Here is a 447146-nt window from a genome sequence, read left to right on the forward strand (position 1 = left end):
GAGGAGAAAGGAGTAGACAGGGGTCGTACTACCTGGCGCGCGCAGGTTGCGGTATTCGTAGACCACCAGGTGATCCAGCTGGGCAACCCGTTGCGGCGAGCCGAAGCTTTGCTTGAGCTGGTCCTGGGTGTGACCACCGAATAGCGACGGATCTGGCGGCGGAGAGACGGGCGCAGAACTGCATGCCGTCAGCGCGGCGAACAAGAGAAAGGACAGGCGTTTCATGACGGCTCCGCATGCAGGTCAAAAGGGCAGACGAATGAGTTGCCCGTAGAACCAGACGGACCTGGAAAATAGCTATTCATTCCCTTGCTGGGAATAAAAAGCATACGAAATAGAAACCGTCCGTCGGGCTCAATCGAATGGCCTAGAACACCCAGCGTTGCTCTCGGACCAGCGGCTGGCGTTCGTTCAACCAACGTGCGCTGTCGGCAGGTTGCCGGCTATCTCGCGTGCGCGCCTGGGTACCAGCGGGCAGGGCAGTGGCTGGGGCGGACGAGCTTTCGAGAGTGAGATCTGCCAGCTTGAGCGGCGGCATGGCGGGGAGGGAGGCAGCCCCAGCATTGAGGGCGGCAAAGGTAGCGATGAAGCTGGCCAGAATACGACGTCCCATTCCTTGGGTCTCCTGGTAGATCCGAAGCGCGAATCTACCATTCCAACGTCGATTTGGTTCCCCATTAGTTAGACGTTAATGCGCAACTGTGATCACGTTCGCCATCGGAGTCGCCAGTGGTTCACGTCACTGGCGGCGCGCTGGAGATCGCTTCAGGTCACGGGTACCGCTTCACTGTGTTTGGCGGCCAGGTAGCTGAATAGCGGCGGACAATCCGACACCAGACTGACCAGCGTCCGGCCAGCCGACGTTTCCTGACGCAGCAGGACCTTTTCGCCCCGGGTGTTGAGATAGAGGGTGTATTCGGGCGTACTGGATTGAGCCATGAAACCTTCGCCCATCAGCGCACTACCCAGCGCCATGCGCTGGGGCATGTCGCACATGCCCTGCCACTGGAACGCCCGGATACCGAGGTTTTCCAGGGTCTCGGCGAGCGTGCAGTGGATGACCAGAGGCGGGTGATCGAACAGCGGGAATTCGGTCGACAACAGTTCCAGATGTCGCTCCAGACCTTCGAAATGTTGCCTGGGGATCAGTCGCCGCAACTGTTGCAGCTGACCATTGCCGTGGAATGGCGAAGTGTGTGCGGTCATGGCGTCCTCCCGGTACATCGAGCTCTTGAATGTTCTGACGGCGGCCAGCGGATTTGGTGCGGTCCGCTTGCACATTTCGCCGTATCGATTGCCATTACCCGACAGCCTGCAACAGCGAGATGACATGCCAGTGACCATGGCTACTAGTCCTACCTTTGGCACTGTCCGCTGGCCTGCTGATATTGAGGCGGCGTCATCGCGCCTGGAACCGGTCATCCTGGCGCGAGACGGTGTGCGGAAGGCTCGATAGTATTCTTTTCCGCTGCCCGAGCTGGCACCCTGACGCCCTTACCTTGCCACAGGAAAATCCCATGACCAGCATCGATCCCGCCATCGCCGAACGCTACCGCGCCGTTCAGGAAATCGCCCGGGAAGCGGCCCAGGTCGGGCTCGAGTTCTATCGCCAGCGTGGTGCGCTGCAGGTGGATCACAAGGGCGATGACCTGCAGGATGTGGTCAGCATTGCCGACAAAACGCTGGAGGACCTCATCCGCCAGCGGCTGAGCGAGCGTTTCCCGGAGGATGGCCTGCTGGGTGAAGAGGGCGGCGCCACCGATCTGGCCGCGGCCTACCTCTGGGTCATCGACCCCATCGACGGCACCGCACCCTTTCTCAATGGGCTGCACAACTGGTGTGTGTCCATCGGCCTGATGCACCAGGGTGAACCGCTGCTCGGTGCCATCATGGACCCGAACCACGACGAACTCTTTCATGGCCTGCGCGGCCATGGTGCCTTCGTCAACGGCCAGCCGTTGCGCGTCCACTCGGCTACGACGGTGCGTCAGGGGCTGACCGGCCTGGGTACGACGCACAGACGCGGCAAGGAGCATTTCCTGCCCTTCGTGACCGGGTTGCTGGCCGAAGGCGGGCAGTTCTTTCGCAATGGGTCCGGCGCGCTGATGACCGCCTATGTCGCGGCTGGTCGCCTGATTGGCTACTACGAAACCCTGATCCATGGCTGGGACTGCCTGGCGGGCCTGGTACTGATCCAGGAAGCCGGCGGCTGTCACAACGCCTTTCTGCGCAACGACGGTCTGGTCAATGGCAACCCGCTGCTGGTGGCCGCGCCCGGCGTCTATGACCAGCTCGCCGCGCTGGTGGGCCCGTCGCTGGATGGCTGAGCGAGGCCGTGTGTTTCCCATTCGCGCGCAGCCATGGCGCGGGTCACCCGGTGTCAGCGGTCTCCCTTGCGATAGAGGCTTGGCTTCCAGTAGTCCTTGAGCAGCAGATGCAGGGGGCCGCGCCAGCCGCGCTTGCGCAATTGCCAGGCGATCAGCACGTTCATGATGCCGTGCCCCAGCAGCAGTACCGAGCCGTGGCGTTCGGCCAGGTCGATCAGGCGGTCGGCCGCCTGGGCGGCCCGTACTGACGAGCGGCGGATGGATTCGGTGTGGGCGGCGAAGCCCAGGAACCAGGCCGACCTGAACAGCAGGCGCCAGGCCTTGACCGGGAGCCGCGGCGTATCCACTTCCAGATACGGCAGATGAGCTTCGGCGTAGACATCGTCGACCGGGCTTCCGGTTCGCCCCATCAGGTATTCAAGGGAGCGTACGCAGCGGCTCGAAGGGCTGCTGACCACGTAGCCCGCCGCTTGCGCCAGCCGCCGCGTCTCCTCGGGTTCCTGGCCTGCGGGTACCGGCGCCTTTTGGTAGCGCGCCACCCAGTCCTTCATGTCTCGCGGTGTGCAGTGGGCTTTGCTGGAAAGATCGGGTTTGCCGTGACGGACCAGAATGATGTGCATGAAGGATGACCTGGAAACGATGGTCACTAGACCGCTGCCGTGGTCGTTCGTCCCGCTACACCCTGATCGATGAGTGATAGCCAAGTGCCACTTGCTCTGCTTGCGGTGCCGCCTGGCTTGTTTATCTGGTAGAAGGTGATTGAGTTCACGACTCTAGATTGCACTCCACTGCGTGCCTGGCAATTTGAACTGGCTCGCCAGCCTCTGATCGTGCCCAGCTACCACACTAGGTCAACTCATCCACGGACCGGGAAATGATGAAAAAAATAATATTCGCCCTGGGCCTGCTTGGCGTGCAGCTGCTGGGATCTCCTTGGGCCGCTGCCGATGACAGCCATGTGGCCCTGATCAAGAGTGTCGCGGGCAGCGTCAAGGTACTGCGCCAGGCGACCATTCTGGAGGCCCAGGCCGGTACCACGTTGCAGGTGGCCGATCGGCTGCAGACGGGTCCGGAGTCCACTGCAGCCATCGTCTTTCTCGACGGTACCCTGCTGACCCTGGGCAGCGGTGCGGACGTGCAGTTGCGTGACTATCTGTTCGAACCCAAGAGCAGCCGCTACGGCTTTTCGGTCTATTTGAACAAGGGCTCGGCGATCTACTCTTCCGGCAAGATCGGCAAGGTCTCGCCTGGCTCGGTGAAGATCGAAACGCCGTCCGCCACCATTGGCGTGCGGGGCACCCGTTTTCTGGTGCAGGCGCAATGAGGGGCGGCCGCGCTTGCCTGACCTCCGGTCGCGCGCTGTCGAGCTTGCTGCTGTGCGGCCTGTTGTTCCTGGCTGGCTGCGCCAGTCCACCCCAGACCCGTGTGGTACTGATGCCCGATGAGGACGGCCATGTCGGCGCCGTTTCGGTCACCAGTTCTGCCGGCCGGCAGGCCATCGACCAGGGCTTTGCCGAGGTCACCGTGGCCCGGCCCGGTCAAGCGCCTACCGCTTCCCAGCCAGTGGATCAGCCGACTTTCACGCAGCAGAATCAGCAGATCCTGGCGGCCCAGCCTTCGCCACCCAAGACCTTCGTGCTCAACTTCCTTTCCGACAGCATGGAGCTCACTCCCCAATCCAAGGCGCTCCTGCCTCAGGTACTGGAGACTGCGCGCGAACGCCTGCCGACCGAAATCTCGGTATTCGGCCATGCGGATGGTTCGGGTGCGCCGTCCTACAACCTCGATCTCTCGGCCCAGCGTGCGCGTAAGGTCGCCGGTCTGCTGCAACGGCTCGATCCCAAGCTGCGCGTCAATGTCGAGTTCTTTGGCGACACGGTTCCCCTGGTACCGGCGCGCGCCGGCAAATCCGAACCGCGCAACCGACGCGCCGAAATCCTGATTCTCTAGAGTCTGGCGCATGAAAGCTGTCACTACCGCGCTGCGGCGTCGAGCGCCCTGGATGTTCCTGGTCAGCCTGGGACTATCACTGGCCTTCGGTCTGGGCGCTTTGCTGCAACTGGCGCCGCTGCAGTACCTCGATCGTATCCTCTACGATCAGCTCAGCCGGTTTTCGGCCGACGAGGAAGACGCCAAGGCCGTCCAGGTAGTCAGCATCGATGAGGCCAGCCTCGCCGCGCTGGGGCAGTGGCCCTGGCCACGCTACCGGGTAGCGGAGTTGCTCTCCCGCATCGCCGAGGCGCAGCCGGCCGCCATCGCCGTTGATGTGCTGTTCAGCGAGCCGGATCGGACATCGCTCAAGGCGCTGCAGCGGAGCTTCAAGAACGACTTCGGCGTGGAACTGAATTTCTCCGGGGTTCCGCCGGAATTGCAGGACAACGACGGCTATCTCGGCTATGTCATGGGCCAGACGGGCGCCGTCGGTGCGCGCTTCTTCTTTCTCGGCCTGCCAACGCCTCACCTGAGCGGCTTGCGGCCGGGCGTTGGCTTCACGGGCGCGCTGGACGCGCTCAGGCTACCCGAGGCGAGTGGGGCCCTGAGCAGCGTCGCTCCAATCGCCGACCAGACGCGCTTCAGCGGCTTCATCAATAGCCAGCGGGACAGCGACGGTATCCTGCGGCGGGTGCCCCTGTTGCTGAGTCATCAAGGCATCGTGCATCCCAGTCTGGCGCTCGCAGCCAGCATGCGCGCCCTGGGGCTTACCCAGGGGGTGATCGAAGACGGACTCGCCGGCCCGACGCTGCGCCTGGGCGATCACCGGCTGCCGCTCGACCGCGAGGGTCGGGCGCTGTTGCGTCTACATGCCGGTGCCCAGCACTATCCGGAGGTCTCGGCACTGGCCGTGCTGCAAGGGGCGGTGGCGCCCGCCGCGCTCAAGGGCAAGGTGGTGTTCGTCGGCGTTACGGCTGCGGGTTTCAATGACCTGCATACCACGGCGTTGGGCAAGATCTTTTCCGGCGTAAGGCTGCAGGCGGCCCTGGCCCAGGATCTGCTGGACGAGGCCCTGGTGCGGGTTCCGCAATTCGCCGGTGTGCTGCAGTTGCTGTTGTGTCTGGCGAGCGGCCTGCTGTTGTCCGTAGGCTTTTTCTTCAACCGCAGTCAGCGCCTGTTCCTGCTGCTGGCGGTGGCCTTGATCGTGGTTCCACAACTGCTCAGCGCCTGGTTGTTCGTGCGTCTCAGCATCTTCGTGCCCTTGGCGGCGCCCTTGCTGCTGGTGCTGGTGCTGTCAGGCCTGGCGCTGGTGACCCGCAGCATCCTGGCACGGCGTCATGAGGAGCGTTGGCGGAGGCAACTGGAACGTTCGCGTCAGATCACCATCGAGTCCATGGCGGCGGTGGCCGAGACCCGGGATCCTGAAACCGGGGCCCATATCAAGCGTACCCAGCACTATGTCCGCGCCATCGCCGAGTACATGCGGCGCACCGGTCAGGCACCAGAGCTGCTCACACCGGATTACATCCAGCTGCTGTTCCTGTCCGCACCCCTGCACGACATCGGCAAGGTCGGCGTGCCGGACGCCATCCTGCTCAAGCCCGGTCGTTTGACGCCGGAAGAAATGCAGGTGATGCAGCGGCATGCCGAATTCGGGCGCCAGATCATCCTCAACACCGCGAGCCACCTGGAGGAGGACAACTTCCTCGCCTTGGCCGCCGAGATCGCCAGCACCCATCATGAGAAATGGGATGGCAGCGGCTATCCCAATGGGCTGGCCGGCACCGCCATCCCCTTGGCGGGACGGATTATGGCGGTAGCGGATATCTACGACGCCCTGATCAGCCGCCGCTGCTACAAGGAGCCCTTCAGCCATGAGGAGTCGCTGCGGATGATGCGTGAGATGCGTGGCACCACCTTCGATCCCGAAGTGCTGGATGCCTTTCTGGCCATCGAACCGCAGATCCTGGCCATCGCCCAGCGCTTTCACGATGAAGGCGCCGGAGGTTCAAAGCGCCTGGTCTGGGGGTAGGGCGCGACAAGGAGGCATGGCCCTTGTCAGTCCGGAACGGGTGGTGGGATCCAACTGCACCGTGATAGCCCCGCCCGCCCTGTCGCGTCCTCCAATCTGGAGCAACGCGATCCTTCCAGATACCGGGCTCTGCTGACATTGGGCACCTGTTACACCTGACGAAACATTCTCTTGAAATTTCTTATCGGCAGGCGATGGAAGGCCAAGGGCTCGAAAGGGCTGTGCTTGAGCGGTTGCTCCATGAACGGCATGGATTTGCGTTCGCTTATGATATTAATTTGCATTTACAGATGCTTCCAGGTTGCATAGCCTGCGTCCCGCCGCGCAAGACGGCATTGGATACCGGTCCCTGGAAAGCCTCCAGCGAGTCCTTACGTGGGGTACGGACGGGTCGGTGTTTCCCTAGAGGACGACCACAACATGCAGCTCTTCTCCCTCCGCCTTCTCGCGCTTTCCGTATCCCTGGGCGTGGCGACCCTCGCCCAGGCCGCCCCTGTGGCGCTGTCCCAACCGGCGCAGCCGCTGGCCGATGCTTTGCAGAGCTTCGCGCGCGCCAGTGGTCTTCAGGTGAACTACGATGCCACGGCCCTGGTTGGCAAGCGCGCGCCGGCACTGTCGGGACGGATGGAGCCGGATGTCGCCCTGCAGCGCCTGCTGGCTGGTAGTGGCCTGGCCGCTTCGGTCACCGGCAAGGTCGCGACCGTCGCCCCGGTGGCCACCCAGGCGGCGGCCGGCAGCGTGGCGCTTGAGGCCACCACCATCAGCGCGGACGATGGCTCCCTGATGGGCCGGACGACCACCGAAGGGACACGCTCCTACACCACCGGCGCCATGAGTACCTCCACCGGCCTGCCCCTGTCGATCCGGGAGACGCCCCAGTCGGTGAGCGTCATCACCCGGCAGCGCATGGAAGACCAGGGCATGACCGATCTCAATGATGTGGTCAGATACGCCCCGGGCGTAACGCTGCGCAGGTTCGGCGGCGACCGCCAGGAATTCCTCTCCCGCGGCTTCCGCATCGACAACGTCATGTACGACGGCCTGCCCACCACGGCCGGGACCTTCACCCTCGACAGTCTGTCCTCGGCCGATCTGTCCATCTACGACCGTGTCGAGGTGGTCCGCGGCGCCACCGGCCTGATGACCGGGGCCGGCGATCCTTCGGCCACCCTGAACCTGGTGCGCAAGCGTCCGACCGCCTTCCCCCAGGTCAGCGTCACCACCAGCGCCGGCAGCTGGGACCGTTACCGTACCGAGGTCGACGCCTCCAACAAGCTCAACGAAGCCGGCACCCTGCGCGGTCGCGCCGTGGCTGCCTATGAGGACGGCCACAGCTTCCAGGACGTGCGCGAGCGCAAGCGCCAGACCTTCTATGGCGTCCTCGAAGCGGATCTCAGCGACTCCACTACCTGGACCATCGGCGCGTCCAAGCAGCGTGAGGACAAGACCTCCGACTGGGGCAGCCTGCCCAGCGGCCCCAATGGCGAGGACCTGCACCTGTCGCGCTCTACTTTCCTGAGCGGTGACTGGGCCTACTGGGATCAGGACAACTACACCCTGTTCTCCGACATCACCCACACCTTCGACAACGGCTGGAAGGCCAAGCTGGCGGCGCAGCAGGTCTGGGCGAATTCCGATACCTACTCCAACTACCTGACGTCCACGGCCGCGGACTTTAGCTACAGTTCGGTGAGTGACTTTGGTACCGCTTCGGGCGCCTATCGCACCGATTCCGATCAGCTCAACCTTGATGCTTCGGTGAGCGGGCCCTTCCAGTTTCTGGGTCGCGAGCACGAACTGATGGCCGGGATCAGTCGGCGGCAGGATAAGTTCTATCAGCGTGGCGGCTATTCCGGTGCTACTCCGGTGGACATCTACAACTTCCGCCCCAGCAGCATCCCCAAGCCGGCCAAGGACACGCTGACACCCTATGCCAGCAAGAACACCACCACCGAAGAGGCGGTGTATGCGGCAGCGCGCTTCAATCCGGTGGACCCGCTGCACGTCATCGTCGGGGGACGAGTCAGCTGGTATGACTTCGACAACCTTTACAGCGACAACGACTACAAGGCCACCCGCGAAGTCACGCCCTATGCCGGCATCATCTACGACCTGAACGACACCTATTCGGTCTATGCCAGCTATACCGAGATCTTCAAGCCACAAAGCGAGCAGAACTCCGGCGGTTCGGTTCTGGAGCCCATGACTGGCAAAAGCTACGAGATCGGTCTCAAGGGTGCTTATTTCGATGGCGCGCTGAATGCCTCCGTGGCGCTGTTCGACACCATCCAGGAGAATCGTGCCTACCTGCCAGCCAATCAGGCCACCTTCTGCCCTGGCTACCCCGCGCAGAGCTGTTACAGCGCTGCGGGCGAGGTCCGCAGTCGCGGTATCGACGCGGAAATCTCCGGCCAACTGACGCCAAACTGGCAGGCGTCTGCAGCCTATACCCTGGTACTTAGCCAATACACCAAGGATGTCACCTACGAGGATCGCCGCTTCGCGCCCGAGCAGCCCAAGCACCTGTTCAAGGCCGTCACCAGCTACCAACTCACGGGTAGCCTGAGCAACTGGCGTATCGGTGCCGATCTGCAGGCTCAGAGCGAGACCTTCGAGCGCGTTGGCACCGGCGAGGCCAAGCAGGATAGCTATGCCCTGGTGGGTCTGATGGCCGGCTACCGCTTCAACGAGCACTGGGATGGCCGGGTCAACTTCAACAACATCTTCGACGAGAAATACTGGCAGGGCATCCCGACGGGTACCGGAAGTGGCACCTATGGCGATCCCCGTAACGTCATGCTCAGCCTGAAGTGGACCCTCTGATCCCGCGACTCCGTTAGCAGGCTCACGCTTCGCCCTTGTCCCATCCCCCGGACCTGGGCGAAGCTACGGACGTCTGCGAAGGAGTGCCGCCCATGTCCAGCTCTACCGTCCACCTGGAACGCTATGCCGATTGTCACGCCGAGGGCCTGGCCGCCCTCTATGGCGATCCGGCCGTGGCGCGGCAGGTGCTGCAATTGCCCTATCAGAGCGCCGAGCAGTGGCGGCAGCGTCAGACTGCCGAGCGCGAGGGACGGATCGCGCTGGTCGCCCTGCAGCAGGGCCGGGTAGTGGGCAGTGCCAGTCTCGAACAGCAGCAGCGCATTCGCCGCCAGCACTGTGGTGCCCTCGGCATGGGGGTGGCCCGGGATTGCCAGGGGCAGGGCATAGGCACTCAGCTGCTGACGGCCCTGCTCGATCTCGCCGACAACTGGATGAATCTGCAGCGAGTGGAGTTGACCGTTTTCAGCGACAACGCGCCTGCGCTGGCGTTGTATCGCAAGCTGGGTTTCGAAGAGGAAGGTCTCTTGCGCCGCTATGCGCTGCGCGATGGGGTATTCGTCGACGTCTGCAGCATGGCGCGTTTCAAGCCCGGCACCTAAGGGTTATGAGGAAAACTTGAGTTCGCCACAAGAAACCTGAGTTTGTTTCATGCGCGTCTGGGTAGGACAATCTCTGCCTTGTCAGGTGGAGGTGTGCAATGGTCAGGATTCATTCCCAGGGTTTTTCGCAGATCGAGCAACACGGCGATGCGCCCTTGGCGACGATGGCGCTCCTCGATGACACCCGTCGCGCAGCCCTGTTCGTGCGTCGGCGCCAGCAGCGTCAGCAGGCGTGGCGTGCCCAGCAGGCCGCGGGCAGCGAGCTACTCGCCGTGGGCGACTTTGGCTGGGCTGATCGAGTGCTGGCCCATTCCTATCTGGTAGGCGCAGCCTCGCCCGCTACCTCTCAGGCTGCAACGGAGGACGGCCGCTGGTTCGATGGCGAGCGTTGCTATCGAATTCCCGAGTTCACTCGCGAGCAATCCTTCGTCCTCAGCTGGGAGTATCTGTTCGACGAGGTTGCCGAAGCCCGAGCGCTCGGGCTGGCGGTCAAGCCGGTGATCCTGGGTCCCTTGACCTATCTGTGGCTAGGCCGCTCTCTCGATCCTGCCTTCGAGCGTCTCGACCTGCTGGAGTCGCTACTGCCGGTCTATGGCCAGATCTTCGCGAGGCTGGCCGAACAGGGCGTGGAGTGGATTCAGATCGACGAGCCCCTGCTTGGCCGGGAATTGCCACTGACCTGGCGCACGGCCTTCGAACGAGCCTACAACCTGCTGCAGCGCGAGCCATTGAAGAAGCTGCTTGCCGTACGTGATGGGGAGCTGACCGACAACCTTGGTCTGGCCGCGGGTCTCCCGGTAGATGGACTGCATGTCGACTGGCCGCGTACGACCCAGGCGCAACAAGGTCTGCTCGATCGCCTACCTGCCTACAAGACACTTTCGCTGGGGCTGACTGGCGATTCCGAACCTGGTGCGCAGGAGCGGCGGTTGCATTTCGCGCGTCAGGCGGGCGAACGCCTGCAGGATCGTCTCTGGCTGTCGCCCGCCGTCGGTTCGAGTGAGGCCGACTCGGGTCGGGCAGCCGCAACGAACAGCGAGTTCGTGCGCCTGGTCAGGGCCGCCCGGGAGGCCGCCAGGGTCAAGCCGGCAGCCAGCGCGGAAAGATCCTGGTCAGCGATAGAAGCGGCGCTGGCGAAGCTGGGCGCGGCTCAGTCGGGCCTGGCTTCATCCTGAGCGGATTGCTACGGCAGGGCTAGCGGTGAGCGGTCAGTAGCAGGCCGCCTGCGCCGGCGAAAAAGGCTCCGGTAGCCTGATTGAGCCGGCGTACGCCGCGGGAGCCGCGGATGAAGCGGCGGATCTGCCGGCCAAACAGACCATAGATGAAGGCCGCGACCATTTCGGCGAACAGGTGGGTGCCGCCGAGGTAGATGAATTGCTGCGTCGTTGGCTGGTTGGGATTGATGAACTGCGGAAAGACCGCTGCGAACAGCAGGATCGCCTTGGGGTTGCTGATGCCGATGAGGAATTCCTGCAGCATCAGGCGATGCAGTGCGCGCGGTTGCGCCGTACTGGTCTCGGTCAGATCCAGGCCCTCGAAGGCCCGGCTGCGCCAGCTCTTCACGCCCAGGTAGAGCAGGTAGAGGGCGCCGACCCACTTGATGACGGTAAAGGCCATCTCCGAGGCCAGCAGCATGGCGCCCAGGCCTACCGCCGAGATCACCAGGAAGATCACGAAGGCCACGTCGCGACCCAGCGCCGCCAGGCCAGCCGTCACCGCGCCATGGCGGATGCCGTTGCTCAGGGAGCAAAAGTTGTTGGGGCCTGGCGTCAGGGCGATGAGCAGGGCGACCGGAAAGAACAGCAGGGCATCGACGAGGTTCATGGCGGTCGCCTGAGACGCCGAGAAGGCGCGGAAGAGGAGGGCTGGTGGGCTATTTAAACCGTCTTTCCACGCCTTTCTCCACCAGAATCTTCGCCGAGATTTCCTCCACGGAAAAATGCGTGGTGTTGATGAAGGAGATGTTCTCGCGGCGGAACAGACTTTCTACCTCGCGCAGTTCGAATTCGCACTGGGCGAAGCTCGCATAGCGGCTGTTCGGGCGACGCTCGTGCCTGATCGCCGCCAGCCGTTCCGCGTCGATGGTCAGCCCGAACAGCTTGTCGCGATAGGTCTTGAGCGAGGCGGGCAATTGCAGGCGCTCCATGTCTTCCTCGGTCAACGGATAGTTGGCCGCGCGGATGCCATATTGCAGTGCCATATAGAGACAGGTCGGCGTCTTGCCACAGCGCGAGACCCCCACCAGGATCAAATCGGCCTGCGCATAGTGGGTCGTACGGGCGCCGTCGTCGTTTTCGAGTGCGAAATTGACGGCCTCGATCCGCTCCATGTAGTGACTATTGTGCATGATCGAATGTGACTTCCCTACCGAATACGAAGATTCGGCGGAAAGTTCCCGTTCGAGTGGGGATAAAAAGGTGGAGAAGATGTCGATCATGAACCCGTTTGACTGGTCCAGAATGGCCCGGATGTCACGGTTGACGATGGTATCGAAGATGATGGGCCGCGCACCGTCCTGAACGGCGGCGGCATTGATCTGCTGTACCATCGCCCTGGCCTTGTCCAACGTATCCACGTAGGGGCGGGTGACCTTCCTGAAGGTGATGTCCCCGAACTGGGCCAGGAGGCTCTGACCGAGGGTTTCGGCGGTGATGCCGGTGCCATCGGAGATGAAAAAGGCGGTTCGTTGCATGGAAGGACGTCCTGGTGGCGTACGGGGCAGGGATCGCTGCACTGTAACCTACCGTCGTCCACTGTCCATGGGGCGAGCGCCGAGGCGTACTGCTTTCCCACAAAGACACAAGATGGAGAGAAGACCTTGGACGAGTATGTAATTTCACTGGAGCAGCTTGGCGTGCACGACGTCGAGCGCGTGGGCGGCAAGAACGCATCCCTCGGCGAGATGATCGCCAACCTGGCTGGCGCGGGCGTGTCCGTTCCAGGCGGGTTCGCCACCACGGCCCAGGCCTACCGCGATTTCCTCGAGCAGAGCGGCCTGAACGAGCGCATCCACGCCGCCCTCGATGCCCTGGATGTCGATGACGTCGTCGCCCTGGCCAAGACTGGCGCGCAGATTCGCCAGTGGGTCATGGACGCGCCTTTCCCGGAGCGTCTGGATGCGGAGATCCGCACGGCCTTCGCCCGGATTTCCGAGGGCAATCCCAATCTGGCGGTCGCCGTGCGCTCTTCGGCGACCGCCGAAGACCTGCCGGATGCCTCCTTCGCCGGCCAGCAGGAAACCTTCCTCAACATCCGCGGTGTCGACAACGTCATTCGCGCGGCCAAGGAAGTCTTCGCCTCGCTCTTCAATGATCGCGCCATCGCCTACCGCGTGCACCAGGGCTTCGACCACAAGCTGGTCGCCCTGTCCGCTGGCGTGCAGCGCATGGTGCGCTCCGAAACCGGCGCCGCCGGCGTGCTCTTCACCCTGGATACCGAATCCGGCTTCCGCGATGCGGTCTTCGTCACTGCCGCCTATGGCCTGGGCGAGACCGTGGTGCAAGGCGCGGTGAACCCGGACGAATTCTATGTGCACAAGCCCACCCTGGAAGCCGGTCGCCCGGCCATCCTGAGACGCAACCTGGGCAGCAAGGCCATCAAGATGGTCTATGGCGATGAAGCCAAGGCCGGTCGCTCCGTGCGCACCGTCGACGTCGAGCCCGCGGATCGCGCGCGCTTCTCCATCACCGATGCCGAGGTCACGGAGCTGTCCAAGCAGGCGCTGATCATCGAGCGCCACTACGGTCGTCCCATGGACATCGAGTGGGCCAAGGACGGCGACGACGGCAAGCTCTATATCGTTCAGGCCCGCCCGGAAACGGTGAAGAGCCGGGCCAGCGCCACCGTCATGGAGCGCTACCTGCTCAAGGAAAAAGGCCAGGTGCTGGTCGAGGGGCGGTCCATCGGCCAGCGTATCGGCGCGGGCAAGGTCAAGATCATCCGCGACGTCAGCGAGATGGATCGCGTCCAGCCTGGCGACGTGCTGGTGTCCGACATGACCGATCCCGACTGGGAACCGGTGATGAAGCGTGCCAGCGCCATCGTCACCAACCGTGGCGGCCGTACCTGCCACGCCGCCATCATCGCCCGCGAGCTGGGCATCCCGGCCGTGGTGGGCTGCGGCAATGCCACCAGCCTGCTCAAGGACGGTCAGACCGTCACCGTTTCCTGCGCCGAGGGTGATACCGGCCTGATCTACGAAGGCGAACTGGGCTTCGACATCCGCCAGAGCTCGGTGGAGGCTATGCCCGAGTTGCCGTTCAAGATCATGATGAACGTGGGCAACCCCGATCGCGCCTTCGATTTCGCCCAGCTGCCCAATGCCGGCGTGGGCCTGGCGCGCCTCGAATTCATCATCAACCGCATGATCGGCGTGCACCCCAAGGCGCTGCTCAACTACGACAGCCTGCCCTTCGAGGTAAAGGAGAGTGTCGACAAGCGCATCGCCGGCTATGGCGATCCGGTCGGCTTCTATGTCGAGAAGCTGGTGGAAGGGGTATCCACCCTGGCCGCGGCCTTCTGGCCGAAAAAGGTCATCGTGCGCCTGTCGGACTTCAAGTCCAACGAATACGCCAACCTCATCGGCGGCAAGCTCTACGAGCCCGAGGAAGAGAACCCCATGCTGGGCTTCCGCGGCGCCTCCCGCTACATCAGCGAAAACTTCCGCGATTGCTTCGAGCTGGAATGCCGCGCCATGAAGAAGGTGCGCGAGGAGATGGGCCTGACCAACGTCGAGCTCATGGTGCCCTTCGTGCGGACCCTGGACGAGGCGGCGCGCGTGGTCGAGCTGCTTGGCGAGAACGGCCTCAAGCGTGGCGAGAACGACCTGCGCGTGATCATGATGTGCGAGCTGCCCTCCAATGCCCTGCTGGCGGACGAGTTCCTCGAGCACTTCGATGGCTTCTCCATCGGTTCCAACGACCTGACCCAGCTGACCCTGGGGCTGGATCGTGACTCCGGGATCATCGCCCACCTGTTCGACGAGCGTAATCCGGCGGTGAAGAAGCTGCTGGCCAATGCCATTGCCGCGTGCAACCGTGCCGGCAAGTACATCGGCATCTGCGGTCAGGGTCCCTCGGATCACCCGGACCTGGCCAAGTGGCTGATGGAGCAGGGGATCGAGAGCGTCTCCCTCAACCCCGACTCCGTCCTCGACACCTGGTTCTTCCTCGCCGAAGGCAACGCCTGATGCGGAGATGGCCTCGCCCGTGAGGGCGGGGCCATCCAGGTCAGGGATTAAGCCACCCATTTTCCCGAGCACGGTCCTGGCAATCAACGCAGGGCGGTGCTCACCGGATCTCCAATCCAGCCGGTCGCAATCCCTGCACGAGAAGGTAGATGCAGCAGTACGACAGTGATGTGGAACAGGGCCTCATCTATGGCTATCTCCTCGATGGCCGTGGTGGTGGACGACGACTGAGCCGGCGGGAGCTGGCGGAGGTCGAGCCGGGCCCCAGCGAAGTGCTGTGGCTGCACTGGGACCGCAGCGTCCCCGAGGCCCAGGCCTGGCTGCGCCAGTCCAGTGGGCTGAGCGAATTCGCGTGCGATCTGCTGCTCGAAGAGGCCACTCGGCCGCGACTGGTCACTCAGCCCGACGACAGCCTGCTGCTCTTCCTGCGTGGGGTGAATCTCAACCCCGGTGCGGTTCCCGAAGACATGGTCTCGTTGCGGGTATTCGTCGACAAACGCCGGGTGATCTCCCTGCGCATGAGGCCGATGAAGGCTGCCGCCGAAGTTCAGGAAGACCTGGAGGCCGGGATCGGTGCCCAGAGCGCCGAAGACCTGGTGCTCTATCTCGCCAGCTACATGACCAGTCGGGTCGATGACCTGGTGCGTGGCCTGTCCGACCAGCTCGATGGCCTCGAAGAACAGGTCGACCAGGACGAGAACAGCCTGCCCGATCATGCCCAGGTGCTCACCCTCAGGCGTCGCGCCACTGGGCTACGGCGCTATCTGGCGCCGCAGCGCGACATCTATGCGGACCTGGCACGTGGCAAGCCGGCCTGGTTCGTCGAGACGGCCAGTCAGGGCTACTGGAGTGAATTGCACAACAGCCTGGTGCGCAATCTCGAAGAACTCGAAGTCATGCGCGAGCGGGTCGCGCTGCTGCAGGACGCCGAGCAGCGAGCGACTACCGAAAGAACCAATCGCACCCTCTATTTGCTAGCCATCATCACCGGCTTTTTCCTGCCCATCAGCTTCATCACCGGCCTGCTCGGGATGAACATGGGCGGGCTGCCAGGCTCCTCGTCACCCTTTGGCTTCCTGATCGCCTGTCTGCTGATCACCGCGGTGGCCGTCTTCCAGGTCTGGCTGTTTCGCCGACTGCGCTGGCTGTGACCCGTCCGCACCTCGCTGCGTCAAGAGGAAACGACCAGCGAGGTGCCCATGCACGATCCTTTCGAAGCGTCCCTCAAGGCGCTCCTTAATACTCCGGCCGAGGCGCGGGACGAGGAGGGCGATGACCAGGCACGCCTGCATCGCGTCCTCAAGACCGCCAACCGTCAAGTCGGCGCAGGCGCGCTGTTCGATCTGATCGGACGGCACTGGGTGGCGGCCCTGCTGCTGGCGTTGGGCAACGGCGCCCCTCATCTGAAGCCGCGGTCGCGTCGTACCCGGCGTGCTGCCGAATCATCCCCGGAGATCTTGAAGTAGATGGAATTCGATATCTGGACCCAGAGTCTGCTGTCCGCCATGACCACCCTGTGGAGCAAGGTGGCCGGCTTCATTCCCAATGTCTTCGGCGCCCTGGTGGTGATCCTGGCCGGATTCGCCGTCGCCAAGATTCTCGACACGGTGCTGTCGAAGGTGCTCGCCAAGCTCGGCCTGGATCGCGTCCTCGCCGGCGCTGGGGTCACCAAGCAGCTGGCCAAGATCGGTATCCGCATGCCGGTCACCACCCTGATCGGCCGGATCGTCTACTGGTTCGTGCTGCTGGTCTTCCTGGTATCCGCCGCCGAATCCCTGGGGCTGCAGCGTGTCTCGTCGACGCTGGACGTCATGGCGCTCTACGTACCCAAGATCTTTGGCGCCGCCCTGGTACTCATCGTCGGGGTCCTGCTGGCGCAACTGGTCAGTGGCCTGGTCCACGGCGCGGCCGAGAGCGTCGGCCTGGACTATGCCGCGGGCCTGGGCCGACTCGCCCAGGGGCTGGTCATCATCATTTCGATCTCGGTCGCTGTCGGTCAGCTGGAGATCAAGACCGAGCTGCTGAACCTGGTCATCGCCATCGTGCTGACCGCCTTCGCTCTGGCCGCGGCCCTGGCATTGGGCCTGGGTAGTCGGGGGCTGGTATCGCAGATCCTGGCCGGCATCTATGTGCGCGAACTCTACGAAGTCGGCCAGTGGGTGACCCTGGCGGACGTCGAAGGCGAGATCGAGGAAATCGGCACCGCAAAGACGCTCATCCTGACCGAAGAGGGCGATATCGTTTCTGTTCCGAACCGTCTATTGCTGGAGGCTCAGGTGCGCAGCCGCTGACAGGCGCTGCGGAGATGGCTATCATGCCCGCCACTTTTTGGTAGCTATCTCCGTCTTGAACAAGCCTGCCCCTCATGCCTACGACCCGACCACGCTCAGCGATGAAGAGCTGGTCCAGCGCGCGCATGGTGAACTCTTCCACGTGACGCGAGCCTACGAGGAACTGATGCGCCGTTACCAGCGCACCCTGTTCAATGTCTGTGCCCGTTATCTGGGGAACGACCGGGACGCAGACGATGTCTGCCAGGAGATCATGCTGAAGGTGCTTTACGGTTTGAAGAATTTCGAGGGGAAATCGAAATTCAAGACCTGGCTGTACAGCATCACCTACAATGAGTGCATCACCCAGTACCGCAAGGAGCGCCGCAAGCGGCGTCTGGTGGAGGCATTAAGTCTGGATCCGATGGAAGAAGCATCGGAGGAGCGGGCGCCGAAGCTGGAAGAAAAGGGAGGGATGGATCGCTGGCTGGTTCATGTGGGTCAGGTCGATCGGGAGATCCTGGTGCTGCGCTTCGTCGCAGAGCTGGAGTTCCAGGAGATCGCCGACATCATGCACATGGGCCTCAGCGCCACCAAGATGCGATACAAGCGGGCACTCGACAAACTGCGTGACAAGTTCGCAGCTGAAGTTGAGGGCTGACTGGATGAGTCTGCCGTAAGTTTTTGAACTTCACGAAAACTTGTTGTCGAAGCCTCCGGAGATTGCCGGAATTAGTACCACTAAAATGGGGATACAAAGGATGAAACTGAAGAGCACCTTGGGCGTCGTAATCGGCTCCCTGCTGGCAAGCGCCTCGCTGAGCGCCCTGGCACAAGGTCAAGGCGCCGTCGAGACTGAGCTGTTCGGCAGCCGTCTGTTCACCGACAGCCAGCGCAACATGACCAACGCCGACCTGTACGGCGGTTCCGTTGGCTACTTCCTGACCGACGACGTTGAGCTGGCGTTGTCCTACGGTGAGTACCACAACGCCCGTGGCGACCACGACCTGGGCCACAAGAACATCAAGGGCAGCCTGGCCGCTCTGGACGCTTACTACCACTTCGGTCAGCCCGGTGTAGGTCTGCGTCCGTACGTGTCCGGTGGCTTCGCTCACCAGTCCATCAGCAACCGCGACGTCAACGAAGGTGGTCGTGATCATTCCACCTACGCCAACCTGGGCGCCGGCCTGAAGTACTACTTCACCGAGAACCTGTATGCCCGTACCGGCGTACAAGCTAACTACAACATCGACTACGGCGACACCGAGTGGAGCGCTGCTGTAGGTGTTGGTCTGAACTTCGGTGGTTCCACCAAGAAAGAAGTCGCTCCGGCTCCGGCTCCGGCCCCCGTTGCTGACGTCTGCACCGATTCCGACAACGATGGCGTTTGCGACAACGTCGACAAGTGCCCGAACACCCCGGCCAACGTCACCGTTGACGCTACCGGCTGCCCGGCTGCTGCTGAAACCGTTCGCGTCGAGCTGGACGTGAAATTCGATTTCGACAAGGCCGTGGTCAAGCCCAACAGCTACGCCGACATCAAGAACCTGGCTGATTTCATGCAGCAGTACCCGCAGACCTCGACCACTGTTGAAGGCCACACCGACTCCGTCGGCACTGACGCCTACAACCAGAAGCTGTCCGAGCGTCGTGCCAACGCCGTGCGTAACGTGCTGGTCAACCAGTACGGCGTGCAGGGTGGCCGCGTGAACGCTGTTGGTTACGGTGAGTCCCGCCCGGTTGCTGACAACGCTACCGAAGCCGGTCGCGCCGTCAACCGTCGCGTAGAAGCTGAAGTTGAAGCTCAGGCCAAGTAATTAGCCTGATCCAGACACAAAGAAGCCCGCCTTGTGCGGGCTTTTTTGTGTCTGTCGTTGAGGTCTTGAAGTTGTCAGGCAATAAAAAACCCCGCCGGGGCGGGGTTCTTCATCACGAATCGATCAGCCGCGATCGTCCGGAATGTCACGCTGGGTCACGCCGGTGTACAGCTGACGCGGCCGGCCGATCTTGTAGGGGCCGGACAGCATTTCCTGCCAGTGCGAGATCCAGCCGACGGTCCGCGCCATGGCGAAGATCACGGTGAACATGCTGGTCGGAATGCCGATCGCCTTGAGGATGATGCCGGAATAGAAGTCCACGTTCGGGTAGAGATTGCGCTCGACGAAGTAGGGGTCTTTGCGCGCCAGTTCTTCCAGGCGCATGGCCAGTTCCAGCTGCGGATCGTTGATGCCCAGCTCGGCCAGGACTTCGTCGCAGGTCTGCTTCATCACCGTAGCGCGCGGATCGAAGTTCTTGTACACGCGATGGCCGAAGCCCATTAGCTTGAACGGATCGTTCTTGTCCTTGGCCTTGGCGACGAACTTGTCGATGTTGGACACATCGCCAATCTCGTCCAGCATTTTCAGAACGGCTTCGTTCGCGCCACCATGTGCCGGACCCCAGAGGGCGGCGATGCCTGCGGCGATGCAGGCGAAAGGATTGGCGCCGGAGGAGCCGGCCAGGCGGACGGTGGAGGTGGAGGCGTTCTGCTCGTGATCCGCGTGCAGGATGAAGATGCGATCCATGGCGCGCGCCAGTACCGGGCTGATCGGCTTTTCCTCACATGGCGTGTTGAACATCATGTGCAGGAAGTTTTCCGCATATCCCAGGTTGTTGCGGGGATACAGCATCGGTTGGCCCATGGAGTACTTGTGCACCATGGCAGCCAGGGTCGGCATCTTGGCGATCAGGCGCATCGCCGAAATCTCGCGGTGCTGCGGATCGGTGATGTCCAGGGAGTCATGGTAGAAGGCTGACAGGGCGCCAACCACGCCGCACATGATGGCCATGGGGTGCGCATCGCGACGGAAGCCGTTGAAGAAGTTCTTCAGTTGCTCGTGAACCATGGTGTGGTTCTTGATGGTATCGACGAACTGCACTTTCTCTTGCGCGTTCGGCAATTCACCCTTGAGCAGCAGGTAACAGGTCTCGAGGTAGTCGGATTTCTCCGCCAGTTGCTCGATGGGGTAGCCGCGGTGCAGCAGAATGCCTTTGTCACCATCGATATAGGTGATCTTGGATTCGCACGAGGCAGTGGACATGAAGCCCGGGTCAAAGGTGAACACACCAGTGGAGGTGAGGTTGCGAACATCGATCACATCCGGGCCAAGGGTGCCGGACATAACGGGCAGGTCAACCGGATCCGCTCCCGAGATGATCAACTGCGCTTTCTTGTCAGCCATTAGGCCTCCTTATTTTGCTTTGAAATCATCAATAAACCCTCCACTCAGGGCCTCGCCCACTATAGAGGGATAAATTTGAAAGTCAATTTACGAAAATATCGACCTAGAGGGTGTTTCTGGCCAGATTGTGCGGCGAAAAGACATTAACACGCAGGCTTCTGAATATCAGCTGGCGACGTCGGGATCGGGTATCGGCGTTTGTCATGAGTAGGCTAACTGTCTATAATTCTCGCCCGACCGTACCGGGTCGGCGAGCTGATGCCGAGCGGTCGACGCTTCCCTACAGAAGCGTGTAGCAGATGTGGAATCTCCTATAACTAGCCCGACCGCAATTGGGCCCTCAGTGTGAAAGAAGCCGTGAATAGCAAACGACCTGTAAACCTAGATCTCAGGACCATCAAACTACCTATCACAGCTTATACCTCGATTCTTCACCGTATCTCTGGCGTCATCCTGTTCCTCGGCATCGCAGTCATGCTCTATGGGCTGCACCTGTCGCTGGGTAGCGAGGAAGGCTTCGGCCAGGTGAAAGCTTTTCTGGCCTATCCGCTGGTCAAGCTCGTGATTTGGGGTCTGCTGTCCGCGTTGCTCTACCATCTGGTCGCCGGCATTCGGCACTTGATCATGGATGGGGGCGCCGGTGAAACCCTGCAGGGCGGCAAGCTGGGTGCACAGCTAGTGCTGGTCATTTCCGCAGTTCTGATCATTCTGGCAGGGGTTTGGGTATGGTAACCAACGTCACCAATCTTTCGCGTTCCGGTCTCTACGACTGGATGGCTCAACGGGTCTCGGCAGTCGTCCTCGCGGTCTACTTCCTCTTTCTGATCGGCTTCCTGATCCTTCACCCAGGGCTCACCTTCGAGCAGTGGCACGGGCTGTTCTCCAACACCCTGATGCGTATCTTCAGCCTGCTGGCGCTGGTGTCCATCTGTGTGCATGCCTGGGTCGGTATGTGGACCATTTCCACTGACTACCTGACCACCATGGCCATCGGCAAAGGTGCTACTGCCGTGCGTTTCCTGTTCCAGGCGGTATGCGGGTTCGCGATGTTCGCGTTCTTCGTCTGGGGCGTGCAGATCTTCTGGGGTGTTTGATCAATGTCCACAATTCGTCATATTTCGTTTGATGCCATCATCGTAGGTGGCGGCGGCGCTGGTATGCGCGCTGCCCTGCAACTGGCCCAATCCGGCCACAAGACCGCAGTCATCACCAAGGTCTTCCCGACCCGGTCCCACACCGTATCCGCCCAGGGCGGCATCACCTGCGCCATCGCCTCGTCCGATCCGAACGATGACTGGCGCTGGCACATGTACGACACCGTCAAGGGGTCGGACTACATCGGTGATCAGGACGCCATCGAGTACATGTGCTCCGTAGGCCCGGAAGCGGTCTTCGAGCTGGAACACATGGGTCTGCCGTTCTCCCGTACCGAGCAGGGTCGCATCTATCAGCGTCCCTTCGGCGGCCAGTCCAAGGACTACGGCAAGGGCGGCCAGGCGGCTCGTACCTGCGCCGCGGCCGACCGTACCGGTCACGCCCTGCTGCACACCCTCTATCAGGGCAACCTGAAGAACAACACGGTGTTCCTGAACGAGTGGTACGCCGTTGACCTGGTCAAGAACCAGGACGGCGTCGTGGTCGGCGTCATCGCCATCTGCATCGAGACCGGCGAGACCGTCTACGTCAAGGCCAAGGCCACTGTACTGGCCACCGGCGGTGCGGGCCGTATCTATGCGTCCACCACCAACGCCCTGATCAACACCGGTGACGGTGTCGGCATGGCGCTCCGCGCTGGGGTGCCGGTGCAGGATATCGAGATGTGGCAGTTCCACCCGACCGGCATCGCCGGCGCTGGGGTACTGGTCACCGAAGGCTGCCGCGGTGAGGGTGGCTACCTGATCAACAAGCACGGCGAGCGCTTCATGGAGCGTTATGCGCCCAACGCCAAGGACCTGGCCGGCCGCGATGTGGTCGCCCGCTCCATGGTGAAGGAAGTGCTGGCTGGCAACGGTTGTGGTCCGGATGGCGACCACGTGCTGCTGAAGCTGGACCACCTGGGTGAAGAGGTGCTGCATAGCCGTCTGCCGGGCATCTGCGAACTGTCCAAGACCTTCGCCCATGTCGACCCGGTCGTCGCGCCGGTACCCGTGATCCCCACCTGCCACTATATGATGGGCGGCATCGCCACCAACATCCATGGTCAGGCCATCACTCAGGACGCCAACGGTAACGACAGGATCATCGAAGGCCTGTTCGCAGTAGGCGAAGTGGCCTGCGTATCCGTGCACGGTGCGAACCGTCTGGGCGGCAACTCGCTGCTGGACCTGGTGGTCTTCGGCCGTGCGGCTGGTCTGCACCTGGAGAAGGCGCTCAAGGACGGCATCGAGCACCGCGGTGCCTCGGAAAGCGATCTGGAAGCTTCGCTGCAGCGCCTGTCCGGCGTCAACGAGCGCACCACTGGTGACGACGTTGCCACCCTGCGCAAGCAACTGCAGACCTGCATGCAGAACTACTTCGGGGTGTTCCGCACCGGCGAGTACATGCAGAAGGGCATCGCCGAGCTGGCCGACCTGCGCGAGCGCATCGCCAAGGTCAAGATCAACGACAAGAGCCAGGGCTTCAACACCGCCCGCATCGAAGCGCTCGAGCTGCAGAACCTGCTCGAAGTGGCCGAAGCAACCGCCATCGCCGCCGAGAATCGCAAGGAGTCCCGTGGTGCTCACGCCCGTGAAGACTTCGAAGAGCGCGACGACGAGAACTGGCTGTGCCACACCCTCTATTTCCCCGGTGAAAAGCGGGTCAGTAAGCGTGACGTCAACTTCGCGCCGAAGACCGTACCGATGTTCGAACCCAAGGTTCGGACTTACTAAAGGTGACCACCATGTTGAAAGTCAGCGTATATCGTTACAACCCGGATCAGGACGGCCTGCCGTCCATGCAGGAGTTCCAGGTCGATACCGGTGGGAAGGATCTCATGGTGCTGGACGTCCTGGCTCTGATCAAAGAGCAGGATGAAGGCTTCTCCTACCGTCGTTCCTGCCGCGAAGGTGTGTGCGGCTCCGACGGCATGAACATCAACGGCAAGAACGGCCTGGCGTGCATCACGCCGCTGTCGGCCGTGGTCAAGAATGACAAGCTGGTCGTGCGTCCGCTGCCCGGCCTGCCGGTCATTCGTGACCTGGTCGTCGACATGAGCATCTTCTACAAGCAATACGAGAAGGTGAAGCCGTTCCTGCAGAACGAGACCCCGGCCCCGGCTATCGAACGCCTGCAGAGCCCGGAAGACCGTGAGAAGATCGACGGTCTGTACGAGTGCATCCTGTGCGCCTGCTGCTCGACGTCCTGCCCGTCCTTCTGGTGGAACCCCGACAAGTTCCTCGGCCCCGCTGCACTGCTGCAGGCCTATCGCTTCCTGGCCGACAGTCGTGACACCAAGACCGAAGAGCGCCTGGCGGCCATGGACGATCCGTTCAGCGTGTTCCGCTGCCGCTCGATCATGAACTGTGTGGCGGTCTGTCCCAAGGGGCTGAACCCGACCAAGGCCATCGGCCATGTGCGGGCGATGCTGCTGCAGAGCGGTACCTGATCCACGTCCCGCCCGGCCAGTTGTGCCGGGCGGGTTCGTTAACGACCTCGATAGCTTGATTCAACCAATGTCCATTCAGGGATACCCGGAACAGCATCCGGGCATTGGCGCAGCCGTAGAGAGACCAGGTCTCGCATCGAGACTGGTCATCGGCTGATGCTATCTCTGCCGAAGGGGTGAACTAGATGCACGAAAGTCAGATGCAGCAACTGTGGGACAGCGCTCACCTGTCCGGCGGTAATGCTGCTTATGTGGAAGAGCTCTATGAGCTGTTTCTGCACGATGCCAACGCTGTGCCGGAAGAGTGGCGCACCTACTTCCAGAAGCTGCCCGCTGTCACTGGCAATTCGCCGGACGTTGCGCACTCCGCGATCCGCGACCATTTCGTGCTGTTGGGCAAGAACCAGCGGCGAGCTCAACCGGTCTCGGCCGGTACCGTCAGTTCCGAACACGAGAAGAAGCAGGTCGAAGTCCTGCGGCTGATCCAGGCGTTCCGTCTGCAGGGCCATCAGGCTGCTCAGCTCGACCCGCTGGGTCTGTGGAAGCGTCAGCCACCTGCCGATCTGCTGCTCAACCACTATGGGTTGACCGACGCCGATCTGGATACCACCTTCCGCACCGGTGAATTGTTCATCGGCAAAGAGGAAGCAACTCTCCGCGAAATCAGGGATGCCCTGCAAGAGACATATTGCCGCACGGTCGGTGCAGAGTTCATGCACATCGTCGATTCCGAAGAGCGCCGCTGGTTCCTGCAGCGCCTGGAAAGCGTCCGTGGCCGCCCGCAATATTCCCCGGAAGTCCGCACCCACCTGCTGGAGCGTCTGACCGCCGCCGAGGGCCTGGAAAAGTACCTGGGCACCAAGTACCCGGGCACCAAGCGTTTCGGCCTGGAAGGTGGCGAGAGCCTGATTCCGCTGATCGACGAGATCATCCAGCGTTCCGGTTCCTATGGGGTCAAAGAACTGGTGATCGGCATGGCCCACCGTGGCCGTCTGAACGTGCTGGTCAACACCCTGGGCAAGAACCCGCGCGATCTGTTCGACGAATTCGAAGGCAAGAAGCTGGTCGAGCTGGGCTCCGGTGACGTCAAGTACCACCAGGGTTTCTCCTCCAATGTCATGACCCAGGGCGGCGAAGTCCACCTGGCGCTGGCGTTCAACCCCTCGCACCTGGAGATCGTCTCTCCGGTGGTGGAGGGTTCGGTGCGTGCCCGCCAGGATCGCCGCGGCGATCGCTCCGGCGACAAGGTCGTGCCCGTTGCCATCCACGGCGACGCCGCCTTCGCTGGCCAGGGCGTGGTCATGGAAACCTTCCAGATGTCGCAGACCCGGGCCTACAAGACCGGCGGCACCCTGCACCTCGTCATCAACAACCAGGTGGGTTTCACCACCAACCGCCAGGAAGATGCGCGCTCGACCGAGTACGCCACCGACGTCGCCAAGATGATCCAGGCGCCGATCTTCCATGTGAACGGCGACGATCCCGAAGCGGTGCTGTTCGTCACCCAGCTGGCGGTCGACTACCGCATGCAGTTCAAGCGTGACATCGTCATCGACCTGGTGTGCTACCGCCGTCGCGGCCACAACGAGGCCGACGAGCCGAGCGGCACCCAGCCGCTGATGTACCAGCAGATCGCCAAGCAGCGCACCACCCGCGATCTCTATGCGGATGCCCTGACCCAGGCCGGCGTTGTCACTGCCGAGCAGGTCCAGGCCCAGTTCGAAGCCTATCGGGGCGCCCTCGACGAGGGTCGTCACGTGGTGGCCAGCCTGGTCAAGGAACCCAATCGCGACCTGTTCGTCGACTGGAAACCCTACCTCGGCCATGCCTGGACCGCGCGTCACGACACCGGCTTCGATCTCAAGACCCTGCAGGAACTGGCCAACAAGCTGCTGCAGATTCCGGAAGGCGTCGTGGTCCAGCGTCAGGTAGGCAAGATCCTCGAAGATCGCCAGAAGATGACTGCCGGCGGCCTGCCCCTGAACTGGGGTTTCGCCGAGACCATGGCCTACGCCACCCTGCTGCACGAAGGCCATCCGATCCGCATCACCGGTCAGGACGTCGGCCGTGGCACCTTCTCGCACCGCCATGCGGTGCTGCACAACCAGAAGGACGCCGTGCCCTACGTGCCCCTGCAGCACCTGGCCGAAGACCAGCCGTCGTTCGAGATCTACGACTCCTTCCTGTCCGAGGAAGCGGTGCTGGGCTTCGAATACGGCTACGCCACCACCACGCCCAACGCGCTGGTGGTCTGGGAAGCCCAGTTCGGTGACTTCGCCAACGGTGCCCAGGTCGTCATCGACCAGTTCATCACCAGCGGCGAGATCAAGTGGGGTCGTCTCTGCGGCCTGACCATGCTGCTGCCCCATGGCTACGAAGGCCAGGGTCCGGAGCACTCGTCGGCTCGTCTGGAGCGTTACCTGCAGCTGTGCGCCGAGCAGAACATCCAGGTCTGCGTACCGACCACGCCGTCGCAGATCTACCACCTGCTGCGTCGTCAGGTGATCCGCCCGCTGCGCAAGCCACTGGTAGTGCTCACGCCAAAGTCGCTGCTGCGCCACAAGCTGGCCATCTCGACCCTGGAAGACCTGGCCCATGGCTCCTTCCAGACCGTGATCAACGAACTGGATCAGATCGATGCCCAGCAGGTGAAGCGCCTGGTTCTGTGCAGCGGCAAGGTCTACTACGACCTGCTGGAAAAGCGCCGCAGCGAAAACCGCCAGGACATCGCCATCGTTCGCCTGGAGCAACTCTATCCGTTCCCGGAAGACGACCTGGCCGAGGTCCTGGCTGGCTACCCGAACCTCGAGCGCGTGGTCTGGTGCCAGGAAGAGCCGATGAACCAGGGTGCCTGGTACTGCAGCCAGCATCACATGCGTCGCGCCGTGTCCGGTTACAAGCAGGGCCTGGGTCTGGAATACGCCGGTCGCGATGCGTCCGCTGCGCCGGCCTGCGGCTATGCCTCCATGCACGCCGAGCAGCAGGAAAAACTGCTGCACGATGCTTTCTCCGTTTGATTCGCCACGCGACTACTAAAGATCACTAAGGAAATTCATAGAATGGCTATCGAGATCAAAGCCCCTACCTTCCCGGAATCGGTCGCTGACGGCACCGTCGCCACCTGGCACAAGAAGCCGGGCGAAGCGGTCAAGCGTGACGAGCTGCTGGTCGACATCGAGACCGACAAGGTCGTGCTGGAAGTCGTGGCACCGGTCGATGGCGTCCTGGCCGAAGTCCTGAAGAACGAAGGCGACACCGTGCTGAGCGAAGAAGTCATCGCTCGCGTGGAAGAGGGCGCCACTGCCGCCGCCGCGCCGGCTGCCCAGCCGGCCGCCGCCAGTGCTCCGGCTGCCGCGCCGGCTGCCGGTGGTGAAGAGGATCCGATCCTCGCTCCCGCCGCACGCAAGATCGCCGAAGAAAACGGCATCGACCCGGCTACCCTGGTCGGCACCGGCAAGGGTGGTCGCATCACCAAGGAAGACGCCGTCGCCGCTGTCGAGGCCAAGAAGTCCGGCGCCGCTGCTCCGGCTGCCAAGCCCGCTGCCGCCGCCGCTCCGGTGGTGACCGCTGCTGGCGATCGCACCGAGAAGCGTGTGCCCATGACCCGCCTGCGCGCCAAGGTCGCCGAGCGCCTGGTTGAAGCCCAGTCCAGCATGGCCATGCTGACGACCTTCAACGAGGTCAACATGAAGCCGATCATGGACCTGCGCTCCAAGTACAAGGACATGTTCGAGAAGAAGCACAATGGCGTACGCCTGGGCTTCATGTCCTTCTTCGTCAAGGCGGCCACCGAGGCGCTCAAGCGCCAGCCGGGCGTCAACGCCTCCATCGACGGCAACGACATCGTCTACCACGGCTATCAGGACATCGGCGTGGCCGTGTCCAGTGACCGTGGCCTGGTAGTGCCGGTGCTGCGCAACGCCGAGTTCATGAGCCTGGCGGAAGTGGAAGGCACCATCGCCGACTTCGGCAAGAAGGCCAAGGCCGGCAAGCTGACCCTGGAAGACATGCAGGGCGGCACCTTCACCATCTCCAACGGTGGTGTCTTCGGTTCGCTGCTGTCCACTCCCATCGTCAACCCGCCGCAGACCGCGATCCTGGGCATGCACAAGATCCAGGAACGCCCGATGGCGGTGAACGGCCAGGTGGTGATCCTGCCGATGATGTATCTTGCGCTGTCCTACGACCATCGCCTGATCGATGGCAAGGAAGCCGTGACCTTCCTGGTCACCATGAAGGACCTGCTGGAAGACCCGGCTCGTCTGCTGCTGGACATCTGATCCGGCTCTCGCGGTGCGGGGCAGGGGCCACGCACCGCTTCAAGTTTTTCTGCCTGAAGCTGCTCCAAGGGGATTAGTGTATGAGCGACAAATTCGACGTAGTGGTGATCGGCGCCGGCCCTGGTGGCTACGTGGCCGCCATCCGTGCCGCGCAGCTCGGTCTGAAGACGGCCTGTGTCGAGCGCTACAAGGGCAAGGAAGGCAAGGTCGCCCTGGGCGGTACCTGCCTGAACGTGGGTTGCATTCCTTCCAAGGCGCTGCTGGACAGCTCCTACAAGTACCACGAGGCCCACGAGGGCTTTAAGGTCCACGGGATCGATGCGCCCAACGTCACCATCGACGTGCCCACCATGATCGGCCGCAAGGACCAGATCGTGAAGAACCTCACCGGCGGCGTGGCCACCCTGTTCAAGGCCAACGGCGTGACCCTGCTGGAAGGCAACGGCAAGCTGCTGTCCGGCAAGAAGGTCGAAGTCACTGGCCTGGACGGCAACGTCCAGGTGGTCGAGGCCGAGAACGTCATCCTGGCGTCCGGCTCGCGTCCCATCGACATCCCGCCGGCTCCGGTGGACCAGAAGGTCATCGTCGATTCCACCGGCGCCCTGGAATTCCAGAGCGTGCCCAAGCGTCTGGGCGTGATCGGTGCCGGCGTCATCGGCCTGGAGCTGGGTTCGGTCTGGGCTCGCCTGGGTGCCGAAGTCACCGTGCTGGAAGCCCTGGACAAGTTCCTGGTCGCCGCCGATGAGCAGGTGTCCAAGGAAGCCTACAAGATCCTCTCCAAGCAGGGTCTGAACATCCGCATGGGTGCTCGCGTGACCGGCTCCCAGGTCAACGGCGAAGAAGTCACCGTCAACTACACCGAAGCCGGTGAAGAGAAGCAGATCACCTTCGATCGCCTGATCGTTGCCGTGGGCCGTCGTCCGGTCACCACCGACCTGCTGGCGTCCGACAGCGGCGTGGAAAGCGACGAGCGTGGCTACATCTACGTCGACGACTACTGCGCCACCAGCGTCCCGGGCGTGTTCGCCATCGGTGACTGCGTGCGTGGTCTGATGCTGGCCCACAAGGCCTCGGAAGAGGGCGTGATGGTCGCCGAGCGTATCGCCGGTCACAAGGCTCAGATGAACTACGATCTGGTGCCCTCGGTGATCTACACCCACCCGGAAATCGCGTGGGTCGGCAAGACCGAGCAGGCGCTGAAGGCCGAAGGCGTCGAAGTCAACGTCGGCACCTTCCCCTTCGCGGTCAGCGGTCGTGCCCTGGCGGCCAATGACACCGCCGGCTTCGTCAAGGTCGTGGCCGATGCCAAGACCGATCGCGTCCTGGGCGTCCATGTGGTCGGCCCGAGCGCGGCGGAACTGGTGCAGCAGGGCGCCATCGCCATGGAATTCGGCACCAGTGCCGAAGACCTGGGCATGATGGTGTTCTCGCACCCGACGCTGTCCGAGGCACTGCACGAAGCAGCCCTGGCGGTGAATGGTCATGCGATCCACGCAGTGAATCGCAAGAAGCGGTAAGAGATTTACGGAACCACGGGGTCGCCGACCGCCGTGGAGCCTCCGGGCTCCACCGCAGGAAGGTACCTCGGACCCTTGCGAGGCAGGGGTCACAGGTGGCGCGGTGCCCGCGACCGTCCAGAGGACGGCTCGGAGAACGCACAGCGTCGAATGCGCAATACCCAACGAAGACGGTAGACAAGCATGAATCTCCACGAGTATCAGGGTAAGCAGCTGTTCGCTGAATACGGCCTGCCCGTTTCCAAAGGCTACGCTGTCGACACCCCCCAGGAGGCCTACGAGGCTTGCGGCCGTATCGGCGGCGACGAGTGGGTCGTCAAGGCCCAGGTACATGCCGGTGGCCGTGGTAAGGCTGGCGGTGTGAAGCTGGTCAAGAGCAAGGAAGAAGCCAAGGAATTCGCCGCCAAGTGGCTGGGCCAACGTCTGGTGACCTACCAGACCGACGCCAACGGTCAGCCGGTCAGCAAGATCCTGGTTGAATCCTGCACCGACATCGACAAGGAGCTCTATCTGGGCGCCGTCGTCGATCGCTCCAGCCGCCGCATCGTGTTCATGGCGTCCACCGAAGGTGGCGTGGACATCGAGAAGGTCGCTCACGACACTCCGGAGAAGATTCTCAAGGCCACCATCGATCCGCTGGTAGGCGCTCAGCCTTACCAGGGTCGCGACCTGGCTTTCCAGCTGGGCCTGAAAGGTGACCAGATCAAGCAGTTCACCCAGATCTTCGTCGGTCTGGCCAAGCTGTTCCAGGACTACGACCTGGCCCTGCTGGAAGTGAACCCGCTGGTGATCAAGAAGGACGGCAACCTGCACTGCCTGGATGCCAAGATCAACATCGACAGCAACGCCATCTACCGTCAGCCCAAGCTGCGTGCCTTCCACGACCCGTCGCAGGACGACGCCCGTGAAGCCCATGCGCAGAAGTGGGAACTGAACTACGTAGCCCTGGAAGGCAGCATCGGCTGCATGGTCAACGGTGCCGGTCTGGCCATGGGTACCATGGACATCGTCAACCTGCACGGCGGCAAGCCGGCCAACTTCCTGGACGTTGGCGGCGGTGCGACCAAAGAGCGCGTGACCGAAGCCTTCAAGATCATCCTGTCCGACAGCAACGTGAAAGCCGTTCTGGTGAACATCTTCGGCGGCATCGTGCGCTGCGACATGATCGCCGAAGGCATCATCGGTGCCGTGAAGGAAGTCGGTGTGAAGGTGCCGGTCGTGGTTCGCCTTGAAGGCAACAACGCCGAACTCGGTGCCAAGGTCCTGGCCGAAAGCGGCCTGAACATCATCGCGGCAACCAGCCTGACCGACGCTGCCCAGCAGGTCGTCAAGGCCGCGGAGGGTAAGTAATGAGCGTCCTGATCAATAAAGACACCAAGGTCATCTGCCAGGGCTTCACCGGCAGCCAGGGTACCTTCCACTCCGAACAGGCCATTGCCTACGGTACCCAGATGGTCGGCGGCGTGACCCCCGGCAAGGGCGGCTCCACCCACCTGGGCCTGCCGGTGTTCAACACCGTCAAGGAAGCCGTGGAAGCTACCGGCGCTGACGCCTCGGTAATCTACGTTCCGGCTCCCTTCTGCAAGGACTCCATCCTGGAAGCGGCCTTCGGCGGCATCAAGCTGATCGTCTGCATCACCGAGGGTATCCCCACCCTCGACATGCTGGATGCCAAGGTGAAGTGCGACGAACTGGGCGTACGCCTGATCGGCCCGAACTGCCCCGGCGTCATCACCCCCGGCGAGTGCAAGATCGGCATCATGCCCGGTCACATTCACCTGCCGGGCAAGGTCGGTATCGTGTCGCGTTCCGGCACCCTGACCTATGAAGCCGTGAAGCAGACCACCGACGCCGGCTTCGGCCAGTCCACCTGCGTGGGCATCGGCGGCGACCCCATCCCGGGCTCGAACTTCATCGATATCCTGAAGCTGTTCCAGGAAGATCCGCAGACCGAAGCCATCGTCATGATCGGCGAGATCGGCGGCAGCGCTGAAGAAGAAGCCGCGGCCTACATCAAGGCCAACGTGACCAAGCCGGTGGTGTCCTACATCGCCGGTGTCACCGCACCGCCCGGCAAGCGCATGGGCCATGCTGGCGCCATCATCTCCGGCGGCAAGGGCACTGCGGACGAGAAGTTCGCTGCCCTGCAGGACGCTGGTGTGAAGACCGTGCGTTCCCTGGCTGACATCGGCAAGGCCCTGGCCGAGCTGACCGGTTGGGAAGTCAAGAAGGCCTGAGCCTGACTGACTGTAGAAAAGGCCGCCCTCGGGCGGCTTTTTTCATGGGCGCGTTCATGACGCCTCATCACCTGTCGGCTGCCTTTTCGCCGGTAATTCGTTAGGATGGCAACCTTCCGCTCCATCGGCCACCTCGTGGCCCTTCCAAGACCTGCTCCCAAGAGGGTGGGCTGCCTCGTTTTCCTCATTGCTGGTACTGCCTTCCATGAAAGCTTTGCAAAGCCGGGACGTCCTGGCCCTCGGATTCATGACGTTCGCGCTGTTCGTCGGCGCGGGCAACATCATCTTTCCCCCGATCGTCGGCCTGCAGGCTGGCGAGCACGTCTGGAGCGCCGCCCTGGGCTTTCTGCTGACCGCAGTCGGGCTGCCGGTGCTGACCCTGATCGCCCTGGCGCGCGTTGGTGGCGGCATGGATGCCCTGAGCAGGCCGCTGGGCCAGACGGCTGCCCGGGCGCTCGCCATCGTCTGCTACCTTTCGGTGGGGCCGCTGTTCGCCACCCCGCGCACTGCCACGGTCTCTTTCGAGGTGGGCGTAGGGCCCCTGCTGGGTAACGGACCGATCCCGCTGTTCCTCTACAGCCTGGCCTATTTCCTGGTGGTGCTGCTGGTCTCCCTCTATCCGGGGCGGCTGCTCGACACCGTCGGCCGCTTTCTCGGTCCGCTGAAGATCCTCGCCCTGGCGGTGCTGGGCGGCGCGGCGCTGTTCTGGCCAGCGGGTGGTCCTGCCACGGCGGCGCCCGACTACGCCTCGCGGGCGCTGTCCCAAGGCTTCGTCAACGGCTATCTGACCATGGATACCCTGGGCGCCCTGGTGTTCGGCATCGTCATCGTCAACGCCATTCGTGCCCGGGGCGTGACCGCCCCCGAGCTACTGACGCGCTATACCATCATCGCCGGCCTGATCGCAGGAGTTGGCCTGGTGCTGGTCTATCTGAGCCTGTTCCAGCTCGGGGCCGGCAGCGGGGCGCTGGTACCCCATGCCAGCAATGGCGCCGAGGTGCTGCATGCCTATGTGCAGCACACCTTCGGCAGTGTCGGCAGCGACTTCCTCGCGGTACTCATTACCTTGGCCTGCCTGGTCACGGCAGTGGGTCTGACCTGCGCCTGCGCGGAGTTCTTCAGTGAGTTCCTGCCCTTCAGCTATCGCAGCCTGGTGGTCCTGCTGGCAGCCTTCTCGCTGCTGGTGTCCAACCTCGGCCTGACCCAGCTGATCCAGATCTCGGTGCCCATTCTCACCGCCATCTATCCGCCCTGTATCGCCCTGGTGGTCCTGAGCTTCTTCACCGCTCGCTGGGCGGCGCCCGGTCGCATCGTCGGGCCGGTGCTGCTGGTGGCGCTGGCGTTCGGCATTCTTGATGGCTTGCAGACCGCCCACCTGACGGTGCCCTATCTGGGGGATGCCGTGCAGTGGCTGCCACTGGCCGACTCGGGCCTGGGCTGGCTGTTGCCGGCCGTGGTGGTGGGCCTCGTTGCCCTGGTGCTGGAAAGCCTGCGTCGCGGAGGCCGGGCGACAGAGAACGAGGCCGAGCCAGATCCCTCGCGCTCCTGAATCAGTCGTCCACAAAAAAGCCCGCATCAGCGGGCTTTTTTCATAACCGATCAGCTTACGGCTTGGGCTGGGTAGCCGGCGCATTGCCGTTGGCGGTACCAGTGGCCGGGCTGACCGAGGTGGCTTCGCCGTTGGTTTGCTCTTTGGCAGCCTCGTTGGCGGCTTCGTTGCGCTGCTCAGCAGCCTTGTTGCTCTGCTCGGCGGCTTTGTTCAGGTTTTCCTGAGCTTTCTGTTCGGTCTTGGCAGCATCCTGAGCCTTGTTTTCGGAAGGCTTGTCACAGGCGGCGAGGCCGAAGGCGGCAGTGAAGAGCAGGGCGATGGCGAAGGGCTTTTTCATGTGTTTTCTCCTTATGAACTACACGACAGCCGTTCGAGCGCACCGTTAAAAGTTAAGTTCCGCGTCTATCTCAGGCATCGCCCAAATTCCTACCTGTATCGCGAACCGGAACCGGAAAGGTTGAAATGTTACGCGTCGCCCCCATCTCCGCCACATCGCCAGGCATCTGGCGCGTACCTATCGATAGCGGAGTTCGTAGCATGAGTGTGGAGACTCAAAAGGAAACCCTAGGCTTCCAGACCGAAGTGAAGCAGCTGCTTCACCTGATGATTCACTCGCTGTATTCCAACAAGGAAATCTTCCTGCGCGAATTGATTTCCAACGCCTCCGACGCGGCCGACAAGCTCAGATTCGAGGCCTTGTCCAAGCCTGATCTGCTCGAAGGCGGGGATACGCTGAAGATTCGCCTGAGCTTCGACAAGGAGGCCGGCACGGTCACCCTCGAAGACAATGGCATCGGCATGAGCCGTGAAGAGGTCATCGCTCACCTTGGCACCATAGCCAAGTCCGGCACCGCCGATTTCCTGAAGAACCTCAGCGGCGACCAGAAGAAGGATTCCAACCTCATCGGTCAATTCGGTGTGGGCTTTTATTCGGCCTTCATCGTTGCCGACCAGGTCGATGTCTATACCCGTCGTGCCGGCCAACCCGCCGCAGAAGGCGTGCACTGGTCGTCCAAGGGGGAAGGGGAGTTCGAGGTCGCGACCATCGACAAGCCCGAGCGCGGTACCCGTATCGTGCTGCACCTCAAGCCCGAGGAGCTGGAATTCGCCGATGGCTGGCGCCTGCGCAACGTGGTCAAGAAGTACTCCGATCACATCGGTCTGCCCATCGAGTTGCCCAAGGAACAGCAGGAGAGCGAGGAAGAACAGTCGGCCGAAGCCGAGTGGGAGACCGTCAACCGTGCCAGCGCGCTCTGGACCCGTCCGCGTACCGAACTCAAGGACGAGGACTACCAGGAGTTCTACAAGCACGTCGGCCATGACTTTGAGAATCCCTTGACCTGGAGCCACAACAAGGTCGAGGGCAAGCTCGAATACACCTCGCTGCTGTATGTGCCGGCCCGTGCCCCCTTCGATCTCTATCAGCGCGAAGCGCCCAAGGGCCTCAAGCTCTATGTGCAGCGCGTCTTCATCATGGATCAGGCCGACCAGTTCCTGCCGCTGTACCTGAGATTCATCAAGGGTGTGGTGGACTCCAACGACCTGTCGCTGAACGTTTCCCGCGAGATCCTGCAGAAGGATCCGGTGATCGACTCCATGAAGTCGGCCCTGACCAAGCGGGTGCTGGACATGCTGGAGAAGCTGGCCAAGAGCGAGCCGGAAAAATACCAGTCGTTCTGGGGCCACTTCGGCCAGGTGCTCAAGGAAGGTCCGGCGGAAGACTTCGCCAACCGCGAGAAGATCGCCGGCCTGCTGCGCTTCGCCTCGACTCACAATGGCGACGACGCTCAGAACGTTTCCCTGGCCGACTACATTGGCCGCATGAAGGAAGGTCAGGACAAGATCTACTACCTGACTGGCGAGAGCCATGCCCAGATCAAGAACAGCCCGCACCTGGAAGTCTTCCGCAAGAAGGGTGTCGAGGTGCTGCTGCTGACCGATCGCATCGACGAGTGGCTGATGAGCTATCTCACCGAATTCGACGGCAAGCACTTCGTCGATGTCGCCCGTGGCGATCTGGACCTCGGCAAGCTGGACAGCGAAGAAGACAAGCAAGCCCAGGAAGAGGTTGCCAAGACCAAGGAAGGCCTGGTGGAGCGCCTCAAGCAGGCCCTGGATGCTCAGGTCAGTGAAGTCCGCGTCTCCCATCGCCTGACCGACTCGCCGGCGATCCTCGCCATCGGTGAGCAGGATCTGGGTCTGCAGATGCGCCGGATTCTGGAAGCCAGCGGCCAGAAGGCACCTGATTCCAAGCCGATCTTCGAGATCAATCCGCAGCACCCGTTGATCGAGAAACTCGATGGCGAGCCGGACGAGGATCGTTTCGCCGACCTGTCGCATATCCTGTTCGATCAGGCTGCGCTGGCTGCGGGCGACAGCCTCAAGGATCCCGCCGCCTATGTCCGCCGGTTAAACAAATTGCTGGTGGAATTGTCCGCTTAAAGATAGAGAAGCCCGCCTCGGCGGGCTTCTTTCTATCCACCCTTTGGAGGACCCCATGGTCGATGTCACTGTAAAACCCGTTGCCTACGAAATCGATGGCCAGCCGTTCGAGAGCCAGCTGGTCTATGCCACCAGTGGTAATCCCACTCGACCAGGCGTGCTGTTCGCGCCGAACTGGATGGGGGTGTCCCACGGTGCCGTGGAGCAGGCCAAAGAACTCGCCGAGGTCGACGGTCTGGCCTACCTGGTGGTGGACTTCTATGGGCGTAACGTCCGGCCGCAGAATGCCGACGAGGCCCTGGCAGCCATGACGCCGATCCGTGGCGATCGCGCCCTGCTGCGCCAGCGCATGCAGGCGGCCTATGCGGCGCTGGTTGCCCAGGCGGAGACAGCGGCGGTGGACGTCCATCAGATCGCGGCCATCGGCTTCTGCTTCGGTGGCTGCGCTGCTTTGGAGCTGGCGCGCGATGGTGCCCCGCTGAGTGCGGTGGTGACCTTCCACGCCAATCTCGATACGCCTACACCGGCCGATGCGGCTCGTATCACCGGTCCGGTGCTGGTGTTGCACGGTGCCTCGGATCCGATGGTGCCAGACGAGCAGCTCACTGGTTTCCGCCAGGAAATGGATGCCGCCCAGGTGGATTGGCAGTTGCTGAGCTATGGCGGCGCGGTGCATTCCTTCACCGATCCCGAAGCCAACAATCCGGGCAAGCAGCAGTACCACCCGGTGGTCGCCAAGCGTGCCTTCCTGGCAATGCACAACCTGTTCGCGGAAGTCTTCGCCCAGGGCTGAGTGCTTGCCAACACCTGCCGGCGCCCTGACCGGGCCCGGCAGGATCAGCCGCGGATGACTTCGTCGGTGAAGTCCAGCGGTGTCCGGCAGCGCCGGCACAGATAGCGTCGCCCCTTGCGCACCAGCGCGTGACGCTGGGCAGTAAACTCGAAACGACCATCCGGGCAGCTGCAGCGATACAGATAGAGCGTCCGGGCTCGCTGTGGCAGCTCATAGGTATGGCAGCGATCCGGCGGCAGCCCATAGACGCCGCGCATGATCAGCTGCCACTCCTCGCCGTGAGGCCTGATGCCACCGCCAAACAGTTGATGCGCCACCAGGTGCGCCACCTCATGGGCGACAGTCTGTTCGAGAAAATGGCCGCGGTTTTCCTGATAGAGCTGCCCGTTGAATCTCAGCCGATTCTCGGTGAGATGAGCGACGCCGGCCCGCTGGCCACGCAGGGCAAGGCTGACCTCGGGGCGGGGAAAGCGGCGTTTGAAAAAGGCCTCGGCCTGTCGATAGCAGTCTTCGACCCGGTCTTTGAGTTGTTCAGACATGGGCAACCTCTGGAGCGCCGGACAATTATGCCGAAGCTCGTGCCTGTGCCCTAGCGTCCGCGGTCGGCTGGTGGCCGTAGTGCCGCCGTAGCGTATCCATGGCCGCATTGATGGCCTGCAGCCGGCCGGTGCTGCCGCCGTGATCGGGGTGATGACGGCTGGCGAGCTGGCGATAGCGGCGGCGGATCTGGCCATAGTCGGCCGAGCGATCCAGGCCCAGCAGGCGCAGGGCTTCCAGCAGCTCCGATTCGCCGTTGACCAGCGCCCAGAAGTGATTGAGCAGATTCGCCACGTCTTCGGGCGTGGTGGTTTCCAGCTGGGTGAGATCCAGGTAATAGGCACGCAAGGGGTCGGCCACGACCAGTCCGGCGCGGGCGCGCAGATAGGGGCGCAGCTCGATGCGCAGGGCGCTGATGATGAGTTCGGCGCGTTGCTCCGCACGCAATTGGTCGCGCAACTGGTAGAGGGCGTTGAAGACGCGAAAGTGCAGGCGGAAGAGTTGATAGTTGTCGGTCACCGGACGGGGTGGGATCAGCGGCGAGCCTGCCCGGCGCAGGGCCTGCAGCAACTCGTACTCCGACAGGCTGGTCTGGGCCCTGAGCAATTCCTGGTGCAGCGCCTTCATGAGCTCCTGGGTATCGCTCATGGCTGCCGGTCGCTCCAGACTGACGTTCGGGGTAGGGCGCGGGCCGCTTTGCGCGTAAAATGCCGGCCTTTCGTTTTTTCCTTTCGCGGATTCATCCATGGGCACCCTTTCGGTCAACCAGAACAAGCTGCAGAAACGCCTGCGCCGTCTTACCGGCGAAGCCATCGCCGACTACAACATGATCGAGGACGGCGACAAGGTCATGGTCTGCCTGTCCGGCGGCAAGGACAGCTACACCCTGCTCGACATGCTGCTCTATCTACAGAAGGTCGCCCCGATTCGTTTCGAGATCGTGGCGGTCAACCTCGACCAGAAACAGCCGGGCTTTCCTGAACACGTTTTACCTCAGTATCTGGCGGAGCTGGGGGTCGAGTACCACGTTCTGGAACGTGATACCTATTCCGTGGTGAAGGAAAAGATCCCCGAGGGCAAGACCACCTGCTCGCTGTGCTCACGCCTGCGGCGGGGCATTCTCTATACCTTCGCCGATGAGATCGGCGCGACGAAGATGGCGCTGGGCCATCATCGCGATGACATGGTAGAAACCTTCTTTCTCAATTTGTTCCATGGCGGCACCCTTAAGGCCATGCCACCCAAGCTGCGCGCCGACGACGGGCGCAACGTGGTGATTCGCCCGCTGGCCTATTGCAACGAGAAGGACATCGAGGCCTACGCCCTCCTGCGCGAATTCCCCATCATTCCCTGCAACCTCTGCGGCTCCCAGGAAAACCTGCAGCGCAAGGTGGTCAAGGAGATGCTGCTGGAATGGGAACGCAAGACGCCGGGACGTACCGAGATCATGTTCCGCGCCCTGCAGAACGTCGTGCCGTCGCAACTGGCCGATCGCGAGTTGTTCGATTTCGCCAGCCTCAAGATCGATGACAGCGCGACGCCGCGCTTCGTCCAGGTGATGAATCTCTGATGCGGGATTACGCCTGGCTGCTCGAATACGCGCTCAACCGCTGCGGTTCCCGCGCGGCCCTGGAGGCGCGGCTGCCGCAACCGGTGGACGCCGCGACCCTGAGGTCCGTGGGCGATGACCGCTATCTGTCGCTGTTGACCCGCCGCATCTTTCGCGCCGGGCTCAAGCACAGCCTGGTGGATGCCAAGTGGCCGGCCTTCGAGGAGGTGTTCTTCGGCTTCGATCCGGAGAAGGTGGTGCTCATGGGCGGTGAGCGTCTGGAGCAGCTGATGCAGGATGCGCGGCTGATCCGCCACCTGGGCAAGCTGCGCAGCGTGCCGATCAACGCCCAGATGGTGCTCGATTTTCAGCGTAGCCACGGCAGCTTCGGTCAACTGCTGGCCGAGTGGCCAACGCAGGACATCGTCGGTCTGTGGGAGCTGCTGACCAAGCGGGGCAACCAGCTGGGTGGTCTGTCGGCACAGCGTTTCCTGCGCATGACCGGCAAGGACACCTTCCTGGCGACCGACGACGTGGTGACGGCGCTCAAGGCGCAGAATATCCTCGACAAGGCACCCACCGCCAAGCGTGACCGCCAGAAGATGCAAGAGGCCTTCAATCTCTGGCAGGAACAGAGCGGACGGCCGCTCTGTCAGCTGTCGGTGATGCTGGCTCTGACGGTGAATCATTGAGTGATGCCCTGGCGCGCGCTCAAGGCCTGCTCGAAAGGGCCGAGCGGGTGCTGTTCATTACCGGGGCAGGGCTGTCCGCCGATTCCGGACTGCCGACCTATCGCGGTCTGGGTGGCCTGTACAACGGCCTCACCGATGAGGGCGTCCCCATCGAGGCGGCGCTGTCGGGCAGCATGTTGCGGCAGCGTCCCGACGTCTGCTGGCGCTATCTTGCCCAGCTCGGACGAGCCTGCGCCGCGGCCGTGCCCAATGCGGCGCACCAGGCGATCGCCAGCTTCGGTCGGCGTTGTCCCGGCAGCTGGGTGCTGACCCAGAACATCGATGGCTTTCATCGGCAATCGGGGTTTCCGCTGGCGCGGCTGATCGAGATCCATGGGCAGCTGGAGCCGCTGGCCTGCATGAGCTGTGGGCAGGCAGTGGCGGATGCCCAGGCCTGCCTCGCAGGTCCGTTGCCACCGCGTTGCCTTGGCTGCGGTGGCATCCTGCGGCCACCGGTGGTGCTGTTCGAGGAGGCTCTGCCGATCACCGAGCTGCAACGTCTGCAGGCTGCAGTGGCGGAGGGTTTCGATCTGGTGATCGCCATCGGCACCACGGCTGCCTTTGGCTATATCCAGGCGCCGATTGGCCAGACCCTGGCGCAGGGTGGCGATCTCATCGAGATCAACCCGGACCGTTCGTCGTTGAGCGGTCTGGCGATCATTCAGCTCAAAAAAAGGGCCGTAGACGTCCTTCCTCGGCTTTTGAGTCACATCAGCGGCTAAAAAAACTTGCTATCTGTGATCCAGGTCGGCAAGGTGGCGAAACTTTGAAAAAACGTCACGGTCGTGCCCATGCCAAGGAACCGCCTCGCACCCCTCGTGCCTCTGTCTTTTGTCTGTCTGCTCGCCGCCTGCGCAAGTGCACCGCAAAGCCCCGACGCCGCGGTCGCCCAGGATCAGTCCAGCTCCTCCCACACCTTCCAGATTGCCTCGCTGCATAGCCTGAGCAGTGCTGCCAACGGCTCGACGGCCGTGGAGAGCGAGGCAGGTCCGCAGCGTCCGGTCTTCCCTCATACCCGCTCACCGCAGCAGCTCGACTGGGATCACGAAGTGGGCCCGCGTCAGGCGCTACCCAATCTGGCAGACCAGATCCTCGACCGCGCGACCCAGCTGGTAGGGACGCCCTATCGCCGTGGCGGCAGCAGCTTGACTGGTTTCGATTGCAGCGGCTTCGTCAATTACGTGTTCCGCGAGCGGGCCGGCATGAACCTGCCGCGCTCGACCCGCGAGATCATAGATCTCGAAGTGCCGGTGGTGAGCAAGAACGATCTGGAACCCGGCGATCTGTTGCTGTTCAATAGCAACGGCCGTGGTCGGGTCAGTCACACCGGTATCTACATGGGCGAAGGCAAGTTCATCCATTCCTCCAGTCGCCGGAGCGGCGGGGTGCGAGTGGACAGCCTGGACGACCAGTACTGGAAGGTGAGTTTCCTGGAAGGCAAGCGCGTATTGCGCTGAAGCGTATCGCTGCGATTGTCGCCGGTGCGCTTCGAGGACCCGCCGGTGCTGCGTGGCAGGCCGGCGGCGATCAATGAATAACTAAGGATGTTCCCAATGCCGCATGCGGCTCGCCTCGGATTGTATTGCGCCTTCGTGCTGCTGGCCGCCTGTGCCGGCAGACCGCCCCAGGCACCCGCACCGGTAGCCCCGGTCGCCTCCCGTCCCATGCTGGAAAGCCAGGCCCAGGCGGCTAACGATGTGCTCTTTCGCGCTATCGGGCTGGTGGGTACGCCTTATCGCTATGGTGGTAATACACCGGCTGGCGGTTTCGATTGCAGTGGCCTGATTGGCTATGTCTATCGCGACGCGGCCGGCGTCACCCTGCCACGCTCGACCCGGGAAATGATCACCCTGGGTTCGCCCAATGTGGCACGCAATGCCTTGCAGCCTGGCGACTTGATCTTCTTCGCTACCGCGGGCGGTCGCCAGGTGAGCCATGCCGGCATCTATGTCGGGGAAGGGCGCTTCGTGCATGCGCCGCGCACCGGCGGTACCGTACGCCTGGACAGTCTGGCCAAGCCCTATTGGCAGAAAAGCTACCTGCAGGCCAAGCGGGTCCTGTTCACGCCGAGTCTCGCCGGCGGCTATTGAACCCCGCTTCGCCTGGGCCGCTCGAATAGGCATCCAGCCCGTGCGGAGCCCATCATGCCCCAGGCGATACGTCTGCCGCCCCAGCCGGCTCGCTGCGAGCTGTGCGGTCGGGCGGCACCGCTTACCCGTCACCATCTGATTCCCCGTTCGCTGCACGACAAGGGCTACGTGCGCAAGAAATTCGACCGCGTCAGCCGGATCACCGCCACCCTCTGGGTCTGCCGACCCTGCCACAACCATATCCACCAGACCTTCGACGAGAAGACCTTGGCGCTGGAATACAACAGTCGCGAGCTGCTCCTCAGCGATGCGCGCATTCGCCAATTCGTCGACTGGCTGGCGGCCAAGCCCGATGGCTTCGTGCCCAAGCGTTAGATAATACCACCCCTTTAGATTGGGGCGTTTGGGAGTTCTCCTTGCTGTCCTGAGTGATGCAAAACGCAAGTGATCAACGGCGAGGGGAGGGTGAAAGGCCAGGTCGCCGTTTGTTGAGGGAGGGACGACAACCGCCGGAAATGTAAAGGCCGCCGAGGGCGCCCTGGTCAAAACTGTTGGCTGTCTCTCAGCTCAGTGGTCGCGTGCCACGGTAGCGCGCCGCTGCGATTAGGATGAGGCAAAAGCCACGGCGAAATCGGCCAGTCCGGTTCGACCTCACGAGGAGCGTCGATGAGATCCTTCGCCCTGCCAAGCCTGGCGGGGATCCTGCTTTTGTCTTCCGCTGCTTTGACCCAGGCGGATGAGGCGACCCTGACGCGGGGCGAATATCTGACTCGCCTGGGTAACTGCCAAGGCTGCCATACCCGCCCGGATGGCGCACCTTTCGCCGGCGGTGTCGCCTTCGATACGCCCTTCGGCCGCCTCTATTCGAGCAACATCACCCCGGATCGCCAGCAGGGGCTGGGCGACTGGACGACGGATCAGTTCCGCCGCGCGCTGCACGACGGCCTCGGCCGTGAAGGCGAGCAGCTCTATCCCGCCTTTCCCTATACCGCCTTTACTCGCCTGAGCGACGAAGACGTCGCTGCTATCTTCGCCTTCCTGCGGATCCAGCGGCCGGTGCCCTATGCGCCGCCAGCCAATGCCCTGCGATTCCCCTATGACCAGCGTGCGCTGATCCGTGGCTGGAAGTGGCTGAACTTCACCCCAGGCCCGCTTCCCGCAGTGGCCGATGCCCGGCTGGCGCGGGGCGCCTACCTGGCCGAGGCCGTGGGGCACTGCCAGGAATGCCATACCCCGCGAACCTGGAGCCAGGGGCTCGATAGCGGTCGGGCCTATGCCGGGGCGACCCAGCAGGGCTGGACGGCCTGGAATCTCACCCCGGACCCTCGCGGTCTCGGCGGCTGGAGCGATGCCAAGCTCGCCAGTTATCTGCGTGAAGGGCATCAGCGTGGGGAGGCCGTGGCGGCGGGGCCCATGGCCGAGGTGGTGAGCGGCGGTACCCGGCATCTGGACGACGCCGATCTCGCTGCCCTGATCGCCTATCTGCGGACCTTGCCTGCCCAGCCAGGAGCGGTCCCCGCGCGCGCCGAGGTGCAGCCGCCCGGGGAAGGCGGACCTCTCACGGCGGGCGAGGCGGAAAGCGCAGCCCTGCTGCAGTCGGCCTGCGCCAGTTGCCATGCGCCGGATGATCGCGGTCCGGCTGGACCCTATCCGCGTTCCTTCAGCAACTATTCGGCGGTACGCGATCCGGCCGGGACCAACCTCGTACGCGTGCTGCTCGACGGGCTCGATCGTCAGGGCCGCACCGAGCATGCCTTCATGCCAGCCTATCGCGATCTGCTCAGCGACCAGCAGCTCGCTGACCTGGCCACTTACATCGGCCGCCGTTTCGGTGGCCATGCCGCCGCTATCCGTCCCGCGGATGTGGCGGCCGCGCGCGAAGGAGAGAAATAACAGTGGCGGCCATCGAGCTCAAGGTCAACGGCGAGACACGGCAGCTCGACGTCGATCCACGCATGCCTCTGCTGGACGCCCTGCGCGACGAGCTGGGTCTGAAGGGACCGAAATTCGGCTGTGGCCTGGGTGAATGCGGTGCCTGCACCGTGCTGGCGGATGGCAAGCCCGTCCGCGCCTGTCTGCTACCCGCGACGTCCTTCGTTGGTCGTGAGCTGCTGACGCTGGAGGGCTTGGGTACCCCTGAGGCGCCCCATGCGTTGCAGCGGGCCTTTATCGAAGAACAGGCAGCCCAGTGCGGCTATTGCATCCCGGGCATGGTGATGACCGCCCAGGCGCTGCTGGAACGAGTGCCCGATCCGAGCGATGCGCAGATCCGCCAGGCGCTGGCGGCCAACCTCTGTGGCTGCGGCACCCACTACCGCATCCTGCGCGCGGTCAAGCGGGCGGCGGTGCTCTTGCGTGACAAGCAGGCCCCGGCATGACGCTGTCGCGACGCGCCTTTCTCGGCGGCGGCGCGGTGCTGCTGCTGGGCTTCAGCCTGCAGCGACCGGTCGCTGCCCAGGTGCTGCCCGCACCCGCCGATAGTGCCGCCCTGGCCAAGGCCCTCGATCAGCGGCAATTGGATGCCTGGCTGGCGGTGGATGTCCAGGGTCAGGTCACTGTCTACAGCGGCAAGGTGGAGCTGGGGACCGGGGTCAGTACGGCGCTCCGCCAGATCGTGGCCGAGGAGCTCTGTGTGGCCTTCCCCGCCACCCGGTTGATCCAGGGGGATACCCGACTGACCCCGGATCAGGGCATCACCGCGGGCAGCAAGAGCCTGCAGGTAGGTGGTGCCCAGTTGCGCAAGGCCGCTGCCAGTGCGCGGCAATTCCTGTTCCTCGAAGGATCGCGGCGGCTAGGTCTGGATCTGGCGGTGGTGGATACGGTGAATGGCCGTGTGGTGTATCGCGGTGATCCCACTGGACGCTATGTCAGCTATGGCGAGCTGGTCGGCGGGCGGCCTCTGGGTCGGCTGGTCAACCAGGCCGTACGGACCCGGGCCATCAAGGATTACCGCCTGGTCGGTACTTCGGTGCCGCGCGAGGACATTCCCGCCAAGCTGTTCGGGAGCTTCGATTACGTCCATGACTTGCGCCTGCCCGGCATGCTGCACGGTTGCGTGGTGCGACCGCCCTGCACCGGCTCGGCGCGGCTGGCGGGGGTGAGCATTCGCGGCATTGATGCCAGTGCGCTGCCTGCCGGTGCTCAACTGGTGTACGAGGGCGCCTTCGTCGCGGTCTTGGCGGCGCAGCCATGGCTGGCGCGACAGGGGGCTGCGGCACTGCGGGTGGACTGGAGTCTGGTGCCGGACATGCCGCTGCCGGGCGAGCTCTATGCGCACCTGGAAGCCAAGGCCGGCCCGCCCGAGGTGCAGCAGGAGGCGGGTGATGTCGAGCAGGAGCTGGCGAACGCCGCGCAGCGGCTCGATGCCGAGTACCGCTGGCCCTATCAGAATCATGATTCCATCGGCCCCTCCTGCGCGGTGGCCGAGGTCCGCGCGGATGGTGCCACGGTCTGGAGTGGCACCCAGGGTGTCTATCAGCTACGGGCGGCCTTGGCGGATCTGCTAGGACTGCCGGAGGAAAGCATCCATGTCATCTATCAGCAGGCCTCCGGCTGCTATGGCCACAACGGCGCCGATGATGCGGCTGCCGATGCGGCGCTGCTGTCCAAGTTGAGTGGCCGACCGGTGCGGGTGCAATGGAGTCGCGCTGACGAGCACGGCTGGAATCCCAAGGGGCCAGCCATGTTGATGCGCCTGGCCGGTGGTCTGAGCACCGCGGGCGACCTGCTCGCCTGGCGCTTCGCCAACTGGACGCCTACCCACCTGACCCGGCCCAATGGCCAGACTGGCAGGGCGGCGCTGCTCGCCGGACAGCTTGCCTACAACCTGCCGCTCAAGGGCGGGCGGGGCGGTGGCAACCGCAACGCCCCGCTGGATTACGACGTGATCAATGTCCAGGTATCCACGCACTGGCTGGAAGCCAGCGATTCGCCGCTGCGACCGTCGGCCTTACGTGCCCTCGGGGCGGTCGGCAATACCTTCGCCAATGAATCCTTCATGGATGAGTTGGCCTTGGGGGCCGGGGTCGATCCGCTGGAATTCCGCCTGCGCTATCTGCAGGATCCAAGGGCGCGGGCGGTGCTACAGGCCGCTAGCGCCAAGGCCGGGTGGCAACCGCCGGTCCTGCAAGAAAAGGCCTGGGACGGTGCCCCCGCGAAAGGTCAGGGTCTGGCCTTCCTGCGCTACGAAAACGAGAACGCCTATGTGGCCGCGGTGGTCGAGGTGGCGGTGAGCGAGGCCACGGGTATCCGGGTCACTCGGGTGGTGGTGGCCCATGATTGTGGTCTGATCGTCAACCCGGACGGCTTGCGCAATCAACTGGAGGGCTGCGTGGTGCAAGGCATCGCCCGGACCCTCAAGCAGGCGGTGCGCTTTGATCACCAGGGGGTGACGAGCCTGGAGTGGAGCGCCTATCCGCCGCTGACCTTCGATGAGTTGCCCGAGCTGGAACTGGAGCTGATCGATCGGCCAGAGGAGCCGGCGGTGGGTGCCGGGGAGGCCACCACTGCCGCCATCCCCGCGGCCATCGCCAATGCCGTCGCTGCGGCGACCGGTCTGCGCCTGCGCGAGGTGCCCTTGAACCGCGAGCGCCTGCGCGCCGCGCTGGCCGCTCGCGGTTAGGCGCGTTTCAGGCGCTGCTTGAAAAACAGCACGCCACCGGCGCCCAGCAGGGCCACCACCGCGGCGCCGATCCACAGGGGCTCGTTGCCGGCAAAGCTGAATTGGTGGGCGCCCTTGGCGGCCAGGTAACCCGGGCTCATCATCAAGGGCGCCCAGACGATGGCGGACAGCACGTTGGCCGACTGAAAGCGCAGCTGGTTCATGGCCATCATCCCAGCCACCAAGGGCACGGTGTTGCGGATCATGGTCAGGAAGCGGCCGCCGAACACCGCGAAGAAGCCGTAGCGGCGGAAGAACAGCCGGGTCTTGGCTACCTGCTTGCGATAGCGGCGGAAGGGCGGCCGGTGGACGATGCTGGGCCCGAGCCAACGGCCGATGATGTAGGAGCAGATGTCGCCAAGGATCGCGCCAACGATGGCGGCCAGCACCAGCGGCACTGGCGAGAGGACCCCTGAGCCAGCCAGGCCGCCGACCACCAGCATCAGCGCCGTAGCCGGAATGAAGACGCCCAGCAGCACCAGGGATTCGCCAAAGGCGAGCAGGCCGACGATCAGCGGCGCCCAGGCCTGATGGGTTTCGATGAAGCCAAGCAGCGATTGCGTGAGAGATTCCATGAGGGCCACTCTTGCCGGAAAGTCCTAAGACTACGCGGCGCCCTGAGTCTGCCAGCCGTTTCAACAGCTTGAATCAATTTCCGTTGCCGGAAGTGCGCAGGAGCGCGCATTGGCGCCCCTGCTGCCGGCCTCAGGTCTCCGCCAGGGCGTCCTGAGCGGCCTGCCAGCGCAGGTCGTGGCGTTCACCCACGACGAAGCGATCGCCCTGGAAATCCCAGCGCTCCACCTCGACGGTCTTGTCGGCACCTTCACCGACCAGCAGGCGATTGAAGGAATTGGGCGAGGTACCACGCACCCGAGAGGAGAGGGCGGTGCCGGCCTGGACGATCCAAACCTCGCGGGGCAAGGTTGGGTATTGCCGGCTCAGCGGCAGCACATAGGGCAGGTGGATGTGGCCACCCATCACCAGGTCCAGTCCGGCATCGGCCCAGGTGGCGAGGGCGTGGTCGGCGTTATGCTGCAGGTTGCTCAGGTCGCTGAGTTCGAGGGCGCCGAAGGGCTGATGGGCGATGACGATGCGCAGCTTGTCCGGCCCGGCGCGGCGCAGGCGCTCGGCCACGCGCTCGATCTGCGCGGTGCTCACCGCACCGTCCTTGTGGCGCTGCGGAGCGGTGGTGTTGAGGCCCACCAGCAGCAGCTCGTCGTTCTCGAAGCTGGGCTCCAGATCCTGCCCGAAATGGCGGCGATAGTTGCCATAGGGCATCAGGAAACGGGCGAAGACGTTGTACAGCGGCAGGTCGTGGTTGCCCGGGATCACCAAGGTGCGTGGGATGCCGTAGCTTTCCAGGCGTTCGACGAACACCTTGGCGGCGGCGAATTGCTCGCGCCGGGCGCGCTGGGTGATGTCCCCCGAGAGGATGAGGACATCGGCGCCGTGTTCGCGGACATGGGCTTCCAGGGCCGCGACCACGGCAGGTTGCTCGGTGCCGAAGTGAGTATCGGAGATTTGCAGAAGGGTCGTCATGAGGACCTGGTTTCCAACGGATTCCCCTTTACGACCGCAACGGGCGCCAAGCTATCCAGCAATGCTGTCTAAAGGCTAGTCCAAGGCCTGCGAGCCACGCGCAGCAGCCTTGAACCCTCTTTTAGACTTCGCCGTCGTGGTGCCAGGCGTCATGCAGGTCGGAGGCGTTGGCTTCGCCGACTTCGGCGCGGGCCTTGAGCCAGTCCAGCAGGGCGGTACGGTCTTCCTCGGTGGGCGAGGTGTAGCGCTTGTTGGCCATGATGGTGCCTTCGACCCAGGCGTTGTCGAAACCGCCGATGTAGTCCAGCTTGCGCTCTTCGACGTAGTCGATGAAGTCACCCAGGAAGGTGTCCAGATCGTCTTCGCTGAGTTCGTTCTTGAAGCTCACCTTGATTTCGAAGGCCAGCTCCTGGAACTCGCCCAGGTACTGCTTCTTGCGCAGGCGACGCTTCATGCGGCTCAAACGGGGATCTTGATTGGTATCGGTCATGGCGAAGGCCTGGATATCGATGAAAGGGCAGGCATTATCCCTGGCGTTGGTCGGTAATGCCAATGGTGACCGCCGGGAGGGGCGGTTAGCATGACGGTTTTGGCTGCGACCAGAGCGCGCAGGGGTGGAAGGATGACGGGCAAGACGAGAAGCCGCTCCGGTAGCGTGACCATCCGCGACGTGGCCAGCCTGGCCGGCGTCGCACCGATCACCGTCTCGCGGGTGGTGAACGCGCCCGCAAGCGTCAAGGCGGCCACCCGTGAGCGGGTACTGGCCGCCATAGCAGCAAGCGGCTACATGCCCAACCTGGTGGCTGGGGCCTTGGCCTCCAATCGCAGTCGATTGGTGGCGGTGCTGGTGCCCATGCTGACCAATCCGCTGTTCGCCGACAGCTACCAGGCGGTGGCCGAGCGACTGGTTCAGGCCGGGTATCAGGTGTTGCTGGGCGTCACTGGCCACGATCCCGAGCAGGAAGAGGCGCTGCTGGCGACCATTCTCAGCCGGCGGCCGGATGGCCTGATCCTGACCGGCGTTGATCACACGCCGGCCAGCCGTGCCCGGCTCCAGGCGGCGGGCGTACCGGTGGTGGAGACCTGGGATCTCAGCGCGGAGCCCATCGATCAGGGGGTGGGGTTTGACCATGAGGCAGTGGGCGCGCTGCTGGCCGAGCGGGCTAACGCTGGCGGTTATGCCCAGGTCGCCCAGGTGGCGGTGGACGACCCCCGCGGTACTCGGCGACGTCTGGCCCTGAGTCGGGCCCTGGCCACCCTCGGCATCGCCGAGACGGCGCCGGCGCTCTTCACCGGCCTGCCCAGCCTGGAGCAGGGGCGCCAAGCCCTGTGCCAGCTGCTCGCCCAAACCAAGGTGCGGCCGCTGCTGGTGGTCTGCACCTCCGACACCCTGGCCCATGGCGTGCTGACCGAGGCCCTGGCGCAGGGGCTGGCGGTGCCCGGCGACGTGGCGGTGATCGGTTTCGGCGACATGGCCTTCGCGGCCCATACCCTGCCTGCCTTGACCACGATACGGGTGGATGCCACGGCCTTGGGGCACACGGCAGCGGAATTGTTGTTGGCCCGTCTGGCGGGTAGTGATGGAGAGCCACAGCAGCGCGACCTGGGCGTCGAATGGATCGAGCGCGGTAGCGCCTGAGGACAGATGGCGGTTGTCAGACGACTTTCTGGGCGCTAGGGTGAGCGAAATGGTAGCGGTACCATTTCGCTCAGCAGGGGAGGAGCCGGATGAAGATCGTGATGATTGGTGAAGCCGCCACGCACCAGGAGGCGCTTGCCAGGGACCTGGCCGGCCCGGCCACCTTTATGACCTTGCCGCGGGAAGCCCATGAGTCAGCCGCCTGGGACGAGCGAATCGAGGGCGCCGATGTCCTAGTCGCCATGCGTCTGCAGCGTTCAACGCGGGCGCCCAGGGTACGGCTGCTGCAGGTACCTGGCGCGGGCCTCGATGGCATCGATTTCGGAGTGCTGGCAGCGGACTGTCGCGTCTGCAACGTCTTCGAGCACGAGATTCCCATGGCCGAATACGCCCTGGCCTGCCTGCTGGATCATGAGGTGCGCCTGGGTGAGGCCCAGGCGGCCTTCGCCAGCGAGCGCTGGACCCATGCCTATCTGGGGCGCCAGCCGCGTGGTGAGTTGCAGGGCAGGACCCTGGCGATCCTGGGTTTTGGCAGGATCGGCCAGGCGGTGGCGCAGCGGGCGCGGGCCTTCGGCATGCGCATCCTGGCCATCACCCGTAGTGCCCGCGACGGCCGGGTGCCCGCCGGGGCCGATACTGCCCTTGCGCCCGAGGCGCTGAACGAGGCCCTGGGCCTGGCCGATTACGTAGTACTGGCCTGTCCGCTGGACGAGACTACCCGGGGCTGTTTCGGCGCTGCCCAGTTCGCCGCCATGCGGCCGGAGGCCGTGCTGCTGAACCTGGCACGGGCGGCGGTGGTGGAAGAAGACGCCCTCTATCAGGCGCTCGCCGACCGGCGCATCGCCAAGGCGTACCTGGACGTCTGGTACCGCTACCCCAGTGGCGAAGGCGATCTCGTGGCACCCGCACGGCATCGCTTCGAAGAACTGCCCAATGCCGTCTGCACGCCGCATGTCTCGGGTTGGACCCACGGGCTATTCGCGCGCCGCTATGCCTTCATCGCCGCCAACATCGAACGCCTGCGTCGGGGCGAAACGCTGCTCAATCAGGTCCACGGACCTCGCTAGAGGAGGCGCCATGCGCATCACTCGCATCGAAACCACCAGGCTCACGCAACTGCCCAATCTGCTCTGGGTGGAGATTCACACCGACAGCGGCCTGGTCGGTCTGGGTGAGACCTTTCGCGGCGCCGAAGCGGTGGAGGCGCAGATCCACTCGCTTTGCGCGCCGCTGCTGTTGGGTCGCGATCCCCTGCAGATCGAAGCCCACAGCCGGGCACTGCTGCGTGGCTATCTCGGCTTCAACGGCAGCGGCGTGGAAACCCGAGCGGCTTCGGCGCTGGACATCGCCCTCTGGGACCTGTTCGGCCAGGCTATGGGTGTGCCGATCCATCAGCTGCTGGGTGGCCAGGTCCACGAGCGGATGCGCGCCTACAACACCTGCGCCAGTCCCAACTTCAATACCGGTGGTGAGCAGCGCCGGCTGATCGCCAAGGGTGAGGCCCGCGTGGCCGGTCGCTACGACGATCAGGTGGCGGCAGTGGAAAACCCGTGCGAACTGGCCCAGAGCCTGATGGACGAAGGGTTTGCCGCCATGAAGATCTGGCCCTTCGATGCCTTCGCCCTGGCCAGTGGCGGCCAGTTTCTGTCCAGCACCGACTTGCGCCAGGGTCTGGAGCCCTTTGCGCGCATCAGGGAGGCGGTCGGCGATGGCATCGAGGTAATGTGCGAATTCCATTCCTTGTGGAATCCGACCTGCGCCCTGCAGATCGCCCGAGCACTCAAGGACTACAACATCTTCTGGGCGGAAGATCCGATCAAGATGGATCACGTTCAGGGGTTGGCGGATTTCCGGCGACTGGCGGGCATTCCGGTCTGCGGCAGCGAGACCCTGGCGATGCGCGGTGCCTTCCGCGATCTGCTGGCGGCCGATGCGCTGGACTATGTGATGGTGGACCTGTCCTGGTGCGGTGGGTTGAGCGAGGCACGCAAGATCGCCACCTTGGCCGAGGCCTATCAGAAGCCCATCGCCCCACACGATTGCACCGGACCGGTGGTGCTGATGGCCTCGCTGCATCTGGGGTTGGCCTCAGCCAATGCCATCTTTCAGGAAGTGGTGCGAGCCTATCTGGCGGGCTTCTATCGTGAGCTGGTCACCGAGCTACCGGTACTGGAGCAGGGCTGGCTGCTACCGCCAACCGCACCGGGCCTGGGCACCGCCCTGCATCCGGCGCTGCGTCAGCGGCCGGACCGGATCGGGCGGGTATCAACGCGGTAAGGTGCTCAGGCGGCCATGGCTGCGCAGGCATCGGCGCAGGCTTCACAGGCCTGGGCGCAAGCCTGGCAGTGGTCGGCCTTGTGCTTGCCGCATTCGGCGGCGCAGGCGCGGCAGGTCGCCACGCAGAGGGCACAGGCTTCGGCCAGGCGGTCGCTACCGCGCTGCATGAAGGTGGCGGCCAGGCGGCAGGCGTCGGCGCAGTCACGATCCAGGCGCACGCAATCGCGCATCATGTCCAGATTGGCTTCACCCAGACAGGCGCTGGCGCAGGTTTCGCACGCGGCCGCGCAGTCGAGGCAGGCCTTGATGCAGGCGGCGAGGGAGGATTCGGTCATGGGTATCTCCTGGTAGTGGGGTGCTAAGGGTGGACCCGGCCGCCGGGCGCCGAGTTCGGCCCGCGCGATCGATTGACGCTCTCTCGGGTAGTCCGTACCCTGCGCCCTTGCACGTGGTGCCCCGTTTGAGTCGGGGTGAAACAGGGAAGCCGGTCGAGCCGGCGCTGCCCCCGCAACGGTAGTTGAGTAGCAGCTGCGCGAGACCCACTGGCCCCGGCCGGGAAGGGGCGCAGCGGGTACCCGAGGGTATCGACTCACCAGCCCGGAGACCGGCCACGCTTGCGTTCATCTCGGCGATGCGGAGGGCGTCGTGCGGCGTCGCCACCTGCCTTACGCGGGCGGCGTCTCTGCCCGTTTCTCCGCCGCGCCCGTACCCGGAGAAACGCCATGACCGACACCCCAGATTCGAACAGCCCCGAGCGCGACGAACGCCACCGCGCGCGCATGGTGCGCAAGAAGGCGGTGATCGACGCCCGGATCGCCGACGCCCAGGACGAACGCGGCCTGCTGCTGGTGCACACCGGCATCGGCAAGGGCAAGAGCAGCTCCGCCTTCGGCATGGCGGCACGCGCCCTCGGCCACGGCATGCAGGTCGGCGTGGTGCAATTCATCAAGGGCCGCCGCGACACTGGCGAGCAACTCTTCTTCAGGCGCTTCCCCGACGAGGTGCGTTACCACGTCATGGGCGAGGGTTTCACCTGGGACACCCAGGATCGTGCCCGCGACCTGCAGTCGGCGGCCGCGGCCTGGGCGGTGGCAGTGGAGCTCTTGCGCGACCCGGCCATCGGCCTGGTGCTGCTGGACGAACTCAACATCGCCTTCAAGCATGGCTATCTGGAGGTCGACCAGGTGCTGGCCGATCTCGCCGGGCGTCCGGCGCACCAGCATGTGGTGGTGACTGGCCGCGGCGCGCCGCCGGCCCTGATCGAAGCCGCCGACACCGTGACCGACATGAGTCTGGTCAAGCATGCCTTCCAGGCCGGCGTCCGCGCCCAGCAGGGCATCGAATGGTAGGCGCACCGCGGCACTGCCCGGCGCTGCTGATCGCCGCCCCGGCCTCCGGTCAGGGCAAGACCAGCGTCACCGCTGCCCTGGCCCGGTTGCATGCACGCCAGGGGCGGCGGGTGCGGGTGTTCAAGTGCGGCCCGGATTTTCTCGATCCGATGATCCTCGCCCGTGCCAGTGGCGCCCCGGTCTACCAGCTCGATCTGTGGATGATCGGCGAGGCCGAGAGTCGGCGCCTGTTGTGGGAAGCGGCGGCGGAGGCGGACCTCATCCTCATCGAAGGCGTCATGGGGCTGTTCGACGGGCAGCCGTCGGCGGCGGACCTGGCCGAGCGCTTCGGCGTACCGGTACTGGGGGTGATCGACGCCGCGGGCCTGGCGCAGACCTTTGGTGCCCTGGCCTATGGCCTGGCCCACTATCGGCCGAGCCTGCCGTTCGCCGGTGTGCTGGCCAATCGCAGTGGCAGCCCGCGGCAGACGCAGCTGATCCGCGGCAGCCTGCCGGCGGGCATGACCTTCTTTGGCAGCCTGCCAAGAGATGCCGGCATCGAGCTGCCCAGTCGCCACCTGGGGCTGATCCAGGCCGACGAGGTCACCGACCTGGATCGCCGTTTGGACATGGCGGCCGATGCCCTGGCCGCCAGCTCCGACATCGAATTGCCGCCGCCAGTAGCCTTCGCCGCGCCGGAGCCGACGCCGGTCGAACCGCTGCTGGCCGGGGTGCGCATTGGCGTGGCCCGCGATGCGGCCCTGGCGTTTCTCTACCAGGCCAACCTGGACTTGCTGCGCGCCCTGGGCGCCGAGCTGCAATTCTTTTCCGTGCTTGCCGACTCGACGCTGCCGGAGGTGGACAGCCTCTATCTACCGGGCGGCTATCCCGAGCTGCACCTGCAGGCGCTGTCCAACAACCTTGGCATGCGCGCCGCCATTCGCGCCCACCACGCCGCCGGCAAGCCGATCCTTGCCGAGTGCGGTGGCATGCTCTATCTGCTCCAGGAGCTGACCGACAAGGCCGGTGAGTCCGCCGCCATGCTCGGTCTCTTACCGGGCAGCGCGCGGATGCAGGCCCGGCTGACCGCCCTGGCCCTGCAGTCGGTGGAGTTCGCGCAGGGCACCTTGCGCGGCCACACCTACCATCATTCCGCGCTGGAGTCGCCCGAGGCGCCCTGGGCGCGGGGTCTGTGCCCCAATGGCAAGGCGGTGGCCGAAGCGGTCTATCGAGACGGTCGCCTCACCGCCAGCTATATTCACTTCTACATGCCGTCGGCACCCGCCGCGGCCGCCGCGATGTTCAAGCCGTGACCACGACACCCTATACCCCTGCCGAACAAGCCGCCGTCTACCGAGCCATCGCCGAGCGCCGCGACATGCGCCATTTCTGCGGTGGCGAGGTGCCCCCCGAACAACTGGCCCGCCTGCTGGGCGCCGCCCACCAGGCCCCCAGCGTCGGGCTGATGCAGCCCTGGCGCTTTCTGCGCATCAGCGATCCGGCCTTGCGCCAGCGCCTGCACGAGCTGGTGGAGGAAGAGCGCTGCGCCACCGCCGAAGCCCTCGGCGAGCGCAGCGATGACTTCATGAAGCTCAAGGTGCAGGGCATTCTCGACTGCGCCGAGGTGCTGGTCGCTGCCCTGATGGACGGGCGCGAAGCCCATATCTTCGGCCGCCGTACCCTGCCGGAGATGGACCTGGCCTCGCTCTCCTGCGCCATCCAGAATCTCTGGCTGGCCGCGCGTTGCGAAGGCCTGGGCATGGGTTGGGTCTCGCTGTTCGACCCGGAAGCGGTGCGCACCCTGCTGGAGATGCCCGAGGGGTCCCAGCCAGCGGCCATCCTCTGCCTGGGGCCGGTGGAAGCCTTCTATCCGCGACCCATGCTGGAGGAGGAGGGCTGGCGTCAGGGCCGTCCGCTGGAAGAACTGGTCTTCGAGAATCGTTGGGGCCAGAAGCCATGATGCTGGCCTTCGCGGTCGTCGGCGGCATGCTGCTCGACCTGCTACTCGGCGAACCCCGTCGGGGCCATCCCCTGGTGCTGTTCGGCCGCTACGCCGACAGCCTCGAAGCGCGCTTCAACCCCGGTGGCCGTGGCTGGCGCAGTCATGGGGTGATGGCCTGGAGCCTGGCCGTGCTGCCCTGGGTGCTGCTCACCGCCTTGCTCTGCCAGATCGGCTGGCTGGCCTGGATCATCCAGCCTCTGGCGCTGTATCTGGCGGTGGGCCTACGTAGCCTGGGCGAGCACGCCGAGCCGGTGGCACGTGCCCTGCAGCGCAACAACCTGCCCGAAGCACGGCGCCGGGTCGGCTACCTCGTCAGTCGGGAGACAGACGAGCTGGACGAAACCGCTGTGGCCCGCGCCGCCACCGAATCCGTGCTGGAGAATGGCAGCGACGCCGTCTTCGCCGCGTTGTTCTGGTTCGCCCTGCTCGGTGCCCCGGGCGTGGTGCTCTATCGCCTGGCCAATACCCTGGACGCCATGTGGGGCTATCGCACCCCACGCCTGGAGCGTTTCGGTTGGGCCGCGGCGCGCCTGGACGATGTGCTCAACTATATTCCCGCGCGTCTGGTCGCCCTGACCTATGCCGTTCTTGGCCGCTTCTGGAGCGCCATCGAAAGCTGGCGCTCCCAGGCGCCGCTGTGGGACAGCCCCAACGCTGGCCCGGTGATGGCCGCCGGCGCTGGAGCCCTGGGGGTGAGCCTGGGCGGCGCTGCCCGCTACCACGGCGAATGGCACGAGCGTCCGTTGTTGGGTCGCGGTCCGGCCCCTACCTTCCTGACCATCACCCGTGCCCTCCAGCTGGTACGACGCGGTGCCTGGCTGTGGACTTTGCTGATCGCCTTGGGAGGACTGCTGCTTGCTTGAGCACGGCGGTCGACTGCGGCGCGCGGCGCGCACCTATGATATCCCCCTGGCCGACTGGCTGGACCTGTCTACCGGACTGGCTCCTTGGCCCTGGCCATTGCCCGAGATTCCCGCCAGTGCCTGGGCGCGCCTGCCCGAGCCCGATGACGGCCTGGTGGACGCCGCCTGTAGCTACTATCGTGCGTCCGCGCTGTTGCCGGTGGCTGGTTCCCAGGCTGCCATCCAGGCGCTGCCCGTCCTGCGCGCGCCTTCGCGAGTCGGGGTGCTGGCGCCCTGTTATGCCGAGCATGCCCTGGCCTGGCGTCGCGCCGGCCACGAGGTGCTGGCGTGGAGCGAGGAGCAGATCGCGACCGGGCTCGACCAAGTGGACGTACTGGTGGTGGTCAACCCCAACAACCCTACCGGGCAGCGCCTCTCACCTGCGCGGCTGCTGGACTGGCATGCCCGCCTCGAAAGGCGGGGCGGTTGGCTGGTGGTGGACGAGGCCTTCATGGACCCTACGCCAGGTGCAAGTCTCGCGCCCTTCAGCGATCTGCCCGGGCTGATCGTGCTGCGCTCCTTTGGCAAGTTCTTCGGGCTGGCCGGCATGCGCCTGGGCTTCGTGCTTGCCGCGCCGGACCTGCTTTCGCTGCTCGATGAGCATCTCGGTCCCTGGACGGTCAACGGGCCCAGTCGTCATCTTGCGCGGCAGCTGCTGGTCGACCAGGCGGCTCATGAGCGCCAGCGTGAGGCGCTTCGGCAAGCCGGCGAGCGCCTGGCGGCGGTGCTCGCCGGGCACGCCCTCGACCCTAGCGGTGGCTGCGCCCTGTTTCAGCTGCTGCAGCGCCCGGATGCCACGGCCCTGCACGAGCACCTGGCGCGCCAGGCCATCCTTACCCGCTTGTTCCCCGACCTTGGCGCCCTGAGATTCGGCCTGCCGGGCGACGAGTCCGGCTGGCAGCGCCTGGACCAGGGGCTGGCCAACTACCGGAGTCCCCTATGAGTACGCTGATGGTGCAGGGCACCACGTCCGACGCCGGCAAGAGCACCCTGGTGGCCGCCCTGTGCCGCTGGCTCTATCGCCAGGGTGTAGGCGTAGTACCCTTCAAACCGCAGAACATGGCGCTCAACAGCGCGGTGACCGCCGACGGTGGCGAGATCGGCCGGGCCCAGGCGGTCCAGGCCCAGGCCTGTGGTCTGGCGCCCCATACCGACATGAATCCCGTGCTGCTCAAGCCCAATACCGACGTCGGCGCCCAGGTGATCATCCATGGCCGCGCCGTCACCAGCATGGACGCCAAGGCCTATCACGCCTACAAGCCCGTGGCGCGCGAAGCGGTACTGGCCTCCCATGCCCGGCTGGCCGAGCGCTTCGAGGTGGTGCTGGTGGAAGGCGCCGGCTCGCCGGCCGAGATCAACCTGCGCCAGGGCGACATCGCCAACATGGGCTTCGCCGAGGCAGTGGACTGCCCGGTGCTGCTGGTGGCGGACATCGATCGCGGCGGTGTCTTCGCCCATCTGGTCGGCACCCTGGACCTGCTCGAACCGAGCGAGCAGGCGCGCGTCGCCGGCTTCATCATCAACCGTTTTCGCGGCGACCTGGCCCTGCTGCAACCAGGGTTGGACTGGCTCGAAGCCCGCACCGGCAAACCGGTGCTTGGCGTGCTGCCCTATCTGCATGACCTGCACCTGGAAGCCGAGGATCGCCTGGCCACCGGCCAGGTCGCCAAGCAGGGACCCCGCTTGCGGGTGGCGGTGCCGGTGATGCCACGGCTGAGCAATCACACCGATTTCGATCCCCTGCGCCTGCATCCCCAGGTGGAACTGCTGTTCGTTCGGCAGGGCGAGGCCCTGCCCGCGGCGGATCTGATCATCCTGGGCGGCTCCAAGAGCGTGCGCAACGATCTGACGTTCCTGCGTGCCCAGGGGTGGGACACGGCCATTGCCCGTCACCTGCGCTATGGCGGGCGTGTGCTGGGCATCTGCGGCGGCTTCCAGATGCTGGGCGAGCGAGTCGCCGATCCGCTAGGCCTGGAGGGCGCCCCGGGTGACAGCCTGGGCCTTGGACTCCTGGCCATGACCACCGAACTGGCCGCGGAGAAGCAGCTGCGCAACGTGCGCGGCTGGCTGTGCGACGGCGACGCCGAGGTCGCCGGCTATGAGATTCATGCCGGCGTCAGCCGGGGAGCGGCGCTGGAGCATCCGGTGCTGCGCTTCGAGGATGGTCGCGTCGATGGCAGTCTCAGCGCAGACGGCCAGGTGCTGGGTACCTACCTGCACGGCCTGTTCGAGTCGCCCGCTGCCAGTGTCGCGCTGTTGCGCTGGGCAGGTCTGGCCGAGCCGCAGCAGCTGGACTACCACGCCCTGCGCGAACGCGATCTGGAGCGCCTGGCCGACCTCGTCGAACACCATTTGGACACCGGGCGCCTGCGCGCCCTCTGCGAGCTCTAGATGCGCGAACTCATTCTTGGCGGCGCTCGCTCCGGCAAGAGCGCCCTGGCCGAGCGCCTGGCTGCCGACTGCGGACTGGCAGTCACCTATATCGCTACCGCCGGGGGCAGCGATGCCGAACTGGCGCGCCGCATCGAACGCCACGCGGCGCGCCGGCCCGCACACTGGGCGCTGGTGGAAGAGCCCCTGGCGCTGAGCGAACGCCTGCAGGCGCTGGCCGCGCCAGAGCAGTGTCTGCTGGTGGACTGCCTGACCCTCTGGCTGACCAACCTGCTGCTGCTCGACGATCCGCAGCGCCTGGAGCAGGCCTGCGCGCAACTGCTCGACGTCATGCCCCAGCTGCCTGGCCGGCTTATCTTTGTCAGTAACGAGACCGGTCTGGGTATCGTCCCCCTGGGCGAGCTGACACGGCGTTATGTCGATGCCGCTGGCGAACTGCACCAGGCCCTGGCCACCCGCTGCGATCGCGTGGTGCTGAGCGTGGCCGGTCTCCCCCTGACCCTCAAAGGAACCCCGTTATGAGCATGCCCTGGTGGCAAGGACCCTGCCGCCAACCCGATACCGCTGCCGCCGAAGCGGCGCGCCAGCGGCAGATGGTCTTGACCAAGCCGAGCGGCTCGCTTGGCGATCTGGAGGTGCTGGCCATTCAGCTGGCGGCCCTGCAGGGCACGCCGCGCCCTCTGCTGCAGCGCACCGCCATCGCCGTCTTCGCCGGTGACCACGGGGTCGTGGAGGAGGGCGTCTCGGTCTATCCCCAGTCCGTCACCGCCGAGATGGTGCGCAACTTCGTGCGCGGTGGCGCCGCCATCAGCGTGCTCGCCCGGCAACTCGACGCCGCCCTGGAAGTCATCAACCTGGGCACCGTCACGCCCTTGGAAGCCCTGCCCGGGGTGATTGATCTACCCCTGGGACGCGGCACCGCCAATTTCACCCTGACGCCAGCCATGACCCATGACCAGTGCCAGGCGGCGCTGCAGGCCGGACGCGACGCCGTGTTGCGGGCCTGTGCCGGCGGCGCCGACCTCTTCATTGGCGGCGAGATGGGCATCGGCAACACCACCGCCGCCAGCGCCCTGGCCAGCGTGCTCCTGGACACCTCGCCGCTGGCCCTCGCCGGGCCCGGTACCGGGCTGGACGCCGATGGCGTGGCGCGCAAGGTGGCAGTCATCCAGCGTGCGTTGTTGCGTCATGGCGATGCCTTGCAGGATCCCTACGAACTGCTGCGCCGGCTGGGCGGTTTCGAGTTGGCCGCCTTGACCGGCGCCTATCTGGCCTGCGCCCAGCAGGGCCTGCCGACCCTGGTGGATGGCTTCATCTGCTCGGTCGCCGCGCTCTGTGCCCAACACCTGCAGCCCGATACCCGCGACTGGCTGCTGTTCGCCCATTGTGGCGCCGAGCCCGGCCATGCCGCCGTACTGCTGGCCCTGGGTGGCGAGCCGCTGCTGGACCTGGGCCTGCGCCTGGGCGAGGGCAGCGGTGCGGCCCTGGCGGTCCCGCTGTTGCAGCTGTCCTGTCGCCTGCACAGCGAGATGGCCACCTTCGCCGAAGCCAGCGTTTCCAGTCGCGCCCATGACTGATTGCTGGCTGCTGCGCCATGGCGCCACCGAGGGTCCCGAAGGCTTTCGCGGCCGCCTCGATCCGCCGCTGTCGGAACAGGGTTGGACGCAACTGCGCGCCGCCGTCGCCGCGCAGCCGCCTTTCGCCCTGATCCTGAGTTCGCCGCAGCAGCGCTGCGCACGCTTCGCCGAATGGCTGGCAGCGGAGCAGGGTGCCGAGCTGCTGCTGGAGCCCGATCTGCGCGAACTGGATTTCGGCGCCTGGGAAGGCCGCAGTGCGGCCGAGCTGATGCGGGACCAGGCCGAGGCCCTGGGGCTGTTCTGGGCCGATCCCTATGCCTATACCCCGCCCGAAGGCGAGCCCGTGGCCGCCTTCGCCGAGCGGGTGCTGGGGGCGGTGGCGCGCTGGCGTCCGCGACTGCAGGCGCAACGCAGCCTGATCGTCACCCACGGCGGCGTCATCCGCCTGCTGTTGGCGCGCCAGCGCGGTTTCCCGCCCAAGGATCTACTGCAGGTCGAGGCACCCTACGCGACCCTGCAGTCGCTGGCACTGGAGCAAGACTGATGCCGCTGTCCTGGTTGATCGCCGTGCAGTTCCTCACCCGCCTGCCGGTCCGGCTACCGGGCATGCCCGCACCCGAGGCCATCGGCCGTTCGGTGCTCTGGTATCCGGCAGTCGGCCTGCTAATCGGCGCTGTGCTGAGTCTGATCGCCTGGGTGGGCGCCGGGGGCGGCGTCTTCCTCCAGGCAGCGCTGGTGCTGGCCGCCTGGGTGATGGTGACGGGCGGGCTGCATCTGGATGGCCTGGCCGACACCTTCGATGCCTGGGTCGGTGGCTATGGCGACCGCGAGCGGACGCTGGCCATCATGAAGGATCCGGCCTGCGGCCCCATGGGCGTGCTGGCGCTGCTGCTGACCCTGCTGCTCAAATGGAGCGCCCTGGTCGTGCTCTTGCCGGACTCGCTGGCGTGCCTGTGGCTGGCGCCTCTGGCCGGTCGCCTGGCGCTGCCTTGGTTGCTGTTGACCACGGCCTATGTGCGTCCGGGCGGGCTGGGCGACATGCTCAGTCGCCACCTGCCACGGAAGCTGCTCAACAGGGTGCTGCTGCTTGGCGCTGCGGGTCTGGCCTTGCTGCCCCAGGGCTTCGTGGCGCTGCTGGTGACCGCTGGCATCGCCTTGCTGGCGCGCCGGGCGCTGCGACAGCGCCTGGGCGGTACCACCGGCGACACGGCAGGCGCGCTTCTCGAAATCACTGAAACCGGGGTGCTGGTGGCACTGGCGCTAACGTTGCGCTGAAAAATGTGCACAAGCGTGAGACAGCTTGGGTTTTGCGACCTCCGTCCTTGAACGGCCCGGGTTAAACCATTATGAAGTGCCGTGGTATCTCGCCCAGCGAAGCCACCTCGGCACGTGCGGATCCAAGGGGGAGTCGTCGTCAGCTGGACAAGGAGCTCCCATGCCTGATGCGCCTCAACGCACCGCCTCGCCCCAGGAGATCGCTCCGTCCTCACGGCTCCGTCTCAAGCCGCGTAGTCTGTTCGCCACCTTCTTTCTGGCGTTCATCCTGGTCGATGCCCTAGGCACCTTGCTGTTCACCCTGCACAGCTATCGTCAGGCCCGGGATGCCAGCAGCCAGAGCATCGATTATCGGCTGATGAGCGCCGCCCTGGCACTGCCTGAAATCCTGGGCGAAGACTATCTGGCACAGCTGCAAGACCCGGCCAATGCGGATTCCGCACGCTACCAACGCACCTTGATCAACCTGGATCGCTATGCCCGCAAGGCCGGGCTGGCGTCGCTCTATGCCTTCGTCAAGGAAGGTTCGAATTTTCGCTTCATCATGGATTCGGCCAACGAGGAAGAAATCCGCGTTGGCTACTTTGGCGACTATCGCCAGCTCTACGATCAGGCACCGCCGGAACTCGGAGCCGTGTTTGCCGATCATCAACCTCGTTTCGCGGAATACCAGGATAATTTTGGCAGTTTCCGTTCTCTGTTCCTGGCCATTCCCGGGCAGGACGGGCAAGCAGTCGTCATAGGGGCGGACATGTTCATGGAAGGAATAGCAGCAGCAGAGCAGTCGGCTCTACTGGATTCGCTGCTGATAGGCGCAATCATCTTTGCCCTGGGGGCTCTGGTCAGTCGGATACTGGCCGGTGTGCTCAATCGCTATCTTGCCCGCCTCGGGCAGGCCACCGAGCGCATCGCCGACGGCGACTATCAATTGGGCCTCAAGGAAGGACGCGATCCGGTCGGCCGGCTGGGCCGCGCCATGAACCAGATGGGCGCTGCCCTGGCTGCGCGCGAGCGACGCATCAGCCAGCTGGCCTTTCGCGACATGCTTACCCGCCTGCCCAACCAGGTGCGGCTGGTCCTGGAGATTCGCCAGCGTATCGAACGCGCCGCGGCCGGGCGTTTCGCCGTTTTGCTGCTGGACGTGGCGAACTTCCGCAATATCAACGAACTGCTCGGCCAGGAGGGCGGCGACAAGATCCTGCGTCATCTGGCGCGCCGGCTAAGGGTCGCGGCGCCGGAAGAAAACGGCGTAGCGCGGATCGGTGCCGACACCTTCGTGTTGCTGCTGCCCTGGTTCGATGGCGCTTCGGCGGAGGCGGCGCTGCTGTCGCTGCGCAACCTGGTGGAGAAGCCCTTCGTCAGTGGCAATCAGCGAATATCTCTGCGCATCACCTTCGGTATCGCCTGCTACCCCGAGCACGGCACCAGCGCCGAAGCCTTGCTGGCCAACGCCGAGACCGCCCTGCAGGATGCGCGCCGGCGGCAGCTGCCCTTCGCCTTCCATGATCCGGACCAGGAGCGCCAGCGTCAGCTCGGCATTGCCATGCTCGATGCCCTGGACCTCGCCGTGGATCACGATCAGTTGCGGCTCTATCTGCAACCCAAGATCGCGCTGCCGGATGGCCGGGTCGAGGGCGCCGAAGTCCTGATCCGCTGGCAACATCCGGAGTTGGGCCTGCTCAAGCCGGACGCCTTCGTCGGCATCGCCGAACAGAGCCGCAAGATCTGCGACATCACGCTCTGGGTGCTGGAACGTTGCATGCGTCTGCAGCGCGAGCGGCAGCTGGGTGCCCTCAAACTCAACGTCAATCTGTCGCTGCTGGACCTCGAGCACCCGGCCTTCATCGCCCGCATCGGCCGGCTGCTGGACGAGACGGGTGCCGTAGCCGCCGGCTTCTGCCTGGAGATCACCGAGTCCCGGGCCATGAGCAATCCGGTACAGGTGCTCGACTGCCTGCGCCAGCTCAAGGCGATGGGCTTCGAACTGTCGCTGGACGATTTCGGTGCCGGTCATTCCTCGCTGGCCTGCCTGAGCAGCTTTCCCATCGACGAGCTGAAGATCGACCGGCAGTTCATCGAGCACTGCCAGTTGCCGGGTGATCAGGAGGTGATTCGCCTGCTGGTCCAGCTTGGACAGCTACGCGGCCTGCGCGTGGTGGCGGAAGGGGTGGAAACCCACCAGGCGCTGCAGGTGCTCACCGAGCTGGGCTGCGACCAGATCCAGGGCCAGTTGGTAGCTGGGGCTCTGTCACTGGAGGACTTCCAGCACTGGTACGCCGAGCAGGAGCAAGGTTACTGGGAGCTCAGGGCGTAGACGAAAGGCAAAGCCCTTCACCGAGCGGGGCAGCTGACGCGCGATCAATATCCCGGAAAGCACGAAGCCGCCTCGCGGCGGCTTCGGTAGCGGATCCTAGGGCTTAGAAGCGGTAGGTCAGCTGGGCACCCAGGCCATGGGCGCTGTTGTCGTATTTGGCGCTGTAGCCGGCCTTGGTGGCGGTGGCGGGGCGATTTATCGACACATCGTCTTCCCAGAGATAGGCATAGGCCACATCGATGGTCATGTCCTTGGTCGGGGACCAGCCTGCGCCCACCGAGAAGGTCTTGCGATCACCCACCGGGATGCGCACGTTGCGGTCGCCGTTGTCCGCCGGGGTGGGGTCGATGGCCATGCCGGCACGTAGCACCCACTGGGGATTCAGCTGATAGGCCGCGCCCACGGCGTAGGACCAGGTGTCCTTCCATTTGAGCTCTTCCGACACGGTTGCCAGGGGCGAACCCAGCACTGGCAGGGTAGGCGTACCCTCGTTCTCCACGTCGATCGATTTGAGGCGACTCCAGCGAGTCCAGGTGGCGCCAGCGTACATCGTCCAGTCGTTGTTCAGACGATAGGTGAAGGAGGCATCGCTGCTCTCTGGCAGGGTGATATTGAGGCTGGCGTCATATTTGCCATTGAGACGGCTGACCAGGGCGTTGGTGATGGGGCTGACCTGGCTGTTGGCGCCAGTTACCTCGGTGTTGCCCTTGAGCTTGTAGGTGACCTTGGAGTGGTAGGTCAGGCCGAAGGTCAGGTCATCGGTCAGGTCCGCCAGCAGGCCGACGTTGAAGCCGTAGGCGGTGTCATCGCCATCGATCTTAACCTGGCCATCCTGAGTGCTGCCGAAGTTGACGTTGCTGTTGAGCTTGCCTTCGATGCGGTTGATAGTCGGGCCGAAGCCGACGGACACCTTGTCGGTGATCTTGTAGCTGACGGTCGGCTGGATGGTGATGACCTCCACCTTGCTCGCCTGGCCCTGGTAGCGGCCCTGGAAGGCATGCTCATAGTTGCTGATCAGCGCATAGGGGACGTAGACACCCAGGCCGAAGTGCAGGCGGTCATCCACCGGGGTCACGAAATAGCCGAAGGGCACCACCGAATTGGGCACCATGTCGCCGTCGTTGCTGCCGGGCACCTGTGTGCCATTGGCATAACGGGCGTTGACGTCCTTGATGTCGACCTTGGCGTGAATGTAGGCGCCACCCAGGGAGACCTCGCGGCCCAGGCGGGACATGCCGGCCGGGTTGCCATAGATGGTGGAGGCGTCCTGCGCGGAAGAGGAGCGTCCAGCGAAGGAGGTACCCATACCGCTGACACTTTGTTCGTTGATAGCCAGACCGTTCGCCAGGGCATAGCCGGAAGCGCTCGAAACGGCCAATGCAAGCAGGGTCAGTTTTATTGTTTTCATGCTCTTGCAGCTCCATTGAAAGGCGAGAAGCGCTACCCCCGCGGATTCCCAAGTCCGAGTGAGTACCTGCGCACACTCTGCTTTTAGCAGGCCTCGCCCGTGAATACAAAAAAAACTATTCGGTCACGTTTGGTTCGGGGTGGTCATCAGGCGTTCATCCGACGAACCCGCCTGGAAAGCCGCTGAATGCCCTGTTCCCCAGCGATCGACAGACCGCCGACGGGCACCGAAGAACACGCTCGGGTGGCTTATACTGTCGGCTCATCTGTTCGGAGTGCGCCCTTGACTTCTGCCCCTCACTGGATCCGCGACGATGCGGCGCTGGCCACCCTCTGTCAGCGGTGCCAGACCTTGCCCTTCATCGCCCTCGATACCGAATTCATGCGGGTCGATACCTTCTATCCCAAGGCCGGCCTGATTCAGATAGGCGACGGCGAACAGGCCTACCTGGTCGATCCGCTGTGCATTGGCGACTGGACCCCTTTCTCAGCCTTGCTGGAAGACGCTTCCGTCGTGAAGGTGCTGCACGCTTGCAGCGAAGACCTGGAAGTGTTGCTGCGTTTGACCGGCAGCCTGCCGCAGCCGCTGTACGACACCCAACTGGCGGCTGCCTATCTGGGTCTGGCCCATTCCATGGGTTATTCGCGGCTGGTCGCCGAAGTGCTCAAGATCGACATACCCAAGGACGAGACGCGCTCGGACTGGCTGCAACGTCCCCTGACCCCGCTGCAGGAGCGCTACGCGGCAGCCGACGTGACCTATCTGGTCGACGTCTACCACTACCTGAACGCACGTCTGGATGACCAGCGGCGCACCTGGCTACTGGAAGATGGCGCTGAACTGGTGGCCAATCTGCGGCGTATCAGCGATCCCTGGGAAGCCTACCGCGACGTCAAGCTGGCTTGGCGCCTGTCGCGCCAGCAACTGGCGGTGCTGCGGGTGCTCTGCCACTGGCGCGAGGTGACCGCCCGAGAGCGCGACCAGCCGCGCAACCATGTCCTGCGTGAACGCTCGCTCTGGCCGCTGGCGCGTTTCCAGCCCGACGACAAGCAGGCGCTGGCGCGCATCGACGACATGCACCCGCGCACCGTGCGCCAGGATGGCGATACCTTGCTGGCGCTGATCGACGAAGGCGTGGCTACCCCGGCCGACCAATGGCCGGCGCTGCAGTCCGAGCCCTTGCCCCACGAGGCATCGCCGCTGCTCAAGGCCCTGCGCGCCATCGGCGAACGCGATGCCGAGGCCCTGGGCATGGCACCGGAACTCATGCTGCGCAAGAAGGTGCTCGAAGCCCTGCTGCGTACCGGCTGGCCCGATGGCGACTACCAACTCCCGGAGAATCTCCGCGGCTGGCGTCGCGAGCGCTTTGGCCAGGCCCTTCTCGATCACCTGCAGGCGCAGCGCACCGCGCCCCTGGAAGACACCCCATGAAGCTGTTGTGCTCTATCTACCGAAGCCCGCGCAAGCCGGAAATGTACCTCTATGTCGACAAGCTCAAGGGTCTGACCCGCGTCCCCGAGGGCCTGCTCACCGCCTTCGGCCCCCCAGCGCTGGCCTTCGAGTTCGTGCTGACCCCGGAGCGCACGCTGGCACGGGAAGACGTCGCCAAGGTCCTCGAGAACATCGACAAGCAGGGCTATCACCTGCAGATGCCACCGCCGGAGCTGGAGCGCGACGACTACATCGAGCACCTGCCCGAAGAACTGCTGCGTCTCAACGATCCGCTATGACCGCCGTCCTGCTGCTGGAAGACGAGCCTTCAGCCTATGTGCAGGCCTGGCGCCAATTGGCGCCGGACCTGGAACTACGGGTGCCGGCGGACCCGGCCGAGGCTCTTCGTCTGGCGGCAGCAGGGGGCTACTGGTTCGGCCAGCCGGATCGCGCAGCAGCGCTGCTGCGCGAGGGCGCCAAACCGACCTGGCTGCAATCCACCTGGGCCGGCTATGCGCCGCTGCTGGCAGCGGATCTGCCTTGCGACTATCGCTTCAGTCGCGCCGTGGGGTTGTTCGGCCAGAGCATTGGCGAATACGTCCTGACCTATCTGCTGCAGCATGAGCGTCAGGTCATTGCACGCCAGCTCAGCCAGCGTGAGCAACGCTGGGATACCCGCACGCCGGGCACCTTGGCCGGGCGACGTTTGCTGCTGGTAGGGGCCGGTGACATCGGGCAGGACATGGCGCGGTTGTTCGCCCCCTTCGGCATGACGATCACCGGCGTGGCGCGCAGCCTCCGCGCCGTGCCCGGCTTTGCCCAGGTCGTGACGTTGGCGGAGCTGCGCCAGGCGGCGAGGGAGGCAGACTTCGTCGTCAACCTGCTGCCGGACAGCGCGTGCACCCGGGATATCTATGATGCGGCCTTCTTCGCCGCCTTGCCCGCAGGCGCCCTGTTCATCAATGCCGGACGCGGCACCAGCGTGGTGGATGCCGCTCTGATCGCCGCGCTGCAAGGCGGTCACCTGGCCGGGGCGGTGCTGGACGTGTTCCGCCAGGAGCCGCTGCCGCAGGACCATCCCTTCTGGCAGGCACCGAACCTGCAACTCACCGCCCATGTCGCCGGGCCCACGCCGCCGGCAGCGGCCATCCGGCTATTGCTGGACAATCTCCAGCGCCTGCAACAGGGGCAGCCCCTGCGCGGCGCCGTTGATCTCGCCCTTCAACCGAAGGTATAGGGGCCGGCCACCGCCAGCTCCTCGACCTTCAACCGCGGGCTGGGTAGCTCACGGGCCTGCAGTTGTTCCGACAGGCTGGCCTTGTCGCCCAGCTTGCCGATGGCCACTGCCAGCTCGACCTTGAACGGCGCCGGTACCCGCAACTCACGCTGAATCCCCTCGCGATCGATGCCTGCCATGCCGTGCACGTGCCAGCCGGCATTGGTCGCCTGCAGCGCCAGGTAGGCCCAGGCGGCCCCGGCGTCGAAGCTGTGGCTGGGGAAGGGCACTTCCTCGCCACTGCTGGCGCGCAGCAAGGTGGTCTTCGACAGGATGATCACCAGGGCCGAGGCATGCTGCGCCCAGGAGCGGTTGAACTCGCTGATCAGCGACAGGAACAGCTCCCAGTGGGCGTCGTCGCGCCGCGCATAGAGGAAGCGCCAGGGCTGGGCATTGAAGGCCGAAGGTGCCCAGCGTGCGGCTTCGATGAAGCCGAGCAGGGTCTCTTCCTCGATAGCTGTGGGTTCGAAGGCGCGGGGCGACCAGCGCTGCACGAACTGCGGGTCGACGGGGTACTGTGGCGTACGGCTGCTGTTGGTCATGGGCTCATCACACGTGGGAAAGAAGATCCGGCACGGTAATCCGACCCGATGGAGCCGACAAGGGCGCGAACGGTGCTTGGCGCCTGGGGCGTGCGGCACTAGACTGCGCGGCCTTTCCTTTGCCCGACAATCCGCCATGGCCGCCATCACCCAGCCGTTCTGGAAGCGCAAGACCCTCGATCAGCTCGATGCCCAGGAATGGGAATCGCTGTGCGACGGCTGTGGCCTGTGCTGTCTGCAGAAACTGGAAGATGAAGACGACGGCGCCGTCTATTACACGCGCATCGCCTGCAAGCTGCTGGATCTCAAGACCTGCCAGTGCAGTCGCTATGCCGAGCGTACCCGCTTCGTACCCGACTGCATCCAGCTCACGCCGGCCCAGGCCGACCAGTTCGCCTGGCTGCCGCCCACCTGTGGCTATCGCCTGGTGGCCGAAGGCAAGGATCTGCCGGAGTGGCACCCGCTGATCTGCGACGACCGCGAGGCGGTGCACAAGGCCGGCATCTCCCAGTCCGGCCGCATGCTCAGCGAGACCCAGGTCGCCGAGGACGACTGGGAAGACTACCTGATCTTCCGCGCCGGCTAGCCCAGCGGCGACTCCATGTGCGAGGTGCGCTCGATAGCCCCGTAGCGGTCGCCGACCGCATGGGCTCGCTCCAGTAGCACCTTGAGTTCCGCCAGATCCTGAGCGATGCGGGTACCGGGGTCGCGGCGCAGCAGGCGAGCGAACAGGTGGCCCAGGCGACCGGCTGGCGGTTCGTAGGCCATGACGGCCGTCACCTCGGTGCCACCGGGCACATCTTCAAAGCTGACCCAACCCAGGTTGTTCAGGCCGGCATATCCGCAGGAGCGCCAGCCGATCAGCCGGCCCGGGACGTCGTCGGTGACTTCGGCGTCCCACTCGAAGCGGCCCATGGGTGCCTTGACCACCCAGTGCGAATAACGGTCGTTGAGCACGTCCACGCGCTCGATATGACGCATGAAGATCGGCAGGTTGGAGAAGTCGCGCCAGAACTGATAGAGCTCATCGCGCGGCCGGGCGATCACCACCCGCCGAGTCTGAGAGGCAGCCGAACGCCATGCCAGCGAGCGACGAACGTCACGTTCGAAACGAACCTTGGTCAGGGTGCGCCGAATCGAGCAATGGCCACGCAGGCCACGATTCAGCAGCCAGGCACCGGTGGCGCCCGTGAGCAAGCCAAGCAGGCCGCCACGCGCCAGGCCGCGGCTGAGCAGCAGGCCACCGCCGGCCACGGAGGCCAGGCGTTCCATGCCTTTTATGGCGGCGGCGTCGCGAGGCGGAGGAGCGAGAGGGGGAGTAGGGGCATCTAGGTGCATGGCAGATTCTCCTTTAGCTGTGGAAAAGACCTGCCCAGAGCCCCCGCCGTTCCCTAGCCGGTCAGGCCCAGTACCCGGAAGACGAAGGCGTATTCCAGGGCCACGTCGCGCAAGGCCTGGTAACGGCCACTCATGCCCCCGTGGCCGGCGCCGAATTCGGTCTTGAGCAGCAGTAGCGGCGCCTGGTCGGTGCGCAGTTCGCGCAGCCGCGCCACCCACTTGGCGGCTTCCCAATATTGCACCCGGGTGTCGTGATAACCCGCCACCGCCAGAATGGCTGGATAGGCCTGGGCCTTCACGTTTTCATAGGGGGCATAGCTGGCAATGCGGTCGCGCACCTCCGGTTCGTTCGGATCGCCCCATTCGTCGTATTCGGTTACGGTCAGCGGTAGATCCGGCTTGAGCATGGTGTTGAGTACATCGACGAAGGGCACCTCGGCGATGGCGCCAGCGTAGAGTTCGGGACGCTGGTTGAGTACCGCGCCGATCAGCAGGCCGCCCGCGCTGCCGCCGCTGATGACCACCTGTTGCGGCGTCGTCAGGCCCTGATCGAGCAGATGCTCGGTGCAGGCGATGAAGTCGTCGAAGGTGTTCTGCTTGTGTTCCAGCTTGCCGCTGCGATACCAGGCCTCGCCCAGCTCGCCACCACCGCGGACATGGGCGATGGCGAAGCGCACGCCGCGATCCAGCAGACTCAGGCGCGCGTGGGAGAACCAGGGGTCGAGGCTGTGGCCATAGGCGCCATAGCCATAGAGGTACAGCGGGGCGCTCTGCGGCAGATCGCGACGACCGACCAGACTGATGGGAATGCGCGTGCCATCGGCGGCGGTGGCCCAAAGGCGGCGGCTTTCATAGGCATCGGCGTCAAAGGGGCCTTCCACCGGGACCTGCTTGAGTACCCGCTGGGCGCCGCTGGCGAGATCCAGCTCGCGGACTTCCGCCGGGCGATTGAGCGCTTCGTAGCGCAGGCGCATGACCGGGCTGTTGAATTCCAGCACGTCCATGGCATCGAGGCTGTAGACCTCGTCCGGCAGGTCGACCCGATAGGGCGCCTGGCCGTAGGGACGAACTTCCAGAATCGGCAATCCTGCCGTACGCAGGCTCAGCACCAGCGCCTGGGCGCCGAGGCTGGCATCCTCCAGCATCACCTCGGGGTCGTGGGGCACGAGCAGTTGCCAGTGCGACCGCGTCGGGCTCTCTTCGGCGGCCTGGTAGAGCGCGAAGTTGATGCCGTCCTGGTTGCTGCGCACATACCAGCCGTCGACGCCATGATCAGGGAAGTACTCATGGCCTTCTTCGCGCGGTGCCAGGCAGACGAAGGCTTCATCCGGCCGATCCGCGTCCAGTACCCAGGCCTCGCTGGTGGTCTTGCTGTGGGACAGCAGCAACAGCTTGCGTTCCGAGCTCGAGCGATAGCAGCCCAGGAAGAAGCGGCCGTCGGTCTCGTGGAAGACCAGTTGCGGTTCGGCATCGCCCAGGTGGTAGCGATAGAGCTTGTGGGGGCGATGGGATTCATCGCGCTCGCCAAAGAACAGGGTGCGGCTGTCATTGGCCCAGGTCAGGCTGCCATCGCATTCCTCGAAGGGCAGTTCGGTCACCGCGCCGGTGGCCAGCTCCTTCACATAGAGTCGATAGGTCTCATCGCCGACCTGGTCCAGACTGTAGGCGAGTCGGGTCTGGTCCGGGCTGATGGTGAAGCGGCCGACGGAGAGAAAGCCACCGTCGGCGATGGCATTGCCGTCGAACAGCAATTCCTCGGTCGCAGGATCAGGCGTCAGGTCGCCATCGGCCGGGCGGCGGCAGCGATAGTTGCGACCGTATTCGTCACCGGCCTGGGTACGCTGATAGTAGAGATAGTCGCTGCGGGGGACGGGTAGGGACAGATCCGTTTCGCGAATGCGCGCGCGGATCTCCTCGAACAGCTGCTCACGCAGGGCGGCCTCGGGTGCCAGCTGGGCTTCCAGGTAGGCGTTCTCAGCCTCCAGGTGAGCCAGCACCTCGGGGGCGTCACGGCTTTCCAGCCAGACGTAGGGGTCGTCGCCAGGGGCGCGGCGGGCGGTGGGGGCTTGGGTCATGCGAGCTCCTTGGGCGCCGCGCAAAGACACGCGGGCGGGGCAAAACCGCTATCATAGGCTTCTCCTTTCCGCTATCGCCATGGATCGCAATGACCGAGCAAGAGTACCTGATCGCCTGGGCCGTCTACGCCATCGCCGCGCTGCTGTTGTTGGTGGTGTCTTTCAAGGCCACCGGCTGGCTCTGGCGCTGGCTGCGTGAACCCCTGCGCCTGGTGGTGGCCGTGCTGCTGGTGACGCCCGCCATGGTGGATGCCGAGCACGGCCTCTATGCGCCAGCGATCGCGGTGACGGTGCTGGATCTGGTGTTCAAGGTCGGCAACAGCGCCTGGTCGGCGGTCGCCAACCTGGCCGCCGCTGGCACCATCGGTGTGGTGCTCTACCTGATCTTCGTCCTGTGCCGCTGGCTCTACCGCCGCTCGCATCCGCGCTCCGCCCCGGTCGCTGCGGAAGCGCCGGCGGATGGTCCTCAGCCCGAATCGGCGGCGGCCCTGCGCGACCCGGCAGCGCCGGCTGAGCGCCGCGAACCCCGAGGCCGCAGCGAGCGCGTGGAACCGCGTCTGTAATCCAGGCTTGCGCACTCGGCGTCACCCCTGCAGCATGACCGCGAAGGGCAGCGGCTGCAGTCGCCGTTGAACCAGGCAGCCACCCGGAGGGACGGACATGTGCGAATTGCTGGGCATGAGTGCCAACGTGCCCACGGATCTGGTCTTCAGTCTCCAGGGTCTGATGCAGCGTGGCGGCCGTACCGGCCCGCACCGGGACGGCTGGGGCGTCGCCTTCTATGAGGGGAGGGGCCTGCACCTGTTCAAGGATGCCCTGCCGGGTGCCGATTCCGAGGTGGCCAAGCTGGTCCAGGGCTATCCGATCAAGAGCCATACGGTGATCGGCCATATCCGTCACGCCAACGTGGGCGCGGTCAATCTGGCCAATACCCACCCCTTCGTGCGCGAGCTGGGCGGGCGCTACTGGAGCTTCGCCCACAATGGCCAGCTGCAGGATTTCCATCCCGAGCCGCGCTTCTATCGCCCGGTGGGCGATACCGACAGTGAAGCGGCCTTTTGCAGCCTGCTGGATCAGGTCCGCGAGCGCTTTCCCGAACCGGTGCCGGTCGAGATGCTGCTGCCGCAGCTGGTGAATGCCTGCGACGGCTTTCGCAAGAAGGGTGTCTTCAACTGTCTGCTCAGCGACGGCGACTGGCTGTTCAGCTTCTGCACCACCAAGCTGGCCCATATCACCCGCCGCGCCCCCTTCGGTCCGGCACAGTTGCGTGATGCGGAAGTCCACATCGACTTCAAGGCCGAAACCACGCCGGATGATGTCGTCACCATCATGGCCACCGAACCCCTGACCTGCGATGAGGTCTGGACCCTGCACCAGCCAGGGGAATGGCATCTCTGGTGGAATGGCGAGATCGTCACCCAAGGCCGCGTTTGAACAGGAAGCCTCCCCGCGATGCTGCGTAGTTATATTCGTCTGCTGTTGTTCACCCTGGCCTTGCTGGTGGGGGTGCAGATTCCCGGCTTCATGCTCGATTACGAGCAGCGCGTGGACGCCCATCGCCTGGAGTCCGATCAGGCCCTGGGCGGCTTCCGGCGGACCGCGCAACAATATTTCGAGGGCAGTCTCGACGGCCTGCTGGCCCACTATCAGACCAGTGAGGATCCGGTTTTTCGCAGCGATGCCGACAGCCTCGCCGTCCTGATGCGGCGCAATGCGCTCTTCAACGAAGAATGGCAGGCGCTGCAAGGCCCCTGGTACCAGCGAGCCTGGCATATCCTGGTTCGACCCAATCCGGAGCTGCGTGACGAAACCCTGCGGCAGTACCGTTATCAGGTAGTGCTCACGCCTGAGGCCATCGGCTGGGGGGTAGGGCTGGGCCTGGTGCTGGCCGTGACGGTGGAAACCCTGGCGCTTTGGCTTTCGATCCTGCTCTATCCGCGGCGTCCGGCGCGGCGTCTTGCCTAGGTCAAAAAAATATTTCACGTTTTCAGGTGTTTAGCGGAAAAAAAGGGCTTGACGCTCATCTCCCGCGCTGTAGAATGCGCACCCACAGCAGGCACGTAGCTCAGTTGGTTAGAGCACCACCTTGACATGGTGGGGGTCGTTGGTTCGAATCCAATCGTGCCTACCAAACAAAACCCGCACTGCTGGCGGGTAAGAAAAAAGGCGATCCGAAAGGGTCGCCTTTTTTCGTTTGGGTATGGGTTGGGGGAAGCGCCAGCGGTCAGCGCTTCAGATCCGTCCTGGTGACTGGGGCTCGATGACCAGTTCGCCGTATCCGCCCTGATTCTGGCGAATCACATCCGGATCGGCATGGCGCCTGAGTGATCGGCGTGTTCCGCCGGAGAAGGGTCATGAGCCAGGCGCCTGTTGCCCGGGCCACGGGGACGGTGGGGCAGTGACCGGCGCCAGGCCAATAGCGCGGCTCGGCCATTCTGCCGTCGCCTGCTATCCAGGAGTGGCCGCCAGGTCCTCGCGGCAAGCCGCTGGCGATTCTTCATGACCTGAGTCATTCCAGCGGCGTGCTGCTGGGCCAGGGTCTTTGCCCGCCCAGGAATGCGAAGCGCTAGGCGTCTTGCTGCCGGGCGGTCATTGGCCACGTGAGGGCAACGAACGCCATCCCGCCACCCACCAACAGCAGCGCTGCACTCAGGCTCCAGTGCTGCGCGACGAAGCCGATCGTGGCCGGACCGATGAGAATACCGGCGTAGCCGATGGTGGTGATCGCTGCAATGGCGTGGCTTGCGGGCATCCGGGTCTGCCTTCCGGCGGCACTGAAAAGCACGGGGACGATGTTGGAAGCCCCAAGGCCAACCAGTAGAAAGCCGGCGAAGGCAAAGGGCTGGGTGGGTGCCAGGACCGCCATCAGGAAGCCTGCCGCGGCGAGTAGACCGCCGCCTACGACCACTTTCAGGCCGCCCAGCGTCTTCACGATCCAGTCGCCGGTCAGGCGGCCAATGGTCATCGCCAGCGCGAATACCGTGTAACCGAAGCCGGCCTGTGCCGGATCGACGCCATGCGCATTGATCAGGAACAGGGCGCTCCAGTCCAGGATCGCGCCTTCACCGAGAAAAATCAGAAAACAGAGCAAGCCGATGAAGGCGACGATCCCGCGCGGCAGCGTGAACAGCGGGGTATGCCCGGCGTCGTGATTGCCGTAGGGCAGCAGACCCTTGATTGAAGCCGCGAGTAGAACGATCAGCAGCGCGCTGAACACCAGGGTCGCAACCAGCGGTTGCGTTCCAGCTCCCAGCAGAACGCTCATGCCGCCGGCGCCGACAATCCCGCCGACACTGAACAGGCCGTGGAAGCCGGACATCATGTTGCGACCGCTGTCCTTTTCGACCATCACGGCCTGAATGTTGATGGCGACGTCCAGGGCGCCAACGCTTGCCCCGAACAAGGCCAGGGCTATGGCCATGCCGAAAATCGAATCGGCGAGGGCAAGCAGGGGCAGCACCAGGGCGAGTGCCACCGAGCTGGTCGCGATCACCGCGCGGCACCCAAAGCGGCTGGCGAGGATGCCGACGATAGGCATCGCGACAATGGATCCCAGGCCTAGGCAAAGCAGCAGAAGGCCAAGCGTTGAGTCATCGGCGCCGATCCTTGCCTTGGCAACGGGCACCAAGGGTGCCCACGCGGCCATGGCAGAACCCGCAATGAGGAAGCCCGCTCGGGTCGCCCATTGCTCGATCGCTCCCGAAGGCTGTTGGGCGGCGAGTTGCACGTGTTGCATTGGAGGGACTCCGGAAAAAGGTGGCAATAGAGGTGATAACACTTCATACCAGTGTTAGCTGATCATGCATCATTAAGCAAGAATGCGCACAATCGTGCATGTTGTGGCTGTATGCGCAGAGCTAGACGGCCATGCCTGATTCGAGCGGACTGGCGTCGAGGCATAGGCAGGACCTGGTAGCTCTGCCTAGGGGGAGGGGAGGTGAAGGCCTGTGCGAATCTGTGGGCGGAGCGGAGCTTCAGTATGGCGACACGCTCAGGTGCAATAGCAAACCGACGGCTTCTCCTGCAGCGACAGCCTATGTCTGGGCACCGTCAGGTTTTGGGCGTCGGCGGTTGAGGACAGGGCTCTCTGAGGCGTTTTTTGCAGAAGGGGTATGGTTGGGTCCAGTCAGGCCTGGCAAAAAAATCCGCATCGGTGGTGGGTAATGGAAAAGGGCAATCCCAGAGGTCGCCCTTTTTGTGTTTGCCCATGCTGCACGCTGTGATCGATGCGGGCTTGCTGGGCATCGGGTCGTTTAACGGGGCGACCTTACGATCGTCCTGTTTGCCCAGGTCGGGCCATCAGCTGCTTGGGGTAACGGTCTCGGTGAAGGAGCCGGCCGGTTGCAGTCCGTGCTTGTTCGCCGTGAAGTCCATGGCTGTCGACGCGTAGCGCACCTCATCCTGAGCTTGCTTGAGCGTCAGGTTGGCTTCATAGAACTTGTCACTGGCCAACTGCTTGGCCGCCTGATCGAGGTCGGTGATGGTCTGCTTGAGTGGTGCCAAGGCGATGGTGGTGTCGATATCCACGCCGGCCAGTCGCAGGGTTTCCGCAGCGCCCTTGGCGTCCCCATGTTTGAGTTTGCTATTGGCGTCGGCGACTGCCTTCACTTTCTGTGGGTTGGCCATATAACTGTCTTGCACCACGGTATCACCCCATATCGGTAGCCAGGACGTTACGGTGGTGCTGGTATCGGCTTTGCCTTGGTTGTCCTTGACCTTCAAGTCACTTGCGGCTTTTTTGAGTGCAGTATTATCCGACTGCGCAAGTTTGAGTGCCTGCTGGGCATCCTTGACATGGGCCACGGCTTTCGTGGTGTGACCTTGGAACAGTTCCACGCGCGCAGCGGAGATGTCGGTGAAGGCTCTTTGGCCTTGGGTGGATAGGGCCTGAAAGCTACCCAGTTCGCTCGGCGAGGGCGCTTGAGTGGCGGCGAAGGCCGCAGACGAGCAGGCGGCTACGATGGCGACGACCAGCATGCTTTTTGCCAGTTTATTCTTGACGTTCATTTGCTGCCTCCAGCGGATATGCAATTGAAGTAAGGCTATCGCTCAGGTACCAGAACCAAGTTCTGTAGTGCCTGGAATCGATATTCCGCCGAATCGCTTAACATTGGATTAATAGCGGCGGCGTGCTTCTTGAATGAGGGCTGAACGACGTCGTACTACAGGGCTTTCAACTATTTGAGCGGGCGTGAGTACTTTTTGCGCGCGCTCAATCAAGGCCATCTTTGATGGAAGAATGACCTTCATTCGGAGCGTAGGAAATTCGGTCTTCAAGTGGCTCTTTTATAGAGCGCCTGACCGGGTGGTGTCCTGGTCAAGCTGTGACCTCTTGCCTCGGTCGTGGCGGTCCGGCTTTTCACGTAGACTGGCTGACGATTTTTCTTGGGCCGCCAGACGATTCGCCAGAGGCGAGAAGGGGGCCGGTGCAGCGAGGAGCAGGTGATGACTCAAGGTGGTGAAGGGCGGCAGATCGGCAAGGGTGGTTGCCTGGGATTGATCCTGCTGTCGATCCTGTTCGCGGTCGTGGTCTTCGGCTCCATCATCTACGTCTATCGCCACAATGCGACGCCGGTCAGCCGCGCCAACGAGCAGCAGGCCATCGACCAGTGCCTGGCGCGGGCCAATGCGCCGGAAACCTCGCCGGCCGATCGCCAGGCGCTGATGGAAAACTGCCAGGAAATGCAGAAGCAGTTCCTCAAGAAGTACCCCGACGCGGCCCGTTAAGCAGACGACAGTCCCTGGCGAGGTTGCGCCAGGTCTCGGTTTCTGAAAGGATTTCCGTCCCAAACTTTCCAGTGATCCTTTCGCGTCGCCCGGAATGCCTTGCGGCCCTGCCACTGTGCGGCGGGATTTCCAGCGGTGCGGCTGCTTACTGGCCAATCCCACCATGTGGCCCTTGGTATGGGTCACCACTGAGTTGAGGAGGCGCCATGCCTGTCATTACTCTCCCCGACGGTAGCCAACGTCCATTCGACAAGCCCGTCACCGTAGCCGAAGTTGCCCAGTCCATTGGTGCCGGTCTTGCCAAGGCCACCATCGCCGGTCGCGTCGACGGCCAGCTGCGCGATGCCAGCGATCTCATCGAGCAGGATGCCAACCTGCAGATCATCACCGCCAAGGACGAGGACGGCCTGGAGATCATCCGCCATTCCTGCGCCCACCTGGTGGGTCATGCGGTCAAGCAGCTGTTTCCGACCGCCAGGATGGTCATTGGCCCGGTGATCGACGAAGGCTTCTACTACGACATCGCCTTCGAGCGTCCCTTCACCCTCGACGACCTGTCGGCCATCGAGACGCGGATGCGCGAGCTGATCGACAAGGACTACGACGTTATCAAGAAGATGACGCCGCGCGCCGAGGTCATCGAGGTGTTCAAGGCCCGGGGTGAGGAGTACAAGCTGCGCCTGATCGACGACATGCCCGAGGAGCAGGCCATGGGCCTGTACTACCACGAGGAATACGTCGACATGTGCCGGGGCCCGCACGTGCCCAACACCCGCTTCCTCAAGGCCTTCAAGCTGACCAAGCTGTCCGGCGCCTACTGGCGTGGCGACGCCAAGAACGAGCAGCTGCAACGTATCTATGGCACCGCCTGGGCGGACAAGAAGCAGCTGGCGGCCTATATCCAGCGCATCGAGGAAGCCGAGAAGCGCGACCATCGCCGCATCGGCAAGCAACTCGACCTCTTCCACCTGCAGGAAGAAGCACCCGGCATGGTGTTCTGGCACGCCAATGGCTGGACCGTCTACCAGGTACTCGAGCAGTACATGCGCAAGGTTCAGCGCGAGCACGGGTATCAGGAGATCAAGACGCCCCAGGTGGTCGATCGCGTGCTGTGGGAGCGCTCGGGTCACTGGTCCAACTACGCCGAAGGCATGTTCACCACGGCCTCGGAAAGTCGTGACTTTGCGATCAAGCCGATGAATTGCCCCTGCCACGTGCAGGTGTTCAATCAGGGGCTGAAGTCCTACCGCGACTTGCCGCTGCGCCTGGCCGAGTTCGGTGCCTGCCACCGCAATGAGCCGTCCGGTGCCTTGCACGGCATCATGCGCGTGCGGGGCTTCACCCAGGATGACGCCCACATCTTCTGTACCGAGGAGCAGGTCAAGCAGGAAGCCGACAACTTCATCAAGTTGACCCTGCAGGTCTATGCCGACTTCGGTTTCACCGACGTGATCATGAAGCTCTCTACCCGGCCGGCCAAGCGCGTCGGTTCCGAAGAGCTGTGGGATCGCGCCGAGAAGGCCCTGGCCGATGCACTGGATGCCTCGGGTCTGGACTGGGAATATCAGCCCGGCGAGGGTGCCTTCTACGGACCGAAGATCGAGTTCACCCTCAAGGATTGCCTGGGCCGTCAATGGCAGTGTGGTACTCTGCAGTACGATCCGAACCTGCCGGAGCGCCTCGACGCCAGCTACATCTCCGAGGACAACAGCCGTCAGCGTCCGGTGATGCTGCACCGCGCCATCCTCGGTTCCTTCGAGCGTTTCATCGGCATGCTCATCGAGCACTATGCCGGTCTGTTCCCGGCGTGGCTCGCCCCGACCCAGGCGGTGGTGCTCAATATCACCGACAAACAGGCCGATTTTGCCCAGCAGGTCGTCGGCGAATTGAACGCTGAGGGCTTCCGGGCCAAAGCCGACTTGAGAAACGAGAAGATCGGCTTTAAAATCCGCGAGCATACTTTGCTCAAGGTTCCCTATCTCCTCGTCATTGGAGACCGGGAGGTTGAGACACGATCCGTTGCCGTGCGTACCCGCGAAGGCGTCGACCTGGGCTCCATGCCCGTTGAGCGTTTCCGCGAGCTGCTCACGCAAGCGGTTTCCCGGCGTGGCCGGCAAGATTCGGAGTAATCACTATCAAGCAGCGTGACATGAGACAAGACAAGCGAGCAGCCCCCCGGGCACCGATCAACGAAAATATCACCGCCCGGGAAGTTCGCCTTATTGGCGCCGATGGACAGCAAGTAGGCATCGTCTCCATTCAGGAGGCCCTGCAGGCTGCCGAAGAAGCCAAGCTGGATCTGGTGGAAATCACCGCCGACGCCCTCCCTCCGGTCTGCCGGATCATGGACTACGGCAAGCACGTCTTCGAGAAGAAGAAGCAAGTCGCGGCGGCGAAGAAGAACCAGAAGCAGGCTCAGGTCAAAGAAATCAAGTTTCGTCCAGGGACGGAAGAAGGGGATTACCAGGTAAAACTACGCAACCTGGTACGTTTCCTAACCGAGGGGGACAAGGCCAAGATCTCGTTGAGATTTCGCGGCCGGGAGATGGCCCACCAGGAGCTGGGCATGGAGCTGTTGAAGCGGGTCGAAGCTGACCTCGTCGAACACGGCACCGTTGAGCAGCATCCTAAGATGGAAGGACGCCAACTCATCATGGTCATCGCCCCCAAGAAGAAAAAGTAACCACCAGGGCACTGGCAGGCCTTGCGGTTATGCGTAATCACTCAATGCGGAGTATCCGAACATGCCAAAGATGAAAACCAAAAGCGGCGCTGCGAAGCGCTTCAAGAAGACTGCTGGCGGCATCAAGCACAAGCACGCCTTCAAGAGCCACATCCTGACCAAGATGACCACCAAGCGTAAGCGTCAGCTGCGCGGTACGTCGCTGATGCATGCATCCGACGTCCAAAAGGTCGAGCGCATGCTGCGCCTTCGTTAATCCTGGTCAAGAATTTAGAGGAAGTTACTCATGGCTCGTGTTAAGCGTGGCGTTATCGCTCGTCGCCGTCACAAGAAAATCCTGAAGCTCGCAAAAGGCTACTACGGTGCCCGTTCGCGCGTCTTCCGCGTCGCTAAGCAAGCGGTAATCAAGGCAGGCCAATACGCCTACCGTGACCGCCGTCAGAAGAAGCGTCAGTTCCGCGCTCTGTGGATCGCTCGTATCAACGCTGGTGCTCGTATCAACGGTCTGTCCTACAGCCGTCTGATCGCCGGCCTGAAGAAAGCGGCCATCGAGATCGACCGTAAGGTACTGGCCGATCTGGCCGTGAACGAAAAAGCGGCGTTTGCTGCGATTGTCGAGAAAGCTAAAGCTTCGCTGGCTTAAGCCCCCCGGCAATCTCGCGCCTCTGGCGCGAAGCAACGTTATCAATAGGGGAAGAGCCTCATAGCTCTTCCCCTATTTTGTATCTGGAGTCCCTAGATGGAAAACCTGGATGCGCTGGTCTCCCAAGCCCTGGAGGCCGTGCGGCTCACCGAAGACACCAATGCCCTGGAACAGCTCCGGGTCAACTACCTGGGCAAGAAGGGTGAACTGACCCAGATCATGAAGACCCTGGGCCACCTCACGGCGGAGGAGCGTCCCCAGGCTGGCGCCCTGATCAACGCCGCCAAGGAACGTGTCCAGGACGCAATCAACAGCCGCAAGGCGACGCTGGAGCAGGCCGCCCTGGCCGCTCGCCTCGCTGCGGAACGTATCGACGTGACCCTACCCGGTCGTGGTCAGGCCTCTGGCGGCCTGCATCCGGTCACCCGTACCCTGGAACGTATCGAGCGCCTGTTCGCCAACATCGGCTATGGCGTCGCCACCGGTCCCGAGATCGAAGACGACTACCATAATTTCGAGGCGCTCAACATCCCCGGCCACCACCCGGCGCGGGCGATGCACGATACCTTCTACTTCAACGCCAACATGCTGCTGCGCACCCACACCTCGCCGGTGCAGATCCGCACCATGGAGAGCCAGCAGCCGCCGATCCGCATCATCTGCCCGGGTCGCGTCTATCGTTGCGATAGCGATCAGACCCACTCGCCCATGTTCCATCAGGTCGAGGGCCTGGTGATCGACGAGGAAGTCAGCTTCGCCGATCTCAAGAGCACCCTGGTGACCTTCCTGCGCGAATTCTTCGAGGAAGAGCTGGAAGTCCGCTTCCGTCCCTCCTACTTCCCCTTCACCGAACCGTCTGCCGAGGTGGATATCCGCCGCCCGAGCCGCGACGGCGAACCGGCTTCGCGCTGGCTCGAAGTGCTGGGCTGCGGCATGGTCCATCCCAATGTCCTGCGCATGGCCGGCATCGATCCGGAGAAGTACCAGGGCTTCGCCTTTGGCATGGGCGCCGAGCGCCTGGCCATGCTGCGCTACGGGGTCAACGACCTGCGCCTCTTCTTCGACAACGATCTGCGCTTCCTGGCGCAATTCCGCTAGCTGCCAGACGGGAGTCCTATGAAATTCAGTGAACAATGGCTGCGTAGCTGGGTGAACCCTGCGGCTACGCACGAGGATCTGGTTGCCCGGCTGTCCATGGCCGGCCTGGAAGTGGACGGCGTCGAAGCGGCGGCCGGGAGCTTCCAGGGCGTCATCGTCGGCGAGGTCGTCTCCGTTGAGCGTCATCCCGATGCCGACAAGCTCAATGTCTGCCAGGTCAGCAACGGTCAGGAATCCTTCCAGGTGGTCTGCGGGGCGCCCAATGTGCGCGCGGGCCTCAAGGTGCCTTTCGCCACCGTCGGCGCCACGCTGCCCGGTGACTTCACCATCAAGAAGGCCAAGCTGCGCGGCGTGGAATCCCACGGCATGCTCTGCTCGGCCAGCGAACTGCAGATCAGCGATGACAACAGCGGCCTGTTGGAGCTGCCCGCCGGTGCGCCGGTGGGCGAGAGCATCCGCAGCTACCTGCAGCTGGACGACGCCATCATCGACGTCGACCTGACGCCCAACCGTGGTGACTGTCTGTCCATTGCCGGTCTGGCGCGGGAAGTAGGGGCCCTCTACAACGCCCAAGTCGAGCCGATGCAGGTCGAGGCCGTAGCGGCTACTCACCAGGAGACCCGTCCGGTCGAGGTGCTGGCCCCCCAGGCCTGCCCGCGCTACCTGGGTCGCGTGGTGAAGAACGTCGACCTGTCTCGTCAGACCCCGGACTGGATGGTCGAGCGCCTGCGCCGCAGCGGCGTGCGCAGCATCGACGCCGCCGTCGACGTCACCAACTACGTGATGCTCGAATTGGGTCAGCCCATGCATGCCTTCGATCTGGACCAGATCAAGGGCGGCATCCGCGTGCGCCTGGCCGATGCCGGCGAGCGCCTGGTGCTGCTGGATGGCCAGGACATCGAGCTGCGCAACGACACCCTGGTGATCGCCGACCACGAACGCGCCCTGGCCATCGCTGGCGTCATGGGTGGCGAGCACAGTGGTGTGGCCGCCGGAACCCGGGATCTGTTCCTGGAAAGCGCCTTCTTCGACACCATCGCCGTGGCCGGCAAGGCCCGCTCCTATGGCCTGCACACCGATTCCTCCCACCGCTTCGAGCGGGGCGTGGACTTCGAGCTGGCGCGCAAGGCCATGGAGCGGGCGACCCGTCTGCTGCTGGACATCGGCGGCGGCGAACCGGGTCCGGTCATCGAGGCGGTCAGTGCCGAGCACCTGCCGCAGGTCGAGCCGATCCTGCTGCGCGCCGAGCGCATCGAGCGCGTCCTGGGTCTGACCCTGGATGACGCCCAGGTCGAGCGTCTGCTCAGTGGTCTGGGTCTGGCCGTGGCCCGTCTGGAAGTCGGTCGCTGGCAGGTAGGTGTGCCCAGCCACAGGTTCGACATCAGCATCGAAGTGGACCTGATCGAAGAACTGGCGCGCCTCTATGGCTACAACCAGCTGCCGATCCGCTTCCCCCAGGCCCGCCTGGCGCCCCAGCCCCTGCCTGAAAGCAAAGGCGAGCTGAGCCAGCTGCGTCGCCTGCTGGTGGCCCGTGGTTACCAGGAAGCCATCACCTACAGCTTCATCGACGAAAAGACCTTCCGTCTATTCGCCCCTGAGGCCCAGCCGGTGATGCTGGCCAATCCCATCTCCACCGACATGGCCGCCATGCGCTCGTCGCTGTGGTCGGGTCTGGTCAAGGCCGTGCAGTATAACCTCAACCGTCAGCAGGACCGCGTCCGGCTGTTCGAGTCGGGTCTAAGATTCGTTGGTCAGCTGGAAGGCCTGGTGCAGGAAAACGTCCTGGCTGGTGCCGTCTGCGGCTCGCGTCTGCCAGAAAGCTGGTCGTCCGGGCGTGAGGCGGTGGACTTCTTCGACGTCAAGGCCGATGTCGAGGCGCTGCTGGCCCAGTCTGGTGCGGGTACTGACTTCCGTTTCGTCGCAGGCGAGCATCCGGCGTTGCATCCAGGGCAGACCGCGCTGATCGAAAGGGCAGGGCAGCCAGTCGGCTACCTGGGCGCCCTGCATCCGGAAGTGGCGCGCGAACTGGACGTGGATCGTCCGGTGTTCCTCTTCGAGCTGGTGCTTGATGCACTGACCACTGGCAGCCTGCCGCGCTTTGGCGAGCTGTCGCGCTTCCCGGAAGTGCGTCGTGACCTGGCACTGGTGGTGGACGAAAGCGTAGCCGCAGGCGACCTCCTGGCCGACATCCGCGAAAACGCCGGAGAAGGCCTCAAGGAGCTGCGTCTGTTCGACGTCTATCAAGGCAAAGGCATTGATCCACATAGAAAAAGCGTCGCCATCGGCTTGACCTTGCAACATCCATCGCGCACATTAACCGATGAAGAAGTCAACGAAACGACGCAGAAAATCCTCGTTTCTCTGGAAAGAAGGTTCAACGCCACCTTAAGGAAATAGCGCATGGGGGCCCTGACGAAAGCTGAGATGGCCGAACGTCTGTTTGAAGAGCTCGGTCTGAACAAACGTGAAGCCAAGGAATTGGTCGAACTGTTCTTCGAAGAAATTCGTCATGCGCTCGAAAGCAACGAGCAGGTCAAGTTGTCCGGTTTCGGCAACTTCGACCTGCGCGACAAGCGCCAGCGCCCCGGACGCAATCCCAAGACAGGGGAGGAGATACCCATCACGGCACGCCGTGTGGTGACCTTCCGCCCCGGGCAGAAACTGAAAGCCAGGGTCGAGGCCTATGCTGGAACCAAGTCATAACGACGAACTGCCGGTCATACCGGGCAAGCGCTACTTCACCATCGGTGAGGTGAGCGACCTCTGCTTGGTCAAACCGCACGTGCTGCGCTACTGGGAGCAGGAATTTCCCCAGCTGAACCCGGTGAAGCGCCGCGGCAACCGGCGCTACTACCAGCGCCACGACGTGCTGATGATCCGCCAGATCCGCTCGCTGCTGTACAACGAAGGCTTCACCATCGGCGGGGCGCGCCAGCGCCTCACCCAGGGCGATGAGACCCGTGACGAGGGTTCGCAGTACCACCAGCTCATCCGCCAGATGATCAGCGAACTCGAAGAAGTCCTCGTCGTGCTGAAGAAGTGAAAAAAAGCTTCCATTAATCAAAGTGTTGCAGTAAGATGCACGCCGTTCCCTAGAGGAACACAGTCGGGGCGTAGCGCAGCCTGGTAGCGCACTTGCATGGGGTGCAAGGGGTCGAGTGTTCGAATCACTCCGTCCCGACCAAATTAACGATGAGGCTCAAGCACTTAGTGGCTTGGGCCTTTTTCGTTTCTGGAGCTAAATCAAAATCAGCTGGCGATTCGCTGGGGTAGGGTTCCTGGTAGCTTTCGACCGGGTTGCTGCAAGAGTATTGCTGGTTATAGGCATACCTACCTTACTGAGTCTTCCACCCCGCCTGCTCACTGGTAACGACGTATAGAGACATCCAGCTCAGTAGAGCTCGGCATTACCTGCGCAGCTGTTCTCGTTATCGCCTGTGGCGGCTTATTCGATCTTGAGCGCCCTGTTCGAGATGCGCTCCTTCGATCACTGCCTAAAGCGTAATCCAACCTGCTTCAGGGCCAGCCGCTGCTTTGGACTAGCTAATAGAAATAGGAAGGCCCAGCGTTAATACTGGGCCTCCTAATGTCATTCAGCGTCCTTAGCGGCATCTGCTCCAGCAGAGGTGAGCTTTATCGGTAGCACCAAAGAGCGATCGCCTTGAGCGTCGACGTGGACGTTGCCCTTATGAATCAGCCCATGCTCTTGCAGGTCCTGAAGAACGTCCATAACGGCATCTTCACCGTGATGGTTATCGAGAATTTCACTACCCAGGCCTGCTGGATGCGAGTGATACAGGCGGCGCAAGATTTCAGCTTTGAGTTCTGCATTGATAGCCATGTGGTCTCCTCGTATGTGTGCACAGGTTATGACAATCGTTGAGCTGACCAGTGCCTGCGAAGGAGAGGCCGGACATCTTCTGGAGCATCTATGCTACGCAGCTTAGGTCGTTGCAGTGCTTCGATGTTCGAAACAGGAGTGTCATCCCTCTTCGCCTCGACTAAAAATCCAGACGCTCGAAACCAACTAGATTTTGATGCGTAAATTTTTGTGCCCTTGTAGTCGAGCTCTGCCCCATAAGAGCGTGCTGCTGTACAGCCTAAGCGTCTAGCCGTTGAGGGCTCAGCTATCTGGGCTGAGCGGGAAGGCAGTGGAAGCTGTCATCCCTCAGTCTGCACATCGCACTCAAGCATGCGGCAGGTCTTTCGCATTGGGTTAACCGAATGAATAGCCCATCGCCTGCTGACCATTCTTGAAGAATCGAGACGAGTTTCGTTAAAACAACCCTATTGCTCTCGGTGATGATCCTGCTTGCAACAAAAGCTAGCTGGAGAAGCTTTCCTCGGGCGGGAAGAAGGGCGTGGAAATGAACTCTTAGTGTGGGAAGTGAGTTGCATAATGCTTCTTCAGCGCCTGAATGAAGTCCGTCGCTAGCGGCGTCTGGCCCAATCCCGCAGGCGCGACGACGTACACGGGAAACAATAGCTCAGGCTCGAAGCGGTGGATGGTGATGCCCTTGTGCAGAAAATCCTGGGCAACGTTCGGACTCATGAGGGCGGCGCCCATGCCGGCGGCGACCATCTCGCAGGTGATGGAGCTGTATTGGCCTTCCACGGCGAGCTTGCGTTCGACACCGGCCTGCTCGAAGACCTTGTCCATCTGCTCGCGGGTGCCATCACCATGGCAGAGAGAGACGAAGTTCTCGCCGTGGAGATCCTGCGCCCTGATGACTTCCTTTGAAGCCAGTCGATGGCCTGGCGGCAGGACGCAGACGGCGCGGAGCCGGGTGATAAGCAGCGTCTCCAGAGGGCCGGCGTCGCTGGGCTGGACCACTACACCCAAATCGCAGAACTGGGATTGCACCCACTGCACTACAGTGGGCGAGGCGTTCATGTGCAGGGAGACGGTCAGCTCAGGGCGGGTCGCGACGAAGTCCTTGATGACGTGGGGGATGAGCGTGAGGCCAGTCGAGGGTACTGCCGCGATACGCAGGCGTCCGGTGCCTAGGTTGCGGATGTTCTTGGCCGACTGGCGCAGGCTATCCAACCCTACATAGGCCCGCTCCACCTCCTGGAAGAAGGCGCTGCCTTCCTTCGTGGGTATCAGCCGTACCCCCGCGCGTTCGAACAGTTTGAGTCCGGTACTCAGCTCCAGCTGGGCGATCAGTCGGCTGACGTTGGGCTGCGAGGTGTGCAGGGCTTCAGCGGCCGCGGTCATGGAGCCTAGACGCATCACGCTGCGGAAGGCTTCGATCTGTCTGAGATTCAACAGAGCTCTCCATATCAAATATGAATACTTAACCCGTACCTTCGTATTTGACCCTATGGGTTCAGGCTGACAATACTCGGTCACAAGCCAAATGGCCCCATAAAAAGAAAGCGTTTCCGAATGGCGGTTACCGCGATGTCCTCGGAGGCGGATGCCTGGATCTTCCGGTCGTGTCCTCACGACGTTCTCGATCTGCCGCAACGCAAAAAAGGGAGCATTGCCCGTGACCAGTTCGTATCTCGTCCGTACCTCATCTATCTCCTTGCGTCAGGGTCTGTCCGCGCTGCTGTTGGCCGCAGCGACCGCTGGCATGGCGCTGCCTGCACACGCCGAAACGACGCTGTATGTCGCGGGGGTCGGCGGCTCCACCGAGCAGATGTACAAGACCCGCGTCATTCCCGCCTTCGAAAAGGCGCATGGGGTCAAGGTCGTGTATGTGTCGGGCAACTCGACGGAAACGCTGGCCAAGTTGCAGGCCCAGAAGGGGCGGCAGCAGATCAACGTCGCCATGATGGACGATGGCCCCATGTACCAGGCGCTGCAGCTGGGATTCTGCGAAAAGCTCACGGATGCGCCTGTCTACCAGGACCTGTATCCCTTGGCGCGGCTGAGCCCTGAGGCTACGGCAGTAGGTATGGTCGCCACCGGGATCGGCTACAACGAAGAGGCCTTCAAGAAGCGCGGATGGGCAGCCCCGACGTCCTGGACCGATCTGGAAGATCCCAAGTATCGGCAACTGCTGGGCATGCCGCCAATCACCAATACCTACGGCCTGCATTCGTTGATCGAAATGGCGCGGCTGAATGGCGGCGGCGAGAAAGACATCGATCCGGGTTTCGCGGTGTTCGAGAAAAAGATCGCGCCTAACGTACTGGCCTGGGTCAGTGCCCCGGGCGAGATGGACGGGATGATGCAGAACGGTGATGTGCTCATGGCGGTGTACGGCAGTGGCCGTGCAGTGGCACTGCAGAACACCGGCTTTCCGCTCAAGTTCATCTATCCGAAGGAGGGCGCCGTAGCGCTTCAGGTCGCCGCCTGCTCCGTCACGCCCAATGCGCAGTCTGAACTCTCCCAGCAATTCATTCAGTACGTGCTGTCGCCGGAAATCCAGAAGATCCAGTCCGAAAGTAACGGCTTCGCGCCGGTCAATCGCACCGTGAAGCTGCCGCCAGAACTGGCTTCCCGTATGCCTTACGGCCAGGAAAAGGTCGACAGCCTGCTCAAGGTCGATTGGGACACCATCAACCAGAAGCGTTCCGAGTGGACGACGCGCTGGAACAGGACCATCGAGCGATAGCGGGCGTACCGGCCAGACGGCGATGACATGACATCGGGATTGCGGATGGAGAGGACTGGCCCCTCGGGCTACCCCTCCGCTCGCTGCAGCGCCAAGTCCTCACGTCATCGTCCGGCTCGACCCTGCTCACTGATCGAGTGGCTGGTTTTCCCTAGGAATCGGTTGCTCCCACCTCCCTTGGACGAACAGCGATCACGCCTTCGTGATCGCCGGAGGCATGCCCATGGCTTTCCTGATCCTCGACGGCCTCGTCAAAACCTATGGTGATTTCACCGCTATCGCTGGACTCGACTTGGCAGTGGAGAAAGGCGAATTTCTTTCCCTGCTCGGCCCTTCGGGGTGCGGCAAGACCACGACGCTGCAAAGCGTTGCGGGTTTCGTGCAGCCTACGGCCGGACGCATCGTGCTGGACGGGCGAGACATCACCCATGTCCGGCCGGAAAAGCGCGGGTTGGGGATGGTGTTCCAGAGCTATGCCCTGTTCCCCCACATGACCGTGGCCGAAAACGTCAGCTTCGGTCTGGAGATGCGCGGCGTGGCGCGTAGCGACAGGGCGGAGCGGGTAAAGTCAGCGCTCGATATGGTTCGGCTGCAGGGCCTGGGCGAACGCTATCCCAAGGCCCTGTCCGGCGGGCAGCGTCAGCGGGTGGCCATCGCGCGTGCCCTGGCGATCCGCCCGGACCTGTTGTTGCTGGACGAGCCGATGTCGAACCTCGACGCCAAGTTGCGCGAGGACATGCACATCGAATTGCGCGCCATCCAGCGCGACCTGGGTATCACCACCATCCTGGTCACCCACGACCAGGTTGAAGCGATGACCATGAGTGATCGCATTGCGGTGATGCACGGCGGGCGCATCGTACAGATCGGTTCGCCGTTCGAGACCTATGAGCGGCCCCGGTCGCCCTTCGCCTCGAGCTTCCTGGGCAAGACCAACGCCTTCCCCGGTGCCGTCCACACTCGTAAGCCACGCTGCTACGAGGTCAAGGTCGACGGCCTGATGCTGCATGTCCCTCATGAGGGGCATCAGTTCGACGGCGATGTAAACGTCTACCTGCGTCCGGAAAAGATCCGCCTGGCCGATCCTGCCGAAGCCCGGTTGCGCGGCACGGTGCGCATGCGGGTGTTCCTCGGCAACCTCTGGCTGATCGGTGTCGAGAGCCCCCTGGGGCCGGTGAATCTGACGCAGCCGAATCTTGGTGCGCCGCCGCCGCTGGAAGGGGAGGAGGTGGGCCTGACCTGGCTGGATGATGACCTACGCCTGCTCGGCCGGGAGGTGTCCCATGGCCACCTATGATGCCGAACGGGTCGGCAGCGCGCCCTGGCTGCTGACCGGCCCTGCGCTTCTAGTATTCCTGACCCTGCTGGCGGCGCCGCTGGTGCTCACGGCCATGCTGTCGTTGAACCTGTTCAGCGACACCAAGGGGGTGATTCCCGTGTACTCGCTCGCCAACTACCTGGAGGTGTTCGGCGACGACTATTTCCACGAGATCTTCTTGCGTACGGGTGGGATGGCGCTCGCCGTCACCGTCTGCTCGGTCCTGATCGGCGTACCGGAGACGCTCATCATCGCTCGCATGCGGGCACCCTGGAGGTCACTGTTCCTGCTGGTGGTGCTCGGACCACTGCTCATCTCGGTCGTGGTGCGCACCCTGGGGTGGGCCATCCTGCTGGGCAACAACGGGCTGATCAACCAGGCGTTGCAGGCGCTGGGCGTCATCGATTTTCCGATCCGCATGATGTTCACCCAGTTCGGGGTCGTGCTGGCGCTGACCCATGTGCTGGTGCCCTTCATGGTGATCGCCGTCTGGGCCAGCCTGCAAAAGCTCGATCTGCAGGTGGAGCAGGCCGGCCTGTCGCTGGGCGCTTCGCGGATGACGACCTTCAGGCGGGTGGTGCTGCCGCAGATCGTGCCGGGAATCCTCTCGGGCTCGATCATCGTCTTCGCCCTGGCGGCCTCGGCCTTCGCCACCCCCGCGATCATCGGCGGACGTCGCCTCAAGGTGGTGGCGACGGCGGCCTACGACGAATTCCTGGGTTCGCTGAACTGGCCGCTGGGCGCCGCCATCGCGGTGCTGTTGCTGATCGCCAACCTGGTGATCGTGGTGGGTTGCAGCCGGTTGGCCGAGCGCCGTTTCAAACACGTCTTCGAGTGATCGCCATGTACCGGAACGGTTTCTTCTCCCTTGCCTTTCATGCGCTGTTCATCGCCTTCATCGTCGCGCCGCTGGTGGTGGTGATGGCGGTGTCCTTTACCGGCGAAGGCTTCATCTCGCTGCCTTCCGGTGGCCTGTCGCTGCGCTGGTTCGAGGCGCTGTGGGCCAACCAGGAAATGGTCGATGCCTTCTGGCTGTCGCTCAATCTGGGCCTGGTGTCGGCGACGGTCGCGACCTTTCTCGCGGTCCCCGCGGCGCTGGCGATCAGTCGCTACGACTTTCCCGGACGCGGGGCGATCACCGGCTTCCTGATGTCGCCGCTGATGATTCCCTCGGTGGTGCTGGGGATCGCCTTCCTGCGCTTCTTTTCCCTCGCCCAGGTGGGCGGCTCGCTGTGGGCGCTGAGCATCACCCACGTCATCGTCGTGCTGCCCTATGCCTTGCGCCTGACGCTGGCGTCCACCATCGGCCTCGAGCGCGATGCGGAGCACGCGGCGCTGTCCCTGGGTGCCAATCGGCTGCAGACCTTCTGGCGGGTGATCCTGCCGCGGATAAGAACCGGCGTGGTCGGCGGCTGGCTGCTCGCCTTCATTCAGAGCTTCGACGAGCTGACCATGACGGTCTTCGTCGCCACACCCGGCACCACGACCTTGCCGGTCGCCATGTACAACCAGATTTCCCAGACCATCGATCCCCTGATCACGGCGGCCTCCACGGTGCTGATCCTGGGCACCCTGGCGGTGATGCTGCTGCTCGATCGGCTCGTCGGCCTGGATCGGGTGCTGATCGGAGAGAAGCAATGAACGACAGCAGCGTATCCACCTCGGCAGAGGTCATCGTGGTTGGCGGTGGGCTGGTCGGCATGGCGGTCGCATACGGCCTGGCGAAAGCCGGCACCAAGACGCTGGTGCTCGACCAGGGCGACGACGCCTTCCGCGCCTCGCGGGGCAACTTCGGTCTGGTCTGGGTGCAGGGCAAAGGCTTCGATCGCCGCGAATATTCCCGCTGGACGCGTTCCTCGGCGCTGGCCTGGGCCGGGCTGGCCGAGGACCTGCTGAAGGAGACGGACGTCGATGTCCGGCTGAAACAGCCTGGTGGCTTTCACATGTGCTTTTCCGATCAGGAGCTGGCGGAGCGGCAGGCGCGACTGGCAGGTATGCAAGCCGGTCTAGGCGACTATCCCTTCGAAATGCTGGATCAGGCGGATCTGCGGGCACGCTTGCCTGGCATCGGTCCGAAGGTCGTCGGGGCGAGCTACACACCCATGGATGGCCATGTGAATCCGCTCAAGCTCCTGCGGGCCTTGCATGCGGGGGCACAGCATTACGGGGCGAGGGTGCTGGGGCGGATGCCGGTCGAGCGGATCGAGTCCGCGCCGGGCGAATTCACTGTGGTCACCCCCGGTCAGCGCTTCACCGCGCCGCGCCTGGTGCTGGCGGCAGGTCTGGGCAATCGCCCGCTGGGGGAGCAGGTCGGGCTGCATGCCCCGGTCGCGCCGAATCGTGGGCAGGTATTGGTCAGCGAGCGGGTTCGCCCCTTCCTGAATTACCCGACCATCAATGTGCGCCAGACCGACGAAGGCAGCGTGCAGCTCGGCGACTCGATGGAGGAGGTCGGCTTCAATGACCTCACCACCACCGACGTGCTCGCTCGGATCGCCCAGCGTGGCGTCAACACCTTCCCGCTGCTGGCTGACGTGCGCCTGGTGCGCGCCTGGGGCGCCCTGCGCGTCATGAGCCCGGATGGTTATCCGATCTATCAAGAGTCCGCGTCGCATCCCGGGGCCTTCGTCGTCACCTGCCACAGCGGCGTGACCCTGGCCGCGGCGCACGCGACCCGGATCGCGCCCTGGGTGCGGGGCGGGGATCAACCGGAAGAGCTGGCGGTGTTCGCTGGCGAACGTTTTCTCACGGGGGAGGTGTTTTCCCATGCCCACTGATTCCTTGTTTCGCCGCGTGGACGCCGAAGGCGGCCGTCTCATTACCCTGACCTTCGACGACCAGGCCTTCCAGGTGCCGAGCGGTCTCACGGTTGCCGCCGCCTTGCTGCTGGCCGGTGTACGGCAGTTCCGCACCTCGCCGGTGGGCGGTGAAGCCCGTGCGCCCTATTGCATGATGGGTGTGTGCTTCGAATGCCTGGTCGAGATCGATGGGGTGCCGAGTCGCCAGAGTTGCCTGATCGAGGCGGCCGACGGCATGCGCATCCGTTCGCAGCAGGGCGCCCGAGAGCTGCCCTTCACCGCCGCTGAACCCGTGGTGATGGAGGTGCAGCCGTGAATCTCGAACCTGTGGACGTCGTCGTCATCGGTGCGGGTCCTGCCGGCATGGCCGGGGCGCGAATCCTGGCGGACCTGGGGCTTTCCGTGGTGCTGCTCGACGAGCAGGCCGCGGTGGGCGGGCAGATCTATCGCGGTATCGCCAGCGCCTCAGCGGCACGGCGTTCGCTGCTCGGACCGGATTATGCGGCCGGCGCTCACTTGGCGGAGGCGGTGAAGAGCACGACCGTGCGCCACGAGACGGGAGCGTCCGTCTGGCAGATCACCCGCGAGCGCCAGGTGCATTACCTCAAGGACGGACGGGTACGTTCCTTCGCCGCCAGGGCCGTGCTGCTGGCGACCGGCGCCATGGAGCGGCCCTTTCCCATTCCCGGCTGGACCTTGCCCGGTGTAATGACCGCTGGGGCCGCGCAGATCCTGCTCAAGACCGCCGGCATCGGTCCGCAGGGACCAGTGGTGCTGGCCGGGTGCGGACCGCTGCTCTACCTGCTTGGCTGGCAATACCTGAGGGCAGGCATACCCATCGCGGCCCTGGTGGACACCAGTCGCCGTGAGGACTACTGGAATGCGCGCAGGCACCTACTGGCGGCATTGCGGGCCTGGCCCTACCTGCGCAAGGGTGTCTCGCTGTTGCGCGCCCTGCGCAAGGGCGAGGTCCCGCACTACACCGGCGCCGAGCAGCTACAGGTCGAGGGGGAAGGGCAGGCCCAGGCGCTCAGCTTCGTCGTCGACGGGAAGGCACAACGGGTGTTGGCCAACACCGTGCTGCTGCACCAGGGCGTGGTGCCGAACATCCAGTTCACCCAGGCGCTCAGGGCCCAGCATCGCTGGGATGATGCGCAGCTGTGCTTCGTCCCGGAAACCGATGGCTGGGGCGCGCTCGATGTGCCCTTCATCGCGGTGGCCGGCGATGGCGCAGGGATTGGCGGTGCCCAGGCGGCCGCGTTGCAAGGGCAGCTCGCGGCGCTGGGGCTGGCGCGTAATCTGGGCCAGATCACCCCGGCCCAGCGCGATGCCCAGGCCGCGCCCCTGCGCGCCGAGCTGGAGCGCAACCTGCGTATCCGCCCCTTCCTCGATGCCCTGTATCGCCCGCGCGAGGAGAACCGCATTCCCGCCCGGGACGACGTCACCATCTGCCGCTGTGAAGAGGTCACGGCAGGCGATGTCCGCCGCTTCGTCGAGCTGGGCTGCAGTGGGCCCAATCAGGCGAAATCCTTCGGTCGCTGTGGCATGGGTCCCTGCCAAGGACGCATGTGCGGCTTGACCGTTACCGAGATCATCGCCAAGTCGCGGGGGCTCACGCCCGACGAGGTGGGCTACTACCGCATTCGCCCACCGATCAAGCCCATTACCCTGGGAGAGCTGGCCAGTGGCTGACAGGACGGCGGACGTGATCGTCATCGGCGCCGGGCTGCATGGATTGAGCACGGCCTGGCAGCTCGCGCAGCGCGGCGTGCGGGTAATCGTGCTCGAAGCCGACTACGCCGGGCGGCATGCCTCCGGTGTGAACGCCGGTGGAGTGCGGACGCTCGGCCGGCACCTGGCCGAAATCCCGCTGGCGCTGGCGTCTCGGGCTCTCTGGCACAACCTGCCGGAGCTGTTGGGAACCGATGCTAGTTTTGTCGCGAGCGGTCAGCTGAAACTGGCCGAAAATGATGATGAGCTCCAGCAATGTCGGGCACGCGTCGCCGAACTTCAGGCCCATGGCTTCACCCATGAGGTGCTCATCGATCGGCAGGAGGTTTTGGAGCTCCTCCCGACGGTGGCGCCCCATGTGGTGGGCGGCATCTGGGTGGCGGACGATGGCTACGCAACCCCTTACCGTGTAGTGACCGCGGTCCGGCAAGCGGCGGAGCGCCTGGGGATGGTGCTGCATGAACAGACGCCTGCGCTGTCCATCACCCAGCGAGGCACCCGTTGGCAGGTAGAGACGCGCCAAGGGCGGTTCGAGGCGGACCAGTTGGTGGTAACGGCAGGTGCCTGGGCGGGACGGTTGGCTGCCGAGGTGGGCGAGCCGGTACCCACCTATCCGCAAGGGCTGATGCTGATGGTGACCCATCGGGTGGCGCCCTTCTGCAGGCAGGTACTCGGCGCCACCGGCCGCGCCCTGTCCTTCAAGCAGTTTGACAACGGCACGGTGGTCATTGGCGGCAAGCTGATCGGTGCCCTGGACTTCGAGGCGCGCCATGGCGAAGTCGATATCACCCGTCTCGTGACCAGCGCCCAGACAGTGACGGATCTCTTTCCGCACCTCAGGCATCTGGGCATCAACCGCGCCTGGTCCGGTATCGAAGCCTTCACCGAAGACGACCTGCCCGTCATCTCAGGCAGCAGTCGCGCCAGTGGACTGACCTACTCGTTCGGTTACTGCGGCAGCGGTTTCCAGATGAGCCTCGGCACCGGCCAGCGCGTCGCGCAGCTGGTGCTCGGCGAGTCTTCACCCATCGATCTCGCGGCCTTTGCCATCGATCGCTTTCACAGAGATTCCTCAATCCTCAGGCAACCCAAGGAGCCTATATGCAACCCATTACCCGTATCGAAACCAACCAGCGTATGAGCCGTGTCGTCCAGTACAAGGGCGGCATTACCTTCGTCGGCGGCCAGACCGCCAACGACCGCACCCAGGACATCAAGGGGCAGACCGCGCAGGTGCTGCAGAAGATCGACGACTACCTGGCCAAGGTCGGCCTGGACAAGACGCGCATCCTCAGCGCCCAGGTGTGGCTGTCGGACATCCAGGCCAATTTCGCCGGCATGAATGAGGTATGGGACGCCTGGGCACCGGAAGGGCAGGCACCTGCACGAGCTACAGTTGAGTCCAAGCTGGCAGCGCCGGAATTGCTGGTCGAGATCGCCATCGTCGCGGCGGCTGAGTGAGGACAGGCGCAGTGGCTCGCGTTCGATGGGACGCTGCGTCTATCTCGAACCTTTAGTAGAGTCCCTTTGTGGGGTACGGCTAACTGGCTACAGACCTGCGAAGACCGCTGGGGCAGGTGCGCGATGTAAAACGTTTGTCGGGCAAAGGGGAGGTCCAAGGCTGGCGGGGTTGCCAGACCAGGCCCCGCCGCCGCGTCTACTCGACGGTAGTCGCTTGAGCGCTGGTGTACCGGGAACCTGAGAGCGCCCGGCGGAGAGAATGACCCTCTCGTTCGATAACCCCTGAGCGCTGGTGCAGGCAACTCGCCTGGCATCGCCGCACGAAGATCCGCATCGGCATGGTTCATAGGCGTTTCCAGACCATGGAGCCTACGTCACCGGCTTACCCGGCTTGCCGCCGTTATTCGCGCTGAGCCTGCAGGAACACTGCGAACAGTTCCGATTGCGACTTGATGCCCAGCTTGCTGTAGACGTGCTTGCGGTGCACTTTCACGGTCTCGGCCGAGATGGCCAGTTTGCGCGCCACCTCCTTGCTGGAGTAACCGCTGAGCACCAGGCGCGCGACTTCCAGCTCGCGGCCGGTCAGCGCCGTTTCGACCTGGCGTGCCATCCGTTCGAGGCGCTCCTGCCAGGGGGGAGCGGCTGTCGGCTCGCTGGGCTCCGGCTCGTAGCCCAGGCGCTGGCGCGCCAGTGCCATGACCCAAGGCGCTACCAGGGTGAGCAGGGCGATCTGCTCAGGTCGGAAGCGTTGCCGTGAACCCAGTGAGAGACACAGGGTACGAGCCTCGGGGAGGACCACATTGAACTGGATCTCGTCAGCGACCACGTTGAGGCTGAAGTAGCGCTGGTAGTAGTCCGTTTGTTCAAAACAGTCCGGGGCGATTTCGCTTAGGCGAACCAGACCTTCACGCTGGCTCTCCCGACTGGCGATGTAGAAGGGATCGAGTAGGTAAAGGCCGTGCAGGTAGTCCTGAAAGAGCCGGTCGGGTGCACCGTCGTCGCCGGGACTTTCGGCCAGCACCTGCGGGCGCCCCTCGCTGAAGATCAGTGCCACCCAACTGTCATGGTGTACATACTGCTCCAGCGCGCGGGCCATGGCACGCCAGAAATGCGGGCGATCGAGCGCTTCGATGAGTTCGGCCACGGTGTGATGGAAGGCGATGTCGTGCAAGGTCATGGTCATCTGTCTACCCCTATGGGGTTACCCCGCGTGCGTAATTCCGCCTGTGTGACTCCGCCGCCATACTCGACTCCGGACGGTGGGGTGCCCGCATTCTGTGTTTGCCCCCCACGTGATGCAACAACAAGAACGGAGCCCCCGTCATGCAAGTTGAACTCGCTCAGCTCACCGGTCGTGATGGTGATACGGCCCACAATCTCGCCCAGGCCCTGCAAGCCATCGCAGCGTGCAGGGCGGGCACTCGCCTGTTGGTGTTCCCGGAGACCTACCTGACGGGTTTTCCGACGCCGGAAAACGTCGCGGCCCTGGCTGAGCCTTTGAATGGCCCGAGCCTGACCGCCATCGGCAAGGCAGCGGCTGCGCGTGGGCTGGCTATTGCCATCGGTTTTGCCGAGGACGACGACAGCACGTTCTATAACACCACCGTGTTGATGGACGGGCAGGACATCGTGCTGGCCTACCGCAAGACGCACCTGTGGGCGTCGGATCGCGGCGTGTTCGCGCCGGGCGATCGCTACGGCACCGCGCTGCTCGACGGCGTGCGGGTTGGCCTGCTGGTGTGTTTCGACATCGAATTTCCCGAGAGCGCCCGTGCCCTGGGTGAGCTCGGCGCTGAGCTGCTGATCGTCACCAACGGCAACATGGATCCCTACGGGCCGACGCACCGAACCGCGATCATGGCACGGGCGATGGAAAACCAGGCCTATGCGGTCATGGCCAACCGCGTCGGCGCAGGGGACGACGGCCTGGTCTTCGCCGGCGGCAGCGCGGCGGTCGACCCCAACGGCAGCCTGCTGCTGGAAGCCGGTCGCGAGCCGTGCGCACAGACCATCGATCTGGACTTTCATCGCCTGGCCGAGGCCCGCCGTGATTACCGCTACCTGGAAGAGCGGCGCATAGCGCTGCCAGGTACGCGCATCGACCATGCCAATGGTGTGCGTGAGTTACTGATCCCCTGACCTTTCCTTCTGAAGGGCGCCACAGACGCGCCCGTTGCGGCCTTGCCGCGCGCTTTTGCCGACTTCGGTCCTGCCATAACAACGTATAAAATGGGAGTAACCAGTAATGGCTCGTCTGCAACGATCCCTGTCTCTGGGAGCGGTGGTGCTGTTCGGCATCGCCTACATGACGCCGATCATCGTCCTCGGCACCTTCGGCATCCTGGCCGAGATTACCCATGGCGCGGTATCAGCGGCCTACCTGGCCGCTGCGGTGGCGATGTTCTTCACCGCACTGAGCTATGCGCGCATGGCCAAGCTGTTTCCAGTAGCCGGATCGGCCTATAGCTATGTACGCCACAGCATCAGCGATCATCTCGGGTTCATCGCCGGTTGGGCGGTGTTGCTCGACTATCTGTTCCTGCCGATGGCGATCTGGCTGATCGGTGCGGCCTACCTTCATTCGGCGTTCCCGCAACTGCCGCAGGCGCTTTGGGTGCTCACCTTCATCCTGGTCACCAGCGTGATCAACGTAGTAGGCCTACACCTGGCCAAGGGCATCAACAGCATCTTGATGCTGGTGCAGTTTCTGGTCCTGCTGGCCTTCGTGGCGCTGTGCGTGCATTACGTGGTGGGCGACGCCAGCAAGCCGCTGTTGTCGCTGCAGCCGTTCCTGGGCGAGGGTATGAACCTGTCCCTGGTGATGGCGGGCGCGGCGGTAGCCTGCTACTCCTTCCTGGGCTTCGATGCGGTCAGCACCCTGACCGAGGAAACCCGCGACCCCCAGCGCACCATTCCCAGGGCAATCCTGCTGATCACCTTGATCGGTGGACTGATCTTCGTGATCACCGCCTATTTCGTGCAATTGGCACATCCCTCCACCCTATTCGAGAGCAGCGATGCGGCGGCCTATGAGATCGCCCGCAATATCGGCGGTGATCTGTTCGTGTCGGTCTTCCTGATCGGGTTGATCGTCGGTCAGTTCACCTCGGGCTTGTCGGCGCAGGCGAGCGCCTCGCGCCTGATGTTCGCCATGGGCCGCGACGGCGTCCTTCCCCGTGCGCTACTGGGCACCCTGAGTCCGCGGTTCGGGACGCCGGTGGGCGCTATCCTGGTCTGCGCGGTGGTAGCGCTGCTGGCACTCAAGCTTGACGTCGCCACATCGACCTCATTCATCAACTTCGGCGCCTTTCTGGCGTTCAGCCTGGTGAACCTTTCGGTGATCGTTCACTTCGCGCGCCAGCCGCAGAAGCGTGGCCCCGTCCAACTGGTGCTCTACCTGCTGTGTCCGCTTCTCGGCCTGCTGGCGACGCTGTGGCTGATGATCAGCCTAGACCGCCTGGCAATCATGCTCGGCTGTAGCTGGCTGATGCTCGGTGGCCTCTATCTGGCTTGGTTGACGGGTGGTTTTCATCGCCGGCCGCCAGCGCTCAGCTTTGAAGCTGAGCAGGGGTGAGTAGCTGGATCGTTGCAGCTCGAGGCCAGCAGCGCGAGCAGGTCGTCGACGGACCGCTCGTATGTCCTTGTCGACGGTTTCGCCTGATACCGGACCATCACCGTATCAACTGCGGGCGCCTTTAGGCGCTCCGCCCAAGCGCTTGCTCGGACCTGGCAATCGGCTTTTAGAGATGACGACGCGGCGTATGGTATGCATCCAGACCGCGCTGGTATGGGTGTAGAGCGTATGCACCGCGACCGTCAATGTTTTCTCCTGAGCCCTCTGCTCACGGGTCCTGCATAAATCAACATCAGCGCGTTAGCACTCAGGACACCACCTCCACGCGGACCGGACTCTGCTGACTAAGCGGGGCCAGGAACTCGGTCGCCGTGGCATCGGTAATCAGCGTCCAGTCCGTCTTGAGCGGCGTCCTGTGCTGCTGGCGATGGTCGAGTCGGCAAGCACGAACACTTCGGTTTGCTGCTGGATCATCAGTCCCGCGAAATATGCCGGCCCACAATGGTCGGACATCTCTAGCAGCACCCGTCGATCAATTTTCCCATCCCGGTAGCCAAGTCTTCCCGCTTGGCGCGCTTGGCATTCGAGTGATGCCAAGCAGGTCTACATCGGTGTCCCTGCCTGCCGCGCGTGCTGTGTGCTGACGCAGGCCATTCACTGATCGCTACTGGCGTCCATCCTGCTCAAATCGATCAAAATCCTGTTTGATTTGCGCATTTATTTTATCTCTCGTATGCTGATTTTGCGCGAATCAGTCATAAATTTGATCATTTCGCTCAGTATGCTTCACATCCACCCCATCCCCATTACTGTGGCACCTATAAAAATAAGGAGCTCTCTCGTGGCCCAGATTCCAATCAAGCGCAGTATCGAACGTGTACCCGGTGGCATGATGATCGTGCCGTTGTTGATCGGCTCGCTCGTCGCTACCTTCCTGCCGGACATGCCGAAGTTCTTCGGTTCGTTCACCAACGCGTTGTTCACCGGGTCGCTGCCGATCCTGGCAGTGTTTTATGTGTGCATGGGCGCAAGCATCGATATCAAGGCAACGCCTTACCTGCTCAAGAAGGGCGGGGTGCTGTTTGGCACCAAGGTCGGGACTGCGATTGTAATTGGCGTGATCATGGGCCAGTTCCTGGGCGAGCAGCCGATCAGTTCAGGGGTGTTTGCCGGGCTCTCCACTCTGGCTGTGGTAGCGGCGATGAACGATACCAACGGCGGCCTGTACATGGCGCTGATGGGGCAGTACGGGCGCTCCGAAGATGTGGGGGCCTATTCGGTGATGTCGCTGGAGTCGGGCCCGTTCCTAACCATGGTAACCCTGGGCGTTGCCGGGCTAGCGGCTTTCCCTTGGCCGACGCTGGTGGGCGCGATCCTGCCACTGCTGCTCGGTATGCTGCTGGGCAATCTCGACCGTGAAATGCGCGAGTTCCTGGCCAAGGCCGTACCAGTGATGATCCCCTTTTTCGCCTTGGCACTGGGGGCGAGCCTGGACCTGCACAAGGTGTGGCAGGCCGGCTTACTGGGCATCGGCCTGGGCGTGGCGGTGGTGGTGCTCACGGGCATCCCTCTGTACTTCGCGGACCGCGCGTCGGGAGGTACTGGCGTTGCAGGGGTGGCGGCGGCGAATACCGCAGGCAATGCGGCGGCGGTGCCTGCGCTGGTAGCAGCGGCCAACCCGATCTATACCGAGGCGGCCAATTCCGCCACCTTGTTGGTGGCTGCCTGTGTAGTGGTGACCGCCGTGCTGTCACCGATTCTCACCGCGTCGGTCGCCAAACGTTATCAGACGCGTCACGGTGCGGCAGCGGAGGGCGCAAACGTGAGAGACAGTTCGGACACACGGCGGGAGATCATTCGATGAAGTTATTGATTATCGCTGATGATCTTTCAGGTGCGGCGGATTGTGCCATTGCCTTCGCGGGCGCCGGCCAGAGCACGGTCGTGACTCTAGATCCGTCCCACGATACGGGGGATGCGACAGTGGTGGCCATCGATACCGACACTCGTCGGCTCCTACCAGCACAAGCAGGTGAACGCACTCTCAAAGCGTGGCAGACCCTGCGCCGACCAGGGCAGCGCCTGTACAAGAAGATCGACTCCACCCTGCGTGGTAACTGGGCGGCGGAAGTTGCCGCCTTGAAGCTGGACGCGGGTCTGGCAATCATTGCGCCCGCCTTTCCGGCCACAGGGCGAACCACACTGGAAGGCAAGGTGTGGGTCAACGGTCACTCGCTCGAGAGCACGGACACCTGGCAACTCGAGCATGCCGGCCGTTGCGCGGATATCTCCACGCTGCTCGAGGAAGTCGGCCTTCGCGTAGCCAGGCTGCCGCTGGAGAGGCTGCGCGGTGACGCGGCGGCGCTGATCCGAGTTATCGCGGGCACGGCGGGCGGGCTGGCCGATGCGCTGATTGTTGACGCTGAGAGCAGCGAGGATCTGCGTATCCTGGCTCGGGTAACGGCCCAGTTGTCGGAACCGCTGTTCTGGGTGGGGTCGGGCGGCCTGGCTCGGGAAATGGCTGCGCTACCTGAATTGCTTGGTACGCCATCGCCGATGCCTACCACTACGCGGAAAAAGTATGCGCCTACGTTGGTGCTGGTGGGCAGCCTGTCCAGCGTGTCCGAACGCCAGTGCGCGATGCTTAAGGATCGCGCTGGCGTTACCGAGTTGACGGTGCCGCCGGCGGTATTGCGCCAAGGCCCTTCACACGCGGACTGGGCCGAGTGGGAAGCTCGTATCGGCCAGATGCTTGGTGGTGGCAACGACTTGCTGGTCCGTATTGGCCGTGATGAGACCTTCAACCCTGCCGAGGGCGCGCAGCTTTCTACTTCGCTCGCGCAGCTCGTGAAGCAGCAGTTTGTCTATGTCGGCGGCCTGGTCGCAACGGGCGGCGAAACCGCGCGGGCCATGTTGGGGGCTGTCGGCATTGGCAGCCTTCAGCTGCTCTGTGAAATCGAAGCAGGTGTCGCGTTCGGGCACCCAATTTCCACCCGCGACGGGCACCGTCCCGGTGTGGTTACCAAGGCCGGTGCGTTCGGTACGGATCACGCGCTGTACGCCGCCTGGCTACATATGCACAACGCTCTCGAGCCCGCGCATGACGCTGCGGGTCCTATCTTAAATCCTGCGCTACAAGGTACCCATCATGAGTAATTATCTACCCGTCATCGGCATCACCATGGGCGATGCGACCGGGGTAGGCCCGGAAATTATCGTCAAGAGCCTCGCCCACGAGGTGGTGTATCAGCAGTGCCGCCCACTGGTGATCGGCGATGCGCAGCGCTTGGAGCAGGCCAACGAGATCGTCAAGGGCAGCGCCAAGGTGCGTCGCATCCAGGATGCCGGCGAAGCGCGCTACGAGCCGGGCATCATCGACTGTATCGACTTGGCACTGATCCCTGCGGACCTGCCCTTCGGACAGTTGTCGCCCATCGCCGGTAACGCCGCCTATCAATACATTGCCAGGGCGGTGCAAATGGCCGAAGCCGGCCAGATCGACGCCATTTGTACCGCCCCGCTAAACAAAGAGGCGCTGCATGCCGGCGGCCACAAGTATCCGGGGCACACCGAAATGCTTGCCCACCTGACGCAGGTTGACGAAGTGTCGATGATGTTGGTGGCGCCTCAGCTGCGGGTAATCCACGTCACTACGCACATGGGCATCATCGACGCAATTCGCAAGATCGAGCCTGGTCTGGTCCAGCGCACCATCGAACGCGGCAATGCCACCCTGATCAAGGCGGGCATCAGCCGGCCGCGCATCGGGGTGTGTGGCATCAACCCGCACGCGGGTGAAAACGGCCTATTCGGCTACGGCGAGGAGGAGGAAAAGATCATCCCGGCCATAAAGCTGCTGCAGACGCAGGGCCTGGACGTGACCGGCCCGCTGCCGGCCGACACGCTGTTCTTCCGCGCCGGCCGTGGGGATTTTGACCTGGTGGTGGCCATGTATCACGACCAGGGGCATGGCCCGGTCAAGGTCCTGGGTCTGGAAGCAGGAGTGAACGTTACCGTAGGCCTGGACGTGATCCGCACCTCGGTGGACCACGGCACGGCCTTCGACATTGCCGGCAAGGGCATCGCTGACGAACGCAGCCTGCTTGAAGCACTGCGCCAGGGTGCTGAGCTGGCCACGCGTCGAGGATGAGGGCTTGCGTCACCCTTGTGTAAGATTGGCGGCCCTTTCGTCACAAGGCCGTCTATGAAAGCCGCCGACCGTCATCGCGCCATCCTCGAGCTGGTGCGCGCCCGAGACACCCACGTCGAGCAACTCAGCGCAGCTCTCGGCGTGTCGGAAGCCACCGTGCGCCGGGACCTGGCTATGCTCGCCAAGCAACGGCATCTGGTGCGCACCCACGGCGGCGCGACGGCGCTGCTCGGCATGCACGAGCCGGAAGCTTCGCTGGAAGAGCGCAAGGCCAGCCAGCGGGATCAGAAAGACGCCATCGCTAGGGCCGCGGCCAGGCACGTGGAAGACGGTGACACGCTATTGCTAGACGGCGGCACCACCTGCGCGGCGCTGGCGTTGCACCTGTGTGCGCGGCAGAACCTGCACGTGGTCACCAACAATCTGCTCGCGGTGACACCCCTGGCCAATGCACCGGGCGTTCGCCTGACCCTGATCGGCGGCGATCTACGCGGCTCGAGCATGAGCACCCTCGGTCCGCTGGCGGAGCTGACCCTCAGCCGCTTGAGCGTGGACAAGGCGTTCCTAGGAGCGGACGGTGTGGTGGCCGAATTCGGCCTCTGCGAGGCCAGCGACCAACAGGCCTACCTGAAGGAGTGCATCATCAAACGCGCCGCCCAAGTGTTCGTTCTCGCCGACGCCGACAAACTCGGTCGAGCCCGCCAGCAACATTGGACACCTCTTGAACGGGAATGGACGCTTATCACCGATTCCCAAGCGCAAGAGACGCAGTTGGAACCCTTCAGGACAGTGGCGCGGATCAGGGTCGAGACGGCTACTGTCGAGTGACGCGGTTTTGGGAGTCGGGCGCTCGATGCAAATCGACAGGTAAAAGGCCGTGTTCGCTTTCGGCATACGATCGACAAGCGTCTAATACCAGGCGCGGCAAAACATGCGCTCTGCCGTGAATACCTGCTGCCGGTCTGAGAACGCCGCCGTTGCATTCGCGTCGGGTGTTGTCGGGCAGTGCCACAGACAGTTTTTTGCCGTGCCGTAGTCGGTCGTCAATTTGTTCCAAAGCGCTTTGCCGTGCAGGTGCACTCAGGGATGTTTTCGCGATCAAGCGCGCAGCAATCTCGTTGAGATTATGTCGGTGGCGATCCCGGGTAGGGATACCCAGAGATAGCCGGCATCACCCACCGTCAAAACCTGGCCGATCCGGTGCACCATTGTCACCGAGACTTTCGGACTCTTCTCTCTAAAGAGCAAAGCCACCCAGCTGACGTGGTGTACGTACTGCTTAACCGAGAGCACTGCCGGGACAAAGCGGTATAACCGCGGCCTGATGGTTCTGCCCAATGCAGAGCGGGAGCGCAAGCAGTCGCAAGTCTCATTGCGTGAGTGCGATACAACTGCTTGCGCGCAGGCACGTGTTTTCGATCGGACCACGAGACAATGCGGCGTTGTACATACAGTTATCTACTTGATCAAACTGACAAAATTGTCATCCTGTAGTACCCCTTCCTGACCGAACGATCAGGATAATTTGGCGAGGTCATCTTCTGGATCTCGAATCATGTCGCGCTTACTTTCTTCCCTAACCGTCGCGCTGCTGGGCGCTACCTTGCTCGGTCAGGCGCAGGCAGCCCTGCCGCAGCACCCCGATCTCGACCTGGATGCCGCGCATCGACTGGCGCAAGCCGCACCCTGCAGCGCGGCGCTCGCGGTGCTCGACCGCAGCGGCCAACTGATCCTCTTGCAGCGCGATACCCGCGTCGGGCCGCATAACGCCGAGGCGGCTCGCCGCAAGGCCTTCACCGCCCTGTCCACGCGCACCCCGTCCCAGGCGCTGGCCGAGCGCGCTCGGCAGAACCCGGACGCTGCCAATCTCGTCACCTTGCCCGAGTTGCTGCTGTTGGGTGGCGGCATCCCCCTCTATGAGGGCGACCAGTTGGTCGGCGCCCTGGGTATCGCCGGTGCCGGCGGTGGCGGGGCGGACGAACGTTGTGCACTGGCCGCTGCTGAACACCTCAACCTCACCTCCCATCCTTGAAGGAGATCTTCATGAAGACGTTCGTTCTGTTATCTGGCCTGGCCCTGTCCGGCCTTGCCGTTGCCGCCCCCAATCCCCTGAGCGTCCATGTGCTCAACCTTGAAGACGGCAAGCCGTCGGCGGGGGTGCACGTGACCCTGGAGCGCCAGGTGGGGCAGGGTTGGCAGCCGCTGGCGGAGGAGGTCACCAACGACCAGGGCCGGGTGCCGGCGCTGTTCCCCAAGGAGCGGACCTTCGAGAAGGGTGAATACCGCGTGGTCTTCAAGACCGGGGACTACTATCGCCAGCAGGGCCGTAGTGCCTTCTTCCCGGAAATCCCCGTGGTATTCGACGTCACCCAACCGGAGCAGCACTACCATATCCCGCTGCTGCTGAGTCCCTACGGCTTCAGTACCTATCGAGGTTCCTAGATCAGTTGAGGGGCGAGGTGCCTTGCCGGAGCTACCGCTGGGATAGGTGAGGCCTAGCCAGTGACGTGATGGAAGGGCATCCCCCCTGGTCAGCTTGCCGAGCTCCGCTTAGATGGGCACAACCCCTCGGCTGGCCGGGGGGACGACTCCTGCTGGTCGATCCCTTCGTGGTGTCTTGAACGAAAGGTGATGGCTTCTCCGGCGCCTCTACGAAGGCAGCACGGACCCGAGATCGCCCTGCGGTCTGGACGAGCATCTGCACAACCGTATCTTGCCCGGCCTCAAGGTCATGCAGGACGTCATGACCGCCTAAGGTCACCTGTCTCGCTGCAGCCGTATTCCTGCGCAACTCATCCCGCGCGCCGATCTGGCCTCCGTGGAGGCGGCCTGGCTGGGGCAGCGGACCCGTCAAGCCGGTTGACGACGAAGCTTCAGTATTCCTGCCGCGTCGGGCGGAAGAGGATTTCGTTGATATCCACGTCGTCCGGTTGGCTCAAGGCGTAGATGACTGCCCGGGCAAAGGCATCGGCGGGAATGGCGAGCTCATAGAGCTTGCGAACGTTTTCAGCGACGTCTGCTTCGGTGATGGAGTCGGGTAACTCCGTGGCAACCGCGCCGGGGGAAAGGATGGTGGTGCGCAGGCCATAGGGCTTGACCTCCTGGCGCAAGCCTTCGGAGATGATCCGTACGGCATGCTTGGTGGCCGAATAGACGGTGCTGCCGGCGCGGACCTTATGGCCGGCGACCGAGGCGACGTTGATGATGTGGCCGCTCTTCTGCGTTTGCATGGCCGGCAGTACCGCGGCGATGCCATAGAGCACGCCCTTGATGTTGACGTCGATCATCCGGTCCCAGTCTTCCAGACGCCGCCGGTCCAGTGGCGAATGCGGCATCAGCCCGGCGTTGTTGAGCATGACGTCGACACGACCATGGTGCTCCAACGCCAGATCGACCAGGGCCTGGACCTGCTCGGCCCGGGTCACGTCGGTGGCCTTGACCTCGACCTGGGCGCCCAAGGACCGCAGATCGGTTGCCAGAGCTTCCAAGCGTTCAAGTCGGCGCGCGCCCAGCACCAGGTGCGCGCCGTGTTGGGCCAGCATACGCGCGGTGGCTTCACCCAGACCGCTGCTGGCCCCCGTAATGACGACGACCTTGTCTCGGATGTTGTCGCTCATGGAAAGCTGCTCCTGAAGGCTGTTGAAAGTCATCAGACTTCATACCCTACTCAAGGTGCATGGGCTGATGCGGCTGTTCTCCACTGGGCTTCGCTTACGCAGGTCTACGGCAAGCCCTCAGGCGCCAAGACATTCTGTCGAAATTTCAGAGCGGCCAGTCCGCAGTCAGCGCCAACCAAGGGTAAGACCCCAGACCACCACATAGCGCGTGGCCTTGGCGAGGGTCACCACCAGTAGAAAGCGCCACAGCGGTTCGCGCATCACCCCGGCCACCAGGGTGAGGGGATCGCCGATCACCGGCGTCCAGCTGAGCAGCAGCGACCACCAGCCCCAGCGCTGATAGGCCGCCTGGATGCGGGCGAGCCGTTGCGGCGACACCGGAAACCAGCGGCGCTGGCGAAAGCGTTCGAGGTGGGTGCCCAGCCACCAGTTCAGCGTCGAACCCGCGACATTGCCCAGCGTCGCGGCCAGCAGCAGGAGCGCCGTGGCATAGCGCTCGGTGAGCAGCAGCCCGGCCAGGGCCGCTTCCGACTGCAGGGGCAGCAGGGTGGCCGCGCCAAAGGCGAGGGTGGCCAGGCCTAGGTAGACGCTCAGGGCTTCCAGAATGAAGCTCCCGCAAGGAAAGCCATTAAGGGTCTGTCTCGGGTCGGGACGAAGCCGCCGAGCATAGCGCGAGTAGCAGCGCTATGCCGCCTCACGACCCTGAGCCCCGGTGTTCAATCCAGCCTGGCGATCCAGTCCGCGACCGAATCGCCGCTGCTCATGTCCGGCTGCACCAGGCCATCGATCATGAAGGTCGGCGAGACATGGATGCCGTTCTGCCGGGCGTACTTGCAGTGCCACTTGATGGCGTGCTGCAGGTCCGGCTTGGCGAAGGCGTCGGCCAGGGCCAGGCCGCTGTAACGCTCCAGGCGCGCGATGATGTCGTTGGGTGTGGCCTCACGGTTGGGCCCGGTGGCGTGATCCTTGAACTCGAACTCCTCGCGGTGGGCGGCTACCGCCGCCAAGACCGCCTTTGCACTCTCCTTGCCACCTTCCAGGGTAGCGGCGGCCAGGACGCAGCGCACCACCACCCCGGAGAACAGGTGCCAGGGCTGGGATTGCAGGCGGATCTTCAGGGTGATCCGCTCAGGGCCGGCCAGGGCCAGCAGGTCGTCGAGCTTGTTGAAGGCCTTGACCGAGAAGGGACAGGTAGGCTCAAGAAAGACTTCGACGGTGCGGGGGCCATGACCCCAGCTGAGCGTGTCTGCGTACATCATGAAACTCCAACCGAATTGAGCGAAGCGATCAGGTTGTGACCGCGCGTTGTCCCGGGCGTTTTCCAGGATTCAGGACGGCGCGGGACGCCTCAGGGAATCAGCCGTCGCCTGCGCATGTCTTCCAGATGCGCGAGCAAGACCTCGTCGGACCTCAGGATCATCTGCCCAAAACCCGCTTGCCGCGCCTTGGTCACGTCGAAAATGGCGTCCTTCTCGACATGCAAGATGAAATCGCCAAAGGCGCCGGGTGCGATCCGTTCGGGATTGGCCTCGGCCAGTCCTTCGCGCTGTGCCAGCGCCTGCCAGACCGGCTTCAGCGCGGTCAGGCGCTGGGCCAGGGAGATAGGTTGCGGCTCGCCCACGTCCAGACCGAACCAGTCGGCCAGCTTCGGCCAGACGTGACTCCAGCGGAAGACGTCGCCATTGGTGAGATTGTAGGCGCCGTCGCGCTCTTCTTCCGCTGCCCAGACCGCCGCCTCGCCCAAGAGCGGCGCGGCGGTGACGTTGACCAGGGCGCCGCGGTAGGCCTGCTCCGTTCCCGGAAACTGCATGGCCGTGCCGGTCTCGCGACAGAGCGCGCCATAGAGGCCGATGAGATTGCCCAGATTCATTGCCGATCCCAGCGAATGGCCGATGACGATGTCGGGCCTCAGCGCCGTCCAGCGAATGCCATCAGCTTCGAGACTGCGGACGAAGTCTTCGTGGCGGAAGTAGAGGTTGGGCGGGAAGTGACGACTGTCGTCCTCGCGGGCCGGCGTCTTGTAGACCCCCAGGTGAGCGCCGTAGATCTTGCCGCCCTGGACGAAGGTGATGCGGTCCAGGGGCGCTCCGGCGCTACGCACCGCGCCCACCAGGTTCTCCAGCATGGCAGCGTTTTCGTCCGCCTCCACGCCTGGATCGGGGTTCGGCTTGAGGGCGCTGTAGAAGAGATGGGTCACGCCGGCCAGGTCGGCCTTGGCCGCTGCTAGGCTATCCCGGTCCAGCAGGTCGGCGGTCAGATGGGGAAAGCGGCTTGGGCCTTGTTTCGAGCGGCCAACGGTGGTGATGGACCAGCCGGCCTTGGCGAAGGCCTCCAGCACGGCTTGGCCGATGATGCCGCTGGCGCCGGCGATGAGCAGCTGTCTTCCGGTCATGGGGTCTCCCGATAAGGTCTGGTGAAAGATGAAGGGAAGACCCTGGTGCCTGATGCTTTGTCCCCGTGGCGGGCCGGACGGTAGGCGAGCGAAAACCAATGTCCTGCTCGCGCAGGCACGGCTACTGTGGCAATAACGCCTGCGGCTTTGGAGAACCTCCCTTGATCAGCCCATCCGGCACAGCTGCCATTCTCGACTCCCTGCTCGGCGAACTCGTCGCCGCCCTCGAACTGCCTGCCTCCCTGGCGTCGGCCCTGCAGGTTCAGGGTAGCGGCAGTCTCGCCTCCTGCTTTCCGGTCAGCGACCTGGCCACGGCGGCGATCGGTGTCGCCGGATTGGCCATCGCCGACCTGCTGGCCGAGAGAGGACCCGCGGTCCCGGTAGAGGTGGATCGTCATCTCGCCGCGGCCTGGTTCAAGACAACCTTGCGCCCCCTGGGCTGGGAATTGCCGGGCGTCTGGGACCCGGTCACCGGTGATTACCGCACCCGTGACGGCTGGTTGCGGTTGCACGCCAACGCGCCGCATCACCGGGAGCGCGCCCTGGCCGTGCTGGGTTGCACCAACAGCCATGACGCCGTCGCGCGGGCCATGGCCGATTGGCCTGGCGAAGCCCTGGAAACGGCCATCGTCGCGGCGGGTGGCTGCGCGGCCAAGCTCCGCACCCAGGCCGATTGGCAGGCGCATCCGCAGGGGCAAGCCGTCCGCGCCGAACCCCTGATCGCTCAGGAATGGACGGCTGCCGATACAGCGCTGGATTGGCAGCTGGATCCGCAGCGTCCCTTGCAGGGCATTCGGGTCCTCGACCTGACCCGGATCCTCGCCGGGCCCATCGCCACGCGATTGCTGGCTGGACTGGGCGCCGAGGTGCTACGGATCGATCCGCCTGGCTGGGACGAGCCGGCCCAGGCGCCCGAAGTCACCCTCGGCAAGCGCTGCGCACGGCTGGATCTCGGGCGACCTGCCGATCGCCAGCGCTTCGCGGCGCTGCTGGCCGAGGCGGACATCCTGGTTCACGGCTATCGCGCCGATGCGCTGGAACGGCTGGGTTACGGAGGGGCGCAGCGACGCGCGCTCAATCCCGGCCTGATCGATGTGTCCCTCTGCGCCTATGGCTAGAGCGGTCCCTGGGCGCTACGGCGGGGCTTCGACAGCCTGGTGCAGATGTCTTGTGGCATCGCGGCGGCCGGCAGTGAGTGGCGGCAGGCGGAGCAGCCGGTGCCCCTACCGGTCCAGGCGCTCGATCATGCCACTGGCTATCTGATGGCCGCCGCGGCCATTCGGGGACTGGCGCGGCGTCAGCGGGAGGGGCGCGCGTTGACGGCGCGCCTGTCACTGGCGCGTACCGCCTGGCTGCTGACCGAGCGACCGGGCGCGTGCGGCGGTCCCGCTTACCACGGGCCGGAGGAAGGGGATTACCGCAAGGAACAGGAACCTACCGCCTGGGGATCGGCGTTGCGCTTGCGAGCGCCGCTCCGGATTGGCGGGGTCGAGCTGCAGTGGCGGCGCCCCGCGACGCGACTCGGATCCGCCACGGCGGACTGGAGCCGCTAGGGGGCAGCAGACACCTGCTGCACCCTCTGGTGGGATCAGTCCAGGTCGCTGGCCGAATGCCGCTCGGCCACTTGCTCGCCGGCCTCACCCCAGGTGCGATTGACCCGGCGACCACGCTGCACCGCCGGCCGGGCGGCGATGGCCTGCGCCCAGCGCTGGACGTGGGTGTAGTCCTGTACCGCAAGGAATTCCGCGGCGTTGTACAACTGGCCCAGCACCAGGTTGCCGTACCAGCTCCAGATGGCGATGTCGGCGATGCCGTATTCCTCGCCAGCCACATAGCTGCGCTCGGCCAGCAGACGGTCGAGCACATCGAGTTGGCGCTTGGCTTCCATGGCGTAGCGGTTGATGGGGTATTCGAGCTTTTCCGGCGCATAGGCATAGAAATGCCCGAAGCCACCGCCCAGGAAGGGCGCGGAGCCCATCTGCCAGAACAGCCAGTTCAGCGTCTCGGTGCGACCGGCGTGATCCTTCGGGATGAAGGCGCCAAAGCTGTCGGCGAGATAGAGCAGGATGGCACCGGATTCGAAGACGCGCAGCGGCTCGGCGCCCCGACGATCCACCAGGGCCGGGATCTTGGAGTTGGGATTGATCTCCACGAAGCCGCTGGAAAACTGATCGCCCTCACTGATACGGATCAGCCAGGCGTCGTACTCGGCGTCGGTATGTCCGAGCGCCAGCAGCTCTTCCAGCAGGATCGTCACCTTCATCCCATTGGGCGTGCCCAGGGAATACAGCTGGAAGGGGTGCTCGCCGACCGGCAGTTCCTGGTCGTGGGTCGGGCCGGCAATGGGGCGGTTGATGCTGGCGAAGTTGCCGCCGGAGGTGGTGGGAGTCCAGACGCGTGGGGGAGTGTAGGAATCGGTCATGGTGGCACTGTCCTCTGTCGGCACGGATTGGTAGTTCGATCATAACCGAACTTTGCGCTTGGTCTGTCAATGGTCTCAAGCGCGTAACAGACCAGGTCCAGCAGCGCAGGCAGACACGGTAGATCAGTGATCCATGCAGACGCCGCCTGCCAGCGCACGGCAGCCGATCAGGCGTTCTGTTCGGTCAGTCGCTGCACGGTAAGGCTACGGTACTGGCGCGGGGTCATGCCCTTGAGCTGGTGGAAGCGGCGGTTGAAGTTGGAGATGTTGTTGAAGCCCGCCTCGAAGCAGATGTCGGTGACCGGCATGCGACTGTGGGAGAGCATCTCGCAGGCCTTGCTGATGCGCAGGCTGTTGACGAATTCGACGAAGGTACGACCGGTGGCCTGGCGGAAGAAGCGCGAAAAATAGGTCGGCGTCATGCCCAGGTGCTCGGCCACTTCCTCCTGGGTGAAGTCGCGCTGGTAGTGATCGAAGATGAAGTTAAGGGCACGGTTGGTGCGATCCACCGCCTGTTCGCTGGCAGTGGCCGGCTCGACGCTGCCGGAGAGCAGCTGATAGCGCTCCGAGGTGGCCAGCGCCTCCATCAGCACCAGGAAATGACCGAGGCGGGTCGCACCGCCACTGTCGGCGATCTGTTGCAGTAACACCTCGGCACGGGCGATCAACTGCGAATCGTGGAATTCGATACCGTAGCGCGCCCGCTCCAGCAGGGGGGCCAGACCGCTCAACTCGGGAAACACCGCCGTGGCGTTGTCCACCGTCTCGTTGGTGAAGTTGACCAGCATGTCGCGCTTGGCCACCACCTCGCCCTCGGCGATTCGGCTGATCCAGTTGTGTGGCAGGTGGGGGCCGGTCAGAAACAGGCTGCCCGGATAGAAGTTGCCGATGTAGTCGCCGATGAAGGCCGTGCCTGAACTGGCCACGATCAGGTGCAGCTCGTATTCCTTGTGGAAATGCCAGCGCACCAGCGGACAGGGAAAGCCATGCTCCCGGTAGATCACCGAGTGACCGCTCAGGTCCTCCATCAACTCGTAGGAGGGATTGCTCTTGCGCAGGGACTGACTCATGGGGCGACCCATCGCTCACGTTGGTCCTGATCCTGGCCCTGTTCGCCGCGCGGCGCAACCCCGTCTCAGGCGGGCCGCAGCACCACCGCGGCGCGCAGCTTGCCGCGGCCGAAGCGACTCATCTTGTCGAACTCGGCGTGGGAGACGGGAATGTGCTGACAGTCCAGCTCCCGGCGGTGCTGGCTGTGGTCGACATCGGGATCGTGCAGGTAGACGAAGTCCTCGTCGCAGTCGGTGACCAGCACCCAGTGTGGCCCCTTGGCCTTGGTCAGCCGGAAGGAGCTGATCAGCACAAGGGGAAAGGCGCCTTCGGCGACCCAGCCAGCCACGTCCAGGCGGGTACGGTAGAGACGCTCGATGGGCGACTGCTTGACCTCGGCGCTGAAGTCTTCATGCACCAGGCGCATGACTTCCTTCTTCTCTTCGCTGCGGACCCCGTCGAGAAACAGCGGGCCTCGGGTGTTGACCTGCAAGGTCACGCGGAAGCCGCGTCGCTGGGCGGCCAGGGCCAGGCCATGGGGGCCGCAACCACCATGGCCCGCGGTCATGTAGATGGTCGTGGCTTCACGCCATAGCCGCAGTTCCTCGCGCCGCTCCAATGGCCGGCCCGGCTGCAGCGCGCCCATGGCCATCAGCAGGCAGGACGGGCCACAGGTGAAGTCGGTGGTCTGGCGATAGAAGGGCACGGGGCGCGCCTGGCCTTCGCGTGGCTGGCGGATACGCTTTTCGAAGCGCAGCGCCTGGCTGTGGTCTTCGTAGTAGTCCTCCACCGTGGCGAAGGGTAGATAGCCATTGCGCTCATAAAGGGCGATGGCGGCGGCGTTGTCCGGTCGTACTTCCAGGCGCAGATAGGCGCAGTCGCGCTCCACCGCCTCGTCTTCGGCGGCGTCGAGCAGGCGCTGACCCAGACGATGGCCACGGGCCGCCGGATCGACGGCGATGGAGTAGAGACGCGCCAGCGAGGTGTTCTGGTGAAACAGCACCAGGGCGTAGCCGGCCACCTGGCGGTCGTTTTCCGCCAGGATGAGCACGGCGTTCGCCCGGGTGAGCATCCAGTGGAAATTGCGCCGGGAAAGGCGGTCATAGCTGAAGCAGCGGGCCTCCAGATCGACCAGTGCCGCCAGATCGTCCAGCCCGGCGGGCCTGAGCATGAAACTCATCGCGAAGGATTCTCCTGGAGCAGAGCGGGCAGCCTGGCATGGTTAAGCAACGGTTAATAGCGCCCGCGTTACAACAGTTGGAGTGGTCTGGCGGCATCCGGGTTTCCGCCGCCACCACGCCCCGTATCGAGGAGGTCCAGTGAGCAAGCTGTATATCGTCGTGGAACGCAAGGAAGACTGGTCATCCTACTATCCCAGCGAAGACGTCATCACCGCCCAGGAATACCTGGAGCAGTCCAACGAACAGGACAATGGCAAGCGGGTCCAGGTCATCAACCTCTGCCGCAGCCAGAAGTACCTCGGCCACGGCTACTACTGCTCGCTGCTCGCCGAAGCCCGGGGGCACAAGGTCATCCCCTCGGTGCGTACCATCAGCGAACTGGCGCGCAAGTCGCTTTATGGCCTGGCGCTGGAGGACCTGGACAAGCTGCTGACCAAGGCACTGGCCGGCCATCCCTATGGCAGCGCCGACGGCTTCACCCTCACGCTCTATTTCGGCAATACCGACATCGCCCCCTTGCAGGATTTGGCGCGTCAGGTATTCGAGGCCTTTCCCTGTCCGCTGCTGCTGGTGGAATTTCGCCGCGACCGCGCCGGTTGGCACATCGGCGGACTCAAGCTGGGCAGCATCCACAAGCTGCACGAACAGCAGGAAGATCACTTCGCCAACGCCCTCGACGGCTTCAGTCGCCGCGTCTGGCTAAAGCCCGGCCGCCGGGAGAAGTACCGATTCGACCTCGCCATCCTGCATGACCCCAAGGAAGCCTTTCCGCCCTCCGATGCCAAGGCGCTGAAGAACTTCGTGCGCGTCGGCAAGCACCTGGGCATGGACGTGGAGCTGATCGAAAAGAAGGACTATGCGCGACTGGGTGAATTCGACGCCCTGTTCATTCGCGAGACCACCGCCATCGATCACCACACCTATCGCTTCGCCAAGAAGGCCGAAAGCGAGGGCCTGGTCGTGATGGACGATCCGCGCTCGATCCTCAGATGCACCAACAAGGTCTATCTGGCCGACCTCCTGCGCGCTCACAAGCTGGACATGCCCGCCACCGAGATCCTCTACAAGGACAATCCCGGGCAGCTCGAAGGGCTCGGCGAGCGCCTGGGCTTTCCGCTGGTGCTGAAGATTCCCGATGGCTCCTTTTCCCGGGGTGTCATCAAGGTCGAGGACCCGGCGCAGCTGCGCAAGGCCAGTGCCGAATTGTTCGAGCGTTCGGTGCTACTGCTGGCCCAGGAATTCTTCTACACCGAATACGACTGGCGCATCGGCGTGCTCAACCAGGAGCCGATCTTTGCCTGCCAGTACTTCATGTCCAAGGGCCACTGGCAGATCTACGACCACAGCGCCAGCGCCACCGAGGTCAGCGGCGATTTCCGTACCCTGGCGGTGCAGGACGCGCCCCACGCGGTGGTCGAATTGGCGGTACGTACCGCCAACCTGATCGGCGACGGTCTCTATGGCGTGGACCTGAAACAGGCGGGCGACAAGCTGGCGGTGATCGAGGTGAACGACAACCCCAACATCGATTGCGGGGTGGAGGACCTGGTGCTCAAGGACGATCTCTATGCCCTGGTCCTGGAGGAATTCATCCGGCGGCTGGAGTCGCAACGCGGTGGACAGCCCTGGTAACGCGCCAAGGTCGCGGTACCGTAGGTTGGGCTGAGCGTAGCGAAGCCCAACAGTCCAGGCTGACTCCGCTAGGTTGGGCTCAGACGATAGAGCCGCCTCAGCCCAACCTACAGAAACGGACTCAGGCGCCGTGGCACTTCTTGAATTTCTTCTCGCTGCCGCAGGGGCAGGGATCGTTGCGACCCACTTCCTTCAGCGGATTGCGCACCGGCTCCTGGGCATGGCCATGGTTGCAGTGCGGGCCGTGCACATGGTTGGCATGGCCGTGATCGTGGTCATGGTCGTGATTGCAATCGGGACCGTGGACGTGCTGGTTCATCTCATAACTCCGGGATGTAGGCGCCAGGCACGAACTGCCCCTGGCGAGAAAAATGGACACTGCGGCCGAACAGCCAGCCGGTCTTCACCCGGCCGCGCAGGCGGTAGTTGATCGGCTCGTTGGGGTTCTCCAGCATGCGACCGACGTCCTTCACGTAGCGCCACAGGTTGGTCTGTACCGGTACGGAGAAGCTGCGCCGACCATTGGCTGGCACCGACGAGTGCAGGTTGGTGACGCCCTGGGACAGCAGCAGGTCGTTCAGGTAGACCGTATAGGCCAGGCTGCGTACGGGCAGGGTGCTGTCGTTGGGGTTCTGGACGCGGAAGTGCAGCACGAAGTCCTGGCTCCAGAGCCGGGCGCGGATCAGCTCGACACCGGTCAGCTCGACCTGGGGTTCTTCGTAGTTGTGCCCGATGTAGGTACAACCGCCAAGGCTGCTCAGCAAGACGCCGAGCAGGGTGATGAACAAGGCCTGGCGAAGCATGCGGCACTCCCGTTTTCTGCGCAGTTTAACAAGCACCGATTGCTGCACAAGTCGGGGCCGCTTGGCACAGGCTAACAAAAAAACGGCGGGGCCAGTCGACCACGCAGACTGGACCGGCCCGACGTGACGTTGCATCCTGCATCCCTTGCCGTGACCGAGGAGGTCGTCATGTCCGCCGTTCTCTATGAAATCGCCTTCCACGGCGAGCTGATCGCCGGCGCCGATGCGCAGCAGACCCGGCAGAATCTGATGCGACTGTTTCAGGCGGATGAACAGCGCATCGCCGTGCTTTTCTCCGGTCGCCGCATGATCATCAAGAATCGCCTGGATGCGGCGACGGCCGAGCGCTATCGCGCCACCTTGGCCCAGGCCGGGGCGCTGGTCGAGGTCGCGCCCATGGCCGAGCCGGTCGAGCCGGCGGCGGCGCCAACCGAGACCCGGGCAGAGCCAGCACCGGCACCTGTACCCCTGTCCTCGCCATCCTCTGCCGAGCGTGGGTCACTGTCAGTCGCGCCCCGGGATGCGGTGATGGCTGCCTTCGTCGATGTCCAGGCGCCGGATTTCGGGCTGGCGCCGGTGGGCGCCGATCTCCAGGATCACAACGCGCCGGTGGCACCCCCGCAGGTTGACCTCTCGCACCTGAGTCTGGCCCCGGTGGGTAGCGATCTGGCTCCAGCATCCGCAGCGCTGCCCGTGGCGGTTCCGGACACGGATCACCTCACGCTTGCCCGGGAAGAGCCCTAGTCGGTCTACAGGAAACCGGCACAGCACTTCTTGAACTTGGCTCCACTGCCGCACAGGCAGGCATCATTGCGCCCCGGCAGGGGACGCACGGTCGGGTCGAGAAAGTACCAGCGGCCCTCGCGCTGGACGAAGCCCGAGCGCTCTTCATGACGATGGGCCCCGCGCCCATCCTCCCAGCGTGCGACGAAGCTGACCCGGGCATGCTGCGCATCGCCTGGCTCGGGGCGATGCTCCAGCACCTGCAAACCCTGCCAGCGACTGCCCAGGCTCCAGGCCGCCAGGGCCTCCCGGTCCAGCTGTTGCTGCTGCGCGGGCGCCGTGGTGGAAACCAGGTAGTCGATCAGCCCCAGCACGTAGGCGCTGTAGCGCGAGCGCATCAGCCGTTCGGCATCGGGCGCCGGAAGGCCTTCATGGAACGGACCGCAACAGTCGCCGAGCGGGCGGTCCGAGCCACAGGGGCATGTGGCCATGGATTGCATCTCACCACCAGTACTTGCCGAAATTCTGCGGATTGGCCCAGAACCGGGCATTGAGCCAGTCCGGGACCTGCTTGTAGTCGTGCAGATCATAGCTGAACAGGGTGACCACCTGGCCTTCGCGGGCGAAGCGTTCGCTGGCCTGCAGGGCGAGGGCGTAGAAATCCGTCGCCTGCCAGTCGCTGGCGGCCAGGTCCACCAGCACGGCCAGCCGCGAGGTGTTGAAATTGCGCAGGCCGCCGAGCAATTCGCGGCCTTGGCGCAATGGCAGGTGTTCGAGGCAGTCGGCAACGATCACCAGATCGTAGCGTTCGGCCAGCAGCGTAGGGTCCTCGTGCGGTGCCGAGGCGTGCAGCAGCTGGCACTGAGGGTGGGCGTCCACATAGGCTTGCAACGCCGGCAGGGGTTCGCGTGCCACGCACAGCAGGCGCGTGGGTCGATGGTGCTCGAGCAAGCTTGCCAGAGCCTCTTGCGGGGTACGGGACGAGAATATCTTTGCCATTAAGGGAACCCTAATCAAATCGCGATTGACTAAGCAACCAGCGTTGTCAAGATGTGTACGCCACCATTAGTCTGACAGCGCAATACAACGAAAGACGAGCCTAACTCGCGGCACCAGGTCTATAGGAGACCCTTCATGAGCAAGAGCATCGCAAGGACAGCTTTACCCCTCATCCTGGCAAGCACCGTGCTGGCCGGTTGCGCGGGCGGCGTACAGAAATCCGATTGGCCGGTGTGCGCTGCGGTAGGCGCGCTGGTCGGCGGCGCGGCAGGTGCTACTCAGAGCGGTAACGTCGCCGGCATGGCGGCCCTGGGTATCGGCACCACCGCTGGCGCCTATTGCTGGGTGCATGGCAAGGGTAACGAGCAGGTCGCTCGCATGGAGCCCGCTCCGGCTCCGGCGCCCGCGCCGGCCCCCGCGCCGGCACCGCTGCCCAAGCAGGAAGTGATCACCGCGCGTGACCTGCACTTCGCCTTCGACTCCGCTGAAGTCAGTCCGCAGGACCGTGCCCAGCTCGATGGTATCGCCGGCCGTCTGCGTGGCGAAGCCGCCAGCACCCGTCTGTCGATCACCGGTCACACCGACAGCAAGGGTACCGATGCCTACAACCAGCGTCTGTCCGAGCGTCGTGCCAAGTCGGTCAGCAACTACCTGATCCAGGCCGGTGTGCCAGCGGCCAGCGTCGTGTCCGTGAAGGGCATGGGCGAGCGTCAGCCGATCGCGACCAACGAGACCGCTGAAGGCCGTGCCACCAACCGTCGCGTCGAAATCCAGATCGACCGCGAGTGATGCAGGGGCGGCGGACCTCGGTCCGCCGCCTTTACTTTTTCCGGCGATAGGCGTTATGGTCCGATCCATCTCGTCCTCCTGCTGGAATCCATGAAAACCCTGTCCCTTACCGGCAAAGTTCTTCTTCTGCTGTTCTGGCTCGCCGCAGCCGCTGCCCTCGCTCTGCCTCTCGCTCGTCCCTTCCCCGAATTGCTCGCGCTGGTCGCCCTGGCCCTGCTGCTGCTGCACCTGGGTGAAGTCTTCGCCAGCCGTCGTGCCTTGCGTCTGCGTCGCCACCCCTGGCTCGACCGCGTGAGCCTGTTGATCTTTGGCGCCTTTCATCGCCTGCCCCCACAGCTGCCGAGCGCCTGATCGGCCTGCGACCACAACGTTGGGCGCATCCTGACGACAGGCGCGTTATCATAGCGCCCAAGATCCATTACTGTAGATGCATACAGCGCTCGTCCGCCGGACGTGGCGCTGCTTTGCCATCGCCCGGAACCAGGCATGCTCAGCACTGAACTCAAGACCCAGATCCAGGGCGCCTACACGCGTTTCCTCGAAGCCAAGTCGCTCAAGCCACGCTATGGCCAGCGCCTGATGATCGCGGAAACCGCCAAGGGCCTGGGCGCCATCACCCAGGACGGGGAGGGCCACCGCGAAGGTGAGCCGGCCGTGGTGGCGGTGGAGGCGGGCACGGGTACCGGCAAGACCGTGGCCTATGCCCTGGCCGCCATCCCCGCGGCCAAGGCTGCCGGCAAGCGTCTGGTGATCGCCACGGCGACGGTGGCGCTGCAGGAGCAGATCGTGCACAAGGACCTGCCGGACATCCTGCGCAACAGCGGGCTGTCCTTCAGTTTCGCCTTGGCCAAGGGGCGCGGGCGCTATCTCTGCCTGTCCAAGCTGGACATGCTGCTGCAGGAAGGCCAGGCACAGAACGCCACCGCCCAGCTGTTCGCCGAGGACGGCTTCAAGATCGATGTGGACGAGTCGTCCAACGAACTGTTCGGCAAGATGATCGAGCGCCTGGCCGGCAATCGCTGGGATGGTGACCGCGACAGCTGGCCGGAAGCCATCGAAGACGTGCAGTGGTCGCGCATCACCACCGACCACAGCCAGTGCACCAATCGCCACTGCCCGAATTTCCAGCAGTGCGCCTTCTACCGGGCGCGTGAGGGCATGACCAAGGTCGATGTCATCGTCACCAACCATGACCTGGTGCTGGCCGACCTGGCCCTGGGTGGCGGCGCCATCCTGCCCGATCCGCGCGACACCCTCTATGTGTTCGACGAAGGCCACCACCTACCGGACAAGGCCATCGGTCACTTCGCCCATTTCACCCGGATGAGATCCACCGCCGAGTGGCTGGAGCAGATCGCCAAGAATCTCACCAAGCTCCTCGCCCAACACCCCTTGCCCGGCGATCTCGGCCGGCTGGTGGAGCAGGTGCCGGAGCTGGCACGGGAGATCAAGACCCAGCAGCAGTTCATGTTCACCGCCTGCGAGGCCCTGGCGGATTTCCGCGCCGGCGAGGACATGGAAGGCCGGGAACGGCCGCGCCATCGCTTCGTCGGCGGGGTCATTCCCGAAGACCTGCGGGAAATGGGCATCGAGCTCAAGAAAGGCTTCGCCAAGCTCACCGACCTGTTCACCCGCCTGACCGAGATGCTCAAGCAGGCCATGGACGGCGAGTCCAGCATCGGCCTCGCCAGCTACCAGGCCGAGGAGTGGTATCCGCTGTTTGGCAGCCTGCTGGCCCGCGCCCAGGGCAACTGGGAGCTGTGGACGGCCTTCACCTGCGAAGACCCGGAAGACAGCCCGCCCATGGCGCGCTGGATGACCCTGGCCGAAACGGGATCGCTCTACGACATCGAGGTCAACGCCAGCCCCATCCTGGCTGCCGAGATGCTGCGTCGCCATCTATGGAACGTGGCCTTCGGCGCCCTGGTGACCTCCGCGACCCTGACCGCGCTCGGCACCTTCGACCGCTTCCGCATGAGATCCGGCCTGCCGCGCTCGGCGGCCACCGCCGTGGTCCCCAGCCCGTTCCGCCACGCCGAAGCCGGGGTGCTGCGGGTGCCGGATCTGAAGGCGGATCCGCGCAATGCCGCCGAGCACACCGCCGCCATCGTCCGCGAATTGCCAGCCATGCTCGAAGGTGCCCGTGGCGCCCTGGTGCTGTTTTCCTCGCGGCGGCAGATGCAGGACGTCTTCGACGGCCTGGAGCGGGACTGGCGCAAGCGGGTGCTGATCCAGGGCAACCTGTCCAAGCAGGAGACCCTCAACAAGCACAAGAAGCGCGTCGATGACGGCGAAGCTAGCGTGCTGTTCGGTCTGGCCAGCTTTGCGGAAGGGGTCGACCTGCCCGGTGCCTACTGCGAGCACGTGGTCATCGCCAAGATCCCCTTCGCCGTGCCGGACGATCCGGTGGAAGCCGCCCTGGCCGAGTGGATCGAGGCGCGCGGCGGCAATCCGTTCATGGAGATCGCCGTGCCCGACGCCTCCCTGCGCCTGATCCAGGCCTGCGGCCGGTTGCTGCGTACCGAGCAGGACAGCGGCACCATCTCGCTGCTGGATCGCCGCCTGGTGACCCAGCGCTACGGCAAGGCCATCCTCAATGCGCTACCGCCGTTTCGGCGGGAGATTCAGTAATTGGCGGCCTTGGTTACGCCAATTCGTAGGTTGGGCTGAGACGGTTCCATCGTCGAAGCCCAACAGATCCGGCGCCGAGGCAACAGCTGTTGGGCTTCGCTGCGCTCAACCCGACCTACCGCGACCTTTGGCAATGGCCGTATCAGCGAACCGTCTGACCACGGCGCCAGAGCATCACCAGTAAGGAAAACCCATGACCGTTCACGGCTATCACGACCTGAGATTCGAATCCGTCCGCGAGGCCTTCGCCGAGTTGCTGGCCGCCGGCCAGACCCGCGGCGCGGCGCTGTGCGTCCAGGTCGGCGGTGAAACGGTGCTGGATCTCTGGGGCGGGATGGCGGACAAGGACGGCCAGACGCCGTGGCACACCGACACCCTGCTCAATCTGTTCTCCTGCACCAAGGCCTTCACCACGGTGGCGGCGTTGCAGTTGGTCGAGGAGGGCAAGCTGGCCCTCGATGCCCCGGTCGCCGAACGCTGGCCGGCATTCGCTGCGGCCGGCAAGGCCGACATCACCCTGCGGCAATTGCTCAGCCACCGCTCCGGCGTCTCCGCCTTGCGCGAACGCCTGGCGGGTGACGCCCTGTACGACTGGGACACCATGACCGCCGCGGTCGCCGCCGAGGCACCCTGGTGGACGCCCGGCACCGCCCATGGCTATGCCCCTATCACCTTTGGCTGGCTGCTGGGTGAACTGATCCGTCGCGCCGACGGCCGTGGCCCGGGCGAGGCCATCGTGGCCCGGACCGCCGAGCGCCTGGGTCTGGATTTCCACATCGGTCTGCCGACGAGCGAAGACGAGCGCGTCGCCCATATCGTACGCGGCAAGGGGGTGCTGGGTGATGCCGCCGCGCAGCGTCTGCTCAAGACCACCATGAGCGATCCGGGCGCCTTGCCGACCCTGGCCTTCGGCAATCCATCCGGCGTGCTCACCAGCACCAACAAGGCCGAGTGGCGCCGCTTCGAGCAGCCGGCCGCCAACGGCCATGGCCATGCACGCAGCCTGGCGGGCTTCTATGCCGGTCTGCTGGCCGGCGATCTGCTGGAGTGGGAAACCCTGAGCGAGGCCCTGCGCGAGCACAGTCAGGGCGAAGACCGTACGCTCTTGACGCCGACCCGCTTCGGCCTGGGCTTCATGCTCGATCAACCGGACCAAGCCAACGCCACCTATGGCCTTGGGCCTCAGGCCTTCGGCCATCCGGGGGCGGGCGGTTCGACCGGCTTCGCCGACCCGGAGCGCGAGGTGGCCTTCGGCTTCGTCACCAACACCCTGGGGCCCTATGTGTTGATGGACCCGCGCGCCCAGGCCCTGGCGCGCGCGGTGGGGGAGTGCCTCTGACGCCGTCTCGACAGGCGGCTAGCGGGCGATGGCCGCCTCGATATCGCGGAATTCAATCACCCGGACGTAGGGCGCGATTTCGCCACTGATGGAAAAGTGCGCGCCGATCACCGTGACCTCGACGCCCTCGTTTTCCACCAGGTACTGGACGACCTCATGGAAGTCGCCATCGCCGGCCACCAGGTAGAGCTTTTTCCAGCCGCGTTTCGCATGGGAGCGCATCAGGTTGAACGCAAGGCCGACATCGACCCCCTTCTGGCTCTTGGTCGTGTACTGCTCGCCCGTTACCGGATGCAGGATCGGCCCGCCACCCACGGACGCAGGCCATTCGTGAGCCTTGGTCTGCAGCCAGTAGAGCTTGACCCTCAGTCCGGCGCCCTTGGGCGGGGCCGAGCTCAGGAACTTGTTGAAGCCGGTCTGGGCGATGGTGGGTGGGTCGCTATCGCAGTTGAAGTAGTAGGCGTCACCTATGGGTTCGCCCGCATCCTGCTCGATGAAAAGACGTAGTTTTAGATAGTCGAATTTGGCGCCGGATACAGAGCCGTTCCAGGCGCTCAGTGCATAGGCGCCGTCGACGAACCACGCCACGCCCGTTCGAGTTGTAGTTGGCATCGTATTGCTGGGACCAGGCCTGTTACCGTTGATGGGCGCACACCCGCACGCGGGATGCGCGGCGCCTATTGTGGGCTTAATTCCCTGTTTGTGCCTCAGGTAACGACAAGAGAATCCAAACGCCGTGATCTAGAGCGATCGCTCGGGCGGGAAAGCGGCCCTGGACGCTGGGGGGCGAGCGGATTTACGTCGCCCTGGCTTCACGACCGTCGTTGGCGTGCGCGGCATCGACGATCAAGGCGTTCTGCAACAGACGGATTCGCGGTGCCACATGGTAGGCGCCGTCATCGTTATGGCGCAGGTAGAGGCGTTGGCAGCCAAGACACTGCCATACCGTGCTCTGGTTGTAGGGATAGAACCGGGGAGCGATGGGCGCGTCATTCGACCAGTAGTGGGTGGCGCCTGGGTGATATTCCTCGATGATCGACTCCTCGGGCGCATGACGCGCCAGGGTGCCGATCTGCGCGAAGTCCGTTTCCCGGTAGCCCACCGGCCAGGCAGTCCACCCCGCCAGATCCCGCTGCACGCAGCGGCAGTCCTGCGTGATGGCTGCGGCCCTTACGGCCAGGTCCTTGAGCGTCGCGACATCGATGAATCCGTCCATGAACAAGCCTCCTGCTGGCCTGGCAGCCCTGCCGCGAAGCGGACCTTCGCCGACGATTGATCCCGCCATCATCACCCTGGCGTTCAGGGAACTCAATTAGCGCTATCGACAAGGGGGCGTTGGCTCTCTTCGTACGTGCTGACGAGACGAAGCGCCACGCGGATTTCCCCTGGGTCGCGGTCCCGACTACAGTTGTCTGACTAATCCAACAATACCAACAAGGAATGCCCGATGTCCGCTCCGTTCTTCCGCACCACCCTCGCCGCCGTTCTTACCTGCTGTATCGCCTTGCCTGCCAGCGCCGCCCTCGACGAACGCATCCAGTCCGCGGCAGAGCAGGCCAAGGCACCGACCCTCACCTTGCTGGAGCGACTGGTAAACATCGATTCGGGCTCCGGGTATGAGCCCGGGCTGACCGAAGTCGGCACCCTCTTGACCACCGAACTGAAAAAGCTCGGCGCCGCCGTGCAACAGGTGCCCAACACCGCGCCGGACAAGAGCCAGCATCTGGTGGCGACCTTCAAGGGTACCGGCAAGGCCAAGATCCTCTTGCTGGCGCACATGGATACCGTATTCAAGGAAGGCACGGCCAAGGCCCGGCCATACCGTACCGACGAAAAGCGTGCCTATGGCCCGGGTGTGTCCGATGACAAGGGCGGCATCGTGGTCGCCCTGGCGGCCCTGGACATCCTCAAGAGCCTCGACTTCAAGGACTATGGGCAGATCACCCTGCTGCTGGATGCCAGCGAGGAAACCGGCTCTCAGGCCGCCACCGACCTGATTGCCAAGACCGCCAAGCAGCATGACGTGACGCTGAACCTGGAGCCGGGGCGTCCGGGCGACGGCCTGGTGATATGGCGCAAGGGCAGCGCCACCGCCGTGGTGGAGGTCAAGGGCAGGTCGTCCCACGCGGGGGTCGCCCCGGAATTGGGACGCAACGCCGCCACCGAGGTGGCGCACCAGGTATTGCAGCTGGGCAACCTGGGCGACGCGGAGAAGAAGACCTCCGTCAACTTCACCGTGATCAATGCCGGTGAGCGCATCAACGTGATTCCTGACCACGCCATCGCCAAGGCTGACGTGCGCGCTGCCTTGCCGGAGGAATTCGACCGGGTCGAGCGGGACCTGGCACGGATCGCCGCCACCAAGCAGGTCGCCGACACTGAAGTGACCACCCGCCTGGAGCGCGGCCTGCCGCCGATGCCTCAGACTCCGGCAAGCGACAAGCTCCTGGCCATGGCCCAGGGCATCTACGGAGAGCTGGGTCGTACCCTGACCGTCGAAGGCAGCGGCGGCGCGGCGGATGCCAGCATCGCGGCGGGCGCCGGGGTTCCCACCCTGGACGGTTTCGGCATCGTCGGTGGCAAGCTGCATACCCCCGAGGAGTATGTCGAGCTGGACAGCGTCACGCCGCGCATCTATCTGCTCACGCGGATGCTGGTGGAACTGTCGAAGGCGCAGTGACGGCGCCCCAGGCATTGCCTCTCGCAAGACCGGTGCCTGTGGCACCGGTTTCCCCACCTCTGTAACCAGGCAGCGGCTGCCGCCAGGGATCGTGCGCTAGCCCTTCGCACCTGCCGTCAAATCCTGATCTCGTGCAGAAATCAGCTCAGCCGTGAGCGACTGTCGACGACCTGCGCCTGGCAGTCGGCGGTCGTGACGTGCGTGGGATGGCCGGCCGACGGCAAGGCGCCGGTAGCCGATGGAGGCCCGGCAATCCTGCCATTGGTCGGCATACAGGTAAATTTCGTGACTCCACCGCTTTGCCCCGCGTAGGTTTGCGGCCACAATCTCGAAACTACTTTAAGTTCACTCGCGCCGCCGGCTCTGGCCGGGGCGTTGGATTCACTCTGTCCTCCGGCTTGCCGATGGGAAACTTTGCATGAAGCTGATCAAATCCACCACCCTCATTCTCTGCATGGGCGTGTCCGCCTGCAGTTCCTTCCAGGGCCAGGGCGACCAGGCCGCCGCGCCTGCCAAGCCGGGCAATGCCCAGGCCAGCACTGCCGCCAGTGGCGCGCACTGGTGGTGGCCCTTCGGCGGCAGTGAAAAACCCGCCGAGCCGGTGAAGCCGGTCGCCAAGGCCGCCGAGCCCAAGGCCGAGGTCAAGGTTGCGGCCAAGGCGCCGGCGGCCAAGCCGGAGCAGACCGCTGCGGGAGAGAAGGGTGGTCACTGGTGGTGGCCCTTCGGTAGCGAAGAGGCCAAGCCGATGGCCAAGGCCGAGGCCCTCAAGCCAGTACCCGTCAAGGTCAGCAAGGCCTGGCTGGACGATCATGAGCAGAAGCTGCGCGTCGCCGTGGCCGGCAGCAACGTCAAGATCGAACGTCGTGACGATGCCCTGGTGCTGGTGGCACCGGTCGACAGCTCCTTCAACCCGGATCGCGCGGAGATGCTGCTGCCGGTGATGCTCGGCCCGCTGTCCCGCTCGGCCAAGTCGGTGAGCGTTGACCAAGATAGCGCCGTCATCGTACTCGGCTTCAGCGACAGCACTGGCACTGCCGCGCTCAACGACAAGATCAGCCTGCAGCGGGCCCAGGCCGTGGCGGCGATCTTCCGTCTCAGCGGCTACACCGGCAATCGCCTCATCGTGCGTGGCCTGGCTGCGGCCCACCCGCGTGCCGACAACACCACCGCCGCCGGCCGCGCCGTCAATCGCCGGGTCGAGGTGCTCATCCAGCCGCGCGCGACCGTGCTGGCCAGCCTGCAGTCCCTGGCTACCCGCTAGGTCGGCAAAGCTTGTCCTGAAGCAGGCGAGCGGGGCGGGACTTGGTTAAGCTAGGTCGATACCGACCTAGCAGGAGACCTCCATGTCACCGTCCCTCGCCGATATGCGTCGCGACTACACCCGCGACGGCCTGACCGAAGCCCAGGCACCCGCTGATCCCTATGCCCTCTTCGGGCAGTGGTTCGAAGAGGCGGTGCGCACCGAGCAGCCGCCCGTCGAAGCCAATGCCTGCTGGCTCGCCACCGTCGATAGCGAAGGGCAACCCCATTGCCGCGTGTTGCTGCTCAAGGGCGTCGATGCCCAGGGCTTCGTCTTCTATACCAACTACGGCAGCGCCAAGGGCCAGCAACTGGCGGCTCAGCCGCGGGCGGCCATGACCTTCTTCTGGCCGGCGCTGGAGCGTCAGGTGCGGATCGAGGGGCTGGTGGAGCAGGTCTCCGCCGAGGAGTCCGATGCCTACTACCGGGTCCGCCCGCTGGGCAGTCGCCTCGGCGCCTGGGCTTCGCCGCAGAGCCAGGTCATCGCCAATCGCTATGAGCTGGAGCAGCGCTTGACCGAGGTGCAGCAGCGGTTCGTCGACGGTGAACCCAGTCGCCCGCCGTTCTGGGGTGGTTATCGCCTCAAGCCGCAGCGCATCGAATTCTGGCAGGGGCGCTCCAGTCGCCTGCATGATCGCCTGGACTACCAGCGCACCGAAGACGGGTGGCAGCGCCAGCGACTGGCGCCGTAGGACGGTCGCCTCGCGAACGGGCAGCAAGCGGATACGCGCTGCGCGCCGCCGCTGCGGTACCAGCGGTACTCAGGGATTCCGGGCATTGCCCAGGCCTGCCGGGATGGACGCGCAGCCGTTTTGCTGGCCATTCTTAAGGCGTTCGCAAGGTACCGTCGTTACAGTCGCCGGAAACCTCCCCGGATGCCCTGGGTCAAGGATAATAGCGATCCGTATCTTGAGGTCCGCCCACTGCGGCCCCCTGTCTTTCATCTGCCTTTGGAGTTGCCTCATGAACAGAGTCCTACAACTCGCCGCTTCCCTGACCGCCGTCGCCCTGCTGGCAGGCTGCGCATCCGATCAGTCCGGCGACGTCTATTCGCGCGATGAGGCCAGGCAGGTACAGACCGTCCGCACCGGTACCATCACCGCGCTGCGCCCGGTCACCATCGAAGGCACCAAGTCGCCCATCGGTGCCGGTGCTGGCGCCGTGGTAGGCGGCATTGGCGGCAGTGCCATCGGCGGCGGGCGTGGCAGTTTCGTGACCGCCATCATCGGTGCGGTCGCCGGCGGTCTGCTGGGCTCGGCCACCGAAGAGGGCTTCACCAAGGCCAATGGCGTCGAGATCACCGTGAAGGAAGACGACGGCGGCTCGCGTGCCTATGTGCAGGCGGTCAACAAGGGCGAGATCTTCCGCGTCGGCGAGCGGGTGCGCATCCTGACCGTGAACGGCACCAGCCGCGTCGCGCCCAACTGATCGGCCTGACGTACCTTCGGGTACGTCCATGCCCTTCCAGAGCGGGTGTCCGAATCGCTAGACTGCGAATCGGACACCCGTTTGCGTTTTCGCCCGTAAATAGTTGTCGCCTGGGCGCAATGCCGCGCTCGGAGGTCGTCCTACAATCCCCCTCAGTCACCGCCGTGATCGGCAGGAGAAACCCCGATGTCCGCTTCTCAACCCAACGTGCAACGCGCCGCCTTCGATGAGGTGATGGTCCCGACCTACGCCCCTGCCGCGTTCATTCCGGTGCGAGGAGAGGGCTCCCGCGTCTGGGACCAGGCCGATCGCGAGTACGTGGATTTCGCCGGCGGCATCGCCGTCAGCGCCCTGGGCCATGGCCATCCGGCGCTGATCAACGCCCTGACCGAGCAGGCCGGCAAGCTCTGGCACGTCTCCAACATCTACACCAACGAGCCCGCCCTGCGTCTGGCGCGCAAGCTGGTGGATCACACCTTCGCCGACCGGGTGTTCTTCGCCAACTCCGGCGCCGAAGCCAACGAGGCGGCCTGCAAGCTGGCCCGGCGCTATGGCCATGACGTCAGCGGCGGCAGCCGCTACGAGATCGTCGCCGCCACCAACAGCTTCCACGGCCGTACCCTGTTCACCGTCAGCGTCGGTGGCCAGCCCAAGTATTCCGATGGTTTCGGTCCCAAGATCGAAGGCATCCGCCATGTGCCCTTCAACGACCTGGCCGCTCTCGAAGCCGTGGTGTCGGACAAGACCTGCGCCGTCATCCTCGAACCCATCCAGGGCGAGGGCGGCGTGCTGCCGGCCGACCAGGCCTACCTCGAAGGCGCCCGCCGCCTGTGCGACGCCCAGGGCGCGCTGTTGATCTTCGACGAGGTGCAGAGCGGCGTCGGTCGTAGCGGTCATCTCTATGCCTACCAGCACTATGGCGTGGTGCCGGACATCCTCACCACCGCCAAGAGCATCGGCGGTGGCTTCCCGCTGGCGGCCATGCTGACCACCGACAAGGTCGCCCAGCATTTCAGCGCGGGCGTGCATGGCAGCACCTACGGCGGCAATCCGCTGGGCTGCGCCGTGGGCGCTGCGCTGCTGGACATCGTCGCCACGCCGGAAACCCTGGCTGGCGTAGCCTCTCGCCATCAGCGCTTTGTCGCCGGTCTGGAGCAGCTCAACGCCCGCTATAGCCTGTTCGAGCAGGTTCGCGGCCTGGGTCTGCTGATCGGCGCGGTGCTCAACGACAGCTGGAAGGGGCGTGCCAAGGACATCGTCACCGCCGCCAACGAGGAAGGCCTGATGATCCTCCAGGCCGGCCCGGACGTGCTGCGCATGGCACCAAGCCTGATCATCCCCGAGGCGGACATCGACGAAGGCCTGGCCCGCCTGGATCGCGCCCTGGCGCGCCTCACCCAAGGCTAATCTCCGGACGCGGGACGCGTACCGCTGTCATCCAGGGATGGATCCGTACACAAGGAGTTCTCATGCTGGTAATGCGCCCTGCGCGCGCGGCGGATCTGCCCCTGGTCCAGCGGCTCGCCGCGGATAGCCCGGTTGGCGTCACCTCGCTGCCCGACAACCCCGAACGGTTGCGCGACAAGATCCGCACCTCGGAGTCGTCGCTGGCGGCCGAGGTGGGCTTTCATGGCGAGGAGAGCTATTTCTTCGTGCTCGAAGACACCACCAGCGGCGAGCTGCTGGGCTGTTCGGCCATCGTCGCCTCGGCGGGCTTCTCCGAACCCTTCTACAGCTTTCGCAACGAGACCTTCATCCATGCCTCGCGCGAGCTGAAGATCCACAACAAGGTGCATGTGCTGTCGCTCTGTCACGACCTGACCGGCAACAGCGTGCTGAGCAGCTTCTATGTCCAGCGCCCGCTGCTCGACACCCCCCACGCCGAACTCAACTCCCGTGCCCGGCTGCTGTTCATGGCCGCCCACCCGGCGCGTTTCGCCGAGACGGTGGTGGTGGAGATCGTCGGCCTGGCGGACGATGACGGCGAATCGCCGTTCTGGAACGGGGTAGGGCGTAACTTCTTCGACCTGGACTACACCACCGCCGAGCGGCTGTCCGGGCAGAGGAGCCGCACCTTTCTCGCCGAGTTGATGCCGACCTATCCGCTCTATGTGCCCCTGCTGCCCGACAGTGCTCAGGAAGCCATGGGCCAGGTGCACCCGCGCGCGCAGATCACCTTCGACATCCTCAGTCGCGAAGGCTTCGAGACCGACAACTACATCGACATCTTCGATGGCGGCCCGACCTTGCACGCCCGCACCACGGCCATCCGGTCCATCGCCGAGAGCCGTCTCGCACCGGTGAGCGAGGGCGCAGCGGCGCCCGAGGACGCGCCCTGGTTCCTGATCGCCAACGATGGCCTGGAGAATTTCCGGGCGCTGGCCACGCCACTGCGCTGGACTCCCGGTGAGTCCGTCGTCCTTTCCCCCGAGCAGATCGCCACCCTGGAGATCGCCGAAGGCGACCGGGTTCGTCTGGTAGCGCTGTAGCCGACCCTAGCGTCTTTGGAGGTCCGATGATCGTCCGTCCCGTTACCCGTGCCGATGTGCCCGCGCTGCTGCAACTGGCGCAAGCGGCCGGTGCCGGTCTCACCACGCTGCCCGCCAGCGAAGAACGCCTGGCGCAGCGGGTGGAAAACGCCGAACGCAGTTTCCTGCAGCAGGCGCAGCCTGCCGATGCCGACTATCTCTTTGCCCTGGAAGACGAGGGTGAGGTCATCGGCATCGCCGGGATCGCCGCCGCCCTGGGGCTGCGCGAGCCCTGGTACAACTACCGGGTCGGCCTGACGGTGAGCGCCTCGCGTGAACTGGACATCCACCGGCAGATTCCCACGCTGTTCCTGGCCAACGACATGACCGGCAGCTCCGAGCTCTGCTCGCTGTTCCTGCGCGCCGATCGCCGTGGTGGGGCCGCCGGGCGGCTGCTGTCCAAGTCGCGCTTCCTGTTCATCGCCGAGTTTCGCGAGCTGTTCGCCGAGCGCATCATCGCCGAATTGCGCGGCATGTCCGACGGTAACGGCCAGTCGCCGTTCTGGGAGGGCCTGGGCCGGCATTTCTTCAAGATGGAATTCTCCCAAGCGGACTATCTCACCGGCATCGGCAACCGCGGCTTCATCGCCGAACTCATGCCGCGCTTTCCGCTGTACACCTGCTTCCTGTCGCAAGAGGCGCGTCAGGTGATCGGGCGGGTGCACCCGGACACCGAGGCGGCTCGTCGGCTGCTGGAGGCCGAGGGCTTCAACTACCAGGGCTACGTCGACATCTTCGACGCTGGCCCGACCCTGGAGGCGGAAACCACCAAGGTGCGGGCGATCCGTGACAGCCAGCGCCTGGTGCTGGCGGTGGGTACGCCTGGCGATGACGCCGAGGTCTATCTGATCCACAACCGCAAATGTCAGGACTGCCGCATCACCAGCGCCCGTGCTCGCCTGGCGGCCGGCACCCTGGTGGTCGACCTGGCCACCGCCCGCGAGCTGCGGCTGATGGCTGGCGCCCAGGTGCGCGCCGTGCGCCTGATGCCTTGAGGAGACGTCATGGATAGCCTCTATATCGCTGGTCAGTGGCGCCCCGGGCGGGGCGAGGTATTCAGCTCCGTCGATCCCTATGACGGCATCCCGCTCTGGCAGGGCGCGGCGGCGGACGCGGACGACGTCGATCAGGCCATTGCCGCCGCGCGCGAGGCCTTTCCGACCTGGGAAAGCCGCGGGCCGGCCGCTCGTCTGGCCATCCTGCAGGCCTTTGCCCAGGTGCTGCAGGCTCGCCGTGCAACCCTGGGGCGCGCCCTGGCCGAGGAGACCGGCAAACCCCTGTGGGAAGCCGATACCGAGATCGGCAGCATGATCGCCAAGGTGGCCATCTCCGCCCAGGCGGAAGCCGCGCGCAGCGGCGAACGTGCGGCGACGGTAGCCGATGCCCGCAGCGTGACGCGCCATCGTCCCCATGGCGTCCTGGCGGTCTTTGGCCCCTACAATTTTCCCGGCCATCTGCCCAATGGGCATATCGTGCCAGCGCTGCTGGCCGGCAATACGCTGGTGTTCAAGCCTAGCGAGCTGACGCCGCGCTTCGCTGCCCTGACCCTGGACTGCTGGATCGCCGCCGGGCTGCCAGCGGGCGTGCTCAACCTGATTCAAGGGGGGCGCGCCACGGGTGAGGCCCTGGGCGCGCATCCCGGTCTGGACGGTATCCTCTTCACCGGTTCCAGCGCCACGGGCGCGGCCCTGCACCGCCTCAATGCGGACCGTCCGCAGCGGCTGCTGGCCCTGGAGATGGGCGGCAACAATCCCCTGATGGTCGCGCCAGTGGCCGATCTGGACGCGGCCGTGGTCACCATCGCCCAGTCTGCCTTTCTCTCTGCCGGCCAACGCTGCACCTGCGCGCGCCGCCTGATCCTGCCCCAGGGGGCCTGGGGCGACGCCCTGCTGGCGCGTCTGGTAGGCGTCAGCGCCGGTCTCAGGATCGGCCGCTTCGATGCGGAGCCGGCGCCCTTCATGGGCACCGTCATTTCGCTGACCACCGCCAAGACCTTGCTGCAGGCCCAGGCCCAGCGCCTGGCGCAGGGTGGCCGCGCGCTGCTGGAGATGCGTCAGCCGGATGCGGCGCGCGCGCTGCTTACCCCGGGCATCCTCGATGTCTCGGGGATCTCTGAGTTGCCCGATGAGGAAGTCTTCGGGCCGCTGCTGCAGGTCCAGCGCTATACGGACTTCGACCATGCCTTGGTGCTGGCCAACGCCACCCGCTTCGGCCTCGCGGCCGGGTTGCTGGCCGACGATCCGGCCACCTACGAACGGTTCTGGCAGGGCGTGCGCGCCGGCATCGTCAACTGGAATCGTCCGCTTACCGGGGCGGCCAGCGCGGCGCCCTTCGGCGGCGTCGGCGCCTCCGGCAATCATCGTCCCAGCGCCTACTACGCCGCGGACTACTGCGCCTTCCCGGTCGCCTCGCTGGAAAGCGAAGCCCTGAGCCTGCCTGCCCAATTGCCCCCAGGATTACACCTATGAGTCACCTCGCTCTCGCTGCTCGGGAGGTCAACTTCGACGGCCTGGTCGGTCCGACCCACAACTATGCGGGCCTGTCCTATGGCAACGTGGCCTCCCAGGCCAGCAAGCAGCAGTGTTCGAATCCGCGCGAGGCGGCGCGTCAGGGCCTGGCCAAGATGCAGGCGCTGATGGAGCTGGGTTTCGAGCAGGGTGTGCTGGCCCCCCACGAGCGGCCCGACATCGCCTCCTTGCGCCGCCTGGGCTTCGCCGGCAGTGATGCCCAGGTGCTGGAAAGCGCCGCGCGCGAAGCCTTGCCGCTGCTGCTGTCCGCCAGCTCCGCCTCGGCCATGTGGACCGCCAACGCCGCCACCGTCAGCCCCAGCGCCGACACCCATGATGGCCGGGTGCATTTCACCCCGGCCAACCTGGCCTGCAAATTTCACCGCAGCCTCGAACCGACCACCACGGCGCGCATCCTCCAGGCGATGTTTCGCGATCCCGCGCATTTCCAGCACCATGCGCCGCTGCCCTCGGTGGCCCAGTTCGGCGACGAGGGCGCAGCCAACCACACCCGCTTCAGCCACGACCACGGTGCCCCGGGCGTGGAGTTCTTCGTCTTTGGCCGTAGCGCCTTCGATCCGCGCTATCCCGAGCCCCATCGCTATCCGGCGCGCCAGACCCTGGAAGCCTCCCAGGCCATCGCCCGGCTGCACGGGCTGAGCGAGGAGGGCGTGGTGTTCGCCCAGCAGAATCCGGCGGTGGTGGACCAGGGCGTTTTCCACAACGACGTCATCTCGGTGGGCAACGCCCAGGTGCTGTTCCACCACGAAGACGCCTTTCTCGACAGCGACCGCGTGCTGGACGAACTGCAAGGCAAGCTCGCCAGGCGCGGCGGCCAGCTGCAGCGCCTCTGCGTGCGCCGCAGTGAGATCAGCGTCGGCGACGCCGTGCGTTCCTACCTGTTCAACAGCCAGTTGCTGGATCGGCCAGGGCAGGGCGCGCTGCTAGTGGTACCCGATGAGTGCCGGCAGAATCCGGCGGTGTGGAACTACCTGCAGGCCCAGGTCAATAGCGCGGGGCCCCTGGGCGAGGTCAAGGTGTTCGATCTCAAGCAAAGCATGCAGAACGGCGGCGGACCCGCCTGCCTGCGGTTGCGGGTGGCCCTCAAGCCCGACGAACTGGCGGCGGTGAATCCAGGGGTGCGCTTCACGCCGACGCTGCACGCCCAACTGCTCGATTGGGTGGATCGCCACTATCGTGACCGCCTGGCGCCTGCGGATCTCGCCGATCCTCAGCTGCTGGGCGAGGTCCGCACCGCCCTCGACGAGCTGACCCAATTGCTGGGCCTTGGCTCGGTCTATCCCTTTCAATTGCCCTGACGCCCGGAGTTTCCATGAGCAACCGTCTCGACCTGATCCTCGAACCTACCGCCGACGAGCAGCAGACGCTGCAAGTCCAGCGCCTGGCCATCCGCCTGGCCGGCCGCGACCTCTGGCTGGAAGCCGACGGCAGCGGCGGTCTCAACATCTTCGCCGACTCCCAGGACGACGAAGAGCAGACCCCGGTCCTGGTGCTGCGGCCCCAGGCCCTCAATGCCCTGGGGCTGTCCATCGCCCTGGAGACCTTCGCCGACGAAGGCGATGAGAATCATGTGCATGACGCCGATTGCGGTTGCGGCCACGATCATTGAGTATCTAGCTCCGACACGTCGCTCAGCGGAGTAGAGCATGGCTGCATCTGAACGTTATCGGTTGGCGCTTGGCCGCCTGCTGGACCTGACCCTGGCCGGCCGCGAGCCGACCGAGAAGATTCAACTGACTGCCGACGGCACCCGTCTCCACTGGCTGACCGAAGGCGTGCTGGAAGTCACTCCGCCGGTGGCGCGCGACAACCACCTGGACCTGCTGCTCTCGGCGGGTATTCATGGCAACGAGACGGCGCCCATGGAACTGCTCGACGAGTTGCTCGGCGGCATCGCCAGCGGAGCCCTGCGTCCTGCCTGCCGAATGCTGTTCATGTTCGGCAATCCCGATGCCATGCGCCGCGGCACCCGCTATGTCGAGCAGGATCTGAATCGTCTGTTCAACGGTCGCCATGCCCAGGCCGAAGGCTCCGAGGCCCAACGTGCCAACGATCTCGAGCGCCTGTCCGCGCAGTTCTTCAGCAAGCCCGATCGGGCCCGACTGCACTACGACTTGCACACCGCGCTGCGCGCCTCGGCGCTGCCGCGCTTCGCCCTCTATCCCTGGAGTGCCGGGCGCGAGCATTCGGAAGCCGAGTTGCAGCGCCTGGAAGCCGCCGGCATCGAAGCCGTGCTGCTCTATGACAAACCCGGTATCACCTTCAGCGCCTACACCTACGCCGAATGCCAGGCCGAAGCCCTGACCCTGGAGCTGGGCCAGGCCCGTCCCTTCGGCGAGAACAGCGAACTCGACCTGAGCCGCCTGCGGTTGCTGCTCGAAGCCCTGATCGAAGGCCGTGAAGCCGAACTGCCGCCGCCGGATTCCTCGCTGCTGAGATTCCGGGTCGCGCGCCAGGTGTACAAGTCCAGTCCGCGCTTCCAGCTGCACCTGGCCGACGACGTGGCCAACTTCTCGCCGCTGCGCCAGGGTTCGCTGCTGGCCGAGGATGGCAGCGAGCGCTGGATCGTCGACGAGGCCGAGGCGCGCATCATCTTCCCCAACCCCAAGGTCGCCGTCGGCCTGCGGGCCGGGCTCATCGTGGTCCCGGCATAAGGAGCGGCCTGCATGATCGATCTGCGCAGCGATACCGTCACCCAGCCCACGCCGGCCATGCGCCAGGCGATGCTGGACGCCGAACTCGGCGATGACGTCTATGGCGAAGACCCGACTGTCACCCGGCTGGAGCAGCGTCTGGCGGGCGATCTCGGCCTGGAGGCCGGACTCTTCGTGCCCAGCGGCACCATGAGCAATCTGCTCGGCCTGCTGGCGCACTGCGAGCGGGGCGACGAATACCTCGTCGGCCAGCAGGCCCACACCTACAAGTACGAAGGCGGGGGCGCCGCGGTGCTCGGCTCCATCCAGCCGCAGCCCATCGAGATGGCGGCCGACGGCAGCCTGGACCTCGACCTGGTGCGCAGCTACATCAAGGCCGATGACTTCCACTTCGCCCGCACGCGATTGCTGGCGCTGGAAAACACCATGCACGGCAAGGTCCTGCCGCTGGCCTATCTGGCGGCGGCAAGGGCCTTCACCCAGGAGCACGGCTTGGCCCTGCACCTGGACGGCGCGCGGCTGTACAACGCCGCGGTCAAGCTGGGCGTACCGGTGCGCGAGATCAGCCAGCATTTCGATTCGGTGTCGATCTGCCTGTCCAAGGGCCTCGGTGCGCCGGTGGGTTCGGTGCTCTGCGGCGATGCTGCCCTGATCGCCAAGGCGCGTCGCTGGCGCAAGGTGGTCGGTGGCGGTATGCGCCAGGCCGGCATTCTGGCTGCGGCGGGGCTGCATGCCCTCGATCACCAGGTCGAGCGTCTGGCCGAAGACCACGCCCATGCCGCCCAGCTCGGCACTGCCCTGGCCGAACTCGGCTACCAGGTGGAGCCGGTGCAGACCAATATGGTCTACGTCGCCATGGGTAACGAAGCCCCCGCCCTGCAGGCCTTCCTCGCCGAGCGCAGCATCCGCATCAGTCCGGCTCCACGCCTGCGGCTGGTCACCCATCTGGACGTCAGCGCCGCCGATATCGAGGCGGCCGTCGCCGCTTTCGCCGCCTACCGCCGCCGCTAAGTCTTCCGACGACGTTTTTCCTGCGCAACCGGGGCGACACCGGGGCGCAGGCGTCGATATACTCCCAGGCATGCGTGTCCGTTTTCCGCACGTGCCGCGTCTGCGGCGCCCGCTCCGTTCGTCTCGTCTGCGATCCAGTCGGATGCCCGTCACGCGCGTCGAAAAGCCCATTGTCTGGAATGAATATGAAAAGCGCCGAAATCCGTGAAGCCTTCCTCCGCTTCTTCGAAGAGAAGGGGCACACCCGGGTCGCCTCCAGTTCGCTGATCCCTGCGAACGATCCGACCCTGCTGTTCACCAACGCCGGGATGAACCAGTTCAAGGACTGCTTCCTCGGCATGGAAAAGCGCAGCTACACCCGCGCCGCCACCAGCCAGAAGTGCGTGCGCGCGGGCGGCAAGCACAACGACCTGGAGAACGTCGGCTACACGGCGCGTCACCACACCTTCTTCGAGATGCTGGGCAACTTCAGCTTCGGCGACTACTTCAAGCGCGACGCCATCACCTTCGCCTGGGAATTCCTCACCTCGCCGCAGTGGCTGGGTCTGCCCCGGGAAAAGCTCTGGGTCACCGTCTACGCCACCGATGACGAGGCCTACGACATCTGGACCAAGGAAGTCGGGGTGCCCGCGGCGCAGATGGTGCGCATCGGCGACAACAAGGGCGCTCCCTATGCGTCGGACAACTTCTGGACCATGGGCGACACCGGTCCCTGCGGTCCCTGCACCGAGATCTTCTTCGACCATGGCCCCGAGATCTGGGGCGGCCCGCCCGGTTCACCGGAAGAAGACGGTGATCGCTACATCGAGATCTGGAACAACGTCTTCATGCAGTTCAATCGCACCGCCGACGGCGTCCTGCATCCGCTGCCGGCGCCCAGCGTCGACACCGGCATGGGCCTGGAGCGAGTAAGCGCCGTGCTGCAGCACGTGCATTCGAACTACGAGATCGACCTGTTCCAGAATCTGCTGGCGGCTTCGGCCGAGGCCATCGGCTGTGCCAATGACGAGGCCCCGTCGCTCAAGGTGGTGGCCGACCACATCCGCTCCTGCAGCTTCCTGATCGCTGACGGCGTGCTGCCGTCCAATGAAGGCCGCGGCTACGTGCTGCGTCGCATCATTCGCCGCGCCTGCCGCCACGGCAACAAGCTCGGCGCCAAGGGCACGTTCTTCCACAAGATCGTCGCCGCCCTGGTGGCCGAGATGGGTCAGGCCTATCCCGAGCTGGTCCAGCAGCAGGCGCACATCGAGCGCGTGCTGCGCACCGAGGAAGAACAGTTCGCCAAGACCCTGGAGCAGGGCCTGAAGATCCTCGAACAGGATCTGGCGCAGCTTCAGGGCGACACCATCCCCGGTGACGTGGTGTTCAAGCTCTATGACACCTACGGCTTCCCTGTGGACCTGACCAACGACATCGCCCGCGAGCGCAACCTGAACCTCGACGAGGCCGGCTTCGAACGCGAGATGGAGGCCCAGCGCGAGCGGGCTCGTTCCGCCAGCGCTTTTGGCGTGGACTACAACAGCCTGGTCAAGGTCGAGGGCGAAACCCGCTTCCTGGGCTACGACACCACCAGCGCCTCGGGCACCATCGTCGCCCTCTACCGTGCCGGTCAGCCGGTCGATAGCCTGGCCGAAGGCGAGGAGGGCGTGGTCATCCTCGACCAGACGCCGTTCTACGGTGAATCCGGTGGCCAGGTCGGTGATACCGGTACCCTGGAAAGCGCCGGCGTCGGCTTTGCCGTGCGTGACACCACCAAGACCCAGGGTGCCTTCCTGCACCATGGCGTGGTGACCAAGGGCAGCCTCAACGTCGGCACCGCGCTCATGGCCCAGGTTGACGCCAGCCGCCGCCAGGGCATCGCCCTGAACCACTCCGGTACCCACCTGCTGCACGCCGCGCTGCGCCAGGTGCTGGGCGATCACGTCCACCAGAAGGGCTCCCTGGTCAACGACCAGCGCCTGAGATTCGACTTCAGCCACTTCGAGGCCATCAAGCCCGAGGAGCTCAAGCGCATCGAGACCATCGTCAACGAAGAGATCCGCAAGAACAGCGCTGTGACCACCGAGGTCATGGCCATCGACGAGGCCAAGGCCCGCGGCGCCATGGCGCTGTTCGGCGAAAAATATGGCGATGTGGTGCGCGTGGTCGGCATGGGCGGTGAATTCTCCGTCGAGCTGTGTGGTGGTACCCACGTCGCCCAGACCGGCGACATCGGCCTGCTCAAGCTGGTCAGCGAAGGCGGCGTGGCCTCCGGCGTGCGCCGCGTGGAAGCCATCACCGGTACCGCGGCCCTGGCCTATCTCAACGGCGCCGAGGAACAGCTGCGCGAAGCCGCCAGCCTGCTCAAGGGCAGCCGCGACAACGTGCTGGACAAGCTGGCCGCGCTGGTCGAACGCAATCGCCAGCTGGAGAAGGAAATCGAGCAGCTCAAGGCCAAGGCCGCCAGTGCTTCGGCCGGCGACCTGGTAGACCAGGCGGTGGCGGTCAAGGGCGCCAAGGTCCTGACCGCACGCCTGGATGGCCTCGACGGCAAGGCGCTGCTGGCGCTGGTCGATCAGCTCAAGAACAAGCTGGGCAGCGGCATGATCCTGCTGGGCGGCGAAGCCGACAGCAAGGTGGTGCTGGTCGCCGGCGTCACCGCTGACCTGACCGCCAAGCTCAAGGCCGGCGAGCTGATGAAGCGCGCCGCGGCCGTGGTCGGGGGCAAGGGTGGTGGTCGTCCGGACATGGCCCAGGGCGGCGGCACCGATGCCAGCCAGCTGGATGCGGCCCTGGCCTGTGCCGGTCAGTACGCCGAGGAAAGTCTCTAAGAGCGCTACGGGTCGCCGGGGAGGGCGGCCCGCTTCCTCCCTCAACAACATGAATCAGATTTTTCTGCGGACGGGCAGCAAGCAATGGCATTGATCGTACAGAAATTCGGCGGTACCTCGGTGGGTACGGTGGAGCGTATCGAGCAGGTCGCCGACAAGGTGAAACGCTTCCACGAAGCAGGTGACCAGATTGTCGTGGTGGTGTCGGCCATGAGCGGCGAGACCAACCGTTTGATCGGCCTCGCCAAGCAGATCATGGAGCAACCCGATCCGCGCGAGCTGGATGTCATGGTTTCCACGGGTGAGCAGGTCACCATCGGTCTGCTGACCATGGCGCTGCTCAAGCGCGGCGTCCAGGCGGTCTCCTACACGGGCAGCCAGGTGCGCATCCTTACCGACAGCGCGCACACCAAGGCACGTATCCAGCAGATCGACGATGCCCGCATCCGCGCCGACCTCAAGGCACGCAAGGTCGTGGTCGTGGCCGGCTTCCAGGGCGTCGACGAGCAGGGCAACATCACCACCCTGGGCCGTGGTGGCTCCGACACCACGGGCGTGGCCCTGGCGGCCGCGCTGAAGGCCGACGAATGCCAGATCTACACCGACGTCGACGGCGTCTACACCACCGATCCGCGCGTGGTGCCCCAGGCCCAGCGGCTGGACAAGATCACCTTCGAGGAAATGCTGGAAATGGCCAGCCTCGGCTCTAAGGTGCTGCAGATCCGCTCGGTGGAATTCGCCGGCAAATACAACGTGCCGCTGCGCGTGTTGCACAGCTTTCAGGAGGGTCCGGGCACCCTCATTACCCTTGATGAAGAGGAATCCATGGAACAGCCGATCATCTCCGGCATCGCCTTCAACCGTGACGAAGCCAAGCTGACCATTCGCGGTGTGCCGGATACCCCCGGCGTGGCCTTCAAGATCCTCGGCCCGATCAGCGCGGCCAACATCGAAGTCGACATGATCGTGCAGAACGTCGCGCACGATAACACCACCGACTTCACCTTCACCGTGCACCGCAACGACTACCAGGCGGCCCTGGAGATCCTCAAGCGCACCGGTGTCGAGATCGGTGCCCGTGAGTCCGTGGGCGACATCAAGATCGCCAAGGTCTCCATCGTCGGCGTCGGCATGAGATCCCATGCCGGGGTAGCCAGCCAGATGTTCGAAGCCCTGGCCAAGGAGAGCATCAACATTCAGATGATCTCCACCTCCGAGATCAAGGTCTCGGTGGTCATCGAGGAGAAATACCTGGAGCTGGCCGTCCGCGCGCTGCACACCGCTTTCGAACTCGACGCCCCCGCACGCGGCGTGGAGTGACCCTGCAAGCGAGGTCCCTGCCACAGGGGCCTCATCTATCGCCCCGGTCTGCGGAACTTTACTTGCATGGACAGAGGTCAATAGCGACTAGAAGGTCCATTCAGGGATCGTTTCGGCTTTTACGTGCAGACTGGGTTAAACGCTCAAGGAGAATGGAATGCTTATTTTGACTCGTCGGGTTGGTGAGACCCTGATGGTTGGTGACGAAGTCACTGTGACGGTGCTGGGAGTCAAGGGCAACCAGGTCCGTATCGGCGTCAATGCACCCAAGGAAGTCGCGGTTCATCGCGAGGAAATCTACCAGCGCATCCAGAAGGAAAAGGACCAAGAACCAAACCACTGATTTTTTTTGAATTTTTCTCTTTGCAAACGGGCAAACCTTCGATATAGTTTCGCCCCGTTGCGGTGAGGTGGCCGAGTGGCCGAAGGCGCTCCCCTGCTAAGGGAGTACACCTCAAAAGGGTGTCGAGGGTTCGAATCCCTCCCTCACCGCCATTTGCTTCAAACTGGCTCCGCTGTACTGACCAAATGGTAAGTACCTGATAAACAAGCAAATTTGCTTGACACGTCAGAAACGGAAGCTAGAATACGCAGCTTCAACGCACTCGTAGCTCAGCTGGATAGAGTACTCGGCTACGAACCGAGCGGTCGGAGGTTCGAATCCTCCCGAGTGCGCCAAATCGACGAAGCCTCTGGCTTCAGCAGTACCAGCGGTGTTCTGGCTAAACTCACCGAAACGCACTCGTAGCTCAGCTGGATAGAGTACTCGGCTACGAACCGAGCGGTCGGAGGTTCGAATCCTCCCGAGTGCGCCAAACATGAAGAAGGGCCTGCAGCGATGCAGGCCCTTTTTTATTGCCTGCGGATTCATGCGAATATCCGCGGCCATCCATCACGCCGCGGCTGCCACCGGCCCGGTCAGTGTTTTTTCGGATATCGCCCGCGAGAGGGTCGCATCATGCAGTGGGACCGACCGACTCCCCATCTCCTGCCGCTGCGCATCGGTGCTGAGCACATCGATGGCCTGGGCCACGCCAACAATGCCGTCTACGTGAGCTGGCTCGAACAGTGTGCCTGGCAGCACTCGGCTGCACTGGGCCTGGATCTCGCCACCTTCCAGCGCCTGGACCGTGCCATGGCCGTGGTGCGCCACGAGATCGACTACCTCAGTAGTGGTTACCAGGACGACGAACTGATGCTGGGCACCTGGCTGGTGGACTGGGATCGCCGCCTGCGCATGACCCGCCAGTTTCAGCTGCAGCGCCCGGCGGATGGCGTGACCCTGTTGCGCGCCCGGACGACCTTCGTCTGCATCGAGCTGTCCTCCGGCAAGCCCAAGCGCATGCCGCCCGAGTTCCTGGCCGGCTATGGCCAGGCGCTGCCCAACGAGGACGTCTGAGCATGGAGATCGCCCTGGCGCCCATGGAGGGCCTCGTCGACGACATCCTGCGCGAATTGCTGACCGAGGTCGGCGGGCTCGACTGGTGCGTGAGCGAATTCATTCGCGTCTGTGATCGCCTGCTGCCGGCAGCGGCCTTCGCCAAGCTGGCTCCGGAGCTGGGGCAGGGCGCGCGGACACCTTCGGGTACCCCCATGCGGGTGCAACTGCTGGGCTCGGATCCAGCCTGCCTGGCCGACAATGCAGCCTTCGCCTGCACCCTGGGCGCACCGGTGATCGACCTCAATTTCGGCTGCCCGGCCAAGACCGTGAACAAGTCCCGTGGCGGCGCGGTGCTGCTCAAGGAGCCGGAGCTGCTGAACCGGATCGTCGAGAGCGTCCGCCAGGCCGTTCCGGCGGCCATTCCGATCACCGCCAAGATGCGTCTGGGCTACGACAGCCCGAACAGTGCCCTGGCCTGCGCCGAGGCCCTGGCAGCCGGCGGCGCGGCGCAACTGGTGGTCCATGCGCGGACCAAGGTGGAAGGCTATCGCCCGCCCGCACATTGGGAATGGGTGGCACGGGTGGCCGATCGAGTCGCCGTGCCGGTACTGGCCAATGGCGAGATCTGGACCCTGGACGATTACTGGCGCTGCCGCAGCGTCAGCGGGCAGGCGTCGGTGATGCTGGGCCGAGGCCTGGTCTCCCGGCCCGATCTGGCGCTGCAGATCGCCGCGTCCGTGCGCGGTGAAGAGGCCGCCCCCCAGAGCTGGGCAGAGATCCTGCCCCTGGTGCAGCGCTTCTGGCTGATGGCGCAACGCAAGCTGGCGCCACGCTATGCGCCCGGACGACTCAAGCAGTGGCTGGGCATGCTGACACGCAGCTACCCCGAGGCCGCAGCGCTGTTCGCCCAGGTGCGGCGCGAGTCCGATTGCACGCTGATCGACGGCTTGCTGGGCATGGCTGGGCAAAACCCGGCCAGTCTTGATCTCGATCAAGAACGCCTGCTGCAACCTGTATAGGCTGCAAGGGGTGGTGACGACGGAGCGTCGTCACTCGAGCACGCAAGGCACTTCAGGCGACCTAGGGTCGCCTTTTTTTCGTCTGGGCACTGACCGGAACTTCGCCTGGGCCGTGCGGCCTATGCTGGATCCCCTGCAATCCAAGAGTCACCGTGCGCCTACCCTGGACGGTCTTTCTCGCACCTTCGCCCGCGGCGCTGATCTTCGCCGGCAAGACCCTGTTCGCCGCCGCCCTGGCGCTCTGGCTGGCCTTTCGCTTCAGCCTCGAACAACCGGTCTGGGCCTGCATGACGGTGATGATCGTCTCCCAGCCGCTGTCGGGTATGGTGCTGGCCAAGGGGCTGTTCCGCCTGCTGGGTACCATGGCGGGTACCTGCATGGCGGTGGTGCTCATGGCCTTCTTCGCCCAGACGCCCTGGCTGTTCCTGCTGGCCCTGGCGGGCTGGATGGCGCTGTGCACGGCGGCCTCGACCCTGTTGCGCAACCACTTCTCCTATGGCTTCGTGCTGGCCGGCTATACGGTCGCCATCATCGGTCTGCCCGCCATCGCCCATCCGCTGACAGTGTTCGATCAGGCGGTAGCCCGCTGTACCGAGATCTGCCTGGGTATCGTGGTGGCCTCGGCGGTGAGCGCCCTGATCTGGCCACAGCGCGTGGAGCAGAATCTGGCTGCCCAGGCGCGGCGTACCTGGGAGCAGGGCGTGGCCGCCGCGCGGGCGGAGCTGGCCGAGGCCCAGGATGCCACCCAGGGCCTGCTGGCCATGCTCGGTCAGGTGGTAGCGGTGGATGCCCAGCGTGACCATGCGTGGTTCGAAGGGCAGCGCGGTCGGCAGCGCGCCAGGGCGCTACGACTGCTTTCACGGGATCTGCTCAGCCTGTTGCGTACGGCCCGCGGCGCCATGCGCCAGTGGCGCGGCTTGGAGGAGGCCCAGCGCGCCGTCCTGCAGCCCTGGCGCGACGAAATGCTCGTGGCCCTGGCCGACCCCCAGGCTGAGGTGCTGGAGGCCCTCCTGCAGCGTCTGAGGGCGGCAGCCGGTACCACCACATCGCTGGACAACGACCAGCGCTACCTGCTCGCCCGTTTCGCCATCCTGCTGGACAAGATCCAGCAGGCCGGTCGCGCCCTGGACAGCGTCCATACCGCGCAGCTCAGTGCCGTGGCACCCTCGGCCCTGGCCCGCCATCGCGACCTGCAGACGGCGCTGCTCTATGGCCTGCGCAGTGCCTGTGCGCTGCTGGGCGTCGGGGTGTTCTGGCTGGCCAGTGCCTGGCCGTCGGCACCCGGTGCCATGCTCATGGCCGGTGTCATCTGCAGCCTGTTCGCCAACCGCGACAATGCCGCCACCATAGGGCTCGGTTTCCTGCGCGGCATTCTCTATGCGGCGCCGGTCGCCATCCTCATCAGCCAGGTGTTGCTGCCACAGATCACCGGCTATCCGCTGTTGTGCCTGGTATTGGGCGTGCCACTGTTCTTCGCCGCCCTGGGCATGGCCGGTCCGCCCAGCGTGGTGGGGACGGCAACGGCCTTCGCCATCCACCTGCTGGTGCTGGTGTCGCCGAACAACCAGGGCCACGTGGACATGGGTGCCTTGCTCAACCAGTTGCAGAGCCTCTTGATCGGCGTGGGCTTCGCCGTGCTGGTGTTCCGCCTGATCAGCCTGCGTACGCCGCGACGGACCAGCCGCCGCATCCTCGAAGCCACCACCTACGATCTGCAGCGACTGGCCTCGGTGCCCCTGGCCAATGCCGAGACCTGGTTCGGCGGGCGCATGGCGGATCGCCTGCTACTCCTGGCGCGACATATCGAGCAGTTGTCGGCGAGCGAGCGCGGGCGCTGGGAGCAGGGCTTGCTGGCACTGGACCTGGGCAACGAATTGCTGCATCTGCGGGCCTGTCTGGCAGGTGCGCAGGGCAACGTCGCTCAGGCGCGGGACGTCTTTCTGGCGCGCTTTACCGAGCAGTTGGCCGTAGGCTTCGGCAATCTGCAGTCCGGTGCCCTGGATACAGCGGCGGATCGCCTGCGCCAGGCGCTGGAGCAGGCCGCTGACGACGAGCCGCATCGACTGGCGCGCGGCGCCATCGGGCAGCTTCAGCAGACCTGGCGCAGCTGTTGTCTGAAGGCGATAGCGGAGGAGGGCGCGGATGAATCTGCATGAATGGGCCATTGGCGGGGTCTACCTGGGCCCACTGTTCGTCTATGGCGTCCTGGCGCTGCTGCTGACGGCCCTGTCGATGTGGCTGCTGCAGCGCAGCCGGCTCGGGCGCCAGCTGTGGCACAGCGCCCTGTTCGGCTGCGCGCTGTTCGTGCTCTGGCTGGCCGGCATCGTCGCTGTCCTGGCCACCTGAGCCTAACAACAAGAGGATCGACCCTTGATGCACAAGACCCTGCGTGTGGCGATCACCCTGATCGTGGTGCTGCTGGCGATACTGGCCGGTACCTGGCTCTGGCACTTCTATCTCTATACGCCCTGGACCCGTGATGCACGGGTGCGTGCCGACGTAGTGGTGGTGGCACCCGACGTATCCGGCTGGGTAACCCGCCTGGCAGTGGTCGACAACCAGCTGGTCAAGCGAGGGGACCTGCTCATGCAGATCGACCAGCAGCGCTACCAGGCCAATCTCGACCACGCCAAGGCGGTGGCAGATACGCGCCAGCAACAGCTGCGCCTGCGTGAAAGCGAGGCTGCCCGCCGGCAGCGGCTGGGTACGAGCGCCATCAGTGCCGAAGACCGCGAGACCGCCCAGGTCAATGTGGCCGTCGCCCGCAGCCAGTACCAGGAAGCCCTGAGTGACGTGAACCTCGCCCAGATCAACCTGGATCGCAGTCGTGTCCTGGCGCCGCGGGAAGGACGCATCACCAACCTCAGGTTCGCCGAGGGCAACTATGTGCAGACCGGCCAGGCGGTGATGGCGCTGGTGGATACCCGCTCCTTCTATGTGATGGCTTATTTCGAGGAAACCAAGATCCCGCATATCCATCCCGGTGACGGGGTACGGGTAAGGCTGATGAACCAGGCCGCGCCCTTGCAGGGCAAGGTGGCGAGCATCAGCAGCGGCATCACCGATCGCAATGCGGCCAACGATGCCCAGTTGCTGGCCAACGTCGAGCCGACGTTCAACTGGGTACGCCTGGCGCAACGCATTCCGGTGCGCATCGAGCTGCTGAACGTGCCGGCGGATATGCACCTCAGCGCCGGCATGACGGCGAGTGTCTCGGTGCTTGACGGGGAAGGCCACCATCCGCTGCAGGGCTGGCGTCGGCTCTGGGATTACTGAACGCCTTGAATGGGGCGGAAAAGTCGCCGAACGAAGGCCAGGCAAGGCGAGGATTCGCGAGGAAGCGGACCGGGCTCGCGCTCGAGTTTACGAGTGGTAAATGAGCATTCCGGGCGAATTTCCAACGCAGCCTGGCCGAGCGCAGGCCCTTTTCAGTACGACTAAAGTCGTCTGGAAGCCTTACCGGGCGCGCCTAGAGTAGAGCTCGACGCTCCCGTCATGCTGTAAGGAACAACAATAATGAATGACAGCACCTACCGGCGGATTGAAGCCAGTCCGCGTTTCCAAGAACTGGTGCGCAAGCGCGGGCGTTTTGCCTGGACGCTTTCCGCCATCATGCTCGGACTCTATGCCGCCTTCATCCTTTTGATCGCCTTCGCGCCCAAGGTCCTCGGTACTCGTATCCATGCGGAGACCGCCATGACCTGGGGCATTCCCCTGGGCGTCGGTCTGATTCTCTCGGCCTTCGTGCTGACGGGTATCTACGTGCGCCGGGCCAATGGCGAATTCGATCGGCTCAACGCGGAAATCCTCCGGGAGGTGCAGCTATGAGACGTCTACTCCTGGCCAGCGGGCTGCTCGCCCTGTCGCCTTCGCTCTGGGCCGCCGATGCCCTTACGGGCGCCGTCCAGCGCCAGCCGCTGAACATCTCCGCCATCCTGATGTTCGTGGTCTTTGTCGGGGCCACCCTGGGCATTACCTACTGGGCCTCCAAACGCAACCGTTCGGCTGCGGACTACTACGCCGCGGGTGGCCGCATCACCGGTTTCCAGAATGGCCTGGCCATTGCCGGTGACTACATGTCGGCCGCCTCCTTCCTCGGTATTTCCGCGCTGGTGTTCACCTCGGGCTACGACGGCCTGATCTACTCCATCGGCTTCCTGGTGGGCTGGCCGATCATCCTGTTCCTGATCGCCGAGCGCCTGCGCAACCTGGGCAAGTACACCTTCGCCGACGTGGCGTCCTATCGCCTCAAGCAAAAGGACATTCGCACCCTGTCCGCCTGCGGCTCGCTGGTGGTGGTCGCGCTCTACCTGATCGCCCAGATGGTCGGCGCCGGCAAGCTGATCCAGCTGCTGTTCGGCCTGGACTACAGCATCGCCGTGGTGCTGGTGGGCATTCTGATGGTGCTCTATGTGCTCTTCGGCGGCATGCTGGCCACCACCTGGGTGCAGATCATCAAGGCGGTGCTGCTGCTGTCCGGTGCCAGCTTCATGGCCTTCATGGTGATGAAACACGTGGGCTTCGACTTCAATCGGCTGTTCGCCGAAGCCATCGCGGTACACCCGAAAGGCGAGGCCATCATGAGCCCCGGTGGTCTGGTGAAGGATCCGATCTCGGCCTTCTCCCTTGGCCTGGCGCTGATGTTCGGTACTGCCGGCCTGCCGCACATCCTGATGCGCTTCTTCACCGTGAGCGACGCCAAGGAAGCCCGCAAGAGCGTGTTCTACGCTACCGGCTTCATCGGCTACTTCTACATCCTGACCTTCATCATCGGCTTTGGCGCCATCCTGCTGGTCAGCACCAACCCGGCCTTCAAGGATGCCGCAGGTGCCCTGCTGGGCGGTAACAACATGGCGGCCGTGCACCTGGCCAACGCCGTGGGTGGCAGCATCTTCCTGGGCTTCATTTCGGCGGTAGCCTTCGCCACCATCCTGGCGGTGGTCGCCGGTCTGACCCTGGCCGGCGCCTCGGCGGTGTCCCATGACCTATACGCCAGCGTGATCAAGAAGGGCCAGGCCAACGAGAAGGACGAAATCCGCGTCTCCAAGATCACCACCGTGGCCCTGGGCGTCGTCGCCATCGCCCTGGGGATTCTCTTCGAGAAGCAGAACATCGCCTTCATGGTGGGCCTGGCGTTCTCTATCGCTGCCAGCTGCAACTTCCCGGTCCTGCTGCTTTCGATGTACTGGAAGCGCCTGACCACCCGTGGCGCCATGATCGGTGGCTGGCTCGGCCTGATCACGGCGGTGACGCTGATGGTGCTCGGCCCGACCATCTGGGTGACCATCCTCGGTCATGCCAAGCCCATCTACCCCTATGAATACCCGGCACTGTTCTCCATCGCCGTGGCCTTCATCGGTATCTGGTTCTTCTCCATCACCGACAAGTCGGCGGCTGGTGAAGAGGAGCGGGCTCGCTTCTATCCGCAGTTCGTCAGATCCCAGACGGGTCTGGGTTCCAGTGGTGCGGTCTCCCACTAACCACCCATGGCGCTAGAACGAAGCCCGGATCGGCAACGATCCGGGCTTTTTTTCGTGCGACAAATCAGATCTGGCAGGGGTTGCTGCAGGTCGCCTGACAACCTTGGGATTTTCCGCCACCGGCGCAGGTCCATGGAATAGGCCCGTTGCTTCGTATCATCCGATTACGGCGACGGTCGACCCTTGGCCTTCATGGAGAATGGCAGATGACTCTCTCGACCATCCTGGTTCTGGTGCTGCTGGTCCTGCTCATTGGCGGACTTCCAGTGTTTCCGCATTCGCGCAGCTGGGGTTACGGCCCGTCCGGCATCGTGGGTGCCATCCTGGTCGTGCTGCTGGTATTGCTGCTACTGGGCATGATCTAGCAAGGGCTGTCGTGCTGAAAATGCCCTGCAAAGGTGCATCGGACAAAGTCCTTGCCCAAGTCGGTGCAGCGCGGTAACGTCGGTTTTCCGGCCTGCCTTGCCGAGTGCTGTAAACAAAACCGGAGTCCGTGAGAGCGGACTCCGGTTTTGTTTTGGGCGCTAGTTGGCCGCGCCGTCCTGGCGACTGCGCTGATAGAGATCCAGCACGACCTCATCCAGGATGGACGAGGCTCCCCAGGGACGGCTGCTGTTGAGGATGGCGACCACTACCCAGCTGCGGGCGTTGGCATCCCGAACGAAGCCCGCCAGGGCGCGCACGTTGTTCAGGGTGCCGGTCTTCATGTGCGCCTGGCCGGTCAGCGGCGAATTCTTCATGCGCTTGCGCAGGGTACCGTCCATGCCGGCCAGGGGCAGGGAGGCGATGAATTCCGGCCCATAGGGGCTCTGCCAGGCCGCGCGCAGGATTTCGGCCATCTCCCGGGCACTGACCCGCTCGGTTCGTGACAGACCGGAGCCGTTCTCCATGATCAGGTGACTGGCATTGATGCCCTTGCGCGCCAGCCACGAGCGGATGACCCGCAGCGCTGCCTTGCCATCGTCGGCATCCGCCGAGGTGCGGAATTGCGCACCTATGGATAGGAATAGCTGCTGGGCCATGGTGTTGTTGCTGTACTTGTTGATGTCGCGAATGATCTCGACCACATCCGGTGAAAAGGCCCGTGCCAGCACCTCGGCATTGCGCGGCACGCTGCCTTCACGGGTACGGCCCTTGATGCTGCCACCCAGTTCCTGCCAGATGGCCCTGACCGCGCCGGCGGTATAGGCCGGGTGGTCGAGCAGCGACAGATAGCTCTGGGCGTTGCAGCCGTCCGGTAACTGGCCGCTGACTACCAGACTGGTACTGCCATCGGCCTGAGGCACCGGATTGAAGCGCACTTCGGGCCAGGCCGGGCAACCGCTCTTGCCCGTGGCGCGCATCTGGTTGTCGATGTTGACGTTGGTCAGCGGCGGATCCATGGATACGCTGACCCGGCCATCGGCCGAGCGGACCACCATGCGAACCGACTTGAGATTGACCAGCAGCGAATCGGGACCGACCAGGAAGGTCTTGTTCTCGTCGTCGCCATCGTCGTTGAAGGCGGGCAGGTTGGGCTTCACGAAGCGACTTCGATCCAGCACCAGGTCACCAGTGACTTCCAGCACGCCATTGGCCCGCAGGTCGCGCATGAGCAGCCAGAGCCGCTCCATGTTCAGCTTGGGGTCGCCGCCACCCTTGAGGTAGAGGTTGCCGTTGAGGATGCCATCCTTGAGGGTGCCGTCGGTATAGAACTCGGTCTTCCACTGATAGGTGGGACCCAGCAGTTCCAGCGCCGCGTAGGTGGTGATCAGCTTCATGGTCGAAGCCGGATTCACCGAGACGTCGGCGTTGTAGTAGTCGTTCTCGCCGGGGCCATCCAGCGGCAGCATGACCAGCGACAGGTCGCTGCCGGGAATCTTGTTGGTCTGCATCGCCTTTTCGATTCGCGGCGGCAGAAAGGAGGTATCGGCACTGACGGGCAGGGAAAAGCCCAGGGCGCAGCAGCTCAGCAGCAGGCCCAGAGATCGGAAGGTCTTTCGCATCGGGACACACACCTTGGCAGGGTACCGGCCTAGTTGAAGAGAAAAGGGGCCGATAGACGTCGGAGTGTGGGCATTATGCAGTAAGGAGGGAGGGGCGAGCCAACCCCAAGGGGCAGGGCGCGGATAAAGAAACGACCGCCGAAGCGGTCGTTTCTGGAAAGGACGGGATCAGTTGTAGCCGGTGGCGTCCTTGGTACGGTCCGGACTGTTTGGCGAAGGCGGATCGCGCCCGTCGTCGGTCTTGGCGTGCTCGGTGCGCAGGGGCTTTTCGTCCTTGGGCAGTTCGCGTTCGTCGGCTTTGCGCTTTTCTTCGGCCATGGGATCCTCGTCTACGTGATTACCTGTCAAGGTGTGACCGGCGCAGGCGTTTCGCCGTTCCCCTGGGGCGAGGAGCGGTCGGCGAACACGCCGGCGGCCTGCAGCTGGCGCAGCGCATCGCTGACCTGGCGAGCGAAGGTTTCTTCGATGGCGGTCCCGGCCTGGTGGCTGGCGGCCAGCGGCAGGAACCAGACTCCCATCCAGGTACGTACCGAACTGGCATTTCGCACTCGCGTGGGTGAGCCGCCGCCGGGCGCAATCCATTCGGCGGTCAGCACATAGTCGTCCTTGGCGGTACCTGGGACGAGAAAGAAGGTAGCACCGGTGATCAGGCCACTGGCGATAGCAGCGGCGTAGGAGGTGCTGTTGTAGAGCTTGAGGCGCAGCAGGGCGTCATCGGGTCTGCCGGGTTCCGGCACCAGGGTGATGCGGTCGAACAGCCTGGAGCCTGCCAGGATCTCGCGCAGCCGGGGCTTCAGGCCTTCGCGGGCGACGGCGATCGACGTCGCGTCCTTGGCGTCCTCGACAGTGCCACGATAGAAATTGAATTCCACCAGCACATTGGGGCGCTGTGGTGGCGCGCTCAGGGGCGCGCGGAATGCCTGGGAAGAGAGTTCGTCACCGGGAAAGGCGGCGCAACCAGCGAGCAGAAGCAGGCAGAACAGGGCAGCGAGAGTCTTCATGAAACGCACCTCATCCCTAAGTGGCGATAGCGAAAGCTGGCAGGGGCCAACGTCCGCGCAAAAAAAAGCCCAACCAGGGGTTGGGCTTTTTCGAGAAGGCGGGTGATTAGATCACCTGCACCTCATCAGCCTGCAGGCCTTTCTGGCCTTGCACGACCAGGAAGGAAACAGCCTGGCCTTCTTGCAGGCTCTTGAAGCCGTTACCCTGGATGGAGCGGTAGTGAACGAACACGTCCGGGCCGCTCTGGGGGGTGATGAAGCCGAAGCCTTTCTCGTCGTTGAACCACTTGACGGTGCCAGTTTGGCGAGTAGACATGGATTTCTCCTTGAATAAGATGACGTTGTTGTCCACGAGGACGACAGTTTTGAAACGAGGAGAAACCCATGCCGCGAAAGCTGGCCCTGATGTACTCCAGGTTCTCGACAGGTGAGCCGCTTTGTAGAGACAGCCTCACCTGACAGCGATGGATGGTCTCAGACTGGCTTGCGCAAAACAAGACCTTTGAGCTGCTCGATGTTGACTTTACCGACCATAGTCGAAGCGGCATCTGGCGCGGGCGAACTGATGGTAGAAAAGGGCGGCAGGATGCGGCCCTGGTCATGGAGCGGGAAGACTGAGCGAAGCGATCCGTGCTGAATCGTTTTCTATGCGCAACGTGTTGCGATCTAGTCGCTGCACAGGGCCTCACCTCCGCCTATCGATGAGGTCTGTCCAAAGGTTCGTCAGGTTTTTCAGGGCCCTATGAACATCTAGGTACTCGCCGAGGGGCATCTGCGGAACAGTGCGCAGCTTAGCGGTCGGTACCCCTGGCTGCTGATCGCGGAGCCTCAAACAGCTGACAACGGCGTCCGGATGTAGCGCGCACCTCTGGCTGAGCGAGACGACCGCTCGCTTCAAATGCCATGAAGGCGCTGGGTGCTCCCCCATTCTGTACCTGGAAAAAGGTCGCCGATCGAGGAGTCGGCTCCACCGTGAGCATAGGTTTTTCAGCAAGCCGAAGCAGCCGCTCGGCGTTTGAGGACAGAAGCTCAGCGGTGGCACGGGCGGTCTTGGGCCAGTGGTGTCGGAAGGGTGATGAGCTGCTCAATTTTGGTAGTGGCTAGGTGATATTATCCTGTCCGAATCATTACCCCCGGACCGCAACGGTCCAAGGAACTACTGTGAAAAACGGACTCGAAAGCGCAGGACGCGCATTGAGCCAAGGGCTCGCTGGCTACCGTGTCGAGCTGCGCCGCCTGAACCTCAATGAAATATTGGTAGCGGTCTACCATGCCCACCAGTCGATCAAGCTGACCCAGCGAATATTGACCAACGAGCAGGCCAGCAATCCGTTCCTGCTGAATACGGTAGTGGCGGCCATGCGTGTCGAAGCTGATGCTGTGGGTCTCTTCATCGAGATTCCAATCGCCCAGGACTGCCTCACGGCCTGAGTCCAGGCGCGCCTGTAAGACCTCAATCTCCTCTGGCTGCCAGGTACACCGTTCGCGCCGAGGCTTGAGCCAATTGCCGTGTGGGTGTTTGCACGGCACGGCATGGCGGCGAGCAGTGGAGAGGTATGAAGGGAATCAGGTCAGTGTCTGGTACACGAGCAACACGTGCCGGCAGCGATGCCTTTCATGATCCTGCGCACCTGTTTCAAGGGTGAGGCATAGCTATCAAGCGCCGGCTCTGATGATCGCGGTAAAATGGGCCGCTTTCTACAGGAGTCTCCGTTCATGGCCTTGCTGGGTCGTTTCAACAGCTTGCAGATTTTGCGCAATACACCCATCGGTCTGTTCCTTGACGCGGGCAACGACGGCGAGGTTCTGCTGCCGCGTCGCTATGCCCCGCGTGACGAACCCTGTGCCGAAGGTGATTGGCTCAATGTGTTCCTCTACCTGGACAGCGAAGACCGGCTGATCGCCACCACCGAGAAGCCGAAAGTGCAGGTTGGCGGCTTCGCCAGCCTGCGCGTGGTGGAAGTCGGTCGGGTCGGGATCTTCCTTGACTGGGGGCTACCCAAGGATCTGTTGCTGCCGCATTCCGAGGAGAAGCGTCCCCTGCAAGTGGGTGATCATTGCGTGGTGCACGTGCATCTGGATGCCCGTACCCGGCGGATCGTCGCCACCGCGCGGCTGGATCGCTACCTGGATCGCGAGGCGCCACGCTACAAGGCCGGCCAGCCGGTGCCCTTGCTGGTCGTCGAGCAGACCGACCTGGGCTACAAGGTGATCGTCGACAACAAGCACTGGGGCCTGGTGCATCGCAACGAGGCCTTCAAGCCCCTGCGGCTGGGGCAGCGCGAGCGAGGCTTCATTCGTGAGGTACGGGCGGATGGCAAGATCAGCCTGACCCTGCAGCCCCAGGGCGCGGCCGCCGGTAACGACCTTGCCGAGCAGATCCTTGGCCTGGCGAGAGCCCGCGGTGGAGTGCTGGAGCTCAGCGACAGCAGTCCGCCCGCGCTGATCCATCAGCTGTTTGGCGTCAGCAAGGGCAACTTCAAGAAAGCCATCGGCCATCTCTATCGCCAGGGACGGATCGTTATCGAGGACGACCGGATTTCTGTACGCGAGGACGCCGCGGACTAGCGCCGCGACGGGGTGTCAGATCGCTGTCATGGCTGGGCTGCACCAGGGATTCGGGGTCGAAGGCGCGGGCTCGCTCGTCCGGCCCGGCTTCGCGTTCCAGGTCGCCGACCAGGCGGGTGATGCGATCGGCCAGCTTTTCCGAGCTCAGGCTTTCGCGCAGGCGCTCCACCATGAGCGGCAAGGCGAACGGCGAGGGGTGATCGAGAGTCACCAGGCGCAGGGGCAGCGCGCCGGTACGGGTCAGTGTCTGCTGCAGCCGATCGGCGTCGAGCTCCTGGCGCAGCACCTCGGTCTGGGCCTGGCCGAGCAGCAGGTTATCCGGATCGTACTGACGAAAGACCTGATAGAAGAGGCTGCTGCTGGCCTGTAGCTGGCGGTTGCTCTTGTGCGCGCCCGGATAGCCGGAAAAGATCAGCCCGGAGATGCGGGCGATCTCGCGAAAGCGCCGCTGGGCGAGTTCGGCGGCGTTGAGGCTTTCCAGGGTGTCACTGATCAGGTTGTCGGTGGTGAAGAGGCTGGCATCGAGCAGCCCTTCCCAGTCCAGGCTGACGGGTGAGACCAGCTCCAGGCCATAGTCGTTGACGGCGATGGAAAAGGTGCAGGGGCGGCGCTGCGCCAGGCGCCAGGCGAGCAGGCTGGCCAGTCCGAGATGGGCGTGGCGGCCAGCGAAGGGATAGAGAAAGAGGTGCGAGCCCTCGCGGGATTCTAGGGTCTCGGCGAGCAGGTAGTGGGCGCTGGGCAGCGCCGACCATTGCCGCTGGACATCCAGCAGCGGCTGCAGCAACCGCATTTCCGGACTCTCGTAACGTTGGGCCTCGGCATCTTCGAGCAGGGCCAGAACATGCTTGGCCAGGGTGTCCGAAAGCGGCATGCGGCTGCCGCTCCAGCGTGGGATGGCGGCCTTGCGACCGCTGGCGCGGCGCACGTATACCGTCATGTTCTCCACCCGCACCAGTTCCAGGGTACGGCCAGCGAAGAAAAAGTGATCACCAGGGCGCAGGCGGGCGATGAAGCCTTCCTCGATGTTGCCCAGGCGATTGCCGCCGCCCCCCTTGGACCAGAATTGCACGTTGAGGCTGGTCTCGCTGACGATGGTGCCTATGCCCAGGCGATGTCGCTTGGCCAGCTGCTTGTCGGGGACGCGCCAGATGCCCTCGGCATCCGGCTCGGCGCGGCGATAGTCCGGATATGCCGACAGGGAGGCGCCGCCAGTGCGGACGAAGGCGAGAGCCCAGGCCCATTCGCCGTCACTGAGACCGCGATAGGCCCAGGCACTGCGGATTTCCGGCAGCAGGTCGTCTGGTTCGAAGCCGCCCCCCAGGGCCACGGTCACCAGGTGCTGCACCAGGACATCGAGGGGCTTGACCGGGGCCGCGCGGGCCTCGATCTCCCCGGCCGTGATGGCGCGGCGGGTGGCGGCCGCATCCAGCAGGTCGAGGCTGTAGGTAGGCACCAGGGTCGCGCGGGAGGCGCGTCCCGGGGCGTGACCACTACGGCCGGCGCGTTGCAGCAGGCGGGCGATGCTCTTGGGCGAGCCGATCTGCAGTACCCGCTCCACGGGCAGGAAGTCCACGCCGAGGTCGAGGCTGGAGGTACAGATCACCGCCTTGAGCTGGCCATTCTTGAGGCCGCTCTCCACCCATTCTCGGGCCTGCTTCTCGATAGAGCCGTGGTGCAGGGCGATCAGGCCGGCCCAGTCCGGGCGTGCCTGCAGCAGGGCCTGGTACCAGAGCTCGGTCTGGGCCCGGGTATTGGTGAAGACCAGGGTGGTGGGGCTGTCTTCAAGTTCGCGGATCACCTGCTGCAGCAGGCGCATACCCAGGTGCCCGGCCCAGGCGAAGCGCTCGACTCCGCCCTGGGGCAGCAGGGTATCCACCTGCAGGCGCTTGTCCTGGCGGCCCTGCACCAGGTGTCCCGATTCTCCGGCCAGCAGGACATCCAGCGCGTGAGCCTGGTTGCCCAGGGTCGCCGACAGGCCCCAGGTCTGCAGGCCGGGGTTCCAGCGGCGCAGGCGGGCCAGGGCGAGTTGGGTCTGAGTACCGCGCTTGTTGCCAAGCAATTCGTGCCATTCATCGATGACCACCAGGCGGACATGACCCAGGGCTTCCTGGGCGTCCTCCCGCGACAGCAGCAGCGACAGACTTTCGGGGGTGGTAACCAGGGCCGTCGGCAGGCGCCGATTCTGTCGCGCCCGCTCGCTGCTACCGGTATCGCCGGTGCGCAGGCCCAGGGTCCACTCCAGCTCCTCCTCTACTACCGGACGCTCCAGGGCGCGCAGGGTGTCCGCCGCCAGGGCGCGCATGGGCGTCAGCCAGAGCACCGTGAGCGGCGGTGGCGCCTGCTTGCGCTTGCTGGGCAGCCCCTTGGCGGTGACCGGCTTGGGCGCCACGAAGGCATCCAGGGCCGCCAGCCAGACCGCGTAGGTCTTGCCGGAGCCGGTAGTGGCATGCAGCAGGCCGGATTCTCCGGCAACGATGGCCTTGGCCACCTCGCGCTGGAAGGGAAAGGCCTTCCAGCCCTGGGCTGCCAGCCAGCGACTGCCGGGGCCCTTGCGCGATCGGGTAGCGGTGGCCATCTCGGCACTCCTTTAAACCGGGTTCGAACGCCCGGTCATCTCGGCCGCCATGGCGGTGGCGTAGCTGTCGGTCATGCCGGCGATGAAGTCGATCACCCGCATGAAGGCCTGGTGCAGGGTCCAGGAGGGATCCGGGGCGCTGTTGCCCAGCAGGTCGAGGATGCGCCGACTCTTGAAGGACGGCTCGCGGCCCCGATGCTGTTCCAGGGCAGCGCCGCAGAAGGCGTTGAGCAGGATCTCCAGGGTGGTGTAGGCACCGATCTCGTGGAGGGTCTTGCGCTTGTCGTGAAAGATCTTTTCCCGGGCCAGGGCCTTGGCGCGCTGCACGCAGAGCTTGGCCGGACCGGCCATGTGCTCGACCAGGTCATCACCCAGGGTGCCGGCGAGCAGGGCGTCCTGCTGTTCGACGAAGGCGCGGGCGGTGGCGTTGGTCAGGTGTTCGATGGCCTTGCCGCGCAGGATCGCCAGCTTGCGCCGGCGGGAGTCGCGCGGACCCAGCTGGCGATAGGTCTCGGGCAGATCATCGCCGACCAGGCCCAGCAGCAGCGCCTCGACCTCGGCATAGTCCAGCAGCTCCATCTCCAGGCCGTCTTCCAGGTCGATCAGGCCGTAGCAGATGTCGTCGGCGGCCTCCATGAGGTAGACCAGGGGATGCCGTGCCCAACGCTCGGGACCCAGCAGGGGCAGTTCGAGTTTTTCGGCGATCTGTTCCAGCAACGGCAATTCGCTCTGGTAGCAGCCGAACTTGTGCTTCTTGTAGCCAGGCGCCGCGGCATAGCGTGACGTCCAGGGGTACTTGAGATAGGTACCGAGGGTCGCGTAGGTCAGGCGGGTGCCGCCGTCGAACTGGTGGTATTCGAGTTGGGTCAGCACCCGGAAGCCCTGGGCATTGCCTTCGAAGTGCAGAAAATCCTGGCGCTCCGCTTCGCTCATGTCATCCAGCCAGCCGCGTCCGGCCGCCTGGGTGAACCAGTAGCGAATGGCGTCTTCGCCGGAATGGCCGAATGGCGGGTTGCCGATGTCATGGGCCAGGCAGGCGGATTGCACCACCATGCCGAGATCGCTCGGGTCACACCACTCGGGCAGGTCGCCTCTGAGACTCTCGCCCACGCGCATGCCCAGGGAACGGCCGACGCAGCTGACCTCCAGGCTATGCGTCAGGCGCGTATGGATATGATCGTTGCTGGTCACGGGGTGGACCTGGGTCTTGCGGCCCAGCCGGCGGAAGGCGCCGGAAAAGATGATGCGATCGTGGTCCTTATGAAAGGGGCTGCGCCCCAGTTCATCCGGGCTGTGCAGGGGTTTGCCCAGCCGTTCGCGGATAAGAAGTGTCTGCCAGTCCAAGGCCATCCTCGAGCTATCACCGTTTAGGGGACGCCGGCGGTTACCGTTCGGCGCTTCTGCGTTCTGACCTCGGCAACATACGATCATCACCCCTCAGTTGGCAAAACCCGGCAGTTGGCTGGCGTCCAGGTCGATCAGCAGCAGGCGCTGACCGCTTTCCAGGAACTGGCTGGCGGTCAGGCAGTACTGGTTGGTCGTGGCATCGCGATACACCGTCGAGAGCGCCAACCGGCGCTCGTTCCAGCCCTCGGCCAGCAGTGCATAGAAGTAGGGACGCCAGGACCAGTTGTGGTTGAGGTAACGCCGGTTCTCGCGCCAGAACATGCCGTTCCATTCCAGGTTGGGGGTGATCTGGGTGCCGGCGCGGTCGCATTGGTAGATGCGCAGCAGGCCGGGAAAGGCGTGGGGATCGGGCAGGGCGCTCAGGGGGCCGCCGTGTTCCGCCCAGGGTTTCAGCCGGGTGACGAAGTCGGCGAGCCGCTGGCGCAAGGCGAGCAGCTGGGTCTGCTGAGCCAGCTTGCCGTCGACGAAGCGACTGCGCAGGGCGGCGAAGCGCTCCTGGTAGCGGTCACTGGCGCTCAGCTCATGGGTGGCCTGGGCGAACAGGAAACCCTGCACATAACGTGAGCCGCACTCCAGCGCGAAATCCAGTTCGGTCTCGGTTTCGACACCTTCGGCGATGAGCCAGCACCCGGTCTTTTCCGCCATCTGCGCGAGGGCCTTGACCGCATCGCCGCGGGTACCGCCCCGGGCAGCGGCCTGGAACAGCCGCATATCCAGCTTGAGAATGTCGGGTTGCAGGTCCAGCACCCGATCCAGTTGCGAATAGCCGGAACCGAAATCATCGATGGCGATGCGGATGCCGCGTTCCCGATAGCGGGCCACGGCCTCGGTCAGGCGCGGCAGATCGCCGGCAGCCTCGGTGATCTCGTAGACGACCCGGCTGGGCGCTACCCCAGAGCGTTCCAGCTGCACCAGGCTGGGCAGGTCGGCTCCACTCTCCACCTGGCTGATCCAGCGTGGTGACAGGTTGAGGCTGAGAAACCAGTCTTCCGGTGCGCTGGCGAAGCGCTGCAGGGCATCCTCTCGAAGCGTGCGATCAAGGTGCAGCAAGTCTGCAGTCGGGGTATGCGGGTCGGCAAACAGGGGCCCGACGGAGGTGTGACTGCCGTCGGCCTGGCGCAGTCGGCCAAGCGCCTCGACCCCGGCGATACGTCCGGTAGCGGTATCGATGAAGGGTTGGAAGAAGGCAGAGGGCTGAGCACTGGGCACGAGCGGTTCCTTGTCGTCAGGGAGGCAGGTGGTTATCGAGCTGACCTGTTGCCATGCGATAAGGGTGCCAGATGAAAAAACGGCTCCCTGGGGAGCCGTTCATGATCAGTGGGGTGGCGGTAGCGGATGATCCGCCTGTTCGCGATGCCGGTTCTGCAATCGATTGACGATGGGATACAGCGCCAGGCCGATACGGGCCAGGCGGCCCACGGCGCCAAGGCGCTTGCCGAACAACGACAGGAACACCGTCGCGCCCAGCATCAGCGGCTTCTTCGCCGAGCTGGCGACCTTGTCGCGATTGGGTCGTACCAGATCACCGATAAGGCTGATGGGGTTGTGCAAGGGTTGGGCGTTGTAGATGAGCTGCTGGCGATACATCTCCATGCGCAGCCGGACCAGTTCCTTGCGCTTGGCCTGGCTGGTGGCAGAGGAAAGCGGCTGGTTCATGGCAGTAGGCGCTCCCGGTTGCGGTTCAGTTCTTCCAGGGTGGCATGGAAAGGCGCGGCGCCCTTGACCAGGCGAAGGGCTCGCAGGATGCAGATCGCCAGCGCCACGGCATAGAAGCCGCACAGCGCCAGGGTCGCGGTCATGCGATAGGTATCCCAGAAGGCGATGATGACCGCCGCCGAGATGCCTACCAGCACCAGCAGGCCAAAGATCAGGCTCAGGCCGGTAAAGAGGAACAGCTGGAAGGTACGAACCTTCTCTTCCTGTACCTCGATACCCAGCAATTCCAGGTGGCTCTGCAGCAGTCCTACTACCGCGCCGGCGAGGCGCTTGACCGAAGGCTTGGGCGCCTCGTCAGGCAGCTCCCGTGGAGGAGAGGAGGTGTCCATGGCAATCCCCCAGGCTTAGCGGCGCGATGCCAGCAGGCCGATCAGGAAACCGACACCAGCGGCAATGCCCAGGGCCTTGAAGGGATTGTCGACCACGTATTCCTCGGTGGTCTCCTTGGCGACGACCCCGTGGCGGTAGAGGTCGTCCTGCTTGGTCTTGAGCACGTCGCGGGAACGCTCCAGGCTGGAGCTCAACTTGGCGCGCAGTTCATCTGCCTGCTCGCCAGCCATGCTTGCAGTGTGCTTGAGCAGCTGCTCGGCGTCGGCCAGCAGGGTGTGGAATTCGTCGGTCAGCGCCTGCTCGGCCTCGCCCAGATGACGACGGACCCGGTCAGTGTTCTGCTGGTGTGCCTGCTCATCGATATCAGCGGCAAGCTCGTCTTTGAGCACGGGGGAGATTTTGTCGTTCATGGGGCGCTCCTGAATAGGCAATGGGTATCCGTTTCAGGCCTTTCGAGTGAGGGCTCCGACCAAAGGTTCCACGGGTGGGGCCGCACGCCCTTCCAGTGCTTTCTCTATATAGAAGGGTCAAAGCATATAGAAGGGTCCAAAGCGGACGAATGGTCATACCATACCGATTTCGGGCCTCGAAAAGTTCCGCACTATTAATCGATTAGAAGAGCTGGCTCACAAAACGGCGTGCTAGCGCCATTGGGCGTCTTATTCAAGTATTGGGCTAGAACTTTGCTGTTTCTATCACTGTCAGTTGCGTCGTATTTGATCGTCCATGCACTTATAGACAAATAAGAGGGGGAAGAATGGAAAACGCCATTGATAGACTGACTGCCGCTTTCAGTACTTATAAATGCTCGGTCACGGCGCCTCGCCCTGACGGCAGTATCGTGCTGACGGTGCAGGACCAGCAGTGTGATGACGCACGGGTGAACCGGGTGGTCAGCGCCCGGCAGCTCGGTGAGAGCCAGCTGCTGAAAACGGTGATCGACGAAGTTCGCAAGGACGTGTCGTTGCGGGCCGGAGCCTTGGCACCGCAATCCATGGCCGTGCTACGCGCCACCGGAGCCAATATGCTGAGATATTCCGAATAAGGGATAGGCAGCAGAAGACTTCAGCTCGAGACTTGCAGTACGGATGCCCTGCATTCGTTGGTCTCGAATACTGAAGATTACAGATGGCAAACAAGTACTTGGCCGTCTTTAGCGGTATGTCCAAGGTCGATTGTCTAGCTCTTGCACTTCAACAGACGACAATCTCCGCAGGGAAGTTGCATCGCAGGTAGCGCGTACATGGGGCACGCGACGTCCATCACGCCCCAGGACGGGAAGCCCTGTCCGGCTTGTACGGCAGCCAGCCGAGCACTGGCGATCACACCATTGAGCAGTTCCTCTTCCCGATACAACGCCTGGCGCAAGGCCGGCGAGCGATAGAGGATGCGCCCACACCTATCCAACAGCGTGAAGGAAAAGCGCCCGGTGCGATCCGGCAGCGTCGGCCATACCTTGAGCGGTGCCAATTGCTCGTCGAGTCGTGCGCAGGTCAGCTGATACAGCGAGACGCCGACTGACGGGAGCGGCGTAACTGCGCCCACGTTATCGAGGAGCGTCGCAGGGCTTGAGGTCTGCACGAGACTGCTGGTCATGCCTTCCGTGGTTTGCATGGTCCTGTTCCTGCCTTAATTCGCCACGCTGAGGTGGTTTACCGTGCCGCTGCCGCCCGCCAGCAAAGCGCTGACGCCATGGCCCTCATCAATGGCAATACCCAGACGAATACTATCGATCAGGCGTGCGAGTCGGGTCTGATCGTGCAGCTGCTGCTTGCTGATCAACCGCTTTACCTTGACGCCATTGTCGTCGGACAGCGTCAAGCTGACGCTGCCGTCGAGGCGTTCGATGCGAAAGTTGACCCGAAAGTCGTGCTCGAAAGCCGCGGCGATGAGCTGGAAGGGGTTGTCCATGACGTACCTGACTGGCGTGAGCGGGGTCAGTGCCATTGACTTCAGGGGGCTGGGCTAGTTCTGCGGGAAACCTCAAAAGTATGACCGACGGCCCGTTTCAGCTGCTCACCTGAGTGTCGCGTTCGCTCCAGCACTGGGCGAAAGCCCGCTGCCAGTCGGGCAGCGTCTGCCCCAGCACCGCCGCCAGCTTGTCGGTGGACAGGCAGGAATTGGCGGGTCGATGCGCTGGGGTGGGGTAGGAGCTGCTGGGGATGGGGTTGAGGCGCGCCTTCAGTTCGCCGGTCTCGCGCAGCCGCTGCGCGATCTGTTCGGCGAAACCGTACCAGGACGTGGTACCGGTCGCGGTCAGGTGATAGGTGCCCCAGAGGTCCTGCTGGTCACTGCACGCCAGCAGGCGCTCGGTAGCGTCGGCGATGGTGCGCGTCCAGGTGGGGGCGCCGATCTGATCGGCGACGATATTCAGTTCGTCGCGTTCGCTGAGCAGGCGCACCATGGTGCGCAGGAAGTTGTTGCCCTGCCAGGAATAGACCCAGCTGGTACGCAGGATCAGATGACGTTCGGCCTGTTCACGTACGGCGTTTTCACCGGCCAGCTTGGTGCGCCCATAGACGTTGAGCGGGCAGGTGGGATCCTCCTCGCGATACCGGTCCTGCTTGCTGCCATCGAAAACGTAATCGGTGGAGTAGTGGACCATGGGCACGCCCAGTTGCTGGGCGGCGCGGGCAAAGACCTGGGGAACCCGTTCGTTGATCAGGGTGGCGGTCTGGGCATCGCTCTCGGCGGCATCCACGGCGGTATAGGCTGCAGCATTGATGATGACGTCGGGACGGGCAGCGAGAACGCGTTGGTAGAGGGCATCCAGCTGGGTGAAATCCACTTGGGCCCGGCCGACGACGGTCACCTGGGCCTTGGGTGCCAACAGGGTTTGCAGTGCCTGAGAAAGTTGTCCGTGTTGACCCGCGATGAAGACGTTCATGTGACTGAGCTATTCCAGAAGGGCTGGCGCGTCCGTGCCTGTTTGACAGGGTGGGCGTCGCCACGACAGCCCTGAGCAAAAGGCGCAGTCTACCCGATGACCGGCGTAGGACAAGGCTAGCCTTTCGCCTTCGCAGGGCCTTTGGCATTGGCTCTGCCAGGCCTGCCTGGCCGGAAACCAGCCCAGGCGAAAGGATGAAAAAATTTGTTTCACGAATACTTGACAATTGTGCGACGGGGGAAAGGTATCCGTTGGTCTTTTTCCAGGCGAGTTGTGCACAACTTGTGCTAGCGCCTGTCAAGTCCTCTCTGACCCACACAGATCCCTGTCTAGAATAGCCCTTTTGAATTAAGTTGTTGATTACGTTGAACTTATCAAACTGGTTAAAAAATGAGCAAGTTGTTTGCGGGGCCCGCAGAGCAAGGCTCAGGGTTCTTTTCCACCATGTTTTCAACAAAGTTATCAACAGAACCTGTGGATTGTTCCGAGAAGAGCAGGCCTGAAAACCTTAATCGGTGCTGAACGACAGGCTGATTGGACAGGTGTCTGCCGTTCTGTCGTCCGGCTTAGCCGGACAGGGCCAACTGACGACTCAGCAGGGCGCGCAGTGAGGCCGGCTTCACTGGTTTGGGCAGGAAATCCAGGCGCGCTTCGCGCACCTTGGCCAGGCATTCCGGACGGCCATCGGCACTGATGACGATGCCGGGAATGTCCTGGCGCAGCACCTGGCGAATCCATTCTGCGACGTCCGGACCCGTGTCGGCATCACTGAGGTGGTAGTCGACGATCAGCAGGCGTGGCACCACCCCCTGATCCAGCAGGGCGGCACATTCTTCACGGCTGCGCGCGGTCCAGACCTGGCATCCCCAGCGGCCCAGCAGGCTGCGCAGGCCCAGCAGGATGCTGTCTTCGTTGTCGATGCACAGCACCGGATCGCCCGCCAAGGGCTGGGCGGCCTCGCTGGCAGTGGCCGCCTGGATGGCGAGGGCGGGCGCCAGGGGCACCTTGACGCTGAAGACACTGCCATGGCCCGGCCAGGAGCGCACCGAGAGTTCGTGGCCGAGCACCCGGCAGAGCCGATCGGCGATCGCCAGGCCCAGGCCCAGGCCTTTCTCGGCGCGGGTCTGGTGGCTGTCCAGACGCTTGAATTCCTCGAAGATCAGCTCGAGCTTGTCCGGCGGGATGCCGGGGCCGCTGTCCCAGACCTCCAGGCTCACGTTCTGCCCCTGGCGGCGTACTCCCAGTAGCACGCGGCCATGGGCGTATCTCAGGGCGTTGGTGAGGAAGTTCTGCAGTACCCGGCGCAGCAGCTTGCTGTCGCTGTTGACCACCAGCTGGCTGGTGCGGATGCGCAGACTGGTGCCCTGGTCCTGGGCCAGGGCCTTGAATTCGACACCCAGGGCCTCGAACAGGGTGGCCAGGGGGAAGGGCGCCGGCGCGGCCAGGATGCGCCCGTTCTCCAGGCGCGAGATGTCCAGCAGGTCGGCGATGAGGTCTTCGCTGGATCTCAGGGCACTGTCCATGTTGCGCACCAGCTCCTGGGCCTCCTGGGCGAGGCCGTCCTGGTGGGCGAGGGCAGCGGTGAACAGTCGGGCAGCGCTCAGCGGCTGCATGAGGTCATGGCTGACCGCGGTGAGGAAACGGCTCTTGGACTGGTTGGCCGCCTCCGCGTGGGCCCTGGCTTCCTCCAGTGCCTGGTTGAGCTGGGAGAGTTCGCGGGTGCGTTCTTCCACGCGCTGTTCCAGGCCTTCGTTGGCTTCGCGCAGGGCGCGCTCGGCCTCGCGGAAGGCGGTGATGTCGGTAAAGCTCATCACGAAGCCACGGCCGGGCATGGGGCTGCCGATCAGTTCGATCACCCGGCCGTTGGGAAAGGTGCGCTCCGAGGTGTGGGGAATGCCCTGGCGCATCCGTTCCACCCGGCGCGCCACGTGGTCGTCGGCGTCGCCAGGTCCGCAGAGGCCACGCAGGGCGTTGTAGCGGATGATCTCGGCAATGGGGCGGCCGACCTGAATCATGCCGTCCGGATAGTCGAACAGCTCCAGGTAACGCTGGTTCCAGGCGACCAGGCGCAGCGACTGGTCGACCACGCTGATGCCCTGGGAGATGTTCTCGATGGCGCCCTGCAGCAGCGCCCGGTTGAATTCGAGCACCTCCGAGGCCTCGTCGGCGATGCGCACCACGTCGTCGACCTGCATGTCGCGGCCTTCGATGGCGGCCTTGACCACGGCGCGCGCGGAGGAGGCACCGATAACCCCGGCCAGCAGCCGCTCGGTCTGGGCGATCCACTCGCTGTTGGCGTTCATGCCAGGGTGGTAGGTGAGGCCGCTCTGCTCGGCGAAGCGGCTGAAACTCAGGCGTGCGCGCTCATCACCCACGAAGCGGGCGGCGAGCAGCCGCAGGTCCTCCAGCTTCACCGCCAGCAGGGCGCGATTGCGCGGCCGGGGTAGGGCGTACTGGGCGATGAAGCGCCCGGCCTGCCAGTATTCCGAGACCCGGGTACGCGAGAGCAGCGACACCAGGGCGAACAGCAGGAAGTTGCCGGCCAGGGAGACCAGGGCGCCGACCGTGGTCGGTTGTAGCGTCCGCTCCCCCGCGGGCTGCTCGAACCAGGCCAGGCCGGGAAAGGCCTCCAGCGGCCATTGCAGGCTGGTGGCTACTACCGGCAGCACCATCAGATAGCCCCAGAGCAGCGCGCCGGCGGTGAGCCCGGCAAAGACGCCCCGGCGATTGGCGGCCTTCCAGAACAGCGCCCCGACCATGGCCGGCCCGAGCTGGGCAATGGCGGCAAAGGCGATCTGGCCGATAGTGGCGAGACTGGCATTGGAGCCCAGCAGGCGATAGCTGCAATAGGCCAGCACCAGGATGACCACGATGCTGGCGCGGCGCACCGTGAGCATCCAGTGGCTGAACACCGCGTGCGGACTCTCGACCTGCCCACGGCGCTTGAGCAGCCAGGGCAGGACGATGTCGTTGGAGATCATGGTGGAGAGGGCGACGCAGGCGACGATCACCATGCCGGTGGCCGCCGAGGCCCCGCCCAGAAAGGCCAGCAAGGCCAGCCAGGGACGCTCCTGGGCCAGCGGCAGGCTGATGACGAAGGAGTCGGGCAGCACGCCGCCGGGCAGGTGCAGCTGGCCGGCCAGGGCGATGGGAATGACGAACAGGGCGGCCAGCGCCAGGTAGAGCGGAAACACCCAGCGCGCCAGGTTGACGTCCCGGGTATCGATGTTTTCCACCACCGTCACATGGAACTGGCGCGGCAGGCACATCACGGCGATGAAGGCCACGCCGGTCTGGATCAGCAGGCCCGGCCAGTCCAGCGTCTCGCGCCAGTATTCCTGCAGCTGCGGCGCCTGCTGGGAGCGGGCGAGCAGGTCGGCGAAGCCGTCGTGCAGGTCGTAGGTGACCCAGAGGCCCACGGCGATAAAGGCGGCGAGCTTGACCAGGGATTCGAAGGCGATCGCCAGCATCATGCCGCGATGGTGCTCGGTGACATCCAGGTTGCGGGTGCCGAAGAGAATGGCGAACACCGCCAGGACCAGGGAAACGAACAGCGCGGTGTCCTGGGCGCGGGTGCTCAGGGATTCGGCATTGATACCGGTCAGCAGATTGACGCCGATGACGATGCCCTTGAGCTGCAGCGCCAGGTAGGGGAGGACGCCGACCAGGCAGATGAGTGCGACGACGATGGCCAGGGTCTGGGACTTGCCATAGCGGGAGGCGATGAAGTCGGCGATGGAGGTGATGTTTTCCTTCTTGCTGATCAGCACCATCTTCTTGACCAGTTGCGGGGCCAGCAGCAGGAAGAGGATGGGGCCCAGGTAGATGGGCAGGAACGACCAGAGCTGGTCGGCAGCCTGACCGACCGCGCCGAAAAAGGTCCAGCTGGTGCAATAGACGGCCAGCGACAGGCTGTAGACCCAGGCCCGCAGGCGTGGCTTGAGCGGTGGGCGGCGATCGCCATAGAAGGCGATGGCGAACAGCATGGCGAGGTAGCCGAGGGTTACGGTGATGATCAGCCCGCTGGGCAGGGACATGGCGACTCCAGGCAATCCGGGCGCCCATCGCGCCCGGACAAAGTGTCGCACCTTGGGGTGCCAGACGTCAGGTCTGGCGACATTGGGTTGAGCCAGACGGTTTGCCCTGTTAGGTTGGCGGGCTGATTCAAGCGAGAGAGAGTGTCATGTTCCAAGCGCAGCCCATTTCCCTGCAACGTGGTGCGCTGCGCCTGGATCCGCTGGCGGAAGGCGACGTGCTCGAACTGGTCGGCCTGGCCGAGCGTAATCGCGAGGCGCTGCATTATCTGAGCGGACCGCTGCGGCCGGACTGGTACCGTCTGGCACTGGCCGAGCAGCGCGAGGGGCGAGCCTTGCCCTTTGCCGTACGGATCGCCGACCGGCTGGTGGGTACGACCCGCTTCGCCGATTTCCTGCCCGCCTTGCCCGCCGCCGAGATCGGCTGGACCTGGCTCGATGCCGAGCAACACGGCAGCGGCCTGAATGGCAACATCAAGTACCTGATGCTGCGCCATGCCTTCGAGCACTGGCAGTTGGTACGGGTACAGCTCAAGACGGCGGCGACCAATCTCCGGTCCCAGGCGGCCATCGAAAAGCTGGGTGCGGTGCGCGAGGGTCTCTTGCGCAATCATCGGCGCTTGGCGGACGGTCGGCTGGACGACACCATCATCTACAGCATCACCGACCGCGAGTGGCCCGAGGTGAAGGCGCGACTGGAGGCGTCCTTCAACTAGCGGCAACGTCTGGCCGACCGTTCGTCGCTGACCATCGCTGCGCAACGGGTCTGCGCCGCTTGTTTGGCGCCGCTATTCCGGCGGCCGTCCTTTCTTGTCCAACAGTTTTCCGCAATACGGCCGACATGCCTGCTCAATGGTACGAGTTCGCCTGTCTCCTTTCGCGGATCGCTGTATGTCTTCATTGTCACCTTCCTCTGCGCTGCGCACGCTCAGGGTCGTCTGGCCCTTCGTCATCATCCTGTCCTGCCAGGCGCTGGTAGCCATCTTCAGCCTGCAACTGCTGTCGACGGTGCGCGCCTATGTGTCCGCGGAAAGCCTGTGGAGCAAGAGCCTGGGCAACGCCATGCTGTCGCTGGGTGCTTACCTGGATGAAGGACGCCTCGAGGCCTATCAGGACTATCTGGCCTCCATCAGCGTCAATGACCTGGATCGTGCGGCGCGCACGGAACTGGATAACGGCGGAAGTCCTGCCGAAGCCGCACGCCTGCTGCGCCTGGCCGGCAACAGCCCGGATGACATCGATGGGCTTATTACCCTTTTTCGCCTGGCCCGGCACGTCGAGCCGTTCGAGGGAGTGATCGCCCGCTGGCAGGTCACCGATCCCTACATGGACGAGTTCCAGGCCCTGGCGCGGACCAGTTTCGAATTGATCAGGCTACAGGGGCCGGGGCCGGCGCTGATCCCGTTGAAGCGCCACCTGCTGGATTTGCACGACCGCATGATGCCGGAGACCGTGGCCTTCTCGGAGCGCCTCGGCCTGGCGTCACGGCAGATGGTGCGCGGGCTGTTCATCGCCAACGTGCTGGTGGGTGCGCTGCTGGTCCTGCTGGCCATCTGGCGCATGCACAGCCTGGTGCAGCAGCGCTGGCGTTCCGAGCAGGCGCTGCAGGCCGAGAAGGAGCACATGCAGGTCATCCTGGCTTCCATCGGCGATGCGGTGCTGGCGCTCAATGCCCAGGGGCGGCTGCTCTATCACAATCCGGCGGCGGCGCGTCTGCTCGCCAAGCCCGAACTGGCCGCCGGCACACCGGTCAATCACCTGTTCGATATCCAGATCGAGGACCAGCCGGGGTCGACGCGCCCGCTGGCCGAGCGGCTGCTGAGCCAGGATTGGCGGGCTGGCGACGAACCCCTGGCCCATCAACTGGTACTCACCGAAGGGACCCGTATCCCGGTGGCGCTGACGGTGAGCGCGCTGCCGCGTGGCGAGGCCGGCACCGGGGTGGTGCTGGTGATGCACGACCAGACCCGGGAGCGGGCCTTCCTGCACGATCTGGCCTGGCAGGCGAGTCACGATGCCCTGACCGGGCTGCTCAATAGGCGCGAGTTCGAGACCCGGCTGGAGCGCCTGCTGGCCAATCCAGAGCTGGTCTGCGCGTCGCTGCTGTTCATCGATCTCGATCAGTTCAAGATCGTCAACGACACCTCCGGGCACTTCCACGGCGATCGGCTGCTGCGCCAGCTCTGTGAGCTGCTGGGTGGTCAGCTGGGTGAAGACGACTGCCTGGCGCGCCTGGGCGGCGATGAATTCGGCGTTCTGCTGGAAAACCGTACGCCGGCCGAGGCCGAGGCCGTGGCCGAACGACTGCGTTGCTGCGTCGGTGCTCTCCAGTTCGAGGCCGCCGGGCAGGGCTTTCGCGTCGGCTTGAGCATTGGCGTGGTGCACCTGGGTGGTCATGCCCTGGCGCCGGAGGAGGCCCTGCGGCTCGCCGATCTGGCCTGCTACGCCGCGAAGGACAAGGGCCGCAATCGCATCCAGGTCTTTGCGCCCGGTGATGTGGAGCTGGACCAGCGTCATGGCGAAATGGCCTGGGTGCAGCGCCTGCACCGGGCGCTGGCCGAGGACAGATTCCGCTTGTTCGTCCAACCGATCCTGGGTTTGCGCAGCGAGACCGTAGCGGATCGCCATGTGGAGGTGCTGATGCGGCTGGAGGAGGGCGATCGGCTGATCGCACCAGGCGTCTTCATCCCGGCGGCGGAACGCTATGGGCTGATGCCGGACCTGGATCGCTGGGTGATCGCCGCGGCGCTGGCCCGCTTCGCCGAATTGCCCAACGGGCTGCTCGATACCCTGGCCATCAACCTGTCGGGTCATTCCCTGGGCGAAGCGGGCCTGGCCTCGTTCGTCAAGCAGCAGCTCCAGCGCTGGCAGATCGCCCCGGCACGGATCTGCTTCGAGATCACCGAAACCAGCGCCGTGGCCAATCTGGATGCGGCGCGGCAGTTCATGGACGAATTGCGTGGGTTGGGGGTGAGGTTTTCCCTGGACGACTTCGGCGCCGGAATGTCGTCCTTCACCTATCTCAAGCACCTGCCGGTGGACTACCTGAAGATCGATGGCAGTTTTGTCCGCCATCTGCTGGAGGATGCGGTGGACAGCGCCATGGTCGAGGCGATCAACCAGCTGGGGCATCTCACCGGCAAGAAGACCATCGCCGAATTCGCCGAGAACGATGCGGTGATCGCGGCGCTAGGCGCCCTGGGCGTCGACTACGCCCAGGGCTACGGCATCGCCCGGCCGCAGCCCTTTACCGAAGACACCTGTCAGGCGCTGCTTCGGCAGGTGTGGTGCGAGCCCTCAGGCGCGGCCGTCGTCGTCCTTGAAGCGGCGGAAGAGGGTGGCCAGTAGCGCGCCTGAGATGTTGTGCCAGACGCTGAACAGGGCGCTGGGCACCGCTGCCAGTGGCGAGAAATGCGCGGTGGCCAGGGCGGCGCCAAGACCGGAATTCTGCATGCCGACTTCCAGCGCCAGGGACTTGCGCTGGGCCAACGGCAGCTTGCAGAACTTGCCGGTGAGATAGCCGAGCAGGAAGCCGAAGCCGTTGTGCAGGATCACCACCGCCATGATCAGCAGGCCGGACTCGGCGATGCGCGCCTGGCTGGCGGCCACCACCGCGGCGACGATCACCACGATGCTGACCACCGAGGCCAGCGGCAGCACCTCGACCAGCGCGCCGACCCGTCGGCCGAGCAGGCGCTGGGCGACGAGGCCCAGGGCGATGGGCAGCAGCACCACTTGCAGGATCGACCAGAACAGGCCGCCAAAGGAGATCGGCAGCCAGGTGGAGGCCAGCAGCCAGATCAGCGCCGGGGTCAGCAGGGGAGCCAGCAGGGTGGTCACGGCAGCGATGGCTACCGACAGCGCCAGGTCGCCCTTGGCCAGCCAGGTCATGACGTTGGACGCCGTGCCGCTGGGGCAGCAGCCGACCAGGATGACGCCCACGGCGATCTCTGGCGGCAGGTGAAACAGCTGGCACAGCGCCCAGGCCACGCCCGGCATGATGACGAAGTGCGCCACCACGCCCAGCAGCACTCGCCAGGGGTGGCGACCGACGGCGGCGAAGTCCTCGACCTTGAGGGTCAGGCCCATGCCGAACATGATCACCCCCAGCAGCGGCACGATGGCGACGCTCAGGGGCTTGAACACGGCGGGAGCGAAAAACGCCAGCAGGGCGGCGAGCAGCACCCAGAAGGCGAAGGTATTGCCGACGAAGCGGCTGAAGGCGGCCAGGGCGCGCATGGCAAACTCCTTTTTGTAAGGGCAGAAAAAAGGCCGGTCTGCGCCGGCCTTGATTGAAGCTTACAGTCCCTGGGGCAGCTCTTCGCCACCCAGGGCTTCGATCAGCTGTGGCAGGAATTCCGCCAGGGTCATCATCATCAGCACGAAGCTGGCGTCCTGCTGGCCGAGGGCGTCTTCGCCACCGTCCTGTTCGGCCTGGTCCTGCAGCAGGTCCTCGAACTTCAGGCGCTTGATGGTGACCTTGTCGTCCAGCAGCAGGGCGAGCTTGTCCTGCCAGGCTAGTGCCAGCTTGGTGACCAGCTTGCCAGCGCCCAGGTGGTTCTGGATCTCTTCGCTGGTGAGGTCCTGCCCCTTGCAGCGCACCACGCCGCCATCTTCGCCGGCGTCGCGCAGTTCGCACTCGTCGAGGATATAGAGGCCGTGGGTGGCGTCACCGGCCTTGACCCAGTCGGTGAAGGTGGCCATCGGCGCCTGCTTGACGCCCAGCGGTCGTACCGGCAGCGAGCCCAGAGCATCGCGCAGGGTGGAGAGCAGGTCCTCGGCGCGCTTGGCGCTGGAGGCGTCCACCAGGATCCAGCCCTGCTTGGGGTCGATGGCGGCATAGGTGGTCTGGCGACGAATGAAGGCGCGCGGCAGGAAGGCCTGGACGATCTCGTCCTTGATCTGCTCCTTCTCCTTCTTGTAGACCTTGCGCATCTGCTGGTTTTCGATCTCGTCGACCTTTTCCTGCACGGCTTCCTTGACCACGCTGCTGGGCAGGATGCGTTCTTCCTTGCGCGCGGCGATCAGGAAGAAGCCCTGGCTTTCGTGTACCAGCGGCAGGTCCGGGCCCTTGCCGAAGGGGGCGACGAAGCCATAGGTGGACAACTCCTGGCTGGCACAGGGGCGCGCCGGTTTGGCGGCGAGGGCGGCGTCGAGGGCTTCGGTCTCGAAGGCGACTTCCTGGGTGAGACGGTAGACGAGCAGATTACGGAACCACATGGTGTCACTCCCAAAAACGAAGCGCGCATTATCCGCGTCGCTCGCCCTGGAGGCCAACCCCGGATCGCGGTGGTCGTCGGGAATGCCGGCTTTCTCTGACAGCTCCGGAGCGCATCGCTAAGCCTTTGGAAGTGCTGGGAAAATTTTTTTCAAAAAGGGGTTGCCAGGTGGGGAACCCCTCCGTAGAATGCGCCCCACTTCGAGAGCAAACGGGTGATTAGCTCAGCTGGGAGAGCATCTGCCTTACAAGCAGAGGGTCGGCGGTTCGATCCCGTCATCACCCACCACTCGAGGTAATGCGCAGCGGTAGTTCAGTCGGTTAGAATACCGGCCTGTCACGCCGGGGGTCGCGGGTTCGAGTCCCGTCCGCTGCGCCATTTAAAGGTTGCCTGGTCCTGAACGCCAGCAACCATCGAAAAGCGGCCCTAGTGGCCGCTTTTTCGTTTGGGCGCGATTTTCCTATCGTGCTTTCTCGCGTTTCTTCCTTCCTTATATGAATTGCTTGGGTCGATGGGTTTGCACCTTGGCCTGATCACCCGCGCGTGGAAAACGCTGCGCGTTAATCGCGGCCATGGGCCGCTCCTACAGGGTGTCACGCGCTTGTAGGAACGGCCCATGGCCGCGATAGGTGGGGCAAGGTGCGAACTCAGCCCCTTATCGCATCAAGTACCGCCTCCAACGGATGGCGCAGGCGGCGGTCGTCGATGCGTTTGACCTGGCTGCGGCAGGAGTAGCCGGTGGCCAGGGCTTCGCCCTGTTCGGCCGGTACCGCCAGGGCGCGGGCCCAGGACTGGTCGTAGATCACCTTGGAGGTCGCCAGATTGCGCGCCTCGTGGCCGTAGGTGCCGGACATGCCGCAGCATCCGGTGCTTTCCGGCTTGAGTCCGAGACCCAGGCGCTCGAACACCTGCTGCCATTGGCTGACGCTGGCCGGGGCGTTGGTCTTTTCGGTGCAATGGCCGAGCAGGCGATAGACCTTGTCACCGACCACCTGCTTCTCTTTCGGCAACACCTGCAGCAGCCACTCCTGGGGCAGCAGCACCTCGGGCATCCGGGCGATGCCGGGGACCTTGGGGTATTCCTGGCGATAGACCAGGGTCATGGCCGGATCCAGGCCTACCAGCCTGACGCCGAAGCCGGCCAACGTGGCGAGCTGGGCCGCGTTGCGCCGCGCCGTGCGCTCGAAGGCACCGAGGAAGCCTTGTACCTGCAAGGGTTTGCCATTGGCGCGATAGGGCGCGAGGAACACCCGCTGGCCCAGACGGGCAGCCAATTCGAGAAAGGCGGCGGTGAGTGGGGTCTCGAAATAGCGGGTGAAGGCGTCCTGCACCAGGACGAGGGTCTTGGCGCGTTCTTCGTCGCTCAGGGCCAGCAGCCGCTCCGGGGTAGCGATCTGTACCTGCCATTGCTGCATGACCGGCGCCAGGTCGAAGCGGCTGAGCAGGGGGCTGTCGACCATGCCGATGCGCTCCGCGAACAGCCGCTGGATGGGCGTGGCGCCCATGACGGCGTTGTAGAGGCCGGGTGCACGGGCGAACGCCGGCAGGCTGAATTCCAGCGAACCTATCAGGTAGTCGCGCAGGGGGCGCAGGTAGCGACGGTGATAGAGCTCGAGAAAGCGCGAGCGGAATTCCGGCACATTGACCTTGATCGGGCACTGGCCCGCGCAGGACTTGCACGCCAGGCAGCCGGCCATGGCGTCATAGACCTCGTGGGAGAAGTCCGCCTCGGCCTCACGGCCATTGCGCCAGCGCTGGGGCAGGGCCTTGAGCCAGTTCAGGGCGCCACGCGGCGCCGGGGCCAGGACATCGATGCCGGCTTGGCCCTGCAGGCGCAGCCATTCGCGGATCAGGGAGGCACGGCCCTTGGGTGAGTGAATGCGCTGGCGGGTGGCCTTCCATGAGGGGCACATGGCGTCGTCGGGATCGTAGTTGTAGCAGGCACCGTTGCCATTGCAGTGCATGGCGGTGCCGTAGCTCTGCCAGACGCGCTCGTCGAGGGTGCGGTCCAGTTCGCCCCTGAGGGTCACGCCATCGACCTTGAGCAGTTCGGCGCCGCTGGCGAGCGGGGTGGCGATCTTGCCCGGATTGAGCTGGTTGTGCGGGTCGAAGGCGCCCTTGAGCGCCTGCAGGGCGGGATAGAGATCGCCAAAGAAGGCCGGCGCATATTCCGAGCGCACGCCCTTGCCATGTTCGCCCCAGAGCAGGCCGCCGTATTTCTGCGTCAGTGCGGCCACCTGGTCGGAGATCGGCCGCACCAGCGCCGCCTGGCGCGGATCCTTGAGGTCCAGCGCCGGGCGCACGTGCAGCACCCCGGCGTCGACGTGGCCGAACATGCCGTATTGCAGGTTATGGCCGTCGAGCAGGGCGCGGAACTCGGCGATGAAGTCGGCCAGGCGCTCCGGTGGAACCGCGGTGTCCTCGACGAAAGGTTGCGGGCGGATCTCGCCCTGGACGTTGCCCAGCAGGCCCACCGCGCGTTTGCGCATGGTGTAGACGCGGGTCACGGCATTGCGCCCGATGGCCAGGGTGTGGCCCAGGCGCTCGACGGTGGGGTCCTGGCGCAGGTGCTCCAGAAAGCCCTGGACACGGGCGTCCACTGCCTCGGGATCATCGCCGCTGAATTCCACCAGGTTGATGCCCAGGGTGGGACGCTCCACGTCCTCGGGAAAGTATTCCGCTACGCTGTGCCAGACGATGTCCTGCATGGCCAGCAGCAGTACCTTGGAATCCACCGTCTCGATGGACAGCGGTTTCAATTCGATCAGGGCGCGGGCGTCGCGCAGGGCGTCCATGAAGCTGCCATAGCGGACGTTGACCAGCACCGAGTACTTGGGTATCGGCAGGACATTGAGCTTGGCTTCGGCGATAAAGGCCAGGGAGCCTTCGGCGCCGCAGAGCACGCTGTTGAGGTTGAACCGGCCATCCGGCTCGACCAGGTGCGCCAGGTCATAGCCGGTCAGGCAGCGGTTGAGTTTGGGAAAGCGCGCCTCGATCAGTTCGGCCTGATTCTCGGCGATGTCCCGCGCGCAGCGGTAAACCGCGCCGGTGCGGTCCTGGCGGGCGCAGAGGGCGTCCAGCTCGTCGCTGTCCACCGGGCGACTCTGCAGGCGTTCCCCACCGATCAGGTAGGCGTCCAGTTCCAGTACGTGGTTGCGGGTCTTGCCGTAGGTCACGCTGCCCTGGCCGCTGGCGTCGGTGTTGATCATGCCGCCGAGGGTGGCGCGGTTGGACGTCGACAGTTCCGGGGCGAAGAACAGCCCGTGGGGCCTTAATGCGGCGTTGAGCTGGTCCTTGACCACCCCGGCCTGGACCCGCACCCAGCCCTCTGCGGCGTTGATCTCCAGGATCCGGTTCAGGTGGCGGGAGAGGTCGACCACGATGCCGTCGGTGAGCGACTGGCCATTGGTGCCGGTGCCGCCGCCGCGCGGGGTGAGGACCACGCCCTGGAAGCGCGACTCGCCCATCAGTTGGGCCAGGCGCTGGACGTCGGCGCTGTCCTTGGGAAACACCGCCGCCTGGGGCAGGCGCTGGTAGATGGAGTTGTCGGTGGCCATGACCGTACGGCTGGCATGGTCCGGTGCGATCTCACCCTGGAAACCGCTGGCGGCGAGGGCGCTGAGGAAGTCGGTGTAGGCGGCGGCGAGGGGTGCCGGGGCCGGCAGGCGGGCGATCATGTTCATCAGGCGGGCTCTCTGGCGGCGGATGGCCGTCTCCTTCAGCGAACGAAGGAATGGCATCGACCTTTTCTGGCTATAGTAGGCATTCTCACCACAGCGCGCCGGGGCCACAACCGAAGATTCCGCCGCCTATGCCGGAAGATCCTGAATGAATCACCGTCGCCTGACGCCCTCCATGTCGCTGCTGCTGGCCTTCGAGGCGGCGGCGCGCCACGAGAGCTATACCCGGGCGGCCGAAGAGCTGTCCTTGACTCAGAGTGCCGTAGGGCGCCAGGTGCAGGCGCTGGAACAGTTGCTGGGTCTGACGCTGTTCCGCCGCGAAGGCCGGCAGATCGTGCTTACCGACGTGGGCCGCGCCTATAGCCGTGAGCTGGGCCTGGCCCTGGGGCAGATCCGCAGCGCCACCCTGCAGGCCATGGCCTTCGCCTCCGGGCAGGGCACGCTGCGCCTGGCGGTGCTGCCGACCTTTGGTTCCAAGTGGCTGTTGCCACGCCTGGGTGACTTCTACGCTGCCCATCCCGGCATGCTGGTGCACCTGCATTCGCGCATCCAGGCGGTGGACTTCGCCGCCAGCGAGATCGATGCGGCTATCAGCGTCGGCAGCGGCAACTGGCCAGGGCTTTGTGCTCATCCGCTGCAGGCCGAGCAGCTTGTGGTGATTGCCAGCCCGACGACGCTGGCCGAGTTGCCGGATGCGACGCCGGCGACCCTGGCTGGCCAGCTACTGCTGGGCGTGGTCAACAATCCCCAGGCCTGGGGTGAATGGTTCCGCCACCATGAGCTGCCCCATCGGGCCATGCGCCCGGGGCCGAGTTTCGAGCTGACCTCGCACCTGATCCAGGCGGTGCGCGCCGGCATCGGCATCGGGTTGGTGCCGCGGGTACTGGTAGAGGACGAACTGGCCCAGGGCGAGCTGCTGGCCTGCGGTCCGGCGCTGGTCAGTCGGCGCAGCTATTACCTGGTCTATCCACCGCGCAACGAAGGGCTGCCGTCGCTGCAGGCCTTTCGCCAGTGGCTGCTGGCCGAGATCAACGAAGGAGAGGGACTGTCATGAGCAAGCCGGGACAGCGGGTACTGGCCGCGCTGCGGCAGATGATTCTGTCCGGCGAACTCACGGCGGGCGAGCGGCTGGCGGAGATTCCCACCGCCGAGCGCTTCGCCGTGTCACGCATGCCGGTGCGGCTGGCCCTGCGCACCCTGGCCCAGGAGGGCTTGCTGGAGCGCAGCGGCGCCCGGGGCTATCAGGTGCGCGCGCTGACGGGCGCGGATCTGGAAGGCGCGGTGGAGGTGCGCGGCGTGCTGGAAGGCCTGGCCGCGCGCCAGGCGGCCGAGCGCGGCCTGGATGCGGCCACGCGCGCCACGCTGGAAGACTGCCTGCGCCGTGGCGATCGACTGTTCGCCAAAGGGCATGTGCGGCTGGAGGACCTGGAGGACTATCACGATCTCAATCGGGCCTTTCACCAGGCCATCGTCGCGGCCAGCGGTAATCCGGCCATCGCCGTGGCCCTGGGGCGTCACGAGCACCTGCCCTTCGCCTCGGTGAGCGCCCTGGCGGTGGATGCCGAGGATCTCGACCGCGAGTACCGTCGCTTCAATTTCGCCCACCTGCAGCACCATGCGGTGTTCGACGCCCTGGTGCGCGGCCAGGGCGCCCGCGCCGAGGGCATCATGCGCGAGCACGCCCAGGCGACCCTGGGGTATGCGCGGTGGTTTGGTGGGGAAGAGGGCGAGGCGGGGGCGATGAAGGTGCTGGTGTAGAGCGGACCCTCACCCCGGCCCTCTTCCAAGGGGAGAGGGGAGGTAGGGCGGGCTCGGTTTGTCAGAGATCCAGCACCAACCGCTCGCCCTTGGCGCGCGAGCAGCAGGGGGTGAAGCGATCGTTGGCGGCGTGCTCGGCTTCGGAAAGAAAGAGATCGCGGTGCTCGGGTTCACCGGCCAGCACTGGGGTCAGGCAGGTGCCGCAGAGGCCCTGGCCACAGGAGACCGGCAGGACGATCCCGAGGTCGGCCAGCACCTCGACCACGCTGCGCTCGGCCGGTACCTCCACGCGGCGTCCGCTGCGCGCCAGCTCCACCTCGAAGGGCCTTTGCTCGCCCTGGGCGGCGGGGTCGGCGGCGAAGTATTCGCGGTGGATCTGCCCGGGTTGCCAGCCCTGGGCCTGGGCGGCGTCCACCACAGCGGCCATGAAACCCGCCGGTCCGCAGACATAGAGGTGGTCGTCCGGCGCCGCCGGGCCGAGCAGGTGCTGGAAGTTGGGTCGCAGCGCCGGGTCGTGCTGGTCGAAGTGGACCCTGACCTGGTCGGCATAGGGCCGCGCCTTGAGCCAGGGGATGAAGGCGGCGTGCTCGCGATCCCGCACCAGGTAGCGCAGGCTGAAGCGCGCGCCCTGCTGATGGAGCTGCTCGGCCATGGCCAGGATCGGGGTGATGCCGATACCACCGGCCAGCAGCTGGGTGCGGCGCGCAGTGGGGACCAGTGCGAAGAGGTTGCGCGGCTCGCTCACCTGCAGGCGATCACCTACCTCCAATTCATGCATGGCCTGGGAGCCGCCGCGGGAGTCGGCGACGAGGAGCACCGCGATGCGATAGCGAGTCGGGGCGGGCTCGGGTGCGGTGCAGAGCGAATAGTGGCGGACCAGGCCGTCGCCCAGGGTGATCTCCAGGTGAGCGCCGGCGCTGAAGCTGGGCAGCGGACCACCGTCGGCGCGGGCCAGGTCGAAGGCCAGGATGGTGGGGGCTTCACGTTGCACGGCGGTGACGATCAGATCGAGCATGACTGTCTCCTAGGCGATCTGCCGGATCGGGATGCCGGTGGCGGCCTGTTCGGCGGCCAGCAGGCGGTCGATGATCTGCCGCGACTGCACGCCGCCGGCATCGATATTGAGCTTGAGCAGCCCGCGTTCGGGATAGCGCAAGAGGTTCTGCTGCTGGCGTTCGAGCATCTCCAGGTCTTCGCCGAAGATCTTGCCCTGGCCCTCGCGGATGCTGGCGGTGAGTTCGGCGTCCTCCGCCTTGAAGTTGCGTGCCATCCCCCAGAAGTACCAGATGGAGGTCTCGGTCTCGGGGGTGATGAAGTCCACCACCACGCTGGCGGCCTTGACCGCAGCCGGCGCGTCGTAGCCGCCATGGCCGGCATGGGCCACGCCCACCTCGATCATCACGTGGCTGGGCGGAGTGAAGCGGCAGATCTGCCAGCGATCCACCGGGACGTCGTCGGCCAGGCCATTGCCGCGCAGGGCCATGCGCCAGAAGGGCGGGGCGGAAATGTTTTCCATGTGCCGGCTGGTGATGACCTCGTCCCCCTCGACGCGGGTGGCTGGCGGCGCCTCGTCGATCTCCTTCTGGCCAATGCTGGAGGCGTGGACGTAGGTCTCGTGGGTGAGGTCCATGAGGTTATCGATCATCAGGCGGTAGTCGCACTGGATGTGATACAGGCCGCCGCCATAGGCCCAGTCGGGGCTTTCGGCCCATTCCAGATAGGGAATCAGGGCCGGATCGGCCTTGGCCTGATCACCTGGCCAGACCCAGATGAAGCCGTGCCGCTCCACGGCGGCATAGGGGCGTACCGCGGGAAAGACGCCGACCCGCTGGCCTGGCATGCCCAGGGTCTTGCCGCCGCAGCCCATTTCCAGGCCGTGATAGCCACAGACCAGGGTGCCGTCGCGGACGAAGCCCAGCGACAGCGGCGCACCACGGTGCGGGCAGAAGTCTTCCAGCGCCACCACCTGGCCGTTGGCGTCGCGATAGAAGACCAGGGGCTCGCCGCAGATCTGCCGGCCGAGGGGCTTGTCTTGGACTTCGTCGGGGGTGCAGGCAACGTACCAGGCGTTCTTCGGGTACATGATTGGAACCTCTTGTTGTTGTCTATTGGATCCAATAATTGATTGGGGTGCCCGAGGGTGTCAATGCGGTTAGGCCCGGTGAGGTAGCGGTTGCTGGTCGATAATCGCCCAGTAAATTGCGGCTGTATTCGTTGCGGTGAAGCCAGAATGGCCTTGATTGTCTTGGCATTTCCTCTAGTTGGGACCTGAGGAACGGTCAGATTCGAGTTTGGCCTGAGGCAGCTAGTGCCTTGTGAATTGGATCCATTTTTGCCAGCCTTTTCGAGCTGTGATTCCAACAACAAGAATTCAAGGATGCTTGCCATGTCAGAGCGCTTCGCCGTCTTTTCGTCTGGGGCCAGGAGCACCGTGCTCCGTTTCCGTTCTCCTTCCTGCACCGGAGGTGGGCGATGAGCGATCTGCGCGACATCGTCGACCAGGGCCCCATGCGCAGTTTCCAGTACCTGGCGGTGCTGGTCTGCATCCTGCTCAACATGATCGATGGCTTCGACGTGCTGGTGATGGCCTTTACCGCGGCCTCGGTGTCGCGCGAGTGGGGCCTCTCCGGATCCCAGATGGGAATGCTGCTCAGCGCCGGTCTGGTGGGGATGGCCGCCGGTTCGCTGCTGCTGGCGCCGTTGGCCGATCACTGGGGGCGACGACGCCTGATCCTGTTCTGCCTGCTGCTCTCGGGCGCTGGCATGCTGTTCTCGGCGCTGGCTGGCTCACCCCTTCAGCTGGCGTTGCTGCGGGGCCTGACCGGACTGGGCGTAGGCGGGGTGCTGGCCAGCAGTAACGTGATCGCCAGCGAGTATTCGGCGCGCCGCTGGCGCGGCCTGGCGGTCAGCCTGCAGGGCATGGGCTATGCCCTGGGCGCTACCCTGGGAGGACTACTGGCGGTCTGGCTGCTGTCGCACTGGGGCTGGCGCGCGGTCTTCTGCGCCGGCGGCCTCATCACCCTGGGAGCCATTCCCCTGGTGCTCATCGGCCTGCCCGAGTCGCTGGATTTCCTCCTCACGCGACGCCCAACCGGGGCTCTGGTACGGATCAACCGGCTGGCCCGACGCCTGGGGCAGCCGCCGCTGGCCGCGCTGCCACCCCGGACCGAGGCCCGAGCGGCGGGCGGTACCGTCGGCCGGCTGCTGGCGCCCGCGCTACGGCGGACCACGCTGCTGGTATGGACGCTGTTCTTCCTGGCCATGTTCGGCTTCTACTTCATCATGAGCTGGACGCCCAAGCTGCTGACTACCCTGGGGCTGTCCGAGCAGCAGGGGGTGGCTGGTGGCGTGCTGCTGAGCGTAGGCGGCATCTTTGGCGCCGCCCTGGTCGGCCTGCTGTTCGCCCGCTTGCCGCTGTCACGCGCGCTGGGCGGCTTCATGCTGACCACCGCGCTGCTGCTGGTGGCCTTCGCCCAGATGGGCAGTTCCTACCTCGGTGCCCTGGCCATGGGCCTGCTGATCGGGCTTTTCGCCAATGGCTGCGTCGCCGGACTCTATGCGCTGCCAGCGCTGGCCTATGCCGCCGAAGTCAGGGCCACTGGCGTGGGCTGGGGCATCGGCATCGGCCGTCTTGGCGCCATCCTCTCACCGGTGGTGGCCGGGCTGCTGCTCGACAACGGGTGGCCCCCGCTACGCCTGTATCTGGTCTTTGCCGGGGTGTTCGTGGCGGCAGGTCTGCTGCTCCTGCTGACTCGTCCCGAGCAGCGACCTACGGCCACGGAGGTGAGTCGGCGGCAGGGCGAGGCGCTGGGCTAGCCGCTTTTGGCAAGGTCATCCTTTTGCCAAAAATAGTTAATTGACTTAACTAATTCCCTGGCGTAGCTTCAGCTCCATACCCACCCAACAACAAGAGGCACACGCCATGGGCAGTTACGACGGACGCTGGCAGACGGTCAAAGTGGACATCGAGGACGGTATCGCCTGGGTGACGCTCAATCGTCCCGAGAAACGCAACGCCATGAGTCCCACCCTCAACCGCGAGATGGTCGAGGTGCTGGAGACCCTGGAGCAGGACGCCAGCGCCGGCGTGCTGGTGCTGACGGGTGCCGGTGATGCCTGGACCGCGGGCATGGACCTCAAGGAGTACTTCCGCGAGACCGATGCCGGCCCCGAAATCCTGCAGGAGAAGATTCGCCGCGAGGCCTCCCAGTGGCAGTGGAAGCTCCTGCGCATGTACGCCAAGCCGACCATCGCCATGGTCAACGGCTGGTGCTTTGGCGGCGGCTTCAGCCCGCTGGTGGCCTGCGACCTGGCCATCACCGCCGACGAGGCCACCTTCGGCCTGTCCGAGATCAACTGGGGCATTCCTCCGGGCAACCTGGTGAGCAAGGCCCTGGCCGACACCGTGGGCCACCGCACCGCGCTCTACTATGTGATGACCGGCAAGACCTTCAGCGGTCCCGAGGCCGCCGCCATGGGGCTGGTCAACCAGAGCGTGCCACGTGAACAGTTGCGTGAGGTGACCACCGCCCTGGCACGTGAGCTGCTGGACAAGAATCCGGTGGTACTGCGGGCCGCCAAGGTCGGCTTCAAGCGCTGCCGCGAACTGACCTGGGAGCAGAACGAGGACTACCTCTATGCCAAGCTCGACCAGTCGCGTCTGCAGGATCCGGAAGGCGGTCGCGAGCAGGGCATGAAGCAGTTCCTCGACGACAAGAGCATCAAGCCCGGGCTGCAGACCTACAAGCGCTGAACCGCCACCGCCCCCATGCACAACAACAAGAGGTAGCGTCATGGTCGAGGTATCCCTGCTCATCGGCGGCGCCAGCCGCCCGGCCGGTAACGGTCGCAGCTATCAGCGTTGCCATCCGGTGACCGGCGCGGTGGTCTCCACGGTGGCCGCCGCCACCCCGGAGGATGCCGACGCCGCCGTCGCCGCGGCCCAGGCCGCCTTTCCCGCCTGGGCCGCGCTACCGCCGGGCGAGCGGCGCCGCCGGCTGCTGGCCGCGGCCGACGGGTTGGCCGCACGCAGTGACGAATTCGTCGCCCTGGCCGGGGAGACCGGCGCCATGGCCAACTGGTACGGCTTCAATGTCCACCTGGCGGCCAACATGCTGCGCGAAGCGGCGGCCATGACCACCCAGATCCAGGGCGAGGTCATTCCCTCCGATGTGCCCGGCAGCTTCGCCATGGCGCTGCGCCAGCCGTGCGGTGTAGTGCTGGGCATCGCGCCCTGGAACGCCCCGGTGATCCTGGGCACCCGCGCCCTGGCCATGCCGCTGGCCTGCGGCAACACCGTGGTGCTCAAGGCCTCGGAGCAGAGCCCGGGCGTGCACCGGTTGATCGGCCAGGTGCTGCAGGATGCCGGCCTGGGCGACGGTGTGGTCAACGTCGTCACCAATGCTCCGGAAGATGCCCCGGCCATCGTCGAGCGCCTGATCGCCAACCCGGCGGTGCGGCGCGTCAACTTCACCGGGTCCACCCGGGTCGGTCGTATCGTCGGTGAACTGTCGGCTCGCCACCTCAAGCCCGCCGTGCTGGAGCTGGGCGGCAAGGCACCGCTGCTGGTGCTGGAGGACGCCGATCTGGATGCCGCGGTCGCTGCGGCGGCCTTCGGTGCCTACTTCAACCAGGGGCAGATCTGCATGTCCACCGAGCGCCTGCTGGTGGACAGCCGCATTGCCGACGCCTTCGTCGAGCGCCTGGCGGCCAAGGTGCGAACCCTCAAGGCCGGTGATCCGAGTGCACCCGACTCCGTCCTCGGCTCCCTGATCGACGCCAGCGCCGGGACCCGCATCAAGGCCATGATCGACGACGGCGTGGGCAAGGGCGCGCGCCTGGTCTGCGGCGGCGAGCTGGAGGGCAGCATCCTGCAGCCGACGCTGCTGGATGGCGTCACCGCCGAGATGCAGCTCTATGCCGAGGAATCCTTCGGCCCGGTGGCGGTGGTGATCCGTGCCGAGGGCGACGAGGCCCTGCTGCGCCTGGCCAACGATTCCGAATTCGGCCTCTCGTCGGCCATCTTCAGCCGCGACACCGCCCGTGCCCTGGCGCTGGCGCAGCGGGTGGAGAGCGGCATCTGCCACATCAACGGTCCCACGGTGCACGACGAGGCGCAGATGCCCTTCGGCGGCGTCAAGTCGAGCGGCTACGGCAGCTTCGGCTCGCGCGCTTCCATCGAGCACTTCACCCAGTTGCGCTGGGTGACGCTGCAGACGGGGCCGCGCCACTACCCGATCTGATCAGCGTCCGCCGTCCCTCGCTCCTGTCGCGACAACAATAAGAGGCGCCTTCGGGCGCCAGCCCAGAGGAGAATTCAAGGTGAGTCACGTCACGCACACCCGCGCGCCCGCCGATCAGCCGCTGCGCTATCGCCCGGTGACCCTGGGACAACCCGGCGTCACCGTGGAAGAGCGGGGTGGACTGCTCTACATGGCCTCCCAGGAAGCCCTGACGCCACCGCCGCCGCGACTGTTGGACCGGCTGCTGCACTGGGCCGAGGTGGCACCGAACCGCACCTTCTTCGCTGCCCGGGACACGGGCGGTGCCTGGCGCGAATTCTCCTATGCCGAGATGCTGCAACGGGTGCGCCAGCTGGCCGCCGCGCTGCTGGAGTTCGGCCTCTCCGCCGAGCGCCCGCTGGCGATCCTCTCCGGCAACGACCCCGAGCACCTGCAATTGGCCATGGCGGCACTCTACGCCGGCATTCCCTTCTGCCCGGTGTCGCCCGGCTATGCACTACTGTCCCAGGATCACGCCAAGCTGCGCCATGTCTGCGGCCTGCTGCAGCCGGGACTGGTGTTCGTCAGCGATGGCCCGGCCTTCCAGAAGGCGCTGGACGCCGTGCTGCCGGCCGACGTACCGGTGATCGCGGCTCGCGGTCAGGTACAGGGCCGTATCACCCTGGCCTTCGCGGCGCTGCTCGCTCGCGGTGAACTGGCCGCGGCCGAGCGCGCCTTCGCCGCGACCGGCCCGGACAGCATCGCCAAGTTCCTTTTCACTTCCGGCTCCACCAAGCTGCCCAAGGCGGTGACCACCACCCAGCGCATGCTCTGCGCCAACCAGCAGATGCTGCTGCAGACCTTTCCGGTGTTTGGCGAGGAGCCGCCGGTGCTGGTGGACTGGCTGCCCTGGAACCACACCTTTGGTGGCAGTCACAACCTGGGTATCGTGCTCTACAACGGCGGCACCTTCTATCTGGACGAAGGCAAGCCGACGCCCCAGGGCTTCGGCGAAACCCTGCGCAATCTGCGCGAGGTATCACCCACCGCCTATCTCACGGTTCCGCGCGGCTGGGAGGAGCTGGCCAATGCCCTGGAGCGCGATGCCGAGTTGCGCGAGCGCTTCTTCGCCCGCATGCGGCTGTTCTTCTTTGCCGCGGCGGGGCTGTCGCAAAGCGTCTGGGATCGCCTGGATCGCATCGCCGAGGCCCACTGCGGTGAGCGCATCCGCATGATGGCCGGCCTGGGCATGACCGAGGCCTCGCCCAGTTGCACCTTCACCACCGGCCCGCTGTCGGTGGCCGGCTACGTCGGGGTGCCGGCGCCGGGGTGCGAACTCAAGCTGGTGCCGGTGGACGGCAAGCTGGAAGGGCGTTTCCGCGGGCCGCACATCATGCCCGGTTACTGGCGCGATGCCACCCAGACCGCCGCCTGCTTCGACGAAGAGGGGTTCTACTGCTCGGGCGATGCCCTCAAGCTCGCCGACCCTGCCAATCCGCAGCTGGGCCTGATGTTCGATGGCCGCATCGCCGAGGACTTCAAGCTGTCGTCCGGGGTGTTCGTCAGCGTCGGTCCCTTGCGCAACCGCGCGGTACTGGAGGGCACGCCGCTGGTGCAGGACGTGGTGGTGGCGGCGCCGGATCGCGAATGTCTGGGACTGCTGGTCTTTCCACGCCTGGCGGACTGCCGGCAACTGGCCGGGCTGGACGAGACCGCCGATGCCGCCACGGTGCTGGCCAGCGCGCCGGTACGGGACTGGTTCGCCGCCTGGCTCAAGCGCCTCAATCGCGAGGCCTCGGGCAACGCCAGCCGCCTGGAATGGATCGCCCTGCAGGAGGAGCCGCCGTCCGCCGACCGTGGCGAGATCACCGACAAGGGCTCGCTCAACCAGCGCAGCGTCCTGACCCATCGCGCGGAACGGTTGGAGGCCTGCTATCGCGGAACGGCGCCGCTGTTGATCCGGGCCTGAGGTGCAATCCAGAGGATCAGGCGACACGGTGCAATGCCGGCTGTTCCTGTCCTCGCGGTCTTGGCCGAAAGGATATCTCGACCCATGCGGTTCCTGTTTGAGAAACGCCTGACACCCTGAGTGGTGTCAGGCGTTTTCATTTCTACCTTCTGCGAATTGGGCTGGTGCCAACAGCGAGGCCCGCCGTATCTGCCGCTTCCGTCTAGTCCGCCGTTCACCTGGGCTTCGTCATCTCATCCGCGCATCGGATCTGGGGGTGGTTGTTCAATACGGCGATTCCTGTCTCTCATTCTGATTTTTAGACTACTCAATCCATTCTTGGCTGAGATTTTGGATTTTTACTGCTTGCATTTGGCTATTCATCCTTTATTTTGAAATAGCGTTTCATAAATACAAGGGTAAAACCCCTCCGCTAGCCGGCATGTTCCGCCTCTAAAGGTCTCTGTGCATGAGCTTCTTCGCTGCGCCTCCGACGCTGGAAACCTCCGTCTTCACCCGCCTGCCCGAGCGCTATCGCCAGCCGCGGCGCACGGCCTGGGCCGATGCCAATCGCCAGGGCAGGGCCATCGATTCCTTTCTGGAAGGGCCCTCTTTCGATCGACAGGGCAATCTCTATGTGACCGACATCCCCTATGGGCGCATCTTTCGCATCGACCCCAAGGGCGAGTGGGAGCTGGTCTGCGAATACGACGGCTGGCCCAATGGGCTGAAGATCCACTGCGACGGGCGAATTTTCATCGCCGACTACAAGCGCGGCATCCTGCAACTCGATCCACGGCGTGGCGAAGTGGAGACGGTGCTGGGCAGCGCCGGCTCGGAAGGCTTCAAGGGCGTCAACGACCTGGTGTTCTCGCCGAGCGGCGATCTCTACTTCACCGACCAGGGGCAGACCGGTCTGCAGGATCCCAGTGGGCGCGTCTATCGCCTGGGCGCCGATGGCCAGCTCAGTTGCCTGCTGGCCACGGTGCCCAGTCCCAACGGCATCGTCTTCGATCCACGCCTCAACCATCTGCTGATAGCGGTCACCCGGGCCCAGCAGGTCTGGCGCATTCCGCTGGGCAACGGTCCGCTGATCGGCAAGGTCGGTGTCTTCGCCCAGCTGCATGGCGGCCTGGGTGGCCCCGACGGTCTGGCCCTAGACGAGGAGAGCAATCTCTATATCGCCCACACCGGCTTCGGCTCGGTGTGGCAACTCTCCCCGGTCGCCGAACCCCTGGCGCGCCTGCGCTCCTGCGCCGGCATCAGCAACACCAACCTGGCCTTCGGTGGTCCCGAGGGTCGCAGCCTGTTCATCACCGAATCCGAGACCGGCAGCATCCTGCGCGTCGAGACCCCGGTGCGCGGACTCCCCCTGTATTCCCATCTCTGACCGGCGCGGCCGCGCTTGCCCAGACAACAATTACAAGAGAGGTCATCCATGAACCAGACGAGTACTGGCGCCCAGGCGCCGCTGACCGATGCCGAGGGCGAGCAGCTTCTGCGACGCGCCCTGTGGCGCATCCTGCCGTTCATCTTCGCCTGCTACGTGGTCAGCTACCTGGATCGCACTAACGTGGGATTCGCCGCCCTGAGCATGAATCAGGACCTGGGGCTTACAGCGACGATGTTCGGCTGGGCAGCGGGTCTGTTCTTCTTCGGCTATTTCCTCTTCGAGGTACCGAGCAATCTGCTGTTGCAGCGCTTTGGCGCGCGGGTGTGGATCGCGCGGATCATGATCAGCTGGGGGCTGATCTCCATGGCCACGGCCTTCGCCACCGGCCCGGTCAGCTTCAGCATCCTGCGCTTCCTGCTGGGGGTAGCCGAGGCCGGCTTTACCCCAGGGGTCTACCTTTACTTCACCTACTGGTTTCCGGGTAAATGGCGCGCCAAGGCCACTGCGGCCTTCCTGCTGGGCATTCCCACCGCCAACATCATCGGCTCGCCGCTGTCGGGGCTGCTGCTGGACGTGCATGACTTCATGGGGCTGAGGAACTGGCAATTCCTGCTGGTGGCGGAAGCCCTGCCGGCGGTGCTGCTCGGCATCCTCTGTCTCTTCGTGCTGGTAGATACGCCGGCCAAGGCGCGCTGGCTGTCGACCCGCGAGCGCACCTGGCTGACCGAGCGCCTGGCACGCGAGCAGCGCGAGATCGGCTCGACCCATGGCTCCACGCTGCGCCACGCCTTCACCAATTCCAAGGTATTCATGCTGGCCGCCATCAACTTCTGTGGCATCGTGGGCTCCGTTGGCATCGGCATCTGGATGCCGCAGATCATCAAGAGCCTGGGCATGCAAAACACCACCGTGGGGCTGGTGGCCACCATTCCCTATGTGCTCGGTGCCGTCGCCATGACGCTCTGGGCACGCCAGGCCAACCGGAGTGCCCAGCGTCTGCCCTATGTGGCGGGCGCCCTGGCGCTGGCCGCCCTTGGCCTGGTGGGCGCCGCACTCTCGGCGGATCCGCTGCTGCGCATGACCTGTATCAGCGTGACGGTAGCCAGCATCCTGTCCTTCCAGGCGACCTTCTGGGCCATTCCCTCCACCTTCCTGACCGGCAGGGCGGCGGCGGGCGGGCTGGCGCTGATCGTCTCCATCGGCAACCTGGGCGGCTTCGTCGGACCCTTCGCCATCGGCCTGGTGAAGGATGCGACCCAGAGTTTCTCCGGGCCCTTCTATGTGGTGGCCTCGGTGCTGGCGCTGGGCGTCGCCCTGATGCTCTGGCTGGGTGATCCGAGTCGAAGAGAGCCGGTGAAGCCGCTGGGTGCCACGGGCCTCGAAGGGGTAGGTCGTACCTGAGGCGGAGAGAGGCTGGGCGAAAGAGGCGGCCTAGGCCGCCTCTTTGTTTTGCCGGCCCCTAGGGCATCGCCTGGGTCATGGAATGGCCTTTCCCGCAGCAGCCCGGGGATTCGAGGGTGCCTGGCAGGTGGTTCGTCGAGTGAGCGGGCGGGTCGTGACGGCATGAAAAAAGGCAGCTCCTGGCTGCCTCTTTTCGAACGGGAAAGTGGGTTAGGGGAGGGCGCAGCCCTTTTCCTTGAGCGCCGCCAGCACCCATCTGCGGTCGTTCTTGCCTTCGGCGATCTGCTGCATCTGCTTTTCTTCGGCGGCGTGCTTGGCGGCGGCGCGGTCATAGACCTCGGCGACGTGGTCATAGGGCACGCAGAGCAGACCGTCGTCATCACCGATCACCAGGTCACCCGGCTCGATGACCATACCATCGATGGCGATGGGCACGTTGATCTCGCCGGGGCCGTCCTTGTACGGACCACGGTGGGAGACGCCGGCGGCGAACAGCGGGAAGTCACCGGCGCCGATGTTGGCGGCATCGCGGATGGCGCCGTTGATGACGATGCCGGCCACGCCGCGCTTGATCGCGTAGGCCACCATCATCTCGCCGATCAGGGCGTTGCTTAGATCGCCGCCGGCATCCACCACGATGACGTCACCCGGTTCGGCGATGTCCAGGGCGTAATGCAGCATGAGGTTGTCGCCCGGGCGCGCCTTCACGGTCAGCGCCGGGCCGGCCAACACGCCCTGGCGATGCATGGGGCGCAGCCGCGAGCCGCCGGCGGTCATGCGGTGCATGGAGTCGCTGACGTTGGCGACCGGGATATCGCGGTAACGCGCGACCCAGTCGGCCGCGACCTTGCGTTGGGCATTGAGCACTCTGAAGCCGATGGTCATGGGCATTTCTCTTGTAGGGATTGTCGGATGCCGCCATGTGTTAGCTGGCTAAATTCAGAATTGCATTTCGTTTTAATGGATTCAAGTCCCTTGGTCGACCGATTTAGCGAGCGCTTCAATAAAATTTGCAATGGCGTTTCATTATGATAGGTTCTGAATCAGATCGCTCGCCCTAGGCGCTGTGCCCGTCCATAACAACAAGGGGTACCTCGATGACCCGCAAGATTCTGCTCACCGGTCCGGCATTGGCTCCCGAAGCCATGGCCCTGGCCGCCGCCCACGACGTTCAGGTCATCCCGACCGAGCCATACATGCCCCATGACGACCTGCTCGCCCTGATCCGCCAGGAGCAGCCGGACGCCATCATCGTGCGCCAGGGCAAGCTGACCCGCGCCCTGATCGAGGCGTCGGCCAGGCTGGCGATCATCGCCAAGCACGGCGTGGGCTACGACACCATCGACCTGCAGGCCGCGGCCGACCGGGGGATTCCGGTCACCATCGCCCTGGGCGCCAATGCCCAGTCGGTGGCCGAACACGCCTTCGCCCTGATGTTCAGCGTGGCGCGACAGACCGCCTGGCTGGATGCGCGGATGCGCGCCGGGCACTGGGACAAGGCCCAGGCCAACGGCACTGAACTCTTCGGCAAGACCCTGGGCCTGGTGGGGCTGGGTGCCATTGGCAGCGTGCTGATGGACCTGGTGGCACCGCTGCGGATGCAGGTCCGCGTTTATGATCCCTATCTCAAGAACCTGCCCGCGCGCGATCATGTGCAGCGTGAAGAGAGCTTCGACAACCTGTTGGCCGAGTGCGACGTCATCAGCCTGCATTGCCCCCTGACCGAAGCCAACCGCCACCTGTTCAGCGCTGCACAGTTCGCCCGCATGCGTCCGGGTAGCCTGCTGATCAACACCGCTCGTGGCGAGCTGATCGATACCCAGGCCCTGGTGACGGCGCTGCGCGAAGGTCAGATCGGTGGCGCCGGCCTGGACACCTTCCATCCCGAACCGCCGCCGGCGGACAGCGACCTGTGGGGACTCGCCAACCTGGTGGCCACGCCCCACGTCGGCGCCAACACCACCGAGGCGCGCGACCGCGTCGGCCTGGTGGCGGTGCAGCAGATTCTCGATTGCTGGCACGGCAAGACGGTGGAGTCACGCGCGGTGGTCAACCGCCACCTGACGGCCGCCTAGATCCGGCTGCGACGCGGCAGCCTGCAGCCCGGCTGCCGCGTCTTTCTCCACAACAATAAGACGGAGAGCTCTCATGACTACCTCAACGCCCCCGATCAGCGAGCTGGAACGCACGACGATGCGTCGCGTCGCCTGGCGCATCCTGCCGTTCCTGATCGTCTGTTACCTGATCGCCATCATCGATCGCGGCAACATCGGCATGGCCTCGCTGCAGATGAACAAGGATCTGGGCCTGACCCCGGCGATCTTCGGCTTCGCCAGCAGCCTGTTCTTCTTTTCCTATTTCCTGGTAGAGGTGCCGAGCAACCTGGCCCTGCAGCGCTTCGGCGCGCGGATCTGGATCGCCCGGATCATGATCACCTGGGGCCTGATTTCGGCCGGTACCGCCTTCGTGCAGGGGGCCAACTCGCTGTACGTAATGCGCTTCCTGCTCGGCGCCGCGGAAGCGGGCTTCTTTCCCGGGGTGCTGCTGTATCTCACCTACTGGCTACCCTCCAACTATAGAGCGCGGATGGTCGCTATCTTCATGGTGGCGATACCAGGCGCCAACTTCCTCGGCTCGCCGCTTTCCGGACTGCTGCTGAGCATGGACGGCTGGCTGGGCATGCGCGGCTGGCACTGGCTGTTCATCCTCGAAGGTATCCCCGCCGTGCTGCTGGGTATCGCCTGCCTGTTCGTGCTGACCGATCGCCCGGAGCAGGCCAAGTGGCTGAGCGACGAGCAGCGCAACTGGTTGACGCTCAAGCTGGCCGAGGAGCGCGGGCGCAAGACCAGCATTGGCCATATCTCCCTGTGGCAGCTGCTCAAGCACAAGGACATCTGGGTGATGGCGCTGATCTACTCGGGCGCCTCGGCGGCCGGCAGTACCATGAGCGTCTGGGCGCCGCAATTGCTCAAGTCCTTTGGCCTGTCCAATCTGGAGGTCGGCCTCACCAATGCCATTCCCTATGGCCTGGCCTCCGTGGCGATGGTCCTCTGGGGCCGCAGCTCGGATCGGACCGGCGAACGTCGCTGGCACACCTCGCTCACCATGCTGCTGATCGCCGTGGGCCTCCTGCTGGGCATGTTCACCTCGTCGCTGGCGGCCACGGTGATCCTGCTGAGCCTGGTGCTGATCGGTGCCTACTCGATGAAGGGGCCGTTCTGGGCACTCGCCTCGGGCTGGCTGTCGTCTTCCACTGCCGCGGCGGGTCTGGCCGCCATCGGCGCCCTGGCCAACCTGATCGGCGGCGGCGTGATGGTCAACGTCTATGGCGCCATCCACGGCGCCACCCACAGCCATGCCCTGGCCGTGCTGCCGCTGGCCACCCTGTGCGCCATCAGCGGCCTGCTGGTGCTGGTCATGGGCCGCAAGGCCGCCCGCGCCAAGGCCGAAGCCCAGGCCGCAACCGCTAACGCCAGCTAGTGGCGACCGCTGCCGGCCCGCTCGGGCCGGCAGCCTCACGAGGACTCCAGCATGACCTTCACGCGTCGGCGCTTCCTGCATGCGAGCGCCCAGGCAAGTGCCGCCCTGTGCCTGTTCAATACCCTCGGCGCCCAGGCCGCCACGCCCTTCTCCGGTATCCAGACAGCACCAACGCTCAAGGCTCCGGCTGGCAGTGTCGACTGCCACATGCACCTCTACGACGACCGCTATCCGGCCGCGCCAGGCTCCAAGCTGCTACCGCCCAATGCCTCCCTGGACGACTACCGCCAGTTGCAGGCGCTGCTGGGGCTGCAACGCCTGGTGATCGTCACGCCGTCCACCTATGGCACCAACAATGGTTGCCTGCTCGATGGTCTGGCGCGCTGCGGAGGGCAGGCCCGGGGTGTGGCGGTCATCGACCGACAGATCACGGATGTCCAATTGCAGGAACTGCATCAGGCGGGGGTGCGGGGGATCCGCTTCAACCTCAGCTATGGCGGCGCCGATCTGGCAGATCTGGAGCCCCTGGCCGCGCGGGTCAATGAGCTGGGTTGGAACGTCCAGGTGGTCGCCCCAGGCAATCAGCTGGTGGAACTCGAAAGCCGACTACAGCGCCTGCCGGCGCGACTGGTGATCGATCACCTCGGCCATGTGCCGCAGCCGGAAGGCGTGCAGTCGGCGGCCTTCGCCGTTCTCGGTCGTCTGCTGGACGGGGAGCGCACCTGGGTAAAACTGTCAGGGCCCTATATCAGAACGCGCAGTGGTCCGCCGGACTATGCCGACGTCGGTGCCGTGGCGGGGGAGCTGGTCCGCCGGCATCCCGAGCGGCTGCTGTGGGGCAGCGACTGGCCGCACCCCACGATGCCGGCTGACAACAAACCGGACGACGGACACATCTTCGACCTGCTGGCCGAGTGGGCCCCCGATGACCAGACGCGTACCGCCATCCTGCGTGACAACCCGGTCAGTCTGTACGGCTTTTGACCGTTGAGCCGTACAGCGGCTTGCCGCCCAGGCTGCGGGTCAGTTCGTCGGCGGTGGCACCCAGTACCCCATGCAAGGCGCGAGCGCGTTCCTGGGTGAGGCGATTGGCCGGGCCGGAGATGACCAGGGCGCCGAGCAGTTCTTCCTGGGCACCATAGATCGGCAGCGCCAGGGACGCGGCATGGGGATCGGTGACACCACAGGAGTAGTAGGGCGTCAGACCGGCCTTGGCGACCTCATGGGAGGTCTGCAGGGCCTGGGCGCTGGCCGCTTCGTCCATGGGGCGCATGTCGCCGGGCTGCAGGTGCAGGCGCAGGCGATGTGGCGAATTCACCCGGTACTGGCAGAGTCGATAGGCGCCGTGGCGCACATAGAAGGAAGCGGTCTCGCCACTCTCTTCGGTCAGCTGGTGCAGGCGCGGCATGATGTGGCGCTCCACGTCGTGGGCGTCCTGGTAGATGGCATTCAGCCTCACCACTTCGCTGGCCAGCATGTAGCGGCCATCGGCGAGGCGCGTGACCAGGCCAAAGGTCTCCAGCGAGACCAGCAGGCGCATGATGGTGCTCTTGATCAGCCCGGTGCGGGTGGTGAGCTCGGCCAGGCTCAGGGCCGAATCGCCGATACGAAAGGCGGTGAGCACGGTCAGGACGCGGTCGGCGGAGGCGACGCCGGCAACCTCCGGGCGTGGACGAGGGGTGTTCAACCTGGATGTCTCCTGAGCGGGCGGGAAGCCGCATTATCCGCGAGCGAGCCACAAGCGCCTAGGGTTTGCTTGGCCCTCACCCCAGCCCTCTCCCTGAGGGAGAGGGTGTATTCGAGCGTAGGTTGGCTTTCGTAGGTTGCGGTTGTGCGCAGCGAAGCCCAACACGGAACACCGCTATCAACCGTCAGCCCTTCAGCCCAACTCCCCATTGAGCTTGCGCAGCAGGCGCAACAGCTCGGCCCGTTCGGTATCGTCCAACTGGGCGGTGGCGGCGCGGTCGCTGGCGGCGGCGCGGTCCTTGAGTTCACCGACCAGGGCGCGACCCTGGTCGGTGAGGTGCAGGGCGTAGGCGCGGCGGTCCTGAGTATCGCGTACCCGGGCGGCCAGGCCCTGGCGTTCCAGCTTGTTCAGCAGCAGGACCAGTTGCGGCGGCTCGATGGCCAGGCGCCGAGCCAGGTCGGCCTGCATCAGGCCTGGCTCCTGTTCGAGGATCACCAGGGCGGTGAACTGGGCAGGGCGCAGGTCGTAGCTCGCCAGGCTGTCCACCAGGTGCTGGAACATCCTCATCTGGGCGCGGCGCAGGGCATAGCCTACGGCGGTGTCCAGCCAGGGAGTGGCGGCAGGGTCCAGGGGCGTGGTGTCGTCGAGGGAACTCATCGGCGGGAAGGGCTTCCGTCGGAGATGGCGAGAGGAGGGTATCGAGGGGTCATTCTAGTCCAGATCCCGTCTCGCGCGTCGATGGCGATAGGCGAACTGGGCGCGGCTCAGGCCAAGCAGTCGCGCGGCGGCGGCCACATTGCCGCGGCTGCGCACCAGGGCTTCGTCCAGCAGCTCGGCTTCGAGCTGACCCAGATACAACGAGCGTTCGTCATCCACGCCGAGGCGCTCCAGCCAAAGTGACGCTCTGGCAACGCTTCCACGAGATCGGTCGGTAGCGGCTCACCGTGAAGTAGAGGGAGGTCGTTAAATTCGTTAGGGGCGCTAACGCTCACCCGTGCTCCATGGGTTCTGCAGTTCGCGTACATCGCCGGGAAAAATGTAGTCGCCGACAACAATCAATTCGAACAGGCCAGAACCGCACCGAAGGGCGCAAGTTCGTCGTCAACTTCCTGCACAAGCTCTAGCGCTAGCGATCGATCGGGATGCCCCGGTTCGGCGGCGGCGTAGGCGCCGGCGGCTGGGGCTGCTGGGCCTGAGGGTGGGGCACCATATGCCAGCTCTCGTCACGCGGACGGCGGTCGATGTAGACCGGTACCGGCTGATAGAGGATGCCTGATCCACGTACCTCGGTCTGCTGCCGAAAGGTGGAAGAGGAGGACGAGCCACCAACCACGGTGATGTCATCGACCGGGCGCTGACGGCTGCTGGCCGGTGCCGGTACAACGGTGACTTCGCGCGGCGCGACGGCCGGCGGAGGCGTGGCGGGTTTGGGCGGAGGGGTGAAGCCGTTGCTGTCGGGCAGATTCTGCAGCGGAATGGTGGTGATCTGACTATTGGTCGGGCAAGCGCCCTGGGTATAGGTCGTCCGCCCCTGGGCGTCCACGCATTTGTAGACATCCTGAGCGGCCACGACGCCACTGGCGAACAGCAGGCCATAGAGCAGCGAACGCATGATGAGGCCCTCCGGGCACTCGAAGTGTCACCTGCAGGATACAAGATGACCGCGACGGCTCCCAGTATCGAGAATAAGCCTGCGGCTAATCGTCAGACCTTAAAGGCTAGGCCTGGTCTGCTGTGAACGTATAACATCCTGAAACATTCTTTCCAGGACAGCGACGCGTGAAGTGGTTCGTTATCGGCGGTTTTTTCCTCTGCGTTTTGTATGTGCACTTCCGCGGTCGGGTGCGCCATCGCTTCCTCCGTCAGCTCAGTGATCATTCGACGGTGCTGGCACCGCTGAACACCTTCATGTTCCTGACGTCGCGGGTACCCAACCAGCCCTATCACCCGGTGGAGCGCTTTCCCGAACTCCAGGTGCTGCAGGACAACTGGCAGCTTATCCGCGACGAGGCCCTGGACCTGCTGCGCGCCGGCCAGATCAAGAAAGCCGCCGAGCACAACGATGCCGGCTTCAACTCCTTCTTCAAGAGCGGCTGGAAGCGCTTCTATCTGAAGTGGTACGGCGACAGCCATCCTTCCGCCATGCAGCTGTGCCCGCAGACCACCGAACTGCTGCGGGGCATCGGCACGGTCAAGGCCGCCATGTTCGCCGAGCTGCCGCCCGGCTCGCGGCTGGTGCGCCATCGGGATCCCTACGGTGGCTCCCTGCGCTATCACCTGGGCTTGAACACGCCCAACGATCCGCGCTGCTTCATCGAGGTGGACGGCCAGCGCTATCACTGGCGCGATGGCCAGGCGGTGGTGTTCGACGAAACCTTCATCCACTACGCCGAGAACACCACCGAGCAGGATCGCATCATCCTGTTCTGCGACATCGAGCGGCCCCTGCGCTATGGCTGGGCCGGCGCCTTCAACCGCTGGGTCAGCGGCACCCTGCTGGCCTCCGCGGCCTCGCCCAATGACGCCAGCGACAGAACCGGCGGCCTCAACCGCGCCTTCCGGCATCTCTATCGTATCCGCCAGCGTGGCAAGGCGCTGAAAAAGCGCAACCGCTTCCGCTACTACCTCGAACAGTGGCTGCTGCTGGCGGTGCTGATCGGCGTGGTCATCTGGATCTGACGGTCGCCTTCGTCAGCCAAGACAGCGGTTCGACTTGACCCCGACGCGAATCGCCTCTAATACTGTATAAATATACAGATAGAGGCGATAGCCATGGACAACACCCCTGCAGGTCTGGCGGCATGAGCGGCGGCGCCAGCCTGGCCCGGCTATTCGAGGAGCGGCGGCTCTGGAAGGGGCAGACCAGTCCCGAGGCCCGGCGTAGCCGGCAGCCCACCGGCGTCGCGGCCCTCGATGCCTATCTGCCCGGGGCAGGGTGGCCCGAAGCGGCCCTTACCGAATTGCTGCTCGCCGGGCCTGGCCACGGTGAGTTGCGCCTGCTCTGGCCGACCCTGGCTCGTCTGAGCCAGGCCGCCGAACGCATCGCCCTGATCGGCCCGCCGCTGTTGCCCTATCCCCTGGCCTGGCAGGCGGCCGGCGTGGTGCTGGAATCCCTGGTGGTGATCCGCGCCCAGGGCGCCGAGGTGCTCTGGGCCGCCGAGCAGTGCCTGCGTTCGGGATGCTTCGGCGCGGTGCTCTGCTGGCCCGAGCGGGCCGATGATCGCCAGTTGCGCCGGTTGCAGGTCGCCGCCGAGAGCGGTCGTACCCTGGCCTTTGCCCTGCGCCCGGCCGCCGCCCTGGACAATCCCTCGCCAGCGGCCTTGCGCCTGGAACTCAAGGCGCCTCTCGAACGGGTCCACATCCGCAAATGCCGGGGTGGTCAGCCCGGTTCTCTCAGCCTGGCCGGCGGCGCTTGAGCAGGCCATGCGCTGGGCCTGCATCCTCTTTCCGCAGCTGGCACTGGATGCCGTGCTGCGCCGCCATCCGCAGCCGGAGCAGCCGCTGGTGCTGCTGGCCGGACCGCCACACCGACGCCTGCTGCAAGCCGTCAATCCGGCTGCGCGGGCCCTGGGGCTGCGTCCCGGCCTGACCCTGGCCGCTGCCCAGGCACTGACCCGCGACTTCGAGCAGCAGGAGCACGATCCGGCGCTCATCGAGACGGCCGAAGCGTTGCTGGCGGCCTGGGGTTATGGCTTCAGCTCCCAGGTCAGCCGCCACTATCCCCGGGCGCTGTTGCTGGAGGTGCAGTCCAGCCTGCCGCTGCTGGGACCCTGGCCGCGTCTTGAGCGGCGCCTGCGGCAGGAACTCGAGGCCCTGGGCTTTCGTCATCGACTGGCCCTGGCGCCCAACCCGGTGGCGGCGCGGATGCTGACCAATGTCGCCGATGGTCTGGTCGCGTCCCCCGAAGATCTGCCGCACCTGCTCGACCGCCTGCCCGTGGAGCGGGCCGGTTTCGCCCCCCAGCAGGCCCAGGCACTGGTACGCATGGGCATCCGCCGCCTGGAGCAGCTCAAGGCCCTGCCCAGGGCTGCCCTGGCCCGGCGTTTCGCGCCCGAGCTCCTGCAGCAGCTGGATCTGCTGTGCGGCAGTCGCAGCCTGGCGCTGGAGTTCTATCGGCCGCCCGATCGCTTCGTGGCGCGGGTGGAACTCAACTTCGAGGTGGAGTCCCACCAGGCGCTGCTGTTCCCGCTGCGCCGCCTCACCGCCGACCTGGCCGCCTGGCTGGCCAGTCGCGACCGCGGCGTGCAGCGTTTCCTCCTGTGGCTGGAGCATCGCCAGGGCCCGGCCAGCACCCTCACCATCGGCCTGCTGGCGCCCGAGCGGGATGCCGCCCTGCTGTTCGAATTCGCCCGTGGCCGTCTCGAACAACTGCAGGTGGTGGCGCCGGTCCTGGCGCTGCGTCTGGAAAGCGAGGAATTGCCGCTTTTCGTACCCGAGCGCCACGGGCTGTTCGACGAGCGACCGGATCAGGCCGTGGGGTGGGAGGTACTGCGCGAGCGCCTGCGCGCGCGGCTGGGCGAGGAGGCGGTGCTCGGCCTTGGCATTCAGGCGGATCACCGCCCCGAGCGGGCCCTGGTCTGGCGTCACGAACGGCGCCCGGAAACCGCCTTGCCCGGCCTGCGACCGGGCTGGCTGCTGCACGAACCGCGCCCCCTCGACGGTCAGCCAAGACGGGTCCTGGCCGGTCCCGAACGCATCGAAAGCGGCTGGTGGGACGGCGGCGACCAGCGCCGTGACTACTACCGCATTGAGGTGGCCGACGGACGCCAGGCCTGGGCCTTCCGCCGCTATGGCGAAGAGGCGCCCTGGTGGATCCAGGGCTGGTTCGCATGAGCGGCTATGCCGAGTTGCACTGCCTGTCGAATTTCAGTTTCCAGCGCGGTGCCTCCAGTGCCCTCGAATTGTTCGAGCGGGCCAAGGCGCTGGGCTACGAGGCGCTGGCCATTACCGACGAATGCACCCTGAGCGGCATCGTCCGGGCCTGGCAGGCGGCGCGCCAGGTCGGGCTGCCCCTCGTCGTCGGCAGCGAGATGACCCTGGACGACGGCCTGCGCCTGGTGCTGCTGGTGGAGGATCTCCAGGGCTATGCAAGTCTCTGCGCCCTGATCACCCGGGCGCGCCGCCGTGCCCCCAAGGGGCGCTACCAGCTAGGTCGCGCGGATCTGCAGCAATCCTTGCCCGGCCTGCTGGCCATCTGGTTGCCGGGCAGCGAGCCCCTGGTCGAGGAGGGCGCCTGGCTCAAGCAGGTCTTCGCCAAGCGGCTGTGGATAGGCGTCGAGTTGCTGCGCCAGGCCGACGATGCCGCCCGGCTCGCCCAGCTGCAGGCGCTGGGTACGCAGCTGGATCTGCCTGGGGTGGCCTGCGGTGACGTGCACATGCACACCCGGGGGCGACGCGCTCTGCAGGATGTGCTCACCGCCATCCGCCATCATCTGCCGGTGGCCCAGGCCGGTTACCGGTTGCACCCCAATGGCGAGCGCCATCTGCGGCCGCTGGCGGTGTTGGAAGGGCTCTATCCTGAAGCCCTGCGCGGCGAAACCCTGAAGATCGCCACCCGCTGCCGCTTCGACTTGGGTGAGTTGCGCTACCACTACCCCCATGAGGTGGTACCTGCTGGCGAAACGGCCCATTCCTGGCTCGCCGAACTGACCCGTCGCGGCCTGGCCTGGCGCTGGCCGGAAGGGCCGCCAGACAGGGTCACCCAGCAGGTAGCGCTGGAGCTGGCGCTAATCGCCGAGAAGGGCTACGAGAACTACTTTCTTACCGTGCACGACATCGTCGACTACGCCCGCCGCCAGCACATCCTCTGCCAGGGCCGTGGTTCGGCGGCCAACTCGGTGGTCTGCTACGTGCTGGGGATCACCGAGCTGAATCCGCTCACCGGCCATCTGCTGTTCGAGCGCTTCATCTCCCGCGAACGCGACGAGCCGCCCGACATCGACGTAGACTTCGAGCACGAGCGACGCGAAGAGGTCATCCAGTACGTCTTTCGCCGCTATGGCCGCGAACGAGCCGCGCTCACCGCGGTGGTCAGTACCTATCACGCCGCCGGCGCCCTGCGCGATGTCGGCAAGGCTCTGGGCCTGCCGGGTGACCAGCTCGATGCCCTGTCCGGCTGCGCCGGGCGCTGGACCGACGAGATCCCGGGCCCGCAGCGCCTGCGCGAGGCAGGTTTCGACCCGGACAGCCCGCTGCTGCAGCGGGTGCTCATCCTCGCCGGGCAGCTGATCGGGTTTCCCCGGCATCTCTCCCAGCATCCCGGCGGCTTCGTCATCTCCGAGGCTCCCCTGGCGACGCTGGTGCCGGTCGAGAATGCCGCCATGCCCGAGCGTACCCTGATCCAGTGGGACAAGGACGACCTCGATGCCGTGGGCCTGCTCAAGGTCGACATCCTCGCCCTGGGCATGCTCAGCGCCCTGCGCCGCTGCTTTGACCTGGTCGCCGACTGGCGCGACCAGCGCTGGACCCTGGCCAGCCTGCCCCAGGAGGATGGGCCTACCTATGCCATGATCTCCCGTGCCGATACGGTGGGAGTGTTCCAGATCGAATCCCGCGCCCAGATGGCCATGCTGCCGCGCCTCAGGCCCCAGACCCTCTACGACCTGGTGATCGAGGTGGCCATTGTCCGGCCCGGCCCCATCCAGGGCGACATGGTGCATCCCTACCTGCGCCGCCGGAATGGGGAGGAAGAGGCGGACTATCCCCATGACGAGCTACGCCCGGCTCTGGAACGTACCCTGGGGGTGCCGCTGTTCCAGGAGCAGGTGATGCAGATCGCCATGGTCGCCGCCGAATACACCCCAGGCGAGGCCGATCAGCTGCGGCGTTCCATGGCCGCCTGGAAGCGCCATGGTGGCCTCGAACCCCACCGCGAGCGGCTGCACAGGCGCATGGTCGAGCGCGGCTATAGCCCGGCATTCGCCGCGCGTCTCTTCGAACAGATCAAGGGCTTTGGCAGCTATGGCTTTCCCGAATCCCATGCGGCCAGCTTCGCCCTGCTGACCTATGCCAGCTCCTGGCTCAAGTGCCATGAGCCGGCCGCCTTCGCCTGTGCCCTGGTCAACAGCTGGCCCATGGGGTTCTACAGCCCCGACCAGGTCCTTCAGGACGCCCGGCGCCACGGCATCGAGGTGCGTGCCGTGACCGTGCAGGCCAGCGACTGGGACTGCCGGCTGGAGGCGGGCGCGGGCCATCAGCCGGCGATCCGCCTGGGCTTGCGACTGGTGCAGGGGCTGGCGGAAGCGGTCGGCCGGCGTCTGGTTGCCGCGCGAGGCACGCAGCCTTTTCGCGATGTCGAGGACCTCTGCCGGCGCGCGGAGCTGGATGCCCGAGCGCGCGGGCAACTGGCCGAGGCTGGCGCCCTGGCGGAGCTCGCCGGCGATCGCCATCAGGCGCGCTGGGCCATGGCCGGGGTGGAGCGCCAGCTGCCGCTGTTCGAGGCGGCCGGCAGCGCCGCCGAGGAGCGCCCGGTCTTGCCTGCGCCCAGTGTCGCCGAAGAGGTCCACGCCGACTATCGCATGCTGGGTACCACCCTGGGTCCGCATCCGCTGTCCCTGCTCAGGGGCGAACTCCAGGCGCGGCGTTGCCGGGATTTTCGCCAACTGGCCGAGATTGAGCCAGGCACCCTGGTGCGGGTAGCAGGCCTGGTGCGCGGACGGCAGCGACCCGGCACGGCCAGTGGGGTGATCTTCGTGACCCTGGAAGACGAGCACGGCATGCTCAATGTGGTGGTCTGGCGCGCGGTGGGCGAGCAGCAGCGACGACCGCTGTTGCAGGCTCGGCTGCTACAGGTCGAGGGGCATCTGGAGCGCGAGGCGGGGGTACAGCACCTGATCGCCGGTCGCTTGACCGACCTGAGTCCACTGCTCGACGAACTCATGGTGTCGAGTCGGGACTTTCACTAGGGCGAGGAGAGGGTAGAGCGGGAGGGGTGAAGCGGAGGACTGTCTTCCGAAGCGCTCTTGAGCGCCCGGAAGACAAGAATCGACCAACGCAGTCTTAGCTGACGGCGTCTTTCAGGCCTTTGCCGGGCTTGAAGCCGGGCAGCTTGGCAGCGGCGATCTTGATGGTGGCACCGGTCTGCGGGTTGCGGCCTTCGCGAGCAGCGCGCTCTTTTACTGCGAAAGTTCCGAAACCGACCAGGCTGACGCTGTCGCCTTGCTTCAGGGCGTCGGTCACCGCAGTGGTGAAGGCGTCCAGGGCTTTGGCAGCGGTGGCCTTGGGCAGGTCGGCAGACGCGGCAATGGCGTCGATCAGCTCAGCTTTATTCATGTAAAAACTCCATGTGTGAGTATTGGCCAGGCAGTATAGCGGCAGCTTTGCCTTGCGTAGAGCCTTTGTGAGCCTCTACGTGGCCGGTTGAAGCAGCCTTGTTGTTCGGCGCTACAGGATACGCATAGCGGGCGAAAGAACGATAGGGTATTCGATCTGGCAGGGGCGTGAAAACCTGATCCGCACTGCATTTTCCACGCTTCACAGCCCAGCCGTCGCCTTTTTGGGCAGCGCCGATGGCCGTTTGGTTTCCTCCAGGCGCCGAACGAAAAGTCGCGAGCGTGGGTGAGGCGAGGCGAAAACGCTGCGTAAGCAAGCTTCACGCATGGTGAATGAGCACGGCGACGGGGCCACCCTGACAGCGCTGGCGCCCAGCGGTTTTGCAGCGAAGCATCACCCAGCGCTGCTGGTTTTGGTACAGCGCCTAGGCTACCCGGTCAGGAGAAAGCTGGGGCTGCAGCGGTGGCGTAAGAGGTGGTAGACCATAGGCGGCGCGGGCAGCATCGCAGTGGGGATTGGCTTCGCCGTTCTCCCAGGCGGCGGTGAACTCGCGGCAGGTGCTAGAGCGGTTCTCGTAGACGGTACAGCGGGTACCGCAGCCCACCTCGCCCAGCAGCGCCACGCAGCGTACCGGCTTCTGCTCGGTGCCCTGCATGGCCGCCAGATGGGGGCTGACCGCGACGGTCAGGTAGTCGGGGACCAGGCCGCCTGCCGACTGGCATTCGCCCCAATAGAAAGACACGCGGAAATGGGCGCAGCAGGCGCCACAGTTGAGGCAGGGATTCTCGGTCGACATGGACGAACGCCATCGCAGAAACCGGCAGCGCCGGCGGGACAGACGTGGATTCTAGGCAAGCCCCAGCAAGCTGCGAAGCCCCCCGCAATGACCGTTCGGCGGCGACCTACGGCAGTCTTTTCAGGTGTCCGGGTGTGACCAGATGTCGCTGCAGCCAGGCGATGAACAGCCGTACCTTGGCCGGTACCAGTCGCCGATGAGGATAGAGGGCGTGGATGGCGATGGCCTGGGTATGCCAGGGGGTGAACAAGCGCTCCAGCCGACCCGTCGCCAAATCGGCACTCACCAGGAAATCCGGCTGGCGAATGATGCCGTGGCCGTCCAGCGCCGCCTGGTGCAGGACACTGCCATTGTTGGCACGCAGATGCCCGCTGACCTTGACCTGCAAACGCTCTCCCTCCCGCTGGAATTCCCAGTCGTCGCCATCGCTGGCGTAGCTGTAGAGCAGGCAGCGATGCTGGCGCAATTCGGCGGGATGCTCAGGGCGCCCATGGCGCTGCAGATAGGTGGGCGCGGCGCAGATGAACAGTTCCACCGCCCCCAGCGGCTGTGCCACCAGGCTGGAGTCACTCAGCTCGCCGATGCGCACGGCCAGATCGAAACCCTCCTCGACCAAGCGCACCTGCCGATCACTCAGTTCCAGGTCGATGGAGACGTCCGGATACTCATGCAGGAAGCTGCTCACCAGGGGCGCCAGGTGACGCACACCGAAGGTGAGGGGGGCACTGACTCTGAGCCGTCCGCGAGGGCGCTCGTGGCCCTCCTGCAGGCGCTGCTCCAGCACGTCCAGATCGCCCAGCAGCGGCACGAGCCCTTCATAGAGTGTACGACCGGCCTCGGTCAGGCTCAGGGTACGGGTGGTACGTTGCAACAGGCGGGTGCCGTAGTGCCGTTCCAGGGCGGCCAGGTGCTTGGTGAGCGCCGAGCGAGACAGCTCCAGACGCTCGGCCGCGGCTGTCAGGCTGCCCAGTTCGACGATCTTGATGAAGGCCTGCAAGGATCTCAACGTATCCAAAGATTGTTTCCAATACGTGCACAGTTCATTCCCAGGGTGCGCCTTTATTCGCTGCTTGGAAACAGGACAATAGGCTCATCTTCCTGTCCGAGAATCATCATGACCGACCGCACCTCGTCCCATGCCGCCCTGTTGCTGCGCCTCGCCCTGGGCGCCATGTTCCTTGCCCATAGCCTGACCAAGTTGCTGGTGTTTACCCTGCCGGGCACGGCGGGCTTCTTCGCCTCGGTGGGCTTTCCTGGCTGGATGGCGTATCCGGTCACCTTCTTCGAACTGGGCGCGGGCGTGCTCTTGATCCTGGGCGCCTGGGTGCGTCCGGTCGCGGCAGTGGCCGCCGTCCAACTGTTCGTTGCCGCGACGGTCCATTTCGGCAACGGCTGGTCCTTCTCCAATCCCAACGGCGGCTGGGAATATCCGATCTTCCTTGCCGTGACCGCCGCTGCCCTGGCCCTGCTGGGCGCAGGTCGGCTCTCCTGGGATGCCCGCAAGCACGCCTGATCACCCTACGAGGTCGCCACCATGTCGCTTCCCACCTTGTTCGTTTCCCACGGCTCGCCCATGGAGGCGCTCGATGCCGGCGCGGCGGGCGAGGCCTGGCGCGCCCTGGGGCAGGCCCTGCCGACCCCGGCGGCCATCGTCATGGTGTCGGCGCACTTCGATACCCGGATACCGGTATTCGGCAACGCCAAGCGGCCGGCCACCGTCCATGACTTCCATGGCTTTCCCGAGGCCCTCTACCGGCTGGATTATCCTGCGCCTGGCGCTCCGGCCCTGGCCGACCAGCTGGCTCAGGGGCTACGTGACCAGGGCTGGGAGGCCGAAACCGGTGAGCAGGGACTGGACCATGGCGCCTGGGTGCCTTTGCGCTATCTCTATCCCGATGCTCGGATCCCCGTGGTACCCCTGTCGATGAGCGCCGCGCGCGGACCGGAGTACCATTTCGCCTTGGGTCAGGCGCTGGCCCAGGTGCTAACCGCCGATACCCTGCTGATCGGCTCCGGCAGCCTGACCCACAACCTGGGTGATTTCCGCCGTGGCGGTGACGAGTCACCTGGCTATGTGCGGGACTTCCAGCAGTGGATCCAGGGCCGTCTGCGCGAGCGGGACCTGGAGGCCTTGCTCGATTACCGGCGCCAGGCACCGGGTGCCCGCCAGGCGCATCCTACCGACGAGCACCTGTTGCCGCTCTTCGTCGCTCTCGGTGCAGCGGATCCGCAAGGCAGCTTCCAGGTCCATCACGACGGCATCGCCCATCGCATCCTGGCCATGGATCTCTACGGCTTTTCCCGCCACTAGCCGATCAAAAAGAAGGCCCGGGTCAATCGCTGACCCGGGCCCTTGTCTTTCGGACGAAACTGCTCGCTGCAGGCATCGCTCCTCAGCCGAACAGCTCCGGACCGTAGCCCCACATCAGCACCGTGGTAGCCATCAGCACTTCCAGCACCAGCACCCCGATGGCCAGGGTGGAGCCGGACATGATGAAGCCTTCCCGCTGGTCGATGTTGAGGAAGGAGGGGATGCCGGTGTAGAGCAGGTAGGCCGAATAGGCCAGGCCGACGATCCCGGCGATTGCGCACAACCACACCAGTGGATAGAAGCCCACCAGCCCGCTCAGCAACATGGGCGTGGCCACGTAGCCGGCGAAGAGAATGCAGCGATTGGCACTGGGCCGATCCGGATAGCGCCGCGCCAGCCAATGGATCACGTGCCCCATCGCCACCACTGCAGCCATGATCAGTGCATAACTGATGACCGCCAACACCACGGCGGTAGGTAGATCCAGTACATGGGCCTCGCCGCCGCCGAAGCGCCAGCCGAAGGTGGTGGTACCCACCAGCGAGGCGACGACGGGAATGGCGGCCAGGAAGGCGACGTGATGGGCAAAGAAGTGCCCGACCGTTTCCCCTTCGCGACGAATCTGTTGCCACTCGCGATCGGGATGGGCCAGCAGGCCCCAGACATGATTGATCATGATTCTGCTCCTCACCCGCTGTGGTCGCCGCAAGCGGGCCTCTATGGGATGGCGAACGCTGTGTCTCACGCAACTGGCGACTACCTTTGGAGTATAGAAGAGCTCTGCAATGCGTCATGCGAGCCGACGAAGGGCAGTCTGCCTGGAAACGAAGCGACCAATGGTCATGGGGCACCAGTCCGGTGCACTTTTTCATGCGGTATCACCCGTTGGTGCCCTACGCTCGATACCTGACCACCTGGACAGGATATTGCTTGCTCAAGGCATCTGTTACCGCCATACGAGGCCCGCCATGCCATCTCTCGACATCATCATCGCCGGTGCCGGCATGGGCGGCCTCACTGCCGCCCTGGCGCTCGGTCAGGCCGGGCATCGGGTCCGCCTGTTCGAGCGGGCGCAGGACCTGGCCCCCATCGGCGCGGCTCTCTCCATCTGGCCAAACGGCGTCAAGGTGCTCGAACGCCTCGGCCTCGGACCGGCTATCGCGGCGGTGAGCGGCGATATGCAGACCATGAGCTATCACGATCGCGAAGGGCGGTTGCTCACCCGCTTCAGCCTGCTGCCTCTCTATAAGGCGGTCGACCGCCCGGCGCGTCCCATCGCCCGCGCCCACCTGCAGCGACTGTTACTGGACGCCGTGGGGACCGAACGGGTGACCCTGGGCGTCGCTTGCGAGGATTTCGCACAGGACGCGGACGGCGTGACCGTGCAGCTCAGCGACGGTCGTCGCGAGCGAGCCGATCTGCTGATCGCCGCCGATGGCACCCACTCGCGCTTGCGGGATCGGGTGGTGGGGCAGGCGATCACCCGGGAATACTGTGGCTACGTGAATTGGAATGGCCGGGTCGCCATCGCGCCGGAGCTGGCGGACGAGCACGAATGGGCGCAATTCGTCGGGGATCACCAGCGCGTCTCGCTGATGCCCATGGGCGGCGGCGAATTCTATTTCTTCTTCGATGTGCCCCTGCCCAAGGGCACGCCCAACGAGCGCGATCTGTACCGCGCGGAGCTGGCCGCGCACTTCGCCGGCTGGGCACCGCCGGTGCAGCGCCTCATCAAGCGCCTGGATCCTCAGGGCGTGGCTCGTGTGGAAATCCACGATACCCGTCCGCTGCCGACGCTGGTACGGGGACGGGTGGCCTTGCTGGGCGATTCCGCCCATGCCATGGCGCCGGATCTGGGGCAGGGCGGTTGCCAGGCCATGGAAGACGCCTGGGTGCTGGCGCGGTGCCTGGAGGCAGACGCCGATCCGCGCGTGGCACTCCAGGCCTATGAGCAGGCGCGCCTGGAGCGGGTCGCCGGGATCGTCGAGCGAGCGCGCAAGCGCTGCGAGATCACCCATGGCCACGAGCCCCTGGCCACCCAGGCCTGGTACGCTGAATTGGCCCGCGAAACCGGGGAGACGGTGATCGCCGGCCTGCGCAAGACCGCCGACGGCGGCCCGCTGTGAATTAGCCCTGGCCCACGGTGACGATTGGCAGTGCCGGGGGTCGAAAAGCCCACGTCCTCGTCGGAGAGTTAGCCCATGCGTCTGCGTCTCGCCCTGACCCTCGCCAGCTTCGCCATCGCTCCGCTGGCCTTCGCCGCCGATGGCGGCTGCCCCTATCCGCAAACGGTGAAATTCGCCGGGCCCAACTGGGAAAGCGGCATGTTCACCACCGAGGTCCTGCGCCTGCTGGTGGAGAAGGGCTACGGTTGCCAGACCGACAGCGTGCCGGGCAATACCGTGACGCTGGAAAACGCCCTGGCACAAAACGACATCCAGGTCACCGGCGAGCAGTGGGCCGGGCGCAGTCCGGCCTGGCGCGCGGCGGAAAAGGCCGGCAAGGTCTTTGCCGTGGGCGAGACGGTCAAGGGCGCCACCGAAGGCTGGTGGGTGCCGGAATACCTGGTCAAGGGCGATCCCGCTCGCGGTATCAAGGCCAAGGCGCCGGATCTGAAGAGCGTGGCCGATCTGCCCCGCTATAAAGAGCTGTTCCGCGATCCGGAAGAGCCGGGCAAGGGCCGCTTCCTCAACTGCCCGACCGGCTGGACCTGCGAGATCGTCAACAGCCAGAAGCTCAAGGCCTACAAGCTCACCGACAGCTACACCAACTTCCGCACCGGCACCGGCCCTGCGCTGGATGCGGCCATCGCCACCGCCATGCGCCGGGGTGAGCCGGTGCTCTTCTACTATTGGTCGCCGACCCCCTTGATGGGCCGCTACAAGCTGGTTCAGCTGGAAGAACCGCCCTTCAGCGAGAAAGCCTGGGCGACGCTGTCGGATCCCAAGAATCCCGATCCGCTGCCATCGCGCTCGCTGCCGGCCAAGATCACCATCGGCGTCTCCCGCGACCTGCATGACAAGGCGCCAGCCCTGGTGGCGCTGTTCGAAAAGGTCGAATTCCCCCTCGACCAGTTCAACGGCATCCTCGCGGGCATGGCGGAGAAGCGTGAAGACGCCCAGGTGGTGGCCAAGCGTTTCCTCAAGGAGCATCCGGAGGTCTGGACATCCTGGCTGCCGGCGGAAAACGCCGAGCGGGTGAAGGCGGCGCTCTAAGTGCAGTGATAGAGGATAATGGCGGTTTTCCGTACTGGAGCCGCCCATGACCGTTGCCGCCCTTACCATGTACGTCGAGCCCGCTGAGGTGCGCGATGCCTATCGCCAGCTCGCCGAGACTGTGGCACTACGCCTGGGGACGACGCTCGAACCTGCGCCCGAAGAGCTGCCTGCGCTCTGGAGCCATCCCGAGCTGCTGCTGGCCCAGACCTGCGGCTATCCCTGGGTCACCCGACTGCGCGGCCAGGTGCGCCTGGTCGCTGCGCCGCGTTACCGCTTCGATGGCTGCGAAGGCGCCGAGCATTGCGCCTTCATCCTGGTACCCGAAACCCTCGAAGCGAGCAGCCTCGCGGACCTGCGCGGTAAGCGCGTGGCGCTCAACAGCCTGGATTCCAACACCGGCATGAATCTCCTGCGCCAGGCCGTGGCCCCCCTGGCCGAGCGCGGGCGCTTCTTTGGCGAAGTGATCGTCAGCGAGAGCCATGCCAACAGCCTGGCGCTGTTGCAGCAGGGGCACGCCGACGTGGTTGCGGTGGACGCCGTGACCTATGGCTACCTGCAGCGCGCTGAACCCGAGCGAGTGACCGGTCTGCGCCCGCTGCAGCGTACCCGCCGGAGTCCGGCGCTGCCCTTTATCACCGCGGCCAGTCGCTCCGATGCGGAGGTTCAGGCTTTGCGTGAGGCACTAAGCGACAGCCTGGCCGCCGATCCCGAGCTGGCCGAACGCCTCGCCATCGAGGGCTTCACCGCAGTAGACGAAGCGACCTATCTGCCCCTGCTGGACTGGCGCCGCGAGGCGGTGGAGCAGGGCTATCCGGTGATTGCGTAGGTGGGGATGAGATAGCGCCATCATCGAAGCCCAAACATGAAGGGGCCAGGCCTGGCACCGTTGCTGCCGCGTTCCGCCCCATCGCGGCCATGGGCCGCTCCTACGGGACAGCATGCCTCTGTAGGAGCAGCCCATGGCCGCGATGAGCATCATAGGTTGGGTTGAGACGGCTCCATCGTCAAAGCCCAAACATGAAGGGGCCAGGCCTGGCACCGTTGCTGCCGCGTTCCGCCCCATCGCGGCCATGGGCCGCTCCTACGGGACAGCATGCCTCTGTAGGAGCGGCCCATGGCCGCGATGAGCGTCGTAGGTTGGGCTGAGGCAGCTCCACCGTCGAAGCCCAACATGAGGACTCCGCCCTTTGGGCTTCGCTGCCCTCAACCAACCTACGCCGGCACTCCCTCCTGCAGCCGCCGAAACTCCATCAGGTCATGGCTGCAGAACAGTGTCAGCCCCAGATCCTGGCGCAGGGAGAGTTCGCGCAGGCGGGCCTGGTTGTCCAGGCGGCTGGCGCGGTCGTCTTCCATCAGGCGCTGGTAGAACCTCAGACCCGGCGTGCAGTGACGCTCGGGGCGGCCCATCTCGTCGCGGTAGAAGTAGGCGTCACCGGCGTGCAGCAGCCAGCCGCCCTCATGCTGGATGGCGATGCCGGCATGGCCCGGGGTATGACCGGGCAGCGGGATCATCAGGATCTCCGGCGGCAGCCCAGGCAGGTCACGCACGCTGGCGAAGCCGTTCCACTGCTCGCCCTGGGGTTCATGGAAATTCCAGTGGCGGATCCCTTCCCACTGCGCCGGGCTGTAGCGACGGCGGCCGATGAAGCCGTGGCGCTGGCGCTGGGCGTCCCACTCACGCTGGAGCACATGGACCTGGGCCTGGGGAAAGTCATCCAGGCCGCCCGCGTGATCGAAGTCCAGGTGGGTCAGCACGATATGGCGAACATCGCCCGGACGAAAACCCAGGCGGCGAATCTGCGCCAGGGCGCTGAGCTCGGGGTCGTACTGGATGCGATTCATCAGCCGGAAGAAGGGACTCAGCCGCCGACCGCGCTCCTTGAGGTCGGCTTCACCGAAACCGGTATCCACCAGCACCAGACCGGACTGGTCCGTCTCCACCAGCAGGCAATGGCAGGCGAGGTGCGCGGCGAGGCCACGGCTGAAACCGTCGTACAGTGCCCCACCCAGGGGGCACATGCAGCCACAGTTGAGGTGATGGATACGCATGGTGGGCTCCGTGAGAATGTTCTCCGGTAGAAGAGGCGAGGGCGGACAAAGTTCGAGCGCAACGGCCGTCCGCTCAGGCGACCCTGCTGGCGCTGATGCTTGCCAGCAAGGGCCGGCAGGCCTAGGGTGGCGACGATCAATCGACTGGAGCACGATTCTTGGGTAGCGACAGCCAGGCGGGCGCCGCCGTCTATTCGCCTCTTACCCTGCGCCTCTACGACGCCTGGGTACTGGGGATTTCCAACCGGTACGCCTGGGGCTGTCCCACCGGCGAGGTCCTGTTGCCGTTCTTCCGCCAGCACGTCGGTCGACGTCATCTCGAAGTGGGCGTGGGCACCGGCTACTACCTGGCCAAGGCGGATCTGCCGGCCGACACCGAGGTCACCCTGCTGGATCTCAACCCCGCCAGTCTCACCGCCGCCCGCGCGCGTCTAGGGCGTCTGGCCCGGACCCTGCGCCACGATGTGCTGGAGCCGCTGGACGCTGCGGTTGGCCCCTTCGATTCCATCGCCCTGTTCTATCTGCTGCACTGCCTGCCGGGCAGCCTGGCGCAGAAGGGGCGGGCGTTCGCCCAGCTCGCACCAGTACTGGCACCCGGTGGCGTGGTATTCGGCGCCACCATCCTGGGCGACGCCGCGGGCCACAACGGCTTCGGCCAACGGCTGATGACCCTGTACAACCGCAAGGGCATCTTCGGCAACGCGGGCGATACCCTGGCGGATCTCGAGCGTGAGTTGCGTCGGCATTTCGTCCAGGTCGAGTTGCGCCAAGTGGGTCGGGTGGCGCTGTTCAGTGCCCGTGAGCCCCACGCAGGCAGTGCCAGAGCCTTCGGCTGAACCCTGAGCCTTCGGCGCTGACCAAGGTAGGATCGCCAGCGGAACGGCTCTGCCGTCCTGGCCCTCCCAGTGCAGACGGAGCCTCTCATGCCCACAGCCTTTCCCCGCCGTTCCCTCCTGGCCGCCGGCCTCTCCCTTGGCCTGCTGGCCGCCGGCACTGCCCAGGCCGACAGCTGGTGCGCCAGCAAGCCGGTGAAGTTCGCCGGGGTGAACTGGGAAAGCGGCATGCTGCTCACCGAACTGATGGGCTTCGTCCTGCAGCACGGCTATGACTGCAAGGTGGATAGCATTCCCGGCAACTCCATCACCCTGGAGCAGGCCCTGGGCAACAACGACATTCAGGTATTCGCCGAGGAGTGGATCGGCCGCAGCGAGGTCTGGAACAAGGCCGCCGCAGCCGGCAAGGTGGTTGGCGTAGGCGCCCCCATCGAAGGCGCCACCGAGGGCTGGTACGTGCCGCGCTACCTGGTGGAAGGCAAGGGTGCCAAGGCGCCCAACTTGAAGAGCATCGCCGACCTGGGGCAGTACGCCGAGCTGTTCCGCGATCCGGAAGAGCCCGGCAAGGGGCGCTTCTACAATTGCCCGGCCGGCTGGACCTGCGAGCTGGAAAACACCCAGATGCTGCAGAGCTACGGCCTGAGCGACAAGTACACCAACTTCCGCCCCGGTACCGGACCGGCGCTGGACGCCGCCATCGTCTCGGCCACCCGCCGCAAGCAGCCGATCCTCACCTACTACTGGTCGCCGACGCCGCTGCTGGGCCGGGTCGACATGGTGCAGCTCAAGCCACGCGACGGCGAGGAGAAGCACATCCAGGTGCAGGCCGGACTCTCCAAACCCTTCCACGACGGCGCCCCCGAACTGGTGGCCATACTGAGCCGCGTCAATGTGCCCATCGACCTGCTCAACCGCACCCTGGCCGAACAGGCCGAAGCCAAGCAGGACGCGCCTGCCGCCGCCAAGGCGCTGCTCAAGGCCCATCCCGAACTCTGGCAGGCCTGGGTGACCGACGCCGCGGCGCGCAGCAAGATCCAGGCGGCGCTCTAGGATGTTTCCCGAAGGCCTGACCTTTTCCTTCGCCGACGCCGTCAATCGCGGCGTCGACTGGCTGGTGACCCGCTACGGCGATGTCTTCCGCACCGTCTCCGACACCCTGCTGCAGGCCATCGTCTGGCTCGAAGGCCTGCTGCGCAGCACCCCCTGGTGGGCGCTGTTGCTGATCGTCTCGGCCCTGGCCGCCCATGCCACCCGGCGGGTACTGCCGACCCTGCTGATCACCGGCCTGCTGTTCCTGGTCGGCGCCCTGGGGCTCTGGGACAAGCTGATGCAGACCCTGGCCCTGGTGCTGGTGGCCACCGCCATCGCGGTGATCATCGGCATACCCCTGGGCATCCTCTGCGCCCGCAGCGCCCGCCTGCGCCTGGTGCTGATGCCGCTGCTGGACATCATGCAGACCATGCCCAGCTTCGTGTACCTGATCCCGGTGCTGATGCTGTTCGGCCTGGGCAAAGTGCCGGCGATCTTCGCCACGGTGATCTATGCCGCACCACCCTTGATCCGCCTCACCGACCTGGGTATCCGCCAGGTCGATCGCGAGGTCATGGAAGCGGTCAACGCCTTTGGCGCCAGTCGCTGGCAGCAGCTGTTCGGCGTGCAGTTGCCGCTGGCGCTGCCGAGCATCATGGCCGGCATCAACCAGACCACCATGATGGCGCTGTCCATGGTGGTGATCGCCTCCATGATCGGCGCCCGCGGCCTCGGTGAGGAGGTGCTGGTGGGCATCCAGACGTTGGACGTGGGCAAGGGCCTGCAGGCGGGCCTGGCCATCGTAATCCTGGCCGTGGTGATCGACCGCATCACCCAGGCCTACGGTCGTCAGCGCCATGAGGTGGAGCGATGAAAATCGTCGTCGAACGGGTCTCCAAGATCTTCGGCAAGCGCGAACAGGCGGCCCTGGCCTTGCTCCGCGAGGGGCACGACAAGGCCGAGATCCTTGCGCGCACCGGTTGCGTGGTGGGCGTGGACGACCTGTCCCTGGAAATCGCCCAGGGCGAGATCTTCGTCATCATGGGGCTGTCCGGGTCCGGCAAGTCGACCTTGGTACGTCACTTCAACCGGCTGATCGACCCAAGCAGCGGGCGCATCCTCATCGATGGCCAGGACATCCTGCAGCTACCGCTGCCGGCCCTGCGCGAGTTGCGGCGTCAGCGCATCAGCATGGTGTTCCAGAGCTTTGGCCTCTTGCCGCACCGACGGGTGCTGGATAACGTCGCCTACGGCCTCAAGGTCCGCGGCGAGCCCAAGGCGGTCTGCCGGGAACGGGCATTGCACTGGCTGGAGGTGGTTGGCCTGGCCGGCTACGAGGGCAAGTGGCCGCATCAGCTCTCCGGTGGCATGCGTCAACGGGTCGGCCTGGCCCGCGCCCTGGCCGCGGATACCGAGATCATCCTGATGGACGAGGCCTTTTCCGCCCTCGATCCGCTGATCCGTGCCGAGATGCAGGAACAACTGCTGGAATTGCAACAGCGGCTGCACAAGACCATCGTCTTCATCACCCACGACCTGGACGAGGCACTGCGCCTGGGCAATCGCATCGCCATCCTGCGCGACGGTCGCCTGGTGCAGGTGGGTACTCCCGCGGACATCCTCGGCCAGCCGGCCGACGACTACGTGGCCCGCTTCGTCCAGCGGCGCACCGCTGCGACAGTTTGAAACAATTGTGGCAGAGGCCTTCACGAGCATTTCACAGGCCTGACGCTCTGATGGTGAGACCTGCGGCCTGACCCTGTCAGGCCTTTCTCTTCCCACTGGAACCGCGCCGCAATGGACTATCTGCTACAACTCGCCGCTGACCCTACCGTTTGGGCCGCGCTGGCCACCCTGATCGTGATGGAGGTGGTGCTCGGCATCGACAACCTGATCTTCATCTCCATCCTGACCAACAAGCTGCCTGTCCACCAACAGCAGAAGGGCCGTCGCATCGGCATCAGCCTGGCGCTGGTCCTGCGCCTGGGCTTGCTCGGTACCGTGGCCTGGATCGTCCAGCTCACCGAGCCGATCATTGAGGTCTTCGGCAAGAGCTTTTCCTGGAAGGACCTGATCCTCATCGCTGGTGGCCTGTTCCTGTTGTGGAAGGCGACCAAGGAGATCCATCACAACGTCGACCCCGAGCCCGACAGCGCCCTGACCAAGGGCGGCGAGACGGCGACCCTGGCGTTCGGCTCCGCCATCGTGCAGATCCTCTTGCTAGACCTGGTGTTCTCGGTGGACAGCATCATCACCGCCGTGGGCATGACCGAGCACCTGCCGGTGATGGTGATCGCGGTGGTGGTGGCGGTGACCGTCATGTTGCTGGCGGCCGACCCCCTGGCCAAGTTCATCGACAGGAACCCCACTGTCGTGATGCTGGCGCTGGGTTTCCTGATCATGATCGGCATGACCCTGATCGCCGAAGGCTTCGGCGCCCATGTACCCAAGGGCTACATCTATGCGGCCATGGCCTTCTCGGCGCTGATCGAAGGTCTGAACATGCTGTCGCGGCGGGCCAAGCGTCGCCAGCAGCCAGCTGGCAAATAAGAAAAAGGCGTGCTGGAAGGCTTTGTTACATTCCGGCACGTCTATTGCTAACTATAACCTGAGAACCTAGGCACTATCGTTCTAGCCCCTTGTCATAGCAGCGTCACACGTGAGGTTTACAACTGAAGTCATGAACATACAAGCCCAAGCCCAGAACGCCATGCATGCCCTCAGCGCCGCCTTCGCGCCGATGAGCTGCGTCATCGACGCCCCCAGCAAGCGTGGTTTTTCCTTCATCGTCGTCAACGAGCATGGCGTGGCCAAGCACACCCGCCGGATCTACCGCGACGAATACAGCACCCCAAGCCGCCTGCAGGCCATCATCGACAGTACCCGTCTGGCCATCGCCGGCTGAGATTCAGCCGGCTTCCGCTTTATCCCTCCCGCTTTATCTTCTGCGCCCCACCCGAGCTACGGGTGTACCGGCGGCAGATATGCCAACGTTCCCCCCAACAGCCACAGCAGCACCAGCACCAGGGGTGCATGGACCAGCAGCTGCACGAAGGAAAAGCCGACCAGGTCGCGCGCCTTCAGCCCCAGCACGCCCAGCAGTGGCAGCATGTAGAAGGGATTGATCAGATTCGGCAGTGCCTCGGCGGCGTTGTAGATCTGTACCGCCCAGCCCAGGTGATACTGCAGGTCGTTGGCTACCTGCATCACATAGGGCGCCTCGATGATCCACTTGCCCCCGCCCGAGGGGATGAAGAACCCCAGCAGCGCCGAATAGACCCCCATCAACAGGGCGTAGGTGTCGTGGGTGGCGATCTGGGTGAAGAACGCGGCGATATGGTGCGCCAGGGTCTGGCCGTCGGTGCCGTTGACCTTGGTCAGGATGGCGGCGATGGACCCGTACAGCGGGAACTGGATCAGCACCCCGGTGGTGGCCGGCACGGCCCGGGCCACGGCGTCGAGGAAATGCCGCGGCCGCCAGTGCAGCAGGGCCCCCACGCTGATGAACAGCAGGTTGTAGGTGTTCAGCCCGGAGATGGCCTCGATGGCCGGCTTGCTGGCGAATTCCTGTACCAGCCAGCCGGCGGCCAGCAAGACCAGCAGCACGATCAGGATCGGACTGTATTCGAGCCATTCGCCCGGACGGGTCGGTTTGTCGGCGGCCTTGGGTGCCGGGGTGACGTCGACGCCACAGGCGCGGGCATCGCGCGCGCTGTCCGGACCCGGTGCGGTGACATAGGCGATCACCGCCGAGACCACCAGCAGCACCAGCAGCAGGGCCCCGGATTGCCAGAGGAACAGCGTCTGGCTGAAGGGGATCACCCCGGTAATGGCCAGGATCGACGGGGGCAGGCTGGCCGGGTTGGCCTGCAGCTGCGCCGCCGAAGACGACAGCCCCAGGGCCCAGACCGCGCCCAAGCCGAGGTAGGCGGCAGCGCCGGCGGCACGATAGTCCATCTTGAGTTCTTCCCGTCGCGCCAGGGCGCGCACCAGCAGGCCGCCGAACACCAGGCTCAGGCCCCAGTTGAGCAAGGAGGCGAGCATGGCGACCAGGGCCACCCAGCACACCGCACCACGCCCGGTCCGGGGCACCCGCGCCAGCCGCTCGATCAGCCGCGCCGCCGGCCCGGAGCTGGCGACCACATAGCCGCCGATGACCACGAAGGCCATCTGCATGGTGAAGGGAATCAGGCTCCAGAAGCCATCGCCGAAGGCCTTGGCGGTCTTGGCCGCCGGCGCCCCCATGCCAAGGGCGGCCAGGGCCACCACGGCCACGGCGAGCACGGCGAATACCCAGGAATCGGGAAACCAGCGTTCGGCCCAGTTGGAACAGGCCAGGGCGAACCGCGCGCTGCGCGAGTCGCGGGAAGGGGTTGAGCTCATGGTGGATCCTTTTGTTGTTGTTTTGGACAGGGACATCAGGCGTAGGGTGGAAAACGGCGCAGCCTTTTCCACGCGTTGGAAGAGGTGGGTAAGGCTGCGCCGTTACCCACCCTACGGCTCGCGTATTGGGACGTAGGTTGGGCTGAGACGGCTCCATCGTCGAAGCCCAACATGAGGGACGCGGCTTGGGATTGTTGGGCTTCGCTGCGCTCAACCCAACCTACGATTGCTACCGCCGCTCCACCGCCAATGCCACCCCCTGGCCGCCCCCGATGCACAGGGTCGCCAAGCCTCGACGCCCGTCACGGCGGCGCAGTTCGTGGAGCAGGGTCACCAGCACCCGGCAACCGGAGGCGCCGATGGGGTGGCCCAGGGCGATGGCGCCGCCGTTGACGTTGACCTTCTCGTCATCCCAGCCCAGCTCCTGGCCCACCGCCAGCGCCTGGGCGGCGAAGGCTTCGTTGGCTTCGATCAGATCGACGTCGGCCAGCTGCCAGCCGGCTTTTTCCAGCGTCTTCCGGGTCGCCGACACCGGGCCGATGCCCATGATCGCCGGGTCTACCCCGGCGCTGGCATAGGCGGCAATATGGGCGAGCGGCGTGAGCCCCAGGGCAGTGGCCTTGGCCGCACTCATCACCATTACCGCAGCGGCACCGTCGTTCAGGCTGGAGGCGTTGCCCGCAGTGACGCTGCCGTCCTTGGTGAAAGCCGGCCGGAGGCGCGCCAGCCCCTCGGCGGTGGTGTCTGCGCGGATACCCTCGTCGGTGGCGAACAGCAGCGGCTCGCCCCTGCGCTGGGGAATGGAAATCGGCGTGATCTCCTCCTGGAAACGCCCGGATTCCACCGCTGCCGCCGCGCGCTGCTGGGAGCGGGCGGCAAAGGCGTCCTGGGCCTCGCGGCTGATCTGGTACTGCTGCACCAGATTCTCGGCGGTCTGGCCCATGTGGTAGTCGTTGAAGGCATCCCACAGGCCATCGCTGAGCATGGTGTCGACCAGCTCGGCATGGCCCAGCCGCAAGCCGGTGCGTACCTTGGGCAGCACATAGGGCGCCAGGCTCATGTTCTCCATGCCGCCGGCGACGACGATCTCGGCGTCGCCGCAGCGGATCGCCTGGACGGCCAGTTGCACCGCCTTGAGGCCGGAGCCGCAAACCTTGTTCAAGGTCAGGGCCGGCACCTCATGGGGTAGCCCCGCGCGTATTGCGGCCTGGCGCGCCGGATTCTGGCCCGCACCGGCGGTGAGCACCTGGCCGAGGATCACCTCGTCCACCTGGGCTGGGTCTACGCCGGCCTGCTCCAGCAGAGCGCGGATCACCTGGGCGCCCAGTTCCACCGCGGGCACATTGGCCAGGGAGCCCTGAAAACTGCCGACCGCGGTGCGGGTAGCGGCGACGATGACGACGTCTTGCATGATGAGGGTCTCCTCAAGCCTGGATGGGGGCGCCGGTGGCGGCGCGCAGTTCATCGAGGCTCACGCCGTCGGCCAGCTCCACCAGCCTGAGGCCGCCCTCGGTCACCTCCAGTACGGCCAGGTCGGTGATGATCAGGTCGACCACGCCGACGCCGGTCAGCGGCAGGTCGCAGGCCGGCAGGATCTTGTGGGCACCCTTGGCGGTGTGTTCCATCAGCACCACCACGCGTTGCACGCCAGCCACCAGGTCCATGGCGCCGCCCATGCCCTTGACCATCTTGCCGGGGATCATCCAGTTGGCCAGATCGCCTTTTTCCGACACCTGCATGGCGCCCAGGATGGCCAGGTTCACATGGCCGCCGCGGATCATGCCGAAGCTGGTGGCGCTGTCGAAATAGCTGCTGCCGGGCAGGGCGGTGACGGTCTGCTTGCCGGCGTTGATCAGGTCCGGATCAACCGTCTCGGCGGTGGGGAAGGGGCCGATGCCGAGCAGGCCGTTCTCCGACTGCAGCCAGACGTCCATGCCGGCGGGGATGTAGTTGGCGACGAGGGTCGGCAAGCCGATGCCGAGGTTGACGTAGAAGCCGTCCTGCAGCTCCCGAGCGGCGCGTTGCGCCATCTGTTCGCGGGTCCAGGCCATCTTACTTCTCCTCGCTCAGGGTGCGTTTCTCGATGCGTTTCTCGGGGCTTGCGTTGACCACTAGGCGCTGCACGAAGATGCCGGGCAGGTGGATCTGGTCGGGGTCCAGCTCGCCGACTTCCACCAGCTCTTCCACCTCGGCGATGCAGACGCGACCGGCCATGGCGCACAGCGGGTTGAAGTTGCGCGCGGTCTTGTTGAATACCAGGTTGCCGGCTTTGTCGGCGCGCAGCGCCTTGACCAGGGCCACGTCGGCGGTCAGCGCCAGTTCCATGACATGGGGCTGGCCATTGAAGTCGCGCACCTCCTTGCCCTCGGCCACCAGGGTGCCGTAGCCGGTACGGGTGTAGAACGCCGGGATGCCGGCGCCACCGGCGCGCAGCTTCTCGGCCAGGGTCCCCTGGGGCGTGAATTCCAGTTCCAGCTCGCCAGCCAGGTACTGGCGCTCGAACTCCTTGTTCTCGCCCACGTAGGAGGAAATCATCTTGCGGATCTGCCGGGTCTCCAGCAGTTGGCCAAGGCCGAAGCCATCCACCCCGGCATTGTTGCTGATGGCGGTCAGCTCGCGGGCACCGGTATCGCGTAGCGCGGCGATCAGCGCCTCGGGAATGCCGCAGAGGCCGAAGCCGCCCACGGCCAGGGTGATGCCGTCGCTGACCAGCCCGTCGAGGGCAGCCGCGGCGTTGGGATAGAGCTTGTTCATGGCAGAGGTCCTCTTGTCGTTATTGGGCGGTCCAGCCGCCGTCCATGGTCCAGGCGGCGCCGCGCACCTGGGCGGCGGCGTCGCTGCACAGGAACAGCGCCAGCTCGCCCAGCTGGTCGGTGGTGACGAATTCCTGCGACGGCTGCTTCTCGCTGAGCAGGTCGCGACGGGCCTGATCCGGGTCGCTGCCCCGGCTTTCCAGCTGCTGCTGGATCAGCGGGGTGAGCACGAAACCCGGACAGAGCGCGTTGCAGGTGATGCCGGTGCGGGCTGTCTCCAGGGCAGTGACCTTGGTCAGGCCCACCACCCCATGCTTGGCGGCGACGTAGGCTGCCTTGCCGGTGGAGGCGACCAGGCCGTGCACCGAGGAGATGTTGACGATGCGGCCCCAGTCGCGCTCGCGCATGGTCGGCAGCGCCAGGCGGGTGGTGTGGAACACCGCCGAGAGATTGAGGGCGATCACCGCGTCCCAGCGCTCCACGGGAAAATCTTCCACCGGTGCCACGTGCTGGATGCCGGCGTTGTTGACCAGGATATCCACGCCGCCGAAGTCGCGGCTGGCGTAGGTGAAGAGGTCTGCTATCTCGTCCGGCTTGGACAGGTCGGCGGCGTGGAAGCCGGTACGACCGGCGATGCTGGCTTGCGCGGGCGCAGGATCGCCGAAGCCGTTGAGAATGAGCGTGGCGCCCGCGGCAGCCAGGCGTTGGGCGATGCCCAGGCCAATGCCGCTGGTGGAGCCGGTGACCAGGGCGGTCTTGCCGGTAAGGTCCATGAGCTGTCTCCTTAGACGAGGCCGGTCAGGTAGTAGAGGGCGATGACGAAGAACACCGCCACGGTCTTGATCAGAGTGATCTTGAACACGCCGCCATAGGCTTCGCGGTGGGTCAGGCCGGTGACCGCTAGCAGGGTGATGACCGCGCCGTTATGCGGCAGGGTGTCCATGCCGCCACTGGCCATGGCCGCGACCCGGTGCAGGACTTCCAGCGGGATGCCCGCGCCATTGGCGGCGGCGATGAAGGTGTCGCTCATGGCCGCCAGGGCGATGCTCATACCGCCTGATGCGGAACCGGTGATGCCGGCCAGCAGGGTCACGCTCACCGCCTCGTTGATCAACGGATCGGGAATGGCCTTGAGGCCCTGGGCGAAGAGCACGAAGCCGGGCAGGGCAGCGATCACCGCGCCGAAGCCGTATTCGGACGCCGTGTTCATCCCGGCCAACAGGGCGCCGGAGACGGCGGTTTTGCTGCCCTCGGCCAACCGGCCGCGGATGGCGCCGAAGCCGGTCGCCAGCACCAGCAGGATGCCCGCCAGCAACGCGCCTTCCACCGCCCAGATACCGGTCAGCTTGGCCACCTCCTGGGTCACCGGCTTGGCCATGCCCGGCAGCGCCAGGTTGTGGGTGGCGCCGTACCAGTCGGGAATCCAGCGGGTCAGCAGGAGGTTGAGCACGCCCACCAGCACCAGCGGCGCCAGGGCCAGCCAGGGGTTGGGCAGCGGCAGGTCGGCGGAGGTCTCCGGCTCGTTGCGCAACGGCACGCTGGCATAGCCTTCGCCACTGTTGCGGGCCTTGCGCCGGGCGCTGCCAAGGTAGGTCAGGCCCACGGCGATGACGATCACCGATCCGGCCAGGCCCAGCCAGGGCGCTGCCCAGGCAGTGGTCTGGAAGAAGCTGGTGGGAATGATGTTCTGGATCTGCGGCGTGCCGGGCAGGGCGTCCATGGTGAAGGAAAAGGCGCCCAGGGCGATGGTGGCCGGAATCAGCCGCTTGGGGATGTCGCTCTGGCGAAACATCTCGGCGGCGAAGGGATAGACGGCAAAGACCACCACGAACAGCGAGACACCGCCATAGGTGAGCAGGGCGCAGACCGCGACGATCACCGGGATGGCTCGTTCGCGACCGAGCAGGCGAATGGCCGCGGCGACGATGGCGCGGGAGAAACCCGACAGCTCGATCAGCTTGCCGAACAGGGCACCGAGCATGAACACCGGGAAGTACAGCTTGAGAAAGCCCACCATCTTGTCCATGAACACCCCGGTGAAGGCGGGCGCCACGGCGGACGGATCGGTGAGCAGCACGGCGCCAAGGGCGGCGAGAGGGGCGAAGAGGATGACACTGAAACCCCGGTAGGCGGCGAACATCAGCAGCGCTAGGGCGGCGAGTGCGATCAGGACACTCATGGCTTCTCCTAGAGCTTCGCCTGAGGCGAAGCGATTCTTGTTGTTATAGGGCGATACCGAGATCGCCTGAACGCAGGAGCCAGAACCGTGCCAAGTTATTAAGTCTTTGTTTTATATGATCTTTTATTTCGGCGATAGAAAATCGCCAAAAGTTTTTCTCAAAAGCTGGATTGATAGGTTGGCTTGAGCGGAGCGAAGCCCAACATTTGCCCGAGGCCGACAATGTCGTACTTCGACGATAGAGCCGTCTCAACCCAAGCTACAGCCTGTACCCTGTAGGAGCGGCCCATGGCCGCGATAGTCCGCCCATCGCGACCATGGGCCGCTCCTACAGCCTGTCTCTTTTCATAGAAGTGTCTCAATTGGGAGACGTCAGTCCCAGCGCCATCAGCTTCTTGTACAGCGTAGACCGCCCTAACCCTAGGCGCCGAGCGGCTTCATCCACCTTGCCGCCGCAGGCGGCCAGGGTGTCCTGCAACAGCTCGCGATCGAAGCGCTGGCGGGCTTCGGCATAGGTTTCGCCGCTCTGGCCAGGGAGGGATCGACCTGCTGTGACAGGTGCGGGGGCCCCATCCAGCGCCGCGGCCAGGGCCCTCGCATCCAGCTGGCTGTCGTCGCCTAGCAGCACCGCGCGTTCCAGCACATTGCGCAACTCGCGCACGTTGCCGGGCCAGGGTTGGCGCTGTAGCAGCGCCAGGCCATCGGCGGTGAGGTCGGGCGTCGACTGTCCGCCAACCTGGGGCAGGCTGTCGAGGATGGCCTCGGCCAGCACCGCCAGGTCGTCCAGTCGCTCACGCAGCGGCGGGATGCGGATCGGCAGCACGTTGAGGCGATAATAGAGATCGGCGCGAAAGCGTCCCTCGGCCACGGCCGCTTCCAGGTCACGGGAAGTAGCGGCGATCATCCGCACGTCGCAGGCCAGCACCTCGTTGGAGCCCAGTGGCTCGTACTCCTTTTCCTGCAGCACCCTTAGCAGCTTGGCCTGCAAGGCCAGGGGCATGTCGCCGATCTCGTCGAGAAAAAGGGTGCCGCCCTGGGCGATCTGTAACTTGCCTGGACGTGCCCGGCGCTCGGCGCCGGTAAAGGCGCCCGGGGCGGTGCCGAAGAATTCCGCTTCCAGCAGGCTTTCCGGAATGGCGGCGGCATTGATGCTGACGAAGGGTCGCCCAGCGCGTGGCGAGGCGCCGTGGATGGCGTGGGCCAGCAGCTCCTTGCCGGTGCCGGTCTCGCCCAGCAACAGCACTGCCGCTTCACTGGCCGCGGCGCGGCGGGCGCGACGCTTGACCTCCAGGCTGGTCGGTCCGCTACCAACGAAATGGCCGAAGCCGTACTTGGCGGTACGCGCGTGCTGCAGCGAACGCCGGGTGGTGGCCAGCTCTTCCTGGATTCGCAGGTAGCGGGTCACCAGGGGCGCCAGCTGCTGCAACTGGTCGAACAGGGCGAAGCCGATGGCACCGATCAGTTCGCCGTCATCGGTATGGATCGGCAGCCGCATCACCACCAGGGGGCCGCTGCGGGTCTCCAGCATGTCCAGCAGGATCGGCTGACCGTTGCGCGCCACCTCGCGCAGCAGGCTGTGGGGAATGATCTGCTCCACCGGCTGGCCGATGGCGGCGGCGGCATCCGGTAGGCCGAAGTGCTGGGCGTATCTCTGGTTGATCCAGACGATGCGCGCCTCGCGGTCGACGATCACCGTGCCATTGCTGGTCTGCTCGATGATCTCGAACAGCGAGCGGATCGCCCGCTGGCGGATGCCGGCGTAGTCCTCCAGCCCCGGCAGGCCGGCTGGGGTACGGCTCATGGCTTCAGCGCATGGCGCAGCTGGTGCAGCCGCCGCTGGACGATGCGTTCGCGCCGCGCCGCGTCCCAGTCATAGAAGCCCGCGCCACTGCGCACCCCGGTGCGGCCGGCGGCCACCTGGTCTTCCAGCAGCTGCAGTGGCGCCTCGTCTCGCGCCAGGGTCGGCCAGAGGTGGCTGGCGATGTCGCGGAAGGTGTCCAGGCCGCCCATGTCCGCCGCCTCCAGGGGGCCGACCATGGCATAGCGCCGACCCAGGGAGGCGCGCATCACCCGATCCACCGTCTCGGCATCCGCCGCGCCGCTCTGCACGATGTGCAGGGCCTCGCGCAGCAGGGCAAATTGCAGGCGATTGCCGACGAAGCCGGGAATGGCGCGCTGCAGCACCACGGCTTCCAATTCGGCGGCTTCCAGCAGCTGGCGAACGGACTCCAGGTGCGCGGGCAGGGTGGCTGTGCCGGGTACCAGCTCCACCAGGGGAATGAAGTGTGGCGGATTCCAGAAGTGCGCGATCAGCAAGCGCTCGGGATAACGCAGGTGCGCCGCCAGCTCGTCCGGTGGCAGGCCGCTGGTGTTGCTGGCGATCAGGGCGTCGGGGCGCAGCACGGCTTCGAGCTGAGCATAGAGACGATGCTTGAGCTCCAGGCGCTCGGGTACGGCTTCGAACAGCAGGTCGTAGTCGGCGAGATCGGCAAGCTCGGTCGTCGTCGTGAGGCGGCCTATGACTGCCTCGGTGTCCACCGCGATATCCGCTTCTTCCAGCTCGGCGAGCAGGGTACGCGCGGTGGCCGCGACCTCGGCGAGTCGGCTGGGGTCGACGTCCTGCAGGCGCACGGCATGACCGTGGCGAGCGAGGTGCACGGCGATACCGATGCCCATGAGACCGGAACCCAGGACGGCGAGGCGTGGCGTGGTCATGATCTTTTCCTTGTAAGACGGCCGCGGCAACCGTCTCACACTTGACTGCCCTCGGCCAAGGCACGGGGGCGCTCCCGTGCGCCAAAGCTGGAGGCGCGCCTCTATCATCGTGGCTCTTGCGCACTCCGGGTACGCCTGATGGGCATCGGGGTAGCGGCGCTGGGCTATGGCGTGTTCAATGGCCTGAGTCGTACCACCGCCCCCGCTTCGCTCTAGGAGATCGACCATGCGCATCCTCAACGCCCGCCTGCGTGACCGCGAAGGCCTCCACGACATCCGCCTTGAAGGCGGACGCATCGCCGCCATCGCCGAGCAGCTGATGCCCCCCGCGGTAGGGCCGGACGACCTCGACGCCGCTGGCAACCTGGTGGTGCCGCCCTTCGTCGAGCCGCACATCCACCTCGATGCCACTCTGACCGCTGGCGAGCCGCGCTGGAACATGAGCGGCACCCTGTTCGAAGGCATCGAGTGCTGGGGCGAGCGCAAGGCCACGATCACTCAGGAAGACACCAAGACCCGCGCCAAGCGCACCATCCGCGCCCTGGCGGCCCACGGCATCCAGCACGTACGCACCCATGTGGATGTCACCGATCCGTCTCTGGCGGCGCTCAAGGCCATGCTGGAGGTGCGCGAGGAAAGCGGGCACCTGATCGACCTGCAGATCGTCGCCTTTCCCCAGGAGGGCATCGAGTCCTTCAAGAATGGGCGCGAGCTGATGGAGGAGTCCATCCGCCTGGGCGCCGATGTGGTCGGTGGCATTCCGCACTTCGAATACACCCGCGACCAGGGCGTAAGCTCGGTGAAATTCCTCATGGACCTGGCCGAGCGCACCGGCTGCCTGGTGGACGTCCATTGCGACGAAACCGACGATCCGCATTCGCGCTTTCTGGAGGTGCTGGCCGAAGAGGCGCGCAGCCGCGGCATGGGTTCGCGGGTCACCGCGAGCCACACCACCGCCATGGGCTCCTATGACAACGCCTACTGCGCCAAGCTGTTCCGCCTGCTGACCCACGCCGGCATCAACTTCATCTCCTGCCCGACCGAGAGCATCCACCTGCAGGGCCGCTTCGACAGCTTCCCCAAGCGCCGCGGCGTGACTCGGGTCAACGAGTTGCTGGAAGCCGGCCTCAATGTCTGCTTCGCTCAGGATTCCATCGTCGATCCCTGGTATCCGCTGGGCAACGGCAACATCCTGCGGGTGCTGGAAGCGGGGCTGCACATCTGCCACATGCTCGGCTATCGCAACCTGCAGTCGGCGCTGGATCTGGTCACGGTGAACAGTGCCAAGGCGCTTTGCCTGGGCGACCGTTATGGCCTGGAGGAGGGGCGGCCCGCCAACCTGCTGGTGCTCTCCGCCGACAGCGACTACGAGATGGTCCGCAGCCAGGGCCTGCCGTTGTACTCCATCCGCCACGGCAAGGTGCTGATGCAACGCCGCCCGGCGCAGGTGGAGCTGGCGGATCGGTAGTAGGTGTTGGTCAGGGCGGTCGGGTGGTCCGCCGATGCGGACAGGCTTGCCGGTCGCTTGTGATTTTTCAGGACTGGCAAAGATCTGAATCTCACTCGTACAACCCCCTCTCCCTCTGGGAGAGGGCTGGGGTGAGGGTGCACCCCAAGCCGCAGTCTCAGTGGAAAAGGCTGCGCCGTTTTCCACGCTACGGCGCTACGACGCTGATACTCACTCGGACAACCCCCTCTCCCTTTGGGAGAGGGCTGGGGTGAGGGCGCGCCCCATACCGAAGTCCCCTGTGGAAAAGGCTGCGCCGTTTTCCACGCTACGGCACTGGGTCTAGGTAGGCGCGGCTGCGACCACGGTAGGTTGGGTTGAGACGGCTCCATCGTCGAAGCCCAACATTGGCGCTGTTGGGCTTCGCTAGCGCTCAACCCAACCTACGGAGACCCATGAGTGATCGGCTGATCGCGGCCATGGGCCGCTCCTACGTGCTAACTCCTGTAGGAGCGGCCCATGGCCGCGATATCCAATACCATCACCTAAATCGGCGGATCGCCATGGCCTCGACCAACCTTGGCGCTGTTGGACTTCGCTAGCGCTCAACCCAACCCACGAAAACTTACCGCCCGCTTTCCGCGAAATCCCGTAGCGCCGCGCCGTCCAGGCGATAGCGCACCCACTCGCCCTGGGCCTTGGCGCCGAGACTTTCGTAGAAGTCGATGGCCGGGGTGTTCCAGTCCAGCACGCTCCATTCCAGGCGGCCGCAATCATTGGCCACGGCCTCGCGGGCCAGCTCGCGCAGCAGGCCCTTGCCCAGGCCGGTGCCGCGGGCGATCGGGCTCACATAGAGGTCTTCCAGGTAGATGCCGTTGCGGCCCAGCCAGGTGGAATAGCTGTAGAAATACACCGCGTAGCCCACCACCACGCCCTCGTGCTCGGCGACCAGGGCGCGGGTCGGGGTGTCGGGGGCGAAGAGGGTGGCCTCGATCTGCGCCGGGCTGGCCAGCACCTCGTGGACGGCCTTTTCGTAGTCGGCCAGTTCGACGATCAGGGCATGGATACGGGCGGCGTCTTCGCGGCGGGCGGGGCGGATCTGGAGCGTCATGGGGGTCCTTGGCTAGGTCGCGGGGCGACGACGACCTCAGGAGGTAGCCGTCGCCCGGTGGGCTGCCCGGGACAGCATGGCGGCGACCTGCGCGGCCAGCTGGTCCAGGGTGAAGGGCTTGGTCATGAGTTCCATGTTACCACCCAGAAAGGCCGTCCTACTGAGCGCGCCCTCGGCATAGCCGGTCAGGAACAGCACCGGCAGCCGTGGTCTGAGCTGCTGGATCACCTCCGCCAGCTGGCGCCCATTCAGGCCCGGCAGGCCGACATCGGTCACCAGCAGGTTCAATTCGGGGATCTGCTCCAGCAGGCGCAGCGCGGTCTTGCCTTCGGCCGCGCTCCAGACGCGATAGCCCAGGGCTTCCAGCGCCTCCTGGTTGACCAGGCGCACGGCGTCGTCGTCTTCCACCAGCAGGATGGTTTCGCCGGCGCCCTGGGCGAATTCCGCCGGCGTTGACCGCTTCGGCTCGGCGTTCTGCTCCGCTGTCGGCAGGTAGACGCAGACCCGGGTGCCGCGCTCGTTGCTGGCGATGGTCAGGCGGCCATTACTCTGCCGGGCGAAGCCATATACCATCGACAGGCCCAGCCCCGTGCCCTGGCCCTGCGGCTTGGTGGTGAAGAAGGGTTCGAGCACCTTGCCCAGCAGCCGCTCCGGGATGCCGGTCCCGGTATCCAGGACCTCGATGCGGACATAGTCTCCCGGCACCAGGGCATCGTCCTCGGTCCCCTGTGCGGTAACGGTGACCAGGGAGGTCGCCAGGTTGATGACCCCGCCGTCCGGCATGGCATCGCGGGCGTTGATCACCAGGTTGAGCAGGGCGTTCTCCAGCTGATTGGCGTCGGCCAGGATCCAGGGCAGGTCATCGGCAAGGGCGAGGGTCACCGAGATCTGCTCGCTCACCGTGCGTTGCAGCAGTTCCTGCAACGCCAGGATCAGTTCGTTGGCGCACATGGGGCGGGATTCCAGCGATTGCCGGCGCGAGAACGCCAGCAACCGTTGGGTGAGCGACGCCGCCCGATGCGCCGAGTGCTGCGCGGCCTCCATGTACCGCTCCAGGCCTTGCAGCTGGTTCTTGCCCTTGATCCGCATCAGATCGAGCGCGCCCAGTACCCCGGTCAGCATGTTGTTGAAGTCATGGGCGATACCGCCAGTGAGCTGGCCGACCGCTTCCATCTTCAACGACTGCCGCAGCTGCTCTTCGGCGCGGCTGCGCTCGGTGGTTTCCCGTTGCAACTCGCTCAGGGTGTGGGCGAGGGTGCGGGTTCGTTCCGCCACCTGGGATTCCAGTTCCTCGTTGAAGCGCCGCAAGGCCAGTTCCGCGCGCTTTTCCTCGCTGATGTCGGCGATCACCGTGGTCGCGCCGATGATCCGCTGAGCCTCGTCGTGCAAGGGCACCGCGCTCACGCGCAGCCAGGATTCCTCGCCCGCATCGTTGGTGTGATAGAAATCCTGCCCCTTCACCCGCTCGCCTCGCAGGGCCCGCGCCCCGGGGAATTGATCGGGCTGCAGCAGCCGCCCGGCGGTATCCAGGGCGGCCCAGCGTAGCGCCTCCTCAGGCTGCCGAGACGGGATCTGTTGGCCGGACACATGCTGCTCATAGAAGGGGTTGCTGACCAGGGTGCGGCCTTCGCTGTCCATGAAGGCCACGCCGACCGGCAGGTTCTCCAGCAGCGTCTGCATGCGCTCACGTTCCTGGGCGAGTTCGGTGAGACGATCGCGCATCTCGAACTGGCGCAGGCGTGAGCGCCAGGCGGCCGCGACGCTGCTCAGCAGGGAAGCACCGCTCAGGGGCCGTTCCAGGATCACCAGATTGGTCGCCGCCGCGGGCAGCTGACGGCGCAGGAGATCATTGCCCCGTCCCGAACGCTTGGAGTCCGACGCCAGCAGCACCAGCGGAATGTCCGACCAGGTCGGCTGCCGCTCCAGTGCCTCTGCCAGGGAGGTCATGTCCTGGCGCAGGGCCTCCTCGGTGAAGACGATGATCCCGATGTCGTCGCCGAGCGCTGCCGCCACCTCGTCCAGGGTGGACAGGTAGCGGGTGTGATAGCCCTGGGTGAAGAGCCGCTGCAGGCTGGCTGCGTCACCTCGCAAGGGCGCGCAGATGATGAGTTCGCAGGACGGCGCCGCTGTCTTCGTCAATCGCGCTCTTCCATCAGGGGCTGTTTGGCACCGAAATACTCCGGCGTACCGGTCAGCACGCCACGGAAGTCCACCAGGGGCTTGCCGACCCGAATGCCCTTGGTGTCGATGCGCAATTCCCGAATCGCGTCCTCATGACCGCCACCGCGGTGCTTGAGGATGGAAATGGCCTTGCGCAGGCGCCCCTGCGCTTCGAAGAAACGGATCAGCACCACGGTGTCGGCGATATAGGAGATGTCGAGACTGGAGGTCATCGAGCCGACCAGCCCGTGCTGGGGATTGATGAGAAAGGTCACCACCCCGGATTGGCTCAGGTACGAGAGCAGTTCGTGCATCTGCAGGATCAGCTGCTGTTCCTGCGGCATGGCCGCCAGGTAGCCATTGAGACTGTCCAACACCAGCATCCGGCAGTCGTCTTCCTCGACATCCCGCCGCACGCGCCAGGCAAACTCGCCCGGAGACAGCTCGGCGGGATCGATCTGGTGGACCACCAGCAGACCTTCCTCGATATAGCGCAGCAGCGGCATGCCCATGCTGTCCGCGCGCTTGAGCAGGGTGCCGATGCGCTCGTCGAACTCATAGACGGCGCACCTTTCGCCCCGCGCGCAGGCCGCCATCACGAACTGCAGGGCGAGGGTGGTCTTGCCCGTACCGGCCGGGCCGGTGATCAGGGTGCTGGTACCGCGCAAGGGACCGCCGTGCAACAGGGCGTCCATGTCGTCGATATTGCTGGGCACCGGCTCGCCGGCGAAATCCTGGTAGCGTCCCGCCGCGATCATGCGCGGATAGACCTCCAGGCCGCCGCGGCGGATGGTGAAATCGTGATAACCGGCGATGAAGTCCACGCCGCGCAGTTTCTGAACCTGCAGGCGTCGGCGCGCGGCGCCGAAGTCCAGGGTCAGGCGCTCCAGGGTCAACACCCCGTGGCAGAGGCTGTGCAGGTGGTTGTCGCGTTCGCCGCCGCTGGTGGTCAGATCGTCCACCAGCAGGACGGTGAGGCCACGCCCGGCGAAGAACTGCTTGAGCGCCAGCACCTGGCGCCGATAACGCAGCGGGTCCTGCGCCAGCAGGCGCATCTCCGAGAGACTGTCGAACACCAACCGGCTCGGTTTGAGCTCGTCCACGCGAGCCTGGATCAGCCCGATGGTGTCACCCAGCTCGGACTCCCAGGGATGCAGGATGGTCTGCTCCTGCGCGCCGCCTAGTACCGCATCGGCGGCCGACAGCTCGAACAGATCCACGCCGTCCAGGCTCCAGCCATGGGACTCGGCCACGCTTTGCAGCTCTTCACCGGTCTCCGACAGCGTGATGTACAGCACCGACTCGCCTCGGCGCACGCCTTCGAAGAGAAACTGCAGACCCAGAGTGGTCTTGCCCGACCCCGGGGTGCCTTCGAGCAGGTAGAGCCGATCTTTCGGCAAACCGCCGCGCAAGACCCTGTCCAGGCCAGGATTGCCTGTCGCGATAATTGACGGGCTAGGGGAACTCATGGATGACCGGACCTCGCGGCGACGGGAACGAAAGAAGGCGATAACCCCGCCGCGCAGGCGATCCCTGAGCAGACTCGGGGCGCGCGATGGCGTGGGGAACCGATGGAGCCACGCCGGCAGGCGGCAGCGCTGGAGGTCGAAGGCGCGATGCGCGCCGAATTAATCGTCAGTCTAATATCGTCGCCTGCCAGAGGCCACACCGGCGGAGGCCGTCGGTGCTTCCCGGTGCCCTAACGGCGCCTCGGGGCGATCAGGCGATGCCGTTCGGCCCATCCAGCACCCGGCGCACCTTGCGCGCCAAATCATTGGGGATATAGGGCTTGGAGATGACATCGAATTCCGATCCGCCGATGTCGGTACGCTCCAGGGAGTTCTCGGCGTAGCCGGTGGTGAGCAGCACCTTCATCTGCGGTTGCAGGCGCTTCACCTCGCGCGCCAGCATTACCCCATTCATGCCACCGGGCATGATCAGGTCGGTGAACACCAGATCGAAAGGCTGCTCGTTCTCCCGCAGCACGCGCAGGGCTTCACTGGCATTGAAGGCGATCTGCGCCGTGTAGCCGTAGTCTTCCAGCACCAGCTTGGCCAGCTCGGCGACGTCCGGGCGATCTTCTACCACCAGGATGCGCTCCGTGCCACTGCGCCGCTCCGAGCGCTGCTCCGTCTGCTGATGGGTGACATGGCTGTCATCCACCGGGAAGTAGAGGCGCAGCGTGGTGCCGACGTCCTCTTCCGAATAGATGCGCACCGTGCCACCGGACTGCTTGGCGAAGCCATAGACCATCGATAGCCCCAGACCCGAGCCCTTGCCTTCTTCCTTGGTGGTGAAGAAGGGGTCCATCACCCGATCGCGGATGCTGGCCGGCATGCCATGACCGTTGTCGGTGATCGCCAGGCTGACATAACGGCCGGGCATGAGCCCGTCGTACGACATATTGGCCAGCTCGCGCACCTCGATGTTGCGCGTCTCTATGCCCACGCTCGGCTGCGGGCAATCCAGCAGGGCGTCCCGCGCGTTGATCAGGATGTTGAGCAGCGCCACCTCGGCCTGGGTCGGGTCGATCCGGCAATTCCACAGCTCGGGATCCAACTGGGTGCGGATCTCCACATCGCCCAGGGTGCGCTCGGCCAACTCGTGGGCGCCACGAACCAGGTTGTTCAGGTTGAGCACCCGGCCTTCGAGCTTCTGCTTGCGCGAAAAGGCCAGCAGCTGCTGGGTGAGGGTACTGGCGCGCTCGGCCGCCGACTTGGCGTGGGTCGCGCTGCGCACGATGCGTTCCTGATCGAAGCTGGGCTTCTCCGCGGTGCGGTGGATGATGTCGATGTAGCCCATCATCACCTGCAGCAGATTGTTGAAGTCATGGGCGATGCCGCCGGTGAGCTGGCCCAGCGCCTCCATCTTCTGCGCCTGGCGCAGGGCATCCTCGGCATCGCGGCGGCGGCTGACATCCAGCTGGGAGGCGAAGAAATAGGTCAGCTCGCCCGCGTCGTTGTACACCGGCGAAACGAACAGCGCGTTCCAGAAGGTCGAGCCGTCCTTGCGATAGTTGATGATCTCCACCGAGATCTCGCGTTCCTGTTCCACCGCCTCGCGAAGGGAGTTGACCACCGAACGATCGGTTTCCGGGCCCTGCAGGAAGCGGCAGTTGCGCCCGAGCAGTTCCTCCACCAGGTAGCCGGTCATGTCGGTGAAGGCGTTGTTGGCGAAGATGATCGGATTGTCCGGTTGGTTGGGATCGGTGATCAGCATCGGCATCCGCGTGGTTTCCACCGCGGCGAAGAAGATGTTCTTGCCCTCGTGCGAAACATCACTCGTCGCGGAGTTGTCGACCCGCGCCTTGCGGGATGGGGGCATTTGGCTCACGGGGGCGGGGTCCTTGGAGAGGCAGAAGGGGCGTCAAGCCCTCAGACAGCCAAGCGGCGCAAAAACTTCATCGGCGTCGCGCTTGAGGCCGTCTGGCGCGGTCGTCAGCCGGGCTGAAACCCAAGCAGGGCGCGGCTTTGGCGGCCATTTGCCAGCGTACCGCTCACCCGCTTCAGGCGACCGTTAAGGAAGTTTGTGGAGAACCTCTCACCCGGACGATGTCTGACCTGCCATGAAGCCAAGAAGCCTTGATATACAAAGACAAATTCTTGTCCTGGAGGATGATCCGAGGCAGCGCGAGCTGCTGACCGAAATCCTCACCGAACAAGGCCTGAACGTCGTGGCTGTGGCTTCCAGCGATGACGCCCTGGCGCACATGGATACCCGCGGCAGCGACACCAAGCTGGTCATCGCCGACGTGAATGTGCCGGGTATGCTGGATGGGCTGGCCTTCGCGCAGTTGGCCGCGGCCAGCTGGCCCACGGTGCCCTTCATCATCATCTCCGGCTACATCGACCAGGACCTCGCCATCCTGCCGCGTCGCGCCGCGTTCCTGCCCAAACCCTGGGGCGTGGACGATCTCTGTCAGCTGGTCGAGAACCTGCTGCCGCGCCGCTAGTCCTGAGGGGCGAAGACACTCTTTCTCGGCCGCCCCGAGATCCATGACCGGGCTCGACGCCTAGTTCTGCAGCCGGTTCGCCTACCTCTCGTCGGCCATCCAGTACCGGGCATGGCGAAATGACATGACATCCGTCGGCTAGCGCTCCCACCCGGGAACCAAATGCCCCGAACGCTATCAATGTGCCATCTATTTTCGACTGGCAAGGAGCGCTTCATGGACGCAGTCATCACCCAGATTTCTCAGATCTCCGATTGGGAATTTCTCATTGCGCTGGAGCGCAGCCTGGAAAGTCGCGGTCGCCTGGATCTCACCGCCAGCAACGCCCTCGAACGCCAGGGTCAGCTGCTGTCGCGCCGCTACCTCCTGCAGAAGGGCAAGCTCGGCAATGGCCCCTTCACCCCAGTCGAAGACGAGATCCTCCAGGTGCTGGCCACCGCCACCGCCGCCTTGCGTCGTAGCCGTCGCATGCCCCACAACATCGTCAAGAGCCTGCGCGCGGGCGGTCTGATCGAGGCCGTCGAACGCAACGTCTGCCACGCCGGTGCCCTGCAGTGCCGCACCGACTTCGAAGCCGACGGCATTCCCCGCGGCACCCTGGAGCGCATCGTCGACCGCTATCCCCAGGCCTTCGAACTGGAAGCCCGCCGCGCCGCCGCCCGCTACATGGCCGAGAACGAGCCCGCCTTCCGCGCCGCCGGTTGAGCCCCTCAGGCCGCCTGCGGGCGGCCGTCTTCTAACTGTGCGAGCAGGTCGATCGCCAAGCGCTGGTCCGAGTGACCCTTTCGCGCCACTGCCGCAACGGGCAGCGCTAGGCTCTTCGCCGCATCCCTGCTCACCATCGCCCCAAGCCTTGATACGGCGCTGTTCCTGCGCACCGCTGCCACCGATGGCCGCGCCTGGGCCTGGCTAACCGTCGTTTGCACCTGATCCTTACTAGTAACCGCTATCTAAATGCCGGGTTTGCCAGGTGTTCGCACAAGCTAGTTATTCCCGTCCAGCCTAGCCTAGCGCGTGCTGCAGGCGAGGAGGGGACGGAAGAAACAATATGTTCAGCCCGCAGGAGTGGCAGGGGGACAACGGCGCGCGCTGGGTAAGGAGGCCTCCAGCGGCAAGGAACAGTCGGTTGGGAACGATCTTGCTCGGTTGCTATCACATCGCCACCAAGGAATGGTTTGCAGGAGATAGCTGCCATGGATCGTATCGTTGCTCAGATTTCTCATGTGCTCGACTGGGAATACCTCATTGCGCTTGAGAGCAGTCTTACTGCCCAGGGCCTAATGAATGAGAAAGTCCGGGCTGAGTTGGATCGGCACGGCTTCACCCTTGCCCGACGCTACCTGATCAAGAAAGCCAGGCTTGGCAGTGGTCCTTTCTCTGTTGTCGAGGAGGAGATACTGGATGTCCTGGCCGCAGGTGTTGCCACGCTCCGGCGCGCAGGGCAGCTGCCGCACGATGTCATCAAAGGCATACGGGCCGGCGGCTTGGTCGGGATGGTGCAACGCCGCGTCTCCCATTCTGGCGACTCTTCTGGGCGTAGCGATTGGCAGATATTCGGTACGCCTAGAGGCGCTTTCGAGGGGATCGTGAATCGCCACCCAGCTGCCTTTGACGCTGAGACGGTCAAGCTGGCGCGGTTCCACGCGGTGTAGCGGCCAGGCGTTGCTCTACAGCTGGAGTGCAAGGCACAAAAAGGCCGCTCTGCGCGGTCTGTCGCTGACCAGAAAAAGGTAGGCGTGCTGCTGGCCTCGCTGCAGGAGGGGCCAGGGTGGCCAAAGCGAAAAGCCAAATGCCAGAAACGACAAAGCCCGCACTAGGCGGGCCTTGGGGTGATCCTTGCGGATCAAATTGGTCGGAGCGACTGGATTCGAACCAGCGACCTTCTCGTCCCGAACGAGACGCGCTACCAAGCTGCGCTACGCTCCGTAATGGATGGCGCGCATTCTACCTAAAACTCATGCAAGCACAAGGGGTTAGGTAAAAAAATCGCGCCGGGTCGGAATCAGAGCTCCTTGATGGTGCGAACCTGATCCTTGTTGATGCGGGTCGGCTTGCCGTCGAGCTGCTTGAAGGTATAGAAGCCCGAGTCGTCGTCATACTTCGGCGTGTCGGTGGCCTGGATCTCGCGGCCATCGTTGAGGGTGATGACGCTGGGCGTGGAGCAGCCGGCGAGCAGGGCGCTGGCAACGACCAGCAGGGCGGCGGGGAGCAGGTGCTTGTTCATGGGGCAGTCTCCTTTCTTGGCAACCAAGCGGGCTTAGGACCGCGCGTCTGGGGCCGAGTTCGTCCCAGAACCGTCCGGTCACCTGCGCTGGCGCCGCGGTTCGCTGCGTTCACCCCGGCTGTTGCAGCACCGTGGGATCGTTGAAGTTGGCGAGGCGGGCATCGTCCTCGGCGAACTCCACGCCAGTCAGGCCGAGGGGCAGCAGCGCCCCACGCGGGCTGCGCTCGCCCTGGGCCCAGGCTTGGCGCAGCGCGGGCAGCAGGTGTCGGGGGAGGGCGGTGAACAGGGGCTGCCAATAGCCGTCCTGGCGCGCCATGACCGGTCCCTGGGCCGCCTGGGCCGCCATCAGCAGCTGGTGGGCGAGGGGGGCATCGAGACGCGGCGCATCGCAGGGCAGCAGCAGCACCCAGTCATGGCGCGCCACGGCGAGGCCGGCGAGGATGCCGGCCAGGGGGCCCGGAAAGTCCGGCTCTTCATCGGCCACCACCTGGTCCGCCCACTGGGCATAGCGCGCTGCATTGCGATTGCAGGAGATCACCAGATCGTCGGTGAGCGAGCGCACCGCGGCCTGAACATGGGCCACCAGCGGCTGGCCCTGCCATTCCACCAGGCCCTTGTCGCGTCCTCCCATGCGCTGCCCACGGCCGCCGGCGAGGATGAGGATGGAGGCGGGCAGGAGTGACATGCAGGGGACCTCGGGTGGGCGGCGCGCTGGCCGGTAGGGAAATCGGGCGCCCATCCTAGCCGAGTTCGCCAGGGGCCCCGTCAAGAACGCGGGTTGGCCTGGTTCGGGCGCTGGGCTAGACTCGGGCGCGCCCGCTGGAAAGGGGCGTGCTAGACACCTTTTATCCCATTCGCACAGCGGGCGGGAGTTCCCGCCCAAAAGGAGTTTGGAAACGATGAAGACGATGCTGTTATCCGTCCTGGCCATGGCGGCGCTGCCCGCCTTCGGCGCAGGCGGTGGTGAACCGCCCTCGGTCAAGGTCACCTTTGGCCAGCCGACCATCCGGCAAAAGCTGTTCTACGAAAAGCTCTACGAGAAGAAGCCCTATCCCGACGCCACCCTCTATTACTACGACAACGGAGTCTACAAGATCATCTCCCCGGGCGAGGAGCACTACGGCGTCTATGTGGTGCACGGCAAGCTGACCGATGACCAGTACCAGGTGGATTTCATCTCGCTGCCGTCCGCGGACTGGGGCGGCAAGACGGCCCGGCACTTCCTCAAGTTCGATCGCAAGGCCGGCACCTTCAAGCAGCAGGCGACCTGGGAGGAAGATCCAGACATCGCGCCGCAATACGGGCGCTTCAGCCAGGACACCAACGACATCGCCGATCCGCGCCCCATCAAGTGGGACACCCACGCTGAAGGCGAGCAGCGCAAGCGCTAGGCCAGGGCCAGAGACGCTCCCTTCTGGTTGAAGGGGCGTCGGCTTTTCCTCTAGGCTGTGATGATGCAGCCCTCCCGGACCTTTCCGTTGACCGTGGCCGACAGTGCCTCTTTCTGTGGGCGCGGTCGCCCTCTGGCGGTTGCCAGCCCGCCGCTCACCACCCCCGGGAAACCCGCTGCCCGTCCAGCGGTCTCTCGCTGCACGCCTTCTTCCCTCGCATACTTCGGAAACCCAAGCAGATGAGCCACAAAGCCGAGGCGGTTTTCGTACCGCTGAACATCGCCGTGCTGACGGTCAGTGACACCCGGACCTTCGACAACGACACCTCTGGTCAGCTGTTCGTCGACCGCCTGGAGTCCGCCGGGCATTTCCTCGCCGCCCGCGTACTGCTCAAGGATGACCTCTACAAGATCCGCGCCCAGGTCGCCCAATGGATCGCCGAAGACCAGGTGCAGGTGGTGCTCATCACTGGCGGCACCGGCTTTACCGGTCGCGACAGCACCCCGGAAGCCGTGGCCTGCCTGCTGGACAAGCAGGTGGATGGCTTCGGCGAGCTGTTTCGCCAGATCTCCGTGGCCGACATCGGTACTTCCACGGTGCAGTCCCGCGCCCTGGCGGGTCTCGCCAACGGCACCCTGGTCTGCTGCCTGCCGGGCTCGACCAATGCCTGCCGCACTGCCTGGGACGGCATCCTCGCCGAGCAGCTGGACAACCGTCATCGCCCCTGCAACTTCGTGCCGCACCTCAAGCAGGCCGAACCCTGCGGGCCACGCGGATGAGCCTGCTGTCGCTGGAAGAAGCCCTGGCCCGTCTGCTGGCCATGGCGGCCGAAGACGGCCCCTTGCCCCAGGAGCGCGTGGCCCTGGGAGACGCTGACAGCCGTATCCTGGCCGCCCCGCTGATCGCCGATCTGGATCTGCCGCCGTGGGACAACAGCGCCATGGACGGCTATGCCCTGCGGCTGGATGACTGGCAGGGCGAGCCGCTACGGGTTTCCCAGCGCATCTTCGCCGGCCAGGCGCCCGCGCCCCTGGAGCCGGGAACCTGCGCACGGATCTTTACCGGCGCGCCGGTGCCCGCCGGTGCCGACTGCGTGGAAATGCAGGAAAACGCCGAGGTACTCGACGACGGTCGGGTGCGCTTCGTCGAGATGCTGCGGCCGGGCCGCAACATCCGCCGCCGCGGCAACGAGGTCAAGGTGGGCGACGAGGTGTTGTCGGCCGGGACCGTCCTGGGCCCGGTGGAACTGGGCGTCGCCGCCTCGCTGGGGCGTGCCCAGCTCGAAGTCCATCGACGGCTCAAGGTCGCGGTGCTGTCCACCGGCGACGAACTCGTCGCGCCTGGCCAGCCACTCGGGCCGGGGCAGATCTACAACAGCAATCGCGCCCTGCTGATCAGCTGGCTACGGCGGCTGGGGTGCGAGGTGTCGGACCAGGGCATCCTGCCGGATGACCTCGCCGAGACCCGCAAGCGCCTGGGCTCGCTGCAGGCCGACCTGATCCTCTCCACCGGTGGCGTCTCCGTCGGTGAGGCCGATTATCTCGGCCAGGCCCTGCGCGAAGAGGGCGAGCTGACCCTGTGGAAGCTGGCGCTCAAACCAGGCAAGCCACTGACCTGCGGACGCTTCCGGGGTATCCCCCTGATCGGGCTGCCGGGCAATCCGGCCTCGACGCTGGTGACCTTCGGTCTGCTGGCGCGGCCCTATCTGCTGCGCCGAGCGGGCAAGATCGACGTGGCGCCCTTGAGTGTCGAGGTGCCGGCTGGTTTCGACTGGCCACGGGCGGGTGCGCGTCGCGAATACCAGCGCGCGCGGCTGGAGAATGGCCGGGCGGTACCTCACCGCAACCAGGGCTCCAACGTGCTGCAAACCGCGGCCTGGGCCCATGGTCTGGTAGAGCTCCGCGAGGACCGTACCTTCGCCGAGGGCGATCCGGTGCGCTTCATCCCGCTGGCCGAATTGCTCAAGGCGTAGCAAGCCGGAGGTCGCGACTGAACGTGGCCGTTGGGCCACAGTCCTAGTCTCCAGATTCGCTCGCCGGGCACTGCCCGGCACCTGACGCGGCATCTCGCCGCGCAGAGCCAACCTTGGACGACAGACATGACGACGACAGGCACCCTGGCTGACGCAGCCCTGGTCATTCTCAATGGCAAGGAAACCGGCAACGAGGAGGTCCGGGAGGCGATCCTCGAACGGCGCGCCGCCGGCCATCGCATCGATGTGCGAGTGACCTGGGAAGAAGACGACGCCGCGCGCTTCGTCGAGCAGGCGACCCGCGAGGGCTACGGCACCCTGGTGGCGGCGGGCGGCGACGGTACCCTGCGCGCGGTGGCCGAAGCCATGGCCCAGAACCACAGCCAGGCGCGCCTCGGTCTGCTGCCGCTGGGCACCGCCAATGATTTCGCCCGCGCCGCCGGCGTGCCGGTAGAGCCCGCGGCGGCCCTGGCGCTGCTCGATGGCCCGACCAGCGCCATCGACCTGGTGGCAGCCGATGGTCAGCTGTTCCTCAACATGGCCACCGGTGGCTTCGGCTCCCAGGTCACCGCCAATACTCCGGGCGAACTCAAGCGCCTGCTCGGCGGGGCGGCCTATCTGCTCACCGGCCTGACCCGCTTCGCCGAGGTGCATTCGGCCCACGGCCATTTCCGTGGTCCGGGGTTCGAGTGGGAAGGCGAGTTCCTCGCCCTTGGCATCGGCAACGGCCGCCAGGCGGGCGGTGGTCATGTGCTCTGTCCCACGGCCGTGGTCAACGATGGCCTGCTCGATATCGGCATCCTGCCGGCCTCCCAGGACGTGCTCGGCACCCTTGGCGAATTCCTCAGCAAGGGGTTCAGCACCGAGGAGATGTTTGTCCGTGCCCGCCTGCCCTGGGTGGAGCTGGAAGCCGCCGAAGGCCTGGACATGAACCTCGACGGCGAACCGGTCAAGCGCGACCGGGTGAGATTCGAGGTGCGTCCGGGTATCCTGCAGGTCTGTCTACCGGTGGATTCGCCCCTGCTGGGCGAGACTGCCGGCACGCTAGCCGAACCGGCAGCGACGTCCTAAGAAGGTGTTCACGAGCTCGCGAGCTAGAGACAAACAAGGCGAAAATGCCTGAGGAAGCGGAGTTTACGAATGGTAAATGAGCATTCCGACGGGGCTGGCCCTCCAGGGCATTTTCAACACAGTTTGGCCGACGCGCAGCAGATTGTGAGCAGCTTCCAAGCAGGTGGCTGCGGAGGTAAGGTTGGAATTACTGATCAATGCGGGAATCGTGCTGGCGACCGTGGCGGGTATGGAAGCCTTCGCCTGGTGGTCGCACAAGTACATCATGCACGGCTGGGGGTGGGGCTGGCATGAATCCCACCATCGCCCGCGCACGGGTTGGTTCGAGAAGAACGACCTCTACGCCATCGTCTTCGCCGGCCTCGCCATCTTGCTGATCGCCCTCGGCAATGCCGGCTACTGGCGCTTGCAATGGATCGGCGCGGGCATGACGCTCTACGGCCTGCTGTACTTCATCGCCCATGATGGCCTGGTGCACCAGCGCTGGCCATTCCGCTACGTTCCGCGCAACGGCTATCTGAAGCGCCTCTATCAGGCGCATCGCATGCACCATGCGGTGGATGGTCGGGAGGGCTGCGTGTCCTTCGGCTTCCTGCTGGCGCCGACGACGCAAAAACTCAAGCAGCAGCTGCGCGAGATACACGGTGGTGCGCTGGATTCCTCGCGCGAACGCAAGGCGCGGGATCAGGCTGAAGAGGGCGTGGAGTAGGAGAGGGCTGCGCCTCCAAGGGAGGCGCAGTGGGGTATCAGGCGACGGCGGGGGTGTCGTAGGCGGCGAACAGCGAGTGCGCATACTGGCTGCGCTCGCTTTCGTTGCGCAGCAGATCGATGAATTCCTTGGCGGGCGGATTCAGGGTCCCAGCCTCGGCGGCGGTGACCACCTGAGCCTGTTCACCTGCGGCCAGGTCAGCGAAGCCCGCGCCGAGACGCTCGGTGCAGTAGGCATCCACCACGGTCAGGCCATCACGCAGCAGGTCGCGCAGATTGGCGCCCTGTTGCACCTGCGCCTGATCGTCGAAGGGGTCGATGATGTTGGGTCTATCGCCATGGGCATAGGGCGTGAGCATGTGGCGGTCGATGAATTCGGGCAGGCGGGTATCGGCCTGTTCGCTGTCGGCCCGCAGATGCGCGCAGAGCGCGACCAGGGTGCGCCACTGGGTGGCGGTGAAGAATTCGGGCTTGTAACCGGACTGCGCGTTAGCGGAAAGGCCAAGGGCAAGTAGTGACGAGGAGGCAGCGAAGCGATCGTGTGAAACAGCCGTTTCCGTCTTGTGCATGTGCAAATCCCATACTCGTAGGCTGACTACCGGATGCAGCGCTCTGGCTCAGGCATCCATCCATCCGCGGCCCGCGAGGGGTCGCTTTAATCCGACCCGTTTATCGCATAAAAGTTTGCCGTTGGTCATCCCCGAGATGCACGCAAATGTGACCGCCGCTCTATGGCGGGCGTCAGCGGCGCGGGCGGGTCCAGAGCGTGGCCGGGCGCGCCTCGTTGCGCTGGTGCCGCGAGAGCATGGCGCGGGCGGCACCGCGGCAGACCAGACGCAGCTTGTCGGCGGTGCTGGTGCTGACGCGCTGATCCCAGGCGTGAGCGCCCAGTTGCAGCACCTGCACGCCGATCTCGCGATAGACGCCCCGCGCGGTGGCGATGGCCCAGGCCGAGCGCAGGGGCAGGGCGGCGATGCCCTGGCGCGCCGAGTCGTAGTAGGGCTCGGCCAGGCGCACCAGGCGCTCGGCCAGTTGCGCCACGGCATCGCGATGCCGGGGTTCGGCCAGTTCGGCGGTGGGGACGCCCAGCTCGTCGAGCCATAGGCGCGGCAGGTAGATACGCCCGATACGGGCATCCTCGACGATGTCGCGGGCGATGTTGGTGAGCTGGAAGGCCATGCCCAGGTCGCAGGCGCGATCCAGAGTCTCCTCGTCTTCGGCGCCCATGATCCGCGCCATCATCACGCCCACCACGCCAGCGACGTGGTAGCAGTACTCCAGGGTGTCTTCCAACTCCACATAGACGCGTTCCTCGACATCCATGCGAAAGCCGGCCAGGTGGTCCAGCGGCAGCGCCAGGGGAATGCCATGGCGCTTGACCACCCGTTGGAAGGCAGCGAAAGCCGGATCCCGCAGCGACACATCGCCGTAGGCCGCACGGGTCAGGCGTTCCAGCTCGGCCAGACGCTCTTGGCCACCCAGGCGGTCGCCCTCGACCTGCCCATGGCCCAGCTCCTGGCCGTCGATGACATCGTCGCAATGGCGGCACCAGGCATACAGCAGCACCGCGCTCTCGCGGGTCTCTGGCGCGAACAGCTTGGCGGCGGCGGCAAAGCTCTTGGAGCCGACGGCAATGCTCTGTTCGGCGTGATCGACGACGTCATGGGTGGCAGTCATGGCTAACCGTGCTCCTCGAGGATGACGCTGGCGGTGGCCTTGGCTGAGCCCACCACGCCCGGAACGCCGGCACCGGGATGGGTCCCCGCGCCGACCAGATAGAGGTTGGGAATGACACTATCGCGATTGTGCGGCCGGAACCAGGCGCTCTGGGTGAGGATGGGCTCCAGCGAGAAGGCCGACCCGTGATAGGCATTCAGCTCCTGGTGGAAATCGGCGGGGGTGAAGATGCGCGAGGTGACCAGGTGCTCGCGCAGCCCCGGCATGTAGCGCTCTTCCAGGTAGGCGAGGATCTTGTCGCGCAGGCGCGGGCCTTCCACGCTCCAGTCGACGTCGGCATTGCCCAGGTGCGGTACCGGCGCCAGCACGTAGTGGGCACTCTGGCCGGGTGGCGCCAGCGAGGGGTCGGTGACGCAGGGCGAGTGCAGATAGAGCGAGAAGTCGTCCGGTACGCCGGGGCCCTTGAACAGCTCGTCGATGAGGCCGCGATAGCGCTGGCCGAAGCAGACCATGTGGTGTTCGAGGCCCACCGGCGGCCGGCTCAGGCCGAAGTGGATGACGAACAGCGACATGCTGTGTCTCTTGCGCTTGAGGCGGTTGCTTTCGACCACGCCATGGGTGTGGTGACCGAGCAGCTTGCGATAGGTATGTACCACGTCGGCGTTGGAGGCCACCAGGTCGGCCTCGATCTGGCTGCCATCGGCCAGGCAGACGCCGGTGGCGCGATTGCCTTCGGTGAGGATGCGTTCCACCGGCGCGTTCAGCCGTACTTCGCCGCCGAGATCGGTAAAGAGCTTCAGCAGACCCAGGACCAGTTGATGGGTACCGCCCTTGGCGAACCAGACGCCCCACTTGCGCTCCAGCGCGTGGATCAGCGCATAGATCGAGGAGGTGGCGAAGGGATTGCCGCCCACCAGCAGGGTATGGAACGACAGCGCCTGGCGCAGTTTTTCGCTCTTCACGAAACGCGACACCTGGGCGTAGACGCTGCGCCAGGCACTGAGCTGGAGCAGCTTGGGTCCGGCGGCGAGCATGTCGCTCACCTTGAGGAAGGGCTTGGCGCCCAGGCGGATATAGCCTTCCTCGAACACCGCCTGGGAATAGGCGAGAAAGCGCTGGTAGCCGGCCACGTCGTCTGGTTCCAGGGCACGGATCTGTTCGTCCAGCCGGGCCTGGTCGTTGACGTAGTCGAAACGGGTGCCGTCTTCCCAGCACAGCTGGTAGAAGGGGCTGACCGGGAGGAGCTCGACATAGTCGCTCATCCGCCGACCACTGAGGGCGAACAGCTCTTCGAGCGCCGAGGGATCGGTGATGACGGTGGGGCCGGCATCGAAGGTGAAGCCCGCGTCCTCATAGACGTAGGCACGGCCACCGGGCTTGTCGCGACCCTCGATGAGGGTGGTGGCGATGCCGGCCGACTGCAGGCGGATCGCCAGGGCGATACCGCCAAAGCCGGCGCCGATGACGATGGCCCGCTTGGGCACGTTACCTTGGGTCATGGTGCTTCCTTGGACTGAGGGGGACGCGCCAGCGCAGCATCCAGTGCCGGTTTCAGCGGTACCGGCGGTTTGCCGGAAAGGATGCGCAGGCGATCGAAGGCGGTAAGGCGGCCGGCGTAGAACCGCTGGATCAGCGGTTCGCCGAGGCCGTAGAACCTTTGCATGACACGCACCCGGTGTTCGGGGCGGCCAGCGAGAAAGAGCATGCGGTTGAGCAGGCGGAAAAAGCCCTGGCCCTGCCAGCGGCCCTGGGCATAGTCCCGCAGGATATCGCGCAGCGCCGCACTGGAGGTGAAGGGCTGGGCGGCCAGGTGCTCCGCCAGGCGCACCGCTTCGGGCAGCGAGTAGCCGGTGGTGGGATGGAACAGCCCGGCGGCGAGGCCAATCGGCGCTCCTGCGGTGACGTTGTTCCAATAGCGGTCGAGATCGCCGCCCAGGGTGATGGGCAGCACGCCCTGTTCCTCCCGCAGCACCTCGGCGATTTCCCAATCCTGCTGGCGGGCGTAGTCGGCCAGGTGCTGGCGCAGACGTTCGACGGGAAGGCTTTCGCCGTCGGCATAGTAGGTGTCTTCGATCAGCAGGCGATCCGGGGCCAGCGGCAGGCTGTAGACGAAGCGATAGCCGTCCAGCTGATCGACGGTGGCGTCCATCACGATGGGTTCGGCGAGGCCGTGGGGTTGGGTAAGACGTACCTCCTGGCCGAGAAATTTCTGATAGCCGAGCCAGAGCGCCGGATCGGGTCGCGGCCCCCGGGCGTCGATCACTGCGCCGGCGGCCAGGGTGTAGCCATCGGCGAAGACCACGCCGTCGTCCTGCAGCCGCAAGACCTCGCGGCCCAGCAACAGGCGCTCGGCCGGCAGCCGTGCGCTCAGCACCTCATGGAAGCGCTCGGCGCTGATGCTGGCGTAGCCGCTACCGAGCTGCCGCTGCCGCTCGGGGAAGCGCACCTCGTAGCCCGGCCAGCGGTGGGCGACCAGGGGCGCGATCCAGGCATGCTGGGGCGCGGTGAGGTCTGGCTCGTGGAAGGACCAGGTGTGATTGCCACCCAGTCGCGGGCCGGCCTCCACCAAGCGCCAGTCCAGCTCCGGGCGGGTTTCGGCCAGGCGCAGGGCGAGCAGTCCCCCGGCCAGGCCCCCCCCGACGATCAGCAGGTCAGGACGCATGATGCAGTCCTCCCCGGGCCAGGCCATCCACCAACCGTGCGGCGGCGGTGGCACCCCCGGCTGTCGTCGCGATGAGCACGAAGCGTTCGGCCGCCCGGCGATAGCTGGGATCGGCCAGGACCGCGCCAAGGGCCTGGGCGAGGCGTGCCTTGCTGGCTAGTCGCGGCGCCAGGCAAAGGCCGGCGCCGACCCGTTCCAGGCGCCGGGCGATGCCCGGCTGATCGAAGACCATGGGCAGGGCCAGCATGGGTTTGCCGGCCGCCAGGGCGTCCAGCACGGTATTAAAACCGCCATGGGTGATGACGGCATCGGCGCGGGCAATGGCGGCTTCCTGGGGCGCGAAGTCGGTGACCCAGGTGGCGCCATCGTCGAGCAGGCGGCGCTCGGCGGTGCCATCCAGCCGCCCGCAGTGGGCGATCAGCACCTGAACGTCCAGCTGGCGACAGGCCTGGGCGACGCGGCGGAACAGCGGTAGCCGTCCGCCCTGCAGCGTGCCGAAGGAGGCGAAGACGAAGGGTCGGCGCGGATCTATCTCCAGCGCCAGATGCTGTTCGCGAGCCGCCGGCGGACGCAGCGGGCCTACCTCGTGGAAGTGGGGCGGCGGCGCACGGCGGGGAAAGTCGAAGCCCGGCAGACACTGGCTCAGCTGCAGATAGGGCGAGAAGCAGTCATCCAGGGTACGCCGCTCGCCAAGACCGAAAGCCTGGGCCTGGCGCTGGATCACCTTGCCCTGACCACGCATGATCAGGTCGAACACCTGGGTGGCGCCCTGGACGATCTGCCGCTCCCGCTCGCTGCCGGGATAGGCGAAAGGCAGGGTGGGCAGCGGCAGGTGGGGTTCGCGATTCATCGGCACGGCGCACGCCAAGGAGGCATAGGGCAGGCCGAGATGCTCTCCGAGCAGGCCGCCGGCCGGCTCCATCTGATCGGCGATGAGGCAATCGACGCCCAGGTCACGCAGGGCGGTCGGGCCTTCGCGGCAGAACAGTTCGGTGTTGCGTGCCATGTCGGCGATCACCCCGAACACTGACCAGGGCTTGCTGCTGGCGGTACGGGCGAGCAAGGGGCCCAGGCTGCCACGCGGATGGCATGTCGCGCCTATGGCCTGGAAGTCGATCCCGACCGGAAGCGGCCGGTCGCCGACCTCCACCTGGTGCAATAGGGTGACCCGATGGCCAAGCGCGACCAGCGCCTCGCCCAGCACCAGATGGGTGGACAGGTGGCTCGGCAGCGGCGGCGAGATTAGGGCGACATGCATGGCGGCGTCCGGTCGGGTGTCGGCCACTATGGGCACCGGGCCGAGGTGGCGTCCAGCAGCTCGGCCTGGCGCAACTGCGCCAGATCGGCCGAACCGGTGCAGAAGCAGGCGATGCGCAGCTGCTCGATCACCACCTGGAAATGCGCGATCACCGCCTCGGTCGACTCGGTGGCACCGGGGAGAGCGGCCGCCGCCTGACCCGCGAGGTCTGCGCCGAGGCGAATGGCCTTGGCCACGTCGATACCGTCGCGGATGCCGCCCGAGGCGATCACCGTTGCTTGCGGGCAGGCGGCGCGTACCTGACGCAGGCTTTCGGCGGTGGGGATGCCCCAGTCGGCGAAGGCTCGGGCGATGGCACGCTGCTGCGCGTCACGGGCGCGCTCGGCTTCCACGGCAGCCCAGCTGGTCCCGCCCGCGCCCGCTACGTCCAGCACGGCTACGCCCACGTCGATTAGCTGCCGAGCAACGCGACCGGAGAGCCCGGCGCCCACTTCCTTGACGACGACCGGTACGGCCAGATGTGTAACCAGGTTTTCCAGGGCGGCGAGAATGCCCCGCCAAGTGCGATCACCACCGGCCTGTACGGCTTCCTGCAGCGGATTGAGATGCACGATCAAGGCGTCTGCCTCGATCATCTCCACCGCACGGCGCGCCTCGGTGAGGCCATAGCCGGCCACCAGCTGCGCGGCGCCGAAATTGGCCAGCAGCGGTACGTCCGGCGCCAGGCGGCGCAATTCACCGGTCAGGCCCTGGTCGCCCCCCTGCTGCAGGGCGATGCGCTGGGAGCCGACGGCCAGGGCGATACCCAGGGCCTGGGCCGCTTCGGCCAGATGCCGGTTGATCAGCGCCGCCCGCTCTGGACCGCCGGTCATGGAGCTGATGAGCAGGGGCGCTGCCAGCGGACGGTCGAACAGGCGCGTGCCCAGGTCGACGTCATCGAGATTCAGTTCGGGCAGGGCGTCATGGGTGAAGCGAAAGGCCTCCAGGCCCGTGGTGACGGCGCTGCGGGCCTTGTGGGGATCCAGCACGATGTCCAGATGATCGTTCTTGCGGCTTGCCAGTTCCCAATCCACCATGTCTTCTAGAGTCCGCCCTGAATGACCTTTCGTCGGTCGTTGTGGTCTGGTAGGGGACGACGGGTTCGCTTTGCGAAGACCGAATCCACCGAGGTGCGACCGTTCGTCGGTTCCACATATGGAGTATCTCGACTCATGGCGACCGTATTAGTGCCGAACGCGACAGACAATTTTGCCGCTACGCTCCAAGGGCAGCGTACCCGTATCGACGAGCGTCTGGCAGTACTGTTGCCGGCCGGTGATGATCCGGTCGCCGAGGCCATCCGCAGTGGCGTCATGGCGCCCGGCAAGCGGTTGCGTCCGCTGCTGATGGTGCTGGCGGCCGACGACCTGGGCCAGCCCGACGAGGCCGTGCTCGACCTGGGCTGTGCGGTGGAGATGGTCCATGCGGCCTCGCTGTTCCTCGACGACATGCCTTGCATGGACGATGCCCGGCTACGCCGTGGCCGGCCGACCCTGCATGTACAGTTCGGTGAAGACGTCGCCATGCTGGCGGCAGTGGCCCTGCTCAGCCACGCCCTGCGCCTGGTCGCCGGGCTGGCCGCGGTGCCGGCCGAGACTCGCACCCAGATGGTCTGCCAGTTAGCGGATGCCGTTGGCACGGCTGGTCTGGTCTGCGGCCAGTACCACGATCTGCATGGCGGACGGCAGGCCCGCCCGGCCGATGCCATCGCCCTCACCAACCAGCTCAAGACCGGCGCGCTGTTTTCCGCCGCCATGGGCATGGCCAGCGCGACCCTGGTCACCTCCGCGCAGCAGCGCGAGGCGTTTCAGGTCTTCGCCTGCCAGCTGGGTCTGGCCTTCCAGTTGCTCGACGACCTCGACGATGGCAAGGGCCTGGGCAAGGATGCTGACAAGGATGGTGACAAATCCACCCTGGTCAGCCTGCTGGGTCGCGATCATGCCCAACGCCAGCTGCAGAGCCATCTCAAGCAGGCGCGCGAAGCGCTCGCCCAGGCCGATTGCGCCGACGGCGCCTTGGCCGGGCTACTCGATATCGTCTTTCGTCCGCGTTAGGGCGAATTCTCCCGGATCTGGCCCTCTAAACCCTAGATAGCCTTTTTCCTGTGAGAGGAGCGTGAAGATGTCGAAGTGGAAGATTGCCTACAGCAACAGTGACGGTAACACCTCGGTGGTTTCCACCGAAGCCGAGCAGAAGCCGGACATGGAACGCGTCGCCCAGATCGTGCGTGACGATGCCCTGGAAGAGTACGACGACAGCGAAGTACCGAGGGATTACGACGAACCCACGGTAGCCCTGCTGGAACGCCATGGCATTACCATCACCGGGATCACCGAAGAAGGCTGATTCTCAAGGTATCTGGCTCTAGCGCAAGGGCCAGATACCGCCATCCCCCACCACGAAGATCCGCCGAGCTGGGTCGGGCGCCAGCAGGTGCCCGCCGGTGAAGTCACCAAAGGCCGGCAGGATCAGCACCTCATCATTTTCCAGACAGAAGCAGGGCAGGCGCAGTGCCTGCCGCCCCCGGCCATGCAGCCGAAACGCCGGATGGATGTGCCCGGCCAGCACCGGCAGGTGCGGATGGGGATCGGGTTCGTGCTGCAGCGAGAGACCCTCCAGTTCCAGCGGCTCACCTACCACCTCGATGCCCAGATTCGCCGGGGGATCCCCGGCGCGTCGGTCATGGTTGCCGCGGATCAGCAGCAGGCGCAGCTCGGCCTGGCGCTCGCGCCAGCGCGCCAGGGTGTCCAGGGTCAGGGGCGCGCGGGATTCTGGAGCATGCAGGAAGTCGCCTAGGAAGATGATCTCGCGACAGTCGTAGCGCGCCAGCAGGGCATCCAGCCGGGCGATGTTGCCCGCCGTGGTGCCATGGGGCACAGGCTGACCCAGCGCCCGAAAGGCGGCGGCTTTGCCGAAGTGGATGTCCGCTACCAGCAGCGCCTGGCGCGCTGGCCAATAGATCGCCTTTTCCGCGAGCAGCCAGAGTTCGACTCCGGCGAGGATGAGGGGGTGATAGGCAGGCATGACGTCTCCAGAAAAAGCTCCCTGCTCTGATAGCGGTCATGTGCCAGGGTTCAGCGTGTCGCATGCTGGGCAGCACAGCCAGCCCGTAGCGATGGCGATCCGCCGATGCGACCACGCCTGCAGGTAAAGAGGGGACTCGGGATTATCGCGGCCATTACCACTCAGGCCAGTTTTAGGAGCGGCCCATGGCAGCGATCCGTTCGCACGGTAGGGCCTATGACCACCATTGAGCCAGGCCAGGTGCACCGCGGCGGGCAGCCCGGTAAACTGGCGGTTCACTAGAGTCCGGAGCGACCCATGTCGACATCCTTCGCCCAGATGCTGGAAAACATCACCCCCGATATCTACGACGGCCTGAAGCTGGCCGTGGAGATCGGCAAGTGGCCCGACGGCCGCAAACTCAGTCGTGACCAGGTCGAGCTCTGTCTGCAGGCAGTGATCGCCTACGAGGCCAAGCACCTGCCCGAAGACCAGCGGACCGGTTACATGGGTCCCCAGGAATGCGCCTCCAAGTTGGTGCCCATCGAGAACATCCTGTTCAAGTCCGACGCCATTCACTGATCGGCCGCGCCCTACCCGACGAGGTGCCCTTCGCCAGAAGAGGCACCTCGCGTCTTTATCAGAGCCCGCCCAACGTCTGCTGCGCGTCGGCCAAACGGCGTTGAAAAGGCCTTCGGAATGCTCATTTACCATTCGTAAACCCGAGCGCGGGTCCGATCCGCTTCCTCAGGCCTTTTCGCCTTGTTTGTCGCTAGCTCGCAAGACGTTGAGCGGGCTCTTAGAAACCGAGAAGCACCACCGTGATGACCGAACTGGGCCGTGGCGCCCTGCGTAAGATGGCCGTGACCCTGGCCGACCCCGTCAACTATGCCTTCCGCCTCGATGAGCGCGAGGTGCCGGTCAACCCGCTGATCGGCCGCCGCGTGCGCCTCGAATACCTGGGCGCCATCCATTGCACCCATTGCGGTCGCAAGACCCGCAAGAGCTTCAGCCAAGGCTATTGCTATCCCTGCTTCATTGCCCTGGCCCAGTGCGACAGCTGCATCGTCAGTCCGGAGAAGTGCCACTACGAGCACGGCACCTGCCGCCAGCCGGAGTGGGGCGAAGCCCACTGCATGGTGCCCCACGTGGTCTACCTGGCCAATTCCTCGGGCCTCAAGGTGGGCATCACCCGCGCCACCCAGCTGCCCACCCGCTGGATCGACCAGGGCGCCTACCAGGCGCTGCCGATCCTGAGGGTCGCCACCCGCCAACAATCCGGCCTGGTGGAAGACGTGTTGCGTAGCCAGGTGGGCGACCGCACCAACTGGCGCGCCATGCTCAAGGGCGTCGCCGCGCCGGAAGACCTGGTGGCGGTACGCGAGCGCATCTTCGATGCCTGCGCCCAGGGCCTGGACGATCTCCAGGGCCGTTTCGGCCTGCAGGCGATCCAGCCGGTGGTCGACATGGCGCCCATCGAGATCCATTATCCGGTCACGGTCTATCCCACCAAGGTGGTCAGTCATGACCTGGAAAAGACGCCTGTGGTGGAAGGCACGCTGCTGGGCATCAAGGGTCAATACCTGATGTTCGACACCGGCGTGATCAACATTCGCAAGTACACGGCCTATCAGCTGGCCGTGTCCGTTTTCGAGTAAGGATGTAAACCCATGCGCACCGACCAGCCCCAGACCATCTACCTCAAGGACTACCAGGCGCCCGAGTACCTCATCGAGGAAACCCGCCTGCGCTTCGAGCTGCACGACGACCAGACCCTGGTGCACGCCGAGCTGCGCCTGCAGCGTAATCCGGCGCGTGGCGCCGGCTTGCCGCCGCTGGTGCTGCACGGCGAGGAGCTGGAATTGCTGGCGGTCGCGCTGGACGATCAGGCCCTGGCCGCAGGTGATTACCAGGTCGAGGCGGGCAGCCTGACCCTGCAGCCGCAGGGCGAGGCCTTCGTGCTCAAGACCTCGGTGCGCATCCATCCGGAAAGCAACACCGCCCTGGAAGGGCTATACGTCTCCGGCAAGATGTTCTGCACCCAGTGCGAGGCCGAGGGCTTCCGCAAGATCACCTACTACCTGGATCGTCCTGACGTGATGAGCGTCTTCACCACCACGGTGGAGGCCGACAAGGCCAAGTACCCGATCCTGCTCTCCAATGGCAACCCCGTGGCCAGCGGTGACACCGAGGGTGGTCGGCACTGGGCCACCTGGGAAGATCCCTTCCCCAAGCCGGCCTATCTGTTCGCCCTCGTGGCCGGTGACCTCTGGTGCGTGGAAGACAGCTACCGCACCGGCAGCGGCCGCGACGTGGCCCTGCGTATCTATGTCGAGCCGGAAAACATCGGCAAGCTGCAGCACGCCATGGACAGCCTGAAGAAATCCATGCGCTGGGACGAAGAGGCCTATGGCCGCGAATACGATCTGGACATCTTCATGATCGTGGCGGTGAACGACTTCAACATGGGCGCCATGGAAAACAAGGGGCTCAACATCTTCAACTCCAGCGCCGTGCTGGCCAGCCCGCGCACCGCCACCGACGCCGCTCACCAGCGCGTCGAGGCCATCGTCGCCCACGAGTACTTCCACAACTGGTCGGGCAACCGCGTGACCTGCCGCGACTGGTTCCAGCTGTCGCTCAAGGAAGGCTTCACCGTGTTCCGTGATGCCGGCTTCAGCTCCGACATGAATTCGCCGACGGTCAAGCGCATCGAGGACGTGGCCTTCCTGCGCACCAACCAGTTCGCCGAGGACGCCGGTCCCATGGCCCACCCGGTGCGTCCGGATCACTTCATCGAGATCTCCAACTTCTACACCCTGACGGTGTACGAGAAGGGCGCCGAGGTGGTGCGGATGCTGCACACCCTGCTGGGCCCCGATGGCTTCCGCAAGGGCACCGATCTCTACTTCGAGCGTCACGATGGCCAGGCGGTGACCTGCGATGATTTCGTCAAGGCGCTGGAAGACGCCAATGGCGCCGACTTCAGCCAGTTCAAGCGCTGGTACAGCCAGTCCGGCACGCCGCGCCTGGCGGTCAGCGAGCAGTACGATGCGGCGGCCAAGACCTATCGCCTGACCTTCCGCCAGAGCTGTCCGCCCACCCCGGGCCAGCCGACCAAGGAGCCCTTCGTCATCCCGGTCCAGCTGGGCCTGCTGGATGGCCAGGGTCGCGAGCTACCCCTGCGCCTGGAAGGCGAAGCCGCAGCCCAGGGCACCGACCGGGTGCTGTCGGTCACCCAGGCCGAGCAGACCTTCACCTTCGTCGACGTGCCCGAGCAGCCGCTGCCTTCGCTGCTGCGTGGCTTCTCCGCGCCGGTCAAGCTCAGCTTCCCCTACAGCCGCGAGCAGCTGACCTTCCTCATGCAGCATGACAGCGACGGCTTCAATCGCTGGGATGCTGGCCAGCAACTGGCGGTGCAGGTGCTGCAGGAGATGATCGCCGGCCAGCCGCTGGACACCCGTCTGGTGGAGGCCCTGCGCACCGTGGCGGCGGACGAGTCCCTCGATCCGGCCATGGTCGCCGAGATGCTGTCGCTGCCGTCCGAGGCCTACCTGGTGGAGCTGTCCGAGCAGGCCGATCCGGGGGCCATCCACGGCGCTCGTCGCCAGGCCCGCCGGGCCATCGCCGAGGCCCTGCGCGACGTGCTCTGGCAGCGCTACCGCCATGCGCGCGAGGAATCGCGCGCCACGCCCTACCAGGCCAGCGCCGACCACATCGCGCGTCGCAGCCTGCAGAACGCCGCCCTGGGCTATCTGATGCTGCTGGAAGAGCCTGAAGCCCGCGATGCCGCCCTGGAGCAGTTCGAGCACGCCGACAACATGACCGAGCGCCTGGCCGCGCTGAGTGCCCTGGTCAATTCCGGCTTCGAGCAGGAGAAGGCGGAGGTGCTGGCGCGCTTCCACGAGGAATTCAAGGCTGATCCGCTGGTCATGGACACCTGGCTCAGCGTCCAGGCTTCCAGTCCGCTGCCGGGCGGCCTGGCTCGCGTCCAGGCGCTGATGGAGAACCCGGTTTTCACCCTGAAGAACCCCAACAAGGTGCGGGCGCTGATCGGGGCCTTCGCCAACGCCAACCTGGTCAACTTCCACGCCGAGGATGGCAGCGGCTACCGCTTCCTGGCCGATCAGATCATTACCCTCAACCGGCTCAATCCACAGATCGCCTCGCGCCTGCTCACGCCCCTGATCCGCTGGAAGAAGTACGGTCCCGCGCGCCAGGCCCTGATGCGCGCCGAACTGGAGCGCATCCTGGCCAGCGGCGAGCTGTCCAGCGACGTCTATGAGGTGGTGAGCAAGAGCCTGGCGTAGATCGGTTCGGCAGCGCGCCCGCTCGGGCTGCGAAATCCATAGGGTGGGCTGAGCGACGCGACGCCCAACCTGCTCGCCGCTCCAAAGCCCGACGCCCAGCCGTCGGGCTTTTTTTTGCCCGTCATCTTCCTTGCGGCTAGAGTCCAGAGATCGTCTGTCCCCCGATCCACCAGGTGGACGCGTGCACCTCGTCCCCGCGCAGGCGCCGCCTGGCTGATAGAGATGTTTTCGGCTGACGGCTGTATTCAAATCAGCTGCAGGACGAGGTGTAGCCGCCGACAGGGCAGGCGATAGGTCTCGATGGGCCACCAGGCCCACCCACCGTCAGAGAGGGAAGCGGTAGATGAATCATGCACAGCTGATGGATTGGGGCTTCGTCCTCATAACCCTGTGCAACATCCTGCTGATTGCCCTGGTGGTGTTTCTCCTGTGGCAGCGCTACGTTGCTGGCGACGCCGCGACCAAGAGCGAGGCCGCCAGCGAGGAACAGCCGCCGCCTGTTCCCGTGGCGGTAGAAAACCTGCCTGCCGACACCCCGCCGCCACAGCTGCCCACCAGCACCGCCCCGGTTGCGAACCGTAATGTCGACCTCTTCGACGAAGGTCCGGAAGAGGTCTACGACGCCAACTATCCCGAGTGGAAGAAGAGCGACGACCCCTATGTCGAGGAGTTGCTGTCGCACCGCGAAGCCCTGGAGCTCAAGGTGGACAACATGGTCATGAGGCTCACCCGCGCGCACAAGGTGGTGACCGGCCTGCGGGCGCAGAATCGCGAGCTGCGCGCCTCCGAGGCCCAGGCCCAGCGCCTGCAAGAGGAGCTGATCCGGACCCAGACCACCCTCGCCCAGATCCGCCAGGAGCGGGATGCGCTGATGGCTGAGGTAAAGCACAGCCGCAAGGCGGACGCGCTTCCACGCAGTCCGACCGACGCGGGCGCGCCATCCGCACCTTGACCGGTGATTTCCCGGGCGGTGCTTCACCAGCCATCTTGCCGCTCAGCGCATCCGTCGCGCTGAGCGGCGGTCCTTATGGCTTGTCTCTACAGCGCCCTATCCACGGTACGTAACGCTTGCCGCAACGCCTCTATCCAGATCGATGTCCAGCTGACGCGCCGTCACGACCTGATCCCAATCTGGTAGAGGCGGTAAAGGCTCTCTACGTCATGAGCGCGAGACGTTGCAGGCTGTGATGCTGGTGTGCCAGCAGGCCCGCTCAGCGTAGCGGCACGCACCCTGGTCCTGGAGGGGTTGCTCTGTCTGGTCGAAGCGGATAATAAGGTTGAAACCCGCGAGATAGAGCTTCTAAGGCTCTATTGCGCGATGCTGGAATTGCCTTTTCCCGTCATTGGGAATCGCCTTTCCTGCGCCGATGCCGAGCTATCGCAGGAATCCCGCCGTTCGGCGGTTACTGGCCAAATGACATCGGGCGCGTGATTCAAGTCTGCAGCCGAGGCGTATGTCCAAGAAGGGATAGCCGGGTACCCACAACTCAGGGATGAAGCATGAAGTTCCTCGTAGTAGACGACAGTCGAGCGGTCCAGACCATCATCAAGCGCATTCTGGTCAGTACGGGCTACAAGGATATCGAGTTGCGGGTCGCGTCCACCGGTAGTGAGGCTCTGGCCCTGCTGAGGAACTGGACGCCGAATCTGGTGCTCACCGACTGGCACATGCCCGGCATGAGTGGCCTAGAACTGCTCCAGGCGATCCGCCAGCGGGTGGGGGCCGATATCCATGTTGGCTTTGTCACCACCGAGTCCTCGGCGCGCAACATCCAGGAGGCCTACCGCAATGGCGCGGCCTTCGTCGTCACCAAGCCCTTTACCCAGGACACCTTGCAGCAGGCGGTGCTCACGGTGCTCCAGGATGGCGCCAGTGCCGAACAGGCCATCGGATCCTCCGGTCGCGAGAGCCTGCCGATGCCGACCCGCTTCAAGCCCGATCCACAAAGTATTCGCCAATTGCTCGGCCGGTCGTCCATCGTTTGCCAGATCGAGCCCATGGCTCCGATTCCGGTCGACCGCCTGGCTTTGCCCTATGTGATTGGCATCTATGGCCATCCGCAGAGCAAGGCGCTGGAAGCGGTGTGTCTGCTGGATCTCAATGCGGCCTGTATTCTCGGCGGGTCCCTCGCGGGCCTTGCTCCCGCCGCCATCCATGCCGCCATCGCCAGCGGGACCCTGAGTCGGGAGATCTACGAGAATGCTACCGCCTTTCTGGCGGACCTCAACGGCATGATCTCCGCCGGCAAGGGTGGCGCACCGCTGGTGCTCAGTACCAGCCACCTGGTGCAGAAGCCTTTCGAGAAGCTCTACAGCCTATGGCGCCAAAACAACGGTCGAGCCGATTTCAGCCTGTCCTTTCCCGAACTCGGCGACGGTTTCATCGCCTTCCTGCTGAGCTAGGGAATGGACGACTCGCGCTTCGTCGAATGGGGTTTCCTGCTGGTCACCCTGTCCAACGTATTGCTCATCGCCCTGGTCATGACGCTGCTCTGGCAACGGCTCTTTCCACCCCCCGTAGCGGTGACCGAGGACGAGGAGGCCGCCGAGCCCGGCGAGTCCCTGGCACTCGGTAGCCAGGCCGAGACCGCGGCCAGCCTGATTGACGATGCGCGGCAAGCGGATGTCGAACCCCTGGGCCAGGCCATGAGCGACAGCCTGGACCTGGTGGGCCGCCTCGACGGGGTCGAGGGTGATGACTACCCGGACTGGAAGAAGACCAACCAGCCCTATATCGACGACCTGCTGTCCCACCGCGAGAATCTGGAGTTCAGGCTGGACGATCTCAAGTCCAAGCTGGATCGAGCGCACAAGCTGATCAGCAACCTGCACGTGCAGAATCGCGAAATGCGCGGTGCGGAGGCGAAGTTGCAGCGCCTGAGTCTCGACCATGATCGGGTCCAGGGAGCCCTGCTGGAAATGCGCCGCGAGCGCGATCAGCTCAAGACGAAGGTGCAGCGGCTCGGCGAAGAGCTGCTGCGCCAGCGGCAGCAGCTGGCCCCGGCCGCTGCGCCGGAGGGGGATGGACGATTGCAGGAGGAGCTGGAAACCCTGCGTGAAAGCCTCGAAGAAGAACGCGCGAAGTTGTCGCGGACCCTGGTGGAGAAGGAGTTCATCGAGCAGGTATTCATCGACACCGATGCGGTCACCGACAACTACCAGGCCCTGCAGCGCGAGCATGCCGCACTGCAGGAGCAGTTGCGCGCGTTACAGGCCAGGCTAGCCGTCAGTCAGTCCTGATAGAGGGCATCGCGGATGGCGTCGGGGATGGGCCCGCTCATGCCGGCGATCGCCGTGTTGGTCAGGATCACCACGCTCAATTCGCGCGCCGGGTCGATGAACCAGGCGTTGCCGTAGACGCCACCCCACTGCAGGGTGCCAGGCGTCTGCGGTGTCTTCGCCAGCCGGGCATTGCGCAGCACCGCCGCGCCCAGGCTGAACCCCCAGCCAGGGGCGTCTTCGCGTTGCAGCCCTGGGATCTGATCTTCCATGAACAGCCGTTGACTGGCTGGTTGCAGCAGCTTGCCCTGGCGGAGTGCCTCCAGGAAGGCTAGATAGTCACCTGCGCTTCCTTGCATGCCGCCACCGCCCGAGGCGAAGGCGTTCGCCGAAAGGGCGCGCGCCGGGGAATAGAGGATGCCGCCCTTGGGCAGGGGCAGCAGATAGGGCTCGCTCATGGGTTCGGGGCGCGGATAGCCGTCGCGATAGGCAGTCGCCAGGCGCGCGGGGTCGGTGACGTGGAAGGTCAGATCCTGCAGCGCGAGCGGTGCCGATACCTCGCGCTGGACCACGGCGGGCAGCGGCAGCGCCGTCGCGGCGGCGATCACACCACCCATTACGTCCAGGCCAAGGGAGTAGCGCCAGTGGCTGCCGGGGCCGAAGTCCAGCGGCACGCCCGCCAGGCGCCTTAGATTCTCTTCCAGGGTCAGGGTAGCGCCATCGAGGCCGTCGGATACTCCGGCTTGGTGATAGGGACCATCCCGCTCTTCGCCAAAGCCGTAGTGCAGCCCGGAGGTATGGCTGAGCAGCTGCGCCAGGGTGGGCACGGCCGGCGTGCCGTCGCCCAGGCGCGTGGTGAAGTAGGGCAGGTAGCGACTGACGGGAGCCTGCAGGTCCAGCTTGCCCTGATCCGCCAGGCGGAGTGCCGTGACGGCCACCACCGGCTTGGTGAGGGAGGCGAAGCGGAACAGCTGGTCTTGCTGCATGGCGCGGCCGGCCTCACGGTCGGCGAAGCCGGCCGCGCGGTGATACACCACCCGTCCCTGGCGAGCGACCATGACCACGGTGCCGACGATGCGTTGCTGGGCGATGGCGCGCTCCAGGATCGGATCCAGGCGGGCGGCGAGCGCGGCGTCCTCGGCCTGGGCGAGGGGAACGCTAAGGCCGAGACCGAAGGCGCTGGCGAGCAGTAGGGAAGACATCTGGTTTAAGCTCCTGACGGATGCCGGCTGCTGGACCGGCCAAAGAAGGAATCCTCGCATGATTCGCGACATTTTGAAGATGGGTGATCCCCGACTGCTACGGGTGGCGCCGCCGGTGGCTGCCGCGCGCCTCGGCTCGGCCGAGCTGCATGGGCTGATCCAGGACATGTTCGACACCATGGCCGCCGCCGGGGGCGTTGGTCTGGCCGCGCCGCAGATCGGGGAGGACCTGCAGCTCATGGTCTTCGGCTTCGAACGCAACGCCCGCTACCCCGATGCCCCGCCCGTGCCGCTGCAGGTCTTGATCAATCCGCATATCGAGGTGCTCGATGCCAGCGAAGAGCTGGGCTGGGAGGGGTGCCTGTCGATTCCGGGTCTGCGCGGCGAGGTGCCGCGGCCGCGGCGAATTCGCTATCGCGGCGTGGACGGTGACGGCCGCCCGGTGGAGCGGGAGGCGGAGGGCTTCCATGCGCGGGTTGTGCTGCATGAGTACGACCATCTGATCGGTCGCCTCTACCCCTCGCGCATCCAGGACTTCGCCCGCTTCGGCTTCACCGAGGTGCTCTTTCCCGAGCTGACGCCGGCTGCCCAGCGCTAGGCGCTCAGGCGTCCAGCTGCGCCCGCACGGCCGCCGCGAGCTGGGCGAAGGGCACTGCCCCGTCCAGCGCCTGGGCTTCTTCGATAGGGGCTCGTGCGGATCTGAGCAGCAGGGTCGGCACGGCGGTGATGCCCAGGGCTTCGGCGCGATCCTCGGCGTGCAGCACCACATCGGTATGCTCGCCACGGGCGAGGCTGGTCTTGAGTGCCTCGCTGTCGAGCCCGTTGCGGCGTGCCAGATCGAGCAGGACCTCCAGGTCACCGATATCGCGACCCTCTTCGAAGAAGGCCTGGAAGACCGCGAGGTGGAAGGCGTCGAAGCGGTCGTGGTCGCGCGCGAACTCCGCCGCTTCCAAGGCCAGGCGGCTGCGCGGTTGTACCGGCGGCAGACGCAGCACCATGCCGTACTCGGCGGCCATGGGGTAGACCGCGCGATCCCAGGTCCGGCGCAGGTAGTCGCCCGCGGGGTCGAGGGTAGGGGTGGGATCGGGGCGTAGCTCGAAGGCATGCCATTCGATGGCAAGGCTGTCGCCGAATTCCTCCTGCAGGCGCGCCAGCTGGGGCAGTTCCAGATAGCAGAAGGGGCAGACGTAGTCGCTCCAGACATCCAGACGAACGCGCGGGGTGGCGGTCATGGCAGTGCTCCGGAAGGGCATGGTGTCCGTCGGACCGCGAGCAGGCGCGGATGTTCGGCGATGATGGATTTTCCGAGCCAGACAGACAGGCGCCGAGCACCGTCCTGTCGGTTGTTCTTCATATCTGGAAACCGAATTCCCGCCGCTCAATTGCGTGAAGTGGGTGGCGCTCCGCGATCCAGAGGCTTGCCTTGAACCAGTCTCGGCGCTCAGGTTCGTATCGCTGCACCTCTTCTTTCACGCGCTAAGGGCTATCACCTTGGGTTTTTTCGACCGCAAACTGACATTCCTTCGGCAGACCTTCTCCTACGTGGGCTGGTCGGTGTTCTGGCTGCTGCTATGGGACATCGCTATCACCGTCGACTACATGATCTTCGTCGACCAGCGGGCGCAACTGCCCAACATCCCGCTGACCCTGATCGGCTCGGCGCTGATCGTGCTGACCAGCTTCCGCAACACCAGTGCCTATCAGCGCTGGTGGGAGGCGCGTACCCTCTGGGGTGGCATGGTCAACAGCTCGCGCAGCTTCACCCGGCAGGCGCTGACGCTCATCGACGACGGCGATGAACACTTCAACGCCATCAAGACGGTCCTCATCGAGCGCCACCTTGCCTATGTTCGCTGCCTGGCCTGTCAGCTCAGCGGGGATCCCCTGCCCAAGGAGGTGCGTACCTACCTGGGCAAGGAGGAGTGGGCGATGCGCAAGGAGACCAACAACTTCGCCAACGCCATCCTCAGCGGTTCCTCCAGCCTGATCGCCCTGGAGTACCGCGCCGGTCGGCTGGACAGCATTCGCCTGGAGCGTCTCGAGGCCACCTTCGTCGACATGTCCAACTGGCAGGGCGGCATGGAGCGGATCGCCAATACGCCCTTGCCCTATCCCTATGTGAACTTCCCGCGGCTGTTCATCTTTCTGTTCTGCGTGCTGATGCCCATCGGCCTGGTGGAAAGTCTGGAGTGGTACACGCCGCTGGCCTCCACGGTGGTGGGTTTCATCTTCCTGGCGATGGAAAAGGTCGGCACCGATCTGCAGAACCCCTTCCAGCGCAGTCGGCACCAGATCACCATGGGCACCATCTGCAACACCATCGAAGGCAATCTGCGCACCATGCTGCGCGATGCCCGTGGCGGTTACGCCTCGGTCAGCGAGATCGTGCGGGATTCGCGGATGAATTCGCCGGAAAGGGATTCCGTCTGACGGCCTGGATAGCACCCGGCGGCCAGTACGGCCGGGTGCCCGAACCGGCGCTCTACTTGAAGTCCCACTGCATCTGCGCGGGGATGCTGATGTCCCGCGAGGAGTGCACGCAGACGTCCAGGTAGTCGGTGAAGCGCGGCGGGGCAGCGATGCCTTCGTCGAGCAGGCGCTGATTGTCGAACAGGTAGTTCAGGTCGGCGAAGCCGCCGTACAGCTTGAGCGCGCGCAGCACCAGGCGCGGATTGGCCGGGCCGATGCGTTCGTTGAAGTCCGCGGCCAGTTCCTTGAGGTCGGCACTGTCCACCTGCCGATAACGATCACCCACCGGGGCATCACCCATGGCACCGGCATAGGCTTCGTCGATCTCGCCAAAGGTGCAGGCGCCCGCATTACCCGCGGAGATGTGGTACAGGCTGTAGTTCAGCTTGGGCTTCAGTGCCAGTTCCACCAGGGCTTCGGCGCAGTAGTCCACCGGGATGACATCGATCTGTTCATCGAGGCCGCAGGTGAAGCGCTCCAGGGCGAAGCCCATGCGGAATACCCAGAAGATGCTTCCTGAGGCCTTGCAGCCCGAACGGCGGTGACCCACGACGATGGAGGGGCGCGCCACCACCAGCGGCAGCAGCGGCAACTCATTGCGCAACTTCAGTTCGATGGCCGCCTTGGACGCGGTGTAGTCCACCAGCTGCTGGTCCGGCTCGGGAAAGTCCCAGGTCTCGGCGACCGGCGATTCGCGCTGGGGGCCGCAGGCCATGGCGGTGCTGACATGCAGGAAGCGTTTCAAGCGACGGGACTGGGCGCAGGCCTCGGCCAGGGCGAAGGTGCCTTCGACATTGACCGGCCAGATCTTGGGGTTGCGCGAGAAGGAGGCCACGGCCGCGCAGTTGATGACCTCGTCCAGCGCCAGCAGCTGGGGCCTGGCCGCCTCGATCCACTGGGTATCGAGCAGATCGCCGCAGAGGATCTGCGCGGGTTGCAGCCGGGCGGCCAGATGTTCGTCGACGTCGTGCATGCGCAGGTTCTGCAGCAGGCGCTCCAGGCCTTCCGCCTGGGTAGCGGCGCGGACGAGGAATCTCAGGCCTTCGATATGTCCCAGCTCCAGCAGGCGCAGGGTGACGGCGCCGCCGAGAAAGCCGGTGGCTCCGGTGACGAGGATACGGTGCTGCGGGGCGGTGAACTGGATGGAGGAGACGGGAAGCGACATTGGGGAAGGCCCTGGTAGGGTGAACGTGGGCCTAACCTTAAGGTACGTCGCTGAAGGATTTATTAAGGCCGGGGAACCCCTCAAGACTGGCGTCTTTCTAGATGCTTGCCTTTACCGACCGATACCTGCCTGGAGACCCCTATGGAACTTCCCGTTCACGACCTGACGACCCTTTTCGAGCAACTGGGCCTGGATTCCGATCCGGCTGCCATCGATGCTTTCATCGCCAGCCATTCACCGCTGCCCGACGAGGTGAAGGTCTCGGAAGCCGACTTCTGGTCACCGTCGCAAAAGGCGTTCCTGAAGGACGAGATCATGGAAGATGCCGATTGGGCACCGATCGTCGACGAGCTGAACGTCCGCCTGCATCGCCATGACTAACGTACAGGGCCGAATCCTTTCGGCTCTGTAGTCCTTCCCTTTCCGCGTCTGGAGATTTGCCATGAACGCCGTCTATGCCCAGCAGCAGCCGAACGATCCGCCCGTCGCCGACGATGAAGACGAGGTAAGCGAAGAGCAGCTCGACGAATCCGTCGAGGAAACCTTTCCCGCAAGTGATCCCATTTCGCCCTGATGGATGCCTGGCGCCGTTTCGACGGCGCTGTTCCTACCCCTGATCCTGCTTTCTTGCACATTCGTCGTGCCACTTCCCTCCGCTGACCAGTCATTCGCGTTGTGACTGCTAAGGTGATCGCGTCGCGTACGCACTGCGACGGGGCACGCAAGCGGCCCAATGGATCGTTCATCGCAGGGAATCCCATGATCAAGACCTTCTTCGCCACCCTGGCCGGGTCGTTGCTCGCGCTGGCCGCGCCGCTGGCCGTCGCAGACCCCATCGTCATCAAGTTCGCCCATGTGGTCACGGACGACACGCCCAAGGGGCGCGGTGCGTTGCAGTTCCAGAAGCTGGTGCAGGAGCGTCTGGCCGGCAAGGTCAAGGTCGAGGTCTATCCCAGCTCCACCCTGGTAGGCGACGCCGACGAACTGGAGGCCTTGCGCAGCAACCAAGTGCAGATGCTGGCCCCTTCGGTCTCCAAGCTGAATACGTTGTCCAAGGCGCTCAAGATCTACGATCTCCCCTATCTGTTCGACAACCTGGAGGCGGTCAAACGCTTCCAGCGCCGTGACAAGAGCCGTGAACTGCTGGGCAGCCTGGTCACCCACGGCATCACCGGGTTGGCGTACTGGAACAACGGTGGCCGTCAGCTTTCCGCCACGCGGGAAATCCACGCGCCTGCCGATCTCAAGGGCCTGACCTTCCGCGTCGAATCTTCCGAAGTCCTCGCCGCCTACTACCAGCAGCTGGGCGCCCAGGCGGTCAAGCTACCGTTCGCCCAGGTCTACGACGCCTTGCGGACCGGCAAGGTGCAGGGCGCGGAAAATCCCTGGTCGAACCTGCTGGGCCAGAAGATCAACACCGTGCAGCCCTACATCGTCGAGGACAATCACAGCTTCTTGACCTATATGCTCATTACCAACACCAGCTTCTGGAACGCTCTGCCCTTCGAGATCCGTAGCGAAATGGAGGCGATCCTCGACGAGGTGACCCAGTCCGTGAACCGCGATGCGGAGGGCATCAACGCCAAGGCTCGCGAGCGGGTGGCGGCATCCGGCACCAGCAAGATCCTGGTGCCAACGCCCGCCGAGCGCGAGGCCTGGCGCGCCGCCGTAACGCCCCTGATCAAGAAATACGAGGGCGAGGTGGGCAGCGACGTCCTGCGGGCCGCCGAGGCGGCCAATCGGCGCTGAGATTGCACGGGCGTCCACCCTGGATTTGCGGCAAACTGGCACGGCGTCATCCCGACAACAAGAGGAATAGCCGTGCAGCACGCGGTCATCAGCGGTAGTGGGCTCTATACGCCGCCCGAAAGCATTTCCAACGACGAACTGGTCGCGTCGTTCAACCAGTGGGCCGGCCAGTGGAACGCCGAGCATGCCGACGCCATCGCCCGGGGCAGCCTGGCGCCCCAGCCGGAATCCAGCGCCGCCTTCATCGAGAAGGCCTCCGGCATCCGTAGCCGCCATGTGGTCGACAAGGCCGGCATTCTCGATCCGGCGCGCATGGTGCCGCGCATTCCCGAACGGACCAATGACGAACCCTCGATCCTCTGCGAGATGGGCGTCGCTGCGGCCCGCGAAGCCCTGGAACGAGCGGGACGTACCGCCGCCGACATCGACGGTGTCATCGTCGCCTGCTCCAATTTGCAGCGCCCTTATCCGGCGGTAGCCATCGAGGTCCAGGCTGCCCTGGGTATCCAGGGCTATGGCTTCGACATGAACGTCGCCTGCTCATCGGCGACCTTTGGCCTGCAGACCGCCGCCAACGCCGTGCAACTGGGCCAGGCCCGGGCGGTATTGGTGATCGATCCGGAAATCTGCACGGGCCACCTCAACTTCCGTGACCGCGACAGCCACTTCATCTTTGGCGATGCCGCCACCGCCCTGGTGGTGGAACGCGCCGACCAGGCCACCTCGGCGCATCGTTTCGAGATCCTCGGCACCCGGCTGTTCACCCAGTTCTCCAACAACATCCGCAACAACTTCGGCTTCCTCAACCGCGCGGCGGAGGAGGGCATGACCAATCCGGACAAGCTGTTCGTCCAGGAAGGGCGCAAGGTGTTCAAGGAGGTCTGTCCGCTGGTAGCCGAACTGATCGCCAACCACCTTGCCGAGCTGGACATTCCGGTCGAGCGGGTGTCGCGGTTCTGGTTGCACCAGGCCAACCTGGCGATGAACCACCTCATCGTCAAACGCCTGCTGGGGCGCGAGCCTGAGGCCAGTGAGGCGCCGGTCATCCTGGATACCTATGGCAACACCAGCTCGGCAGGCTCGGTCATCGCGCTGCATCTGCATCATGAGGATCTGGCCAGCGGTAGCCTCGGCGTGCTCAGCTCCTTCGGCGCGGGCTACTCCATCGGCAGCGTGATTCTGCGGAAGGTCTGATCGACGGCAGGAGTCTTCCCGGGATGACCGTTGTCGGACCTGGGAAGACATCTTGAGTAAGGGAGACCCCGTGCAGCCAGGAAGCCTGCTCCGGGTACAGCTGCGACAGCTGCGCCCCACCCAGCCCGCGATCGGTCATGACCAGGTGCTGTACAAGCTTGGCAAGTACGCCTGCGACCGGCGCAAGCTGTTCGACGACTACTGTGAAGCCAACGGCCAGCACCTGAGTGGTGGATTCCAGCCCAGCACCAGCCTGCGGTCCGCAGGCGATACCCTGGGCGCAAGGCCGCCCGGAACCTACCCGGACGAAATGAAGACCGTCGTCATAGGGCCGGAGCAGCAGCTCTATCTCACCGACGGCCACCACACCTTTTCCGCCTTCTGGGAACATCCCGGCGGTGGCCCCGAGACCTGGGTATGGGTCAGGGTCACCGACGATTTCAGTGCGTCCGCGACCATGGCGGAGTTCTGGATTCGCCTGCTGGATGAACGCAAGGCCTGGCTCAAGGACCCCCAAGGGCGGCCGATCCTGCCCGAACAGCTCCCAGCATCCCTGGGGCTCACCGCCATGGCGGACGATCCTTATCGCGCCCTGGTGTATTTCACGCGCCAGATCGGCTACGACAAGCCACGTACTCCAGACGGTCGGGTATTGCCGTCGGAATTCCTGGAGTTCTACTGGGCCGAATGGCTGCGCATGCTGCTGCCCTTGCAGGGCTACGATCTCGATGATCGCAAGCGCTACGCCAAGCTCGTCGAGCAGGCGGCCAAGTTGATGGTGGCGAACCCCGGCATGCTGATCGGCAGCTCGGGGCGTACCGCGCTGGAGATGGGCGGCTATCGAGCGGTGGACAAGAAGGTACTGCGCAAGCTTTCTGCCAGCGATGGCAAGTTCACCTACCTGCTGGCCGCCCGCGCCAAGCGTGCGGCCCTGTCCCGGGCGATCTAGCCGATTCAGGGCATAAGTGTCTGTTACTAGCAGCTTTTTTTCTCTTTGGTGTTGACAGGGGAGGCCGGGCCTCTTAACATGCGCACCGTCCTGACCGACGGGGCTATAGCTCAGCTGGGAGAGCGCTTGCATGGCATGCAAGAGGTCGACGGTTCGATCCCGTCTAGCTCCACCAAATTTCGATTTCGCCTGCGGGGGAAATCGGTAGAAGGTTTCGTCCCCTTCGTCTAGTGGCCTAGGACACCGCCCTTTCACGGCGGTAACAGGGGTTCGAGTCCCCTAGGGGACGCCATATCAGTCACGTATCCCAGACGTGGCAAGATGCTGTACTTGGGGCTATAGCTCAGCTGGGAGAGCGCTTGCATGGCATGCAAGAGGTCGACGGTTCGATCCCGTCTAGCTCCACCAATTTCGTGATCCGCAAGGGTCGCACCAGGGTAACGTCCCCTTCGTCTAGTGGCCTAGGACACCGCCCTTTCACGGCGGTAACAGGGGTTCGAGTCCCCTAGGGGACGCCATATCGGTCACGTATCCCAGACGTGACAAGATGCTGTACTTGGGGCTATAGCTCAGCTGGGAGAGCGCTTGCATGGCATGCAAGAGGTCGACGGTTCGATCCCGTCTAGCTCCACCAATTTCGTGATCCGCAAGGGTCGCACCAGGGTAACGTCCCCTTCGTCTAGTGGCCTAGGACACCGCCCTTTCACGGCGGTAACAGGGGTTCGAGTCCCCTAGGGGACGCCACACTCGAAAGAAACCGCCTCACGGCGGTTTTTTTTCGTCCGCACGAAAGCCATTCACCAGGGTCTTTCCCAGGTGCCCGTCAGGGCATTGAATTGTGTTAGACCTGTACGCCGAGTCCAAGCAAGGGGAGTGGGATGATCGTCGAGTATCTCTACAGCCTGGCCCAGGTGTCTGCCGAGCAGTGGAACGGTTTGCTGGTGGACGACCAGCCCTTTCTGCGGCATGAATTCCTCTCCACCCTGGAAGACAGTGGCAGCCTGGGGCAGGGGACCGGCTGGCAGCCGGCGCACCAGATCCTCAAGGATGCCCAGGGACAGCTGCTCGCCGCGATGCCGGCCTATCTCAAGGCGCACTCCTATGGCGAATACGTCTTCGACTGGGCTTGGGCCGACGCCTGCCGCAGGGCCGGGATCGACTACTATCCCAAGCTGCTGGCTGCCGTGCCCTTCTCCCCGGTACAAGGCGCGCGCCTGCTGGGTGAGCCAGCCGCCTGCGCGACCCTGCTCGACGCCACCACGGGCAGCCTGGCCGGTCTGGAGCTCTCCAGCCTGCACGTCAACTTCACCGACCCCAAGGCCGATGCCGTGCTGCAGGATCGCGATGGCTGGCTGGCCCGCCTCGGTTGCCAGTTCCACTGGCATAACCGCGGCTACCGCGACTATGGCGATTTCCTCGCAGCCTTGACCTCGCGCAAGCGCAAGCAGCTGCGCAAGGAGCGCGATCAGGTTGCTGGCCTGGGGGTGAGTTTCGAGTGGCGCAAGGGCGATGAGTTGAGCGAGGCGGAGTGGGACTTCGTCTATGCCTGCTATGCCAATACCTATGAGGTGCGCGGCCAGGATCCCTATCTGACGCGCGCCTTCTTCAGCCTGCTGGCGGAACGGGTGCCCGAGGCCATTCGTGTGGTGCTGGTGCGCCAGGGCAGCCGGCCGGTAGCCATGGCCTTCTACCTGAGAGACGGCGACACCCTCTATGGTCGCTACTGGGGCTGCCTGCAGGAATTCGACCAGCTGCATTTCGAGACCTGCTTCTACCAGGGCATCGAGTACGCCATCGCCGAAGGACTGCAGCGCTTCGATGCCGGCGCCCAGGGCGAGCACAAGCTGATTCGCGGCTTCGAACCTACGCTGACCCGTTCCTGGCACTACTTGGTGCATCCGGGGCTCAGAGCGGCCGTGGCCGAGTTTCTCGATCAGGAGCGAGCAGGGGTCCAGGCTTATGCCCGACAAGCCGCCGAGGCCTTGCCCTACCGCCAGGAGGATGGCGCGGCCTCATGCTGAACTATCTCTGGTTCCTGCTGGCCGCGCTGTTCGAGATCGCGGGCTGCTACGCCTTCTGGCTCTGGCTGCGTCTGGATCGCAGTCCCTGGTGGATAGTCCCAGGTCTCGCCAGCCTAGTGTTCTTCGCCCTGCTGCTGACCCGTATCGAATCGGCCTACGCCGGTCGCGCCTATGCCGCCTATGGCGGCATCTATGTGGTGGCCTCGCTGGGTTGGCTGGCGCTGGTCGAGCGCACCCGGCCGACTTGGACGGACCTGGCGGGTGGCCTGCTCTGCGTGGCCGGGGCGCTGGTGATCCTGCTGGCGCCGCGGGGCAGTACCTAGGAGGTCCGTAAGACCCTAGTCGTCGAGCAACTCGGGTGGCACGTCGCGCCTTAGCACCAGCTGGCACAGAGCGCTGTCCGGATCGAAGAGGATGACGGCTTCGCCGGTTTCCAGGGCGCGCCGGGCACGCTGGGTGCGGGTCGCCAAGGGCGTTTCGTCACCGTTGTCGGTACCGTCGCGGGTGACGAAGTCTTCCAGTAGGTTGTCGAGGGTGGCGGCAGCGAGCTGGTCGTGGGGGATGATCATGGAGAGGTGCCTGGAAAAAGGCGCCCAGGATACCCCAGGCGCGATAGTCGAACGCTATTTGCTGCTGTCGCCGACGACCTCTTCCAGGGGCGGCAGATGCGTCTGGTTGTCCATCTGGGTGTCCTCCGGCAGCAGCTGATGACCAAAGCGGTCCAGCGAACTGTCGGCGGGTTGGGCATCGCTGTCGAATACCGGTGGACTGAGCATGTAGCCGGTCAGCAGCTGACTGAGCGCCGCCAGGCTGACGATATGGGTGCGCTCGTAGCCGTGGGTGGCATCGCAGCCAAAGGCGAGCAGGGCGACCCGTACGTCCTGGCCGGAGCTGATCGCCGAGTGGGCGTCGCTGTAGTAGTAGCGGAACAGGTCGCGCCGGACCGGGATGTCATTGCGTTGCGCCAGGCGTAGCAGGTGCCGCGACAGGTGATAGTCGTAGGGGCCCGCGGAGTCCTGCATGGCGACGCTGACCCGATGCTCGTCGGACCTCTGACCCGGCGCGACCGGGGCGATGTCGATACCGACGAATTCGCTGACGTCCCAGGGCAGGGCACCGGCAGCCCCTGAGCCCACTTCTTCGGTGATGGTGAACAGCGGATGGCAGTCGATGGGTGGGGTCTGGCCGGTTTCCTTGAGCATCTTCAAGGCGGTGAGCAGGGCAGCCACGCCCGCCTTGTCGTCCAGATGGCGCGAGCTGATGTAGCCGCTGTCGGTGAATTCCGGCAGCGGATCGAAGGCGACGAAGTCGCCAACCTGCACGCCCAGCTGCTCGGTCTCGTGGCGGCTCTTGGTCACGGCATCGAGGCGTAGCTCGATGTGATCCCAGGTCACCGGCATCTTGTCGATCTCGGTATTGAAGGCATGGCCGGAGGCCAGGAGCGGCAGTACGCTGCCTCTCAGGGTGCCATCGTCAGTGAACAGGCTGACCCGACTGCCTTCAGCGAAGCGGCTGGACCAGTGGCCCACGGCCGCCAGGCCCAGGCGACCGTTGTCCTTGATCTCGCGGACGATGGCACCGATGGTGTCCAGGTGCGCGGAGACCGCCCGGTCCGGACTCTCCTTGTGACCCTTGATGGTGGCACGGATGGTGCCACGCCGTGTGAGCTCGAAGGGGATGTCGAGTTCGTTGAGCCGTTCGGCGACGTACATGACGATGGTGTCGGTGAAACCGGTGGGGCTGGGAATCGCCAGCAGGTCCAGCAGGACCTTGCGCAGGTAATCCAGATCCGGTTCAGGCAATCGATTCATAGCGGAACCTCCCGGGATAGCGGGAACAACAGGTCGATGAAGCGCTCGGCCGTGGGGCGTGGCTCGTGATTGGCCAGGCCCGGACGTTCGTTGGCTTCGATGATGACGTAGTCGGGTGAGTCGGCGGCGGGGACCAGCAGGTCCATGCCGGTGACGGGGATGTCCAATGCGCGCGCGGCCTGGATGGCCGCGTCGGCGAGCACCGGATGCAGGCTATCGGTGACGTCCTCCAGGATGCCGCCAGTGTGCAGATTGGCCGTCTTGCGCACGGCCAGGTGGATGCCGGCGGGCAGCACGCTGTCCCAGTCGTGACCGGCGCCGCGGATGGCGCGCTCGGTTTCCTCGTCCATCGGGATGCGCGACTCGCCGCCGGTAGCTGCCTGGCGGCGGCGGCTCTGGGCTTCGATCAGGTCCCTGACGCTATGCTGGCCATCGCCGACGATTTCCGCCGGGCGGCGGATGGCGGCAGCCACCACTTCGTGGCCAATGACCACCACGCGCAGATCGAGGCCCTGGTGAAAGCTTTCCAACAGCACGCGATCGTCATGGCGCTGTGCCGCCTGGATGGCGGTGGCAAGGTGCTCGGCGTCGCGGATATCCACGGCCACGCCATTGCCCTGTTCGCCATTGACCGGCTTGACCACCAGGGCGCCATGCTTTTCCAAAAAGGCAGTGTTGTCTTCCTCGCTGCCAGCCAGTTGCTGCTCCGGTACCTTCAGCCCGGCACGGGCCAGGGTGCGACTGGTCAGCACCTTGTCGGCGCAGAGGGTCATGGTCACCGCGGAGGTGAGATCGGTGAGGGATTCGCGGCAACGAATGCGCCTGTTGCCCTGGATCAGGGTGAAAAGACCCCCTTCGGCATCGTCCACCTGTACCTCGATGCCACGCCGCAGGGCTTCGTCGACAATGATCCGTGCATAGGGATTCAGCTCGGCGGCAGGGCCGGGGCCGAGGAACAGCGTCTGATTGATGCCGTTCTTGCACTTGATGGCGAAGGTCTGCAGCTGACGGAAACCCAGCTTGTCGTAGAGTCGCTTGGCTTGCAGGTTGTCATGCAGCACCGACAGGTCCAGGTAGGCCAGGCCGCGGCTGGCATAGTGCTCGATCAGGTGGCGAACCAGCGCCTCGCCGACCCCGGGCCGGCTGCACTCGGGCGAGACCGCCAGGCACCACAGCGAGGAGCCGCCATCGGGATCCCGGAAGGCCTTGACGTGATTGAGGCCCATCACCGAGCCGATGATGGCGCCGCTGTCGTCATCTTCCGCCAGCCAGTAGACCGGACCGCCCTTGTGCCGGGGCGTCAGCCGCTCGGTGTCGACGGGCAGCATGTGTCGCTGCTGATAGAGTCGGTTGATCTCGCTCCAGTCTTGCGCGGAGCAGGCGCGGCGGATACGAAAGCCGCGATAGATCCGGCGCGCCGGGCGATAGTCGCTGAACCAGACCCGCAGGGTATCGCTAGGATCGAGAAACAGCTGCTGTGGCGCCTGGGCCAGCACCTGGTGCGGTGCGGCCACGTAGAGCGCGATGTCGCGCTCCCCCGGCGTTTCGGTGAGCAGCTCCTTGGCCAGACTGGCGGGATCGGGATAGGTGTGGCCGACGAGCAGCCGTCCCCAGCCGCAATGAAGGCAGAGCGGCTGGGAGGTCGGATGATCGCCTTCCGCCAGGCGCGCCTGCAGCCGTTCGTAGGAGGGCGTCTGGGCACGCTGGAGGCGCTGGTTGTAGCTGGTCGCTTTCATGCCTTGTGCACCCTCACAGTCCGTGTTCGCTCATCCAGAGGTTGAGCGCGGCGAGTTGCCAGAGCTTGGAACCACGCAGGGGCGTGATGCGATCGGCCGGATTGGTCAGCAGGCGATCGATCTCGGCGGTGTCGAACAGGCCGCGATCCTGGCTGGGGTCCAGCAGCAGCTCGCGTACCCAGGTCAGGGTGTTGCCTTCCAGGTGCTTGAGGCCCGGTACCGGGAAATACCCCTTGGGTCGGTCGATCACCTCCTGAGGAATGACCTTGCGCGCGGCGGCCTTGAGTACCTGCTTGCCGCCGTCGCCCAGCTTGAACTCGGCGGGAATGCGTGCCGAGAGTTCGGCCAGGCGATAGTCGAGGAAGGGCACCCGAGCTTCCAGGCCCCAGGCCATGGTCATGTTGTCGACCCGCTTGACCGGGTCATCCACCAGCATCACGGTGCTGTCCAGGCGCAGGGCCTTGTCGACCCCGGCGCTGGCGCCCGGCTTGGCGAAGTGCTGACGGACGAAGGCTTCGGCGGCGTCTTCCTCCAGGCGTACACCCGCCTGCACGGTGGCGGCGTACTGGGCGTAGTCGCGGTCGAAGAAGGCGGCGCGGTAGGCGGCGAAAGGATCGGCGGCGCCATGCACCTGGGGATACCAGTGGTAGCCGGCGAAGAGTTCGTCCGCGCCCTGACCGCTCTGGACCACCTTGCAGTGCTTGGAGACCTCACGGGAGAGCAGATAGAAGGCGATGCAATCGTGGCTCACCATCGGCTCGCTCATGGCCGAGAAGGCACGCGGCAGCTGCTGGATGATCTCGTCTTCGGCGATGCGCAGTTGATGGTGGCGAGTGCCGTAGTGATTGGCGATCAGATCGGAATACTGGAATTCGTCACCGCGTTCGCCGCCGGCATCCTCGAAGCCGATGGAGAAGGTCAGCAGGTCCTTGACGCCCGAATCGTGCAGCAGGCCGACCAGCAGGCTGGAATCCACGCCACCCGACAGTAATACGCCCACCTCGCGCGCGGCGCGTTGGCGGATCGCGACGGCATCCTTGAGGCCATGCAGGACCCGCTCGGCCCAGTCGTCCAGGGTGTAGCGGCGCTCGTCTTCACGGGGGCCGTAGTCCAGGTTCCACCAGGTCTCCTGATGCTGCTGGCCCGAGGCATCCACGGTCATCCAGGTCGCTGGCGGCAGCTTCTGCACGCCCTTCAGAATGGTACGCGGCGCTGGCACCACGGCATGGAAGTTCAGGTAGTGGTTGAGCGCGACCGGATCGATGCTTGTGTCGACGTCGCCGGCTTCCAGCAGGGCAGGCAGGCTGGAGGCGAATCTCAGGCGCTTGTCGGTGAACGATAGATACAGCGGCTTGATACCCAGGCGATCCCGGGCGATGAACAGTCGACCGCTGTCCCGCTCCCAGATGGCGAAGGCGAACATGCCGTTGAGCTTGGGCAGCATATCCTTGCCCCAGGCGTGATAAGCCTTGAGCAGGATTTCGGTGTCACCCCCGGAATAAAAGCTATAACCCTTGGCTTCCAGCTCGGTACGCAGTTCCGGATAGTTGTAGATGGCGCCGTTGAACACCATGGACAGACCCAGTTCCGGCTCGATCATGGGTTGGCCCGAAGCTTCCGCCAGATCCATGATCTTCAGCCGGCGATGGCCCAGGGCGACCGGTCCCTGGCTGTGGAAGCCCCAGGCATCGGGTCCGCGCTGTTCGAGGCGGTGGGTAATGCGCTCCACCACGCTGATGGCTGCGGGTTGTTGATCGAAACGAAGCTCTCCGGCGATGCCGCACATGGTTCTGTGCCTCTTGAATCCTTGGGATGCGGCGCGGTGAGTTCAATCCCGAACCCGGCGTGCGCATCCAATGCGTGTGGACTTCTCGCGATCCTTGAGAAGCCAATGCAAGGGCGCTGTGCGTGTGGGAGGCGTGGAGCGGACAGGTCGTCTGTCTGGCGCTCCAGGTCTGAACGCACGCATCGACCGACAGCAGGTCTCAGAGAGGGTGGGGTGCCGCCGGTCAGGGCCTCAGGTTACGAGCCCCGGGCACGGCGGATGGTTCCATGCGAATGGCCGTGGCTGCCGCCACCGTCACAGGTGGTGCTGCCGGATCGGCTTCAATATGTTATAATGTATCTTTAATGTGCCGAAGACATCCTGTCATCGGTGCTCCAGATCAGGAGAGCCTTCATGAGACCCGGTATCCATCCCAACTACCGTCCTGTGCTGTTCCACGACACCACGTCGGACACCTATTTCCTGATTCGCTCCACCGCCGAGAGCGACCGCACCCAGGAATACGAAGGTCAGACCTATCCCTACATCAGCCTCGACGTGTCCAGCGCCTCCCACCCGATCTACACCGGCGAGCAGCGTCAGATGAAGGTCGAGGGCCGCGTCTCGAGCTTCAACAAGAAGTTCGCCGGCTTCCCGGGTGGCAACAGCAAGTAAGCGTCCCACGAGCAGCGCGCCGACTCAGCGCGCGCTGCTGACCCCTTCGAGGGTGGCGAAGGAGGTGTCCTTGGCGGTCAGCAGGAAATCCTGCATGAAGGGCGCCTCCAGCATGTCTTCGCGGATCGCCGCATAGAGCGTCGCGTAGAGTCCCTTCTCTCCCAGTCGGCGCGCCGTGACATAGCCGCGTGAGCTGTATTCGTGGATCGCCCAGTTGGGCAAACAGCAGACCCCGCGACCCGACGCCACCAGTTGCAGCATCATCACCGTCATTTCCGCCGTGCGAATCGACAGCGGCTCGACATCGGCCGGATCGAGAAAGCGGGTGAAGATATCCAGGCGATCGCGTTCCACCGGATAGGTGATCTGGGTCTCCTGAGCGAGATCCTCGGGCACGATGAAGGGACGCTGTGCCAGCGGATGCTGGTTGGCCACCGCCAGCAGGGCTTCGTAGGTGAACAGCGGCACGTAGGTGACGCCCGAAAGATCCACCGGATCGGCTGTCACCACCAGATCCAGATCGCCTCGGGCCAGGGCGGGCAAGGGGGCGAAGGAGAAACCGGAGGCCAGGTCCAGCTCCACTTCCGGCCAGGAATCACGAAATTGATCGATGGTGGGCATCAGCCATTGGAAGCAGCTGTGGCATTCGATGGCCATATGCAGCCGTCCCGCCGTTCCGCCCACCAGTCGTGCGAGGTCTCGCTCGGCACTGCGCAAGTGGGGCAATACCGCATCGGCGGTCTGCAGCAGCCGCAGGCCGGCACTGGTGAAGCGGATGGGCTTGGTCTTGCGAATGAACAGCGGGGTGCCCAGGCGCTCTTCCAGTTCCTTGAACTGGTGGGAGAGGGCGGATTGGGTCAGGTGCAGACGCTCAGCTGCTTCCACCAGGCTGGAGGATTCGCGGAGAGCATGCAGGGTTTTCAGGTGGCGAAGTTCGAACATGGCGCTGGCACTGGACATAAAGGCGCATCATGAAGACTTTTCATGGTGCTGCCTATGCTCTACCGCGCTCGGCAAGCTGTTGCAGTGTCTAGCGCCGTGGAAAAACATGTCGATCCCTGAGCGGATAGCCCGCTCAGGGACAGGCTTCTTCAGGCGGCGTTACTGTCTTTTGCGGCTTGGGCCGGTTCCGAATGCGCGAGGAAGTCTTCCAGCGCAGCCCGCTCGGCATCGGTGAATACCAGGCCCAGCTTGGTCCGCCGCCAGAGCACGTCATCGGCACTTGTGACCCATTCGTAGCGTTGCAGGTATTCCACCTCGCGCACATGGAGATCAGCGCCCAGCACCGCACCCAGGTCCTCGACCGAGCGCGAATCACCCAACAGTGTCCAAACGCGACTGCCGTAGGTGGTCGCCCAGCGCTGCGCCAGGGCGGGCGTCAGGCCATTGACCTTGTCCAGCAATTCACGAGTCAGCGCCTGCGGCGTGGTCATGTTTTCGCCACCGGGCAGCGGTGAGGAGGCTGTCCAGCTGGTGCCCAGCTTGGGGAAGAAGGGCTGCAGCTGCGCCATCGCCGACTCGGCGAGCTTGCGGTAGGTGGTCAGCTTGCCACCGAATACCGACAGCAGTGGCGCGCCCTGTTCTTCAGCCAGCGACAGGGTGTAGTCGCGGGTGATGGCGGAAGGATTGTCCGACTCGTCGTCGCACAGCGGACGGACGCCGGAGAAGGTGTGCAGGACGTCGTCACGGCTGAGTTGCTTGCGGAAGTGAGCATTGGCCACGCCCAGCACATAGTCGATTTCCTGATCGGTGATGGTCACCTTGGCCGGGTCGCCCTGGTATTCGCGATCCGTGGTGCCGACCATGGTGTACTGGCCCAGGTAGGGAATGGCGAAGACGATGCGGCGGTCTTCGTTCTGCATGATGTAGGCCTGGTCGCCTTCATACAGCTTGGGCACGATGACATGGCTGCCCTGAATCAGGCGGATGCCATAGGGCGACTTCTGCTGCAGGTCCTGGCGAATGAAGCTGGCGACCCAGGGGCCTGCCGCGTTCACCAGCGCCTTGGCACGAATCTGCCGACGGCCCTGGGGGCCCTCGATCTCGACGTCCCAATGACCATCAACCCGACGGGCGCTGACGCAACGGGTGCGGGTCACGATGTCGGCACCCTTGTCGCGCGCCTGCATGGCGTTGAGCACCACCAGGCGGGCATCGTCCACCCAGCAATCGGAATATTCGAAGCCGCGCTTGATCTCGGCCTTGAGCGGCCCTTGCGCGTCGAACTTGAGACCACGGGAGCCCGGCAACTTTTCCCGCTTGCCCAGGTGGTCATAAAGGAAGAGGCCAGCACGGATCATCCAGGCCGGCCGCAGGTGCGGGCGGTGCGGCAGGACGAAGCGCATGGGCTTGACGATATGCGGCGCCTTGGCCAGCAACACCTCGCGCTCGGCCAGGGCTTCGCGCACCAGGCGGAATTCGTGGTGTTCCAGATAGCGCAGCCCACCATGGATCAGCTTGCTGCTGGCGGAAGAGGTGTGACTCGCCAGATCGTCGCGTTCACAGAGAAACACCGACAGTCCACGACCCGCTGCATCGGCCGCAATGCCTACGCCATTGATGCCACCACCGATGACGGCGAGATCGTAAGTCCGGGGAGTTGCAGTGGATGCCTGGGCCATGATGCCTCCTGTGAAACGAACATAATTATTCGGTTTCGAACATAATAGCCCAGCAAAAACACAGGTTCTAGCCAAGCCTGTGTCTTCAGACCGCTAAAACGAAAAAAAACGAATATTGAGGAGGGCGAGGCGACGAATGGTCGCCCCTCGGACTAGCGCGAGCGTGCCACTTCCACCTTGACCTGCCACTCGCGCAGGCAGCGAGCGAAGGCGGGCGAGGGTTCCTGCTCGGTGAAGAGCTGATCGATCTGTTCGAGGCTGCCCAGTCGAATCATGGCGTTGCGGCCGAATTTGCTGGAGTCGGCGGCGAGAAACACCTGGCGGGCATTATGGATGATGGCCTGGGAGACGCAGACTTCCTGATAGTCGAAATCCAGCAGGGTGCCGTCCTCGTCGATGCCGCTGATGCCAACCAGGGCGTAGTCGACCTTGAACTGCTTGATGAAGTCAGCGGTAGCCTGACCCACCACGCCACCGTCACTGCGTACCTTGCCGCTGGCGATGAGGACGTCGAAATCGTCCTTGGCGCTGAGGATGTTGGCCACATGGAGGTTGTTGGTGATGATCTTGAGGCTGCGATGCCCGAGCAGGGCATGGGCGATGGCCTCGGTGGTGGTACCGATGTTGATGAACAGCGAGGCGTGGTCGGGTACGGCGGCGGCCACGGCTTCGGCGATCAGGCGCTTTTCCTCGCGCATCTGACCGGCCCTCATGCTGTATTCGGTATTTTCCACGCTGGAATCATGGGCGGCGCCGCCATGGTAGCGTCGCAGCAGGCCGGCTTCGGCGAGCTGATTGATGTCGCGGCGGATCGTCTGGGGAGTAACGGAGAAATGCTGGGCCAGCTCTTCGATGCTGACGTAGCCACGCTCACGAACCAGTTCGAGAATCTGCTGTTGGCGGGGCGCCAGGCTCATTACGGCTTCCTTGAGGTGATCGAGTAAATTCACAGAGGATGCCGTAGGTCGTTCATAGTGGAAAGCGCTTGTCGCGCAAAGCAAGACCGGCGTCGGAAGACGCCGGTCGTTTCGCTGTCAGTCGAGTGCCCAACCGCGGGTCCGCTCGACGGCTTTCTTCCAGCCCTTGTACAGGGTGTCTCTCTTGCTCGGGTCACAGGCCGGTTCGAAGACCCGCTCGATGGTGCTCTTGCTCCGCAACTCGTCCAGGCTGCTCCAGAAGCCGGTAGCGAGGCCGGCGAGGTAGGCCGCGCCCAGGGCGGTGGTCTCCTTCATTTCCGGCCGCTCGACGCGAGTGCCGAGCACGTCCGCCTGGAACTGCATGAGGAAGTTGTTGGCGGTAGCGCCACCGTCCACGCGCAGCGACTTCAGGGCTTCACCGGCGTCCTGCTGCATGGCGTCCAGTACGTCGCGGGTCTGGAAGGCAATGGATTCCAAGGTGGCGCGGATGATGTGATCCACCTTGACGCCGCGAGTCAGGCCGAACAGGGCGCCCCGGGCATAGGGGTCCCAGTAGGGCGCGCCCAGACCGGTGAAGGCCGGGACCAGGTAGACGCCGTTGCTATCGGTCACCTTGGTGGCGAAGTACTCGGAGTCCAGGGAATCGTTGATCACCTTGAGTTCGTCGCGCAGCCATTGCACGGTGGAGCCGCCGTTGAAGATGGCGCCTTCCAGGGCATAGTTGACCTCGCCGCGGGGACCGCAGGCGATGGTGGTCAGCAGGCCGTGCTGGGACTGCACCGCCTTCTCGCCGGTGTTCATCAGCAGGAAGCAACCGGTGCCATAGGTGTTCTTAGCCTGGCCTGGCTCCACGCACATCTGGCCGAACAGCGCCGCCTGCTGGTCACCGGCGATACCGGCGATCGGGATGCCAGTGGTCTGGGTGCTGCCCAGGTGCGCATGCCCATAGACCTCGGAAGACGACTTCACCTCCGGCAGCATCTCGCGGGGGATATCCAGCACCTCGAGCATGGTGGCATCCCACTCGCGCTTGTGGATATCGAACAGCAGGGTGCGCGAGGCGTTGGTGTAGTCGGTCACATGGGCCTTGCCCTGGGTCATCTTCCAGATCAGCCAGGTGTCCACGGTGCCGAACAGCAACTCGCCACGGCGGGCGCGCTCGCGGCTGCCTTCCACGTGATCGAGGATCCACTTGATCTTGGTGCCCGAGAAGTAGGGGTCGATCACCAGGCCCGTGGTCTTGCGGATATGGTCTTCCATGCCATCACGCTTGAGCTGGTCGCAGATCGCGGTGCTCTGGCGGCTCTGCCAGACGATGGCGTTGTAGATGGGACGGCCGGTGGTCTTGTCCCAGACGATGGCGGTTTCGCGCTGGTTGGTGATGCCGATGGCCGCGATCTGCTCGTTGCTGATGCTGGCCTGGGCCAGGGCCTCGACGAAGACGGCGCTCTGGGTTGCCCAGATTTCCATCGGATCATGTTCTACCCAGCCAGCCTGCGGATAGATCTGCGCGAATTCGCGCTGGGCGATGGTCACCACGTTGGCGTTGCGGTCCAGGACGATGGCGCGGGAGCTGGTAGTGCCCTGGTCGAGCGCGACGATGTACTGCTTGTTCTGGTCGGTCATGGTCGTGTTCCTTATTGTGATTCGCGGCGATCAGGACGCTTTGGAAGCGGAGTTCACTTCGGTACGGGCGCTTGCCTCGGCCTTGGCCGGAACATCGCAGGCACCCGAGGCCAGGCCGGGCAGGTGACGGCAGATCAGCGCCTTGTAACCAGCGGCGCCCAGGCAAGCACCGACGATGGGGCCGAAGATGGGTACCAGGAAGTAGGGGATGTCGCGGCCGCCGGTGAAGGCGATCTCACCCCAACCCGCGAAGAAGGTCATCAGCTTGGGCCCGAAATCCCGAGCCGGGTTCATGGCGAAACCGGTCAGCGGGCCCATGGAGCCGCCGATAACGGCGATCAGCAGACCGATCAGCAGAGGTGCGAGAGGACCGCGGGGCAGGCCGTTGCCGTCGTCGGTGAGGGCCATGATCATGGCCAGCAGAATGGCGGTGATGACGGCCTCGACCAGGAAGGCCTGACCGACCGACAGGGACGGATGGGGATAGGTCGAGAAGACACCGGCCAGCTCCAGGCTCGCCTGGCTGCCGCGGACCATGTGGTGCGCCTGTTCATAATCGAAAAACAGGCTGCTGTAGAGGCCGTAGACCAGCGCCGCGCCGCAGAAGGCACCGGCGACCTGGGCCAGGATGTAGGCCGGAACCTTGCGTCTTTCGAAGCCACCGAACAACCAGAGGGCGATGGTGACCGCCGGGCTCAGGTGCGCACCGGAAACACCGGCGGACAGATAGACCGCCATGCTCACGCCGACGCCCCAGATGATACTGATTTCCCACAGCCCAAGGGTGGCACCGCCGACTTTCGCCGCCGCCACGCAACCGGTACCGAAGAAGATGAGCAGGGCAGTACCGAGGAATTCGGCGATGCATTGACCGCGTAGAGTTGGAGCGAGAAGAGTACTCATGGGGGAGCCTCATGGTTGTTGTATTTATAGGTGGCCCTAGAGCCATTTGTTCGCAACCGAAAATCTAATTTCAAATATGAAAACTGTCAAAGCTCCTGAGCGCAAAAACAGTGACGACGTTCGACAATTCATTGCCAATGCGACGCCGCCTGCTACTTTGGTCATATAGGCCCGAGCGACAACCTGCCCGTTATCAGGTCTGAAGTAATGATGTCGCTGCCAGAGCCTGCCTGAGACCAGGTGCTTACGCGACCTCACGCCTGCTGTTCTTTCTTTCTGCCCAGGTAGCGCGCATGTCCCTAGAATTTCACCAGGTCGATGCCTTCACCGATCAACCCTTTCGTGGCAACCCTGCGGCTGTGTACCGCCTGGACAGCTGGCCTGCCGACGATCTGCTGCAACGGATCGCCACCGAGCACAACCTATCGGAAACCGCCTTCGTGGTGCGTGAGGGCGAGACCTGGCGGATCCGCTGGTTCACCCCGCGCGTTGAGGTGCCGCTGTGTGGCCATGCCACCCTGGCCGCTGCCCATGTGCTGTTCGAAAACTATGGGGAAGCAGGCGATCGGCTGGAGTTCATCAGCCAGTCCGGTGTGTTGCGGGTGTTTCGCGAGACCGAGGGGCTGCTGGCGCTCGATTTTCCGGCACTGGTCCCCTCGGAGCTGGGTGTAACCCCTGAGCTGGAGCGAGCCCTGCGAGTCTCGCCCGTGGATGCCCTGGCGGCGGACAAGCTGCTGGTGCTGCTGGAGTCGGAGGAGGCCGTGCGCGAGTGCAAGCCGGACCTGACCGCCATCGCCAGGCTGCCCTGGCAGGGCGTCATCGTCACTGCCCGGGGGCGGGACGTCGACTTCGTCTCGCGCTTCTTCGCGCCGGCAGTTGGTGTGGACGAGGATCCGGTCACCGGCTCGGCCCATTGCAGCCTGATCCCCTATTGGTCGCGACGGCTGGCCAAGCGCATGCTCACCGCACAACAGCTCTCGGCGCGGGGAGGTCAGCTCTGGTGTCGGCTCGACGGAGACCGGGTGAGTATCGCCGGACGCGCGGTCACCGTATTCAGGGGCCAGCTGCTGCTGTGAAGCGGCCGCCTCGGATGCCTGGCGCATCCAAGGCGGCTAACGTCCTCAGGCGTGCAGCGGCGGCGCGATGAGGAATTCGAGCAGCGCCTTCTGGGCGTGGAGGCGATTTTCGGCTTCGTCCCAGACCACGGCTCGGGGATCGTCCAGCAGGGTATGGCTGATCTCCTCGCCACGGTGGGCCGGCAGGCAGTGCATGAACAGCACGTCCTCGGCGGCGCCGTCGAGCAGTTCGGCATTGACCTGATAGGGCTTGAAGGCTGCCAGACGCAGGCGGGTTTCCTCTTCCTGCCCCATGGAGGTCCAGACGTCGGTACTGACGAGGTGCGCCTGGGCCACGGCCTCACGCGGATCGCGGGTCAGCTGAACCCGATCACCGGCGCGTTCGAGAAAGCGCGGATTGGGCTCATAGCCTTCCGGGCAGGCGACGCGCAGGGTGAAGTCGAGTTGCTCGGCCGCCTCGATGTAGCTGTTGCACATGTTGTTGCCATCGCCGATCCAGGCCACGGTCTTGCCGCGGATGTCGCCCCGGTGTTCGAAGAAGGTCTGCATGTCCGCTAGCAGCTGGCAGGGATGCAGGTCGTCCGACAGGCCATTGATGACCGGTACCTGGGAGTTGGCCGCGAAGGTGGTCAGCATCTCGTGGGCATAGGTGCGGATCATCACGCCATCGAGCATGCTGGACATGACCCGGGCACTGTCCGGGACTGGCTCGCCGCGGCCGAGTTGGGTATCGCGGGAGGACAGGAAGATCGCCTGGCCGCCGAGCTGGATCATGCCGGCCTCGAAAGAGAGGCGGGTACGGGTCGAGGCCTTCTCGAAGATCATGCCCAGGACGCGATTACGCAGGGGCTCGTGGAGCATGCCCTGGTTGCGCAACGCCTTGAGTTCGATGCCGCGTGCGATGAGTTGCCGGAGTTCCTCGGGGGAACAATCCATGAAAGAGAGAAAGTGGCGAACCGTCATTTCGTTACCCTAGCGTCCCGTCCCGGTAACGGCCACCCGTGAAGGGCGCGGCGAACCTGAGAGCATGCCGTTTTACACGGCGGAAAGACCAAAGGCGAAATGGTATAAGTTCATGTCGCATTTTACCACCATCGCACGCTGGCACCTTTTCAGGCCTGCCAACGCGCGGTGGGGTAGAGCTCGGGAGCACTCCGGACAGAGTGCTCCGGCAAGGCTTACAGCAGGTCAGCGGGAACGTTGCCGCCATTGTCGGCGAGTTTCTGCAGGACGGCCTTGTGCAGCCACATGTTCATCTCGGCAGAGTCACTCATCTTGTCGGCAGGGCAGTTCAGTTCCTTGGCCAGTTCCTGGCGCGCGGTCAGGCTGCTGTCCAGGTCGAGGAGCTTGAGCAGGTCGACGATGGAGGTCTTCCAGTTGAGCTGTTCGCCTTTCTGGGCGGCCAGGCCGTCGAGCTTGGCGGCGACGTCCACCTGGCTCATGGGGGCGGCGCTGCCGGTCGAAGCCGGGTTGCCGGCGGGTGCGGCGGTATCGGTCGCGCCAGCGGTGGGGGCTGCGGCGGGGGTATCCGCGTGGGCTTCACCAATGCCGAGCTTCGAGAGGATCTTGCTGAACAGGCTCATGGAGTTCTCCTGGGGTCTTGGATCAGGCGCATCACGTGGCGCCTACCCTTAACCTGACCACAGCCTCGCCGCCAAAGTTTGCCAAGTGGCCTACCGAATCACCGCCGGCGGAGCGAACGGCCTTGAATGGGCGTGGTCGATTGGCAGGTCGAGCCGCGCCTGTTTCGGGCTGGACGTCGCGGAAATCCCGGCGTTCCACCGGCCTTTCCGTTACAATCGTCCCACCGTATTAGCGAGGTGCATCGTGGAAATCATCGATACCATCAAAGACCAGATTGCCAACAATCCTGTGCTGCTCTACATGAAGGGTTCGCCGAACGCGCCTCAGTGCGGCTTCTCTTCCCGTGCCGCTCAGGTACTGATGGCCTGTGGCGAAAAATTCGCCTATGTCGATATCCTGCAGAATCCGGAAATCCGCGCCAATCTGCCCAAGTACGCCAACTGGCCGACCTTTCCCCAGCTGTGGGTTGGCGGCGAGCTGGTCGGCGGCAGTGATATCCTGGCCGAGCTGTACGAGAAGGGTGAGCTGCAGACCCTGATCAAGCAGGCCGTGGAGCAGAAGGACGCCTGAGTCCTCCGCCACAAAAAAAGCCCGCATCATGCGGGCTTTTTCATGGGCGTCTGCTCGATCAATCGTCGTCGTGCATCTGCGACTGGATGTAGTTCTCGATCCCGACGCTGGCGATGAGGCTCAGCTGGGTTTCCAGCCAATCGATGTGCTCTTCCTCGGATTCGAGGATGCTCTTGAGCATGTCGCGGCTCACGTAGTCCCGCACGCTTTCACAGTAGGTGATGGCTTCACGCAGGTCAGCCACGGCGCTGATCTCCAGGCGCAGGTCGCACTGGATCATCTCCTGGGTGTTCTCGCCGATCATCAGCTTGCCCAGATCCTGCAGGTTGGGCAGGCCTTCCAGGAACAGGATGCGCTCGATCAGGCGATCGGCGTGCTTCATCTCGTCGATGGATTCCTTGTACTCGTGATGACCCAGCTTGCGGATACCCCAGTCGTTGTACATCCGCGAGTGCAGGAAATACTGGTTGATGGCCACCAGTTCGTTGCCGAGGATCTTGTTCAAATGCTGGATGACGGTGATATCGCCTTTCATGGCCGGACCTGCAAATCGGGTGGGATTGCCGGCAGTCTGAGCGTGGAAGGGCCCTTTGTCAAAAGCTTAAGTTGTTGAAAAATCGACGAAAATCGAACGGTAATCGAAAGCTTTTCCATCCTTTCCGTAAGCGTTTGATTAGACAATAAAAAAGCCGGACACAAGGTCCGGCTTTTTTTGCAGGGATGTCGCTCAGGCGCGCGGGACGTCCAGGGCGTAGGCGAGCTGCTGGGCACCATGCAGCTCACTGAGGGTTTCCTTGACGACCTGCTTGGCGAGGCAGGCGCACTTGCCGCACTGGGTGGCGCAACCCGTGCTTTCCCGGACTTCCCGATAACTGCAGCAGCCTTCATAGATGGCTTCGCGAATATGCTTGTCGGTCACGCCACGGCAAAGACACACGTACATGGATCGCCTGCTGTATGAGTGGAGGTGCCGCCAAAGCTAATGACAATGAGAATGATTGTCAAAGTTGTAGGCGGCAAAATCTCATCAAAGGCCCTCTGGGCGACAGGCGGTTGTCAGATCAGTCCAGGTCGACCCAGCCGCCCATTTCCCGCCACCGATTGACGATGCCGCAAAACAGCTCGGCAGTCTTCTCGGTGTCGTAACGGGCCGAGTGGGCTTCGCGATTGTCGAACTCGATGCCGGCCGCCTGGCAGGCCTTGGCCAGTACCGTCTGACCATAGGCCAGACCGGCCAGGGTGGCGGTATCGAAGCTGGAGAACGGGTGGAAGGGGTTGCGCTTCAGGCCGCAGCGCAGCACCGCGGCATTGAGAAAGCCCAGGTCGAAGCTGCTGTTATGGCCGACCAGGATGGCTCTCTTGCAGCCACTGGCCTTGAGCGACTTGCGTACACCCTTGAAGATCTCGCTCAGCGCCTGCTCTTCGCCCACTGCCATGCGCAGCGGATGGTCGAGCTTGATGCCGGTGAACTCCAGCGCCGCAGCTTCGATATTGGCGCCAGCGAAGGGCTCGACGCGGAAGAAATAGGTGTGATCCGGATAGAGCACTCCTTCCTCGTCCATGGCCACGGTGGTGGCGGCGATTTCCAGCAGGGCATCGGTGGCGGCGTTGAAGCCGCCGGTCTCGACGTCGATCACCACCGGCAGATAGCCGCGGAAGCGGCGCGCCATGGGGATGCGCGAGTCGGACATGGGCTGGCTGGCATCCAGTTCGTCGCTGAAAGTCTCATCCATGCTCATACGCTCACCTCCAGACGCCAGCGCAAGGTCTCGCCCGCGCGCAGGGGAATCACCTCGTGATCGCCAAAGGGGAGGGAGGCCGGCGCCTGCCAGTCCTCGCGCACCAGGGTCACAGTCTCGGTGTTGCGCGGCAGGCCATAGAAGTCAGGGCCGAAGTGGCTGGCGAAGCCTTCCAGGCGGTCGAGGGCGTCGCGGCTCTCGAAGGCTTCGGCATAGAGCTCGAGCGCACCGTAGGCGGTATAGCAGCCGGCACAACCGCAGGCCGCTTCCTTGGCGTGACGGGCGTGGGGCGCCGAGTCGGTGCCGAGGAAGAACTTGGGGTTGCCGCTGGTGGCGGCGTCCAGCAGGGCGCTCTGGTGGGTGTTGCGCTTGAGGATCGGCAGGCAATAGAAATGCGGCCGGATGCCGCCCACCAGCATGTGGTTGCGGTTGTACAGCAGGTGATGGACGGTGATGGTGGCACCCACGTTGGCCGGGGCCTCGCGCACGAAGGCAGCGGCGTCGCCCGTGGTGATGTGTTCGAACACCACCTTCAGCGTCGGGAAGCGCTGGACGATACGCACCAGGTGCTCGTCGATGAATTTCTTCTCGCGGTCGAAGACGTCCACCTCGGCATGGGTGACCTCGCCATGCACCAGTAGCGGCAGGCCGATCTCAGCCATGGCTTCCAGGGTCGGGAAGAGGTTGTCGAGGGAGGTGACCCCGGAGTCGGAGTTGGTGGTGGCCCCGGCCGGATAGAGCTTGGCGGCATGCACGAAACCGCTGGCCTTGGCGCTGCGCACGTCTTCCGGGCTGGTGCGATCGGTGAGGTAGAGCACCATCAGCGGCTCGAAGCGGCTGCCCGCCGGACGCGCGGCCAGGATGCGCTCGCGGTAGGCGGCGGCCTGCTCGGCAGTGCGCACCGGTGGCACCAGGTTGGGCATGACGATGGCGCGACCGAATTCGCGGGCGGCGTCGGCGACGGTCTGCGGCAGGGCGGCGCCGTCGCGCAGGTGAATGTGCCAGTCATCGGGACGGGCAAGGGTGATCCGGTCGGTCATGCGGGATTCCAGGCTGCGGGAAAGTGGGGAAATGCTACCGGAAAAGGGGGTAGCCGGCACCCGTGCAGCGGGATCGCGCTCAAGTTTTCCGCGCCCTTGACCGATATGAAGCCCAGGTACTTTTTTCTTTCCGGAGCTCGACGTGCGCCCGCGTTACCTCTTCCTTTCCTGTCTGCTGCTCGCCGTTCCGGCCTGGGGGATGACCTTCCAGAGTCGGCTCGAGAGCGTGGAGTGGAAGGTGGAGGGCGACATCTTCGCCTGTCGGCTGCTGCAGCCCATCCCGCGCTTCGGCAGCGGTGGTTTCCTGCGCCGCGCCGGCGAGGCCACGGTATTCGAGCTGCGCCCCAACGGTCAGTGGTTGCCGGTGGGCAGCGCCAGCCTCAAGGCCGCGGCGGTGCCCTGGAAGCCGGGCCTTGGCGACATCAGCCTCGGCTCGGTCAAGGTGGTGGAGGGGGAGCAGGCCCTGACGACCAGCGCGCAGCAGGCTCAGCGCCTGCTGGCGGGATTGATGGAAGGGCGCATGCCGCAGGTCAGTCGGCCGGGTGCCCTGGATGACCGCGTCGAGGTCCGGCTGCTGCCCGTGCACTTCGAGCCGGCCTACCAGCAGTTCCAGGCCTGTACCCAGAAGCTGCTGGCGGTCAACTTCGAGCAGATTCGCCATTCCCAGGTCGGCTTCCCGGGCGGTGACGATACCCTGGACGACAGCGCCAAGGCCAAGCTCGATCTCATCGACGAGTACCTGAAGGCCGATCCAACGGTCAACCACGTCATCGTCTCGGGCTACAGCGACAACCAGGGCACCCGGCTGGACAATCGCCAGGAATCCCGGCTGCGTGCCATCGCCGTGATGGAATACCTCAAGGCCAAGGGCTTCCCCGCGGAGCAGATCGAGTTGCGCTTCTTTGGCGAGCAATATCCACTCGCACCCAACAACAACAAGACCAACCGGGCGCTCAACCGGCGCGTGACCCTGGTGTTCTCGCGGGTGCCGCCAAGCAGCGAGCCAGCGGCCGCGCCGACCACCAGTACCGCGGCCAATCCGAGTGAGCCACCGGCGCCGACCCCCGCCCCGCCAGCCAAGCCCAAGGGCTGATCCGCTGCAACCGCATGTCGCCCAGACATCAGAGTGCGTCGCGCCTCTGTAAAAGCGGCGATACCACCAGTAGAATTACCGCTTTCCGACTCAATGCAACACACGGGAGCGAACGGCATGGCGGATGTGAAGAAGGTAGTCCTGGCGTATTCCGGCGGCCTGGACACCTCGGTGATCCTCAAGTGGCTGCAGGATACCTATAACTGCGAAGTGGTGACCTTCACCGCTGACCTCGGCCAGGGCGAGGAAGTCGAACCGGCACGCGCCAAGGCCCAGGCCATGGGCGTCAAGGAAATCTACATCGACGACCTGCGCGAAGAGTTCGTCCGCGACTTCGTCTACCCGATGTTCCGCGCCAATACCGTCTACGAAGGCGAGTACCTGCTGGGTACGTCCATCGCCCGTCCGCTGATCGCCAAGCGCCTGATCGAGATCGCCAACGAGACCGGCGCCGATGCCATCTCCCACGGCGCCACCGGCAAGGGCAACGACCAGGTGCGCTTCGAGCTGGGCGCCTATGCGCTCAAGCCGGGCGTCAAGGTGATCGCCCCCTGGCGCGAGTGGGACCTGCTCTCCCGCGAGAAGCTGATGGACTACGCCGAAAAGCACCAGATCCCGATCGAGCGTCACGGCAAGAAGAAGTCGCCGTACTCCATGGATGCCAACCTGCTGCACATCTCCTATGAGGGTGGCGTGCTGGAAGACACCTGGACCGAGCACGAAGAAGACATGTGGCGCTGGACCAAGTCCCCGGAAGCCGCGCCGGACACCCCGACCTACCTCGAGCTGACCTACCGCAATGGTGACATCGTCGCCATCGACGGCAAGGAGCTGAGCCCGGCGACCGTGCTGGCCGAGCTCAACCGCATCGGCGGCGAGAACGGCATCGGTCGCCTGGACATCGTCGAGAACCGCTACGTCGGCATGAAGTCCCGTGGCTGCTACGAGACGCCCGGCGGCACCATCATGCTCAAGGCGCACCGCGCCATCGAGTCCATCACCCTCGACCGCGAAGTGGCCCACCTCAAGGACGAGCTGATGCCCAAGTACGCCAGCCTGATCTACACCGGCTACTGGTGGAGTCCGGAGCGGCTGATGCTGCAGAAGATGATCGACGCCTCCCAGGCCAGCGTGAACGGCGTGGTACGCCTGAAGCTGTACAAGGGCAACGTCATCGTCGTCGGTCGCAAATCTGACGAGTCGCTGTTCGACGCCAACATCGCCACCTTCGAAGAAGATGGCGGCGCCTACAATCAGGCCGACGCGGCGGGCTTCATCAAGCTCAACGCCCTGCGCATGCGCATTGCCGCGGGCAAGGGTCGCACCCTGCTGTAAGGGTGGCGACGCCATGCGAAACCCCAGCCTAGGCTGGGGTTTTTTTATGGCTTACAGGTCGAAGTCGTACTCGGAGATCTGCCGCTTGAGGCGGCGTTCTTCGAGCATGTCGTCGATTAGGCGCCGCTTGGTCAGGTTGGTCTTGCTGACGACGGGTTCCACCGTTTCGGGCGCTTCGCCATCGCTCTCGAAATCGTCGTCTACATCGATATCGCTTTTGTCTTCGGCCATTGGTAACTCCTGCAAGGCTGGACAGGGTCACACGCCAGTCAACGACAGGGCTGCGGGACCTTTTCGCGCACCTTATAGCGACAAAGCAGGGGCTGGTAAAAAAGATTTTTTCAATCGCTGAAGGGCTTTGGTGAGCCCTTTTTCAATCGTCCGAGGTTTTTGCCTTGTATTCGCAGAGGTCCTCGATGCGGCAACTGCCACAGCGAGGCTTGCGCGCCTGGCAGACGTAGCGGCCATGCAGGATGAGCCAGTGGTGGGCATCCAGCAGGTAATCCTTGGGCACCACCTTGAGCAACTTGAGCTCGACCTCCACCACGTTCTTGCCGGGGGCCAGGTTGGTCCTGTTGCTGACCCGGAAGATATGGGTATCCACCGCCATGGCGATCTGCCGGAAGGCGGTGTTGAGCACCACGTTGGCGGTCTTGCGACCGACCCCGGGCAGGGCTTCCAGGGCTTCGCGGGTCTGGGGTACCTCGCCGCCATGGTGCTCCAGCAGCAGCCGGCAGGTTTCGATGACGTTCTTGGCCTTGCCGTTGTAGAGGCCGATGGTCTTGATGTACTCCGACAGCCCTGCCACGCCCAGGTCAAGGATGGCCTGGGGCGTGTTGGCCACCGGATAGAGGCGCGCGGTGGCCTTGTTGACGCTGACGTCGGTGGCCTGGGCGGAAAGGATCACCGCGATCAGCAACTCGAAGGGCGAGGCATAGGCCAACTCCGTCTTGGGGTCGGGATTGTCCTCGTGCAGACGACGAAAGATTTCCAGGCGTTTGGCGGCGTTCATCGGGCGGTTCGCTCTTCGAGGGCGGCGAGATGAGAGGCGGCATGCTGCGCGGCGCTGCCCAGCGCTTCGAGTTGCTCGCGCTGTTCGGCGGTGGGCGTGGCCCCAAAGGCGCGTTCGGCCCTGGTCAGCTGGGCACGCGCCAGGGTAGCAGCGATCCGCGCCTGCCTGAGCGCAGCGGGGTCGGCGGACGGCTGCGCCAGGGCCGGCGCACTGGCGCTGGTGGGCCCCTGCTGCGCCCTGTCGAGGGCCGTCTGCGCCTGCTGGGCCGCTTCACGCAACTGCTGCACCTGGGTTTCCAACGCGGGCGTACCGTACTGGACCAATTGCCGTTCGGCCTTTTGCAGGGCGACACGCGCCATGGCGGCAGCGATCTTCAGCGGCTTGAGCGAGGATTCCGCCGTGGCGGGGGGCTCTGCAACCGTGGCGGTCGCCGGTGGCGCCTGACGGCGCTGGCGCTCGGCGTCCAGACGTTCGCGGTCCCGCTGCAGGCGTGCCTGGCGGGCGTCGAAGCGGCGCCGATAATACTGCGCGCGCTGGCGCTCCTCGGCGCGATCGACCGGCGCGGGTGCAGCCACCAGATCGATACAGTCCACGGGGCAGGGGGCCAGACAGAGTTCGCAACCGCTGCATTCGCTCTCGATCACCGTGTGCATCAGCTTGGCCGCGCCCAGGATGGCATCGGTGGGGCAGACCTGGATGCACTTGGTGCAGCCGATGCATTCGTCCTCGCGAATCACCGCACGCTGGCTGGGCGTGACCGGATAGGGTGAGTCCAGTGGCAGGGTCGGGCGCTGCAGCAGGGTCGAAAGCTCGACGATGGTGGCTGCGCCCCCGGGCGGGCACTTGTTGTGCGCCTCGCCCGCGGCGATGCCGGCGGCATAGGGCTGGCAGCCGGGATGGCCGCACTTGCCGCACTGGGTCTGGGGCAGCAGGGCGTCGATGGCGGTGATGAGGGTAGCGTGGGCGTTCATGAGCGAGGTCGGAGCTGGGGGAAGAACGGCGCCCTGGGGCGTCGTCTCTAATCACATCACCCGCTGGCCGGGCTTGGCGCCGCTGTCGGGGCTGAGCAGATGGATCTCGCTGCCGCCGGGGCCGGCGGCCAGGACCATGCCTTCGGAGACGCCGAATTTCATCTTGCGCGGCGCCAGGTTGGCGACGTACAGGGTCAGGCGACCTTCGAGCTGACTCGGCTCCGGGTAGGCGCTCTTGATGCCAGAGAAGACGTTGCGCTTGGCATCGCCGATGTCCAGGGTCAGGCGCAGGAGCTTGTCGGCGCCCTCGACGAATTCGGCTTTCTCGATCAGGGCGATGCGCAGGTCGACCTTGGAGAAGGTGTCGAAATCGATGGTCTCGGCCAGCGGGGCCTTGGTCAGTTCGCCATTGCCGGCGGGCTGGGCCGTGGCCTGGGCGGCTAGGTCTTCCTTGGAAGCGTCGATCATGGTCTGCACCTTGGCGGGTTCGATGCGGGTGAGCAGGGGCTGGAAGGCGTTGAGCTGATGATTGGCCAGGCGGGTGTCGAGGTCGGCCCAGGTCAGGGGGGCGACGTTGAGGAAGGCCTCGGCGGCGGCGGTCAGGTTGGGCAGTACCGGCTTGAGCAGGATCGCCAGCTGGCGGAACAGCTCGATGCCCTGGGCGCAGATCGCCTGGACTTCGTCGACCTTGCCGTCCTGCTTGGCCAGGCTCCAGGGCGCCTTGTCGGCGATCCAGGCGTTGGCGCGGTCGGCCAGGGCCATGATCTCGCGCATGGCACGGCCGAAGTCACGGGTCTCGTAGGCCTCGGCGATGCTGGGCGTGGCGGCGCGGAAGGCGGCTTCCAGCTCGGGGGCGGCCTGGGCGTCCACCAGCAGGCCGGCGTTGCCCTTGTGGATGAAGCCGGCGCAGCGGCTGGCGATGTTGACCACCTTGCCCACCAGGTCGGAATTGACCTTCTGCACGAAGTCCTCGAGGTTCAGGTCGATGTCCTCGACGTGGCGCGAGAGCTTGGCGGCGAAGTAGTAGCGCAGGTATTCGGGATTCAGGTGATCCAGGTAGGTGCGCGCCTTGATGAAGGTGCCGCGGGACTTGGACATCTTCTGGCCGTCGACGGTAAGGAAACCGTGGACGTTCAGCGCCGTCGGCTTGCGGTAGCCGGCGCCTTCGAGCATGGCCGGCCAGAACAGTGCATGGAAGTTGACGATGTCCTTGCCGATGAAGTGGTACAGCTCGGCCGCGCTGTCCTTGGCCCAGTAGGCGTCGAAGTCCAGGTCGTCGCGACGGTCGCAGAGATTCTTGAAGCTGGCCATGTAGCCGATGGGCGCGTCCAGCCAGACATAGAAGTACTTGCCCGGGGCATCGGGGATCTCGAAGCCGAAGTAGGGCGCATCGCGGGAGATGTCCCATTCCTGCAGGCCGGCGTCCAGCCATTCGGCGATCTTGTTGGCCACCGATTCCTGCAGGGCGCCGCTGCGGGTCCAGCCCTTGAGCATCTCGGCGAAGTCGGGAAGCTTGAAGAAGAAGTGCTCGGATTCGCGCAGCACCGGGGTCGCGCCGGAGATCGCCGACTTGGGATCCTTCAGTTCGGTGGGCGCGTAGGTGGCGCCGCACTTCTCGCAGTTGTCGCCGTACTGGTCGGCACTGCCACACTTGGGACAGGTGCCCTTGATGAAGCGGTCGGCCAGGAACATCTGCTTGTCCGGGTCGAAATACTGGGTGACCGGACGGGTGGCGATGTGGCCGTTCTCGCGCAGCTTCAGGTAGATGGCGCGTGACAGCTCGCGATTCTCTTCCGCATGGGTGGAGTGGAAGTTGTCGAAGGCCACGCCGAAATCGGCGAAGTCGGCGCTGTGCTCGCGCTTGACGTTGTCGATCAGCTGCTCGGGCGTGATGCCCTCGCGCTCGGCGCGCAGCATGATGGCCGAGCCGTGGGCGTCGTCGGCGCAGACATAGATGCACTGATTGCCGCGCAGCCGCTGGAAGCGGGCCCAGATGTCGGTCTGGATGTACTCGACCATGTGGCCGAGGTGGATGGAGCCGTTGGCGTAGGGCAGGGCGCTGGTGACGAGAATCTTGCGGGGCTCGGTCATGGTCTTGGCTGGATCGCGGCGCTGATAAGGTGACCGACCATCATAGCGAAATGGCCGGTCGGTTTCATCCGTGGGGATGGGCGTTAAAAAGCGCGAAGTCCTGCGCGCTAGCGCCAGACAAGGCGGAAATTGCCAAAGAAGCGCAGTTTACAACGGGTAAATGAGCATTCTGAGGCAGTTTCCTACGCCAGTCTGGCCGCCGCGCAGCAGACTTCGAGCATTCAGAGATCGGCCAGCTGCCAGTACAGGGCATTGACCATGGCCGCGCCCAGGGCGGCGCTGCGGGCACCGTTCCAGCCCACATCCGGACGGGGATCGTTGGCGTTGTCCTTGAAGGGCAATTCGAGGGTCAGGGCCAGGCAGCCATGGGTATGGCCGACATACTTGGTGGCGAGCTTGAGGGTCTCGCTGCCGAAGTGACCCCGGGGATAGCCGTACCGGGTCTGGAAGTCCGGGCTGGCACGCTGGAAGCGCTGCAGGAAGGCCTGTTGCTCGGCCTCTTCGCGCTCACCGAAGTTGGGCAGGCCATTGCAGCCGTCGACGAAGACATAGGGCAGGGCTTCGTCGCCGTGGATGTCGAGGAAGAGGTCGCAGCCGGTCGCGGCGATGGCGCGGCGCACCGCCAGGATCTCGGGGCTGCGCTCCTCGTCCGGCTCCAGCCATTCGCGGTTGAGGTTGGCGCCGGCCGCGTTGGTGCGCAGATTGCCCAGGGCCGAACCGTCGGGATTCATGTTGGGCACCACGTGCAACACGGCGTGTCCCAGCAGCTTGGCGCCGACCCGGTCGCCCTGGTTTTCGCCCAGGCCCAGCAGGCGGCGCAGCAGGCCTTCGACGAACCACTCGGCCATGGGCTCACCGGGGTGCTGGCGGGCGATGACCCAGATGTTCTTCTTGCCGGCGCCCGGCGTGCCGATGCGCAACAGGTCCAGTGACCGGCCCAACAGCGAGCGACCGACGGTTTCCAGACGGACGGCAGGATGGCGCTGCGCCTCACCGACGAAGGCCAGGTGGCGGCTCTCCGGATAGGGCTCGAAGTAGGCGAAGAACAGACTGTCGTGATCGGGGGTGACGTCCCAGCTCAGGGTCTTGCCGTCGTAGCGGGTGGGAATGCGGAACCACTCCTGGCCACAATAGCTCGCGGCTACGCCATAGTCGCGCCAGCCCTCGGGGTAGGCGCACTCGCCGGCATTGGCGAAGCTCAGCCGGCAGGGCAGGCCGCGGGCGCCCTCCAGGCGGAAGTGGAACCACTGGGTGAAAGGCGAGGCGGTATCGGGACGGATGCGCAGGCGGATGTCGGCGGGGTCGGCCAGGGACAGCACCTCGACGGCACCGCTGTCGAAGGTGGAACTGATGTGCAGGGAAGGCTGGTTCACGCAGGGCTCCACGGGCTGGGGGCAAGCCGGAAGTGTAGCGCCGTGCGGATAGGCTTTACCAAGGACAGTGGGTAGCATAGGCCGCAGCTTCTCTTTCCTATCCGTCGTTTCCGGGAGTCTGCATGACCGCTCCGACTCGCGAGGCCATCGAGGCCGCGCTGCGCCAGTATCACGATCCCTATCTCGAACAGGACCTGCTCAGCGCCGGCGCCCTGCGCGACCTCGCGCTGGACGGTGGCCGCGTACGGGCCCGCTTCGAGCTGGGCTATGCCGCCGGATTGTTCAAGGGCGGTCTGGCCCAGGTGCTCAAGACCGCGCTGGAGAACGTGCCCGGGGTCGAGACCGCCGAGGTCCAGATCGATTGCCAGATCGCCCCTCACGCGGCCCAGCCGCAGCTGGACGCCATGGGCAACGTCAAGAACATCATCGCCGTGGCTTCCGGCAAGGGCGGCGTGGGCAAGTCCACCACCGCCGCCAACCTGGCGCTGGCCTTGGCCCGCGAAGGCGCCCGGGTCGGCGTGCTGGACGCCGACATCTATGGCCCCAGCCAGGGGATCATGTTCGGCTTCGCCGAGGGCACCCGTCCCGAAGTGCGCGATGAAAAGTGGTTCATCCCGCTGCAGGCCCATGGCGTCGAGGTCATGTCCATGGCCTTCCTGACCAATGACAAGACCCCGGTGGCCTGGCGTGGCCCGATGGTCTCCGGCGCCCTGATCCAGCTGATCACCCAGACCGCCTGGAACGACCTCGACTACCTGGTGATCGACATGCCGCCCGGCACTGGCGATATCCAGCTGACCCTGGCGCAGAAGGTGCCGGTGGCCGGCGCGGTGATCGTCACCACGCCCCAGGATCTGGCCCTGCTGGATGCCAGGAAGGGCGTGGAAATGTTCCAGAAGGTCAACATCCCGGTGCTCGGGGTGGTGGAGAACATGGCCGTGCACATCTGCTCCAACTGCGGTCATGCCGAGCACCTGTTCGGCGAGGGCGGCGGCAGCAAGCTGGCCGAGCAGTACGGCGTGGATCTCCTGGCCTCCCTGCCGCTGGCCATGGCCATCCGCGAGCAGGCCGACGCCGGACGTCCCACCGCCATCGCCGATCCTGACAGCCAGATCGCGCTGATCTACCAGGAACTGGCACGCAAGGTCGGGGCCCGCATCGCCTTGGGCGGCCAGGCTGGGGGCGGCATGCCTACCATCACCGTCAGCGACGACTGATTTCGTCCGGTCGTCTTTGAGACCGCGCGGCTATCCACTAGAATGCGCGGTCAATTTTTTCACCCCCGGAGCAAGACCTGCCATGAGCATCAAATCGGACAAGTGGATTCGCCGCATGGCCCAGGAGCACGGCATGATCGAGCCCTTCGTCGAGCGCCAGATGCGCGGCGCGGACGACAGCCGGGTGATTTCCTACGGGGTGTCCAGCTACGGCTACGACGTGCGCTGCGCCAACGAATTCAAGGTCTTCACCAACATCCATTCGGCGGTGGTGGACCCGAAGAATTTCGACGACAAGAGCTTCGTCGACGTGGTCAGCGATGTCTGCATCATCCCGCCGAACTCCTTCGCCCTGGCGCGTACCGTGGAATACTTCCGTATCCCCCGTGACGTCCTGACCATCTGCCTGGGCAAGAGCACCTATGCCCGCTGCGGCATCATCGTCAACGTCACGCCGCTGGAACCCGAGTGGGAAGGCCACGTCACCCTGGAGTTTTCCAACACCACGACGCTGCCGGCCAAGATCTACGCCAACGAGGGCGTGGCCCAGATGCTGTTCCTGCAATCCGACGAGGCCTGCGAGGTTTCCTACAAGGATCGCGGTGGCAAGTACCAGGGCCAGCGCGGCGTGACCCTGCCGCGCGCCTGATCCGCGCGTCCGTCCTGGAAGCCGCCCTCGGGCGGCTTTCCTGTTTCCGGGACTCAAGAACTGGCGTCAGCCGCCGATAGCCTGTGACCTGACTTATCTTTGGAGTGGACTTTCCATGGCTGGCATTCTCGACACCGTCGATCAACGCACTCAGCTGGTTGGCGAGAACCGTCTGGAAATTCTCATGTTCCAGCTGTCCAGCCGGCAGATGTTCGCCATCAACGTGTTCAAGGTGCAGGAGGTGCTCAAGCTGCCGCGCCTGACCCAGATGCCCAAGCGCCACCCCATGATCTGCGGCGTCGTCCACCTGAGGGGTCAGACCCTGCCCGTGATCGATCTGGCCGCGGCCATCGGCATGCGACCGATCACGCCCGACGAAAACAGCACCATCATCGTCACCGAGTACAACCGCTCGGTGCAGGCCTTCCTGGTGGGTAGCGTCGACCGCATCATCAACCTCAACTGGGACAGCATCCAGGCTCCGCCAGGCGGCGCCGGACGCCAGCACTACCTGACCGCCATCACCCGCATCGAAGACCGGCTGGTGGAAGTGATCGACGTGGAAAAGGTGCTGGCGGAGATTGCCCCCTATAACGTCAAGGTCTCCCAGGAACGCCTCGCCGATCCGCTGCTGGCCAAGGCTCGCGGCCGTGAGGTGCTGCTGGTGGACGACTCCAGCACGGCCATCGGCCAGCTGCGCGACACCCTGGTGCAGCTGGATCTGAAATTCCACGTGGCCACCGATGGCCTGCAGGCCCTGCGCAAGCTCAAGGCCTGGGCCGACGAGGGCGTGGTGCTGACCGAGAAGCTGCTGATGGTGCTCACCGATGCCGAGATGCCGGAAATGGACGGCTACCGCCTGACCACCGAGATCCGCCAGGATCCGCGCCTCGCCGATCTCTATGTGGTGTTGCACACCTCGCTGTCGGGCAGCTTCAACGAAGCCATGGTGAAGAAGGTGGGCTGCAACGCCTTCCTCTCCAAGTTCCAGCCCGATCAACTGGTCGAGGAAGTGCGCCGGCGCCTGGCGCTGGCCGAGGAGTAATCCCCGCGGTTTCGCCGCTCCGGCGCCTCCCTTACACTGGCGGCCTTTGTCCGCCGCCAGGAAGCCGCGCCCATGTCGCACCTCAGTGCCCTCTATCGTTATCCCGTCAAGTCGACGGCCGTGGAATCCCTGGCGCAGGCCGAGGTGGATGCCCTGGGCCTGGTGGGTGATCGCCGCTGGATGGTGGTGGATGCCGACACCGGCCGCTTCCTGACCCTCCGCCAACTGGCGAAGATGAATCACATCGAGGCGCGCTGGCTGGCCGCTGACTGCCTGCGCCTGAGCGCGCCGGGCCAGGAGCCGATCGAGGTGACCGTCCCGGAGGCCACGGGCGAACGCCTGGGTGTCACCATCTGGCGCGACACCCTGCAGGCGCCGGTGGCCGCCGAGGCCGATGCCTGGTTGAGCGATTTCCTTGGGCGTCCTTGCCGCCTGGTGCACATCGCCGAGAGCCATGCTCGCCAGATCAACACCGATTTCGCCGAGCCCGGGCAGAAGGTGCATTTCGCCGACGGCTTTCCCTTGCTGCTGACCAGCGAGGCCTCCCTGGCCGACCTGGTGGCGCGAGTGGGTAAACCGCTGGAAATGCTGCGCTTCCGGCCGAATCTGGTGGTGGAAGGGACGCCGGCCTATGCCGAGGACGGCTGGAAGCGACTGCGCATCGGTGCGGTGGACTTCGCCGTGGCCTGTCCCTGCGCGCGTTGCATCGTCATCACCCAAGACCCAGTTACCGGCGAGAAAGACCCGGATCGGCAACCGCTGACCGCGCTGCGCGAATACCGCTTCAATGACAACCGCATGTTGTTCGGCATGAACGTCATCCCCCTGGGCCGTGGCGTCATCGAAGCCGGCATGCCGGTGGAGGTGCTGGAATGAGTCCCGTGCGGCGTGTGGCGCTGGTCAGTCCGGCAGGTGCGGTCAAGGAAGAGCTGGTCACGGCAGCGGTCGAGCAGTTGCAGGCCGCCGGTATCGAAGCGGTGCTGGGTGAGCAGGCGCTCAAGCGGCATCGCTATCTCGCCGGAACCGCCGAAGAGCGGGCAGCGGATCTGCATTGGGCGTTCAGCCAGGCAGACGTAGATGCAGTCTGGTGCCTGCGCGGCGGCTATGGCTCCGCCCAACTGCTGCCCTGGCTGGACTGGTCGCGGCTATCCAGCAGCAAGGGTCGGCCGCTGATCGGCTACTCCGATCTGACCGTACTGCTGGAAGCCTTTCACCGCCGTGGCCTCACCGCCATCCACGGTCCTGGCGCGCTGGACTGGGGGCGTCTTGACGAGGATCCTGAAGCCCAGGCCGCCCGTACCCGCTCGCTGGAGTCGGTGCTGGAGCTGTGCGCCGGTGCCCGTCCGGGCTGGCAGCTGGAGCGTCTCGCCGGTCCCGCCCAGGTGCCTGCGGGTGAGCTGATCGGCGGTAACCTCACCACCCTGGCCAGCGTGGTCGGCACGGCGGCGGCGCTGCGTCCCCATGATGGCGCCATCCTCATGCTGGAAGACGTCGGCGAGCCCTACTACCGGCTGGAGCGCAGCCTCTGCCAGCTGCTGGGCAACCTGACCGAACATCGCATCGGCGCCGTCTGCCTGGGCACCTTCACCGACTGCCCGCAGCGCAACGTCGAGCAGTCGCTGGAAGAGATTTTCGCCGAGTGGCTGGCACCGCGTGGCATCGCCCTCTATCGCGGCCTGCCCAGCGGCCATGGCCCGGAAAACCAGGCCTGGCCCTATGGTGCCCGCGTTCGTCTGGAAGCGGGTCGCCTGCAGGTCCTCTAGGGGAAGCGCGCCCTGGGCGGATCAGTCCGCCCAGGGTGAAGCCAGTTCCAACTTGCGCAGCATCTGGCGTTTCTTGCTGTTGTAGCCCTGCATCCGCACCAGCAGCTCATCCAGGGTGGCCACCGCCTTGAGGATGTGCGGGCCCTTGTTCAGCATCACGCATTCGGCGCGGACCCCGGTGGCGGCATCGGTGATCTCGGCACGGGAGGGCGAGCCTTTCTTGGCCAGGTTCTCCAGGACCTGGGTCGCCCAGATCACCGGCACATGGGCCGCCTCGCAGAGGCAGAGGATGTCTTCCTGCAGAGCCGCCAGGCGTTCGAAGCCACCTTCCACCGCCAGATCGCCCCGGGCGATCATGACGCCGAAGCCGCCGCGACGCATGCCTGCCAGCAGCAGCGCGGGGAGGTTGTCGAAGCCTCGGCGGGTCTCGATCTTCAGCACCACGCCCAGGTGATCGGCCTGCAGCCGCTCCAGTTCCGCGAGCAGCGCCCGGACATCGTCCGCGCTGTTCACGAAGGACATCTCGATGCCGTCGGCATGCTCGGCGGCAAAGGCCAGGGCGGCAAGGTCCTGGTCGCCCAGCGCTGACAGCCGCAGGGTGCTCTGGGGAAAGTTGATGCCCTTGTCGCCTTTGAGCTTGGCCCCACCCGGCGCGTGGGTGATGCGGACCTGCAGCGTGTCCAGGTCGGCGCGCTCGATTACGCCGCCGATCTTGCCGTCGTCGAACCAGACCGGTTCACCGCCGCGCACGTCGGCGAACACCTGCGGGAGGGTGCAGCCCAGGGTCGCCGGTGTCAGCAGGCGACCCGTGCTGTCATGGCTGGCAGGGCGCCCGGGCGTCTGGTCGGCGGTCAGGATCAACAGATCGTCTTCTTTCAGCCGCAGCACGCCCGGTTGCGGTGCGAAATCACCGATGTGGCTGTGCGTCTTGCGACCGCCATGCTCGACGGTCAGGCGCAGGCCGGGAGCGAGATAGGAGGTCTTGTGCACTTCCGCCCAGCAGCCCTTGGGTGACACCTCGACGACCTCCAGTCGTCGCTGTGCCTGGCGCGCATCCAGCAGGCGGATGCGCTCGCCGACCTGCAGCCCGCGCAACCAGCGCTCGCCGACCTGGATACTGGCCGCGGCGGCGGAGGGCGCTAGGCGGGGGTGGCGCCGGCTCGTCAGCCAGAGGCGCGCCGGATGCCGGACCCGGCCCTGGGTGTCGCGCTCGGGTTTCACCTTCTGCACGGCCAGGCCGGGAGCGATGGGGCCGGTGCGCAGCTTGGGCCCCGGCAGGTCCATGAATATCTTGCAGGGCTGGTCCACTTCCGTGCTGGCACGGCGCACATGTTCGATCATTCGTGTCCAGCTGGCCGGTTCGTCGTGGGCGCAATTGATGCGCGCGCAATCCATGCCCGCGGCCAGCAGGTCGCGTACCAGCGAATAGTTGTCTGCGGCCTCGCGGGGCAGGGTGACCATGATGCGCACCTCCCGCGTGCGGGACGCGGCGCCGAACAGGGTGCGGGCATGGCGAGCCAGGGGATGCTCCGTCCGGGGCACGGATGGTGCCGACGGAGCCTGCCCTAGCAATCGCTCCACCATGCCGACGAGGGTCGCTACGGCGGGAAGCACCTTGGCTTCGGAGCGGCCGAGGGAAGACAGCCCCAGGGCGGAAAGGCGCAGCTGCAATGCATGCAAATCCTGGTCGCGCAGCGCCAGGTAGGCCAGCAGGTTGCGGGCGCTGGCGCGATAGGCGGGATTGAGGGCCTGCTGGTCCAGGCGCGGGTCGGTGGCGGCTTGCTCCAGGGCGGTATGCAGTCGGCGCAGCTCGTCGAGCAGGCCTGTGAGATCGTGATCGGAAGTCCGGGCGCGTGAGGCGGAGCGGGGCGGCACGAGGATTCTCCAGTAGAGGCAGCCGGCGAGACACTCGCCGGGCGTTCCTGTCTCGGACCTGCGGCCGCAAGATAAGTGGAACGCCAAGTGTTGCCAGACATTAGCGGCAGATGGCCACTCATCGAGCAGGATCGCTGCGGTCGACCGTAGGGAGTCGGCGAGGATGCTGCTATGATGCGCGGCCTTGACGACCCCCGTTTTCAGGTACCCGCCATGGCGCAGATTTCCGAACGTCTCCTGGTCCAGGCCCATCTGGCCGCCAAGCAGCCCAAGGCGCTCGGGCCGGATGAGATCGCGGCCTACAAGACCGCCATTGCCCGCGAGCTCAAGGCGCAGAACGCGGTGCTCCTGGCCCATTACTACACCGATCCGCTGATCCAGGCCCTGGCCGAGGAAACCGGCGGCTGCGTCGCCGACTCCCTGGAAATGGCGCGCTTCGGCAATCGCCATCCGGCGTCCACCGTGGTGGTGGCTGGCGTGAAGTTCATGGGCGAGACGGCCAAGATCCTCAACCCGGAAAAACGGGTGCTGATGCCGACCCTGGAAGCCACCTGCTCGCTGGACCTGGGCTGCCCGGTGGAGGAGTTTTCGGCTTTCTGCGACCAGCATCCCGAGCGCACCGTGGTGGTCTACGCCAATACCTCCGCGGCCGTGAAGGCACGGGCGGACTGGGTAGTGACGTCCGGCTGCGCGCTGGACATCGTCGAGCACCTGATGGACAACGACGAGACCATCCTCTGGGCACCGGACAGACACCTGGGGCGCTATATCCAGCGTGAGACCGGTGCGGACATGCTGCTTTGGGAAGGCTCCTGCATCGTTCACGAGGAGTTCAAGGCCAGCCAGCTGGAGGACCTCAAGCGACTCTACCCGGAGGCAGCCATCCTGGTGCATCCGGAGTCGCCCGAGGCGGTGATCGAGCTGGCCGACCATGTCGGCTCCACCAGCCAGATGATCAAGGCCGCTCAGACGCTGCCCAATCGCCAGTTCATCGTCGCTACCGACCGCGGCATCTTCTACAAGATGCAGCAGGCCTGCCCGGACAAGGTCTTCATCGAGGCGCCCACCGCTGGCAACGGCGCGGCGTGCCGCAGTTGTGCCCACTGCCCCTGGATGGCGATGAACACCCTGGAGCGCACGCTCAACTGCCTGCTCGACGGCTCTGGCGAGGTACTGGTTGACCCGGCGCTCATCCCCAGGGCGGTCAAGCCGCTCAAGCGGATGCTCGACTTCACCCAGGCCATGCAGCTAAGGGTCAAGGGCAACGCCTAGCGCAGGATCTCTTCGCTCAGCTTGCGCTGGGCGATCATCTCCTGCTGGCGGGCGTCGATTCGCGCGGCCAGTTGATAGTTGCTGGCCGCGCGCTGTTTGGCGAAGCCCAGCTGCTGGATGGCCTGGTTGTAGTCGCCGGTGAGGGCGAAGTATTCGGCCCGCGCCTGATGCACCCCGACCAGATCGCCGGCCTGGCCCCGTACATCGGCCGCCTGATTCCACAGATCCGGGTCGATCGGGCGCTGCTTGAGCAGTTTGTCCAGTAGCTGACTGGCGGCCTTGGGCTGCTTGGTGCGAGTGAGCATGTCTACCTGCGCCAGGGCCACGGCCAGATCGTCCGGATAAAGCTCCATCAACCGCTGGACGCGCTTCTGGGCATCAGGCAGGCGATTGGCGGTGATGTCCAGATCGGCCTGGGCGAGGTTGTAGCTGATATCGTCCGGTGCCTTGCGCAGCAAGGGCGCGAGGGTATCGCGGGCCTCGTTGAGCTGGCCCTGGCGCGTCAGGCCCATGGCCAGGCCGTAGCGCGCGGGATCGTTGTCCGGTGCTTCCTGCAACTGCGCCCGATAGCGCTTGACCAGCAGGCCGGCGGTTTCCTCGAAATACATCTGGGCGCGGATCTTCATCAGCTGGAAGTGAGTGCTGTCCTCGACGCCACCCTTGGGAAGACGCTCGGCGCGCGCCTGGGTATCGGCGATTCGGCTCTCGGTGACCGGGTGGGTCAGCAGGAATTCCGGCGGGGTGCGGTCGTAGCGATACTGGCGGGCGAGGCGGCCGAACATCTCCGGCATGGCACGCGGGTCGTAGCCGGCGCGTTCCAGGTTGACTATGCCGACGCGGTCGGCCTCCTGTTCGTTGAGGCGCGAGAAGCGCAGCTGGCTCTGGATAGCCGCCGCCTGGGTCGAGGCGATAGCAGCGATGCCGGCGTCACCTCCGCCGGCCGCGGCCGCCACGATGCCGGCCAGCAGCGCCGCCATCAGCGGCAGCTGCATGCGTTGCTGATTCTCCACCCCACGGGCGAAATGGCGCTGGATCAGGTGGCCCAGTTCGTGAGCCATGACCGCCGCGTACTCCGCCTCGTTCTCGGCCTTGAGAAAGAGACCACCGTTCACCCCGATCACGCCACCGGGTGCGGCGAAGGCGTTGATCTCCGGGTCCTTGATCAGGATGAATGCCAGGCGGTGATCCTGCAGATCGCTGGTTTCCGCCAGGCGGTACACCGACCGCTCGACGAACTGCTTGAGCTGGGGGTCGTTGAGGCTGGGGACCTGGCCACGCAACATGCTCAGCCAGGCGCGGCCCATCTGAAACTCTTGCTCGGGCGAGACGATCGAAGAGCTGGCGTCGCCCAGCGAGGGCAGATCGTTCGCACCTTGCGCCAGGATAGGCGCGCAGAGCAGCGCCAGGGACAGCAGGGCGGGGCGCAAGACTTTCATGGCATGACTCGTGGCCGCAAAATGGCTACTTTAGCGGCCCACCGTCTGGGTGCCTAGCAAACGCGGGCCCTGTCGTATCCCGTAACGGAGAATTTCATGGCCGATCTGAGCCAACCCTATACCGGCGCCGTATCCGCCCAGCTCGACGCCAGCGGGCTGAGTTGCCCCATGCCGCTGCTCAAGGCCAAGCTGGAACTCAACCGGCTGTCTTCCGGCGATGTCCTCGCCGTGGTGGCGACGGATGCCGGCTCGCAACGCGACTTCCGGACCTTCGCCAAGCTCTCAGGCCATGCCTTGGTGGGTGAAGAGGTGGCGGGGGAGACCTTCCGCTACTGGCTGCGCAAGGCCTGATCAGGCCTCGTTCAGCGCCTGCGCGGCGGCCAGCACCTCGGCGACGTGGCCGGGGACCTTGACGCCGCGCCAGACCTGGCGCACCACGCCTTCCCGGTCGATGAGGAAGGTACTGCGATCCACGCCGATGTAGTCCTTGCCATAGAGCTTTTTCTGCCGCATCACGTCGAACAGCTGGCAGAGGGTCTCGTCCTTGTCACTGATCAGCTCGAAGGGAAAGCCCTGCTTGGCGCGGAAGTTCTCGTGGGTGCGCAGGCTGTCACGGGAGACGCCCAGTACCAGGGTATTGGCCGCCAGGAACTGCTCGTGCAAGTCGCGAAAGCCCTGGCCCTGGGTGGTGCAGCCGGGCGTGTTGTCCTTGGGGTAGAAGTACAGCACCGCCTGGCGGCCGCGCAGGCTCTCGGGTGAGACCTCGAGGCCGCTGGTGGCCTGAGCCTGGAACGCCGGAAGCGGTTGGTCGAGGGTCACGCTCATGGGCAGCTCCTTGCGGGTTTTGTCAGTTGCTCTGCGGCCGCCAGGGCTCGATCAGGGCATCCAGATTGAGGGCGTCGGCGAAATCCAGGAACTGGTCACGCAGCCAGCTGATCTGGGTGCCGGCCGGCAGCGTCACGGTGATGGTGGCATTGAGCATGGTGCCGCCGGTCTGGGGCGCCAGGTAGGAGTCGCAGACCAGATTTTCCACTTCGATCTTGTGGTCGGCAAAGAACTGGCACAGTTCGTTGAGGATGTCCGGGCGATAGGCGGCGCTGACATAGACGACGTATGGCAGGGCCTGCGGACGATTCTCCAGCGCGGCGCTGCGGGTGACGCCCACGGTAAAGCCATGGCGCTTGCCGAGGCCGGCGAGTCCGCCTTCGAGGCGCGCCAGACCATCCCAGTTGCCGGAGACCTGCAGGATCAACGCGCTGTATTCCCCGTGCCGGCTCAGGCGGCTGCTGACCACCGCGCAACGGTTTTCCATGCAGCTGCGGTAGAGCACGTTGGTCAGCTCCATGGGATTGGCGCCCAGCGCACTGATGACGAGAAATTGTTCGCGAATCGGGGGGGTAGCGGACATTGGGGTTCCTGGCAGGGGAGATACGACTGGGTTCTGCAAGAAAAGCGACTACGCTCGGTGATGCTTCGTGGAAAAAGGCGTCGGAATGCTCAGCTACCGCTCGTAAGCTCCATTTCCTCAGCTTTTTCCGTCTCGGCCGACCTGCGCTCGCCAACTTTTCCTGCAGAACCTGGCAAAGGCGAAAGGGTAGCGAAAAGCGCTCGCCGGGGGAATGCCCATTGGGGGCACGTTGCTTGTGCTGGCGCAGAGGCGTCAGTACCATTACCGCTCTCTTTTTCCGGCAGGAGCGGTTGCATGATTGCGGGGAGCATGGTGGCGCTGGTCACCCCTATGGACGCCCAGGGGCGTATCGACTGGGACAACCTGACCAAGCTGGTGGACTTCCATCTCGCCGAAGGCACCGACGCCATCGTCGCGGTGGGCACCTCGGGTGAATCCGCCACGGTCGACGTCGACGAGCACGTAGCCGTGATCCGTCATGTGGTCGAGCAGGTCAAGGGCCGCATCCCGGTCATTGCCGGCACCGGTGGCAACTCCACCCGTGAGGCCATCGACCTCACCCGCGCCGCCAAGGACGCGGGCGCCGATGCCTGCCTGCTGGTCGTGCCCTATTACAACAAGCCGACCCAGGAAGGGCTGTATCAGCACTTCCGCATGATCGCCGAAACCGTCGCCATCCCGCAGATTCTCTACAACGTGCCGGGCCGTACCGCCTGCGACATGTTGGCCGAGACCGTCGAGCGGCTGGCCAAGGTGCCGAACATCATCGGCATCAAGGAAGCCACCGGCGATCTGGCCCGGGCCCGTGATATCCTGTCGCGCGTCAGCAAGGACTTCCTGGTCTACTCGGGCGATGACGCTACCGCGGCTGAACTCATGCTGCTGGGCGGCAAGGGCAACATCTCGGTCACGGCCAACGTCGCGCCCAAGGCGATGAGCGAGCTCTGCGCCGCCGCCATGAACGGCGACGCCGACACCGCACGCGCGTTGAACGAAAAGCTCATGCCGCTGCACAAGAATCTGTTCATCGAATCGAATCCGATCCCGGTGAAGTGGGCCCTTCACGAAATGGGCATGATCGACGCCGGTATCCGCCTGCCCCTGACCTGGCTCAGCTCGCGCTGCCACGAAGTGGTACGTCAGGCCCTGCGTCAGGCGGGAGTGCTGGCGTGATTAGGAAGCAGTCGATGAAACGTGTCCTGGGTTTGACGACATTAGGCCTCGCCGTGGCCACCGCCAGTGGCTGTAGCTGGGTGTGGGGCGAGCACGGTTATTTCCGTGATCGCGGCAATGACTACCTCGAGTCCCGCGAGACCGGCCCCATGCAGGTGCCGACCGATGTCCAGGCCAAGCCGCTCGACCCGCTGCTGCCGATCCCGGCCAACGTGGCCGATACCCAGAACCGCTCCTATGGCTTCGAGGTACCTCGGCCCCAGGCGCTGGCCGTTCAAGGCAGCGGCAGCGAGCAGTTCAGCGTCCAGCGCAGCGGCAATGCCCGCTGGCTGGCTGCCCAGAAGGTCCCGGCCAACGTCTGGCCAGTGGCTCGTCAGTACCTGACCGACAACGGCTTCCGCATCGCCGAAGAGCGTCCGCAGACCGGTGAACTCATCACCGCCTGGCAGTCGCCTACCGAGCTGTCGACGCCGCTGGCCCGCAGTCTGAGCACCAACGGCCGCCTGCAGCCGGGCAACGAGCTGCGTACCCGCCTGCGCATCGAGCCAGGCGTGCAATCCGGCAGCAGCGAAATCTTCCTGCAGACCCAGACCCGCAGTCAGGGCAGCTCCAGCGAGCCGTCCTGGTCCAGCAGCCAGAACAGCTCGGCGCTCGATGACGCCCTGCTGAATCAGGTGCTGGCCGGCCTGGACCGCAGCGAGGAGGGCAGTGGCTCGGTCTCGCTGCTGGCCACGGGTAGCTACGATACTCCCGAGCGCGTGACCTACGAGGTCGACGGCAGTGGCGTGCCCATGCTGGTGCTGGAGAGCGATCTGAATCGCGCCTGGTCTAGCATCGGTCGTGCCATCGAAGGCGCCGATATCCGTGTCGACGACATGGATCGCAGCCTGGGCGTGTACTACGTGAACCTCGCCGAAGGCGCGCAGAAACCCGAAGAGCGCAAGCCAGGGTTCTTTGGCCGCCTGTTCGGCAAGGGCGAAAGCAAGGAAGAGGAAGACGCTCGGGCACGACGCTTCCAGGTGCGCCTCACCTCGGTGGGCAACACCGTTCAGGTTACCCTGGACAAGACCATCAACACCGCAGCACCCCAGGACATCGCCGAAGGCGTGCTGAAAAAGCTTCAGACGAGCATGCAGTATGCGCTTCGCAATCCTGGGCAGCGGCAGTCGGGGCAACTCGACCCTGGTGCACAGCCATAACAGCTATGTCCTGATCGACTGCGGCTTCTCCCTGCGGGAAGCCGAGCGTCGCCTGGCCCGGCTGGGCGTGGTACCTGCCCAGCTGGACGCCGTCTTGGTCACCCACGAACACTCCGATCACGTGCAGGGCGTCGAGCTCCTGGCGCGCAAGCACGGGGTGCCGGTCTATTACAGCGCCGGTACCGGGCGCGGCCTGCGCAAGCCGGTGGCGGCCCAGGGGCTGCTGGTGGACGGCGAGCGGCTGGTGCTGGATGCACTGGAGGTGACGGTGGTGCAGGTCTCCCACGATGCCCTGGAGCCGACGCAATTCGTCTTCGACGATGGCCGCAAGCGCCTGGGCGTGCTCACTGATCTCGGTGAGGCGACGCCTGGTGTGCTGACCCATTACCGCGGCCTCGATGCCCTGGTGATCGAGGCCAACCATGACAGCAATATGCTTGCCTCAGGGCCCTATCCCTATCACCTCAAGGCGCGGGTTGGCGGGGTGCGCGGGCATCTCAACAACCGCCAGTCGGCCGATCTGGTGGTGGAGCTGGCCTGCCCAGGCCTGCAGCATCTGGTACTCGCCCATCTGAGCGAAAAGAACAACAACCCCTGGCTCGCTCGCGCCTGCTTCACCAATGTGCTCGGTTGCGATGCGGACTGGCTGCAGATCGCCGATCAGCAGCAGGGGCTGGAATGGCAGGCCATCGCCTAGGGCGCTGGCCGAGCTTTCTTTAACAGCCGGGCGCTGCCGCACGGCCAAAATACCCACGATCCTATGTAAACTGCGCTTCCCGGCTGTACTCGTCCCGAACCGGTCGTCTCACCTGCGTTCGTCCACAGCCTGCAAGCCATTCGAACCGGAGTCCAAGATGGAAAAACGCGCAGAACTCTACCGTGGCAAGGCCAAGTCGGTATTCACCACCGACGATCCCGATCGCCTGGTCCTGTTGTTCCGCAACGACACCTCTGCCTTCGATGGCGAGCGTATCGAGCAACTCGAGCGCAAGGGCATGGTGAACAACAAGTTCAATGCCTTCGTGATGCAGAAGCTCGAAGCCGCCGGTATTCCCACCCAGTTCGAACAGCTGCTGGGCGACAACGAGTGCCTGGTCAAGAAGCTCGAGATGATTCCGGTGGAATGCGTGGTCCGCAACTTCGCTGCCGGCAGTCTGGTCCGCCGCCTGGGTGTGGAGGAGGGCCTGGAGCTGACTCCGCCGACCTTCGAACTCTTCCTGAAGAACGATGCGCTACACGACCCCATGGTCAACGAAAGCCATGTCCAGGCCTTTGGCTGGGCCACTCTCGACCAACTGGCCGAGATGAAGGCGCTGACCTTCCGCATCAACGATATCCTCAAGCAGCTGTTCGACGACGCTGGCCTGCTGCTGGTGGACTTCAAGCTCGAATTCGGCCTGTTCCATGGCAAGGTCGTGCTGGGCGACGAATTCAGCCCGGACGGCAGCCGTCTCTGGGACAAGGAAACCCGCAAGAAGATGGACAAGGACCGCTTCCGCCAGGGTCTGGGTGGTGTGATCGAGGCCTACGAAGAGGTCGCCCAGCGCCTGGGCGTCCCGCTCTAAACGCAAGCCGCTGATACCAGAGCTTTTTTTGCAATTGCTTGTTCGCTTTTGCCCGCATGGCTGGTATCATGCGCCGCGTTGGAGAGATGCCGGAGTGGTCGAACGGGACGGATTCGAAATCCGTTGAGTCAGCAATGGCTCCTAGGGTTCAAATCCCTATCTCTCCGCCATAATGTCTCCAAAAAGCCCCGCTATGCGGGGCTTTTTGGTTTCCAGCCTTAGCTGGTCCCCCATTCAATCCCCCACCGCAATTGTGCGTCTCGCCATGAAGCTATGTGACTACCTATCAACGCACGATTAGTAGGAATCATTGGTTTCAAAGACATCATACGCGCTGCCATCGCAAGCATGCATGCCTTACGCTCACTGATTTGCAGGCCGAGATGGGCTAGGTGTGTAAACCCAGTACGTTGTTCAGTGGCAAGGGAGCCTGATTGATTGGCGGTTTGTAGCTGAGGCTGGAGTGCGGCCTGTACCAGTTTTAGTGACGCAGCCGCGCGGCTAGGTGCGTGGCTTGCTGCTAGGAGCTGTCATGGCAGCGTACATAGGCCCACTCACGAAGGCTCGTCTGGATGAAGCGCTCGGCCTTGCCGTTCGTACGCGGCCTACATGGTTAGTTCCTACCATATGCATCCTTAGTTCTTTTTATGCCAGAGCACCATCTGCCGTCCTTGGCCGTCGGCAGCTTAGCAGCCTAGGGCGCTCGTGGATGCTGGCCCGTATGGCAGCAGCCAATGTGGAGATCTCTAGAAAGACAGCCTTCAGCACGCTCGTATCAGGCTGAGGTCTCGGTTCGACGGACGCATCAGGGATTTTCGATGGGAGCCGTGTCTGGCGCTAGCGCGTCAAGACTCACGATTTGCTTTTAGATCGGATTCTCTGGGATTACGAAAAAAATTACTTTTTCGCTGTAAACCTATTTGTCATGCGGGGGTAGCTTTAGAGTCGTGCCATCTCGATCTAGAAAGAGCATGCACACAATGAGCACACCACCTGCAGTCCAGCCGAGAATCCTGCGACTCAAGCAGCTGATCGAGCGTATTGGCCTCGCGCGGTCAACGATTTATGAGCGTATGGATGCTCGGTCACCCAGATATGACGCGACATTTCCCAAGCCTATAAAGTTAGGTGTTTCGGCCATTGGATGGGTCGAAGCCGATATTACTGCTTGGATTGAGCTTCGCATGATTGAAAAATAGCGAGTAGTTAAATCAAGTTATAGGATTTGCGCATGTTTTGTGCTGTCTTATTTAACTAACTCCGTATATGAAACTTAATCCCATGCCTGTTCGGATGGCGCATCAATTCACACTTTCGGTCGGTTATTTCGCCCTAAATAAATTTGGTTCTTATGTTATCTTTCTGATCTTTCTGCCTGAGCATGCCTAATTGATAGCGATCTTATACTTATTTCGATTTTTGGTTTTTAATTTATAGGTTGATCTGCTGCCTTTTAGGTCTAAGAGGATTTTGGATAGGTTGGGGTGTCCCGTCGATTTGTATGGGTCTAAATTCTATTGCCAATTCATAGAGAGCTTTGGAGGATTTATGACGTATGGTGATGAAAGGCGATACATGGCTTTGGTTAGTAAGTCGAAAGTTCAGATGGAGGGTTTGGGTGAAGTGGGGGCTATAGATGTAGGGTTAATCAATAGCTTTAAGAGGGTGTCGAATCTTGTCAAGGCCCTAGTAAGCTCTGAAGGTGATGCCTTTCAAGTCAAAATTTTGGAAGGGACGAAAAATGCGCGGCTTGTAGCAATAAAGCCGGGAAGACTGTTGCTTGAAATACTTAAAGTTCCGATTCCTAATGATAGTAAATTCAACTCACTCTACGCAGTCGAGCCGTATGTGGAAATGGCAGTGAAGCGGATCATGGATTTTGATCTATGCCAGCTACGTTTAACACTTTTCCACGTCCGTCTGATTGAGGAGGTTCAGAGGCGCAATGATCACTTTAATAAGTGTGTTGAAATGATACGTGAAGAGGCTAGATCAAAGGCTTTCAAGGCCAAGGTTAACAGCTACCAACGTTCAAGCAATAAAAATTACAAGGAGCTGGTTGGGTATATAGATGCACTATTCGTGCGTTATTCTAGACTGCTGGTGGTTAGACTAGATCTGTCGTACTCCAGGGAGAACTGCGACGTGACGCAGGCAGACGCTGCAAGGGATCGAAAGCGTCTCTTTGAGAATGCTAGGTCGAATAACTTGTTTGCTAATATGGTAGGGTGGATATGGAAACTTGAACACGGGCCGAAGAAGGGATTTCATTATCATATGCTGTTTTTCTTTGACGGCTCCAAGGTCCGACGGGATATCGGAATTGCTTGGTTGATCGGGCAATATTGGGTTGATGTGGTCACGAAGGGGCGGGGTCTTTACTACAACTGCAATCGTAATTGCTTCTACTATAAAAGTTGTGGGGTTGGCATGGTTAGTCATTCAGATGCGCAGGCACGCCAGGGACTACGGAACGCTGCGCTTTACTTAACTAAGACAGATTTATTCATGAGGCTAAGGGCTGAAGGTCGTTGTATAGGAAAAATGAATCGGCCTGCAAACAAAGATCCGAGAGGGCGGCCTCGCGCTTTGAGTTGCTTAGTGGGTGATTGCGAGATGTTTTCTGAACCTGTTTAGTTGCTCAGAGGGCGGCAATAATTTCGAGCTAACATTAATCCGATGTTTCAGGATTATTTTTGCTGGCGAGCCAAGCTTCGGCCACAATTGGATAATCTTTTGTCCAGCTCTTTAGTCGTGTCTTTATGTTGCTACCTGTGACTCCAGAAATGCGATTATCCTCGATGTATTTTTGTAAAGGCTTTTCGAGTTTAGAAGCTGCGCTTTCAAGCGTCATCCAGCCAGTTTTAGGTTTCATTTCGATTAATAACCGTGCTGCTTCCTTTCTCGCAGGTTCGATATTCATGTTACGTCCTTGGGCATTTTTTTTGTTTTGGGGAGAGAGCTTTTGGGTCTTGAGTTTATTTTGGATTGCTATGGACTCTTCTATTATTCCGCCAATCATCAAGCTGGCCTGATTGTTGAAGGCCCATGCCTGATCGCGTAATTTTTTTTCCTCGGCCATGCTAGCTAACTCGATATAGAGGCAAGCAAACCTAACGCGTATCAATAACTTGGTGATTGATTCATTCGGATTGTTCGTTTCATCATTATGTGCAAGTGCTTCATTTTTCCAGCGTTCTTCGAGATTGGCCTGCAGGGCTGGCTCAGAAGTTACAAAACGAATGTCCTTTATGATTTTTTTGTAGTTGCTTAAGCTTGATAGTGGTTCGAAAAAGTGTTCTTGCAGTAGAGAATGGTTCCTGGCAATAGCAGTGGCGACTGACGCGCCGCCAATTTTCTCGTTCATAAGCACGACTGATTGCACGGGGGAAAATAGTGGCGGCTTAGTGTCTGTCATTGCTTGATAGGTCATGAGCTGTCTTGAACTACTCGAGTAAGCATCGAGTTAAGTCGAGTGTCAAGCGGCTCAGTTACACGTTGTCATGTGTGCAGGGCAGTAGTTACGTCAACAAGGTCGTCGACGCCAGACTGTTTCATCATGTCTATGTAAGCTGAGGCCCAGTCCGAGTGGTGCTCCATGACATCGGAAACCTGTAGATTGAGGCATGGCAGGCTCGGATAACAAAGGCGGTCAGCCAGTCACGCCACGTAGGCGATCGCGCCGTAGCCATTGTCCATCCACCTTGCGGACTACAGCCGGCAGCTCGCCGCCCAGGCCCAGCTGGACCCAGCGGCCTGCGTCGGTTGAGGGTAGTCTGCCGTCCAAGCACCTTCGCCGGATCGACGCCAGCAAGCACAGCCCAGCGGCGGATCTAGGCATCGTCGTTCTGAGTGCCGATCAGGTAGAGGTCGAAGGCCAGGCCAGCGCTCTGCAGCGCCTGAAACCGCTCGGTGCAAGCGGCGTAGCTATCGGTCACGAACACGGCGAGCCGTCCATTACCGCTTACGGCTGGACTTGCCTAGGGCGCTGTCTGGCCGACGGCCTGTACCGGCTGCAGGTTCGGTTAGAGGCGATTCCAGGCGTCGCGGTAGGCCTGGTCATAAGCCAGCTCCTTTTGCACCTGCTGCGCCTCGGCGCGAACCTGCAGCTCGGCGTAGCGGCGCCGCTCGGCATCGGACTGGGCTTCGATGCCCAGGGCGGTGACCGGATTCAGACCGGGAGAGTAGACGCCACGACTGCCCTGCATCAGGGTGCAGTAGTGCTGCAGCTCCTGACTGGTCAATCCCTACTCTTGAGCCTTGGCCTCATCGGTTAGTGGGATTGAGGATTGGCGGGCGCCAGGCGGCACTTCCTTGGACTGAAGAACGTTGCTATTACGTTCCTCACCGCGATTTTTTCTTTCGAATCTGTCGACGTCCTTGTAAGAAGGTAGCGCGACGAACACCCGTATCGAACTCAGGACACAGGCGATCGCTAGGTGTGATCTCTCATTAGGTTGTTCATCCGGGGCGTTCCCGGAATTCCGGAAGCGCGACCAACACACACCCTGCCAGGAGCCCCGGATGAACCTACATAAACATGCCCGTCTTACCCCTCGAGGTCGAGCCCTTCTCGTACAACGCATGCTCACTAGGCTGCGCGCCGAGGATGCAGCACAAGCGGCGGGGGTCAGTGTCCGTACAGCCTACAAGTGGCTCAGGCGCTTTCGTGAGGAAGGCGAGTCCGGTCTGATGGATCGTTCATCACGTCCGCATTCATGCCCGCATGGGACCTCGAGCGATCTGGTCGCACAATTGATCCAGCTACGCTGATCTCGCCACACCTATCGACAGATCGTCCACAGTACTCGGCGTGGCCATTAGTACCGTTGCGCGTCGTCTCAAACAGGCAGGCTTTCATCGTTTGGCCGAGCTGGAGCCCGCCCCTGTGGTGGTGCGCTACGAATACCGCAAGGCCGGCGGCCTGAAGTGGACATCAAGAAGCTTCGCCGGTTCTGGCGGCCTGGCCACCGAGTGACGGGGATAGTCAGCAGGGCTGCGATGGAGCCAGCTGGGAGGTCGTACATGTGGCCATGGATGATGCGTCCCGGCTGGCCTTCACCACCCTGCACCCGGACGAGCGCGGCGGTAGCGCCTGTCGAGCCTTGTTGCAGGCGGTGCGGCACTACCGCGCGCTGGGTATCCGCCTTGAGCAAACCATGACAGATAACAGTGCATGCTACCGCTTTCATTCATTTCGGCGCTAGTGTGCTTGGCTCGGGCTGAAACATATCTGCACCAAACCCTATGCGCCGCGTACAAACGGCAAGGCCGATCGCTCCATCCAGACGAGCCTGCGTGAGTGGGCCTATGCTCGCAACTACGACAGCTATGACAGCTCCGAGCAGCGAGCCGGGCACTCACCCGCGTGGCTGCGTCACTCCAACTGGCATAGGCCGCATGCCAGCCTCAACTACAAACCGCTCATCAGTCGGGCTCCGTTGCCACTAAACAACCTGCTGTGCTTCCACAGCTAGGTCGACCAAGTCCTCAAGCTCTACCCAGGAGTGATAGCACTGAGTCGCGACACAGCGAGGATGAGGAGAACCATACTCATGCATAGGCGTCCCTGGTTTTAGCGGGTTGTGCGAAAAGGCCGGCAAGGGCACACCGAGGACAGAGCACAGAAGCTTATGGAATGGTGTAGCAGGGGAAATGTACAAAATTGGTGAGGACAGACCTACCGTGCCCTCTACATAAATTGACTGCTCGACATCAAAACACCGCACTGGAAAGTGCCTTCCAGTGGATTAATATGGATGCTATCAAGAAGAGGCGCACGCAGTTTCGATGTTGGAAGGGGAGTTCTGGTCGCAACGTGGCTACTGCCCTTATCGTCGGCCGCCGTATGTCCGCCCGAGATGCAAAAATAGACTGATCGCCCAATGAAGGGCCCGTTCGGCGGAGATATTCCGCCAGGTACATGACGATGGACAGTAGGATAGAAGCAGCGACGCCTGACTCGACCATGGATGCGTCGATTTTCCAGAGCACGCTTCCCAACGCCGAGAAGCTCGAGCAGGCGCGTACACAGTTGCTTGACCTCTCAGCGCGAAATCGGCTTCTAAATATGCCGCGATCGAGCCGTACCTCGGCGATTGCGGTAGTGGATGAGAAGACATCCGAGGTCTATCGCCTCCTCGTTCGGGAGGGAAAAGCGTTTACCTTCCTGGCTGGCAAGGCGGCGACTGATGAGTCCGATAATGATTCGGCAGCCGACGATGCAAAGCCGGCAAAAGACTCCGATGAAATTGACCAGCTTGCCCAACCCGACGACAGCGTCGACGAGAAGGGCGTGCTCACCCGTCACAGCGACACAAAACTCCAGACTCGCCTTACGGGCAAAGGTCTGCAAAAGCATCTGCTCGAGCTCTACCTGAACTCAAAGACACTCGAGGAAGAGCAGGGCGTCAACGTCCTCTTTGCCTCCCTTGGCGCCCTCAAGTGGATCGATCCGAATAATGCGGCCAACGTCCGCCATGCGCCCCTGATCTTAATTCCGGTCGAATTGAACCGCGGAACGGCGGGCGAGAAATTCCGACTCAAGGCCCGCGCTGAGGATGTCGCATCCAACCTGTCGTTGGAAGCGTACCTGGACCGGGTCCACAAGCTTCGTATGCCCGCCTTCGAAGCCAGTGACAGCTTCGACATCAATGCCTATTTTGCAGATGTCGCAGCTGCGGTGTCGGACAAGCCTCAGTGGGAAGTGCTGCCGGATGAGATGACCGTCGGGTTCTTTTCGTTTGCCAAATTCCTGATGTACAGAGACCTCGACCCTGCCGTTTGGCCCAAGGGCAACACACTCGTCGATCGCCCACTCATTAAGGGCCTGCTCTCAGACGGCTTCCCAGGTGGAGAGGGAATGCTCGACGAGAGCGCCAACATCGATCCGGTCATCCCGCCGGCGGACATGCTCCACATCCTCGATTGCGACAGTTCGCAAGCCATTGCCATCCATGAGGTGCGTCGCGGTCGCGACATGGTCATCCAGGGCCCTCCTGGCACCGGTAAGAGCCAGACGATCGCCAATATCATTGCGTCGGCTATCAAGGACGGCAAAACGGTCCTGTTCGTGGCCGAGAAGATGGCGGCTCTGGAGGTGGTAAAACGGCGCCTTGACGAAAAGGGTGTGGGCGATGCGTGCCTGGAACTCCATAGCAACAAGGCCAATAAGCGCGCGGTACTCGATGAGCTCCGACGCACCTGGGATCTCGGAGCCCCGAAGGCAGCTCCCACCGGAAACTTGATTGCTCGCCTGACCGAAGCGCGGGACGAGTTGAACGGCCATGTGGCCCGGCTGCATGCCGTCGACCCAGCATCCAGTCTGTCCCCTTTCCATGTCATGGGTCATCTCGCACGCCTGCGGCAAGCGGGGGTAATGCCCAACGATGTCGTTTTGGAGGGGATCGAAGCTTGGGGGGCGGATGGTTTCGAACGGCGTCATGCGCTTCTGAATGACTTGGTCACACGGATCGAGATCATCGGCAGACCCGACGACCACGCCTTTACCGGGGTAGGCATCGAAGCGATGCTGCCCACCGATCGTGAGCGTCTCGTCGCCCGTATCGAAACGTTGCGCGGCCAGCTCGAGGACGCCCGGCAGTACATGAATGCTACTGCCAGTTTGCTGGAAGCCCAGCCTCCGTCGAGGCTCGACGAACTGGCCGCTGTCAGCGCGCTCGCCCGGCGCATCAGTGTGGCGCCTGTGCTTGATGCCGACGCCATGGCAGATGACGGTTGGTCGAACGTATCGGCGGTCGATACATTGCTGGCGTTGGGTCATCGCTACGCCGCCTTGCACCAGTCGCTGTCGAGCGAAGTCACTGTTGAGGCGTGGGACGAGGATACTCACGAAGTGCAGCAGGCGCTCACCGAATGCCCTGGTGACTTCGATGCGGACGCTGTTCGCCGCCTCTGTGCCGTCCGCGACGCCATCCCGGCGTTATTGCAGGCGGGCCGCGGTCTCGCTCACGCACTGGGTCGCGAATGCGCGCCGACCGCTGGGGAGTTTGCCCGCCTCGCCAAGATCGGCGAGCGGGTTGCAAATGCGCCACCTGCAAGCCCCGAAACGTTCGCTTCCGAGCTATGGGACGGCGGCGTAGAGCGGGCCGGGCAGATCGCCCAGACCGCTGCCGACCTCGAAGGGGTTCGTACGTCACTAGCAGGTCAGATCCACGAGCTCGCGTGGGATATCGACGTAGGGCCTGCTCGCGCCGCGCTTGCGGCCAAGGGCACGAGCCTTTTCCGCTTCCTTAGTGGCGACTGGCGCGCAGCCAACAAGCTCATGCGCTCGGTCTTGGTTCAACCCGCCCAACCTCTCCCGGTGACCCTGGCTTCTCTCGATACCCTTATCCGCGGTCAGGAAGCGCGGCGCGTGCTGCGCGATGAAGACAGCTTCGGCAAGGCTGCCTTCGCTGAAGACTGGCAAAGCGATCGCTCGGCCTCCGCCCCGCTGGTGGCTCTGGTTGAATGGATGCGGTCCCTGCGCGGGCTCGGGGCAGAACCCCGCCTCATCGCTTCCCGCGGTCCTGAGAAGGATGATGTTTCCCGGCGTTCGAAGCACGTAAGCCTTTTGCTCTCCCAGGTCGCTCCCGACCTGTCCGGCGTCCATACGGATTTTCTTGCACAGGCAACGCAGGTATTCGGTGACGCCACTGTCCCTGAACAACTCGACCTCGAGTCGTTGTTGCAGCTCGCCGTCCGCTACACGAACGCCTGGTCGACGGCCAGCCGCTTCCTGATTCAGCCCCCCACCAGCGCGGCATCAGCCTGCGCCATTTTTGAAAGGCTGGAGGCGGGACGCAAGGAGCGCCAGGGTGTACGAGATGGGTATAGCCTCGGCCACGCGCTGTTCGGCTCCGCGTGGCGAGGGCTCGACAGTGATTGGGACGTTCTCTCGACAGCCGCTGGTTGGCTCAAAGTCAATGAAGACATCCGCGCGCTGGCCGGTCGAGTCAACGAGCGTGAGGTGCTCATTCCTCGCGCGAAGGCTCTCGACGAGCAGGCCGCGCATCTCGCCACGGCCTTCCACTCCATTGCAGAAGAGCTTGCACTCGATCTGTCAGCCAGTGTCGGTGCGCCGCGCATCCATGAGGTGCATTTGGATTCCCTGGCAGCACGGCTATCACGCTGGGTTACCGAACAGGAAGAACTGCACCGGTGGCTGGCCTATCGCGATCGTGCTGCACGAGCCATTCGCGACGGTTGCGCGGATGTCGTCGCCAGACTTGCCGATGGACGGCTATCGACGACGAGTGCGGTCGCTGCGTTCGAGTTCGCTTATTTTGAAGGGCAATACCGTCGGGTACTGAAGGCTGAACCGGCTCTTGGCCGCTTCGATGGCGTCGCCCACGGCCATATCGTCCGCGAGTTCGCCGACCTTGACCGCCAGCGCATCGCAGCGGCGGCAGGCGAAGTCGTTCAGACTCACCACCAGAATGTTCCTCGAAGGGACAGTGGCTCGATTGGCCCACTCGGAGTGCTTCGGGGGGAAATTCAGAAGAAGAAGGGTCACATGGCCTTACGAAAGCTGGTCGAACGCGCGGCTCCTGCGCTCACCGCCCTGAAGCCGGTCTTCATGATGAGCCCGTTGTCGGTCGCGCAGTTCCTGCCGCCCGGCGCACTGGAGTTCGACCTGCTCGTGATGGACGAAGCGAGCCAGATCCAGCCGGTCGACGCCCTGGGTGCGGTGGCTCGGGCCAAGCAGGTGGTTGTGGTCGGTGACCCTCGTCAGCTACCGCCAACCAGTTTCTTTGCCAAGCTCACCAGTGGCGATGAAGACATCGACGAGGATGAGCCAACGAAGGTCGGCGATGTTGAAAGCATCCTTGGGCTGTTTACCGCACGTGGCCTGCCCATGCGCATGCTCCGCTGGCATTACCGTAGCCGCCACCAGTCGCTCATTGCGGTCAGCAACCGCCAGTTCTATGAAAACAAGCTGTTCATCGTGCCCAGCCCCTGGACTCAGGAGGGTGGGCGGGGCCTGCGCTTCCACCCTGTTCGGGATGGCGTCTTCGGTTCACCGGTCAAGAGCGTCAATGGGCCGGAGGCCAAGGTAGTCGCTGAGGCCATCGTCCAGCACGCCCGACTACACCCGAAGCTGTCCTTAGGTGTGGCAGCGTTCTCCGCATCGCAAAGCCGTGCCATCTTCGACGAGCTTGAAGTGCTGCGCCGTGGTTTGCCAGCGGAGGTGGAGGCCTTCTTCAACCGCCGCAACAGTGAGCCGTTCTTCATTAAGAACCTTGAAAACGTTCAGGGTGACGAGCGGGATGTCATCTTCATCTCAGTTGGCTATGGACCGACCGTACAGGGCGGCAAGGTACCCATGCGTTTCGGGCCTCTCAACAACGAGGGCGGCGAGCGTCGGCTTAATGTGCTGATCAGCCGTGCCAAGCAGCGATGCGAGGTGTTCTCCTCTATCACGGATGAGGACATCGATCCCGCATTTTCCGCCAGCCGCAAGGGGATTGAGGCGTTCCGCATCTTTCTCCGCTATGCCCGCACGGGGAAGCTCGACACGGCGGCCGTCACGGGACGGGACTTCGATTCCATCTTCGAAGAGCAGGTTGCAGCAGCGCTCGAGGCTCGGGGATACAGTGTTCAGCGTCAGGTGGGCCTGGCCGGATTCTACATCGACCTTGCGGTGACTGATCCGGAGCGCCCAGGTCGCTTCCTCCTGGGCATCGAATGTGATGGCGCGTCATACCACAGTGCTCAGTCCGCCCGGGACCGTGACCGCCTCCGCCAGCAGGTTCTGCTTGATCATGGCTGGAACCTCCACCGCATCTGGAGCACCGATTGGTTCCAGCGTCCCCAAGAACAACTCGACCTTGTCTGCCGGCAGATAGATGCAGCGCGTGCTGCGTTCGACGAGCGCGTAGCTGAGGAAGTCCTCTCAGTTGAGCAGGCCGTCGCTGCAGCCGCCATCGAACGGGAAGTGAGAGCTGAAGACGGTGATTTCACCTTCGAACCGTATGTCGAAGCAAGCCCACAGCGGCCAACACATCGTTCGGAAGAAATCCACGAGACTCCGACAGGCATTCTTACCGAGATAGCGGTTGATGTTGTGCGCATCGAAGGGCCCGTGCATACCGATGAGGTCGTGTCCCGTGTCCGTGATGCCTGGGGAGTCAAGCGAGCTGGAAGTCGTATTCAGGACGCCGTCGAAAGGGCAATTGATGTGGCTGTCCGCCAGAACTCCGTGGTTCGGGACGGCGTCTGGCTCGCCATCGCCAGCGCACCTGTTGTCCCACGCGACCGTTCGAAGGTATCTTCACTGGCGCTCCGCCGGGCGGAGTACCTACCGGAGGCAGAACTTGCAGAAGCCATCGTCATCGTCGTAGCGCGTAATTTTGGCGCGAATCGCGATCAGGTCATCGAACGCGTTGCGCGCGCCATGGGCATTCGAGCTGTCTCAGCCTCGGTACGAGATCGTGTGGCGGCAGTCGTCGAGCAGGTCGTCGCCTTTGGTCGTTTGGTCGACGAGGAGGGCCTCCTGAAGATTCGGGAGTAGCGATCTTCTTAGGGCGTCCTGACCGAGGCTAGCGCGTCGTAAGACACCTGCGATCGGTAGGGCGTCCAGCATTACGATGAGGATTGCTGGGCAAACCGTTATTCAGCATGCCAACCTGAGCAGTAGCTTCGTATGCGTGACATCTGGCAAGCACACGTGCCTACCTGCGCACGGTGTTGCGAGACAGTCCGAGAGGGCCGAGCCCGCGTCGAGCAAACCATCGCGGCCATCACTGACATGCTCTCTCTCGTACAGGCCTCTATCGCAGACGTGCAAAAATTAGCGACGGTTGCAGAAGAGATCAGCAACGACCTAGAGGTCATTCGGTCGATTGCTGATCAGACCGACCTGTTGGCGTTGAATGCCGTGATTGAAGCTGCACGGGCCGGAGACTTTGCCCGCGCCGTACGAAGGCTGTCGAGTAGTAATTCAAGAGCCACGGCTTTGGCAGCTGCGTTATCCATGCTGATCTCCGGCGGCTGCGGGTGACAGGCACGGACTACTCCATTTATTGTACCGCTTCGATAAGGGGCCTTAAGTGTCTTTGTGCCATTCGGATCCCAAGGCTCAGCAATACCCACATAATGCCCGTTTACAGCTTTTGCTTGATAGATAAGTTGGCCAGTGCCTTCGTCCCAGCGCTGATCTAATCCATCAATCATGCCATTTCGAGATTGAGTCTGAAGTATCAATTTTCCTGTACCTGGACCATAGAACTGAAGTGTGCCGTCAGGTCTATCATTTTTGAAAGTGGCTTTGGCCAGCGGATTTTGATGCTTCCCCCAAATGGTGAGGTCGCCATCTAATTGCCCTGCATTGTAGTGAGCTTGGTAGCGTAGGTTCTTCGTTCCAGGCTCGTAGCAATTGGTTTCTCCATTGAGCTGTCCGGATTTAGTTTCCCCATTACACACAAGCTGAATGAGTCTAATCGATTCATCCTGCCGCTTAAGTCGATCTAGGCTGCCAAATAGTCCCGTAAGTATGCCGTTCAAGTCGTGAGTCGGCCTTAGGAAAGACTGGGGGAAATTGGTGAGGCTGCCTGTGAGCGGGTCATTGGTACCCTTCGCGTAAATCAGGCCATTCGCAATCTCGGCGTTGCGAAAATCTAGCGTCTTGTCACTGCAGCTGGCCAGCAACACAGAAGCTAGCATTACGATCGTCAATTTCTTAAAGGTTATCTTTAATTTATCTCCAAAAATGTAGAATCAACTATTTAGGGTGATTTTCAACCTTGAGATTCCTTCATGTTAACGAGGCGTTATCCAACCATTTAGGTTGACTACAGGAGTGATCGACTTGCCAGGCAGAGACCAGAAAGCGCTAGCGGTATCCATTGGAAGGGCGATCGCTACTCGACGAACACGAAGCGGGCTGACACAAGATCAGGTAGCCGAACGCCTCGGGATAGGTAACGAGGCCATTTCCCGAATCGAGCGGGGCGTGGTAATTCCCAATATCGCCCGGCTCTACGATTTCGCATCCATTTTCCAGTGTGAGGCAGCAGAGCTACCCAGCGAGGCCAGCCCGCGCAGCGATGATCAGGCGCGCCAGATCAGCCGCCTACTGGACGGCCTGACCGAGGCGGAACGGCAACCGATGCTTGGGCTGGTGCAGGAGTTGGGTGAGCGCCTGCGCCAGGGATAACGGTTGCCCACCGACGATCAGGTCGCCGCCGCCTGGCCGGTAGAAGTCGATGGCTTGTCATACTTGGCGCCACAGCGTAGACACAGGCACTGGTAGTCCATGAATTGATGGCGATGAACGTCCTTAATGAAAGCATGGGTATCGGGCCAGCTCGTGTGAACTGCGGACATACCCTGAAGGATGCGATTGAAGGCCTGCTCCAGCGGACTGCGTTGGCCCAGTTGAGTGGGAGCAACAGGCTTAGTCGGTGGCTGAATACCCCACAGAAAGGCGTCCAAGCTGCCGATGAGGCTCGCGATCACCTGTGCTGCTTCCTTGGACAGCACGACCCAGGAGTTACAGATCAAGCAGGGTGGGGACATGGCTAAAGCTCCTGTCAGAAGAAAGGGGTAGAACGGCTATTCAGAATGAGAAGGGGCAGGCCAAGGGGCCTGTCCTTATGCCGTCGTGGATGGGGTATTGAACGCGGTACCGGAACGGCGAAGCAGCCCGCCGAAAAGCGTCAAGGTCAGAACGATGGCCAAGGCCAACGGCCAGAAGCGCAGCATCAGTACCAAGAGGCTGACAGCGAGCAAGCTGCTGACCAGTAGCCCAGCGAACACGAACAGCAAGGCGAGAAAGCGCAGAAGCGGCATAGCTGAATCTCCAGTCAGTTTGCGATTGGCCAAGCAACCAGGACGCAAGCGCGTGCCTTGGCGGTCGAGCCGATAGTCGTCATGAGGGAAGGGGAAGAGACGTGCTGGTAAAGCGCGGGGAGCGCCAGGTGTCAGCGGGAGGAGGCTGTGAGGCAGGTGGAGCAGATCGAAGGCTAGACCAGGCCTAGTTCCGCCATCGAGACGCAGCCCTCGTGTCCCACGATGATGTGGTCCAGGGTACGGGTACCCACCAAGTTCAGCAGCTCTTTGAGCGTCTGGGTGAGACGGCGATCTGCCTGGCTTGGCTCCGGATCTCCCGAAGGATGGCTGTGCACCAGGATCACCGCCGCCGCGTTGTGGCGCAGCACGGTTTTCACCACTTCGCGCGGATAGACACTCGCCGCATCCAGGGTGCCTTGGAACAACTCCTCGTAGCAGATCACGCGATGCTTGCTGTCGAGCAACAGAAGGGCGAAGACCTCTCGCTCTTGCTGGATGAGCAACGTCTGGAGATGGGCAATGACCTGCTGGGGCTCGGTCAAACTGCTGCCCTTGCTCAATCGCTGGGCAACGAGTTGCCTCGCGATACCGAGAATGTCGGCTTCGGTTACCGGAGAGTCGATGAGATAGCTGCCAGCGGTTTCGCCAGCCTTGAGTTTGCTCGAAATCATGAGAGGTCTCGCAACAAAGGTGAGGTTTCGAAAGGTGAGGCAGGACAGGGCTACCGCCTTCAACTGATGACGAACTCCCGATCTCCTGGCAGATGTTTGGCGTAGCGCTCGAGCAGCTCTGGCTGGTCCTGCAGCAGGCGGTCGACATCGAGCACCGTACGGTCCTGCGCCCGTTGCCATTGAATGGATCCATGCGGGAAATCACCGTAGGTGGCGTTGCCCAAGGCCTGTTGGAGACGCTGCTATAGTTCTGCTGCTCGCGCTTGCTTGGCCTGGAGTGCTTGGCGCAACACCTTCAGCTCCAGATAGATGGCAAGGAGACCGGCTTGCTGGCGAAAGTCACACCGCGCGCCTGAGTCCTGCGGATACAGGCGCGCGACTGCTTTACCTGCAGAGAAGGAGCCATCGGCTGGCGGCGGACGATCCGTGTCCAGGTAGTGCCAGAACTGACGCTCTCCTTCGATCAGCTGCGCAATGCCGGCTTCATCCCGTTCGATACGGTGGATCTGCCACTGCTGACCACCCAGCAGTACGGCAATGTCGGCCGCGTGTTTGCCTGTCACTGCCAGTAGGTGCATGACCTGCAGACGCATGGCCACCGGGACACCTTCCAGCCAGCGATGGACTTCGCTGGCACCCACGGCCTTGCACACGAGCAACTGGACCTCTTCGTCATCCAGCACTTCGCGTTCAATGCGGGCAGCCATCCAGGGCAGATCGGGCGAGGCATGGGACACCTCCCGGCTGTAGCGCCGAACCTTGCGGCCGGTGCTCCTGCTGTAGCGCCAAAAGATGATGGGCTCAAGCACGCTTTGCCAGAATGCGGGCGTGCTGTCGTTCCGAGGATCGTTATCTAGAGAGGCCGTTTGCCGTCCGGTTTTCTCGAGCCAGAGCTCCAGTGGTGATTTGTTCGGATCCAGCCCTAAGGTCGCTGCGGCGTCATGGCTGAAGAGCCTCACAGGTTGGGCTTCAGGAGCTGTGAGGCGAGAAGTTGTAGCGGTGGTGACGAGGTGGAGGAGTGGACGAGGACGTTGGTGCTGGGTGATCAGGGAGGAACGACTCATAAGCAAGCTCCTGTGCGGCATAGAGTGCTCAGCCGGCACGAAGCCGCCTGAGCGAGTTGTCAGAAAGTAGGGAACAGCGCTGCAAATCTGGAATGGCGTTGGCGCGGCCGGAGGGATGCCGTGGCCAGTAGCGAGGAGGAACGCCGTCAGGCCACAAGGTCGAGTGCGGCCGACAGTGCCCGTTGCTTGAGCTGACCGCCTTGGCCAAACCAGGCTGAGTCAAGCCGATACTCAGAGCTCCGCGCCCGCCGTTCGTGATCGACGAACTCAGTGACCGCGTTGACCAGGCCCCAGGCGGTCCCTTGTGCGGACTCAAGGACCGCGCCGCGACCTCGTCCCTCGTACAAGGCTTGCACCGTTCTCAGGGCCCGCTCATTGGGAAGGCCTCCCTGGGTATTACTGCTCCCTGCCGAATCACAGAGCACCCGCATGAAAAAGCCCGTCGACTCGGCATCGCCTACCTTGCGATCGGCAAGCACGCGAAGGCGGTACATAAACTCATCCCAGCCAGCGACGGCGATGCCGAGCTGCTTCTTCACGGCCATCGGGTCGAATCGCGTGCTGTGGGGAACCTTGATCGCCTGAGTGGCACCATTCACAGCGATGCTGAGTGTGTTGTTGCATACCACCCTGACGGTGGTCGGTGTCGCGGTGGTGGCCAGGGTGCCATCGCACGATGTGGCCAAGAGCAGGTAGCCGTTGACCTGATCGTTGCCTTTCAAGGTCATGCTTTGTCCCGTACGCGCCAGGGCCCAGAACTTGCGACCTTCCTTGAGCACGCCGGCTGTTTCCAGCTGATAGCCGGAGACCTCGGTCAGGTCGCGGTAGAACTCCAGAACCTCGCGCGGCTGTACGGTCTGGTAGCGCTGGGAAACCACTGAGAGCGGTGCCTTGGTATCGGAGCGGAACAGCACCTTCTGCTCGGGGAACAAGTGGATCGTCCCCAGGTGACCGACTGCATCTGATTTAAAGTGGACGGGACTTTCGAGGATCTGCCAGTCCATCCCGGCTTCGCGTTGCCAGACTTCGATGGGCTGTTTCTGAGTGAGCTGATTACCCAGGCCATGCCACGGAGTGTCGCCAGCGTAGGCCATGGTGTCGATGAGATGTGCCATGTGAGCGATTCCTTTGGGTGCACGCCGGCATACAGCGCTGCGCGAGGCGCAGCACCAACCGGACGGAGGAGATGAAGGGGAGAGCTCCGATCAGGCCGGCAGATTGAAGTGGTGACCGCAGAGCAGGCAGAGGTTGTTAGCTAGGACGTGGCGGTCGAGCGATTCACCGAGCTGAGCGCCAAGGGCACAGCCGCCCACGCCGCCAACCAGGCCGCCTAGGATGGCGCCTGATACGGAGCCAAGGGTGATACCCACTGGCCCAGCAATGGCGCCGAGGGCTGCACCTGTCTGGCTACCAGCCAGGGCAGCGCTGACGCCGCGTGCTACGCCACCGATGGTGCCGATGGCGGCGCCGGCTTTCATGGCGGGATGGAGGGATGCAACTTTTGGGGAGTGACATAAAGGACATTGCAATGACATAGGGCGAACCTTTTAAGATGTGTCAGAGCAGTTATATAGATCTAAAATTATTTTAACTTGGGAATGCTTCGTGATAAAAAAAGGGGCGGCATATCGATGGATCTGAGTCGATTGCAGACAGGCGGCGAGACCGATAAGAAACCATAGAAGTATTGATCTTTTAGAGCCAAGCTTATAAGGCGAGGTAGCGTTCGTATGGCAGTCTAAAAAGTTGTAGCTGTAAAAATGGCGATTTTGTTATCAGATTAAACAGCATTAGAGTGGCTTGATCATTCTCTTTCGACTAGCAATAGCTTGGCTAGATGTCCGTTAAGAAAGATCCTCCTATCTTGCGAGGCGAAGTGGAAATTGCCGAGGCAACTTGTATTGCTATTATTGGACTCTCTTGTTTTGATGGGTTTGAAAGGCTGTTAAAGTCTACGAAAGTCATAGCTAGTGTTGATCATTCCAAGACCTTGGAAAGGTCTACTTCAGAGTAATCATAGGTAACCGGTTCAAGCTCGTTAACGATGTTGCAGTAAATGACTTCTCGTTCGACCAGGGCATTAGCGTAGCGTTGGATCTGCGGAGGGTTCAGCAAGTAAGCTCCTATCCGTTCTTGTGCCTCACTGATATTGCTGTAAAGACGGTAGTGGTCTGCAGATTCAACTCCCTTCGCTATAGTCATAACAATGTTCTGGCGTAGAATTCCTCTGAGAAAGGTAGCCAAAATAGCGATGTCCACAATGGGGGTGCCGGCATAGGGGATGCCGCAATGGATCTGGCCGTTTAGCAGAATGAGGGGTTGGATTTTAAAATTACTGGGTAGCTTAAGACCACGTTTAACACATTCCTTACGAAACTTTTCTTTATATTTTTTAATGTAGTGGATTTTTCTCTGAAGTTGAATTTGAGCTTCGATGACCTTTTCCCGGTGCTTAAATACTTCATCAGGATCAACTGGTTGCAAATAGCATTTTGCTTCGCCAATAATTACGATGTTACCAATACGTAGTACGATATCGATGTCTTCGTAGAGAGGCTCGTCTTTGAGTTCTTTAGGTAGATAGAATTTCAAAGCATGTGGGATTAAGGCTATGTGATTCTTTATGGGCGAAAAGTTAATGCTATCGCTTAATACATCCCGAAGATGTTTTTCGAAAGACGGTCCGCGGGCTTCGAGCTTCGCACCGAGCTGACGGATCCAGATGTCCACGTTACGTTGGATAGCGCCCTCTGAAGGTGTATAAAGCGGTAAGAGCTCACAATCGTTCAACGCGATTAATGGTTGGGTCCATAGTTCATTTTCTTCATGTCGATGCGCCACAGATGGAGTATAGGTAAAAAAGCTTACTAGTCTTTGGCTGATCTCATTGCTTATGTCTAATGATTCTCCTATGGTTTCTATTAAGGCTGACTTAGAAATTCTAGGTGCGGTGATTTCAGTTAGTGCTTGCTTGTAATCGCGCTGGTTGCGAAGCACATGGGCGCCCTTCTGTAAAAGAAACACCAAGCTCTGTAGTACGGTCCAGCACTTTATAACATCAGTTATTGTGCCTCCTGCAAGCGTTGGGCTTTGGAATTGGAGGTATTCTAGATGGTATGGCTGCAGTGCTTCTCGTATCAAAACATAGACGCTACGCGACTGCTCGCTTATTGCGTCATCTGCGGCTAGCTTGAAAGTGTAAGAACGGTCAGTGGCTTCAATTGCTATTATTGGCCTAGGTATCCCGAGTGCAGCATGACTGCCCAGATGGCGCTCTCGTTCAAATATAGAGTGGTAATGGATGTGGGTGGCGTGATAAACGGTACTACGCCGGCACAATGTTATCCCTTTCCAATTGGCATCAGCAGGCCGCACTGGCGAAAACTTTACACCTTTCGCAGACTCGGTAATTGCGTAGTTATTCCACAAGCATTCGTCCCAAAGATTTTCCATAATTTTGTAAAAAATTCCTAGCGCATAATCTGCTGCGATATCGTCTTGCGATTCTGTATGCGGCTGCGGATTTTCTAGGTGCGGAGTGTTATGGCTAAGTATCATTCGCAGTGGTAGTTGTAGCCCATCTATATCTGATTGCGCTACCTGATCCAGCGAATGAGAAGCACCGTCACGGTCAAGAACTTTTGGGAGAATATGACTTGCGCTTTGTTTTGCTGGGCTTAGCGATCGGGATTCGTAAACGATCTCAGCAATTGATAGTTGATAGCGGACAGCATTCAAATTCGCATGACCTACGAATGCCAGTAATTTTTTTTCCTTGCTAATATCTTTATTGGCTGCAAAGCTCAGATTCCTCCTAATTGTTGAGAAGGCTCGAAAAAACCACTTGCCAGCTTCGTACAGATTTTTTGACTCTTGATCTGCTTCGTCAAGTTCAAAAGCTGCCTTCCACTTAGATAAGGAGAAGCTTTTCTGATTGGGGCGCGCGACTTCATTATCCCGGACACGCTTTGCAAAAGTCATTGAACAGTCCTAGGTGGCTTATGTCTACATGTAAATAGCCTACCGAAGTATAGGTGACGGGTCTAGTTGCTTTTCACGGATTGGACGGTATGAGGCAATATGCCATTGGTCACTAGTAAGATGTATGAGAGGGGAAGGGGGAGCTTACATGAATTTTTATATCTAGCACCAGGTCGGGTATCGATTAGATAAATGATGGGTGTTGAATGGTGGTATCGTGAGATGTGATAGTGTGTTAGTTGTCGCGCCTTGCGGTTGCGCCGTACCATATTGGGTGTCTTATAGGTGTCTACTTTGAAAGCGGTGCTATAAGTCAATGCTGTAAGTATTAGTAGTGCTGATTAAGACAGCGTATGATGTCCGAATAATGTGTGGCTAAATCATTTAAGGCTCTGTTGGGGCTTAACGTGGTCAGCTGATTAATTATCGATTTTCACTATTTAATTCGTCATATTAAGGCGCGGAAAGTTATTGCCGTACTGGATCAACATGTCCCTATTTTCTCATTCATGTGCTCGCACAATGTCAAGAAAAGTCAAGTGCCGCTTAGAGATCCTTTGCATCTTTGAAAGGATCTCTAGCTAAATGCAGATGAACTATTCTTGATTTTTGCCATATGCGTAGCGGGCCCAGTCATCCATCATCGCTCGACGCTTTTCGAACAAATCCCCTCGGAAGTATGCAGCTTCTGCTTTATCTTGTCTTATATGAGCTAGCGCCTGCTCACATACCTCCCGAGGATACTGTGTTGTTTCTGCTGCCCAATCTCTAAATGTCGACCTGAAACCATGAATAGTGAGATCGCTACGGTTCATCCTGCGCAGAGCCATTAGCATTGATGTATTAGATAGATGGCTACCGGTTTTAGTGCCAGGAAAGAGGTAGTCACTTTCCTTTAGGTGTACTAAGCCACTTATAATTTCGCATGTCGCATCGCTTAATGGGACGCGATGTTCCTTGCCAGCCTTCATTCGAGAAGCCGGTATCTTCCATATCTTGTTTTTAAGGTCTACCTCTTTCCAGGTTGCTCCTAGAACTTCACTCGTCCTGCAAGCAGTTAGTATCGTCAAAACAATCGCTCGGCTGGACAGCTCCTGTCTGAGCATCAACATTTTCATGAATTCAGGCATCTGCACCCATGGTAGAGCCGGGTGGTGTGCTACGACCTGAACCTTGCTTCTAGGAGGCAGTAGCTTGTCGAGATGTCCCCGCCACCTTGCGGGATTTTCGCCCGCCCTTAAATCCCGGGCCTTCGCAGCGTCGAGTACCATCTCTATTCGATTACGAACGCGAGAGGCTGTCTCCGCCTTGGTTTCCCAAATTGGCCTCAGCACCCTCAGCATATGGTCTGTGGTGATCTCTTCGGCGGGGACATCTCCGATTACCGGATAAGCATAAGTAAGTAGAGTGTTCTCCCACTGTTGAGCATGCTTGGAATTCTTCCATCCAGCCCTGTGTGTTTCGATGTACTCCAGTGCAAGCGCTTTGAAAGTCGTAGCGCGTGCCAGCTTTTCTTGTGCCTCTCGCTTCTTCGTAATCGTCTGCTCGGCACGATGGGCGAGCGGATCGATACCCATCGCAAGCAGCTGCCGTCTTTCAAACGTAGCGTTCCTGGCATCCTTCAGTGAAACTCCAGGAAATGCTCCGAGACCCATTTCTCGGCGTCTGCCGTCAATCTGAAAACGAAGCACCCAAGATTTCGTTCCGTTTGCCCGGACAACCAGACGCAGGCCGTGGCCGTCTTCATACGTCCCTTGAACCGTAAGATTCTTGATCTGTGCAGGATTGAGCTTACCCATGATCTTTCCCTAAATGTGCAGCCAGTAGTCCCCCATCTGGTCCCCCACCTCGTCTTGGATACGGTGATATCGGGATGGATGTGTTCGGACGACTATAGCCGTTAAGCCCAGTGTTTACAGTGGTTTGTAAGACGTGGTTGGATGGCGTTGGAAACCAGTCAGTAGGACTATCTCTCCGCCATATCGTTTCCCAAAAAGCCCCGCTCTGCGGGGCTTTTTGGCTTCTGGCGTTCGCCAATCCATCATTGATCTCCTACTGCCCATATGCGTCTAAGCGCAAGCCTGCACGGCTGCCAATCCGCATGTAATGAATAGGAATCGATGGCTGCCAACGCATCATGCCCACTGCCTTTACAAGACGCATACTTCAGGCCAATTACGCTGTATGGCGATGCTGCTTTCTGCTGAGCCGAGGATCACGGCGACTGGCGCAGGAGCACGGCTTAAAGATAGGCTTAAAGTTCAACAATCAACTGAATCGCCGCCTTCAATGGCCGACGTTTGATTGCCGCTTTAAAGTCGAGCCAAACAGCTTTCAACTTCTCATGACAAATGTAATCGCTGACTGCGTCTGGCAAGCTGCGGGCCTTATTGGTTGTCGCGGCCAGAATTGATCCGCCGCCTCATCAAACGTGGTGGCATAAGCCTCGCTTGGTGCGTTTTCTATTGCAAAAAAAGAAAACTACCCGTTCTCTGTAACTGAGACCATGCGGGCCGGGAGTAGGGCGGCGGAGACGTTACGGTCTTCCATGAAGATCCTCAGGCAGACGCATGTGGCGGTCAAGCCTCTATCGAATTCTTGAATCTTTTCTGATCACGCCGGAATGTATTTCTCGGAATTCTTAATGCTCTGACTGCTTATGGTGGCGTATTTAAGCGCTATATATGTTTGAGTCATATATAGCGATGGGAGCGAAGTGGGTCGTGATTGTTATGTGAATCGATTGGCGCTGCTTGATGATCGTGAAATCTAGGATGGTTGAAAGCCTCGGGCATCACATCGGTGAGTGCGTGGAAGTGGTGCTTTAAGAAACCAGGTCAGGGAGTTCGGAGCTGCGCTCATGCCTACCAATATTCGAGCAATAAAAGCTTAAGGGGCTAGCTAAATATGTAAGTGCACGATTCACGCGGCACTCTAGGCTGTTGGTGATAAGGCTTGTTATTTCCTATTCAAAGGAGAGCCGCGATGTGACCTAGGCGTATGTTGCAGGGAATCGAAAGCGGCCTTATTGAATGACGCCAAAGATCGGCAAGAACCAGCCGCCCTGGGAGCCGCGGCACGACGATATTGAGCCCTTCCAGGTGGGATTATAGCGAAGTGCGCGCCGGAGCATACGGGAGGCCGCACCCTCCCTAGCAGTACCCATCAAAGACCATCAGGGACTGACTGGCATGTGGCCGCCCGCAAGGGCCAAATCCATTTGGATCGACCGTCGCAATGACGAGGCTATCGGTACCGTACTGATTACGTGCTAGAGCAGCTCGGGGGAAGGGTATGGATTGAGTTGGGACGGTATGCGAGGAATCCAGGCGCTACGATCTGACGTCGATTCTGGAGTATCCCGCGACACAACCGCCGGCTGCCAATTTGGGATAACGGCCCCTCAACGATGGGCCTAGCATCCGGCAGTACCTAGAACAACAGGGCTCCGGTCGACACGCTAGGCTCAACCCCAGACGCCGGCCCACTCAAAGCGACTGCCTCATACAACAAGGTCAAGATAATGAGCGTATGCGAGAACTTGCCAAAGGCCACCAATCAGCTGCGGCGTGGCGCCCTCGGCGTCGGATTCATCATCTTCTTCGTCATTTCGGCAGCCAGCCCCTTGAGCGTATTAGCCGGTGGTTTTCCAATCGGCATCATGCTTGGTAACGGTCCGGGCACGCCGGCGTTGCTGCTACTGGCGCTGGGTGTGCTGCTGACGTTTGCCGTCGGCTATACCACCATGGCACGCAACGTGACCAACGCCGGTGGCTTCTACGCCTTTACTTCGCTTGGATTGGGCGGTCTAGTCGGCGGCGCTGCGGGCGTGCTGGCCATGCTTGCCTACAACATCCTCCAGGTCGGTCTGTATGGCATGTTCGGCGGCGTGGTGTCTGGCACAATGGCTAGCGTATTTAGCATCTACCTGCCTTGGTGGGTTTACTCGCTGATAGCGATGGCCAGTATCGCCATATTGGGCTACCGCAAGATCGACCTGTCTGCACGGGTGCTGTCGTTCATCGTGGTGGCCGAGTACCTGGCCATTCTGGTGTTGGATATCGCTATCCTGACCAGCGGCGGTGATGCTGGCGTCAATTTCGATTCCTTCAAGTCCGAGCACATCTTCAGCGGCACGCCATCCATTGGTCTGCTGTTCTGCTTCGCTGCGTTCATCGGCTTCGAAGCCACCACCATCTATGGCGAGGAAGCGAAGGATCCGCAACGGGCGATCCCGATCGCGACCTACGTGTCGGTGCTGCTGATTGGCGGCTTCTATGCCCTGTCCATCTGGTCCATGGTGGTGGGGGTAGGTACCGACAAGATCGTTTCCGTGCTGCAGCAACTGGGTGAGCCGACCACTTTCATCTACGGGCTGTCCGATCATTATGTAGGCCCCGAGCTGACACGGATCATTCGGGTGCTGTTCATCGTCAGCATCTACGCGGGTCTGCTGGCCTTCCACAACTCGGCGGCACGTTACTTCTACGCCATTGGCCGCGACGGGCTACTGCCACGGGCGCTTGGATCTACCCATCGGATTCACCAGAGCCCACATTTGGGGTCGGTGCTGCAAAGCCTGATCGCTGCCGTGGTGGTGCTGGCATTCGCGGCGCTGGAAGCCGATCCGGTGCTGCAGCTGTTCGCGTGGTTCTCCAGCCTAGCCACGCTGTGCCTGATTCTACTGATGGCCATGACATCATTGGCCGTGCTGATGTACTTCCGGCGTAATCCGCAATTGCAGCTCGGTGTGATACGACGGCTGGTGCTACCGGTGTTCTCCGGTTTAGCGCTGACCATGGTATTGATCATCGCCGTGTTGCACTTTGACGTTCTCACGGGATCAAGCAAGGCTTTGTCTTATCTGCTGTGCTCGACCATTCCAGTGGCCATGGTTATCGGCGTATGGCTCGCCGCGCGACTGCGTCGCCGCTCTATGACCTGCTTTATCGCGCTGGGCAGCCACAAGCTCTGACCTGCATGGGGCCAGTTGGCCGAGCGACGTAAGGTTGCCCGGTCAGCTCTTCTTATCACCGAACGCTGGTGTCCTTCTTGGTCCGCACTGGTGCGTTACGACGTCGGTGTGGTGCGTTGCGCGTGGATGTTTGCGGCAATGCGCTGCGCGGTATCGATGAGCATGTCGCGTACGGTCTCCTGGCGTAGCAGCTTGAAGTCTGCGGTGCTGCCAACGGCAGAAATGCTTCCGATCACTTCCTTCTCGTCGACGTTGATGATGGGCGCTGCAATGCCGGTGAGACCGTAGTTCAGTTCGTCGTGGGTTATGCAGTAACCATCCTTACGAATCTTCTTCGCGTCGCGGGCAAACTCTGACCAGGGCCGCGTGCTGTAAGGATGGGTCGGATCGGTAACGATGTAGCGTTCGAACAGTTGTTGCAGGCGTTTGCCGCGCTGGGCGGCGACCAGCACCTTGGACTGTGCTCCGCGGAACAGCGGCAGCGGATGGCCGCGGCCGAAGGCGAAGGTCGAGGCGTCGTATGACTCGGTGATGTAGGTATTGATGATGTGGCCATCGTAGAAAACGCTGGCGAACACCGCCAAGCCGGTCTTTTGCGCCAGCTCGTTCATCAGTTTGCGGCCGGCGCTGAGAATCGGATCGTACTGCCGCATGACCCAGTCCAGCTCGATGATGCGCGGTCCCAGTCCGTAGCTCCCAGCGCCGACTCGTTTCAGCAGACCCGCCTCGCACAAGTCCTTCACGTAGCGGTACACCGTCGCTCGCGACAGGCCCATGCGTGTGGCGATGGTCTCAGGGTCGATCTGCAATTGGTGCGGACCAAACAGGTCCAGCACGCCCAGGGTCTTGCTCAAGCTGCTCATGGCAGGGCTCCTCAATATTAGGGCGCAGAAACGCCTGACAGATATCTGGGCAGAAGTCGCCCAAAAAAGATCTGTATTGAGAATATAGCTTAATTAACTATTTTAAAAACAATTCAAAAATCTCATTTGTCTCGTATTTTGAGCTTTTTGCCAAAAAAAGCTTGTTTGGCGTTTTGGGTGATGAATAAATCCTGAAAACGCCAGACGCCTATGAGGCCCGACAAATGAATGGTGCTGAACTGCTATTGAAAGCCGCTGCCGCGAGCGGCATCGAATACTGCTTCGCCAATCCTGGCACGACCGAGATTCCGCTGGTCGCGGCGATCGCCAAGGGTCATGCGCCGTCGCTCAAGCCGATCCTGTCACTGTTCGAAGGGGTATGCACCGGTGCCGCCGACGGTTACGGCCGCATCGCGGGCAAGCCGGCGATGACCCTGACGCACCTTGGTCCCGGCTTTGCCAACGGCATCGCCAATCTGCACAACGCGCGCCGCGCCAATACGCCGATCGTCAACGTCATCGGTGACCACGCCTCGTGGCACGTCAACTACGACCCGCCGCTGGCCAGCGACATCGAGGCCCTGGCGGGTGCGGTGTCTGGCTGGGTACGTACCGCGCGCCAGGCCGAGCGGGTGGGTGAGGATCTGCAATGCGCAATGCAGGCCGCCTGGCAGCCGCGGGGCCAGATCGCCAGCTTGATCCTGCCGATGGACTTGCAAGCCAATGCGGTAAGCGAGGCCGCGTCACGTTTCGCTCCTGTCCAGGCGCCGGTACGTCGCTTCGCTGGCGATCAGGTCGAGCAGGTGGCACGCGCCCTGAGGGAGGGCAAGCGCCTGGTGTTCATCGTCGGTGACGTCGGTTTGAGCGCGGCAGGCCTGCAGGCGGCAGGGCGCCTGGCGCAACTCCCGGGGATCCGCCTGTTCGCGGAAACCTTTCCGCGCGTCAGCCACCGGGGCGGTGGCTTGCCGGACCTGGATCGGCTGCCGTACTTCCCGGAAGTCGCCATCGAGATCCTCGATCAGTACGACCTGGTGGTCTGTGCCGGCGTGCCGGAGCCGATCAGCTACTTCGGCTACGAGGGCATCCCTTCGCGGCTGGCCTCGCGTGAACGCCTGCTGTCGCTGGCCGAGGTAGGCGACGATGTGGTGGGCGCCCTGACGGCGCTGGCCGACCTGTTGGAGGCACCGGCCTGCGTGGCGGTCGAGCAGGGCATCGAGTTGCCCAGCGGTGAGGCGTCCTTGACACCGCAGTCGGTCGGCCAGGTGCTGTCCGCCGCGCTGCCTGACGACTGCATCGTCTCCATCGAGGGGGGTACCTGCGGTTACCCGTTCTTTACCGCCTCGGCGCGGGCCGCCCGCCATCGCGTGCTGACCAACACGGGCGGCGCCATCGGCCAGGGCATTCCGGCCGGCTTCGGCGCTGCTCTGGCCGAACCGGGTACGCCGGTGTTCTGCCTGCAATCGGACGGCAGCGCGCAATACACCATCCAGACCCTGTGGAGCATCGCCCGCGAGCAGTTGCCGGTGGTGATCCTGATCGCCGCCAACCACCGCTACGCAATTCTGCAGAACGAGCTGCGCCGTTATGGCGTGACCGAATTCGGCCCACAGGCACTGGCGTTGACCGAGCTGGACCGCCCCCGGGTGGACTGGAAGGCGCTGGCCAAAGGCTACGGGGTCCCGGCCAGCACCGTCCGCACCAATGCCGAGCTTCGCCTGGCCCTGACCCGCGCCGTGGCCTCCAAAGCCCCCTGCCTGATCGAAATGGAGCTCTGAATCATGAGTCTGACTCAGCTATTACCGGCTGTTCACGCCTTTATCGCCAAGCCGCAGCGCCTGTTCATCGGCGGCGCCTGGCAGGACGCCAGCGGTGGTCGCCGCTTCGTGGTGGAGAACCCGGCCACGGCGTCGGCGATCAGCGAGGTGGCCGAGGCCAACGAGGCCGATGTCGAAGCGGCCGTGGCAGCGGCCCGTGCCGCCTTCGAAGGGCCCTGGCGGCGCGAGACGCCTGCGCGTCGGGGCTATCTACTGTATCGCCTGGCCGAGCTGATCGACGCGCATGTCGAGGAGCTGGCGCAGTTGATTACCCTGGAGAACGGCAAGCCCATCGGCAACGCCCGGGGCGAGGCGAGCAGTGCGGCCAACATCATTCGCTACTTCGCCGGCTGGCCCACCAAGATCGAAGGCAGCACGCCACCGGTGTCGCCGGCCAGTGGCGCACCGATGCTCAACTACACCCTGCGCGAACCCGTCGGCGTCTGTGCGTTGATCGTGCCGTGGAATTTCCCGCTGACCATGTGCGTGTGGAAACTCGGCCCGGTGCTGGCCACCGGTTGCACCGCCATTCTCAAGCCGGCCGAGCAAACCCCCCTGGTGGCCGTGCGCCTGATGCAACTCATCGAGCAAGCCGGCTTCCCGGCCGGCGTGGTCAACCTGCTGACCGGGCCGGGCAGCCGGATCGGGGCGCCCCTGGCGGCCCACGCCGAGGTCGACAAGATCGCCTTCACGGGTTCAACCCAGGTAGGGCGGCAGATCGCCCAGGCGGCCACCGGCAACATGAAGAAGGTGTCCCTGGAGCTGGGCGGCAAGTCGCCGAACATCATCCTGCCGGACGCGGACATCGTGCGCGCCGCCAAGGGCGCCGCGGACGGCATTTTCTACAACCAGGGCCAGGTGTGCACCGCCGCCTCGCGCCTCTATGTGCACGACTCGGTGCTCGACCAAGTGCTCGAAGAGTTGCGCAAGCATGCCACCCGGCACGTGATCGGCCCCGGCCTGGATCCGGCCACCACCCTTGGACCGCTGGTGTCCGAGCGCCAATTGCGCACCGTCACCGGCTACCTGGAGCGCGGCCTGCAGGACGGCGCCGAGCTGATCGCCGGCGGCAAGCGTCCCGAACACCTGGAACGCGGTCATTTCGTCGAGCCGACGGTGTTCTTCGACCGCACCGAGACCGCCTGCGTGGCCCGCGAGGAGATTTTCGGCCCGGTGCTGACGGTGATGAGCTGGTCGGACGTCGACGAACTCGCCGCGCGCGCCAATGACTCGCCCTATGGCCTGGCCGCCGGGCTATGGACCCGCGACCTGCGCTCTGCGCACCGCCTGGCCGCGCAACTCAAGGCCGGCTCGGTGTGGATCAACTGTTGGAACGTGGTCGATCCGGCCTCGCCGTTCGGCGGCTACAAGCAGTCCGGCTGGGGCCGGGAAATGAGCAAGAACGTGATCGACGCCTACACCGAAACCAAAAGCGTCTACGTCGATCTCGCCTGAGCAAACAACGATAACGAGGACATCTCATGGATCTGCAACTGCAAGACCGCGTCGCCATCGTCACCGGCGGCGGCATGGGCATCGGTAAGGAAGTCGCGCGTTTCCTATCCCAGGAAGGCTGCAAGGTGGTGATCTGCGCCCGGCGCCTGGAGTTCCTGCGGGCGGCGGCCGAGGAGATCAGCGCTGAAACCGGCAACGAGGTGCTGCCGCTGTTCTGCGATACCAACAACATGAGCGCCGTCTCCGAGATGGTCGCCCAGGCCCAGGCGCACTTTGGCCGCATCGACATCCTGGTCAACGGTGCCGCCGCGCCATCCGGCGTGGTGCGCAACGACATCGAATTCGCTGGCGATGACGAGCTGCTGTCGGACATGAACACCAAGGTGATCGGCTACTTCCGCTGTGCCAAGGCGGTGACCCCGCACATGAAGGCCCAGGGCTTCGGTCGCATCATCAACATCGGCGGCTTGACCGGGCGCGGCAGCAAGGTGCTGTCGGGCATGCGCAACCTGGCCATCGCGCACATGACCAAGACGCTGTCGGACCAATTAGGCCCGTCCGGCATCACCGTCAACCTGATCCATCCCGGCGTGGTGGACACCCCGCACATCCAGGAGCTGTACGAGCGCGAGGGCGTCAAGCAGGGCAAGACCCCGCAGCAGGTCGAGCAAGCCTACATCGACGCCACGCCCATCCGACGCACCCTGCAACCGATCGAGATGGGCTGGTTGATCGGTTTTCTCGCCTCGCCGAAGGCTGGCGCCGTGACCGGCGAATCCATCGGCATTGACGGCGGCCTGACCCGCGGCATCTTCATCTGAGGAAGCAATCATGAGCACTGGAACCTTGTTTGTGGCCACCGTTGGCCAAGCGGTCATCCGCAGCGCGGATGACGGTAAGAGCTGGCACCGTCTGGGCCTCGGCCAGGACATCGAATTCGACGCCATCACCCGCTCGCTGAGCGTGGCGCCGTCCGCGCCGGAAGTGATCTACGCCGGCACCGACGTCGGCCTGTGCGTGAGCCACGACGTGGGTGGCAAGTGGCATCAGGTCGAATCGCCCTTCAACGGCGAGACGGTGTGGAAGGTCGCCGTCGATCCGCAGGATGCCCAACGCATCTTCGTCGGCACGGGTGCGCCCTCGCGCGCCGTGCTCTGGCGCACCCTGGACGCGGGTGCCACCTGGTACCGCGTACCGGTGGAGATCCCGGAGTTCTGCGATGGCGTGAGCAAGCCACGCCTGCTGGCTTTCGCCTACGACCCGACCGACCGCCAGCAGGTGTGGTTCGGCTTGGAGGAGGGCGGTCTGTTCCACAGCCGCGACGGCGGCGACACCTTTACCCGCGTCGATGACCGTCTGCTGTGGGACTACAACTCGGACGTGCACAACATCGTGGTGCTGCCCAACCATGGCCAGAAAGTCATCGTGGTGGTGTGTGTCAACGCGGTGTACCGCAGCTTCGACGAAGGCGTGACCTGGACCGGCGTCATCGGCGCGGAAGCCTTCGGCCTGTACTACGTGCGCGTGCTCAACGCCCCGGTAGGCAGCGAAGACACCCTGTACCTGAGTATTTCCGACGGTACTCCCGGCACCACCAGCAAGGTCCTGGTCTCCCGCGACGCCGCCGCCACCTGGGAAGTGCTGCCGCTCTCGCAGCAACCCAACTCCTGCGTCTGGGCCATCGCCTTCAACCCGGCCAACCCCAAGCAGATGCTGGCCGGCACCAAGTACGGCCACCTGTTCACCTCGGAAAACGGTGGCACCGGCTGGCAGAAGCAGTGGCGTGAGTTCAGCGAGATCGCCGATGTGCTGTGGACGCCGGCGGTGGCGCAGATCAAGGCGGCCCACACCTCCGTCGTGCAGAAAAAATGAGGAGCAAGCGATGAACATTGAGATCTTGCGTACCCATATTTCGCTGTTCGTTACCGACCCGGACGCCTCGGCCCTGTGGTACGCCGATGTCCTGGGCATGCACGAAAGCGCTCGCGGCGAGGCCTGGGTAATGATGGCCTTTGGCAGCAAGCACCACGATATCGCGCTGATCAAGGCCGAGCCCGGTGCCCATCAGGGCGGCCTGGGCCTGCAGCACTACGGCCTGGAGGTGGCTGGCGACATGACCACCCTGCGCGAGCTGTACGGCATGTTGCTGAGCAAGGGCGTGGAGATCGTCAAGATCACCGACCACGAGATCGGCAATGGCCTGTATTTCCACGACCCGGACGGCAACCGCCTGGAATTCTTCTTCGAAACCGTCCACGACGAGGCCGATGCGAAGGCGCGGTTCAAGGCGGCCGGTGCACCGAGCCGCAACTTCACCGTCGACCCCCTTTACGAGGACCCGCTCAATGAAAGCCCAGAATTTCGCTAATTATCACATCCGCAAGTGGTACAGCTTCACCGAAGAGACCTTGGCCAATGAAAGCGGCCAGCTGGCCGATGGCGAGCCGTTGTTCAAGTACGTCATCGCCGCTGCCATCCATAATCCTTACGCTGGCCGCTTTAGCCAAAGTCTCGACGAACTGATCGATGCCTCTCCAGAGCTGGGTCACGAATTCGGTCGCCGCATCCAGGCCCTGGCCGCTGGCCGTGCCATCGTCAGCTACGGCAAGGCCTGCCTGGTCGGTGCCAACAGCGAATACGAGCATGGCAATGCGTTTCTCACCAATCCGGCCGCCGATCCGGTGCGCGCGGCGCTGGGCGGTGGCAAGTCGTGGGTCCCCTCGACCGGCAAGCGTGGCGCGCCCGGGGTGACGATAGACATCCCGCTAGCGCACAAGGATGCGCTGTATGTGCGATCGCACTACGACACCATTTCCGCTTCGTTTGGTGACGGCCCGGCGTCGGATGAGGTGATTATTATCTGGGCCTTCGCTACGCGCGGCCGGCTGCATGCTCGGCTCGGAGGCCTGACGGCCGAGGCGATCAAAGGCGACAACGGTCTGACCTGACCGGTACCGGCGATAGGGAGTGCCCTGATGGACGCAAACAGCTTCTTCTTTCTCAACCGCGATCAGTTGTCCCTGCATGTGCTGCAATGGGGCCGCCCTGGGGCGACCCCGGTCATCATGCTGCATGGCCTGCGGGCTTATGCCCAGACGTGGTCATCCCTGGCTGAGGCCCTGGGCGATGCCTACTGCGTGTATGCCCTCGATCAGCGTGGCCGCGGTTTGAGTGACTGGGCTGAGCCTGCAAGCTACTGCACCGAGTCCTATGTGCGTGACCTAGAAGATCTAGTGGCGAACCTGGGCCTCGAGAGGTTCATGCTGGTAGGGCACTCCCTCGGTGGCAGCAATGCCCTGGAATACGCTCGACAGCATCCAGGCCGATTGATCGGCCTGGTAATCGAAGACATCGGCCCGGGCTCCTCCAGCGTGGGCGATGGCGCGGCTCGGATACGCCGGGAAATGCAGGAGACCCCCAACCTTTTTACCGACTGGACTAGCGCCGAAACCTTCTGGCGCAAATCCCGCCCGGGACTCACGGATGCGGGATTGGCATCGCGCCTGGCCCACTCCATGAAAGCGACCGAGCAAGGCGTCACCTGGCGGCATGATCAGCAGGGCATCGCTGAGGCGCGCCTGAGCATCACCCCGACCGACCTGTGGCCCGCAGTAAAGGCGTTGGACTGCCCGACCTTATTCATTCGCGGCATGCGCTCAGACTTTCTACCAGGCGCCACCCTGACTGCTATGCAGGCCGCCAATGCGCAGGTGCGCATTTTGGAGATTGCCGATGCGAGCCATTATGTGCACGACGATCAGGGCCCCGTATTCAACGCCGCCGTTGTCGGCTTTCTGCATGCGCTGCGACCTGCGCTGCAAGGCGATCAATCCACGAAAGCAGGTGAGCCCGCATGAAATGCGAGACGACGCAGGTAATCATCGTTGGCGGTGGCCCTAACGGTATCACCATGGCTCACTACATGGGACAGCAGGGTATCGACTGCGTAGTGCTGGAGCTAGCCGAAGGGATCTTGCCCTATCCGCGTGCAGTGGGCATGGACGATGAGGCGCTGCGTGTGCTGCAAGGCATCGGCATCGCCGATATTGCTGTACGGGACATGATCTGCGACGTGCCGCTGCGTTATTACAACGCTCGTGGCGTGTGCTTCGCCGAGGTCAAACCGACGGCGGCCGAATATGGCTGGCCGATGCGCAACATCTTCATGCAGCAATTGCTGGAACGCACTTTGCGCGACGAGCTCGCCCGTTACCCGACCGTCGAACTGCGCCAAGGCCATGAGATGCTCACCCTACGTCAGGACGACGAGGGAGTGACCGTGGAGGTCAAGGGCGTTGACGGCAACCTCTACAGCCTACAGGCACAGTACCTGGTTGGCGCCGATGGCGGGCGCTCCTCGGTGCGCAAGCAACTGGGCATTGAGCTGCTCGGCCTGACGCACCCGCGCAAGTGGGTGGTGGTGGATGTCACCAACGACTCCCTGGATGCACCCTATACCGCCTTACACGCCGACCCCGAGCGACCCTTCGTGTGCATCTACCTGCCCTATGGCCAGCGGCGTTGGGAGTTCATGCTCAAGGAAGGCGAAGACGAGGCGAAGATGTGCGAGGAAGCCACCATTCGCCGGTTGATCCACGGCCATATCGGCGATGCCGTGGAGGCCCTGGAGATCGTGCGCATTCGGGCGTACACGCACAACTCGCGGGTGGCCGCGTGCTTCGTCCAGGGGCGCGTGGCCTTGGTGGGCGATGCCGCGCACATCTCGCCGCCCTGGGCGGGCCAGGGGTTGAACTCCGGGCTGCGCGATGTCGCCAACCTGGCCTGGAAACTGGCCGCGGTACTGCAGGGCCGGGCTTCGCCGAAGATCATCGCCAGCTACGACGTGGAACGCCGCGGCCATGCCACCGACCTGATCGGCCTGGCCGACAACATGGGCGCCGTGCTCGGCCTGACCAACCCGCTGATGGCGGGTATCCGGGATTGGCTGTTCCAGGCGGTGAACACCGTCGACAACCTGCGTTCGCACCTGCTCGAATTCAAGTTCAAGCCCAAGGCCACCATCGTCAAGGGTCTGGTGTTTCACGAGCGTGAGGAGTTGCGCGAAGGCGACCTGGTGGGGCAGTTGTTCGTGCAGCCGGCGGTCGAGGATTGCGAGGGTGTGCGGCGCCGCCTCGACGACGTGATGGGCAGCTCCTATGCGGTGCTCGGTTACCGGGTCAACCCGGCCGCGGCCTTGAGTGACGCGAGCAAAAGCTATTGGGCGACCTGGGACACGCGCTTCATCCAGGTCAATCGCTCACGCAGTGGCAGTCGTCATCAACCCCTCAGCGCCGTCGGCGCGATCAGTGTCGAAGACGTCGATAACCGCCTGGGCAACTGGTTCTCCAAGGTGCGCGACTGCATCGTCATCGTGCGGCCAGACCGCTTCGTCGCCGCCATCACCACGCCGGAGCGCCTGGAACAGGTGCTGGGTAAATTGCAGAGGCAACTGTCATGAACACCGCTACCTCGCTATCCACACGGCTGCTGCTGGCCGGTCAACACGCCTCGCCCTTGGCCCCAGACCAGGGCGAGGGCCTGGACGTCAGCGCGGGCTATGCCCTGCAGGGCCAGGGCTTACAACAGCGGCAAGCGCGTCAGGAACAGCTGAGCGGTTGGAAGGTCGCCTTCGCGGGTGCCGCGGCGCAGCACCGTTTCGGCCTCAGTGAGCCGGTGTATGGCGTGCTGACCGATACGATGGCCTTGTCCGAGGATCAGCCGGTCGACCTGTCACAGCTGATCCGGCCCAAACTGGAGATCGAAGTGGCCTTTATCCTGGGCCAGGACCTGCTCCCGGACTTCCATTCGGACGAAGCGCTACTCGCGGCCATCGCCGAGGTAGCGCCGGCCTTCGAGATCGCCGACAGCCGCTGGCAGAACTGGACCTTCAATGCCGGTGCCTTTCTCGCCGACAACGCGGCGGCCGCCCTGTATTGCCTGGGACAAAGACAAGGCTTCCTGCCTGAGCGGCACCGGCAGGTGGACTACCGCCTGTACCACAACGGCCAGGAACTGGGGGCGGGTATCAGTGGGCTGGACGCGGACTCGCCGCAGTCCATCCTGTGCTGGCTGATTCGTCGCCTGCTGGCCGATCGGCAGCCGCTGCGCGCAGGGCAGGTGATTCTATCCGGCGCACTTCTGCCTCCCCTCGACATTCAGCCGGGCCTGTACCAGCTGAGCATGCTTGGAGCGGACACGATATTGCGTTTCGAGCCTTCTCCGTTCGCGGGTTAGTGCCCGTCCTTGTCTGGTCGGAGTGAAGAGTCGATGTGTGCTGCCACCCGCTGCTCCTCCGGCACCAAGCCATCGGCGGGCGCCACCTTATCCCCTGAGCGCCGGGCACCACGCCAGCTGTGGCTGCTCGCGCTACTCGCGGCCTTCGTGCCGCTATCTATCGACACCTACCTGCCGAGTCTGCCGAACATCGCCCGCGAGTTCGACACCAGCAGCGCGCAGGTGCAACTGACTATCGGGGTGTTCCTGGTCGGGCTATGCCTGGGGATGCTGGTCTACGGCCCGCTCTCCGACCGCTTCGGCCGGAAGCGCCTGTTGCTCGGCTGCATCCTGCTATACATGCTGGCCTCTCTGGGATGCATGGCCTCCCATAGCGTCGAGCAGCTGATCGGTTGGCGCTTTCTACAGGCGCTCGGCGGGGCTGGCGCGATGGTGCTGGCACGCACCGTGGTACGCGATCTGTACAGCCTGAACGAGGCGGCCAGGGTGTTATCGCTGATGCATGTGATCGCGATGCTCGCCACTCTAGTGGCGCCGCTGCTAGGGACTTATCTCGTCCTGCTCGGGGACTGGCGCAGCATATTCGCCGCCTTGTTGCTGGTGGCCGGTGGGTGCCTGATCGCGGTGTACGGGGGTCTGCCCGAGAGCCATCAGCCCAGTGAACGTACCGCTTCGATAGGGGCGTCCTTTGCATTGTACGGGCGTGTCGCTGTCGACCCGCTCGCGTTGTGCTACATCCTCAGCATGGGTCTTTCCGTTGGCGGTATGTTCGCTTTCATCACCGCCTCGCCCTTCGTGTTCATCGACTATTTCGGATTTTCGCCGAGGGCGTACAGCCTGCTGTTCGCCCTCAACCTCGGCGGAATCATCCTGGCCACGGTCATCAATGCGCGTTCGGTTCGTCGGCATGGACCTCTGTACCTGCTCAGCATTGGCAGCAGGGTGGCAGCCGCGGCGGGTCTGTCCTTGATCCTGGCTGGGCTGGTAGGGGGGCAGCAGCCGTGGGCGGTGATGGCTGGCGTCTGGGTGTTCGTCGGCATCAGCGGGTTGATCGGTGCCAACTGCACGGCCAGCCTCATGGCGCTGTTCCCACGCAACGCGGGGGCGGCGGTGGGGCTAGCGATCTCGCTGCAGTACGTCTGCGCGGCCGGGGTCAGCGGCTTGGTCGCTGTACTCGCCGACGGCACACCGCTGGCCATGTGCCTGGCCATCGGTGCCTGCGGCATCGGCAGCGCGCTGTGCTATCAGGCCATCCAGCGACTGCACCGTCGCCGCCTGAGCGGTACGGCGCCCGCCTACTGAGGCACGGGCGCCGCCCCCACCTTCACCGCATATCGGTAGCCTGCACCCACAGGACGGCATCCTGCGACAGGGTTTTCCCGTTGTAGGTTTTGGTCATGCCGATGTCCAGTGCCGCGATGCCCCACCAGCCCGCGCGCGGCAGGCCCAAAGTAACGATGCCCAGGTCGTCCGCATACATACTCTGCACGTTGAACGACGCCTGAGGTGCGCGCACGTGGGCAGTGGCGCCGAAGGCATTGCGCTGCAGATCGAGGTCATTGTTCAGGTACTCGACCTCGACCTTGGCGAAGGGCACCGGTTTGCCGTCTGCCAGCACACGCGCACGGAATACCCCGCCGGTCCAGTTCGCATAGGGTTTACTCAACGGCTGGATCTCCACCGGCATCCCCTGGGGCTCGGACCAGTTGCCCGGCACGCCGCCCACATTGATGACCAGTTTGGTGAATTGCTGGATATACAGTCCTTCCTCCGCTTCCAGGTAGGGTTCCGGTTCGAGCAGGAACGTGTGGTCGCCCAGGGTGCGAACGGCCTCGCGAGGCAGCGACAGGCGATAGGCATTGGCCTGATTGTCGCGGCTCTGCCAGTGCACTGGGCGCAGCGCCTTGAGCAGGTCGGTGCGCTCGCCATGGGGGTCGATGTGGGTAAAGACCCGCGGGGTGCCCATGGCCATGGTCGGTCCGCCATTGAAGGGATGGGTGAACACGGCAGCCAGCTCCAGCGGGTGCGCGCGGGGCAGGGCGGTGTCATCGACATAGAGCAGCTGGAAGTGCGCCCGGGCGGTGCCGGCCAGGCACAGGGCGGTAGCGGCAACGACGTGCAACAGCGGTTTGGAGGTCATGGCGGGGCTCACTCGGTGATGTCGGTGGATTGCAGGGTGATTTCATGGCCCTCACCGCCCAGGAAGGTGACGCTGTAGGGATCCGACGGCGCCGGAAAGCTGAAACTGCTGTCAGGACCAACCTGGCCTTCGAGCAAGACCTTCTCGCTGAGGTCGCGTACCAGGATCTTGCGGCCCACGGCCGAGCTGCCATCGGTAAAGCCGGCTTCGCATTTCACCTGGCCCCCGCGCTCGAGGTAGCAATCGAAGGCGGGGCCATGGGCGAACGCCATCTGGGTGCACAGCAGGGTCGCGGCGAGCAGCGCGCCGTGCGCAGAGTTCCTGGGTTTCATAGGGGCGTCTCTTCAGGAGCGGATCTAGGGTTGGGTGGGCGCAGGCAATTGGCCCGGTTTGGCGGCCACACCGTTAGCCGGTACGTCGAAGGCGGCCAATAGGCGGTCCAGGTTGCTGCGCAGAAAGGTCTCGTAGCGCACCGTCGGGTCGGCGAACAGGCCGGGATTACCCACGTCCAGCACCACCAGGCGGGCACCGGCGGCACGAATGGCCTCCGCGATGGGTGCGCTGGGTGTCCATTTGTGCACCACCACCTGGATGTCGCGCTCGCGCAGGTACTGCGTCAGGGCGCTGCGATCGGTTTCGCTCCAGTCGACGTCCTGGCGCACGAACCAGCCCTCGACATACAGGCCGAAATCATCGAACAGGTAGGTGAATTCGTTGGCCAGGGCCAGTACCCGGGCATCGTTCAAGGCGACCGTACGGGCGCCATATTCGGCCTTCAGGTTGCGCACGTCCGCCTCGAACTGGCGCAGGTTGGTGGTGATGCGGGGTGCGTCTTCAGGAGACAGCCGTGCCAGGTCGGCGGCGATCAAGGTGGCCAGACGCAGGCCGTTCACCGGGCCTAGCCACACGAAGGGCGAGTGGCCTGGCTCGGAGGTCGTCGCTCTGGCCCAGGGCACGTCGTTGGCAGGCACGCGCAGTAGCGCAAGCGCAGGTTGGTGAGGGTCCCAGGCTCGGGATGCATCGACCTCGACGATGCGCAGGTTATGCCGGCGCGCGCTGGCGTAGAGCGGATCCGCCTGCCAGAGGCTACTCAGGGTGACGACGGCAGCGGCCTGCGCGAACGGCTGCCCGCCAAGGCGATTCAGGGCACTGGCCAGGCTTTGCATCGGTAACGCTCGGTCTGGCGGCAAACGCTGCACGTCGATCTGCGTGCCCTCGCAGAGCTGGACCGTCAACGCATGGAGCGCGGGTAAAGCGACCAGTACCCGCGGGTGCGAGCTATCAGCCCGCACGTTTGACTGGCCAACCCATAGCAGCGCCACGAACGCCAGCCAGTAGGTGAGGGAAAGCAGGCGCCGTTTCATACGCTGGCCCCCTGGAAGCGCGAAGAGCTCGCGCGGATGACGGTGGTGATGATGAACACCAGGGCGGCGACCAGCACGATGGCCCCTCCCGTGGGCACCGGCAGGTGAAACTGCATGGGCACCAGAATGCCCACCACGCAGGAGAAGGTGGCAATCAGCACCGCCAGCGTCACCAGGCCCGGCAACGAGCGGGTGACGTTGCGCGCCGCGGCGGCGGGGATCAGCAGCAGCGCTTCGACCAGTACGGCGCCAACGATCTTCAGGCACGCGACGGTCACCAGCGTGACCAGCACCACGAACAGGTAGTCCACCGCCCGGATCGCCACGCCGCGCGCTTGAGCCAGGCTGGGGTTGAGACTGGCCAGCAGCATGCCGTTATAGAGCGGCAGGCCGATCAGCGCGCAGGCCAGGGTCACCCCGAGCAACACGTTCATGTCGGTGTCGTCGACCGCCAGGATCGAGCCGAACAGCACGCTTTCCATGACATGGGTGTTGATCTTGGCGGACACGAACAGCAGCAGCGAGGCGCCGACGGCCAGCGAGATGGACAGGAACACGCCGATCAGGGTGTCGTTGGCCAGGGTGGTGCGCTGCTGGGTGTACTTCAATGTCAGCGCGAACAACAGGCAGAAGCCGAACATCGACAGGTAGGGCGAGGTGTAGGATTCGCCGATCAGCACGCCAATCGCCACCCCGGTCATGGCCGCGTTGCCTACCGACTGGCTGAAGAAGGCCATGCGCTTGATCATCACCATCGATCCCAGCACGCCCAGCAGCGGGCCGATCAGCGCCGCGCACAGCAGGGCGTTGATCACGAAGACGTACTCGAACGGCTGTGGCAGCAGCCCGCCACTGGCCAGGGCCTGCAGCTGCTCGCGGATGAAGGCGTAAGCGCTGTTCATGGGGTTGCCTCCCAGTGGCTGGCGAGCGCTGCGGCTGGGCCGTGGTAGCGCACCTGCCGGTTGATGACGGTCACGCTCTGCGCCACCCGCCGGACTTGCTCAAGGTCATGGTTGATCCACAGCACGGTGACGCCGCCGGCATGCAGCTCCCTAACCAGGGCTTCCACCAGTTGGATGCCCTGGGCATCGATGCCGGCCGTGGGTTCGTCGAGAATCAGCAAGCGGGGCGCCGGGTTCAATGCTTGCGCCAGCAGCACGCGCTGGCGCTGTCCACCCGAGAGGCTACCGAACAGCTGGTCACCCAGGGTTTCCACCCCGGTGCGCGCCAGGGCTTGCGCCGCCTGCCCTCGCCATCGTCGGCCGCTGCCGAAAAAGGCGGGGCGGCGCTGGCTGAGCAGCGCCATGACGTCGTTCACGGTCATGGGTACGGTGCGGTCGAAATCTAGCGCCTGGGGTACGTAACCCACGGGCGTCGCGCTGCCTTCGAGCTGGATATGCCCGGTATGGGGCATCTGCCCCAGCAGGGCGCGTACCAACGAGGTCTTCCCGCCGCCGTTGGGGCCGACCAAGCAGTGCAGCGCACCGGGGGGTATCCGAAAGCTCACGTCGTGCAACACCTGAGTGCCGCCAAGGCTCAGCGACACGTTGTCGAAGGACACGGCTGGGCCGCACGGGATGGGAGCGGCGCTCATCGCTGGGTGTACTCCACGGCTTCGGCCAGGGTTTCGAGGTTGTCGCGCATCGCACTCTCGAATTCATCGGCGCTGAACTGGGTACCGTTGATATGCGAAAGGGCAAAGACCTTCACCCCCGTCGCGGCCTCGATGGGCTTGGCCAGGTCCAGGGAAAAGTTCTTCTCGGCGAACAGCACCTGCACCTGGGCCTTTTTGATGGTGTCGAGGGTGGTCGCCAGCTGCCGGGCGGTGGGCGCTACGCCGTGGCGTGGCTCGATCACCGCGGTGACGAACAGACCGAATTCCTGCAGCAGGTAGTCGTAGCCGCCATGGGTGGTGGCGCAGCGGAAGTTCGACAGGTCCAGTCCGGCGAAGCGGGTCATGTAGCGGGCGCGCAGGGCGCGGATGCGACCGGCATAGGCCAGCGCATTCTGCCGGTAGGTCTTGGCATTGGCAGGATCGAGCTCGCCGAGACGCCTGGCGATTTCGAACACCTGCTGAATTGCGGCAGTGGTCGAGACGAAGGTGTGTGGGTTGACCACCTTGCCGGCGCCCTGGTCGCCGCCGATGGGAATCAAGGCGACCGAGGCGTTGGCCTGGATGATGGGCAAGGTATCGCGGCGCCCAGCTGCCTTGACGATTTCCTGAGCCCATTCGTCATGGCCGATGCCGTTGACCACCAGGGCATCGAGAGTCATCGCCCGGGCGATGTCGTCCGGTTGCGGTTGGTAGTTGTGCGGGTTGGCCGCCGCTGGAATCAGGGGGATCACGTCCGCCTTGTCGCCGACGATGTTGGCCACGAAGCTGTAGTAGGGGTGCAGGGTGATGCCGATTTTCAGGCGTTTGGCTGGTTCGGTCGCGGTGCCGGCCGACGCCAGCAGAGGGAGCAATACCGCCAGGATGAGGGCGCGCCGCATCCAGGTACGAAGAGCAGCGGGACCGTTCATGGCAGGGCTCCTTTCACACGTTCGAGTTCGCGGCTGCCGTCATAGGGAATGACCTGGCGCCAGCCCTCGCCGACCAGGGACTCGGCCTTGACGATGGCGGGGTAGGGGGCATTGGCGTCGCGGTGAATCCAGATGGTCGCCTGGTTGGCCCACATCACTCCGGCGTGGGCGTGGCCTATCACCAGCAGGTAGGCGCTCTGGCCGGGTACCTTGCCACCCGTGCCGTAGTAGACGGTGGCGCCCTGACCCTGGGTCGCCTGGGCGACGGCACTGCGCGGCGCCTCGGCGTCGCCGCCGTCAGCGGCCCCGGTATCTGCATCGCTTGATTGCCGGTGAGACAGGTGGCTGCCCGGCAGGATTAGCTGCCAGCGCACTTCGCCGTTGGCCTTCCAGAAGGTGTCACGGTAGAACGGCGGCAACAGCATGGCCTGGGCGCGCTCCAGACTGATCCAGCCGCCGGTGTCGTCGTTGTTCCAGATGATCTCCTGGCTCGCGGGCAACAGCGCACTGTGGAGGGCCTGGTCGACCGGACTGAGGCCATCGAACGAACGGACCTGCCAGCTCAGCGCCACCGGTGGATCGACCTTGAGGGGGCGCAGCAGCAGGTAGCCGGTCATGCCGAGAGCCAATGCCAGGCCCGCACCCAGCAGCGCTACCGTTTCCCACCGACCGGAGCGGGGGGGCACCGCGGTGATCGGGGTGCGCGCCGTCAGGGCTCGGCGCTCCATCAGACGAAGGCGATCCAGCGCCCGAGAAAAATGACGCTCACCCACAGTGCCATCGAGCTGACCCCTGCGAAGCGGGCCGCCCCCGGGGGTGGCAGCCGGGTGTCCCACTCGCTGATGCGGCGAAACGCTCCCAGGTGGAACACCGCCATGTTCAGGCCCGCGAGGGCCAGCATGCCTATCTTCCAGAGGAACATAGGGTTCTGCGCATAGGTGGTGGCATTGGCGGCGAACATCAGCGAGCCGGTGATCACACAGGTGACGAAGGCGACCCAGGTGAAGGGTAGCAACTCGCGGATGAGGCGCTGAGCGCTACGCCGGTGTGCGCTGATACCGAGCAGGCGCAGATCGACCACCGCGATGCTGCCGAACACCAGGGCGATACCGATCACATGCACCGATTCCAAGGTGGGAAAGGCGATGGCCGACTCACGAATCGTGGTGGCGAGCGCGGTAGCTTCGAGGGCTTGCAGAAGTGACTGAAGGTCCATGGTGGATACCCCAAAGGTCAGGTCGAAGGGCTCAGATCGCGTAGGCGATCCAGCGGCCACAGATGATCACCACGCACCACAGCGCGATCGACAGCCAGGCGAGCACCCTGACCGGCTGAGGCTCGGCGCTCTGTGGCGTGGCCAGCGGACGCAGGTAAGGGCGCCGTAAGCGCCACGCCAGGCCGAAGGCCAGTACCACCAGCGCCATCTTCAGCCAGAACACGCTATTGACCAGCACCCGGTCGGGCTCGCCGACGGCCATGACCACCCCGGTGGCAAGCAGCAGCAGCAGCGCCGCACGCATCCAGGGGTAGTAACGACGAACCACCCCGCGCACGGGCTCGTCGGTGGCGAAGACCCCTGCCAGGCGCAGGTCGGAAATCACCGCGCTGCCAAAGATCACCGCGATGGCGAGTATGTGAACGCTCTGCACGGTCGGCACCACCCACAGGAGATCGCGGATGCCGCTGCTCACGGGTGTCGCATAGAGCCAGTCAATGACGGGTAGGGATGACATCGGTCGTTCTCTCGCAAGGTAGAGGGCTAGAAGTCCTGGGGTGTCGCGATCGGATGCAGGCCAGGGGCGTCTTCGGGCAGCAGGTAACCCTCCCGGATCGACACTGTCTTGGCGGCCTCGAAGGCCTGCTGGTAGTGGTCGAAGCTGCCGTAGCGTTGACGCAGGGTGGCCCGGTTGTAGGGCACCTTGGTGTCGTAGATCAGCCCACAGCCGGATTCCTGATCGGTCAGGTAGGAGGCGCTCGGCACCTGCACCCAGGGCGGTCGTACGCCGCCTTGCATGTTGCCGGTGAGCGGATCGCGCACGACGGCTTTGCCCGCGCGAGGGACGCGCGGAGCCTTGGGCATCGGGGCACCCTCGCGAACCCAGCGGTCCAGGCCATCGAGCAGTGCCGAAACCACTAGCTGCACGGGTTCGTCCGAGAGGGTGCGGCACTGCGGGTCGTCGCCTTTGCCGATGTCGGCAGCTACCTGTTCGGTGTGCTGGGTACCGAGGTCGGCCAGGCGCAAGTGCGGCATGCCTGTGACTTCGTAATAGCGCAGTCGCGGACGGTCGCTGTCGGCGGGCAGGGCGATGCCCTCGAGCACGTCGTGCATCAATTCGGACTGGCTGTAGACGGTGACGAAGGGCGTGTCTGCGGGTAGCTGTCGCGGTACCCGGATGACCTCACCACCGACCTCGCCATAGGCCATGCGCCCGGTCATGTAGGCGTCGATCAGCGGCTTGCCGTCGGGCAGGCGCCACTGCTGGTGGCGGCCCTGGTCGAGGTAGTCCATCCAGACCTGAGCCGTGACCGCCCAGCTGTCTACATACACGCGCTGCACGGACAAGCCGGACAGCGGGCCCTGCGGGCTGTTGCTCTTGAGCAGCAACGCCAGCTGCGCACCGATGCCCTGGGCTTGCGGGGCGAACGGGTCTGGCGCGTCGCCGCGCCTGAAGCGCTGCGGATCGTAATAGCTGGCCAACGGTGCATAGCGGGCATAGTCGAAGCGGCGCATGAATTCGAAGTTGACGATGCGTCCGTACTGGGCGATCTGATCAGCTTCGGCGGCCGGCGTGGCGGAGACGAACTTCGGGTCGACGCTAGGCTGGTTGATGTTCAGCGTGTAGCCGACGTAGGCATAGCCCCGCCGCAGCAGGTAATCGCGCGTCAGGATCCACCCGGCAGCCCGTTCGCCGAACCAGCTGAAGGGCTCGATGACAACAGTACCGTTGAAGCGGACCGGATCGGCTGGTTTACGCACCAGAATTCGCGTGGTGTAGGGCGCTTGCAGCAGGGTATCGCCGGCGGCGGTGATCGCCGGGGCGATGCCCTGCAGGTAGTACTCTTCTTCGATATAGCCGTACTGCGCGAGGTCGCTGTACTCGGTGCCGGCCCGCTGAGCCGACGACAGCGGCAGTTGGCCGGAAGGCGGCACGGCGAGCGCGACCGGCATAGGCGGTACCTCGGCATGGACGCTCGACATCAGGAGCAGCGACCACAGCACAGCGTGCAGGGAGCGGGGCGTCAGGGCAGGCATCCAATACCTCCAATGCATGATCGGCGAGGGTGGACGTCAGTCGCGCTTGAGGTGGGTCGTGCCGTCGCTGTCGGTCACGATCTGGTTGTTCTCGCACACGTATTCGTGGATGCGATAGGCCGAGCGCTTGTAGTCGAAGGTGAAGCGATAGGGGCTGTTGAGCACCTCGGGGTCGTCGATCACTACCTGGTTTTCCAGCAGGTCAGGGGTCTTCAGGCGTAGGCGCTCGGTAATGGTCATCGCCTTGCCGTGGGGCACGTCGTAGAACAGCACATCGGTACGCACGCCTTGGGTACGCACCACCAGGGTGTCGCCTTCCCAGTGGCCCCGGGAATAGCCCTGGTAACTGGGATCCAAGTCCTTCAGCGGCGGACTGGGTTCGTTGAGGATGATGCGGCGTACCTGCTGCAGGTATTCCCCCAGCACGATCACCTGCTTGTCGTCGTGGATGATCTCGATGGGAAACAGCGCGGCCATCATCACCGGCATGCCCTCGGGCAGGCACATGGAGCTGGTCGTCGCGAGGGGGGTGCCGGCTTCGTTGGCGGCGGCCTGGCGTTTCTTCAGCTCGGCATACTGTTTGGCATAGGGCGCCTTCAGGTCCATGGGCCCGCCGGGATGCACCGGGTCGTCCGGGTTTTCGCCGAACCAGTCGTCCGGAGTGCGTTCCCAGGTGCCGCTGATGTCTGGCCGGTGGGTACCCTGCGCGGCTGGCTGCTGGGCGTTTGGCTGTGCTGCGCAGGCAAGCGCGGTCGTAGCCATTAGCACCCAGCCCAGGAGGGCACGGGCAGGGATGGAGCGGTGGATGGTTTGCATGACAGTGTCTCCGACCGATGAGGGTTCGCTCAGGTGCCTAGGTGCCGCCGGCAGGGCGGTTCAGCCGCCCCCGGAGAGCACTACGTCGCCCACCTTGATCTCCACGAGCAAGCCACCTGGATCACCGTTTTTGAGGGGTTTGAAGGTGACCTCCGCGACGTCGCCGGCCTTCAGCGAGTCGGCCTTCCAGCCGGACCGACTCATCGCGTTCACGCTGCCGGTCTCGATCTTGTATTGCTGCGCCGGTGGCCCCGGTGCGTCGAAGTAGATGGAGATATGCGGGTTGCTCCAGACGAAGCGTCCGACTACGCCTTGGAGGGTGATCGTCTTGGTCTGATCGAAGATGGCGAAGGAGTGGTGCGCATAAACCACAGGGGCTAACGCCGCGCAGGTGGCAAGGGTGAGCAGAGCCAGGCCCTTGCGTAGGCAGGACGAAGGTTTCATAGCGAGTGCCTCGGTTCTTATACGTTCTTATGCCTGCAGGCTAAGGCGCAGACCGGGCACAGCCGTATCCCAAAATGGCAACTGATGGCACGCGATAGACATTTCGTTCGCTTGTGCACCGATCAGCAGGCAACGCTCTGCAGGCTGCTCGCAGGTGCTGATTTGGGATAACCGCCCGCCATTGCCTGATCGAACACTCATGTCTCGCCTCATAACGATAAAAAAAGGAAGAGACGTCATGCGCACCCCATCCTGTAGCCCACTGTTCTCGCTGGTCGCGCTTTGTGCGTTGACGCCGATGGCCCAGGCCATCGAGATATATAACGAGGACGAAGGGGCGACCGTGCTCAACGCTGATCTGAGCGCGGGTTATGGCTGGTACAGCAGTTCACGCAACTACCTTGGCGACCCGGCCAGGCGCTCCGGCCGCATGCATTGGCAGGAGGGCTACCTCAAGTACGGCCTTAGGGGCACCACCGACCGGGTGGGCGCAGGCTCGGTGTACGGTGCCGTGAGTCTGCTCAGCTCCGCGACCTGGGGCGAGGGCGACATCGGCGGGATCACCGCAGGGAGCGAACGTAGGACTGCCCTGGAAGATGCCTATTTCGGCTGGAAGTCCGGTGATTCGATCCCCGCCCTGGGCGCCGATGGGGTCGACTTCTCCTTTGGCCGGCAACTGGTCACGGTGAGCGGTTTTCTGATCACCGACGACGGTTTCAACCCGGGTAAGGCGTTCAGCCCCATCGAAGACAGCAACGGTCGCTTCGACCGCGGGGGTGCCTTCTACATCGGGCAGCGACTGGCCTTCGCCAACACGGCCGTGCTGAAGGTGGGGGGTAACGAGGGGTTGCACAGCAGCGTCGCCTGGTTGAAATCGGATAACCCAGGGCAGTCGAAGACCGAACTGGCCGTGGCCACCGTCGACTACACCACGCCATTCGGCTCGCTCGGTTCGACCTACATTCGCGGCCTGGATGTCGATGAGCGCTATGTCTTCGCTGATCGGGGCGAGCGCAAGGGCATGGACGTCTACAGCATCCGCGGGCAGGGCAACGCCGGGATCGAAAACGCCGATTTCGCCTTCGAGGTCGCGCGCCAGGAAAAGCGTTCAGGCTCGCAGCGGGGTATGTTCTTGGATGCCGGGTACACCTTCGCCGACCTGCCGTGGCAACCGACCGTGAGTTACCGCTTCTCGCGCTACTCCGAAGGCTGGGACTTCCTGTTCCAGGGCGGTTTTCGCGGGCGCTACCAGGGGGAGGTCGCGGTCAACTACGCCGGCTCGGTGACTTCCAACATGCGGATCAACGACATACTGCTGTCGCTCAAGCCGACCGAGAGCCTGACCCTCAACGCCATGGCGTTCGACTACCACCAGCTGTCGCGGCGCGACGAGCGTGATTTCAGCGCTCGCGAGATCGACCTGTACCTGGATTGGCGCGTGACCGAGAACGTCCTGCTCTCACCCCTGATCGGCTTCTACAAGCCAGAGAAGTGGCTTGATAACGGCGGATTGCAAAGTGGCAGCGCGGATACCAACGTCTACCTGCAGTTCAACGTCTGGCTGACGTTTTGAGTCATAGACGCGCGTAGAGCGATAGGAAAGGAGAGCACGAGAAAAGGGCGTTGGCATTGCCAACGCCCTTTTCTTTTGGAACATGCGACTAGAGCATGCGACGCAGCACGTCTTTGCTCGGGTCTCGGTCCAGGAAGCGGTGTTTCAAGGCGCCCGCGACGTGCAGCACGATCAATACGAGTAGGGTGTAAGCGAGAAACTTGTGCAGCGCTTGGAACACGACAAACCAATTGTCGTTCTTCGGCAGCGCCTCAGGCAGGTTCACACCGAAAAAGAATACCCCGTCGCTCTGGGTGTAGGTGCTCGACATGGAGTAGCCCATCAAGGGTACGACGACCAGCAGCACATACATGGCGCGCTGCACCAGGGTGGAAAGCACGCGTTCGTAGGGCGCCAGGGTTTGCAGCGGTCGAGGCAGTCGCGGCGTGCGTAAGCGCACGGCGATCTGCGTCAGTACCAGCAGGAACGCCAATATCCCGAAGGACTTGTGCCAGGGGTAGTAGAGCTCGAACTTGCTCGGTATGTCATCGCTCATCCCCGTCATGTGCCAGCCTGCCCAGAGCATGCCGATCACGATGACGGCGCGTAGCCAGTGCAGCACGCGCAGGGAGGTGGAGTAGCGTTCGATTATTATAGTTGTAGGCGCGTTCATCCGGTTTCTCCAAAGGGTATTGAAGAGCTTCTTCACGAAAAAAAGCCCCTGCGAACAGGCGTTGGCAGGGGCGTTCGGTACCGGCGATCAGCCGGGCAACAGTACCGTGACGACCTTTTCTTCGGTGTAGGCCAGAGCCCCGCCAAAGCCGCCTTCACGGCCGATGCCACTGGTCTTCACGCCGCCCCAGGGCAGGTTGGCATCCAGCGGACTCCAGCAGTTGATGCCTACGGCGCCGGCCTTGACGGCAGCTGCGACGCGGTGGGCACGCGCCAGGTTTCCGGTCCAGACCGTAGCCGCCAGGCCGTAAGAGGAATCATTGGCGAGGGCGATGGCTTCTGCTTCGGTATCGAACACGATCACCGTGCCCACCGGACCGAAGATTTCCTCTTGAGCGATCGCCATGTCGTTGCGCGCGTTGGTGAAAATCGTCGGCCGCACGAACCAGCCTTTTTCCGGCGTGGACACACCACCCGCGACGAGCGTGGCACCTTGATCGATTCCTAGCTGGATGTAGCGATTGACCCGTTCGAACTGGGCTTTCTTGGCGACCGGGCCCATCTGCACGCCCGGCTGGCATGGGTCGCCGACCTTCACCGACTCCGCCGCTTCAGCCAGGGCTGCGGCGAAACGCTCGGCGACGCCTCGCTGCACCAGGATGCGCGAGCCTGCTGCGCATACCTGGCCCTGATTGGCGAATAGGCCGAGGGTGCAGCCAAATACGGCGTCCTCGAAGACGGCATCGTCGAACACGATCTGCGGGCTCTTGCCCCCCAGTTCCAGGGACACTTGCTTAAAGAGCACCCCGGCCGTGCGCTGAATCTCGCGGCCCGCTTCAGGGCTGCCGGTAAAGCTGATTTTGGCCACCTGGGGGTGTTCGCACAGGGCGCGGCCCACTTCGGCACCGTAGCCGGTGACCACATTGATCACGCCGTCCGGGAAGCCCGCTTCCTGAGCCAGGGCCGCCAGGTGCAGGGCCGACTGCGGAGTTTCTTCAGAGGGTTTGATGACGACGGTGCAGCCTGCTGCAAGCAACGCAGCGAGTTTCCACACCGTGATCATCAACGGCGAGTTCCAGGGCACAATGGCGCCGACCACCCCCACGGGCTCGCGTACGGTGTAGGAGAGGGTCTTGTGGCCAAAGTAGCCACCCGTGGGGATGGTGCGTCCTTCGAGCTGGTTCGCCCACCCCGCGGCCGCGCGCAGGTTGGCGATGGCGTTGGGCAGGTCCATGCGGCGGGGCTCCATTGGCGAGCGGCCGATGGCGTTGGCATCCATATCGGCCAGGCGCTCGCTGTCGCGCTCGACCAGGTCGGCCAGCGTGCTCAGCAGGCGGCCGCGCTGGGCGCCGTCCAGTTGGCTCCAGGCCCCGCCCTCGAGCTGGGCGTGGGCGGCTGCCACCGCGCGGTCGACGTCGGCGGTGGTGCCCCGTGCACTGCTGCCGTACATCTGTTCGGTGACCGGGTTGACGAGCGCAATACGCTGGCCAGAGGAGCCCTCGTCAAGCGCCCCCGCGATGAAGTGGTTCAGATGCTGTGTCATTGTTCTTTCCATAAAGGGGGAGGCGAGATCACGCCTCTAGAGAGGCCAGGGCAGCACCGAAGATATCCAGCGCCTTGAAGAACAGGTCGTGGGAGATGGTCAGCGACGGCATGATGCGCATCACGTTGCCGTAACGGCCGCAGGGGATCATCAACACGCCGTGGCCCATCAGGTAGCCCATCAGCTGACCGATCTTCTCGCCGGCTAGCGGCGTTTTGCTGACCTGATCCTCGACGAGTTCGATGCCGATCATCAGGCCGCGCCCACGCACCTCGCCGATCAGGGGGCTGCCAAACGCGTGGATACGGGCCTGGGCTTCCAGTCCCAAGGTATGCGCGCGGTTGATGAGGTCGAGTTCCGGATCCTGCAGGATGCTGATGTTGGTCAGCGCGACCACGGACGACAGCGAGTTCGCGGCGAAGGTATTGGGCATGGAGCCGTCGGGGATCTGCGCGGCAAGGTCCGAGCGCATGATCAGTCCAGCCATCGGCAGATCGCTGCCGATCCCTTTGCCGAAGGTGAGCATGTCGGGCTTCACGCCTGAATGCTCGACCGCCCACATCTTGCCGGTACGGCCCGCTCCGGACTGGACTTCGTCGACAATCAACAGCGCGCCGCTGCGGTCGCAGGCCTTGCGCAGCAGTTGCAGGAACTCGGGTGATGGTGGGACGTAGCCGCCTTCGCCCTGGACCGGTTCGACGATTACCGCGGCTACGTCGTCAGCGGCGGTGTATGGAGTGTTGAGTAGGTAATCGACGTACTCACCAGCAATCTGTTCGGCGCTCTTGTGCGTGGTGTCGAAGGGGAAACGATAGGCATACGGGTAGGGCGCATGGATCACCCCGCCCATCTGCGCGCCAAATCCCTTGCGGTAGGCCGTACCGGTAGTCAATGCCCCCGAAGCGTGCCAGACACCGTGATAACCGCCATGGAACGCGACGATCTGGTGGCGGCCAGTGATGCGCTTGGCGAACTTGACCGCTGCCTCCAGCGCATCGCTACCGCTTTGGGTAAAGAAGGTAATGCAGTCACCGCGCAGACCGTCTGGGGCGATCTCGGACATCTTCGCGGCCAGCTCGGTACGCCGGGTACTGTTGATTTCCAGTGCGTGCATCAGCACTTCGGACTGGTCGCGGATGGCCTGCACCACCTTCGGGTGACAGCGCCCCACGCTACTGACGCCGACGCCGGCGGACAGGTCAATGTAGGTGTTGCCGTCCGGGTCCTTGAAGGTGGCACCAAAGGCACGATCCATGGCGATCGGCATGCGACCACCGCCGCGAGCCATCGACTCGGTGCTGGCCGACAACGCCAGTGCCTCACGGGTGTTGGGGCCGGGCAAATCGGTGGAAACGATTCGCGGGGCGTCCGCGAAATGCAAGGACTTGAGTTGGGCTTCGCTCATGATTCGTTCTCCGGGCTACAAAGGCGAGTCCAACGATCTTCAGCGTGCCGCATGGCACAGCGGTAGCCCGAATCGGCACCTGATGTGCTGTTTGGGAACCACCCGTGACCAGCCGTCACCAGCGATTTGCAGGGGGTACGTCATATGCCACTATCGACCGAACCGGCGCTCTGAAAACAAGAAAAGTAGTGGAGGCTTGCGGTCCATGAGAAATCAGACGATCAGCCATTTTCGCGACATCCATGTGCATGCCGCCACCATCCAGCATTGGAATCAGGACTATAGCCAGCTCACCGCGGGCTCAGCCGAAAGCTCCCTGACGCAGCTGACGACCACGGGTTGTCACGTGTTCCTCGAACAGATCAACCAGCGTGTGGTGCAGAACGGCGAGGCGCCACGGGGCAAGATGTGTTTCGCGCTGCCGACCCAGGTGCCTGGGTCGATTCGCATGCAGGGCCGCGATGTCGTCGACAGCAGTCTGTTCTTCCTGGAAGGCGGCGAAGAGTTCATGTTCCATATGCCCACTGGGATGGAACTGCTGTCGATCACCTTCGACCGCGAGGTGTTCGAGGCTGCGCTGGAGCAGGTGGCGTCGGCGAAGGAGCTCAAACAGTTGCTGCGCCAGCCCGTCATCCGCGTCCTACCGCAACGCTACGCGCAGACGCGCCGTCGCCTGCTGACGGCGTTCGCCACAGTGCTGGCCCACGATGACCTGGCCAGCCTGCCGGCTTGCCATGCCGCGCTAGAACAGACCATGCTCGACGAATTGCTGCAATTGATGATCGACCCAGCCTGCGATAAGCAGCAGCGCAGCACTACGTCCACCCGCAGCTACATCGTCGAAAAGTGCCATCGCACAGCGCTCAAGGAAATGAGCGAGGCACCCAGTGTGATCGAGTTGTGCCAGCGTTTGCAGGTGAGCCGACGCACCCTGCAAAACAGCTTCCAAGCGGTGGCTGAAACCACGCCGTTGAATTATCTGCGTTCGATGCGGCTCAATGGCGTGCGCCGTACCCTGATGTCGACGCGCGCGGCCGAGCTTTCCATTGGCGATGCTGCTGCGCGTTGGGGCTTCTATCACCTCAGCCACTTCGCCGCCGAATACCACGAGCTGTTCGCCGAACTACCTTCGCAAACGAAACGCGCAGCGCTTGCCGTTAGCAGGCGGGCCTGAGCGAACCCGATGGCGGCACCCGAGCAAGGCATTGGCGTCAGCGAGAGGTTGTCGCTCAGGCGTAGCTGATTCTGTCGCTGTACGCGTTCAGCAGCATCTTGCGTTGGTAGTCGCAGGGCGTAGTGCTGACCAGCTTCTTGAAATCACGCTGGAAATGCGACTGGTCGGTAAAGCCAAGATCCAGCGCCAAGTCTGGAAACGAGACGTCTGCTTGGGTGTTGAGCGTGTCCAGCGCGGACTGGCAGCGAATGATGCGACAGAACGCCTTGGGTGAAATCCCCGTGTCCTGCGTGAACTGGCGGTGGAGAGTGCGTGTGGTATAGCCGCTCAGGTCTTCCAGCTGCTGAATGCGGATGTCACCGCGGTGACGCAATGCGTGCTCGATGACCATAGCCGTCAGTCGGGAGGTGCGGCCCATCAAGCGAGGCGCGAGGTGTTCGCTGAACAAGCGAATCTGATCGCGCAACAGGGGGGCCTGGATGATGCTGTCGAAGGTCTTCTGCGCGAAGCCTGACACTTCCAGCAGATCAAGCTCGCACTCCGTCAGCTCGGCGGCCAGCACATTGACGAAACCGGGGATGATACCGGGCGCGAAGCGCACGCCGAAATAGTGGTGCTGCTGATGCAGCTGTACCGCCTGGGCACTTAGCGGTGTGCCGCAGATCTTCGCGCTGGGGCGGCTGCTGTCACAGTCGAACAGGATGTCCACGCACCCATCCGGTACCGCCAACAGGTCCGAGGACTGGTCGACGTCGAAGGCGTAGAAATGCGAGATGGCCGGGTGCGCCGATGGCAAGACCGAATAGCGCGACGAGTTCAGTACCAGCCAGGGCTGCTCGTTTGCCGTTTGATGTCTCCGCGGGGGCGCGGACAGTTTGATCATGGTGATACCGCATCAGGGCAGGATGACGATAGTCGGGCATTAAGCGCGCCAATCATTGTTCGAGTCAGCAGGCAAGGCATGTCCGAAATTTACAATACCGGCCTTTGGCCGCGCCGGATACTCGATCCCGACAGCGAGACGCTGCACCTGTCGCAGTGCTATCACCAAGCCGGGACTTCCTATGTCTACTACACAGTCAACAACAACAAAAATCGACTTCATCTACCTGTCCGAGCAGGACATGATCCGTGCCGGTGTGACCGACATGGCCGCGTGCGTCGACACCATGGAGGAGATGTTCGGCCTGCTGTATGCCGGTGACTACCGCATGGCAGGGCCGAACAACGACTCCCACGGCGCGATGGTGATCTTCCCACCGGATTCGCCCTTTCCGAACATGCCCAAACCCAGCGCCGACCGCCGCATGATGGCGATGCCGGCCTACCTGGGGGGCCGCTTCTGCACCGCCGGGGTGAAGTGGTATGGCTCGAACATCGCCAACCGCGACAAGGGCTTGCCGCGTTCGATCCTCATGTTCACTTTGAATGATCCTGACACCGGCGCGCCGCTGGCGCACATGTCGGCCAACCTGCTTTCCGCCTACCGCACCGGCGCGATTCCGGGCGTCGGCGCCCGTCACCTGGCGCGCAAGGATGCGAAAGTGGTCGGGCTACTCGGCCCTGGCGTGATGGGGAAGACCACCTTGGCGGCGTTCATGGCGGTGTGTCCGCACATCGACACGCTGAAGATCAAGGGCCGGGGCCAGAAGAGCCTCGACGATTTCATGGCCTGGGTCGGCGACACCTACCCGCAGATCACTACCGTGCAGGTGGTCGATACGCTCGAAGCCGTGGTCCGCGGCTCCGACCTTGTTACGTACTGCAGCTCGGGGGAAACGGGTGACCCTACCACCTACCCGATCGTACGCCGTGAGTGGGTGAAGCCAGGCGCCTTCCTGGCGATGCCGGCGTGCTGCTCGCTGGATGCCGAAATGGAGCAGTCCGACATCCGCAAGGTGCTGGACAACACCGGCCTGTATCAAGCCTGGTTCGCGGAGTTGCCCAAGCCTGCGCACAACACCGTGCCGGTGATCGGTGTGCGCTTCATGGACATGATCGCCGAAGGCTCGCTGCGTCTGGAGGAAGTCGAAGACATCGGCAAGATCATCGCCGGTGACGCGCCAGGGCGTCGGGACGACGACGAAATCATCGTCATGTCGGTAGGTGGCATGCCCGTGGAAGACGTGGCGTGGGGCACCGTGGTGTATCGCAACGCCGTCGCCCGTGGCATCGGTGTGACCCTCAACCTGTGGGAAACCCCTGAGCTGCGCTGAGCCACTCCCTCATTCCACCTGACGAGGCATCCGCCATGACCCGCATCATCAAGCTCAAAACCGGTTCCAAGTTCGAAGACCATGGCAGCTACTCGCGCCTGGTCGCTGTGGGCGACTGGATCTACGTATCCAACACGGCTGGTCGCGACCCGCAGACCAAGCTCATCGCTGACGACGCCCTGGCGCAGACACACCAGGTATTCGCCAATATCAGCGCCGCGCTGGAGGCGGTAGGTTCCAGCCTGGCGGACGTGGTCTGCTCGCGCGTGTTCATCCAGGACCCGCAGGACGTGCCCGCGGTGATGGCCTTGATCGGCGAGAAATTCCGCGGCATTGACCCCGCCAGCACTGTGACCTGCCCGCCGCTGGGCTCCACGGTCTACAAGGTCGAGCTGGAAGTCACAGCCTACCGCAATGCCTCCCAGGCACAGGTCGAACATATTCGCCTGGCCCCGTGAGCGCTTCGCGGTCAGGCGCTGGCCTGGCCGCCTTCATTTATCTAGCGAGTCCTGATCATGGCACCCACTATCGCGCCCGTGACAACTTCCTCCGACTTTCCCAGCACCACCACCGTAGTCATCATCGGCGGTGGCATCATTGGCTTGACCGCCGCGTTGACACTCGCTGAGCGCAACATTCCGGTGGTGGTGCTGGAGAAAGGCCGGATCGCTGCCGAGCAGTCGTCGCGCAACCTGGGGTGGGTACGCAAGACCAGCCGACATGCCGCTGATATTCCCCTGGCCTTGGCCGCTGACCGCTTGTGGGCGCAGATGCCGACACGCGTCGGCGCCGATGTCGGCTACCGCCAGCAGGGGATCATGTTCGTTGGCCGTACGAAGGCGCAGATGGCGATGCACGAGGGCTGGCTGAAGTCCGTTGCGCATTTATCACTGGACTCGCGGCTGTTGAGCAAACGTGAAATCGACAGTCTGGTACCGGGCGGCGTCGGTGCTTGGGAAGGCGGTATCTTCACACCCTCCGATGCTCGCGCCGAACCGACCTTGGCCAGCAGTGCCATCGCCAAGGCGGCCATGGCCCTAGGGGTGGTGATCGTCGAGCAATGCGCCGTGCGTACCTTGCAGATGACGGCGGGTAGGGTCAGTGGTGTGGTCACTGAACGGGGCGAACTCCGTTGTGACCACGTCCTTTTGGCGGGTGGCATGTGGTCGCGACGCTTCCTCGGTAACCTCGGTGTGGCCTTGCCAACGCTACCTTTGACCTGCTCGGTACTGCGCACCGCGCCCATGGCGGGGCCGACCGAGATCGCCGTCGGCGCGCCGGATTTTTCCTTCCGCAAGCACCATGACGGCGGCTTCATCATCACCCAGCGTGGCAAGCTGGACGCCTTTCTGACCCTCGATCATCTGCTGCTCGCCAAGCAGTACATGCCGCAGTTCCGTGCGCAGCGCAGCGTGCTCAACGTGTCGCTGGGCAAGCCGTTCATGCAGGATTTAGCATTGGCGCGCCGGTGGCGGGACGACAGCATCACCCCGTTCGAGCGGGTGCGCATCCAGAACCCAGCCGCCAACCCCCAGCTCAACGGCGCCGCGATGAACAACCTGATCGCCGCCTGGCCGGTGTTCGAGCAGGCGCGCATCGCCCAAGCCTGGGCCGGGACGATCGATGTGACGCCGGATTCCAACCCGGTCATCGGACCGATCGCGCAGATTCCCGGGCTGACCGTGGCCACCGGTTTCTCCGGTCACGGCTTCGGCACGTCCCCGGCCGCCGGGCATCTGGCAGCCGATCTGATCAGCGAGCACACGCCCATCATCGACCCCACGCCCTATCGTTTCGAGCGCTTCTGAGCGGCTTTTCGACAGGACCAGGGGGAGGGCGCATGCTTTAGCCTTGGTACGTCGTCTACCTGGCGAAACAGGCCGTCTGCGCGTGACATCCTGCTGGTGCGGACGCTGCGCCTGTAACGGGGCAGGGGTCGTACCCCAGGGCAGCGCTCGCAGTGAGGGGATGACATGGACAAACAGCCGGAGATCGACCAGCCCGCGCGGCTCGCCGCGCATGGGCAGCGCGTCCTGCAGAGCGGTGTGCTGGGCAAGTCGCGGCGCATGATCCGCCTGTTCGAGTTTCTGCTCGCACAGGCGGTGAGCGGCGTCGCCACCAAGGAAATCGAGATCGCCCAGGTGGTGTTCGGCCGCACCACGGAGGTCGACTTGACCGCCGATGCCACCGTGCGCGTGCACATTCACCGCTTGCGCAAGAAACTCGACGATATGGCGCCAGACGAGCTGGGTGAGAAGCTGACCCTACCGCGCGGAGAGTACCGCCTGGTCGTTATCGCAGCCGCGTCGAGCGGCGTCGGCGTACTGGCTAGGCACTCAAGGCGGAGCTGGGGTCTCGCCGCCGCGGCGGCGCTGCTGCTGCTGGCTGTCAACGGAGCAGGCTGGACGTGGCTGGCCAAGCGTCCGCCTGCGGATATGCGCACCCAGAGCCTGTTGTGGCAAGGCGTGAATCAAGGCTCGGCGCCAGTGCTACTGGTGTCGGGGGACTTCTACGTCTTTGGTGAACAAGCGGCCGATGGCACCATTGCGCGTTTAGTGGCTGACGCAGGCATCACCTCCGGCACCGCGCTCGAACAGTACCAGCGACGGCTGCCAAGTGATGCGCCAAGGTACATCGATCTAAATGCCTACCACCTGCCCAGTGGGCAGGCCGCTGCGCTCGTCGCGGTGGCGCCCGTGGCGGCGGCCACCCGCCCGGGGCACCCGGAGCAGCTGCGCAACGTGACCACCTCGCGTTTCACCACCCAGATGCTCAGCGATCACGATATCGTCTATGTGGGCCTGCTCGACGGCCTGGGCGACCTGAAGGAGCCCTTTCTCGACCTGTCCGGCTTTTCATTGTCCGCCGATGGGGAGGCGCTGGTCGACAAGGCCAGCGGTCAGATCTACCGCTCGGACTGGGACGAACCCTCAACCGAGCGCATCATGCGTCACGACTACGCGTACCTGGCGCGTTTCCCTGGGCCCGCTGGCAACCACGTGATCGTGGTGGCCGGCGTCATGGATCCGGCGTTGGTGCAAGCGGCGAACATCGCGGCCAGTGCCACCGAGTTGGCGCGTTTGCAGGACCAGTTGCACGGCGCTCAGGCCTTCGAAGCCCTGTACGAAGTGCGCACCTTCGGGCCGTCCAATGTGGCGGCCGAATTGCGCGTCGCGCGCGCCCTGGAGGCAGGGCAGATGTGGCAGGTTCGCGGCCTGGACGAGTCGGGTCAGTAGCCAGTGGCGCCCCCGCCGGACTGGCCGAGGGTAGGGGGGCGCTTCGCTGAAACGCTGGAGCGACGACGCTGGCCCGGCCTGGGCGAGCACGCACCCGGCAGGGCCATGGCCGACTGTCGCCCGTCGGGGCGAGCGGTGTCTGTCAGTCCAGTTCGACGAACAGTTCGGCCTTGGCGCGCCGGACCTTCGCCAACTTCACCAACCAATCGCCCTCGACATCGCGGTGACCCAGGGCCAGCATCACCGCACTGCTCAGGCCCTGCTCGGCAAGCCCTAGTAACGCGTCCACGGCCTGATTATCGAACCCTTCCATGGGCGTGGCATCGACGCCAGCCTCGGCCGCCGCAATCAGCCCAAAGCCCAGGGCGATATAGCACTGTTTGGCGGCATGGGCATGCTGTTGTTCCGGGGTCTTGCTGCCGAACCCGTCGAGCAGCGAGCGCCGGTAATCGTCCGTCACGCTGTCAGGCAGGTCACGGATCGCGTTGCTGTAGGCGAAGAAGTCGTTGATGCGTGCCGGGGTATAGCGATCCCAGGCGGCGAACACCAGTAGATGCGAGGCTTGCATGATCTGTGGCTGGTCGTAGCAAACCGGTGTCAAGCGCGCGCGTAGCGCCGGGTCGGTGATGACGAATACGCTGAAGGGTTGCAGCCCGGAACTGCTGGGGGCTAAACGGATGGCTTCCAGAATGGTGTCGAGCTTGTCTTGAGCGATCCGTTCGTTCGTATAGCTCTTGGTCGCGTAGCGCCAATGCAGCGTATCGAGTAGTGCCATGGAAGTGTTCCTCGGGTGATCGAAAGAAGGGTGGTAGCCAGAGCGGAGCAAAAGCGCCATTGCCGGAAAAACGCTGAAGCCTGTGCGGCAATGGCTATACGTGGGTGAAACGGAGCGTACTCAAAGGTTAGGGCTTTCACCTTCCTTCACATGCCGCCACAGGGTTTTGAACGGGTTGATGTAGAAGCCGCGCAAGGTACGGTGCGGGTTGTTCTCGCCGTACTCCTCGTCGTTGCATCCCCAGCGCCAGGTTTCACCCTTCTTGGGCAGGTAGAGGGTGCCGAACATCCAGTCCCACAGGGTCAAGATCACCGCGTTGTTCTTGTCCCAGTGGCGCGGCTCCATGCTGTGGTGCAAGTTGTGCATCACCGGCGCCAGCACGATGCGGTTCATCCAGCCGTAGGAGATGGGCACGTGCACGTGCGAGAACACGTCGATCAAGAAGAACGCGACGTAGGCGGTGGTGGCAACCGCCGCAAGGGTCCCGGCGTGGACCTGGCTGCCGGTCGCGTACAACACCAGCCCGGTGAAGGCGCCGCCGACCAGGGCCGGGATGACGTTGAGGCCGAAGACCTCGATGGGGTGCTGGCGGAACAGCGTCCATGGGGTAAGGGTTTCCGCGGTGTGATGAGGCTTGTGTAGGTGCCACAGCAAAGGGTGGGTGTGGCACCAGCGGTGCACCCAGTAGCCGACGAAGTCGACGCTAAGGAAGTACACCAGGAACTGCACGGTAACCAACGCCCACGTCGACGTGAACAAGGGGGTACGGGTACCGTATTCGCTGGCGACATAGGCAGCGACATTGTCGGCGATAGCCAACCCGTTGACCGCCATCAGCCCGACCAAGGGAAAACCTAGCACTAACAGGATAATGCCGTTCCACATATCGACGCGCGATGAGGCGTGGTCATATTGCTCTTTGGGAAAAGCGGCATGTTTCAGCGCACTTAACGTAAGGGGGCCGTCCATCTTCTGCGCGACGATGAACATCACGGCCAATACCGTCACGAATAACGGGAGCCCGAAGGCCCAAAGGTTTATGATTTCGAGTGTGGGTTCGTAGAACGCGACTATGGAATCCCAAAATGCCTGGAGCGTCATCGTCAGTACCTCGCGATTATTAGTATTGTTTTCGTAATGAAGTCCTGGGGGACTTCAGATCGCTTGCGTGGTCTTTCTCTGCGGTAACCCGAGCTGGCGGAGGCGTGCTTCGGGTTGACAGGACTATTGCCCAGGGCAGCGGCGAACACCAGTTGATTAACCGTTGATTAACCGTAGTGAACGTAGGTTGCGCAGCGGTCGGATTGATGATTTAACGCTAATAAAAACAGTCGATTACGCAATTTTCTGGAATGGCAATGGAAGGGCGTGCAGACGGACAGTATCCACGTCTTTAGGTACCGTTGGTGATCGCAAACGCCGCGGCAGACAGGGAAGCGCACCTTTCATATTACCGACGAGTATGCGCACGTCGCGATATTCATCCGAGTTCTCGTCTTGCCAGGCGTAGTTGCTCAATGCTCGAAACTCCTAGGCTGCTGGCCGCCTATGTGATGTATCGGAGGCCTGCACTTCTTGTACGTGTAGGCAATTTACGAAACGTGCCTACACGTGGTGATGCTTCATTGAAAACATCTGAAATTTCGATTGCATCGAAATTTCTATAACCCTAAGCGCCGATAAAGTAGTAGTGTGAAGTTGTCTTCAGGAGGCGATGAGAATCGCCGATTCCCGAACTTCAATAATCTAGGAGGTTGGAGTAATCCAATCTGTCCTTGGCGAAAGGCAGCTATCGTGCAAAGTCGTCTGTTCGCAAGGCGCAGAGAGCTAGGTCGAGCCCGATCGTGCCTTTTCGGCTTTACCGCATGCCGAGGCGGTCTTGGCACGGGCGCGTAAGCAGGTCGAGCGCCTTACTCGCGGGTCCCGGCCGAGAAGATTGTTAAGAGCTGCTCAACGCCTAACGCCATTTACAGGCTGCGCGGCATAAGCTGCTGGAGTTGCATGGTGCGGGGATCGTCAACTGGATGACGCTGTACGTGCCGCAGGTTGGCGGCCGGGAGCACGATGTCGCGGAGATGATCGCTGTCAAAGGCACCCATTAGAGTCCGATCCAGTTTGGTTACGAGTTCTTCCATGTTCACTGTCATTCCCCGTCGCTGGCTGATCCTGCTAGCGGTCATGCTGGCCTTCGTGCCAGTAGTCATCGACATGACCATCCTGCACATCGCCGTACCCTCACTAACCTTGGCGCTCGGCGCCTCAGCCACTGAGTTGCTATGGATCATCGACATATACCCGCTGTTGATGGCTGGCCTGCTGGTACCGATGGGGACCTTGGCCGATCGCGTCGGCGCTCGCCGTGTGCTGCTCACCGGCCTGGTGGTGTTCGGCATCGCTTCGCTGCTAGCAGCATTCGCGCCGACCCCGGCGCTGCTCATTGCTGCACGGGTGCTGCTGGCGTTAGGTGGGTCGATGATCATGCCTTGCGTGCTGGGCATCATCCGTCGCACCTTTGAGGATGAAGGCGAGCGCGCGATGGCGCTGGGGCTTTGGGGCACGGTCGGCGCGGCCGGTTCGGCGCTCGGACCGCTGATTGGCGGGGCGCTACTAGAGCACTTCTGGTGGGGCTCGGCCTTTCTCATCAATGTACCGATCATGCTGGTGGTCGCGCCGCTGGTATTCCTGCTATTGCCACGTGCGGAAGCAACCACGCCGGGCACCTGGGCGCTGGGCCAGGCTCTAGTGCTGATTGCCGGCATGCTGGCGCTGGTGTATGGCATCAAGGCCGCCATCGGCGGCGGACAGTCACTAGGCGCGGCGGCTACGGTAGCGCTGCTGGGATTCGCTCTGTTGAGTGTCTTCGTGCGCCTGCAGTTGCGCTCATCGACGCCCATGCTCGACCTGTCGCTATTCTCGCGCCCGGCTATTCTTGCCGGCATCATCATGGCGGTGTTTGCCACGGGCTCATTGGCGGGGGTCGAACTGACACTGGCGCAGGAGCTGCAGTACGTGCTGGGTAATACGCCGCTACAAGCCGGTATCTTCATGATCCCAATCATGGCTGCTGCCGCCATCGGCGGCCCAGTGGCCGGCTATGTGTCGAGCCACTGCAGCCTGCGCTTGGTAGCCAGTGCATCGCTGGGCCTGTCTTCAGTGGCTCTGATCCTCCTGGCCTTGGCCGATTTGCACCAGCCGGGCTTCGTTGTACCGGCGATGCTGGCGCTGCTGGGTCTGACCCTCAGCATCGGCCTTACGGCCTCGTCCATCGCCATCATGGGGGCTGTAGAGGCCAGCAAGGGCGGGGCGGCTGGCTCCTTGGAAGCGACTGCCTACGAGCTGGGTACAGGGCTCGGGATCACCTTTTTTGGTGTTTTCATGTCCAGCGCCTTCAACCGCACGATCTCGCTACCGGTGGATCTGGCAGCGCCAATGGCGGAGCGTGCAGCGCTCTCTATTGGAGATAGCTATGTCGTGGCTCACAGCCTTGCCGAGCCCCAGAGCACGGCGTTGATTGAGGCCGCTAAGGAGGCGTTTTTGGCAACTCATACAGTGCTGCTGTTAACGTCCTCAGCCATGATGGGAGTTCTATGCGTATTCGTGTTCCTTATGCTTAGAGGCTATGGCAGCCGAGAAGCACGATAGCCTTGGGAGGTGCTTCGCAGTTCCTGGCCAAGCTCGTAGTGTAGGTATCTTCGGGCGGTGTGCCCTGGCCTATGGCCTGATCGCTTCTCGCGCCTCGAACAGTGCCCTAGCCAGCTGCCTGCTACCGATACCCCCTAAGCCGATAGAGGAAAGGAAACGCCACAACCTTTTCAGTGAGATAGCCTGGTTCAAACGGCAACTCGCAGATAAGGCAAGCGCCTGCAAACGGTAGCGGTGGATGCTAATCACCTGCTTGCACAGGCGAGAGCGGAAATAGGCAGGGGAGTGAACGGCCGTTAGGCGTGGCTCGAAGGTAGTTAGACTACTGATAGCTTCTGATGAAGGGTCAGTCGGATATCACCGTTTCCAAGGGAACGAAGTGACTTTAACCTCAGGCAACGAAGGTGCTAGACAATTTGCCCGGCAAGCCAATTGAACTGATGCTTGAGCCAATGACGGCTTGATTCGACATGACGTCGGTGTCGGTGGTATCACGTACCATGCCGAGGTTGGCCTTCGGTTTACAGTCCGCCAAATATCAAAACCCCGAGTGTGCGAGGCACCTTGGGTTTTTATTGCCTACGCCTTCTAACCTGCCTTGCTTCTGCTCGACTCGATGTCTGGGGCCGTAGCCGTTTCCTCGGCGTCTGCATGGGGCAGGCGCTGGCTGGAAAACTCCTGCAGCCGCTGGTAATGGGTCAGCCAGAAGCCCAGTTCCAGGTTCAGGGTTTTGAGCTCGGGAGCGGTGAGTGTTGAAGGCCCTTTAGAGATTGCCTTTCCCGCAAGGTCGATGGCTACCAATTGCCCGGCCGTGCGAGCGGGACAGTTTCTGATGGCGTAACGGAGCGCCTCTCTAAAGTCGCTATCCAGGCCAGGCATAAAAAAAGTCCTTGAATGACTAAGGGGGTTTAGCAAGTAGCCCTGCATCGAGCGCTATCGAGTAGCGGACATGCCAACTTCTATTCGCGGCTGATCTGGCTCGAACGCAGCGATTCGTGACTTGGCGGAAAGTGGCCAAGTGCTTGTCGCCGCTACGTTTTCGGCTACCGGTAGATATCGAAGTTGCTTGCATACTAGTTGGCTGGTAACGCCGTTGCGCGGGCTTTTTTATCTGGATAGATAAGCGGTGCAAGAACCTGTACGCGGCCTGTACCCGGCTCTAAGCACAGGGTTTGCTTGGCTGGACCGCTGATTATCCGGCGATTCGTAGGCGGTCTTTCTTGTATCGAAATTGGACGAAGCCGCTGTGATCTAAGCGCTGTTAGATCCCTTGACTCTCGGTATTTGTCATCGCCGCACGCCGTCGAGCGGTAGCCTGGGAGAGCCGGGAATGGCTGGACGCCCTGGGCAAATGGGGCGATGCTGAAATCGTATGCCGCAGAGCGTACGACATCCCAGCGACAGGGCGCCAAACGCCCGCTGTTGGGCGGTGGCTTCGGCGTATAACAATAAAAGAGGAGTCGAGCGATGTTCTACAAGGTCAACGTGTATTCACGGCCTGAAGATCGTGGGCTGCTGGTATGGCGATGGAAGAAGCAATTTCTGGGTGAGTGGGTGGAGTCGCGTCAGGAGTTCGAAGACTGCGACCACTGCGTCCATCATGCCCTGCAGGATGCCAAGGGGCAGAGCGTTCATCTTGAGACGGACCGCTGCACCCTGTATCGCTACCGCTTCGAAAGCATGCTGCACCAGTATGGCAGTTGCTACTGCCTGAGCGGTGGTCGATCGGCCGAGGCGGTGCTGGACCTCATCGCTCAGATCGAAGAGCGCCACAATGTCATAGTGCTGCGCGACGGCCAGCCTTTCTTCGCCCATTACCGGGCGGATCTGCAGGCGGAAGGGACGCTCGCTCCCGAGCTTTGGCAAGGTGTGGAATGGCGCGGATTGGAAGGGCGTTTCGAGTATGCCCGCAATCGCAAGAAGCCCTGATCGTTGTAGTGCGGAACGCAGAGAGGATCAGAAGGGCAGCAGCTCCTGGCGCATGATGCTGATATCTGCTGAAGCCTGAATGCCCAACTGGACGCGATCGCCCCGCAACTTGAGAGCGCGGATGTTGATGCCGCCATTGAACAGCTGGTCCAGCACCTCTTCTTCATCCGCTCCCGGTCTAAGGGATAGATTGATGATTTCGTCGGTGCGCCGGGTCAATACCAGATAAGACATGAGCATCCCTGCCATGATTTCGGTGAGCTGATGATAGCCAGTTCCCCGCCGGGTAAGAACCAGTAGGCAGATTATTAGGCTCTAGTACCGCAGTCTGCGGCGGTTCGCAGCCCGGTAGCGACGTTCTAGCTGCCACCTTCTCCCGATAAAGCCCGCTATTCCTGCCAGTACCGTTGCCAGGTTGACGGCATTGGTCGGGCTGCTGCCGTGATAGCCGGCGATCACCACCACCAGCGTCGCCAGGGCCCAGATAACAATGGTGGCCGCGACGGCTACAGCCATTTCGTTGAGTTCGGGGCGTTGCCCTTGCTGCGGGTGGCAGAAGGGATTTTCGTATTCGTCCGACATGGAGTACTCCGGCAAGCGTTCTTGTTGGAGAGTATTGCCAAGAACCTTATCGGCAGATGATGAAGAGTCTGGATCGAATCGATAGCGCGATCAGCGAAATCTTTGTCGGGCGGATGAAGGGTACTCGTGGAGCCCTGGGTGGTCAGCGTGGCCGGTATGGGGGCCATCTCCCTAGCGAGCGACGCGTTCGAAAGGGTAGTCACCAGTACGCACGACGAGGCGTGGGCGTCGTGGTGTGCGGCGAGTGCCGCCCGGCGGTAGTCGTCCGCCGGGATCCTGGCCGGCTCAGCGCGTGGCTTCGTCGCGCTCGAACAGGTTCCAGCAGCGATCGAAGTCCGCCTGCCAATCCGGCAGGGCAGTGGGTAATACCGCCGCGACCTTGCTGCAGTCCAGCCGCGAATAGAGCGGCCGGGTTGCCGGGGTAGGGTAGTGCTCGGTGGTGGTGGGATAGAGGCGGGCACGCAATTCGCCACGCTGCGCCAGGCGCTCGGCGATGGTCGCGGCAAAACCGTACCAGGAGGTTTGGCCCGCATTGGTAAGGTGATAGAGGCCGCCCACATCGCCTCGTTCGAGCAGGCGCTCGACCAGCTGGCGCGTGGCTGTGGCTATCGTTGGCGCCCAGGTCGGGGCACCCTGTTGGTCCTCCACCACATGCAGCTCATCTCGCTCCGCCAGCAGGCGGCGCATGGTGTTGAAAAAACACTGACCATCATGGGAATAGACCCAGGAGGTGCGCAGGACCAGGGCGCGACCACCCGCCGCCAGCACAGCCTGCTCGCCTGCCAGCTTAGAGCGCCCATAGACGCTCAGGGGGGCAGGGGCGCAATCTTCCGTATAGGGACGCCGACGCGTACCGTCGAAGACATAGTCGGACGAGTAGTGAACAAAGGGGATGCCTCTGTCCTTCGCCAGTTCCGCCAGAATCTGCGGGGCTCTCACATTGATCGCCTCGGCGCGCTCGGCTTCCTCTTCGGCTTGATCCACGGCGGTGTAGGCCGCGGCATTGAGGATGAGATCGGGGGCCAAGCCGTCGAAGGCTTTACGTAGGGTGTCGGTCTGAGCGAGGTCCAGATCCGCTTGACCCAGGACGGTCAACTGATGGGTGCTACCGAACTCACGCTGGAGGGCGCGCGAAACTTGGCCGGAACGGCCAGTGATTACAATATTCATGAAACCATGCCTGGATGCCTTCGGCTGAAGGCATACGTCCTATAGATCGATTCCTGAAAAGCCTCAGGCTTTTCCCGCACGAAACAAAACCTGCCGCCTTTGGCGACAAATCTGGTTTTCCGGTCATCTTTCCGGGGAAAGATGGCAGCCGCTGGCTATGGCGGAGTGGGCATCGACTGGAGGGACGTAGCGGTCATGGTAAGACTCGATGAGGAAGTACGCGGCTAGGACTGCCGTCTGTCGGCGGAGTTCAGTGCGAACCCAGGGACGATGGCAGCAGCTTGCCAAGCTGGAGACCCGACGTCGAGGCGGTCAGCAGGGCGGTATGGAGAACCTGTTCAAGTTCGCGGATGTTTCCCGGCCAGGCGTAGGCCAGCAGCGCCGCTTCGTCCTGCACCGTCAGCACCGGGGGTTCGCGACCCAGGCGCTCGGCATGCTGCTTCAGAAAATGCCGAGCGAGGGGTAGCAGATCCGCCGGCCGCTCCCGCAGGGCGGGCACCGGAACCAGGCCGGGTGCGAGCAGCTGCCAGAGGTGCGGATTGAAGTGGCCGGCCACGACCGCCTCGGCCAGCTCCACGCTGGAGCCGACGATCAGGCGCACCGCTATCGGAGTCCGTTGAGTGCTGCCCACGCGCAGGATGCTGCCTTCCTGCAGAACCTCGACCAGCGCCTCCTGCAACTCAGCTGGCAGATCGGCAATTTCATCGAGATAAAGACTGCCGTCGTTTGCGGTGCCGAACCAGCCCACGCGGCTGCCGGAGGTACCGGCATAGGCCCGGGGGACATAGCCGAACAATTCGGCAGCGCCATGGCGCCTGCTGAGCGAGGCGCAATTCAGGCTGCTGAAGAGGCCGGTTCGCCCACTGCGTTCGTGCAGACGGCGCGCCAGTAACTCGCGACCGGTGCCCCATTCGCCGGACAACAACACGGGGCCTGGCAAAGGGGCGAGCTGGTCCAGCCGTTCGAGCAGTTGCCGGGAGCGCGGATCGGCGAAGGCCAGGGCCTTGGCGCGGATGGTGAGAGCGTTGTGCTGATCGGTCGGGACGATCAGGAGTTCGGGTGAGGCAATAGGCATGGCGACATCGGTAAGCAATCAAATCGCTATGCTATCGACTGAGATTTATAGCTAAAAATACGTTTTAGCTATTCGCTTAGGTTTTTTGGTTATCTAGCGAAAAGGCCAGGGCAGCCTTTTGATGTTCAGGAATCAGAGTTTCCAAGTCGATGTCAGGTAAGCCGATAGGCGGGGTTCCTGGATATCGGCGCGATCTATCGGGGCGTCACGAGTTGCATGTCCGATGCCGACATCGCTAGGGTAGGCCGGCGGGACTGGTTCTACCGCCCTTGAAGAAGAGGAACTGCCGATCGATGCCTTCCCTGCGTGCGCCTTGTCCGCCTGGTGTCTGTACCTGTGATCGCGAAGCCGTGCTGGCTGATCCTCAAGGTGACGCCCGGACCCTGCTGCTCAATCGCCAGGAGGAGCAGCGGCTGTTGGGCCGCCTGGAGAATATCGCCAGCGTGGTCGAGCTGCAGCGTTTGCAGCAGCGCTTGCAGGAGCAGTTGGGCATCCGCCTGGAGATCCGGCCGGGATCGGGAGAGGTGCGCAGTGCCAGGGGCATGCTGATCGAGCTGCAGCCACGACCGGGGCTGTGTCGCAAACTCCACCAGTCGATACCCGCGGCCATCCGTCGTGGCCTGGCGCAGCACCCTGAAATCCTTTACGGGCTACTCAATGCCAACGACCTGTTGCGCGACGCCTGAGTTTCCTCAGGCAGGCCCCTTGAAGCGAATCCAGGTCGGGGCGTGGTCACTGGTCTTTTCCAGGTCGCGCACCCAGCGGTGGACGCCCGCTTCCTGAAGTTCAGAACGCAGCCCGGGGCTCAGCAGCAGGTGGTCGATGCGCAGGCCGGCGTTGCGTTGCCAGCGTTGGCGGAAATAGTCCCAGTAGGTGTAGATGGCTTCATCGGGGTGGCAGGCGCGTAGCGCGTCCAGCCAGCCCTGGGCGAGCAGACGCTCGAAGCAGGCACGGCTTTCGGGTTGCAACAGGGCGTCCTTGCGCCAGGACTTGGGATCGTAGATGTCCCGATCGGTCGGGACCACGTTGTAGTCACCCGCCAACACCACCGGATGCCCGCTTTCGATCAGGCCCTGGGCATGATCGATGAAGCGGTCGAACCAGGCCAGCTTGTAATCGAACTTGGGGCCGGGCCAGGGATTGCCGTTGGGCAGATAGAGGCTGGCGACGATTACGCCTTTCACCGCCGCTTCCAGGTAACGACGTTGGGAATCGTCCTCCATCCCGGGCAGGCCCCGCCGAATCTCCAGGGGCTGATCGTCACGCGCCAGGATGGCCACGCCATTCCAGGAGGGCTGCCCATCCCAGAGGGCGCCGTAGCCGGCGGCCTCCAGCTCAGCCTCGGGGAAGTCTACGGCTTTCGCCTTCAGCTCCTGCAGGCAGACGATGTCCGGCTGCTCCCGCTCCAGCCACTGCAACAGAATGGGAAGCCGGGCCCGAATGCCATTGACGTTGTAGGTCGCGAGGGTGAGGGCGGTCATGGGACGTTCCTTGAAAGGTTATAGCCATGACCAAGGCCTGGTGTCGGCAGTTCCTCTTGCGCCTCTTTGTGATCAAGTTCGCATTATTTTGTGACTTACTTTTTTTGGCACCTTCGGGAACTTTTTGGCCATTGCTCGATTGCTATGAAGGGAAATTTGACATCGCGTAGCTGATTTGTAGTCAGTGAACGAACTCTGAGCGGCGAAGTTCTCCGGGAAAATGATCTGTTAATTAGAAAAATCTATAAAAATCAGTTACCTAAATTATATCTATATGATGGCTAAGTAATGGCCATAGTTGCAGGGTAGTGGAGTTGGCATGCTGCTTGTATAGAGCTAGCTGCCTGGAGGCATTGTCGTGCGGAAACCCCATCCGCACGACTCTTCTCTCACTTCATATCGGCCCGTGTTCAGGGAGCGCGTTCACCCGTCGATTTAGCAGTTGGTGATGATGAATCCATCCTTCCTGAAGTTTTCCTGCAGGACCGCCAAGGTGCTGCCTTTCGTCGCTGCGCTTGCCCTGGCTACCGGTGCCAAGGCCGAGCAGGTCAGCCTGGTCGGTTTGAATCTGTCCGGTGCCGGTTTCGCCGGTCAGGTGCTGCCGGGTGTGAACGGTACGAACTACATCTTTCCCGTGGAGGCCTACTTCAAGCAGTGGAGCGCCAAGGGGATCAAGCTGATTCGTTTCCCGATCATCTGGGAGCGACTGCAGCCGGTGCTGGGCGGTCCGCTGGATCCGACCTATGCCGCGCTGGTGGACCAGACCTTTGCCAATGCGCAGAAGTACGGCATGCGGATCATCCTCGATCTGCACAACTACACCTTCTATCGCGGTTCGGTGATCGGCAGCACGGCAGTGCCCTATGACCGCTACCAGGAGATCATGACCCGTATCGCCCAGCGCTGGAGCAATCAGCCTGCGCTCTATGCCTACGACATCATGAACGAGCCGCACGACTCCATGGCCCAGTGGCCGATCGCTGCCCAATACGGTATCAACGGCGTTCGCGCGGTCGACAAGACCAAACCCATCATGATCGAGGGCAACGGCTGGTCGGAGGCGACCCGCTGGCCGCTGTGGAACGACTCCCTGCTGGCGCTCAAGGATTCGTCCGACAACCTGATCTTCCAGGCGCATTCCTATTTCGACGAAAGCGCCGGCGGCAACTACACCGGAATCGATGTTGGCAAGCTGAGCCAGGACTACGGCGTGGAACGCGTGCGGCCCTTCGTCGAGTGGCTGAAGAAGAACAAAAAGAAGGGCATGATCGGGGAGTTCGGCGTGCCGGATAATGATCCGCGCTGGCTGCCGCTGATGGACCGGATGCTGGCCTATCTCAAGCAGAACTGCATTCCTTCGACCTACTGGGCGGCCGGTCCGGGTTGGGGCAACTACTTCCTGTCGGTAGAGCCGATCAATGGCGCCGACCGGCCGCAGTGGCCGACCCTGCGCAAATACCTCGATGACAGCAGCTGCTCCGCCATCGGCCCCATCGCCAGCGGCGCAGGCAGTACGCCGGTGAGCGGCTCAGGCACCACGGGTAGCTCGAGCGGTGGCACCGGTGGCGCTCCTACCGGCTCCACCAATGGCGGGACTACGGGGACGGGCACTTCCGCAGGCAATGGTAGTACCGGCAATACCGGTGGCTCGATCACTACCGGGGTCACCACCTCGATCAACGACTTCACCAACGAAGATTGGCTGCATGGCGTGTATCGCAAGTCGGCGGGTTTCTCCATTCCCGCGTCGGCCGCGAACGTGGGGGCCTTCAAGGTAGGCGCCCAGATAACGCCAGCCGATGGCAAGAGCTACAAGGTGACCTATGTCCAGGTCGTCGGCAGCAACATGAGCGTCTTCATCGAGAGCCCGCAGCTCGATGGCAACGCCTATGGCTATCCCAAGACGCTGCGCACCGGGACCACCACCTCCGGCACGCCGGCCACGGTACCGGGCACCACCACGGGCTCGACTGGCAGCACGGGCACCTCCAGCGCGGGCAGCAGCTCAGGCAATCCCGCGTCGGTCGTGACGGTGCCGACGGTCGAGACCAAGCCCGTGACCGGAACCGGCAGTACCGGGGCGACCGGTTCCAGTCCGGCGCCGACGGGGGCCTCGTCGACGCCGGTGGCGTCGGCTGGCACGCCAGTGAATACCGCCAAGCTCAATCTGGTCGGGCTGAATTTCTCCGGCGCCGCCTTCGCGCCCCAGACGCTGCCGGGAGTGCTCAACGTCAGCTACATCATGCCGGGCGAGGCGCATTTCCAGCAGTGGAGCGCCAAGGGCGTGCGGCTGATTCGCTTCCCGGTGATCTGGGAGCGGCTGCAGACGCGCTTCTTCGGCAGTCTGGAAGGGGCCTACACCCAGCAGGTCACCCAGGTGCTGGAGCTGGCCAAGAAATACAACATGAAGGTGATCCTGGCGCTGGATAACGGGGGGCGCTACAAGGGCACCCTGATTGGCACCGGCAGCGTTACCAACTTCAACTACTGGGATCTGATGTACCGCCTGGCCTACCAGTGGGGCAACCATGCGGCGCTCTATGGCTACGACATCATGGGCAAGCCCAACGGCGCCGACAGCAGTTGGCCGGTCACCGCGCAATCCGGTATCGACGGTGTGCGTACCATGGACCGTACCCATCCGGTGATCGTGCAGGGCAATGCCTGGGGCAGCGCGGCCAACTGGCCGGCGGTCAGCAACGCCTTGTTGGGTCTCAAGGATCCGGCGAACAACCTGATCTATGCGGCCAACGTCTACCTGGACCAGGACGGCAGTGGTAGCTATGCGGCGCAGAACATGAACGGCTTCGATCCGCAGGTAGGGGTCAATCGCGTCAAGCCCTTCGTCGAATGGCTCAAGCGCAACGGCAAGCGGGGCATGATCGCCGAATTTGGCGTCCCCTCCGGCGACAGCCGCTGGTTGACCGCGACCGACAACCTGCTCGCCTACCTGCAGCAGAACTGCATGCCGCTGACCTACTGGGCCGCCGGGCCGGGCTGGGGCACGTCCACACTGGCGGTCGAGCCGGTGAACGGGGTGGAGCGACCGCAGTGGCCGACGCTGAAGAAGTACGTCGACGCCAGCAACAGCTGTACGGCGGTAGGGCCCCGCTGAGGCGGATTCCGCTCAGCGCGAAGGCGATGAAATCCTCTGGGGTTCATCGCCTTTTTTCTTGGCTGACCGATAGGCGAAAAGACAAGGGTTCCGCACGCTGGAAGCGTTCCCGCGTGGGAGAAAATGGCTCTGGCACAGTGCTTGGGGGGACGACGAACGGCTCTAGCTCGACTTGTCGCGGCGCGGTTAGAGTCGAAATCGACACCACAAGCACAAGGAGTAGGTGCCATGACTCAAACTACCCAGGAGCGGTTGCAGAATCTCGAAGAGCAGATCCGCAGCCATCGACAGGACCTCGCACGAAGCCGGCAGAGCTTCCAGGAGCAATTCGTCATCTACACCCACAAATTCGCGCGCCTGAGTGTGCTCGAAGCCCAACTCGAACTGGTGCGCAATAACACCAAGGCGCCGAACTGAAGGCGCTACCGGTCGGCCAGTCCTCACTCGTCCCGCGTCAGGACTTCCAGTAATTCGATTTCGAACCTCAGGTTGGCGTGGGGCTTGATCAGAGCGCCAACCTGGCGTTCGCCATAGGCGAGGGCCGCGGGCACTTCCAGGCGCCGCTTGCCCCCCACCCGCATGCCCATCAGGCCTAGGTCCCAGCCCTTGATCACGCGCCCCGTGCCGATGACGCACTGGAAGGGCCGACCCTTGGCGCGGGACGAATCGAACAGGGTGCCATCGTCCAACCAGCCCTCGTAATGGGTAGTGATCAGGGCACCCTTGACCACGGCCTTGCCGTCGCCTACCACCACGTCCTCGATTCGTACCTCGTCGCTCATCGTCACGCTCCTGCTGAAAAGGCGCAGTCTAGCCTGTTGCTCAGGTTGGGCGACCCGCCTTAGTCCGGCACATCGCCGAACAGCCCTGCCTGGTAGTCGCGGATCGCCTGGCGGATCTCATCGGCGGTGTTCATGACGAAAGGCCCATGGGCGACGATGGGTTCGGCGAAGGGGGCGGCATGGCCATAGAGCAGGACGGCGCCTTCGCGGCTGGCGATGTCGATATGGTCGCCGTCGTCGGCGAATTCGAACAGGTGCCAGGGCGCTTCATCGCGTCCGGCGATCTGCAGGGTGCCACGAACGCCATAGCAGAACACCGTCGCGCCCGCGGGGGCGGGCAGGGATACCTGGCCGCCAGGTGCGATCTCGACCGTCATCAGGGTGATGGACGTCAGGGTCGGTACCGCGCCCTGAACACCCTGGTGGCTGCCGGACGCCAGCTGGATGCGCACCCGACCCTCATCGGCTTCGATCAGCGGCATGTCCGCGGCGGAGATGCCGTGGTAGGCGGGCGGCGTGAACTTCAGGCGGGCGGGGAGGTTGACCCACAATTGCAGGATCTCCAGGTCGCCGCCGTCACGCTTGAAGGCGGCGGGTGACAGCTCCGCATGGACCAGGCCGCTGCCCGCGGTCATCCACTGGATGCCTCCGGCCTCGATGACGCTCTCATGGCCGCCGCTGTCGCGGTGGGCGAGGGCGCCGGCGAGGATGAAGGTCACCGTCTCGAACCCGCGATGGGGGTGGGGACCGAAGGGCAGGCCGGCGTTGTGCGGCGGATAGACCTGGGGGCCGTGGTGGTTGAGGAAGAGGAAGGGGTCCAGGTGGGCCAGTCCGGGGCCTGGTAACGGCCGCCGGGTCTGGAGCTCGCCGATGTCATCGCGCCGGGCGGGATGGCGGTGGAGCAGGGTACGGGCGGTCATGGGGGCCTCGCAGGAGCAAAAGGTCAGTGTAAAGGGCCCCTCGCCGACCGGGTACCCCGCACCGGCCGGCCGCCGCTCAGATGGAGAAGCGGACCTCCCGTTCCGGACGAGACGCTGCCGGCCGCCGGTGGTTGACCACCAGCTCGCCGATGCGGATCAGATGGGCGCGGGTGACGTTGCGACTCAAGCCCAGCAGGCGCGCGGTATGCACCTGGTTGCGATGGCAGAAGCGATAAGCGGCCCGCACCAGGGCGTCTTCGACGCGCTCGTGCAAGGCTTCCGGCTGTTCCTCGAAGAGCTGGGCGAAGGCCTCGGTCAGCAGGGTATCGACCGGCGCCGGCTCGCGTGGCCGGGACGCCGGTATAGCGAGGCTGGGACGCTGGACGAAGACCAGGTCCGCGGCATCGATCAGGCCTTGCGGTTTGAGCAGCAGCGCATGCTGCAGGGTATTTTCCAGCTCGCGGATGTTACCGGGCCAGGGGTGCTCCAGCAGGCGTCGCTCCGCCGCGGGCGTGAGGGAAACCGAGGCCTGGGCGTAGGCGTGCAGGAAATGCCGGGCCAGCGGCAGGATATCGCCCTGCCGCTGGCGTAGCGGCAGCAACGGCAGGCTGACCACATTGAGGCGATACCAGAGGTCTTCACGAAAGGTCCCTTCGGTCACTGCCCGCTCCAGCGGGACGTTGGTCGCGGCGATGATGCGCACGTCCAGGGCGACGCTGCGGCGGGAGCCCAGGCGGACCACCTCGCGCTCCTGCAGGACCCGGAGCAGCTTTACCTGTACCGACAGGGGCAGATCGCCGATCTCGTCGAGAAACAGGGTGCCACCGTTGGCCTCCTCGAACCAGCCGGCGCGTGCGGTCAGGGCGCCGGTGAAGGCGCCCTTTTCATGGCCGAACAGTTCCGCCTCGACCAGGCTTTCGGCGAAGGCGCCGCAGTTCACCGCGACGAAGGGGCCGGCATGGCGATGGCTGAGGGCATGGATATGGCGCGCGATCAGCTCCTTGCCGGTGCCGGTCTCGCCGATCACCAGCACGCTGGCGTCGCTGGGGGCGATCTTTTCCAGGTGGGCGAGCAACTCTCGGGAACGGGGATCGGCGAAGACCTGGGCCGTCGCCCGGTAGCGGGGGACCTCGGGCGTGCGCGTCAGGGTCAGCAGCGTCATCGCGGGCTCCTCAGGAATAGAAGCTGGGGCTGGGCAAGGCATCATTGAGGGCCCAGTCGCCCAGTTCGTGAAGTTTGTAATCGACCGGGTCGTGCAGGGTCTGGGTGCGCAGGTTGCGCCAGTAACGGTCCAGCCGCAGGGCGCCCGCGGTGGCCCGGGCGCCGCCGACCTCGAACAGCCGGCTGGCGAGATCGAGGCCGTGGCGACTGGCCGCCACCTTGGCCGTGGCGATGGCGATGGCCAGTTCACCTCGAGCCTCTGCGGTGAGGGCCGTCCCCTGGTGCCAGGCCTGAGCGAAGGCGCCATTGGCTCGCTCCACCAGCAGGCGGCTGCTTTCCAGGGCGACCCAGAACTCTCCGTAGTGGCGCAGGATGTAGGGGTCTTCGCTGGCACTGGCAGCCGGGGACTTGAACCAGGGACGTGCCTGGGTGGCGGTGTAGCGGCGCGCCTCGGTGAAGGCGCCTTCGGCCAGGCCGAGAAAGATGTTGGCGAAGATCAGCTGGGCCAGCAGCGGGCGCAGACAGGCGAAAGGGGTGCTCAGGGGGCCGGGGTCGAGCAGCCATTCCTGTTGTTCGACGCGAACGCCGTCGAAGCGCGCGCTGCCGCTGTCGGTCTGCCGCTGACCGTTGTTGTCCCAGTCGTCGAACAGCTGGATACCCGCGCGTCCGCTGGGCACCACGGCGATCAGCAGACGGCCGCTGTCATTGTTTTCCAACGCCGACAGCAGCAGCAGATCGGAGTCCAGGGCGCCACTGCAAAAGCTCTTCTGGCCATCCACCTGCCAGGCGTCGCCGCTCCGGCGGGCCAGGGTGCGGCGATCCAGCGGATTGAGGGCGTTACCCCAGAACAGGGCGTCGCGCGCGGTGCGCTCCAGCCAGGGTCGCCACTGCTCAGGCTGGCCGAACAGCTGGGCGGTGGCCAGCAGCAGATGATGGAAGCCAAAGACATGGGCCAGGGAGCTGTCGACCCGGGCGAGCAGGCGTACCGCTTCCAGCGTCTTGTCCCAGGAGGCACCCAGGCCACCGAGGTCCGTTGGAATGCTCAAGGCGAGCAGGCCACTGCGACGCAGGGCGTCCCGCTCGGCCTTGGGGGTTCCGCCCTGACGATCACGCTCCGCCGCCGTGGCGGCGAAGTCGGTCAACAATGGGGTAAGGGGTTCCAGCAGCGAGTAGGACATGGTGGGCCTTGGCATAGAAATGGTCGGCACGAGTTAGAACGTAAAGCCGGGATAGCCCTGAGCTGAAATATTTTTTTGTTATTAGGTAATGGTCTGGTCCCATCCATCTTCCATTTTGACCGTCCGGTCTCAAGTGCGGTTATCGGACTCAAGACCTGGCCAGTTCCTGTCGATATAGCGGTAACTCAATCTCCCGGGTGGGGCGTGTCATGTTCAACAAAGGACTAAAACAAGAACTGCAGCGTCTCCGCGAGCAGGTGGATTCCTTCAAGCGGCTCAAGGCCGAACTCGATGTGGAGATGATAGGCCTGGAGCTGGACGGCAGGGGTTGCATCACCTCCGTGAACGCCAACTTCGAAAAGGAAATGGGCCTGCGTGCGGCGGAGCTCCTGGGACGCTCCCTGGTGGATCTCATCCCGGCGCACGTCAAAAACCAGGAGTACAGCCGTCGGCTGCAGCAGTGCCTGAGTCGCGGTGAGCCCTACAGCGGCGCCCTGCACCTGCTGCGCGGCGACGGACGCGAAGCCTGGCTGCGCGGCATCCTGCATCCCTTCCATGACAGCCAGGGTCAGGTCACGCGCTTTCGGCTGTTCTGCAATAACCTGACGCGCACCATCGAGACCTCCCGCGAGCATGAGAGCCTGCTCAAGGCCCTGCGCCGTTCCACGGCGGTCATCGAGTTCAACCTCGACGGCGAGGTGCTCGATGCCAACGACCGTTTCCTGCAGGCCACGGGCTATTCCCTCGCGCAGATCAAGGGCAAGCATCACCGCCTGTTCTGCGAACCGGCCGAAGCCAGTTCCGAGGCGTACCAGCAATTCTGGGCGCGCCTGCGGCGTGGCGAATTCATCGTCGATCGCTTCAAGCGACTGGATGCCCAGGGTCGCGATGTCTGGCTGGAAGCCTCCTACAACCCGGTGATCGATGCCCATGACCGGCTGTACAAGGTGGTCAAGTTCGCCACCGTCATCACCGATCAGGTCCATCAGGAGCAGGCGGTGTCCGAGGCGGCCAGCGTGGCCTTCGAAACCTCCCAGCATACCGACGACACCGCCCGCAAGGGCGCGGTGGTGGCGCAGCAGACGGTGGACGTGATGCGCGCCCTGGCCAGCCAGATGCAGGAGGCGGTCACGGGTATCGAGGCCTTGGACAATCAGTCCCAGGTGATCGGCACCATCATCAAGACCATCAGCGGCATCGCCGAGCAGACCAACCTGCTGGCGCTCAATGCCGCCATCGAGGCCGCACGGGCGGGCGAGCAGGGGCGCGGTTTTGCCGTGGTGGCCGACGAGGTCAGGCAACTGGCCTCGCGGACCAGCAAGGCGACCGAGGAAATCGTCGGCGTGGTGCAGCAGAATCAGCAGCTGGCGAGCCAGGCGGTGACGGTGATCGAAAACGGGCGACGTCAGGCCGAGCAGGGGCTGGAGCTGGCCGGGCAGGCTGGGCAGGTGATCGTGGAGATCCAGGACGGCGCCCAGCGCGTGGTCGGAGCCGTGGGGCGCTTCGCCCGGCAGCTGTCGACCTGATCCCTCGCGCGCCTCATGAAGAAACGGCAACCCCAGGGTTGCCGTTTTGCATCTTGCGTCAGACGTGCTTGCTGCCGCCGCCGATCTGCCAGACGAAGGGCGGTTCGTGACCCTCGATCTCCCAGGCGCCGACGATGCGTTCCTTGTAGATCAGCGGATTGTGGGAGGCAGCCGTGCGGGCATTGCGCCAGTGGCGATCGAGCCCCTTGGTGGTGCTGGTGGCCGAGGCGCCCAGGGCATTGAACAGATCGCTGGTAGCGCGCAGCACCAGGTCGGCCACCGCGGACTGCGCCTGGGCGGACTCCAGCTCCGCCGCCACATTGGCCTCATGCTCCGCGGCGGCATCCTCGGCGTAGCGCGCTGCGAAGGCCGCCTGGGCCGCGGCGGCCGCCTGCAGGGTCGCGGCTTCAGCCGCGTAGACGAAGGCCGAGGCCTTGCCCACCACCTGCTGCACCTGGGGGTCGGCGCTCGCCGCGCTGGCGTTGCCGTGGCTGTAGACCCGGGTACGTGCCTTGACCTCCTGGGCAAAGTCGCGCACGGCGGCCTGCCCGCTGCCGGTGATCACGGCGAGCAGCACCAGCTGGTAGAAGGCGGTCTGGTAGGTGAAGCGGGTGCTGAAATCGATGAGATTGCCCGGCTCCACCAGCACCTCTTCGAACACCGAGGTGCCACTGGCGGTAGTGCGCTGGCCAAAGCCGTCCCAGTCGTCGGACTGGCGCACGCCCGGCTGGTCGGTGCGGATGGCGGCGATGACGTCGCCACCGGTGTCGTCGCGTTGGGCGTAGACGTCGATCCAGTCGGCGAACAGGCTGCCGGTGCTGTAGTACTTGGTGCCGTTGAGGCGCCATTCACCGTTTCTCTGGCTGACCCGGGTGATGACCTCGCCGAGCTTGACCGTGCCGATCTCGGTCCAGGCATTGCCCACCAGATCTCCGGCGACGAAACGCTCGAACCAGACCTGCTGGGAGGCGCTGGCATGGGCGTTGAGGCGATCCTCGACAAAGGCGAAGTGGCCACGCAGGGCCTGGGGCAGATTGCTGTCGGCGGCCGCCAGCTCGATCAGCAGGCGCACCAGCTGCGGCAGGCTGGCGCCGCCGCCACCGAATTCCCGCGGCACCCGCACGGCGCCGAAGCCGGCCTCCTTGAGCCAGGCGATAGGCGCATAGGGCAGGGTGCGAGTGCGCTCTCGCTCCAGGGCGCCTTCGGCGATACGGGCGAAGAGGGGGCGGAAGCGGGCCGCCAGTTGTTCGTAGTCGGGAGCCTCGGCGTGGGGCGACGGCAGGTGGCGAGCGGGCAGATTCATGATGGTCCTCGGCGAGTGGGAGTCGACGCCAGGGCCTTTGCAAGACCTTTGCCAGCGTGCAAAAGCCCATTTCAGAGGGGCTCGCGCCTTATCAGCTGACCTGGTCCCAGCAGCGCTGACCGATCGCTGTTGGCCAGGCGACAGTGGCGTCCGGCGCGCTAGACTGGCCTTTTGCGCGGAGCCTCCATGGATCTTCTCTTTCTCGGTACCTCGGCCGGGGTGCCTACGCGTCGGCGCAATGTCTCGGCCCTTGCCCTGATCGAGGACCAGGGCAAGGGCTGGTTCCTCGTCGACTGCGGCGAGGCCACCCAGCATCAGCTCCTGCGCACCCCGCTGTCGGCCGCGGATCTGCGTGCCATCTGCATCACCCATGTCCACGGCGACCACTGCTATGGCCTGCCGGGACTCCTGGCCAGCGCCGCCATGACCGGACGCAGCCAGCCACTGGTGCTGATCGCACCCCAGGCGGTCCATGACTGGCTCGCTGCCACCCAGGCGCTGACCGCCCTGCACCTGCCTTTCGAGTTGCAGCTCCATGCTCTGGAAGGCTTTGCCGGCGTCTCCCTGGGTGCCTGGGATATCGACGCCGTCGCGCTCTCCCACCGCGTGCCCAGTCACGCCTTTCGCTTCTGCGAGGCCCGTCGACCGCAGCGACTCGATCCGGCGGCTCTGGCGACCGCCCAGGTACCGCGCGGCCCGCTGTGGGGGCGGCTGCATGCGGGGGAGGACGTGCTGCACGAGGGTCGCCTGCTACGCAGCGCCGACTACCTGCAGGCAGCCCATGGGGAACGACGATTGGTGGTGGCGGGGGACAACGACGATCCCGCCTTGCTGACGGAGGCCTGCCAGGGCGCTCAGGTGCTGGTCCATGAAGCCACTTACGCCCAGGCGCAGATCGACAAGAGCGGCCAGAGCTGGGGTCACAGCAGTGCTGCCGGAATCGCCCGGTTCGCCGAGGCGCAGGGGTTGCCGGCGTTGCTGCTTACCCATTTCAGTCCGCGCTATCAGGCCGATTCGGGACGTTCGCCCTCAATCGAGGAGCTGCGCCGGGAGGGTGCCACGCATTATGGCGGTGACTTGCACCTCGCCGAGGATTTCTCCCGCTTTCGTCTGGATCGTCAGGGGCGGCTGAAAGCCCTGGAGCAGAGCAGTACGAGCGGGTCCGCTGGTCACTCCTAGGTTAGAGGTGGATACGTTTCGGTCTTGTCTGACCTGTTCTCCTTGGGCATAGTGCGAACGTTTATCATTTCAGGATCAGCCCGATCCTTCGTATTTCGTTCCTAGGAGAAGCAAATGGCGGTGTCTTTCAACAAGGTTTCGACGCTGGGCGCCATGGCGCTACTGTCCCTGGCAGTGGCTGCCTGCTCCAACCGCCAGGAGGCACCGACGCCACCGCCACCCGCGCCGGCTCCCGTCGCCGCGCAACCGGCCGCGCCCCAGGCGCCTGCCGAACTCAAGCGCATCGAGCTGGGTTATGGCGTCTATGAGCTGGCCTACAGCCCGGCCAAGCAGTCGGTCTATGCCGCGACCGCCCAACTGACCAAGGGCGTCACCGGCGGGGTGATCTATCAGCTCGATCCGACCACCTTGGCCGTCACCGGCCAGATCCACACCGATTTGAAGAACTTCGCCCTGACCACCGATGCCAGTGGCGAGACGCTGTTCGTCACCAACTCCCTGGACGGCGGCCTCAGTCGCATCGATCTGCGCACCGGCAAGGTGGAGAAGCGGCTGAAGTTCAACGAGATGGGCCGCGATGGCCATCCGGTCAATCCGCGCCAGGTCATCCTGCATGACGGCATGCTGTATGTCGGTGGCGTCGGTGATCCGGGTGTGATCTGGGTGGTGGACGCCAAGACCCTGACCCTCAAGGCGCGCATTCCCAACGCCGGCAAGTGGGTGACCGGCCTGCTGTACTCCGAAGACACCGGGCGCCTCTACGCCGCCAACGGCAGCGGTGAAGTACTGGTGATCAATCCGCGCACCCGCAAGATCGAGCACCGCTGGACCCCGGGCGACGGTGGCAAGTACCTGCTGCTGAACCTGGCCGAGGACCGGGCGAACCACCAGCTGTTCGTCACCGACAACTCCGAAGCCAAGACCGTGCTGGTCTTCGACATCCGCACCGGCAAGGTGATCAAGCGCCTGCCCGTGGGCGACGCCCTGGCCATCAAGCTTAATACCACCCGTAACGAGCTGTACATCACCCAGCGCGAAACCGGTCGGCTGCTGATCCTGGACGCCACCACCTACGCCGAGAAGAAGGCCTACGACCTCAAGCCCAATCCCAACAGCCTGCTGGTGAGCCCGGACGGCCAGACCCTGTATGCGACGGTGAAGACGCCCTTCGACAAGGAATACATGAACACCGCGCCGGAGAGCGTGGTGCGCATCGACCTCTCCGCGGTGAAGTAGACCGCGCCTGCGAGCTGCCGTGGCGTCCTGCCACGGTGGCCCTGGGCTTCCCAAGCACGCCGGCTTGCTCTTGAATGGGGCTTCCATTCCTGAGGAGCTACCGGTTTGTCAGCTACCGATCTCAGCCCGCTTCCGTTACTGGAAGCCTCCTACCGCCACTGGCTCGGCCAGCCGCTCCCCCATCCTGCCGACCTGCCCGAGGCTGACGTTTTCGCCTGGCTGCATGAGCGAGCTCCCTATGCGCTGCTGGCCCACGGCAGCGAAAGCGATCCGCTGTTCTGCTACGTCAACGAGCAGGCCCTGCGCTGCTTTGGCTATCCTCGCGACGAATTCATCGGCATGCCCTCGCGCTTCAGCGCTTCGCCCAAGGATAGGGACGAGCGTCAGCGATTGATGGAGGCGGTGGGGCGCCAGGGTTATGCCAGCGGCTACGAAGGCTGGCGGGTAGACAAGGCGGGGGAGGCCTTCCAGATCCATGCCGGCGTGGTGTGGAACCTGGTCGATGCCGAAGGTATACGGTTGGGTCAGGCGGCGCTTTTCTGGCCGGACCCGCAGCGGATCGGGCAGGTGGATTGAGGCAGGTATTGGGCTTCGCTGTCCTCGGATGAGCTGCTCATTCGTGGACAAGGCCGCGCCGTTGTCCACCCTACGTTTAGCCCAACGCCGTAGGGTGGAAAACCGCGCAGCGTTTTCCACGCGAGGGTAACGCCGAGATCGCCCGGCTCATGCAGCTCCTCCGTCTCCTTGAGGGGGAGGGGAAAGGTTGGTCTGTGGGACCCCCTGCACTAGGGTAATTGGGGGTAGTCGTGACAAGGCTGCGCCGTTGTCCACCCTACGTATGCCCTGGCGCGGGAGATGCCAGGCTATCCCGACTCACGAAGGCACCCCCTCTCCCTGGGGGAGAGAGCTGGGGTGAGGGCGTCACCCCGGTCGGACGCTTCACTCGTCCTCGATGATCAGCACCACCAGGTCCTTCGGTCCATGGGCGCCATAGGCCAGCACCTGCTCGATGTCGGCGGTCTTGGACGGACCCGAGATCAGCAGGGCGTTGGTCGGCATGCCGTCCTGCCAGTGGTGCTGTTGCTGCAGCTCGTAGAAGTTGTCGACCACTGTGCTGGCCCTGAGCAGGGCGATGTGTAGCGGTGGGACCAGGCTCATCAGCCGTGGCTCCTGGCGGTCCGGCCAGAGCACCAGGCTGCCGGTGGAGGCCAGGGCGCCGAGGGTACCGGTAAGGCTGGCCGGGGTGTCGTTGAACAGTTCGGCCTTCCATTCCTCCACTGGCCGGTCATAGGCCCTCCAGCGTGGCTGCCCCTCCGCTTGCCAGCGCTCGACCAATCGTGCGCCGTGGGCCGTGTCGGGGGCGATCAGCAACTGCTCCAACCCACGCTCAGCGAGGACGCGTTCGACCAGCGCTGGCCAGTCCGTCGTGGTGGTCAGGTGGGTTTCGGTGTGCACCGTCTCCATCAGGGTGCGTAGGCGGGCGATGCGTTCCTCAGGCGGATAGCGCCAGGGCTCGGTGACCAAGGCTTCGTCGAAGTTGTCGGCCAGCGGTTGGGTGCCCTGGAGGCTGCCGCGCAGCTTGGCGAGGATGTTGTCGCGGGCGCTCATGGGCGTTTCTCCAGGTGTTCGCGGGCCAGTTCGTGGAGCGAACGGGTCGCCGGCTTGGGCGCGCTGTGGTGCTCCGTCCAGGGCCCGAGTTGGCCTGGGGTGAAGCGGCCGAAACGGGTGGCCAGATAGCTGAAGCCGCGATAGAGCAGCGGCGAGGTAAAGAGGTTCTGCCAGGCATGCCAGGTCCACCGCTCGCGGGCGGAAAACTTGCTGCCCTGGCCGCGTAGGAGATGCGGTTCTGCGTCGGGCGCCTTGACGTTCTCTTCCCGCAGTCGCCGCAAGATCGCCGGAATCGGGATCTTGACCGGGCAGACTTCACCGCAGGCGCCGCACAGGGATGAGGCGCTAGGGTGGTCGGGCGCCTGCTCCAGGCCCACCAGGTGCGGGGTGATGATGGCGCCGATGGGGCCCGGATAGACTTCGCCATAGGCGTGGCCACCGATGCGGGTATAGACCGGGCAGTGGTTCATGCAGGCGCCGCAGCGGATGCAGTTGAGGGTCTGGCGCAGTTCGCTGTCGGCGAAGGCCTGGCTGCGGCCGTTGTCGAGCAGCACCAGATGCACCTCGCGCGGTCCGTCCAGTTCTTCGGCCTTGCGTGGCCCGGAGATCATGTTGACGTAGGTGGTGATGGGCTGGCCCAGCGCCGAGCGGGTCAGCAGCGACAGCAGGGGCACCACGTCGCGCAGATTTTCCACCACCTTCTCGATGCCGGTCACGGCGATGTGCACCGGCGGCACCGTGGTCGACATCCGCCCGTTGCCTTCGTTTTCCACCAGCAGCAGGGTGCCGGTCTCGGCCACGGCGAAGTTGACGCCGGAGATGCCGATGTCGGCCTCGAAGAATTTCTGCCGCAGCACGCGTCGGCCGGTCTGGATCAGTTCGTCGACGTCGGTGGTGTAGGGCTCGGCCAGGTGTTCGTGAAAGAGGGTGCCCACCTGCTGCCGGTTGAGGTGGATGGCCGGCATGATGATGTGCGAGGGCTTCTCCCCGGCGAGCTGGATGATGTACTCGCCCATGTCCGACTCCAGGCAATCGATGCCCTGGGCGCCGAGGACGTGGTTCATGTCCATCTCTTCGCTGACCATGGACTTGCCCTTGATCAGCAGCCGCGCCTCATGGCGCTCGGCGATCTGCTGGACGATAGCGTTGGCCTCGGCGGTGGTCTCGGCCCAGTGCACCTGGACGCCATTGCGCCTGAGGTTGGCTTCCAGCCGCTCCAGCAGGTCGGGCAGCTTGGACAGCGCCCGGGCGCGGATGCGATTGCCCAGTTCGCGCAATCGCTCGCGCTCGTCGGCATCGCTCATGCTGGCCAGGCGCTTGGTCATCAGCGAATCCATGGCGGTGCGGAAGTTGCGCCTCAGCTGGTCGTCGCCCAGCGCCTGGCGCGCGCGAGTCTTGAAGGGTGGCGCCTCACTGACGTCGGTCAGGGGGATCTTGAGCATCTCGTTCATGCTTCACCTCCGATGCGGCGCCAGAGAAAGCTCGCCAGGTGTTCGCCGCGCAGGGCGGCGCGCTGTTTTTCCAGGGCGCCGTTGATGTTCATCAGGCAACCGCAATCGGCGGTGAGTACCTGGGCCGCGCCGCTGTCCTGCAGGGCGCGGGTCTTGTCCGCCACCATGGCACCGGAGATGTCCGGCATGCGTACCGAGAAGGTGCCGCCAAAGCCGCAGCATTCGCTTTCATGGTCATGGTCGACGCGCTCGACGGCCTGCAGTTGGCCGAGCAGGGCGCGGCCATGCAGGTGGGTCTGCATCTCGCGGCGGGCGCTACAGGAGGTGTGCAGGGCGACCTTCGTCGGGGTGCCGCGATCCTGGTAGTCGACCTGGCAGACGTTGAGCAGGAATTCCGCCAGTTCATAGGTGCGTTCGGCGAGATCCTGTACCTGGCGCAAGGTCTCGGGCTCATCGGCGAACAGCTCGGCATAGTGATGGCGCAGCATGCCGGCGCAGGAGCCGGAGGGCACCACCACGGGCCAGGGTTCGGCGAACAGCGCCAGCTGGGCACGGGCCACGGCACGCGCTTCCTCGGTGTAGCCCGAGGTGTAGGCCGGCTGGCCGCAGCAGCTTTGCGCCTGGGGGAAATTGACGCGGATGCCCTCGCGCTCCAGCAGGCGGATGCTGTCCATGCCGGCTTCAGGATAGAAGAGATCCACCACGCAGGTGCCGAACAGATAGACCTGGCTTGGCTTGTCGTGCGGATAGGTCCGCGGGGGCGCCAGCGGCGGCGCGGTGCGGGTGGCGTTGGGGGCGGCGTTGTGGAAGAGCTCGTTCATCAGGCGTACTCCGGGTTGGCCCGGTTGGGAGAAGACCGGCGGCGAACTGAGCCGCCGCCGGGAAACGCACGATCAGTGCACCAGCATGCCGGTGAACACATAGGCCTGCGCCAGGGTGATCAGCCCGACCAGCACGGCGAAGCCAATGCTGTGACGCACGGTGAAGCGGAACAGGTCGGACTCCTTGCCCACCATGCCGGTCGCGGCGCAGGCCACGGCGATGGATTGCGGCGAGATCATCTTGCCGGTCACGCCGCCGGAGCTGTTGGCTGCGACCAGCAGGGTGTCGGAGACCCCGATCTGGTGCGCGGTGGTGGCCTGCAGCGAGCCGAACAGTGCATTGGACGAGGTATCCGAACCGGTGAGGAACACCCCCAGCCAGCCCAGCAGCGGCGAGAAGAAGGGAAACAGTGCACCGGTACCGGCCAAGAGCAGGGCCAGGGTGGTGGACATGCCCGAGTAGTTGACGACGAAGGCGAAGGCCAGCACCAGTCCGATGGACAGGATCGGCTTGCGCAGTTCCACCAGGGTCTCCTTGAACACCCCCACGGCGGTCGACGGCTTGATGCGGAAGATGGCCATGGAGATCAGTGCCGAGATCAGGATGGCAGTGCCCGACGCAGACAGCAGGTCGAGCTTGTAGACCGCCGGCATGGGGGTCGGGGTCGCCACGATGGGGGCGGCCTTGAGCACCAGCTTGTCCAGGTAGGGCACCGGCACGCTGATCACCAGCGCATAGAGCGCACCGCCACTGGCGAACAGCGCCTTGAAGGCCTTGGTGGTCCAGATGGTGACGACCACCGTGAGGATCAGGAACGGCGACCAGGCCTTGATCACGGTACCCAGGGAATGCTCCGGCGGCAGGCGACCGCCCTGGCCGAAGCTGGCACCACCGCCCCCCAGCATGGCCGCACCGCCGCCGCCCGTCACGGTCGTGGCACCGGCGGTGGCGTGCTGCGGCTGGCGCAGCTTGAGGTAGGCGGTGAGGGCGATCATGGCGGCCAGGGACGAGGTGATGTCGGGCAGCTCCGGACCGATGAAGTTGGAGGTCAGGTACTGGAACACGGCGAAGGTGCCACCGCAGATCAGGGCCGGCTTCCAGGTTTCCCGCAGGCCGCGCATGCCGTCCATCATGAACATCAGCCACAGCGGTACCAGCAGCGACAGCAGCGGCAGCTGGCGACCGGTCATGGCGCCGATCTTGAAGGCGTCGATGCCAGTCACCTGGCCGGCGACGATGGTCGGGATGCCCAGGGCGCCGAAGGCCACCGGTGCGGTGTTGGCGATCAGGCATAGACCGGCCGCCTTCAGCGGGTTGTGGCCCAGGCCCACCAGCAGCGCGGCGGTAATGGCCACGGGCGCGCCAAAGCCGGCGGCCCCTTCGAGGAAGGCGCCGAAGCAGAAGCCGATCAGCAGCACCTGCAGGCGCTGGTCGTCGGTGATGGACAGGACCGAGCTGCGGATGATGTCGAACTGGCCGCATTTGACCGTCAACTTGTAGAGAAACACCGCCGTCACGATGATCCAGGCGATGGGCCAGAGACCGTACAGAAAGCCGTAGCCGGCCGAGGCCAACGCCTTGTCCACCGGCATGCGATAGACGAACAGAGCAATGAGCAGGGCGATCGCCAGGGTAATGGCGCCCGCTACGTGCCCCTTGAGCCTGAGGCCGGCGAGGGCGATGAAGAAGAACAGGATCGGTAGGGCAGCGACAAAGGCCGAAAGGCCCAGGCTGCCCAGGGGAAGATAGATTTGTTGCCAGGTTTCCATCGGGTGCTCCTTGATTGTTTTTGTACGGAAGCGGCAGGACGGGGTTGCACAGCATCGCGGCCTGTGGCAAAAATTGGTAAGACCAATTTACAAGAGCGACTTCACGCACGTTAAGCGGGGTCTTTGCTGCTGTCAAATCGCCAGGAGTGCGACTTTAGTCGTCCAGTCGTTTTCTACCCGGCCAAGGCCTTGCCGCCTGCCGGGTTTCGAGGGTTTTCATGGGTTTCGAACCGGTCAAGCAACGTCGTCTGTCCGACGACATCGTCAAGCATCTGGAGGCGCTGATCGCCGAGGGCTCGCTGCGCCCGGGTGAGCGGCTGCCCGCCGAACGCGCCCTGGCCGAGCGCTTCGGGGTATCACGTCCGTCGCTGCGGGAGGCCATCCAGAAGCTGGTGGCGCGCGGTCTGCTGCTCAGCCGCCAGGGCGGCGGCACCTATGTCACCGAGGCACTGAACAGCGCCTTCACCGATCCGCTGCTGCCGCTGCTGGAAAGCCGCGAGGAAACCCGGCGGGATCTGCTGGAGTTTCGTCATACCCTGGAAAGCGCCTGCGCCTACTATGCGGCGCAACGGGCCACCGAGCCTGACCTGGCAAGGCTGAAACTGGCCTGGGAGCGGTTGGAGGATTGCTACGGGCGGCGCGAGACGCTCACGCGGGAAGAGGAGGGCGAAGCGGATGCGGCCTTTCACCTGGCCATCGCCGAGGCGAGTCATAACGCCGTCTACCTGCACAGCATCCGCAGCCTGTTCGAATTGCTGCGCCATCACATGGTGACCAACATCGGCGGCATGCACGCCCAACGCGGCGAAACCCGCGATCGCCTGTTGGAACAGCACCGAGTGCTCTACCAGGCGATCGTCGCCGGAGAAGCCGAACGCGCCCGCGAAGCGGCAAGTCGTCACCTGGACTATGTGCGCGAGGTTCTGGAGGAGGCTGGTGCCATGGCAGGCCGTCTAGCACGGGCCAAACGGCGCGATGAACTCTGAAAAGAGCTGGCGGAAAAACATGTAGTGGCACTATGCTATTACGATAAGTTATCCGTCCGTGGCTAAAGTTTAGCGTTCCAGAGCTGATAACCCGGTCACACCTTCCCGCCTTCGCTGGCGTCTAGACCGGTATCTTCCTGTGGATCAAGTCCCTTCCTCGCCCTCGCTCGCCGACCTTACCTTCACGCCTGCATTGCTCGGCGCCTGCGGTACTGCCGCGATTCTGTTCGCAGGTGGCGTGACACCGACCACTCTGGCGCTAGGCGCTGCCCAGACAGGCCTGGCGGTAGGGCTGGGCTTCTGGCAGCTGCGTTGCGCCCAGGCGCGGCAGGATGCCCACGCGAAGAGCCAGGCCTTCAGCCAACCCTTGTCTGGCGGGCGTGACGAAGCGCTCGAAGCCCTGTGCGTGGCGGTGCTGCCGGTCTGGTCCGAACAGATCGAAGCGGCACGTGCCCATACCGAGCAGGAAATCGTCAGCCTGACCAGCCGCTTCGCCGAGCTGGCCGACCGTATCCACAGCGTGGCGGGCAATGACCAGGGCAGCGGTGATCGCCTGGTCAACCTGATGGCCAGCAGCCAGAACCAGCTGGACGGCATCCTGCAGTCGCTGCGCGAGGCCCTGTCGAGCAAGGGCGCGCTGCTGACCGAGGTCAATGGCCTCGCCGGGCTCACCGAGCAACTCAAGAGCATGGCCAAGGACGTCGGCGACGTGGCGCGCCAGACCAACCTGCTGGCGCTCAATGCCGCCATCGAGGCCGCGCGTGCCGGTGAAGCCGGGCGCGGCTTCGCGGTGGTCGCCGACGAAGTCCGCAAGCTTTCCACCCTGTCCGGCGATACCGGGCAGAAGATCGGCGAAACCGTGGAAACGGTGAACGGCGCCATCGCCCGTACCCTGGAACTGTCGCAACTCCACGCCGAGCGCGACACCGGCACCCTGAACCAGTCCGGTGAAACCATCGAGCAGGTCATCGGCGCCTTTGGTGGCACTACCCGCGACGTGGTCGAGCGCAGCGACACCCTGGCCGAGAACGCCACCGCCGTTGGCGGGGCCATCGCCGAAGTGCTGGTCGCCCTGCAGTTCCAGGATCGCGTCAGCCAGATGCTCGGCCATATCCGTGATGACCAGGCTCGCCTCGAGCGCCTGGTCATCGAGCGCCGCGCCCTGGCCGCCAGTGGTCAGCCGCTACCGTCCCTCGATACCCAAGGCTGGCTCGCCGAGCTGGCCCGTACCTACACCATGGCCGAGCAGGTCGCCGTGCACCAAGGCAAGCGACCGGCCGCCGCCGCCGAATCCGATATCACGTTCTTCTAAGGAAGCTGCAATGAGCAACAAGACCATTCTGATCGTCGATGACTCCATCTCCATTCGCCAGGTGGTGTCCATGACGCTGAAAAGCGCGGGCTACGACGTCATCGAAGGCTGTGATGGCCGGGACGCCCTGACCAAGCTGGATGGCCGCAAGGTGCATCTGATCATCAGCGACGTGAACATGCCCAACATGGACGGCATCACCTTCGTCACCGCGGCCAAGAAGCTGCCGGCCTACAAGTTCACCCCGGTGATCATGCTCACCACCGAATCCGACGCCGCCAAGAAGGCCGCTGGCCAGGCCGCCGGTGCCAAGGCCTGGATGGTCAAGCCGTTCCAGCCGGCGCAGATGTTGGCGGCGGTTTCCAAGCTGATCATGCCCTGATAGCCCTGGAGGCTGCCCCATGAGCGATGTCGTTCGTACCCGGTTGCCCCTTGTCGGGCCGCTGACCATCTATACCGCGGCGGACAGCAAGCCGCTGCTGATGGAGCCCCTGACTGCCGGGGTCACCGTGGCGCTGGAACTGGCCGAGGTCGACGAATTCGATTCGGCCGGTCTGCAACTGCTGCTGTTGGCCCACCGGGAGGCCCAGCGGCTGGGCGGTAGCCTCGAACTGGTCGATCCCAGCCCGGCCGTAACCGAGTTGCTGGAGCTGGCTGGCCTCACCGACTTCTTCACGGCTGCTGCCGAAGGAGTAGCCGCATGAATCTGGACGAGATCCTCAAGACTTTCATCGCCGAGAGCGAGGAGCTGCTGCAGCAGATGGAAGCTGCGCTGCTGCAGATCGAGCAGGCGCCGGACGACGTCGAGCTGATCAACGCCATCTTTCGCGCCGCCCACACCATCAAGGGTTCGGCGGGGCTGTTCGGCCTGGACCATGTGGTCGCCTTCACCCATGTCGCGGAAAGCGTGCTCGACCGCATTCGCAGCAATGAGCTGGCTTTCGACGAAACCCTGTCGGCACTGTTTCTGGAGGTCTGCGACCACCTCAACGGCCTGATCGCCCGGGTATCTTCCGGCAGCGAACCCGAGGCGGATTTCCAGGCTGCAGGCGCGGCGCTGGTGCAACGCCTGGAGCACTACCTGCAGCCGAGCGCCAAGGTGACCCAGCCCACCGCCGCTCCTCGGACCCTGACGGCGCCGGTGGACGGCGTGGCCGCCGGCCACTGGCACCTGTCGCTGCGTTTCGGCCCGGACATGCTGCGTAACGGCATGGATCCGCTGGCCTTCGTGCGTTACCTCAACAGCTTCGGCCGTATCGTCAACATCGTGACCCTGACCGATGCCATTCCGCCGGCGGCCGAGATGGATCCGGAGACCTGCTACCTGGGCTTCGAAGTCGCCTTCGACAGCGAGGCCGACAAGGAAACCATCGAGGCGGCCTTCGAGTTCGTTCGCGAAGACAGCCAGATCCGCATCCTGCCGCCCCATAGCCGCAGCAGCGACTATTGCCAGCTGATCGAGGACCTGGCCGAGGAAGATCTGCGCCTGGGTGAGATCCTGGTGCGCTGCGGCACTCTGACCGCCACCGAGCTTGATGAGGTCCTGCGCCGCCAGGCGGATCCGGCGACGCCGCGTCAGCCCATCGGCGAAGCCCTGGTGGAAGCCCAACTGGTCAATCCGCCCGTGGTGGATGCCGCGCTGAACAAGCAGCGCAAGATCAAGGAGCAGCGGGCGCCGGCCGGTGAAGGCCAGCTGATCCGCATCGACGCCACCAAGCTCGACCAGCTGATCGATCTGATCGGCGAGCTCATCATCGCCGGCGCCGGTACCCAGCTCATCGCCCAGCAGAGCGGTCTGGCCGCGCTGGTGGAATCCACCGGGGTGCTGTCGCGCCTGGTGGAAGAGGTGCGCGACACCGCCCTGACCCTGCGCATGGTGCAGATCGGCACCACCTTCAACCGCTTCCAGCGCGTGGTGCGTGACGTTTCCAAGGAAATCGGCAAGGACATCGCCCTGAAGATCAGTGGCGGCGAGACCGAGCTGGACAAGACCGTGGTGGAAAAGATCGGCGATCCGCTGACCCACCTGATCCGCAATGCCATGGACCATGGCATCGAATCCGCCGAGCTGCGCCTGGCGCGCGGCAAGCCGGCCCAGGGTACCGTGGGCCTGAACGCCTATCACGAGTCGAGCAGCATCGTCATCGAAGTCACCGACGACGGTGGCGGTCTATCGCGCGAGCGCATCCTGCGCAAGGCCACCGAGCGCGGCCTGATCGCCGAAGGCCAGGTGCTGGCCGACAAGGACGTCTTCAACCTGATCTTCGAGCCGGGTTTCTCCACCGCCGAGCAGATCAGCAACCTGTCCGGCCGCGGCGTTGGCATGGACGTGGTGAAAAAGAACATCACCGCCCTGCGCGGCAGCGTCGACCTCACCAGCGAAGAGGGCCGCGGTACTACCGTGACCATCCGCCTGCCGCTGACCCTGGCGATCATCGACGGCTTCCTCATCGGTGTCGGCAAGGCCACCTACGTGGTGCCCCTGGAAGCGGTGGAGGAGTGCATCGAGTTGACCGAGGCGGGCAGCGTCCAGGCCAGCGGCAACGACTATCTCGACCTGCGCGGCGAGGTCCTGCCGGTGCTGCGTCTGCGCCAGCTGTTCGCCATCGAGGAAGCGCCGCCGCGGCGGCAGAACGTGGTAGTGGTGCGCTATGCCGGCCAGCGCGCCGGCCTGGTGGTCGACCAGCTGATGGGCGAGTTCCAGACCGTGATCAAGCCCCTGGGTCCGCTGTTCGGCCACAATCGCAGTCTGGGCGGCTTCACCATCCTGGGTACCGGCGAGGTGGCGCTGATCCTCAACGTACCTGGCCTGATCGGCGAGGCGTCCTCCGCCTCCGTCTCCATCCCTCCGCCCGTCCTGGCCTGATCGACTAGAGAATTCGACTTCATGACCGTTACCAAACGCATGTCCCTGCTGATCCTTTCCGCGCTGCTGGGGATCATCCTGCTCGCCGGGCTGGCCTATTATCAATTGCATCGGGTCTATGCACAGGCCAACTTCGGCAACGACGACACCGTGCCGGCCATTCTTGGCATCGATGCCATCGACGCCCACTCCGCCGACACCATCACCAACATCTATCGTCACCTCGCTGCCGATGGCGAGGTCGCCACACGAATGGCGGAAAAGGAACTCGCTGAATCCCAGCGCCTGACCGACGAGGCGCTCAAGGCCTATCAGGATCAGATTTCCGACGACACCGATCGGCGCCTGTGGGAAGACGACAAGCAGGCGATCGCCGCCCTGAACCAACTGGCGGCCAAGGTCATCCCGCTGTCCCGCGCCAGCCAGGATGACGAGGTCAAGCGGCTGCTCGGCGAGAACCAGGAGACGATCACCCATGTGGGTGACGCTCTCGATGCCCATCGCCTCTACAACCAGAAACTGGGCGGTGAACAATCCGCCCTGGCCCGGGATACCCTGGGCCAGGCCACGGTGCTGTCGGTTGGCATTTCCTTGGCGACCCTGCTGATGATCGGCCTGCTGGGCTTCTTCATCACCCGCAACCTGCTGCGTCAGCTGGGTGGCGAGCCGGCCGAGGTGGCCAAGGTCGCCAACCGGACCGCCGCGGGCGATCTACCCGATGATCTGCGCCTGCGCGCAGGCGACGACTCCAGCCTGATGGCCGCCATGCAGCGCATGGTGGTGACCCTACGCGGTCTGGTGCAGGAGATGACCACCATGGCCAGCGAGCACGATCGCGGCGAGACCGAAGCCCGTATTCCCCTGGAGCGCTTCCAGGGCACCTTCCGCAATGTCGCCGAAGGCGTCAACGCCATGGTCGCCGGCCATCTGAGCGATTCCGCCAAGGCCATGGCCTGCGTCAAGAGCTTTGGCGAAGGCGATCTGGCGGCGACGCTGGAACGCTTCCCTGGCAAGAAGGCCGTGATCAACGACAACCTCGAGCAGGTGCGCGACAACATCCAGCTGCTGGTAGCGGAGATGGTGCAGCTCTCCCAGGCCCATGATCGCGGCGAAACCGATGCGCGCATTCCGGTGGAGCGCTTCCAAGGCACCTTCCGCAGCATGGCCGAAGGCGTCAACGCCATGGTCGCTGGCCATCTGAACGATTCCGCCAAGGCCATGGCCTGCGTCAAGAGCTTTGGCGAGGGCGATCTGGCGGCGACGCTGGAGCGCTTCCCTGGCAAGAAGGCGGTGATCAACGACAACCTCGAACAGGTGCGCAGCAACATCCAGCGCCTGGTCGAGGACGCCAACCAGCTGAGCCAGGCCGCCATGGCCGGTCGCCTGGATACGCGCGCCGATGCCAACGCCCACCAGGGTGATTTCCGCCGTATCGTCGCCGGCATCAACGGCACCCTGGATGCCATTGTCGCCCCGGTAAACGAAGCCATGGGCGTGATGGCAGGTCTGGCCCAGGGCGACCTGAGCCGCACCGTGCGCGGTAATTACCAGGGCCAGTTGCTGGAGCTCAAGGAGTCGATCAACGGCACCGTTGGCAAGCTGAACCAGATCATCGGCGATGTGCGTCTGTCGGCCGATTCCCTGGCCAGCGCCTCGGAAGAGATATCAGCTACCGCCCAGAGCATGAGTCAGGCTAGTACCGAGCAGGCCGCCTCGGTGGAGGAGACCAGTGCCAGCGTCGAGCAGATGTCGGCCTCCATCGCCCAGAACACCGAGAACGCCAAGGTCACCGATGGCATGGCCGGCAAGGCGGCCCGAGAAGCCGATGAGGGCGGTCAGGCCGTCGGTGAGACCCTGGTGGCCATGAAGACCATTGCCGAGAAGATCGGCATCGTCGACGACATCGCCTACCAGACCAACCTGCTGGCGCTCAACGCCGCCATCGAGGCTGCCCGCGCCGGTGAACACGGCAAGGGCTTTGCGGTGGTCGCTGCCGAGGTACGCAAGCTGGCCGAGCGCAGCCAGGTCGCGGCCCAGGAAATCGGCACCGTGGCCAAGAGCAGTGTGGCCCTGGCCGAGCGTGCCGGCACCCTGCTGGACCAGATGGTGCCTTCCATCAGCAAGACCTCCGATCTGGTGCAGGAAATCGCCGCGGCCAGCGAAGAGCAGAGCAGTGGGGTGAGCCAGATCAACGGCGCCATGCTGCAACTGAGTCAGATCACTCAGCAGAACGCCTCGGCGTCCGAAGAGCTGGCAGGCACCGCTGAAGAGATGAGCGGTCAGGCCGAGCAGCTGCAACGGCTGATGGGGTTCTTCAATACCGGTGAAGGCCGGGTGGTGCAGGACCTGGATCGGGCACTGGAGGCTTCGCGGCTCAAGGTGACGCGAGCGCCGGGCAAGGTGGTACGCACAGGTACCTCGGGCCCCGCGCCCGAAGGCTACGTTCCTTTCGAATCCTGATCCCTTATCCAACGGCCACCTCCAGGTGGCCTTTTTGAGACCATCGACATGACTGTCATCAAGAAAATGCTGCTGCTGGTGCTGTCCGCGCTATTGGGCATCATGGTGCTGGCCGGCACCGGGCAATACGAAATCGACAAGGTGTTCCAGGCGGCCAACTATGGCAACGACAACACCGTGCCCAGCCTGAAGGCCCTCGGTGAGGTCAACGACAGCCGCTCCGACTACGTGGTGGGCATCTATCGTCACGTGCTGTCGACCAGCAGCGAAGCCATGACCACCGTGGAGCAGGACCTGGCCGTGGCCAAGGAGCGCATCGGCCAGAACCTCGACAAGTACCAGGCGCTGGTCTCGGACGACCGTGATCGCGCTCTGTTGGCGGCCGACCGGGCCGCCTTCAATGCGCTGTTCGGCCTGGGCGACCAGGTCATCAGCCTGTCGCGGCAGAATCGCAACGAGGATGCCCAGACCCTGATGCGCAGCCGCACCGAGGTGCTGGCCGCCATCAACAAGGCCCTCGACGAGCACGTCACCTACAACCAGACCCTGGCGCAGCAGGGCGTGCAGGTCGCTCAGAAGACCAAGGTCGAGGCAACCTGGCTGGCGCTGTCCATCGCCCTGGCCACGCTGCTTGCCGTCGCCCTGCTGGGCTTCTTCATCACCCGCAACCTGTTGCGTCAGCTGGGCGGTGAGCCCGCCGCAGTCGCCACCCTGGCCGGCCGCGTGGCCGCCGGTGATTTGCCTGACGACATCAAGCTGCGCGCCGAGGACAAGACCAGCCTGATGGCGGCCATGCAGAACATGGTCACCACCCTGCGTGGCCTGATCACGGAAATGAGCAGCATGTCCTCGGCCCATGACCGCGGTGAAACCGCGGTGCGCATACCGGCAGAGCAATTCCAGGGTGCCTATCGCAGCATGGCCGAAGGCGTCAATGGCATGGTCGCCGGCCATCTGAGCGATTCCGCCAAGGCCATGGCTTGCGTCAAGAGCTTTGGCGAAGGCGATTTGTCGGTGGCACTGGAGCGCTTCCCCGGCCAGAAGGCCGTGATCAACGACAACCTCGAACAGGTGCGCAGCAACATCCAGCGCCTGGTCGAGGACGCCAACCAGCTGAGCCAGGCCGCCATGGCCGGTCGCCTGGACACCCGCGCCGACGCCAGTGCCCACCAGGGCGATTTCCGCCGCATCGTCGCTGGCATCAACGGCACCCTCGACGCCATCGTCGCCCCGGTCAACGAAGCCATGGGCGTGATGGCCGGGCTGGCCCAGGGTGACCTGAGCCGCACCGTACGCGGTGACTATCAAGGCCAACTGCTGGAACTCAAGGAGTCGATCAACGGCACCGTAGGCAAGCTGAACCAGATCATTGGCGACGTGCGTCTGTCGGCCGATGCCCTGGCCAGTGCCTCGGAAGAGATTTCCGCCACCGCCCAGAGCATGAGTCAGGCCAGTACCGAACAGGCCGCCTCGGTGGAGGAGACCAGTGCCAGCGTCGAGCAGATGTCAGCCTCCATCGCCCAGAACACCGAGAACGCCAAGGTCACCGACGGCATGGCTGGCAAGGCTGCGCGTGAGGCGAGCGAAGGCGGTGACGCGGTGGGCGAGACCCTGATCGCCATGAAGACCATCGCCGAGAAGATCGGCATCGTCGACGACATCGCCTACCAGACCAACCTGCTGGCGCTCAACGCCGCCATCGAGGCTGCCCGCGCCGGTGAACACGGCAAGGGCTTCGCCGTGGTAGCCGCCGAGGTACGCAAGCTGGCCGAACGCAGCCAGGTCGCGGCCCAGGAAATCGGCACCGTGGCCAAGAGCAGCGTGGCCCTGGCGGAGCGCGCCGGGTCACTGCTCGACGAAATGGTACCGTCCATCAGCAAGACCTCCGATCTGGTACAGGAAATCGCTGCGGCGTCCGAAGAACAGAGTAGTGGAGTCACTCAGATCAATAGCGCCATGCTGCAACTCAGCCAGATTACCCAACAGAACGCCTCGGCCTCGGAAGAGCTGGCCGCGACCGCTGAAGAAATGAGCGGTCAAGCGGAGCAGTTGCAACAGCTCATGGGCTTCTTCAACACCGGCGAAGGCCGTGCAGTTCAAGACCTCGAGCGCGCCATCGAGCAGGTACGCCCGGTCAAACGAGCCGCCGCTCCGGCCTCTGCCCGTAGATCTCAGCAGACTGCAAGCGGCCTGCCTGATGGTTATATCCGTTTCTCGGAGTAAAAGCCCATGAACACCCTGACGCTTCCCGACATCGTCCAGGATTCTCTGGGCCATCAGCACCTGACTTTCATGGTCGGTAGCGAAACCTACGCGGTGGATACCCTCGCCGTGCGCGAGATCATCGAATTCGGCCAGCTGACCCAGGTGCCCCTGATGCCGGCGTGCATCCGTGGCGTCATCAACTTGCGTGGCGCCGTGGTGCCCGTCGTTGATCTGGAGGCGCGCTTCGGTGGCTCGCCAACCCGTGTCGGACCCCGCACCTGCATTGTCATCCTCGAAGTTATCGCTGACGAGGACACTCATGTGCTGGGCGTCGTGGTGGATGCGGTGAGTGAGGTTCTGGAGATCGAACCTGCCGATATCCGGCCCGCGCCGTCGTTTGGCAGTCGTCTGCCAGCGCATTTCATTTCCGGCATGGTCAAGGCTGAGGAAGGCTTCCTGACCCTGCTCGATGTGGCTCAGGTCCTCGACGTGCATGAACTGGCGAGTCTCGCCCAGGCCACCAGATAGTCCCCCGACGTGGTGGCAATGAGCGCTGGCCTACCGGCCGGCGCCTTCTTATCGATACAGTCGTAACAGGCGCCGGAGGCGCTTTCACCATGCTGAATAAACTTCGCGTCTCGACCAAGCTGGCGATCGGTTTCGGGGCCGCCATCCTGATGCTGCTTTTGGTCATGGGAGTCGCCCTGCTGAACATGGGAACGATGAAGGCCTCGGCCGACAACATGTCGCAGTTCCGTTTCCCTATGACGGTCCAGGCCAACACCCTGGTGCGCAACACCTTGGACAGCGGCCGCCTGATGCGCAACCTGCTGCTGCTGACTGACGAAGCGGCCGTGGCCAAGACCAAGGAAGACATCGCCAAGGTCCGCGCGGACAACAGCGAGATCCTCGCTGACCTGAAGAAGAAGATCACCAGTGATGACGGCAAGCAAAAGCTGGCCGCCGCCGTGGATGCGCGTCAGCGTTTGCAGGACAAATACGGCGAGTTCTTTCGCCTGCTGGACAGTGACCGCGGTCAGGCCCGGGACTACCTGCTGAACGTTTTTGCCCCCAACAACAACGAGCTGGTCGCGGCCCTGGGCGCGCTCAATGATCTGCAGGCCCAGCGCATGCAGGAAGCCGGGGAAGCGGCCACCGCTGCCTATATGGACGCCCGTAACCTGATGCTGGTGATCGGCGCCGTGGCGACCCTGATCGCCGTCCTGCTCGGCTACCTGATCACTCGCAGCCTGATCCGTCAGCTGGGCGGCGAGCCGGCCTACGCCGCCGAGGTGGTGCAGCGCGTTGCCCGGGGCGACCTGAGTGTCGAGGTGGCGACCCGTGAAGGTGACACCACCAGCATGCTGGCGTCCGTACGGGCCATGACCACCACCCTGGCGCAGATCATCAGCGATGTGCGCAGTTCGGCCGATGGCCTGGCCAGTGCCTCCGAAGAGGTCTCGGCCACCGCCCAGAGCATGAGCCAGGCCAGCACCGAGCAGGCGGCTTCCGTCGAGGAAACCAGCGCCAGCATCGAAGAGATGTCGGCCTCCATCGCCCAGAACACCGAGAACGCCAAGATCACCGACGGCATGGCCGGCAAGGCCGCGCGGGAGGCGGACGAGGGTGGTCAGGCCGTACGCGAGACGTTGGTGGCCATGAAGACCATCGCCGACAAGATCGGCATCGTCGACGACATCGCCTACCAGACCAACCTGCTGGCGCTCAACGCCGCCATCGAAGCCGCTCGCGCCGGTGAACACGGCAAGGGCTTCGCCGTGGTGGCTGCCGAGGTGCGCAAGCTGGCCGAACGTAGCCAGGTCGCGGCCCAGGAAATCGGTACCGTGGCCAAGAGCAGCGTGGCCCTGGCCGAGCGCGCCGGGTCGCTGCTGGGCGAGATGGTGCCGTCCATCAACAAGACCTCCGACCTGGTGCAAGAGATCACCGCTGCCTCGGAAGAGCAGAGTGCCGGTGTCGAGCAGATCAACGGCGCCATGCTGCAACTGAGCCAGATCACCCAGCAGAACGCCTCGGCATCCGAAGAGCTGGCCGCCACCGCGGAAGAGATGAGCGGCCAGGCCGAGCAGCTCCAGCAACTGATGGAGTACTTCACCCTGGGCAGTACATCGGCATCGCAACAGAGCGTGCGCCCCACCAACAATCGCCCGGCTCCGAGTCTGGCCGAGCGCACCTCTGCGCTGATCGACACTCCCCGTCGCGCCCCGCGTGGTGGTGTGCCGGCCGGTTTCGCCCGTTTCGAGGAACAAGCCTGATGCTATCCCGCCAGTTTCTGACCTTTCAGCTCGCCGGTGATCTCTACGGCGTCAACACTGCCTGCGTGCGGGAAATCATCGAGTACGGTGCCGTCACCACGGTGCCCATGCTGCCGCCCGCCATCCGCGGCGTCATCAACCTGCGTGGCGCGGCTGTGCCAGTGATGGACCTTGGCGTGCGCTTTCGCAACCAGGTGAGCGAAACCTCTCGCCGCAGCTGCATCGTGGTACTGGAAATCCAGGTCGACGGCGGCCCCCAGGTCTTCGGCATCGTGGTGGACGCGGTCTGTGAGGTACTGGAGATCGCCGCCGACGCCATCGAGGCGGCGCCGCGCTTCGGTGCCTCGATCCGTACCGATTTCATCCTCGGCATGGCCAAGCAGGGTGCGGGTTTCGTCATCCTGCTCGACATGGATCGGGTGCTGGGCGAAGACGACCTCGCTCAGCTCGCCGCCATGACGGCTGCCTGAGGACGGGTGCATGGAGCTTCCCGCGCTGACCGACAGCGAGTTCCGGCAGTTTCGCAGCTTCATCTTCCGGGTCGCCGGCATCAGCATGTCCGATGCCAAGCGCCCGCTGGTGAGCGGCCGCCTCGCCAAGCGTGTGCGCCAGCGTGGCACGCCCAGCTACGACGCCTACTTCCAGCTGATCCAGCGCGATCAGACGGAGTGCCAGATGGCGGTCGATCTGCTGACCACCAACGAGACCTATTTCTTTCGCGAACCCAAGCACTTCGACTTTCTCCGTGAGCAGGTGCTGCCGAACTGGGATCGGCGCCAGTCGCTGCGCCTGTGGAGCGGTGCCTGCTCCTCGGGTGAGGAGCCCTATACCCTGGCCATGACCCTTGCCGAGGGCTTGGGCGAACGACCCTGGGAGATCGTTGCCTCCGACCTCAGCACCCGGGTACTGGCCAAGGCGCGCAGCGCTCAGTATCCCCTGGCGGAGGCCGAGGACATCCCGCCGGCGCTACTGCGGCGCTATTGCTTCAAGGGGGTGGGCGAAAACGAGGGCACCTTTCTGGTGGATCCCCGGCTGACGGCGCGCATTTCCTTCCGGCAGATCAACCTCAATAACGCGCTGCCAGATATGGGTACCTTCGACATCATCTTTCTGCGCAACGTGATGATCTACTTCGATCTGCCGACCAAGCGCCAGGTGGTATCGCGGCTGGTTCGCCATCTGCGGCCCGGTGGTTACTTCTTCGTGAGTCATTCCGAAAGCCTGAACGGAGTGACCGACGCGCTGAGGATGGTCAGCCCGTCCATCTATCAACGTCCGCTCTGATCATGGCTGCCGTGCCGGAAGTCTTCCTGCGCCCTGGTGACTGGTATTTTGGCCGGGGAGAACTCCGTGTCCGGACCATCCTCGGTTCCTGCGTGGCTTTCGTGTTCTGGCATCCACAGCGTCGCTTCGGCGGTATGACTCATGCGCTGCTGCCCAAGCGCCAGCGTCCGACCCCGGGCGCCGCCACCGCCATCGATGGCCACTATGTGGACGAATCCCTGCAGTTGATGCTGGATGCGGTCGCGCGCCACGGTGGCGATCTGCCCGGCTATCAGGTGCACCTCTACGGCGGTGGCAACATGTTTCCCCAGATCCTGCGCGGAAGGGTCCGCAACATCGGCGACATCAATGTCGATGCCGCGCTGGCGCAGCTCGCCGAGGCGGGTGTGCGCACGGTGCGGACTCACGTCCGCGGCGCCGGCCATCGCAAACTGTCCCTGGACCTCGTCGACGGCCGGGTGCTCATGCAACAGGTGGAGCTAACCTACGTTCCGCCGCTTACGAGATTTACGCCATGAACAAGATCAAGGTCCTCATCGTCGACGACTCGGCCGTTGTGCGGCAGGTGCTCGCCCAGAGTCTCGCGGAGGATCCGGCCATCGAGGTCATGGGCGTCGCCGCCGACCCGGTGTTCGCCCAGGACAAGATGCGCAAGCAGTGGCCCGACGTCATCGTGCTGGACGTAGAGATGCCGCGCATGGACGGCATCACCTTTCTCAAGAAGATCATGGCCGAGCGGCCGACCCCGGTGGTGATCTGCTCGACCCTGACCGAAAAGGGCGCAGCTACCACCCTGCAGGCCATGGCCGCCGGGGCAGTCAGCATCGTCACCAAGCCCCAGGCCAATCTCAAGCAATTCCTCAAGGATGCTTCGGACGACCTCACCAGTGCGGTGAAGGCCGCGGCCCGGGCCAATCTCAAGCGCCTGGTGCCGCGCGGCGTGCCCGTTACACCGACGCCCAAGCTCAGTGCCGACGCCATCCTGCCGGCGGGCGGCAGTCCGGCCATGGCCCGTACCACCGAGCGCATCGTCGCCCTGGGTACCTCCACCGGCGGCACCCAGGCGCTGGAAGCGGTACTGACGACACTGCCGCGGGTCTGCCCGGGCATCGTGGTGGTGCAGCACATGCCGGAGCGTTTCACCGCGGCTTTCGCCGAGCGGCTGGATCGCCTCTGCGAACTGGAGGTGCGCGAAGCCCGGCACGGCGACCGGGTCCTGCCCGGCCGGGTGCTCATCGCGCCGGGTGGGCGGCACATGCTGCTCAAGCGCAGTGGCGCGCAGTACCAGGTGGACGTCATCGACGGGCCGCCGGTCAGTCGCCACCGGCCTTCGGTGGACGTGCTGTTTCGCTCGGTGGCCCGGGCCGCCGGCAGCAACGCCCTGGGCATCATCATGACCGGCATGGGCGACGACGGCGCGCGCGGCCTCAAGGAATTGCGCGAGGCCGGTGGCCGCACCCTCGGCCAGGACGAGGACAGCTGCGTGGTCTACGGCATGCCCAAAGAAGCCATGAAGCTGGGCGCCGTGGAGCAGGAAATCGGTCTCAACCAGATCGCCGCCGCCATCCTCAAAGGCGGGGTCTAGACGAACTTGCGGGGCAGTCCGGACTCCAAGCGCCAGCACGCGAGGAGAGCCCCATGTTCGACATCTGCCACTGGATCAACGAACCCGAAACCTGGCTGGCCGAGCCCGCTCGGCTGAGGGTCATCACCGACCGCCACAGTGACTTCTGGCGCCTGACCCATGACGGCGGCGAGCGTGACAGCGGCCACTTCTTCGGCGCCCGGGTCCACAGTGGCTTCACTGCCCAACTGCGGGTAGCGGCGCGCTGCAAGAATCAGGGCGATCATGCCGGCATCATGGTGCAGATCGATGAGCACCACTGGCTGCGCGCCGGCATCGGCTATTTCGACGACACCCCGCAACTGCTCAGCGTACTGACCCAGGGCCGCTCCGACCTGGCCCTGGGCGCGCCGCTCGGTGATCACGAAGAACTCTGGCTGAGAGTGACCCTTACCCAGGGCACGCTGCGCGTGCAGGCCTCCCTCGATGGTCAGCGCTGGCCGCTGCTGCGGCTGGCCAGCTTGCCGGTGGCAGCGGAATACCGCGTCGGCCCGGTGTGCGGCACCCCGGAGCGGGGCGGCATGGAGGTGGCCTTCAGCGATTTCAGTCTGCAGGCCCCGTTGCAGCGCGGCCTCGCCGATCTGAGTTGAGGTGGTGTTGCTAAGCTATGTTTTACGATCTAGCGAGCTAGAGCCAAACAAGGCAAAAACGCCTGAGGAAGCGGAGTTTACAAATGGTAAATGAGCATTCCGAAGACGGTTTTAACGCAGTTAGGCCGACGCGCAGCAGATCGTGGCTGAACATCAGCCGACGGTGACGGGAGGCAGTTCCACCTGCTGTACCTGCACCGGCTTGCGCGGGGCGACCACCTTGGCAACGCCATCGACGACCTTTTCACCGTGCTGATTGAAGACACGGGTGGCCAGGTTCACGCGAAATTTCGGCAGCTTCTCCAGCACCTCGATCTCCACCGTCAGGGTATCGCCCAGCTTGACCGGCTTCTCGAAGGTCATGGTCTGGTCGACATAGAGGGTGCCCGGACCTGGCAGGTTGCAGGCCACCGCCGCGCTGATCAGGGCGCCGCTGAGCATGCCGTGGGCGATGGGTTCGCGAAACAGCGTCTTGGCCGCGAAATCGGCGTCCAGGTGCAGCGGATTGCAGTCGCCGGAAAGGGCAGCGAACAGCAGCACATCGCGCTGCTCGATGGTGCGGGTCACGGTAGCCTTCTGGCCGATTTCGAGGGCCTCATAAGGGATGTTTTCAGTCAGACTCATGACGCGCTCCGGCAGCTGTGAGAGGGCGGCGGACGCCGCGAAGCCGGGCATTCTACCCAGGCCCAGGGCCCGAGGCGAATCATCGCCCAGAAAAGCTGCCGTGAAGCGTGACTGATAATGACTATATGGTCATTAAGTGACGTAAAGGGCGGATATTGATGCTGTTGCGGCTAGGGCAAAGCTGCTAGGCTCGCAGGGCCGGTTCACTGCTGATCACGGCACTCTCCCATGACAATAACCAAGAGCAGGAGCGGGCTGCATGATGCCGAATTTCTGGAGTGACAAGTATCCTGAGGGCATCCAGACAGACATAGACCTGGACCGTTATCGCAACGTCCTGGCGGTATTTCGCGAGGCCTGCCAGACCTATGCAGAACGCCCGGCGTTCAGCAACCTGGGGCGGACGCTGAGCTACCGTGAACTCTATGAGCTGTCCGGTCAGTTCGCTGCCTACCTGCAGAAGCACACCGATCTGCAACCGGGCGATCGCATCGCGGTACAGATGCCCAATGTGCTGCAGTATCCGGTGGTGGTCTTTGGCGCCATGCGCGCCGGCCTGGTGGTGGTCAATACCAACCCGCTCTACACCGCCCGCGAGATGCAGCATCAGTTCAAGGATTCCGGCGCCCGGGCGCTGGTCTGCCTGGCCAACATGGCGCACCTGGCCGAACAGGTGCTGCCGCAGACCGACATCCGCCACGTCATCGTCACCGAGGTCGGCGACCTGCTGCCGACCTTCAAGCGACTGCTGGTCAATGCCGTGGTGCGCCACGTCAAGAAGATGGTGCCGGCCTACCGCATTCCCCATTCCATCCGCTTCGTCGATGCCATGACCAAGGGCGAGCACGTCGATTTCGTCGACGCCGACCCGGCGGCGGAAGACGTCGCCGTGCTGCAGTACACCGGCGGCACCACCGGCATCGCCAAGGGCGCCATGCTGACCCATCGCAACCTGGTGGCCAACATGCTGCAGTGCCAGGTGCTGATGACCAAGTACCTGGGCGGCGGCGCTCAGGTCATGATCGCGCCGCTGCCGCTCTACCACATCTATGCCTTCACCATTCACTGCATGGCCATGCTGATCCAGGGCAACCATAACGTCCTGATCACCAATCCGCGCGATTTGCCGGCGCTGGTCAAGGAACTTAAGCAGTGGCGCTTCAACGGCTTCGTCGGCCTCAACACCCTGTTCGCCGCCCTGTGCAACAGCGAGGATTTCCGCCAGCTGGATTTCTCCCAGCTCAAGGTGACCTTTTCCGGTGGCATGGCGCTGCAGCAATCCGTGGCCCTGCGCTGGGAAGAGGTCACCGGCTGCGGCATCTGCGAAGGCTACGGCATGACCGAAACCAGTCCGGTGGTGAGCTTCAATCCGCTGGAGCGTCGTCGGCTGGGTACTATCGGCATGCCGGTGCCGGGTACTGACTGCAAGGTGGTGGATGCCGATGGCGTGGCCCAGGGCTTCGACACCCCTGGCGAACTGTGCGTCAAGGGTCCTCAGGTGATGAAGGGCTACTGGCTGCGGCCCGAGGCCACCGCCGAGGTGCTCGACACCGAGGGTTGGCTGCGCACCGGCGACATTGCCGTGATCGAGCCGGATGGCTATCTGCGCATCGTCGATCGCAAGAAGGACATGATTCTGGTCTCCGGTTTCAACGTCTATCCTAACGAGCTGGAAGAGGTTCTTTCCCAGCTGCCTGGCGTGCTGCAATGCGCGGCCATCGGCATTCCCGACGAGGTGGCGGGAGAGAAGATCAAGGTGTTCGTGGTGCCCAGACCGGGTGCTTCCCTGACCACCGAGCAGGTGCTCAGGCACATGCACGATCATCTCACCGGCTACAAGCGACCCAAGCTGGTGGAATTCCGCGACAGTCTGCCGACCACCAACGTCGGCAAGATCCTGCGCCGCGAACTGCGTGACGCCGAACTCAAGAAGGCGTAACAGGGGTTCGATATATCCCCCGTACCGCTACCTCTCGTCGACTGGTAGCGGCGCGGTACCTTGTCAAGCATGGTTTTCGCAAGAGGTTCGGGTATAAACCGCAGGCGGCATTTTGCCGCCATCACCTCAGACCTCTCTCCTCGGGGACACACCATGCGAATTCGCGTACGCCAGGCCTTGCTGGGCCTTCTGTTGCTGGGCTCGACCGTGCTGGGCCAGGCTCAGGCCGGCGAGCCCATCCGCGTCCTGTTCGTGGGCAATAGCTACACCTTCGTCAACGATCTGCCGGCGATGGTCCGTCAAATGTCCGTCGAGGCCGGTCAGTCGCGCCCCTTGGACGTCAAGCATGTGACCTTCAGTGGTGCGAGCCTCGAACAACACTGGAAGCGCCACGACGTGCAGGACGAGCTGGCCAGGGCCAACTACGATTACGTGGTGATCCAGGACCACAGCATGATGCCGGTGAAGAATCCCGACCTCACCCGTCAGTACGTGCGCCTGATCGCCGACCTGGCGCGCAAGGACGGCGCCCAGCCGATCCTCTACCTGACCTGGGCGCGGCAGAACAATTCGACCATGCAGGCCCAGCTGGACAGCGTCTACACCCCCCTGGCCAAGGAGACCGGCGCGCTGCTGGCACCCGTGGGCCAGGCCTGGCAGAAGGCCTTGGCCGATCAGCCGCAACCCGGGCTGTTCCTGCCCGATGGCAGCCATCCGTCCTTCACGGGTACCTACCTGACCGCCTCGGTGTTCTATGCGCTGATCTATGGCACCCGTCCGCCGCTGCCGGCTGCGGGGGAGAAGATCAAGTTCGATCACGCCGATCCGGCGGATCTGCAGCAGGATGCCTGGAAGGCCCTGCAGTCCCTCGACATGGCCCTGCGTACCCCGCCGGCCAAGCTGAACATGGCCAGCGTCCAGGCCAAGCGCTGATCCGGTACCGCCCTTGCGCGACCAGACGTCGCGCAAGGGCGTGCAGCCCCGCTGTTTTCCGCCCGCCGTTCTTGTAAAGCCCCGCCTTACCCCCCAACTCTTTTACACTTACCGGTCCAAGCGACCGCCGTCGAAAGAGTTTCATGACCGATACCCCCTCCGTTGCCCGTCTTGCCGCCAATCTGGATCAGGCCTTCAACGCCGATCGCCATCGCCTGAGGCGCCAGCTCCAGGCCCTGCAGAAACAGCCCGATCCGACCCGCGAGGCCCAGTGGCTGGAGCGTTTCCAGGCCTCCTGCGCCAAGGTCGAGGCACGGCGTGCCAGCGTGCCGCGCATCCGCTACGACGACGCCCTGCCCATCGCCGCCAAGCGCGAGGAGATCAAGCGCGCCATCGAAGGCCATCAGGTGGTGGTGATCGCCGGTGAGACCGGCTCGGGCAAGACCACCCAGCTGCCGAAGATCTGTCTGGAGCTGGGCAGGGGCGTGCGCGGCCTGATCGGCCACACCCAGCCCCGCCGGCTGGCGGCGCGCAGCGTGGCCGCCCGGGTGGCCGAGGAAATTGGCTCGCCCCTGGGCGAACTGGTGGGCTATCAGGTGCGCTTCGAGGACCAGAGCACCGATGCCAGCCTGATCAAGCTGATGACCGACGGTATCCTGCTGGCCGAGACCCAGCACGACCGCTTTCTCGAACGTTACGACACGATCATCGTCGACGAGGCCCACGAGCGCAGTCTCAACATCGATTTCCTGCTGGGGTTTCTCAAGACCCTGCTGCCGCGCCGGCCCGATCTCAAGCTGATCATCACCTCGGCCACCATCGACCTGGAGCGCTTCTCCCAGCATTTCGACGGCGCGCCCATCGTCGAGGTGTCCGGACGTACCTATCCGGTGGATACCTGGTACCGTCCCCTCAGCGCCGAGGTGGACGAAGACGGCGAGCGGCTGGTGGACGATCTCTCGGTGGATCAGGGCATCCTTCAGGCGCTGGACGAGATCGAAGCCCACGAGCGCAGCGTCGGCCAGCGCCCGGGCGATGTCCTGGTGTTCCTGCCGGGTGAACGGGAGATCCGTGATTGCGCGGAGGTCTTGCGCAAGGCTCAGCTCCGATTCACCGAGGTCTTGCCGCTCTATGCGCGCCTGACGCCGGCCGAACAGCAGAAGATCTTTCAGCCACGCCCCGGGCGCAAGATCGTGTTGGCCACCAACGTTGCCGAGACCTCGCTGACCGTGCCGGGGATCCGCTACGTGATCGACAGCGGCACGGCGCGCATCAGCCGCTACAGCTACCGCGCCAAGGTCCAGCGGCTGCCGATCGAAGCTATCTCCCAGGCCAGCGCCAACCAGCGCAAGGGCCGCTGCGGCCGGGTCGAGCCCGGCATCTGCATTCGCCTCTACAGCGAGGAGGACTTCCTCGGTCGCCCGACCTTTACCGATCCGGAGATCCTGCGCACCAACCTGGCGGCGGTGATCCTGCAGATGCTGCACCTGCGTCTGGGGCGCATCGAGGACTTTCCCTTCATCGAGCCGCCGGATGGCAAGGCGATCAAGGACGGCTTCACCCTGTTGCAGGAGCTCTCGGCAGTGGATGCCGAGGGTCGACTGCTGCCCCTGGGTCGGCAACTGGCGCGCCTGCCCGTCGATCCACGCCTGGGCCGCATGCTGCTGGAGGCGACGGAGCAGGGCAGTCTCGCCGAGGTGCTGATCGTTACCAGCGCCCTGTCGGTGCAGGACCCGCGTGAGCGTCCGGCGGATCGCCAGACCCAGGCCGATCAGGCCCACGCCCAATGGAAGGACCCGGATTCGGACTTCGCCGCCCTGGTCAATCTCTGGCACGGGTTCGAAGAGCAGCGCCAGGCGCTGGGTTCCAATGCCCTGCGCAGCTGGTGCCGCAAGCACTTCCTCAATTATCTGCGGCTGCGCGAATGGCGCGATGCCCATCGCCAGCTGACTCTGCTGTGCCGCGAGCTGGGACTCAAGGCGCGCAAGACAGAGAACCCATCGCCGGCGTCCGCGGAGACCGTCGACAAGCCGGTGCTCACCACCGACAAGCGCGTCAACGCCAAGGCCCAGCAACAGGCGGAGGCCAGCGAGGCAGCGGTGCGCGCCCGCGGTTATGCGGCGCTGCACAAGGCCATTCTGGCCGGTCTGCTCAGCCAGATCGGCCAGAAGAGCGAGGACGGTGACTACCTCGGTGCCCGGCAGCGGCGCTTCTGGATCCATCCCAGCAGCGTCATCGGTCGCAAGAAGCCCACCTGGATCATGGCCGCCGAACTGGTGGAAACCACCAAGCTGTTCGCCCGCATGGTGGCCAAGATCGAACCGGACTGGATCGAGCCGGTGGCCGGCCATCTGGTCAAGAAGACCCACCTGGAACCCCATTGGGAGAAGAAGCGCGGTCAGGTAGTGGCCTTTGAGCAGGTTACCCTCTATGGCCTGATCGTGGTGGGTCGCCGTCCGGTGCACTTCGGCCCCATCGATCCGCCTGCTGCCCGCGAGCTGTTCATCCGTGAGGGCCTGGTGCGTGGCGAGATCAATAGCCGCGCCAAGTGCCTGGCCGCCAACCGAGCACTGCTGGAGCGGCTGGACGAACTGGAAGCCAAGGCACGGCGCCGCGACATCCTCGCCGACGAGGAGACGCTGTTCGACTACTATGCCGCGCGGTTGCCGGCGGACGTCTACCAGACCGCCACCTTCGACAGCTGGTACCGCCGCGAGAGCGCCAAGCAGCCCGACCTGCTGCTGATGCGCGAAGAGGACGTCCTTGCCCGCGAAGCCAGTGAGGTCACCGCGACCCAGTACCCGGACACTCTGCGCCTGGGCGAACTGATCCTGCCGCTGTCCTACGAATTCGATCCGACCCATCCGCGCGACGGCGTCACCCTGCGGGTGCCCGCGCCGCTGCTGCCGCAGCTACCGCCCCAGCGCCTCGACTGGCTCGTGCCCGGCCTGTTGTACGACCGCTGCGTGGCGCTGGTGCGCAACCTGCCCAAGGCGTTGCGCAAGAACTTCGTGCCGGTGCCGGATTTCGTCCGCGCCGCCCTGGACAAGATCCCCTTCGGTGAGGGGTCGCTGCACGAAGCCCTGGGGCGTGAGCTGCAGCGCATGACCGGCGCGCGCATTCCCGACGAAGCCTGGCCGGAAGCCGAAGCCGGCCTGGACCCTCATCTGCGCATGAATCTCGAAGTCGTCGATGCCCAGGGCAAGCCCCTGGGCGAAGGTCGCGATCTGGCCGAGGTGACGGCGCGCTTCGCCCAGGAAAGCCAGGCGGCACTGGCGCTACCGACACAGAAGCGTCAGGAGCAGCGCCCGGTGGAGGCCAAGGCCTTCGCCGAGGTGGCGGCCAAGACCCAGCAGCAGGTGGCAGGGCTGTCGATGACGGTCTATCCGGCACTGGTGGACGAGCAGGGCACCGTACGCGAAGGCCGCTTTGCCACCCAGGCCGAGGCCAGCTACCAGCACCGGCGGGCGCTGCAGCGACTGCTGCTGCAGCAACTGACCGAGCAGGCCAAGTTCCTGCGCGGCAAGTTGCCCGGCCTCACCGAGCTGGGCCTGCTGCACCGTGAACTGGGACGTCCGGAAGCCCTGGTGGAAGACATCCTGCTGGCCAGCCTGGATGCCGCCATCCTCGCCGACGAGGCCCAGCTGCCACGGGATGGTGCCGGGCTGGCCTCCCTTGCCGAGAGACGCAAGGCGGGCTTGACCGAACAGGCCGAACGCATCGCGCGCCTGACCCTGGAGATCCTCAAGCTCTGGCATGGCCTGCAGAAGAAATTCAAAGGTCGCATCGACCTGGCCCAGGCGGTGGCCCTGAACGACATCAAGGCGCAATTGGCCAGCCTGGTCTATCCCGGCTTCGTCCGGGACACGCCGCTGGAATGGCTCAAGGAATACCCGCGCTACCTCAAGGCCATCGAGCAGCGCTTCGACAAGCTCGGCAGCCAGGTACAGCGTGATCGTGTCTGGAGCGGCGAACTGGCTGGGCTCTGGGAGCAGTACCGCGCCCGCGCCGCCAAGCATGGCCAGGAGGGCAAGCGCGATGCCAACCTGGAACTCTATCGCTGGATGCTGGAAGAGTATCGGGTATCGCTCTGGGCCCAGCAGCTGGGGACCCGGATGCCGGTGTCGGACAAGCGCCTGAACAAGCAGTGGAGCCAGGTGGAAGCCTAGCGGGTCATCCATCGGAAGGGACGCGTGCAAGGGCCTGGGGCTGGCATAGTCGAGGCCATGACCCAGGCCTGTTTTCGCTTCCATGGCGCCCTCGAACGCTTCCTGGCCCCGGCCCATCGTGGTCGGGCGGTTTGGGTCGAGTGCGCCTCGGTGGCGAGCGCCAAACATCAGATCGAAGCGCTCGGCATACCCCATACCGAAGTGGGACTGTTGCTGATCAATGGCCAGGCCGCCACCCTGACACAGCGTCTGCGAGAGGGCGATCAAGTGGTCGTCCATCCCGCCATGGCGATCGCGAGGGATGAAAAGCGGCCTGGCGATCTACCAATTGCGCCTCCGCGCTTTGTCGCTGACGCCCACCTGGGTGCCCTGGCGCGGCGGCTGCGCATGGCCGGTTTCGATACCCTATACGACAATGCCTACGCCGACCCGGCGCTGGCCGAGTTGGCCAACCGTGAGGCACGTTTTCTGCTCACCCGGGATCGCGAGTTGCTCAAGCGGCGCCAAGTGGTGCAGGGCTGCTATATCCATGCACTGCGGCCTGAAGCCCAACTGGGTGAGCTGTTCGAGCGACTGGCCTTGCGCCACTGGGTTGCGCCCTTTACCCGTTGCCTGACCTGCAATGCGGAGTTGCAGCCTGTCGCTCTCGAGCAAGTCAGCGAGCGCATCCCTATACGGGTTCGCGACCGTCACCAGGCCTTTCTCCACTGCCCAGCGTGCGACAAGCTGTTCTGGGAGGGCAGCCACTGGCGCGCCATGCGCGAGCGGCTGGCCCTGCTGGGGGCCTGAGCTAGCGCGGCAATACCTGGCGTAGCGAACCACCCACATCCGGCAGATCCATCTCGATACGCCGCCACCAGGCTTCAGCAAAGCTGTAGAGGGCGAAGGCGATCAGGCCGAGGCCGACCACCAACAGGATCAGCGCACCGAAGGGCAGGTTCTGCAGACCGTTCAGCGCATCCTTCATGCCTGGCGGGTGCAGCGCCTGGTAGCGCGAACCGCTGACCACCAGCAGGACCGCGATCTCGACGAAGGCCACCCCGCGGGCGATCAGGCCGAAGCGACCGATAGGGCGGATCAGCCGCAGTTGTTCGGGACTGGCCTCAAGGTAGCGCTCGAAGCTGGCCTTCCAGCCCTTCACGAAGTGCGCGACCCCTACACCCAGGGGAATCAGCGCAGCGACGTACACCAGCAGGTTGGAATAGGGCCAGCTGAGCAGCATCTGTAGAAAGTCATTGGTGTCGCCACCCGAGCCGCCACCCTGGCGCAGACCGCTGATCAGCAGGCCCAGGGCGAAGAAGGCGAGGGCGCCATAGGTGATGCCGCCCACCAGCAGGCCGGCGCGAATCACCAGGCCCTTGGGCTTGCTGCCATGGCGATCGACGTCGCGCAGTGCCTGGAGGATGCGCCAGGCCGCGAAGGCGACCAGGCCGACCACCACCAGCCCGACCAGGAAATGGCCGAAGGGCTGGGCGAGCAGGGCTTCCAGGCTGTCATGGCTGTCCGCCGGCTGGCCGGAACCGCGCGCCGCCAGCAGGGCGAGCACGCCGATGATGAGATAGACGAGGCCACGAGCGGCGTAGCCGCCGCGAGCCAGCAAGGTAAGTCCGGTACGAGTGTGCATCTGTTATGCCCTGTTACATTCTGCCTTGTACTGACCGGTGGCCCGCGTACGGGTTCTAATGGCCGGACGGACGTTCTCCGAGGGCTGGCAGCGGGCGGGTTTTGGCCTTAGGCTCGCACCCTTTGCCCCCGGCGACCGGTTCATGGACAAAGCGCGACTGCTTCCCCTCATTCTTCAGGCCCTGGAAGGCGACCGTGATGTCATCAGCCAGCAGCTGACAGCCAGCCACGAAGCGGCTACCCATAGCGAAAGCAAGGCCGAGAACAAGTACGACACCCGCGGCCTGGAAGCGGCCTATCTGGCCGACGGCCAGCGCCGGCGTCTGCACGAGATCGAGCTGGCCCTGGCCGCCTACCGGACGCTGACGCCTGTACCCATGAGCGATGGCATCCGGGTCGGCGCCCTGGTCGAGTTGACCACCGCGACGTCCAGCCGCTGGCTGTTCCTCGGCCCGGACGCGGCAGGGCTCAAGGTCAGGCTCGATGGCCAGGACGTGCTGGTGATCTCGCCACGCGCGCCCCTGGGGCAGGCGCTGCTGGGTCGCGAGGAGGGGGATGAGGTAGCGGTGACGGTGGAAGGAAAGGTGCACCGGCAGGAGATCGTGGCGGTGTACTGAGCGTCAGGCTGCTCCCAAGGACTGCGGTAGGTTGGGTTGAGCGTTAGCGAAGCCCAACAGGGCCTAGCTTCGGTGCGGGTCCTGTTGGGCTTCGACGATGGAGCCATCTCAGCCCAACCTACGAGCATCGCCGCCAAAGGACCGTAGGTTGGGCTGAGCGTTAGCGAAGCCCAACAGGGCCTAGCTTCGGTGCGGGTCTTGTGGGCTTCGACGATGGAGCCGTCTCAGCCCAACCTACGAGCATCGCCGCCGGATGAGTCACCGTAGGTTGGGTTGAGCACAGCGAAGCCCAACAGGCTTGGCTTGATTCTAGGACTGTTGGGCTTCGACGATGGAGCCGTCTCAACCCAACCTACGCTCCTCTGCGACCAAGGACTCAGGCTTCGACGCCCTCCACCGATCGGGTAGCCCGGGGCGGGGTTGCCTCTTCCTTTTCCTGCTTGGGCCGGTGCTGATCCAGCCAGGCGCGACCCTGGTTCTGGGCCTCGTCGACCTTCTTGTCGAGCTCGTCGAGGGTCCCGCCCAGGGTTTCCCGCACCTGTTCACGAGCGGCTTCTTCCACCTTGGTGGCGAAGCTGTCCGCCGCCTTCTCGGCGCTGTCACAGCCGCCGAGGCCCAGCAGCAGGAGAATGCCGGCGAGGCCGAGCGTGGCTTTGAAGCTCATGGTCGTCTCCCGTTCACGAAGGCTTGTTCAAGGAGTCACGGGTTTCGTGACCGGTCGACGCAGGCTTCGCCTCGCCGCGCGTCTTGTACAGCGAGACGAGTACGCCACCAGCCAGCAGGCCCAGGGTCACGCTCAGGGAGATCGCCGGCGGGATCTTGCCGATGATGCCCACCAGGAAGATCTTGCAGCCGATGAACACCAGCACCAGCGCCAGGGCGTACTTCAGGTAGGCGAAGCGGTGGATCATCGCCGCCAGGGCGAAGTACAGGGCGCGCAGGCCGAGGATGGCGAAGACGTTGGAGGTGTAGACGATGAAGGGATCCTGGGTGATGGCGAAGATCGCCGGCACACTGTCCACCGCGAACACCAGGTCGGCGCATTCGATCACGATCAGCGCGAGGAACATCGGCGTTACCCAGAGCACCGTCTTGCCGCTGGCGTCGGGCTGGCGCACGAAGAAGTGCTCGCCGTGCAGCTCATCGGTCACCCGCAGCTTCTTGCGCAGGAATTTGATGAAGACGTTGTGGTCGAGCTTGGGTTCTTCGTCCACCTTGGCGAACAGCATCTTGACCCCGGTGATCACCAGGAAGGCGCCGAAGACATAGAGGATCCAGTCGAACTGGTGGAGCAGGGCGGCGCCCAGGGCGATCATGATGGCGCGCAGTACGATCACCCCGAGGATGCCCCAGAACAACACCCGGTGCTGGTACTTACGCGGGATGGCGAAGAAGCCGAAGATCACTGCCATCAGGAAGACGTTGTCCATGGACAGCGACTTCTCGATCAGGAAACCGGTGACGTAGTCGAGGCTGGCATCGGCGCCCTTGAGCTGCCAGACGAAGAGGGCGAACAGCAGGCCTGCGGTGATGTAGCCGGCGGACAGCAGCAGGCTCTCCTTGACCTCGATGGGCTTGTTCTCCTTGTGGAGGACACCCAGGTCGAAGGCGAGCAGAGCGATGACGACGGCGAAGAAGGTGAGCCACATCCAGGTGGCGGTGCCGAGGAAGTCGGCGAAGAAAAATTCATGCAGGGCGTTCATGAGCCCCTCCTTAGTCAAGTTTCAAGACTATGACTCGACATGGCGGCACACGCCGTCAGAGGGGCCCGGGTCACCCAGACAGGATTTCGAACTCGGGTACGTTCGGCAAGGGTGGCAGTTTTACAAAATGCAACCGCTCTAGGTCAGGCCTCCCGGGAAGAGTGATGGCCGGTGATCAGCCAGCGGCCTTCGATCTGCTCGAAGGTGAAAAGGAAGCGCGCAGGCACACTGATCACCTGCTCGCCTTCACGGTAGTGAAAGACGTAGAGACCGCCGACGACCACGGTGCTGAGCTTGCTGCTGACCCTTTTCTTACAGATCTGCACGTCGCAGACCAGTCCTTCGTTGGCGAGGAAGTTGCGGAAGTACTCCCGCCGGCTGTCCTCGCAGTCCCGCACCTCGTTGGATAGCGTGGGGACCAGGATGGCGTCCGGCGCATAGAGGGCAAGAATGGCTTCCACATCACGGGTGGCGACGGTTGCGGCCCAGGTGTGCAGGGCCGCCTTGGCCCCGGCGAGGCTGGCGATCTCCTCGTTGGAGCGGGCAGGGGAAATGGCTACGGACACAGGGTAATCCTCCGGCGAGCATGGAATTGTTATAATATAACAATCCGCTTCGGACGAGCACGTTGTTGCAGCAGATTGCCTAAAGGCGATGTCGGCAGGAGGCGTTCAGGTCATGGAGGAGGGACGTCGCCGTCGGACGCCGGCGACGGAGGTGTCTGGCGTCTCAGCGATTTTCCACTTTCGAGCGCAGCGGAATTTCCTCACGGGAGTCCGTCTGGGTGACGTCCTGGCCGACCATCTCTTCGTAGACCGCTGGCTGGGCGATGAACAGCCGCACGTCCTTGACGTCATCGAGAATACGGCGGGCTTCTTCCACCGAGGCCACGTGCAGGGTGGCACCCTTGTCATCCGCCACCGGCATCGAGGTACCTTCCACCAGCGCGTGGATGACGTAGGAGCCACCCTCCATGGACACCAGATTGACTTCCTTGACCGCACCGGCCTTGATCTGCTGATTCAGCTCTTTGACATTCATCGAGACACCTCGGTTATCACGCTAACAAGCCCCGCGCACGGCAGGGAAGATAGGGATTCGAGGCGGGAGCGGGGGTGGGAGTTCCGATGCGGCTGCTGCCATCGCGCGTTCTATTCAAGGCACTAGTAGCCCGTCATCTCCAGATAGCCCATCCCCTTGGCGCTGCCCTCGACGCTGACCGGGCCTTCCCAGTAGGGCGTGCCCAGGGCCATCCAGGCGTCGGGATTGACGGCAACGATGCGCAGGTCGATGTTCTGCCCGGGAAGGACGATGGACCAGCGTACCGGAACCTCGCGTCCGGCAACCGAGTGGGTAGCCTGGGGTGTGAGGCGGATGTCGCCTGGCTGCAGGGGCTGGTTGTGGCCGTTGGCGGCGATCAGGTTGCCGAACAGGTAATGCTGGCCATCAGCCTGGCGTAAGCGATAGAGCATCAGCTGGCGACCGTCGTCCAGGTGCAGGGAAAACCAGTCCCAGCCGAGCTGGTCCGCGGCCAGGTGCTGGCTGCTCCATTCGCGATCGAGCCAGGCCTGGCCCTTGACCGGTATGCGTCGCCCCTCGATCTCCAGTTCGCCCTGCGCCTGGAAGAAGGGCTGGCTGTAGTAATAGGACGCCTGGCCGCTGGCGGATTTGCGACTCACGCCGCCTTCGCCCTGGAGCACCAGCGGGCCGGTCGCCGCGAGATCTAGTCGGTAGGCAAAGCCCGGACCTTGGGCCTGGACCCGCGCCTGTCCGGCCAGGTCCCCTGTCAGGCTCCAGTTATCGATCCAGGCAGAGAAAGGCGCGGCGGTGACACCGGCCTGGCCGATGCCACCACGCCCCTGGGTCTGGACAGAGAACTGCCGCGTCTCGGTGGTGAGACCGGCGTGGCCCAGCCAGAGGTTGCCATTGCGCCAGCCGGGTTGATTGGCACCGGGCCTCAAGGCGCTGCGAAACAGCGTCCACTGGGCGCCATAGTGACGTCCTTCGGCGTCGCTGAGGTTGGCCGTGACGTACCACCATTCGATGCGGAAATCCGGATGAGCACCATGATCGGCCGGAAAGCTGAAGACCTTGCCGGGCACCACGGCTGCGAAGTTTTCGCTGCCCTGACCAAGACCAGCGAAGCCGTTGGTGGCCTGCTTGTCATCGCAGCCGGTGAGCAGCAGGAGCGCGACCAGCAGGATCCTAGCGTTCATTACCGAGCTCTCGCAGCAGATCCAGGGGTTGACTGCGCTGCAGGCGCAACAGCGGCCAGGCAGCGGCCAGCAGCGTAGCCACCAGGGCGATCGCGGACAGCGCCAGCAGCTGCCCGGGAAAGACCTGCAGCGGCAGGCGCCAGCCAAAGGCCTGGACGTTCACCACGGCGACCAGGCACCAGGCGAGCAGGATGCCCAGGGGGATGGCGAGGGCCAGGGTAAGCAGCGCAAGGCCCAGCAATTGCCCCAGACTGAGCAAGATCAGCCGCGGACGCTCGATGCCCAGCGCCCAGAGCGGCGCGAGTTGGCCGAGGCGCCTTTGCGCCTGGCCGAGCAGGGCGATGAACAGGGCCAGACCGGCCACTGCCAGGGTCAGGGCATTGAGCGCGGCGGTGGCGCTGAAGGTGCGTTCGAAGACCTGATCGGCATAACGGCGCAGCTGGCCCTGGTCGATGGAGCGACTGGCGTCCAGGCCGAAGCGCTGCTGCAGACCTGCTCGCAAGGCCTCCACCTGGTTGGGTGCCATGCGAATGACGATGCGGACCAGGGCGGCGTCTGGCCATAGCGCCCGTAGACGCGCCTGGGACAGCAGCAGATGTCCGCGGGGATTGCCGTAGTCGGCGTAGGTGGCGAGTACGGGGGCGGACCAGCGTCCCTGGCTGCCCAGCAGTTCGACAGGCTGTCCCTTGGCCAGCTGAAGGTGCCGGGCCAGTTGTTCGCTGAGCATCACCCCCTCGCCCGCGAAGAAGGGCGTCCAGGCGCCGCCACCGGCATCGAGCAGTGGCCAGTGCTCGCGATAGAGGTCAGCATCCACTACACCGCTTAGGGTAGTCGGCAGGCCCTGCAGTCTGGTCTCCAGCTCGTACACCGGCAGCACGGCGCGCACGCTGGGCTGGCGGGGCAGCCAGTCGAGCAGGACGGTTGCCTCCTTGGCGTCCGCTGGGCGCAGATAGAGTTCGGCGGCCAGGCGCTGATCGAGCCAGCCGTCAAAGGTACGACGAAAGCCCTCGGTCATGCTGCCGGCGCCGACGTTTGCCGCCAGGGCCAGGAGCAGCGCCATCAAGGCCTGGGACAGCCCCGGGAGCTGTTGCCGGGCATCGGCCAGGAACCACCGTGCCAGTGGTCGACGGGCCCGTTTGAGCGACAGGTCCAGCAAGGCGCTCAGCAGGGGTGGCAACGCCAGGGCAGCCGCCAGCAGGAGGCAGCCGAGCAAGGCGAGGCCACTGGCCAGGCTGTTGCCTCCCAGCAGAAGACCCAGCGCCACCAGCCCTACCAGCACAGCGGCCAAAGCCTGGCGTCGGAGCCAGCGGCCGTGGGCCGCGCGCCAGGCTTCGCCTTGGGCGAGAGCCAGCAAGGGCAGGCGTGCCGCACGCCAGAGACCATCGGCGCCCGCCAGCAGGGCACCGCCCAGGCTGAGGCCGAGGCCCGCCAGCCACCAGGCCGGGCTCAGGGTCAGGGTGCCGGCGACTTCGGCGCCATAGAGCCCGCGCAGGCTGGCCGCTACGTCCGGCAGCAGCAGCGCGGCCAGGGCGTAGCCGCTGGCCACGCCCAGGGCGCCCGCCACCAGGGCGATGAGCGCAAGTTCCAGGGCCAGTGCCAGGACCAAGGTCGAGGCCGACAGCCCGCAGGCCCGCAGCGTGCGCAGCAGCGAGCGCCGTTGTTCCAGGGCCAGGCCAGTCGCCGCGTGGACGATGAACAAGCCTACGGCAAAGGCCAGCAGGCCAAGCGCCAGCAGGTTGAGGTGGAAGCTGTCGGTCAACCGATCCAGTTCGGCGCCCTGGTCGTTTTCCACCCGCTGCAGTGGCTCGCCGTCGAGCCTGGGCAGGTCGCGTTGGAAGGCCTTTGGCAGGATCAGCCGGGAGAGCTGCTCGGGAGCCTCCAGCAGGCGTTGCGCCTGACCGATATCTACTACCAGGGTGCCAGGTGCCAGCCCGGGGCGGGGCTGCAGGGGCGGCAGGGCCAGACCGTCCGCCCGGTGCAGCACCTCTTTGGCCTGGAGGTGCCATTCACGCAAGGTTTCCGGTGCGATCCAGGTGGCACCCGCCGGACTGAGAAAGTCGAAGAGCGCCTCGGGCGGGGCACTGGCTGCGACGCCCTGGTCGCTGGGTAGGGTGACAGGTTCTATGCCCAGCAGCGGTACCGGGCGTTCGTGTCCGGCCAGCGCCAGGCGACCCTGCAACACGGGAGATACCGGCCAGCCCTGGCGACGCAGCTCGACGAACAGCGATTGGGGAAAGCGCTTGCCGTCGCGGGTCTCCAGGCTGGACTGGTCGGCGCCGAACAGAGCGCTGGCCTGGGCATAGCTCTGCCGGGCCTGGGCGTTGAGTGCCAGCACCCCGATCAATAGGGTGGTCGCGAGCCAGAGTCCTGCAAGCAGTCCGACGAGCTGCAGGGGATGCCGCCGCCAGTGGCTGACCAGGCTGTGCAGACTCCAATAGAGCAGCCTCATGCTGGGGGCACGGTGACGCCGCCGAGGCGACCCCGTTCCAAGTGCAGGGTGCGATCAAGATGACCGACGATGCGCGCGCTGTGGGTGACCATCAGCAGGCTGCTGCCGGTTTCGCCCACCAGCTCCAGCATCAGCGCCAGGGCCTGGTCGCCGCTCGCCTCGTCCAGGTTGCCGGTGGGTTCATCGGCCAGCAGCAGCGGCGGGCGCGAGGCCAGGGCGCGCCCCAGGGCCACGCGTTGCTGCTGTCCACCGGACAGCTGCTCGGGGTAGCGATCCAGCAGGTCGGCCAGACCCAGGCGCTCGGCCAGCTCGGCCTGCCAATGGGCATCATGGCGACCGGCCAGCCTTGCCTGGAAGGCGAGGTTATCGGCCACCGTCAGGCTGGCGATGAGGTTGAATTGTTGGAAGATCAGGCCGATGCCCTCGCGGCGCCAGGCGGCCAGGGCTCTTTCGTTGAGGCTGGAAAGCACCTGGCCATTAGCCTCGATACGACCGCGGTCAGAACGGTCCAGGCCGGCGACCAGGTGCAGCAGGGTGCTCTTGCCACTGCCGGATTCGCCCATCAGCGCCAGGCTGGCACCCCGGGCCAGGCTGAGATCCACGCCACGTAGCACCGGCAATGGGCCCTGGGGGGTTGGATAACTCTTGTGCAGATCGGTGATGGTCAGCATCGCGCCTCCAGCGCCGGTCGTGGTCTGCAATCGACCGGACGTGGGCGGCGACGTTCAGCGTGGCTAGTGACGTTTGGTTTTGACCTTGCCGGCTTTTTCGTCTTCCTCGCGTTGCAGGCGCTCGCACTTGCGCACCATGGTGAGGTAGTACACGGCGCTACCGGCGAACAGAATGATGGGCAGGGCCATGGACATCTCCAGCAGGCTGCCCGGGAAGGCGCCGGGTACCCAGTGGTGATAGAGCAGGATACCGATCGCCAGCAGCACCGAGTACAGCAGGCCGTAGCCCGCGGCCTTGCGCGATTCGCGAGCGAGGTCGAGAGGCGGACGGTTCAGATCGTTGGGCTCGAACATGGAGGTCTCTGGCAGGCACGGAAGAAGGCGCTAGTTTAACGCCTGGACTCGTGCCGGTCGCCACTGCTCGGGCGCCTCGGACAAGACGTCGCAGGGGCTGCCTGCCGCTTGTTCACGCGATGTTCAGGCAGACCTAAGCTTGAAATCTTATCCTTTGCAGCCATTTAGAGGCCTGGCGATGGCAAGCGAGCAGGTCTCCTTGTAAGCTCGATCAGGTTTTTGAAACGCGCACGATGCGCACGGATAAGGAATCAACATGAAACAGTATCGGTTGGCAGCAGCAGTGGCCCTGGTGGGTCTGGTTCTGAGCGGCTGCGACTCCAAGCCCAAGGTCGAGCTGGAAAGCCCGGCTCAGAAGGCGTCCTACGGCATTGGTCTGAACATGGGCAAGAGCCTGGCTCAGGAAGGTATCGATGACCTGGATCCCAAGGCCGTTGCTCTGGGTATCGAAGACGCGGTAGGCAAGAAGGATCAGAAGCTGACCGATCAACAGCTCACCGAGGCCTTCGCCGCGCTGCAGAAGCGTGCCGAAGAGAAGATGACCAAGGTCAGCGAAGACAACGCCAAGGCCGGCAAGAAATTCCTCGAGGAAAACGGCAAGAAGCCTGGCGTGGTCACCACCGCCTCCGGCCTGCAGTACGAAGTGGTCAAGAAGGGCGATGGCCCGCAGCCCAAGCCCACCGACGTGGTCACCGTGCACTACGAGGGCAAGCTGGTCGACGGCACCGTGTTCGACAGCTCCATCAAGCGGGGCACCCCGATCGACCTGCCGGTCAACGGCGTGATCCCGGGCTGGGTCGAGGCGCTGCAACTGATGCACGTTGGCGAGAAGGTCAAGCTGTACATTCCTTCCGAGCTGGCTTACGGCGCCCAGAGCCCGAGCCCGGCGATTCCGGCCAACTCCGTGCTGGTATTCGACCTGGAACTGCTGGGCATCAAGGACGCCGCCGCCGCGGACGCCGAAGACGCTCCGGCCGCTCCTGCTGCCGATGCTCCGGCTGCTGCCGAAAAGGCTCCGGCCAAGAAGTAAGCTGCTGCCGCTCCGCCAAACGCCCTGCTTGCAGGGCGTTTTACATTGGGCGCAGGGAAACCCTGAGGCGGCGGCGCGATCAAAGTTGAGGTGCGAAGCCTTGTGCCAAACAGGCCCCTGCCCAACGTCGTCTCCTGCCAGAGGTGTCCATGAAGCCACCGAAGAATTTTGATCGCTATCTTAGTATCGCCCAACGGCTGCTGGTCCGTGGCCGACTGCCGGCCCTGTTGCTGGGGGTCGCACGCAAGACCAGCAAGCGTGGCCTCAAGCTGGGCGAGGCACGCGATACCCTGAGCCTGTTCCATCAGCTGCTGCTGGCCTGGTGGCGTGGTCAGTATCGCGGGGTCAGTCGTAAGACGCTGCTGACCGTCGCTGGCGGTCTGGTCTACTTCCTGTTGCCCATCGACCTGATTCCCGACTGGGTGCCCATGTTCGGGCTGCTCGACGACCTCGCCGTCCTCGCCTGGATCGGCAAGGCCTGCAGTGATGAGCTGGACGGCTTTCGTGCCTGGCGCGCCAACCGTACCGCAAGTCAACAGGCGGCTTTGGCGGCGTTGCCCGACAAGCATGAGCGACCAGCGGCAGGTGTCGCCCTCGATCAGCTGCGGGACTGAACGGGTTGAGCGTACGGATCAGTCGCCAGCACTGGCTGGCCTTGCTGGACGAACTGGAGAGTGCGCGGCGTAGCCGTAGCCTGCTGACCTATCGCTCGGTGATCGAGCGGCTGGGCCTACCCCAGCCGGCGATGGTGACCCTGACGACCGCCCTGGAGTACCTGGCCGCCCTGGACCGTCGCGAGGGGCGCCCCTTGCGCAGTGCCCTGGTGGTGAGCCAGAGCGGCACCCGCATCCCTCGTGAAGGCTTCTTCGACTGTGCAATGCGACTAGGCGCCCTGGAAGGCTCGCCACCGGTGACCGATGCGGTCAGCTGGCACGCGGCGGAGGTAACCCGGGTATTCGAACACCGCTATCCCGATCATCGCCAGGAATAGGCGTCAGGCGCGCATCAGGTGCAGGCTGTAGCCGGGAACCAGTTTGGCATTGCGCTTGGCTTCCGAGGCCAGACCCGCCAGCCCGCTGGCATCCACCCGCTTGCCGGCCTCCTTGTCCAGCTCCACCACGCCAAGCGATAACGACAGCAGCGGATACTCCCGCCGGCGACCGTCCCGGTCGTACGCCAGGAAGCAGCCGGCCTCCAGGTGTTCGCTGCGATAGAAGTGGCGGCAGCGTTCCTGGAAGGCTGCCATCAGGCCATTGAGCCGCTGCCGCCAGTCCGTCGAGCCCAACACCACCAGGAAGTCGTCGCCGCCGATATGGCCGACGAAATCCTGCTGTGGGTCCAGGCGCTCGGAAAGGGTCTGCGCCAGGCACAGCAGCACCTCGTCACCCTTGGCATAGCCATAGAGGTCGTTGAAGGGCTTGAAGCCGTCGATGTCGACATAGCACACGACGGCTTCACGCTGCTGATCCAGCAGGCGGGTCAGGCATTGCTGGATGGGCACGTTGCCCGGCAGCTGGGTCAAGGGGTTGGCGTGTTTGGCCTGCTGGATACGCTGCTCGGTGATCAGGCGCAAGACATCCATCACCCGGCCGACGCCGACATAGCGACCACCCTCGGTGATGATGAAGTCTTCTTCGATCCGCTGGCGGGCGCGGGTGGTGAGCAGGCGGCTAACCTGTTGCAGCGACTGGGTGCTCTCGCTGGCGAGGAAGTCCTGGCTCATCAGCCGGGCGATGGGTTTGCGGGCGAACACCTCGTGGGCGAAAGGTTTGAGCAGCGCCGAGCTCAGTTCGTGGTGATGAACGATGCCCACCGGGCGGTCATCGCTATCCACCACCGCCAGGGTATTGAGGCTGGGTTGCAGGCGAAAGCGCTCCAGCACGTCGGGGATCAGCATGTCCTCACCCACGGCAACCTGTTCCACCCTGAGGCTGGCTACAGTGGTCGATTCCTCGGCGAGGTCCGGGCTGCGGGTGATCATGACCGGTAACAGGGTCTGAATTTCACGGGGTGGCGTCGCGGTTGGGCGACCCAGCAGGTAGCCCTGCACCAGATCGACGCCCATGTTCGCCAGGGTGGACAGCTCTTCGTGGGTTTCGATGCCTTCGGCGATCACCTTGGCCCGGGAGACCTCGGCCATCTTCAGGATGGAGCCGACGAACTCGCGTTTCACCTTGTCGCGATGGATGGACTCGATGAAGTGCCGATCGATCTTGACGAAGTCCGGACGCAATTCCGACCAGCGCCTGAGGCTGGAGTAGCCGGCACCCAGGTCGTCGAGGGCGATGGAGAAGCCCATGGCGCGGTAGTGGTGCAGGGCGGTGGCCAGCAGCGCGAAGTCGTCGATGGGCGCCTGTTCGGTCAGTTCGATCACCACCTGGGCGGGGGAGAGTCCGAGGCGCTGCAGCAGCTTGAGGGTCTGGCCGGACTGGTGCGCCGGCTCCAGCAGGGTTTCCGGGCAGACATTGAGAAACAGCAGACCGTCCAGCGCCAGTTCGCGAAAGCTCTGGCAGGACTGGTGACGCGCGGCGATTTCCAGCTCGGAGAGCCGACCGGCCTGGCGGGCGGTGGCATAGAGCGGCAGGGGGGAGTGCAGGGGCGTATTGGAAGCCCCCCGGATGAGGGCTTCATAGCCCAGGATGCGTCGTTCGCTCAAGGACACTATGGGTTGAAAGAGCGAATGCAACTCGCGGTTGGCGAGAATGCGATCCAACACTCCAGCCTGGTCGTTAAGCGTCATGGTAAGCCTGCAAGAACCCGAAAACGAAAATGCCCGGGGGTCGCACTTGGCGACCCCCGGGCATTTCACGACAGAGATATGACGCTTTGATGTCAGCGCTTGGGCGGCGTCTTGCTCAGGTCCAGATAGTCCAGCAGCACGTGACCGGATTCCATCAAGTAGGCGTCATCCTGGGGCTTGGTCTTGTCGTCATCGATCGCCGGATTGTCTTCGTCGATCTTCTTCAGCTCCTTGAGCGGAGCTTCACCCTTGCCCTTGCGTCGCTCGTTTTCCATGGCCAGCTGGCGATTATCCAGCGCGGTCTGCTCGGCGCGACGCTTCTGCTCGTTGAGGCTGACGGTGGTGTCCGCCGCCAGTTCCTGGGCCAGCTTGAGCCGTTCCCGGGCGAAGATGAAATCCGGATCCTTCTGTATCCGCACGTCATGGCGCTTGACCAGGTCCGGCAGGTAGTTGGCGAAGGGGTTGCTCAGGCCGGTTACCGCTGGGGCGATGGTGTCCCAGGGCATGGAATCGGGCAGGGCGCTCTCGCCGATCTGCTTAGTGTCCACCACTGCCGGGTAGTCTATGTCCGGCAGGACGCCCTGGTGCTGGGTGCTCTGGCCGGAAACGCGATAGAACTTGGCAATGGTCAGTTTCAGCTCACCGTGGTTGAGCGGCTGGATGGTCTGCACGGTGCCCTTGCCAAAGGTCTGGCCGCCGACGATCAGGGCGCGGTGATAGTCCTGCATGGCGCCGGCGAAGATCTCCGAGGCCGAAGCGGACAGGCGATTGACCAGCACGGTCAGCGGGCCCTTGTAGAAGGCGCCACCTTCGTCATCGGCCAGCACCTCGACCTTGCCGTCGCCATTGCGTACCAGCACGGTGGGGCCCTGGTCGATGAACAGGCCGGTCAGCTCGGTGGCTTCCTGCAGGGAGCCACCGCCGTTGTTGCGCAGGTCCAGGACGATGCCGTCGACCTTTTCCTTCTGCAGTTCGCCGATGAGCTTCTTCACGTCACGCGTGGTGCTCTTGTAGTTCGGGTCGCCAGCGCGATAGGCCTTGAAGTCCAGGTAGAAGGCCGGCACGTCGATCACGCCGAGCTTGTAGTGCTTGCCCTCGTGGGGAACGTCGATGACGTGCTTCTGGGCAGCCTGCTCTTCGAGCTTGACCGCTTCGCGAGTAATGGCGACCACCTTGGTCTTCTGGTCGTTCGGCGCGTTGCTCGCCGGGATGATCTCCAGCCGCACCTTGGAGCCCTTGGGCCCACGGATCAGCTTGACCACCTCGTCCAGGCGCCAGCCGACCACGTCCACCATTTCACCATCGCCCTGGGCGACGCCGACGATCTTGTCCGCCGGAGCGATCTGCTTGGACTTGTCCGCCGGGCCCGCCGGCACCAGACGCAGGATCTGCACGTAGTCGTTGTCGTTTTGCAGCACCGCACCGATGCCTTCCAGCGACAGACTCATGTTGATGTCGAAGTTTTCCGCGCTTTCCGGCGAGAGGTACTGGGTATGCGGATCATAGGACTCGGCGAAGGCGTTGATGTAGGTCTGGAAGACGTCTTCGCTACGGGTCTGGTTGAGGCGCGCCAGCTGATTCTTGTACCTCTTGGTCAGCTGCTGCTGGATCTGCTGATCGGTCTTGCCGGACAGGCGCAGGCGCAGGACTTCGTCCTTGAGCTTGCGATGCCAGAGATCGTCCAGCGCGGCGGTATCCGCCGGCCAGGCAGCCTTTTCGCGATTGGTGTCGAAGGACTCGTCGGCGGTGAAGTCGAGCTTGCCGATGCCGGCGCTGAGCAGGCCCAGACCATAGTTCAGCCGCTCGGTCATGCGCTGGGCGTAACGACGGTAGATGGCGAAGCCCGGTTCGAGATTGCCCTGCTTGAGGTAATCATCGAAGCGCGTGCGCGCCGCATCGAATTCGCGAATGTCGGCCGCATTGAAATACAGTCGGCCGGGATCAAGCATCTTCAGATAGCTGTCGTAGATCTTGATCGACTGAGCATCGTTGAGCGGCGGCTTGCTGTAATGATGACGCTTGAGCAGCTCGACGATGTTGAGGCTGGCGATCACCTGATCACGGTCGGGTTGCAGCTTCTCGGCGCCAACCGGCGCGTTGGGCTTGGCGAAGAGGGGCGTTGCGCTGACGCCAAGCAGGACAACGAGGGCGGTACGGGACAAGAGCTGCTTCATGTGTATTCGACTAATGCACGGAAAGGAATAGGCTATAGGCCCCACCCGGCCCGGGCGGTTCCGCGGCCAGGGGACATATGACAGGCACTGACGAAAGTCGTCTGGCGGCGGTCAGCGCGAGAGATAGAGGCGATAGGAAGGGATGGCTGTGACAGCCCCGCATCTTCCGGTCCGCTCGACTCACGCAGAACCCGTCGATGCAGGCGCTTTTCGTCAAAGCCTGAGCCACTATGGAGGCACCGTGAACGCATTGCAAGGTATCGAAGGGCAACTGGAATGGCAGTCACTGAGCGCTCGCGCTCTGGCGCCTGGGGAAATTCGCATCAAGGTCGCGGCCGCAGGTCTCAACCGCGCCGACCTGTTGCAGCTGGCCGGTAACTATCCGCCGCCGCCCGGTGCGCCGGCTACCCTGGGCCTGGAATGCGCCGGGGTGGTCAGCGAGACGACCGCGGATTCGCGCTGGCAGGTCGGTGACCGCGTTTGCGCGCTCCTCGCCGGGGGCGGCATGGCCAGCGAAGTGGTTGTAGACGGGCGCCAGGCCGCCTCCGTACCGGAAGGCCTGTCGCTGATCGAGGCGGCGGCACTGCCCGAAGTCTGGGCGACCGCCTGGAGCAATCTGTTCGATCTGGCCGCGCTGCAGCCGGGCGAGAAGGTGCTGCTGCACGCCGGCGCCAGCGGCGTTGGTTCGGCCGCCATCCAGCTGTGCAAGGCCTTCGGCAATCCCTGCTGGGTCAGTGTCGGCTCGCAGGATCGTCTGGCCCATTGCGAGCGTCTTGGCGCCGAGGGCGGGGTGCTGCGCAAGACCGATCTGGAGGGGCTGCGTGATTTCGCGCCCTTCCACGTCATCCTCGATCCGGTCGGGGCCAACTATGCATCGCTCAACCTGGATCTGCTGGGCCAGGATGGGCGCTGGGTGCTGATCGGCCTCATGGGCGGTCGCCAGGCCGAAATGGATCTGGGCAAGGTGCTCGGCAAGCGCATCCGCATCATCGGCTCGACCCTGCGCAACCGCTCGGTCGAATTTAAGGCCAAGACCATGAGATCGCTGGAGGCCAAGGTCTGGCCGTTGTTCGCCGAAGGCAAGCTGAACGTCAACCTGGAGCGTCGCTTCACCGCCCAGAACGCCGAAGCCGCCTTTGCCGCCCTGGAAAGCAACGAGGTGAACGGCAAGGTGGTGCTGGTGCTGGATGAAGGGTTGGAGTGATGCCCACCTAGGGTGATCGCGGCCATGGCGGCCTGCTGCTCCTAAGGAAGCCTCGTCTCCCGTAGGAGCGGTTCATGGCCGCGATAGGCCATAGCCTGGCAAATCGCGCGGCGCTTTCCACTAGGTCTTCGGCACGCCGGATTCGTGGATAAGGCTGCGCCGTTATCCACCCTACGAAATCCAAGCCTGGTAGGAGCGACCCATGGCCGCGATATCTCGTAGCGTGGAAAACCGTGCGGCGCTTTCCCCTATGCCTTCGGCACGCCAGATTCGTGGATAAGGCTGCGCCGTTATCCACCCTACGGAATTTAAGCCCTTTGTAGGAGCGGCCCGTGGCCGCGATATCTCGTAGCGTGGAAAACCGCGTCGCGTTTTCCACTATGTCTTCGGCATGCCAGACTCGTGGATAAGGCTGCGCCGTTATCCACCCTACGGAATTTAAGCCCTTTGTAGGAGCGGCCCGTGGCCGCGATATCTCGTAGTGTGGAAAACCGCGCCGCGTTTTCCACTATGTCTTCGGCACGCCAGATTCGTGGATAAGGCTGCGCCGTTATCCACCCTACGAAATCTAAGCCCGGTAGGAGCGGCCCCTGGCCGCGATATCTCGTAGCGTGGAAAACCGCGCCGCGTTTTCCACTATGTCTTCGGCGCGCCAGACTCGTGGATAAGGCTGCGCCGTTATCCACCCTACGAAATCTAAGCCCTGTAGGAGCGGCCCGTGGCCGCGATATCTCGTAGCGTGGAAAACCGCGCCGCGTTTTCCACTATGTCTTCGGCATGCCAGACTCGTGGATAAGGCTGCGCCGTTATCCACTCTTCCGGTTAGACCTACCGCCAGCTGAGGATCGGCCAACCGGCCTGTTCGGCTTTTTCGCGCAACACCGGATCCGGATTCACCACATGCGGTTTGCCGACCGCTTCGAGCAGCGGCAGGTCGTTTCGCGAGTCGGAATAGAAGCTGGCATTGGTCAGCAGACTGCGGTCACCGTCCAGGGCTTCCAGCAGGCGGGTCAGCTTGCCTTCACGGTAGGTCATGACGCCTTCCACCTGGCCGCTGTAGACGCCATGGCTAACCTGCAAGTCGATGGCCAGTACCTCTTCCACCCCCAGCCGCTCGGCGATGGGCTCCACCAGATGCACCCCGGAAGCCGAGACGATCATCACCCGGTCGCCGGCAGCGCGGTGCGCGGCGATGCACTTCATGGCATCGCTGAAGATCAGGGGTTCGATGACGTCCTCGACCCAGGGCCCGACCTCGAAATCCACTTCCTCGGGCGTACGGCCTACCAGGGGTTCGAGGTGGAAGGCCATGTAGTCCTCCATGGCCAGTTCGCCTTGGGCGTAGGCGGTCATCAGCTCGGTGTCGCGTCGTACGAAGGACTCGCGGTCGACCCAACCGAGCACGCCCATCTGCTGGCTCCAGAGGCTCGAGCAGTCACCATCGATAAGGGTTTCGTCGAGATCGAAAATCGCCAGGGTCATGCCACTTCTCTCAGGCTGTCGGATTCGACGGTCAGGGTGACGGCTGTACCGTTCGGCTGCAAGGCCGTCGGACCGTGGTTGAGCACATCGACATTGAGTTCGCAGGCTTCGGTGGCGACCCGGTAGCGGATCACGTTGCCCAGCAGGCTGTGGCCGACGATACGTCCGGCAAAGCCACCGGGGATGCCCAGGCGAATGGCCTCGGGACGAATGGCAACCTGTCCCTGGAAGGTCTGACCGAACAGCCGGCTGGCCTGATCGGCACTGAGCAGGTTGTAGTTGCCGATGAAGCCAGCGGCGAAGGCATCCACCGGCGCGGTGTAGAGTGTCTCGGCATCGCCGCTCTGGACGATGCGCCCCTCGCGCATCAGCACGATGCGATCGGACAGGGTGAGGGCCTCTTCCTGGTCATGGGTGACGAACACCGTGGTCAGCCCCAACTCCTGCTGTATGGCGCGGATCTGCTCGCGCAGGTGGCGGCGGATGCGCGCATCCAGCGCCGAGAGCGGTTCGTCCAGGAGCAGCAGGCGCGGTCGCACGATCAGCGAGCGTGCCAGGGCCACCCGTTGGCATTGCCCACCGGAAAGCTGGTGCGGATAACGCGCGGCGAAGCCTTCCAATTCCACCAGCGTCAGGGCCTCCACGACCCGCTCGCGAACTTCGTCGCGCGCCAGCCGTTGCATGCGCAGACCGAAGGCGACGTTCTGCTCCACGGTCATGTTGGGGAACAGGGCGTAGCTCTGGAACACCATGGCGATGCCGCGACGTTGCGGTGGCAGCCTGGTGATGTCCTGGCCGGCCAGCACGATGGCACCGCGGTCGACCTCGGTGAGGCCGGCCAGGCAGCGCAGCAGGGTGGACTTGCCGCAGCCGGAGGGTCCGAGGAGGGTGACGAGTTCGCCCTGTTCGGCGTGGAACTCGATGTCGGTGAACAGGGTGTTGGCGCCGTAGCGCTTGTGCAGTCCCTTGACCGCGAGATAGCTCATGTCCGCTCCCGATTCAGGCGATTGGCGATCCAGGTCATCAGCAGCACCGCGAAGAAGTAGGAGATGACCAGGGCGCTGGTGAGGTGGCCGCTGCCGTTGCGCAGGTTGTAGAGGTAGATCTGCAACGTCTCGTAGCGCGTCCCCACCAGCAGGTTGGCGAAGACGAATTCGCCGATGAGAAAGGAGAAGGACAGGAACAGCGCCACCATCAGCCCGGTACGCAGATTGGGCAGTACCACCAGCAGGGCCGCGCGCCAGGAACTGGCGCCAAGCAGGTGGGCGGCGTCCATCAGGTCACGCAGGTTGAGCGCCTGGAGGTTGTTGCTGATGGCCCGGTACATGAAGGGCAGGGCGATGGTGAAATAGCAGAACACCAGAATCCAGGGCGTGCCGGTCAGCGGCAGTGGGCCCCCGGCATAGAGTTGCAGCAGCCCCACCGCCGAGACCACCGGCGGCACCGCGAAGGGCAGCAGGATCAGCACGTTCATCAGCGCATCCAGCCGCGGGAAGTGGTAGGCGATGGCGAACATGGCGGGCAGGATCAGCACGCAGGACAGCGCCAGGGCACCAAAGCAGATCGCCAGGGAGCGGCCGAAGGCGGCGAGAAAGCGCGGATCGCTCCACAGCTGCAGGTACCATTTGAACGTGAAGCCGGCCGGCAGCAGGGTCGCCGACCACTGGGTGGCGAGGGAATAGACCAGCGTCGCGGCCAGGGGCGCGAACAGGATCAGGAACAGCAGCCAGACCACCAGGCGATGATAGAGGCGCTCAGCTCTGGACATGACGACTCCGCCGCAGCAGCCACTGGTGGACGAGGGTGATCAGGGTCATGAAGGCCACCAGCAGCATGGCCAGCGCCGCGGCCAGGTTGGGTTCCAGATAGATATCGCCGGAGACCAGGGCGGCGATGCGCACCGGCACCACGTTGAAGTTGCCGACGGTGAGGGCGTAGACGGTGGCGTAGGCGCCCAGGGCATTGGCCAGCAGGATGATGAAGGTGCCCACCAGCGCCGGACTGAGCACCGGCAGGCCGATGTGCCGCCAGTATTGCCAGGTGCCGGCGCCAAGCAGTGCCGCCGCATCGCGCCAGTCCTGCTTCAGGGCCTCGAAGGCCGGGAACAGCAGCAATACGCCCAGGGGAATCTGGAAGTAGGTGTAGATGAGGATCAGGCCGCCCTTGGTGTAGAGGTTGAAGCTTTCCATCAGCCCCAGTTGCTTGAGTGCCAGGGTCAGGCAGCCGTTGATGCCCAGCAGGATGATGAAGGCGAAGGCCAGCGGTACCCCGGCGAAGTTGCTGGTCATGTTGGTGAAGGCCACCACGAAGCCACGCAGTCGCGAGTCCACCCGGGTCAGCGAATAGGCGCCGAGCAGCGCGATGAGCAGGCCGCAGACGCTGGACCAGAGCGAGATTTCCAGGGAGAAGCGGATGGCCTGCAGGTAGAAGGGCGAGCTGAGAATCTCGCCGTAGTTGCCCAGGCCCCAGCCGCTTTCGCTGGAGTTGAAGCTGTTGAAGGCGATCCAGGCCAGGGGCGCCAGTTGGAAGGCGCCGAACACCAGCAGGAACGGCAGAATCAACAGCAGGGCGAGCCAGGGCCGCTTCATGCCAGCAGCTCCCGGCACAATGGCTTGTCGTGAGCCAGACCCAGCAGGCTGCACACCGTTCCGCAGATCTCCACCTGCCGCGGCGTGGCCTCGCCCAGGGAGAAGCCTTCGCCGAACGCGAACAGCGGAACCTCGCGTTCTTCCGGTAGGGTCCCGCCATGGCTACGGTCGTCGTTCATGCCGTGATCGGCAGTCACCAGCACCTGGTAGCCGGCATCGAGCCAGGCCGGCAGATAGTGTGACAACAGGCCATCGGCGCGGCGCGCGGCATTGCGGTATTCGGGGCTGGAGAGACCGTGCTTGTGGCCCGCGTCGTCGATGTTCATCGGATGCACCAGCAGGATGTCCGGGGCATGGGCGAGGCGCAGGTGCTCGGCGTCGTCGAACAGGTGGGAATCCGGGTAGTGGTCGGCGTAGTAGAAGTGGCCGTACTGGATCGGCAGGCTGCTGTCGGTGACGTGCCTGTCTCGGCCCGGCTCGAAGGGGCTGCGATTGTAGAGTTCGCTGACCCAGTGGTAAGCCGCCGCTGCGGTGGTGAGACCGGCAGCCTGCGCCAGATGGAACAGGCTGGTCTCTGTCGAGAGCCGACTGACCCCGTTATGGACGATGCCGCTGCTCACCGGTGGCACCCCGGTGAGCAGGCATTCGTAGAGCGGCCGGGAGAGCGAAGGCAACTCGCACTCCAGGCGGTAGAGGCGACCCCGGCCGGCCAGGCACAGCGCCTGAAGGAAGCCGAGTCCGTGTTCGGCGACCCTCAGGGCGAGTCCGTCCAGCACGACCAGGATGACCTTCATGACGTCACTGCTGCATGTTGATCAGGACGTGTTCCTGCCAGAGCCGTGGCAGGCGCTTGGAAGTCTCTTCCCAGGCCTTGGCGTCGGTGATGGGGCGCGCCTTGGCGTATTGCGCCTGGGCCAGCAGCTTGGCCTGGACGTCCGCCGGCAGGGTCAGGTGCTCGGCGCGGATCGGTCGGGCATAGCCCTCGGCCAGGTTGATCTGGCCCGCGTCGGAGAAGATGTACTCACGGGCCAGCTTGGCGGCATTGGGGTGCTTGGCGTACTTGTTGATGATGGTGGTGTAGCCGGAGGTCACCGAGCCGTCGGAAGGGATCAGCACCTCGAAGCGCGAGCGGTCGATCTGGTCCCGGTAGTTCAGGGCATTGAAGTCCCAGACCACGCCCACCTCTACCTCGCCTTTCTCTATGTTGGCCACCACCGGGTTGGTGAAGGACAGGCGGCCCTGCTTGGCCAGCTTGGCGAAGAAATCCAGCGCCGGCTTGATGTTCTTCTCGTCGCCGCCGTTGGCGTAGGCCGCGGCCAGCACGCCGCTCACCGCCTGGGAGGCGGCACTGACGTCACCGATGGTGACCTTGTAGTTGCCCTTGAGCAGATCGGCCCAGGAGTGAGGCACGTCCTTGACGGTCTGCTTGTTGACGATGAAGGCGATGGTGCCGGTGTAGGCCAGCGCCCAGTGCCCGTCGCTGTCCTTGGCCCAGCTCGGCACCTGGTCCCAGGTGCTCGGCTTGTAGGGCTGGGTAACGCCCTTCTGCACGGCGATGGGGCCGAAGGAAGCACCAACGTCACCGATGTCGGCGGAGGCGTTCTCGCCTTCGGCGGCGAACTTGGCGATTTCCTGGGCGGAGCTCATGTCGGTGTCCTGATGCTTGAGCCCGTACTTCTGCGCAAGATCCTGCCAGGTCCCTTTCCAGTTCGCCCAGGTATCGGGCATGCCGACGCTGTTCACCTCGCCTTCCTTGCGGGCAGCGGCTTCGAGGGTTTTGAGATCGGCGGTATCGGCGAAGGCGGTACCGGCCTGTACCGCAACGGCTGTGGCCAACAAGGAAGCAAGCAGACGGGTCATACGGGCGCTCCGGGTGTTAGGGCTTGGTCTAGGTCAGCAAGACACAGGCCAATCTAGGACCCCGGTATGACGATTTGATGGCAATACGCCTTGTTCCGGCGCTGGCACGGGGGCTGCAGTCGTCACCAAGCGGTCATCTGGCCGTCTTAGTCTCCTGGCAAACCCTAGTCGAGGCGCTCCGGGTGCACCAATCCGAAACTGGTCTAGTCCAAAAAAGCGCGCCCGGTGCGGGCGCCATCCGCCGGGCGCTGCAGGAGCAGATCGCCCATGGCTTGCTGCCGGCCATGGAGCGGTTGCCGTCCGAGCGCCAGCTGAGCGAACTCTTCGCCACCACCCGCATCACCCTGCGCGAGGCTTTGCTACAGCTGGAAGCCCTGGGCCTGATCTACCGCGAGGAGCGCCGTGGCTGGTTCGTCGCGCCGCCGCGCCTGGCCTATAACCCCCTGGCGCGCACCCATTTTCACGCCATGGTCGAAGCCCAGGGTCGCCGACCGGCTACCGAGGTATTGGCGGCGCGACAGCTGCTGGCGTCCGCGGAGGTCTGTCGCCTGCTGGAGTTGCCGGCGCTGTCCAGCGTCTATCAGATCCGGCGGGTAAGGCGCATCGATGGCCGGCTGGTGCTCTATGTCGAGCACTACCTCAATGCCGCCTATTTCCCGGGCTTGCTGGAGCACGATCTGCAGCGCTCCCTCACCGAGCTGTACCGCGATCGCTATGACATCCGCTACGGCGAGGTGCGTTTCGAGATCCTGCCCACGGCGCTGCTGCCGGAGGCCGCCCAGGCCCTGCGGGTGGCCCAAGGCAGTCCGGCACTGCACATCACCCGCATCAACCATGACCAGCAGGGAAGGCTGATCGACTGCGACCTGGAATTCTGGCGTCACGACGCCATCCAGGTCAGGGTCGAGGTGCCTTCAGGCGGAAGTTCTGCTCTACCAGCTCGATAAGGATATGAAGGACTTTGATGTGCAGCTCCTGCACGCGATCGGCGAATTTGCCGCCGGGTGTACAGATAGTGATGTCTGCAATGGCCTCCAGTGGGGAGTCGCGACGGCCCGTGAGAGTTACTACCGCTATCCCTAAATCACGGGCGACTTTAGCCGCACGCAGGACGTTAGGACTACTGCCGCTGGTGCTTAGCGCGATCAGCACGTCCCCTGAGCGTCCGTGAGCCTCCAGATAGCGCGAGAAAACCTGTTCATAGCCGTAGTCATTGGCAACGCAGGTGATATGACTAGCGTCTGAAATGGCCATAGCGGCGATGGCCGGGCGATCCCCGCGAAAGCGGCCCGTCAGCTCCTCGGCGAAATGCATGGCATCGCACATCGACCCGCCATTGCCGCAGGAAAATGCCTTGCCGCCGTTGGCGAAGCTCGCTCCTAGTAGTGTTCCCGCTGCCGAAATTTTCTCTAGAGTGGACTGGTCGTTGAGCAAAGCGTCAAGCGCATCCCTTGCCTCGGTTAGGCTATGCCGGACTGTCTCTAGCATGGCAGTTCGCTGCTCGCATAGAAGGCCGTCAGCACCTTGATCAGGTAACCCAGGTCGCGGCTGCCGGCGAGTTCACGGATGGAGTGCATGGCGAAGGTGGGCAGGCCGATGTCCACGGTGCGCACCCCCAGCTGGCCGGCGGTGATGGGGCCGATGGTGGAGCCGCAACCCATGTCGCTGCGCACCACAAAGCTCTGCACCGGTACCTCTTCGCGCTGGCAGAGGTCGCGGAAGAAGGCGGCGGTTTCGCTGCTGGTGGCGTAGCGCTGGTTGGCATTCACCTTGATCACCGGGCCGGCGTTCAGTCGCGGGCCGTGGTTGCCATCGTGCTTGTCGGCATAGTTGGGGTGTACGCCATGGGCATTGTCGGCCGAGATCAGCAGGGAGCGCTGCAGGGTGCGCGTGAAGGCGTCTCCGGCGGGCAGTAGGCGTTGCAGTACCTGCTCCAGGAAGGGACCATCGGCGCCGCAGCAGGAGGTGGAACCCACTTCCTCATGATCGGTGCAGACCAGCACGGCATTCTCGTCACCTTCGCTCGCCAGCAGGGCCTCGAGGCCGGCATGGCACGACAGAAGGTTGTCCAGGCGGGCTGCCGCGATGAAGTCGTCGTCCAGGCCGATGAGGGCGGCAGGTTGAACGTCATAGAAGCTCAGCTCGAAATCCAGCACCTCGGCATCATCAATGCCGTGCTCCTGCTTCAGGCGAGCGGCTAGCAGAGCGCGGAAGTCACGGCGTTCGCCGGCAGGGACCTGTGCCAGGAGCGGCGGCAGTTCGTTCTGGGCGTTGATGGCCCAGCCCTGGTTGGCCTCGCGGTTGAGGTGGATGGCCAGGTTGGGAATGATCGCCAGCGGCTTGCGGAAATCGACCAGTCGACTCTTTACCCGGCCCCCGGTGCGGAAGGTCACCCGTCCGGCCAGCGACAGGTCGCGGTCGAACCAGGGCGCCATGAGCATGCCGCCATAGACCTCGACTCCCAGTTGCCAGAAGCCTTGTCGCTGGAGCTCCGGCTGCGGCTTGACCTTGAGGCAGGGGCTGTCGGTATGGGCGCCGACCAAGCGCAGACCGCGCTCCAGCGGCTGGCTGCCCAGGCGCACGGCGATCAGGGAGGAGTCGTTGCGGGTGACGTAATAGCGTCCACCCGGTTGCACGGACCAGCTTTCGCGCTCGTCCAGGCGCTTATAGCCGGCCGCTTCGAGGCGGCTGGCGAGGCTGGCGGTAGCATGGAAGGGGGTAGGAGAGCTGGCGAGGAAATCGATGAGGCCTTGGATCTGATCGGTACGCATGGACGACTCCGGACGACGAGGCGTCCAGTCTAGGTTCTGGACTCGGGGGAGTCGAGCGCAGCGCCCAGGCGCCAAGAGCAGGTCGCTCAGCGTCGCCGCAGGACCAGATGGTGAATGTGCCAGTGCTTGGGCCGCCCGATTGGGGTATGGCCGTCCTCTTCCTCTTCAAGCTGCAGGAGGACCTCCCAGCCGTGCAGCAGCTGCTGCAGTTCGGCGGCCTTTACGACCGTCACGCCCTTGCTGGCCCAGCTGTCCCGTTCACCGAACAGTTGACCGCAGAAGAGACCGCCCGGGCGCACCGCAGCGCTGATCCGCGCCCAGAGGTTGGGGAAGCGCGCCGGTTCGCAAAAGGGCAGGGCGAAGCTGGCGTTGATGAGGTCGCTGCTTGGGAGTTCAACGGTCTCGAGTCGCGCCTGGTGGGTTTCCAGACGTATCTGCCACGCATCCGATATTCGCTGCCGCAGTAGGCCCAGGGCTTCGGCCTCGGCATCCACGGCGTGCACCTGCCAACCCCGCTCCAGCAGGACGAGGGTATCGCGGCCGGTGCCGCAGCCCAGGTCCAGTGCGATCCCGGGTGGGGCGGTCCAGCTGGCCAGCGCCTGCAACAGGGTCTCGCGCGGACCGCCGTTGGCGGTGGCAGTGTAATAGGACGTCCAGGGGGACATGGGGCGCTCCTCAGGTGAGCGCCCAGTATGCCAGTGACAGCGGGGGTCAGAAGGGGGCGGGACTGGTGAAGCTCATGCGCTCGCCCGAGACGGGATGGGTCAATGCCAGCAGGCTGGCGTGCAGGCAAAGGCGCGGTTGGGCGGAAAGGGCATCGCCCTGGGCATAGAGCTGATCGCCCAGCAGGGGGTGCCCGATGCTCAGCATATGGACCCGCAGCTGATGCGACCGTCCGGTGATAGGGGTGAGCTCCACCCGGCTGTAATGACCATGGCGTTCCAGCACCTGCCAGAAGGTCAAGGCGTGACGTCCCAGTTCGTGATCCACCACGTGGCGCGGCTTGGTCGGCGGGTCGTAGCGCAGCGGTAATTCGATGCGGCCGCTGTTGGCGTCCGGCTCGCCCCAGCACAGGGCGGTATAGGCCTTTTCCGTCTCGCGATCATGGAACTGCCGCGACAGTTCGCGATGACTGTCGGCATCCCGCGCCAGTACGATGACACCGGAGGTTTCCCAGTCCAGGCGGTGGACGATGCGCGCCTCGGGATAGCCGTTTTCCTGCAGACGGGTCACCAGGCAGTCGCGGTTGTCTTCGGCGCGACCAGGGACCGACAGCAGCAGGGTGGGCTTGTCGACCACCAGCAGGGCGTCGTCCTGGTGAATGATGCGGATGTTGGAGAGAGGCATGGGATTCCTAGAGGCCTGGCTTCGAATCCTGCGTCCGCTTGGCAGATGCCAGGAATTCGACATGGCTCAAACGCCAACGGCGGCCCTGGGGCCGCCGCTGTCCTGCCTGATTCGCGTTAGCGGTCGGGCAGGGTGATGTTGAGTTCGAGGATGGAGCAGCTGCCCTGGTTTTCCAGCTCCACTTGGATCTGGTCCTGCTCGATGGGCACGTACTTGCGGATCACTTCCAGCAGGTCCTTCTGCAACTGCGGCAGATAGTCCGGCTGCTCGTGGCGACCACGCTCGTGGGCCACGATGATCTGTAGCCGTTCCTTGGCTATCGAAGCGCTGTTCTGCTTCTTCCGGTCGCGAAAGAAGTCGAAGATGTTCATTCGGCACCACCCCCGAACAGACGTTGCAGGAAGCCTTTCTTCTTCACGTCGAGGAAGCGATAGGCCACTTCCTTGCCGAGCAGTCGCTCCACGGTATCACTGTAAGCCTGACCGGCGTCGCTCTGTTCGTCGAGAATCACCGGAATGCCTTGGTTCGAGGCCTTGAGCACCGCCTGGGATTCGGGGATCACGCCGAGCAGGCGAATGGACAGGATCTCTTCCACGTCCTCGACGCCAAGCATCTCGCCCTTGGTGACGCGCTCGGGGTTGTAGCGGGTCAGCAGCAGGTGCTCCTTGATGGCTTCCTCGCCCTTTTCGGCGCGGCGCGATTTGCTGGCCAGCAGGCCGAGCATGCGGTCGGAGTCACGCACCGAGGAGACCTCGGGGTTGGTGACCACGATGGCCTCGTCGGCGAAGTACATCGCCAGGTGGGCACCCTTCTCGATCCCGGCGGGGGAGTCGCAGACGATGAAGTCGAAGGTCTGCTTGAGTTCGTTGATCACGCGCTCGACGCCGTCCTGGGTCAGGGCGTCCTTGTCGCGGGTCTGGCTGGCAGCCAGCACGAACAGGTTTTCGAGACGCTTGTCCTTGATCAGGGCCTGGCTCAGGGTGGCTTCGTTGTTGATCACGTTGACGAAGTCATACACCACCCGGCGCTCGCAACCCATGATCAGGTCGAGGTTACGCAGGCCAACGTCGAAGTCGACGATGACGGTCTTGTGGCCGCGCAGAGCGAGACCGGTACCGATGGCAGCGCTGCTGGTGGTCTTGCCGACGCCGCCCTTGCCGGAGGTGACTACGAGTACTTTGGCCAAACTGATTCACCTTGATCGAAAGTAATAACTGAAGCGACTCGGTGCCCTCGGTAACGAGATTGCAGGCAGTGTCGCGCTTCGTATTGCCCTTGGCGGTTTAGGCGCCAATTGCGAAAAATTCGCGAAATTATCCGTTAAAGGCGGGTGATGTTCAACACATCTCCCACCAAAGCGACCTGTACCGGATTGCCCCATTGCGGATGGCGTCGCAGGTCTTCGGCGACCTTGTACTGGCCGGCGATGGACAGCAGTTCCGCGGTCAGCTGCTGACAGAAAATCCGCGCTTTTGTATCACCTTTGACGCCAGCCAGGGCACGGCCACGCATGGGGCCGTAGACGTGGATGTTGCCGTCGGCGAGCAGTTCCGCGCCGGGGCTGACCGGCGCCAGCACCACCAGATCGCCGGCCGGGGCATAGAGCTGCACCCCACCGCGCACCGGCGCGGTGATGATCTTGGTCGGATTGATCGCCGGGGCGGGCGGTACGACAGGTTCGGCTGGCTTGACCGGCTCGCGGTCACGCGGATCGACCTGGCGCTCACGACCGCCGGAGCTGGGCGGCAGGATCGGCAGGTCGTAGTCGTTGGCGGCGGCCAGATCCCCGCTGCGGCTGGCACGCAGGGCCAGGGTGCGCAGGCCATGGCGGCGGCAGAGGTCGAGGAGGGCGCCCAGGTCGAGCGGACCGGCATCGTCGGCGAGCTTGTCCAGGCCGAGCACCAGCGGTGTTTCCTGGAAGAAATTGGGTGCCTGAGCGACTTTCTGGGCCAGTTGCCGGTCCAGGCGCCCCAGGTCGTTGCGGAGAAGCTCCAGCACGGTCACGGCGAGCATGTTGCCCTTGAGCTGGAAGACGGAGTCGCTTTCGGAAGGATCGGCTGCGGTCATAGTGGATACTTGTGCTTGGATGGCGGGACTTATAGCGGGATGCCCTGCGTGTCGCAACCCTCGTCGGGCGACGGGGGCCGTGACTGTGAAGGCTACGGGAAATCTGCGCGAGGCCTGTAGAATGGCGCGACTTTTTCATGCAGGAGTTCCGATGGAGCGGCCGTCTTTCCGCCTCGCCTTTCTCAATCCACGGTATTGGCCGCTCTGGCTGGGGCTTGGCCTGCTCTGGCTGCTGGTCCAATTGCCCTATGCCGCGCTGCTGCGCCTGGCCCAAGGGCTTGGCTGGATCTTCTATCACGTTGCCGGTCAGCGGCGGGCCATTGCCCGTCGAAACCTGGAGCTCTGTTTTCCCCAGCTCGACGAGCGGGCACGCGATCGGCTGCTACGCCGTAACTTCGCCAGCAGCGCCATGGCCCTGCTGGAAATGGCCATGAGCTGGTGGTGGCCGCGTCAGCGCCTGGCCCGGCTGGCCCATATCGAGGGCATCGAGCATCTGCAGGCCGCCCAGCGCGACGGGCAGGGCGTCATCCTCATGGCACTGCATTTCACCACTCTGGAAATCGGCGCGGCGCTCCTCGGGCAGCGGCATACCATCGACGGCATGTACCGCCAGCACAAGAATCCGGTGTTCGA

General features: G+C 64.1%; 420 protein-coding genes, 15 tRNA genes, 8 pseudogenes and 1 riboswitch (2 of these 444 cut by a window edge). Of the genes and pseudogenes, 257 read left to right on the top strand and 186 right to left on the bottom strand.

Going from position 1 to position 447146, the window contains the following annotated elements; genetic code table 11:
- The 3 genes from PJ259_RS00255 to PJ259_RS00265 form a co-directional block, all read right to left on the bottom strand.
- Window positions 1-225 carry the 5' portion of a hypothetical protein gene (locus tag PJ259_RS00255; RefSeq protein WP_059314175.1) on the bottom strand. 90 nt of this gene lie to the left of the window's left edge, so only the first 225 of its 315 coding nucleotides appear in the window; the start codon lies at window positions 223-225; its stop codon lies off the left edge, out of view.
- 142 nt (window positions 226-367) lie between these two features.
- Window positions 368-613, bottom strand: a complete 246-nt coding sequence (locus PJ259_RS00260) for a hypothetical protein (RefSeq protein ID WP_271654313.1) — start codon at window positions 611-613, stop codon at window positions 368-370.
- A 152-nt stretch (window positions 614-765) separates the two neighbouring features.
- Entirely contained in the window at window positions 766-1206 is a 441-nt protein-coding gene (locus PJ259_RS00265; RefSeq protein WP_271654314.1) for a hypothetical protein, read from the bottom strand.
- Between the two features lie 311 nt (window positions 1207-1517).
- Between PJ259_RS00265 and PJ259_RS00270 the strand changes: the two genes are divergently transcribed.
- Window positions 1518-2327, top strand: coding sequence for an inositol monophosphatase family protein (locus tag PJ259_RS00270; protein ID WP_271654315.1), 810 nt, complete (start codon window positions 1518-1520; stop codon window positions 2325-2327).
- A 53-nt stretch (window positions 2328-2380) separates the two neighbouring features.
- Here the strand turns inward: PJ259_RS00270 and PJ259_RS00275 are convergent, their stop codons facing one another.
- The gene (locus PJ259_RS00275) at window positions 2381-2947 is read right to left on the bottom strand and encodes a fructose-2,6-bisphosphatase (RefSeq protein WP_059314179.1); all 567 of its coding nucleotides are present in this window, start codon (window positions 2945-2947) and stop codon (window positions 2381-2383) included.
- A gap of 254 nt (window positions 2948-3201) precedes the next feature.
- On the opposite strand from PJ259_RS00275, the gene PJ259_RS00280 reads away from it, so the two are divergent.
- The 6 genes from PJ259_RS00280 (at window position 3202) to PJ259_RS00305 (ending at window position 10888) form a co-directional block, all read left to right on the top strand.
- On the top strand, window positions 3202-3651 hold the full coding sequence (locus PJ259_RS00280; protein WP_271654316.1) for a FecR family protein: 450 nt from the start codon (window positions 3202-3204) through the stop codon (window positions 3649-3651).
- On the top strand, window positions 3648-4277 hold the full coding sequence (locus tag PJ259_RS00285; RefSeq protein WP_271654317.1) for an OmpA family protein: 630 nt from the start codon (window positions 3648-3650) through the stop codon (window positions 4275-4277). The genes PJ259_RS00280 and PJ259_RS00285 overlap by 4 nt, the downstream gene beginning before the upstream one ends.
- A gap of 10 nt (window positions 4278-4287) precedes the next feature.
- Complete coding sequence (locus PJ259_RS00290) at window positions 4288-6291, top strand: CHASE2 domain-containing protein (RefSeq protein WP_271654318.1); 2004 nt, start codon at window positions 4288-4290, stop codon at window positions 6289-6291.
- 420 nt (window positions 6292-6711) lie between these two features.
- Window positions 6712-9114 (top strand): TonB-dependent siderophore receptor, encoded by a 2403-nt coding sequence (locus PJ259_RS00295; protein WP_271654319.1) that lies wholly within the window; start codon window positions 6712-6714, stop codon window positions 9112-9114.
- A 92-nt stretch (window positions 9115-9206) separates the two neighbouring features.
- Window positions 9207-9713 (top strand): GNAT family N-acetyltransferase, encoded by a 507-nt coding sequence (locus tag PJ259_RS00300; RefSeq protein ID WP_271654320.1) that lies wholly within the window; start codon window positions 9207-9209, stop codon window positions 9711-9713.
- 98 nt (window positions 9714-9811) lie between these two features.
- Entirely contained in the window at window positions 9812-10888 is a 1077-nt protein-coding gene (locus PJ259_RS00305; RefSeq protein ID WP_271654321.1) for a hypothetical protein, read from the top strand.
- A gap of 19 nt (window positions 10889-10907) precedes the next feature.
- On the opposite strand, the gene PJ259_RS00310 is transcribed toward PJ259_RS00305, so the two are convergent.
- Window positions 10908-11537 (bottom strand): LysE family translocator, encoded by a 630-nt coding sequence (locus tag PJ259_RS00310; RefSeq protein ID WP_059314185.1) that lies wholly within the window; start codon window positions 11535-11537, stop codon window positions 10908-10910.
- A gap of 49 nt (window positions 11538-11586) precedes the next feature.
- A complete protein-coding gene (gene ppsR, locus PJ259_RS00315; protein WP_058767088.1) occupies window positions 11587-12405 on the bottom strand; it encodes a posphoenolpyruvate synthetase regulatory kinase/phosphorylase PpsR in 819 nt (272 codons plus the stop codon).
- Between the two features lie 126 nt (window positions 12406-12531).
- Between ppsR and ppsA the strand changes: the two genes are divergently transcribed.
- The 6 genes from ppsA (at window position 12532) to PJ259_RS00345 (ending at window position 18988) form a co-directional block, all read left to right on the top strand.
- Window positions 12532-14901, top strand: coding sequence for a phosphoenolpyruvate synthase (gene ppsA / locus PJ259_RS00320; protein ID WP_271654322.1), 2370 nt, complete (start codon window positions 12532-12534; stop codon window positions 14899-14901).
- Window positions 14902-15050: 149 nt separating this feature from the next.
- A complete protein-coding gene (locus tag PJ259_RS00325) occupies window positions 15051-16052 on the top strand; it encodes a zinc transporter ZntB (RefSeq protein ID WP_059314187.1) in 1002 nt (333 codons plus the stop codon).
- Between the two features lie 48 nt (window positions 16053-16100).
- Window positions 16101-16367: a hypothetical protein gene (locus PJ259_RS00330; RefSeq protein WP_059314188.1), complete on the top strand. Its 267-nt coding sequence runs from the start codon at window positions 16101-16103 to the stop codon at window positions 16365-16367.
- A complete protein-coding gene (locus tag PJ259_RS00335; RefSeq protein ID WP_271654323.1) occupies window positions 16368-17192 on the top strand; it encodes a mechanosensitive ion channel family protein in 825 nt (274 codons plus the stop codon).
- Between the two features lie 55 nt (window positions 17193-17247).
- Window positions 17248-17832: an RNA polymerase sigma factor SigX gene (gene sigX, locus PJ259_RS00340; RefSeq protein ID WP_007159259.1), complete on the top strand. Its 585-nt coding sequence runs from the start codon at window positions 17248-17250 to the stop codon at window positions 17830-17832.
- Between the two features lie 100 nt (window positions 17833-17932).
- Entirely contained in the window at window positions 17933-18988 is a 1056-nt protein-coding gene (locus PJ259_RS00345) for an OmpA family protein (protein WP_059314190.1), read from the top strand.
- A gap of 123 nt (window positions 18989-19111) precedes the next feature.
- Here PJ259_RS00345 and gltA read toward each other — a convergent pair whose 3' ends face one another.
- The gene (gene gltA, locus PJ259_RS00350; RefSeq protein WP_059314191.1) at window positions 19112-20392 is read right to left on the bottom strand and encodes a citrate synthase; all 1281 of its coding nucleotides are present in this window, start codon (window positions 20390-20392) and stop codon (window positions 19112-19114) included.
- Between the two features lie 345 nt (window positions 20393-20737).
- On the opposite strand from gltA, the gene sdhC reads away from it, so the two are divergent.
- From sdhC to brnQ, 10 genes are all read left to right on the top strand, one after another.
- Window positions 20738-21124 (top strand): succinate dehydrogenase, cytochrome b556 subunit, encoded by a 387-nt coding sequence (gene sdhC / locus PJ259_RS00355; RefSeq protein WP_167348559.1) that lies wholly within the window; start codon window positions 20738-20740, stop codon window positions 21122-21124.
- Complete coding sequence (gene sdhD, locus PJ259_RS00360; RefSeq protein ID WP_059314192.1) at window positions 21118-21486, top strand: succinate dehydrogenase, hydrophobic membrane anchor protein; 369 nt, start codon at window positions 21118-21120, stop codon at window positions 21484-21486. The genes sdhC and sdhD overlap by 7 nt, the downstream gene beginning before the upstream one ends.
- Window positions 21487-21489: 3 nt before the next feature.
- A complete protein-coding gene (gene sdhA / locus PJ259_RS00365) occupies window positions 21490-23262 on the top strand; it encodes a succinate dehydrogenase flavoprotein subunit (protein ID WP_271654324.1) in 1773 nt (590 codons plus the stop codon).
- A gap of 11 nt (window positions 23263-23273) precedes the next feature.
- A complete protein-coding gene (locus tag PJ259_RS00370; protein WP_059226978.1) occupies window positions 23274-23978 on the top strand; it encodes a succinate dehydrogenase iron-sulfur subunit in 705 nt (234 codons plus the stop codon).
- A 185-nt stretch (window positions 23979-24163) separates the two neighbouring features.
- Window positions 24164-26995, top strand: a complete 2832-nt coding sequence (locus PJ259_RS00375; protein ID WP_271654325.1) for a 2-oxoglutarate dehydrogenase E1 component — start codon at window positions 24164-24166, stop codon at window positions 26993-26995.
- Between the two features lie 42 nt (window positions 26996-27037).
- Complete coding sequence (gene odhB, locus PJ259_RS00380; RefSeq protein ID WP_059314195.1) at window positions 27038-28258, top strand: 2-oxoglutarate dehydrogenase complex dihydrolipoyllysine-residue succinyltransferase; 1221 nt, start codon at window positions 27038-27040, stop codon at window positions 28256-28258.
- 80 nt (window positions 28259-28338) lie between these two features.
- A complete protein-coding gene (gene lpdA / locus PJ259_RS00385; RefSeq protein ID WP_059314196.1) occupies window positions 28339-29775 on the top strand; it encodes a dihydrolipoyl dehydrogenase in 1437 nt (478 codons plus the stop codon).
- 183 nt (window positions 29776-29958) lie between these two features.
- On the top strand, window positions 29959-31125 hold the full coding sequence (sucC, locus tag PJ259_RS00390) for an ADP-forming succinate--CoA ligase subunit beta (protein WP_007159249.1): 1167 nt from the start codon (window positions 29959-29961) through the stop codon (window positions 31123-31125).
- The gene (gene sucD / locus PJ259_RS00395; RefSeq protein ID WP_027602680.1) at window positions 31125-32012 is read left to right on the top strand and encodes a succinate--CoA ligase subunit alpha; all 888 of its coding nucleotides are present in this window, start codon (window positions 31125-31127) and stop codon (window positions 32010-32012) included. The genes sucC and sucD overlap by 1 nt, the downstream gene beginning before the upstream one ends.
- A gap of 205 nt (window positions 32013-32217) precedes the next feature.
- A complete protein-coding gene (gene brnQ, locus PJ259_RS00400) occupies window positions 32218-33561 on the top strand; it encodes a branched-chain amino acid transport system II carrier protein (protein ID WP_059316843.1) in 1344 nt (447 codons plus the stop codon).
- Window positions 33562-33616: 55 nt separating this feature from the next.
- Here the strand turns inward: brnQ and PJ259_RS00405 are convergent, their stop codons facing one another.
- A complete protein-coding gene (locus PJ259_RS00405; RefSeq protein WP_059314197.1) occupies window positions 33617-33898 on the bottom strand; it encodes a hypothetical protein in 282 nt (93 codons plus the stop codon).
- Between the two features lie 200 nt (window positions 33899-34098).
- Between PJ259_RS00405 and htpG the strand changes: the two genes are divergently transcribed.
- Entirely contained in the window at window positions 34099-36003 is a 1905-nt protein-coding gene (htpG, locus tag PJ259_RS00410) for a molecular chaperone HtpG (RefSeq protein WP_271654326.1), read from the top strand.
- Window positions 36004-36058: 55 nt separating this feature from the next.
- Window positions 36059-36796: a dienelactone hydrolase family protein gene (locus PJ259_RS00415; RefSeq protein WP_271654327.1), complete on the top strand. Its 738-nt coding sequence runs from the start codon at window positions 36059-36061 to the stop codon at window positions 36794-36796.
- A gap of 44 nt (window positions 36797-36840) precedes the next feature.
- Here PJ259_RS00415 and PJ259_RS00420 read toward each other — a convergent pair whose 3' ends face one another.
- Entirely contained in the window at window positions 36841-37335 is a 495-nt protein-coding gene (locus tag PJ259_RS00420) for a SprT family zinc-dependent metalloprotease (protein ID WP_271654328.1), read from the bottom strand.
- A gap of 25 nt (window positions 37336-37360) precedes the next feature.
- Window positions 37361-37981 (bottom strand): DNA-J related domain-containing protein, encoded by a 621-nt coding sequence (locus PJ259_RS00425; protein WP_059314201.1) that lies wholly within the window; start codon window positions 37979-37981, stop codon window positions 37361-37363.
- 97 nt (window positions 37982-38078) lie between these two features.
- Between PJ259_RS00425 and ttcA the strand changes: the two genes are divergently transcribed.
- The 9 genes from ttcA to PJ259_RS00470 all read left to right on the top strand — a co-directional run bounded on the left by ttcA (window position 38079) and on the right by PJ259_RS00470 (window position 46324).
- The gene (gene ttcA / locus PJ259_RS00430; protein WP_271654329.1) at window positions 38079-38903 is read left to right on the top strand and encodes a tRNA 2-thiocytidine(32) synthetase TtcA; all 825 of its coding nucleotides are present in this window, start codon (window positions 38079-38081) and stop codon (window positions 38901-38903) included.
- A complete protein-coding gene (locus PJ259_RS00435) occupies window positions 38903-39574 on the top strand; it encodes a DNA-3-methyladenine glycosylase I (protein ID WP_271654330.1) in 672 nt (223 codons plus the stop codon). The genes ttcA and PJ259_RS00435 overlap by 1 nt, the downstream gene beginning before the upstream one ends.
- Window positions 39571-40335: an SIR2 family NAD-dependent protein deacylase gene (locus PJ259_RS00440; protein ID WP_271654331.1), complete on the top strand. Its 765-nt coding sequence runs from the start codon at window positions 39571-39573 to the stop codon at window positions 40333-40335. Before PJ259_RS00435 ends, PJ259_RS00440 begins: the two co-directional genes overlap by 4 nt.
- Window positions 40336-40431: 96 nt before the next feature.
- A complete protein-coding gene (locus PJ259_RS00445) occupies window positions 40432-41070 on the top strand; it encodes a C40 family peptidase (RefSeq protein ID WP_420480500.1) in 639 nt (212 codons plus the stop codon).
- Between the two features lie 96 nt (window positions 41071-41166).
- Complete coding sequence (locus PJ259_RS00450; RefSeq protein ID WP_059314206.1) at window positions 41167-41703, top strand: C40 family peptidase; 537 nt, start codon at window positions 41167-41169, stop codon at window positions 41701-41703.
- Window positions 41704-41757: 54 nt separating this feature from the next.
- Complete coding sequence (locus tag PJ259_RS00455) at window positions 41758-42078, top strand: hypothetical protein (protein WP_271654332.1); 321 nt, start codon at window positions 41758-41760, stop codon at window positions 42076-42078.
- Window positions 42079-42369: 291 nt separating this feature from the next.
- Complete coding sequence (locus tag PJ259_RS00460; protein ID WP_271654333.1) at window positions 42370-43596, top strand: cytochrome c; 1227 nt, start codon at window positions 42370-42372, stop codon at window positions 43594-43596.
- Between the two features lie 2 nt (window positions 43597-43598).
- Entirely contained in the window at window positions 43599-44081 is a 483-nt protein-coding gene (locus tag PJ259_RS00465; protein ID WP_271654334.1) for a (2Fe-2S)-binding protein, read from the top strand.
- A complete protein-coding gene (locus tag PJ259_RS00470) occupies window positions 44078-46324 on the top strand; it encodes a xanthine dehydrogenase family protein molybdopterin-binding subunit (RefSeq protein WP_271654335.1) in 2247 nt (748 codons plus the stop codon). The genes PJ259_RS00465 and PJ259_RS00470 overlap by 4 nt, the downstream gene beginning before the upstream one ends.
- Here PJ259_RS00470 and PJ259_RS00475 read toward each other — a convergent pair.
- The 3 genes from PJ259_RS00475 to PJ259_RS00485 form a co-directional block, all read right to left on the bottom strand.
- Window positions 46321-46938, bottom strand: coding sequence for a DedA family protein (locus PJ259_RS00475; RefSeq protein ID WP_059314211.1), 618 nt, complete (start codon window positions 46936-46938; stop codon window positions 46321-46323). The two genes, PJ259_RS00470 and PJ259_RS00475, sit on opposite strands and share 4 nt — an antisense overlap.
- 130 nt (window positions 46939-47068) lie before the next feature.
- Entirely contained in the window at window positions 47069-47902 is an 834-nt protein-coding gene (locus PJ259_RS00480) for a metallophosphoesterase family protein (protein WP_271654336.1), read from the bottom strand.
- 121 nt (window positions 47903-48023) lie between these two features.
- A complete protein-coding gene (locus PJ259_RS00485) occupies window positions 48024-48392 on the bottom strand; it encodes a YggL family protein (RefSeq protein ID WP_044342397.1) in 369 nt (122 codons plus the stop codon).
- Window positions 48393-48524: 132 nt separating this feature from the next.
- On the opposite strand from PJ259_RS00485, the gene PJ259_RS00490 reads away from it, so the two are divergent.
- The 3 genes from PJ259_RS00490 (at window position 48525) to PJ259_RS00500 (ending at window position 51818) form a co-directional block, all read left to right on the top strand.
- Window positions 48525-49541: a LacI family DNA-binding transcriptional regulator gene (locus PJ259_RS00490; RefSeq protein WP_271654337.1), complete on the top strand. Its 1017-nt coding sequence runs from the start codon at window positions 48525-48527 to the stop codon at window positions 49539-49541.
- 89 nt (window positions 49542-49630) lie between these two features.
- Window positions 49631-50608, top strand: a complete 978-nt coding sequence (locus PJ259_RS00495) for a 2-hydroxyacid dehydrogenase (protein WP_271654338.1) — start codon at window positions 49631-49633, stop codon at window positions 50606-50608.
- 10 nt (window positions 50609-50618) lie between these two features.
- Window positions 50619-51818: a mandelate racemase/muconate lactonizing enzyme family protein gene (locus PJ259_RS00500; RefSeq protein WP_271654339.1), complete on the top strand. Its 1200-nt coding sequence runs from the start codon at window positions 50619-50621 to the stop codon at window positions 51816-51818.
- A gap of 5 nt (window positions 51819-51823) precedes the next feature.
- Here PJ259_RS00500 and PJ259_RS00505 read toward each other — a convergent pair whose 3' ends face one another.
- Window positions 51824-52153 carry a four-helix bundle copper-binding protein gene (locus PJ259_RS00505; RefSeq protein WP_059314216.1) on the bottom strand — a complete coding sequence of 110 codons (330 nt, stop codon included), beginning with the start codon at window positions 52151-52153 and terminating at the stop codon, window positions 51824-51826.
- 97 nt (window positions 52154-52250) lie between these two features.
- A riboswitch (cobalamin riboswitch) is annotated at window positions 52251-52445 on the top strand.
- 95 nt (window positions 52446-52540) lie between these two features.
- On the opposite strand from PJ259_RS00505, the gene cobO reads away from it, so the two are divergent.
- The 11 genes from cobO (at window position 52541) to PJ259_RS00560 (ending at window position 63607) form a co-directional block, all read left to right on the top strand.
- The gene (gene cobO, locus PJ259_RS00510) at window positions 52541-53167 is read left to right on the top strand and encodes a cob(I)yrinic acid a,c-diamide adenosyltransferase (RefSeq protein WP_059314217.1); all 627 of its coding nucleotides are present in this window, start codon (window positions 52541-52543) and stop codon (window positions 53165-53167) included.
- Window positions 53161-54459 (top strand): cobyrinate a,c-diamide synthase, encoded by a 1299-nt coding sequence (locus PJ259_RS00515; RefSeq protein ID WP_271654340.1) that lies wholly within the window; start codon window positions 53161-53163, stop codon window positions 54457-54459. Before cobO ends, PJ259_RS00515 begins: the two co-directional genes overlap by 7 nt.
- Window positions 54456-55106 (top strand): 5,6-dimethylbenzimidazole synthase, encoded by a 651-nt coding sequence (gene bluB, locus PJ259_RS00520; RefSeq protein ID WP_271654341.1) that lies wholly within the window; start codon window positions 54456-54458, stop codon window positions 55104-55106. The genes PJ259_RS00515 and bluB overlap by 4 nt, the downstream gene beginning before the upstream one ends.
- The gene (gene cbiB / locus PJ259_RS00525; RefSeq protein ID WP_271654342.1) at window positions 55103-56011 is read left to right on the top strand and encodes an adenosylcobinamide-phosphate synthase CbiB; all 909 of its coding nucleotides are present in this window, start codon (window positions 55103-55105) and stop codon (window positions 56009-56011) included. Before bluB ends, cbiB begins: the two co-directional genes overlap by 4 nt.
- The gene (gene cobD, locus PJ259_RS00530) at window positions 56004-56993 is read left to right on the top strand and encodes a threonine-phosphate decarboxylase CobD (RefSeq protein ID WP_271654343.1); all 990 of its coding nucleotides are present in this window, start codon (window positions 56004-56006) and stop codon (window positions 56991-56993) included. Before cbiB ends, cobD begins: the two co-directional genes overlap by 8 nt.
- Window positions 56990-58441 carry a cobyric acid synthase gene (locus PJ259_RS00535; RefSeq protein WP_271654344.1) on the top strand — a complete coding sequence of 484 codons (1452 nt, stop codon included), beginning with the start codon at window positions 56990-56992 and terminating at the stop codon, window positions 58439-58441. Before cobD ends, PJ259_RS00535 begins: the two co-directional genes overlap by 4 nt.
- Window positions 58442-58963, top strand: a complete 522-nt coding sequence (cobU, locus tag PJ259_RS00540; RefSeq protein WP_059314223.1) for a bifunctional adenosylcobinamide kinase/adenosylcobinamide-phosphate guanylyltransferase — start codon at window positions 58442-58444, stop codon at window positions 58961-58963. It abuts the gene before it with no gap.
- Window positions 58960-60018 (top strand): nicotinate-nucleotide--dimethylbenzimidazole phosphoribosyltransferase, encoded by a 1059-nt coding sequence (gene cobT / locus PJ259_RS00545; RefSeq protein ID WP_059314224.1) that lies wholly within the window; start codon window positions 58960-58962, stop codon window positions 60016-60018. Before cobU ends, cobT begins: the two co-directional genes overlap by 4 nt.
- Entirely contained in the window at window positions 60011-60562 is a 552-nt protein-coding gene (locus tag PJ259_RS00550; protein WP_271654345.1) for a histidine phosphatase family protein, read from the top strand. The genes cobT and PJ259_RS00550 overlap by 8 nt, the downstream gene beginning before the upstream one ends.
- Window positions 60562-61293 (top strand): adenosylcobinamide-GDP ribazoletransferase, encoded by a 732-nt coding sequence (locus tag PJ259_RS00555; RefSeq protein ID WP_271654346.1) that lies wholly within the window; start codon window positions 60562-60564, stop codon window positions 61291-61293. The genes PJ259_RS00550 and PJ259_RS00555 overlap by 1 nt, the downstream gene beginning before the upstream one ends.
- 160 nt (window positions 61294-61453) lie before the next feature.
- Window positions 61454-63607, top strand: a complete 2154-nt coding sequence (locus tag PJ259_RS00560; RefSeq protein WP_271654347.1) for a putative bifunctional diguanylate cyclase/phosphodiesterase — start codon at window positions 61454-61456, stop codon at window positions 63605-63607.
- 103 nt (window positions 63608-63710) lie between these two features.
- Here the strand turns inward: PJ259_RS00560 and PJ259_RS00565 are convergent, their stop codons facing one another.
- Window positions 63711-65015: an OmpP1/FadL family transporter gene (locus tag PJ259_RS00565; RefSeq protein ID WP_271654348.1), complete on the bottom strand. Its 1305-nt coding sequence runs from the start codon at window positions 65013-65015 to the stop codon at window positions 63711-63713.
- 282 nt (window positions 65016-65297) lie between these two features.
- Between PJ259_RS00565 and rnd the strand changes: the two genes are divergently transcribed.
- The 3 genes from rnd to PJ259_RS00580 are packed head-to-tail and all read left to right on the top strand — an operon-like array spanning window position 65298 to window position 67683.
- A complete protein-coding gene (gene rnd, locus PJ259_RS00570) occupies window positions 65298-66446 on the top strand; it encodes a ribonuclease D (protein WP_271654349.1) in 1149 nt (382 codons plus the stop codon).
- Window positions 66443-66745 carry a YcgL domain-containing protein gene (locus PJ259_RS00575; RefSeq protein WP_271654350.1) on the top strand — a complete coding sequence of 101 codons (303 nt, stop codon included), beginning with the start codon at window positions 66443-66445 and terminating at the stop codon, window positions 66743-66745. The genes rnd and PJ259_RS00575 overlap by 4 nt, the downstream gene beginning before the upstream one ends.
- Window positions 66742-67683: a D-2-hydroxyacid dehydrogenase gene (locus PJ259_RS00580; protein WP_271654351.1), complete on the top strand. Its 942-nt coding sequence runs from the start codon at window positions 66742-66744 to the stop codon at window positions 67681-67683. Before PJ259_RS00575 ends, PJ259_RS00580 begins: the two co-directional genes overlap by 4 nt.
- On the opposite strand, the gene PJ259_RS00585 is transcribed toward PJ259_RS00580, so the two are convergent.
- Window positions 67668-68264: a nitroreductase family protein gene (locus PJ259_RS00585; RefSeq protein WP_271654352.1), complete on the bottom strand. Its 597-nt coding sequence runs from the start codon at window positions 68262-68264 to the stop codon at window positions 67668-67670. The genes PJ259_RS00580 and PJ259_RS00585 overlap by 16 nt on opposite strands.
- A 136-nt stretch (window positions 68265-68400) precedes the next feature.
- Between PJ259_RS00585 and PJ259_RS00590 the strand changes: the two genes are divergently transcribed.
- Complete coding sequence (locus tag PJ259_RS00590; protein WP_058762427.1) at window positions 68401-68850, top strand: YcgN family cysteine cluster protein; 450 nt, start codon at window positions 68401-68403, stop codon at window positions 68848-68850.
- Here the strand turns inward: PJ259_RS00590 and PJ259_RS00595 are convergent.
- Both PJ259_RS00595 and PJ259_RS00600 read right to left on the bottom strand, forming a co-directional pair.
- Window positions 68847-69536, bottom strand: a complete 690-nt coding sequence (locus PJ259_RS00595) for an SRPBCC family protein (protein WP_271654353.1) — start codon at window positions 69534-69536, stop codon at window positions 68847-68849. The two genes, PJ259_RS00590 and PJ259_RS00595, sit on opposite strands and share 4 nt — an antisense overlap.
- A 119-nt stretch (window positions 69537-69655) precedes the next feature.
- Complete coding sequence (locus tag PJ259_RS00600) at window positions 69656-71677, bottom strand: S9 family peptidase (protein WP_271654354.1); 2022 nt, start codon at window positions 71675-71677, stop codon at window positions 69656-69658.
- A gap of 89 nt (window positions 71678-71766) precedes the next feature.
- On the opposite strand from PJ259_RS00600, the gene PJ259_RS00605 reads away from it, so the two are divergent.
- The 4 genes from PJ259_RS00605 (at window position 71767) to PJ259_RS00620 (ending at window position 73808) form a co-directional block, all read left to right on the top strand.
- Window positions 71767-72240: an MFS transporter gene (locus PJ259_RS00605; RefSeq protein ID WP_271654355.1), complete on the top strand. Its 474-nt coding sequence runs from the start codon at window positions 71767-71769 to the stop codon at window positions 72238-72240.
- Window positions 72241-72337: 97 nt separating this feature from the next.
- Window positions 72338-73111: a class II glutamine amidotransferase gene (locus PJ259_RS00610; protein WP_059314237.1), complete on the top strand. Its 774-nt coding sequence runs from the start codon at window positions 72338-72340 to the stop codon at window positions 73109-73111.
- A gap of 18 nt (window positions 73112-73129) precedes the next feature.
- Complete coding sequence (locus PJ259_RS00615; protein ID WP_059314238.1) at window positions 73130-73642, top strand: DUF2937 family protein; 513 nt, start codon at window positions 73130-73132, stop codon at window positions 73640-73642.
- A gap of 89 nt (window positions 73643-73731) precedes the next feature.
- Window positions 73732-73808 (top strand) — tRNA-Val (locus tag PJ259_RS00620).
- Between the two features lie 435 nt (window positions 73809-74243).
- Here PJ259_RS00620 and PJ259_RS00625 read toward each other — a convergent pair.
- Window positions 74244-75413, bottom strand: a complete 1170-nt coding sequence (locus tag PJ259_RS00625) for an MFS transporter (RefSeq protein ID WP_271654356.1) — start codon at window positions 75411-75413, stop codon at window positions 74244-74246.
- 563 nt (window positions 75414-75976) lie between these two features.
- The gene (locus PJ259_RS00630) at window positions 75977-76684 is read right to left on the bottom strand and encodes a YfdX family protein (protein WP_271654357.1); all 708 of its coding nucleotides are present in this window, start codon (window positions 76682-76684) and stop codon (window positions 75977-75979) included.
- 438 nt (window positions 76685-77122) lie between these two features.
- On the opposite strand from PJ259_RS00630, the gene PJ259_RS00635 reads away from it, so the two are divergent.
- From PJ259_RS00635 to PJ259_RS00680, 10 genes are all read left to right on the top strand, one after another.
- Window positions 77123-77404 carry a hypothetical protein gene (locus PJ259_RS00635; protein WP_059314241.1) on the top strand — a complete coding sequence of 94 codons (282 nt, stop codon included), beginning with the start codon at window positions 77123-77125 and terminating at the stop codon, window positions 77402-77404.
- Window positions 77405-77610: 206 nt separating this feature from the next.
- Complete coding sequence (gene thrS / locus PJ259_RS00640) at window positions 77611-79533, top strand: threonine--tRNA ligase (protein ID WP_059314242.1); 1923 nt, start codon at window positions 77611-77613, stop codon at window positions 79531-79533.
- Window positions 79534-79553: 20 nt separating this feature from the next.
- Window positions 79554-80087 carry a translation initiation factor IF-3 gene (gene infC, locus PJ259_RS00645; protein WP_059314243.1) on the top strand — a complete coding sequence of 178 codons (534 nt, stop codon included), beginning with the start codon at window positions 79554-79556 and terminating at the stop codon, window positions 80085-80087.
- Window positions 80088-80148: 61 nt separating this feature from the next.
- Window positions 80149-80343: a 50S ribosomal protein L35 gene (gene rpmI, locus PJ259_RS00650; protein ID WP_059227088.1), complete on the top strand. Its 195-nt coding sequence runs from the start codon at window positions 80149-80151 to the stop codon at window positions 80341-80343.
- Window positions 80344-80373: 30 nt separating this feature from the next.
- Complete coding sequence (gene rplT / locus PJ259_RS00655; RefSeq protein WP_007159199.1) at window positions 80374-80730, top strand: 50S ribosomal protein L20; 357 nt, start codon at window positions 80374-80376, stop codon at window positions 80728-80730.
- A 96-nt stretch (window positions 80731-80826) separates the two neighbouring features.
- Window positions 80827-81828 carry a phenylalanine--tRNA ligase subunit alpha gene (gene pheS, locus PJ259_RS00660; RefSeq protein ID WP_007159198.1) on the top strand — a complete coding sequence of 334 codons (1002 nt, stop codon included), beginning with the start codon at window positions 80827-80829 and terminating at the stop codon, window positions 81826-81828.
- 18 nt (window positions 81829-81846) lie between these two features.
- Complete coding sequence (gene pheT, locus PJ259_RS00665) at window positions 81847-84225, top strand: phenylalanine--tRNA ligase subunit beta (RefSeq protein ID WP_271654358.1); 2379 nt, start codon at window positions 81847-81849, stop codon at window positions 84223-84225.
- A 3-nt stretch (window positions 84226-84228) separates the two neighbouring features.
- On the top strand, window positions 84229-84531 hold the full coding sequence (gene ihfA, locus PJ259_RS00670; RefSeq protein ID WP_007159196.1) for an integration host factor subunit alpha: 303 nt from the start codon (window positions 84229-84231) through the stop codon (window positions 84529-84531).
- Complete coding sequence (locus tag PJ259_RS00675; protein ID WP_007159195.1) at window positions 84512-84871, top strand: MerR family transcriptional regulator; 360 nt, start codon at window positions 84512-84514, stop codon at window positions 84869-84871. The genes ihfA and PJ259_RS00675 overlap by 20 nt, the downstream gene beginning before the upstream one ends.
- 64 nt (window positions 84872-84935) lie before the next feature.
- Window positions 84936-85012, top strand: a tRNA-Pro gene (locus PJ259_RS00680).
- Window positions 85013-85417: 405 nt separating this feature from the next.
- Here PJ259_RS00680 and PJ259_RS00685 read toward each other — a convergent pair.
- Both PJ259_RS00685 and PJ259_RS00690 read right to left on the bottom strand, forming a co-directional pair.
- The gene (locus PJ259_RS00685) at window positions 85418-85669 is read right to left on the bottom strand and encodes a hypothetical protein (protein ID WP_082696299.1); all 252 of its coding nucleotides are present in this window, start codon (window positions 85667-85669) and stop codon (window positions 85418-85420) included.
- 534 nt (window positions 85670-86203) lie between these two features.
- Window positions 86204-87097 carry a LysR substrate-binding domain-containing protein gene (locus PJ259_RS00690; protein WP_271654359.1) on the bottom strand — a complete coding sequence of 298 codons (894 nt, stop codon included), beginning with the start codon at window positions 87095-87097 and terminating at the stop codon, window positions 86204-86206.
- Window positions 87098-87248: 151 nt separating this feature from the next.
- Here PJ259_RS00690 and PJ259_RS00695 point away from each other — a divergent pair, with 151 nt between their 5' ends.
- The 9 genes from PJ259_RS00695 to PJ259_RS00735 all read left to right on the top strand — a co-directional run bounded on the left by PJ259_RS00695 (window position 87249) and on the right by PJ259_RS00735 (window position 95702).
- On the top strand, window positions 87249-88394 hold the full coding sequence (locus tag PJ259_RS00695) for an ABC transporter substrate-binding protein (RefSeq protein ID WP_271654360.1): 1146 nt from the start codon (window positions 87249-87251) through the stop codon (window positions 88392-88394).
- Between the two features lie 223 nt (window positions 88395-88617).
- Window positions 88618-89691, top strand: a complete 1074-nt coding sequence (locus PJ259_RS00700) for an ABC transporter ATP-binding protein (RefSeq protein ID WP_271654361.1) — start codon at window positions 88618-88620, stop codon at window positions 89689-89691.
- Window positions 89678-90550, top strand: a complete 873-nt coding sequence (locus PJ259_RS00705) for an ABC transporter permease (RefSeq protein ID WP_059314248.1) — start codon at window positions 89678-89680, stop codon at window positions 90548-90550. The genes PJ259_RS00700 and PJ259_RS00705 overlap by 14 nt, the downstream gene beginning before the upstream one ends.
- Before the next feature lie 5 nt (window positions 90551-90555).
- Window positions 90556-91353 carry an ABC transporter permease gene (locus PJ259_RS00710; RefSeq protein ID WP_271654362.1) on the top strand — a complete coding sequence of 266 codons (798 nt, stop codon included), beginning with the start codon at window positions 90556-90558 and terminating at the stop codon, window positions 91351-91353.
- Window positions 91350-92489: an NAD(P)/FAD-dependent oxidoreductase gene (locus tag PJ259_RS00715; protein WP_271654363.1), complete on the top strand. Its 1140-nt coding sequence runs from the start codon at window positions 91350-91352 to the stop codon at window positions 92487-92489. The genes PJ259_RS00710 and PJ259_RS00715 overlap by 4 nt, the downstream gene beginning before the upstream one ends.
- The gene (locus PJ259_RS00720) at window positions 92479-92826 is read left to right on the top strand and encodes a (2Fe-2S)-binding protein (RefSeq protein WP_074584385.1); all 348 of its coding nucleotides are present in this window, start codon (window positions 92479-92481) and stop codon (window positions 92824-92826) included. The genes PJ259_RS00715 and PJ259_RS00720 overlap by 11 nt, the downstream gene beginning before the upstream one ends.
- On the top strand, window positions 92823-94202 hold the full coding sequence (locus tag PJ259_RS00725; protein WP_271654364.1) for an FAD/NAD(P)-dependent oxidoreductase: 1380 nt from the start codon (window positions 92823-92825) through the stop codon (window positions 94200-94202). The genes PJ259_RS00720 and PJ259_RS00725 overlap by 4 nt, the downstream gene beginning before the upstream one ends.
- 13 nt (window positions 94203-94215) lie before the next feature.
- Window positions 94216-95382, top strand: a complete 1167-nt coding sequence (locus PJ259_RS00730; protein ID WP_271654365.1) for an NAD(P)/FAD-dependent oxidoreductase — start codon at window positions 94216-94218, stop codon at window positions 95380-95382.
- A complete protein-coding gene (locus tag PJ259_RS00735; protein ID WP_042135772.1) occupies window positions 95343-95702 on the top strand; it encodes a RidA family protein in 360 nt (119 codons plus the stop codon). Before PJ259_RS00730 ends, PJ259_RS00735 begins: the two co-directional genes overlap by 40 nt.
- Before the next feature lie 400 nt (window positions 95703-96102).
- On the opposite strand, the gene PJ259_RS00740 is transcribed toward PJ259_RS00735, so the two are convergent.
- Window positions 96103-96885 (bottom strand): helix-turn-helix transcriptional regulator, encoded by a 783-nt coding sequence (locus tag PJ259_RS00740; RefSeq protein WP_271654366.1) that lies wholly within the window; start codon window positions 96883-96885, stop codon window positions 96103-96105.
- 140 nt (window positions 96886-97025) lie between these two features.
- Here PJ259_RS00740 and PJ259_RS00745 point away from each other — a divergent pair, with 140 nt between their 5' ends.
- The 8 genes from PJ259_RS00745 to uraH all read left to right on the top strand — a co-directional run bounded on the left by PJ259_RS00745 (window position 97026) and on the right by uraH (window position 105868).
- Entirely contained in the window at window positions 97026-97841 is an 816-nt protein-coding gene (locus tag PJ259_RS00745) for a carbon-nitrogen hydrolase family protein (RefSeq protein ID WP_271654367.1), read from the top strand.
- A 106-nt stretch (window positions 97842-97947) separates the two neighbouring features.
- Window positions 97948-99276, top strand: coding sequence for an APC family permease (locus tag PJ259_RS00750; protein ID WP_271654368.1), 1329 nt, complete (start codon window positions 97948-97950; stop codon window positions 99274-99276).
- A gap of 841 nt (window positions 99277-100117) precedes the next feature.
- Window positions 100118-101140 carry a 2-keto-3-deoxygluconate permease gene (locus tag PJ259_RS00755; RefSeq protein WP_271654369.1) on the top strand — a complete coding sequence of 341 codons (1023 nt, stop codon included), beginning with the start codon at window positions 100118-100120 and terminating at the stop codon, window positions 101138-101140.
- On the top strand, window positions 101137-102432 hold the full coding sequence (locus tag PJ259_RS00760) for a four-carbon acid sugar kinase family protein (RefSeq protein ID WP_271654370.1): 1296 nt from the start codon (window positions 101137-101139) through the stop codon (window positions 102430-102432). The genes PJ259_RS00755 and PJ259_RS00760 overlap by 4 nt, the downstream gene beginning before the upstream one ends.
- A complete protein-coding gene (pdxA, locus tag PJ259_RS00765; RefSeq protein WP_271654371.1) occupies window positions 102425-103426 on the top strand; it encodes a 4-hydroxythreonine-4-phosphate dehydrogenase PdxA in 1002 nt (333 codons plus the stop codon). Before PJ259_RS00760 ends, pdxA begins: the two co-directional genes overlap by 8 nt.
- Window positions 103427-103480: 54 nt before the next feature.
- Window positions 103481-104254 (top strand): DeoR/GlpR family DNA-binding transcription regulator, encoded by a 774-nt coding sequence (locus tag PJ259_RS00770; protein ID WP_271654372.1) that lies wholly within the window; start codon window positions 103481-103483, stop codon window positions 104252-104254.
- Between the two features lie 727 nt (window positions 104255-104981).
- Window positions 104982-105458 carry a GlcG/HbpS family heme-binding protein gene (locus tag PJ259_RS00775; RefSeq protein ID WP_271654373.1) on the top strand — a complete coding sequence of 159 codons (477 nt, stop codon included), beginning with the start codon at window positions 104982-104984 and terminating at the stop codon, window positions 105456-105458.
- 11 nt (window positions 105459-105469) lie between these two features.
- Complete coding sequence (uraH, locus tag PJ259_RS00780; RefSeq protein ID WP_271654374.1) at window positions 105470-105868, top strand: hydroxyisourate hydrolase; 399 nt, start codon at window positions 105470-105472, stop codon at window positions 105866-105868.
- Window positions 105869-106299: 431 nt separating this feature from the next.
- On the opposite strand, the gene PJ259_RS00785 is transcribed toward uraH, so the two are convergent.
- The 4 genes from PJ259_RS00785 to PJ259_RS00800 all read right to left on the bottom strand — a co-directional run bounded on the left by PJ259_RS00785 (window position 106300) and on the right by PJ259_RS00800 (window position 109435).
- On the bottom strand, window positions 106300-107043 hold the full coding sequence (locus PJ259_RS00785) for an SDR family oxidoreductase (RefSeq protein ID WP_271654375.1): 744 nt from the start codon (window positions 107041-107043) through the stop codon (window positions 106300-106302).
- Between the two features lie 165 nt (window positions 107044-107208).
- On the bottom strand, window positions 107209-107646 hold the full coding sequence (locus PJ259_RS00790) for a YqaA family protein (RefSeq protein WP_271655814.1): 438 nt from the start codon (window positions 107644-107646) through the stop codon (window positions 107209-107211).
- Between the two features lie 113 nt (window positions 107647-107759).
- Window positions 107760-108299, bottom strand: coding sequence for a DsbA family protein (locus tag PJ259_RS00795; protein ID WP_271655815.1), 540 nt, complete (start codon window positions 108297-108299; stop codon window positions 107760-107762).
- A 92-nt stretch (window positions 108300-108391) separates the two neighbouring features.
- Complete coding sequence (locus PJ259_RS00800; RefSeq protein ID WP_271654376.1) at window positions 108392-109435, bottom strand: SDR family oxidoreductase; 1044 nt, start codon at window positions 109433-109435, stop codon at window positions 108392-108394.
- Window positions 109436-109596: 161 nt separating this feature from the next.
- Here PJ259_RS00800 and PJ259_RS00805 point away from each other — a divergent pair.
- Window positions 109597-110988 (top strand): annotated as a pseudogene (locus tag PJ259_RS00805) (CoA transferase).
- A 35-nt stretch (window positions 110989-111023) separates the two neighbouring features.
- Here the strand turns inward: PJ259_RS00805 and yghU are convergent.
- The 3 genes from yghU to PJ259_RS00820 all read right to left on the bottom strand — a co-directional run bounded on the left by yghU (window position 111024) and on the right by PJ259_RS00820 (window position 114087).
- The gene (gene yghU / locus PJ259_RS00810; RefSeq protein WP_271654377.1) at window positions 111024-111857 is read right to left on the bottom strand and encodes a glutathione-dependent disulfide-bond oxidoreductase; all 834 of its coding nucleotides are present in this window, start codon (window positions 111855-111857) and stop codon (window positions 111024-111026) included.
- Window positions 111858-112024: 167 nt separating this feature from the next.
- Window positions 112025-112927: an AraC family transcriptional regulator gene (locus tag PJ259_RS00815; RefSeq protein ID WP_059314270.1), complete on the bottom strand. Its 903-nt coding sequence runs from the start codon at window positions 112925-112927 to the stop codon at window positions 112025-112027.
- A gap of 65 nt (window positions 112928-112992) precedes the next feature.
- Entirely contained in the window at window positions 112993-114087 is a 1095-nt protein-coding gene (locus tag PJ259_RS00820; RefSeq protein ID WP_271654378.1) for a GNAT family N-acetyltransferase/peptidase C39 family protein, read from the bottom strand.
- Between the two features lie 139 nt (window positions 114088-114226).
- Between PJ259_RS00820 and PJ259_RS00825 the strand changes: the two genes are divergently transcribed.
- Window positions 114227-115720, top strand: a complete 1494-nt coding sequence (locus PJ259_RS00825; protein WP_059314272.1) for a RimK family protein — start codon at window positions 114227-114229, stop codon at window positions 115718-115720.
- A gap of 121 nt (window positions 115721-115841) precedes the next feature.
- On the opposite strand, the gene PJ259_RS00830 is transcribed toward PJ259_RS00825, so the two are convergent.
- Window positions 115842-116039 carry an SEC-C metal-binding domain-containing protein gene (locus PJ259_RS00830; RefSeq protein WP_271654379.1) on the bottom strand — a complete coding sequence of 66 codons (198 nt, stop codon included), beginning with the start codon at window positions 116037-116039 and terminating at the stop codon, window positions 115842-115844.
- A gap of 1 nt (window position 116040) precedes the next feature.
- A complete protein-coding gene (locus PJ259_RS00835; RefSeq protein ID WP_059314273.1) occupies window positions 116041-116523 on the bottom strand; it encodes an LEA type 2 family protein in 483 nt (160 codons plus the stop codon).
- Window positions 116524-116691: 168 nt separating this feature from the next.
- Here PJ259_RS00835 and PJ259_RS00840 point away from each other — a divergent pair, with 168 nt between their 5' ends.
- Window positions 116692-117267, top strand: a complete 576-nt coding sequence (locus PJ259_RS00840) for a hypothetical protein (protein WP_059314274.1) — start codon at window positions 116692-116694, stop codon at window positions 117265-117267.
- A 5-nt stretch (window positions 117268-117272) separates the two neighbouring features.
- On the opposite strand, the gene PJ259_RS00845 is transcribed toward PJ259_RS00840, so the two are convergent.
- Window positions 117273-117737, bottom strand: a complete 465-nt coding sequence (locus PJ259_RS00845; protein ID WP_442964867.1) for a YchJ family protein — start codon at window positions 117735-117737, stop codon at window positions 117273-117275.
- A 10-nt stretch (window positions 117738-117747) separates the two neighbouring features.
- Window positions 117748-118245 carry a DUF6231 family protein gene (locus PJ259_RS00850; protein ID WP_059314276.1) on the bottom strand — a complete coding sequence of 166 codons (498 nt, stop codon included), beginning with the start codon at window positions 118243-118245 and terminating at the stop codon, window positions 117748-117750.
- 135 nt (window positions 118246-118380) lie between these two features.
- Between PJ259_RS00850 and PJ259_RS00855 the strand changes: the two genes are divergently transcribed.
- The 4 genes from PJ259_RS00855 to PJ259_RS00870 all read left to right on the top strand — a co-directional run bounded on the left by PJ259_RS00855 (window position 118381) and on the right by PJ259_RS00870 (window position 123004).
- Window positions 118381-119034: an OmpA family protein gene (locus PJ259_RS00855; RefSeq protein WP_026083574.1), complete on the top strand. Its 654-nt coding sequence runs from the start codon at window positions 118381-118383 to the stop codon at window positions 119032-119034.
- Window positions 119035-119124: 90 nt separating this feature from the next.
- Window positions 119125-119385, top strand: a complete 261-nt coding sequence (locus tag PJ259_RS00860; protein WP_059314277.1) for a DUF1145 domain-containing protein — start codon at window positions 119125-119127, stop codon at window positions 119383-119385.
- Between the two features lie 135 nt (window positions 119386-119520).
- On the top strand, window positions 119521-121665 hold the full coding sequence (dinG, locus tag PJ259_RS00865; RefSeq protein ID WP_271654381.1) for an ATP-dependent DNA helicase DinG: 2145 nt from the start codon (window positions 119521-119523) through the stop codon (window positions 121663-121665).
- A 193-nt stretch (window positions 121666-121858) separates the two neighbouring features.
- Window positions 121859-123004, top strand: coding sequence for a serine hydrolase domain-containing protein (locus PJ259_RS00870; protein WP_271654382.1), 1146 nt, complete (start codon window positions 121859-121861; stop codon window positions 123002-123004).
- An 18-nt stretch (window positions 123005-123022) separates the two neighbouring features.
- Here the strand turns inward: PJ259_RS00870 and PJ259_RS00875 are convergent, their stop codons facing one another.
- Both PJ259_RS00875 and PJ259_RS00880 read right to left on the bottom strand, forming a co-directional pair.
- Window positions 123023-123592: an NYN domain-containing protein gene (locus PJ259_RS00875; RefSeq protein WP_174523131.1), complete on the bottom strand. Its 570-nt coding sequence runs from the start codon at window positions 123590-123592 to the stop codon at window positions 123023-123025.
- Between the two features lie 208 nt (window positions 123593-123800).
- Entirely contained in the window at window positions 123801-124220 is a 420-nt protein-coding gene (locus tag PJ259_RS00880; RefSeq protein ID WP_271654383.1) for a hypothetical protein, read from the bottom strand.
- Between the two features lie 231 nt (window positions 124221-124451).
- Between PJ259_RS00880 and PJ259_RS00885 the strand changes: the two genes are divergently transcribed.
- From PJ259_RS00885 to PJ259_RS01010, 26 genes are all read left to right on the top strand, one after another.
- On the top strand, window positions 124452-125684 hold the full coding sequence (locus tag PJ259_RS00885; protein ID WP_271654384.1) for a glutamate carboxypeptidase: 1233 nt from the start codon (window positions 124452-124454) through the stop codon (window positions 125682-125684).
- 418 nt (window positions 125685-126102) lie between these two features.
- The gene (locus tag PJ259_RS00890; protein WP_271654385.1) at window positions 126103-126945 is read left to right on the top strand and encodes an OmpA family protein; all 843 of its coding nucleotides are present in this window, start codon (window positions 126103-126105) and stop codon (window positions 126943-126945) included.
- Window positions 126946-127027: 82 nt separating this feature from the next.
- Window positions 127028-127675: a pyridoxamine 5'-phosphate oxidase gene (gene pdxH, locus PJ259_RS00895; RefSeq protein WP_271654386.1), complete on the top strand. Its 648-nt coding sequence runs from the start codon at window positions 127028-127030 to the stop codon at window positions 127673-127675.
- Between the two features lie 271 nt (window positions 127676-127946).
- On the top strand, window positions 127947-128411 hold the full coding sequence (locus PJ259_RS00900; RefSeq protein WP_017639693.1) for a glycine zipper 2TM domain-containing protein: 465 nt from the start codon (window positions 127947-127949) through the stop codon (window positions 128409-128411).
- Window positions 128412-128597: 186 nt separating this feature from the next.
- Window positions 128598-129818 carry an aspartate aminotransferase family protein gene (locus PJ259_RS00905; protein WP_271654387.1) on the top strand — a complete coding sequence of 407 codons (1221 nt, stop codon included), beginning with the start codon at window positions 128598-128600 and terminating at the stop codon, window positions 129816-129818.
- A 62-nt stretch (window positions 129819-129880) separates the two neighbouring features.
- A complete protein-coding gene (gene aruF / locus PJ259_RS00910) occupies window positions 129881-130900 on the top strand; it encodes an arginine/ornithine succinyltransferase subunit alpha (RefSeq protein WP_271654388.1) in 1020 nt (339 codons plus the stop codon).
- A gap of 26 nt (window positions 130901-130926) precedes the next feature.
- On the top strand, window positions 130927-131934 hold the full coding sequence (gene astA, locus PJ259_RS00915; protein ID WP_068385481.1) for an arginine N-succinyltransferase: 1008 nt from the start codon (window positions 130927-130929) through the stop codon (window positions 131932-131934).
- 9 nt (window positions 131935-131943) lie between these two features.
- Complete coding sequence (gene astD / locus PJ259_RS00920; RefSeq protein WP_271654389.1) at window positions 131944-133407, top strand: succinylglutamate-semialdehyde dehydrogenase; 1464 nt, start codon at window positions 131944-131946, stop codon at window positions 133405-133407.
- Window positions 133404-134765, top strand: coding sequence for an N-succinylarginine dihydrolase (astB, locus tag PJ259_RS00925; protein ID WP_271654390.1), 1362 nt, complete (start codon window positions 133404-133406; stop codon window positions 134763-134765). The genes astD and astB overlap by 4 nt, the downstream gene beginning before the upstream one ends.
- 14 nt (window positions 134766-134779) lie before the next feature.
- On the top strand, window positions 134780-135076 hold the full coding sequence (locus PJ259_RS00930; protein WP_017639699.1) for a hypothetical protein: 297 nt from the start codon (window positions 134780-134782) through the stop codon (window positions 135074-135076).
- Window positions 135077-135113: 37 nt separating this feature from the next.
- Window positions 135114-136121 (top strand): succinylglutamate desuccinylase, encoded by a 1008-nt coding sequence (astE, locus tag PJ259_RS00935; protein ID WP_037063295.1) that lies wholly within the window; start codon window positions 135114-135116, stop codon window positions 136119-136121.
- Between the two features lie 12 nt (window positions 136122-136133).
- The gene (gene ltaE / locus PJ259_RS00940; RefSeq protein WP_271654391.1) at window positions 136134-137132 is read left to right on the top strand and encodes a low-specificity L-threonine aldolase; all 999 of its coding nucleotides are present in this window, start codon (window positions 136134-136136) and stop codon (window positions 137130-137132) included.
- A 185-nt stretch (window positions 137133-137317) separates the two neighbouring features.
- Window positions 137318-139942, top strand: a complete 2625-nt coding sequence (gene alaS, locus PJ259_RS00945) for an alanine--tRNA ligase (protein WP_271654392.1) — start codon at window positions 137318-137320, stop codon at window positions 139940-139942.
- An 84-nt stretch (window positions 139943-140026) separates the two neighbouring features.
- Complete coding sequence (locus PJ259_RS00950) at window positions 140027-141262, top strand: aspartate kinase (RefSeq protein ID WP_059314292.1); 1236 nt, start codon at window positions 140027-140029, stop codon at window positions 141260-141262.
- A 157-nt stretch (window positions 141263-141419) separates the two neighbouring features.
- Complete coding sequence (gene csrA / locus PJ259_RS00955; protein WP_007159101.1) at window positions 141420-141605, top strand: carbon storage regulator CsrA; 186 nt, start codon at window positions 141420-141422, stop codon at window positions 141603-141605.
- 61 nt (window positions 141606-141666) lie between these two features.
- A tRNA-Ser gene (locus tag PJ259_RS00960) sits at window positions 141667-141757 on the top strand.
- Between the two features lie 106 nt (window positions 141758-141863).
- A tRNA-Arg gene (locus PJ259_RS00965) sits at window positions 141864-141940 on the top strand.
- A gap of 60 nt (window positions 141941-142000) precedes the next feature.
- Window positions 142001-142077 (top strand) — tRNA-Arg (locus PJ259_RS00970).
- 143 nt (window positions 142078-142220) lie between these two features.
- Window positions 142221-142661 (top strand): acyl-CoA thioesterase, encoded by a 441-nt coding sequence (locus PJ259_RS00975; RefSeq protein WP_068385500.1) that lies wholly within the window; start codon window positions 142221-142223, stop codon window positions 142659-142661.
- A gap of 2 nt (window positions 142662-142663) precedes the next feature.
- Entirely contained in the window at window positions 142664-143662 is a 999-nt protein-coding gene (locus PJ259_RS00980; RefSeq protein WP_271654393.1) for a tRNA dihydrouridine synthase, read from the top strand.
- Window positions 143663-143814: 152 nt separating this feature from the next.
- Entirely contained in the window at window positions 143815-145818 is a 2004-nt protein-coding gene (locus tag PJ259_RS00985; protein WP_271654394.1) for an FUSC family protein, read from the top strand.
- Window positions 145805-146008: a DUF1656 domain-containing protein gene (locus PJ259_RS00990; protein ID WP_059314296.1), complete on the top strand. Its 204-nt coding sequence runs from the start codon at window positions 145805-145807 to the stop codon at window positions 146006-146008. The genes PJ259_RS00985 and PJ259_RS00990 overlap by 14 nt, the downstream gene beginning before the upstream one ends.
- A 27-nt stretch (window positions 146009-146035) precedes the next feature.
- Window positions 146036-146938, top strand: a complete 903-nt coding sequence (locus PJ259_RS00995; RefSeq protein WP_271654395.1) for an efflux RND transporter periplasmic adaptor subunit — start codon at window positions 146036-146038, stop codon at window positions 146936-146938.
- Between the two features lie 240 nt (window positions 146939-147178).
- On the top strand, window positions 147179-147490 hold the full coding sequence (locus PJ259_RS01000) for a DUF485 domain-containing protein (protein WP_271654396.1): 312 nt from the start codon (window positions 147179-147181) through the stop codon (window positions 147488-147490).
- Window positions 147487-149142 (top strand): cation acetate symporter, encoded by a 1656-nt coding sequence (locus tag PJ259_RS01005; RefSeq protein ID WP_271654397.1) that lies wholly within the window; start codon window positions 147487-147489, stop codon window positions 149140-149142. The genes PJ259_RS01000 and PJ259_RS01005 overlap by 4 nt, the downstream gene beginning before the upstream one ends.
- Window positions 149143-149348: 206 nt before the next feature.
- Window positions 149349-149507: a DUF3309 family protein gene (locus PJ259_RS01010; RefSeq protein WP_007159093.1), complete on the top strand. Its 159-nt coding sequence runs from the start codon at window positions 149349-149351 to the stop codon at window positions 149505-149507.
- Window positions 149508-149666: 159 nt separating this feature from the next.
- Here the strand turns inward: PJ259_RS01010 and dacB are convergent, their stop codons facing one another.
- The 4 genes from dacB to PJ259_RS01030 form a co-directional block, all read right to left on the bottom strand.
- Window positions 149667-151127 carry a D-alanyl-D-alanine carboxypeptidase/D-alanyl-D-alanine endopeptidase gene (gene dacB, locus PJ259_RS01015; protein ID WP_271654398.1) on the bottom strand — a complete coding sequence of 487 codons (1461 nt, stop codon included), beginning with the start codon at window positions 151125-151127 and terminating at the stop codon, window positions 149667-149669.
- 168 nt (window positions 151128-151295) lie between these two features.
- Window positions 151296-151445: a hypothetical protein gene (locus tag PJ259_RS01020; RefSeq protein WP_017639713.1), complete on the bottom strand. Its 150-nt coding sequence runs from the start codon at window positions 151443-151445 to the stop codon at window positions 151296-151298.
- A 26-nt stretch (window positions 151446-151471) separates the two neighbouring features.
- Window positions 151472-152128 carry a hypothetical protein gene (locus tag PJ259_RS01025; protein ID WP_271654399.1) on the bottom strand — a complete coding sequence of 219 codons (657 nt, stop codon included), beginning with the start codon at window positions 152126-152128 and terminating at the stop codon, window positions 151472-151474.
- 106 nt (window positions 152129-152234) lie between these two features.
- Complete coding sequence (locus PJ259_RS01030; protein ID WP_007159089.1) at window positions 152235-152444, bottom strand: cold-shock protein; 210 nt, start codon at window positions 152442-152444, stop codon at window positions 152235-152237.
- Window positions 152445-153289: 845 nt separating this feature from the next.
- Between PJ259_RS01030 and PJ259_RS01035 the strand changes: the two genes are divergently transcribed.
- Complete coding sequence (locus PJ259_RS01035; RefSeq protein WP_237140581.1) at window positions 153290-153559, top strand: hypothetical protein; 270 nt, start codon at window positions 153290-153292, stop codon at window positions 153557-153559.
- 285 nt (window positions 153560-153844) lie between these two features.
- Window positions 153845-154696: a CvfB family protein gene (locus tag PJ259_RS01040; RefSeq protein WP_271654400.1), complete on the top strand. Its 852-nt coding sequence runs from the start codon at window positions 153845-153847 to the stop codon at window positions 154694-154696.
- Here PJ259_RS01040 and PJ259_RS01045 read toward each other — a convergent pair.
- The 6 genes from PJ259_RS01045 to PJ259_RS01070 form a co-directional block, all read right to left on the bottom strand.
- The gene (locus tag PJ259_RS01045) at window positions 154650-157271 is read right to left on the bottom strand and encodes a ligase-associated DNA damage response DEXH box helicase (protein ID WP_271654401.1); all 2622 of its coding nucleotides are present in this window, start codon (window positions 157269-157271) and stop codon (window positions 154650-154652) included. The two genes, PJ259_RS01040 and PJ259_RS01045, sit on opposite strands and share 47 nt — an antisense overlap.
- A 12-nt stretch (window positions 157272-157283) precedes the next feature.
- Entirely contained in the window at window positions 157284-158615 is a 1332-nt protein-coding gene (locus tag PJ259_RS01050; RefSeq protein WP_059316845.1) for a deoxyguanosinetriphosphate triphosphohydrolase, read from the bottom strand.
- Window positions 158616-158708: 93 nt separating this feature from the next.
- Window positions 158709-159887, bottom strand: a complete 1179-nt coding sequence (locus PJ259_RS01055) for an EAL domain-containing protein (protein ID WP_271654402.1) — start codon at window positions 159885-159887, stop codon at window positions 158709-158711.
- A gap of 105 nt (window positions 159888-159992) precedes the next feature.
- Window positions 159993-160334: a hypothetical protein gene (locus PJ259_RS01060; RefSeq protein WP_271654403.1), complete on the bottom strand. Its 342-nt coding sequence runs from the start codon at window positions 160332-160334 to the stop codon at window positions 159993-159995.
- On the bottom strand, window positions 160331-160723 hold the full coding sequence (locus tag PJ259_RS01065; RefSeq protein WP_059314307.1) for a phage holin family protein: 393 nt from the start codon (window positions 160721-160723) through the stop codon (window positions 160331-160333). Before PJ259_RS01065 ends, PJ259_RS01060 begins: the two co-directional genes overlap by 4 nt.
- A gap of 15 nt (window positions 160724-160738) precedes the next feature.
- Window positions 160739-161134 carry a DUF883 family protein gene (locus PJ259_RS01070; protein ID WP_271654404.1) on the bottom strand — a complete coding sequence of 132 codons (396 nt, stop codon included), beginning with the start codon at window positions 161132-161134 and terminating at the stop codon, window positions 160739-160741.
- A gap of 347 nt (window positions 161135-161481) precedes the next feature.
- On the opposite strand from PJ259_RS01070, the gene PJ259_RS01075 reads away from it, so the two are divergent.
- A complete protein-coding gene (locus PJ259_RS01075; RefSeq protein ID WP_007159080.1) occupies window positions 161482-161769 on the top strand; it encodes a DUF3509 domain-containing protein in 288 nt (95 codons plus the stop codon).
- Window positions 161770-161903: 134 nt separating this feature from the next.
- On the opposite strand, the gene PJ259_RS01080 is transcribed toward PJ259_RS01075, so the two are convergent.
- The 4 genes from PJ259_RS01080 to PJ259_RS01095 form a co-directional block, all read right to left on the bottom strand.
- Entirely contained in the window at window positions 161904-162338 is a 435-nt protein-coding gene (locus tag PJ259_RS01080) for a hypothetical protein (RefSeq protein ID WP_271654405.1), read from the bottom strand.
- A gap of 15 nt (window positions 162339-162353) precedes the next feature.
- A complete protein-coding gene (locus tag PJ259_RS01085) occupies window positions 162354-162635 on the bottom strand; it encodes a DUF3509 domain-containing protein (RefSeq protein ID WP_059314310.1) in 282 nt (93 codons plus the stop codon).
- Between the two features lie 97 nt (window positions 162636-162732).
- Window positions 162733-163611 (bottom strand): dTDP-4-dehydrorhamnose reductase, encoded by an 879-nt coding sequence (rfbD, locus tag PJ259_RS01090; RefSeq protein ID WP_059314311.1) that lies wholly within the window; start codon window positions 163609-163611, stop codon window positions 162733-162735.
- A gap of 566 nt (window positions 163612-164177) precedes the next feature.
- Window positions 164178-167648, bottom strand: coding sequence for a hybrid sensor histidine kinase/response regulator (locus tag PJ259_RS01095; protein WP_271654406.1), 3471 nt, complete (start codon window positions 167646-167648; stop codon window positions 164178-164180).
- Between the two features lie 146 nt (window positions 167649-167794).
- On the opposite strand from PJ259_RS01095, the gene PJ259_RS01100 reads away from it, so the two are divergent.
- Both PJ259_RS01100 and PJ259_RS01105 read left to right on the top strand, forming a co-directional pair.
- On the top strand, window positions 167795-168361 hold the full coding sequence (locus PJ259_RS01100) for a GNAT family N-acetyltransferase (RefSeq protein ID WP_271654407.1): 567 nt from the start codon (window positions 167795-167797) through the stop codon (window positions 168359-168361).
- A 175-nt stretch (window positions 168362-168536) separates the two neighbouring features.
- Window positions 168537-170993 carry a putative bifunctional diguanylate cyclase/phosphodiesterase gene (locus tag PJ259_RS01105; protein ID WP_059314314.1) on the top strand — a complete coding sequence of 819 codons (2457 nt, stop codon included), beginning with the start codon at window positions 168537-168539 and terminating at the stop codon, window positions 170991-170993.
- Here PJ259_RS01105 and PJ259_RS01110 read toward each other — a convergent pair.
- The gene (locus PJ259_RS01110; RefSeq protein ID WP_271654408.1) at window positions 170943-171884 is read right to left on the bottom strand and encodes a bile acid:sodium symporter family protein; all 942 of its coding nucleotides are present in this window, start codon (window positions 171882-171884) and stop codon (window positions 170943-170945) included. The two genes, PJ259_RS01105 and PJ259_RS01110, sit on opposite strands and share 51 nt — an antisense overlap.
- Window positions 171885-171944: 60 nt before the next feature.
- Complete coding sequence (gene rdgC / locus PJ259_RS01115) at window positions 171945-172865, bottom strand: recombination-associated protein RdgC (protein ID WP_059314316.1); 921 nt, start codon at window positions 172863-172865, stop codon at window positions 171945-171947.
- A 211-nt stretch (window positions 172866-173076) separates the two neighbouring features.
- On the opposite strand from rdgC, the gene PJ259_RS01120 reads away from it, so the two are divergent.
- Window positions 173077-173152 (top strand) — tRNA-Val (locus tag PJ259_RS01120).
- A 13-nt stretch (window positions 173153-173165) separates the two neighbouring features.
- Window positions 173166-173242 (top strand) — tRNA-Asp (locus PJ259_RS01125).
- 269 nt (window positions 173243-173511) lie between these two features.
- Here PJ259_RS01125 and ydiJ read toward each other — a convergent pair.
- Complete coding sequence (ydiJ, locus tag PJ259_RS01130; RefSeq protein WP_271655816.1) at window positions 173512-176541, bottom strand: D-2-hydroxyglutarate dehydrogenase YdiJ; 3030 nt, start codon at window positions 176539-176541, stop codon at window positions 173512-173514.
- A gap of 151 nt (window positions 176542-176692) precedes the next feature.
- On the opposite strand from ydiJ, the gene PJ259_RS01135 reads away from it, so the two are divergent.
- Together PJ259_RS01135 and PJ259_RS01140 are read left to right on the top strand one after the other, a co-directional pair.
- The gene (locus tag PJ259_RS01135) at window positions 176693-177598 is read left to right on the top strand and encodes a LysR substrate-binding domain-containing protein (RefSeq protein WP_271654409.1); all 906 of its coding nucleotides are present in this window, start codon (window positions 176693-176695) and stop codon (window positions 177596-177598) included.
- Entirely contained in the window at window positions 177595-178302 is a 708-nt protein-coding gene (locus tag PJ259_RS01140; protein ID WP_184291127.1) for a GntR family transcriptional regulator, read from the top strand. Before PJ259_RS01135 ends, PJ259_RS01140 begins: the two co-directional genes overlap by 4 nt.
- Before the next feature lie 61 nt (window positions 178303-178363).
- Here the strand turns inward: PJ259_RS01140 and PJ259_RS01145 are convergent, their stop codons facing one another.
- Entirely contained in the window at window positions 178364-179317 is a 954-nt protein-coding gene (locus tag PJ259_RS01145) for a PDR/VanB family oxidoreductase (protein ID WP_271654410.1), read from the bottom strand.
- Between the two features lie 9 nt (window positions 179318-179326).
- The gene (locus PJ259_RS01150; RefSeq protein ID WP_271654411.1) at window positions 179327-180385 is read right to left on the bottom strand and encodes an aromatic ring-hydroxylating dioxygenase subunit alpha; all 1059 of its coding nucleotides are present in this window, start codon (window positions 180383-180385) and stop codon (window positions 179327-179329) included.
- 389 nt (window positions 180386-180774) lie between these two features.
- On the opposite strand from PJ259_RS01150, the gene PJ259_RS01155 reads away from it, so the two are divergent.
- From PJ259_RS01155 to PJ259_RS01180, 6 genes are all read left to right on the top strand, one after another.
- On the top strand, window positions 180775-182118 hold the full coding sequence (locus PJ259_RS01155) for an MFS transporter (RefSeq protein ID WP_271654412.1): 1344 nt from the start codon (window positions 180775-180777) through the stop codon (window positions 182116-182118).
- Window positions 182119-182224: 106 nt separating this feature from the next.
- The gene (locus PJ259_RS01160; RefSeq protein WP_017638769.1) at window positions 182225-183055 is read left to right on the top strand and encodes a p-hydroxycinnamoyl CoA hydratase/lyase; all 831 of its coding nucleotides are present in this window, start codon (window positions 182225-182227) and stop codon (window positions 183053-183055) included.
- 40 nt (window positions 183056-183095) lie between these two features.
- A complete protein-coding gene (locus tag PJ259_RS01165) occupies window positions 183096-184544 on the top strand; it encodes an aldehyde dehydrogenase (protein ID WP_271654413.1) in 1449 nt (482 codons plus the stop codon).
- Window positions 184545-184623: 79 nt separating this feature from the next.
- Window positions 184624-186492 (top strand): feruloyl-CoA synthase, encoded by a 1869-nt coding sequence (locus tag PJ259_RS01170; protein WP_271654414.1) that lies wholly within the window; start codon window positions 184624-184626, stop codon window positions 186490-186492.
- A 448-nt stretch (window positions 186493-186940) separates the two neighbouring features.
- On the top strand, window positions 186941-187861 hold the full coding sequence (locus PJ259_RS01175; protein ID WP_059314325.1) for an SMP-30/gluconolactonase/LRE family protein: 921 nt from the start codon (window positions 186941-186943) through the stop codon (window positions 187859-187861).
- Window positions 187862-187909: 48 nt separating this feature from the next.
- Window positions 187910-189265, top strand: a complete 1356-nt coding sequence (locus tag PJ259_RS01180) for an MFS transporter (protein ID WP_271654415.1) — start codon at window positions 187910-187912, stop codon at window positions 189263-189265.
- A gap of 210 nt (window positions 189266-189475) precedes the next feature.
- Here the strand turns inward: PJ259_RS01180 and PJ259_RS01185 are convergent, their stop codons facing one another.
- The gene (locus PJ259_RS01185; protein WP_271654416.1) at window positions 189476-190150 is read right to left on the bottom strand and encodes an RraA family protein; all 675 of its coding nucleotides are present in this window, start codon (window positions 190148-190150) and stop codon (window positions 189476-189478) included.
- A gap of 212 nt (window positions 190151-190362) precedes the next feature.
- Between PJ259_RS01185 and PJ259_RS01190 the strand changes: the two genes are divergently transcribed.
- The 3 genes from PJ259_RS01190 (at window position 190363) to PJ259_RS01200 (ending at window position 193729) form a co-directional block, all read left to right on the top strand.
- The gene (locus tag PJ259_RS01190; RefSeq protein ID WP_271654417.1) at window positions 190363-191340 is read left to right on the top strand and encodes a hydroxyacid dehydrogenase; all 978 of its coding nucleotides are present in this window, start codon (window positions 190363-190365) and stop codon (window positions 191338-191340) included.
- Window positions 191341-191413: 73 nt separating this feature from the next.
- The gene (locus tag PJ259_RS01195) at window positions 191414-192745 is read left to right on the top strand and encodes an MFS transporter (RefSeq protein WP_271654418.1); all 1332 of its coding nucleotides are present in this window, start codon (window positions 191414-191416) and stop codon (window positions 192743-192745) included.
- Window positions 192746-192796: 51 nt separating this feature from the next.
- Window positions 192797-193729 carry an amidohydrolase family protein gene (locus tag PJ259_RS01200; protein ID WP_271654419.1) on the top strand — a complete coding sequence of 311 codons (933 nt, stop codon included), beginning with the start codon at window positions 192797-192799 and terminating at the stop codon, window positions 193727-193729.
- On the opposite strand, the gene PJ259_RS01205 is transcribed toward PJ259_RS01200, so the two are convergent.
- The 4 genes from PJ259_RS01205 to PJ259_RS01220 form a co-directional block, all read right to left on the bottom strand.
- Window positions 193710-194432: an IclR family transcriptional regulator gene (locus tag PJ259_RS01205; RefSeq protein WP_271654420.1), complete on the bottom strand. Its 723-nt coding sequence runs from the start codon at window positions 194430-194432 to the stop codon at window positions 193710-193712. The genes PJ259_RS01200 and PJ259_RS01205 overlap by 20 nt on opposite strands.
- A 192-nt stretch (window positions 194433-194624) precedes the next feature.
- A complete protein-coding gene (locus tag PJ259_RS01210) occupies window positions 194625-195089 on the bottom strand; it encodes a MarR family winged helix-turn-helix transcriptional regulator (protein WP_271654421.1) in 465 nt (154 codons plus the stop codon).
- A gap of 54 nt (window positions 195090-195143) precedes the next feature.
- A complete protein-coding gene (locus tag PJ259_RS01215) occupies window positions 195144-195308 on the bottom strand; it encodes a helix-turn-helix domain-containing protein (protein ID WP_442964868.1) in 165 nt (54 codons plus the stop codon).
- Between the two features lie 250 nt (window positions 195309-195558).
- Complete coding sequence (locus tag PJ259_RS01220) at window positions 195559-196044, bottom strand: DUF4124 domain-containing protein (RefSeq protein ID WP_271654422.1); 486 nt, start codon at window positions 196042-196044, stop codon at window positions 195559-195561.
- A 167-nt stretch (window positions 196045-196211) separates the two neighbouring features.
- Between PJ259_RS01220 and lpxO the strand changes: the two genes are divergently transcribed.
- From lpxO to PJ259_RS01240, 4 genes are all read left to right on the top strand, one after another.
- Complete coding sequence (gene lpxO / locus PJ259_RS01225) at window positions 196212-197111, top strand: lipid A hydroxylase LpxO (protein ID WP_271654423.1); 900 nt, start codon at window positions 196212-196214, stop codon at window positions 197109-197111.
- Window positions 197112-197233: 122 nt separating this feature from the next.
- A complete protein-coding gene (gene imuA / locus PJ259_RS01230) occupies window positions 197234-197848 on the top strand; it encodes a translesion DNA synthesis-associated protein ImuA (protein ID WP_271654424.1) in 615 nt (204 codons plus the stop codon).
- 7 nt (window positions 197849-197855) lie between these two features.
- Window positions 197856-199265, top strand: a complete 1410-nt coding sequence (locus PJ259_RS01235) for a Y-family DNA polymerase (RefSeq protein ID WP_271654425.1) — start codon at window positions 197856-197858, stop codon at window positions 199263-199265.
- Entirely contained in the window at window positions 199262-202336 is a 3075-nt protein-coding gene (locus PJ259_RS01240; RefSeq protein ID WP_271654426.1) for an error-prone DNA polymerase, read from the top strand. The genes PJ259_RS01235 and PJ259_RS01240 overlap by 4 nt, the downstream gene beginning before the upstream one ends.
- A 94-nt stretch (window positions 202337-202430) precedes the next feature.
- On the opposite strand, the gene PJ259_RS01245 is transcribed toward PJ259_RS01240, so the two are convergent.
- The 3 genes from PJ259_RS01245 to PJ259_RS01255 all read right to left on the bottom strand — a co-directional run bounded on the left by PJ259_RS01245 (window position 202431) and on the right by PJ259_RS01255 (window position 204514).
- On the bottom strand, window positions 202431-202703 hold the full coding sequence (locus PJ259_RS01245; protein WP_007159052.1) for an HU family DNA-binding protein: 273 nt from the start codon (window positions 202701-202703) through the stop codon (window positions 202431-202433).
- Window positions 202704-203127: 424 nt separating this feature from the next.
- Window positions 203128-203499 carry a YkgJ family cysteine cluster protein gene (locus tag PJ259_RS01250; protein ID WP_059314338.1) on the bottom strand — a complete coding sequence of 124 codons (372 nt, stop codon included), beginning with the start codon at window positions 203497-203499 and terminating at the stop codon, window positions 203128-203130.
- A gap of 106 nt (window positions 203500-203605) precedes the next feature.
- Window positions 203606-204514, bottom strand: coding sequence for a LysR family transcriptional regulator (locus PJ259_RS01255; RefSeq protein WP_271654427.1), 909 nt, complete (start codon window positions 204512-204514; stop codon window positions 203606-203608).
- A gap of 99 nt (window positions 204515-204613) precedes the next feature.
- Between PJ259_RS01255 and PJ259_RS01260 the strand changes: the two genes are divergently transcribed.
- Complete coding sequence (locus PJ259_RS01260) at window positions 204614-205012, top strand: DoxX family protein (RefSeq protein ID WP_442964869.1); 399 nt, start codon at window positions 204614-204616, stop codon at window positions 205010-205012.
- Window positions 205013-205033: 21 nt separating this feature from the next.
- Window positions 205034-205810, top strand: coding sequence for a DODA-type extradiol aromatic ring-opening family dioxygenase (locus tag PJ259_RS01265; protein WP_271654428.1), 777 nt, complete (start codon window positions 205034-205036; stop codon window positions 205808-205810).
- 82 nt (window positions 205811-205892) lie between these two features.
- Here PJ259_RS01265 and PJ259_RS01270 read toward each other — a convergent pair whose 3' ends face one another.
- Window positions 205893-206486, bottom strand: coding sequence for a Yip1 family protein (locus PJ259_RS01270; RefSeq protein ID WP_007159047.1), 594 nt, complete (start codon window positions 206484-206486; stop codon window positions 205893-205895).
- A gap of 292 nt (window positions 206487-206778) precedes the next feature.
- On the opposite strand from PJ259_RS01270, the gene hpxO reads away from it, so the two are divergent.
- The 3 genes from hpxO to PJ259_RS01285 all read left to right on the top strand — a co-directional run bounded on the left by hpxO (window position 206779) and on the right by PJ259_RS01285 (window position 209854).
- Window positions 206779-207936 carry an FAD-dependent urate hydroxylase HpxO gene (gene hpxO / locus PJ259_RS01275; protein ID WP_271654429.1) on the top strand — a complete coding sequence of 386 codons (1158 nt, stop codon included), beginning with the start codon at window positions 206779-206781 and terminating at the stop codon, window positions 207934-207936.
- A 75-nt stretch (window positions 207937-208011) separates the two neighbouring features.
- Window positions 208012-209025 (top strand): ABC transporter substrate-binding protein, encoded by a 1014-nt coding sequence (locus PJ259_RS01280; RefSeq protein ID WP_059314342.1) that lies wholly within the window; start codon window positions 208012-208014, stop codon window positions 209023-209025.
- A gap of 46 nt (window positions 209026-209071) precedes the next feature.
- Entirely contained in the window at window positions 209072-209854 is a 783-nt protein-coding gene (locus tag PJ259_RS01285) for a phosphate/phosphite/phosphonate ABC transporter substrate-binding protein (RefSeq protein WP_271654430.1), read from the top strand.
- 386 nt (window positions 209855-210240) lie between these two features.
- Here PJ259_RS01285 and PJ259_RS01290 read toward each other — a convergent pair whose 3' ends face one another.
- Window positions 210241-211077: an MBL fold metallo-hydrolase gene (locus PJ259_RS01290; protein WP_271654431.1), complete on the bottom strand. Its 837-nt coding sequence runs from the start codon at window positions 211075-211077 to the stop codon at window positions 210241-210243.
- Between the two features lie 158 nt (window positions 211078-211235).
- Between PJ259_RS01290 and PJ259_RS01295 the strand changes: the two genes are divergently transcribed.
- The 6 genes from PJ259_RS01295 (at window position 211236) to PJ259_RS01320 (ending at window position 215844) form a co-directional block, all read left to right on the top strand.
- Window positions 211236-211913 carry a class I SAM-dependent methyltransferase gene (locus PJ259_RS01295; RefSeq protein ID WP_059314345.1) on the top strand — a complete coding sequence of 226 codons (678 nt, stop codon included), beginning with the start codon at window positions 211236-211238 and terminating at the stop codon, window positions 211911-211913.
- 87 nt (window positions 211914-212000) lie between these two features.
- Complete coding sequence (locus PJ259_RS01300) at window positions 212001-212960, top strand: ABC transporter substrate-binding protein (RefSeq protein ID WP_271654432.1); 960 nt, start codon at window positions 212001-212003, stop codon at window positions 212958-212960.
- A gap of 1 nt (window position 212961) precedes the next feature.
- Window positions 212962-213813, top strand: coding sequence for an ABC transporter permease (locus tag PJ259_RS01305; protein ID WP_271654433.1), 852 nt, complete (start codon window positions 212962-212964; stop codon window positions 213811-213813).
- On the top strand, window positions 213810-214625 hold the full coding sequence (locus PJ259_RS01310) for a quaternary amine ABC transporter ATP-binding protein (protein WP_271654434.1): 816 nt from the start codon (window positions 213810-213812) through the stop codon (window positions 214623-214625). The genes PJ259_RS01305 and PJ259_RS01310 overlap by 4 nt, the downstream gene beginning before the upstream one ends.
- 111 nt (window positions 214626-214736) lie before the next feature.
- Entirely contained in the window at window positions 214737-215489 is a 753-nt protein-coding gene (locus PJ259_RS01315) for a TerC family protein (RefSeq protein ID WP_059314349.1), read from the top strand.
- Between the two features lie 130 nt (window positions 215490-215619).
- Complete coding sequence (locus PJ259_RS01320; RefSeq protein ID WP_059314350.1) at window positions 215620-215844, top strand: hypothetical protein; 225 nt, start codon at window positions 215620-215622, stop codon at window positions 215842-215844.
- Window positions 215845-215900: 56 nt separating this feature from the next.
- Here the strand turns inward: PJ259_RS01320 and PJ259_RS01325 are convergent, their stop codons facing one another.
- From PJ259_RS01325 to PJ259_RS01360, 8 genes are all read right to left on the bottom strand, one after another.
- Window positions 215901-217322, bottom strand: coding sequence for a short-chain fatty acid transporter (locus PJ259_RS01325; protein WP_271654435.1), 1422 nt, complete (start codon window positions 217320-217322; stop codon window positions 215901-215903).
- A gap of 229 nt (window positions 217323-217551) precedes the next feature.
- Entirely contained in the window at window positions 217552-218733 is a 1182-nt protein-coding gene (locus PJ259_RS01330; RefSeq protein ID WP_271654436.1) for an acetyl-CoA C-acetyltransferase, read from the bottom strand.
- Between the two features lie 13 nt (window positions 218734-218746).
- Window positions 218747-219373 carry a CoA transferase subunit B gene (locus tag PJ259_RS01335; RefSeq protein ID WP_271654437.1) on the bottom strand — a complete coding sequence of 209 codons (627 nt, stop codon included), beginning with the start codon at window positions 219371-219373 and terminating at the stop codon, window positions 218747-218749.
- Window position 219374: 1 nt separating this feature from the next.
- Window positions 219375-220076, bottom strand: a complete 702-nt coding sequence (locus tag PJ259_RS01340; RefSeq protein ID WP_271654438.1) for a CoA transferase subunit A — start codon at window positions 220074-220076, stop codon at window positions 219375-219377.
- A gap of 19 nt (window positions 220077-220095) precedes the next feature.
- Window positions 220096-220848, bottom strand: coding sequence for a 3-hydroxybutyrate dehydrogenase (locus PJ259_RS01345; RefSeq protein WP_271654439.1), 753 nt, complete (start codon window positions 220846-220848; stop codon window positions 220096-220098).
- Between the two features lie 11 nt (window positions 220849-220859).
- The gene (locus PJ259_RS01350) at window positions 220860-222254 is read right to left on the bottom strand and encodes a GntP family permease (protein WP_271654440.1); all 1395 of its coding nucleotides are present in this window, start codon (window positions 222252-222254) and stop codon (window positions 220860-220862) included.
- Between the two features lie 358 nt (window positions 222255-222612).
- Window positions 222613-224055: a sigma-54 interaction domain-containing protein gene (locus PJ259_RS01355; protein WP_271654441.1), complete on the bottom strand. Its 1443-nt coding sequence runs from the start codon at window positions 224053-224055 to the stop codon at window positions 222613-222615.
- Entirely contained in the window at window positions 224052-224969 is a 918-nt protein-coding gene (locus tag PJ259_RS01360) for a 3-hydroxyacyl-CoA dehydrogenase family protein (protein WP_271654442.1), read from the bottom strand. Before PJ259_RS01360 ends, PJ259_RS01355 begins: the two co-directional genes overlap by 4 nt.
- Window positions 224970-225195: 226 nt before the next feature.
- Between PJ259_RS01360 and codA the strand changes: the two genes are divergently transcribed.
- On the top strand, window positions 225196-226437 hold the full coding sequence (gene codA / locus PJ259_RS01365) for a cytosine deaminase (protein WP_271654443.1): 1242 nt from the start codon (window positions 225196-225198) through the stop codon (window positions 226435-226437).
- A 604-nt stretch (window positions 226438-227041) separates the two neighbouring features.
- Here the strand turns inward: codA and PJ259_RS01370 are convergent.
- The 4 genes from PJ259_RS01370 to PJ259_RS01385 form a co-directional block, all read right to left on the bottom strand.
- The gene (locus PJ259_RS01370) at window positions 227042-227527 is read right to left on the bottom strand and encodes a GNAT family N-acetyltransferase (RefSeq protein WP_059314360.1); all 486 of its coding nucleotides are present in this window, start codon (window positions 227525-227527) and stop codon (window positions 227042-227044) included.
- A gap of 36 nt (window positions 227528-227563) precedes the next feature.
- Entirely contained in the window at window positions 227564-229666 is a 2103-nt protein-coding gene (locus PJ259_RS01375) for an ATP-binding protein (protein WP_059314361.1), read from the bottom strand.
- Entirely contained in the window at window positions 229663-231156 is a 1494-nt protein-coding gene (locus PJ259_RS01380; protein ID WP_059314362.1) for an ATPase domain-containing protein, read from the bottom strand. The genes PJ259_RS01375 and PJ259_RS01380 overlap by 4 nt, the downstream gene beginning before the upstream one ends.
- A gap of 250 nt (window positions 231157-231406) precedes the next feature.
- Window positions 231407-233011, bottom strand: a complete 1605-nt coding sequence (locus tag PJ259_RS01385) for a histidine kinase famiy protein (protein ID WP_271654444.1) — start codon at window positions 233009-233011, stop codon at window positions 231407-231409.
- A gap of 241 nt (window positions 233012-233252) precedes the next feature.
- Here PJ259_RS01385 and PJ259_RS01390 point away from each other — a divergent pair, with 241 nt between their 5' ends.
- The 3 genes from PJ259_RS01390 (at window position 233253) to PJ259_RS01400 (ending at window position 235291) form a co-directional block, all read left to right on the top strand.
- Window positions 233253-233639 (top strand): response regulator, encoded by a 387-nt coding sequence (locus tag PJ259_RS01390; RefSeq protein WP_059314364.1) that lies wholly within the window; start codon window positions 233253-233255, stop codon window positions 233637-233639.
- 216 nt (window positions 233640-233855) lie between these two features.
- A complete protein-coding gene (locus tag PJ259_RS01395; RefSeq protein ID WP_271654445.1) occupies window positions 233856-234344 on the top strand; it encodes a hypothetical protein in 489 nt (162 codons plus the stop codon).
- A gap of 488 nt (window positions 234345-234832) precedes the next feature.
- Window positions 234833-235291 (top strand): hypothetical protein, encoded by a 459-nt coding sequence (locus PJ259_RS01400; protein WP_271654446.1) that lies wholly within the window; start codon window positions 234833-234835, stop codon window positions 235289-235291.
- A 197-nt stretch (window positions 235292-235488) separates the two neighbouring features.
- Here PJ259_RS01400 and PJ259_RS01405 read toward each other — a convergent pair.
- The 3 genes from PJ259_RS01405 to mobA form a co-directional block, all read right to left on the bottom strand.
- Window positions 235489-235565, bottom strand: a tRNA-Pro gene (locus tag PJ259_RS01405).
- 76 nt (window positions 235566-235641) lie between these two features.
- Window positions 235642-235863 (bottom strand): YgdI/YgdR family lipoprotein, encoded by a 222-nt coding sequence (locus PJ259_RS01410; RefSeq protein WP_059314378.1) that lies wholly within the window; start codon window positions 235861-235863, stop codon window positions 235642-235644.
- Window positions 235864-235972: 109 nt separating this feature from the next.
- Window positions 235973-236548, bottom strand: a complete 576-nt coding sequence (gene mobA, locus PJ259_RS01415) for a molybdenum cofactor guanylyltransferase MobA (RefSeq protein WP_271654447.1) — start codon at window positions 236546-236548, stop codon at window positions 235973-235975.
- Between the two features lie 214 nt (window positions 236549-236762).
- Between mobA and PJ259_RS01420 the strand changes: the two genes are divergently transcribed.
- From PJ259_RS01420 to PJ259_RS01440, 5 genes are all read left to right on the top strand, one after another.
- Window positions 236763-237254, top strand: coding sequence for a hypothetical protein (locus PJ259_RS01420; protein WP_271654448.1), 492 nt, complete (start codon window positions 236763-236765; stop codon window positions 237252-237254).
- Between the two features lie 239 nt (window positions 237255-237493).
- Window positions 237494-238033: a molybdenum cofactor biosynthesis protein B gene (gene moaB / locus PJ259_RS01425; RefSeq protein ID WP_059314381.1), complete on the top strand. Its 540-nt coding sequence runs from the start codon at window positions 237494-237496 to the stop codon at window positions 238031-238033.
- The gene (locus PJ259_RS01430) at window positions 238030-239226 is read left to right on the top strand and encodes a molybdopterin molybdotransferase MoeA (RefSeq protein WP_059314382.1); all 1197 of its coding nucleotides are present in this window, start codon (window positions 238030-238032) and stop codon (window positions 239224-239226) included. The genes moaB and PJ259_RS01430 overlap by 4 nt, the downstream gene beginning before the upstream one ends.
- Window positions 239227-239352: 126 nt before the next feature.
- Window positions 239353-240297 carry a lipid kinase YegS gene (gene yegS, locus PJ259_RS01435; protein WP_059314383.1) on the top strand — a complete coding sequence of 315 codons (945 nt, stop codon included), beginning with the start codon at window positions 239353-239355 and terminating at the stop codon, window positions 240295-240297.
- 181 nt (window positions 240298-240478) lie between these two features.
- On the top strand, window positions 240479-241006 hold the full coding sequence (locus PJ259_RS01440; RefSeq protein ID WP_082696304.1) for a sterol desaturase family protein: 528 nt from the start codon (window positions 240479-240481) through the stop codon (window positions 241004-241006).
- Window positions 241007-241043: 37 nt separating this feature from the next.
- Here the strand turns inward: PJ259_RS01440 and PJ259_RS01445 are convergent, their stop codons facing one another.
- The 6 genes from PJ259_RS01445 to fni all read right to left on the bottom strand — a co-directional run bounded on the left by PJ259_RS01445 (window position 241044) and on the right by fni (window position 247678).
- On the bottom strand, window positions 241044-241574 hold the full coding sequence (locus PJ259_RS01445) for a gluconate 2-dehydrogenase subunit 3 family protein (protein WP_271654449.1): 531 nt from the start codon (window positions 241572-241574) through the stop codon (window positions 241044-241046).
- Window positions 241575-241746: 172 nt separating this feature from the next.
- Window positions 241747-242682, bottom strand: a complete 936-nt coding sequence (locus PJ259_RS01450; RefSeq protein ID WP_271654450.1) for a phytoene/squalene synthase family protein — start codon at window positions 242680-242682, stop codon at window positions 241747-241749.
- 2 nt (window positions 242683-242684) lie between these two features.
- Complete coding sequence (locus tag PJ259_RS01455; RefSeq protein ID WP_271654451.1) at window positions 242685-244181, bottom strand: phytoene desaturase; 1497 nt, start codon at window positions 244179-244181, stop codon at window positions 242685-242687.
- Complete coding sequence (crtY, locus tag PJ259_RS01460) at window positions 244178-245344, bottom strand: lycopene beta-cyclase CrtY (protein ID WP_271654452.1); 1167 nt, start codon at window positions 245342-245344, stop codon at window positions 244178-244180. Before crtY ends, PJ259_RS01455 begins: the two co-directional genes overlap by 4 nt.
- Complete coding sequence (locus PJ259_RS01465; RefSeq protein ID WP_271654453.1) at window positions 245334-246602, bottom strand: nucleotide disphospho-sugar-binding domain-containing protein; 1269 nt, start codon at window positions 246600-246602, stop codon at window positions 245334-245336. Before PJ259_RS01465 ends, crtY begins: the two co-directional genes overlap by 11 nt.
- A 26-nt stretch (window positions 246603-246628) precedes the next feature.
- Complete coding sequence (gene fni, locus PJ259_RS01470) at window positions 246629-247678, bottom strand: type 2 isopentenyl-diphosphate Delta-isomerase (RefSeq protein WP_271654454.1); 1050 nt, start codon at window positions 247676-247678, stop codon at window positions 246629-246631.
- Window positions 247679-247813: 135 nt separating this feature from the next.
- On the opposite strand from fni, the gene PJ259_RS01475 reads away from it, so the two are divergent.
- Window positions 247814-248695 (top strand): polyprenyl synthetase family protein, encoded by an 882-nt coding sequence (locus PJ259_RS01475; protein ID WP_271654455.1) that lies wholly within the window; start codon window positions 247814-247816, stop codon window positions 248693-248695.
- A 67-nt stretch (window positions 248696-248762) separates the two neighbouring features.
- Window positions 248763-248987 carry a hypothetical protein gene (locus PJ259_RS01480; protein ID WP_059314389.1) on the top strand — a complete coding sequence of 75 codons (225 nt, stop codon included), beginning with the start codon at window positions 248763-248765 and terminating at the stop codon, window positions 248985-248987.
- Between the two features lie 18 nt (window positions 248988-249005).
- On the opposite strand, the gene pdeM is transcribed toward PJ259_RS01480, so the two are convergent.
- Window positions 249006-249665: a ligase-associated DNA damage response endonuclease PdeM gene (gene pdeM / locus PJ259_RS01485; RefSeq protein ID WP_160923015.1), complete on the bottom strand. Its 660-nt coding sequence runs from the start codon at window positions 249663-249665 to the stop codon at window positions 249006-249008.
- Between the two features lie 297 nt (window positions 249666-249962).
- Between pdeM and PJ259_RS01490 the strand changes: the two genes are divergently transcribed.
- The 6 genes from PJ259_RS01490 (at window position 249963) to PJ259_RS01515 (ending at window position 257194) form a co-directional block, all read left to right on the top strand.
- Window positions 249963-250226 (top strand): YeaC family protein, encoded by a 264-nt coding sequence (locus PJ259_RS01490; RefSeq protein WP_271654456.1) that lies wholly within the window; start codon window positions 249963-249965, stop codon window positions 250224-250226.
- A 242-nt stretch (window positions 250227-250468) separates the two neighbouring features.
- Window positions 250469-251302, top strand: coding sequence for a DUF2797 domain-containing protein (locus tag PJ259_RS01495; protein WP_271655818.1), 834 nt, complete (start codon window positions 250469-250471; stop codon window positions 251300-251302).
- A 12-nt stretch (window positions 251303-251314) separates the two neighbouring features.
- Complete coding sequence (gene pepN, locus PJ259_RS01500; protein WP_271654457.1) at window positions 251315-253954, top strand: aminopeptidase N; 2640 nt, start codon at window positions 251315-251317, stop codon at window positions 253952-253954.
- Between the two features lie 343 nt (window positions 253955-254297).
- A complete protein-coding gene (locus tag PJ259_RS01505; protein WP_271654458.1) occupies window positions 254298-254906 on the top strand; it encodes a hypothetical protein in 609 nt (202 codons plus the stop codon).
- Window positions 254907-255454: 548 nt separating this feature from the next.
- On the top strand, window positions 255455-256357 hold the full coding sequence (locus PJ259_RS01510; protein WP_271654459.1) for a response regulator: 903 nt from the start codon (window positions 255455-255457) through the stop codon (window positions 256355-256357).
- A gap of 3 nt (window positions 256358-256360) precedes the next feature.
- A complete protein-coding gene (locus PJ259_RS01515) occupies window positions 256361-257194 on the top strand; it encodes a hypothetical protein (RefSeq protein WP_271654460.1) in 834 nt (277 codons plus the stop codon).
- Here the strand turns inward: PJ259_RS01515 and PJ259_RS01520 are convergent.
- Window positions 257185-258375, bottom strand: a complete 1191-nt coding sequence (locus PJ259_RS01520) for a serine hydrolase domain-containing protein (RefSeq protein ID WP_271654461.1) — start codon at window positions 258373-258375, stop codon at window positions 257185-257187. The two genes, PJ259_RS01515 and PJ259_RS01520, sit on opposite strands and share 10 nt — an antisense overlap.
- 58 nt (window positions 258376-258433) lie before the next feature.
- Here PJ259_RS01520 and def point away from each other — a divergent pair, with 58 nt between their 5' ends.
- Window positions 258434-258973, top strand: coding sequence for a peptide deformylase (gene def / locus PJ259_RS01525; protein WP_059314398.1), 540 nt, complete (start codon window positions 258434-258436; stop codon window positions 258971-258973).
- A gap of 4 nt (window positions 258974-258977) precedes the next feature.
- On the opposite strand, the gene PJ259_RS01530 is transcribed toward def, so the two are convergent.
- On the bottom strand, window positions 258978-259607 hold the full coding sequence (locus PJ259_RS01530) for a DsbA family oxidoreductase (RefSeq protein WP_271654462.1): 630 nt from the start codon (window positions 259605-259607) through the stop codon (window positions 258978-258980).
- 259 nt (window positions 259608-259866) lie between these two features.
- Here PJ259_RS01530 and PJ259_RS01535 point away from each other — a divergent pair, with 259 nt between their 5' ends.
- Window positions 259867-260805, top strand: a complete 939-nt coding sequence (locus tag PJ259_RS01535; protein ID WP_271654463.1) for a bestrophin family protein — start codon at window positions 259867-259869, stop codon at window positions 260803-260805.
- Window positions 260806-260857: 52 nt separating this feature from the next.
- Here PJ259_RS01535 and cprA read toward each other — a convergent pair whose 3' ends face one another.
- Window positions 260858-262009 carry a cationic peptide resistance protein CprA gene (gene cprA / locus PJ259_RS01540; protein ID WP_271654464.1) on the bottom strand — a complete coding sequence of 384 codons (1152 nt, stop codon included), beginning with the start codon at window positions 262007-262009 and terminating at the stop codon, window positions 260858-260860.
- A gap of 141 nt (window positions 262010-262150) precedes the next feature.
- Between cprA and PJ259_RS01545 the strand changes: the two genes are divergently transcribed.
- The 13 genes from PJ259_RS01545 to PJ259_RS01605 all read left to right on the top strand — a co-directional run bounded on the left by PJ259_RS01545 (window position 262151) and on the right by PJ259_RS01605 (window position 268245).
- On the top strand, window positions 262151-262390 hold the full coding sequence (locus PJ259_RS01545; protein ID WP_017641794.1) for a DUF2789 domain-containing protein: 240 nt from the start codon (window positions 262151-262153) through the stop codon (window positions 262388-262390).
- A gap of 61 nt (window positions 262391-262451) precedes the next feature.
- Window positions 262452-262583, top strand: a complete 132-nt coding sequence (locus PJ259_RS01550; protein ID WP_257721112.1) for a hypothetical protein — start codon at window positions 262452-262454, stop codon at window positions 262581-262583.
- A gap of 185 nt (window positions 262584-262768) precedes the next feature.
- Window positions 262769-263758, top strand: coding sequence for a DctP family TRAP transporter solute-binding subunit (locus PJ259_RS01555; RefSeq protein WP_271654465.1), 990 nt, complete (start codon window positions 262769-262771; stop codon window positions 263756-263758).
- A 72-nt stretch (window positions 263759-263830) separates the two neighbouring features.
- A complete protein-coding gene (locus tag PJ259_RS01560) occupies window positions 263831-264952 on the top strand; it encodes a beta-ketoacyl-ACP synthase III (RefSeq protein ID WP_271654466.1) in 1122 nt (373 codons plus the stop codon).
- 70 nt (window positions 264953-265022) lie between these two features.
- Window positions 265023-265901, top strand: a complete 879-nt coding sequence (locus tag PJ259_RS01565) for a ParB/Srx family N-terminal domain-containing protein (protein ID WP_271654467.1) — start codon at window positions 265023-265025, stop codon at window positions 265899-265901.
- A gap of 99 nt (window positions 265902-266000) precedes the next feature.
- Window positions 266001-266076, top strand: a tRNA-Ala gene (locus PJ259_RS01570).
- 41 nt (window positions 266077-266117) lie between these two features.
- Window positions 266118-266193, top strand: a tRNA-Glu gene (locus tag PJ259_RS01575).
- A gap of 40 nt (window positions 266194-266233) precedes the next feature.
- Window positions 266234-266309 (top strand) — tRNA-Ala (locus tag PJ259_RS01580).
- A gap of 34 nt (window positions 266310-266343) precedes the next feature.
- Window positions 266344-266419: transfer RNA gene (locus tag PJ259_RS01585), tRNA-Glu, on the top strand.
- A 40-nt stretch (window positions 266420-266459) separates the two neighbouring features.
- A tRNA-Ala gene (locus PJ259_RS01590) sits at window positions 266460-266535 on the top strand.
- Between the two features lie 34 nt (window positions 266536-266569).
- Window positions 266570-266645 (top strand) — tRNA-Glu (locus tag PJ259_RS01595).
- A gap of 134 nt (window positions 266646-266779) precedes the next feature.
- Complete coding sequence (locus PJ259_RS01600; RefSeq protein WP_271654468.1) at window positions 266780-267922, top strand: GNAT family N-acetyltransferase; 1143 nt, start codon at window positions 266780-266782, stop codon at window positions 267920-267922.
- The gene (locus PJ259_RS01605; RefSeq protein WP_271654469.1) at window positions 267916-268245 is read left to right on the top strand and encodes a YnfA family protein; all 330 of its coding nucleotides are present in this window, start codon (window positions 267916-267918) and stop codon (window positions 268243-268245) included. Before PJ259_RS01600 ends, PJ259_RS01605 begins: the two co-directional genes overlap by 7 nt.
- Before the next feature lie 15 nt (window positions 268246-268260).
- Here the strand turns inward: PJ259_RS01605 and PJ259_RS01610 are convergent, their stop codons facing one another.
- From PJ259_RS01610 to PJ259_RS01625, 4 genes are read right to left on the bottom strand one after another with little or no spacing between them, the layout of a single operon-like run.
- Window positions 268261-268491: a YheU family protein gene (locus PJ259_RS01610; protein WP_007162735.1), complete on the bottom strand. Its 231-nt coding sequence runs from the start codon at window positions 268489-268491 to the stop codon at window positions 268261-268263.
- Between the two features lie 54 nt (window positions 268492-268545).
- On the bottom strand, window positions 268546-269733 hold the full coding sequence (locus tag PJ259_RS01615) for an osmoprotectant NAGGN system M42 family peptidase (protein WP_059314406.1): 1188 nt from the start codon (window positions 269731-269733) through the stop codon (window positions 268546-268548).
- The gene (gene ngg / locus PJ259_RS01620) at window positions 269730-271469 is read right to left on the bottom strand and encodes an N-acetylglutaminylglutamine synthetase (protein WP_271654470.1); all 1740 of its coding nucleotides are present in this window, start codon (window positions 271467-271469) and stop codon (window positions 269730-269732) included. Before ngg ends, PJ259_RS01615 begins: the two co-directional genes overlap by 4 nt.
- Window positions 271470-271482: 13 nt before the next feature.
- Window positions 271483-273255, bottom strand: coding sequence for an N-acetylglutaminylglutamine amidotransferase (locus tag PJ259_RS01625; RefSeq protein ID WP_271654471.1), 1773 nt, complete (start codon window positions 273253-273255; stop codon window positions 271483-271485).
- 393 nt (window positions 273256-273648) lie between these two features.
- Between PJ259_RS01625 and PJ259_RS01630 the strand changes: the two genes are divergently transcribed.
- Window positions 273649-273909 carry a type B 50S ribosomal protein L31 gene (locus PJ259_RS01630; RefSeq protein ID WP_059314409.1) on the top strand — a complete coding sequence of 87 codons (261 nt, stop codon included), beginning with the start codon at window positions 273649-273651 and terminating at the stop codon, window positions 273907-273909.
- Window positions 273910-273933: 24 nt separating this feature from the next.
- Here the strand turns inward: PJ259_RS01630 and metR are convergent, their stop codons facing one another.
- The 5 genes from metR to PJ259_RS01655 form a co-directional block, all read right to left on the bottom strand.
- Entirely contained in the window at window positions 273934-274851 is a 918-nt protein-coding gene (metR, locus tag PJ259_RS01635) for a transcriptional regulator MetR (RefSeq protein WP_145005882.1), read from the bottom strand.
- Window positions 274852-275000: 149 nt separating this feature from the next.
- Window positions 275001-276530, bottom strand: coding sequence for a glycerol-3-phosphate dehydrogenase (gene glpD, locus PJ259_RS01640; protein WP_271654472.1), 1530 nt, complete (start codon window positions 276528-276530; stop codon window positions 275001-275003).
- A gap of 152 nt (window positions 276531-276682) precedes the next feature.
- Entirely contained in the window at window positions 276683-277447 is a 765-nt protein-coding gene (locus PJ259_RS01645; RefSeq protein ID WP_059314411.1) for a DeoR/GlpR family DNA-binding transcription regulator, read from the bottom strand.
- Window positions 277448-277564: 117 nt separating this feature from the next.
- The gene (gene glpK / locus PJ259_RS01650) at window positions 277565-279073 is read right to left on the bottom strand and encodes a glycerol kinase GlpK (protein WP_059314412.1); all 1509 of its coding nucleotides are present in this window, start codon (window positions 279071-279073) and stop codon (window positions 277565-277567) included.
- Window positions 279074-279103: 30 nt separating this feature from the next.
- Complete coding sequence (locus PJ259_RS01655; RefSeq protein ID WP_271654473.1) at window positions 279104-279976, bottom strand: MIP/aquaporin family protein; 873 nt, start codon at window positions 279974-279976, stop codon at window positions 279104-279106.
- Between the two features lie 293 nt (window positions 279977-280269).
- Between PJ259_RS01655 and PJ259_RS01660 the strand changes: the two genes are divergently transcribed.
- Complete coding sequence (locus tag PJ259_RS01660; RefSeq protein WP_271654474.1) at window positions 280270-281052, top strand: PhzF family phenazine biosynthesis protein; 783 nt, start codon at window positions 280270-280272, stop codon at window positions 281050-281052.
- Window positions 281053-281097: 45 nt separating this feature from the next.
- On the opposite strand, the gene argF is transcribed toward PJ259_RS01660, so the two are convergent.
- Window positions 281098-282015 (bottom strand): ornithine carbamoyltransferase, encoded by a 918-nt coding sequence (argF, locus tag PJ259_RS01665; protein WP_271654475.1) that lies wholly within the window; start codon window positions 282013-282015, stop codon window positions 281098-281100.
- A 215-nt stretch (window positions 282016-282230) separates the two neighbouring features.
- Window positions 282231-282635, bottom strand: a complete 405-nt coding sequence (locus PJ259_RS01670; RefSeq protein WP_059314416.1) for a DUF3597 domain-containing protein — start codon at window positions 282633-282635, stop codon at window positions 282231-282233.
- Window positions 282636-282879: 244 nt separating this feature from the next.
- Here PJ259_RS01670 and grxD point away from each other — a divergent pair, with 244 nt between their 5' ends.
- Entirely contained in the window at window positions 282880-283206 is a 327-nt protein-coding gene (gene grxD / locus PJ259_RS01675; protein ID WP_059314417.1) for a Grx4 family monothiol glutaredoxin, read from the top strand.
- A 58-nt stretch (window positions 283207-283264) separates the two neighbouring features.
- Here the strand turns inward: grxD and bfr are convergent, their stop codons facing one another.
- The 4 genes from bfr to pyrC all read right to left on the bottom strand — a co-directional run bounded on the left by bfr (window position 283265) and on the right by pyrC (window position 285985).
- Complete coding sequence (gene bfr, locus PJ259_RS01680) at window positions 283265-283741, bottom strand: bacterioferritin (protein ID WP_017640309.1); 477 nt, start codon at window positions 283739-283741, stop codon at window positions 283265-283267.
- Window positions 283742-283933: 192 nt separating this feature from the next.
- Complete coding sequence (locus PJ259_RS01685; protein ID WP_271654476.1) at window positions 283934-284149, bottom strand: bacterioferritin-associated ferredoxin; 216 nt, start codon at window positions 284147-284149, stop codon at window positions 283934-283936.
- 118 nt (window positions 284150-284267) lie between these two features.
- On the bottom strand, window positions 284268-284939 hold the full coding sequence (rnt, locus tag PJ259_RS01690; RefSeq protein WP_420480510.1) for a ribonuclease T: 672 nt from the start codon (window positions 284937-284939) through the stop codon (window positions 284268-284270).
- Between the two features lie 2 nt (window positions 284940-284941).
- Window positions 284942-285985 carry a dihydroorotase gene (gene pyrC / locus PJ259_RS01695; RefSeq protein ID WP_271654477.1) on the bottom strand — a complete coding sequence of 348 codons (1044 nt, stop codon included), beginning with the start codon at window positions 285983-285985 and terminating at the stop codon, window positions 284942-284944.
- A gap of 142 nt (window positions 285986-286127) precedes the next feature.
- Here pyrC and PJ259_RS01700 point away from each other — a divergent pair, with 142 nt between their 5' ends.
- Together PJ259_RS01700 and PJ259_RS01705 are read left to right on the top strand one after the other, a co-directional pair.
- Complete coding sequence (locus PJ259_RS01700) at window positions 286128-287078, top strand: flagellar protein MotY (protein WP_271654478.1); 951 nt, start codon at window positions 286128-286130, stop codon at window positions 287076-287078.
- A 117-nt stretch (window positions 287079-287195) separates the two neighbouring features.
- Complete coding sequence (locus PJ259_RS01705) at window positions 287196-288413, top strand: argininosuccinate synthase (protein WP_271654479.1); 1218 nt, start codon at window positions 287196-287198, stop codon at window positions 288411-288413.
- 51 nt (window positions 288414-288464) lie between these two features.
- On the opposite strand, the gene PJ259_RS01710 is transcribed toward PJ259_RS01705, so the two are convergent.
- From PJ259_RS01710 to PJ259_RS01730, 5 genes and pseudogenes are all read right to left on the bottom strand, one after another.
- The gene (locus PJ259_RS01710) at window positions 288465-288644 is read right to left on the bottom strand and encodes a PA3496 family putative envelope integrity protein (protein ID WP_059314422.1); all 180 of its coding nucleotides are present in this window, start codon (window positions 288642-288644) and stop codon (window positions 288465-288467) included.
- A gap of 142 nt (window positions 288645-288786) precedes the next feature.
- On the bottom strand, window positions 288787-289425 hold the full coding sequence (nth, locus tag PJ259_RS01715) for an endonuclease III (RefSeq protein ID WP_271654480.1): 639 nt from the start codon (window positions 289423-289425) through the stop codon (window positions 288787-288789).
- A pseudogene (locus tag PJ259_RS01720) lies at window positions 289422-290417 on the bottom strand (RnfABCDGE type electron transport complex subunit B); the annotation flags it as partial. The pseudogene PJ259_RS01720 and the gene nth, both read right to left, overlap by 4 nt.
- 30 nt (window positions 290418-290447) lie before the next feature.
- The gene (metG, locus tag PJ259_RS01725; protein ID WP_271654481.1) at window positions 290448-292487 is read right to left on the bottom strand and encodes a methionine--tRNA ligase; all 2040 of its coding nucleotides are present in this window, start codon (window positions 292485-292487) and stop codon (window positions 290448-290450) included.
- Window positions 292488-292708: 221 nt separating this feature from the next.
- Complete coding sequence (locus PJ259_RS01730) at window positions 292709-293860, bottom strand: M14 family metallopeptidase (RefSeq protein ID WP_271654482.1); 1152 nt, start codon at window positions 293858-293860, stop codon at window positions 292709-292711.
- A 122-nt stretch (window positions 293861-293982) separates the two neighbouring features.
- Here PJ259_RS01730 and apbC point away from each other — a divergent pair, with 122 nt between their 5' ends.
- The 5 genes from apbC (at window position 293983) to PJ259_RS01755 (ending at window position 298534) form a co-directional block, all read left to right on the top strand.
- Entirely contained in the window at window positions 293983-295077 is a 1095-nt protein-coding gene (gene apbC, locus PJ259_RS01735) for an iron-sulfur cluster carrier protein ApbC (protein ID WP_059314426.1), read from the top strand.
- An 82-nt stretch (window positions 295078-295159) separates the two neighbouring features.
- Complete coding sequence (gene dcd / locus PJ259_RS01740; RefSeq protein ID WP_007162761.1) at window positions 295160-295726, top strand: dCTP deaminase; 567 nt, start codon at window positions 295160-295162, stop codon at window positions 295724-295726.
- Window positions 295727-295841: 115 nt separating this feature from the next.
- A complete protein-coding gene (locus tag PJ259_RS01745; RefSeq protein ID WP_017640322.1) occupies window positions 295842-296771 on the top strand; it encodes a chemotaxis protein CheV in 930 nt (309 codons plus the stop codon).
- Window positions 296772-296843: 72 nt separating this feature from the next.
- The gene (locus PJ259_RS01750; protein ID WP_059314427.1) at window positions 296844-297647 is read left to right on the top strand and encodes an MOSC domain-containing protein; all 804 of its coding nucleotides are present in this window, start codon (window positions 296844-296846) and stop codon (window positions 297645-297647) included.
- Window positions 297644-298534: a S66 peptidase family protein gene (locus PJ259_RS01755; RefSeq protein ID WP_271654483.1), complete on the top strand. Its 891-nt coding sequence runs from the start codon at window positions 297644-297646 to the stop codon at window positions 298532-298534. The genes PJ259_RS01750 and PJ259_RS01755 overlap by 4 nt, the downstream gene beginning before the upstream one ends.
- Before the next feature lie 21 nt (window positions 298535-298555).
- On the opposite strand, the gene PJ259_RS01760 is transcribed toward PJ259_RS01755, so the two are convergent.
- The gene (locus PJ259_RS01760) at window positions 298556-300409 is read right to left on the bottom strand and encodes a pyruvate kinase (RefSeq protein WP_271654484.1); all 1854 of its coding nucleotides are present in this window, start codon (window positions 300407-300409) and stop codon (window positions 298556-298558) included.
- Between the two features lie 213 nt (window positions 300410-300622).
- Here PJ259_RS01760 and nadA point away from each other — a divergent pair, with 213 nt between their 5' ends.
- Complete coding sequence (gene nadA / locus PJ259_RS01765) at window positions 300623-301681, top strand: quinolinate synthase NadA (protein ID WP_059316854.1); 1059 nt, start codon at window positions 300623-300625, stop codon at window positions 301679-301681.
- Here nadA and PJ259_RS01770 read toward each other — a convergent pair.
- Window positions 301678-303117: a M48 family metalloprotease gene (locus PJ259_RS01770; RefSeq protein ID WP_271654485.1), complete on the bottom strand. Its 1440-nt coding sequence runs from the start codon at window positions 303115-303117 to the stop codon at window positions 301678-301680. The genes nadA and PJ259_RS01770 overlap by 4 nt on opposite strands.
- Before the next feature lie 96 nt (window positions 303118-303213).
- Here PJ259_RS01770 and PJ259_RS01775 point away from each other — a divergent pair, with 96 nt between their 5' ends.
- Window positions 303214-303468 carry a sulfurtransferase TusA family protein gene (locus PJ259_RS01775; RefSeq protein WP_059314431.1) on the top strand — a complete coding sequence of 85 codons (255 nt, stop codon included), beginning with the start codon at window positions 303214-303216 and terminating at the stop codon, window positions 303466-303468.
- Here PJ259_RS01775 and PJ259_RS01780 read toward each other — a convergent pair whose 3' ends face one another.
- Together PJ259_RS01780 and PJ259_RS01785 are read right to left on the bottom strand one after the other, a co-directional pair.
- On the bottom strand, window positions 303469-303942 hold the full coding sequence (locus PJ259_RS01780; RefSeq protein ID WP_059314432.1) for a peroxiredoxin: 474 nt from the start codon (window positions 303940-303942) through the stop codon (window positions 303469-303471).
- A gap of 22 nt (window positions 303943-303964) precedes the next feature.
- Window positions 303965-304525: a glycine cleavage system protein R gene (locus tag PJ259_RS01785; RefSeq protein ID WP_059314433.1), complete on the bottom strand. Its 561-nt coding sequence runs from the start codon at window positions 304523-304525 to the stop codon at window positions 303965-303967.
- Window positions 304526-304819: 294 nt separating this feature from the next.
- Here PJ259_RS01785 and dapA point away from each other — a divergent pair, with 294 nt between their 5' ends.
- From dapA to PJ259_RS01810, 5 genes are all read left to right on the top strand, one after another.
- On the top strand, window positions 304820-305698 hold the full coding sequence (dapA, locus tag PJ259_RS01790) for a 4-hydroxy-tetrahydrodipicolinate synthase (protein WP_271654486.1): 879 nt from the start codon (window positions 304820-304822) through the stop codon (window positions 305696-305698).
- Window positions 305699-305712: 14 nt separating this feature from the next.
- On the top strand, window positions 305713-306897 hold the full coding sequence (bamC, locus tag PJ259_RS01795) for an outer membrane protein assembly factor BamC (RefSeq protein WP_059314435.1): 1185 nt from the start codon (window positions 305713-305715) through the stop codon (window positions 306895-306897).
- A complete protein-coding gene (locus PJ259_RS01800) occupies window positions 306836-307594 on the top strand; it encodes an MBL fold metallo-hydrolase (protein WP_059314436.1) in 759 nt (252 codons plus the stop codon). The genes bamC and PJ259_RS01800 overlap by 62 nt, the downstream gene beginning before the upstream one ends.
- A gap of 157 nt (window positions 307595-307751) precedes the next feature.
- The gene (gene purC, locus PJ259_RS01805) at window positions 307752-308462 is read left to right on the top strand and encodes a phosphoribosylaminoimidazolesuccinocarboxamide synthase (RefSeq protein WP_007162774.1); all 711 of its coding nucleotides are present in this window, start codon (window positions 307752-307754) and stop codon (window positions 308460-308462) included.
- Between the two features lie 80 nt (window positions 308463-308542).
- A tRNA-Ser gene (locus PJ259_RS01810) sits at window positions 308543-308632 on the top strand.
- Window positions 308633-308850: 218 nt separating this feature from the next.
- On the opposite strand, the pseudogene PJ259_RS01815 reads toward PJ259_RS01810, so the two are convergent.
- Window positions 308851-309075, bottom strand: a pseudogene (locus tag PJ259_RS01815) (integrase core domain-containing protein); the annotation flags it as partial.
- A gap of 367 nt (window positions 309076-309442) precedes the next feature.
- On the opposite strand from PJ259_RS01815, the gene PJ259_RS01820 reads away from it, so the two are divergent.
- Window positions 309443-309661, top strand: coding sequence for a helix-turn-helix transcriptional regulator (locus PJ259_RS01820; protein ID WP_333909675.1), 219 nt, complete (start codon window positions 309443-309445; stop codon window positions 309659-309661).
- 349 nt (window positions 309662-310010) lie between these two features.
- The gene (locus PJ259_RS01825) at window positions 310011-311099 is read left to right on the top strand and encodes a YagK/YfjJ domain-containing protein (protein ID WP_271654488.1); all 1089 of its coding nucleotides are present in this window, start codon (window positions 310011-310013) and stop codon (window positions 311097-311099) included.
- Window positions 311100-311133: 34 nt separating this feature from the next.
- On the opposite strand, the gene PJ259_RS01830 is transcribed toward PJ259_RS01825, so the two are convergent.
- A complete protein-coding gene (locus PJ259_RS01830; protein ID WP_271654489.1) occupies window positions 311134-311895 on the bottom strand; it encodes a hypothetical protein in 762 nt (253 codons plus the stop codon).
- A 219-nt stretch (window positions 311896-312114) separates the two neighbouring features.
- A pseudogene (locus PJ259_RS01835) lies at window positions 312115-312706 on the bottom strand (TIGR03759 family integrating conjugative element protein); the annotation flags it as partial.
- Between the two features lie 280 nt (window positions 312707-312986).
- On the opposite strand from PJ259_RS01835, the pseudogene PJ259_RS01840 reads away from it, so the two are divergent.
- The 3 genes and pseudogenes from PJ259_RS01840 to PJ259_RS22795 form a co-directional block, all read left to right on the top strand.
- Window positions 312987-313939: pseudogene (locus tag PJ259_RS01840) on the top strand (IS481 family transposase).
- Window positions 313940-314430: 491 nt separating this feature from the next.
- Window positions 314431-319974, top strand: coding sequence for a DUF3320 domain-containing protein (locus tag PJ259_RS01845; RefSeq protein ID WP_271654490.1), 5544 nt, complete (start codon window positions 314431-314433; stop codon window positions 319972-319974).
- 279 nt (window positions 319975-320253) lie between these two features.
- Window positions 320254-320367 (top strand): annotated as a pseudogene (locus PJ259_RS22795) (methyl-accepting chemotaxis protein); the annotation flags it as partial.
- On the opposite strand, the gene PJ259_RS01855 reads toward PJ259_RS22795, so the two are convergent.
- Window positions 320313-321125, bottom strand: coding sequence for a toxin-antitoxin system YwqK family antitoxin (locus tag PJ259_RS01855; protein ID WP_271655917.1), 813 nt, complete (start codon window positions 321123-321125; stop codon window positions 320313-320315). The pseudogene PJ259_RS22795 and the gene PJ259_RS01855 overlap by 55 nt on opposite strands.
- Before the next feature lie 136 nt (window positions 321126-321261).
- Here PJ259_RS01855 and PJ259_RS01860 point away from each other — a divergent pair, with 136 nt between their 5' ends.
- Window positions 321262-321618, top strand: coding sequence for a helix-turn-helix domain-containing protein (locus tag PJ259_RS01860; protein ID WP_333909676.1), 357 nt, complete (start codon window positions 321262-321264; stop codon window positions 321616-321618).
- A 17-nt stretch (window positions 321619-321635) separates the two neighbouring features.
- Here the strand turns inward: PJ259_RS01860 and PJ259_RS01865 are convergent, their stop codons facing one another.
- From PJ259_RS01865 to PJ259_RS01900, 8 genes are all read right to left on the bottom strand, one after another.
- The gene (locus PJ259_RS01865) at window positions 321636-321980 is read right to left on the bottom strand and encodes a hypothetical protein (protein ID WP_271654492.1); all 345 of its coding nucleotides are present in this window, start codon (window positions 321978-321980) and stop codon (window positions 321636-321638) included.
- Between the two features lie 75 nt (window positions 321981-322055).
- Complete coding sequence (locus PJ259_RS01870; RefSeq protein ID WP_271654493.1) at window positions 322056-322253, bottom strand: hypothetical protein; 198 nt, start codon at window positions 322251-322253, stop codon at window positions 322056-322058.
- A gap of 173 nt (window positions 322254-322426) precedes the next feature.
- Window positions 322427-322924: a RadC family protein gene (radC, locus tag PJ259_RS01875; protein WP_271654494.1), complete on the bottom strand. Its 498-nt coding sequence runs from the start codon at window positions 322922-322924 to the stop codon at window positions 322427-322429.
- 242 nt (window positions 322925-323166) lie between these two features.
- Entirely contained in the window at window positions 323167-323988 is an 822-nt protein-coding gene (locus PJ259_RS01880; RefSeq protein ID WP_271654495.1) for a YqaJ viral recombinase family nuclease, read from the bottom strand.
- 146 nt (window positions 323989-324134) lie between these two features.
- Window positions 324135-325103 (bottom strand): DUF932 domain-containing protein, encoded by a 969-nt coding sequence (locus PJ259_RS01885; RefSeq protein WP_271654496.1) that lies wholly within the window; start codon window positions 325101-325103, stop codon window positions 324135-324137.
- Between the two features lie 90 nt (window positions 325104-325193).
- Entirely contained in the window at window positions 325194-325466 is a 273-nt protein-coding gene (locus tag PJ259_RS01890; protein WP_271654497.1) for a hypothetical protein, read from the bottom strand.
- A gap of 499 nt (window positions 325467-325965) precedes the next feature.
- Window positions 325966-327969 (bottom strand): hypothetical protein, encoded by a 2004-nt coding sequence (locus PJ259_RS01895; protein ID WP_271654498.1) that lies wholly within the window; start codon window positions 327967-327969, stop codon window positions 325966-325968.
- Window positions 327970-328565: 596 nt separating this feature from the next.
- Entirely contained in the window at window positions 328566-329768 is a 1203-nt protein-coding gene (locus PJ259_RS01900; protein ID WP_271654499.1) for a tyrosine-type recombinase/integrase, read from the bottom strand.
- Window positions 329769-331492: 1724 nt separating this feature from the next.
- Between PJ259_RS01900 and PJ259_RS01905 the strand changes: the two genes are divergently transcribed.
- The gene (locus PJ259_RS01905) at window positions 331493-332944 is read left to right on the top strand and encodes an APC family permease (protein ID WP_271654500.1); all 1452 of its coding nucleotides are present in this window, start codon (window positions 331493-331495) and stop codon (window positions 332942-332944) included.
- 95 nt (window positions 332945-333039) lie between these two features.
- Here the strand turns inward: PJ259_RS01905 and PJ259_RS01910 are convergent, their stop codons facing one another.
- A complete protein-coding gene (locus PJ259_RS01910; protein ID WP_271654501.1) occupies window positions 333040-333807 on the bottom strand; it encodes an IclR family transcriptional regulator in 768 nt (255 codons plus the stop codon).
- Window positions 333808-334031: 224 nt separating this feature from the next.
- On the opposite strand from PJ259_RS01910, the gene PJ259_RS01915 reads away from it, so the two are divergent.
- Genes PJ259_RS01915 through PJ259_RS01960 form a run of 10 tightly spaced genes read left to right on the top strand, consistent with a single transcriptional unit; the run spans window position 334032 to window position 344612 of the window.
- Window positions 334032-335582, top strand: a complete 1551-nt coding sequence (locus PJ259_RS01915) for an acetolactate synthase large subunit (RefSeq protein ID WP_271654502.1) — start codon at window positions 334032-334034, stop codon at window positions 335580-335582.
- 3 nt (window positions 335583-335585) lie between these two features.
- A complete protein-coding gene (locus PJ259_RS01920) occupies window positions 335586-337076 on the top strand; it encodes an aldehyde dehydrogenase family protein (RefSeq protein WP_271654503.1) in 1491 nt (496 codons plus the stop codon).
- 26 nt (window positions 337077-337102) lie between these two features.
- Window positions 337103-337897, top strand: coding sequence for an SDR family NAD(P)-dependent oxidoreductase (locus tag PJ259_RS01925; RefSeq protein ID WP_271654504.1), 795 nt, complete (start codon window positions 337103-337105; stop codon window positions 337895-337897).
- A gap of 10 nt (window positions 337898-337907) precedes the next feature.
- Window positions 337908-338948 (top strand): WD40/YVTN/BNR-like repeat-containing protein, encoded by a 1041-nt coding sequence (locus tag PJ259_RS01930; RefSeq protein ID WP_271654505.1) that lies wholly within the window; start codon window positions 337908-337910, stop codon window positions 338946-338948.
- Between the two features lie 10 nt (window positions 338949-338958).
- Window positions 338959-339444, top strand: a complete 486-nt coding sequence (locus PJ259_RS01935; RefSeq protein ID WP_271654506.1) for a VOC family protein — start codon at window positions 338959-338961, stop codon at window positions 339442-339444.
- Window positions 339422-340024, top strand: a complete 603-nt coding sequence (locus tag PJ259_RS01940; RefSeq protein WP_271654507.1) for an amino acid synthesis family protein — start codon at window positions 339422-339424, stop codon at window positions 340022-340024. Before PJ259_RS01935 ends, PJ259_RS01940 begins: the two co-directional genes overlap by 23 nt.
- A gap of 27 nt (window positions 340025-340051) precedes the next feature.
- Window positions 340052-340933 (top strand): alpha/beta fold hydrolase, encoded by an 882-nt coding sequence (locus PJ259_RS01945; protein WP_271654508.1) that lies wholly within the window; start codon window positions 340052-340054, stop codon window positions 340931-340933.
- Entirely contained in the window at window positions 340930-342534 is a 1605-nt protein-coding gene (locus PJ259_RS01950; protein ID WP_271654509.1) for a bifunctional 3-(3-hydroxy-phenyl)propionate/3-hydroxycinnamic acid hydroxylase, read from the top strand. Before PJ259_RS01945 ends, PJ259_RS01950 begins: the two co-directional genes overlap by 4 nt.
- The gene (locus tag PJ259_RS01955; RefSeq protein WP_271654510.1) at window positions 342531-343310 is read left to right on the top strand and encodes a 2-keto-4-pentenoate hydratase; all 780 of its coding nucleotides are present in this window, start codon (window positions 342531-342533) and stop codon (window positions 343308-343310) included. Before PJ259_RS01950 ends, PJ259_RS01955 begins: the two co-directional genes overlap by 4 nt.
- A gap of 33 nt (window positions 343311-343343) precedes the next feature.
- Entirely contained in the window at window positions 343344-344612 is a 1269-nt protein-coding gene (locus PJ259_RS01960; RefSeq protein ID WP_271654511.1) for a multidrug effflux MFS transporter, read from the top strand.
- Between the two features lie 22 nt (window positions 344613-344634).
- Here the strand turns inward: PJ259_RS01960 and PJ259_RS01965 are convergent, their stop codons facing one another.
- The 12 genes from PJ259_RS01965 to PJ259_RS02020 all read right to left on the bottom strand — a co-directional run bounded on the left by PJ259_RS01965 (window position 344635) and on the right by PJ259_RS02020 (window position 353850).
- Entirely contained in the window at window positions 344635-345450 is an 816-nt protein-coding gene (locus tag PJ259_RS01965) for a DUF4198 domain-containing protein (RefSeq protein ID WP_271654512.1), read from the bottom strand.
- Window positions 345451-345458: 8 nt separating this feature from the next.
- Complete coding sequence (locus tag PJ259_RS01970) at window positions 345459-345782, bottom strand: hypothetical protein (RefSeq protein WP_271654513.1); 324 nt, start codon at window positions 345780-345782, stop codon at window positions 345459-345461.
- A gap of 24 nt (window positions 345783-345806) precedes the next feature.
- Entirely contained in the window at window positions 345807-346616 is an 810-nt protein-coding gene (locus PJ259_RS01975; protein ID WP_271654514.1) for a metal ABC transporter solute-binding protein, Zn/Mn family, read from the bottom strand.
- A gap of 194 nt (window positions 346617-346810) precedes the next feature.
- Entirely contained in the window at window positions 346811-347716 is a 906-nt protein-coding gene (locus PJ259_RS01980) for a metal ABC transporter permease (protein ID WP_271654515.1), read from the bottom strand.
- Window positions 347713-348408, bottom strand: a complete 696-nt coding sequence (locus PJ259_RS01985; RefSeq protein ID WP_271654516.1) for a metal ABC transporter ATP-binding protein — start codon at window positions 348406-348408, stop codon at window positions 347713-347715. Before PJ259_RS01985 ends, PJ259_RS01980 begins: the two co-directional genes overlap by 4 nt.
- Complete coding sequence (locus PJ259_RS01990) at window positions 348405-349337, bottom strand: metal ABC transporter solute-binding protein, Zn/Mn family (protein ID WP_271654517.1); 933 nt, start codon at window positions 349335-349337, stop codon at window positions 348405-348407. Before PJ259_RS01990 ends, PJ259_RS01985 begins: the two co-directional genes overlap by 4 nt.
- Window positions 349334-350065, bottom strand: a complete 732-nt coding sequence (locus PJ259_RS01995) for a hypothetical protein (protein WP_271654518.1) — start codon at window positions 350063-350065, stop codon at window positions 349334-349336. The genes PJ259_RS01990 and PJ259_RS01995 overlap by 4 nt, the downstream gene beginning before the upstream one ends.
- Window positions 350065-350553, bottom strand: coding sequence for a DUF6644 family protein (locus PJ259_RS02000; RefSeq protein WP_271654519.1), 489 nt, complete (start codon window positions 350551-350553; stop codon window positions 350065-350067). Before PJ259_RS02000 ends, PJ259_RS01995 begins: the two co-directional genes overlap by 1 nt.
- Window positions 350554-350584: 31 nt before the next feature.
- A complete protein-coding gene (locus PJ259_RS02005; RefSeq protein WP_271654520.1) occupies window positions 350585-351070 on the bottom strand; it encodes a DUF6644 family protein in 486 nt (161 codons plus the stop codon).
- A gap of 26 nt (window positions 351071-351096) precedes the next feature.
- Window positions 351097-352590, bottom strand: a complete 1494-nt coding sequence (locus tag PJ259_RS02010) for an alpha/beta hydrolase domain-containing protein (protein WP_271654521.1) — start codon at window positions 352588-352590, stop codon at window positions 351097-351099.
- A gap of 36 nt (window positions 352591-352626) precedes the next feature.
- Window positions 352627-353406 carry a hypothetical protein gene (locus PJ259_RS02015; protein ID WP_271654522.1) on the bottom strand — a complete coding sequence of 260 codons (780 nt, stop codon included), beginning with the start codon at window positions 353404-353406 and terminating at the stop codon, window positions 352627-352629.
- Window positions 353407-353466: 60 nt separating this feature from the next.
- Window positions 353467-353850 carry a DUF6152 family protein gene (locus PJ259_RS02020; RefSeq protein WP_271654523.1) on the bottom strand — a complete coding sequence of 128 codons (384 nt, stop codon included), beginning with the start codon at window positions 353848-353850 and terminating at the stop codon, window positions 353467-353469.
- A 238-nt stretch (window positions 353851-354088) separates the two neighbouring features.
- On the opposite strand from PJ259_RS02020, the gene PJ259_RS02025 reads away from it, so the two are divergent.
- Window positions 354089-355423, top strand: a complete 1335-nt coding sequence (locus PJ259_RS02025) for a hypothetical protein (protein ID WP_271654524.1) — start codon at window positions 354089-354091, stop codon at window positions 355421-355423.
- Window positions 355424-355511: 88 nt separating this feature from the next.
- Here the strand turns inward: PJ259_RS02025 and PJ259_RS02030 are convergent, their stop codons facing one another.
- The 3 genes from PJ259_RS02030 to PJ259_RS02040 form a co-directional block, all read right to left on the bottom strand.
- A complete protein-coding gene (locus PJ259_RS02030; protein ID WP_271655819.1) occupies window positions 355512-356075 on the bottom strand; it encodes a cytochrome b in 564 nt (187 codons plus the stop codon).
- Between the two features lie 87 nt (window positions 356076-356162).
- The gene (locus PJ259_RS02035; RefSeq protein WP_271654525.1) at window positions 356163-357617 is read right to left on the bottom strand and encodes an aldehyde dehydrogenase family protein; all 1455 of its coding nucleotides are present in this window, start codon (window positions 357615-357617) and stop codon (window positions 356163-356165) included.
- A 28-nt stretch (window positions 357618-357645) separates the two neighbouring features.
- The gene (locus PJ259_RS02040; protein WP_271654526.1) at window positions 357646-359022 is read right to left on the bottom strand and encodes an aspartate aminotransferase family protein; all 1377 of its coding nucleotides are present in this window, start codon (window positions 359020-359022) and stop codon (window positions 357646-357648) included.
- A gap of 205 nt (window positions 359023-359227) precedes the next feature.
- Here PJ259_RS02040 and PJ259_RS02045 point away from each other — a divergent pair, with 205 nt between their 5' ends.
- Window positions 359228-360196 (top strand): helix-turn-helix domain-containing protein, encoded by a 969-nt coding sequence (locus tag PJ259_RS02045; RefSeq protein ID WP_271654527.1) that lies wholly within the window; start codon window positions 359228-359230, stop codon window positions 360194-360196.
- 55 nt (window positions 360197-360251) lie between these two features.
- Here the strand turns inward: PJ259_RS02045 and PJ259_RS02050 are convergent, their stop codons facing one another.
- Window positions 360252-361079 carry an AraC family transcriptional regulator gene (locus PJ259_RS02050; RefSeq protein ID WP_271654528.1) on the bottom strand — a complete coding sequence of 276 codons (828 nt, stop codon included), beginning with the start codon at window positions 361077-361079 and terminating at the stop codon, window positions 360252-360254.
- A gap of 181 nt (window positions 361080-361260) precedes the next feature.
- On the opposite strand from PJ259_RS02050, the gene PJ259_RS02055 reads away from it, so the two are divergent.
- The 4 genes from PJ259_RS02055 to PJ259_RS02070 all read left to right on the top strand — a co-directional run bounded on the left by PJ259_RS02055 (window position 361261) and on the right by PJ259_RS02070 (window position 365648).
- Window positions 361261-362412, top strand: coding sequence for a tyramine oxidase subunit B (locus tag PJ259_RS02055; RefSeq protein ID WP_271654529.1), 1152 nt, complete (start codon window positions 361261-361263; stop codon window positions 362410-362412).
- 35 nt (window positions 362413-362447) lie between these two features.
- Complete coding sequence (locus tag PJ259_RS02060) at window positions 362448-362870, top strand: RidA family protein (protein ID WP_271654530.1); 423 nt, start codon at window positions 362448-362450, stop codon at window positions 362868-362870.
- A gap of 57 nt (window positions 362871-362927) precedes the next feature.
- Window positions 362928-364220, top strand: a complete 1293-nt coding sequence (locus tag PJ259_RS02065) for an NAD(P)/FAD-dependent oxidoreductase (protein ID WP_271654531.1) — start codon at window positions 362928-362930, stop codon at window positions 364218-364220.
- A 165-nt stretch (window positions 364221-364385) separates the two neighbouring features.
- Window positions 364386-365648, top strand: coding sequence for a helix-turn-helix domain-containing protein (locus tag PJ259_RS02070; protein WP_271654532.1), 1263 nt, complete (start codon window positions 364386-364388; stop codon window positions 365646-365648).
- 142 nt (window positions 365649-365790) lie between these two features.
- Here PJ259_RS02070 and PJ259_RS02075 read toward each other — a convergent pair whose 3' ends face one another.
- The 3 genes from PJ259_RS02075 to PJ259_RS02085 all read right to left on the bottom strand — a co-directional run bounded on the left by PJ259_RS02075 (window position 365791) and on the right by PJ259_RS02085 (window position 368558).
- Complete coding sequence (locus PJ259_RS02075) at window positions 365791-366423, bottom strand: NAD(P)H-dependent oxidoreductase (RefSeq protein WP_271654533.1); 633 nt, start codon at window positions 366421-366423, stop codon at window positions 365791-365793.
- A 120-nt stretch (window positions 366424-366543) separates the two neighbouring features.
- Entirely contained in the window at window positions 366544-367524 is a 981-nt protein-coding gene (locus PJ259_RS02080; RefSeq protein ID WP_271654534.1) for a sterol desaturase family protein, read from the bottom strand.
- An 866-nt stretch (window positions 367525-368390) separates the two neighbouring features.
- Complete coding sequence (locus PJ259_RS02085) at window positions 368391-368558, bottom strand: hypothetical protein (protein ID WP_271654535.1); 168 nt, start codon at window positions 368556-368558, stop codon at window positions 368391-368393.
- Here PJ259_RS02085 and PJ259_RS02090 point away from each other — a divergent pair.
- The gene (locus PJ259_RS02090; RefSeq protein ID WP_271654536.1) at window positions 368557-370065 is read left to right on the top strand and encodes an MFS transporter; all 1509 of its coding nucleotides are present in this window, start codon (window positions 368557-368559) and stop codon (window positions 370063-370065) included. The genes PJ259_RS02085 and PJ259_RS02090 overlap by 2 nt on opposite strands.
- Window positions 370066-370653: 588 nt before the next feature.
- Here the strand turns inward: PJ259_RS02090 and PJ259_RS02095 are convergent.
- A complete protein-coding gene (locus PJ259_RS02095; protein WP_271654537.1) occupies window positions 370654-370944 on the bottom strand; it encodes a hypothetical protein in 291 nt (96 codons plus the stop codon).
- Window positions 370945-371532: 588 nt separating this feature from the next.
- On the opposite strand from PJ259_RS02095, the gene PJ259_RS02100 reads away from it, so the two are divergent.
- On the top strand, window positions 371533-371994 hold the full coding sequence (locus PJ259_RS02100) for a hypothetical protein (protein ID WP_271654538.1): 462 nt from the start codon (window positions 371533-371535) through the stop codon (window positions 371992-371994).
- A 27-nt stretch (window positions 371995-372021) separates the two neighbouring features.
- On the opposite strand, the gene PJ259_RS02105 is transcribed toward PJ259_RS02100, so the two are convergent.
- The 4 genes from PJ259_RS02105 to PJ259_RS02120 all read right to left on the bottom strand — a co-directional run bounded on the left by PJ259_RS02105 (window position 372022) and on the right by PJ259_RS02120 (window position 374821).
- Window positions 372022-372228: a carbon storage regulator gene (locus tag PJ259_RS02105; protein WP_271654539.1), complete on the bottom strand. Its 207-nt coding sequence runs from the start codon at window positions 372226-372228 to the stop codon at window positions 372022-372024.
- A gap of 81 nt (window positions 372229-372309) precedes the next feature.
- Window positions 372310-372576, bottom strand: a complete 267-nt coding sequence (locus tag PJ259_RS02110; RefSeq protein WP_271654540.1) for a hypothetical protein — start codon at window positions 372574-372576, stop codon at window positions 372310-372312.
- 285 nt (window positions 372577-372861) lie between these two features.
- Complete coding sequence (gene rfbD, locus PJ259_RS02115; protein ID WP_271654541.1) at window positions 372862-373746, bottom strand: dTDP-4-dehydrorhamnose reductase; 885 nt, start codon at window positions 373744-373746, stop codon at window positions 372862-372864.
- A 250-nt stretch (window positions 373747-373996) separates the two neighbouring features.
- A complete protein-coding gene (locus tag PJ259_RS02120; protein WP_271654542.1) occupies window positions 373997-374821 on the bottom strand; it encodes a sigma-54-dependent transcriptional regulator in 825 nt (274 codons plus the stop codon).
- A gap of 293 nt (window positions 374822-375114) precedes the next feature.
- On the opposite strand from PJ259_RS02120, the gene PJ259_RS02125 reads away from it, so the two are divergent.
- Window positions 375115-375507 (top strand): hypothetical protein, encoded by a 393-nt coding sequence (locus tag PJ259_RS02125; protein WP_271654543.1) that lies wholly within the window; start codon window positions 375115-375117, stop codon window positions 375505-375507.
- Window positions 375508-375513: 6 nt separating this feature from the next.
- Here PJ259_RS02125 and xth read toward each other — a convergent pair whose 3' ends face one another.
- Complete coding sequence (xth, locus tag PJ259_RS02130) at window positions 375514-376302, bottom strand: exodeoxyribonuclease III (protein WP_271654544.1); 789 nt, start codon at window positions 376300-376302, stop codon at window positions 375514-375516.
- A 448-nt stretch (window positions 376303-376750) separates the two neighbouring features.
- On the opposite strand from xth, the gene PJ259_RS02135 reads away from it, so the two are divergent.
- Window positions 376751-379417: a glycoside hydrolase family 5 protein gene (locus tag PJ259_RS02135; protein WP_271654545.1), complete on the top strand. Its 2667-nt coding sequence runs from the start codon at window positions 376751-376753 to the stop codon at window positions 379415-379417.
- Window positions 379418-379645: 228 nt separating this feature from the next.
- Window positions 379646-379834, top strand: a complete 189-nt coding sequence (locus PJ259_RS02140; RefSeq protein ID WP_059314448.1) for a hypothetical protein — start codon at window positions 379646-379648, stop codon at window positions 379832-379834.
- A gap of 23 nt (window positions 379835-379857) precedes the next feature.
- Here PJ259_RS02140 and PJ259_RS02145 read toward each other — a convergent pair whose 3' ends face one another.
- From PJ259_RS02145 to PJ259_RS02160, 4 genes are all read right to left on the bottom strand, one after another.
- The gene (locus tag PJ259_RS02145; protein WP_271654546.1) at window positions 379858-380199 is read right to left on the bottom strand and encodes an FKBP-type peptidyl-prolyl cis-trans isomerase; all 342 of its coding nucleotides are present in this window, start codon (window positions 380197-380199) and stop codon (window positions 379858-379860) included.
- A 59-nt stretch (window positions 380200-380258) separates the two neighbouring features.
- Window positions 380259-381119 (bottom strand): pirin family protein, encoded by an 861-nt coding sequence (locus PJ259_RS02150; RefSeq protein ID WP_271654547.1) that lies wholly within the window; start codon window positions 381117-381119, stop codon window positions 380259-380261.
- Between the two features lie 76 nt (window positions 381120-381195).
- A complete protein-coding gene (locus PJ259_RS02155; RefSeq protein ID WP_271654548.1) occupies window positions 381196-382281 on the bottom strand; it encodes a sigma-54 interaction domain-containing protein in 1086 nt (361 codons plus the stop codon).
- A gap of 10 nt (window positions 382282-382291) precedes the next feature.
- On the bottom strand, window positions 382292-383458 hold the full coding sequence (locus tag PJ259_RS02160; RefSeq protein WP_271654549.1) for an acyl-CoA dehydrogenase family protein: 1167 nt from the start codon (window positions 383456-383458) through the stop codon (window positions 382292-382294).
- A 299-nt stretch (window positions 383459-383757) separates the two neighbouring features.
- Between PJ259_RS02160 and PJ259_RS22800 the strand changes: the two are divergent.
- Window positions 383758-384444, top strand: a pseudogene (locus tag PJ259_RS22800) (PAS domain-containing protein); the annotation flags it as partial.
- A gap of 129 nt (window positions 384445-384573) precedes the next feature.
- On the top strand, window positions 384574-384984 hold the full coding sequence (locus PJ259_RS22805; protein WP_423815135.1) for a methyl-accepting chemotaxis protein: 411 nt from the start codon (window positions 384574-384576) through the stop codon (window positions 384982-384984).
- Between the two features lie 58 nt (window positions 384985-385042).
- On the opposite strand, the gene PJ259_RS02170 is transcribed toward PJ259_RS22805, so the two are convergent.
- Window positions 385043-386287, bottom strand: coding sequence for an acyl-CoA dehydrogenase family protein (locus tag PJ259_RS02170; protein WP_271654551.1), 1245 nt, complete (start codon window positions 386285-386287; stop codon window positions 385043-385045).
- Window positions 386288-386473: 186 nt separating this feature from the next.
- Between PJ259_RS02170 and PJ259_RS02175 the strand changes: the two genes are divergently transcribed.
- From PJ259_RS02175 to PJ259_RS02185, 3 genes are all read left to right on the top strand, one after another.
- On the top strand, window positions 386474-387466 hold the full coding sequence (locus tag PJ259_RS02175) for a ribonuclease Z (protein WP_271654552.1): 993 nt from the start codon (window positions 386474-386476) through the stop codon (window positions 387464-387466).
- 114 nt (window positions 387467-387580) lie between these two features.
- Window positions 387581-388702: a YncE family protein gene (locus PJ259_RS02180; RefSeq protein ID WP_059314456.1), complete on the top strand. Its 1122-nt coding sequence runs from the start codon at window positions 387581-387583 to the stop codon at window positions 388700-388702.
- A 105-nt stretch (window positions 388703-388807) separates the two neighbouring features.
- Window positions 388808-389278 carry an MEKHLA domain-containing protein gene (locus PJ259_RS02185; protein ID WP_271654553.1) on the top strand — a complete coding sequence of 157 codons (471 nt, stop codon included), beginning with the start codon at window positions 388808-388810 and terminating at the stop codon, window positions 389276-389278.
- 363 nt (window positions 389279-389641) lie between these two features.
- Here the strand turns inward: PJ259_RS02185 and PJ259_RS02190 are convergent, their stop codons facing one another.
- The 4 genes from PJ259_RS02190 to PJ259_RS02205 all read right to left on the bottom strand — a co-directional run bounded on the left by PJ259_RS02190 (window position 389642) and on the right by PJ259_RS02205 (window position 394352).
- The gene (locus tag PJ259_RS02190; protein WP_271654554.1) at window positions 389642-390310 is read right to left on the bottom strand and encodes a LutC/YkgG family protein; all 669 of its coding nucleotides are present in this window, start codon (window positions 390308-390310) and stop codon (window positions 389642-389644) included.
- Entirely contained in the window at window positions 390307-391761 is a 1455-nt protein-coding gene (locus tag PJ259_RS02195) for a LutB/LldF family L-lactate oxidation iron-sulfur protein (protein WP_271654555.1), read from the bottom strand. The genes PJ259_RS02190 and PJ259_RS02195 overlap by 4 nt, the downstream gene beginning before the upstream one ends.
- A complete protein-coding gene (locus PJ259_RS02200; RefSeq protein ID WP_271654556.1) occupies window positions 391758-392582 on the bottom strand; it encodes a (Fe-S)-binding protein in 825 nt (274 codons plus the stop codon). The genes PJ259_RS02195 and PJ259_RS02200 overlap by 4 nt, the downstream gene beginning before the upstream one ends.
- Before the next feature lie 72 nt (window positions 392583-392654).
- Window positions 392655-394352, bottom strand: a complete 1698-nt coding sequence (locus PJ259_RS02205; protein WP_271654557.1) for a lactate permease LctP family transporter — start codon at window positions 394350-394352, stop codon at window positions 392655-392657.
- 218 nt (window positions 394353-394570) lie between these two features.
- Here PJ259_RS02205 and PJ259_RS02210 point away from each other — a divergent pair, with 218 nt between their 5' ends.
- The 15 genes and pseudogenes from PJ259_RS02210 (at window position 394571) to PJ259_RS02275 (ending at window position 409952) form a co-directional block, all read left to right on the top strand.
- Window positions 394571-395338 carry a GntR family transcriptional regulator gene (locus PJ259_RS02210; protein ID WP_271654558.1) on the top strand — a complete coding sequence of 256 codons (768 nt, stop codon included), beginning with the start codon at window positions 394571-394573 and terminating at the stop codon, window positions 395336-395338.
- Between the two features lie 565 nt (window positions 395339-395903).
- Window positions 395904-396650 carry a methyl-accepting chemotaxis protein gene (locus tag PJ259_RS22810; protein ID WP_420480511.1) on the top strand — a complete coding sequence of 249 codons (747 nt, stop codon included), beginning with the start codon at window positions 395904-395906 and terminating at the stop codon, window positions 396648-396650.
- 10 nt (window positions 396651-396660) lie between these two features.
- Window positions 396661-397032, top strand: coding sequence for a response regulator (locus tag PJ259_RS02220; protein ID WP_007162125.1), 372 nt, complete (start codon window positions 396661-396663; stop codon window positions 397030-397032).
- Window positions 397033-397051: 19 nt separating this feature from the next.
- Entirely contained in the window at window positions 397052-397354 is a 303-nt protein-coding gene (locus PJ259_RS02225) for an STAS domain-containing protein (protein WP_059314464.1), read from the top strand.
- Window positions 397351-399516 carry a chemotaxis protein CheA gene (locus PJ259_RS02230; RefSeq protein ID WP_059314465.1) on the top strand — a complete coding sequence of 722 codons (2166 nt, stop codon included), beginning with the start codon at window positions 397351-397353 and terminating at the stop codon, window positions 399514-399516. Before PJ259_RS02225 ends, PJ259_RS02230 begins: the two co-directional genes overlap by 4 nt.
- A 21-nt stretch (window positions 399517-399537) precedes the next feature.
- Window positions 399538-400041: pseudogene (locus PJ259_RS22815) on the top strand (MCP four helix bundle domain-containing protein); the annotation flags it as partial.
- A 231-nt stretch (window positions 400042-400272) separates the two neighbouring features.
- Window positions 400273-401976, top strand: coding sequence for a methyl-accepting chemotaxis protein (locus tag PJ259_RS02235; RefSeq protein WP_442964881.1), 1704 nt, complete (start codon window positions 400273-400275; stop codon window positions 401974-401976).
- 48 nt (window positions 401977-402024) lie between these two features.
- Window positions 402025-404199, top strand: a complete 2175-nt coding sequence (locus PJ259_RS02240; RefSeq protein ID WP_271654561.1) for a HAMP domain-containing methyl-accepting chemotaxis protein — start codon at window positions 402025-402027, stop codon at window positions 404197-404199.
- A 6-nt stretch (window positions 404200-404205) separates the two neighbouring features.
- Window positions 404206-404709: a chemotaxis protein CheW gene (locus PJ259_RS02245; protein WP_271654562.1), complete on the top strand. Its 504-nt coding sequence runs from the start codon at window positions 404206-404208 to the stop codon at window positions 404707-404709.
- Window positions 404710-404798: 89 nt separating this feature from the next.
- Window positions 404799-406454 carry a methyl-accepting chemotaxis protein gene (locus PJ259_RS02250; RefSeq protein ID WP_271654563.1) on the top strand — a complete coding sequence of 552 codons (1656 nt, stop codon included), beginning with the start codon at window positions 404799-404801 and terminating at the stop codon, window positions 406452-406454.
- On the top strand, window positions 406454-406924 hold the full coding sequence (locus PJ259_RS02255) for a chemotaxis protein CheW (protein WP_059314469.1): 471 nt from the start codon (window positions 406454-406456) through the stop codon (window positions 406922-406924). Before PJ259_RS02250 ends, PJ259_RS02255 begins: the two co-directional genes overlap by 1 nt.
- 10 nt (window positions 406925-406934) lie before the next feature.
- Entirely contained in the window at window positions 406935-407738 is an 804-nt protein-coding gene (locus tag PJ259_RS02260) for a CheR family methyltransferase (RefSeq protein WP_059314470.1), read from the top strand.
- 2 nt (window positions 407739-407740) lie between these two features.
- The gene (locus tag PJ259_RS02265; RefSeq protein ID WP_271654564.1) at window positions 407741-408256 is read left to right on the top strand and encodes a chemotaxis protein CheD; all 516 of its coding nucleotides are present in this window, start codon (window positions 407741-407743) and stop codon (window positions 408254-408256) included.
- Window positions 408253-409323 (top strand): protein-glutamate methylesterase/protein-glutamine glutaminase, encoded by a 1071-nt coding sequence (locus PJ259_RS02270; RefSeq protein WP_059314472.1) that lies wholly within the window; start codon window positions 408253-408255, stop codon window positions 409321-409323. Before PJ259_RS02265 ends, PJ259_RS02270 begins: the two co-directional genes overlap by 4 nt.
- Window positions 409324-409376: 53 nt before the next feature.
- Window positions 409377-409952, top strand: a complete 576-nt coding sequence (locus tag PJ259_RS02275) for a DUF1349 domain-containing protein (RefSeq protein WP_271654565.1) — start codon at window positions 409377-409379, stop codon at window positions 409950-409952.
- Window positions 409953-410105: 153 nt separating this feature from the next.
- Here the strand turns inward: PJ259_RS02275 and PJ259_RS02280 are convergent, their stop codons facing one another.
- Entirely contained in the window at window positions 410106-410576 is a 471-nt protein-coding gene (locus PJ259_RS02280) for a MaoC family dehydratase (protein WP_059314474.1), read from the bottom strand.
- Window positions 410577-410835: 259 nt separating this feature from the next.
- On the opposite strand from PJ259_RS02280, the gene PJ259_RS02285 reads away from it, so the two are divergent.
- The 4 genes from PJ259_RS02285 (at window position 410836) to PJ259_RS02300 (ending at window position 418406) form a co-directional block, all read left to right on the top strand.
- Entirely contained in the window at window positions 410836-412515 is a 1680-nt protein-coding gene (locus PJ259_RS02285; RefSeq protein ID WP_271654566.1) for a long-chain fatty acid--CoA ligase, read from the top strand.
- A gap of 153 nt (window positions 412516-412668) precedes the next feature.
- A complete protein-coding gene (locus tag PJ259_RS02290; RefSeq protein WP_059314476.1) occupies window positions 412669-413448 on the top strand; it encodes an SGNH/GDSL hydrolase family protein in 780 nt (259 codons plus the stop codon).
- Between the two features lie 143 nt (window positions 413449-413591).
- Entirely contained in the window at window positions 413592-417617 is a 4026-nt protein-coding gene (hrpA, locus tag PJ259_RS02295; RefSeq protein WP_271654567.1) for an ATP-dependent RNA helicase HrpA, read from the top strand.
- Between the two features lie 57 nt (window positions 417618-417674).
- Window positions 417675-418406: a Mut7-C RNAse domain-containing protein gene (locus tag PJ259_RS02300; protein WP_271654568.1), complete on the top strand. Its 732-nt coding sequence runs from the start codon at window positions 417675-417677 to the stop codon at window positions 418404-418406.
- Between the two features lies 1 nt (window position 418407).
- On the opposite strand, the gene PJ259_RS02305 is transcribed toward PJ259_RS02300, so the two are convergent.
- Window positions 418408-419241 (bottom strand): DUF1206 domain-containing protein, encoded by an 834-nt coding sequence (locus tag PJ259_RS02305; protein ID WP_271654569.1) that lies wholly within the window; start codon window positions 419239-419241, stop codon window positions 418408-418410.
- A 142-nt stretch (window positions 419242-419383) separates the two neighbouring features.
- On the opposite strand from PJ259_RS02305, the gene PJ259_RS02310 reads away from it, so the two are divergent.
- Complete coding sequence (locus tag PJ259_RS02310) at window positions 419384-419857, top strand: GreA/GreB family elongation factor (RefSeq protein ID WP_271654570.1); 474 nt, start codon at window positions 419384-419386, stop codon at window positions 419855-419857.
- Window positions 419858-420233: 376 nt separating this feature from the next.
- Here PJ259_RS02310 and PJ259_RS02315 read toward each other — a convergent pair whose 3' ends face one another.
- The 8 genes from PJ259_RS02315 to PJ259_RS02350 form a co-directional block, all read right to left on the bottom strand.
- Complete coding sequence (locus PJ259_RS02315) at window positions 420234-420521, bottom strand: hypothetical protein (RefSeq protein ID WP_059314481.1); 288 nt, start codon at window positions 420519-420521, stop codon at window positions 420234-420236.
- 13 nt (window positions 420522-420534) lie between these two features.
- A complete protein-coding gene (locus PJ259_RS02320) occupies window positions 420535-421560 on the bottom strand; it encodes a TerC family protein (RefSeq protein ID WP_271654571.1) in 1026 nt (341 codons plus the stop codon).
- 143 nt (window positions 421561-421703) lie between these two features.
- The gene (locus tag PJ259_RS02325; RefSeq protein ID WP_271654572.1) at window positions 421704-422126 is read right to left on the bottom strand and encodes a DUF4440 domain-containing protein; all 423 of its coding nucleotides are present in this window, start codon (window positions 422124-422126) and stop codon (window positions 421704-421706) included.
- A 163-nt stretch (window positions 422127-422289) separates the two neighbouring features.
- Window positions 422290-422601 carry a DUF6482 family protein gene (locus PJ259_RS02330; protein ID WP_059314484.1) on the bottom strand — a complete coding sequence of 104 codons (312 nt, stop codon included), beginning with the start codon at window positions 422599-422601 and terminating at the stop codon, window positions 422290-422292.
- Window positions 422602-422723: 122 nt separating this feature from the next.
- Complete coding sequence (locus PJ259_RS02335; protein ID WP_271654573.1) at window positions 422724-423776, bottom strand: lipocalin-like domain-containing protein; 1053 nt, start codon at window positions 423774-423776, stop codon at window positions 422724-422726.
- Window positions 423766-426225 (bottom strand): FtsX-like permease family protein, encoded by a 2460-nt coding sequence (locus tag PJ259_RS02340; protein ID WP_271654574.1) that lies wholly within the window; start codon window positions 426223-426225, stop codon window positions 423766-423768. Before PJ259_RS02340 ends, PJ259_RS02335 begins: the two co-directional genes overlap by 11 nt.
- Entirely contained in the window at window positions 426222-426896 is a 675-nt protein-coding gene (locus tag PJ259_RS02345; protein WP_271654575.1) for an ABC transporter ATP-binding protein, read from the bottom strand. The genes PJ259_RS02340 and PJ259_RS02345 overlap by 4 nt, the downstream gene beginning before the upstream one ends.
- Window positions 426897-426959: 63 nt before the next feature.
- A complete protein-coding gene (locus tag PJ259_RS02350; RefSeq protein ID WP_271654576.1) occupies window positions 426960-427250 on the bottom strand; it encodes a hypothetical protein in 291 nt (96 codons plus the stop codon).
- Between the two features lie 256 nt (window positions 427251-427506).
- Here PJ259_RS02350 and PJ259_RS02355 point away from each other — a divergent pair, with 256 nt between their 5' ends.
- The 3 genes from PJ259_RS02355 (at window position 427507) to PJ259_RS02365 (ending at window position 429271) form a co-directional block, all read left to right on the top strand.
- Window positions 427507-428280, top strand: a complete 774-nt coding sequence (locus PJ259_RS02355) for an FKBP-type peptidyl-prolyl cis-trans isomerase (protein WP_059314494.1) — start codon at window positions 427507-427509, stop codon at window positions 428278-428280.
- 149 nt (window positions 428281-428429) lie between these two features.
- Window positions 428430-428894: a YkvA family protein gene (locus PJ259_RS02360; protein ID WP_271654577.1), complete on the top strand. Its 465-nt coding sequence runs from the start codon at window positions 428430-428432 to the stop codon at window positions 428892-428894.
- Between the two features lie 5 nt (window positions 428895-428899).
- Window positions 428900-429271 (top strand): hypothetical protein, encoded by a 372-nt coding sequence (locus tag PJ259_RS02365; protein ID WP_271654578.1) that lies wholly within the window; start codon window positions 428900-428902, stop codon window positions 429269-429271.
- 3 nt (window positions 429272-429274) lie between these two features.
- Here PJ259_RS02365 and PJ259_RS02370 read toward each other — a convergent pair whose 3' ends face one another.
- Together PJ259_RS02370 and PJ259_RS02375 are read right to left on the bottom strand one after the other, a co-directional pair.
- A complete protein-coding gene (locus tag PJ259_RS02370) occupies window positions 429275-431020 on the bottom strand; it encodes a bifunctional diguanylate cyclase/phosphodiesterase (protein ID WP_271654579.1) in 1746 nt (581 codons plus the stop codon).
- A gap of 92 nt (window positions 431021-431112) precedes the next feature.
- Window positions 431113-433194, bottom strand: coding sequence for a carboxy terminal-processing peptidase (locus PJ259_RS02375; RefSeq protein WP_271654580.1), 2082 nt, complete (start codon window positions 433192-433194; stop codon window positions 431113-431115).
- Window positions 433195-433435: 241 nt separating this feature from the next.
- On the opposite strand from PJ259_RS02375, the gene PJ259_RS02380 reads away from it, so the two are divergent.
- Window positions 433436-434398: an NAD(P)H-quinone oxidoreductase gene (locus tag PJ259_RS02380; protein WP_059314499.1), complete on the top strand. Its 963-nt coding sequence runs from the start codon at window positions 433436-433438 to the stop codon at window positions 434396-434398.
- An 828-nt stretch (window positions 434399-435226) separates the two neighbouring features.
- Here PJ259_RS02380 and PJ259_RS02385 read toward each other — a convergent pair.
- From PJ259_RS02385 to PJ259_RS02410, 6 genes are read right to left on the bottom strand one after another with little or no spacing between them, the layout of a single operon-like run.
- A complete protein-coding gene (locus PJ259_RS02385) occupies window positions 435227-435880 on the bottom strand; it encodes an HAD family hydrolase (protein ID WP_271654581.1) in 654 nt (217 codons plus the stop codon).
- Complete coding sequence (locus tag PJ259_RS02390) at window positions 435877-436866, bottom strand: ABC transporter ATP-binding protein (protein ID WP_271654582.1); 990 nt, start codon at window positions 436864-436866, stop codon at window positions 435877-435879. Before PJ259_RS02390 ends, PJ259_RS02385 begins: the two co-directional genes overlap by 4 nt.
- Window positions 436863-437648 (bottom strand): ABC transporter permease, encoded by a 786-nt coding sequence (locus tag PJ259_RS02395; RefSeq protein ID WP_059314502.1) that lies wholly within the window; start codon window positions 437646-437648, stop codon window positions 436863-436865. Before PJ259_RS02395 ends, PJ259_RS02390 begins: the two co-directional genes overlap by 4 nt.
- Window positions 437635-438468 carry an ABC transporter permease gene (locus PJ259_RS02400; RefSeq protein WP_059314503.1) on the bottom strand — a complete coding sequence of 278 codons (834 nt, stop codon included), beginning with the start codon at window positions 438466-438468 and terminating at the stop codon, window positions 437635-437637. The genes PJ259_RS02395 and PJ259_RS02400 overlap by 14 nt, the downstream gene beginning before the upstream one ends.
- On the bottom strand, window positions 438465-439262 hold the full coding sequence (locus PJ259_RS02405; protein WP_271654583.1) for an alkaline phosphatase family protein: 798 nt from the start codon (window positions 439260-439262) through the stop codon (window positions 438465-438467). The genes PJ259_RS02400 and PJ259_RS02405 overlap by 4 nt, the downstream gene beginning before the upstream one ends.
- Window positions 439263-439266: 4 nt before the next feature.
- Complete coding sequence (locus PJ259_RS02410) at window positions 439267-440328, bottom strand: ABC transporter substrate-binding protein (protein WP_271654584.1); 1062 nt, start codon at window positions 440326-440328, stop codon at window positions 439267-439269.
- Between the two features lie 182 nt (window positions 440329-440510).
- Here PJ259_RS02410 and PJ259_RS02415 point away from each other — a divergent pair, with 182 nt between their 5' ends.
- On the top strand, window positions 440511-441275 hold the full coding sequence (locus PJ259_RS02415) for a UTRA domain-containing protein (protein WP_271654585.1): 765 nt from the start codon (window positions 440511-440513) through the stop codon (window positions 441273-441275).
- On the opposite strand, the gene PJ259_RS02420 is transcribed toward PJ259_RS02415, so the two are convergent.
- The 7 genes from PJ259_RS02420 to minC form a co-directional block, all read right to left on the bottom strand.
- Window positions 441226-441816, bottom strand: a complete 591-nt coding sequence (locus PJ259_RS02420; RefSeq protein WP_271654586.1) for an SIS domain-containing protein — start codon at window positions 441814-441816, stop codon at window positions 441226-441228. The genes PJ259_RS02415 and PJ259_RS02420 overlap by 50 nt on opposite strands.
- A complete protein-coding gene (locus tag PJ259_RS02425; RefSeq protein WP_271654587.1) occupies window positions 441810-443099 on the bottom strand; it encodes a M18 family aminopeptidase in 1290 nt (429 codons plus the stop codon). The genes PJ259_RS02420 and PJ259_RS02425 overlap by 7 nt, the downstream gene beginning before the upstream one ends.
- A gap of 86 nt (window positions 443100-443185) precedes the next feature.
- Entirely contained in the window at window positions 443186-443764 is a 579-nt protein-coding gene (locus tag PJ259_RS02430; RefSeq protein ID WP_271654588.1) for a class I SAM-dependent methyltransferase, read from the bottom strand.
- A 46-nt stretch (window positions 443765-443810) separates the two neighbouring features.
- Window positions 443811-444509 (bottom strand): RluA family pseudouridine synthase, encoded by a 699-nt coding sequence (locus tag PJ259_RS02435; RefSeq protein WP_271654589.1) that lies wholly within the window; start codon window positions 444507-444509, stop codon window positions 443811-443813.
- A gap of 53 nt (window positions 444510-444562) precedes the next feature.
- Window positions 444563-444817 (bottom strand): cell division topological specificity factor MinE, encoded by a 255-nt coding sequence (minE, locus tag PJ259_RS02440; RefSeq protein WP_017642793.1) that lies wholly within the window; start codon window positions 444815-444817, stop codon window positions 444563-444565.
- Window positions 444814-445632, bottom strand: a complete 819-nt coding sequence (gene minD, locus PJ259_RS02445; protein WP_017642794.1) for a septum site-determining protein MinD — start codon at window positions 445630-445632, stop codon at window positions 444814-444816. Before minD ends, minE begins: the two co-directional genes overlap by 4 nt.
- Window positions 445633-445766: 134 nt before the next feature.
- On the bottom strand, window positions 445767-446513 hold the full coding sequence (gene minC / locus PJ259_RS02450; RefSeq protein ID WP_059314510.1) for a septum site-determining protein MinC: 747 nt from the start codon (window positions 446511-446513) through the stop codon (window positions 445767-445769).
- Window positions 446514-446664: 151 nt separating this feature from the next.
- On the opposite strand from minC, the gene PJ259_RS02455 reads away from it, so the two are divergent.
- Window positions 446665-447146: the 5' portion of a lipid A biosynthesis lauroyl acyltransferase gene (locus tag PJ259_RS02455; RefSeq protein WP_271654590.1), read on the top strand. It continues 454 nt past the right edge of the window; the window shows 482 of its 936 coding nt (coding positions 1-482); it begins with the start codon at window positions 446665-446667; its stop codon lies beyond the right edge, outside the window.

This window comes from Pseudomonas sp. JBR1, from assembly GCF_028198185.1.
In the GTDB taxonomy this organism is placed as follows: domain Bacteria; phylum Pseudomonadota; class Gammaproteobacteria; order Pseudomonadales; family Pseudomonadaceae; genus Chryseomonas; species Chryseomonas oryzihabitans_E.

What these genes read in the sequence shown, in the direction of transcription:
- PJ259_RS00260 (WP_271654313.1), bottom strand. Translation starts at nt 613, where the DNA reads ATGGGACGTCGTATTCTGGCCAGCTTCATCGCTACCTTTGCCGCCCTC.
- PJ259_RS00265 (WP_271654314.1), bottom strand. Translation starts at nt 1,206, where the DNA reads ATGACCGCACACACTTCGCCATTCCACGGCAATGGTCAGCTGCAACAG.
- PJ259_RS00270 (WP_271654315.1), top strand. Translation starts at nt 1,518, where the DNA reads ATGACCAGCATCGATCCCGCCATCGCCGAACGCTACCGCGCCGTTCAG.
- PJ259_RS00275 (WP_059314179.1), bottom strand. Translation starts at nt 2,947, where the DNA reads ATGCACATCATTCTGGTCCGTCACGGCAAACCCGATCTTTCCAGCAAA.
- PJ259_RS00280 (WP_271654316.1), top strand. Translation starts at nt 3,202, where the DNA reads ATGATGAAAAAAATAATATTCGCCCTGGGCCTGCTTGGCGTGCAGCTG.
- PJ259_RS00285 (WP_271654317.1), top strand. Translation starts at nt 3,648, where the DNA reads ATGAGGGGCGGCCGCGCTTGCCTGACCTCCGGTCGCGCGCTGTCGAGC.
- PJ259_RS00290 (WP_271654318.1), top strand. Translation starts at nt 4,288, where the DNA reads ATGAAAGCTGTCACTACCGCGCTGCGGCGTCGAGCGCCCTGGATGTTC.
- PJ259_RS00295 (WP_271654319.1), top strand. Translation starts at nt 6,712, where the DNA reads ATGCAGCTCTTCTCCCTCCGCCTTCTCGCGCTTTCCGTATCCCTGGGC.
- PJ259_RS00300 (WP_271654320.1), top strand. Translation starts at nt 9,207, where the DNA reads ATGTCCAGCTCTACCGTCCACCTGGAACGCTATGCCGATTGTCACGCC.
- PJ259_RS00305 (WP_271654321.1), top strand. Translation starts at nt 9,812, where the DNA reads ATGGTCAGGATTCATTCCCAGGGTTTTTCGCAGATCGAGCAACACGGC.
- PJ259_RS00310 (WP_059314185.1), bottom strand. Translation starts at nt 11,537, where the DNA reads ATGAACCTCGTCGATGCCCTGCTGTTCTTTCCGGTCGCCCTGCTCATC.
- ppsR (WP_058767088.1), bottom strand. Translation starts at nt 12,405, where the DNA reads ATGCAACGAACCGCCTTTTTCATCTCCGATGGCACCGGCATCACCGCC.
- PJ259_RS00325 (WP_059314187.1), top strand. Translation starts at nt 15,051, where the DNA reads ATGCAGCAGTACGACAGTGATGTGGAACAGGGCCTCATCTATGGCTAT.
- PJ259_RS00330 (WP_059314188.1), top strand. Translation starts at nt 16,101, where the DNA reads ATGCACGATCCTTTCGAAGCGTCCCTCAAGGCGCTCCTTAATACTCCG.
- PJ259_RS00335 (WP_271654323.1), top strand. Translation starts at nt 16,368, where the DNA reads ATGGAATTCGATATCTGGACCCAGAGTCTGCTGTCCGCCATGACCACC.
- PJ259_RS00345 (WP_059314190.1), top strand. Translation starts at nt 17,933, where the DNA reads ATGAAACTGAAGAGCACCTTGGGCGTCGTAATCGGCTCCCTGCTGGCA.
- gltA (WP_059314191.1), bottom strand. Translation starts at nt 20,392, where the DNA reads ATGGCTGACAAGAAAGCGCAGTTGATCATCTCGGGAGCGGATCCGGTT.
- sdhD (WP_059314192.1), top strand. Translation starts at nt 21,118, where the DNA reads ATGGTAACCAACGTCACCAATCTTTCGCGTTCCGGTCTCTACGACTGG.
- sdhA (WP_271654324.1), top strand. Translation starts at nt 21,490, where the DNA reads ATGTCCACAATTCGTCATATTTCGTTTGATGCCATCATCGTAGGTGGC.
- PJ259_RS00370 (WP_059226978.1), top strand. Translation starts at nt 23,274, where the DNA reads ATGTTGAAAGTCAGCGTATATCGTTACAACCCGGATCAGGACGGCCTG.
- PJ259_RS00375 (WP_271654325.1), top strand. Translation starts at nt 24,164, where the DNA reads ATGCACGAAAGTCAGATGCAGCAACTGTGGGACAGCGCTCACCTGTCC.
- odhB (WP_059314195.1), top strand. Translation starts at nt 27,038, where the DNA reads ATGGCTATCGAGATCAAAGCCCCTACCTTCCCGGAATCGGTCGCTGAC.
- lpdA (WP_059314196.1), top strand. Translation starts at nt 28,339, where the DNA reads ATGAGCGACAAATTCGACGTAGTGGTGATCGGCGCCGGCCCTGGTGGC.
- sucC (WP_007159249.1), top strand. Translation starts at nt 29,959, where the DNA reads ATGAATCTCCACGAGTATCAGGGTAAGCAGCTGTTCGCTGAATACGGC.
- sucD (WP_027602680.1), top strand. Translation starts at nt 31,125, where the DNA reads ATGAGCGTCCTGATCAATAAAGACACCAAGGTCATCTGCCAGGGCTTC.
- brnQ (WP_059316843.1), top strand. Translation starts at nt 32,218, where the DNA reads ATGAAAGCTTTGCAAAGCCGGGACGTCCTGGCCCTCGGATTCATGACG.
- PJ259_RS00405 (WP_059314197.1), bottom strand. Translation starts at nt 33,898, where the DNA reads ATGAAAAAGCCCTTCGCCATCGCCCTGCTCTTCACTGCCGCCTTCGGC.
- htpG (WP_271654326.1), top strand. Translation starts at nt 34,099, where the DNA reads ATGAGTGTGGAGACTCAAAAGGAAACCCTAGGCTTCCAGACCGAAGTG.
- PJ259_RS00415 (WP_271654327.1), top strand. Translation starts at nt 36,059, where the DNA reads ATGGTCGATGTCACTGTAAAACCCGTTGCCTACGAAATCGATGGCCAG.
- PJ259_RS00420 (WP_271654328.1), bottom strand. Translation starts at nt 37,335, where the DNA reads ATGTCTGAACAACTCAAAGACCGGGTCGAAGACTGCTATCGACAGGCC.
- PJ259_RS00425 (WP_059314201.1), bottom strand. Translation starts at nt 37,981, where the DNA reads ATGAGCGATACCCAGGAGCTCATGAAGGCGCTGCACCAGGAATTGCTC.
- ttcA (WP_271654329.1), top strand. Translation starts at nt 38,079, where the DNA reads ATGGGCACCCTTTCGGTCAACCAGAACAAGCTGCAGAAACGCCTGCGC.
- PJ259_RS00435 (WP_271654330.1), top strand. Translation starts at nt 38,903, where the DNA reads ATGCGGGATTACGCCTGGCTGCTCGAATACGCGCTCAACCGCTGCGGT.
- PJ259_RS00450 (WP_059314206.1), top strand. Translation starts at nt 41,167, where the DNA reads ATGCCGCATGCGGCTCGCCTCGGATTGTATTGCGCCTTCGTGCTGCTG.
- PJ259_RS00455 (WP_271654332.1), top strand. Translation starts at nt 41,758, where the DNA reads ATGCCCCAGGCGATACGTCTGCCGCCCCAGCCGGCTCGCTGCGAGCTG.
- PJ259_RS00460 (WP_271654333.1), top strand. Translation starts at nt 42,370, where the DNA reads ATGAGATCCTTCGCCCTGCCAAGCCTGGCGGGGATCCTGCTTTTGTCT.
- PJ259_RS00470 (WP_271654335.1), top strand. Translation starts at nt 44,078, where the DNA reads ATGACGCTGTCGCGACGCGCCTTTCTCGGCGGCGGCGCGGTGCTGCTG.
- PJ259_RS00475 (WP_059314211.1), bottom strand. Translation starts at nt 46,938, where the DNA reads ATGGAATCTCTCACGCAATCGCTGCTTGGCTTCATCGAAACCCATCAG.
- PJ259_RS00480 (WP_271654336.1), bottom strand. Translation starts at nt 47,902, where the DNA reads ATGACGACCCTTCTGCAAATCTCCGATACTCACTTCGGCACCGAGCAA.
- PJ259_RS00485 (WP_044342397.1), bottom strand. Translation starts at nt 48,392, where the DNA reads ATGACCGATACCAATCAAGATCCCCGTTTGAGCCGCATGAAGCGTCGC.
- PJ259_RS00490 (WP_271654337.1), top strand. Translation starts at nt 48,525, where the DNA reads ATGACGGGCAAGACGAGAAGCCGCTCCGGTAGCGTGACCATCCGCGAC.
- PJ259_RS00495 (WP_271654338.1), top strand. Translation starts at nt 49,631, where the DNA reads ATGAAGATCGTGATGATTGGTGAAGCCGCCACGCACCAGGAGGCGCTT.
- PJ259_RS00500 (WP_271654339.1), top strand. Translation starts at nt 50,619, where the DNA reads ATGCGCATCACTCGCATCGAAACCACCAGGCTCACGCAACTGCCCAAT.
- PJ259_RS00505 (WP_059314216.1), bottom strand. Translation starts at nt 52,153, where the DNA reads ATGACCGAATCCTCCCTCGCCGCCTGCATCAAGGCCTGCCTCGACTGC.
- cobO (WP_059314217.1), top strand. Translation starts at nt 52,541, where the DNA reads ATGACCGACACCCCAGATTCGAACAGCCCCGAGCGCGACGAACGCCAC.
- PJ259_RS00515 (WP_271654340.1), top strand. Translation starts at nt 53,161, where the DNA reads ATGGTAGGCGCACCGCGGCACTGCCCGGCGCTGCTGATCGCCGCCCCG.
- cbiB (WP_271654342.1), top strand. Translation starts at nt 55,103, where the DNA reads ATGATGCTGGCCTTCGCGGTCGTCGGCGGCATGCTGCTCGACCTGCTA.
- PJ259_RS00535 (WP_271654344.1), top strand. Translation starts at nt 56,990, where the DNA reads ATGAGTACGCTGATGGTGCAGGGCACCACGTCCGACGCCGGCAAGAGC.
- cobU (WP_059314223.1), top strand. Translation starts at nt 58,442, where the DNA reads ATGCGCGAACTCATTCTTGGCGGCGCTCGCTCCGGCAAGAGCGCCCTG.
- cobT (WP_059314224.1), top strand. Translation starts at nt 58,960, where the DNA reads ATGAGCATGCCCTGGTGGCAAGGACCCTGCCGCCAACCCGATACCGCT.
- PJ259_RS00550 (WP_271654345.1), top strand. Translation starts at nt 60,011, where the DNA reads ATGACTGATTGCTGGCTGCTGCGCCATGGCGCCACCGAGGGTCCCGAA.
- PJ259_RS00555 (WP_271654346.1), top strand. Translation starts at nt 60,562, where the DNA reads ATGCCGCTGTCCTGGTTGATCGCCGTGCAGTTCCTCACCCGCCTGCCG.
- PJ259_RS00560 (WP_271654347.1), top strand. Translation starts at nt 61,454, where the DNA reads ATGCCTGATGCGCCTCAACGCACCGCCTCGCCCCAGGAGATCGCTCCG.
- PJ259_RS00565 (WP_271654348.1), bottom strand. Translation starts at nt 65,015, where the DNA reads ATGAAAACAATAAAACTGACCCTGCTTGCATTGGCCGTTTCGAGCGCT.
- PJ259_RS00575 (WP_271654350.1), top strand. Translation starts at nt 66,443, where the DNA reads ATGAAGCTGTTGTGCTCTATCTACCGAAGCCCGCGCAAGCCGGAAATG.
- PJ259_RS00580 (WP_271654351.1), top strand. Translation starts at nt 66,742, where the DNA reads ATGACCGCCGTCCTGCTGCTGGAAGACGAGCCTTCAGCCTATGTGCAG.
- PJ259_RS00585 (WP_271654352.1), bottom strand. Translation starts at nt 68,264, where the DNA reads ATGACCAACAGCAGCCGTACGCCACAGTACCCCGTCGACCCGCAGTTC.
- PJ259_RS00590 (WP_058762427.1), top strand. Translation starts at nt 68,401, where the DNA reads ATGGCCGCCATCACCCAGCCGTTCTGGAAGCGCAAGACCCTCGATCAG.
- PJ259_RS00595 (WP_271654353.1), bottom strand. Translation starts at nt 69,536, where the DNA reads ATGGAACGCCTGGCCTCCGTGGCCGGCGGTGGCCTGCTGCTCAGCCGC.
- PJ259_RS00600 (WP_271654354.1), bottom strand. Translation starts at nt 71,677, where the DNA reads ATGACCCAAGCCCCCACCGCCCGCCGCGCCCCTGGCGACGACCCCTAC.
- PJ259_RS00605 (WP_271654355.1), top strand. Translation starts at nt 71,767, where the DNA reads ATGACCGAGCAAGAGTACCTGATCGCCTGGGCCGTCTACGCCATCGCC.
- PJ259_RS00610 (WP_059314237.1), top strand. Translation starts at nt 72,338, where the DNA reads ATGTGCGAATTGCTGGGCATGAGTGCCAACGTGCCCACGGATCTGGTC.
- PJ259_RS00615 (WP_059314238.1), top strand. Translation starts at nt 73,130, where the DNA reads ATGCTGCGTAGTTATATTCGTCTGCTGTTGTTCACCCTGGCCTTGCTG.
- PJ259_RS00625 (WP_271654356.1), bottom strand. Translation starts at nt 75,413, where the DNA reads ATGCAACACGTGCAACTCGCCGCCCAACAGCCTTCGGGAGCGATCGAG.
- PJ259_RS00630 (WP_271654357.1), bottom strand. Translation starts at nt 76,684, where the DNA reads ATGAACGTCAAGAATAAACTGGCAAAAAGCATGCTGGTCGTCGCCATC.
- PJ259_RS00635 (WP_059314241.1), top strand. Translation starts at nt 77,123, where the DNA reads ATGACTCAAGGTGGTGAAGGGCGGCAGATCGGCAAGGGTGGTTGCCTG.
- thrS (WP_059314242.1), top strand. Translation starts at nt 77,611, where the DNA reads ATGCCTGTCATTACTCTCCCCGACGGTAGCCAACGTCCATTCGACAAG.
- infC (WP_059314243.1), top strand. Translation starts at nt 79,554, where the DNA reads ATGAGACAAGACAAGCGAGCAGCCCCCCGGGCACCGATCAACGAAAAT.
- rpmI (WP_059227088.1), top strand. Translation starts at nt 80,149, where the DNA reads ATGCCAAAGATGAAAACCAAAAGCGGCGCTGCGAAGCGCTTCAAGAAG.
- rplT (WP_007159199.1), top strand. Translation starts at nt 80,374, where the DNA reads ATGGCTCGTGTTAAGCGTGGCGTTATCGCTCGTCGCCGTCACAAGAAA.
- pheS (WP_007159198.1), top strand. Translation starts at nt 80,827, where the DNA reads ATGGAAAACCTGGATGCGCTGGTCTCCCAAGCCCTGGAGGCCGTGCGG.
- pheT (WP_271654358.1), top strand. Translation starts at nt 81,847, where the DNA reads ATGAAATTCAGTGAACAATGGCTGCGTAGCTGGGTGAACCCTGCGGCT.
- ihfA (WP_007159196.1), top strand. Translation starts at nt 84,229, where the DNA reads ATGGGGGCCCTGACGAAAGCTGAGATGGCCGAACGTCTGTTTGAAGAG.
- PJ259_RS00675 (WP_007159195.1), top strand. Translation starts at nt 84,512, where the DNA reads ATGCTGGAACCAAGTCATAACGACGAACTGCCGGTCATACCGGGCAAG.
- PJ259_RS00685 (WP_082696299.1), bottom strand. Translation starts at nt 85,669, where the DNA reads ATGGCTATCAATGCAGAACTCAAAGCTGAAATCTTGCGCCGCCTGTAT.
- PJ259_RS00695 (WP_271654360.1), top strand. Translation starts at nt 87,249, where the DNA reads ATGCCTGGATCTTCCGGTCGTGTCCTCACGACGTTCTCGATCTGCCGC.
- PJ259_RS00700 (WP_271654361.1), top strand. Translation starts at nt 88,618, where the DNA reads ATGGCTTTCCTGATCCTCGACGGCCTCGTCAAAACCTATGGTGATTTC.
- PJ259_RS00705 (WP_059314248.1), top strand. Translation starts at nt 89,678, where the DNA reads ATGGCCACCTATGATGCCGAACGGGTCGGCAGCGCGCCCTGGCTGCTG.
- PJ259_RS00710 (WP_271654362.1), top strand. Translation starts at nt 90,556, where the DNA reads ATGTACCGGAACGGTTTCTTCTCCCTTGCCTTTCATGCGCTGTTCATC.
- PJ259_RS00715 (WP_271654363.1), top strand. Translation starts at nt 91,350, where the DNA reads ATGAACGACAGCAGCGTATCCACCTCGGCAGAGGTCATCGTGGTTGGC.
- PJ259_RS00720 (WP_074584385.1), top strand. Translation starts at nt 92,479, where the DNA reads ATGCCCACTGATTCCTTGTTTCGCCGCGTGGACGCCGAAGGCGGCCGT.
- PJ259_RS00735 (WP_042135772.1), top strand. Translation starts at nt 95,343, where the DNA reads ATGCAACCCATTACCCGTATCGAAACCAACCAGCGTATGAGCCGTGTC.
- PJ259_RS00740 (WP_271654366.1), bottom strand. Translation starts at nt 96,885, where the DNA reads ATGACCATGACCTTGCACGACATCGCCTTCCATCACACCGTGGCCGAA.
- PJ259_RS00745 (WP_271654367.1), top strand. Translation starts at nt 97,026, where the DNA reads ATGCAAGTTGAACTCGCTCAGCTCACCGGTCGTGATGGTGATACGGCC.
- PJ259_RS00750 (WP_271654368.1), top strand. Translation starts at nt 97,948, where the DNA reads ATGGCTCGTCTGCAACGATCCCTGTCTCTGGGAGCGGTGGTGCTGTTC.
- PJ259_RS00760 (WP_271654370.1), top strand. Translation starts at nt 101,137, where the DNA reads ATGAAGTTATTGATTATCGCTGATGATCTTTCAGGTGCGGCGGATTGT.
- pdxA (WP_271654371.1), top strand. Translation starts at nt 102,425, where the DNA reads ATGAGTAATTATCTACCCGTCATCGGCATCACCATGGGCGATGCGACC.
- PJ259_RS00770 (WP_271654372.1), top strand. Translation starts at nt 103,481, where the DNA reads ATGAAAGCCGCCGACCGTCATCGCGCCATCCTCGAGCTGGTGCGCGCC.
- PJ259_RS00775 (WP_271654373.1), top strand. Translation starts at nt 104,982, where the DNA reads ATGTCGCGCTTACTTTCTTCCCTAACCGTCGCGCTGCTGGGCGCTACC.
- uraH (WP_271654374.1), top strand. Translation starts at nt 105,470, where the DNA reads ATGAAGACGTTCGTTCTGTTATCTGGCCTGGCCCTGTCCGGCCTTGCC.
- PJ259_RS00785 (WP_271654375.1), bottom strand. Translation starts at nt 107,043, where the DNA reads ATGAGCGACAACATCCGAGACAAGGTCGTCGTCATTACGGGGGCCAGC.
- PJ259_RS00795 (WP_271655815.1), bottom strand. Translation starts at nt 108,299, where the DNA reads ATGTACGCAGACACGCTCAGCTGGGGTCATGGCCCCCGCACCGTCGAA.
- PJ259_RS00800 (WP_271654376.1), bottom strand. Translation starts at nt 109,435, where the DNA reads ATGACCGGAAGACAGCTGCTCATCGCCGGCGCCAGCGGCATCATCGGC.
- yghU (WP_271654377.1), bottom strand. Translation starts at nt 111,857, where the DNA reads ATGACCGATTCCTACACTCCCCCACGCGTCTGGACTCCCACCACCTCC.
- PJ259_RS00815 (WP_059314270.1), bottom strand. Translation starts at nt 112,927, where the DNA reads ATGAGTCAGTCCCTGCGCAAGAGCAATCCCTCCTACGAGTTGATGGAG.
- PJ259_RS00820 (WP_271654378.1), bottom strand. Translation starts at nt 114,087, where the DNA reads ATGAGTTTCATGCTCAGGCCCGCCGGGCTGGACGATCTGGCGGCACTG.
- PJ259_RS00830 (WP_271654379.1), bottom strand. Translation starts at nt 116,039, where the DNA reads ATGAACCAGCACGTCCACGGTCCCGATTGCAATCACGACCATGACCAC.
- PJ259_RS00835 (WP_059314273.1), bottom strand. Translation starts at nt 116,523, where the DNA reads ATGCTTCGCCAGGCCTTGTTCATCACCCTGCTCGGCGTCTTGCTGAGC.
- PJ259_RS00840 (WP_059314274.1), top strand. Translation starts at nt 116,692, where the DNA reads ATGTCCGCCGTTCTCTATGAAATCGCCTTCCACGGCGAGCTGATCGCC.
- PJ259_RS00845 (WP_442964867.1), bottom strand. Translation starts at nt 117,737, where the DNA reads ATGGCCACATGCCCCTGTGGCTCGGACCGCCCGCTCGGCGACTGTTGC.
- PJ259_RS00850 (WP_059314276.1), bottom strand. Translation starts at nt 118,245, where the DNA reads ATGGCAAAGATATTCTCGTCCCGTACCCCGCAAGAGGCTCTGGCAAGC.
- PJ259_RS00855 (WP_026083574.1), top strand. Translation starts at nt 118,381, where the DNA reads ATGAGCAAGAGCATCGCAAGGACAGCTTTACCCCTCATCCTGGCAAGC.
- PJ259_RS00860 (WP_059314277.1), top strand. Translation starts at nt 119,125, where the DNA reads ATGAAAACCCTGTCCCTTACCGGCAAAGTTCTTCTTCTGCTGTTCTGG.
- dinG (WP_271654381.1), top strand. Translation starts at nt 119,521, where the DNA reads ATGCTCAGCACTGAACTCAAGACCCAGATCCAGGGCGCCTACACGCGT.
- PJ259_RS00870 (WP_271654382.1), top strand. Translation starts at nt 121,859, where the DNA reads ATGACCGTTCACGGCTATCACGACCTGAGATTCGAATCCGTCCGCGAG.
- PJ259_RS00880 (WP_271654383.1), bottom strand. Translation starts at nt 124,220, where the DNA reads ATGGACGGATTCATCGATGTCGCGACGCTCAAGGACCTGGCCGTAAGG.
- PJ259_RS00885 (WP_271654384.1), top strand. Translation starts at nt 124,452, where the DNA reads ATGTCCGCTCCGTTCTTCCGCACCACCCTCGCCGCCGTTCTTACCTGC.
- PJ259_RS00890 (WP_271654385.1), top strand. Translation starts at nt 126,103, where the DNA reads ATGAAGCTGATCAAATCCACCACCCTCATTCTCTGCATGGGCGTGTCC.
- pdxH (WP_271654386.1), top strand. Translation starts at nt 127,028, where the DNA reads ATGTCACCGTCCCTCGCCGATATGCGTCGCGACTACACCCGCGACGGC.
- PJ259_RS00900 (WP_017639693.1), top strand. Translation starts at nt 127,947, where the DNA reads ATGAACAGAGTCCTACAACTCGCCGCTTCCCTGACCGCCGTCGCCCTG.
- PJ259_RS00905 (WP_271654387.1), top strand. Translation starts at nt 128,598, where the DNA reads ATGTCCGCTTCTCAACCCAACGTGCAACGCGCCGCCTTCGATGAGGTG.
- aruF (WP_271654388.1), top strand. Translation starts at nt 129,881, where the DNA reads ATGCTGGTAATGCGCCCTGCGCGCGCGGCGGATCTGCCCCTGGTCCAG.
- astA (WP_068385481.1), top strand. Translation starts at nt 130,927, where the DNA reads ATGATCGTCCGTCCCGTTACCCGTGCCGATGTGCCCGCGCTGCTGCAA.
- astD (WP_271654389.1), top strand. Translation starts at nt 131,944, where the DNA reads ATGGATAGCCTCTATATCGCTGGTCAGTGGCGCCCCGGGCGGGGCGAG.
- astB (WP_271654390.1), top strand. Translation starts at nt 133,404, where the DNA reads ATGAGTCACCTCGCTCTCGCTGCTCGGGAGGTCAACTTCGACGGCCTG.
- PJ259_RS00930 (WP_017639699.1), top strand. Translation starts at nt 134,780, where the DNA reads ATGAGCAACCGTCTCGACCTGATCCTCGAACCTACCGCCGACGAGCAG.
- astE (WP_037063295.1), top strand. Translation starts at nt 135,114, where the DNA reads ATGGCTGCATCTGAACGTTATCGGTTGGCGCTTGGCCGCCTGCTGGAC.
- ltaE (WP_271654391.1), top strand. Translation starts at nt 136,134, where the DNA reads ATGATCGATCTGCGCAGCGATACCGTCACCCAGCCCACGCCGGCCATG.
- alaS (WP_271654392.1), top strand. Translation starts at nt 137,318, where the DNA reads ATGAAAAGCGCCGAAATCCGTGAAGCCTTCCTCCGCTTCTTCGAAGAG.
- PJ259_RS00950 (WP_059314292.1), top strand. Translation starts at nt 140,027, where the DNA reads ATGGCATTGATCGTACAGAAATTCGGCGGTACCTCGGTGGGTACGGTG.
- csrA (WP_007159101.1), top strand. Translation starts at nt 141,420, where the DNA reads ATGCTTATTTTGACTCGTCGGGTTGGTGAGACCCTGATGGTTGGTGAC.
- PJ259_RS00975 (WP_068385500.1), top strand. Translation starts at nt 142,221, where the DNA reads ATGCAGTGGGACCGACCGACTCCCCATCTCCTGCCGCTGCGCATCGGT.
- PJ259_RS00980 (WP_271654393.1), top strand. Translation starts at nt 142,664, where the DNA reads ATGGAGATCGCCCTGGCGCCCATGGAGGGCCTCGTCGACGACATCCTG.
- PJ259_RS00990 (WP_059314296.1), top strand. Translation starts at nt 145,805, where the DNA reads ATGAATCTGCATGAATGGGCCATTGGCGGGGTCTACCTGGGCCCACTG.
- PJ259_RS00995 (WP_271654395.1), top strand. Translation starts at nt 146,036, where the DNA reads ATGCACAAGACCCTGCGTGTGGCGATCACCCTGATCGTGGTGCTGCTG.
- PJ259_RS01000 (WP_271654396.1), top strand. Translation starts at nt 147,179, where the DNA reads ATGAATGACAGCACCTACCGGCGGATTGAAGCCAGTCCGCGTTTCCAA.
- PJ259_RS01005 (WP_271654397.1), top strand. Translation starts at nt 147,487, where the DNA reads ATGAGACGTCTACTCCTGGCCAGCGGGCTGCTCGCCCTGTCGCCTTCG.
- PJ259_RS01010 (WP_007159093.1), top strand. Translation starts at nt 149,349, where the DNA reads ATGACTCTCTCGACCATCCTGGTTCTGGTGCTGCTGGTCCTGCTCATT.
- dacB (WP_271654398.1), bottom strand. Translation starts at nt 151,127, where the DNA reads ATGCGAAAGACCTTCCGATCTCTGGGCCTGCTGCTGAGCTGCTGCGCC.
- PJ259_RS01020 (WP_017639713.1), bottom strand. Translation starts at nt 151,445, where the DNA reads ATGGCCGAAGAAAAGCGCAAAGCCGACGAACGCGAACTGCCCAAGGAC.
- PJ259_RS01025 (WP_271654399.1), bottom strand. Translation starts at nt 152,128, where the DNA reads ATGAAGACTCTCGCTGCCCTGTTCTGCCTGCTTCTGCTCGCTGGTTGC.
- PJ259_RS01030 (WP_007159089.1), bottom strand. Translation starts at nt 152,444, where the DNA reads ATGTCTACTCGCCAAACTGGCACCGTCAAGTGGTTCAACGACGAGAAA.
- PJ259_RS01040 (WP_271654400.1), top strand. Translation starts at nt 153,845, where the DNA reads ATGGCCTTGCTGGGTCGTTTCAACAGCTTGCAGATTTTGCGCAATACA.
- PJ259_RS01045 (WP_271654401.1), bottom strand. Translation starts at nt 157,271, where the DNA reads ATGGCCACCGCTACCCGATCGCGCAAGGGCCCCGGCAGTCGCTGGCTG.
- PJ259_RS01060 (WP_271654403.1), bottom strand. Translation starts at nt 160,334, where the DNA reads ATGAACCAGCCGCTTTCCTCTGCCACCAGCCAGGCCAAGCGCAAGGAA.
- PJ259_RS01065 (WP_059314307.1), bottom strand. Translation starts at nt 160,723, where the DNA reads ATGGACACCTCCTCTCCTCCACGGGAGCTGCCTGACGAGGCGCCCAAG.
- PJ259_RS01070 (WP_271654404.1), bottom strand. Translation starts at nt 161,134, where the DNA reads ATGAACGACAAAATCTCCCCCGTGCTCAAAGACGAGCTTGCCGCTGAT.
- PJ259_RS01075 (WP_007159080.1), top strand. Translation starts at nt 161,482, where the DNA reads ATGGAAAACGCCATTGATAGACTGACTGCCGCTTTCAGTACTTATAAA.
- PJ259_RS01080 (WP_271654405.1), bottom strand. Translation starts at nt 162,338, where the DNA reads ATGCAAACCACGGAAGGCATGACCAGCAGTCTCGTGCAGACCTCAAGC.
- PJ259_RS01085 (WP_059314310.1), bottom strand. Translation starts at nt 162,635, where the DNA reads ATGGACAACCCCTTCCAGCTCATCGCCGCGGCTTTCGAGCACGACTTT.
- rfbD (WP_059314311.1), bottom strand. Translation starts at nt 163,611, where the DNA reads ATGAACGTCTTCATCGCGGGTCAACACGGACAACTTTCTCAGGCACTG.
- PJ259_RS01095 (WP_271654406.1), bottom strand. Translation starts at nt 167,648, where the DNA reads ATGTCCCTGCCCAGCGGGCTGATCATCACCGTAACCCTCGGCTACCTC.
- PJ259_RS01100 (WP_271654407.1), top strand. Translation starts at nt 167,795, where the DNA reads ATGTTCCAAGCGCAGCCCATTTCCCTGCAACGTGGTGCGCTGCGCCTG.
- PJ259_RS01105 (WP_059314314.1), top strand. Translation starts at nt 168,537, where the DNA reads ATGTCTTCATTGTCACCTTCCTCTGCGCTGCGCACGCTCAGGGTCGTC.
- PJ259_RS01110 (WP_271654408.1), bottom strand. Translation starts at nt 171,884, where the DNA reads ATGCGCGCCCTGGCCGCCTTCAGCCGCTTCGTCGGCAATACCTTCGCC.
- rdgC (WP_059314316.1), bottom strand. Translation starts at nt 172,865, where the DNA reads ATGTGGTTCCGTAATCTGCTCGTCTACCGTCTCACCCAGGAAGTCGCC.
- ydiJ (WP_271655816.1), bottom strand. Translation starts at nt 176,541, where the DNA reads ATGATCGCCCGCCTGCCGGCCCCGGCACCCCTCGCCGCCGCCTACACC.
- PJ259_RS01135 (WP_271654409.1), top strand. Translation starts at nt 176,693, where the DNA reads ATGAATCACCGTCGCCTGACGCCCTCCATGTCGCTGCTGCTGGCCTTC.
- PJ259_RS01140 (WP_184291127.1), top strand. Translation starts at nt 177,595, where the DNA reads ATGAGCAAGCCGGGACAGCGGGTACTGGCCGCGCTGCGGCAGATGATT.
- PJ259_RS01145 (WP_271654410.1), bottom strand. Translation starts at nt 179,317, where the DNA reads ATGCTCGATCTGATCGTCACCGCCGTGCAACGTGAAGCCCCCACCATC.
- PJ259_RS01150 (WP_271654411.1), bottom strand. Translation starts at nt 180,385, where the DNA reads ATGTACCCGAAGAACGCCTGGTACGTTGCCTGCACCCCCGACGAAGTC.
- PJ259_RS01155 (WP_271654412.1), top strand. Translation starts at nt 180,775, where the DNA reads ATGAGCGATCTGCGCGACATCGTCGACCAGGGCCCCATGCGCAGTTTC.
- PJ259_RS01160 (WP_017638769.1), top strand. Translation starts at nt 182,225, where the DNA reads ATGGGCAGTTACGACGGACGCTGGCAGACGGTCAAAGTGGACATCGAG.
- PJ259_RS01165 (WP_271654413.1), top strand. Translation starts at nt 183,096, where the DNA reads ATGGTCGAGGTATCCCTGCTCATCGGCGGCGCCAGCCGCCCGGCCGGT.
- PJ259_RS01175 (WP_059314325.1), top strand. Translation starts at nt 186,941, where the DNA reads ATGAGCTTCTTCGCTGCGCCTCCGACGCTGGAAACCTCCGTCTTCACC.
- PJ259_RS01180 (WP_271654415.1), top strand. Translation starts at nt 187,910, where the DNA reads ATGAACCAGACGAGTACTGGCGCCCAGGCGCCGCTGACCGATGCCGAG.
- PJ259_RS01185 (WP_271654416.1), bottom strand. Translation starts at nt 190,150, where the DNA reads ATGACCATCGGCTTCAGAGTGCTCAATGCCCAACGCAAGGTCGCGGCC.
- PJ259_RS01190 (WP_271654417.1), top strand. Translation starts at nt 190,363, where the DNA reads ATGACCCGCAAGATTCTGCTCACCGGTCCGGCATTGGCTCCCGAAGCC.
- PJ259_RS01195 (WP_271654418.1), top strand. Translation starts at nt 191,414, where the DNA reads ATGACTACCTCAACGCCCCCGATCAGCGAGCTGGAACGCACGACGATG.
- PJ259_RS01200 (WP_271654419.1), top strand. Translation starts at nt 192,797, where the DNA reads ATGACCTTCACGCGTCGGCGCTTCCTGCATGCGAGCGCCCAGGCAAGT.
- PJ259_RS01210 (WP_271654421.1), bottom strand. Translation starts at nt 195,089, where the DNA reads ATGAGTTCCCTCGACGACACCACGCCCCTGGACCCTGCCGCCACTCCC.
- PJ259_RS01220 (WP_271654422.1), bottom strand. Translation starts at nt 196,044, where the DNA reads ATGCGTTCGCTGCTCTATGGCCTGCTGTTCGCCAGTGGCGTCGTGGCC.
- imuA (WP_271654424.1), top strand. Translation starts at nt 197,234, where the DNA reads ATGAGCGGCGGCGCCAGCCTGGCCCGGCTATTCGAGGAGCGGCGGCTC.
- PJ259_RS01235 (WP_271654425.1), top strand. Translation starts at nt 197,856, where the DNA reads ATGCGCTGGGCCTGCATCCTCTTTCCGCAGCTGGCACTGGATGCCGTG.
- PJ259_RS01240 (WP_271654426.1), top strand. Translation starts at nt 199,262, where the DNA reads ATGAGCGGCTATGCCGAGTTGCACTGCCTGTCGAATTTCAGTTTCCAG.
- PJ259_RS01245 (WP_007159052.1), bottom strand. Translation starts at nt 202,703, where the DNA reads ATGAATAAAGCTGAGCTGATCGACGCCATTGCCGCGTCTGCCGACCTG.
- PJ259_RS01250 (WP_059314338.1), bottom strand. Translation starts at nt 203,499, where the DNA reads ATGTCGACCGAGAATCCCTGCCTCAACTGTGGCGCCTGCTGCGCCCAT.
- PJ259_RS01260 (WP_442964869.1), top strand. Translation starts at nt 204,614, where the DNA reads ATGACCGACCGCACCTCGTCCCATGCCGCCCTGTTGCTGCGCCTCGCC.
- PJ259_RS01265 (WP_271654428.1), top strand. Translation starts at nt 205,034, where the DNA reads ATGTCGCTTCCCACCTTGTTCGTTTCCCACGGCTCGCCCATGGAGGCG.
- PJ259_RS01270 (WP_007159047.1), bottom strand. Translation starts at nt 206,486, where the DNA reads ATGATCAATCATGTCTGGGGCCTGCTGGCCCATCCCGATCGCGAGTGG.
- hpxO (WP_271654429.1), top strand. Translation starts at nt 206,779, where the DNA reads ATGCCATCTCTCGACATCATCATCGCCGGTGCCGGCATGGGCGGCCTC.
- PJ259_RS01280 (WP_059314342.1), top strand. Translation starts at nt 208,012, where the DNA reads ATGCGTCTGCGTCTCGCCCTGACCCTCGCCAGCTTCGCCATCGCTCCG.
- PJ259_RS01285 (WP_271654430.1), top strand. Translation starts at nt 209,072, where the DNA reads ATGACCGTTGCCGCCCTTACCATGTACGTCGAGCCCGCTGAGGTGCGC.
- PJ259_RS01290 (WP_271654431.1), bottom strand. Translation starts at nt 211,077, where the DNA reads ATGCGTATCCATCACCTCAACTGTGGCTGCATGTGCCCCCTGGGTGGG.
- PJ259_RS01300 (WP_271654432.1), top strand. Translation starts at nt 212,001, where the DNA reads ATGCCCACAGCCTTTCCCCGCCGTTCCCTCCTGGCCGCCGGCCTCTCC.
- PJ259_RS01305 (WP_271654433.1), top strand. Translation starts at nt 212,962, where the DNA reads ATGTTTCCCGAAGGCCTGACCTTTTCCTTCGCCGACGCCGTCAATCGC.
- PJ259_RS01310 (WP_271654434.1), top strand. Translation starts at nt 213,810, where the DNA reads ATGAAAATCGTCGTCGAACGGGTCTCCAAGATCTTCGGCAAGCGCGAA.
- PJ259_RS01315 (WP_059314349.1), top strand. Translation starts at nt 214,737, where the DNA reads ATGGACTATCTGCTACAACTCGCCGCTGACCCTACCGTTTGGGCCGCG.
- PJ259_RS01320 (WP_059314350.1), top strand. Translation starts at nt 215,620, where the DNA reads ATGAACATACAAGCCCAAGCCCAGAACGCCATGCATGCCCTCAGCGCC.
- PJ259_RS01325 (WP_271654435.1), bottom strand. Translation starts at nt 217,322, where the DNA reads ATGAGCTCAACCCCTTCCCGCGACTCGCGCAGCGCGCGGTTCGCCCTG.
- PJ259_RS01330 (WP_271654436.1), bottom strand. Translation starts at nt 218,733, where the DNA reads ATGCAAGACGTCGTCATCGTCGCCGCTACCCGCACCGCGGTCGGCAGT.
- PJ259_RS01335 (WP_271654437.1), bottom strand. Translation starts at nt 219,373, where the DNA reads ATGGCCTGGACCCGCGAACAGATGGCGCAACGCGCCGCTCGGGAGCTG.
- PJ259_RS01340 (WP_271654438.1), bottom strand. Translation starts at nt 220,076, where the DNA reads ATGAACAAGCTCTATCCCAACGCCGCGGCTGCCCTCGACGGGCTGGTC.
- PJ259_RS01345 (WP_271654439.1), bottom strand. Translation starts at nt 220,848, where the DNA reads ATGGACCTTACCGGCAAGACCGCCCTGGTCACCGGCTCCACCAGCGGC.
- PJ259_RS01350 (WP_271654440.1), bottom strand. Translation starts at nt 222,254, where the DNA reads ATGAGTGTCCTGATCGCACTCGCCGCCCTAGCGCTGCTGATGTTCGCC.
- PJ259_RS01355 (WP_271654441.1), bottom strand. Translation starts at nt 224,055, where the DNA reads ATGAGCCGTACCCCAGCCGGCCTGCCGGGGCTGGAGGACTACGCCGGC.
- PJ259_RS01360 (WP_271654442.1), bottom strand. Translation starts at nt 224,969, where the DNA reads ATGACCACGCCACGCCTCGCCGTCCTGGGTTCCGGTCTCATGGGCATC.
- codA (WP_271654443.1), top strand. Translation starts at nt 225,196, where the DNA reads ATGCGCATCCTCAACGCCCGCCTGCGTGACCGCGAAGGCCTCCACGAC.
- PJ259_RS01370 (WP_059314360.1), bottom strand. Translation starts at nt 227,527, where the DNA reads ATGACGCTCCAGATCCGCCCCGCCCGCCGCGAAGACGCCGCCCGTATC.
- PJ259_RS01380 (WP_059314362.1), bottom strand. Translation starts at nt 231,156, where the DNA reads ATGAGTTCCCCTAGCCCGTCAATTATCGCGACAGGCAATCCTGGCCTG.
- PJ259_RS01385 (WP_271654444.1), bottom strand. Translation starts at nt 233,011, where the DNA reads ATGCCCCCATCCCGCAAGGCGCGGGTCGACAACTCCGCGACGAGTGAT.
- PJ259_RS01390 (WP_059314364.1), top strand. Translation starts at nt 233,253, where the DNA reads ATGAAGCCAAGAAGCCTTGATATACAAAGACAAATTCTTGTCCTGGAG.
- PJ259_RS01395 (WP_271654445.1), top strand. Translation starts at nt 233,856, where the DNA reads ATGGACGCAGTCATCACCCAGATTTCTCAGATCTCCGATTGGGAATTT.
- PJ259_RS01400 (WP_271654446.1), top strand. Translation starts at nt 234,833, where the DNA reads ATGGATCGTATCGTTGCTCAGATTTCTCATGTGCTCGACTGGGAATAC.
- PJ259_RS01410 (WP_059314378.1), bottom strand. Translation starts at nt 235,863, where the DNA reads ATGAACAAGCACCTGCTCCCCGCCGCCCTGCTGGTCGTTGCCAGCGCC.
- mobA (WP_271654447.1), bottom strand. Translation starts at nt 236,548, where the DNA reads ATGTCACTCCTGCCCGCCTCCATCCTCATCCTCGCCGGCGGCCGTGGG.
- PJ259_RS01420 (WP_271654448.1), top strand. Translation starts at nt 236,763, where the DNA reads ATGAAGACGATGCTGTTATCCGTCCTGGCCATGGCGGCGCTGCCCGCC.
- moaB (WP_059314381.1), top strand. Translation starts at nt 237,494, where the DNA reads ATGAGCCACAAAGCCGAGGCGGTTTTCGTACCGCTGAACATCGCCGTG.
- PJ259_RS01430 (WP_059314382.1), top strand. Translation starts at nt 238,030, where the DNA reads ATGAGCCTGCTGTCGCTGGAAGAAGCCCTGGCCCGTCTGCTGGCCATG.
- yegS (WP_059314383.1), top strand. Translation starts at nt 239,353, where the DNA reads ATGACGACGACAGGCACCCTGGCTGACGCAGCCCTGGTCATTCTCAAT.
- PJ259_RS01445 (WP_271654449.1), bottom strand. Translation starts at nt 241,574, where the DNA reads ATGCACAAGACGGAAACGGCTGTTTCACACGATCGCTTCGCTGCCTCC.
- PJ259_RS01450 (WP_271654450.1), bottom strand. Translation starts at nt 242,682, where the DNA reads ATGACTGCCACCCATGACGTCGTCGATCACGCCGAACAGAGCATTGCC.
- PJ259_RS01455 (WP_271654451.1), bottom strand. Translation starts at nt 244,181, where the DNA reads ATGACCCAAGGTAACGTGCCCAAGCGGGCCATCGTCATCGGCGCCGGC.
- crtY (WP_271654452.1), bottom strand. Translation starts at nt 245,344, where the DNA reads ATGCGTCCTGACCTGCTGATCGTCGGGGGGGGCCTGGCCGGGGGACTG.
- PJ259_RS01465 (WP_271654453.1), bottom strand. Translation starts at nt 246,602, where the DNA reads ATGCATGTCGCCCTAATCTCGCCGCCGCTGCCGAGCCACCTGTCCACC.
- fni (WP_271654454.1), bottom strand. Translation starts at nt 247,678, where the DNA reads ATGGTGGATTGGGAACTGGCAAGCCGCAAGAACGATCATCTGGACATC.
- PJ259_RS01475 (WP_271654455.1), top strand. Translation starts at nt 247,814, where the DNA reads ATGGCGACCGTATTAGTGCCGAACGCGACAGACAATTTTGCCGCTACG.
- PJ259_RS01480 (WP_059314389.1), top strand. Translation starts at nt 248,763, where the DNA reads ATGTCGAAGTGGAAGATTGCCTACAGCAACAGTGACGGTAACACCTCG.
- pdeM (WP_160923015.1), bottom strand. Translation starts at nt 249,665, where the DNA reads ATGCCTGCCTATCACCCCCTCATCCTCGCCGGAGTCGAACTCTGGCTG.
- PJ259_RS01490 (WP_271654456.1), top strand. Translation starts at nt 249,963, where the DNA reads ATGTCGACATCCTTCGCCCAGATGCTGGAAAACATCACCCCCGATATC.
- PJ259_RS01495 (WP_271655818.1), top strand. Translation starts at nt 250,469, where the DNA reads ATGACCGAACTGGGCCGTGGCGCCCTGCGTAAGATGGCCGTGACCCTG.
- pepN (WP_271654457.1), top strand. Translation starts at nt 251,315, where the DNA reads ATGCGCACCGACCAGCCCCAGACCATCTACCTCAAGGACTACCAGGCG.
- PJ259_RS01505 (WP_271654458.1), top strand. Translation starts at nt 254,298, where the DNA reads ATGAATCATGCACAGCTGATGGATTGGGGCTTCGTCCTCATAACCCTG.
- PJ259_RS01510 (WP_271654459.1), top strand. Translation starts at nt 255,455, where the DNA reads ATGAAGTTCCTCGTAGTAGACGACAGTCGAGCGGTCCAGACCATCATC.
- PJ259_RS01515 (WP_271654460.1), top strand. Translation starts at nt 256,361, where the DNA reads ATGGACGACTCGCGCTTCGTCGAATGGGGTTTCCTGCTGGTCACCCTG.
- PJ259_RS01520 (WP_271654461.1), bottom strand. Translation starts at nt 258,375, where the DNA reads ATGTCTTCCCTACTGCTCGCCAGCGCCTTCGGTCTCGGCCTTAGCGTT.
- def (WP_059314398.1), top strand. Translation starts at nt 258,434, where the DNA reads ATGATTCGCGACATTTTGAAGATGGGTGATCCCCGACTGCTACGGGTG.
- PJ259_RS01530 (WP_271654462.1), bottom strand. Translation starts at nt 259,607, where the DNA reads ATGACCGCCACCCCGCGCGTTCGTCTGGATGTCTGGAGCGACTACGTC.
- cprA (WP_271654464.1), bottom strand. Translation starts at nt 262,009, where the DNA reads ATGTCGCTTCCCGTCTCCTCCATCCAGTTCACCGCCCCGCAGCACCGT.
- PJ259_RS01545 (WP_017641794.1), top strand. Translation starts at nt 262,151, where the DNA reads ATGGAACTTCCCGTTCACGACCTGACGACCCTTTTCGAGCAACTGGGC.
- PJ259_RS01550 (WP_257721112.1), top strand. Translation starts at nt 262,452, where the DNA reads ATGAACGCCGTCTATGCCCAGCAGCAGCCGAACGATCCGCCCGTCGCC.
- PJ259_RS01555 (WP_271654465.1), top strand. Translation starts at nt 262,769, where the DNA reads ATGATCAAGACCTTCTTCGCCACCCTGGCCGGGTCGTTGCTCGCGCTG.
- PJ259_RS01600 (WP_271654468.1), top strand. Translation starts at nt 266,780, where the DNA reads ATGATCGTCGAGTATCTCTACAGCCTGGCCCAGGTGTCTGCCGAGCAG.
- PJ259_RS01605 (WP_271654469.1), top strand. Translation starts at nt 267,916, where the DNA reads ATGCTGAACTATCTCTGGTTCCTGCTGGCCGCGCTGTTCGAGATCGCG.
- PJ259_RS01610 (WP_007162735.1), bottom strand. Translation starts at nt 268,491, where the DNA reads ATGATCATCCCCCACGACCAGCTCGCTGCCGCCACCCTCGACAACCTA.
- PJ259_RS01615 (WP_059314406.1), bottom strand. Translation starts at nt 269,733, where the DNA reads ATGAATCGATTGCCTGAACCGGATCTGGATTACCTGCGCAAGGTCCTG.
- ngg (WP_271654470.1), bottom strand. Translation starts at nt 271,469, where the DNA reads ATGAAAGCGACCAGCTACAACCAGCGCCTCCAGCGTGCCCAGACGCCC.
- PJ259_RS01625 (WP_271654471.1), bottom strand. Translation starts at nt 273,255, where the DNA reads ATGTGCGGCATCGCCGGAGAGCTTCGTTTCGATCAACAACCCGCAGCC.
- PJ259_RS01630 (WP_059314409.1), top strand. Translation starts at nt 273,649, where the DNA reads ATGAGACCCGGTATCCATCCCAACTACCGTCCTGTGCTGTTCCACGAC.
- metR (WP_145005882.1), bottom strand. Translation starts at nt 274,851, where the DNA reads ATGTTCGAACTTCGCCACCTGAAAACCCTGCATGCTCTCCGCGAATCC.
- glpD (WP_271654472.1), bottom strand. Translation starts at nt 276,530, where the DNA reads ATGGCCCAGGCATCCACTGCAACTCCCCGGACTTACGATCTCGCCGTC.
- PJ259_RS01645 (WP_059314411.1), bottom strand. Translation starts at nt 277,447, where the DNA reads ATGAGCCTGGCGCCCCGCCAACAGCAGATTCTCGAACTGGTTCGTGAG.
- glpK (WP_059314412.1), bottom strand. Translation starts at nt 279,073, where the DNA reads ATGACCGACCAGAACAAGCAGTACATCGTCGCGCTCGACCAGGGCACT.
- PJ259_RS01655 (WP_271654473.1), bottom strand. Translation starts at nt 279,976, where the DNA reads ATGAGTACTCTTCTCGCTCCAACTCTACGCGGTCAATGCATCGCCGAA.
- PJ259_RS01660 (WP_271654474.1), top strand. Translation starts at nt 280,270, where the DNA reads ATGTCCCTAGAATTTCACCAGGTCGATGCCTTCACCGATCAACCCTTT.
- argF (WP_271654475.1), bottom strand. Translation starts at nt 282,015, where the DNA reads ATGACGGTTCGCCACTTTCTCTCTTTCATGGATTGTTCCCCCGAGGAA.
- PJ259_RS01670 (WP_059314416.1), bottom strand. Translation starts at nt 282,635, where the DNA reads ATGAGCCTGTTCAGCAAGATCCTCTCGAAGCTCGGCATTGGTGAAGCC.
- bfr (WP_017640309.1), bottom strand. Translation starts at nt 283,741, where the DNA reads ATGAAAGGCGATATCACCGTCATCCAGCATTTGAACAAGATCCTCGGC.
- PJ259_RS01685 (WP_271654476.1), bottom strand. Translation starts at nt 284,149, where the DNA reads ATGTACGTGTGTCTTTGCCGTGGCGTGACCGACAAGCATATTCGCGAA.
- rnt (WP_420480510.1), bottom strand. Translation starts at nt 284,939, where the DNA reads ATGGATGAGACTTTCAGCGACGAACTGGATGCCAGCCAGCCCATGTCC.
- pyrC (WP_271654477.1), bottom strand. Translation starts at nt 285,985, where the DNA reads ATGACCGACCGGATCACCCTTGCCCGTCCCGATGACTGGCACATTCAC.
- PJ259_RS01705 (WP_271654479.1), top strand. Translation starts at nt 287,196, where the DNA reads ATGGCGGATGTGAAGAAGGTAGTCCTGGCGTATTCCGGCGGCCTGGAC.
- PJ259_RS01710 (WP_059314422.1), bottom strand. Translation starts at nt 288,644, where the DNA reads ATGGCCGAAGACAAAAGCGATATCGATGTAGACGACGATTTCGAGAGC.
- nth (WP_271654480.1), bottom strand. Translation starts at nt 289,425, where the DNA reads ATGAACGCCGCCAAACGCCTGGAAATCTTTCGTCGTCTGCACGAGGAC.
- metG (WP_271654481.1), bottom strand. Translation starts at nt 292,487, where the DNA reads ATGACCGAGCCCCGCAAGATTCTCGTCACCAGCGCCCTGCCCTACGCC.
- apbC (WP_059314426.1), top strand. Translation starts at nt 293,983, where the DNA reads ATGACCGCTCCGACTCGCGAGGCCATCGAGGCCGCGCTGCGCCAGTAT.
- dcd (WP_007162761.1), top strand. Translation starts at nt 295,160, where the DNA reads ATGAGCATCAAATCGGACAAGTGGATTCGCCGCATGGCCCAGGAGCAC.
- PJ259_RS01745 (WP_017640322.1), top strand. Translation starts at nt 295,842, where the DNA reads ATGGCTGGCATTCTCGACACCGTCGATCAACGCACTCAGCTGGTTGGC.
- PJ259_RS01750 (WP_059314427.1), top strand. Translation starts at nt 296,844, where the DNA reads ATGTCGCACCTCAGTGCCCTCTATCGTTATCCCGTCAAGTCGACGGCC.
- PJ259_RS01755 (WP_271654483.1), top strand. Translation starts at nt 297,644, where the DNA reads ATGAGTCCCGTGCGGCGTGTGGCGCTGGTCAGTCCGGCAGGTGCGGTC.
- nadA (WP_059316854.1), top strand. Translation starts at nt 300,623, where the DNA reads ATGGCGCAGATTTCCGAACGTCTCCTGGTCCAGGCCCATCTGGCCGCC.
- PJ259_RS01770 (WP_271654485.1), bottom strand. Translation starts at nt 303,117, where the DNA reads ATGAAAGTCTTGCGCCCCGCCCTGCTGTCCCTGGCGCTGCTCTGCGCG.
- PJ259_RS01775 (WP_059314431.1), top strand. Translation starts at nt 303,214, where the DNA reads ATGGCCGATCTGAGCCAACCCTATACCGGCGCCGTATCCGCCCAGCTC.
- PJ259_RS01780 (WP_059314432.1), bottom strand. Translation starts at nt 303,942, where the DNA reads ATGAGCGTGACCCTCGACCAACCGCTTCCGGCGTTCCAGGCTCAGGCC.
- PJ259_RS01785 (WP_059314433.1), bottom strand. Translation starts at nt 304,525, where the DNA reads ATGTCCGCTACCCCCCCGATTCGCGAACAATTTCTCGTCATCAGTGCG.
- dapA (WP_271654486.1), top strand. Translation starts at nt 304,820, where the DNA reads ATGATTGCGGGGAGCATGGTGGCGCTGGTCACCCCTATGGACGCCCAG.
- bamC (WP_059314435.1), top strand. Translation starts at nt 305,713, where the DNA reads ATGAAACGTGTCCTGGGTTTGACGACATTAGGCCTCGCCGTGGCCACC.
- PJ259_RS01800 (WP_059314436.1), top strand. Translation starts at nt 306,836, where the DNA reads ATGCGCTTCGCAATCCTGGGCAGCGGCAGTCGGGGCAACTCGACCCTG.
- purC (WP_007162774.1), top strand. Translation starts at nt 307,752, where the DNA reads ATGGAAAAACGCGCAGAACTCTACCGTGGCAAGGCCAAGTCGGTATTC.
- PJ259_RS01820 (WP_333909675.1), top strand. Translation starts at nt 309,443, where the DNA reads ATGAGCACACCACCTGCAGTCCAGCCGAGAATCCTGCGACTCAAGCAG.
- PJ259_RS01825 (WP_271654488.1), top strand. Translation starts at nt 310,011, where the DNA reads ATGACGTATGGTGATGAAAGGCGATACATGGCTTTGGTTAGTAAGTCG.
- PJ259_RS01830 (WP_271654489.1), bottom strand. Translation starts at nt 311,895, where the DNA reads ATGACCTATCAAGCAATGACAGACACTAAGCCGCCACTATTTTCCCCC.
- PJ259_RS01845 (WP_271654490.1), top strand. Translation starts at nt 314,431, where the DNA reads ATGGATGCGTCGATTTTCCAGAGCACGCTTCCCAACGCCGAGAAGCTC.
- PJ259_RS01855 (WP_271655917.1), bottom strand. Translation starts at nt 321,125, where the DNA reads ATGCTAGCTTCTGTGTTGCTGGCCAGCTGCAGTGACAAGACGCTAGAT.
- PJ259_RS01865 (WP_271654492.1), bottom strand. Translation starts at nt 321,980, where the DNA reads ATGTCCCCACCCTGCTTGATCTGTAACTCCTGGGTCGTGCTGTCCAAG.
- PJ259_RS01870 (WP_271654493.1), bottom strand. Translation starts at nt 322,253, where the DNA reads ATGCCGCTTCTGCGCTTTCTCGCCTTGCTGTTCGTGTTCGCTGGGCTA.
- radC (WP_271654494.1), bottom strand. Translation starts at nt 322,924, where the DNA reads ATGATTTCGAGCAAACTCAAGGCTGGCGAAACCGCTGGCAGCTATCTC.
- PJ259_RS01880 (WP_271654495.1), bottom strand. Translation starts at nt 323,988, where the DNA reads ATGAGTCGTTCCTCCCTGATCACCCAGCACCAACGTCCTCGTCCACTC.
- PJ259_RS01885 (WP_271654496.1), bottom strand. Translation starts at nt 325,103, where the DNA reads ATGGCACATCTCATCGACACCATGGCCTACGCTGGCGACACTCCGTGG.
- PJ259_RS01890 (WP_271654497.1), bottom strand. Translation starts at nt 325,466, where the DNA reads ATGAAAGCCGGCGCCGCCATCGGCACCATCGGTGGCGTAGCACGCGGC.
- PJ259_RS01895 (WP_271654498.1), bottom strand. Translation starts at nt 327,969, where the DNA reads ATGACTTTTGCAAAGCGTGTCCGGGATAATGAAGTCGCGCGCCCCAAT.
- PJ259_RS01900 (WP_271654499.1), bottom strand. Translation starts at nt 329,768, where the DNA reads ATGGGTAAGCTCAATCCTGCACAGATCAAGAATCTTACGGTTCAAGGG.
- PJ259_RS01905 (WP_271654500.1), top strand. Translation starts at nt 331,493, where the DNA reads ATGAGCGTATGCGAGAACTTGCCAAAGGCCACCAATCAGCTGCGGCGT.
- PJ259_RS01910 (WP_271654501.1), bottom strand. Translation starts at nt 333,807, where the DNA reads ATGAGCAGCTTGAGCAAGACCCTGGGCGTGCTGGACCTGTTTGGTCCG.
- PJ259_RS01915 (WP_271654502.1), top strand. Translation starts at nt 334,032, where the DNA reads ATGAATGGTGCTGAACTGCTATTGAAAGCCGCTGCCGCGAGCGGCATC.
- PJ259_RS01920 (WP_271654503.1), top strand. Translation starts at nt 335,586, where the DNA reads ATGAGTCTGACTCAGCTATTACCGGCTGTTCACGCCTTTATCGCCAAG.
- PJ259_RS01925 (WP_271654504.1), top strand. Translation starts at nt 337,103, where the DNA reads ATGGATCTGCAACTGCAAGACCGCGTCGCCATCGTCACCGGCGGCGGC.
- PJ259_RS01930 (WP_271654505.1), top strand. Translation starts at nt 337,908, where the DNA reads ATGAGCACTGGAACCTTGTTTGTGGCCACCGTTGGCCAAGCGGTCATC.
- PJ259_RS01935 (WP_271654506.1), top strand. Translation starts at nt 338,959, where the DNA reads ATGAACATTGAGATCTTGCGTACCCATATTTCGCTGTTCGTTACCGAC.
- PJ259_RS01940 (WP_271654507.1), top strand. Translation starts at nt 339,422, where the DNA reads ATGAAAGCCCAGAATTTCGCTAATTATCACATCCGCAAGTGGTACAGC.
- PJ259_RS01945 (WP_271654508.1), top strand. Translation starts at nt 340,052, where the DNA reads ATGGACGCAAACAGCTTCTTCTTTCTCAACCGCGATCAGTTGTCCCTG.
- PJ259_RS01950 (WP_271654509.1), top strand. Translation starts at nt 340,930, where the DNA reads ATGAAATGCGAGACGACGCAGGTAATCATCGTTGGCGGTGGCCCTAAC.
- PJ259_RS01955 (WP_271654510.1), top strand. Translation starts at nt 342,531, where the DNA reads ATGAACACCGCTACCTCGCTATCCACACGGCTGCTGCTGGCCGGTCAA.
- PJ259_RS01960 (WP_271654511.1), top strand. Translation starts at nt 343,344, where the DNA reads ATGTGTGCTGCCACCCGCTGCTCCTCCGGCACCAAGCCATCGGCGGGC.
- PJ259_RS01965 (WP_271654512.1), bottom strand. Translation starts at nt 345,450, where the DNA reads ATGACCTCCAAACCGCTGTTGCACGTCGTTGCCGCTACCGCCCTGTGC.
- PJ259_RS01970 (WP_271654513.1), bottom strand. Translation starts at nt 345,782, where the DNA reads ATGAAACCCAGGAACTCTGCGCACGGCGCGCTGCTCGCCGCGACCCTG.
- PJ259_RS01975 (WP_271654514.1), bottom strand. Translation starts at nt 346,616, where the DNA reads ATGCAAAGCCTGGCCAGTGCCCTGAATCGCCTTGGCGGGCAGCCGTTC.
- PJ259_RS01980 (WP_271654515.1), bottom strand. Translation starts at nt 347,716, where the DNA reads ATGAACAGCGCTTACGCCTTCATCCGCGAGCAGCTGCAGGCCCTGGCC.
- PJ259_RS01985 (WP_271654516.1), bottom strand. Translation starts at nt 348,408, where the DNA reads ATGAGCGCCGCTCCCATCCCGTGCGGCCCAGCCGTGTCCTTCGACAAC.
- PJ259_RS01990 (WP_271654517.1), bottom strand. Translation starts at nt 349,337, where the DNA reads ATGAACGGTCCCGCTGCTCTTCGTACCTGGATGCGGCGCGCCCTCATC.
- PJ259_RS01995 (WP_271654518.1), bottom strand. Translation starts at nt 350,065, where the DNA reads ATGGAGCGCCGAGCCCTGACGGCGCGCACCCCGATCACCGCGGTGCCC.
- PJ259_RS02000 (WP_271654519.1), bottom strand. Translation starts at nt 350,553, where the DNA reads ATGGACCTTCAGTCACTTCTGCAAGCCCTCGAAGCTACCGCGCTCGCC.
- PJ259_RS02005 (WP_271654520.1), bottom strand. Translation starts at nt 351,070, where the DNA reads ATGTCATCCCTACCCGTCATTGACTGGCTCTATGCGACACCCGTGAGC.
- PJ259_RS02010 (WP_271654521.1), bottom strand. Translation starts at nt 352,590, where the DNA reads ATGCCTGCCCTGACGCCCCGCTCCCTGCACGCTGTGCTGTGGTCGCTG.
- PJ259_RS02015 (WP_271654522.1), bottom strand. Translation starts at nt 353,406, where the DNA reads ATGCAAACCATCCACCGCTCCATCCCTGCCCGTGCCCTCCTGGGCTGG.
- PJ259_RS02020 (WP_271654523.1), bottom strand. Translation starts at nt 353,850, where the DNA reads ATGAAACCTTCGTCCTGCCTACGCAAGGGCCTGGCTCTGCTCACCCTT.
- PJ259_RS02025 (WP_271654524.1), top strand. Translation starts at nt 354,089, where the DNA reads ATGCGCACCCCATCCTGTAGCCCACTGTTCTCGCTGGTCGCGCTTTGT.
- PJ259_RS02030 (WP_271655819.1), bottom strand. Translation starts at nt 356,075, where the DNA reads ATGAACGCGCCTACAACTATAATAATCGAACGCTACTCCACCTCCCTG.
- PJ259_RS02035 (WP_271654525.1), bottom strand. Translation starts at nt 357,617, where the DNA reads ATGACACAGCATCTGAACCACTTCATCGCGGGGGCGCTTGACGAGGGC.
- PJ259_RS02040 (WP_271654526.1), bottom strand. Translation starts at nt 359,022, where the DNA reads ATGAGCGAAGCCCAACTCAAGTCCTTGCATTTCGCGGACGCCCCGCGA.
- PJ259_RS02045 (WP_271654527.1), top strand. Translation starts at nt 359,228, where the DNA reads ATGAGAAATCAGACGATCAGCCATTTTCGCGACATCCATGTGCATGCC.
- PJ259_RS02050 (WP_271654528.1), bottom strand. Translation starts at nt 361,079, where the DNA reads ATGATCAAACTGTCCGCGCCCCCGCGGAGACATCAAACGGCAAACGAG.
- PJ259_RS02055 (WP_271654529.1), top strand. Translation starts at nt 361,261, where the DNA reads ATGTCTACTACACAGTCAACAACAACAAAAATCGACTTCATCTACCTG.
- PJ259_RS02060 (WP_271654530.1), top strand. Translation starts at nt 362,448, where the DNA reads ATGACCCGCATCATCAAGCTCAAAACCGGTTCCAAGTTCGAAGACCAT.
- PJ259_RS02065 (WP_271654531.1), top strand. Translation starts at nt 362,928, where the DNA reads ATGGCACCCACTATCGCGCCCGTGACAACTTCCTCCGACTTTCCCAGC.
- PJ259_RS02070 (WP_271654532.1), top strand. Translation starts at nt 364,386, where the DNA reads ATGGACAAACAGCCGGAGATCGACCAGCCCGCGCGGCTCGCCGCGCAT.
- PJ259_RS02075 (WP_271654533.1), bottom strand. Translation starts at nt 366,423, where the DNA reads ATGGCACTACTCGATACGCTGCATTGGCGCTACGCGACCAAGAGCTAT.
- PJ259_RS02080 (WP_271654534.1), bottom strand. Translation starts at nt 367,524, where the DNA reads ATGACGCTCCAGGCATTTTGGGATTCCATAGTCGCGTTCTACGAACCC.
- PJ259_RS02090 (WP_271654536.1), top strand. Translation starts at nt 368,557, where the DNA reads ATGTTCACTGTCATTCCCCGTCGCTGGCTGATCCTGCTAGCGGTCATG.
- PJ259_RS02085 (WP_271654535.1), bottom strand. Translation starts at nt 368,558, where the DNA reads ATGGAAGAACTCGTAACCAAACTGGATCGGACTCTAATGGGTGCCTTT.
- PJ259_RS02095 (WP_271654537.1), bottom strand. Translation starts at nt 370,944, where the DNA reads ATGCCTGGCCTGGATAGCGACTTTAGAGAGGCGCTCCGTTACGCCATC.
- PJ259_RS02100 (WP_271654538.1), top strand. Translation starts at nt 371,533, where the DNA reads ATGTTCTACAAGGTCAACGTGTATTCACGGCCTGAAGATCGTGGGCTG.
- PJ259_RS02105 (WP_271654539.1), bottom strand. Translation starts at nt 372,228, where the DNA reads ATGTCTTATCTGGTATTGACCCGGCGCACCGACGAAATCATCAATCTA.
- PJ259_RS02110 (WP_271654540.1), bottom strand. Translation starts at nt 372,576, where the DNA reads ATGTCGGACGAATACGAAAATCCCTTCTGCCACCCGCAGCAAGGGCAA.
- rfbD (WP_271654541.1), bottom strand. Translation starts at nt 373,746, where the DNA reads ATGAATATTGTAATCACTGGCCGTTCCGGCCAAGTTTCGCGCGCCCTC.
- PJ259_RS02120 (WP_271654542.1), bottom strand. Translation starts at nt 374,821, where the DNA reads ATGCCTATTGCCTCACCCGAACTCCTGATCGTCCCGACCGATCAGCAC.
- PJ259_RS02125 (WP_271654543.1), top strand. Translation starts at nt 375,115, where the DNA reads ATGCCTTCCCTGCGTGCGCCTTGTCCGCCTGGTGTCTGTACCTGTGAT.
- xth (WP_271654544.1), bottom strand. Translation starts at nt 376,302, where the DNA reads ATGACCGCCCTCACCCTCGCGACCTACAACGTCAATGGCATTCGGGCC.
- PJ259_RS02135 (WP_271654545.1), top strand. Translation starts at nt 376,751, where the DNA reads ATGATGAATCCATCCTTCCTGAAGTTTTCCTGCAGGACCGCCAAGGTG.
- PJ259_RS02140 (WP_059314448.1), top strand. Translation starts at nt 379,646, where the DNA reads ATGACTCAAACTACCCAGGAGCGGTTGCAGAATCTCGAAGAGCAGATC.
- PJ259_RS02145 (WP_271654546.1), bottom strand. Translation starts at nt 380,199, where the DNA reads ATGAGCGACGAGGTACGAATCGAGGACGTGGTGGTAGGCGACGGCAAG.
- PJ259_RS02150 (WP_271654547.1), bottom strand. Translation starts at nt 381,119, where the DNA reads ATGACCGCCCGTACCCTGCTCCACCGCCATCCCGCCCGGCGCGATGAC.
- PJ259_RS02155 (WP_271654548.1), bottom strand. Translation starts at nt 382,281, where the DNA reads ATGACGCTGCTGACCCTGACGCGCACGCCCGAGGTCCCCCGCTACCGG.
- PJ259_RS02160 (WP_271654549.1), bottom strand. Translation starts at nt 383,458, where the DNA reads ATGTCCTACTCGCTGCTGGAACCCCTTACCCCATTGTTGACCGACTTC.
- PJ259_RS22805 (WP_423815135.1), top strand. Translation starts at nt 384,574, where the DNA reads ATGCAGGAGGCGGTCACGGGTATCGAGGCCTTGGACAATCAGTCCCAG.
- PJ259_RS02170 (WP_271654551.1), bottom strand. Translation starts at nt 386,287, where the DNA reads ATGAATCTGCCCGCTCGCCACCTGCCGTCGCCCCACGCCGAGGCTCCC.
- PJ259_RS02175 (WP_271654552.1), top strand. Translation starts at nt 386,474, where the DNA reads ATGGATCTTCTCTTTCTCGGTACCTCGGCCGGGGTGCCTACGCGTCGG.
- PJ259_RS02180 (WP_059314456.1), top strand. Translation starts at nt 387,581, where the DNA reads ATGGCGGTGTCTTTCAACAAGGTTTCGACGCTGGGCGCCATGGCGCTA.
- PJ259_RS02190 (WP_271654554.1), bottom strand. Translation starts at nt 390,310, where the DNA reads ATGAGCGCCCGCGACAACATCCTCGCCAAGCTGCGCGGCAGCCTCCAG.
- PJ259_RS02195 (WP_271654555.1), bottom strand. Translation starts at nt 391,761, where the DNA reads ATGAACGAGATGCTCAAGATCCCCCTGACCGACGTCAGTGAGGCGCCA.
- PJ259_RS02200 (WP_271654556.1), bottom strand. Translation starts at nt 392,582, where the DNA reads ATGAACGAGCTCTTCCACAACGCCGCCCCCAACGCCACCCGCACCGCG.
- PJ259_RS02205 (WP_271654557.1), bottom strand. Translation starts at nt 394,352, where the DNA reads ATGGAAACCTGGCAACAAATCTATCTTCCCCTGGGCAGCCTGGGCCTT.
- PJ259_RS02210 (WP_271654558.1), top strand. Translation starts at nt 394,571, where the DNA reads ATGGGTTTCGAACCGGTCAAGCAACGTCGTCTGTCCGACGACATCGTC.
- PJ259_RS22810 (WP_420480511.1), top strand. Translation starts at nt 395,904, where the DNA reads ATGGCCAGCAGCCAGAACCAGCTGGACGGCATCCTGCAGTCGCTGCGC.
- PJ259_RS02220 (WP_007162125.1), top strand. Translation starts at nt 396,661, where the DNA reads ATGAGCAACAAGACCATTCTGATCGTCGATGACTCCATCTCCATTCGC.
- PJ259_RS02225 (WP_059314464.1), top strand. Translation starts at nt 397,052, where the DNA reads ATGAGCGATGTCGTTCGTACCCGGTTGCCCCTTGTCGGGCCGCTGACC.
- PJ259_RS02230 (WP_059314465.1), top strand. Translation starts at nt 397,351, where the DNA reads ATGAATCTGGACGAGATCCTCAAGACTTTCATCGCCGAGAGCGAGGAG.
- PJ259_RS02235 (WP_442964881.1), top strand. Translation starts at nt 400,273, where the DNA reads ATGGCCGCCATGCAGCGCATGGTGGTGACCCTACGCGGTCTGGTGCAG.
- PJ259_RS02240 (WP_271654561.1), top strand. Translation starts at nt 402,025, where the DNA reads ATGACTGTCATCAAGAAAATGCTGCTGCTGGTGCTGTCCGCGCTATTG.
- PJ259_RS02245 (WP_271654562.1), top strand. Translation starts at nt 404,206, where the DNA reads ATGAACACCCTGACGCTTCCCGACATCGTCCAGGATTCTCTGGGCCAT.
- PJ259_RS02250 (WP_271654563.1), top strand. Translation starts at nt 404,799, where the DNA reads ATGCTGAATAAACTTCGCGTCTCGACCAAGCTGGCGATCGGTTTCGGG.
- PJ259_RS02255 (WP_059314469.1), top strand. Translation starts at nt 406,454, where the DNA reads ATGCTATCCCGCCAGTTTCTGACCTTTCAGCTCGCCGGTGATCTCTAC.
- PJ259_RS02260 (WP_059314470.1), top strand. Translation starts at nt 406,935, where the DNA reads ATGGAGCTTCCCGCGCTGACCGACAGCGAGTTCCGGCAGTTTCGCAGC.
- PJ259_RS02265 (WP_271654564.1), top strand. Translation starts at nt 407,741, where the DNA reads ATGGCTGCCGTGCCGGAAGTCTTCCTGCGCCCTGGTGACTGGTATTTT.
- PJ259_RS02270 (WP_059314472.1), top strand. Translation starts at nt 408,253, where the DNA reads ATGAACAAGATCAAGGTCCTCATCGTCGACGACTCGGCCGTTGTGCGG.
- PJ259_RS02275 (WP_271654565.1), top strand. Translation starts at nt 409,377, where the DNA reads ATGTTCGACATCTGCCACTGGATCAACGAACCCGAAACCTGGCTGGCC.
- PJ259_RS02280 (WP_059314474.1), bottom strand. Translation starts at nt 410,576, where the DNA reads ATGAGTCTGACTGAAAACATCCCTTATGAGGCCCTCGAAATCGGCCAG.
- PJ259_RS02285 (WP_271654566.1), top strand. Translation starts at nt 410,836, where the DNA reads ATGATGCCGAATTTCTGGAGTGACAAGTATCCTGAGGGCATCCAGACA.
- PJ259_RS02290 (WP_059314476.1), top strand. Translation starts at nt 412,669, where the DNA reads ATGCGAATTCGCGTACGCCAGGCCTTGCTGGGCCTTCTGTTGCTGGGC.
- hrpA (WP_271654567.1), top strand. Translation starts at nt 413,592, where the DNA reads ATGACCGATACCCCCTCCGTTGCCCGTCTTGCCGCCAATCTGGATCAG.
- PJ259_RS02300 (WP_271654568.1), top strand. Translation starts at nt 417,675, where the DNA reads ATGACCCAGGCCTGTTTTCGCTTCCATGGCGCCCTCGAACGCTTCCTG.
- PJ259_RS02305 (WP_271654569.1), bottom strand. Translation starts at nt 419,241, where the DNA reads ATGCACACTCGTACCGGACTTACCTTGCTGGCTCGCGGCGGCTACGCC.
- PJ259_RS02310 (WP_271654570.1), top strand. Translation starts at nt 419,384, where the DNA reads ATGGACAAAGCGCGACTGCTTCCCCTCATTCTTCAGGCCCTGGAAGGC.
- PJ259_RS02315 (WP_059314481.1), bottom strand. Translation starts at nt 420,521, where the DNA reads ATGAGCTTCAAAGCCACGCTCGGCCTCGCCGGCATTCTCCTGCTGCTG.
- PJ259_RS02320 (WP_271654571.1), bottom strand. Translation starts at nt 421,560, where the DNA reads ATGAACGCCCTGCATGAATTTTTCTTCGCCGACTTCCTCGGCACCGCC.
- PJ259_RS02330 (WP_059314484.1), bottom strand. Translation starts at nt 422,601, where the DNA reads ATGAATGTCAAAGAGCTGAATCAGCAGATCAAGGCCGGTGCGGTCAAG.
- PJ259_RS02335 (WP_271654573.1), bottom strand. Translation starts at nt 423,776, where the DNA reads ATGAACGCTAGGATCCTGCTGGTCGCGCTCCTGCTGCTCACCGGCTGC.
- PJ259_RS02340 (WP_271654574.1), bottom strand. Translation starts at nt 426,225, where the DNA reads ATGAGGCTGCTCTATTGGAGTCTGCACAGCCTGGTCAGCCACTGGCGG.
- PJ259_RS02345 (WP_271654575.1), bottom strand. Translation starts at nt 426,896, where the DNA reads ATGCTGACCATCACCGATCTGCACAAGAGTTATCCAACCCCCCAGGGC.
- PJ259_RS02350 (WP_271654576.1), bottom strand. Translation starts at nt 427,250, where the DNA reads ATGTTCGAGCCCAACGATCTGAACCGTCCGCCTCTCGACCTCGCTCGC.
- PJ259_RS02355 (WP_059314494.1), top strand. Translation starts at nt 427,507, where the DNA reads ATGAAACAGTATCGGTTGGCAGCAGCAGTGGCCCTGGTGGGTCTGGTT.
- PJ259_RS02360 (WP_271654577.1), top strand. Translation starts at nt 428,430, where the DNA reads ATGAAGCCACCGAAGAATTTTGATCGCTATCTTAGTATCGCCCAACGG.
- PJ259_RS02370 (WP_271654579.1), bottom strand. Translation starts at nt 431,020, where the DNA reads ATGACGCTTAACGACCAGGCTGGAGTGTTGGATCGCATTCTCGCCAAC.
- PJ259_RS02375 (WP_271654580.1), bottom strand. Translation starts at nt 433,194, where the DNA reads ATGAAGCAGCTCTTGTCCCGTACCGCCCTCGTTGTCCTGCTTGGCGTC.
- PJ259_RS02385 (WP_271654581.1), bottom strand. Translation starts at nt 435,880, where the DNA reads ATGACCCTGGCGATTTTCGATCTCGACGAAACCCTTATCGATGGTGAC.
- PJ259_RS02390 (WP_271654582.1), bottom strand. Translation starts at nt 436,866, where the DNA reads ATGAGCTATCTCGCGGTCAAGGGACTGCACAAGCGCTACGGCGCCAAC.
- PJ259_RS02395 (WP_059314502.1), bottom strand. Translation starts at nt 437,648, where the DNA reads ATGTCCAGAGCTGAGCGCCTCTATCATCGCCTGGTGGTCTGGCTGCTG.
- PJ259_RS02400 (WP_059314503.1), bottom strand. Translation starts at nt 438,468, where the DNA reads ATGAAGCGGCCCTGGCTCGCCCTGCTGTTGATTCTGCCGTTCCTGCTG.
- PJ259_RS02405 (WP_271654583.1), bottom strand. Translation starts at nt 439,262, where the DNA reads ATGAAGGTCATCCTGGTCGTGCTGGACGGACTCGCCCTGAGGGTCGCC.
- PJ259_RS02410 (WP_271654584.1), bottom strand. Translation starts at nt 440,328, where the DNA reads ATGACCCGTCTGCTTGCTTCCTTGTTGGCCACAGCCGTTGCGGTACAG.
- PJ259_RS02420 (WP_271654586.1), bottom strand. Translation starts at nt 441,816, where the DNA reads ATGCTAGAGACAGTCCGGCATAGCCTAACCGAGGCAAGGGATGCGCTT.
- PJ259_RS02425 (WP_271654587.1), bottom strand. Translation starts at nt 443,099, where the DNA reads ATGCGTACCGATCAGATCCAAGGCCTCATCGATTTCCTCGCCAGCTCT.
- PJ259_RS02430 (WP_271654588.1), bottom strand. Translation starts at nt 443,764, where the DNA reads ATGTCCCCCTGGACGTCCTATTACACTGCCACCGCCAACGGCGGTCCG.
- PJ259_RS02435 (WP_271654589.1), bottom strand. Translation starts at nt 444,509, where the DNA reads ATGTCGAATTCCTGGCATCTGCCAAGCGGACGCAGGATTCGAAGCCAG.
- minE (WP_017642793.1), bottom strand. Translation starts at nt 444,817, where the DNA reads ATGAACATCTTCGACTTCTTTCGCGACCGGAAGAAGCAGAACAGCGCT.
- minC (WP_059314510.1), bottom strand. Translation starts at nt 446,513, where the DNA reads ATGACCGCAGCCGATCCTTCCGAAAGCGACTCCGTCTTCCAGCTCAAG.